Below are 461,373 nucleotides of genomic sequence, written 5' to 3'. Positions count from 1 at the left end.
GCGGGCAGGGAGAATATTATGCATGCTTACCAGGAGGCGATTGACCGACAATATCGGTTTTTCAGCTTCGGGGACGCAATGTTCATTTATTAATTAAGGATGGTAGAGAAAATATGGCACCAGCAATAAGATACGAACATATTAAAACCTGCAAGCAATCGGGAGCCCGTCTTGGGCGTGTACACACACCTCATGGAGTTATTGAGACACCAACCTTTATGCCTGTGGGAACTCAAGCTACTGTTAAAACGATGAGTCCTGAGGAACTGAAAGCGATGGATGCTCAAATTATTTTGAGTAACACGTACCATTTGTTTCTTCGTCCTGGCCACGATATTATTCGTGAAGCAGGTGGACTGCACAAGTTTATGAATTGGGATCGCCCTATTTTAACGGACAGCGGTGGATTCCAGGTGTTTTCCTTAAGTGAAATGCGCAAGATTTCAGAGGAGGGTGTTCATTTTCGCTCTCATTTAAATGGAGATAAGAAGTTTCTTTCGCCTGAAGTGGCGATGGAAATACAAAACTCGCTTGGCTCAGATATTATGATGGCCTTCGATGAATGCCCGCCATTTCCGGCTGAATATGAGTATGTGAAAAAGTCACTGGAACGTACCAGCCGTTGGGCTGAGCGTTGTTTGGAGGCACACGCGCGTCCTCATGATCAAGGGCTGTTTGCCATTGTTCAAGGAGGCATGCATGAAGATCTGCGTAAGCAAAGCGCTGCGGATTTGACTTCCATGGATTTCCCGGGGTATGCTATTGGTGGACTGAGCGTAGGTGAACCGAAGCATTTGATGTATGAAGTGCTAGATTACACGCTGCCTCTGCTTCCCACCAACAAGCCAAGATATTTGATGGGTGTAGGTTCTCCAGATGCCTTGATTGAAGGCGCTATCCGTGGTGTGGATATGTTTGATTGTGTACTTCCAACGCGAATTGCTCGCAACGGGACAACGATGACCAGCCAAGGTCGTCTTGTCGTTCGCAATGCCCAATATGCAAGTGATTTTGGCCCGCTCGATCCCGCTTGTGATTGTTATACCTGTCGCAATTATTCACGTGCTTACTTGCGGCATTTGATTAAAGCGGATGAAACCTTCGGGCTCCGACTGACAACGTATCATAACTTGCATTTCTTAATACAATTGATGCGTAATGTCAGACAAGCGATTATGGATGACAGGCTGCTTGATTTCCGAGATGAATTTTTTGAGCAGTACGGTCTTCATGATAATGATAAAGGCTTTTAAGTTTTAGGGAGAGTATACGAAAGGGGGATTTAACATGTTTCATTTTGCTACAGCCGCTACTGCACCCGGTGGAACTGGCGGACTTTTTCAAATGATCTGGCCACTGGCTCTGATGTTTGTAATCTTCTATTTCTTGCTGATTCGCCCGAATCAGAAAAAACAAAAGCAGCGTCAAACGATGCTTCAAGCTTTGAAAAAGGGAGATAAAGTAATTACGATCGGAGGTCTTCACGGTACAATTGTGGAGATTACGGATGATGTAGTAGTTTTGCGTGTGAATGATGTCACGAAGCTGACCTTTGACCGCAGTGCAATTAGTAATGCGATTGCAAAAGACACGGCATCTGAGGAAGTTGTTTCCAAATCTTAGAATACTTCTGACCGTTATGCAAAAACCGAGCCTTTGAGGAGGCTCGGTTTTTTTGTGTTGTTTTATTACATGGATACAAACATTTTGATTACTTGCTGAGATTAATGCCAAACATCCCACCACCTGCACCTATGACAAACGCGAAAGCTAAGTGTAACAGGTCCTTGCCGTTCATGCCCGCATCCAATGCCAGAAAACCGACCAGCAAAACGATTAGTCCATACAGGATGCCTGTAATACCGCCTTGATACCAGCCTTTGTTTGTGGATCTTTTACCGGCGACGAAGCCGCCAGATAGCATGGCGAATGCGTGGACGATATACGTATACAATGATAAGTCCTGTTCCTGCATCTGTGTCAGCCACAAGAGTAGTGAAAGAATCAATGCGCCAAGCAGCATCCATGCAAAAGCATAAAATAAGCCGGATAAAATGGGATGGGCCAGACGAAACGAACACCAGCGGCGAATGAGCTCCATGGATAATTCCTCCTGTACCAAGGTTTGAACTATTATCATTCTATGGCCAAGCCTCCCTGCTTAGTACCAAGTCGCAAGCAGTCTTTCTCTTTATTTCAATAATTTAGCCTTTTGTTTTTTGTATGAGCCAAGTGAGGAACGGTCAGAATACGTGTACAATGAACGACTAATGTCTTATTGCAAGTACAGGGGAGGAGGCGAACATATTGAGTCACGATATTTTTGCTCATATTTTTCGGACGCTGCTCATGTATTTTATTGTATATCTGGTGATGCGCTTGATGGGTAAAAGGGAGATCGGCAAATTGTCTGTTTTCGATCTCGTCATATCGATTATGATTGCAGAAATTGCTGTATTCAGCCTGGAGGATATAAAACGTCCACTTTATGAAGGGCTGATTCCTTTAGGAGTGCTGTTAATTTTGCAAATCGGGATTTCATTTTTTAGTCTGAAAAGTCGGCGACTGCGCTTACTATTTGATGGTAGGCCCAGTGTATTGTACTCCAATGGACAATTAAACAAGGACGAAATGGTGAAACAACGTTACAATTTAGATGACTTGCTGTTACAACTTCGTGAACAAAATATAGAAAGTCTGGACGAAGTCGAATATGTTATTTTGGAAACGACAGGTAAGCTAACGGTTATAGGTAAGGATGATAACGATGGAGTGGAACACGGAAAAATGAAGCAAGAATTAAACGGAACAGATTTGATAAACAAAGAGCAACAGGTGAATAAGGTCCATCCTTCTCCACAAATTGGTGGAAAGTTTAGATATGAGGGACTGCCTATTCCATTAATCATGGATGGCAAGGTGCTGGATCGAAATTTGGAACGGATGGATATGAACCGTTTTTGGCTTAAAAATCAGATTCAAGCAAAGGGACACAAAGATTTTAAGGATGTTTTTTTATGCTCGGTTAACCATAGAGGTGATGTGTATATTACACCACCGACCTATGGAAAATCTTCGGATTAGATTTCCTATGCTTTAAACCATCTTCTCAGGATTGGAATGCGTGTAAGGTTGTCCCAATCAATCATTTTGATCAAGGTCATTAGGAAAAGGTACAGTATAATTCCCAAACCTGCGGCAAAAATAAACTGAAGCCACATTTGGTTGAACATCGTTAGATGTCTGTAGGTATATAATACTGCTGCTGCCATGATGATCATACCTATCCCGGTCTTCCAGAAATCGAGCAAACGTACGCGGAAGCGAAGCAGTCTGCTGACACTGAAGCCATGAAGGAGTGTAACAATGGCACTGTTAATACAAATGGCGATGACAGCTCCGTAGATACCGTACTGAGGTTGGGAAGCAAGCCAGACGATTAGCGCAATTTTGATAACGGCTCCGATAAAGGTATTTAATAACGCACTTCCAGGACGGTCTAATGCCTGAAGTGCTGCCTGAAGCGGAGCCTGAATGTACATAAAAAGAGCAAAAGGTGCCATGAGCTTAAGCATGCCTGCAATATCGCCATTATTATAGAGTAGCAGACACAGAGGTTCTGCCAAAACATACATGATTACGGCAAAGGGGGCTCCTGCAACCAAAGCGAGCCGAAGCGATTGATGTAGACGTTTGTGAATGGCTGTAATATGCCCCTTGGCTGCTGCTTCGGATAACGAAGGAACGAGTGAAACTGCTAGCGAACTGGTAAGAACCCCAGGTAGTAATAATACAGGAATGACCATGCCCTGCATGGCTCCATATTGTGCGGTTGCCACGCCAGTTGCAATGCCTGCTACGGCGAGGCTACGCATGCACAAGATAGATTCGAGCAAATAGGATAAGGAACCAACAAGCCTTCCAGCAGTAACAGGAACGGATATAGACATAAGACGTGACAAAACGGATGATTGCTCGGGTTGAACCTCAGAGGAGGGGATAGGCGACTTCGGCTGAAGGATGCGATCTTTTCGATGGTTACACACGTATTGCCATAGCAGCACAATCATGCCAATGAATTCGCCCGCCAGAGCACCGAGCATGGCACCTGCAGCAGCGTAGGCTACCCCATGAGGAAGTAACAAGTAAGCAAACCAAATGACACAAAAAATGCGCATAACGGTCTCCGCAATGGAGGAGGTGGCAGAAGGAATCATATTTTGCTTTCCCTGAAAATAGCCCCTATAAGCTGAGGAAACAGCTACAATGACTATCATTGGGCTCATGCTCACGAATGTATAATACACGCGGCTGTCGGTCAGGAGATGGCTTGTGATCCAAGGCGCGAACACAAGACAGAGCACCATGGCGATCAGACTGAGTGTAATGGTGAAGCGCAGGCTGGTGTGCAAAATACGCCGCGACATTTCGGGCTGTCCCGCCGTTTCGGCTTCGGCTACTAGCTTGGCTACCGCAAGAGGGATTCCCCCTGTAATAAGCGTCACCAGAACGATAAAAAAGGGATACCCCTGTTGGTACAAGCCAACTCCTTCGGGGCCGATGATACGCGGGAGTGCGATTCGGGGAATAAAACCTAGTATCCGGTTGATAATTCCTGCTGCCAATAAAATAATTGCTCCATGGATGAATGTCTGCTTTTTCAATCGCAACTCCCTCTTCCCCAAAATGTAATTCTGCGTCTATACATTACTTTAGAAGATATGCTGGACCTGTCCATCTTCATGACAAGCTTTTCCGTTCAGAAACAAAGTGATTTAGACAACAAGAGGGAGAGTGGTGAATTCTGCTATTGACGAGCGAAATGAATGCATATATTGTTGATTTAAGGCTATTTTCAACGAAAAGAAGGGTTTTCCAGGATCAGGACAGAAATGTTCTACAAAGCAGTCAATAACCCCGCTAATTGCTGATCTGCGGAACCGGTAGTCGCTGGGAGGAGGAACGGCCATCGTGGGTATGGAAGAGCTGGATGAGCAGGATTGGGATGACGCAATTGAGATGCTCTGTCAAAGTAAGGCGGACGAGTTGATTCTCGTAGGCTATGAGCATGTCACAAGTAAGGACGTGTGGAATTGCGTCAGCCATAAATATGAAAAGGAGGGTATCCCTCCGCTGCACAAGCTCGTTAACGATATACTTTCCCTTAAAGCGACGAGCTTTATGAACTATTTGACTATGTCCGCATTACGGGGCTCCACTTTCGAATAGAAGGGGGTCTTTTTTTGCGTTCAAATTGACTGCTTTTTGAGGGGTAGCTATAATAGGAATATTGAGAATGAAAGGGGAACATGGGACGGAATGAAGAGAATTCTAAGTTTCATCGTGGTCGTGCTCATAACTACTGGTGTTATGATCGGGACAAGCCCGGGCCTACTGAACAGTTTAAAATTAGGCCTCGATTTAAAGGGAGGCTTTGAGATTTTATATGAAGCCCAGCCTTTGGAAGCCGGGCAGAGTGTAACCAGACAGTCTCTTATACAAACAGCTCAAAGTCTGGAGAGACGGATTAATGCGCTCGGTACGACTGAGCCGGAAGTAACAACAGAGGGAAGCAACCGAATTCGCGTGCGGCTTGCTGGTGTCACTAATGAGGCAGAAGTCCGCTCCATGCTGAAAAAGCCTGCAGAATTAACGTTCCGTAGTGCAACGGCAGCAGATGCTAAAAAGCCAGGCCAATACAGCAAAATTGAGCTCCGCGGTAATGATTTTGTGGAGAATGGCGCTGTTGTAGGCTATGACCAGCTGAATCAACCTGAGATTAGTATCAAAGTGAAGGACAAAGCTAAATTTGCAGAAATCACAAAGCGACTTCTGAATAAAGAATTAGCTATTTTCCTGGATCAGGAATTGCTGTCTGCACCTACAGTACGTGGGGAATTAACGGACGGTAGCGCGTCAATCACAGGTAGCTACACTCGTGATGAAGCGAATAAACTGGCGGATACGATTAATCTGGGTGCCCTTCCGCTCAAACTGACGGAAAAATATTCTCAGAGTGTAGGTGCTACGCTGGGTCAATTGTCACTGGATCAGACGATTCGTGCTGGGTTGATCGGCTCAATCATTATTCTGGTATTTATGATTGCGATGTTCCGTATACCAGGATTAGTGGCCAGTTTTTGTCTCATCGTTCATACTTGGCTGGTGCTTGCGATCTTCTACTTGGGTGGATTCGTGCTCACGCTCCCAGGTATCGCCGCCTTCGTGCTCGGGATCGGGATGGCAGTCGATGCCAATATTATTACGTATGAACGGATTAAAGAAGAAATCAAGACGGGCAAAACGATTCGTTCTTCCGTTATCGCAGGTAGTAAGGCTTCGTTCCGTACCGTTATGGATGCCAATATTACGACAATTATAGCGGCAGCGGTTATGTTTGGTCTCGGAACAGGCTCCGTTAGAGGTTTCGCTCTGGTGCTTATCGTTGATATTGTCACCAGTATCTTGACGAATATCTTCTTCTCCCGCTTCTTGCTCAATCTGCTGGTTAAAGCGGATGCTGTGAAGAAGCCCAAGTATTTTGGTGTGAAGGAGAGTGATATTAGTGCGCTTTAATTGGGACTATAAATATATCAAGATGAGCAAGTGGTTTTACACGTTCTCGATTATTATCACACTGCTTGGTATTCTGAGCTTGTCGATATTCGGCTTGAATTACGGGGTAGACTTTCGTTCTGGTTCCAATGTGGATGTCAATTTGACTAAAGTCGTTACACAGGAACAGATTCAAACTTTGCTGGACAAGCAGAAGATCGGTAAAGAGGTGGATTATACACCGGGGAAAGAGCGTTTCGGCATTCGCTTCTCACAGGTTTTGACGGATCAGCAAGTGAATGACTTTAAGACTTCCTTTAATAAAGAGCTTGATCCAAAGGCTTCCTTTGAGGTCAATACAGTAGATACGGAAATGGCACAAGAACTGGAGCGGAATGCAATATGGGCGATTTTGCTAGCATGTGTAGCCATCGCGGTCTATATTTCGATCCGGTTTGAATGGCGGTTTGCCATTGCAGCCATCGTTTCGTTGTTGCATGATGCCTTCCTCGTTATCAGTATTTTCTCGATTTTCCGGCTTGAGGTGGATTTGACCTTTATTACGGCAATTCTGACGATTGTTGGTTTCTCCATTAATGACACCGTCGTTATTTTTGACCGTATTCGGGAAAATCTACGATTTGCGAAGAAGAAGTCCAGAGACGACTTAGAACAGGTAGTTGATCACAGTATTGCGCAGACAATGACTCGTTCACTTGCAACCGTGTTTACGGTGTTTATTGCCTCCGTATGTTTGTTCATATTTGGCGGCGAATCGATCCGTATGTTCTCACTTGCAATGGTCATTGGTTTGTTGTTTGGTGCTTATTCCTCCATTTTCATTGCCAGCCCGCTGTGGGTGGCATTGAAAGGAAAACAAAAATCCCCGACAGCTGGCGGGGGCGCGGTCAAAACTGCAAAGTCTTAAGTTACGCAAATACCAGTAGTATAAATTAAAGAGAAAGCCGCGTCTGCCTGGGCGCGGTTTTCTAAGGTTTTGAGATTTACCTTGAGTAAGGCACAGTAGTGGCACTTAAATGTGAATGGTTTTTGGTTTTGAGAAATTCGGTTATTTTAGAATGAGCTTTATTGGGAAAGGGTTAGTTCAGGATTGAGGGGGAAACGTTGTGAATAGCGAACGCAGCCGATCATTGGAAACTGCGGCGTTGAGCGGGATTGTAGGTAATCTCGCGCTGGCTGTTCTAAAGGGAACCGTCGGTTATGCTGCAAACAGCAAGGCGTTATTGGGGGATGCACTGCACACGGCTGCGGATAGTGCTTCCCGTTTGCAGGAGCTTCTGTTTTCCAAGGGTGCTACAGGGCACGGAATGCTGGCACGGTTGCGGAACGGTGAAAAGGTTCGGACGGTCATATCTGTGGTGCTGGCTATTTTAGTGCTGATGAGCGGTCTTCAGCTAGCTATCTCGGCGGTTCGTTCATTAAGCAGTTCGGAACCGCAGGCTCCCGGTCTGTATGCATTAATTACCGTATTTATTGCGTTGGTGTTGAGAGAAGCGCTATTTCAGTTTCAATATCGCTACTCGATTAAACATGGTCATAAAGCGGAAGCAGATCGGTACGCTAACCATGAACGTTACTCGCTGTATGCATCGTTGATTGCATTGATCGGCATGATTGGTGCAATGACTGGCGAAGCAATGGAATGGCCTGCATTATTATATCTTGATCCAACCGCAGCTTTGCTGGTAGCCTGTCTGGTGCTGCGTAAAGGATATTTGATGGTAATGAATACCGCTTACCAGGTTCCTGCACAGCCCTTGCAGGAGGAAGACTCCCGACGCTTTATGGAGACGATTCAACGGGTGTATGGTATTGTAACGGTTGAACACTTACATGCCCAGGAAACAGGCCATTTCATAACAGTGGATGTAACGATAAGTGTGAACCCGCGGATTACGGTACAGGAAGCGCAGGAAATTGCCGATCGAGCAAAAAATTTACTGTTAGCCCGTTTTCCACAGGTGACCCATGTACAAATGCAGTTCATTTCTTATCAAGCCGGATATCCTTACAAATCCAATCATGAACTGCCAGATAATGATGTGTCGTCGTTGCTTCAATAGGGCAGACGACTATGAAAGAAAGGTGAATAGGATTGCTTCATTCGCAGTACAGATGGAAGACCCCAGAGGCTAACCTGGAAGCGGCTCAGCTGTTGACAGAAGAACTGGGGATTTCACCATTGTTGTCCCGGCTTTTAGTGAACCGGGGCGTCACTACCGCCGGGGAAGCAAACCGCTTTTTGTACGGAAGTGTGGACGATGTACACGACCCTTTTCTGCTTCTTGGTATGAAAGAAGCCGTGCCGAGAATTCGCCAGGCTCTGGAACGTGGCGAGCATATATTAATCTATGGCGATTATGATGCGGACGGCGTATCCAGTACATCATTGATGATTCAGCTCATGCGTTTTCTGAAGGCTTCTTATGATATTTATATTCCCCATCGTTCTAATGAGGGATATGGTCTGCATAATCATGCCCTTGATTGGGCTCATCAGCAGGGAGTTACGCTGGTCATTACGGTAGATACGGGAATTAGTGCAGTAGAGCAAATTATTTATGCAACTTCCTTGGGGATAGATGTTATTGTGACGGATCATCATGAGCCGCCTGCTGTACTTCCCGAGGCATATACTTTGATTAATCCGAAGCTACCCGGTTGCCCATACCCATTTAAAGGTCTTGCAGGTGTTGGTGTTGCCCTGAAGCTCGCCCAGGCGCTGTTGGGTGAGGTGCCGGAGGAATGGTTTGAAATCGCCGCTATCGGCACGGTAGCCGATCTGATGCCACTACATGGTGAAAATCGGACGATGGTACGCAGAGGGATTCAATCCATGAGAAACTCTGCATTTCTGGGTATTCGTGCGTTGCTCCATGTAGCGGGCGTGGATATATCTACAGTGACTTCAGTCAACATCGCATTTGCATTGGCTCCGCGGATTAATGCCAGCGGGCGCTTGGATCATGCGGGACGAGCAGTTTCTCTGCTGACGACAGAAAAAGAGGAAGAAGCAGATCAACTTGCGCATGCGCTGGACCTGCTCAATCGTGAGCGTCAACAGGTGGTCGAACGTATTGTGGAGCAAGCCGAGCAACAATTGGCATCCAAACTGAATGGAGGCAAGCTTCCGTCAGTTATTGTGTTAGCTGGTGAAGGCTGGAATGTCGGCGTTGTCGGAATTGTGGCATCCAAGCTATTGGATCGTTATTATCGACCGACCATTATTCTTGGTATAGATGCTGAGACAGGCATGTGCAAAGGTTCTGCCCGTTCTATTCCTGCATTGGATATTTACAGTGCTCTTACGGACAGCCATGAGCTTATGGAGCATTTTGGGGGTCATCCTTCGGCTGCGGGTATGACGCTGTCCCGTGACAATCTGGAATTGTTTGAAGAGCAGCTGAACCGCTATGCGGGTTCCATTCTGACACCAGAAGATCTCATTCCTGTAGCTGAAGCTGATATGGTCTGTCGTTTGGACGAGGTATCTTTGCAAGTGGTTGAAGAACTGGAGTTGCTTCAGCCTTTTGGTATGGGGAATCCTTCTCCACGATTCGTATTACAGGGACTGCAATTGCGTGAAGCTCGTAAAATGGGACGTGAGAAAAATCATGTGAAGCTCTTGCTGGAGCAGAACGGTTTATCGCTGGACGCGATTGCCTTCCGTCGTGGCGATTTGGCTGATTTTTTACAGCAACAAACGGAGATAGATCTGCTGGGTGAATTGTCAATTAACGAATGGAACGGTAAAAGGTCTCTCCAGCTAATGATGCAGGACATTCGAGTGCAGGAGCCGCAAATTTTTGATTATCGTGGAGTGTCGGACCCTTTTGCCGAATTAGAGCGGGGACTCAAGATCTTTCATCCACGCATAGAGGAAAGGAAGAAAGACGTTGCGGTGTTGATCCACCCGTCATCTAGGCTTCGTCCCTCGGGCTCCGTGGATGCTGAATCCTTATGGTTGTACGATAAAGATGGCAGCGTTATTCCCAGTGATGGTCAAAGAGATGCACAGCACTCTGTAAAGTCGCTGTTCGTACTAGAGCCGCCGGATACACCGGATCAGTTTCAGGCATTATGGTCTACCTTTGAGAATGTAGAGAACGTATTTCTCCTTCATTCGGTCAGTGAGCGTGGCGGTCGACTCGTAAGCCCCGACAGAGAGCTGTTCAAGCGTATTTACGTTGTGCTTTCCCGAATGGGGACACAGCCTATTGATGAAAAAGCAATGCTGCCTGCTCTTAGCCGACAGTGCTCCTGTTCAGTACGCATGTTATCCAAAGTGTTGGACATCTTCGAAGAACTTGAGTTTATGACGCGTACAGATGGTCAATTCTGTTTTGTATCCAATCCGCCTAAGCGGGATTTAACAGCTTCTCCACGATATCAGGAATTGTATAATATGGCTGAGATGGAGAAGTACTTGTTGGATGCGGACACTACCCAGATGACGAGCTGGATTATGTCGCTTATGAAGGGTGCGTCTTGAGATACTATTTCGCAATTTATGTTGTAAAATGTATATACTAATTTGAAGTTTACAGTAGGAGGAACTAAGTTGGACTACAAAGAATATATTCGGGTGATTTCCGATTTTCCACAACCAGGGATTAGTTTTAAGGACATTACGACCCTGATGAAAAATGGTGAACTGTATCGCAAGGCTATCAACGATATGAAGGAACTGGTATCGGATTTGAAAATTGATTTGATTGCAGGGCCAGAAGCACGTGGGTTCGTTGTTGGTGCTCCTTTGGCTTATGCGCTTGGTGTTGGTTTTATTCCCATCCGTAAAAGTGGCAAGCTCCCTGGGGAAACCATTGAGGAAGCATACGGTTTGGAGTACGGTAAAGATACGCTGGCGATGCATAAGGATGCTATAGAGCCAGGCCAAAATGTTTTGATTGCTGATGACCTGCTTGCTACAGGTGGAACTATTGCTACATCCGTGAACTTGGTACGCCAGCTTGGTGGTAATGTGGCAGGGGCTGCTTTTCTTATCGAGCTGTCTGACTTAAACGGTCGGGCGAAACTGCCTGATGTAGATGTATTCACCCTGATTACGTATTAAGTATTTCGAAACCCGGGTTTCCCGGGAAATAATTATGTGCGGATCGCCTAAATAGTCCGATGGAACATCTCTTTATCTAAAGAGTTGCTCCATCGGACTATTTTGTTTCTTTGTTGGAAAATAGGTATGAAAAAATTTCGTAAATGTCTATGAACAATAAAAAAAGGAGCAGAGGTGGTCATAAGGAGCATAGTGGTCATACTGATTTCAATCAGTTTTTGTTTTGTTTTTTGCTAAGCAGAAGCTAGATACGGAAATAAGTCAAAAATGCTGCTCGTTGCTTATCTAGGGTTAAAGCAGTTATTGCAACTGACTTGGATGGGGTGCTCTGAAGATGGATGAAGGAGTATCTATTTTAAAAAGGCCGTGCATAAAAAAACGCCGCTCCATGAGATATGGATCTTTACACGCTTGTCTATACATTCTGAGCGTGTTGACCCATAACTAACATGGAGCGGCGTTTCAAAGTTTAAAAACAGATATCAATCTGGTATTTTCTCGGTTAAAGGTTCCTGCGATTTATCGTTGGACCAGCCGAGCACGTCAATCAGCTTGAAGAACAAGCTGAGGATGATGCCGATGATTGTAGCCAATGCCATACCTTTCAAGGTTACAGCACCCCAAGTGAGCGTAGTACCACTGATTCCGACAACAAGCACGATGGTCGCAAGCAGCATGTTGGTTGGCTTGGCGAAATCCACCTTTTGCTCAACGAAGATTCTTAGACCGGAGGCAGCGATGACACCGAATAATAGTAAGGATACGCCGCCCATAACTGGAGCTGGAATATTAGAAACAATCGCTGAGAACGTGCCTGAGAAGGACAGCAAGATGGCAATGACAGCCGCTCCGCCAATGACCCATACAGAGTACACTTTAGTTAATGCCATGACACCAATATTTTCACCATAAGTCGTATTAGGTGTAGAACCGACAAAACCGGAAATGACGGTGGAAATACCGTTACCCAGCAGTGAGCGATGGAGACCAGGATCTTTGGACAACTCGCGCCCGACAATGTTGCTAGTCACAAGTAAGTGACCAATATGCTCTACGATGACAACCAGAGCAACAGGAAGAATCGTCAGCATAGCAGAGGTATTAAAAACTGGAGTGGTAATTGCAGGATGTCCGAAAAAAGGAGCGTCTGCAATGGCCTGTGTATTGACCATGCCCATAAAATAAGCAAGCACATAGCCCACTACGATACCGATCAGAATATGAATGATTTTGGCAAACCCGCGAAACAACACCGCACCGAGAACAGTGACCCCGAGTGTAACGAGCGAAAGAGTAATCGTTTTGGGATCTGGAGACCAGGCTTTAGTAGGATCGGCATTGATAATGCCTGCCATGCCTGCTGCAACCGGAACCAGTTCCAGACCGATTAAGGCTACGATGGAGCCCATAACAGCTGGAGGAAAAACGACGTCCAGCCAACGGGTTCCGGCATATTTAATTACCAGTGCGACGAGGCAGAAAATAATACCTGTAACGATGAAAGCACCGAGGGCCATAGCATAGCCGTTGCCGCCGGGATTGTTTTTAAGCACAAGACTGACGGGAGCGATAAAAGCGAAGCTAGAGCCGAGATAGGCGGGAATTTTGCCGCGGCAGATCCATATGTACAACAATGTGCCAATACCGTTCATTAGCAAAATCATGCCGGGATCGACGCCGAAAATATTCGGCACCAGCACAGTGCTGCCAAACATGGCAAACAAATGCTGTACGCTGAGCAGGAACCCGGGTCCTGCCGGTAGCTTTTCATTAACTTGAATTTCGCGTTGCAACGCAGTTCACTCCTTAGTTCTTTCAATTATTCTTATATACATTAATTACTTTTCGTAATTTTTTCAATATAATTCGTTTCATTTCGTCAACAATCCTCATTTTACTTATCCATGTGTGACAGAATAATGCGACAATGCCAAACCTGTAATAGTTGACGTGCGACGTGCTAACCGTCATAATTGTAGGAAATCACTTTTAAAAGGGAACCTTTGCGCGACATTGATCGGCGGGTTCCATTTTGCATAGAAAGGACACGGAATAGAGCAGAATGGGGATAGAGCAATTACTTAAAAAGGCCGGGGCCTATACCAGAGAAGCAGATCTTATCCGCATCAGGGACGCCTATGATTTTGCCGAGCAGGCCCATTCCGGCCAGACTCGTAAGTCCGGTGAACCTTATATTCTGCATCCGCTTGCGGTTGCTGATATCGTCGTTAATATGCAGATGGATACCATCTCCATTATCGCCGCTCTTTTACATGACGTTGTGGAGGATACGACGGTGTCTTTGGCGCAGATTCGCGAGCATTTTGGCGATACATGTGCGATGCTTGTCGATGGTCTGACGAAGCTGGAGCGTATCCAGTTCCGTTCCAAGGAAGAACAACAGAACGAAAATTATCGAAAAATGTTTATTGCTATGGCGCAGGACATTCGTGTCATCGTCATTAAGTTAGCAGATCGTCTGCATAACATGCGTACTTTGAAATATCAGTCAGAGGAAAGCCAGCGTCGGATTGCTTATGAAACGTTAGAGATTTTCTGTCCGGTTGCAAACCGACTGGGTATTTCAGCCATTAAATGGGAAATGGAAGATATTGCTTTACGCTATCTGAATCCTCAGCAGTATTATCGCATCGCTAATTTGATGCATAAAAAGCGGGCAGAGCGGGAGCAGTTTATTGATAATGTCATACAGCGTATCAGAGAGAAGCTGGAAGAGATGGGCATTCAGGCTGATCTGTCCGGACGCCCTAAACATATTTACAGTGTGTTTAAAAAAATGACGACGAAGAACAAACAATTCAATGAAATATATGATTTGCTGGCGATTCGAATTATTGTGGATAACATTAAAGACTGTTACGCCACACTGGGGATTATCCATACGTTGTGGAAGCCAATGCCGGGGCGGTTTAAAGATTATATCGCTATGCCTAAGGCCAATATGTATCAGTCCCTTCATACGACAGTAGTAGGTCCCAACGGGGAGCCTACCGAGGTACAAATTCGCACAGTGGATATGCACCGTACCGCTGAATTCGGGATTGCGGCCCATTGGGCCTATAAAGAAGGCAACGGAGCAAACAACACTAACTTTGAGGATAAAATCACCTTTTTTCGAGAAATCCTGGAGCTGCAAAATGAGGCGAAGGATGCGTCGGAATTTGTGGAATCGCTCAAAATGGACTTTTTCTCAGACCTTGTGTTTGTGTTTACTCCTAAGGGAGAGGTCATTGAGTTGCCGGCCGGATCCGTTCCGCTGGACTTTGCTTTCCGTATTCATACCGAAGTTGGCAATCGAACGATTGGCTCTAAGGTAAATGGAAGAATCGTACCTTTGGATTATCGACTTAAAACCGGTGATATTGTCGAAATTATGACGTCCAAGCATTCTTATGGACCTAGTCAGGACTGGCTCAAAATTGCTCAGTCCTCTCACGCGCGCAGTAAAATCAAACAATGGTTCAAGAAAGAAAAGCGTGAGGAGAATGTTGAAAAAGGCCGCGAAAATCTGGAACGTGAGCTAAGAAAACGGGATATCGAGCCATCGGTGTGGATGAGCGACGACAAGCTTCAGGAAGTGGCACAGAAGTTCTCTTTTAACGATTCCGAAGATATGCTGTCTGCGATTGGCTTTGGTGGTATAACCGCAGCGCAGGTCTGTACACGTTTGACAGAGAAGCTGCGTAAGGAACAAGAAGAGGCACGGTTGATCGAATTGACGACCGAGGTCAAGGAGTACAAGCCGCAGGGCGAACGAAAAAAAACACCGACCAACGGTGTCAGCGTCAGAGGCGTCGATAATTTACTCGTTCGTTTTGCACGATGTTGTAATCCCGTACCGGGAGATGACATCATCGGCTATGTAACACGTGGACGCGGCGTATCCGTTCACCGGACGGATTGCCCGAATATTCCTTCGGGTACGGGCGAAGATCAGGCGCGCGTGATTGAAGTGGAGTGGGAAGAAGCAGCGGAAGTCAATTACAGCGTCGATATTGAGATTACGGGGCATGATCGCAACGGTTTGCTGAATGAAGTGCTTCAGGCCATTTCTGAGAACAAAACCAGCTTCTCGGCCGTTACAGGTCGTACAGATAAAAATAAAATGGCGATGATTCACATCACGATTCTCATTCGCAACACGGATCATTTGCATTCTGTTGTCGAACGGATTAAACGGGTGAAGGATGTATACACTGTGCATCGGATTATGCAATAACCTTATTAAGCGTACAGATAGGTTTATAGCCTTTGTAACACATCTTGGGTAGAAAGACCCATAGGCTGCTAAAAGAGCCGTAATACGGCTGTGAGCACCTTTTAAAAGGGAAGGTTAAAGGAGATATCGGATAGGCGATGAAGATCATTATTCAGCGCTGTAAAGACGCTCAGGTGACGGTGAATCAAAAGGTGGTCGGCAAGATTGGAACCGGATTAATGCTGCTGGTTGGTATTGGTCAGGGAGATACAGCAGCCGATGCCGTTTATTTGGCGGATAAAACAGCGGGATTACGTATATTTGAGGATGCTGAAGGTAAAATGAATGACAGCGTTCTGGATGTCGGTGGAGCCATTTTGTCTGTCTCTCAATTTACGTTGTATGGTGACTGCCGTAAAGGAAGAAGGCCTAACTTTATGGGGGCGGCCAAACCAGAGGAAGCGGAGAAGCTGTATGATTTCTTCAACAGTCAGCTTCGAGCCAAGGGCCTGGAGGTAGAAACGGGAATTTTTGGGGCTATGATGGATGTTTCATTGACGAACTGGGGCCCAGTGACACTGATTTTGGATACCGAACGTTCGTAACTATGCATTCATGGCGTGATCTGAGTAGAATAAAATAGCTGTTCAGAGGGACCATAATGTCATCCTGATTGGTGATTAGCCAGGCGGATAGCCTAAGGGTGACAGGAGAGACGAAGCTATGCGTCAAACCCCAAAAATGGACGGGCATCGAAGCACTGTGCTGCTTTTTCCCGGTAGTATGCAGGAGGCAATCAGCCTTACTCGTAATGCTGATACGTTATTGCAGCATGTTGCAACAGCCATCGACAAGCCGGGACGCGGTGCTTTGCCGCGCAGGTAACATCGGGTTAAATGGAGCGTTAATGAGGTTCTACCCGAAAGCAGCACAAAGAGGTCAAAAACAAAATATGTAGCATTGAATTAGTGCAGGAGCCGAAAGGCTCCTTTTTCTTTTCCACCGCTGCGAATTGTTATAAAAACTGATCAAGCGGGTAATAACAAAGCGTGATAGACAAACAAACTTAATTTTAAACTTGTTTTGAGGATAACCGGAAAGGAGATCTGAACATTAATGAGTAAAATTGCATTTTTATTGGCTGACCAATTTGAAGATTCCGAAATGAAGGTACCTTATGATGAATTAAAAAAGGCTGGACATGAGGCAGATATTGTTGGGCTGAAGCAAGGTGAAAAAGTGAGCGGTAAGCAAGGTAAAGCAAGCTACACTATTGAAAAAGCCATTGCAGATGTGAAATCAAGTGACTATGATGCAGTTGTTATTCCCGGCGGATCCTCCCCGGAAAATCTACGACTAGATGCAAATGTTCTGAAATTTGTGACTGAAATTAATGAGTCCAAAAAAACGATAGGCGCTATCTGTCACGGACCACAAATTTTGGCGAGTGCTGATTTGTTACAAGGCCGGACGATTACAGCTTATCCTCCATTGAAAGATGACTTGATTAATGCGGGTGCTCATTTTGAGGATCGAGAGGCGGTTGTGGATGGTAACTTTATTACGTCTCGCCCCTAAGGATGAGCCTGCCTTTGTGCGTGAGTTATTAAAAGTATTGTAAGCTGAACGCGAATATTTCTTTAGATTAATGCCAGTACAATTCCCAAACGAGGAGGATTTGATATGGCAAAACAGATTCAGGCTTATTTTCGCACAGAAGATGAAGCTGAGGGTGCCAGAGCTTCGCTTCAAGCTTATAGAACCGAACATTTGGAAGTAGGTGCTTTGGGTGATACGCTCGGCCGGGAGACGAGAGTTTTAATTCCGCTGGTCCCCTATAACAATACAGGCTCTGTGAGCACAGGAGGCTCTGCGGGTGCGGCAATCCCTGCGGCGGGTGCTTATGGCGAGAATATTCTACCAGATGCGAAGGATGACCAGATTAACTCTGGCTCAGCCCAAAGGGATCTGGATGAAGATCGGAACGGAACAACGAATCATGATGGAGGGTTGCTCCGTGCGACAGATGTGTATATTAACGGTGATCAAGATGAATTGCGGTATGTATTATCAGCAAAGGTGAATGACGCCGATTATGATGAGGTCATTTATAAGCTACGTTCCAATCGTGGATATGTATCGCAGTTGGATTAAAGCTGAGAGCGCGCCACAAGATTGTCGATACTTGAGGGATTTAGCCGCAAAAGAGTGACTGTAATACAATTGTAATATTCAAAACATCATTCCTTAATATTCGTTGTTTATAATAACAGCATGACCCCCTTTTGATATATCTTTTTGAACCTGCGGACCGTTTCCGCAGGTTATTTTCTTTTTATAAGCCTTATTTGTCCGATTATAGGGAGAATGTCTTGACTTTGTCGAAGCGGTTCATTAAAATCATAAAATAATGAAAAATGATTTGATGACGGGACCAAGTACTCCGAACCCACAAGCGCAGAGAGGAATTTCCAGGCTGTAAAAATTCCCTTGATGAGCGGATGAATGACCTCCCCGAGAACAGGCGGCGAACAATTGAGGAAACCCTACTGAAAGTGCATTGCAACTGTGCCTACAGTGGATGGTCCTGCATAATAGCCGTACTGCGCGTTACGGGCGTTATACGTATGAGCGGAGTCAGCATAATGCTGACGGGCAATGAGTGATTCTTATGCTGGTTGTCTGGGCAAACTCCGGAATGTGGGTGGTACCACGGGTGATTGTAAACGACAATCCCTCGTCCCTGTTAATGTTAACAGGACGAGGGATTTTTTGTTTTATATTGAAAGTGGAGCAAGAAGAAAGTGCACAATACGAAATACAACGATGGGGGGATACGTTAATGGCCTTTCAAAAACCGACAGGAACACAGGATTTGCTGCCGGGCAGTGTAGAAAAGTGGCAAGTTGTCGAGGAAAAAGCCCGTGAGATTAGCCGCCGCTTTAATTACCGAGAGATTCGTACGCCAATGTTCGAACAAACGAATTTGTTCGTTCGAGGTGTGGGTGAAACGACGGATGTGGTGGAAAAAGAAATGTATACTTTTGAGGATAAAGGGAAGCGCAGCATGACTTTGCGTCCGGAAGGAACAGCAGGGGTTGTCCGCTCCTATGTGGAGAACAAACTATACGGGGAGCCGGATGTAACTAAGCTGTATTATATCGGCCCGATGTTCCGGTATGAGCGTCCACAGGCTGGGCGTCAGCGTCAGTTTCACCAATTTGGAATTGAAGCATTTGGTGCGGTCGATCCGGCGTTGGATGCAGAAGTTATTGCTTTCGGGTATCAATTCTGCCGTGAGCTGGGCTTGAAAGGAGTACAGGTGGAGATTAACTCCGTCGGTAATGCAGCCAGCCGGGCAGCTTATCGTCAGCATCTGGTGGACTTCTTGATGCCAATTAAGGATACGTTGACCAAGGAGAGCCAAGCACGCATTGAGCGTAATCCGCTGCGAGTGCTGGATAGCAAAGATGACCAGGACAAATTTGGAGGTGCACCTTCGATTTTGGATAGCTTGGACGAGGAATCTCGCACACACTTTGAGAAAGTGAAGCAAAATTTGGATGCCATGGGCGTGGAATATACAGTTAACCCGCGTTTGGTACGGGGGCTGGATTATTATACGTTGACAGCGTTCGAATTCAAAGCTGAAGGAATTGGCGCCATAGACACGATCGGTGGAGGTGGCCGCTACAACGGATTGGTTGGAGATCTGGGCGGACCAGATCAGCCGGGCATTGGTTTTGGCATTGGACTGGAGCGAATTCAGCTGATCCTGGAGCATCAAGGTGTCAAACTGAACGAAGCCAAGCCGTTAGATATCTATATGGTAGCATTGGGAGAAGCAGCAGAAACAGAAGTGACCAAACAACTATTCAAGTTGCGTCAAGCCGGATTTTCCGCGGAGCGAGATTATCTGGGACGCAAAATGAAGGCGCAGATGAAATCAGCCGATCGCTTTAAAGCAAGGTATACTGCGATTCTGGGTGAGGATGAGCTGGTTCAAGGTGAAATCGCACTGAAAAACATGGAAACTGGCGAGCAGCGTACCGTTAGACTGGATCAGCTGGTGGAAGAATTAGGCTAAAGAAAATGGTGTAACATCAATCGGTGGAGCTTCCTCTGGTTGTCATATAGCATTAACTACTAAACATAAACAGGAGTGTGTATTATGAAAAGGAGTCATGAATGCGGCGCATTGACTCATGCGCATATCGGAGAAACAGTTACATTGAACGGTTGGGTACAAACCCGTCGTGATTTGGGGGGCGTACTTTTTATTGACCTGCGTGACCGTAGCGGAATTGTACAAATTGTGTTTAATCCGGCATATTCCGGTGACGCACTGCAAATTGCGGATCGTGTTCGTAGTGAATACGTGCTTGAGGTTACCGGTACTATTGTTAAGCGTGATGCAGAAACGATTAACCCGAACCTGCCTACAGGTGAAATTGAAGTGCGTGTCACTGAAATTGAAGTATTGAATGCGTCCAAAACACCTCCGTTCTTCATTGAAAATGGTGTAGAAGTGGACGAGTCTCTGCGTTTGAAATACCGTTATTTGGACCTGCGTCGTCCGGAAATGTACCAGACGTTGAAACTGCGCTCCAAAGCAGCAAAAATATTCCGTGACTTCCTGGACGGAGAAGAGTTCGTCGAGGTGGAAACACCAATTTTGACGAAAAGCTCCCCAGAGGGCGCACGTGATTATCTGGTACCTAGCCGGGTGCATGAAGGTGAGTTTTTCGCCTTGCCGCAATCGCCACAACTGTACAAGCAATTGCTGATGGTGGGTGGCCTGGAGCGCTACTACCAAATTGCACGTTGTTTCCGTGATGAAGATTTGCGTGCTGACCGTCAGCCTGAATTTACGCAGGTCGACATCGAGACCTCCTTCATGCAACAGGATGACTTGCTGCCAATGATGGAGCGTCTTATGGTGAAATTGTTCAAAGAAACCGTTGGGGTAGAACTGGAAACACCGTTCCAACGGATTACACATGCTGATGCGATGGACAAATACGGCTCGGACAAGCCGGACCTGCGTTTTGGCCTTGAGTTGATTAAAGTCAATGATATCGTGGCAACTAGTGGTGTAAAAGTATTCGCTTCCGTAATTGAAAAGGGTGGCGAAGTAAAAGTCCTCAATGCCAAAGGATGTGGCACTTGGAGTCGTAAGGAGATTGATGACCTGGGTCCTTACGCTGCACGCTATGGAGCTAAAGGCTTGGCTTGGATTCAAGTGAAGGAAGGCGAATTCAAGGGGCCTATCGTTAAATTCTTCACACCGGAAGAAATCGAAGCATTGAAGGAGCGCACAGGAGCCGAAGAAGGCGATCTGTTACTCTTCTCTGCGGATAATAAAAAGGTAGTTGCTGATGTATTGGGCGCACTTCGTCTGAAAATTGGCCGTCATTTGGGACTGATCGACGATAACAAATTCAAATTTGCCTGGGTTGTAGACTTCCCGCTTCTCGGCTATGACGAAGAACAAAAACGTTATGTGGCGGAACACCATCCGTTCACCCGTCCGAAGGACGAAGACCTTGGCCTCTTGGATACCGATCCAGGTCAAGTTCGTGCTCAAGCCTATGACATCGTACTGAACGGCTACGAAGTGGGCGGCGGCTCGATGCGGATTTACAAACGTGATGTTCAGGAGAAAATGTTCAAAGCTCTCAACTTGGCGCCGGAAGAAGTTACTGATAAATTCGGCTATCTGTTGGATGCGTTCGAATATGGTACGCCTCCACATGGTGGTATTGCCTTCGGTTTTGACCGCCTCGTGATGTTGCTTGCAGGTCGTACAAACCTGCGCGAAACGATTGCATTCCCGAAAACAGCTAGTGCGACAGACCTGCTTATGGATGCACCAGCCGAAGTAGATCAAGCTCAATTGGAACAGCTTCATATCCGTATTGCTCCGAAGCCTGTTGCTCCTAAAGCTTAAGACGTTTGCAAGTGCCATCCATTGGCATGAGATAGCTTATAGAATGCCATGAACCCGTTACCCTCATATGGATAATGGGTTCGTGGTTTGTATGCTGGAGTTCAGGCATAGAGTTTAAATCAGTGAGGGAGGATATACCATATTGTTGCATCAATTTTCACGAACGGAATTGGCCATCGGAACTGAAGGTCTAGAGGTTATGAAAAATAGCACGGTGGCCGTGCTGGGTATCGGCGGTGTCGGTTCGATTGCAGTGGAAGCGCTGGCGCGCACGGGTGTTGGACGTATCATTTTGATTGATAAAGATGTTGTAGATATCACCAATATTAATCGCCAGATACATGCGTTGACAACGACGGTAGGCCAAAAAAAGGCTGATCTGATGGTAGAGCGTGTGAAGCTGATTAATCCTGAATGTGAAGCGATTGCACTGAACATGTTTTATACGGAAGAAACATATGAGGAGCTGTTCAAGTACGAACTGGATTATGTGCTGGATGCTTCGGATACGATTATTTACAAAATTCATTTGATTAAGGAATGCCTGAAACGGGGGATTCCGATGATCTCCAGTATGGGGGCTGCGAACAAAATGGATCCGAGTCGTTTTCAAGTTGCAGATATTTCCCAGACGAGAATGGACCCGATTGCCCGTGTCATCCGCACCAAGTTGCGCAAGGAAGGTATTACCAAAGGCGTCAAGGTTGTATTCTCCGATGAAGAACCAATGAAGCCACGTGAAGAAATTACAAAAAAAATTGTACCTGCAAACGCACCTGAAATCCGGAAGGCGAAGCAGCCGCCTGCAAGCAATGCATTTGTACCTCCGGTAGCAGGACTGATCATGGTTAGTGTAGCCGTGAAGGATTTGTTAGAACATGCTGGTGTGTAAGTTGCAAAAATAGCATGGCAGTGCATTCGTAGATTTACATCAGTATGTATTCACTTTAAGACCTGTAGTTCTGTGCATCACATCCTTTGTGTCACAGTTGCTACAGCTCTTTTTTGTTTTGAAAAAGCGCAGCTTACTGCAAACAGATTGAACAACTTGCTGGAGGGTTTTGGTATGAAGGATGGACTGTGGTCCAGAAGTCTCGGTTTCAAGCCCGAGCATCATTGGAAAAAGGAATTAGCCGCTGGGGCCATTTCTTATTTTTCCGTTGTATACATTGTTATGGTTAATGCAACTATTTTGGCAGATGCCGGGATTCCTCTCCAAGGGGCGATGCTCGGGACACTGCTGACATCAATGATTGGCTGCCTGCTTATGGCTTTTGGTGGGAAATCTCCAATGGTCGTTGTACCAGGGATGGGGATTAATGCCTTTTTCACTTATACGCTCGTACATTCTATGAAGCTGAGTTGGCAGGAAGCGTTGATGGTGGTTGCCATCACAGGGATCTTATTCGCCATTGTGGCCTTTACATCATTGTACAAGCTGATTAGCCAAGCGATTCCCCATAATTTGCAGCACGGAATTACAGTAGGCATTGGTTTGTTTTTAACCTTTATCGGATTGCAAAAAAGCGGCATCGTGATTGCTCATCAGACGACTTTTGTGGCTATTGGCCATTTTAATGATCCCAAGGTAATTACGGCTTGTGTAACGTTGCTGCTCGCTATTGTATTGTTTGTGCGTAACGTTCAGGGAGGCTTACTAATTAGCATTTTGGCGGGAACTGGGCTTGCTTATATACTGGGAGCTGTAGAGCCTACAAGCACGGTACGAACCTCTGAAACGGTGCGACAGTATGGGCAATTGTTTGGAGAGCTTTCCTTTTCAGGCATTGTCTCGGTAGCTTTTTGGATCGCTGTCTTTTTGCTCCTACTCATTGTACTATTCGAGAATATTGGTATGATTACTGCACAAACCAACATGATCGGAAGACCGGATTTATTTAAAAACAGCTTGCGTGTGTTGGCTGTAACCAATATCTTTGCCGGTATTTTGGGCAGCAGTCCGGCGGTAGCCGCTGCGGAATCGACGGCTGGTATTGCAGCGGGGGGCCGCTCGGGAATGACACCGCTGGTAACTGCTATTTTATTCGGGGCGACGTTTTTCTTTATTCCACTGTTGGCTTATATTCCTGACAGTGCCATTGCGCCCGTGTTGATCATCATTGGGGGTCTAATGGTGCAAAATGTGCGAGAGATGGATTTCAGTGATTTTACTGAAGCGTTTCCTGCATTTCTGATCATGGTGATGATGCCCTTTACTTACAGTATTGTAGACGGGATGGCATTTGGTTTTATTGCATACCCCGTAGCCAAGCTGGCAGCAGGACGGGGCAAGGAAGTGCCTGTCGCATTATATATCATTTCTGTACTGTTTGTGGCTAACTTTGTGCTTCATTCTCTGGTGTAGTAAACTCGAAGATAGATTGTACTGTTCATACCCGCGCAGAGCGCGGGTGTTGTTGTTTGAACAAGAATGGTCAGACAGGAAGCGAGGTTGATGGTATATGGAAAAAGAACATCATATACACCGAGATGAGCAGGAGGACCGGATGAAGGAAAAGCCGGGTAAAAGACCCGATAAGGCTGGCATGGGGCGGTTTATCAAATTGATTGCGAGTGCGCATCCGCCCAAGGCCATTCTGATCATCGCCCTGATTCTGACGCTGATTCAGACCACTGCTGGTTTAATCGTACCCATGATGACCAAAGGGTTGATTGATGGCTTGACCTTTTCTTCATTAAACCGTATGGTCATTGTTGGTCTGCTTGGCGCTTTTGTGCTTCAAGCGGTGGCTTCGGCGGTTTCTATCTATATGTTGAACTATGCTGGGCATAAGATTGTGGCTAATTTGCGCAAACGCTTATGGCATAAAATCTTATCTCTACCTATCCCTTACTTTGATCGAAATCGGTCAGGAGATACGATGAGTCGCGTCACCAATGATACAAGCCTGATTATGAACTTAATTACGGAGTATCTAGTCAATCTGATTTCTAATGTGATTGCAATTATTGGTGGTATTGCATTGTTATTTTATCTGGATTGGGTGATGACGCTCATTATTATGGCTATTGTTCCGCTAACAGCCCTGATTTTATTTCCTGTAGGCAGAAAAATGTACCGTATCTCCAAAAAACAGCAGGATGAGATGGCAGATCTGACCTCAGTGTTGAGTCAGGTTATCGGCGAAATCAGACTGGTGAAGGCCTACGGAACCGAAAGCAGAGAGGCTCAGGCCGGTGAGGATCGTATTTACCGGATGTTCCGCTTCGGTTTGCAAGAGTCACGCATCCTAGCTCTTGTAGGTCCCATTTCTACCTTCTTGTTGACTGCAGTGCTGGTCATTATATTGGGTGTTGGTGGTGTTCGTGTCGCATCGGGTGTGCTGACCGCTGGGGATTTGGTGGCTTTTATTTTGCTGCTGTTTCAGGTGATCACACCGATGGCACAATTCACGACCCTGTATTCACGACTACAAAAGGTGGTTGGGGCTACTGAACGGATTCAGACGATTTTAGATCATGAAGAGGAACCGCTCGAGTTGAAGCAGGAAGCGGCAAAAGAGAGCAGAGATATTATACTTCGTGATGTTGCCTTTTCCTATACTGAAGGTGAAGAGGTCCTTCATAATGCGAACTTGGTCATCCCGGCTAACCGGACGACAGCATTCGTGGGACCGAGTGGAAGTGGGAAGTCCACCTTGTTTTCATTGTTGGAACGCTTTTATGTGCCGGATACAGGGGAAATTCGTTATGGAGACGAACCGATATCGTCATATACACTTTCCTCCTGGCGCTCCAAAATTGGTTATGTATCGCAGGAAAGCTCAATGATGACCGGAACGGTCAGAGATAACATTACATATGGCTTGGGGCGCGAAGCTGACTTGGAAGAAGTGAGACGAGCAGCCACGATGGCGTATGCGGATACATTTATTATGGATCTACCTCAAGGCTACAACACTGAGGTGGGAGAACGGGGAATGAAGCTGTCTGGAGGGCAGCGTCAACGGATCGCTATTGCGCGTGCGCTTCTTCGTAGCCCTGACATTCTCATGCTGGATGAGGCTACATCTAGTCTGGACAGCTCATCTGAGCATGAGGTACAGAAGGCCCTAGCGAACTTGATGGAAGGACGCACGACGATTGTCATTGCTCATCGTTTGTCTACAGTGGTTCACTCCGATCAGATTATCGTGTTGGACAAGGGCAAGGTGACCGGTGCAGGAACTCATACTGAGTTATTAGAGTCCCATCAGGTGTACCGTGAGCTGGCTCAAAAGCAGTTTGTGGAGATGGGGGAAAGAAGTATGGAGTATTAGAGGCCGCTTCGCGTGTGATTTGATCCTCCGATCGCTCCGCTTCTTCGGATTCAAATCACACGCTCCACTGGTGCCGCAAAGCTCCATACTTTTGTAAAAGAATAGGAAAAAAGGCGTATTAGGAAATAAGGTTGGATTTTTATGGTTAAATGTGTTACGCTTACTTTCCTTTTTTTGTGTCGGAGCAAGTGAATGCGATGCAGAAATCGAGACTTGATATTCTTAGGAGGTAACTGAAATGGAGAATGAGTTTCAAAGTGCCTATCAAGAAGAACAGCATAGGCTGTCGCTTGCTATGGAGGAAATTGATCGGAGATTGGAACGGCTTCGCAATACGCCGGTGTACACCGGGCATGATTTTACGGAGCAAGTGCTGGAATCGGCACGGGAGGAAAAACGTCAGGCTTTGGCCAAAAGCTCACAGGAGCCTTATTTTGGTCGTATGGATTTTGACGAGCGTGGCAGAGGGCAGCGGAAGCCACTTTATATCGGTAAAATTGGAGTGGAGCGTGAAGAAACGTCAGCGTATCCGCTGGTGATTGATTGGCGTGCACCGATTGCCAGCTTGTTTTATTCGTTTACAGGTGGTGAAGAAACCGCGTCTTACGAAGCTCCTGAGGGAACCATTGAGGGCTTGGTCTATCTGAAGCGTAATGTTGTCATTCGGAAAAAAATCCTGGAACGGGTAGCCGATACATATAATCGTGAAAGCGACGAGCCTGCCGTTTCTGATGAGTTTCTCGTTTATCGTTTGGGAGAAAACAAGGATAACCGTTTACGGGATATCGTATCTACCATTCAGGCGGAGCAGGATCAGATCATCCGCGCGGCCAAAAATACAGCCCTCGTTATTCAGGGGGTAGCGGGTAGTGGCAAGACGACGGTAGCGCTGCATCGTCTCGCATTTTTGCTGTATCAATACAAGGATCAGGTATCAGCGGACAAAATGGTAATTTTCGCACCAAACCATATGTTCCTTGACTATATTTCAGATGTACTTCCAGAGCTGGGGGTCGGGAATATTCAGCAAAGTACATTTGCAGACTGGGCACTGGACTTATTGGGTTTGGATTTACCTTTGGCTGATCCTGCCGAAACATTATCTTATTGGTTTGAGAGTGGCAGTCTGAGAAAGGAATCCATGGATGAGGCGCCGGGAAGATTCAAGGGCTCGGTTCACTTTATGGAGTTGCTTCAAGCTTTTGTTGAACGACTGGAGCCCATCTCCGTGCCCGAGGGGGATTTTTCACCATGGGATGGAGCGGTGCTGCCACAAGCTGAGATTTTGAATTGGTTTAATGAGGAATATAAGCCTTATCCGCTCGCGAAGCGGAAGGAGCGTGTGCTGGCAAGAGTGCACCGCTGGATTGAAATGGAACTGAAAAAGTCGCCTTCGGCGGCAGCGCTCAAGGAACGCAAGAAAAAGGCAGGGACACGGGAAAAGGCATATGCTAAAAAATGGCCACAATATGACGCACTGACGCTCTATAAGCAGCTTTTTCAGGCAGCTAAAGGGTTACCCGCAGATACGGCTGCGGAGATGAAGGCTTCTCTGCCGACTGCTATTTTTAAGACCACACAGTCGGACCTGCGAAAACAGATTATCCGTGAAGAAGATCTGACTGCGTTAGTGTATCTTCACGTGCTGATTCATGAGGTAGAGTCATCTCAACGTTTTGACCATGTGGTCATTGATGAAGCGCAGGATTTTTCACCTTTTCATATCGCATTGCTGGATTTGTTCGTGAAAGGGCATTCCTTCACTATACTGGGCGATTTATCGCAGGGCATTCATGAATACCGTGGCGTACATGCGTGGGAGGAAATGAGTTCTCTTTTTGCGCCGGAACATACAGGGTATTTTGCACTTACGCGGAGCTATAGATCAACCTTGGAAATTATAGAATTTGCAAACACGATTTTGGAGCAGGGAGTTCGCGGCGGTATTACGGCAGTTCCGGTATTTCGTAGTGGCGATCCGGTGCGTACGATGTCTTACGACTCATCGGTGCGTGAGCAGAGTTTGCTCACCGCTCTAAAAGAGCTGTCCTCCAAGGAGTATCGTACTGTTTCTGTGCTGACCCGTACCTTAAAAGAGGCTGTGGAGCTACATGAGGTTTTCACAAGTGCGGGGTTGGATGTGAATTTGATTGACGGTGGTAAAAAGCAATATGAAGGCGGATTGTCGGTACTGCCTGTGTACCTATCCAAAGGTCTGGAGTTCGATGCAGTTATTGTGGCGGATGCCGACCATGAGCATTATGGAGAACGGGCATGGGATGCCAAGCTGCTGTATGTAGGATGTACCCGTGCGCTGCATGAGCTGTGGCTATTGCATGATGGCTCACTTCCTAGTTACGTACAGGCACAGACGGAGTAAACAGAAAAGCGTTGTAAAGCATCGCCTGAGTTGTTGTATTCCTTTTTGTTTACTGTTTATCTTAGTGATGGAAATTAGGAAGTCATGTCAGTCGAAGAACAGCCACGAAATTCATCTTTCGTCTAAGGCTGTTCTTTCTTTTTTTGTGGGCGACTGACTTGGAGATCTACAGCTGTGCCGTGACCATGCTATCTGCAACTTGTTAACGGATATGGTAGAATAAGAGGCGGTTTACACTGTATCAGGATTATAGATGACTTGAATTTTCATGATTTTTAACCGTATGAGCGAACATAATATAGTAGGTTTTCGAAGAAAAAGAGAAAGTGTTCGTTCATAAACCATAAGGAAGTGAATGAAATGGACTTATTTTCATATTCCCAAGAGTCAACGCCAAGCAATCGGTTGCTTGCGGATCGCTTGCGTCCGACTTCGCTGGATGAATATATTGGACAGGAGCATGTTGTGGGTCCGGGTAAGCTGCTGCGAAGAGCTATAGAGGCAGATCAGGTCTCTTCTATTTTGTTGTACGGACCACCGGGGTGCGGCAAAACAACGCTGGCACATATCATCTCGCAACACACGCAAGGCGATTTTGTACGTCTGAATGCTGTAGAAGCATCTGTGAAAGACGTAAGAGAAGTCATTGACCGTGCACAGACGAATAAATCGATGTATGGCAAAAAAACTATTTTGTTTCTCGACGAGGTACATCGGTTTAACAGTTCACGTCAGGATGCACTGCTGCCTGCGGTGGAAAAGGGCACGATCGTGTTTATTGGCGCCACGACTGAAAATCCCTTTCACTACGTCAACGGCGCTTTAATGAGCCGTTCTACGCTGTTCCAGCTTGAAGCGCTAACGCAGGAGCATTCGCTGGCTGCTATGCGCCGCGCCTTGAGTGATGCGGACAAAGGGCTCGGCTACATGCAGCTTCAGGTAGATGAAGCTGCACTGGCTCACATCGCGTCCATGGCGAACGGTGATATCCGCCGCGCTTTGAACGCGCTAGAACTGGCGGCGCTCACGACGCCTCCGCTGGCAGACGGCACGATTCACGTGACACTGGAAGTCGCAGAGGAATCCATTCGCCGCCCGATTGTCAAAGCAGATGAATCCACGCAGTATGACGTGCTGTCGGCCTTTCACAAAAGCATTCGCGGCTCTAGCGACGCCGCGCTGTTCTGGTTCCTGTATGCCGTAGAAAAGCTCGGCATGGACCCGATGACCTTTATCCGCCGCCTCATCGCGGCGAGCAGTGAGGACATTGGCCTGGCGAACCCGCAGGCAATGGTGCAAGCGGTGAGTGCGCTTGAAGCCTATCGCAATAACGGCTGGCCCGAGGCCAAACTGAACATTGCACAGGCCATTTTGTTCGCTGTGGAAAGCCCCAAATCGAATGCCGTATATACGGCGATTTCACGGGCCATGTCGGCAATGGACGATATCAAATCGGCCGAGGTGCCACTCCATTTGCGTGACGCACACTACAAAGGCTCGGAAAAGCTCGGTCATGTTGGCTATCAATATCCACATAATTATCCGAATCATTATGTGAAGCAGCAATATTTGCCCGATTCGATAGCAGACCAAACCTTCTATCAGGCTACTGAGCAGGGGAATGAGTCCAAAATCAGGCAAAACCAGCGGTGGCGGGATTCACAGTCTTAATATATGTGCGACTTCATATACAGAGTGTGTACGATATCGTCACGTTACACCATGATCGTGCAAGAGCGAAGAAGGGGATAAAAAGATGAAAGACGTGCTATTCGTTGCCGCGGGCGGAGCGCTTGGAACCTCTACCCGTTATGGCCTGCAATCGCTGCTGCCTGCGGCGGGTGCGGATTTTCCACTTGGTGTGCTGCTAATCAATTGGATCGGCTGCCTGTTTCTGGGTTGGTTCTTTACGGTAACCTTGCGATCATGGCGGATCAAGCCGCGATTGCGACTTGCCATCGGAACAGGCTTTACAGGGGGCTTTACCACCTTTTCCACTTTTGCAGTAGATGCTGTACGCCTCACGGTTCATGATCGTATGCTGACGGCTGTGTTGTACCTGCTGCTTAGCGTAGGCGGAGGGCTGTTTTTGACATGGACAGGTATCCGCCTAGGTACAAAAATGACGCAGGCTGCTCCCAAGGAGGAACGCTTATGATCTGGTGGGCGGCGGCAGGCGGGATTATGGGTACACTGGCGAGATACGGGCTTGGCATGTGGGCCGGAAAGAGGTTCGGCACCGTATTTCCGTGGGGGACGTGGATCATTAACGTCAGCGGTTCATTGCTGCTAGGCTGGCTCTATGGCGAGTTTACGCAAAACCATTTGTCTCCTGCACTCTGGATGCTGCTAGGAACAGGTTTTTGTGGCGGCTACACCACCTTTTCCACATTTGGCTATGAATCCCTTCAACTGATGGAGCGTAAAGAATACCGACGCATGGCTACGTATGTACTGTCCTCTGTCGTGGTAGGAGTTGTAGCTGCGGCTATCGGGTACAGAGTCAGTTAAGCTTTATACATTTTCGAAATAACACGTAAAAATGCAATAAAAAGCTTCCAATCCCGTACTCAAGGCATTTTCAGCCGTGATAAGGTTTCGGAAGCTTAGTGCTGTACCTATACAGCTATTTTTTATCTCGTTCTTTGTACAATTCAGGTAAAAGGGATTCAAGTTCAGGTCTTGGATCAGGATCAGACAACTTCATTTCCTCCAGCGTTTGGACGGCAATCCGTAGCACAGTATAATCCCTATACCAACGGTTGTCTGAAGGAACGACATACCAAGGAGCTTGTTTGGTTGCGCTTAGCTCTAATACATCCTCATAATACTGGGTATATTGCTTCCAAAATTTTCGTTCCTGCAAGTCACTTGGATCGAGTTTCCAGTTTTTGTGAGGCTTTTCAATTCGGTCGATCAGCTTTTCTAACTGAAATTGCTTTGAAATATGTAAAAAGATTTTAACCACCTTTACACCATTATCCAGCAACAACTGTTCAAAATGCTTGATATGCTTAATATTCCGTTTGGCCTGCTTATCGGATATCTGTCCGTGAACACGTGTGATCAGCACATCCTCGTAATAAGAACGGTTAAATGCTGCAATATATCCACGTCCTGGGGTAACGCTATGAGCACGCCACAAGAAATCATGACTTAATTCCTCAGCCGTAGGTGATTTAAAGCTGTGGACAGTCACCCCCGCAGGGTTAAGGTTGGAAAATACCTGTTTGATGACGCCATCTTTGCCGCTGCAATCCATACCCTGAAATACAAACAAAACGGATTGTTTTTTCTCTGTAAATAATTTGCTTTGTAATTCCGTGAAGCGTTCCTTCAATTGATCTGTTTCCAGTCGGATTTCTTCTTTATTTTTGATATTCTTTGTATCCTTGGGGTCCCATTCTTTCAAAGAAACTTTTTTACCCGGTGTCAGCATTCCTAATGAATCAGACATAAAGGCACGCTCCTTTTCAATTGAAGTATGATCTTGTCTACATCATATACCCAAATGAGGATGTTATCAAAAGTTCCTTATGTATTAATGGTCTTTCAAGTTAATTCGAAAAGGATTACATAGGGAAGAAGTTAGAAGTCCCTTGTAGCGATCTTATTTAAATATGACGGTTCCTATTTTAAATGGGAGCATACCAATGGATTAAAAAAGGGACGTGCATACACCATGGAAAATTTTTTGCAAGGAATGTTTGTCCAGCATGACAGACATCATAAAGAGCAGATTATCAATTCTTTACAAGCCATTACTAAAAAACATCTTTCATTAAAAAAGTCGCCTCCCAAATCTGGAGAGACGACTTTTTTAATTCCCTGCTATATCAATGCAAAATGGTCATTTTATTTAAACTGTTTCAGGCTGAAGTTTTTCAACCTTATCAATGGTTCCGCCACCCAGACAGCGTTCCCCGTCGTAAAATACAACAGCTTGTCCAGGCGTAATGGCCTTTTGATGTACATCGAATATGACATGCACGGTTCCATCCGCAAGCCATTGTAAAGTTACTTGCTGATCAGGTTGGCGATAACGGAACTTGGCTGTGCAACGGAATTCGCTGGTCGGACGAGTATCTGCGCCTTCAATCCAGTTCACGTCCGTTGCAATCAGGCTGGTAGAATACAGACTGTGGTGACGATCACCTTGTACCACATACAGAATATTCTTCTCCAGATCCTTATCCGCTACAAACCACGGTTCGCCTGAACCCGATCCGCCAATGCCCAAGCCTTGTCGTTGACCCAGTGTATAGTACATCAGACCATCGTGACGTCCTTTGACTTCACCAGTAGCGATATCCACCATGTCTCCACCTTTTGCAGGCAGATATCCACTCAGAAACTCCTTGAAATTACGCTCGCCGATAAAGCATACGCCTGTGCTGTCTTTCTTCTTGGCCGTATACAGTCCCGCAGCTTCCGCAATTTTACGTACTTCTGGTTTCGGCAGATGACCGATGGGAAACATCGCTCGGGACAACTGTGTTTGGCTTAATGCATTTAGGAAATAAGTCTGATCCTTGTTGCTATCCACACCTCGCAGCAAAGTAAAGTGGCCGTCTTCTTCCACAACCCGTGCATAATGTCCAGTAGCAACATAATCTGCTCCCAAATCCAGCGCTTTATTTAGAAACTCGCCGAATTTAATTTCACGGTTACACATGACATCCGGGTTGGGTGTGCGTCCAGCTTTATATTCATCAAGAAAATAGGAGAATACTTTATCGAAGTATTCTTTCTCAAAATTGACGGTATAGTAAGGAATGTCGATCTGTTCACAGACACGGCGCACATCCTCCGCATCCTCCTCAGCCGTACAACGGCCAAATTCATCCGTGTCATCCCAGTTTTTCATGAAGATGCCGATTACGTCATAGCCCTGCTCCTTCAGCAGCAGCGCGGTAACGGATGAGTCGACGCCACCGGACATCCCGACGACGACACGGGTTTCATGATTGGCTTTAGCCATGGTCATCACCCAATTCTTTCAATATTATTGTAGAACCCACCTATTGTAACATAAACGATAATAAGATACGATGTTTGGACGATCAAACGACACGGCGAACGATGGAAGAAAGCTATATAAAATGGGCTAAAGCTGTTCCAAATCGCTCGAAAGCAACTTTTTTTAAGATTGTTACCGTAATGTTTCCCTTTACCTGCCCTAATATGTTAACATAAGCTGAGGGTTAGGATCGGAATAGAGAGGTTTACAACACCAGTTATTCCGCGTGTTTAACGGAATTGTTACTATAAGTGAGGTGGCACAATTGAAAATATCAACGAAGGGCCGTTATGGCCTGACCATTATGATGGAACTTGCAGCCAGGTTTGGCGAAGGTCCAACTTCTTTGAAAAGTATTGCCGAAAAAAATCAGTTGTCAGAGCATTATCTGGAACAGCTCATCGCGCCTTTGCGTAATGCAGGTTTGGTAAAAAGTATCCGTGGTGCTTACGGCGGTTATATTTTGGCGAATGAACCGGCAGGAGTAACAGCGGGAGACATCATTCGTGTACTGGAAGGTCCGATATCTCCGGTAGATTTCACGGAAGAAGACGATCCGGCAAAACGTCAGCTGTGGCTGCGGATTCGTGACAGCATCGCTGAAGTGTTGGATTCTACTACACTTAAGGACTTGATCACATACCAAGAACATGATGAATTGGACAATTACATGTTCTATATTTGAGGTGGATTAACATGAACAGAATTTATCTGGATCATGCCGCATCGACTCCTATGCATCCTGAGGTTGCGCAGACTATGATGGACATCATGACCGGCCAATATGGCAACGCTTCGAGCGTTCATGCCTTTGGCCGCGATGCCAAGCGCACCGTCAGCGCTGCTCGGGATGCCGTTGCGGCCTCTTTGGGCTGCAAGCCTGAAGAAATTATATTTACGAGCGGAGGGACAGAAAGCGATAATCTGGCCCTGTTTGGGACGGCTACGGCAGACGGCCGTACTTCCGGGCATATGATTACAACCGCGGTTGAACATCACGCAGTGCTTCATGCTTGTGATGAGCTGGAAAAAGCGGGGTATGAGGTGACTTATGTCCCGGTCAACGGTTTTGGACGCGTGAACCCTGCGGATATCGAGGCTGCCATTCGTCCGGACACTTTTTTGATCAGCATGATGTATGCCAACAATGAGGTGGGCGTCATTCAGCCGATCTCAGAAGTAGGGCAGATTGCGAGAGAACATGGCATTGTATTCCATGTAGATGCGGTTCAAGCTTACGGTCATATATCCATCGACTGCCGGAATCTCCCAATTGACTTACTGAGTGTGTCGGGTCATAAGATTAACGGACCACAAGGGGTGGGTGCATTATATATCCGCCAAGGTACACGCATTCAGCCGCTAATGCATGGGGGACTTCAGGAAAAGAAACGCCGTGCCGGGACAGAAAACATCGCCGGTATTGCGGGTCTGGCTAAAGCCGCAACTCTAGCTAATGCTTCCATTGAGGAGCGTGGGGTGCACGATACGGTTCTTCGCCAGACACTGCTTAAAGGGTTGGAAGACACTCTGGGTAGCCAAAATTTTGTAATTAACGGTGATCCTGATCATTCTTTACCTAATGTCCTTAATGTTAGCTTTCCGGCCATTGGTACAGAGACCATGCTGATGAACCTTGACATGGAAGGAATCGCAGTAGCAAGCGGATCAGCCTGTACTTCCGGATCTCTAGAGCTATCGCATGTATTGCAGGCGATGGATCTTCCTGAAGATGTTTTACATTCAGCGATTCGGTTTAGCTTCGGTTTGGGTAATACTACGGAAGAAATGGAATACACGGCCAAGAAAATTGAAACCATATGGAAGCGGCTGCGTACTAGGTACTAGGGATTTCTCCGCATTTTAATAAGAAGGGAGGGGCGGTTTTCCATTTCATTGCATGAACGGAAGCAAGGTCTGACAGGCATGTAGGAAAAGGACCGCACCTTCGTTCGGATTGCAGAATGAGGAGGTACCCTATATATGAAGCTTCAAGATATGATCGGACTTGCCGTTTTCGATGTGGAGGACGGGAAGCAGATTGGTAAAATACATGACTTTATGGTGACAGCTGATTGGCGGATCACAGGGATCGAGTTGGAAGGAAAAGGGCTTTTTTCTTCTCACGTGAAAATGGTTGCTTGGGATGACATCGTTGCTTACGGTGAGGATGCGATCATGATTCGCAATCAGCAGGCTGTCCGTAAAACGGAGGCCCATGATATACAACATACGTACTTGCTTGGACCCGGTAAACTGAAGGATCTATCCGTGCTAACAGAGGAAGGGCTTATGCTCGGGCACATCTCGGATGTTTATTTTGACCAGGAAATGGGCAATAACATAATAGGCTTGGAAATCAGCGATGGTTTTGTATCGGATATTATAGAGGGGCGGAAATGGCTGCCCTGCACCGAAGATATGTCCATCGGGGAAAATGCTGTTATGGTTCCCCCGTTAAGCGAGCAGCGTCTGGAAAAAGCCATATATTCTGTTAATGGATAGGGTGAGTTTATTGAGATGTCCGAATTGTAATTCCAAAGATATCGGCAAAATCGGCTCCCATCAATTTTATTGCTGGGGATGCTTTATCGAACTTCAGGTGAATGGTGAAAAAATGTCTGTCTACCAAGTGGAAGAGGATGGAACGCTCAGTTCGCTGGACGACCTATTCTTTGGAGATGAGATGGCACAACAGGACTTGCCGCAAATTCATGCTTCTTCCTAAGCTTGACACCGAAAGTGGACAGGCTGCTTGCTAAGAGGTGTGATCTACATACGCTTAGTAGGTTGGATAATGCTTGATAAAAACAACGAAGAGGGTGCCCTGAACGGCCATATTGGCTGGGGCACCCTCTTTTGTATACCGTTTTTGTGAAGATGGTTAGTTCTACAATTTAAAGCGTTTGACCTCTTCCAATAAAAGATCTGCATGAGAATCGAGTTTGGCAGAAAGGTCGGCAATATTGTTCATGGCATGACCTTGTTCTTGCACAGAGGAAGCCACTTCCTCTGTAGATGCTGCACTTTGTTCAGAAACAGCGACAACGCTGGAAATGACATCGGAAATATGTCCAGCATTCACACGGAGATGATCTGTGGCGGAGGTAACGTCCTCAATTTGGGCAAGCATATGCTGAGAAGCCCCACGAATGGATTCAAACGCCTGTCTCGTTGCAATGGCAGCATGCTCCTGTTCTACAGTTACAGCAAGAGCCTTCTTCATTTCCTCCGCGCTTTGTACTCCTGCAATTTTAATTTCTTCCAGCTTACTCATGATACTGTCACTGGAAGTGCCCGCTTGTTCAGCCAGCTTTCTCACTTCTCCCGCGACGACGGCAAAACCTCGTCCGTGTTCTCCGGCCCGTGCCGCTTCGATGGATGCATTGAGGGCTAGCAGGTTTGTTTGTGCGGCGATATCGTGGATGGCCCCGGCCAACCGCTCAATATCCTGAGTTTTCAGCGCGAGCGAATCTACAGCTTCTCCTGCCGCAGTCGTCGTTTGTCTGGACTCGGCGGCCAGTTTCGCTTGACGTTCTGCTGTTTCATACCCTGCAAGCACGGCAGAATCTGTTTCGAATACGGCAGTTTGGGTCCGTTTAACGCTTTCGCCAATCTGGTCGATGGAGCCTGTCATGTGAGTCAGCTTCTCAGAGCCGGAATATACAGCCTCAGCTTGATCGCTCGCTCCTTGGGCAAGCTCCTGAACTGCACTGGAGATTTGTGACGCGATGGTTCCAGTATCCTTAGCGTGCTGATGCATATCATGGGAAGCTGAACTGACATCGCCCGCCGTATCTGATACCTTGCGCAACAGGTGAGAGAGATTATCAGACATGATATTAAAATCTGTCCCCAGGCTGGCAATTTCATCTTTACCTTTAACATCAACACGAGCGGTCATATCGCCTTCAGCTATACGTTTGACATTCGCTTGGAGTCTGCGAATCGGCTTAATAAAGTTGTTTGCCGCCCAGATCGCCAGCAGCATAGCGACAATCAAGATGATAGCAACCGTTATAATCAACATATTACGAGTGGAGTAATACTCCTGAAAAGCAATATCTTTGGAAATGGACAACCCTACAATCCAGCCTGTGCTAGGCATCTTTTTAAAATAAAGCTGACGGTCACTACCATTATAGCTATAGTCTGTTTCTCCCGAAGCTGCGCTCAGCAGGGCCGCGGTTGATGAACCCAACTCGGGATTGTCCTTGAGGTTTTTGCCAGCCAGCTTGTTGTCTGGGTGCGCGATCACGGCTCCATTTTGGTCAATCAAAAATGCGTAGCCCAATCCGTTCAGGTCTATGCTTTTAATTATTTTTGTCATATCGTTGAGCATTATATCCTCGCTGACCACACCAGTGACGGAGCCATTCGAATTTTTGAGAGGCTTCGCAATAGAAATGGTGAAATTCGTACTATTTGCATCAATGTACGGGGACGAGTAATACATTTCTCCCTTGGTTTTGGCATCCTTGTACCACGGTCGAGCGCGAGGATCATAACCTGCTTCAAACCAGCCAGATCCATCCCAGTAGGCTCCATCTTCAAAGCCTGCGTAAATATTGGAAATATTTTGATCTTTATAGTTTTGAAAAGCTGCCTTCAGAGATACGGCTTTGGCATCTGATGAAATATCGCTGGATTCCAGACCTGCAGCCAATGTTTCAATAATTTTGGCATTACCACCTATCCATCCGTCGAGCTGATTGACGGTTTCGGAGGTTTTGCTGTTCATAAGCTCTTGGATATCATGATTGGCCTGATTTTTAACGCTTGTCATGCTAATGATCGACAATGGCCCAGCTGCAACGATAACAATGCAAGTGAAAAGGAGAATAAGCTTGATTTTTAAGTTCATGTAACGACCCCCGATGTTTCAGAAATGTGAAAACTTAAAGTAGTGCTTTGTACTTATATCGTCAGATGGAATGACTTTGTTAATTGTTTTCATCCGTTTTCATCATTTTTTTACAATGGTAATCTATGGGGCATTCCAGACTCGCGGGAAGGATTAAAGTAGAGGTACAGGCATATACTTAAAGGAGGCTAGTCCAGTAAGGGGGCACGAAATGGAGCAATTAACGAAAAGTAGACTGTTCCGGTACGGAATATGGACGCTGCTGGGACTTGTCATTCTATATTTTATCTGGCTGCTGCGACCTTTGTTTTTGCATTTGTATGAATTTCTGAAAACAATCATTGCTCCGTTTGCGGTAGCGATGATCATCTCCTATGTACTTAATCCGGTTGTCAGTATGCTGGGCGGTCGCAAGGTGCCTCGAAGCGTAGCTGTGCTGCTCATCTATGCTGTGTTTTTAGCCAGTCTCGTTGTGATTCTGATGAACCTGATTCCGATGTTCATTGAACAACTGGATGAGCTGAATGAGCATCTGCCTGAGCTGACCATGCATGCACAAGGATTAATGACGAATATGGATAGCGGCATTTTGCCCCAAGGGGTGCGAACGGGTATGAATCAATGGTTTTTCCAACTAGAGAATCGGATGGCAACAGGGATTTCTAACTTTATGGATAACATCGGCGGGATGATCAATATGCTGTTCAATGTGTTCATTGTACCGTTCCTCATTTTTTATATTTTGAAGGATTTTGATGTGTTCGAGCGGACGATTGTGTCTTACCTCCCGCGTTCTCGTCGCAAGGCGATTGTAACGGTACTTAAGGAAATTGATCAGGCGCTTGGCAACTATGTCAGGGGACAATTACTGGTATGCGTCATTATTGGAGTGATGGCTTATCTCGGATATATGCTCATTGGCATGCCTTATGCGCTGTTGCTGGCAGGAGTGGTTGCGATTTTTAACATCGTTCCGTATTTGGGCCCCTTTTTGGGAGCCGCTCCGGCAGTAGTCATGGCTTCTACGGTCTCCTTAAAAATGGTGCTTTTGGTCGTGGTCGTTAACACCTGTATTCAAGTGTTGGAGAGCAATGTCATTTCTCCCCAGGTGGTGGGACGAACGTTGCATCTGCATCCGATAGCCATTATTTTCGCTCTGCTAGTGGGTGGGGAAATTGCGGGAATTACCGGCTTGATTTTAGCGGTTCCCGTGATGGCAGTCTTAAAGGTAGGACTTCAGCATTTTTTTGCTTATTACGTGAAGCGGAAAACAATCTGATTTTGTCCATACACCGTATGTATCTTGTCTGAAATCGCGTTGACACGGCTAAATGACACGGATATACTGAGTTGAGTATGTTTAAATGTGTTTATCCAGTAGGGAAAGCTCATTTCGAAGTGCGGGCTGAACCCGCCGGGATGCTCCCGTTACCAGTGAAAACAAGGCGATCGATCGTCCGTTAAGCAAATGTTGGTGTGCAGCTTGCGCATGGGCATTTCGTACAGAGGGGACGGCGTTAACCAGGGTGGTACCGCGATACAATCGTCCCTGATCCGTTCAGGGGCGTTTTTCTGTTTTTTTATGGCCTGTGCCAGGAACCAGTGACACCATAATTAGGAGGCTACTTATATGAAAGCTAGTGAAATCCGCTCCAAATGGCTGGAGTTTTTTGAAAGCAAGGGACATGTGATTGAACCAAGCGCGCCGCTTGTTCCACATAAAGATCCTTCCCTGCTGTGGATTAATGCGGGTATGGCACCGCTTAAGCCTTATTTTGACGGACGTGTGAAGCCAGAAAATCCACGTATTGCCAATTCGCAAAAATGTATCCGGACGAACGACATTGAGAATGTCGGCAAAACGCGCCGTCATCACACTTTTTTCGAAATGCTCGGCAACTTTTCCATTGGTGACTATTTTAAGGAAGAAGTCATTACATGGGCATGGGAGTTTCTGACGGATCCAAAATGGATTGGTTTTGATCCGGAACGTCTGGCTGTAACTGTGTATCCTGAGGATGAGGAAGCGTACAAGCTGTGGAACGAAAAAGTTGGACTTCCTGCCGAGCGTATCATCAAACTGGAAGATAACTTCTGGGATATCGGTGAAGGCCCTTGTGGACCTTGTACGGAAATCTTTTATGATCGTGGCGAAGCCTACGGCAGCGACATGACGGACCCTGAAATGTATCCGGGGGGAGAAAATGAGCGTTATCTGGAAGTGTGGAACCTCGTATTCTCACAATTCAACCATAACAAAGACGGTAGCTATACGCCGCTTCCAAACAAAAATATTGATACAGGGGCTGGATTAGAGCGTTTTGCATCCATTTTGCAAAATGTGGATTCCAACTTTGATACGGATATCTTCCAGCCACTAATCCAAAAAACAGCGGCGATGGCAGGAGTAAAATATAACGAAAATGTGGACAGTGATGTGGCTCTTAAGGTTATTGCTGACCATGTCCGCACCGTAGCTTTTGCAATTGGTGACGGTGTGCTGCCTTCTAATGAAGGACGGGGTTACGTGATTCGCCGTTTGCTGCGCCGGGCTGTGCGCTATGGAAAAATGCTGGGCATGAACCGTCCATTTATGTTTGAGCTGGTGGAAACCGTTGGGGATGTCATGGGTGTGTATTACCCTGAGGTAGTGGACAAGCGTGATTTCATCATCAAAGTGATCAAAACGGAAGAGGAACGCTTCCATGAAACACTGACAGATGGATTGGCAATTTTGTCCGATATCAGTGCTCAGGCGAAGGCCGAAGGTCGCAATGTCATTAGCGGAGCAGATGCTTTCAAACTGTATGATACGTACGGGTTCCCATTCGATCTCACAGAGGATTATGCGGACGAGCAGGGCTTGAAAGTAGACCGTGAAGGTTTTGATGAAGCGATGCAGGAGCAACGCAAACGTGCCCGTGATGCTCATCAGGACAGCGCGAGCATGAAGATTCAGGGCGGAGCTTTGTCCGATCTGGCGGTTAAAAGTGAATTTGTTGGATATAATGACCTCGTAACTGAGTCTAAAATAGTGGCGATTGTATATGAAGATGTACTGGTGGACAGTGTTAGTGAAGGGCAGTCTTGTCAGGTCGTGCTGGATGTGACTCCTTTCTATGCCGAAAGCGGAGGACAAGTCAGTGACCAAGGCTTGCTGCGTGGAGGTACGGTAACTGCGAAGGTCGAAGGGCTGTTTAAGGCGCCACAAGGTCAGCATGTGCATCAGGTTGTTGTAGAAGCCGGTGAGCTGAACGTTGGCGATACGGTGAAAGCAGAAGTAGATCAAGCTTCACGTGGAGAAATTGAGAAAAACCATACGGCTACACATTTGCTTCACAAAGCGCTTAAAGAAGTGCTGGGTGACCATGTCAATCAAGCGGGTTCTTTGGTAGAGCCTGGGCGTCTGCGTTTTGACTTCTCCCATTTTGGAAGCATTACACCAGAAGAGCTGGCGGATATTGAACTGCGTGTAAACCGTGCCATCTGGAGCCAACTGGATGTTAGTATTGAACTGAAACCGATTGATGAAGCCAAGGCTCTCGGAGCAATGGCGCTGTTCGGTGAAAAGTATGGAGATATCGTACGGGTCGTTAAGGTAGGCGATTACAGCATTGAACTATGCGGTGGCTGTCATGTCAGCAATACTTCGCAAATTGGCTTGTTCAAGCTTGTCAGCGAGAGCGGCATTGGATCAGGTGTACGTCGTATCGAAGCGGTGACTGGACGTTTTGGCTTTGAATATATGGAAGGTCAATTAGAGCTGTTAAAGGTTTCGGCTGGGCTTGTAAAATCCAAGCTGTCTGAGGTGCCAAAGCGTATCGAATCTTTGCAGCAACAAATTAAAGACCTCAGTCGTGAAAATGAATCGCTGCAAAGCAAGCTGAGCGTTATTGAGGCGGGCCAGCTGACCGATCAGGTCGTGCAAGTAGGCGGGGTGCAGCTGTTGGCTGCACGCGTGCAGGCTTCCAGCATGGATGCGTTGCGTGCGATTGCTGATGAACTGAAAGGGAAACTTCCGGCTGCTGTGCTGGTGCTCGGCGCTGCAATGGACGACAAAGTTAATTTTGTCGTAGCAGTTCCGGCAGAGCATACCAAGGCTGGACTTCATGCAGGCAAGCTCGTGAAAGAAATTGCTGCCGTATGCGGTGGCGGTGGTGGCGGACGACCTGACATGGCGCAAGCCGGTGGTAAGGATGCCAGCAAGCTGGACGAAGCACTTCAACGTGCGCATGAACTGGTGTCGGCAGCCTCACAAGGATAAAGTTCGATAATTTTTGCGGATTTTTGGGAAAAAACGGGCTTAGATATTTCCTTGTAGGGCTTTGCTTATGGTATGATGTAAAAGAATAAGCTGGCATAAACATGTACACATGTTTTGTGGAAGCGAGGTGTCAACAATGGATTCCATGGACAAAACGGTCAAATTTAATGTCAAGGCAGATGAGAAGGAAGCTTCTGCTCAGGAGATTTTGTTGACCGTATATGATGCGCTGGTGGAAAAAGAATACAATCCGATCAATCAAATCGTCGGCTATTTGCTATCCGGTGATCCGGCTTATGTGCCACGGCATAATAATGCCAGAAGCCTGGTACGTAAAAAAGAGCGCGATGAGTTGATTGAAGAGTTGGTTCGTTTCTATCTCGCCAAGCACCGTTAGGAGACAGGCATGAAAGTAATGGGATTGGATTACGGGGATCGCCGAATTGGGGTCGCCGTAAGTGATGCCTTCGGCTGGACCGCCCAAGGATTGGAAGTCATAGAACGACGCGGTGACGACAGCGAGTTCGGTAAAATTGCAAATTTAGTTCGTGACAATGAGGTGGGCGAGGTTGTTGTAGGTTTGCCAAAAAACATGAACGGAACCGTGGGTCCACGCGGTGAGATTTGCATCGAGTTTGCGAACCGACTCAAGGAGTTACTGGGTTTACCCGTTCACCTTTGGGATGAACGGCTGACGACGCGTTCGGCGGAGCGTACGCTTCTGGAGGCCGACGTCAGCCGAAAAAAACGCAAGCAGGTGGTAGATAAACTGGCCGCAAGCCTGATCTTGCAAAACTATTTGGACGCACACAGTACAGGGTGAGGGGGATTTCGTAATGGCTGAAAATCAAGTGGGTATGGAAGAAGAGCCGGAAATTATTTATATTGCCGATGACGAGGGCAACGAGGAAGAGTTCGAGGTCATTATGAAGTTTGAGGTAGATGGTTCCGAAGCGAAGTACATGATGGTTGCGCCAGTGGACCCTGAAGCTGATGAGTCCGATGTGTACGCCTTCCGTTACGAGGAAGAAGGCGATGATATTAAATTGTTTGTGATCCAAGACGATGCCGAATGGGAAATCGTCGAAGAGACCTTTAATACATTTGTAGAAGAAGATGAAGAGGAAGACGGGAAATGACGATCTATTCACGTGAAGACCTGAGTTGGACCTCTGATTTGAAGGAAACGTTCGACGGCGATGTAGAGCTGCAGGATGAACAGGGCCATGCGATGCGCATGGAATTGGAAGCAGAGTTCAAGGTAGGTGAGCAACGGTACGCCGTATTGCGTAGACCTGGGGCTGCTGTTGGCGAACATGAACTTTACCATGTAAGCTTATCCACAGACGGCGAAATCTCCATCACCACCATTGAAGATGATGATGAGTGGGAAGATATTTCCGAGCTGTACGACGAATGTACGTTGCCGGAAGAACTGTAAGTCTGGATAACGATGAGATCAAACCTGAAAGGGCGGACCAGTCCGCCCTTTTTGGCTGTGAAGGAGTTGGGTGGATGTGAAGCGAAGGACAAGGATGTTTACGTTATTTCTACTGCTTATCATTATAGCAGGAGGTGCAGCCCTCTATATTTGGAATGCCATGCAGCCTGTTCAGCCCCAAACACAACCTGTTGCTTTTACGGTGGTGCAGGGAACAGGAACATCGGCTATTGCAGATACGCTGGAGCAAAAGGGACTTATACGTAATGCGCTCGTGTTTAAGGCTTATGTAAAATTCAAACAGCAAGGAAGCGCATTTCAGGCCGGAAAATATGAGGCGAAGCCTGGCGCAACCTTTGATCAGTTGATTACTAAGTTATCGGCTGGAGATGTTGTCAAAGAGGAAATGATTCGTTTTACAATCCCGGAAGGTTTTACGATTAGACAGATGGCTGATAAGCTGCAAAAGGAAGGACTGGCAGACCGGCAGCAATTTTTGCAGCTGGCCAACGATCCGTCCGCTTTTGACGTCGCGCTAGTGCGGGACATTCCAAAGCAGGCGGGGCTTCGCTATGCGCTGGAGGGCTATCTTTTCCCGGAAACCTATGAGCTGAAAAAGGGTAGTACGGCCAAAGATATTATACAGGTGATGCTAGAACAGACACAAAAGCGGTTGGAAACTGTTTCCGATTTGGATGCGAAGCTGAAACAGCGGGGTGAAACGCTGCATCAACTGCTGACAGTTGCTTCTCTCGTAGAGCGCGAAGTGGTTGTGGAAGATGAGCGGTCTGTAGTAGCTGGCGTCATTTATAACCGACTCAAACAGGATAAGAAGCTGGAAATTGATGCTACAGTTCAATATATGCTGGATAAGCAAAAGGAACGGCTGTATTACAAGGATTTGGCTGTGGAAAGCCCTTATAATACGTATATGCATCAGGGACTTCCACCAGGGCCGATTGCAAGTCCCAGTCTGAAATCAGTGATAGCGGCTTTACAGCCGAAAGCTACAGATTATTTGTTTTACGTGACCAAAAAAGATGGGACACATGAACATTTGTTTGCCAAAACGTATAAAGAACATTTGCATAACATTCAGGTAAGTAACCGTAAGACAAATTAGGAGGTGAGCCTATGGCTTACAAACCCGAACTACTGGCAACTGCCAGCTCTCCGGAGGATGCCCGCCATATGCTGGAGGCTGGAGCTACTGCATTACTTATTGGAGATGACCGCTTTGGAATGCGGCTGCCGGGACATTTTACACCGGACCAAATCCGTGAAGTGGTGGAAGAGGCACGGAAGCATACGGCGCAGGTATACGTATCCATGACGAATTTGATGACGAACGAGCTATTGCCGCTCCTTCCCGAATATGTGCAGACCCTAGCTGGATGCGGCATAGACGCCATTGAGTTTAATGATCCCGCAGTGCTCATGGCCGTGAAGGAGTACGCCCCGCATCTTAAGCTGTTCTGGAACGGTGAGATGATCTCCACCAACTTCGCAACCGCCAACTATTGGGGTGAAAAAGGAGCCTCCCGGGTCATTTTGGCTCGTGAGCTCAGTATGGATGAAATTACCGAAATGATACCAAAGTTGAACATAGAAGCACAGGTTCAGGTACATGGCATGACCAATATTTATCACTCCAAGCGTAAGCTTGTTCAAAGTTATATGCTGCACCAGGGACGTAATGTAGAAGGCGATTTGGGTAGAGGGCGCGGCTTGTTTCTGATTGAAGCAGAGCGAAAGGAAGAGAAGTTCCCCATCTACGAGGATATTAATGGGACACATATTATGAGTTCAGATGATTTTTGTATCATGGAGGACCTGCATATTCTGATGGAGGCGGGCGTGCATAGCTTTAAGATCGAGGGCTTATTGAAACCTACGGCTTACAATGAGGCGGTTGTTCGTGCTTATCGTAAAGCCATAGATAATTATACAGCTGACCCGGATGCTTATGCTTATGATGAAAGCTGGCTGGATGAAGTTCGCCGTCTTCAAGATCCGGAACGGGAACTTTCCTTCGGATTTTTCTATAAAGAGCAGGTTTATTAATTTTAAAATGAATTCACAGAGGGGGGAACGTCATGGGGACGATAACCAAAACAAGAAAATATATAGGTAAACGGAATCGTCTGGATAAGCCGGAGCTATTGGCTCCTGCCGGAAATCTGGAAAAGCTGAAGTTTGCCGTTCACTATGGCGCGGATGCTGTATATATTGGTGGACAAAAATATGGTCTGCGTTCTAACGCCGATAATTTCAGTTTTGAAGAAATGCGCGAAGGTGTAGAATTTGCTAACAAGTACGGTGCTAAGGTGCTTGTAGCCACCAATATCTATGCCCACAATGAGGATATTGCCGGAATCGAAGAATACTTGCGCAATCTGTACGAGGCAGGAATTCATGCCGTTATCGTCGCTGATCCGGCTATTGTATCCGTGGCATTGCGTGCTGTTCCTGGATTGGAAGTGCATTTGAGTACACAGCAGTCCACACTGAACTGGCAAGCGGTAAAGTTTTGGAAAAACGAGGGACTACCGCGTGTGGTACTGGGACGTGAGACCAGTCTGGAGGAAATCGAAGAAATTAAAAAGCATGTGGACATCGAAATCGAAGCATTCGTCCATGGTGCGATGTGCTCTTCATTTTCCGGCCGCTGCGTGTTGTCCAATCACTTTACAGACCGTGATTCCAATCGTGGAGGATGTTGTCAGTCTTGCCGCTGGAAATACGATTTGTTTGAGGATGCCCGCCCAGGTGAGGTTTGGATATCTGAGGAAGAGGCACAGGAGAGCAATGCACTGAAACAGTTCCAGCTCGGTGTTAACCAGCTTCCACTGTTCGAAGAGAGCGATAATGCCTTTTCTATGGGTTCCAAGGATCTGTGTATGATTGAAAATGTCCCTGATCTGATTGATGTAGGTGTAGACAGCTTTAAAGTGGAGGGACGTATGAAGTCCATCCACTATGTGGCTACCGTTGTGAATGTCTATCGTCAAGCGATTGATTCCTATATGGCTGATCCTGAAAATTATGTACTCAAACCAGAATGGATTGAAGAAATTAACAAGGCAGCCAATCGTCCGTTGAATACAGGTTTTTTCTACGATACACCGGATCATGAAGATCATATTTATGAGCCGGAAGAAAAGGCAGTCCCTTATGATTTTGCCGGACTGGTCATGGACTACGATGCCGCGAGTGGCATTGCAACCATTCAACAACGGAACCATTTTAAACCAGGGCATGAAATCGAATTTTTCGGTCCGAACGGAACATTCTTTAAACAAACGGTCGGAACGATCTGGGATGAGGAAGGCAACGAATTGGATGCTGCTCGTCACCCGCTTCAACGAATTAGAATGAAGGTAGATCAGCCCGTATCGTATTTTGATATGATGCGTAAAAAGAAGTAAATAAGCCTTAAGTCACAGGTGAAAAGATTCAAAAGCCTCTCCTATCGGTTGGAGAGGCTTTTTTTTGAATAGTTTTCTAGGAAAAAAGTTTCACAAAATTTAGTTGATACTCAAAGGAAAGCTACATTCCTTGTCGAATAGTTCCGATAGAAGTTATATAGATAATAGATACATAATGGATGACGTGGAATTAGAAACTAATTATATGGTGGTAGGTGAGAGAAATGGGTTTACGGAAAAAAGAGGGGAATACAGCAAAAAGGCAACCCAAGAAAACGGATCAAATGCAGGGTTTGAAAGGCAGTAAAGTGACAACGGATAAAGAGGAACAAAAGGTTGCGGTGTCTTCGAAGGTTGCCCCCTGGGTAGCTAAGGCAACTCGTAAAGGTACACACAATTTAAAGCGTTTACTTAAGCCGGAAAGGTACAGTAAAGATTTCATGCATTTGGTCAAAAACTATAATCCGATACGTTCGGTTGGAATGAAGTTGTTTCTGATCTTTTTTGCGGCAATTATGTTATTTGTGGTCAGCTTGGGGATGCTCTCATACTACAAGGCTAAAAGTACGATTGAGCAAAATGCAGCTACGGCTTATCAGCAGACCGTCCAGCAAACTTCAGAAAAGCTTGATATTATTCTAGAGCGCTTTCAAGACACGTCGACACAGGTATTTTTCGATACTGAATTAAGTGATCAGTTGCAAAAGGCAGTAAAGCAAGATAAAAATCCCTTTGCATCTTTTGTTGCTATGGGCGAAGTGAATAAGAAGCTAACGAATCTTGCTTTTACGAATAAAGCGATTGATTCAATGTACTTGTACCCGGAAGAAACCAATTTAGCTGCTATGGGCACCGGAACACAAAAGGATGTACGGCAGGAAGCGTGGTTTAAGGATATTTTGAAAAACAAAGGAATTGTTTGGCTACCTACGCAGGTGAATGACAATGGTAGCAAGACCTTTCGTCTGGCACGCTCCATGAACAGCATGTCTGGGTTGGGAGGGACTTATGTTCTGGTTATGGATTTAAAGTCCAGTGCGGTGGAGGACGAGTTAAAAGGTATTAATTTGGGTTCAGGCAGTATGATTAGTCTTGTGACAGACAAGGGTGAGTTTGTAGGTTCTAACAATGAGGGCTTGGCAGGAGGAAAGACAAAGCTGGATTACGTGTCCAAGCTTGAAGGGATCGAAGGAAATCAAATTATGGAGCAGGAAGCAGACGGCAAAAAGCAAAGTGTGCTTGCGGTTCATAATACACTGGGAACTTCCAAGTGGATTCTCGTGGGTGTAGTACCTGTATCTGAGCTGGTGAAAGACGCTAAGGGGATACTAACTACAACCTGGATATTTGCCGCAGTGGCTGCACTCATTGCATTGTTCATTGGCCTGTGGATCGTGCGCCTCGTGGCTCGGCCATTGACACATCTGAAGGATTTAATGGTCGAAGGTGCCAAAGGCAACTTGCAAATCCGAACGAACTATAAGGCTCAGGATGAAATTGGGCAATTGTCAGAAAGCTTTGATACGATGATGGAGCAAATTACATTGCTGGTAGAACAGACGAATGCCTCAGCTCAGGAGGTTCTGAATACAGCGACGGAACTAGGCGATGCCTCGAAGAAGACAGCCATTTCAGCCAAAGAAATTGCAGCAGCAACGGAAGAGATTGCTCATGGCGCCGCCAGTTTGGCAACAGAGGCTGAACGTGGCAGCGGACTTACCGGGAATATATCTCAGCAAATGGATACGGTTATGGCTTCCAATCATGAAATGAGTCTGGTCGCACAAGAAGTTGAACAATCCAGTGAACAAGGGACCATTCAGCTGAAAAATCTATTGAGCAAGACTAAGGTTACGGAAGAAACTACGCATGCTCTGGTGGGCAAAGTAGATGAACTGAAGAAGACAACTTCCGATGTCTTTAAGGTGCTGGACGTATTACAGGATATTGCTAAACAAACGAACATTCTATCACTGAATGCGACGATTGAAGCAGCACGAGCGGGGACGGCTGGGCGTGGTTTTATGGTGGTAGCTAATGAGGTTCGGCAGTTGGCTGAACAATCACGTCAAGCTATTCGTACGGCTACAGGCATTACTAACAACATCGTCAATGAAATGAATGAAACGGTACAGGCATTATCTGAGGTGTACCCGCTGTTCCGGGAACAGATGGGAGCCGTGCAGGAAACAACGGACATTTTCCAATCGGTTCAGCAGCAAATGGGAGAGTTCGCGCTACGATTGGGAACGGTCACTGCCTCCATTCATCATCTGAGTGAATCGCAGACCACTTTGTCCGAGGCAATGACCAATGTAAGTGCGGTAGCCGAGCAATCCTCAGCTACTTCGCAGGAAGTCGCTTCGCTCAGCACTGAACAGGCTAATATTGGTAATCAACTGGTAGGTTTGTCGGATAAGCTGGAAGGAGTATCAGTGAACTTGAAGGAACAGCTTTCGCGGTTTACGGTGTAGATATAACAAAACCATGGAAATCAGGATTGTCACTGATCTCCGTGGTTTTGTACTTTTTATTAGTAGATGTGCTTAAAAATCCCTCAAGAAGGAAAGCAAAAGATGAATACAAACACAAAGGTAGCTTGGGTTGTACTGGCCATTACCATTTTTATTACGGTTTTTTATTCGTTAGACGAGTTTTTAAATTGGAGCCCAGAAGCAGACATCACAAGATACAAATAAATTCGGAAACCCATTCACGTTAAAAGTTGAGTGGGTTTTCTTTTTCAACTACAGGACATACTACTGGAAAAAAGATGAAAGAAGGATGGGTGTGCCGAGGCGTGGTAGCAGTTTCATACGAAAACGTCGAATTGCATATATGGGCTTGGGGGTGATGGCGCTACTGCTGATTTTATTATTCCGACTGGCTTGGATTCAGGGGACAGCGGGCATTCATATGTCCGTCTATGGGGGGCATTCGCTTAAGGAAATGTCAGCACGTCAGCGACAGGAGGGCATTTCTATCGACTCTGGACGTGGACAGTTTACGGACCGGCATGGGCAACCCTTGACTGGCGGAGTCGTATGGGCGCCAGTGCTTTTTCCCGATGTAGATGGCAAAGCGGCTTTACATGGCGAAGAACTGGCCAAGCTACTGCGTACGAATAAAAAGCAACTACTGACACGATGGAAAGGACTGCAATCCCCGCTCATATGGCGAGATGGGCGCGGAGAGCCCGTACAAATCAATCCGAATGAAGCAGGCAAGCTGCTGAAGCTAGCCCCTTCGCTTATTGAGCTTGTACCTTATGCGAAACGTTACAGGGATTTGCCCAATGGCAGGCAATGGCTTGGCTTTCTGTATGAACGTGCCGACCGAGCGAGTGAACTGCCGATGGGGGCAGCCGGGCTGGAAAGAACGCTGGAGCCGCTGCTGAGCGGCGTCGGTGAAACGTTCGTCTCCCGATTTGTAGATGCGCAGCGTCGTCCATTGACTCATATACCGTTGCGTGTCAGTGCTCCATCCAATGGTCACTATCCTTTACAAGTGCAGACTACAATTGATCTACCTATACAGGAACAGATTGAAAAGCTGACGGAATCTAGTCATTTGGCAGAAGGGGCGGTGGTAGTGCTCGATGCAGGCAACGCGGATGTACTGGCGATGGTGTCTCGCCCTTTTTATAATCCCGGTCATGTTGATCCCCAGAAAAAAACAGACTGGTCTAATCGTGCCCTCAAGGCGATAACGCCTGGATCCATTTTTAAGTTGGTTACGGCTGCTGCTGCACTTGAATCAGGTGTTGTCCAACCGCAGGAACAATTCCATTGTCATGGAACTTATGGCAAGTACGGTTTGGCTTGCTGGAAAAAAGAAGGACACGGTACCCTGAACCTGGAGGAAGGGCTTGCCGTATCCTGTAATAGTGTATTCGCTCATCTCGGCGAACGGCTTAATCCTGAGCAAATTCAGGCCACAGCCTCTGCACTGGGATTGAGCCGAACTGTGGGCTGGCAGGAGCGGAATCTTGCAGGACTACCTCAATTCAGACCGCTGGATCACGAAGAAAAGGGAGCCGTATTCGGCTCCCATACGAACGCGTATGATCCGGGCGTACGTGTACAGACAGCTATCGGTCAGCGCGATGTGCTGGTAACGCCTCTCCAAGCTGCCAATCTCATCGTCACCTTGCTGCACGAGGGTCAAGTACATGCACCACGCATTGTCAAACGCATTAGCTACGCAGACGGTAGCACCTTACTGGAACTACCTGCTCATGCTGCATCTTCACCCGAGGGCAGCCGCTCGATTCACACATCGACGGCTCGCACGCTTCGTGAAGCAATGGAAAAGGTTGTGACACAGGGAACTGGTGCCTCCTTGCGTAATAAATCATGGAATCTGGCCGGCAAATCGGGTACGGCCCAAGCTTTAAAGAACGGTCAACCTATCAATCACCAGTGGTTTATAGGCTATGGTCCGATAGAGCGGCCTCGTTATGCGGTCGCCGTCCTTGTGCAAAATGCTTCAACACATTCTGCAAATCAAGCTACAGCACTGTTTGGTCAAGTAATGGATCTGTTAGCTCAATCCTCTTGAGTACCATGAGTAGCTTCACGATCTTCCTCCTGGATTTTTACGATAAACGGGGGCTCGTCAAATTCCTCTGTCGGAAACCGAATCCATTTCTGCAGATAGCCTTGCTGCCACAATTCCTTAAGCAAAATGATCAGAATGGGAGACAGGATTAATCCGGCCAGTCCAAAGATGGACAACGATATAATGGCAAAGGAAAGCATCAGATAGGCAGATGAAACACCGATGGAATTACCAGTGATTTTAGGCTCTGCCAGCTGGCGGACGATCACCGTCACAGCCATGACAATAAGCAGGCCTACAGCCAGGCCGGTATTGCCTGTGATGAACAGATACACGGCCCACGGAATAAAAATAACAGGCACACCCAGCAAGGGCAGAATATCAAACAAAGCTGCCACGAGCGCCAATGAGAGGGCATTATCCACTTGCAAAATGAGTAAACCTATAAATACGAGAACAAAGGTAATCCCTACCAGTAGAGCTTGAGCCTTGAGAAAAGCGGAGATAGCTTTAAGTACGTGATTTTTTAGAAAAAGGTAAGCAGTTTTTAGTGTCTTGGGTGTTTTACTACGAGCAATGCCCTTCCAAAGATTAATTTCCATACTTAAAAAGAACGCTAAAATGATGGCAATGGCAAAGTTGCCCATAAAAACAGTGAAAGAACTGAGGAACTGTATGAAAAAGGATAATCCTAGCTGTGCCCACTTCGTAGCAATGGTGGTGGCAGTCGCAAAATAATCATTCACACGTTCAGTAACACTCGGAGGTAAAGCAGCGATTTTATCTTGAGAAAGATGAAGATATCGCGTGAATTCCGCTTGGATAATCTGAGTATATTGTGGGAGGTTTTGCGCGACTTTCGTAAATTGCGTAACTAGAATCAGGCCCAATCCGAAAAAAATAGCAAGTAAGAGGATGATAAATAGCAATACGGAGAGTGCGGAGGCAAAAGGCTTTCTCATTCCTTTCCGATGAAAATAACGGGCAGCAGGTTCAATGCACCAGAACACGACGAACGAAAGGAACACAGGTGCGGCAAGTTGATACAGTTTGCTGGATACGAACATAATTAAATACACGGTTAATACGATCAAACCGATATCAAAAACGGTACGCCAATATTTTTTGTACAAGGGAAGCATATGTATACAACGACTCCTTTTAGATTTTTATTTATTGTACACTAAATTGGACCTCAATGCTGACCATATGCAATAGCGAAATCTCGGCATGTTTGCTTCATTGTGATAATATATAAGTAAGTGAGTTTTCCTCAGGAAGCCTGCTTGGGGAGTTCAGAATAGAAAAGTGGGGATAAAACGTGCAGACTTTGCTGTTATGGATGTTTTACATTTCAACTTTTTATGCTTTTATTCCGGCGCTGGTTAGTCGTATATTTGGTTTCCGGGTGTTCAGGCGCGGCAAAAGTGAGCAAGAATATGCACTCACCTTTGATGATGGCCCTGATCCAGTGTATACATCACAGCTGCTTGATTTACTGAAGCGTTTTGATGCCAAGGCTACTTTTTTTGTTGTTGGGATAAATGCAGAAAAACACCCTGAGCTTCTGAAACGCATGCATGATGAAGGTCATCTAATCGGTATTCATAATTATGTGCACAAATCGAATTGGCTTATGAGGCCTGTTACCGTCAGAAGACAAATTGCTCAGACAGAGTCAGTCATTCGTCGAGTAACTGGCGAGGGAACGACCTTTTATCGCCCACCTTGGGGGATAGTGAACTTTTTTGATATTTCCAACACCCATGGTCGTCGAATCGTATTATGGTCCTCCATGTTCGGGGACTGGAAGGCCAGCATCGGAGCGAAACAATTAGCGGAGAGAATGCTCAAAAAGCTGAGGGGTGGCGAAGTGATGCTGCTCCATGACTGTGGTACGACATTGGGGGCAGACGTGGAAGCGCCCCAGAATATGCTAATCGCACTGGAGAAGCTGCTGAGGGTCGCCCAAGAACGACAATTACGCAGCGTACGGGTGGATACATTGTTTTGCCGTCAGTCTGTCAATAAACCTACTGCCTCCGAGATGTCCAGTACGGGCTGGTTAAAAAGAACGCTGGTATTTGGATGGCTCCAGTATGAGCGGCTATTCCATGTTTTGTTTCGTCTTCGTCCCGTAAGCAAGGAGGATACGATCTTTTATTATCGTCGCCGTATCTATCATGGGCCAAATGTAAATATGGAGAACAGCAGGTGGTTAGAAAAAGGGGACCCGATAATTGAGCTTCATTTTGATAATAGAAAGTTATTTCAATTGGGTTCGACGGCAAAGTCGATGGTACATCTAGCTATTCAATTAATTCGGATTGTAAAAAAACAACTTCCTGATCTGGCCCAACGCATTGTACATGATTCTGAAATGAAGGGTGTAAAGGCGATATACGCAGTAAGTATGATTCATCGGGGACCAGAGAAGTTGGGATTTCAAGTTCGGGAGCTTCCCAAAGGACTGTTTAAGCATGTGTCCACTGTATATCTAAAGCTGTTATTTCGTGTTATTCATCCTTTGGGTTCAGAGCAATTGAGTGAAAAAAAAGATGTAATGGTACCGAAACTGATTGTGATGCCAATGGATACCTTGTTTGACCGTTTTCATCAGGGAGGCTTACACCGCTCAGACGAAGCTCTTGAGCAAACAGCACAGCGAGATGATGTCCATACACTCAACAGCGAAATGACTGAATAGGCTAACCCTAATGACCTAATAAAAAAATCCTCTCGATCCTTTGTTAGGGTCGAGAGGATTTTTAGCTGTTTATAAAGTAATCCTATCTTGGCAACGCATTTAGATTTTCATAATTCCGCCGTTACTTGCGTTCGTTACCAGCTTGGAATAACGTGCCAGGTAACCCGTTTTTACCTTCGGCTCGAAGCCTTTCCAGTTGGCGCGACGACGTTCGAATTCTTCGTCCGTAATGTGGAGCTCAATCTTACGATTGTTCAAGTCCAGCTCAATGATATCGCCGTCCTCAACAAAAGCGATAGGTCCGCCTTCTGCTGCTTCGGGGGAAATATGACCGATGGAGATACCACGGGAAGCACCTGAGAAGCGTCCGTCTGTAATCAGACCCACCTTGGCACCAAGCCCCATGCCCACGATTTGTGAAGTTGGAGCGAGCATTTCAGGCATACCAGGTCCGCCCTTTGGACCTTCATAACGGATAACAACAACGTGTCCTTCATTAATTTTACCGTTGGCGATACCTGCCAGTGCATCTTCCTGTGAATCAAAGCAGATAGCAGGACCTTTGTGATAACCACCAACCGAAGGATCAACTGCACCGACTTTAATGATGGAGCCTTGCGGTGCCAGATTACCGAATAATACAGCTAGGCCGCCACGTTCAGAATAAGGGTTGTCCAGTTTATGGATGACGTTAGTATCCAAAATTTCCTGACCTTCTACGTTTTCACGAATGGTTTTTCCGGTCACAGTAATACAGTCTCCATGCAGTGCGCCCGGTTTCTTCAACAATTCATTCAGCACTGCGCTTACGCCGCCTGCATTATGGACATCCTCAATATGATAGTCGGAAGCAGGTGCCAATTTGGACAAATGAGGTACGCGGTTTGCGACTTCATTAATACGTTCGATAGGGTAGTCAACTTCTGCTTCATGGGCAAGTGCCAATGTATGCAATACTGTATTCGTGGAACCGCCCATTGCCATATCCAATGCAAATGCATTATCAATAGCCTCTTTAGTCACGATATCACGTGGTTTAAGATCAAGCTTAATCAATTCCATTAATTGGCGTGCAGATTGTTTAACGAATTCTTTACGTTCTTCTGCTACTGCGAGAATGGTGCCGTTACCCGGCATAGCCAGACCCATCGCTTCTGCTAGACAGTTCATGGAATTCGCTGTGAACATCCCTGAACAGGAGCCACATGTCGGGCAGCCGTATTGTTCTAATTCAAGCAAGCTTTGATCGTCGATTTTACCAGCCTGATATGCACCTACGCCTTCGAAGACGGAGGTCAGGGAAATAGAGCGTCCGTTCTTGTCTTTACCAGCTTTCATAGGACCGCCGCTGACGAAAATAGTTGGAATGTTAACGCGCAATGCGCCCATCATCATGCCAGGGGTAATTTTATCACAGTTAGGAATACAAACCATGCCATCAAACCAGTGAGCGGAAACGACAGTTTCCAGAGAGTCAGCTATAATTTCGCGGCTTGGCAGAGAATAACGCATACCGATGTGACCCATGGCAATGCCGTCATCTACACCGATGGTGTTAAACTCGAAAGGTACACCGCCTGCCTCACGAATGGCTTGCTTGACAATTTTTCCGAATTCCTGCAAATGGACGTGGCCCGGTACGATATCAATATACGAGTTGCATACCGCAATAAACGGTTTGTCAAAATCTTCTTCCTTGACACCCGCTGCGCGCAGCAAGCTGCGGTGAGGAGCGCGGTCAAAGCCTTTTTTAATCATATCGGAACGCATTTTCGTCTTAGCTGTCATGATGCTGGTTTCCCCCCAAAGTATAAAAATAGTATGGCGTTCAATGGACGCCGTAATAGCGCAGATGTTTTCTAAAGAGTCTATCATAGATGTGAGCTTTTTTCTACATATATGAAGATTTTGAAAAAGTACTAGTAGGGTTCTGTAATCAACAATATATAGACATGAGCAGTTTTATTTGTCTATATATTGCATTTAGAAGAGTTAGAATTTGATTCTATTAGAAATATGTATACTGACATGTTTGCGTATCAGGTAAAATATGAAAGAGCCCATTCCGCAATAAAGCGAATGGGCTCAAGCTTGTTTTATGTTAAAGGAGGGCAGAATATGATATTACACCTTAATTTCTGCCGCCTTTACGACCGATGTCTCTGTAGAAATTTTTGTCATGCGACTCAGCTGTAGCATCGCCGCCTTTTTTGCCGATTTCCTGATAAAATTCTTTATCGTGAGAGTTTGCGGTTGCTTCCCCGCCTTTTTTACCAATCTCCTGATAAAATTCCTTATTGTGCTTCTTGGAAGTAGCTTCTCCACCCATACGACCTGCTTCTTCGCGACTCATTTTCCCCTGATTTTGATTACGTGCCATTACAAATCACTCCTTAATAAAAAAGTTGTTTTTTGTTGCGCGCATCCTTTACTTACCACATCACGCCTGTATGAAACAGGCTCCAAGTGGAGTAAAGAGGGGGTAGACTCGCTTACATGTTCGTCTGTGAGTGGGTTGTCGCGTGTTCAATGTTAAATAAAAAATGGATAAAAAGATTACGCGGACCGTCTAAAAGGATAAGGAGCTGGCTTTAGCATCCACTCTACCTGTGGCTCAATCAGAGGTCGTGTTGCAGTTCGAACCCAAGGCATGGTCAACATACAGCACAGACCTGCAGCACACACTACAATCAACATGACTTCCACTGGAGTATCTATATATTCGTAGACTCCCTTTGCAACGACGGTACGGACGATCAAGCCATGGAGTAAAAAGACATATAGTGTCCGTCTTCCCATCTCGGTTATACGTCCTGTGACAGCTGGAACAAAGCTTAGGAACGCCATGGATGCTATCCATTGAACTCCATAAATGCCGATGCGGTAAATTCCTGCGTACCATTCGGTATGGCCCAATTCACCGTAAGTCATGTTGCCATACAGCCAGCCTGCCGGGATGCCGAAATACGACGTTCCCGCCAGTACCATAAGCAGAAGAGATACAACGCCAGCGATTATGCGGACTGGAGCTGTGAAGAACCGTCGAACGTCTGCATAATTCAAATGATAACCTGCTACAAAGTAAGGCAAATAAACAAAGGTTCTGCATACGCTCAGCCATATACCATCCACAGGGAGATACCCGACGAGGATACCCAGCAGCACGGATATACCCAATTGGAGGACAGGTGGTATTTTCTGAAAAGACAGCATCAGCAGTCTCCAACAGATATGGCTGGCAAGGAACCAGAGTAGCAGATAAGGAGCAAAGAACGAATGATGGATATGGGGAACGTGGAAGAGTGCAACATCCAAGATCGAATAGAGCGATTGAAAAATAAGATATTGCATACCGATCTGAAGCAGAACTTTTCGGCCTGCTGATCCGGTCAAAGAAGTTTGGGCAAAGTAGCCTGTAACGAGTACAAACAACGGCATATGAAACATGAATATCCAGCTGAACCATTGTTGGGCAATATGAAGTGAACCGACTAGAGGCTCCAGAGCATTCCCTGCAAATACGCATATGATCAACAGAAATCGCAAATTGAGAAAGAAGCTTTCCCCTTGTACATCATGGCTTGTCGTCATGTGTTTCCCTCCGAACGGCTTCTGCCGACTAAACTATTTAAAAAATAATTCTTTACAAGGAACAAGGTACGATACTCTGGACATTACTATTGTGATTTTATTCACAATAGTAAGCGTTATCATAACCTTATTGTGTGGCGAAAGCTTGAACACCGGACAAAGATGGGCTAAGACGTGGAAATGTATGCTGATTTGACCCTGTATGTGCAACGATGTTACCCTAACAAGGCTAGTTACGCTGATGAATACAGCGATACATTTTATATTCAAATTACGAATTACGAGGTACGAAAGGCGAAAGGAACTTTTACAATGAGAAGAAGAACAAGAAGATCATACAATTCATATGGGACACGTGGTCCTCGGAAAATATGGAAAGTTCTCTTAGGCATCCTGATTGTTATTGCACTGATCGCAGGGTGGGGAGCATGGAAGGTGTTTACGCCTTATCAGCCTGACGAGACGGCTGCTGCTGCATTAGCTGAAGTAGCGGATGCTGTGAAAGTAAATGAACAAGAACATTGGGTCGGTTTTGAGCCTGCAAAAAGAAGCGGAGCCGGAGTCATTTTGTATCCAGGTGCGTTGGTGAAGCCCGAAAGTTATGCGCCCTTGGCACGCCGTCTGGCGGAAAAGGGTCATCATGTGATCATTGCAAAAATGCCACTCAACCTTGCATTGATCTCCCCGGATTTAGCGAATGAAGTGCTAAAGGCATATCCGAAAGAAGCGTTTGTTATTGGAGGCCATTCGTTAGGCGGTGTGATGGCGGCCCGATATGCAGCTGCACATCCTGATCAGGTCAAAGGTGTATTTTTCCTCGCCTCCTACCCGGATAACAAGGGTAATTTAAAGGATAAAAATCTGCCCGTTATTTCTCTACTGGGAAGTGATGATGGAGTCGTCCAGATGGAAAATGTCCAAAGTGGAAGAACTTATTTACCAGCCAACACGCTGTATTTTACAGTCGAAGGGGGAAATCATGCCCAATTCGGCAGTTATGGTGTCCAAAAAGGGGATAATCCTGCAAAAATTAGCGCTGCCGAGCAATGGAATCAGACGGTAACGGCTTTACAGGACTGGATGAAAGAGAGTGTGGATGTGGCTTCTAAGAATCAGTAAAGGAGGTGTGCTGCATGTCTGAGCTGATCGTGCAGGGGGAGCGGTACCCATGCCGTGGTATTTTATTGGATAAAGATGGAACGTTGCTGGATTTTATTCAGTTGTGGGGCCCCTGGGCTCGTTCTATACTGGATATGATGGAGCAGCATCTTACCGTGGCGGGAGCCGGTTTTACGGTGGAAAAAGGTACCGTTCTAGGTACTGTTCACGATCTAGAGGGACGTGTGATCGGTTACGATCCTTCTGGCCCACTAGCCATGGGGACGGTGGACGAAAGTACGGGGGTACTGGCTTGGCAGCTTTATACTGCTGGTGTACCGTGGAATGAAGCGGTACAGCTTGTCCGCGACTTTAATAAAACGGCGATGGCTGATATTCGGCGACATCGGGCAGCGAAGGTGTTTCCAGGGTTGCGGACGTTGCTTGAGCAAAGCCGCCATGCCGGGCTGAAGCTGGCGGTTGTGACCTCTGACAGTACAGAGGCAGCACAGGAGCATTTGGAGTGGATGGGGCTGACATCCTATTTTGACGAGGTCATCGGACACGATAGGGTTACATACGGCAAGCCTGACCCGGAAATGGCTGAAAAAGCCTGCGCGTTACTAGGATTGTCGCCGGCGGACGTGGTAGTCATCGGAGACAGCAATGGGGATATGCAGATGGGCAAGCGTGCCGGAGTACGGCTCGCTATTGGATTTGCGCCAGAAGCAGAACGTTCTGGTCATTTGCTGGATGCGGATAAGGTTGTTCGTGGATATGAAGAGCTGGAGGTGCGTAGGGTATGAAAGTTAATACGTTGGCGGAATGGATACAGCAATCGCAGAATGTTGTTTTTTTCGGCGGAGCAGGGACATCGACGGAAAGCGGTATTCCGGATTTTCGTTCGGCAGCAGGCCTGTATCAAAGTGAGGAGAAATTGCCTTATTCCCCTGAGGTTATGCTGAGCCGTTCATTTTTTGTGAAGCATCCCGAAGTGTTCTTCGACTTCTATCGTAGCAAAATGCTGCATCCCGATGCGGAGCCGAACGGTTGCCATCATTTCCTCGCGTTATTGGAAAAGCAAGGCCTCCTTAAAGCGGTTGTGACACAAAATATTGACGGATTACATCAGGCGGCAGGTAGTGTGAATGTACTAGAACTTCATGGCTCGGTGCATCGCAACCACTGTATGGAATGCGGACGCTTTTACAGTCTAGATGAAGTGATGAACAGCTCTGAGGTTGTACCCAAATGTCCGATAGATGGAGGAATTATCAAACCGGATGTCGTTTTATATGAGGAGGAGCTGAATCAGGATACCATTAATCAATCCGTTCAGGCTATTTCGCAGGCTGATTTGCTGTTAATTGGAGGAACGTCGCTGACAGTACATCCTGCTGCGGGCTTGATTACTTATTTTCGTGGTAAACATACGGTGCTGCTGAATACAGATCCCACCTCATATGATCATAAGGCGGATCTTTTGATCACCGATCCAATCGGTAAAGTTATGGAAAAACTTGCTCATCAATTAGGTCTGTAATCGTTTTCTTGTCAACGCCTGGATAAAAGCGCTATGATGATGTTGTGATGGACATTACAATGTTTCGAGAGAGGCTGGGATAGCATGGTTTATTTAGCTGGCGAAGATCGTTATGAAAGTATGAAATATAACCGTACAGGGAGATCAGGTCTAAAACTGCCGGCTATTTCGCTGGGCTTGTGGCACAATTTTGGCGGGATTAACAACGCGGAGAATGGCCGTAGCATGATTACCCGCTCCTTTGATCTAGGAATTACGCATTTTGATTTAGCTAATAACTATGGCCCTCCTGCGGGATCAGCTGAGGAATTTTTTGGACAAGTCTTAGCCAGTGATATGAAACCGTACCGGGATGAGTTGGTCATCTCCACCAAAGCGGGCTACAATATGTGGGCAGGGCCTTATGGTGACTGGGGATCTCGCAAGTATATGATATCCAGTCTGGATCAGAGCCTGAAGCGGATGGGGCTGGACTATGTCGATATATTCTACTCTCACCGATTTGATCCTAATACGCCGCTGGAAGAAACGATGGGAGCACTGGATCATATCGTACGATCCGGCAAAGCGCTGTATGTGGGTGTGTCCAATTATAGTGCGGAGCAAACAGCAGAAGCAGCTCGCATTCTGAAGGAGCTGGGAACACCGCTTCTGATTCATCAGCCGAAATACTCCTTGCTCGACCGCTGGATTGAAAGCGGATTACAAGATGTACTGGACGAAAACGGGGTAGGCAGCATTGCCTTTTGCCCGCTGGCTCAGGGATTGCTGACCAATAAATATTTGAACGGAATCCCCGAGGATTCACGTGCAGCGAGTACATCGGTTTTCCTGAATGAGAACCATGTAACGCCAGAGACACTTCGCAAGGTACGCGCCCTGAATCAGATGGCTGCTGCACGCGGACAAAGTTTGGCTCAATTCTCGCTGGCCTGGGCTCTGCGCGGCGAACGTCTGACCTCTGTCTTGATTGGGGCAAGCCGTGTAAGCCAAATTGAAGAAAATGTTGCTACCTTATCCAATCTGGACTTTTCTCAGGAGGAACTGGATCGAATTGATTCGATTCTGAATGCCGGGAACTGACAGGACGGCGGCACAGCCTAATGGTGAAAGTTAATCTGTAGTCATCGGCCTAATTTCGCATCCTTTTATACAATATATAACCAACAGCCCGCATCCGTTTGAAGGATGCGGGCTGTTTAAGCCTGCTTTACGACTGTGGGTATTGCTTAACCTTGCTTCGGTACTCGGTTGGAGACTGACCACAGAAGCGCTTGAATTGACGTGAGAAATATAAGGCATCGGTTAGTCCGACCGAAGCGGCCACTTGCTCTACCGATAATTCAGGACGCTCACGCAGCAGTTGACGTGATTTGTCGATTCTTAGCTTAAGCAAATAGGTGACGGGGGAGATGCCCGTTTCCTTTTTGAATATCCGTGACAAATATGCACGATTATAACCAAGTCCTTCAGACATTTGCTCAATGGAAACGGGATGTGCGTACTGAGTGGACATATATTGCACCATCTGCTTGACTGTACGTTGAATTTGCGAATCCGCCCCGGACGGATCAGTCCAGTCACTCAGGTAATTGCCTGCTTCCCCCATAATCAGATACAAATAGCCCAAGGCTGATAGATGAGAACTAGATTTTCTGCTATAAAAGGCCAATTGCATTTGCTCCAAATAACCGGGGATGGGACTTTGATCGGAAGCATGAAAGACAGGCTGGTGAACACGTAGCCCGGCCTCCTGCACCACCTGCTCAGTATGGTGCCCGGTAAACGCAGACCAACGATAACGCCACGGTTTCTCTTCATCAGAGGTATAGCTCACCAGCTGACCGGGATGAATAAGGAAAAAATCGTTTTCTTCAAGCTGATATGTGTGCTGTTCCGTTCGGAAGATACCTCTGCCCGATTCTACAAAGTGTAGCAGATAGTAATCATAGATTTTCGGCCCCACGGCATGACCGGATTTGGTTTGGCTCTCTCCTGCAAAAAGCACATGCAGCGGGCTATTTTCATAAAACACCGGATTAGAGGCGACGGCATAACTATATGAATGCGCTTGCAAAATAGGGTCATCCTTCCTGCATTTGTGAATGGTTTAGCGGATGCGGTATACTTACATTGTACATATCCAAGTCACATTTATCCATAGCTTAAACACATGGATGCATTACATCGTGTGACGCTTTCATTTATACTGAAATCATAAGAGATGTCAACCTGATTAAGATGTTACAGGGAAATCAGGAGGGCCTTTACTAACGGTATATGAGGTGGATGCGGATATGAACTCTACTGAATTAAAGAAACATTTTATTGAAAAATATGGTGAAAGCAGCAATGAACTGCGGATATTTCATGCACCTGGACGTGTCAATCTCATTGGAGAGCATATCGACTATAACGGTGGTTATGTACTCCCGGCTGCGCTGGAATTCGGAACGACGCTAATCCTTCGTGCGCGCAATGATGATGAAATTCATTTTGCTTCGACAAACCTGTCGTATGAAGTGTCTATCCCCCGTGGAGAAATAGGTAAAAACAAAACGGATGAGTGGGTGGACTATCCGGTGGGTGTGCTGGTGGAGTTGGCTGAAAAGGGAGTTTATCCGTCTAACGGATATGACCTGCTCTATCATGGAGAAATACCGAATGGTGCTGGATTATCCTCCTCAGCCTCCATTGAGGTTGTTACAGGATACGCGTTTCTCACGATCGAAAAACAGGAAACAGATACGGTCGAAATCGCTTTGTTGTCCCAGCGGGCAGAAAACAATTACGTTGGTGTCAATTGCGGCATTATGGACCAGTTCGCTGTAGCGAACGGAGCAGCTGATCATGCAATTCTGCTGATGTGCGATACGTTGGAGTACCGTAAAGTGCCATTCCGCACGGGGGCTTATAAGCTCGTGATCGGCAATACAAACAAGCGTCGCGGTTTGGTGGACTCGGCCTATAACGAGCGTCGTAGTCAATGTGCCGAAGCACTGTCCATTTTGCAGCAGCAGGAGCCGTCACTGGAATACCTCGCTCAGCTGGATGAGGCACGTTTCGGAGAGCTCCAGCATCACATCGCGGACCAAACAGTGCGTCGGCGGGCACAGCATGTGGTGGAGGAAAACGCTCGTGTGTTGGCCTCTGTTGATGCTCTCGCGGCGAATGAACTTGCAGCTTTTGGTCAGTTAATGAATGCTTCTCATGATTCATTACGCGATTTGTATGAGGTCAGCTGCACGGAGCTGGACGTCATGGTTGAAGAAGCGCGACGCATTCCTGGCACGCTGGGTGCTCGTATGACAGGAGCTGGATTTGGAGGTTGTACGGTTTCATTGGTTCATGAAGACGATGTGGAACGTTTTGTGAAGGAAGTCGGCAAAGCTTATCAGACCCGCACTGGGCTGGAAGCCAGCTTTTATGTATGCAAGGCAGGAGACGGAGTTAAAGAACTGAAGGAGGACGAATAACATGGCCATTTTAGTCACAGGTGGAGCTGGATATATCGGTTCACATACCGTAGCAGAACTGTTGGATCTGGGAGAAGAAGTTGTGGTACTGGATAATTTGCAAACCGGGCACAAAGCAGCATTGCTTGGAGGCAAGTTGTATGAAGGGGATTTGAGGGATAAAGAACTACTGTCCAAATTGTTCTCAGAAAATAGTATCGATGCAGTTATCCATTTTGCAGCCAACTCGCTGGTTGGAGAAAGTATGCAAAATCCTGGTAAATATTACGACAACAATGTATTTGGCACGCTGAGCTTGCTGGAGGCAATGAAGGATGCTGGAGTGCGCCGAATCGTGTTTTCCTCTACTGCGGCTACCTACGGCGAACCGGAAAAGGTGCCGATTGAAGAGGGTGACCGTACAGAGCCAACCAACGTGTATGGTGAAACAAAGCTGATGATGGAGCGCATGATGTCGTGGTTTGACAAAGTTTTAGGCATCAAATATGTGTCTTTACGGTATTTTAATGCGGCTGGTGCGCATGAGAGCGGCAAGATCGGTGAAGATCACCGACCAGAAAGCCATCTGATCCCGTTAGTGCTCCAGACAGCCTTGAAACAGCGTCCACACATCGCTGTGTTTGGTGAGGATTATGCGACACCTGACGGCACGTGTGTTCGGGATTACATTCACGTGAGTGACCTGGCGGATGCTCATGTGCGTGCAGTAAATTACTTGCGCGAAGGCAATGACAGCAACGTATTCAACTTGGGCAATGGACAGGGCTTCTCTGTGAAAGAAGTTATTGAGACGGCACGCAAGGTCACTGGACTCGACATTCCAGTTGTGACAGAGCCACGCCGCGCAGGCGATCCAGCGATATTGGTTGCATCTTCTGACAAGGCTCGTTCGGTGTTGGGCTGGAGTCCAGCACGTACCCAACTAGAGGATATTATTAGCGGAGCATGGGGATGGCATCAGTCGCACCCTCACGGCTACGGCGACGAATAGACGGGAGACGATAACATATGAGCGAGCGCCAATCCGCAGATAAAGGCCAAGGCCGGGAACATTCCCGGCATCTGGCCAATGACATCGACGAAACTGTACAGCAATCGGCTCTATATGCGGTGGAGCAACTGGTTGCATTCGCACAAAACAGGGGCTTGATTGGTCCACAAGATACAGATTACAGCCGTAATTTGCTATTGGATCAGTTTGGTTTTTCCGAGCCTTATTCAGGTGGGGAAGCAGGGGGCATTATGGCCCCCGAAGCCCTCCAGCCTGTGCTAAATGTTTTGATAGATTATGGTTTTGCCACTGGACTTATCCCTGAAAACACAGATACGTATCGTGATTTGCTGGATTCCAAAATCATGGGGCTGTTGATGGCGAGACCATCTGAAGTCATCCGTGACTTTCATCAAACGGAGACTGAACGTGGCATAGAGGCGGCGACAGATGCTTTTTATCAATTATCCATCGATTCGAACTACATCCGAATGGATCGGGTTGCTAGCAATGTGTACTGGAATCAGTCGACATCTTACGGAGATATGGAAATCACGATTAATTTGTCCAAGCCAGAAAAAAGTCCCAAGGAAATTGCGATGGCGAAGCTTTTGCCGCCGCCTGTTTATCCCAAGTGTCAATTATGCCGTGAAAACGTCGGATATGCAGGAAGAGTAAATCATCCGTCCCGTCAAAATTTGCGCATCATTCCGGTGGAATTGAATGGGGAACCGTGGTTTTTTCAATATTCACCCTATGTGTATTACAACGAGCACTGCATTGTGTTCCATCATGATCATGTACCGATGAAGCTTACAAAGGATACACTGCGCCGATTGCTGGCCTTTACGAAAGCGTTTCCGCATTATTTTATTGGCTCCAATGCGGATCTGCCGATTGTCGGCGGATCGATCCTGACCCATGATCATTTTCAGGGTGGTCGTCATACATTCCCAATTGAAAAAGCGGGTGTGGACGGCATATACCATAATGAATCGTTCCCGCAGGTTTCAGCGGGGATTGTAAACTGGCCGATGTCGGTCATCCGTTTTACGTCAACAGATGCCGAGACGTTGTTGGAAGCGGGAAATGCTGCTTTTGAAGCCTGGAAAGTTTATAGTGATCCTGTAGCTGATGTCCTCTCTCATACAGAGCAGGAAGGGGAAACGATTCCGCATAATACCGTGACGCCGATTGTGCGCCGTGATGCCGAAGGCAGGTACCAGATGGATCTCGTACTGCGTAACAACCGAACGAGTGAAGAGTATCCGGAAGGTATTTTCCATCCTCACCGCGAGATGCATCACATCAAGAAGGAAAATATCGGTCTGATCGAAGTTATGGGACTTGCCATATTACCGGGGCGGCTCAAGGATGAACTGGATGGAATTGCAGATATTTTGTGTGGGGATGACAAGCTGGCTGTGGCTATGCAGCAGGAAGGACATCCACTGTTTAAGCATGCAGACTGGATTTATCAGTTAAACACCCGGTTCGGTCGTTTGCCTGACAAGGAGACGGCTGTTCGTACCGTACAAAATGAGGTTGGACTGAAATTCAGTGAAATTTTAGAGCATGCAGGAGTGTATAAACGAAATCCGTCCGGTCATCAGGCCTTTGGTCGTTTTATGAAACAATTGGGATATACTTTGGGAGAATAAAATTGCTTGCGCAGCACATAATACTCTACGAGAACCCTCCCAAGATATGACATGGAACCATGCTCCTCAAGGAGTGTGGTTTTTTTCTGAAAATAAAGCAGATTTGTTTCCTGTAACCGAAAAGGTTATAATAGAGTAGTTTCTTAACATTAAACTTTAGAACTATTGGAGGCGAGCGTTTGCGATGAAAGCATTCGAATTTTATAATCCTACACAATTGATCTTCGGTAAAGGACAATTGGAGGCTCTCAAGCGTGAAGTTCCTAAATATGGTAAACGTGTACTGCTTGTATATGGCGGCGGCAGCATTAAGCGCAGCGGTTTGTACGATAATGTAATAAGTTTGCTTGGTGAAATCGGTGCAGAGGTAACGGAACTGGCTGGTGTAGAACCGAATCCTCGCTTATCTACAGTACATAAAGGCGTTGAATTGTGTAAAACACATCAAATCGACCTCGTTCTGGCTGTAGGCGGTGGTAGTGTGCTGGATTGCTCCAAAGCCATTGCTGTTGGTGCAAAATATGATGGCGACATGTGGGATTTTGCAGAGCGTAAAGCGGCACCACAGGCAGCATTGCCACTAGGTACGGTTTTGACCATGGCAGCTACCGGTTCTGAAATGAATGCGGGTTCTGTTATTACAAATGAAAAAACACAGGAAAAATTGGGCTGGGGCAGCGTATTTGCGTTCCCTGCGTTTTCTATTCTTGATCCTGTGAACACATACTCACTGCCACAAAATCAAACCGTTTACGGAATCGTAGATATGATGTCACATACACTGGAGCATTATTTCCATTTGGAATCCAATACTCCGGTCCAACTTGGCTGGTGCGAAACGATTTTGCGTACGGTCATGGATGCGGCTCCAGGTCTGGTCAACGATCTGGAAAACTACGAGCTACGTGAAACGATTATGTATTGTGGTACGATGGCGCTGAACGGCTTCCTAAACATGGGGCTGACAGGTGACTGGGCTACTCACAATATCGAACATGCTGTGTCTGCTGTTTATGATATTCCACATGGTGGAGGACTGGCTATTCTGTTCCCGAACTGGATGAAACACAATCTGCATGTGAAGCCTGAACGCTTCAAACAACTGGCCGTCAATGTGTTCCATGTAAACCCAGAAGGCAAGAGTGATGAAGAAGTGGCGCTGGAAGGTATTCAGGCGCTGCGTGATTTCTGGAACTCGATTGGTGCACCAAGCCGTCTGGCTGATTACGATATTGATGCGTCCCAAATCGATGTTATGGCTGATAAAGCTGTGAAATTTGGATCTTTTGGTGGCTTTAATAAGCTCAATCGCGAAGATGTAGTCGAAATTTACAAAGCATCTCTGTAAACTGACATTTGTATCATTTTAAGCACGTTTGTGCGTCATTAGACGTACGAACGTGCTTTTTTGGGTTTGATTTGGGATTTTGGAGGAAAATTTTGAAACTTTTTAAGGTTGAATACGTAAACATAGTTATAGACTGGAAACCAGACTGAAAAGGTACATGGAAGGAGGAGTCGCATGGAAACCATATTTTGGTGGTTATTGGCAGGGGGCGCTATCTTTACCGTAGTCAGTGTGCTGATTGGAGATGTACTCGGTGGTTGGCTGGATGGTGCATTGGAGCTACCGGGCCTCGATTGGTTCAGACCTGTCGTTTTACTTGGAGCCATGACCGCTTTTGGCGGAGCTGGAGTACTGCTGACAAAGTATACTGGGCTGAGCATGGGGTGGGTCGTCGTGCTTGCTTTAGGGATTGCGTTTGTCATCGGAATACTCGTGTTCTTTGCGTTTATCAAACCCATGGCGAATTCGGAGGTATCCAGCGGCTTCTCTATGCGTGAGCTGACTGGCCGGATCGGTGAGGTCACCATTCCTGTACCTGAGGTTGGTTACGGGGAGGTTATGATCCGCTTGGGTGCAGGCAACACCATACATACAGCATCTAGCTTCGATCACAAACCGCTTGCTGCGGGAACCCGTATCGTCGTGGTTGAGGTCGCAGAGGGCGTCGTCCGCGTAGCGTACCTGGACACATAGACGGCGCATTCGCTTAACTTGAAGGGAGCGTGATCGGGAGTGTCAAATTTGCAAGATATTGTGTTGGTCCCTGGGATTGTTGTCATCGTTATCGTTATATTAGGGATCGCTTTTTGGGCCCGTTACAAAACGGTAGGACCGGATGAAGGGATGATCGTGACGGGCTCTTTTCTAGGAAATAAAAATATTTCCGAGGATGACTCTGGACGCAAAATTAAAATTGTACGCGGCGGGGGGGCCTTCATTTGGCCAATTTTCCAGCAGTCCGAATTCATCTCTCTGTTGTCCCATAAACTGGACGTAACCACACCGGAAGTGTATACGGAGCAAGGAGTTCCCGTGATTGCGGATGGTGTGGCGATCATCAAGGTCGGCAGTTCTATTGAGGATGTGGCTACAGCAGCCGAGCAGTTCATCGGGAAGCCACTGGAGGCTCTTAGGGGAGAGGCTCAGGAAGTGCTGGAGGGACATTTGCGCGCAATCCTCGGTTCGATGACAGTGGAAGAAGTTTATCGTAATCGGGATCGGTTTGCGCAGGAAGTACAGGGCGTGGCTGCTCGTGATCTGAAAAAGATGGGCTTGCAAATCGTTTCATTCACCATCAAAGATGTGCGTGATAAGCACGGATATCTGGATGCGCTTGGTAAGCCGAGAATTGCCGCTGTGAAACGGGATGCTGAGATTGCAGAAGCCGAGGCTGTGCGGGATGCCCGGATTCAGAAGGCGCGTGCGGAACAGGAAGGCCAGAAGGCCGAACTGCTGCGGGATACCAACATTGCGGAGGCAGCCAAGGAGAAGGAACTGAAAGTGGCTTCGTTTAAGAAAGAACAGGATACAGCGAAGGCAGAAGCCGATCAGGCTTATCACATTCAGGAGGCCCGTGCCAAGCAGACTGCTGTCGAGGAGCAGATGAAGGTCGAGCTGGTGCGCAAAGAACGGGAAATTGATCTTCAATCCAAGGAAATACAGGTACGTGAAAAGCAATATGATGCGGAAGTGAAAAAGAAGGCAGAAGCTGATCGGTATGCGGTCGAGCAAGCGGCGGAAGCAGATAAATCGCGTAAAATGCGTGAGGCTGAATCGCTGCAATACTCGATTGAGACACAGGCTAAAGCGTCAGCTGAACAAAAACGTCTAAACGGGCAAGCAGAAGCGGATGCCGAACGCGCCAAAGGTACGGCAGACGCAGATGTCATCCGTTTGCGTGGACTTGCAGAAGCGGAGGCCAAGGAAAAACTGGCGGAGGCGTTCCAGAAGTTTGGAGAGGCCGCCGTGCTCGATATTATCGTAAAAATGTTGCCTGATCTGGCTGGACGTATTGCCGAACCGATTGCGTCCATTGATAAACTCACCGTAGTTGATACGGGAAAAGGAGAGGGAGCAGCGCGTGTCAGCAATTATGTCACCGAACTGATGGCTACGGCACCTGAGATGCTGAAGAGTGTATCCGGCATTGATGTGGAGCAGTTAATCAAGGGGCTGACGACTGGGAAAAAAGGCCTTCATTCCGTGCCGTCCTCCGGTGAAGGGAATAAGCAGCATCTTCCAGCCTCGGTGGAGGCAGCACTAACAGATAAAGAATAACGGTAAGTCTTTAGGGAGCATCTACCCCTAACCAAAAGACCGCTTTTCATCACAGCATTTCCCGGCAATGTGATGAAAAGCGTTTTCTTTTTATTGACCTTTAGCCGAATATTTGGTACTTTAACGTGGATTCCTCTGAGCTTCATGCTATAATTCTTAGGATCAAGGTTCTGATAAAAGAGGTGCGGATGTGAGCAGCCTAAAAGTGGCCAAAGCGCTGAATAACAATGTGATTATAGGGATGCATCCCGAGCATGATGAGGTTGTTGTGATTGGAAAAGGAATCGGTTTCAATCGCAGACCCGGTGATCTTATGCCGTTGGATTCAGTTGAAAAATTATTTATATTAAAAAGCCATGAAGAACAGGAGCAATACAAACGGTTGCTTCCTGAGCTGGATGAAAAGCTCATTGAGGTCATCGGTGAGGTACTTCATCTTGTTCAGCTTCAAGCAAAGAAGCCTCTAAATGAGCACATACTGATTGCTTTAACTGACCATATCGCTTTTTCCATCAATCGTCATAAACAGGGAATTACGATTCATAATCCGTTTTTGTATGAGACTAGGGAAATATATCCTCAGGAATACAAGATGGCTGAGCAGGCTGTTGCTCTAATCAGGGATAAGATGGATGTAGATCTGGGAGAAGATGAAATCGGATTCGTGGCCCTGCATATTTATAGCGCCATGACAAACCAGCATATCTCCGAGGTGAGGAAGGATTCTCGTCTGATTGCTGATATGGTTCAGGTTGTCGAGACCACACTGGATTATCGTATTCCTCTCCAATCTCTTGATTATTCTCGACTGCTGACTCATCTGAGGTTTGCGATTGAACGTGTGCGCCGGGGAGAAATTGTGCAGGAGATTTATCGATTGGACAAGCTTTTGAATGAGGAGTACCCGGAAATGTATATGCTGGCCTGGAAGCTCACGAAAATTATGGAGAAAAGACTTCGTAAATCTGTGTATCCAGCTGAGGTTAGTTATTTGACAATGCATCTGCAGCGGTTGTCCCAACGCAAAGAGCAGGGGGAGCAACAAAAGTGATAAAACCGGAATAAAAAAGTATTGCCTCGCATTTAGTGGGGTGCTATAATCAATTTTGCAATGAGGAAGACAACAACTGAACATTTAACGTGTTACTGATTCGATCAGGCATGAGTTGTTTTAAGTTATGATTGTTTACAGCCTACTGGGGCAAGCTATATCCCAAGGTTGTTTTCAAACATACTTAAATCGGCTCATGCCTTTTTTGTTGTTTTGCCTCTGTTCTAAATTTCAGAGAAGGATGTGGAAGGTATGTTTAAAAAGCTTTTCGGCGTTTTACAGCGTGTCGGTAAAGCATTAATGCTTCCTGTAGCGATTTTGCCAGCTGCGGGGCTTTTATTGGGTATCGGTAACATGCTGGTCAATCCTGATTTTCTCCAGTACATTCCGGCATTAAATGCGGGCTGGGTTCAATCGGTAGCGACGATCATGATGAATGCCGGACAAATCGTTTTTGATAATCTGGCACTGTTGTTCGCAGTCGGCGTAGCCGTCGGTCTGGCGGGCGGTGAGGGTGTAGCAGGTTTGGCTGCCATCATCGGTTACCTCGTTATGAACATTACTCTGGGTACAGCCGTGGGTGTCACACCTGGTCTGATTGCTCAAAAAATACCGGGTTATGCAAACGTGTTGGGGATTCCAACGCTTCAAACCGGGGTGTTCGGCGGGATAATCATCGGTATACTGGCCGCGGCCATGTACAACCGCTTTTTCAAAATTGAGCTTCCATCGTATCTGGGCTTTTTCGCGGGTAAGCGTTTCGTTCCAATTGCAACGGCGGTATCCTCACTGATTGTCGGACTTGCACTGGTTCTGATCTGGCCTCCAGTTCAACAAGGACTTAACGCAGTATCTCACTTTATGGTGTATTCCAACCCGACTTTGTCGGCGTTCCTGTTCGGTGTTATCGAACGCGCGCTGATTCCATTTGGTTTGCATCACATCTGGTATTCACCGTTCTGGTTTGAGTTTGGTGAATATGTTAACAAGGCAGGTCAAACCGTTCACGGTGACCAGCAGATCTTCTTCAGCCAGCTTCGCGACGGAGTGGCGTTGACAGCAAGTACGTTCCAAGTGGGTAAATTCCCATTCATGATGTTCGGTTTGCCGGCAGCAGCGCTTGCAATGTACCATGAAGCAAGACCAGAACACAAAAAATATGTAGCAGGTATTATGGGTTCAGCAGCATTGACTTCGTTCTTGACAGGTATTACGGAGCCACTGGAATTTTCCTTCCTGTTCGTAGCTCCACTGCTGTTTGCAGTACACTGTATATTCGCAGGTCTGTCATTTATGACCATGCAAATTTTACATGTCAAAATCGGTATGACCTTCTCAGGCGGATTTATTGACTTCCTGATTTTCGGGATTATTCCAACCCGTACGCCTTGGTGGTATGTAATTATCGTCGGTCTGATTTTGGCAGTTATTTACTACTTCGGATTCCGGTTCATCATACGGAAGTTCAACTTGAAAACACCAGGACGTGAAGAAGCTACAGATAATGTGGATGGCGCAGCAGTCGGTAGTAGTGATGAGCTCCCGCACAACATTTTGGCAGCTTTCGGTGGTTCATCGAATATCAAGCATCTGGATGCTTGTATCACACGTCTTCGGATCGAGGTTAATGAGAAATCGAACGTTGACAAAGCTCGTCTGAAACAACTTGGCGCATCGGGTGTCCTTGAAGTCGGTAACAACGTACAGGCAATTTTCGGTACACGTTCCGACACCATTAAATCTCAAATGGCTGATATCATGGCTGGACGTACACCTGCACCAGCTCCGGCGCAACCTGCTCCACAAGAGGAGAAGGAAGCTGGAGAAGAACAACAAACCATTATTGTAGAAGATATTGTAATGCCTGTTAACGGCGAATTGGTTGATATCTCGACGGTTCCCGATCCGGTATTTGCAGAACGTATGACAGGTGACGGTTTTGCGGTCGTGCCAAATGATGGAACGATTGTGTCCCCTGTTTATGGTAAAGTATTCAATGTATTCCCAAGCAAGCATGCGATTGGTATTCAATCCGATGGCGGTAAAGAAGTGCTTGTTCATATCGGGGTGAATACTGTGAAGCTTAAAGGCCAAGGATTTGACGTTTTGGTGAACGAAGGCGATCTTGTGTCAGCTGGCCAGCCTATTATGAAAGTAGACCTGGAATACGTGAAGGCAAACGCTAAATCCATCATCTCACCTGTCATTTTTACTAACCTTCCAGAAGGTTCTTCGGTAACTTTAAACAAAACTGGAGTATTGAAGGCTGGCGAAGATGGTATAATTACGATAAAATAAACTCTATGTGTTTCGGATTAGTTGATTAGGCGGCTTAGGCCGTCTGATCAATGATCTGGTATACTGCGTGTAAACAAATATTATCTTTAGGAAAGTGGGAGGAACAAATTATGCAAACAACTTTTAGAATTACGGATGAAGACGGTATCCATGCACGTCCTGCAACTGCGCTGGTAAATACAGCTAACAAATTCAGCGGTGCTGAATCTTTTGCCGAAGCTAACGGTAAAAAAGTAACTTTGAAATCCATTCTGGGTGTATTGTCCCTGGGTCTGGAACAAGGCGATACTATTAACATTATCTGCGAAGGCGCTGAAGCTGCCGAAGCACTGAAAGCTCTTGAAAATGTAATCGTTAACGAAGGGCTGGGCGAAGTTCATGCTTAAAATTTCCGGGATTGCCGCTTCGGCAGGCATAGCCATTGCCCGGGCGTTTATCTTGGAGCATCCGAATTACGCTGTAGAGAGACGCGCGGTTGGTGATGTTGAAGCTGAAATCGCGAGATTGGATGCGGCTTTGGCACAATCTCAAACCGAATTGGAATCGATTAAGGAGAAAACGCTTCAGGAGCTGGGAGAGAAAAAAGCAGAAATTTTTGCATCTCACCTGCTCATCCTGAATGATCCTGAATTGATCGATCCGGTTAAAGCTAAAATCAGAGACGAGCAGCTTAATGCTGACTATGCTTTGAATGAAGTAGCTACACAGTTCATTTCCATGTTTGAAAACATGAAAAGTGCCTATTTGCAAGAACGCGCATCGGACATGCGTGATGTAACCAAGCGGATCCTGAATCACCTGCTTGGTGTTCATTTTGTTAGTCCTGCAGAAATTGCCGAAGAAACGATTGTGCTTGCAGAAGATTTGACACCTTCCGACACAGCTCAGCTGAATCGTGAATTTGTTAAAGGTTTTGCAACGAACATCGGCGGACGTACTTCGCATTCGGCTATTATGGCTCGCTCACTTGAAATTCCTGCAGTTGTGGGAACGAAAAATATATTGTCTCAAGCTAAAAGCGGTGATTTGATTATCGTTGATGGTTTGGATGGTCACGTATTCGTGAACCCTACCGAAGAGATTGTTGCGGAATACCGTGCTAAACAGGTGGCATACGACAAGCAACGCGAAGAGTGGCGTAAGCTGCGCGGCGAAGCTACGGTTTCTGTCGATGGTGTCCATGTCGAACTGGCAGCCAATATTGGTACGCCTAATGATGTAGCTGGTGTTCTGGACAACGGTGGTGAAGGCGTTGGCTTGTACCGTACGGAGTTCTTGTACATGGGACGCGATAAGCTTCCATCCGAAGAAGTACAGTATACGGCGTACAAAACCGTTCTGGAAAGAATGGAAGGTAAACCGGTTGTAGTTCGTACTTTGGACATCGGTGGCGACAAAGAACTTCCTTATCTGGACCTGCCGAAAGAAATGAATCCGTTCCTCGGATTCCGTGCTATTCGTCTGTGTCTGGATCGCCAGGATATTTTCCGCACTCAATTGCGTGCTTTGTTGCGTGCGAGTGTGCATGGTAACCTGCGCATCATGTTCCCAATGATTGCTACGCTGAACGAATTCCGTGAAGCTAAAGCTGTTTTGTTGGAAGAAAAGGAAAAGTTGGTAACCGAGGGTGTATCCGTATCTGAAGAAATTCAGCTGGGCATCATGGTAGAAATTCCTTCTACAGCGGTATTGGCTGACCAATTCGCAAAAGAAGTGGATTTCTTCAGTATCGGTACAAACGATCTGATTCAATACACAATGGCAGCGGATCGCATGAACGAGCGGGTTTCTTACCTGTATCAACCATACAATCCATCCATTCTGCGTCTGGTGAAAATGGTTATTGATGCCGCTCACCGTGAAGGACGTTGGGTTGGTATGTGTGGCGAAATGGCAGGAGATACAACAGCAATTCCGTTGCTGCTGGGTCTGGGACTTGATGAGTTCAGTATGAGCGCAACTTCCATTCTGCCAGCACGTAGTCAAATCTCCAAGTTGTCCCGTGCGGACATGGAAAAACTGGCTACAAAAGCTCTGGACATGCAAACAGCAGAACAGGTTGTTGAATTGGTTCAAAGCATCGAAGGTTAAGGAAGGGTATTACATTTCAAAGGTTATATCTTTTTCCAACAAAAAAATTGCTGTGTACATACAGCAGCCGGTATCTAATAGATACCGGCTTTTTTGCATGCTTTAAGTAGAATTTGTTTTTAACTGCATGAGCAATTCAGTACAGGTTTGCGAGCTGCGGTAGTTTCGTCCAATCGTGTGACTGGAGTAGTATATGGTGCATTGAGCACCAGCTCAGGGTTCTCTTCTGCTTCCCGCGCAATATGAATCATAGTGTCGACAAAAGCATCAAGTGTCTCCTTACTTTCCGTCTCTGTGGGCTCGATCATGATGCATTCCTCTACATTCAGAGGGAAGTAAATTGTAGGCGGATGGTAGCCGAAATCAAGCAGCCGTTTGGCTACATCAAGCGTACGCACTCCAAATTTTTTCAAGCCTCGCCCTGACATGACAAATTCGTGTTTGCAATGTCCAGGGTAGGGCAGGTCAAAATGTGGAGCGAGCCGATGCATCATGTAATTGGCATTGAGCACAGCGCATTCCGATACACGCTTTAAGCCGTCAGGACCGTAGCTACGGATATAGGCATAGGCACGGACGAGAATACCGAAGTTGCCGTAAAAGGCTTTAACCCGTCCAATAGAATCTCCCTGTTCCCGGTCCCAGTGGTACACCCCCTGCGGATCCCGTACGACAAGTGGCTTGGGTAAATAAGGGATGAGCCGTTGCTTTACGCCGACAGGCCCAGCGCCGGGGCCACCGCCGCCGTGCGGGGTACTCATCGTTTTGTGCAAATTGAGATGTACTACATCGAAGCCCATATCTCCGGGACGGGTAATCCCCATGATGGCGTTGGAGTTCGCCCCGTCATAGTAGAGCAGACCACCCGCGTCATGCACGATGGCAGCAATGTCAGTGATTTGCTTCTCGAACAGCCCAAGCGTGTTCGGATTGGTCAGCATGAGCGCCGCGGTGTCGTTGCCTACGGCTTGACGTAACGCATCCAGATCCACCAGCCCCTCAGGGGTGGAGGGAAGGGTGACTGTTTCGAAGCCCGCGACGGTTGCGCTGGCGGGGTTCGTTCCGTGCGAGGAATCCGGCACGAGCACCTTGGTACGTCGCTCACCACGTGCTTCGTGGTATGAGCGAATCATCATCAGCCCGGTCCATTCGCCATGGGCGCCCGCGGCGGGCTGAAGCGTGACGGCATCCATGCCAGTTAACGCAGCCAAATCATTTTGGAGCGTATACAGCAGCTCCATGGCACCCTGGATGCTCTCCTCGGGCTGATATGGATGGATTTTGGCGAAGCCTGTATATCGGGCGACATCCTCATTCACTTTCGGATTGTATTTCATCGTACAGGAGCCGAGCGGATAAAATCCGTTGTCCACGCCGAAATTGCGCCGGGACAAGGCAGTATAATGCCGAATAACGTCTACTTCGTATACCTCGGGTAATGCCGCAGGTTCGCTGCGCAGCGCATAATCTGGCAAAAGCTCTGCCACCGGGCGACGGGGAACGTCGCACTCGGGAAGGGAATAGGCGATGCGACCCGGACGGCTCAATTCAAAAATGAGCGCTTGATCGTGTTCCTTCAACAGCCCTTGTTTCTGATCCTGTCCGGTGTGTGTCATAGCAATCCCCCCAAGGTGTGTACAAATTGGTCAATCTCTTCTTTGGTCCTTTGCTCCGTCACGGCAATCAACATGTGACCAGCAAGTTCCTCATAGTCCCGGCCCAAATCGTAGCCAGCGATAAATCCAGCAGCTAGCAGCTCGGCCTGGAGTTTGCTCATATCCGTACCCTCAGGCAGTCTAAGGGCAAACTCATTAAAGGTTGGTGCGTTAAACGAGGCAGTTATGCCCTTCAAGCTCAGCAATTGCTCTAAAGCATAACGGCTTTTATGCAAATTTAGCTCGGCTACTTCCTTGATCCCCTGTCTACCCATGACAGACAAGTATACAGATGCAGATAAAGCTAGCAACGCTTGGTTGGAGCAAATGTTAGAGGTGGCCTTTTCGCGGCGGATATGCTGTTCCCGCGCTTGCAAGGTCAGCACGAAGCCGCGTTTACCGTTGCGGTCAGTGGTCTGACCCACAATACGGCCGGGGATACGGCGCATATGTGCCTGAGAAACGGCAAAGTATCCACAGGTCGGACCGCCGAGAGAAGAGGAGATGCCAAGTGGCTGTGCGTCTCCTACCACAATATCCGCGCCCTGTTTGCCGGGTGTTTCCAGCAAGCCAAGTGCTAGTGGATTGGCACTGACGACCAAAAGACCTTTGTGCGCATGGATGAGGTCAGCCATCGGCTTCAGGTTTTCCACGGCTCCGAAAAAGTTGGGGCTTTGGACCAAAACAGCCGCGGTCTGTTCCGATACGGCTGCCGCTAGCGCATCAGCATCCGTTACGCCGTCCGAACAGCCGATCTCCACGATGTCCAAATCCAATCCGCGTGCATAGGCTGCCAATACCTGACGTGCCTCCGGATGGACGGACCTTGATACGATAAGCTGTTTACGGCGGGTAGCTGCGGCGGACAGTGAGCCCGCTTCCGCCAGTGCAGTCGCTCCGTCGTACATGCTGGCATTAGCTACAGCCATGCCCGTCAATTCGCAAATATACGACTGAAACTCGAAAATGGCTTGTAGCTCGCCTTGGCTTACTTCCGGCTGATAGGGGGTGTAGGCTGTATAGAATTCCGAGCGTGAAGTGATGTGCTGGATGACGGACGGAATATGATGATCATAAATTCCTGCGCCAAGGAAGCTGGCATGTGTGTCTGTATTGGCGTTGTGTCCGGCCAGCTCGGCCAAGTGGCGGGTTAAGGCTTTCTCATCGAGTCGAGAAGAGAGAGGGAGTTCCCCTTGATATCGAATGGCCTCTGGAATGTCACTGAATAAATCATCAATAGATGATACACCCACCACACGCAGCATTTCGGTTTGATCCTGTTCAGTCATAGGGAGATAACGATGCTGCTTCATAGGTTCTGACTCCTTTCGAAAAGCAAGATTTTAGATCGTAAATTAGCTAATAAAAAAGTGTGTGAGATGAAAAACCCAGAAGTTCATATCTGACATATTTGCTTTATAGAAATAAAAAGAGTTTAAGATCAGCGCGGGCGTTTATAAAAGGGTGCTGCCACCACCTCGGCACGCAGGCGTTTGCCACGAATCTCAACCTCCAGCGGTGTGGAGAGGGCGCTAAAACGACTGTCCACCAAGGCGAGGCCCAGATTACGCTTCAAGGTGGGCGACTGAGTCCCCGTTGTGACCTCACCAATGTGTTGTCCTTCTGCGAATACCGGGTAATGGGCGCGTGGGATACCGCGATCAATCATTTCCAGCCCGATCAATTTGCGAGGAATCCCTTGTTCTTTCTGACGTTGCAGTGCTTCTCTACCGATAAAATCTCCTTTATTCAGCTTGACGAAGAACCCTAGACCGGCTTCGAGTGGTGAAATCGTGGCAGATAACTCCTGACCGTACAGCGGCAATCGTGCCTCAAAGCGTAGGGTATCCCGAGCACCAAGTCCAGCGGGAATCAGCCCATACGACTCACCGGAACGAAGCAAACCCTCCCATACAGCTGGTGCTTCTGCAGCAGGTATATAAAATTCAAAACCGTCTTCGCCCGTATATCCGGTTCGTGAGACCAGTGCTTTTGCTCCGAACAATGGCACGTTCTCATGGAAGCGGAAAGATGCCAGATTCGTAATGTCCGTATCTGCCACGGCTGCGGCAATACGTGCTGCTTCCGGTCCTTGCAACGCCAGCAATGCTATCGCATCAGACACATTCTCCATGTGAACGGATGTAGGCATATGACGAATTAGCCAATCCCAATCCTTATCGATGTTGGAGGCGTTCACAACGAGCATGTAGTGCTCCGGTCCTTTGCAGTAAACAAGTAGGTCGTCTACTACCCCTCCATCGGGGTAACACAGGAGTGAATATTGTGCCTGACCTGGTTCCAACTGGCTGACATCATTCGTGGTCACCCTTTGCAGAAAAGCTTCGGCCTCTTTGCCTTCAACCAAAAATTCGCCCATATGCGATACATCGAATAAACCCGCACGTTGCCGGACGGCCTCATGCTCCTTTTGAATGCCGCTAAACTGAACCGGGAGCTCCCAGCCGCCAAAGTCAATACAACGAACCCCAGACTGCGTCCCGTAGGACGAATATAGCGGTGTTTTTCGCAAATTAGTCATTTTTCCACTCCTATCCGGTGTGATCAGCTAAACAAAAAAGACAGGCCGAAAAAAACGTATAGACGGCAGTCTACACTCTTTTTTCAGCTCTGTCCTTGATACCAGAAAGTTACCCCGGTATGTACCGGGTTTCCCCTTGGGTGATCCGCTCCAATAGCGAATGCTCTCCAGAGATGCGTCCGGCAGAGGTCCTTTTGCCTGAGAGATTCACCTGCAATGCAGGTTTACTCCTTCGGCGCTACCTTCGGGATCAACGGTATATTACCTGGCTTTGCAGATAACAACTTGATCCGATTCGCGTGCACTTATGTCTCACAAGCGGCAACAGCTATGCGAATCTTTTTGGCAGTCTCTCCCTCCGCGTTCATCCGCGTTTGCAGTTGTCGGGGTGTTTCCCAAAGCATTTGCTATAACCCATTAATACGCAAATTCATTCAAAATGTCAATAAAAATGTCATCAAAAACAATAGAAAAAACATTTAATATATAAATAAGGATATGTAAGCGTTTGTTATAAGCTATCATATTTTTATATAGTACGCTATATGAGGTGATATGAAGTATTTTTGTTAGTATTATTGACATCAGTGTTCTTGTTGTCATAATCTTAACCTGTCTAGTACAGGTGAGCAAAAGCGATTTTATTCATATGGAAGTGAGGGGAACAGAATGAGTGAAGTAAAGCAGCAACTTTGGTATACAGACGAACATGAGTGGGTTCAGCGGACAGAGAATGGAACGGTACGAATTGGTATTACAGACTTTGCACAGCATCAACTGGGTGATATTGTTTTTGTAGAATTACCTGAGGCGGGAGCAACGATTGAGCAGGGAGCGGAGATCGGTACGATTGAATCGGTGAAGACAGTATCCGACCTTTTTGCTCCGGTGACGGGAACTATACTAAAAGTGAATGAAACGCTGGAAAGTACACCTGAGCTAGTGAATGAATCTCCCTATGAAAAAGGTTGGATGATCGAAGTAGAGATGGATAAAGATGTGGAGGAAGCCTTGGGCAAGCTACTGTCTGCGGATCAGTATGAGCAGTTGATTTCCGATGAGCAGTAATGGAGCATTGTAGTATGGAGTAAGAGGGTTATTTGTCTGCTCGATTTTTGTATAAAATAGTCGCTATGATTTGACGTAGCGGCTATTTTTTTGTCTTTTTGCAAACGTAATTACGTGTTTTATTCTGATTTAGAGGGTTGTCCCCATATAAGAATCATACATAATCCAGCACGGTTTTTCGACTAATTTCTATAGCTACAGGTCATATTAAGAAGAATTATGCAGGTATAATACCTTCCCGGATAATTTAAATTTAAATGTTGTCATCAACGTTCATGACGAAAGTACGTTTTCATTTCGTTGATGAAGATAGCGCTGTCATTTAGTATGAATTTTAAGAAAAGGTAGTGATGCTTACCTACAAGGAGGATTTGAATATGAGTACATTGGACGCAAAGCCAAGTTCAAAAGGAGGCACTCGTGTCGCCGTACAGCGTTTTGGCCGTTTTCTTAGCGGTATGGTTATGCCCAATATGGGAGCATTTATTGCGTGGGGGCTGATTACGGCACTCTTTATTCCGACCGGATGGTTCCCGAATGAAGGTTTTGCACAATTGGTTGACCCGATGAAAAATTATTTGTTGCCGTTACTGATCGGTTATACAGGGGGCACGATGATTCACGGACAGCGTGGAGGTGTGATTGGTGCCATTATGACGATGGGTGTCATAGTGGGAGCCGATATCCCGATGTTCCTGGGCGCGATGGTCGCTGGTCCGCTGGCTGCGTGGATATTGAAGAAGTTCGACAAGGCCATTGAAGGCAAAGTCAGATCAGGCTTTGAAATGCTGGTCAATAACTTTTCGGCCGGAATTATCGGTGCCATTCTAGCGCTGCTTGCCCATGTGGCGATTGGCCCGATTGTACAAATGATCAGTCAAGTGTTGTCGGCAGGGGTACAGTTCCTCGTGAACGCAGGGCTATTGCCGCTTGTCAACCTCATTATTGAGCCCGGAAAAGTATTATTTTTAAACAACGCGCTGAATCACGGAGTATTGAGTCCGATTGCGTTAGAGGAAGCTGCAAGAACAGGAAAATCCGTACTGTTTATGCTGGAATCCAACCCTGGGCCGGGGCTCGGTATTTTGCTAGCCTACTGCCTGTTCGGCAAAGGCTCTGCGAAGTCATCGGCTCCTGGAGCGGTCATCATTCATTTCTTCGGCGGGATTCATGAAATTTATTTCCCTTATATTTTGATGAAGCCGATTTTGATTCTTGCTGCTATAGCTGGGGGCGTTGTGGGAACCTTCTGTTTTATGTTGACAGGTGCCGGACTGGTTGCTGCTCCTTCACCGGGCAGCATCATCGCCTATTTTCTAATGACGCCAAAAGGCGGATATTTGCCAATGCTGAGCGGGGTGATCGCTGCTGCGGTCGTATCCTTTGCTGTTGCCGCAGTGTTACTCAAGACTAGTAAGCAAAAAGAAGAGGGGCTGGAGGAAGCTGCTTCCCGCCTGAAAGATATGAAAAATCAAAGCAAGAGTGCAAGTGCTAACGCCACTGTAATGGAAGATAACCACGAATCTGATCGTGCTGCTGAGATTGCCGCAGCTCGAACGCTCAAGGATAAATCCGAAGTGAACAAGATCGTCTTTTCCTGTGATGCAGGTATGGGTTCAAGCGCTATGGGCGCCTCGATTTTACGCAAAAAAATGAAGCAGGCGGGTGTAGGCGTAACAGTTACGAATACGGCAATCAGTGAAATTCCACAGGATGCGGATATTGTCATTACGCAAAAAACGTTGACAGACCGGGCTAAAACAGTAGCCCCGAATGCTGAGCACATTTCCATTGACAATTTTCTGAAGAGCCCTGAATACGAAGCGCTGGTTGAACGTCTGAAATCCGATTCTTAATCCCCGTCGTAGTCAGGCGGACTGTATGCAGTGTACGTCTCCTGCTGGAGGGATGAGCTTGGGAAGGAACGGTATGCGCTTATGAATATTACGAAACGACAACGTGACATCGTGGAATATCTTCTGGAGCAGTCCAAAGAGGTTACAGCCGGGGAAATTGCCACGAAGATCAATGTCAGCACAAGGACGGTTCATCGGGAACTGGGCGCAGTCGAGCATTGGCTGGCAGCTCATGAGGTGAAGCTGGAGAAAAAGTCAGGGATTGGTATCTGTATAGATGCTGACCCAGCTCAGCTTGTATGCCTGCGAAGGCAATTGCTGCATACAAAGTCAGACGAATATTCGGCTGAGGAGAGAAAGATCGTGGTTCTCTGCATGCTGCTGGATACACAGGAGCCGATCAAGCTGCTGGCGCTGGCTTCAGACTTGAAAGTCACGGTAACTACGGTCAGTCATGATCTGGACGAATTACAAGGCTGGATTGGGGAACGGGGACTCATGCTTGTGCGCAGACGAGGGTACGGGGTCGAGATTACAGGGCGGGAGACAGACAAAAGACGGGCGATTTCCGAGCTGGCTCTCGAATATTTGGATGAATCCGATCTGTTTTCAGCCCGGGAAGAACTTCGTTCTGTAACCCGTGTCGCCGACAAGTTGCTGGAGATGATTGGCAGAGATAACCTGCTGATTGTGGAAAAGGCCCTCTGGCAGCCCCATGAAAAATGGTTGGAAAACATGGTGGAAAGCAAATACATGGAGCTGCTGATTCAAATTTGCGTTTCGCTGGTACGTCTGCGACTCGGGTATGTTATAGATCCTCTTCTCTCGTATTTAAAAACAGATTCAGATGAAAATATCATGCTTCGCACAGCTATGGTGGAACGCATATGCACGGAGTTGTCAGAGGCGCTGGATATTGAATTTCCAGAGCCGGAACGATCTTATCTCAGGCTGCTATTTCGTGATGCCGAGGATCACTCTACCCGACTACTGCCGTTGGATGATCTCGTACTGTTGGAGTCGGTTCATGAGTTGATTCGTCGTGTGGAGGAAGAGACAGGCACGCCATTGGAAGAGGACCGTGTTCTGCGTGAAGGACTGATTGCCCATATGGCCCCGGTGTTCAAACGTTTGAAGGAAGGCAGGTCGATTCGTAACCCCCTCCTTCAGCAAATCCGCAAGGATTACAGCAGCTTATTCGACTCAGTGAAAAAGGCTGCGGCGGACATGACAGAAATGAAAGTACCAGATGAAGAGATCGGATTTCTCGTCATGCATTTTGGCGCTTCGCTGGAGCGGCTACGACAATTGCGGCGGGAGGTGCGGGCCATCGTAGTCTGCACGAGCGGTATTGGATCATCCAGACTTTTGGCAACAAGGCTCGCCAAAGAGCTCCCACAGATCAAAATTGTGGATAGGGCTTCATGGTACGAGGCGGCGCGGATTCCCAAGGAGGATTATGATCTGATCATTTCGACAGTAGAGCTACCGCTTGAACCGGATCGGTATCTTAAGATCAGCCCGTTGCTGACGCAGGAGGAGAGTGATCGCCTGCGTCAATTCATCCAGCATATTACACTCAATCATCCCAATGACCATCAGCAGGAACAGGCTGTTCAGCCTGGTCAGGATATAGAGTGGCTTACCGGTCTGCGGAAAAGTCTTGAGGAAATTGTACACATTGTACAGCAATTTCAAGTGTATCCGCTGGAAAATCAGGGGATGGATATGGCGGCGACCGTAGAGGCTATATGCATGTTGGAGGCGGGGCGGGGGAATATTACAGAGCCTTCTGCGGTTGCTGCACAGCTCATGGAAAGAGAGCGCCAAGGTAGTCAGGTGATCTCTGATACCTCCATTGCTTTAGTTCATACGCGCAGCCACTATATTCGCAAGCCTTCGCTTACCTTGTATAAGCTGGCAGAGCCGCTGTTGGCGGATACAGGCGAACAGGTAGAATGCGTGCTGCTCATGTTGGGACCTCGTGAGCTGCCGAGAGAAAGCTTGGAGGTATTGAGCGAGATTAGTGCATTACTCTTGCAGGAAGACATGGTTACGCTACTGGAACACGGTAGCAGGGATCATATTGTCAATTATATATCGAGTGAACTAGCTGAATTTTTCCACAGTAAATTAGGGACAGGGAGGAACCTACCGTGAGTATTATGACGATAGACAAAGTAAAAATGAACGCAACCGCCAAAGACAAATATGAGGCGATTCGTATGGCTGGACAAATCCTGCTGGATGCAAGACATATTTCAAGTGAGTACATTGACAAGATGCTGGAACGCGAGGAGATCGTGTCCACCTATATTGGGAACGGGCTGGCTATTCCACATGGCACCAAGGAATCCAAGATGCTTATTCAATCCACAGGCATCTCCATCGTTCAGTTTCCGCAAGGCATAGATTTTGGGGAAGAAAAAGCATACATGGTAATCGGCATTGCAGCACAAGGCGGCGATCATATGGAGATTTTGACGAGTATCGCTGTGGTGTGTGCGGAGGAAGAAAATATGGATAAACTTCGCAACGCGGTGACCCCACAGGAAATTATAGATCTGTTCGAAAGTGAGATGGAGCTATGAGAGCCGTCCACTTTGGAGCAGGAAATATTGGTCGCGGCTTTATCGGATTGATTCTGTCGCGTGCAGGCTATGAGGTTGTCTTTTCAGATGTCAACGACACCCTTGTATCCGAGTTACGTCGTCGTAAACAATACACCGTAGAGCTAGCCAATGATACAAAGGATACGGAGCTGGTCACGAATGTAACGGCGATTGACGGCAGAGATGCATCCGCTGTAGCGGATGCGGTAGACCATGCTGATCTGGTAACGACCGCGGTAGGGGTTAGCATCCTCAGGCATATTGCAGCAGGTATTGCCGAGGGAATAGCGCGGCGGGTGGAGCGAGGGGCAGGCCCGCTGCATGTGATTGCTTGCGAAAATGCAATCGGAGGCAGCGCCCAACTGAAAGAGCATGTTTTTGCGCTACTGGATGAGGCGACTCGTGTCAAGGCAGAGGCTTCGGTATATTTCCCCAATGCTGCTGTAGACCGGATTGTGCCGATCCAACACCACGAGGACCCGTTACATGTGCAGGTAGAGCCTTTTTACGAGTGGGTGGTGGATCGTTCACAAATGGCACCTGAGCATGAAGAAATCGAAGGCATCCTGTACGTGCAGGATCTAGAGCCTTACATTGAACGAAAGCTGTTCACGGTGAATACGGGGCATTGCGTGGCAGCCTATCTTGGTTATACCGCAGGTTATGCTACCATCCAGGAGGCCATGAAGGATAGCAAGGTGGTGGATTCGATACAAGGGTCACTGGAGGAGACAGGAGCAGTGCTTGTGAAGCGCTTCGGTTTGGATCAAGGGGAGCATAAGAAGTACATCTCTAAAATTTTGGATCGCTTCCGCAATCCTAATCTGACAGACGATGTTACTCGAGTCGGACGTTCACCGTTGCGCAAGCTGTCTCCAAATGATCGTCTTGTACGTCCCGCGCTCCAAGCGCAGGAGTATGGCATCCCGACGGATCATCTGGCGTTAGGAATGGCGGCTGCCTGTAAATTTGATATTACGGAGGACCCCGAGGCAGTCGAGCTTCAGCAGGTGATCCGCAGTGAGGGACTGGGTGTGGCGCTAACGCGTTATACTTCCATAACCGCAGATCACCCGTTACATCGGCAGATATTGGAGCAATATGATATTATAAATTCATAAAACAACGAATTATAAACATCTATTCTCGGAAATCCTCTTGAAGACAAAGCATCGACATCAACACTAACGTGTTCTGTAGAGATGTGCTTCAAGAGGATTTTTATATGCGTGATTTACATCACATAACAACCTGCTTAAATTGTTTATATTGATAATGATTATCATTATCTATAAAATGAAATCATTACTATTATAACTATTAGGGAGGATTATAGTGAAACCGATCTATATTACCTTAGGGTTTTTATTTTTGGCGCTTGGAGTTATTGGTGTAGTGCTACCGTTGCTACCGACTACACCGTTTCTGCTGCTAGCGACCTTTTTCTTTATGCGGGGGTCCGAAAGGATTCACCAGTGGTTTTCGAATACCTCTCTGTACCAAAAGCATCTAGAGAGTTTTGTTCAAACAAGGTCGTTGAAGCTGTCTACGAAAATCACCACATTGGGCTTAGCGTCAGCGATGCTGATTACAGGCTTTATTTTCACCCCTAATATGTGGGGCAAAGCGCTCATCGTCTTGGTCATCCTTTTTAAATATTATTACTTTATATTCCGAATCGGAACAGTGAGAAACGCTGCAGCAGAAATAACGCCTTCATCTTCACTTGCCCCTACTCCGAAAAAAAGGTCTAAAATGGTCGACAGCCGTCTGCTCGGTCTAGTGGAACATTCTCGGAAATATATCGTATTGGGTGTGCTTGTGCAGTGGATCGGTCTTTTGGGGAGTATAGCCGCTGTGTTGTCTATGGCCTTTGTTATGCAGCAGGCATGGGAAGGACAAGTGACTCGCAAGCTGATTCTATCTATGACGGTCATTGTTATTGCTGCTATTGCAGTTCGCTGTCTGAGCAATTATGCAGCCAGTATGTTATCCTATCGTGCTTCGGTAAATGCTAAAAAAACGCTGCGCTCGCAAATTTACGGCAAGTTGCTCAAAATGGGACCCGCATATACAGATCATACCTCCACCTCGGGGGTTATACAGGTTGCTGTAGAAGGGGTAGAGCAGCTTGAAACCTATTTCGGTAGATACATGCCTCAGCTATTTTACAGTCTGCTTGCCCCTGTAACGTTATTCATCACCCTCTCTTTTGTCAGCTTCAAAGCAGCCATTATACTGTTGATCTGCGTTCCCTTAATTCCAGTGTCGATCATTGTCATTATGAGGATGGCTAAAAAGCTTTTTCGGAAATATTGGGGCAGTTACGTCAATCTGGGCCACAGCTTTTTGGAGAATGTACAAGGTCTGACTACGCTCAAAATGTACGGAACAGACCAGGATAAACATCAGGAAATGAACACAGCAGCGGAGGATTTTCGCAAAATGACGATGAAAGTGCTGACTATGCAGCTTAACTCCGTGGCCATTATGGATCTTATCGCATTTGGTGGTGCCGCTGCGGGTGTACTGGTCGCGGTAAGCGAATATTCTTCAGGCCATATTGGCTTGGCGGGAGCAATCATCATTGTTTTGCTGTCGGCAGAATTTTTCATTCCTCTGCGTCTGCTGGGTTCTTACTTTCATATCGCCATGAACGGAATGGCAGCAAGCGACAAAATATTTCAAATGTTGAGTACTGAGGATCTTATACAAGGACAAGAAAGCATAGAAAACACAGATATTCGACTGGAACAGGTGAGTTTCGCCTACGACGAAAGAGATACCTTACGAAATATATACATGGATATTCCCCAGGGCAGCTTTGTTTCAATTGTTGGGGAATCAGGCTCTGGTAAAAGTACGGTAGCCGGATTGATCGTTGGGCATCACGAGGGGTATCGAGGAAGTCTGACGATTGGAGGAAAAGAGCTTACCGAAATTTCAGAAGGAAGCCGCATGCGTCACATGACCTGGATCGGTTTTAACAGCTATATTTTTAAAGGCACAGTGGAAGCAAATTTAAAAATGGGCAATGAGCACGCGGATGAGCAACAAATGCTGGAAGCTTTGCGACAAGTGAAGCTGTATGATTTTATCCTTTCAGAAGGAGGACTGGAAGCAGAACTGGAGGAGCAAGGGGCAAATCTGTCAGGAGGACAGCGCCAACGGCTAGCACTAGCCAGAGCATTGCTGCATGATAGTCGTGTGTACATTTTTGACGAGGCCACCTCTAACATTGACAGTGAAAGTGAGGAAGGCATTATGGAGGTTATACATGCGCTGGCAGGTCAAAAAACAGTGATTCTTATCTCTCACAGACTGGAAAATGTAGTTCAATCCGACTGTATCTATGTGCTGCAAAACGGTTTGGTGGCAGAATCGGGAACGCATCATGAGCTGTTGAGCCAGCAGGGACATTATGCGGAGATGTATCTCAGTCAACACCGGGTAGAGCAGTTTGTAAAAGGAGGGGCTGTATATGCGTAGACATGGATTACGGATCATGGGCCAATTATTGGTATTGGCGGGGCCTCTTTTACCTGTGCTACTCATCACGATTGTTACAGGAGTGCTTGGTTTTGTTTGTGCTATTGGCATTATAGTGTTTGGAGCCCTAGCTCTGCTTACAGCAACGGGCATCACGACAGGCTACACCATGTCGTTTTTGCTGACGGCGATCGTGGTTTGTGCCGTACTACGCGGCGTATTCCGTTATGGCGAGCAAATGAGTGGTCATTATCTCGCTTTCAAGCTGCTGGCTGTACTGCGTGATAAGGTACTTCAAGCCCTGCGCAGACTCGCTCCAGCCAAATTGGAAGGCAAGGACAAGGGGAATCTGATTTCACTCATTACGAGTGATATTGAGCTACTGGAAGTATTTTATGCGCATACGATAGCGCCTGTTATGATCGGCATCATCACTTCACTACTCATGGTGTTTTTTATCGGTTCTTATGAGCCTCTATTAGGCTGGCTTGCTGCGCTTGCTTACCTAACTGTCGGTTTATTTATTCCTTTACTCACGTCACGTATGGGCAAACGTCAGGGGATGGAATACCGAAGTAGCTTTGGCAAGCTGAGCAGTTATTTTTTGGACAGCTTACGGGGTATGAAGGAAATTGTGCAATATGGGCAAGGAGAACAACGTTTGAATGAGATTAACCGTCGTACGGATCAATTGGATGCCAAGCAGAAGGACTTGAAGCATCATGAAGGTATCACAAGAGCCATCACAGATGCGGCTGTAGTTGGATTCTCATTCTTGATGCTGCTGGCTGGATTGTACGGTATGTCTAATGGTCACGTTGACTTTACAGGTATGCTAATTTCTGTCATTGCCCTGTTTAGTTCATTTGGTCCTGTCGTCGCGCTGAGCAATTTGTCCAACAATTTGCTTCAAACGCTGGCGAGCGGGGAACGAGTATTGAGTCTATTGGAGGAAGCCCCGGAGGTAGAGGAAAATATCGAAGGGATAAGTGTTGCCTTTACTGGGGCACGAGTAGACAAGGTGACTTTTGCATACGATGGTCAAACGGTGCTGAATGATGTAAGTCTCACGATACCGCATAAGGGGATTTTAGGCATTCAGGGTAAAAGCGGCTCTGGCAAGTCTACGCTGCTAAAGTTGCTGATGCGATTTAGGGACCCGCAGCAAGGTGGAATTTTGCTATCCGGGCACGATTTGAAGGAAATTGGAACCCGACATTTGAGAGGCTTACAGAGCTATGTAGACCAGCATACGTTCCTGTTTGATGATTCAATTGCAGCTAATATCAAAATCGGAAAGCCTGATGCAACGCATGAGCAGGTTGTGGAAGCAGCACGTAAGGCATCAGTGCACGATTTTATTATGACCTTGCCTCAAGGGTATGACAGCCGAGTTGGAGAATTGGGGGACAGGCTGTCCGGTGGAGAACGCCAACGCTTGGGACTGGCGAGAGCCTTTATCCATAATGCGCCTCTCTTACTGCTCGACGAGCCTACCAGCAATTTGGACAGCCTGAACGAGGCAATTATTTTAAAATCGTTAAAGGAACAGCAGCAAGATAAAACGGTTGTCCTTGTTTCGCACCGAAGTTCTACCATGCGGATTGCAGACGATATTTTTGAAATGGATAACCGTAGATTGTCCTGACTTTTCTAACGTGTTTTTTAACGTACTTATTTAGCGATAAGTGATGAAATCTAGGAAATTATTGTTATGCTTGAGGGCAAAAGCTGTAGCCTGTTCATGGTTTTGTCATAAAATGGAGTGTGCGTTGAAATGGAAGCGTCATCCTTATTTAAATCATCCAGCTTTTCAAGCTTGTCTTATTTTGATAGCCTATTAGGTGAAGATTTTACAAAATCCTGAGGTATATTGACAAGTCATAAACATCATAAATGATGGATGAACAGAGGCTGTAAGCCGATGTACAGAAATGGGTGGTGAACAAGAATGTCAGATTTCAATCAGCTCAAAGAGCTTGAGCACACAACATATCCCATATATGAAGGCTATGATTTGGGTCTTACTTATACGCCTGTGGGCAGCAAGTTCAAGGTATGGGCACCGACTGCGCAGCAGGTCCATATAGCGTTGTATAACGATGCGGGGGTGTACGATCAGGAGGGGAACGTTCAGGAGCACAGCGGTGGTCAGGAATTTCTCATGAGCCGTGATGATCAAGGTGTATGGTCTATAGAGCTGGAAGGGGACTGGAACAAATATTATTACATGTACAGGCTGGAGTGGGCGGACAACACCATTCATTATGCTGCCGATCCATATGCCACAGGGGTATCAGCCAACGGGCAGCGTACAGCGATCATTGATTTGGCTCAAACCAACCCGGACGGATGGGAATTGGATGTGGGGCCTACACTTAAGCGGCCGACAGATGCCATTCTCTATGAGCTTCATGTACGTGATTTTTCGATGGATACCCATTTTAATACGGGGAAAAAAGACTTATTTGCTGCTCAGGGACGGTTTGAGGCCTTTACGTATACGGGATTGAAGGATACTGAGGGGAACAGCATCGGGCTGGATCATCTACTGGAGCTGGGCATTACACATGTTCATTTGCTTCCAGTAGCTGATTTTCATACGGTAAATGACTTTGCGGAATTAGATACTGAATATAACTGGGGCTATGATCCGCAGCATTATAATGTGCCGGAGGGGTCTTATTCTTCCAATCCGGCTGATCCGGAGACACGCATACGAGAGCTGAAACTGCTGGTACAGTCTTTGCATACTGCCGGCATCGGTGTCATTATGGACGTTGTGTACAACCATACTTATTCGGTGGAACAGGGGCCATTTGAGCCTGTTGTACCTGGATATTATTACCGTACAGATGAACAAGGGCAGCTCACCAATGGATCAGGGGTAGGTAATGAGGTGGCAACCGAACGTCCGATGGTGCGCAAGTATATCAAGGATTCACTACGCTATTGGGCAGAGGAATATCATATAGACGGCTTTCGATTTGATCTGATGGGTCTGATTGATACCCCAACCGTGGTGCGGCTTACGCAAGAACTTCGCTCTGAAGTGCGTTCGGATCTGCTTATCTATGGTGAGCCTTGGACGGGAGGAGAATCTCCGCAACCCTTGCTTACGCTAAAAGGAACGCAACGGGACAAAGGCTTTGCTGTTTTTAACGACAACTACCGTTCTGCTATTAAGGGGGATAGCGACGGTACTGGGAGCGGGTTTGCCACAGGGGCAGAACATCAGGAGGAACAGGTGCTTAAAGGTGCTTTTGGGGCTATTCATGATTTCACAGCTCAGCCATCGGAGACCGTCAATTATGTAACTGCCCACGATAATCTCAATCTGTGGGATAAAATTTTGACGGTAAGACATTTGCGGGAGCATTGTCGTTTTCCACAATGGGAGCAGGGGAAGCCACAGGATGGGAGGACACCTGAACAAGCTGTTGCCGAAGCAGACCCGTATTGGGAACTGGATGAAAATAACTTGCTAGAGAACGAAACCGTACGCAAGTCCCTGTTAGCTAACGGCATGGTACTCACATCTCAAGGTATTCCTTTTATTCATGCAGGGGATGAACTGCTGCGCTCCAAATGTGGAGACCATAATAGCTACCGAAGCTCAGATGTGGTGAATGCCATCCGTTGGGATAACAAGGCGAGGTTTCGCCCAGTGTTTGATTACTACCAAGGCTTAATTGCTTTGCGACGCAGCCACCCGGCATTCCGAATGGATCATCGTGAGCTGGTGGAGCAGCACATGGAAGTGCTGCAAAGCAGTGGGCATGTGGTGGCTTTTGCTTTGAGGCACCATGCTAACGGTGATGCCTGGAATCATATTGTGGTGATTTATAACGGCTCAGATGCAGAGCAGACGATAGCATTGCCTGCGGAATCGGATCGTTGGCATGTGGTCGTGGACGCACACGGGGCTGGTAATGAGACACGGTATGAAGTCGTAGGCCATCGTGTAACCGTATCACGCTGGTCGATGATGGTGTTATATGATCAGGAAGAACCTGCACGAGTCTCATTTGTGACTGAACAAGATCAGGCTAATCGTCAGGCGGAGAACGAATTGGAAGACTCGGATGAAGGGACAGATCAAGAAATTGCAGGTACAGCCATAGCGTTGACAGATGTCCAGCTTGGAAAAGATAGTGAAGTCGCCCCATTTCGCACGATTGAACTGATCTACGAGCGTGCGGATCGGCAATACACTGGCTGGAACGTATGGGTATGGGGAACGGGGCACCGCGACGGACATGTCGAATTCCGTGATTTGGATGATGGTCGTGCAGTAGCGCGTATTCAGGTGGCTCCTGATATACAGCGAATCGGCTACATTGTCCGGCTTAATCACTGGGATGCCAAGGATGTTGAGGCAGATCGATATATTGATATAGACCCGAACCAGTCTGTGATGCAGGTATTGATTCATAGTGGCAGAGAAGAATATTTGCTACTGGTAAATGATAATCGGGCCGGATAGACTTGTATGCTTGGTCGCTATATACACGAAAGTAGCATTTTTCGATCATTTCGAGAAATGCTACTTTTTTATGCAAACGTGTGTCAGTTTCAGAAAAAAGGGGTAAAATAGAATTATGGACTTGTTTAGTTTTGCCAGCTTGCTGGCTTATATCCTGTAGTACGACTGGTAAACAGGCAAGATTCTTGGAGGAAAATCATTTGTAAGGTAACCTGAAGGAGGTTGTATATCATGAGTTCTAATGGAGGAAGTATTCAACTGACCGCCCAGCCGAGAACAGAGAAGAAGGGTTCGGCTATTCGTGAATTGAGGTTAAAAGGACGGATTCCAGCTGTGGTTTACGGCTCTGAGCTTGAAGGAACCCCTGTACATGTCGATGCCAAGGAATTTAATAAAGTAGTCAGAACCGGACGTTCAGAGGTGTTTAACCTCACTGTAGAGGGTGGAGAAACCATTCCAGTTATTATTAAAGATTATCAACAGCGTGACAACCAATGGTTGCATGCCGATTTTTTGAAAATTGCCAAAAACAAACCGCTTCGCGTGCGTGTTTCTATTGATTACCAGGGTACACCTGTAGGTACAAAAACAGGCGGTATTCTGCAAGTTCAGGAAACGGAAGTAGAAGTCGAAGGTCTTCCGGCTGATTTACCATCTACCATTGAGGTGGATGTATCCGCACTGGATGTTGGCGACAAGCTGAGCGCTAGCGACTTGAAACTCCCTAAAGGAGTAACACTGCACGTCCCTGAAGAAGAACTGCTTGCTTCTATTATCGTTCCGCGTGCAGTTGAAGTGGAAAATGCTGTTGTAGAAGGTGATGTAGCAGCAACCGAAGGTGCTAAAGAGGCTTCCGAAAACAAGGAATCCTAATGTTGTCAGTTGGTATATGAACCTTTTCCAATTGCGAAGTCATCAAAAATGAATTCAAAATCGCTCCCTGTCTGGGGGCGATTTTTTGCATTCATTCATTTATTTACGATTACATACTCTTTCCCTTTAAAATTGTTCTGTTGTAATTTGGAAATTAAAGGGAATGTGGAGTGTTTGTACGATTTTCATTCACTACGTGTTCTGATATGACGATATATAAAGTATGGCATTTACATTTTTATTTTATAAATACCTAATATATATCTAAGGAGCGCGTACACAATCATGGACAGAACGAGTGAATTGTTGTGGCAAAGAAACAAATTGGTGATCATTATTTTTTGGATTATGGCCTTGAGCGGCATCGTCCCGGCATTATCTAATCCCTCGATGTGGGTATCTAATGGTGTAGGATTTGTAGTCGCGGCAGTTTTAACGATCCTGAATATGAAAAAGAAAGGAATCCGCCTTATTCCGTGGATTACTACGTTTTTTAGCGTATTAATGTGTATATTTTTGAACTTATCTAGCGTCGAGGTAGTGACCACCATATTAATTTGCTCTTTGTTTTTGCTGTATCCGTCTTACCGATATTTTCTGGTAGCTATGACCTTAAATCTCTGTAATATTTTTGTGCAAATAACAATCGGTACGCCCCCAGTTCCCCCAGCTACCGGTTCTTTGCGCTATGTGCATGAGTTTATTATTGTTTTACTTATTGGTTTGCTACTGTTAGTGGTATCGGTGTTAAATCAAAAGCAGTTTAAGAAAAGTGAAGAGCAAAATAAAGATATCGATGCTACAAGGCAACGAATTGAATTTCTGTTTGAGCAAGTTAAACAAGCAGTGGCTGGATTGCATAACTTTACAGAACGATTCAGGAATCAAGTGGATGCTACGGGCAGCGTGACGCATGAAGTCGCTATCGGGTTTCAGGAGGTTGCCAAAGGGGTAGAAATGCAAGCTTCGAATATCACCGAGGTTACGGATAACTTGGCCCGATCTAACCGGCACGTGCGAGAGGTAGCTGATCATTCCCGAGAACTGAAGCAGCTTTCCGAAGATACGAAAAATGCCGGGGACAGAGGGAGCAGTCAACTGCTGGCATTAACGTCTCAAATCAAGGATTTGGGTCAGGTCATGAGTCGTACCAAAGAAGAACTGGATGAGTTTAAAGTACAAAGTGATAGCATGTCTGCCATGCTTAAAGATATTACTCAAATCTCAAAACAAACTAATTTGCTGTCCTTGAATGCATCCATTGAGGCCGCCAGAGCGGGAGAACATGGAAAAGGATTTGCCATCGTGGCTGGAGAAGTGCGTAATTTGGCTGAAATGGTAGGGAACACCTCGGTGGCGATGGAAGGTATCTTGACTCAACTGAGAACTCAGATGGATTCTGTCGTAAGTCAATTTGACATGGGACAGCAAAGGCTACAGCAAAGTATGGAATCGGCACATTCGACCGAAATTGTACTGGAGGATATCCTGCAAAATGCCAATAAAGTGCTGCAGCAGGCCGTAGATGTGGAAAACAGTACAAATAGCATGCAGCAATACTCATCTCAGGTTGTTCAAGAAATGACGGAATTTTCAAGTGTAACGGAACAAGCGAGTGCAGCGTCAGAACAAATTTTGGCTGGAGTAGAGGAGCAACGAAATATAACCTCCAATATGGTGACCGGGTTTAGTGAGCTGGAGGCGTTGATTATCCAATTAAAAGAACTGGTACATGATCAGAAGGAGGACAACAGTCCTACCGAAATCAGCAAAAGCAAATAACCGAAATGCTTCATTATCGGACTAGAGATCCGGGGATTATCGCTATCTAGCGGTACTCTCCGGTTTTTTACTGCGTTTGAAGAAGGGAGATGAAGATGGGATTTCTAGAAGCTATAATTAGATGGAAGTTCATGGTATAATTTGTGGCAGTTTAAATGCTTTGTAACTAAGGGGGGATGACCATGATCATAGGAAAGCAAGCACCCAAATTAAAAGTTGGAGACGAGATACGTATTCTTTCGCCGTCCAGAAGCTTGTCGATCGTTTCTGAGGAAAATCGCTTGATTGCCCAGCAACGACTGGAGGAGCTAGGGTTTAAAGTGAGTTTTTCGCAACATGTGCTGGAAAATGATGATTTTACATCTTCCTCGATAGAGTCCAGAGTCGCAGACTTGCACGAAGCTTTTGTCGATCCAAAGGTAAAGGGCATCCTGACTTCAATTGGGGGCTATAATGCCAATCAGCTCCTTACCCATCTTGACTATGAACTGATTGGAGCTCATCCTAAACGATTATGTGGTTATTCGGATATAACAGCGTTAAGCCATGCGATTTATGCAAAAACGGGGCTTATCACGTATGCAGGACCTCATTTTTTGACGTTTGCCATGTTGCGAGGAAATGATTATACGACGGCGTATTTTCAAAGGTTGATGTTGGAAGAGGGCAGCATTCAAATCCAGTCTTCGTCGGAGTGGAGTGACGATACTTGGTATCTAGATCAGGATCAAAGAAGCTTTTACCGCAATGCGGGTCCGTATGCGATTCATGAAGGTGAAGCAACGGGTACGATTGTGGGCGGAAACTTGTGTACCCTGAATTTGTTGCAGGGGACTCCGTATATGCCGAGTCTGGAAGGAAGCATTCTATTTGTTGAGGATGATTACGAAAGCTCTCCCGCTACGTTTGATCGGGATTTGCAATCACTGTTGCACCAGCCTGGATTTGATCAGGTTAAGGGGATCATCATAGGACGATTTCAGCAGGCGTCGCATATGACAGAAGAATTGCTGCGGCAAATCATTAGCTCGAAAAGAGAATTGGCCTCCATTCCAGTGATTGCAGATGCTGATTTTGGTCATACTACGCCGCAGTTTACATATCCGATTGGTGGGAAGGCTAGCATCCATGCCCATAATGGCAGGGTGAGTACTGAAATATGTGAATAATTAACACAACTTATGTAGGCATATCCGTTTTTATTTGGGAGGAACGCAGGTGAACGCCTTGTTGGAAATGCTGATGCAGCTATTTGAGCGCGCAGCGTTGTTACTGATTTGTTTATTTTTTATTACACGTATCCCGCGGTTTAAGGAAACCTTGCAAAAGAACAGCCATTCTCCGGCAGAGCTGGCCATACTAACATTGATTTTTTGCATGTTTGCGCTGTTCGGCACCTACACCGGGATTGAAGTAGAAGGTTCGCTTGTTAACGTTCGAATCATTGCAATTATGGCGGGCGGTATTTTGTTCGGACCATGGGTTGGGATCGTTACAGGTATTGTATCAGGTATCCACCGTTATCTAATTGATATCGGGGGAGTGACCTCGATTCCGTGTCTGATTACGAGTATTTTGGCAGGTGTGGTGTCAGGATACATCGGCCGCCGGGTCAACCGTTCCAAGAGATGGCTAGTCGGTATCGCCGCAGGTATGGTCTGCGAAGCATTGACGATGCTGCTCATTCTGGTGATGGCACAACCCCATAACCTTGGAGTGGACATCGTTTCCAAGATTGGTCTACCGATGATTATCGGAGAAGTCAGTATCGGTTTAATCGTTCTGTTGATCCAGAGTGTGGAGGGGGAAAAGGAGAATATCGCGGCCAGACAGGCCAAGCTGGCGCTAGATATTGCCAATAAGACGTTGCCTTATTTTCGCTCCATTAATGCGGAATCCTTGCATACCATTTGCTCGATCATAAAAGAAGATATCAAGGCAGACGCGGTGGCGATTACGGATACCAGAGATGTGCTGGCCTATGTCGGTTTTGGCGAAGAGCGTTATCACATCGGAGATGAGATCATTAGCGATGTGACTAAAACGACGATCCGTAGCGGTAAAATCACGATCCGCAACCATATTGCAGACGATAAAACACCCCAAATCCAGTCTCTGCTCATTATCCCGTTAGAGGAGCGCGGAGAAGTAACCGGCACGTTGAAGATATATTATCGCAAAGCTTATAAAATCACGTATCCGTTGCAGACGATGGCGATTGGCTTGTCTCAAATCATTTCCACGTTAATGGAAGTGTCGCGTGTGGAGCAAATTAAGGAAGCGGCGAATAAAGCCGAGCTAAAGGCGCTCCAAACGAAAATTAATCCTCATTTTCTGTTTAACGCGCTGAATGCCATTGCCTCTACGACACGCACCAAGCCGGATAAGGCACGAGAGCTGATCATTAATTTATCGGGCTATCTGCGCTATAATTTGGAGCTGAATGATGATTTGATCGAAATTCATAAAGAGCTTCAGCAGGTGTCTGATTACGTGGAAATTGAAAAAGCACGCTTCGGCAACCGACTTCAGGTAGAGTATGTAATGGATGAGGTGTCTGTGCGTATTCCAAGTCTTATTATCCAGCCCCTGGTTGAGAATGCGATAAATCATGGAATTCTCAAGAAAAAAGGATCAGGTACAGTAACCATTTCTGTAAAGGATCGTGGAGAAAAGGTGCGTATTTCTGTGGCAGATACCGGGGTGGGTATACGGGATGATGTTGTGGATAACCTGTATCATGATCGGGTTCCGGCTAAACAGATCGGCTTGTACAATGTGCACAGACGACTCAAGCTTATGTACGGCGAAGGAGTTATTATTCTGAAGCATGAGCCGGGCACCGAAGTTTATTTTGACATACCAAAGGAGAAGTCATGAAGGCCATAATTGTAGAAGACGAACTTCCAGCGCGTGAAGAGCTGGAGTATCTTATTCAGACTCATAGCAACATTGAGGTGACCGATAGTTTCGAGGATGGGCTAGATGTGTTTCGGTTTCTGCAAGATCAGGAGACGGACGCGATCTTTCTGGACATTAACATTCCTTCATTGGACGGGATGCTACTGGCACAGAACATTAGCAAATTTGCCAAAAAGCCCTATATTATTTTTACGACCGCCTATAAAGAACATGCGGCGCAAGCCTTTGAGCTGGAGGCGTTCGATTACATCCTCAAACCATATGATGAAAAAAGGATCGCATCTATGCTGCGTAAGCTGGAAAATGCTTATGAGCAGCAGAACGTTCCAATACAGGAGCCTGTCCAGACGGCGCAACCCCGAGCTGCTGAAGCCAGCACAGTTGCTGCGCCAGGTCGTATTAATCTGCTGAAAAATGACAAAATCATCGTAACGGATGCAAACGATATTTACTATGCGTGTGCGCAGGAAAAGGTGACCCGTGTCTTTACAAGGCACGAAGAATATACGATGCCGATGAGCATTTCGGAATTTCATGCCCGGCTGCCGCAGCAGGACTTTTTCCGCTGTCACCGATCATACACGGTGAATCTATCGCAGATCCGTGAAATTGTACCTTGGTTCAACCATACGTATCTCCTGCGTTTGCGTGGACTAGAAGCAGAGATTCCTGTGAGCCGTAGTAAAGCCAAGGAATTTCGGCAAATTATGCGACTTTAAAGGCATTTCATTCCGCTATATGTGCATTTCATTCCTCAAACGATTTCTGGCTAACATGCAGGGTTATAATAATCGATGTAGAGAGAATCCTTACAGACTTGCTCCTCCACAGGCGCAAAGCGTACTGGATTCCCGGTTATCATGATAACAAACTGACGCTGTAGAGCCGGAATGAAAAGAGGAGATTTATATGAAAACAAACAGCGGAAATCGTTGGCTTGTCGTGCTTGGAACGATAATTGTCCAGATGGGATTAGGAACCATTTACACATGGAGTTTATTTAATCAACCGTTGGTGGACCGCTTTGGCTGGAATCTCAGTTCGGTTGCCATTACATTTTCAATTACCAGTTTTGCACTGGCGTTTGCTACGTTATTCGCAGGCAAACTACAGGATAAATGGGGACTACGTCGTTTGATTTTGTGTGCAGGTGTCGTCTTAGGAGCCGGTCTCATGCTCAGTTCGCAGGTAACATCGCTGTCCCTGCTTTACATTTTGGCGGGTATTGTCGTAGGTTTTGCGGATGGAACGGCATATATTACATCACTGTCGAATCTGATTAAATGGTTTCCTGAGAAAAAAGGACTTATTTCCGGTATTTCGGTTGGGGCATATGGAACAGGCAGTCTTATATTCAAGTATATTAATGGTTCGTTGATTCAGTCCGTTGGCGTATCACAAGCGTTTTTATATTGGGGAATGATCGTGCTGATCATGATTGTGGGTGGTTCTTTCCTGGTAAGAGAAGCTGTAGTCGTGAACAAGCCTTCGGTACAAAATGGGGTTGTACAGCGGGACTACACCGTTAAAGAAATGCTGCGCACCAAGCAGGCATACCTGCTGTTCGTAATGTTCTTTACCGCTTGTATGAGTGGTCTATACCTGATTGGAGTAGTCAAGGATATCGGCGTACGGATGGCTGGTCTAGATGTAGCAACAGCCGCTAATGCGGTCGCTATGGTCGCTATTTTCAACACGGCGGGTCGGATCATTTTAGGTGCGCTATCGGATAAAGTAGGTCGTCTGAAAGTAGTAGCGGGTGCGTTGCTGACAACGGCGGTCGCAGTCACAGTGCTGAGTCTGGTACCGCTGAATTATGGTTTATTCTTTGCCTGTGTAGCAGGAATTGCTTTTTGCTTCGGCGGCAACATTACAGTCTTTCCTGCCATTGTAGCTGATTTCTTCGGTCTGAAAAATCAAAGCAAAAACTATGGTATTGTGTATCAAGGCTTTGGCCTCGGTGCGCTGGCGGGGTCATTTATTGCAGCCTTGCTCGGTGGATTCATCCCGACCTTTACCACGATTGCTGTGCTGTGTGTCGTATCGTTCCTAATTGCCCTCACCATTCGCACTCCAGAACAAGGCAAAGGCAAACTGCGCAGTGAACGGAAGAAAAATACGAACAGTGTGCGCAGCATGAAGCCCGGAACGAAACTGGGTTAAACGATTTGAGAAAAAAGAACCAGATGAATGCCAAAAGACCTGTCATCATTTCTCTAAGGGAGATTATGGCAGGTTATTTGTTTTTCCAATAATCTATTTTACGGTATAATAAAAAGATGTGTAATAAGCCGATATATACAAAAGACATAAGCTAAGAACCTGACAGGAGGACGAGTCATGATCGTGGATACAAGCGGGAATCTGCTTGCCCGCAATACGAAGCTGCGAAATACATATCAAATTCGAAGCGCCTTGTCCCGCAGTGAGCTGGCCATCGTGTATACGGCAAGGCTGTTGGATAACCGAGAAAAGGTCATTGTGAAGGAATTTTTTCCGAATGCACTGGCTTTGCGGGGGATGGATCGAAAAACGGTCACTTGCGGTGCTTCTATGCAATCCAAATACGTGGAGTTTATGCATTATTTTTTGCGTGAAGGGCAAATGTTGAAGGAGTTAAGTCATCCGGGAATTGTCGGTTATATAGATCACTTTGAGGAAAATGGAACTGCCTATCTGGTCATGGAATACTGTGCAGGCAAGACACTGGATCGAATGATGAAAGAAGAGGCTGTGCCAACGTATGATCCCACTTTTTTGTACCATACGCTGCTACCTTTAATTGATGCCATGGAGTACATTCATGACAAAGGAATTATTCATCGGGATATTAAGCCGGGCAACATTATGATTGGGGAAAATGGCAACATCAAGCTGATTGATTTTGGTTCGGCTGTGCATTTTGAAGGCAAAGAGCATCCGATCTTCACCACGGCGGGCTATTCTCCACTGGAATTTTACTCTAATCGTTCGCAGCAGGGACCTGTATCGGATATCTATAGTTTGGCCGCCACGCTGTATTATTGCCGAAAAGGAACACCTCCGCCAGATGTGCCAGGCCGATTGTTTGCAGATCATTCCGAGCGGATTCAGATTGAAAATGCGGGACTTTCTCTGCTGCCGTATGTCATTCGGCGTGGTCTGGAGGTACAGGCTAACAAGCGTTGCCGCTCACTTCGATGGTTTAAAGCCGCACTACGTGCGGAATATTGGATAAAAAAAGGGAAGCGCCCTACTCTTACGGTTCGTTAATCGTAAGAGACGGTGCTTCTCTTTTTTTACGTTGTGACGGACATTATCCTGTCGGAGCTTGGATATGGTCGGTGTACACTGAAGTATTCGGTTTAATCGCTTTGTATCGCAGCTCGATTTCAGTCACACCATCCTCGAATGTAATGTACAGTTTGTCGCTGTACTCCATGACCGCTTTTTTGTTGCGGGCTAATCTGATCTTTCCATGCTGTAAGGCACAGCGTGTATCATGTTTCACGATTAGGCTCCCTTTTTTTCCTGCGGAAAATAGAATCCGTTCCGCTTCTGGCAACGGTTCGTGAACGTCAAGCGTACGGAACAACTCCTGTAAGCTGACCTTACGACCCGGAAAGGAGGTGAGCGGCCAAGATTTTACCGGAATCTCCTGTCCACTTGCTGTAGCGAGAAAATATCCTTCGATTCTTCCGGCAAACTGCGGCTTCGGCCGCAAGAACCAATACAGAAAAGCGGCTACCACGACACTGATGGCTACCGTCCATTTAATGGCTGTATACCGGGATTGTACGGAAACGGTTAGTGTAGCGCTGCTGGATGCGCCTTCCGGATCGGTAGCGGTAATCTTTAGCTGAGTGTCACCTGTGTGGAGCTCGGATAGCAGCAGATCATTACCGTTAATCTCAGCATGGACCGCATCCCCAGAGGCTTCTGAATCCAGCTTATAGTTCAGCTTGTCATGATTCGGGTCAATGATAAAATCCGATAAACTTCGACGGGAATCGCCGTCTTCTTTTACCAGGCGAATCGTCAGGTCTTTCAAGACTTGTGGCGCTGCATTGGCCGCGTGAACTTTATGTACAGTTCCCTTACGGTACCATTGCGGACTATCCAGGGATAGCTGCCATGTATAATCCCCGGTTTGAGGGAACGCATATTCGGTATGGAAGGCTCCTGACTTATAGGTCATAGGCACCTTTTTGGCTGTGCCCCCCTTTGGAGTAACTATAATATGGGCTTGGAGAGACGTATATACGGCTTCATCCGTAAGCTTTTGACTGTCGGGTAACAGGAGCTGAGCTTGAAACGGTGTGGCTTGACCTTTCAGCAACTGCACAGGCTTGTCGCCATGAGTTGCCGTTGCTTGCTTTCCTCCCATGGTAGCTTCGGCTTCCAGTCGATAGCTGCCAAGTAAATTAATTTTTACCAAATCCCCGCGTATGCCCCGTAGTTTCAACTTCACTTTACCTGCCTGTGGATGCTCGATTTTTAAAATCGCATATCGGCTCGACTTGTACCTGCGGACATTTTCTGAATTGGAATATAGCTGTGTTTCCAGAAGGGGATGCTCCGACAAAAGCACCAGATTGGCTTCCTCCATACTAGAATCAGGTAGAGTTACAGTTAATTCTTGCATCTCGCCAGTGGTCGTAATTGCAGCAATTGGAACGAGCTTGGAGCGAATTTGACTGGCGAAAATACGGTTCAGAATTTCCGGCAGATCCTCGGCACTACTCGTAATAAAAGAAGCTCCACCCGTTTGAGAAGCGATCCGTTCGAGTTCTTGTCGGTTCACTGTGCCATCATGGTTCAGACCAATCGTGTACACCGGATATCCCTTGGTCTGTGCAGATTTGATGACAGAGGACACATCGTTATTGGAGTCACCTTTAGATCGGGAACCAGAGGAGGCACCAAAATCAGTCTCTCCATCTGACAATAGAATCATAAAAGGCTGACGCCCTTGGGATGCTCCTGCCGCTAGTAGCTCCGAGCCTTTGCGCAACCCAAGTCCCAAATCCGTATAACCGGAACGGTTTAGCATTCTGATTTCCTGCTGGATCTGGGATTTTTGCGCTGCCACGGCAATCGAGGTCAGTGGTTTTGAGGCGACCACATGGTGATTGTAGGCAACAAATCCGACGCGCGTACGGTCTGCATCACTCAAATCCATAAACATATTGATGACTTCGGCAGCAATGCCCTCAGGGTCAGTATCCCTCATGGAATAACTGGTATCCAATACAAAAACGGCATCATAACCCTCGATCGGAACAGCACCTAAAGATGCTGCATTAGCCTGATTTACAGTGCAAATGACCCCATTTAAGCCCATTTGTAAAAATAGTACAAAAGTCATGAAAACAATAATCCCTAGTTTCCTTATTCTGAACATAAGCTCCTCCATCGTCGAGACCAACATGGGGGGATCAACTCTCCTAATCCTTGGGATATAAGGGATAAAGGATCAAAACAGCTGATAAACCTCACATTAGCCATGAATTTGATTCTTTTACGCTTATCAGAAATATCCAATGGACTTCTATCGGTAATTGGGTTCCATTTGTGAATATTTCCCTGAAGAAACAGGTCTAACATATCATGAAAATTACGTATTCACGCATAAAATGAGTCAAAATGCCCTGTTTCAATCTGAGACTACAGAAATTGACAAAACTGAAGGGTACTTTGTATGATAGCTCTCGTATCAACGGCAAAAATTGGGATTGAAGTTAGGAATACGAAATCATAAATTTAAAATTTCTGTGTTATCTGACTTTTTAATTTGAAAAACATCTCATTTGTATGCTTTGCCGTTAAAAGCCGAATAACGCTTCGGACCGATTTTCGAGGTTACATGCCTGTACCGTAAATGTGGTATAAGCTCAATCTTTTGACGAATTTAAATGTTAAGTAGGGGGGAGGAGGCAAAAGAACTAAAAATGAGTATTCGTCCGTTTCAAATTGGACATCCCATGTCCGTATATGGAGCAATGGACCTATAACTCATACTTTATTCATTTGCCGACAGCGATGGAAATCATTTATCAAACCAACCGGACAATGCTTTTTGAAGAGATTAACCCGGAAAAGCTGGACCTGATCACCATTGTAGGTGATGTGAAGGGTATTGACAGCTTGAGCGATGAAAAGATCAAGGAAATTAATCAGCACCTTCTGGTGCGCAGCTTTGACGAATTTTTGGATAAGTTTTCACCAACCGTGTATTCGTTTTTTAACGCGGCCAATCAAAAAGTCGTCTACACCCTTAAAAAGCCAGAAGGAATTGATGAGGATAGCATTTCTGAAATTCGTGTAAATCAAAGTAATGATTTTCTGAAAATGTTGTTTACGCTCATTGATACCAAGCGCAGTCAAGGAATCACCAATGTAGATTTCAAATTTGAAAATCTGCTGGATATGATTTCACCGAAAAAGGTCATGGATGATATTCGTCAAGTCCGCAAAGAGATTCACTATATGTACGGTGAATACGACAAGCTGGATGATGGCGATCCGAAGAAACTCGACATGGGTGACAAGCTGAATGGAATGTTCGAGGAAGCGAGTCAGAACTATAACAACGTTATGGCTATGCTCCCATTGGCAATTGAGGACATCAAAACCCGCCTTCTGCTCGGTGGCGCCCAAGAGGAAAACTCCGGTGAGCTGATCAAGGTGGGTATGCTCTCCATTGGGGAAAGCGGCGAACTGAAAATTATTGAAGCGCCGAAGAGCGACAGCACTGAGCTGATGCTGTTGGATGAGAACAGCACTGGCGATCTCTCCCAAGTATTCGAAGAGGATTATAACTCCATCACAGATACGCCTTCTGACTATGTGAAGGATTTGGTGGTTCGCACATTTGTGCCACTGCCAGCTGTTCAGACCAAGGTGGATACAGCGGTTGAAGTTCAAAACTACAACACGTATCTGGAGTTCTATAAAAATGCCAAGGACGATTTCGTAAAGGCGGTTAAGCCGCTTGTGGAGAAAATCCTCGGTGTCAAAATGTTCTTCGATCAATATGCAACAAAGAGCAAAGGCATGCTGCCGACAATGCTGGTGGCGAACAACAAGCTGGACATGCTGGTGAAAAGCAGCAATATCCCGCGCTTGGAAACGTACCTGAACACTGTGAATGCTAAGAATGAATTCAGCGACACGATCTGGTTCGGTATCGTTCCATCCGTCGAGCTGGAAGCAGCCGGTAAGGTAAAGGTTTCACGTGAACGCTTCAAGGGTAACGAGAAGGTCGTTAAGCAGGGCGGAAATTCTATGGAATCGCTCTCGATGCTGCTGCAAGTCGTGAAGGATTACAAAATTCAAATGTTCTTTAACTTTGAATCCGGTGAAGAAACGACTTTCAACAGTATGGCGACAGCAGGCATCGATAAATATGTCGATAAATGCGCCAGTCTCGTTCGCAGAGAATATAGCGAATTTGCCATTCCTTGTGTACCGAACTTTACGATTATTCCGAAGGATAAATCGGGTGTCATTATCGACAGCAAAATGCTACAGACCGAAGACGGTGTACAGCTCTCTAAGGAGAAAGAGGATATTCTCAAGCTGTGGATCGAGGGCGTTTATGTGGGTGCAGCCTATGTTGCCGCCGGCTTGGTCGCTTCCTATCAGTGTCCTGAATACCTGCGTGAGACGTTCAAAACGGTCAATAAGAACTTCCCTGGCGTACGCTTCGACATTGAAGCGGGAGACAACAGTCTGCGCACGGTGACGACGATGGCCAAGGAAATCACCGGTTTCACCAACACGATCAAGGATGCCATCAACCGTAAAAACTTCGGCTTTGTATTCTCGTCGGAGAATGCCCAGATTCAGGATAAGGATATCCGCCGGATTACCGTCTACAAGGCGAGAAGCATGGCGATGTCCGAGGACGGTTTTGACTCCATCTACAAGACGCTGGTCAGCACGTACATTGAACGTATTTTGCGCTACCAGACAGGGGACTTCAAACACGAAAATATCGTCCGCTTCTTCAGTAACAATCCGAGCAGTCAGAAGAGCAAGTGGCTGAGCAGCAGAGGATCTGTTAACTCGATCATTCAGGACGGAGACGATATGAGCTTCATTATTGATGAGAAAAGCAATATGTGCCATATCGATCTGGTCTTCAACGGTAATGTGAAAAACCTGGAAGTCATGATCACTAAGGGAACCAGCTCGGTCAAATCATGATCCGAGCACTACGAAAGATGTTAGAGGCGTTTCTATCCAGAACCGCCTTTATACATAAATCGCGGAGAAGCTCTGCATCTCCCGCCATCATATTACCTAATTTCAAGGAGGCAACACACATGGGATTCAGATTGAAAGTAGAAGGACAAGAAACAATCGAGCTGGGCTTGGATAACATCCAAACGGTTATTTATGACACCGATACACCGGACGATTCCAATGCACGCTCCACTGACGTAGGCTCCACGCTGCGCATCAGCGGCAAAATCATCACAGCAGTAGACGGTGACAGCGCGGATGACACGCTGAAACTGGCTCTGTGGTCTCTGGTTCCTGCTGAAAAAGCAGACAGCTACCGTAAAGTAACACTGGAAGTTATCGCAGCTGATCAAGTTGTGCGTAAAATCCACTTCCCGAATGCTTTCGTTGTAGACTACAACGAGCACTTCGGCGACACAGAAGGTGTAGGTGCATTTACACTCTACATCAAACAAAAGAAAGACAAAACCGAGCTGGCTACAATCGACGGCGGATATCCGGTTTAAGCTTAACGTCTTCACGTTAAGTGCAGCTTAAACACACACTCACCCGGCACACAAGTGCAGGGTGGATAAATATTAAGAGGCCTACGGGTCTCTTAATATTTATTTTTTTCGGAGAGGGGAACATCACACAATGACCAACTACTATGAGCTGCTCGGTGTCAGCCGGGATGCTTCGGAGGCAGAGATTAAGCAGGCTTACCGTAAACTGGCCAAAAAGTATCATCCTGATACCAACCAGGGAAGCGAGGAAGCAACGCGCAAGTTCAAGCTAATTCACGAGGCTTACAATACCTTGCGTGACGAAGCATTGCGGCAGGCATACGATGCCGAGCTCATCCGAAAAACTGAGGGAGCTGGCGGGGAACAGCGAGAGAGAGGCAGAGGGGCTGCATCCTCCGGCGGTGCGCGTACGGCAGCCAAAGGATTCAATCCGGCTGATATAGGAACTGATTTTGAGCAATTTTTTGGTTTTCATCCGAAAACGAAGGAGGGCTCACCAGGGAAAAAAACGAAAAAAACCGGTGATCCGACGGATACCTCAGCGATGTTTAACCAATTTTTCGGTATTCGTAAAAAGTGATGATTTTAGGATAGAAATGGGGGAAGCAAGCAGTGAAAACGGCGCAGAACAGATGGGTTTTCATCATAGATGTTGCCATGTTCGGGCTGATGCTGGCGATCGCCTTTTATGTGTTTAATCGTACAGGCTACAGCGGTTTGAAAACCGTGGTCGCGATAGGTATTGGAATCGGCGTGCTTGTATACATATTGCGCAATCTGGTGTCCGTTGTACCCGTGGCCAAGCCAAAGGCACAACGTCAGCGGATTGCCAAGCTGGTGTTGATTGATGAAGAGGGCGAGTCCATTAAAGAATGGTATATCGAAGGCGAAACGTCGCTCTTAATCGGTAAAACAACGTCACGTTCAGAGGCGGATATTGATTTGGTAGGTACAGACTATGCCTCCCTGGTAAGTGTGGAGCATGCGGTACTCAACCGGGTGAACAGCGACTGGTTTGTGGAGGATGTGGATTCCGGTAATGGTACAGGCTTGCGGTCTGCCAACGAAAGTGTAACCAAGAAGTTGGAAAGCGGTGAGCCATACCGGATTTACTCAGGTGACTTATTATATATTGCCAATACGAGACTGCTCGTTAAATAGATGAGGATGCTGCAAAATCCTTAGATCGCTGAAAAGACAATCATGACAATGGGGGAAGGAACCGACTATGAGTTTGACAAGATGCCCGAACGGACACATGTTCAGTACACGAAAGCACGGAAATACGTGTCCATATTGCAACACGGTAGTAAATGTAGCTGCACCCAAGAGCGTAGAGCCAGCAGCAGCGAAAACAAACGTCGCAGGAGATAACGACAAAACAATGCCTTATTTGGGTGAGACAGTAGGCATTCATCCAGTAACTGGATGGCTGGTATGCATCGAAGGAGCACAGGTGGGTCAAGATTATCGCATTATGGCGGAGAAAAACTTTATCGGGCGCGCAGAGGAAATGCATGTCCGCATTATCGGGGACAACACGATTTCCCGTAGAAATCATGCGGTCATTGTGTATGATCCGAAGAAACGTAACTTTTACTTGCTGCCAGGCGATTCATCAGGTTTGGCGTACCACAATAACGAAGCGGTATATTCACCAGCAGAGCTGGCTGCCTATGACGTGATTCAGCTGGGACACAGCAAATTTATCTTTATCCCGCTGTGTGGCGCCCATTTTGAGTGGGATAACGAAAACTAGGACGGAATTGGGCAATGGTGCAGGGAGGTAACGATATGCAGCCTTATTTTGTTGTAAGTGGAGCTGCGGTACTATTCGCTGTTCTGCTCATGATCCGTATACGACTGACGCGAATTTCCGGCAGCCGTACCGTGAGTGGAATTGAGATCGGAAATGGTCAAACGATCGGGAGCCGGAGCGAGCAGGATGATTATTTCTCCAGTATGACGACACCTGTCGGTACGCTGGCTGTTGTCGCAGACGGTATTAGCGGACTGGCCAATGGACGTATGTCCAGTACCTTGGCTGTGACGACTTTTACGAAGGCGTTTGCCAAGCTGGAAGATGCAACGAATTTGAACGGATATTTTGCAGAGGCGGCAACTCAAAGCAATCGCGGCATTTTGCAAAATTTGAATGGACAGGGCGGAGGAACGACGCTGGCTGCGGTCATTGTGTGCGGTTATCAGCTGTATTACGGAGCGGTGGGCGACAGCCTGATTACGATTTACCGTAATGGTCATTTCCAAACAGTCAATTCCAAGCATACAGCGGAAACACTGCTGGAGGAACGAGTGCTTGCTGGACAAATGACCTCGGAGGAAGCCAAAACGAGTCCAGTGCGCAATCAACTGGTCAACTACTTGGGCTATGAGGGCTTTGAGAGCATGGAGCTGGGTAGTGCACCGATTCGTCTGTATTCGGGCGATCATGTGCTGCTGTGCAGCGATGGCATTCAGGAGGCGCTGACGGAGATTGAACTGGAAGAGATTATGCGCAAGGGTGGAACACCACAGGAAACAGCGGATGCCATGATCGACGCCATTAATGATAAGGGCTTTAAAAGTCAGGATAATGCAACAGTACTTATTTTGGCAATAGGATGAAACAAGAAAGACGGGGGTAGCGATGCGCAAGGACAACAGCGATTTTAGTACCGCCTTTGTGTCGGAAGCGGGCTCTTACATAGACAACCGGGACTATTTTGCATTCATGGAGACGGACGACATGGCCTGTTATGTCCTCGCAGACGGTCTGGATTCGGATCAGGAGCTGCGCAGCGCAGAAATGGTTGTCAAAACGGTGCTGGAAAACTTCATGGAGAAGCCTTCCATGTCCAAACGGCGCTTGATGAGAGATCTTCGTGAAGCGCAGGAATGGCTGCAATTTGAAAGCCGTCGTGTTCGGCTCAAAGCTAGTCTGCTGATGGTAGTGACCAACTACAACAAAATGGTGTATGTTTCGTGCGGTAATGTGCGACTATATCATTTTCGCAATGGAAGGCTTAATTTTCGCAGTAAGGATCATAGCCTGGCTCAGTCATTGGCAGATGATGGACGCATTCCAGACGAAGCGACCAGCACACATGAGGAACGAGGCAATCTGCTGGAATACTTGGGAAATCCCAATGGAGTTCATGCCCATTACGCCAAAAAGACGCAGCTTGCAGATGGAGATGTAATCCTGCTCGCTACGTCAGGGATGTGGGAGGACGTCGAGCTGGCGGAAATGCTGGGGACGCTGGAGGAAGCGAAGGACCCGGTCATGCTGACGGACACATTGGAAGAGGTTCTGCTAAGCAAACAGCACCGGACGGTGAATAATTACACGGCAGCGGCCATTTATGTAAATAAAGTTTTTCAGGAAAAGCCTAAAAACCGTCGTAAGCTGATCAAACGGATTTTGATTGCGTTGCTTGTCTTTATTGTTGTGGGCGGGGGAGCATGGATTACGCTGGCTCGTATGGCTGCGAATAAGGCAGCTGCGCTGGAAACGATGATCGAATCAGCCCAAGCCGCAGACGATTATGCAAGGACAGGAGATTATGCGAAGGCGCTTAAGTCTTACAGCGAAGCGAAAAACGCGGCGGTTAAAATTAACGATAAGATTCACAAGCGACTGTATACTGCAGAGCAGAAACTGTCTCAATTAATGGTTGATGGTGACGGCTATGTGGAAAAGGCGGACTTCACCAAAGCAGAAGCCAGCTACGCTAAAGCACGGAAAAGTGCCGGGCTATATCCACCATTTAATGTGAAGGATATTGAGCATAAAATCGACCAATTGGACAGCTATGCTGAGACGGCGAGCTGGATGAAGGACGGAGATTTGAAATTTCAGGGTGGCGATTACACGAATGCGCTTAAGCTGTACAAGAAAGCAAACAAGGCTGCGATGGAATCCGGATATACGTCCGCGCAAAAAGAACTGGAGAAGAAAATTACCGAGACCAACGATAAATTGACAGCTATTCAGCAGCAACTCAAGGAGATTCAAGCTGGCAAACTTCAGGCCAAAGGGGATCGGATGATGAAGGATCTCGATTATGAAGGAGCCATTGATGCCTATAGCGGGGCACAGGAAATTTATCAGGAGATCGATAAGCTCGAAAGTGTTCTGGCATTGGAGCGGAGCATAGCCAAGGCGGAAGAAAAGCAGAGCGCGGAGCAGCAGAAAAACGGTCAGCTTCCTGCTGGATTGGGATTGTCTGACGGAGCGTTGAACGACACGGACGCAGGGGACACAGCGGGTGGAGCTTCATCTTCCGCTGCTGCAATCCCTGCTGCAGAATCGCAAACGAAGGCTGCGCCAACGGCTTCAGCGGGAACTACACCTGCGAAGAAGGAAGCCTCTTCGGCTGCAAAGAGCATGGGCACAGGCGATGGAACTGCCCCTTCGGCCAAGGTGGATACCAACAAAGAGCAAGGAACTGCTGATTCTGCTTCTAAAGCAGCAGGGGCGTCTGATTCAGAGAACCAAGATCGGGCTGCTGCGAACGGAAGTTAAGTTTTTCATGTTCAATGAAGCTGGAGCCGGAAAGGAGTGAGACGTCGTGAAAGAGCTGGTACAAGACCGTTTGAGCAAGATGGACGATTTAGAGCAGAGACGTTTACTGAAAAATATGATGGCGGGGGTATTTATGAACCTCGTCGAATATCAGGAAGAAATGACCCGCCAGCTAGAACGGCGGGTATTTGAGGAAATTGAGAATACGGAAGAAAAGATTGATGTGTACGTGTCATTGACATCGCGTGAGGACTATGACCCGATTCATGAATTTTTATATCCTGTGTTACCGTCTGATACGGAAGAAAAGCAGATGGACATCAGCCGTGTGGCAGAGGTGGTACGCGAAGGCGGTGCGATGCCGCTGTTTACGCTTTTTCTTGAGATGGAGACTGAACGAATCTCAGCGCTGGTGCGCAGCAAGCGAATTTTCTCAGGAATGTTGGTCACGGAAACCGGCAATTATCCGATTCGTTTTCGTTTGGAGCATAACCGTTCTTATATTTTGGAGATTGAGCAGTTATATCATACCTTTATGCAAAATGGCATGCCGTGGAAAACAATTAATCACCCATACGCTTATAAGTTTGTGGACTGTGTATTGATTGGTGGAGACGGCGAGCCGGCTGCCCATGAAGAAATTCATGAAATTACAATTTCATTGGAGGAATTCGACGTTTTTAAGAAGGGCGACGTTTTTCCACTTTGGAACATTGAAAGGCTATCTCTAAAGAACAGCGGTTTTCCTATACCCGCTATGGATCGTGTGAATTATGAGCATGTGCTGCCTTTGCGAAAAACAGGTCCTGAGCATGGTTATTTGATTGACGGGACTGAAGGTGATATCCGGTATATCAAGCGTACAGAAGAGGAACTGACGATTGTCACACCACGTGATAAGTCTGGCGAATGGAATGTGTTGAAGGTTACGAAGCCTGTTACAACGAGACTTAGTCGTCAGACTTATCCGTTATTGTCCAATCGGCGACAGGACAGCTTTTTGGGCCGCTATGCAGGAAAACAGGCCGTGATTGTCCGTGCCAAAGCGGAAATCATGCGCATCGTAAACTCGTTTGAAGCAGCGCAGGGGCTGGAGCTGGAACGTGTGGACATCTGGGGAGGTGCAGGGAGAAATGATGTAAGCAACCTGTTAACCAAAACCCAGACGTATCCATTAAATCCGTTTGTCAGCGATAACGTACGGACAGAGGAAGGCAAGCAGATCATGCGTTTGGGGTTCAGGCGTGGTTCTGACGATGTTTTGCCCACCGCGCCTGCTTATATTTTATCCGATTTAATGAGCTTTCTGGTATCGGAAGTGCAGATGTATTTTCCGGAGTACAAGTGTGAAGGAGAATGGGTGTGAATTACGTCTGGGATTTGCTCATGCGCGCGAGGGAACAGGGGCTGGATGTAGATAAATTCCGCTTCGTACCCGCTGTCAGCTACTCTCCGTATATGGAGCTTAGTCTGGCAGAGTTGAATACTTCCCATTTGGAGCAGGTAGTGGAAATAAATCCGTACTACCGCTTTTATTCTATTTTTCGGGATCTGTTTCCACCGGATGCTGAAGAGTATCTGGAGCTGAGAGAATCGCTATTTGATATTATGATGCATTTTCTGGCGGAAATGGACTTGTATCAAGGGATGAATCGGCGGGAGTACCATATCCGGTTTGTTCGGCGTGATATTGCAGAGGGCATTTTTGGCCCGAAGGTAAAGGAAGGCTTTGGACAATTAAACCGTGAGGATCAGGACGCGATTGCTGAAGGACTGCTGCGCCTGTATGAGACGGGAGAAGCCGTACATCTGCTAAAAGAAACGATGCGGCGCGTCTTTCATCGCTCAATCATTTACACCAATTGTGAGGAAAAAGACGAACTGCTCATCTATATCGGCCAAGAGGAGACACCGTTGTCACGGATTAAAGTGGATTTGATTCTGGATTTGTTTCTTCCGGCACGTTTTACGACGGAATTGTATTGGACAAGTCATTTCGGCATTTTAGAGGAAGATCCTACGATGAAAATAGACGCTATCGCCCTCTATTAAGGCTAAATGGCTAAGAAAGGACATGTGAACGATGAACGGACCCTATACATACAGGTTGCACCCGCTCACCGATCGAAAAAGCATACGCTTCACGGCGAAATACACGCGGGCGGAATTGGAACAAATGACGACCTTTCAGTTACGCGGAATATGCGATAAGGAACGACTGGTCGAGGGCTTTGCCAATCGCCTGGCACGTGAAGAATTGATTCGCGTGATTTTGCGTTTTCGGAGCGCGGAAGAGCATTTACTCATCACAAGGCCGAACCCTGGCGGTTTTGAACGCATGGAATCGGCTCTACAGCGAAACTGGAACGACCGTCGGCAGGAGAGCAGCGGTATCCGGGTTCCCGCTAAAATCACGCTGTATCAGGGTGTACGCACAGGTCGCATGGACAACTACCGGATCGAATCCGATTTGCCCTGGCTGAGCTCATCTAATGTGCTGCTGGTGAATGCGACAGGAGAACTGTGCGGTGTTTTGAATTTGGTGAAGGATGAGGGACGAACAGGCGTATATTATCTTTCTCGTCATCGCGACGCTGAACTGCGAGAGACGTCCAATCATAGTTATAGCCTGCTATTTCTGCGAAGACAGGAATCAGAATATTTTTATAACCTCTACTATGGAGATAAGCCAATGCTGCCGCTGAAGCTTCAAGGTCACCGGGTTCCGGTGGCAGAGCTGATCATTCGAGGCACGGAAACTACAGATGCGGTACTTGCGATTGATTTTGGCACCTCTAACACCACAGCAGGTGCTTATTTGGATAGTTCCTACGTTACGGCCCCTGATACAGGTATGAGCAGCACGGTAAGGCTGAACGCCATCAATTATGTGTCATTCCCCGGCCCAGAAGGGGCAGAAGGCGACTGGATCGAAGTATTGCCGACTGCTATTCGCGTCGCAGACTGCTCCAATCCAGAACATATCCTTTATGTATTTGGGGAGGATGCACTACGTGGATCTGACGTGGCAGGCAGCCGTGCGACAGTATTACGGGGAATCAAGCGTTGGGTCAACGATTATAAGCGAATCGAGGAATTAATGGATTCCGAAGGGAATACAGCAACTGCTTCCCGCAGCGATATTTTAGCTGCTTTTATCCGTTATGTGATTGCTACAGCCGAGCAGCAATTTAAGTGTCGGTTCCGCAATCTGCACTTTTCTGCTCCGGTCAAGCTGCAGCCCCAGTTTATAGAGATGTTTAGCGATATTTTGCCTGATTACCGGATTGAAGCGGAGGATGCGTTGGACGAAGGGCTGGCGGTGCTGTACAACACGCTGGCAGACCAGATGGAACGAGGGACTTTTGCGGACGGTGAGGAGTATCAGGCACTTGTCATTGATTGTGGTGGAGGCACGACAGATTTGTCTTCCTGCCGATTCCGAATTGAGGACGGACGTATTGCTTACAAGCTGGATATTCACACAACGTATGAAAATGGGGATACCAATTTTGGCGGAAACAATCTGACGTATCGGATTATGCAGTTTATGAAAATTGTATTTGCAGGTTATTATGCTGCGGAGACTCGTTTGCCTGACACCGATATTGATGCCCTGATCGGTATTCCTTCGGGAGATTTGTACCGTCATGTGGATGAGTTTGGTGTAGATGCTGTATATGCGGGACTGGAGGAACGCTACCGTGAGGCAGAGGCCATCTTGCCTACCGCGTTCAAACAGTATGAGCATGCTACACGGGATGAATATCAGCGGGTACTGAGTAATTTTCATCTGTTGTGGAGCGCGGCAGAAAATATGAAAAAGGAATTTTTTCTACGTACGGGGATCTTGCGCAGCCGCTTCGAATCCGAGCAGGTATTATCTGCTGAAAGCGACCTGAACATTGCAGTGATGGATCGTTGGCTGGTTTCAGTCATCGAGAACGGACGGTTTCGTGATGAATATGGTTTGCCTGATGTGGTGTTTAACATTCGGGAGATACAGCAACTTCTTAAGGCAGACATCTACAATATTGTGCGCAAGTTTCTGGATGATTTTTATCTGGAGGGGCGCTTGCAGGATTATTCGATTATCAAGCTAACCGGGCAGTCCTGCCGGATTGACGTATTTCGCGAAGCACTCAAGGAATTTGTACCAGGGCGCAGTATTGAGTTTCGTCAAAAGGCAGAGGACCTCAGCCGGGTACCTGAGTTGAAAATGGCCTGTCTGCGCGGGGCTATCCGTTACCTGAACGCTAAAAAAATGGGCACGATTGAGCCTGTCATTACCAATCATATTCCGGCTATTCCGTATACGGTCAGCGCATGGACACATACGGGACGCGAGAAGGAGCTGATTGCGAGTTTGGAGAGCAACCGGGTACGCGGTTCTATTTCCCGGCCGTCTCATGCGGCTGAGGTGGAGTTCTTCCTGACGGCCGACGGTGGCAAGCTGCGTCAGCGCCATGTGTATCGTAGTCGGCCAGAAGCTTTTGAACCCATGCCGTATGAGGAAATTGCCGTGTTGTATGGGCGGGATATCCCGCAAGATGATACGGACTCCATCCGCAATGAGGAAACGAAATATTTTGTTTTTGTCGGGGATAGCCGCTGGGGCTTTTATGTAGTCCCGATTACCCGTCGAGATGAATTGTTGCATCTGGGTCCCAAACGCTTTTTTGCCTTCGAAAATGATCTCTCCGAGCTGGATTTCTTTGACGGCACGAAATAATTGAATAAGAAAAGTAAACACATTTGGAGGGGACAGCATGCTGTATGCGGGTTTTTGGAAACGCACCTTAGCTTATATCATCGATAGTCTTATTCTATGGTTTGTATTTTTAATAATTGGATTGATCTGGATTGTGATTCGGGCCTTAGGGGATTGGATACCGTCCCCAGCAGAAAACTCTTTGGTCTCAGACGGATCGCCTTATATTTTTACAATGAAAACAATAGGACAGACCTTGCTGAATTGGGGGGCTATATGGCTATATTATGCGCTTATGGAATCATCCAAATGCAAAGCCACGGTGGGCAAGCTGGCTCTCGGCATCGTTGTGGTAGATGAGTTTAATCACAAGCTCAGCTTTGGACGTGCAAGTGCCCGCTACTGGAGTAAGGTTATATCGGTCATCATTTTGTTCGTCGGCTTTATCATGGCAGCCTTTACGGCGAGAAAACAGGCCCTCCACGATCTAATCGCCCGTACCTATGTTGTGGACAAACGCGAGCTGGACTATATCCTTCGTGAGCAGGCTCAACGGGGAGCCGGGATGTAAAGGTGGATAAATAGATTCTAAGATTATTATGAACCGTAGTTTTCAATCAGGGGGAGCACGATGGATATACGCAGATTTTTAGAAAAGAATATTCGCCTATTTACTGGATTACTTGGAGTAAGTAAAGCTCAACCCATCGATGATGCAGTTCCTGTTCCGCCTCCTGCACCCGGTGTGAATCGGCTATCTGTTCCCCTAAATAAAGAAGAATAGTGAAAGGAGGGGAGCACCATGTTAACGCATATCGTTCCGAAGTTTGAGAAGGGCCGTATTCTTAAAACCGAGATGCTAGAGAACCTGCGAGATTACCCGCGCAGTTTTCTGGATATCCGGTATCAGGATTTTTCGGATGGCATTATTACCGGAATGAACGTAACTGTAGGGGAGTACACGCTGACCATTGGTAGAGGCATCGTGAAGCACAAGGACAGACTATACCTGCTGGAGCAGGAGCAGGAAGTGCCGTATGCGGCCACGGGGCGGCTGTCGGTGTTGAAGCTGCTCTTTTTGGAACAAACAGATCGCCCGGATTTCACAGCCCATCATGCAGATATCGTGCTGGAGGATGAGGCAGAGATCGGTCTGGATGAGATGGAGCTGGGCCGATTCAAGCTCAAAGATGGAGCCGTGCTTCGCTCGGATTATCAGGATTTTGCTGACATGGCTACCGAATTCAATACATGGAGCGATATTTATGCTCCTTTTGCGGGTTTGAAGCAGAGTACATTGCGCCCGGAAACGATGCGCTACTTCGCATCCGAACTGCTTAAAAGTGGTGCCACAGATCCGATGGATTGTATGTTTGCGCTTATGTGCCTGAACCTGGAAGCCGTGGACAGAGAATCTATCCAGCATTACATTGCAAACCGAAATGGTGCGGAATACAGAGATTATTCTCATGCTCAGTTGCATAGACAGCTAGTTCTTATTCTAGAAGGCGCCGGACGTGGAAAACGAACAGCAGGCCGTTGGCAGGGCGGCGGAGCAGGACGGATGATTGTGGATTAGAAAATCAGGTAGAGGAGTGTGCATTATGAAATATGAGGATGAAAAGATTTTGGATCGGCTCCGTGAGATGGAGAAGCTGAAGAGGTCTAACAATATTTTAGCAGGACCCATAATCATTAACGGTCAATCCTATGTGTTTGAAGAGCGATCTTTTTTTGAGGATCGGCTGAAAATGCATGTCCCCTCTATCTTTACTCCAATGCCCAAGCATTTACAAAAGATCAAATATCCTCATGAGCAACGTCCAGAAATGATTTTGACGAATGATTTGGGCAGTGTGGATGTTACCCTGAATCGGGTGGACCAGACGTTACAAGATGAATGGGTGGAGCAGCTCACTTCTGGCATGAAGGCCATGATGAAAAATATGAATCCTGCCCACGTATTTTATGAAGAAAAAATAGAAGAGATACATGGTAAGCAGATTGGCTATTTTGACTTTAAAAGTCCTGCGCTGGACCAGCCCATCTACCACAATATGTTCTACTTTGAGCTGGAAGGAAAGACGGTCATGGGAACATTTTGTTGTCCGTATAAGCAGTATGCTGAATGGCGGGATGTCGCCCTACAGATGATTCGTACCATTCAAACGGTTGACGAGGCAGAAAAGGAGGGATATGAATGAGTAACCCCATTTACACCACAGCAGATGTTCAGGTGGCCCCTTATCAGTTTCAGCGTGTATTAAGTATCCATCTCATTAAACAGTTAAACGAACATGTGAGCTTCTGCATACGTGGAATTGTTTCGGAGGACAAGCTGGATCAATACGTAGAAAAAGCGGATGAAGATGAGCACATCGAAGTCTTTTTAAAGAGTGAAGGCAAGGAGATCCGGTTTTTTCAGGGAATTGTCACGAATATTGCTGTAAAAGCTGTAAACGGAGTACGCGAGCTTACGGTTGAGGCTAGCAGTGAAACCTTAATGATGGACATTCGCCCTAAACGTCGTTCATTCCAAAAAACAGGAGAGTCGTATAACAAACTGTTTTCGCATGTTACAAGTTCATATACTGATGCAGAAGTGATTGATGAGGCTTCTCATGGCGCAGCTATCGGTGAATTATTAGTGCAATACAATGAAACGGACTGGGCTTTTGTCAAAAGAATTGCTTCTCGGCTACATGCTGCTTTAATTCCAATTACGATGCAACAAGGACTGAAATATGTGATTGGTGTCCCCCATTCTAGTGCCCCTCAACCGCTGAACGAACATAACTATTCCATAAAAAAAGACTTGAAGGAGCACAAGCTCATGTCCCGCAACGGACTGCCGGAATATGGCGAGTCTAACAGCTTGAGCTATGAAGTGACCAGCAACAAAGTGCTAGAACTCGGTAGTTCCGTCATTTTTCATAAAAGAACTCTTTACATAGCCAAGGCGGAAACGACCACAGAAGGAAATCTGATCGTGAATCGTTACATTTTACGAGATGCACATGGGTTAAAATGCCCAACCGTCTATGCCTATGATCTGTCAGGAGCCTCTCTGTTTGGCAAGGTGATTGATATTTCCAAAGAAAAAGTGAAAATCAAGCTGGAAATTGATCAAGACTCGACTGCATCCGGGGCTATGTGGTTTCCCTATTCTACGGTTTATTCTTCTCCTGATGGCAGCGGCTGGTATGTTATGCCAGAAGCAGGGGATCAAATTCGTCTGTACTTTCCGGATGAACGGGAGCAGCATGCTTTTGCCGCCAGTTCTGTCGATCTTGCCTCCTCTGATCCGATTAAAAGGAGTGATCCTGCGGTCAAAAGTATCAGCACCAAGTACGGCAAACAAGTCGTTTTCAAGCCTGGTGCAGTAGAAATTATCAACAGTGGGCAAATGCTCATGCGTCTCACGGATGAAGGCGGGATTGAAATTAATAGTAACAAAAAAATAACCCTGTCTGCTCAGGAAGATATCCAAATTACAGGGGGAGCGAAAATTATTATGGAGGGGAAAGAAGGCGTAAGTTTTATTCAATCCGGAGCCAAACTCGACATCATGGACGATGTGAGATTTACCGGGGGTAAGGTGAACATTGAATGAAGCTCATGGATCGGGATGCTGCGTTGCAGGATTTGCTGGAAAAGCACGTATTTACGGAATGGCTACATGATTTGGCACTTATTGAAAACAACTTTCTGGCACGGCAGCAAGCCATTGAAGAGGAGCTTTTAGCAGCTTTAGAGTCGCTATGCCAGCTCGCTACCCTTCAGCACGAGCAAGGTCGCAAGGGGGATATTCGATATATTTATATCTCCTTGCTCAGAACCCGTGTTATGAAAAATAGAGCGGTTTATCGTATAGACGCCTATGATGAGAATTGGTTTCTGGATGAGGCTGAATGCGCTGTGGAATGGTCGGCAAACTTTGTTTTCGAGCCTCTGTTCAATCGCATGGCTAAGCTGGAAAAGCTCAAGTCCGATTATGCCCGTAAGATTACGACGATGGATATTGAGCAAATTCAACAAATTGAAGCGGTTAAATACCATCTGCTCACCGTTGAGTTTCTGAAAAGTCAGATGCCCGCCTTCGTTGCTTCCCCTTCACTAGAAAGGTTGCCGAAAGCTGACATATGCACGATATTTGCCGGAGAGTATCGAGATGATAGCGAAATATTGTGCCGTTTTACGCATAGTGAGGGAGCCGAGACACGAGAGGGGGAATCTTCATGGATTATTTCCTCTTAAAGCAGGATGTGCGGTATACCAATGTTCCTACGCTACAAAAGGTGATGGAAACGATTGATCCGTGGAAGCTGTATGATTTGCAGCCGGAGGATATTGTCAAGCCATTGATGTTTCACGTGAAGGCAGATGCAGAAAGTATTTTTATTGATTATCTAGAAGGTCCCATTCCTCTTATTTCAGATGCTTTAAAGCGTCTTGTCCAGGCCTATGTGCCGGAGATGCCTATGAAATTAACGATACTTACTCAGATCGAACAGAGGATACAGAAGAATTACTATATTCCTTTTGTGGAGCGGCTCACAGCTGTACATCCGGAAAGTGAATGGAATTTGGATCAAAGTGTGTTTCGAAAGCTGGTATTACAAGCAGATGCTATTCGGAGCCACAAGATATTTACAATCCAGGAGAGTGCTATCCCGATGATCATCGTCCGTTTAGACGTGGCGGAAAGTATATTGCGGCGTGATTACACAGGGATCGCTTTGGAGCAAGTCGAGGTGAAATAGGGAGGGAAAGGGCACATGTCAGACAATGAGTATTATGTCGTACGGGGGGCCTGTATGCGTTGCACTTGCGGGACCCATCCTCGAAAGATCAACTTGCCGAACAGCCACGGGGCTTTTGTTAATGGTAAACCCATGATGAATGAAGGAGATTATTCTCCTGAAAATGTTCCTCATTTTGGAATTTGTAACAGTCCGGAACAGCCGAGTGCCGAAACTATTTATCTGATCGCCGAAGATGGCTCTACTATTTCTGGAAAGCCATGCCTGCCGATGCTGACGGATAAGTGGAAAAACACAAAAGAACAGACAAAGGTGGAAGGCCAGCCAGCCTTGACGACCTCTTCATTTCAGACTTGTTTATATCATGGATTTATCGAATTTCATACGAATGGCCAGCAGGAGGAGTAGCTGGAAGGGAGGTTTGAAAACATGATAGGATATGATCAGATTCGAATAGATTCCCCCTACCCCATTCAGGTCTTAAAGGATGTTCAGATCGAGTGGAAGCCGAGTGAGCATGGGCGTATTACACTCACAGGCATTTGTAAGGAGTCGAGTCATGCCACGGCTGCGCTAGATGCGACCTCAGAGGATCAGCTACATGTGTATGCGCAGAATGGACAAGAAGAAATCAGCTTGTTTAAGGGTGTCGTCCATACGGTGGAAGTTGAGAACCATAATGGAGTATATACACTTACACTGGAAGGAATCAGTGGCTCATTTGAGCTGGATATTGTCAAAAGAAAGCGGTCTTTTCCTGAGGAAAAACAAACATATAGACAGTTAGTGCACAAGCTTGCTCAAGGCTATGAGCAAAGTGATGTCTTGTTCCAGACCGGAGAGCAGTCGGTAGGCGAAGCCATTTTACAATATGATGAAACCGACTGGGAGCTTATGAAACGGATGGCGAGCCGTTTACATACAGTGGTGGTCAGCGACATATGGGAGTCCGCAGCGCCGAAGCTGTATTTCGGCATGCCTGCTGGCACCCAACGAACGATTCGGAAGGATACGCCTTATACGGCAAGTAAAGATTTAAAGGGCTATCAGTGGGCAGGCGGAACGTCAGCCGGGCTACATGATACCGACTTTTTCAAATACGAGATCGAAAGCGGAGAACGGTATGCTCTTGGAGACGAGGTGCAATTTCGCCAGAAAACAATGATTGTAACTGAATTGCGAAGCCGCATGGAAAAGGGGCATTTGCTATTCAGTTATGTGTTGGCCCGCGCGGAGGGCATTCGCAGTGATTTCATCCCCAATCCCAAAACAATCGGGATTTCACTGGAAGGAGAGGTTCTCGCGGTTCGGGGAGAGGAAGTGAAGCTGCGGCTGACGATTGATAAGGATGATGGGGTATCCGAGCCGCATTGGTATCCATTCGCTCCCCCAACGGGAAGTGCGATGTACAGTATGCCGAAGGTGGGAACACAGGCAAGCCTGTATTTTCCAGATGCGTCTGGTTCCAGAGCAATGATTTTGGGTGCGGTTCGTACAAATGGAGACGGTTGCGCGAAAACGAGTAATCCCAATGATCGATATTTTGGTACGGAGCATGGAAGTGAGCTGAAAATGGCACCGGGTCGCATCCATATCATGGGTGATCCGGGTGGGACATTGCAGATGAGTCTGGACGATGCTACTGGGATTGAAATAACTAGTCCCAAAAAGCTAACACTAGAAGCAGAGCAGAAAATCATTCTGAATACGCCGAAGAAAATCATTATTGACGGAACCAGTCAGGTCATGGCGTACCAGACGGGAGGAAGCACGGGACTTTCGGTAGAGAACGAATACCACGTGTTGGGAGGAAATGTATGGGCGGACGGTAGCGACCGAACCGCGTACCCGCCGTTCGACGATGAGCCGAAGGAAGGACAGCCACCTCCACCGCCGCCACCCCCTGAACCGTTTAACTGGGGCAAGCTGGGGATGAATATTTTGGGCGGTTTGGCGGTTGTCGCAGCCGTAGCCGTGGTAGCAGCCATTACGGTAGCGACGCTTGGAGCGGGTACGGTGGTCATTGCGGCGGTAGCCGGAGGAGCACTGCTGGCGGGTGGTTTGGGCGTAGCGAGTTTGGCGGCATCGGATATCGCTCGAGGGGAAGTGAGCGACTTTAGTGACTATGCCCTGACCGGCTTAAAAGAAGCGGGGATCGGGGCAGTGTCTGGAGCGATCTTTGGTCCACTCGGTGTAGGAGGAACGTTGCTAAGAAAAGCAGCGATCGGCGGTGTAACAAATGCCGCGGAAAATTTGGCGAGTCAGGTGCTAAGTGGTGAAAAGATCAACTGGGGCTCAGTAGCAAAAGACGCAGGACTAGGTTTTGTCACCGTAGGCGTACTGGATTCCAAAGTAGGCAAGGCCATCGGCGGATTCGCGGAAAAGGTAGGCAGCAAAGTTACACCGCAATGGATTAGCAAAGGTGTAGATGCAGTCGGGGCAGGCTTTGGTAAAGCTGTAACCAAACTGGAGCAGACCGGCAGTAAACTGGGTCAGAAGTTCAATGAGCAACTAAGTAAAATGGCAGACGGCCTCAGCCCCGGGAAGTTGGCCACAGCCAACGGAGCGCCAGTTCCGCACGTTAATAAGATGGACAGCGGACCACTTCCACAGACGGATGTGCAGAAGAATTACAACAAGGTCATGAAGGAAATGGAAGAGAGCGCGGCGAAAAAGGTTGAGGGGACGGGTAAAGGTGATTCAGGTGGTAGTAAGGCTGACAATATCAAAAAAGAAATTAAAACTTTAGATGAACAAATAGCGAAATTGAAAAAAGAAGGAAATGAGGATGACCTCAAAAGATTAACACGTAAAAGAAACAAATTGGCAAACAAACTAGATACTAAAGATGAAATTAGTGATAATTTTGACTTGAAAGACGCAAAAGAACATGAAAGAAAAATCGATAACTCTAAATATTTTAGTCATGATAAAGGTGATTTTGGAGAAGAAGTAGCGAAAAAAGTAGCAAAAGATAACAATTTAGGTGAAGACATTTCAGATTTTTTCCAAATAGGTAGGAACGGTGTAGATGCGACATTTTTATCAAAGGGTCCTCCACCAAAATTAACAATGATTGAATCAAAAGCATCAGATTCCGCCAGTTTTAGTTATTCTAATAAACAAAAATTAGGAGGGGAAGCTTATTTTCAAGATATGCTAAAAAGTAGCAATTCAATATATGCGGCTTTTCAGACTAAATTGAAAAAACTAAAAAAGGAGTATCCTGGATTGCAATTTGATTTTATTAGGGTAGAAACAGATTTAAAGATAACCAAAACTGGATTTGGTGTAGACGAATTAAAGATAAAAGATTGGAACAAAGCAATAGACTAACCTTAAGGAGGACATAATGCTAAATCCAAAAAAACTAGAAATGGCGTATAGAAGATACAGTAAAAACTTTGTTGACGGGATCAAATTTGAAGAAATTAAAAATGAATATGAAGAGTGCCAAAGTGAAATAATTAATATCGTCGATTTGAATGCTGTAGAGAAGGATCATATTTTATTAATAGATTTAGACTCAGTTTTCTCATATTACCTCTCAAAATGGAAGTACGATGTTTTAATTAATGGTGGAAATAGAGTAGAAGAATTGAAAAAGATGCAAATAGTCGTTTTTTACCAGTGTATGGGGCAAGATCTTTATAAAATCCGTTACCCTGGGATGATGCCAGAATACTCGTTTCGGGAAGTCATAACAGCCTTAATTCATTTCACGATGTTTGGGTGGGAGAAAGAAGAAAACATATTATTTGACTTTATAGAGAACAACCTTGGAAGTAATATACTAGAAGCTAATGAATGGAACAAACATACGTGGTTTTTATTGGAGTTATACTTACAATATAGAAATAAAACTATTGCGGGAACGAGTCAATACTTGCATATAGCTGTGAAAGAAAAATTCAAGGAAGCTGGGCTTCGATACGATTTAATACCGGAAGACCTGGATGTTTATAAGGGAGTGTTGGAGCAATGGAAAACTCGTGATTCGGAAGTAATTAACCGCCTGATTGGTGAAATGTCACTTTACCACTCGATGTTAGCCTCAGAAATAGGCGAGTCCATGGAATTTGGCGACTTTAGATATGGATTCTATCCATATGAAATATTGTTCTTGCTTTATGTAAGGAATAAATTGAGTCTACCTGTTTTCAATCATTTTGACGATGTATTGATGAACACGCCAGAAGCGAAAATGGAAATTGGAGATCATGAATCTTATCCGGAATGGGACACGCTGTTGCGCCTCATAGATAACTTTTATCGTAAAAATTATCCCGAATATATTCCGAATAAACATGGGGAATTGTTTCAATAATTATAAGCGGAGGAAATCAACATGTCTGATGAGGAAATCGTACAGCTCATATTTGAAGATCGCCAAGACATGGAAGTCATTCTAAGTGATTTGGAGGAGTTAAGTATCTACGAAAGTGTATTAAAATATGGTCTGTCTACGAAGAAATTTCTCTATCTTGATTATCGAGGTGAGCAATCTATGGAGATTGTTAACTATATTTTGGATTATGAATTTGCTCATAACCTTGAATTGGCTTCCCAGGAGGAATTGGAGAAATTGGGGGAATTTGAATATGAGTATGTGCCTGACAAGATAAAAGAAGTCAATAATCTCATTTATCCAAAAAAGTATGGATTGTTTGCTTATCCAACTGGTGGCGACTATTATGCTTTATTTATTGCCAAACTGGAGCACAAATCTAAACTGCTGCGAGAAGATCTATTGGTTGATGAATGGACACCTCCCAAAGAAAGATGTATACAGTATTATTATTAACCCCACTTTCGTACTATAAATCTCTGATCTAACTCCTTGTAAACTTTCCAAAGCTTGTTCCAACTTGAATGATGAGGGGGAATGAGCTTTTTTGCATGCTCAAAATCAAAGGAGGGCAAGAGAAATGGCAAAGCAGGTTCAGGCAGGAGAAGAAAAATTGGGATTGATTTCACAGACACAAGCAGAGTATCAGGAGATAAGAGGCTACTGCCAGAAAGTACGAGGGTCACGGCAACAGGCGGACAGTTAAGATGCGCTGATAGTAGTCAACATTATTTACGGCATGATGAAGGACAAAACAGTATTCCGCATGCCTGAACAAGCAGAAAAAAAGAAAACTAAACAGATGGAAATCCTAGTATTTTAGCAACCATCTTACTTTTCAATAGATTAGCTTTACAACATAGGGAACGGGTAGTGCTAAAGACAAAAGCTAATTGAGAATTAGAGATCTTGCTAGGGAGCAGTTAGAGAAGCATGTTCAGTTCCTCAAAGACGAGAGTAACAATTCAATCCAAGTGTAATGGAATCCTGACTTAATTAAGAAAGTACAAGAAACAAGAGGAAAGCCAAAAACGACCCCAAAAATCCGTACAAGGATGATGAAAGTTTCAAATCATGGCATGTTGAAAATTGTGCTGAGATTCAGGCGGTCATCGACTTTTATAGTCAACATTAAAAATAGAAAATATACTAGTAAGTATCTTTAAAGGTAAAGAGAAGTACTACCAGCCATGTAAAACTGTGAAAAGACATTTTTTGATTTTATTGATGACTTTCATGAATAGTATTTTTGAAAAAATAGGAGAATGCTTATGGATAACTTATCATATGATGCGAGAGAAATACTAATACCAGCAGGATGGAAACCAATTAATGAGGTTGACTTAACCGCAACAGTAAAGTTATTAGAAGCAATGGGGTATCAAGTATTCGATTCAGTGATTGATGCACTAAGCGTATTTGGTGGAGTCGAATATAAATTTAAGCATCCCGATGGAAGTTTGGAAACCTTTATTTTTAGTCCTGAAGAAGCTGTAGGGGATTATTATGAAAAAGAAGACTTCGAGGAATTTGAGGCACGAGTAAAAGAGCCGCTTGTTGTAGTTGGAGAAGCATATCGCGGAAATTTAATAATGTTTATTTCGAAATCCGGGAAGGTATACGGAAAAAATGGATATTCATTATTCAAGTTCGGAGATAACATCTTCGAAGCACTAGATACTCTATGTTTATTTAGAAAACCAGAAGAGGTAGAATAATAAAGTTCAGCTATCGGCTGAAAGGAACCTAGGCAAGATGACGGCGGACATGAATTGCAACTTTTAATAAGGTTAGTACAACAACTATAGTAATGAAGGTAGACAAAGAAAGTTACTTTAATCGCAGTTCAACTACGCGTAGCAGGGATTATTGTGTGAGAAAACCATTTGGTGACGACCGGTCAACCGATACAGGTAAAAGGATAAGTTTTAGGTTAGCACCCTTACCCTCTAATACAATCCGAAATTAACTTTACCTTTGTTTCTAAGTCGTGAGCCTGTTTGGGACAGAGGCGGGGGCGTAACAATAGATTTGTGGGAAAGGTGGTTTGATAAGTTATGAAGTACGGAGTACACAGTAATTTAGTTGAAGAGGTTATTCAATTCTCAAATTCTATGATGGATTTTCCAAAAACACAGAGACCTCAAAATATTGTTACAATTAATCAATATGAAGAGGCGAAAAGGCTAGCCATTACTGAAGTTTTCGGTGAAGATGAATATACTTGGTCCGATATAAGACAACTTGAAATGGGAAAAGTTAAGGGGAAGTTGTATAAATTAGATTCTTCCCAAAAACCTAGTGGTTTGGATGAATTAACTGGATTAATAGCTGATGGTCTTAGAAGTCAAATAACGGACTCTTATAGTGATTTTTTTGAAAGTGTTGTAGTAGATTTGAGAAACTGCGCAATAAATCGTGCAATAAATGGTGAGATTGAAAATTTTTACGAACAAATTTTTAGAATCTATAAGGCTGGTGGTTTTCCATGTGGGTGGGATGGTGATTACCCAGAAGAAGGAAAACTTATTGCTTACTTTGCTTAAAAACAGTAATGCTTTTGTTTACTTTTTTTGACTAAGGGATTGTAGATACAATCAATAAGTAGAACGTTATACCAAACTTAAACAAATACTTGAAAAAATCAAGAAAGCTTATTCCAACCAACTTGATCCAATGAGAGAAATAAGCTTTTTTTATATCTAAAAGCATTAGTAAAAATAATCAGAGCACTCCAAAAATAGGCAGCAAGGTCGCACATAAATATTTGTTTCAAAAAATAAAACTAAAATAAGGGGAAGACAATGAACGAAGTAAAGGATTTTTATGATAATAAAATATCTAAAATTGACTTTTTCAGTAACTGTGGGGATGCTATTAATGCTACATTCAATGTTAATGTTACGCAAGTACGCAACTGGGTTGATGTTGAAAAAAAAGTCAATTCTACTTGGGATAATGTTAGACTCCAAATAAGAAATCAATTAACTTCGACTCTGCATGAGAACTGGCGAGAAGGGTACAGACAGTGGAATAATATTACTATGGAGGCTAAATTATTACTTAAGGACGGAGTCCTTAAAAATATTTCTACATTTATACAAGAAAATAAATTAAATAATTGTATATATGAGAGCGTTGAGTGGGATTTGCTTACTGCAATGATGGAATATGCATATAGCACATATGTAAAACCAGGTTTTCATACAGACTTATTGGAAATATATAATTCAGGGCATATACCTTGTGGTTGGAAGGGTAAGTGGCCTCAAGGAAGCCTATTGATATTCTAACAACCTATGGGGAGACTTAATATAAAGAGATTGCTTAGAAGAGGAAAGTGAAAATATTGGATATAAATGTTCAATTATTAGAACATTATAAGAAATACATTGGTGAGCCAGATTTAATAAACATAGAGACCGCTTCAGAAAGTTTGAATATAAACTTAATCATTTTTCGAGCAAACGAACAACGAGACTATCATACTATTATAACGTCAGGAATGAGCTTATTACCTGCACAAGTTTCAGAGGATAATAAAGATTGGGAATGTACAGAACTCATCATGTATCTTCCGGCATCATGGCCTGTGGCTAAAGAGGATATTAAAGATTTTAAAGATTATTGGCCATTTGGTTGGCTAAGAAAACTTGGCAAGTTCCCGAATGAAAGAAGCACTTGGTTTTGTTATGGAGACACTATACCTAATGGCGATCCTCCAGAACCAATTGCAAATAACAATGATTTTACTTGTATGCTATTATTACCTCCAATTCGTGAAGATGAAGGATTTAGTTCGTTAATGTTAAGTGAGGACAAATTAATACAATTTTTGGTTGCTTGTCCAATATACCAGGAAGAAATGGAATATCAATTATCACAAGGCTTTGATGCTCTTCTTGAAAAGTTTGATGATTATAACGTAAATGATATTGTTAAAGTTAATAGATTAAATACATGTAAACAAGGATGTTAATAGCTAATTAAAGAGAGCAAAAATAACAGATTGTGAAATGAAGTTACTCAATTAATTGACTCCAAAAATTATAATTGATCTTTAAAAAACTTATTTCACTCGAAATATGAGAGGAATAAGTTTTTTTACTTGTAGAGAATGACCAGTTGTGTGCTATGGTAGTCATCCCAATATAGTCCAAAGTGCTATCAAACTTGAAAAGGCATTCCGATAGAGACGACTAAACAAAAGGTAAAAGACTGATGATCTAAGTAGTATGGTGACACTATCAAATACTGGTGAATAACTCCTAGCCCTCAAATAAGCAGTAAACTTCTGTGGGGTCTTCTCAATAATTAGCTTATTTCTAATCAATCAACTCTATGAAAGCCTATACATTCTTTTAAATAAAAAAGTTGACATATGTTTAAAAACAGGCAAAAAGTCACTAAGACTAAAGTCTCTTGTTAGATGAATTATACATTCCTTAATCTGATGAAATTCGGAATTTTTTATGCTAGATAGATTGTCCGAAATTAAGCTAGAAGTCAATGGGGTTGTCGTATCAAGGAATAAGCCCTTTTTAGGAATTCATAAGTAGAAACCGGAACGGAGAAGTAGTGCCATTGCGCAATTGTGCTTGTCCTTTATGAGTTTTTCTTATCGCTCATTCACATATTATTAATTCAGTTCGATTAGATTAGAATATTTGCATACATATGTATAAAAATGAGTATTAAGTCTCAGAAACTCCCTTTGCTACTGCGAATTGACAAAATATGAAGCAGTGGCTAATATGGTTGGGAACACGGGAGATATTGGAATTTATAAAGGGGTAATGAGTTTTGAACAAGAGACTAGATAACACATGTAGTAACAAAATGAAATGGGGCCAAACGATTTTTGGAGCGCTGTTGGCGCTTAGTCTGGTGTTACTCAGTGGGGGCAACGCGTGGGCCTCATCCAATGAACAATTAAAATGGATTGAGGGTGGCCGAAAGGTAGACCTGGGAAAAATGGCTACGGTTGAACTGGACTCATCTCTTCTTTTCTTGGATGCAGCTAACACAGCAAAGGTAAGCGAGATGAATCATGAGAAGCCATCCGGCAAGGAGATTGGGAGTATATTTCCGAAAGATGAAAATCAAAATTGGGAAGTTGTTTTTGAATACTATGAACTTGGACACATCAAAGATGATGAAAAAGAAGACATCGATGCGGATGGCATTCTAGATAGTTATAAAGAGGGTACGGAAGAGAGTAACAAGGAAAAAGCGGAAAGTGATCGCCTGTATGTTACGGGTTGGGATGTGGAGCCTTTTTATAATGAAGCGACCCATAATCTAACCTGGTCTATGCTGGCGGAGGATGGGAACAAGGAAAAGCTGATCAATTATAATGTTCGTTTGCTCACTCGTCAGGGTTATATCTCTGCCATATTAGTGTCCGATCCTGCGCATTTGGACGCAGATAAGAAGTTTTTGAATGAGAACATATTACCCAAGCTGACAGTCAAATCAGGTGAGCGGTACGAGGATTTTAATGCTTCAACGGACAAAATTTCCGAATACGGCCTGACCGGATTGATTTTGGGAGGAGCAGGCTTGGCAGTAGCTAAAAAGGTAGGCTTGTTGGCATTACTCATTGCTTTTTTTAAGGGCGCAGGAATTAAGGTTATCATACTTATTGGTGCTGCTTGTGCAGGTATGTTTGGTGTAATAGGCAAGTTTTTCGCCAAATTATTTCGCAAGAAAAAATCGGAATCCGTGCACAATGAAACGAACGTTCAGGATCAGTCAGAAACACTACAGTAAAGATAAAGAAACAATCCAACATAAAATTGCTGATAAAAAGGGTATGGTGATTGAGCGCAAATCACCATCTCTTGCAGCTTGAGAAGCACACCAGGACATAAGTAGCTGAGCAGAACTAATTTACATGAACAGATGATCATGGTGACCTTAGACCCGTGAATCATCTGTTTTTCGTTTATTTTATCCCTTGTAATACTTTCGGTACACCGCGGGCGTTGTGCCTTCATACTTTTTGAATATTTTAATGAAATACCCTGGCTCATTGAAGCCGAGCTCGCTACTGATCTGAGATACAGGAATATCTGTAGCTTCAAGCAATTGCTTCGCCCATTTAATCTTCAGGCGGGAAAGATAGCTGGAAAAGTTCTCCCCCGTTTCCTTGGCAAACAGCCGACTAAAATAGCTTGGGCTAATGTGGCACAAGTCAGCCATGGCTTTGAGAGAAAAAGTTTCACCCTTGTGCTGAAAAATATATTCAAAGGCGGGTTTTAGTACGGGATTTCCGCACGGAATATTCACATCTCCTGAGGAATTCAGATAGGCATCTGCTAAGAAATTATTCATTTCTTTCTTAAGGCTTTCGATATGCTCCAGCGAGTAGCCAGGAAGGATCTCGGACAACTGCAGAGTGGACTGTGTGGCCGACGCCTTCTCGAACATTTCTGCGAGAAGATTTTTGTTCATGGCTTCTTCAACAATATAATTACACAATAAGGATAACATGTTGGAGATCGTCTGAATTTCCTGATAGGTCATGGATGGCAGATCGGCGTAGTCGTTCTTAAGTTCCTCCCATTTGGAACTGTACAGTTTTTCATTTTTTGACGTGAGGATTTGCTCCAGCTGTAAGGCGCTCGAAGGATCGGCTAAGCGGACCTGACCTGCCATGACGGCGCCGATGTACTTATCGTCAATAATGATCGGTACCGCGATGTCGACGATGTCATAATGACAGAGATAAATATAAGGTTTGTTGGAACGCACCGCTTCAAGTCCACCGCGAGAGTCACATTTTTGGCAGTAGGGAAGGAGACTCTCATCCTGGCGAACCTTCTTGCAGAACGATTGGCATTGGCTGTGGCTAGTTACGGGATTCCCTTTATAATCGACGGTGAGAATGGCTAATTTGGTAACGGATGCTAATGAATCCTGCAACTGCTCCCACTTTTTCAAATCAAAGATTTTCTGGATGCTCAAATGTTCACGTATCAAGATTCTCATCCCTTAATGGTAAATTATCCTGTAAGCGATAACAAAAAAGTACAATTTGTGATCTTCAGTGCAAAAAAATACGATTGTAGATTATAATATATTCCTTGATTCCTCCAATGTAAAGTTTACATGGTTCGGTTATAGTTTTAATCAGAACGAAGCCAACACAATCATAAGGAGGAATTATAGATGAGAAAAGCTTTTATCAGCCCAAGCAAATATGTACAAGGTGAAAACGAATTGTTGAATTTGGGTTACTATGTGAGCACCTTCGGCAAATCCGCTTTACTGATTGCGCATCCTGCCGATGTGGCGCGGGTAAAAGATAAGCTTGATTCCACTTTGGATAAATATAACGTGACCTTTATTGAAAGCGGTTTTATGGGTGAGTGTTCCAGACAGGAAGTGTCTAGACTTCAGGAAATTGCTACTGCGAATGGATGCGATTGTATCGTAGGTCTCGGCGGTGGGAAAGCGATCGACGCGGCGAAATGCGTGGCCCAAGGGGAAGCGCTTATCATCTGTCCGACGATTGCTGCGACGGATGCACCGACAAGTCACTCGGCCGTTCTTTACACCCCGGAAGGCGCTTTCGACGATTACGCCTATTTTAAGCAAAGTCCGAGTGTCGTATTAGTCGACACCACCGTAATTGCCAATGCACCAACCCGATTCCTCGTATCAGGCATGGGTGATGCACTGTCGACTTACTTTGAAGCCCGTGCGACCTCCCGTTCTTACTCCAGGGTCAATGCCGGACTGCCTAACGGAGTACGCGAAGGACAGTGTGCGCCAGCAGTAGGTACAAATGCGGCGATTGCACTTGCAACGCTATGTTATGAAATGCTGTTGAAAGACGGTACCAAAGCAAAAGCGGCATGTGATGAAAACCAAGTTACGCAAGCACTCGAAAATATCATTGAAACTAATATTTTACTCTCAGGCCTCGGATTCGAGAGCGGCGGACTTGCGGCGGCCCATGCGATTCATGATGGACTCACGATTTTGGAAGGCACGCATCATTATTATCATGGAGAGAAAGTTGCATTCGGCACGATCGCACAGCTGGTGCTCGAAAACGCACCGACGGAAGAATTACATCAGGTACTTGATTTCTGTTTAGCCGTCGGTTTACCGGTCTGCTTGGCCGATATTGGCGTCGATCATATCAGCCAGGAAGAACTCATGGAAGTAGCTGCAAAGGCCTGCATTCTGGAGGAATCGATTCATTCCATGCCGTTTCCGGTCACAGTGGAGCAGGTTGCAGCGGCAATCGCTGCGGCCGACCGTATCGGGAGCCAGTACAAAGCGGAGGTAAAGTAGCATGAAAAAGGTCATCAACCGTGCGGAAAATTTGGTCCTTGAGATGTGCAGCGGTATTGCGCTCGCGCATCCCGAGCTGGAATTTCTGCCAAAATACAAAGTGCTCAAAAAAAAGGAATTGAACGCGGAGAAAGTAACGCTCATCAGCGGCGGTGGCAGTGGTCATGAGCCCGCCCACGCCGGCTTTGTTGGAAAAGGGATGCTCGATGCCGCGGTCTGCGGTGATGTCTTCGCCTCTCCCTCACAAATTCAAGTATATCAGGCCATCCGAGCGACAACCGGGAAAAAAGGTGCGCTGCTGATTATTAAAAATTACAGCGGCGATATTATGAACTTTAGAAACGGCGCCCATCTGGCCACTGAAGACGGTCTGGAAGTGGACTATGTAAAGGTTGAAGACGACATCGCTGTAGAAGACAGCCTATATACGGTCGGACGGCGCGGGGTGGCGGGAACGGTACTCGTCCATAAGATCGCGGGTGCAGCGGCGGAAGAGGGCCGGAGTCTGGCGGAAGTTAAAGCAGTGGCCGAGAAAGCCGCTGCGAATGTACGCAGTATCGGATTCGCATTGACTTCGTGTACCGTGCCGGCGAAGGGCACGCCAACATTAGAGCTCGGGCATGATGAAATCGAGTACGGCGTCGGCATTCACGGCGAGCCTGGGACCAGCCGTGAGAAGCTGACGGATGCGGATACGTTGGCAGGCAGAATGGTAACCGATCTCCTTCGAGACATGCAGATTGAAACTGGATTCAGCGGAGAAATCGCCCTGTTGATCAATGGTTTCGGCGGTACGCCTCTGCAAGAACTGTACCTCTTCAACCATTCGGTCACTCGCGAACTAGCAGCGAAGGGGATTAAGATCGATCGCACTTTTGTCAACAATTATATGACGAGTATCGATATGGCAGGCATCTCGGTTTCCATCATGAAGCTGGACAACGAACTGAAAACGCTCCTCTCCCATGAAAGCAACGCACCTGCGTTCAAGGTGGCTGGACCTGTTGATCATGTCGTATTCACGGATATTTCAACTGTAGTAGACGAAAAGCGGCAAGTATCTTTTGCGGTGGAAACGGACCCTGCCTTCGCGGTTATTGAGAACAACAAAGTTACGTTGAACAATCTTATCTATTTAGTCGATAAGATGAGCGAGGTTATCATCAAGAATGAGGTACCTTTCTGCGATCTTGACTCTCATGCAGGCGACGGCGACTTTGGCATGAGCGTTGCTAAGGGATTTCGTCAGCTGAAACGGGAATGGAGAGACATCCTGAATCAAGATTCTTTGACGATGGGAGCCTTTCTTCATTCATGCTCGCTCGTCATCATGGAATATTGCGGTGGCGCTTCGGGTCCGATCTGGGGTTCAGCATTTCGCGCAGCAGCACGATCTGCGGGCGAACGAACCGAACTCACCGTTTCCGAATTCGCGGATATGATGCAGGCTGCGGTGCAAGGCATACAATCAACAGGCGAACGTTCTTTCGGCAGAGGAGCCGTCGTTGGCGATAAAACGCTTATAGATGCATTAGTGCCATGTGCGGATAGCTGGTTGGAGAGCGTAAAATTAGATTTTGATGTGAAGGCAGCCTTTGTAAGTGGTGCTCAAGCCGCTGTATCAGGGGCCAAAAAGACGGAAGACATCGTGGCGCGCATGGGTCGTGCCGGAACGGTCGGAGAGAGGAGCCTCGGTTATCCAGATGCGGGGGCTTATGCGCTTGGGGTGATATTTACGGAGCTCGCTGAGTGTTTGAAATGATTCTCTATATATCCAAAATTACTGTCGCGAACACTTCATTTAGATATCCATTCTGTAACACTCGCTAATTCTTAAAAATTCAAGGTTTGTTCATTGCAATTGATGTGCATTAGGTTTATAATTTCAGACGGATTCAAAGGGCTTATCCCGGAATCCATGGGAGTTCATCCCATCTGAGCTAGCTTACTGCATGCTCAAATATGAATTAAGCGAGGGATTTACAATGAAAACCTGCTGCACCATCCAAGTTGACGAAGACAGTTTAGTTATTGATTTGCCAGAAGAAGGAACCACGCTAGAGTCCCTGCTCGGTGATATTGAGAGCTGTGGAGGTAGTGAAGAACCTTGGCTGCAACTTATAGACAAGGTAATAGGTAACTCATCTGAGACTGTACTGACAGATCAAGCGACGGATGGCGGCGATATGAAGGAAGATCAGACGACCAAAGAGCCTCAAGCAACCGCTCAGGGGTAATAGGGAGATCATACGTTAAGACGATATTTGTAACATTATTCGATCACATATAAGATCATCTATAAGACTGCTATACCGAGCTAAAGCATCGGGAAGCAGTCTTTTTTTATTAAACAACTAAAATTCTCCAAATTTTGCATTTGGAAAATGAGTCTTTTGTCCCTTTAGTACTCTATAGTAGTCAACTAAGCAGAACACATCCCAAAACCGTGACTTCCTGTTCATTTTCTATCATAAAGTCGAAATGTAACATGAAACTAACTATAATAGTAGTATCATCCATATACAGGTAAGTGACATCTATGTTTGGACCTGATCCTCTTGTTGTATGAAGGAGGGGGCAAAAGAGCGGAGAACAACGTACTGATAAGTCTCATCTACTTTATAAAAAGGAAGGAATGTGTAAATGATGAATGGGCAATGGATCCTGCCAAGGATCGCAAAAAGAGTAGCGGTGATGCTAACAGCAGTATTACTGTTAACGTTAACGAACGGATTCAACTGGAATACGCAAACAGCAGAGGCTGCTGGGACGACCCCTGTGGAACGTTACGGACAACTTTCAGTAAAGAATGGCAAACTTGTGGATAAAAACGGTAAACCTGTACAACTCAAAGGTATTAGCTCTCACGGCGTCCAATGGTTTGGGGATCTGGTAAATCAGGACTCTATGAAATGGCTACGGGACGATTGGGGCATTTCCGTATTCCGGGTTGCACTGTACACTGAAGAAGATGGTTATATCGCCAATCCTTCTTTGAAAAATAAAGTGAAGGAAGCGATTGAGGCAGCACAGAAACTGGGCTTGTACGTCATTATTGACTGGCATATTCTCTCAGATGGCGATCCGAACATTCATAAAAATGAAGCCAAAGCTTTCTTTAATGAATTTTCGACTCAGTACGGCCATTTGCCTAATGTAATCTATGAGCTTGCCAATGAGCCGAATGGGAATGTGAACTGGAACAATCAAATCCGACCTTATGCGTCTGAGGTATCTCAGGTTATTCGTGCTAAGGACCCGGACAATATTATTATTGTAGGAACAGGCACATGGAGTCAGGATGTACATGATGCAGCAGACCATCCACTTCCAGACAAGAATACAATGTATACCGTACATTTCTATGCGGGTACGCATGGACAGTACTTGCGCGATCGGGTCGATTATGCGCTGAACAAAGGCGTGGGCATATTTGCTACCGAGTGGGGTACAAGCGATGCTTCGGGTAACGGTGGTCCGTTCCTGAATGAATCCAAAGTATGGACTGATTTTCTGGCAAGCCGTGGAATCAGTTGGGCTAACTGGTCGCTGGCAGATAAAAATGAGACCTCTGCTGCGCTGTTGCCTGGTGCTGACCGTAAGGGAGGATGGCCTGATTCACAATTGTCCGCTTCCGGCAAATTCGTAAAACAGGCGATTCTGGAAGGCTCCAGCAACAATGGTGGAGGCGGAAACAACGGTGGGAATAACGGCGGAGATGGCGGCAACACTGGCGGTAATAACGGTGGTGGCAACAACGGCGGCGATAACGGTAACGGAGGAAGTACACCAGGCAGTAACGATCAAGGGATTGTGCTTCAGTATCGCACCGGTGACACGAACGCCAAGGATAACGCAATCCGTCCTGAATTTAATATCAAAAATACAGGGAAAACAGCTGTGAAGTTGAGTGATCTAAAAATTCGCTACTATTACACAGATGAAAGCAAACAAGCTCAGCAGTTTTTTGTAGACTGGGCCAGGATTGGCAATGAAAAGGTAAAAGCAACATTTGTAACATTGCCGAATCCAAAGGCTAAGGCTGATAAATATATGGAGATCTCTTTCACAGATGGAGCGGGAACGATTCAGCCCGGAGGGGAAAGCGGAGAAATTCAACCCCGGATTCATGCTGCAAATTGGAGCAATTTTGATGAGACCAACGATTACTCCTATGGTGCTACCCAAACAGCATTCGCAGACTGGGACCATGGCACTGTATATCAGCAGGGTAAGCTGGTTTGGGGGATAGAGCCTTAGAATTTAATCGTTACTAACTTTATCGGAACGAGTAAAGATATGGGACTTTTGGGTGGAATATTTCCAAGGTTTGGAGTATAGAATATGCGCCTTTGGTATATGAGGACTGGAACTTTAGAAGGTAACGACTAACACTTTAGTTTCGGTATATATACTACCAAAGTACCAGATGATGTTCGACTTTTGTGGTGCTTGAATTACTTCCATAGTGCAGAGTGGGTGGTTCCAATGAACCCCTCTCATACGACAAACCCCCGCTGTTGCCATTATAGGCAGGCGGGGGTTTTTATGTTTCTGAAGCTCAGCCTCCGTTCAACTGTGTCTATACCAAATCAAAAGCTTTGGCCAGCAGACGGTAGGACTGAACACGTTTATCAAAGTCATGTATGGATGAAACGATCAGCAACTCATCGGTACGATACTGCTCAGCCAGTCTTAGCAGCTGTTCCTTACACTGTTCAGGGGTACCAACAACACGCCATGCTGCGGATTGACGCAGCCGCTCACGATCCAACTCCGTGTACGGATAGGACATTGCTGTTTTCACCGACGGAAGAGAACTCATTTCTTTACCTTGCATGAGCAAAAGGAAATACAAACTAGCACTGGACGCCAGTTGTTCAGCTTCTTCTTCGGTTTCCGCGCAGGCCACCGTAACTGCCGCCATGGAATGGGGCTTATCACCCAGGATCGAAGGCTGGAATTGCTCGTGGTAACGTGCGGTAGCTTCTACACCACCTGGAGTCCCGAAAAATTGGGCAAAGGCATAGGAGGCACCCATCATCGCAGCCAATCTAGCGCTTTCTCCGCTGGAGCCAAGCAACCATAATTCAGGGACGGTCGATATCATCGGGGAGGCATGAAGACCGGCAAATCGATGATTGTCAGGCACCGAATCATGGAAGTAGTCGATTAAATCGAGAATCTGCTGTGGATATTGTTCGACAGATTGGTACTTGCCTTCCTGCAGGGCACGAGTAGCCAGCGGTAAACCACCGGGAGCACGCCCTATTCCCAGGTCGATGCGTCCTGGATGGAGTGCCTCCAGCAAGCGGAAGTTTTCGGCGACTTTATACGCGCTGTAGTGTGGCAGCATAATACCGCCTGAACCCACACGAATGTGTGATGTGTGAGCAGCCAAATGCGCAATCAGCACCTCAGGGCTGGAGTGCGCTAGTGTTTTGGACGCATGATGTTCGGATACCCAATAACGGCTATATCCCAGTTGATCAGCTTCACGCGCTAAATCTGTTGTATTGGATAATGCATCCTGAGCAGTACCGCCTTCAGGAATATGAGACTGGTCCAGTATACCCAGTTTAAGCATTTATAATCACCTCTTACACAACTGTATCAGACACAACTCATTAGGTCAAAATTCAAAAATGGATAGGTTGGAGTTTGGGGACCTTTTCGTTATAATAAAGGATGTGTAAAGGATGAGAGAACATCCTTGCTTATAGAGAGGGGATTGAATTTGTGTTAAGAACACCTTTGGGGCGTGTCCGACTCATGCTCTGGATTCAAGCTATAGCTTATTTGGCGATACTATTCACCCACCAGCCCCTGCAAGCTGCGGGCATGACCCAGGCGGTTATGGTGATTGGTAACATATACCGGGTGAGCTTTTTGTTGCTCCTCGTTGCTTTAATCTATGGAAAAACAGCACTGCACTGGTCTATACGGCGGCCTCTTTTTATTATGTTTGCCTCCTTCATCCCGTTTGGTCTGATGATTATGGATTTTGTTTGGGTGCGAAAATGGACAGGGGATTCGGCAGCAGAACAGCGGGCTGCATCGTAATCTTAGAAGATTTTTTCGTGTGAAGTGTCGAGGAGTTTGTCTAGCGTAAGCGGGACTGGCCCCGATGCAGTAGAAAGAACATTACGCAGTTTGATGCGTGGTGTTCTTTTTTTGTGCACCGGAGGAATCATTCTATATATTGTACTTTCGAGCGTTGGGAAGCGAATTATGAAAAATGCTGAACTAAAAATTCTGCCGTTTTGCGTCTTTGAAAGCCTTCAACCCAATGTCCGATAAACGGATAAATTTCAATCGTTTTAGGTGATTCAATACGGTTATAAGCGGCGAAAATCGTCTCTGGCATACACACAGTATCCTTGAACCCTACCGATACCATGATCGGGGTACGAATGCGATGAGCAAGATTCATCACGTCAAAATAACTTAATGTATGTAGTACCTGCTCCAAATGCTCCGGAAATCGGTTGACGAATTCAGCTGCTTCCGTCAGTGAACTGGTAGAATTCATCATACCAAAATCCATATGACACATATTGGGGATATCCGCGACCGTAATGGCAGCTTTATCGCTGAGCGCAGCCACCATTAATGAAAGTCCGCCGCCCTGGCTGGCGCCACTGATTGCGATTTTAGCCGAATCAACATCCGACTGCTCCGCTACCCAATCTACGGCTCTAAGGGCATCAGTTGTAATCGTTTTGTAGTAGCAGGTATCCTTGTCCAATATTCCTTTCGTTACCCAGCCTTTAACCGTACCGTGAGGATCACCCAGACGGTCTCCCGTTTCTCCTGCCTGACCACGTACATCTACTGCCAATACAGCAAAGCCAAGCATGAGCCAAGAGGAATAATCTTCAGGATAGCCTTTTCCGCCTGTATAGCCATGAAACAGAACGATACACGGAAGCTTTTGATCTCCGGCAAATCGGGGGCGTACATACCAGGCATGCAGAGGCGTATCATCGACACCCTCAAAAGTAACCCGGTAGGCAAGGATATGAGGATATGGTGTTTCTACGGGAGCTTTGAACGCACGTACAGGTTTGGTGTGTACTTCTTCCAATGTTTTGGCCCAGAATAAATCGATATCCTTCGGGGCGGTAAGATCGGGCCGATATTGCTTTAATTCGGCAATTCTTTTTTCAATAACATTCATAATTAAAATTCTCCTTCATATAGAATGAACTTCTCCTTAAGTTTTACCCGGTAAAGTTGACTCCTCCAGCTTTCTCAGCAGTTCAAATGCTCTTTCATTAGTGCTTCCACACGTATCCTCATCAGCATGGAATCCACTGCATACAACTGGGCGCTCAGGTTTGCCAAACAATCGGCAACGGTAATCGGAAGTGAGCTGAGGGCAAGGAACACCAGCTGGTTTTCCATCTGGCATGCCGGGAATAGGGGAAGAAATCGTAATGGCAATACAGCACGCGGCACATCCTACTCGACACTCCAGTTGGGGTCACTCCTTAAAATCTGTTATTTTTGTAACTTATGCATGAAGTGACATTAATGAAGCCATAATGTGAGGATGGCACAAAAAAAGCAGGAATACAAGGATAAACGCATATGAGACACACTTTTCACACAAGGGGTATAAATAGTCATAGAGGCACGTAAGATGGTATCAAGTCCCTAAATCAGTGTTCCGTTCTGTGGTAATATTAACCAATCGTCTTTTGTGTGTTCAAAAGGAGTTCGAGTGGTTAATAATAGAACACAACGATAAAAACTTAAACGAGGTGACGCAAAATGAGTTGGTTATGGGCATTGATTGTTGGTGGTATTATTGGTTGGTTGGCAGGAATTATTGCAGGTCGTGATGTTCCGGGTGGCGTGATAGGTAACATCATCGCTGGTTTTATCGGCGCATGGTTGGGTAGCTTGATTCTGGGAAACTGGGGTCCTGAAATCGGATCGTTCTACATCGTTCCTGCATTAATTGGTGCGATTGTGCTGGTCGTGATTGTAAGCTTGATCTTCCGTTCCGTTGGACGTAGTAGAGGGTAACTTTACGAATTATTGAATAGACTAGCCCCTATGGGGCACAAGGCTAAAAATGGAAAGAAGCTGCTTCCGCAAGGTTCGAAAATGAACCTGTGGGAGCAGCTTTTTTTGAGGAAAAGTGACGAATTTTTCCTATTGAAAACGCCTGATATGAGGAACACTTAGAACGCCAAGCACGATACACATGCCGATGGTTGCAAACATGCCAATTGTGAACATACCACCAAGCTTATCCGCTACAGCACCTACGGCCAGATAGCCGACAGGGAGCAGGGCAAAGGAAAACATTAGATCCAGACTAGCTACACGTCCAAAAGACTCGGCTGGGACTAATTCCTGAAGGCTTGTCTCCCAGATAATCGCAAATATCATAATGCCAAATCCTTCGAGCATCATGCTCATAATCAGTCCTGGCATCCAAGTGACTACAGACAACAGTAGTAAAGCAAGGCCGCTGACAAAAGCTCCTAAGTATGCGAGCAGACCGCGATGCTTCCAATGTTTGCGTGATCCATACACAAAGGCCCCTAGCATGGCGCCAATGCCGCTACTTGCCATCGCAATGCCGTATACGACTGGATTGTAGCCATGATGAACCTTGAACAGCCACGGAATGAGTACAGCGATAATGCCTGAATAACAAATATTAATGAAGGAAAAGGCAAGAATCGTAATCCATAGCCAGGGGTGGCTTTTGAGAATGATAAAGCCTGCGATAAAATCCTTGAGAAAATGCTGTCCACCCTGATCTTGCTGTTCTGGATCTACCTGACCTTTGCCGATGATGGAGACCAAATGAGCGCTCAGCATCCAAAAACAGGCAAAAGATATCAGATAAGCGATGGAATCCAGTCCAAAGCCGACACCCGGTGAGGAAAAAGATACAATGAAGCCTCCTAACGGAGGGCCAAGTAGACGGACGGCTTGTATACTGATCTGACTAAGCGCGTTAGCTGCATTACGTATGTCCGGTGTGAACACCTGTGCGCGTAAGGCAGAATAAGCAGGATTAAAGATGCCGTCCATCAATCCGTACAACGCTAGGCCAACGAATAGAACCGGCAATTTCATCCCGTCTGTAAACATCAGCACCGCCGCAATGAACATCAGTCCAAACCGGGCGATATTCGTAAACAGAAGGAGACGAATTCGGTCAATTCTGTCCACAATCATTCCTGCGAAAGGCAGAATAAGTACGTTAGGCAGCATATAAACAGTCATCCCCAGTCCCATGATAGTAGTCGAGCCTGTTAGGGAATAGATAACCAGTGGCAAAATGACTGTGGTGACTGAGCTCCCCAACATTGCGATCCAATGTCCAAGCCACAACAAGGTGAACGCTTTGGATTGTTTTAAAGGTGAAGTGAAGGTAGCCCAGGCCGAGTGACTTCCTTCAGGTGATGTAGAGGATAAGGTTGAATTTTGGGTATCCATGATCACACTCCGGTATATTTCTAAACTGCATATTAAAACCTATTATACGAAATCTCTAACGTAAGGGTACAGAAAAAGTTGCTGTGAGGGGAGTTGTAATGAATAGCCTGCCAATGAAAGAGTCAACCTAGAATAACTTTAGGCTGCAAAGATATATAACTTACCTTTTGCATAGGGATTATTGGATAAAAGCATTGACGCGTGAAAATGAATGATGTACTATTCAATGACCAGCCGCGTGCTAGGTTATCAAGAAAAAGGGAAAGAGTGTGGATACCATGAAAAAATTTAGTTTTTTGCCGATTGTACTCATCGTGATGGCATTGCTGGTTTCGGCCTGCGGTAACAACGATAAAGGCGCCAGTACCAATAATGCATCTACCGGAGATAACGGATCTAATAATGGAAAAGCAGATACTACTGCTACAGCTACTCTTGAATCTGTAAAAGCGAGCGGCAAGCTAAGAATTGGCACGGAAGGTACCTATGCTCCGTTTACCTACCATGATGCTGCTGGTAAACTGACAGGCTTCGATGTCGATATTGCGACTGAAGTGAGTAAACGCCTGGGGGTACAACCGGAGTTTATCGAGACGCAATGGGACGGCATATTCGCAGGGTTGAACTCCAAGCGGTTTGACACGGTGTTCAATGAAGTATCCATTACAGATGAGCGCAAGCAAAAATATGATTTTTCCGATCCGTACATTGTCTCCAAGGCAGTTCTGATCGTAAGCGAAGACAATACAGACATCCAGAAATTTGCTGATCTAAAAGGAAAAAAGGCTGGGCAGTCCCTGACCAGTAACCTGACTCAAATCGCGAAAAGCAACGGTGCGGAAATTGTGGCAACAGAGGGATTCAACCAAGCTATCGACCTCCTCACTTCCAAACGGGTGGATGCGACCGTCAATGATGGATTATCCTATCTTGATCTGAAAAAGCAAAAGCCTGACGCACCCATCAAAAAGGTGGACGAATCTCCAGATGCTTCACACAGCGCAGCTGTATTCAATAAAGGCAGCGAAGATTTGATCAAGGAAGTAAACAAAGCGCTGGCTGATATGAAGGCTGATGGTACGTACCTGAAAATTTCCGAGAAATATTTTGGAGCTGACGTATCCAAATAATAAATGAAGACCAACGTTCGCCAAGTCGAACCGAATCTTCCCAAACCTATCTTTTCAAAGGATGTCTGTACAATGGATGATCGTCAAATACAAATCATTATCGATTCATTATTGCCTCTGCTAAAAGCAGGGGTTTCTTTTACGATTCCGCTCACGCTTATCTCCTTTGCTCTGGGACTCGTGCTGGCGCTGATTACAGCGTTGGCCCGGCTGTCCAAATGGAGAATACTCAAGCTGATTTTCGGCTTCTATGTATGGGTGATTCGAGGAACTCCTTTGCTGGTGCAATTGTATATTATTTTCTATGGTTTACCTTCCGTGGGTATTACACTGGACCCGTTTATTGCTTCAGTGATCGGCTTTACCCTCAGCGTAGGGGCTTATAGCTCTGAAATTATGCGTGCGGCTATCATATCCATTCAGGAAGGCCAATGGGAGGCGGGATACTCTCTGGGTATGACGCGCTGGCAAGTATTGCGGCGTATCGTGCTTCCGCAAGCATCCCGTGTGTCCGTACCTCCGTTGGCTAATTCATTCATCAGCTTGGTGAAGGATACCTCACTGGCTGCGACCATCACCTATGTGGAAATGTTCAGAACGGCTAACCAGATTGTAGCTACCACATACGAACCGCTATTGGTGTATACCGAGGCGGGGATTATTTACCTACTGTTTAGCACCATTTTGACTGTGCTGCAAAATTACCTGGAGAAGCGACTAGGCCGTTTTTCCGTCAGATAAAGGAGATTGTACCGGTGATCCAAATTCGGAATATACACAAATCGTTCGGCTCGCTGGAAGTGCTTAAGGGTGTTGACGTGACGTTGGGTAAGGGGAAAGTGCTTGTTATCATCGGTCCTTCAGGTTCTGGTAAAACAACGCTTTTACGCTGCTTGAATTTGCTGGAAATTCCTGACCAAGGAGAGATCCAAGTAGGGGATATTGCACTGAATTTTGCGAAAGGGACGAAGCTCCGGCAAGAAAACATTTTGGCACTGCGCAAACGGACAGGGATGGTATTTCAATCCTACAACCTCTTCCCGCATATGACAGCAGTACAAAATGTGATGGAGGGACAAGTCACGGTTCAGAAAAAGAGCAAGGATGAGGCGCGCAAACGTGCATTGGAGTTGCTTAAAAAAGTGGGGTTGGCTGATAAAGCGGAATCTTATCCGCATCAGTTATCGGGAGGACAGCAGCAACGGGTCGGTATTGCCCGGGCAATGGCGGTCGAACCTGAGGTACTATTGTTTGACGAGCCGACCTCTGCGCTTGACCCCGAGTTGGTAGGCGAGGTGCTTAAGGTCATGAAGCAACTGGCTGCCGAAGGAATGACCATGGTCATTGTCACCCATGAAATGAAATTTGCAGCTGAGGTCGCGGACCATGTGATTTTGATGGATCAGGGTGTAATCGTTGAGCAGGGTACGCCGCATGAGGTTCTGGAGCAGCCCACCAGTCCACGGGCTATTCAGTTTTTGAATCGTCTGAGCGGGGAAGCGGAATAAAGGGAATTACAGTATTTATTAAAATAAGCGTTTAGACTGAATAAAAAGGCAGCTACAGCCGGGCATTGAAAAATAAGCCTCGCACCCGTAGCTGCCTTTTTCTCATCAGTTGTCCTCTTTTATTTCAATTTTAATGTAAGTAAAAAAGTAATCAACAGAATACAACAGCCTGCTATGAATGGAGCGAACAGATTTGCATCAAATAAAAATCCCGCTAGAGTAGGGCCTAAAATATTCCCGACACTCATATAGGCATTATTCATACCCGCTACATATCCTTGCTCATTCCCGGCCATCTTCGATAATTGTGTATTAAGAGCTGGACGAAGCATAGCTGTGGCAAAGAAAATAAGGGAAGTGACAAGGAAGATACTCCAAAAATCTTTGGCTAAGAGAAATAAAATATAAGCAACTGAGGTGAAAAGAAGCGATCCTTTGATCACCCTTTGTTCACCAAACTTATTGATTATTTTAGCAACAACTAATGCTTGCATACCGACTCCGATCACAGCACCTGCGGTCAGAATGACAGCAATATTTTGAGGTGAGAATTGGAAGCGGTTCGTTACATATAAACCAAGAACAGATTCAAAATTAGCGAGTCCAAAGGTCATCACCAGGACAAGTACAAAGAGCATCGTATATTTTGACTTCAACGATCTCGCGTATTGTTTGTAAATAGATTCTTTCTGAATCATTCTTGCCCGTGCTGCTTTCATTTGCTCTTTCGATAAACTTTCAGGCAAACAAAACACTGAAAAAATAACAGCAACCATAGCAGCACCTGTCGCTGCGTAAAGCGGCACTCTCGTTCCATATCCTGCAAGAAGACCACCCAGTCCAGGTCCAATAACAAATCCGAATGACATGGCTGCGGCTAGCAGGCTATTTCCTTTGGCGCGTTCTTCGGTTGTTGTAATATCCGCTACATATGCCATCATGGGTGGAACAATCAGGGCTGCTGCCATTCCTTCCAGAAGTCTTGAGGTATACAGCATCCACAGCTCATCTCCAATAGCAAAGATAAATTTAGCCACAGCAAAAACAATGACACCTACGACGATGAATGCCTTTCTCCCATATCGATCAGACAGCTGTCCAGTCAGGGGAGAGAGCAGGAATTGTGTCATGCCATAGGCTGCTACCAATAAACCGATCGCCCGTCCACTGGCTCCAAACTCAATGATCAGTTCTGGCAGGATGGGGGTAATTAAACCAACGCCCACCATAACGATGAAGATATTAATCATTAGGATTCCAAGTATTCTTTTCATGCAAAAAACCTCCTTATCCATTGGTTTCTGGATAGGAGGTAGACGTGCGAACAAGAAGATACACTGCTCCCGTCAAAGAAGCAATGCTCTTATCGTGAATACCCAAAGCCTACACTAATCCTATCCAGAAAATTCGTAAGATTACGATTTTTTTCTTCGGTGGAATAGGATTAGTAGATCATTGGCTTAAGGTCACCCTTTCGATACTTTATTATTTATAAACGTAACATAAATTTCTTGATAAGGCAATGAAAGGATAACTCAGAAGAACCCGACTCGTCCTTCGGCCACATTTTTTAACCAGTCCTGCTTACGGCTCTTATCGAGCTCGCCTCGCATACCTTTGATAATCAGTTCAATATCGGCTTTTCCCTGCTCATGCCACTCCAGAGCAGTGCTGACATACAGTTCTCCGAGCTGTGCCAGCGAAAACCCGTCAGTCATGGCTGCCGCCTTCTGTGTACCTGTTTCCCCTGCAAAAACAAGGAAGTTGCGCAGCTTGAGATACGCCAGTCGCAGCGCTTCGTCAGGCAAACTGATTTCATAAGCCCGGTCGAAACGCCCTGCCCGGTTCATCAGACCTGGGTCGATTTTTTCGGGATAATTGGTCGTTCCGATCAGGAAGATGCCCTCCTTGGATGTAGCACCGTCGAGGGTATTCAGGAAAAAAGAACGCACCTCCTGAGGCATGGAATCAATGTCCTCAATAACCAGTACCATCGGAGCCAGGCGAGTAGCCGCCTCGAACACCTCTTTGACCGATTCACTGGTTGTATACTCCGTAATTTGCCAGTAGGCTGCCGGACCCGGTACACTGCTGGCAATTGATTTTACAAGTGTTGTTTTACCGTTGCCCGGATGGCCGTATAGCAGAATACCACGCTTGTAAGGAATGTTATAAGTCTGATAGAAGGTACGATCCGCTTCAAAAAACTGATCAAGTGATCGGAAAATATCCCGTTTGATTTCCGCTTTCAAAATCACGTCATCCCGCGTAATTGCGCGGGTTATCGGCTCTGCCTGCCGAGAAAGTCCACGGCTTGTGTCGGTAAAAACGGTGACACGCTTCATATTCTGCTTACGTTCACGACCGCGTACTCCCGCGAGGAAGCCTTGCAGCTCTTGGTCGCCTATCGCAAATACGTAATCTTCATTGTACACGCCATTCTCACGGAAAAAGGGAACTCGCGCCAGCGCGATGCCCCACTTGGGATAGGCGAATACATTATTACGCATCGACAGATGCACGCCATATTCAGGAGTCGGCCCGTCATCGTCATACTGGATGGTGCGTTCCTCCAGACGATCGAAGACCCGTGCTACATGCTCCAGATCGGGACTGCCTGCACGAATGTCCTCCTCCAGTAAATCCCAATACTCAATATTGGGATCATCGCTGGCATACAGCACGTATTTTACGCCGTAGCGGTTATAGAGTGCTTCACTGATACCGTCGATCAGACGGGCATAAGCGGCATAACCGGTAATGCGCCCATCTGTACGTTCATCAAATTCGTAAATAGCTGGGATGTCTATACTCAAATTATTTGGCTCCTTTCAGGGCGGCTAGCGGCTTGCATTTGGCTACAACTGCTGCGAGTCCTGCCCCGGTGACACTTTCGATAATATCATCTACATTTTTGTAGGCTTGCGGAGATTCGTCGATAATGCTTTCCAGTGATGCCTGATTGACCACAATTTCGTCGTCTGTCCCTACACCCAGGGCCCCTGCAAAATCGTCCACACTGACGAGTCGTTTGGTCGCAGAACGCGAACGAATACGGCCTGCTCCATGACAAATGGAGTGGAAGTTATCCTGACCGCCCGGTAAACCTACCATAATATAAGAGGCTGTCCCCATAGAGCCGGGGATCAGGGCCGGATGCCCTGTCGCCTGATAAGGCCGCGGATTGTCAGGGTGTCCTGCTGGAAGAGCACGCGTAGCACCTTTACGATGCACAAACACGCTGCCGTGATCCGGATGGGATTCCTCCCAAGCATAATTGTGCATTAGATCGTACAAAGTACGCAACTCGCACTTTGTACCAAAGACATCGCGGAAGGCTTCACGCACCGAGTATGCGATGAGATGTCGGTTCACCACGGCATAATTCAGCGCCGAATACATCATATCGACATAATGTGCAGCCTCGGGATGGTCCAGCGGTGCGAATACCAGTCTCGGGTCAGAGGTGCCGAGTCCGAGACGGCTCATCGTCTTGGCAATAGCAGATGAACTGGCCTGGCTGACTGCTCCACCCCAAGCCCGCGATCCAGAATGAATCATCACAGCCACCTGACCGTCGAACATACCCCACGCTTCAGCTGTTTCGCGGTTTTCCTCCGCGATTTCAATCGCCTGAATTTCGACGAAATGATTGCCTCCACCCAGTGTGCCGAGCTGTCGGTGAGCCCGATGCCATGTACGGTCTTCGACAAGATTCAGCACCTCCTCGTCAAAGGAGAACTTACTGTGCTCTACATGGGTGAGTGAGGTGGATTTCTTAGGAGTGTAGCTGTCCGGAATATATTTGTTGGGTAAGCCGTGTAGACCCTTGCGTACAATATGCTCCAGTCGGATATCCGAATAATACCCGCGCTGGTGGGCTTCCATGGGCAAGTATTTGTCGATGGTTTTGACCAGCTTGCGGCGCAGCTTGGTTTCCTTCAAAGCATCCTTGTGCAAATTGGTCAGGTGTACGCGCATGCCGCAACCAATATCACTGCCAACGATGGAGGGAGATACATAGCCGTCCTCCATTCCCCATACAGCAGTCGTACCGATGCAGGTTCCGACGCCTACATGTACATCTGGTGTGTATCCCATATAGCGGATACCAGGAATTTGTAAATTGTTATTAGCCATCTCGAACACCTTGTAATCCAGTGAGGAGAAAAGTTGCTGAGAAGCATATACGGTTAGATCACCTGCCGGAAGCTTCATCAGATGGCTGTATGGTCCTTCATGCAAGGACGAGTTGGTTGTATGTTGTATATTCATATAAATGGGGAGTTCCCTTCTTCATGTAAATTCATAAATACTTGCATAAAAAGATTTAAAAAACAAAAAAAACCGCAGACTTGTCGTCTACGGCTTCCTGCACCGAAAGTGTCATTACATTTTATGATCAACACATCATAAATACGTAAAATAACCTGTTCTTCCAATAGCATAAAAAAATAAAAAAGCCTGGCTAATCACGCCGTCAGACAGCGTGATATCACCCATCATGTCGCCCGAACGGGGCCGATGAGACGAAAACTCAAATATGTGGTTGTATCATGCTGCCTGTCTGTCGTTATCATGTAAAGCTCGGTCATGTCTATCGGCCCCCTTTTCTTAAAGTTAATTGCTATGTTAATGGAAACCTGTGGAAGCTGTCAACCCCTGAAAGGTAGAAGTGTGGGAGAATGTGACTTTACTCATGGTGAAGTGTGAGTAACATCATAGTTCAATTGGCCCAAAGCTGTTATTGTACTGAATATTCAAATATTCAGATATTGTTGATCGTTTATAGGACAATTCTGTGAGGGGGACGGAGCAGGCATGGAAGGAGATCTCCAGAAATTTAAGGCCGACTTTTTCAAAGCATTGGCTCACCCTCTGCGCATCCGCATTTTGGAGGTGCTGAGTGAAGGAGAACGGAATGTGAACGAGCTGCAGACTGCGCTCGGTTCCGAAGGTTCTGCCGTATCGCAGCAATTGGCCGTTTTACGGGCCAAAAATTTGGTGAACAGCTTCAAGGAAGGTACATCGGTTGTATATTCACTACGTGATCCGCTTTTGACGGAGCTGCTTGCGGTGGCGCGGCGGATTTTTGACAATCATTTGGTCGAAGCTATCTCGTTGCTGGAAGGTATACGTAACGAGAAGTAATGCTATTACAGAAAAGAAGGGTTATAGGAATGAAGTGGATAGGAAGGTTCGAAGGCTATAACGCAGGGGCTTTGCGAAAGGATCTAATTTCCGGAAGTATTGTAGCAATTGTGGCGATTCCGCTCGGTATGGCGTTTGCCATTGCATCAGGAGTAAAGCCGGAATATGGGCTGTATACGACCATTGTTGCGGGGATTTTGGTTTCGCTGCTGGGAGGGTCCAAATTCCAGATCGGAGGACCTACTGGTGCATTTATTCCGATTTTGCTGGCTATTGTCATGCAATACGGTTATGAGAACCTACTCATAGCCGGTTTTATGGCGGGCATTATGCTCATTTTAATGGGTGTGCTAAGGCTGGGGGCACTGATTAAGTTTATTCCCAAGCCAGTAACAATTGGCTTTACGGCCGGAATTGCCGTGACAATATTCAGCGGTCAGATTGCTAACTTTCTCGGCTTGCGCGGGGTAGAGCGGCATGAAACTTTTCTGCCTTCCATGGCAGAGCTCATCCATCGACTTCCTTCACTGAATGTATATAGTATCCTGACGGCTTGTATCTGTCTTGCCGCGCTTATTTTGGTGCCTAAAAAATGGCCCAAGATACCCGGCTCACTGGTTGGCCTACTCTTGTCAACGCTGGTGGCAGCTTTACTTTTTCCAGGGCAGGTGGCTACCATTGGATCTGCGTACGGCGCAATTCCAGCATCTTTACCTGAGCTACATATTCCTGTGATGACGTGGGACTTGATCGTGAAACTCTTGCCGCCAGCACTTGTTATTGCAATGCTGGGAGCTATTGAATCTCTGCTTTCAGCGGTGGTAGCTGACGGTATGACGGGAGCTCGGCATAACAGCAATCGTGAACTGGTTGGACAAGGGATTGCTAATTTGCTGACACCGCTGTTCGGCGGTATTCCTGCGACAGGTGCAATTGCCCGCACCGCCACAAATATCCGTAACGGTGCTGTTTCTCCTATGTCAGGCATCGTACATGGGTTCGTGGTGCTCCTCATTCTGGTGCTTTTTGCACCTTACGCATCTAACATTCCGTTGGCCAGTATGGCTCCGGTGTTGATGGTAGTAGCGTGGAATATGAGTGAGCGCAAGCATTTTGCGCACATTCTCAAAACGCGGACAGCGGATTCTATTGTGCTGGTTGTCACCTTTTTGCTGACGGTTTTTACGACGCTGACAACGGCTGTGGAGGTGGGTTTAATTCTGGCGGTTGTATTGTTTGTTAAACGTATGAGCAATACACTTTCAGTAGACAAGGTACTTCCTGATCCTTCTGTAAAACATGAAAAAGTAGGCGCGCATATGGTCACAGATCAGCATGATTGCCCGCAGGTGGCTATTTACAATGTGGAAGGCCCTCTATTTTTCGGTGCAGCCTCGGTATTGGAAAACTCAGGTGTGGGAGGTCAGACTGACCACCTACAAGGGATTTTGTTGTTGCGTATGGGAAAGGTCCCTTTTATGGATATGACGGGAGAAGGTAACTTTACCGCATTAATTCAGAAATACCGGAAGTCTGGCGGGACGGTGCTTGTTTCCGGACTCCAGCCTCAACCGCTGGCATTACTACAGAAGACCGGATGCTACGACATGATTGGACAAAAGCATTTTTTCGAACATACAGGAGAGGCCCTTACGGCTGCCCTTGCGCTGGTGAATCAGGATCATTGCTGTGGATGCAGGCAAATGGCTTTCCGAGAATGTACGAGTCTGTGCCGCAGATCGCAGCAAACCAAATCTTCCTTTCCAGACGGAGCCATTTCGGTTCCCTTACCAGTAAATAGCGGCAGATAACACTCTTTTAAATTTGTTGCTGAATGCCGAAAAATCTCTTCTAATCTCCGAAACCAAGTGCACAATGAAGACTTGCATTTGCTTCGAAAATGGAAGAGATTTTTCTCTTCTTAAAGAAAAAAAAGGAATAAAATTCAAAAAAATGCTTGAATATCTGATTTTATGACACTATACTAGATTCAAAAGATACCATATGTTTCATTCTTTTGTTTTAAATTGTATTTTAATACTTGCTTATCAATCTCCTCGATCACTTCTAGTTTCTTACCCTACCTTTTTCTTCATTTTTTTCACTTACTATTTTCAAACTTGTCCACCTGTTCCTACCCGATGCTCGTTCTTTGCGGTCTGCACCAAGGGTTATTCACCTCAGAATGATGACCTATGGATTTCACCCCAGCGGAATCTATATTTTTTAAAGGAGGTGAGTACCAGAGGCTATTTTGTGAGCTTTTGACGTAGCTACTCGGAGGCTGTCCTTGAGAATTAAAAAACCAAGTAAAGGGAGATGGAAAGTATTGATTAAGTCGAAAAATATCAAAAAGACGCTGTCGGTCAGTTTTACCGCTCTTCTTGCTTTTTCTCTAATTTCTCCGGTATATGGAGATTCCAGCACAACCACCTCAGCAGGAGGATCAACCATTTCCGCCAAGGTTTCAGCCAAGCTGAACCAACAATTCAGTTCCAGTGAGTATGTCACCTATCTGGTTAAATTGAAGGATCAGGTGGATACGGAGTCAGTTGCCAAGCATGCTTTCCAAAAGGCCTCTGCAGAGCAAATTTCACCGGCTGCTGCTAAGCTTTCTGTACGTACAACGGTTGTGAACTCTCTCATGGATACAGCAGAAAAAACGCAACAATCCGTGGAAGAATACTTAAAGAAGGAAGTCAATAACGGAAACGTCAAAAAATACAAGAGTTACTTTATCGTGAACGCATTTGCGGTAACCAGCACCAAAGAGGTCATGGATAATCTCGCCACACTTCCTGAGATCGACAAAATTTTACCGGATGAAAAGCGGGAACTGCAAAAGGTAGAAATAGATAAGGATGCCCAGCCCGTAGTTGAGGAATCTACAGCTGACCAAGCGGTTGCAGATCAAGCCGCTGTAGATACGGCTGTGACGGAAGAGAATGCGCAAAAATCGGTGGAAGAATCCGTGTATAAGGATGCGGTAACGCCAAGCCGTGTCGAGTGGAATATTTCTAAAATCAAAGCACCACAGGTTTGGGCCAAAGGCATTGACGGCAAAGGCATTGTTGTCGCCAATCTGGATACAGGCGTTGAATATACTCACCCGGCACTGAAAAGAAAATGGCGTGGTCTGAACGCTTCCGGCCAGGTCGTTAATCCAGAACTGAGCTGGTATGATGCGGTTAATGGAGCATCGCTGCCAACTGATTCAAATGGACATGGTACACATACGATGGGGACGAGCGTTGGCTCGGACAGCAACGGTACGAATGAAATCGGTGTTGCTCCCGGCGCCAAATGGATTGCGGTTCGAGTATTCAATCCAGATACCACCGACTCCATCTTACTGGACGGTGGACAGTGGATTCTTGCTCCTGTAGATAAAAACGGTAAAAAGCACCCTGAGCTTGCACCGGATGTGGTGAATAACTCTTGGGGCGGTGGACCTGGCCTGGATGAATGGTATCGTCCAGTCACCAAGGCGTGGAGAGCGGCTCAGATTTTCCCTGAGTTCTCCGCAGGCAACACAACACTGTCCAATCCGGGCGGACCTGGGTCTGTAGCCAATCCGGCGAATCTACCGGAAGCTTATGCGACAGGAGCCACGGACGTTAACAACAAGCTGGCCAGCTTCTCGCTGCGCGGTCCTTCTCCTTATGGCGAAGTGAAGCCTGAAATTTCGGCTCCTGGTGTGAACATCCGTTCTTCTGTACCGGGCGGAGTGTATGAGGGGGGATGGAACGGTACTTCTATGGCAGGCCCGCATACTGCTGGATTAGCAGCATTACTGCTTCAGGCCAAACCATCTTTGACTGTGGATCAACTGGAGGATGTTATTTCAAAAACAGCGACGCCGCTGACAGATAGCCAGTATCGGACTTCACCGAACAATGGTTACGGATATGGTCTGATCGACGCGCTTGCTGCGGTGAACTCCGTACTTAAGTGAGGATTTTGCAAAAATCCTATAAGCGACTTCCAATGAACAAGATATAGAGCGAAAGACAGGATTAAGAAAGACCCCCGAAAATCCCTTTGAGCGGCTCGTACAGAGATTGCATACACCTGTTAACCGTGTAATGCACTATTTACGTAGCCGTAAAAAAGGGGTTTTCGTACATAAAAGAATATAAAAGTCATAGAATTTCAAGAAAAATGCAAAAAAATGACTTGTATATCTGTTTTGATAACTTTATACTATTCCATAATATATGATTATATATCAATTTTTAATATAAAATGTAATGATATAACATGTCTTTTCTTCGAAGTTCTCCTGCTTTTTCTCCTTGGTTTCTACTGAATTTCATCGCTTGCTATTTGGATCGTAAACTCACCTATGAAGTACTACTACCTACGAACAGCCAAATATTTTTGTGCCTCTATATTCTATGAAGGAGGTGGTCGCCAACCACATCGTGTTGTGCAACCCGTGTGTTTGATGTGCTAGGTATGAGGTCTTACTCTGTACAGGTTATTCCAGAAACATTAAACCTAGTAAAAGGAGTGGAGAAGTAATTGATTAAACCTAAACGATTCAAGAAACCACTATCTATTGGACTATCTTTGCTAATGGCCTTTTCCTTTGTTCAACCCGCTTTGGCGAATAACACACCAGATGGCTCCAAGCTGGAGCTGAAATCCGCCTCGCATAAGGTCACGACCGCGAAGGTATCCCCGAAACTGACCAAACAGTTTGAGGAGAATAACTATGTTACCTATCTGGTCAAATTAAAAGAACAGGTAGACACCAACAAGGTTTCCAAAAATGCTCTTCAAAAGGCCTCACTTGAGAAAATAACACCTTCCGCTGCCAAAATGGCTGCACGCAGCCATGTGATCAGTTCTCTGCGTGAAACGGCTTCAAGAACCCAATATGGGCTTGAAAATTATTTGGATAAGCAATCAGAGAGCGGCGGAGTGAAGGAATATAAAAGCTTTTTTATTGTCAATGCATTGGCTGTAACAAGCACCAAGGAGGTGCTGGATCATATTTCGCAGCTGCCTGAGGTCGATAAAGTCTTGCCGAATGAAACGCGTTATCTGCAAAAGGTGACGGTTGACAAGCAAGCAGGAGCAAATGCCAAAACGGCTGAAACAGCTGAAACAGTGACAGCAGCCGCAGCGAAGTCTACGACGGTAGAGAAAGCTGTAGAGCTGGAGAAGGACGATGGCAAAACATCGGCTAAGCCTGGCAATGCAGGTAAGAACGCTGTAGACCCATCTACGGTGGAATGGAACATATCCCATATTAACGCACCACAAGTGTGGGAAAAGGGAATTGACGGAACCGGAATCGTGGTTGCCAATCTGGATACAGGTGTAGATTATACACATCCGGCCCTTCATCGCAAATGGCGGGGGCTGGACGCGGCAGGCAATGTCGTGAATCCCGAACTGAGCTGGTACGATCCGCATAGTCATGCGACGCTTCCGGTCGATCAGGAAGACGATTCCCATGGTACACATACGATGGGCACGATGGTCGGCTCTGAGGAAAACGGAACGAACCGAGTTGGCGTTGCACCTGGTGCGAAGTGGATTGCGGTTCGGATTTTTAATCCGGAAACGACGGATGCGATTATACTGGATGGCGGTCAATGGCTGCTTGCGCCAAAAGATGCCCAAGGGAATCTTCATCCCGAGCTTGCTCCAGACGTAGTGAACAACTCGTGGGGAGGCGGACCGGGTCTTGATGAATGGTTCCGGCCTGTGGTTCAGGCATGGCGGGATGCTCAAATCTTCCCTGAATTCTCTGCAGGTAATACCTCTCTTTCCAATCCGGGCGGACCTGCTTCGGTAGCCAATCCGGCGAACTATCCGGAATCCTTCGCTACTGGAGCCACCGATATCAATGATAATCTAGCCAGCTTCTCCTTGTTAGGACCATCACCTTATGGTGAGGTGAAGCCCGAAGTTTCCGCACCGGGTGTTAATATCCGGTCATCTGTCGCTGGTGGCGGCTATAAAGGCGGATATAACGGTACTTCTATGGCCGGACCTCATGTTGCGGCCCTTGCAGCTCTGTTGCTGCAAGCGAATCATTCTCTTACCGTAGACCAGCTTGAGGAAATTTTGATGAACACAGCTACACCGCGCACGGACAGCACATATCCTACTTCGCCAAACAATGGCTACGGACATGGTGTCATTAATGCGCTGGATGCAGTCGGTTCGGTCATGCAAGGTCTGGGCTCCGTGTCTGGTAAAGTTGTAACGGGTGGCGACGATCTGGAAGCACCTGTTCTCGAGCATACACCGCCCGCAGCGGCATTCGAGGGTATTGATATACCTCTGACTGCTCATGTAACGGATGATGTCGGCGTGACGGCCGTTGAGGCATTTGCCAAAACAGCAGGTACGTCAAACTATGTATATATTCCGTTGGAACGGACCTCCGGCGACAGCAAAGATGGTACATATCAAGCGTCCATCCCGACTTTTTTGGTGGACAGCGCTGGTCTGGAATACTATATTCGTGTAAATGATTACGGTAATAACGGATTTGAAACTGAAGTATACAAGGTTAAAATCTCCAAAGGCGTAAAACCAGGTTACACACAAGACTTTGAAAAAGACATTGCCGGTATTAATATCGGTGGACAGGGCAGTGTTTGGAAATGGGGAACTCCGACAAGCGGCCCTAAAAGCGCAAATTCGGGTACAAAGGTCATCGCGACTAATCTCGAAGGCCAATATCAGGCCAACTCCAACAGTTATTTTATGGCCCCTCCGATTGATCTGACCGAGAGCTCAAAAGGGGCACTGGTCAGCTTCAAGCATTGGTACGATCTTGAAAACAATTCTGATTTCGGCAAAGTATACGTAGCAACCACAAACAATCAGAATGCGTTTGAGCAGGTATTATCGTTTACTGGCACCAGCAACGGCTGGAAAACACAATATCTTGATTTGCGGGCATTCGCGGGTCAAAAGGTATACCTCCTCTTCAACTTTACGAGTGACAATACGGTTGTGAAAGATGGCTGGTATATTGACGATCTGTCAATTCAGGAGCCAGACACCGTTGCACCTGCTGCGCCGAGCAATTTGACTGCTGAAGCCGATACTGTGGGCAACGTCACACTGGCCTGGAATGCTTCCTCCGATGAAGATGTGAAGCAGTACAAGGTGTATCGTTCTACCCAATCAGGCAAAAATTATACTTCCATCGGTACAACCTCAGCACTGACACTCACAGATACCATCACGGTCGGTGGAGCGACCTATCATTATGCAGTGGCGGCTGAGGATTATAGTGGCAATGAAGGAATCAAGTCGAATGAGGCTTCTCTGAGAGTAGACGTGCCGGATACGCTGTATAGCGATCATTTTGACGGCAGCTCGGATAATGGCTGGACTCATTCCGGTACCAAGGATGAGTGGGAACGTGGCATTCCGAAGGAAGTAGGACCAGAAAGCGCAGTGTCCAGACCAAATGTGTGGGCAACCGATCTTGATAGCAATTATGAGAACGGAGCTGAATTTTCGCTGGTTTCTCCAAAAATTAATTTACAGGCTGTACGCAATGCAACACTGACCTTCAATCACTGGTTTGAAATTGAGGCCGGCTATGATTACGGTTATGTGGAAGTGTCCAAAAACAATGGCGACACGTGGAGCGAGCTGGGCAAGTTCTCTCACAATACGAATGGGAAAAAGTGGACTCCGGTTTATTACAATCTGGATAGCTACACCGGCAATGAGATCCAAATTCGCTTCCGTTTGAAATCGGATAACAGTGTGAACAAGAACGGCTGGTACATTGACGATTTCCGTGTGTTGGGCATTCCAGCTGCGACAGTGACCAAGGACATTGTACCTGAGTCGAATACCAAGCTGGAAAAAGCGGAAGAACAATTCCCACTGTACAAAATTACAAGCACTGAAAAGAGTGAATTCCAGGAGAAAGTGAAGCCGGCAGAAACAACGGTGGAGAGTGGACGTGTCGGGCTCGACAGTCTTCCAGCCAGCGCTACGGTTACGGTATTGGAAACCGGACGTTCGGTGAAAACGGATCCGACCACGGGCAAATACAGCTTCACCCATGTAGCAGGCGACTATACGCTGAAGGCTGAAGCCTATGGTTATGTGCCTCAAACGAAAGCAGTCACGATTGAGAATAACAAAGTCATTAGAGCAAACTTTAGCCTTCAGGCCATACCTCACGGTACGATTCACGGGGTCATTACCGACAAGCAATCCGGTGAACCGATCCAAAAAGCGAAAGTGTTGGTGCTGGAGGATGCACGTATTGCTCCGGTAGAGACGAATGAGGCTGGAGAATTTACGCTGGACGTGCTGGAAGGAACATACACATTGTCCATTTCAGCTGAGAATTATTATAGCGACAGTGTATCCGTTATTGCTCCTCCGAATGGTAGCGTGGAAGCGAATGTCACGTTGAAACCTTTCATCGGGTTCCAGGGAGGCATCGCCTACGATGACGGGACAGGAGAAAATGCCAGAGCCTTTAACGCGGCAGGCAATTCATGGGCAGTCAGAATGACGCCTGAGTCGGAAGTGGCTCAAGTGACAGGAGCATCGCTTTTGTTCTGGAACTCTGCCTTCCCGAATCCGGGAGGAACGGCATTCCAATATTCTGTCTATGACGCCTCCGGTGCGGCAGGAGCGCCTGGACGATTATTGGCTGGTCCATTCGACGGGACTGCCGTGCGGGACGAGTCACAATGGACGACGGTGCAGCTTCCAGAGCCGGTGACGGTTCAAGGTGACTTCTACATCGTATATACACAGTCTGCTGTAGGCACACAGTCGCCGGGTCTTGCTACAGATGAGAGTGGCCCGAATGCACTTCGCAGCTGGCAAGGTGTAAGCGGCGCATGGAGCCAATCACCTGAGGAGGAAGGGAATTACATGATCCGGGCTATCGTCAGATATCCGGTGAATGCTCCAACGATTACGACTCCTACGAAGGCTACGTATACGCAGGAAGAGTCGATTACCGTAACAGGAACTTCCCCGGCAGAAGGAGCCGATATTCAGCTCTTTAACGGTAAGGAGCTGGCTGGCACAACGAAAGTGAAGGATCGCCACTTCAGTTTGTCGGTTGATCTTCAACCAGGAGCTAATCCGCTAAGTGTTCAAGCAGCGGTATACGGCAAATTAACGGATCGTTCCGAAACGGTGGTTGTGACACTCGATCAGACTAAACCGGGTCTGATCCTGACTTCACCTGATGAAGGGGCCCGTACAAACGCGGGTGTAGTCAGTGTAGTCGGTACCGTGTATGACGAGTTCCTCACCGAATTGACGATTAATGGTGAGCCCGCTGAATTTGGAAGTGACGGCAGCTTTAACAAGCGGTTGCTTATCAACGAAGGTGAAAATCAAATTACGGTGACGGCCAAGGATCTTGCCGAAAACGAAACAAGTGTTACGCGCTCGGTGTATGTCGATACAGCTCTGCCGAAGCTTGAAAACATTAGCCCTGCTGAGGATGTGCGTATTACTCCAGGGCAGCCGGTACGAGTATCCTTTGACAGTGCATCCGGTTTGGAGGCGTCCTTCCATGTGGAGCTGCCTTTCAACCTGTCCACTTTGGGCCGCAACGATATTCCATTAAATGAAACTTCGTCAGGCCACTATGAAGGTACTTATTTCACTTCATCTTCTCTGAATCTGGAAGGCGGAGTCATCGTGATCCGGGTAAGGGATGCAGCGGGAAATGAAGTGGAGACGGAGGCACCGGGAAGATTGTATGTAGCCAATGGTGGAGGACAGAACCCTGATCCGAATCCATCCAATGAGAAGCCGGTAGCCATTATTCAGGCTAATGAATCAGCTAAGAAGAACAAAAATGTACAATTTAACGCCAAAGCTTCCCGTGATGTAGACGGTGAGATCGTTAGTTACAGCTGGAATTTTGGCGATGGCGATACGGCGGTCGGTTCCAAGGTGAAACATAAATTCACCACAGCTGGAACGTATACCGTAGAGCTAACGGTGACGGATAATGACGGCGCAAGTGGTAAGACTGTGCATACGATCACGATCCGTTAACAGCCAGTAGGAAAGGAAATGCTTCTTTTAGAATAACAATGAAGGCCCACAGCAAGCCACGGTTTATAGAGGCTGCTGTGGGCCATTTTTAAATTGTCGAACCGTTCAAGAAGCGGTACAATGAGTAGAACTCTATAAAGTGAATCGTTTCACAATAATATTTTTTTAGCAGGAGAGGATCCTATTGATTCATTTGCAAAAAGAAAGCGGACGTATCCGTCTAGAGCTGGATGCCTATTTTATGGGGGAAGATATCATTGTACTCATTTCAGGCGGTGATCAGCCTCATTTGGGAACGATTACAGCAGGGGCCAGACTCGAGCCGATTCAAACTGTGCAATTGCAAAATCACAAGGAGTTTTATATTACCGAAGAAATTGCAGTTCGCTTGCGAAAAGAGTTTGCAGGCAATTTTGCCATTTGCTGCGGGGCACATTTAGATCATGCAACCAAGGACGAAATCCGGGTGCTGACAGATATGGCTATACAACTGGGGAAAGAGCTCATTGGAGAACTCAAGCAAGCACGCTAGTAGCATACCTTTTTAAGTGAACTCCCGAAAGAGCAGATTGCGATATGGGTACTTACTAAAGGGATACTTAAATAGCAATGCAAAGCCATCATCCTCAATTTGTACGGATTTCAGCGCAGAGGATGGAATCAAACTACGGATCATGACATGAACTGCACGCTGGTCTTGTCTGTTGATCGCTTTGGCAAAGGCAGAAGCAAAACATGGATTGCGTGCCAATTCGCGATACAGTGGAAAAACGGCTTTTGCAATGGCGCGATGAACTCTCGGCTCAAACGTAAACTGCACAGTCCCCGGTGGAATCGTCGTTCCATTCGTATAATAGAGCATCGGTGGCTGAGCTAAAAAGGAAATAAAGTAGCCGATGCCATTCGTGCCTAAGCCTTGTTTGGCGGCAAATGGCGCTACTGAGCAGAGAAGGGATTTCATCCGATCCAAATTGCCTTGAACGACAGCTCGTGACCATTGGACGGCAAAAGCACGTCGGGTTGCAATAGCTTTGTAAAAGGGTAGCATGGCAGCGGATATTTTCCTAAGTGTGTCTGCATTTAAACGTTTGTGAGGCGAGCCCTTTCTGCGGGATGTTGCACGATATAGCATAGCTCCGACCTCCTTGGTAGGATGCTCTCATGGAGCGCAATTGATCTGTAACAGGTACAATACTGTATGCCCGGTTACCTCAAAAAGTGATAATATCGCTAGGTTTCTTCTTTTTAACGTTCTAATTTAAAAATTCGAAATAAGTACTGTCCTGATTTGTAAGATTGTGGTACCCTAGAACTTATATAATTGCTATTTTTCGTATTGGAGTTGAATTTAACAGATGAGTGATTTGTACAAGGAGCCTCGATCTTCCGATCCTTTTCAGGAGACGAACGATTATAACGCCCCATTTAACCCGCCCCCAGTAGTTCCACCTACGAATAGTAAAGCTGTTGCCTCGATGGTGCTCGGGATTTTATCTGTTGTCATTCCCTATATTGGGTTGATTATCGGAATTGTGGGTATTATTTTGTCCAGTCTTTCCCTGAAGGAAATTAACCGTCATGGCGAGCAAGGCAGAGGTATGGCCATTGCTGGACTGGTATGTAGTATTATCGGTACACTGATTTATACACTAATCATCATTTTTATAGTTATTGTTTTTATTGTAGCGGCCTCCAGTGGCGATCCGGATATTTTTTCAGACATTTAATCAATTGAAGAATGCTTGAGTCAGACAAACCATTCACGATTTGACGATTGGATGCTATGATAAAAGGAGTCCAATGAAGGAGAGTGAAGCCATATGGCACGTACTCAAACACAAAAAGCGTTGAGCAAGGCAAAACGCGCTGGAATCTATTGCGCGGCACAAAGCCGCAAAACGAATGACCATTATGGCGAGATTTCACAGCACATACGAATGAAGCCGACCAAGCAAGAACAATTACAGAAGATCAAGCATAAGAAGCGAATCGTTCAGAGCGACGCTTCTTTTTTTTGTCTTTATCGAGAACAGCAGTGTCCTTTTCGGCTTGGATTTATAAAGTAGCAGAGAAATGATTGTATACAAGCGAATAGCGTTTTTCTGTACTGAAAAAGGACTTGATAATAATTATCATTCTTGTTAGAATATCATAAGAAAGAAGGAACCCGGGCATGGGCTCCTTCATTATAAAACTAGGCTTGAAATCAAAGATTTACTTGGCTTCGAAGGTTTTGCAGTCTGTTTCTTCGGATTTGTGAGTGTCTTCAGGTCTGTTGCTTACGATGTAAATGGAGCTAGCACTACATTTATTCTCTTGGGCCCAGTGCGTACATGAATTGACTTCACACAGAACGTCTTTTGCCATGTTGTACACCTCCTTATATGGATGTGGTGGGCTGAGCAAATAGTATCACGGTCAGTCAAGGTAGGACTTGTCCAACTGTGTTTACCCTCTTGTTAGGAAGAGGGACTTTGCTATGCCTACTTGTACAATATCAAATGAATTTTAAAATTGCAATGTTTGCTTCTTTTTGCAGTTCGAAGCGGACACAAGTGTCCCTTTTAATTAAAAAACAAAAGCTGTCCTCCATGCAGAACGAAATGTTTCTCTGCTGGAGAACAGCTTTTTTTGTTTTTCTGACATAATGACGATATGAAAAGACTTAGCGCACGTTAGGAATATTTACGATGGGATCGATGTCAGCATCATAGTCTACGCCCTCAAACTCAAAGCCGAACAGTTGGAAAAATTCGTGACGATATCCTTCAAGATCTGACAATTCGTAGATATTGTTGGTCGTCAGCGCCTCCCATATCTTCTCAACCTCTGCCTGTACGTCTTCGCGCAGTTCCCAATCATCAATACGAATACGTCCTTCTTCATCTACAGGAGTTTCTGGTGCGTACAGACGCTCAGCAAACAGGCGGTAGCTCTGTTCTACGCACCCTTCATGCAGCCCTTTTTCCTTCATTATCTTATATAAAACAGAAATATACAGAGGAACGACAGGGATAGCGGAGCTAGATTGGGTAACGAGTCCTTTGGTGACTGCGACGAAGGCGCGTCCGCCTGTAACTTTCAGCTGATCGTTCAGCTGACGTGCTGTCTCCTCCAGATGATCTTTTGCACTTCCGATACTGCCCTCTCTGTAGATGGCTTGTGTAATATCTGAACCGATGTACGAAAAAGAGAAGGTCGTTGCAGTATCAGCCAATACACCGCCTTCACGCAAGGCGTTAATCCACAATTTCCAGTCCTCACCACCCATAACCTCTACAGTTGCTTGTACTTCTTCTTCTGTTGCGGGTTCAAGCGTCACGCTGCTGACTTCCCCGGTGTGGAAGTTAACGGTCTTGTTTGTGTAAGGCTTACCAATAGGTTTGAGCACGGAATTAAACGTTTCGCCTGTGCGGGGATTTGTACGACGACCTGAAGCGACACTGTAAATCACCAGATCGACTTGTCCCAGTTCTTCGCGAATGGCTTCCACCGTTTTGGATTTGACCTCATCCGAGAAGGCATCGCCTGTTACGCTTAAGGATTTAAGCCCAGCTTCCTGAGCAGCTTTTTCAAATGCAGCAGAATTGTACCACCCTGCCGATGCTGTACGTGTGGCGGTAGCATTACTAGGGCGATATACACCAATTGTATTGGCACGCGCACCGAAGGCGGCAGTAATGCGAGAAGCCAACCCATATCCGGCAGATGCCCCAATCACAAGTACATTACGGGGTCCCTGGATAGCAGGACGGGCCTGTACATAGTCAATTTGCTCCTGAACATGTTGGGCACAGCCCACCGGATGAGCAGTGGTGCAGATAAAGCCACGTGTTCTTGGTTTGATAATCATGTTATTGTAATTCCTCTCTTCTTGTAGCGATCTTCACCCTTACTATTTTAACTTTTAACTATTTTTTTTCAAACGTGGATTTTAGTAAGTATCCTTTTTACCCAAAAGTGTATCCTTGCACGGGGTGGCAAGTGCCTAAGTGCCTGCATATGATGCTGTAACGATAAATATGAGAAGGGAGAGAGTTGCTTGAAGAATAAGAGCCGCAAAACCATAAGAAACAAAAAGCCGCTCTATAGTGTAATTGACCCGGATATGAATGAATTAAGTATGATACATCGCGTGAAGCCACAGCCTGCGGAGAGGGAGACAGAAGCAAGACTTCATCAAGTTGCTTCTCCGCCTCCCCCAACCAAAGAGGAGCCGGAGTTACAGACTGTTGTCGAACCTGAAGTCGAGGCTTCGCATGAGACGGAGGTTGAATTTGCGGATGCAGAGGAGACTCAAGTGTCGATGGAGGAACCCCCAGAGCTAGAAGCAGAGCCGGAGCCAGAGCCAGAACCTGATCCAATTGATGTGGAGGAAATTCTGAGCAATAAGAAGGCTCCGCATATAAACAACGCTTTCATTTATACAGACGATTTGAGCGATCTCGCTGTAACGGGTGAGAAGATCGCTCCCGCTTCCATAGATTCCAGCAAGCTGAAGCAAGAGAGTATCCACACGGAATCTCTGGCGGATTATGCCGTTCAAACGATTAAGATAGCCGACGGTGCTGTGACTTCTTCAAAGATTGCCCCGGACTCCATTACGGTGGAACATCTGTCGGACGCATCGGTGGCAGGCAGTAAATTGCAGGATCGCTCCATCGGTGGTGAAAAACTGCGAGATGGCAGCATCACTCCAGAAAAGCTGGCTGATAAGATTATCAGCGGCGATCATATTGCGAATGGCTCCATTGAGAGCCGTCACTTCAAGCAATGGATCGTGTCTTCAGATATGCTTCAAGATCAGGCGGTTACATCTGATAAAATTCGCAGTGGTACGATTCAATCGAACAATTTGGCTAATGAAGCTGTCGATAGCTCCAAGCTGGGCGATCAATCTGTGACCACTTCCAAACTGCGGGATGGGGCTGTGGATGCGGCTAAAATCCAAGCTGGCAGCATTGAGAGTGCACACCTGACCGAGCATGCCGTTCATGCAAGGCATCTGGCCCCCGGTTCGATTAATCGCAAGCAGCTATCCAATGGAATTGTGGGCAAGGAACAATTGGAGGAAGGTGTTGTCAGCGGGCGTCATCTGGAGTCGGAGGCAGTTACCAGTTCGCATATTCAGGCTGGAGCGATTGAAAGAAAGCATCTGAGTCCTGGCTCCATTGGGGAAGAGCAGCTTGGAACGGGCCAAGTAACAGCCCGTCACCTGGCGGATCGGAGTATTCAGTCCAATAAACTGGCAGATCAGTCTGTAGGCTCATTGCAAATTGTCGATCAATCCGTCACTTCATCCAAGATATCGGATCAGAGCATATTACCACACAAAATTGCCGACGAGGCGGTACTTACCAGACATATTGCTACAGCAGCCATACAAGGTCCCCAAATTTCTCCGGAGGCAGTCTCTTCCGTACACCTCCAGTCCGAAATCATTCGAAAGGATCATATTGCATCGGAGGCGGTTACGGAGCAACATTTGCATTCCGGGGCTGTGACGAGCGAGAAATTAGGGAAGGGAGCAGTTCTGGAACACCATGTGGCGAATCAGGCTGTCAAGGAAAATCACATTGCTTCGAGCGCGATTAAGTCTGACAAAATCGCTGACGAAGCAGTGACAGAACCTAAAATTGCCACAGGGGCGGTAACCGGAAATAAGATTGCCTCTCAAGCCATTACACACGCACACATTGCAACGGGGGGAATTCGTGAAAACCACCTTGCCGACAACAGTGTGGGTGGAAAGGCATTGCAGTCTCAATCCGTCGATTCGGCCCATCTGGCCCAGAGTTCTGTGCTGAGCAAACATCTTGGGGAGGACAGTGTTGGAACCTCGGCTTTGCAAGAACAGTCCGTTACCGCGGACATACTAGGTGAAGGCGCTGTTCAAACCGCGCATTTGGCCAGCGGAGCGGTGTACTCCCATCATTTGCAGGATCATGCTGTTACTTCGCTGAAACTATCGCCGGAAAGTGTGGCCACGGATAAAATCAATGATTTGGCGATTACGGCTCCTAAGTTAGCTGAGGGTAGTGTTACTTCCTCTAAGCTGTCTGCTCGTTCCGTGCAGCCGTGGCATATTACGGATAAAGCGGTGCAGAGTAACCATCTGGCTGTTGAAGCGGTGGAGGCGAATCATCTCGCTCCGGAATCCGTCACCTCTAATCATTTGCAATCTGCATCGGTCCAAACCAAACACCTCGCCCCCGACAGTGTATCCGGTCATGCGCTTCAGTCGGAAAGTGTCACCTCTGAGAAGCTAGCGGCCCGTGCTGTGCAGGCTCCCAATCTGGCGGAAAATAGCGTGGGTCCCGGACATTTGGCTGCGCAAGCCGTACACACTCGGCATTTGGCAGCAGGAGCAGTACAGGAGACGGAATTAGCCCAGAATGCTGTGAAGTCTGCACATCTTGCGCCCGAATCCATCCAATCGGAGCACTTGCAAAGCGGGGTCATTCAGGGAGAGCATATCGCATTGCAGGCTATAGCGACTCCGGCCTTACAGGATGAATCGGTCACCTCTGCCAAACTGTCGGAGGGAAGCGTAACTCCCACCAAACTGTCTGCCCATGCCGTGCAGTCCGGACATATTATGGACGAAGCTGTACAAAGCAACCATTTGGCTGTGGCGGCCGTGGATTCGGCACATCTGGCTGCAGGAGCGGTCACCTCGGTGCATCTACAGGCTTCCTCGGTGCTCACGAGACATTTGGCCCCGGATAGTGTGTCAGGTCGTGCGCTTCAAGCGGAAAGCGTCACCTCGGAAAAGCTGGCAGCGCGCTCGGTACAAGGAATGAACCTCGCGGAAGGCAGCATCGGCCCTTCACATCTTTCTGCGCAAACGGTGCACACTCGGCATCTGGCAGCTGGAGCAGTACAGGATAGAGCACTGGCAGAGGGTGCAGTGAAGTCCGTGCACATCGCACCGGAATCCATCCAGCCACATCATCTGCAAATTGGAACCATTCAGGGAGAGCACATCGCATCACAGGCGATATCGACCGATGCTTTGCAGGATGAGTCCGTTACGTCCGACAAACTGGCGGATAAGGGCGTGACTGCCGCCAAGCTGTCTGCCCACTCGGTCCAGCCGTGGCACATTACAGACGAAGCGGTGCAAGCCAAACATTTGGCAGAAGAAGCCGTTCAGTCCAATCATCTGGCCCAGGAATCGGTCACCTCTGCCCATTTGCAGGCTTCAGCGGTGCTTGCGAGCCATCTGGCCCCGGATAGCGTATCCAGTAGTGCGCTTCAAGCAGAAAGCATCACCTCAGAAAAGCTGGCGGCACACTCGGTGCAAGCGACGCATCTCGCGGAAGGCAGCGTTGGCCCTCCACATCTGTCCACGCAAGCGATACACACCCGGCACTTGGCAACGGGTGCAGTACAGGACAGAGCGCTGGCAGAAGGGGCAGTGAAATCCGTGCATATCGCACCGGAGTCCATCCAGTCGCATCATCTGCAAACGGGAACCATTCAGGATGTGCATATCTCCTCACAGGCGATATCGACTGATGCTTTGCAGAATGAGTCCGTTACGTCCGACAAATTGGCGGATGAGGGCGTGACTGCCGCCAAGCTGTCTGCCCACTCAGTCCAGTCGTGGCACATTACAGACGAAACGGTGCAAGCCAATCATTTGGCAGAAGAGGCTGTCCAGTCCAACCATTTGGCCCGGGAATCCGTCAGCTCTGCCCATTTGCAGGCTTCGGCGGTGCTTGCGAGCCATCTGGCCTCGGATAGCGTATCCAGTAGTGCGCTTCAAACAGAAAGCGTCACCTCGGAAAAGCTGGCGACACACTCGGTGCGAGCGTTAAATCTCGCGGAAGGAAGCGTCGGCCCTTCACATCTGTCCACGCAGGCGATACACCCCCGGCATTTGGCACCCGGCGCAGTACAGGACAGAGCGCTGGCAGAAGGGGCAGTAAAGTCAGTGCATATCGCACCGGAGTCCATCCAGTCGCATCATCTGCAAACGGGAACCATTCAGGGTGTGCATATCGCCTCACAGGCGATATCGACCGATGCCTTGCAGGATGAGTCCGTTACGTCCGACAAATTGGCGGATGAGGGCGTGACTGCCGCCAAGCTGTCTGCCCACTCGGTCCAGCCGTGGCACATTACAGACGAAGCGGTGCAAGCCAATCATTTGGCAGAAGAGTCCATCCAGTCGAACCATTTGGCTCCGGAATCCGTCACCTCTGATCATTTACAGGCTTCCTCGGTGTTTGCGAGACATCTGGCCGTTGACAGTGTGTCAGGTCGTGCGCTTCAAGCAGAAAGCATCACCTCGGAAAAGCTGGCGGCACGCTCGGTGCAAGCGACGAATCTCGCGGAAGGAAGCGTCGGTCCTTCACAGTTGTCTGAGCATGCCGTACACCCCCGGCATTTGGCACCTGGCGCAGTACAGGACAGAGCGCTAGCAGAAGGGGTAGTAAAGTCCGTGCATATCGCACCGGAGTCCATCCAGTCGCATCATTTGCAAATGGGAACCATTCAGGGTGTGCATATCGCCTCACAGGCGATATCGACCGATGCTTTGCAGGATGAGTCCGTTACGTCCGACAAATTGGCGGATGAGGGCGTGACTGCCGCCAAGCTGTCTGCCCACTCGGTCCAGCCGTGGCACATTACAGACGAAGCGGTGCAAGCCAATCATTTGGCAGAAGAGGCCATCCAGTCGAACCATTTGGCCCCGGAATCCATCACCTCTGATCATTTACAGGCTTCCTCGGTGTTTGCGAGACATCTGGCCGTTGACAGTGTGTCAGGTCGTGCGCTTCAAGCAGAAAGCATCACCTCGGAAAAGCTGGCGGCACGCTCGGTGCAAGCGACGAATCTCGCGGAAGGAAGCGTCGGTCCTTCACAGTTGTCTGAGCATGCCGTATACCCCCGACATTTGGCACCTGGCGCAGTACAGGACAGAGCGCTGGCAGAGGGGGCAGTGAAGTCCGTGCATATCGCACCGGAGTCCATTCAGCCGCACCATCTACACCTTGGAACCATTCAGGGTGTGCATATCGCATCCCAAGCAATATCAACTGATGCTTTGCAGGATGAGTCGGTTACGTCCGGCAAACTGGCGGATGATGGCGTGACTGCTGCCAAAATATCTCCTCATTCGGTCCAGCCGTGGCATATTACGGACGAAGCTGTGCAAGCCAATCATTTGGCAGAAGAGGCCGTCCAGTCGAGCCATCTGGCTCCTGAATCCGTCACCTCTGCCCATTTGCAGGCTTCGGCAGTGATGACTCGGCATATTGCGCCAGGGAGTATATCGGTTCACGCGCTCCAGGCAGGCAGCGTGAACGCTGAGAAGCTTGCGCTTCGGGCAGTGCGTGCTTCGAATCTGGCAGAAGCCAGCATAAACTCCGTGCATTTAACGGAGCATGCCGTACACGCTCAGCATTTGGCCGAGGGGGCGATCCAAGGGTCCGCACTGGCAGAAGGCGTGGTGCAGTCCAGGCATATCGCGCTGGATTCAGTCCAGTCGGAGCATCTGCAGGCAGGGGCTATTCAGCCACAGCATGTAGGCTGGCAGGCAGTGGCTGAGGATGCTATACAGGAAGGAGCGGTGACGTCCAGCAAGCTGGCAGATGGAACGGTACAGTCCCGCCATGTGGCTGAGGAGGCTATTGCAAGCCACCACATTGGAGAGGAAGTTATTGATTCGCATCACCTAAAGCCGGGCTCGGTGACACTGGCTCAGCTGTCCACAGATATACATCTCTCGGGACTTTTGCCAGAGGAAGGCGTCAGTGGCGACAGACTTCAGGCAAACAGTGTATCTCGCAGCCATCTGAAAGCTCAGGCCGTCGACAGCGAGGTGCTGAGCCCAGAAGCCGTGGGACCAGAGCATCTGCAAGCGGCTGCGGTACAAAGCCATCATGTGGCAGAGCAGAGCATTGAAGGTCATCATCTGGTGGAAGGCTCGGTAGGCTCACGTGAGCTGGAGCTGAACGCAGTGAAGCCGGAGCATTTGAGCATCACTCCGGTCCGTACTTGTGCGAATCAGCCAGCATTGCAGCAGTTTGGCAGAGCGCCGTTTCTTTTGAAAGGCAGTGAAGGAGAGACGGAAGTGACCATTGTATTCGGGGAGCCTTTTGTAAACCCGGACTACACGTTGGTAGCGATGACGAACCACCCTCTCTTTCATGCGACGCTGAAATCTCAGACGCCGAATGGAGCAGTGATCGTCGTAACCAAGTGGAACGAAACCGCGCATAACTACGGTATTATTTCCTGGATCGCCATTGGTTAGTGAAGATGGTTATTGTAAAACTCATAGCGTGCAGACTCATGTATTTTCTAAATACAGGGCTGCACGCTTTTTCATATACTTTTCACACATTTGCTCCACAATTATCCCGAATTCTCCTGATAAGCTAAAGATACTTTAAAGGAGAGGTGATTCAATCATGAAAAAATGGACTAAAAATGCAGCAGCCGTATTAACCGTAGTAAGTGTATTGGGAGGAGCAAGCAGCGCATTCGCCGCTACAGCAACAACGACTCCAGCGAGCACTGCACCAGCAATCAAAGCTCCTGCGGTTACGACTCCGGCTACCAAAACACCGGCAAAATCACCTGTGACGAAAACACCTGTGGTGAAAGCACCCGTTAAAAAAGCTACAACAGCTCATAAAACAACAACCAAAGCGAAGAAAGCCCCTGCCAAAAAATCCGTTGCGAAAAAAGTGGCAAGCCACAAAACAAAAGCAGTAAAAGTGCAGCACCGTACAGTTAAACATCATGCAAAAAAACATAATGTTGTTAAACACAAAGCAACAACTCATAAAACTCGTGCACATCATGTCGTAGCTAAAAAAGTGACCCACAAAGCTCCAGTTAAAAAAGCAGCTCCAAAAACAGTCAAAACAGCTCCAAAAACAGTAACAACCAAGAAATAAGACTGATATGTAGTTAGCATTCAGCTCGCCTGGCATATACAGCAGCGATTCATGATAAGAAAGACGGGACCGGGAACGGTATACCCGTCTTTTGTCTATTCTGCTGGGCTTCTGTTAAGCTTAAAGAGAGGATGGAAGCATCCAGAACAACGGCAAGGGGTTAAGGTCATGACAAAAATAGTAGTAGTGGATGACGATGTGTTCATTCTGCAATTAATATCTGAATATTTGAAAAAAGAATCCTACGAGGTCACTTCCTTTTCCAGTGGTAAAACACTGGTAGAGCATATCCGTACGAACCGTCCGGATTGTCTCGTTCTTGATATTATGATGCCTGGCATTGATGGGCTTTCTCTACTGACTCAGCTTCGTGAGTTTACGGAAATGCCGATCATTATGATCTCTGCCCGTGGAGAAGAAAACGACCGTATTCACGGGCTGGAGCTGGGATGCAGCGATTTTTTGACCAAACCCTTTAATCCAAGGGAGTTGGTAGGAAGGGTCAAAGCGATGCTGAGACTGAGCAAGGCCGGAATGTCTGCATCAGACGATAGGCAAGCGGCAGAAAGCGCAGATATATGCCATGCGGGCAATCTGTGTATTTTTGCTGACTTTCGTAAAGTCACAGTGGACGGACAAGAGCTAAATTTGACCTCACGTGAATTCGACCTGCTGTTGTTTCTTGCGAATCATCTGGAAAGACCTTTCGGCAGGGAACATCTGATTCAGCAGGTGTGGAGCTATGATTTTATAGGTGATGTGAGAGTCGTGGATGATTTGGTCAAGCGGATTCGTAAAAAGTTAGCTGAATATCACTCTACGCTCGTCATTAACACCGTATGGGGTTTCGGATATAAAGCAACGGTTCAGGAGTTGTAACCATGCGTACGATGAGAGCTAAAATACTGCTTTCCCTGACCATCGCCATGCTTATTACCGTCTGTATTACGGTGGTCTTATTCATCAGGCTTATCGACGACATTCTGGTGAATCAGGCCAAATCCAAGCTTCATGAGCAGGCGCGCAAAGCCGTCCATATTATGAGTGACGGAGGCTTTGATCGACTGGATAATGCTGAATTTAACTATGTTATCAAGGGCGTGCTTTTATCTGCCGATTACTTTATTTTAAGCACGGATAACCGCATCATCGACTCAAGCGTCTCTGGAATGGAAGGCAAAAAGATAGAGCGTTTGCTTTTGATCCGCCAAGGATTTTTTGCATCGGTTCATCCGTCTGCCCAGGATCTGACCGCTACACATGAAGGGGTGGCTGTGCTTCAAGGTAAAAAGGTACTGTTTACGAATGAAGAATTGCCCGGACAACCTTTTCGTATTTTTGTATACTCACCCTTATCTTCTTTGCGAGCACTGTATGTACCGTTAATGAGAACCACATTACTGTCTATCATCGCGGGTTTTTTGGTGATTCTCGTCATTGGTCTGATGGTTGTCTCACGTCTGGTGCGTCCGCTCAAACGATTGAAGGAGGCGGTAGGCAACTATGAACCGAATCAGCCGCAGGATAGTGATTTTCCGCAGGCGGATAAAAGTGAGATTGGCGAGCTGATCGGTACCTTTCATTCCATGTCCGCCCGTATTCAGCACCATCACCACGGTCAAATTGAATTCCTGCAAAATGTATCTCACGAGCTAAGGACACCGTTAATGTCGATTCAAGGCTATGTATATGCCATTCAGGATCAAGTGGTATCCCAGGACGAGGGGCTGAGTATCATCAAAGTGCAGTCCCAGCGGTTAATTGATATGGTGGAAAAGCTGCTGCAGCTATCGAGGTTGGAGGCGCTGAATGAAGAATGGCCTGTCTCTCTGGTTGATCTTAGAAGCATGGCGGAGGATGCTGTTCATCTATTGATGCCGGTGGCTGCTGAACGTTCTATCTCGCTTCGAGTGGAGGGAGAGGGCCTGCATGTGGCCGTTCCAGCCGAGCAATTGTTCCGTATGATATTGAATTTGTTGCAAAATGCAGTTCGGCACACCTCTACGGAGGTTGTCATTCATTTGGAGACAGGGACAACACCGGAGGTTGTATGGGTTATGCATGTGGATGATGATGGGGAAGGGCTGACCGAACAAGAGGCAGCCGAGGTATTTGGAAGATTCTATGCGGGCTCGAATGGTGCCACAGGTCTTGGATTGGCTATTTGTCGTCAAATTGCTACCCGATTGAACGGAGAACTACTCTGCACACGTTCGCCATGGGGTGGAGCACGCTTCAGCTATATCCAGCGCATGTTATAAATGAGTACAGAAATGGTTAAAAATGATCGTTTTTTCGGACAAACATTCCATTTATATAACATGGTGTGAAAGGTTTTTGATGATATTTTAGATATTGCTTGACTGGTAGGTACTAAACTGAGTAAAATTAATCGTATATACCTTGACTCATGGACGTCGTTTTTTTAGATAGTGGTCAATAATAGTGATGAATAATAAATGAAAGAGTGATGAGATGAACCGCCTTTTGGAAGTGAAGGACTTAACGATATCTTTCAAGACCCGTCAGGGACTAGTGCAGGCCATTCGTGGCGTAAACTTTCATGTCAATAAAGGAGAGACGCTGGCGATTGTGGGCGAATCCGGCTCAGGCAAAAGCGTAACCTCACAAGCTGTTATGAAGTTGATTCCGACCCCTCCGGGCATTTATCAAAAGGGTCAAATTATGTTTGACGGACAAGAGCTGATTAATAAAACAGAGAAGCAGATGCAAAAAATTCGTGGTAAGGAAATTGGCCTGATTTCTCAGGACCCAATGACTTCGCTTAACCCGACGATGAAAGTGGGCAAGCAGATCACGGAAGTGCTTTTCAAGCATGAAAAAATATCCAAGGATGCTGCTCGCAAGCGGGGTATTGAGTTGCTGAATCTGGTAGGTATTCCACATCCTGAACAGCGTTTTAACCAATATCCGCATGAATTTAGTGGCGGTATGCGTCAACGTGTCGTCATTGCGATGGCATTGGCTGCTAATCCGAAACTTCTGATTGCCGATGAGCCGACGACTGCGTTGGACGTAACGATTCAAGCTCAAATTTTGGAGCTAATGAAGGATCTTCAGAAAAAGATCGATACTTCCATCATCTTTATTACTCATGACCTCGGTGTTGTGGCGAAGATGGCTGATCGCGTTGCCGTTATGTACGCAGGACAAATCGTGGAAACAGGTACGGTTAATGAAATTTTCTATAACCCGAAACATCCATATACATGGGGCCTTCTCGCTTCTATGCCAAGTTTGGACAGCCATGGTCAGAAGCTGGCAGCTATTCCGGGAACACCTCCGGATCTGCTTCACCCACCTGTAGGGGATGCTTTTGCAGCCCGCAGTTCTTATGCTATGAAAATTGACTTTGAGAAAGAGCCTCCACTCTTTCAATTATCCGATACGCACTTTGTGAAATCATGGTTACTGCATCCAGATGCGCCTGCGGTTGAGCCACCAGAAGCGGTAAAGGCTAAACTTCGCAAGCTGGATAACGCATTTGAAAAGCCGGTTTTGGTAGAACAATACGGCAGTTAAGGCGTTTTATAATTGTAATTAAACAAATGAAAAATAAAAAAAGGGCTGTTCTCTCCGTGTGGAATCATTCTACGGAGGAAACAGCCTTTTTGGTGTAAAATCGCAGGTTGTAGGCGCCTGTGGTTATTTGTGTTAGCGGGCAGTGCTTACAGCTTACCGGAACCGGCTTGGGAAGTGACTTCTGCCTTCACACTGGCGGATGGGGAGATTTTATCGTTCAGCGATGGTTTCCAGCCTACAGAGGAGCTAAGACCCGCGCTGGAGCCTGCGTTAACAGCTTGTCCATTCAGGATTGTGCCCGTATCTGACAGGGCAGTTCCTCCAAAGACAGTCACGATTTTAGCTGCAGTTAAACCGGCAACGTCAATGACATTGTTTTCGGCGAAGATTTTGGAGGATTTACCTGCGCCCCATATATACAGTGAAGGATATTCGGAGCGTTTTACATCACCAGTATAGTAATTGTTGTACAGATGGACTTGTCCATACCGCACGCGTGGTGTGCGTTGTACCGTGTTTTCATAATAGTTGTGATGCAGAGTTACACGTAAAGCCCCTTCATCTGCTGTTTTACTGTCGCTGTTGCCAATAATCGATGATTTATCATGATCGTAAAAATGATTGTAAGAAACAGTAACCAGATCGCCTTGGTTAATCACATCGAGAAGTCCATCATGATGCTGGTATTCTTGGCCGTAAAAGGTGCCATTTTGGCTATCGGGGTGAGACCCATCATTGAAGGTATTGTGGTCTACCCATACATGTGTGGCGCCGTTAACTGTAATGCTGTCATATTCCGAATTCCAATTGCCTGTACTGCCGTCCGTTGGGTCCCATTGAGGAAAATAATCGTAGGCATCCTGGAATTCGATATTACGGATAATAACGTTGTCTGTCCCTTTTTTTAGTTGGAAGTTTGCGCCATTAATGACCGCATCGCTTCCCAGACCGACAATCGTAGTATTGGACGGAATTTCAATGACGACACGACTGGCCTGATTTTTTTGTGAAGCCTCACGTGCCTTTTCCAATGTGCCAGACGGGGCCTTTTTACCCCATGTGGACGGGTCATACGCTTTGAGGTAGGCGTCAAACTCATATTTAGAGTCCTTGTAGTCGTTCAATCCTAACGGTTTATTATTGTCATCGACGTTGGCGTTGATCGTGCCTTTGACATAAATGATTTTAGGCGTACTATTGCTGTTTTTGCCCAAAGCATCGACAAGTTGCTTGCGATTCGTTACGGTGAAAATATTGGAGGTAGTCGCCGTAGCTCCACCTGTTGTGCCTGTAGAAAAGGATGCCCATCCGTTTTTGCTGCCGAGCGTCTCCTTGCCAATATCGCTGGCTGCATGAGCAGGTGCACCTATAGGAGCCAGAGTAGTGAACAGTAGAGCCGCTGCGATTCCGAGTGAAAATCTCTTTTTCATAAAATACCTCCGTATATTGGATTAATGGAGTAGATGAACGAAGGGAGTCCCGGGTGCTCCTGTGGTTTCTACATTTTCTATCATACTTTCTGTTCCAGTATTTGTTAATATAATAAAAGTTACATACTAAAATTTTTGTCGAATTTTTTATATAATTCAATAGACCCCTTCTTTTTCCAATCAAGACGTATATGCAATAATGAAAACGTTAACAATCACACGGAATAGGAAATGTATATATGAATATATGGAATTGTTTTTGTATTTTTCTCAGAATGTTAACGATTTCAATTCTTGATCGTATCTTGATGGCACGACCAGCTTCTGTATAATAACTGGGAGATCAAACACTGCGTGATGTGTTTGAACAGGTGATTATTTCGGAAGAAGTAGGTTACCAAAAGCCACAAGCTGCTATTTTTGATTATGTATTTACAAAGCGGGTCATTTCGGATAAAAGGAAGGCTCTCATGATCGGTGATTCACTGACTTAGGATATTCAGAGAGGGAACAATAACGGAATTGATAGCTGTTGGTTCAACCCTACCGGGAAAATAAACACATCTGCAATTCAACCAACCTTTGAAATAAAAACCCTGATGGAGCTAGCGAATATTGTACTTTCAGAAAGTATGTGTTGAATCTTACAACGCCCGAAGCGGAATGTTAAAAACATTGGATAACACATAACCGTACAATCGTACACTGAAAAAGTTAGAAGCAGGATTTTTTTCATAATATTCACAGATGAAGGCAAATGCAATGATAAATTTGCCCATTTTGACAATACTAGTATTGTTGGACACTGGCATAAATGATAAGCCTGGATTAACTGAAAATTGCAAAATAATAGCCTACAGTGAAGCTTGTCCGAGGCAGATTATAGAGAATACGGGAAGCTTGTCTACGGTTTTCAATGCCATATGGAGTTTAAACATGAATTGGTAGAGCTTCTAATCGAGAATTCGGAAGCCGGACTATCTGAACGTAGTAGCCACAGATTCATTCAGCAGCCAGAACTACTGAGAAATAGTGACTACAAAGTGATGAATGAAAATCTGTTTTTATTTTTAGACAAATTCGTAATCGAGTATTTAAAAAACAGCAATTACACTCCAAGCAGGTTTTAGTCATATAGGAAGTCGCCATATTGGCGGCTTTTTTTTAAAACGTATCAGTTTCTCAAAAAAAGATTTGACCTGTAATGCGTTACACTAATTACGGTGTAAATGTAGTACATAACAACAATCATGTCATTTGTGTTTATCGACATTGACGGTACACTTGTCGGTGATGATAGCATGGTGCCAAAATTTAAGACCTCATCTGGAGAGACGGATCTATGGAGATGTTGAGAACGACCCTGTGGCCAGAGAAAAAATGGAGTGTTCCCCTCACCCATTTATCGCGGGGTTTGCCATATGGAGAGGCTGATTTGTTCGTGAGAAACTAGATATAGCCTTGCATAAAAGATTCATCTTAAAGAGATACTAATCAGCACATTAAAAATAGTTTAAATAAAGGATAGCTAAGAGGTGGGAACGGTGATGATATCGAAATGCTTGGCCGAAAATTTAAAACAAATTCAGGACAGCTTTTCCGATTGTACCGATCTTGTTCTCATACCTTGGAGTTATGGTTCGAGTTTTGAACATAATGCTCTTTCTGTTTACTTTGAGACAATGATTCAAAATGAACATTTAAAATACATGAAATCTGCTATGGAGGATCTAATCACTTATGAAGCTGGCTCGGCGGAGGCGGTCACTCCCAAAGCTGTGATGCGTTTCTTCAAAAAACATGGAATAACTGGCCATTCTCCCAAGCTGTTGAAAGACATTGATCAAGTTAATGAACAGATATTAAGTGGAGCCATAGTTATATTCTTTGATCATTGGGAGGAAGCAATTAGCTATGCTGCTAGTGGGCTTCCCTTTAGACAAGTTAGTGAGCCGATCACAGAACCGGTCGTTCAAGGGCCTCATATAAGTACAATTGAAGAACTGAATGTGAATATAGGCATCATTCGTGGCTTGCTCAAATCAGCCAAACTTAAATTTGAGTATTTCACGGTAGGAGAAATAAGTCAGAGAAAAATTGCTTACGGATATTTGGATGGGGCCGTCAATCCTGAATCGCTATTAGAGTTTAAACAAAAAATTGCAGACATCGACACGGAAGAGATTCTTGAAACATCTTATTTGGAAGAATGGATCAGCGACTCTGTCTATTCTCCTTTTCCTCAGGTGCGCTACACGGAACGGCCAGATACCGTTGTGTCTGCCCTGTTGGATGGAAAGATTATCGTAATGGTGAATGGAACTCCAACAATATTGATATGTCCGGGAATTTTTTTTGAGTTCCTCGCCTCCAGTGAGGATTACTATCAGCAAACCATCTTCGCTTCGCTGATACGTATACTAAGATTTGGTGCATTCGTGATGGCACTCCTGCTTCCAAGCATATATATTGCCTTATCAACCTTCCATTCTGAGATGATTCCGACCGTTCTGCTTCTAGCCATTCTGGATACGAGAGAAGGGATTCCGTTTCCCGCTTTCGTGGAAGCACTGATTATGGAGGTTTTTTTCGAGCTTCTTAGGGAAGCTGGAATCAGGTTGCCCCGTCCGATAGGCTCTGCTGTAAGCATTGTCGGAGCGCTTGTCATCGGTCAAGCTGCGATTCAAGCCAAGATTGCTTCGCCGGTAATGGTCATAGTCGTCGCTCTGACCGGTATCGCATCGTTTACACTGCCTCAATACAGTATGGCCATATCGATCCGCATGCTGCGATTCCCTTTAATGATCCTTGCTAGCACTTTGGGAGGACTTGGAATTATGTTCGGACTTCTCCTCATATTTTTGCATTTAGTTTGCTTGCGCTCTTTGGGTCAACCCTATTTTGCACCACTGGGGCCGCTTAGAATCAATCAATTGCGCGATGTATTCATTGTTGCCCCGCGAAAAATACTGCTTCACCAACCGCGAAACCGCCATTTGCATAAAAGAAAAGGGGGGAAAACATGAGAACGCGAATATCCATTGGTTTCTGTATATTGGCTGTCATCCTGCTCGCGGGCTGCTGGGACAAGGCGGAGCTGGTGGAATTCGGGTATGCACAAGCGATAGCGGTTGACCTGGACCAAAGTGAAGAAATATATCTCACTACCCATTTTTACAATCCCTCGGGTTCGCAGGAGATGGGAGGAGCCCCCAAGCAGTCCTCAAAAGCATTTAATATCCTAACAAAAGGAGATAACATGGATGAAGCGATAAAAGACATTCCCATCCACCTTGGTAGAAGGGCAAAATTGGATCACATGCGCATTCTTATCATCGGGGAAGAAATGTCCCGACAACGAGGTTTAGAAGACGTTCTTGATTTTTTCATGAGAGATCCTGAAACTAGAAAAACCATACTTGTCCTGATTGCTCGGGGGAAAGCAAGCGACTATTTAGAAACCAAGCCGTATATTGAGAACACCATAGGTCAGCAATTACGGAAAATTGAAGAAACGACAGCACGGTTTTCTGCCAAAACTTCCAGAGTTCCGTTACTTGATCTGGCGATTCAACTAAAAAACGAAACCGGAGTCACAACGCTTCCTAATGTGTTCAAAGACAAGCCCCTCGATGAGATTTCCATTGCCGGAGTTGCGCTGCTTAAAGAAGGAAAGCTGGTAAAAAGTGTTATCAGCCCGACAAATACCCAACCATTATTGATGCTGCTTGGAAAATTCAAAAGCGGAGTTATCGATATTGCGGATAAGGATGCAGAGTCTGAAAAAAAGAAAACCAAAGAAAGCCTCCAGGTTATCTCCTTAAAAACGAAGATAGTACCTTTTATCGAAGGAGAGGATGTCGTTGCTCGTGTACATATCAAAATCATAGGGGCAATCGGCGAGCTGCATAGCTCTTCCGTGATGACCAGAGAGGAGCAAAATAAATTTAAAGGCAGACTCGAAGCCGAGATTAAGGAGAAATTGAGGGAAACGATTTCCCTTCTTCAGAAGGAACGATTAGATGCAATAGGAATCGGCAATCAGATTTTTCAAAAAAATTCGGCATTATGGAAACGCTGGAAGCCAACCTGGAACGAACGGTTTGCCAAGGCTGAGTTTAATGTAGCCGTTGAAGTTAATATTGTGAGTACGGGAATGGGGATAGGAGTACCATTTTAGAAAAGGAGATAGCCATGTTTGCTAAATTTTTGTTTTTTATGATTTGTAATGCTGCAATGCTGATCACTGATATTCCAAAGTGGAAACGGACAAATCGCAGAGCACGTATCCTGTATCTATCGCTTATGCTGCCTATAGCCTATCTTGGCTTACTCTATATTACGAATCTCCCGTGGCCAAATCTTGACGAGCTTATTGATTTCTTTCTTCTCGCTCCGGCCAAACGCATCGTCGCATGGTTCAGGCTCCCGACCTGAACTCACTTCATATCAGCGGAGGAATCTCATGAAAAATCAAGAGAGTATCAGTGCGCTCCAGACAGCGGTGTTGTTTCTTGCCGGAATGACGGGATCGGCCATCGTTCTGATCCCTGCTTCAGTAATCGGCGCTGCTAAAAACGGAGCATGGATTTCCTTATTAATAGCTTGGGTAATGGGGATGTGTCTATTGGCCTGCGTCCTTTATTTGCACAGCCAATATCCCGGATTGCTCTTCGTCGAATACAGCCGTAAAGCGCTGGGAAAATGGTTGACCCTCTTAATGATCATTCCTTTTACTTGTGCCCTGTTCTGGCAGAACGCCGCCATAATTATTGAAGTTGGCGGTTTTTTCAATAGTACTATAATGACAAAAACGCCTGTAACTGTTGTCCATACCTTGTTTTTTGTGACGGCTGCACTGACAGCCCGGGCTGGAATTGAAGTTATGGCCCGAATGTTTTTCATTTTATTGATTATGATGTATGGGTTTATTTTATTGGTTTTGGTCTTGGCTTCTGCCAACTACCATCCAGAATTTTTACTGCCGATCATGCCGGACGGAATGAAACCGATTCTTCATGGAGCCTATATCACCTATGGGTTTCCATTCGCAGAAGTCGTATTGTACTCTTCACTTCTTCCGTTTGCACGTAAAGGCGAAGAGCGAATGCTCGGAAAATATATGTACTTTGCTATTATAATGAACGGAGTCACATTAATTGCATCTATTATTTGCACCATTCTGGCTCTAGGACCTTTAGCAGGCGAGATGAATTATTCCATGTATCAGCTGGCCAGATTAATCTATATACAGGAGATTATCGAAAGAATTGAGCCTGTAATCGGATTTTCATTAATTGCCGGTTCGTACATGAAAACCTCGATCATGGTATTTATATTGACGAATTTATTTTCGCGATTTTTTAGAGTAAAAAATTACCGTATTTTAACGTTTCCGATAGCATATATCTGCTTGCTTCTTTCAGTTACCATGTACCATGATCAGGCGTCCTTCAACGAGGACGGATACATGGCTTGGACCTTATTCGATAATCTGGCATATGTTCTTCCCTTACTCTTGATCGTAGTCGTTACACGAATGAGAAACCGAAGCAAAAGAGCTTGATTTAAGTAGAGGTTCCCCTTTTGGGATAGTTTCAAATTAATGAACGGTAAAGGTGCAGACAGCCCGCAAAAAGCACAGGAGTTGAATAAAATAGCACATTGAAAATTAACAGTATTTGTTCGTTTTTGCGAAAATATACGTGCTAGGAATGGAAAGTATGAGGCTGTCAGTATTAGAGAGAGGTACAATTTTGTTGATGCTCAGATCGGCACGAGAGGACGTTTCCAGTATAAACTGGAAACGTTTTTTTTTTTGCTGTTGTACAAGATAGAGCTGATCAGCATTTGAATAGACGGGAAGCTGGCTCGCGCTTAACCGATCTCTAGGGAGGCTTAAAAAGTCGCTGGAGGAGTTCTTGCCTGATACAGGCCATTCATGAATATCAAATGTTAATAAATTGCTCATTTCATCGTAGACTGGGATGGCACTTCTTCGTCCATACCGTCGCACAAAATAGATTTCTGTTTATATATTAGAAGAGCAGATCGATTTATAGATTTTTGCAGAATCCTCAGGTAAAATGGCTTGTAATAAAGCTGAGGAGGAATGGGCATCATGGCAGAGCATTTAGCAGATATCTTGAAGTTGTTGAAGCAAAAAGAGTGGGTGGATTTGTCCCACGCTTTTTATCCTGAAATCCCTCATTTTCCAGTATTCGATAATGTTCAGGTGGATACCCTGTTTACCCACAATGATGGCTTTTTTGTAAAACAATACTGCTTTCCCGGTCAGTATGGGACTCATATTGATGCACCCGTTCATTTTGTGAAGGGCAAACGTTACTTGCATGAGCTTTCGTTGAAGGAGCTGGTTTTGCCGCTAGTTGTCATTGACCGTTCAGCAGCCGTTGCAGCCAATTCTGACTATGAACTTACGGTTGCGGATATTTTGGACTTTGAGAAAGAGCATGGACGCATTGCTGATCAGTCCTTTGTCGCTTTTCGCAGTGATTGGAGCAAACGTTGGCCTGATTCAGATGCCTTCTCGAACAAGGACGACGCCGGAGATGCACACTGCCCGGGCTGGTCGCTGGAGGCGCTGCGCTTTTTGGTAGAAGAACGGAATGTGGCTGCCATTGGGCATGAAACGCTAGATACCGATTCCTCTGTAGCTTATCGCAAAGCTGGCAAGCTGGTAGGGGAATATTACATATTGGAGCAGGATCGGTATCAAGTTGAAGTGCTGACGAATTTGGATAAGCTGCCCCCGGCGGGTGCGGTCATATATAATATCGTTCCGAGCATTCAAGATTCCCCCGGATTTCCGGTGCGCTCCTTTGCTATTTTGCCTTAATCATACAGTATCCAGTCATTTGAAAACGATTATATAATCTAAAAGACCGATTCAGATATCGACATCTGAATCGGTCTTTTCTAGCTTATACGGGGTAATGTACAGCGTGAATGACCGTTCAGTCCAACTTGAATCAAAAATATGAAAAGTGTTAAGTGATAATAGTGACGGTAGGCGCAGAGATGGTAGGCTGAGTCGCGATAATGGAAGTTGTGCCGCTAAAATCTGTTATTTCTATAACAACTGGGACACCTGGTGTAATATCTATGGAGGCAATGACCAGACTTGCTGTGGTGAGGGTGAATAAGGAGCTCTGCTGAATAACTCCGTTAATATAAAAATTAGAAGAATCAGTAGCCGTTAATGTCGGTAAAGCAACAACTGGAGCATCGGCGTCATCTACAAAGCTTGCAGCAGGAACGGTTGTTTCTGTTGCTCCGATCATTCCAGCTGTAATCGTTGCAAAAAAGCGAGTCGTGGCTGGGGCTACGGTCGTGGCTATGGCGCCACCCGTTGATACGGGAGCAGTAGCTACTGCTGTAAACACAGGTTTTATGATTGGCATAGTTCTCATCTCCTTTCTTTACTGGTAATGAGCCATTTGCATTCGCTGGCTCTTAATCAATAAATGATTGTTCAACCTATTCGGAAACGGCATATTAACCTTTCTATTAATAATAGGGTAAATGGAGAAGGCCCTATTTTGCTACAAATATAGATGGAAGCGAATACTTGGAATCTGAAGGTTACAAATGCCTAAAACCCTAAAGGGGGATGTGCATACACTACATAAATAAGCATGTGAGAAGGAGGTGTATACGGCTGGTATGAGGAGACGCGATTCATCACTAAGGAGGCTAGGAAAGAGGACCGTACATTACAAGATCAACAAACGTAAAAAGTGTAAAACAAGTTATTCATTCAAAGGTAGAACAAAAACGGGGTTCCATGCCAAAAAGCATCCAAAGCTAATCATGCAACGGAGGTGCAGAAATACTCCTAGCAAGCGGAGGAGGAGCATGAGCCAGACGGGAAAGCGAGCTGCACCGGGTTCGGCAGGAGCACAAGGCATTCCCGGTTTGACAGGGGTACAAGGTATTCCAGGTTTAGCAGGAGCCCAAGGTATATCGGGAACTGCGGGAACACCGGGAGTCCAAGGAATACCAGGAATACAGGGTCCAGCAGGAACGCGGGGAGCGCCAGGTCCGGCTGGAGTCCAAGGAAGTCCAGGTGCAACAGGAGTACCCGGCCCTACTGGAGCGCAGGGCATAGCTGGTCCTACTGGAGCCCGAGGTATAACAGGGCCAACCGGCCCGGCAGCTGACATTTCAAATATTGAAATTGTTCCTACGGCTGAGCGGTATTTTTATCTTGCACCTGCTACAATTGAATCTTCAATCACGATTATGGCGGATCAATTTTCTGTAGATGGTGTGCAGGAGGCCTTTAAGCGTTTTAATGTCGGAAGCAACAGCTATGCCAATCTATACATTAATGGAATGATACAAGAAAGCACATTGTACAGCCTGACACCTTTATCGCTGACGATTCGCCTTAACGAAGGAGAGGCAATTCTCTCCGGCACACCTATTATTGTGGAAATTGTCCAATTTAGTGTGCGATCCAGTGGATGATACTGTTTGCGGTGAGGCAACCCAGAGGCAGATACAGCTGTTTCTTGGGGCAACGAGCCTTTGCGCCCGACACGCCAAAGCTGAAGATCGGCTTTGGGGCCTTGGTCATGGATGGCTTGTACGACTTTTTGCAGCGGGGAAATGTACTCGTCGCTCCATATCCAAGACTGCCTGAGTCTTTTCCCTGCTGGGTGACTGCATGCACCTCAAGCATAATTAGTCCCACCTATCCTAGCGCCCGTTTTATTCGGTTACATATCTTTTTTATATGAATAAAATGGGATGATGCACGTATTATTTAGGGTATTTATGATTAATCGCTTATAAAACATGGTTTTTAGGTTTAATTCAATATATTTCAAATGAAAGTATGAAGACAGAATGAGCCTGCATAAATATAATTTGCATTTTAGTTAGTTATCACTTACTATAAGCTTATGAATAAGAAAACACATGTAGACAGCAAAAAGAAAGATATTCTGCAGGCAGCAATGTGCTTATTTGCAACCAAAGGAATTGACGGCATTTCAGTCAAAGAAATTGGAGAGGCTGCCGGTGTGACGGATGCCGCGATTTATAAGCATTTTAAGAGTAAAGATGCGATGGCCTTGGAAGTATTCGGGCAGTATTGTAATAGCTACACCACATTAATTGACTTCTATCGCAAGCAGAGTGGGAACTTCGTTAGTCGTTTCCATCAACTGGTGGATGAAGTGCTGAATATGCATGATGAGGACCAGTATGGTTTGCTTCTACTATCACAGCATCATGAGCTGTATGTTGAAGCAAGCCAGAGCCAGAATGTGCGTCAGCCGCTGGAGGCGTTGACTGAATTCATCGAACAGGGGATTCAACAAGGTGAACTGCCGAAGCAGGATGCTCTGCTATCCGGTGTGCTCATCATTGGAGCCATTACACGCTTGTCCGTCTCCAGCCTGGAAGGTGAACTTCCACAGCAGTTGGTTCCATTTGCAGCAGAGGTCAAACAACGTTTAACTGCTTTATTAAGTAAAGGTCAGTAGTGACCTTTTCTTTTTAAATATAAAGTTAGTGTCTTCTAACTAAAATCATAATATGAAGGTAGGAAGTGGTTTATATGTCTAAAAAAATATTGGTGATTCAAGGGAATCCGGTCGCTGGCAGTTATGGGGAAGCGCTGGCTCAATCCTATGTAAAAGGAGCGAAGGCTGCAGGGGCGGAGGTTCGTTTGTTGCAGCTGTCCGCGTTGGATTTTAATCCAAATCTATTAGGTGGATATCGTAATAAATTACCGCTGGAACCTGATTTGATCCAAGCACAGGAGTCGATTAAATGGGCAGAACACCTCGTTTTTGTCTTTCCGATCTGGTGGGGCAGCTTGCCTGCATTAATGAAAGGATTCATTGACCGTATCTTTATGCCGGGATTTGCGTTTAAGTATCAAAAAGGAAAACCCCTGCCTGACAAGCTTCTAAAAGGAAGAACGGCCCGCCTCATTACAACGATGGACGGTCCGCATTGGTACTACCGATTTTTCCAGGGACAGCCTGGACATCGGATGATGAAGGATTCCACGCTGCATCTATGCGGTGTCAAACCGGTGCATTCTACTGTGATTGATCTCATGAATAAATTATCGGATCAGCAGCGCAACGATTGGCTGAGCAAGGTGGAGCAGCTGGGGCGAAATATGAGCTAGGTTTTCACCTGCCTGCCCCAAATTCATTGGCCTACAGGTAAATCATGGTGGTATCTGATCATAATTGACCTGCGAAAAGGAAAAAGACCACAATGGGAGCAACTGACTCGCATTGTGGTGTTCGGGATAGCTCATGTTTTGAAATCAACGTTATATAAATATCGATGCAACGATTAAAATAAATCCGATCGCTAGACCGGCAGGGCCCCAATAATGCATAGGGATAAAAAACAGACTGTGCTGGGTTCCCATTCGATAGCGTTGCCCCGTTTCCATATCAACTAGCACTTTGTCCGAGTCGGCGTTAAGCGCTTTTCCCAAGTACCAGATAATAACCCCCGACACAATGAACACAAAAGCCATCGGTAGCCGGGAATCTATGGAGTCAAGCCCTAGAGCGGATACTAAACTCCCGACTATAACAAATAAAATCCCTGGAACAACGATGTTTAAAATACCAAAACCCTTCCAAACAATCACATGAAATCTTCCTTCCTGAGTTCAAATCCAACATATGTATTTATCGGTTAAAAGAGAGATTTAGTTTACAAAATGCCCCATTCGATGGGGAATTTACAATGTATAAAACTGGATAGAAGGCGTCAAGAAGGGGAGGAAAACATGTACACACGTGGAGTGTAATCCTGGAGGTTTGCAGGTATCACAAAAAAAAGCCGTTTCTCCACATCTTCATAGCCCAGCATAATCTGGCCTGAAGGAGGAAAATCGGCTTTTTCAATAAGTGAAGTGAAGCCCTGTGCCTATTCGGCGGTTGCTTTCGCTTGTTCCGCTACAAAAATAACAGGTTTCATAATCCGGCTCAGCATATCCTGCTTCGGACGATTCCAGGTAACCCAGTCGTCCAGCAGCAGACCGCCTGTGTCGCCGCTATTCGGATTCAGGGACCAGTACGTAAAGTACAGGTTGTTGGCACCAATATAGTCTACGAGTGCATTTTGCCATTTCCCCTCAGTAGTAGACAAATCAACATTACGACCGCCGAATTCACCGACCAGCACCGGAGCTATGTTTTGCTTGCTGATGTAGCCCCAGGTTTGATCCCAGATCGCTGGCAGGTTGGACGGGAAGGCCGGGTCGTTGAACCATGGCTGCGAAGACACACCAGGGCCGTAATCATGAGGAGAATATACGACACGATTCGGTACGTCCAGAACGACAGGATAGTTGGCTACACCTGTCAGGTTGCCACCCCACCAGTATTGGCTATTGTTGCCTTGTACATTGTGGTCTACACCTTCTACGAGAATCAGCCAATTCGGATTCACGGACAGAATCGCATTCCCTGCACGTTGTGCCGCCAGACGCCAGTCTGTGGAGGCATTGCCTGTGCCCCAGCTTGCTTGACCGTGTGGCTCATTGTGTAAATCCGCACCAATGACGGTAGGGTTGTTTTTATAACGATCAGCCAACATTTTCCAGTCGCTAATCCAGCGAGACTCAGGGTACTGGGATGTGTACCACAGCTCGGATTGCCCACCTGAGCTTGGACGGTGACGGTCAAGGATAATCTGAATACCGCGTTGTCCAGCTTTTTCGATCAGCTTGTCCATAATTTGAATCGGAGTTAATCCGACCAGGTCAGGGTTTTTGTGATAATCAATACTGTCTGGACGGGAACTGGAATCGAATAACTGATTGCTGTAAGGCAGACGAATCAGATTGTAGCCTTCTTTCTTCACCTGATCCAGCATGTCGTCCATTGAGCGGCTCCACAGTCCATGCAAGGTGTAATTAGGGGTTTCCAGACCGAACCAGTTCAGGCCGTTAAATGCCGCTTCTTTCCCGGATTCGTCTACAATCTTGTTTCCTTGGGTGTGATAATATCCTTTCACACTGGCTGCATCTACTGAAGCGGGAGTATAGCCATACAGTGTGAAGCCCATTACGAGGGAGGTAATGATGAAAAATGTTTTTTTCAGTCCTTTTTTCTTCATAATTCTGCTTCCTCCTTTATTTAAAAGAAATTGTAACCGATTACATTCTCATTTTATGTTCAAATCTTCCATCAAACAAGTTCATAAAATTCGTATATTTCTAAGATTTCGTTCGAATTCAATAGATTCGTAACAACGGATGGTTAAGCTAAGTGTCCAGCATTTGTGGGGGCGGTTGTATATGAGGTGGAGGGCACGCTCTAACTCCTCATTTATTATATTTTCCTGCTGTAAAAGAAGGTATATAATAAAGTGAAATTCACTTTACATACAGGTTGCAGAATTATATTTGAAAATTAATACGCCTGACATGCAGAAAAAGAAAGGAGGGTAATTATGGTAACAACGATGAAGGAAGTTGCAGAACGTGCCGGAGTGTCGAAGAGTACAGTTTCGCAGTTTCTGCAAAAGAGATACAACTATATGAGTGAAAACACCAAGAAGAAGATCGAGCAAGCGATTGAGGATCTCAGTTATATACCTAATGAGGTGGCACGTAGTCTCAAGCAGAAGAAGACCTTCATTGTGGGGGTTATTTCTTCAACCATTTTATCGAGATTTACAACAGAAGTCGTGCGTGCAATTGAAGATGAATGCCAACTGGAAAATGTCCAGGTCATTGTCTGCAATACCGATGATGATTCGCTCAAAGAGAAAAAGTATGTCCAGTCGATGATTGCTCGGCAAGTGGATGGACTTATCATTTTCCCGACGGAAGAGAACAAGAAATTATATGTTTCCCTTGTCAAAAATGGCTATCCTTTCGTGTTTGTGGACCGAAAAATCGATGAAATCAGCGTAGACACAGTGCTGTTGAATAATGAAAAGGCCAGCGAGCTTGCGGTTGAAGCACTCATTGAGCATGGTCATAACAACATTGGAATTATCACGTTCCCCTTAGGCAAAAAAGCGATCACCACACGAAGTGAGCGGCTGTCAGGTTATCGAAATACGTTGGGCAAACATGACATACCAGTGAATGAAAACTATATCAAAAGCGGCAGGTTGGATGAAATGCCTAATCTGATTGGACAACTATTCCATATGGAGCATCCGCCCACCGCAATCATTGCTACGAATGACATGATTTTGGAGCAGGTGCTGATTTATGCAAAAAATAATCATCTGACCATACCTAATGATTTTTCCTTGATTGGCATAGATGATGTATCCTTTGCATCTTTTTATAATCCGCCGATCACAACCGTTTCCCAGCCGAGTTTTGAAATGGGGAAAAGAAGTGCCAGGCTACTGCTGGAGAAAATTGATCAAAAAAAACAGGATCATGAGGAGCTGTCAGAAATCATCCGAATGAATCCGGTCATTAACCACAGAGAATCTGTCCAAAAACTGAACTGAATGATTGAATATGTCCTTTTCATCTTTTTGAAAACGTTTTTATAAATTCTATTGTAAAAAGAAAATAAAGAGCTATAATGATCTTATGATTCGAGTCATGAATACCCTTTCATTTATGTATGTCCTGATTTTAGTAATGATTGCGATTGAAGAGAGGGGAGGAATGAAGCTTAACGAATAATGTATGGAGTGAGTTGTGAATTAATTCACAAAAAATGATTCTGCTTCTTTTTACATTCCCGAGAGGGAAATTTTTTTCGAGTATTACTAAATCGATTTAGTAAGAATGGAAAATAAATAAAAGAAAGTCGGAGATCACTATGGAAATGTTTATGAGCATTATCAGGGAGCCATCCATCATTATCGCGATTGTGACATTACTCGGCCTTATATTCCAGAGGAAGAAAGTATCAGAGATCATTACGGGAACTACCCTTTCTTTTATGGGTTTCACCATGATCAAGGTCGGCGGCGGAATTTTAGGTGGCGTTCTCACTAACTTCAGCCAAATTTTTTCTTATGCCTTCAACCTTAAAGGTGTCGTACCAAGCAATGAAGCCATTATGGCACTGACCATTGATCAGATCGGGGCGGATGCTGCACTCATTCTGCTCTTTTCCATGATCCTTAACATCGTGCTTGCACGCCTGACCAAGTTCAAGTACATTTATTTGTCTCTTCACTTGATTTTGTTCATGAGCTTTGCCGCTACAGCCGTTATGAAAGGTCTGGGTCTCAGTTCGCTAACTACGATTATCGTCGGTTCTTTGGTAATTGGGAGCTATATGGCGGTGTTTCCTTACCTACTCCGGAATGCCAGCAAAAACATTATTAAATCGGATGAATATACGATTGCTCATGCTTCCATGACCTCTTACATTCTAGGTACCTATTTAGGGAAAGTTTTTGGCAACCGTGAAAATGACACCGAAAATGTAAAAATTAATGACCGCATCAGTTTTTTGCGCGACCCCAATGTTGCAACGACCTTGACGATGCTTGTGCTTTTACTGGTATCTGGACTGGTTGCTGGTTCTGATTATGTCAGCAAATTATCTGATGGCAAAGAATATATCGTCTTCATCCTCGAACAGTCAGCTATTTTTGCTGCCGGCTTGTATATCGCAAAAGCAGGTGTTAAGCTGTTCACAACTGAAATTGTACCCGCTTTCAAAGGTTTCTCCCAAGTGTTCGCACCTGGAGCAATCCCTGGTGTGGATGTTCTGGTACTGTTCGACAAATCACCCAATTCCGCGTTGGTAGGCTTCTTGGTCAGCTTCTTCACAGGCGTTGCCTGCGTCTTTCTTTTCCCGTTTATCGGATTGCCTGTCATTGTGCCAGGGATCATGGCCTGCTTCCTCGCTGGTGGTGCAGCCGCGATATTCGGCAATTCCAGCGGTGGTTTCAGAGGAGCTGTTATTTCCAGTTGTCTTAATGGATTCTTGCTCTGTCTGCTGCCGGCTCTCACCTTGCCGCTCTTTTCTTTTTTGGGTGCCGAAGGGGTAACGTTCGCCGATCCCGACTTTACTACTCTTTCTGGAGTACTTTGGCTTATTTTTCGCTGGTTTTAAACTAAATCGATTTATGAGTTTTTCCAAAATAACTTATCTAAATCATTTGTGCCTTAAAAAGAGGAGGAATTATCCATGTTTTTTAACGATCAAGATATTCAAATTGATATCGTTGACAGTAATACCACCCGGAAAGTGCTGGCCCACAGTGACCAGCTTATGTATGTCAAAGTGATGTTTGCTAAAGCCCAAACAGGGGAGATCCTGTTGCATAAGCATGTCCATGAACAAGTCACTTATGTAATAAAGGGAAGCTTTAAGTTCATGATCGATAATGGCGAAACAAAGGAAGTGCAGACTGTCAAAGAAGGAGACAGCATCCATTTTCCATCCGATACTCTTCATGGCTGTATCCCACTGGAGGATGGCGGTATTCTGCTAGATGCATTTACACCAGCACGTGCAGATTTTCTGTAAATTCCCCTTTCAAAATACGGTTTATCTACCCCGATATCTGGAGGAATTTACGATGCCTTTCAGCGGCAGACAACAGAGGCGAATGAATGCCTTCTGACCATGTTATGTCCGATACATTTCTTTTTATCTTTTTTTAGAAGAAGACCTGCAAGTATGTTATATTTAACAAACGGCAATCGTGATGAACAGTAATATAGTGATTTTTAGAAAAGGATGAGATGATTTTGGAAAACAACGAAACTCAGCAAGAATTTGCAGATGTATATGAGCAGCTTAAAGTAGCTGCAAACCGAACCTCCGATTGGAAAACACGCCTAGCCGCGGTAAATGATCTGGGTGCATGGAAGAACCAGCAGACGATTGACTTGCTGACACACCGTTTGAATAATGATACGGTATATGCCGTTCAGGAAGCCGCTTACCGCAGACTTCAGGAATGGGGCGAGAATGTACAGCCGCCTGTGCGCAAAGAGGGTGAGCTTGTTAAGGGCCTGACGAAGATTCTGGTGCGGATTAAAAAAAGCTTACCAGCCGACCATACCTATAACGATTTTCGCGAGAAGCTGCACAAGATGAGAGTCGATATTTATGACATCTATGAAGGTGACAAGGGTGCTGAATTTGATCAGTGGCTGGAGCAAAAATGGGCTTCGTTATCCACAAGATAATGTCTGAACCCTGTAATTGAATGTATTTTTAAGGATTGTTGCTGGTGATACAGACAGAGCCTTAACAAGGATAAGGGATTATCTTTGTTAAGGTTTTTTATCTTGTTCTCCTTAAGAATCATGTCCTTTATCTTTATGCCACTGTATATATACTTCGGCAATATGGTACGGGATCGGATTATTTTAGTGTGTACATGGGAGGGACTAACATGAGCAAGGCGAGGCTGTGTTTTATCGGGGCGGGCTTTCACGCTTCAACGAATATATATCCTGCTGTCATTGGGGCAGGTGCTGAAATTCAGGCGATTGCGACTAGAGATCTAAGCAGATCGAAGACAGCACTTCAGCAGTTTGGAAGCAGCGGCACACCTTATGACAATTACAAGGCTATGCTGGAGCAGGAAGACTGTGATGGAGTTGTCGTGATTGCACAAGCGGCAGATCATCCTTCGCTCGTACTGGACTGCATTAAGGCTGGAAAACATGTTTTTGTAGACAAGCCACTGGGCTGGAATGCCGAGGAAGCAGCCCAAATTGCAGATGCGGCAGAAGCAGCGGGTGTCGTACTGATGGTCGGTTTCATGAAGCGCTACGCGCCTGTATACATAAAATTAAAAGAATTGATTGAGGGTGGCTCGCTTGGGACCGCACGCTCATTTCAGGCAAAATTTCTCGTGGACAGTACCCTGTTTTGTAAAACCGGCGAAGATTTCATGAAGCTAGCGGCGGTTCATATGGTCGATCTGGTACGTTATTTGTTCGGAGAAGTGGCGCAGGTTACCGGATTTGCGAACGATAACGGCGAGTGTATTTCCCATACGATTGCCCTGAAATTTGAAAATGGTGTAGTGGGTAGCCTATACTTCGCAGGTATGACAGCATGGACACGCGAGAGTGAAGGGTTTACGGTAACCTTTGATCATGGTTTTGCGAACGCGGATGAGGTGAATACACTGATCATTCACAAGTCGGAGAGTCATACAGAGCTTCCTTGGAAATCCCTTGCGGAAAACGATACGGTTCTGACACCGTCAGCCTCCGCGATGTCGGGCGGATACCGTGATTTGTACTTGCGCGGTTTTGTTGGTGAAATCGCACATTTCATGAACTGCTGCCAAGAAGGACGGACGCCTGGTTCAAGTGGACGGGATAACGTGAAAACGATGGAGCTGTGCGACCGCATTTTGGCTGCGCTCCAATAGGATACCCATTTCATATACAAGTTTCGGAGCCTGGACGGTACCTTAGTTTGGGTGATTTGAAAGAAGCTTCGGTGTAACTGGTCAGTAGATGGCTCCTGCATTTGTCGGGAGTCATTTTTTTCGTTTACCCTACGACCTTTCTATTTCATAGCATTCCTGCCCATTTTGATTAATCTCTGCTGAAAATATGCCAACAAAGACGAACGATGCGATAGAATAGGAAAAGGAAAGCGTTATCATCACCCATTTTTCTGCGATGGTTCAGGGGGAGAAGGCTTATGCGTTCAAGGTCAAGGTTTCAGCCATTAAACACATTACGTAATCAGATTTTTATCGGATTTATACTGGTGATGCTCATTATGATGAGTGTGGCGGGGGCGTTCATTTATCTCAATGTGTCTCACCTGTTAAAAGACAGTGCCGAGCGGCATATTGGTCAGACTGCGGTACAAGCAAGCGGTAGGCTGGATGCATTAATCGGCCAGATGGATAGCTTGACGGAGCAGGTCGCGAATCACCCGTCTGTTCAGCATATTCTGCTGGAGGAGCGCAACGGGGTCAAGGTGAATTTCGGACAGCGTCAATCACTACTGCAAGTGATGCATAGCTATCAGGCATATATGCCGAGTGTCGGCTCACTGGAGCTGTATACCGCCGAAGGAAAGATGTTGTTTCCGATTAGAGAGGGCAGTCTGGAGGAACGTATTGGACAGGCAGACATCCGGGAAGCGAATCAGATGAAAGGAAGACTGGTCTGGATCGGCATTGATCCCGAAGACTCCCGGTCACTGCTGGCAATTCGGCAGGTGAGCCTGGTGGATCGCTGGTTCTCGCGCGGAGGGTACCTGATTACCCGTATGGAGCGAAGCTATTTTGGACTGAATGGTGCGTCAGCGGTCAATGAGGAAGCGGATGAAACTATGCTGCTTGTAGATCGACAAGGCCAGCTGCTGTCGGGTGAACCAATGAACCAGACGGATTTGTCAGGTGTACTGCATAGCAAGACACAGACGGTTCATATTGGGGAGCGGGAATATGTGAAGGCAGTTCAGCAGTCGGAGCGGACGGGCTGGTCGCTGCTGATCCTGATTCCGGTTAGCGTCGTCACAGACGGAATTACGGTTTTACGGACTACACTTATCATTTCCGCGTCTCTTGGTGCCGTGCTATTCCTGTTCATGTCCTTTATGTTGTCTACGTTGATTACAAGACCGATAGGTCACTTGATTCAGGCGATGCGTCGTTCACGGGAAGGGGCATTGGCACTGAATCCAGAACCGGCAGCAGCGGTCGAGCTGCGAGAATTAAATGCAGAGTACAACACAATGATTGTCGATATTAATGAATTGATCCGTGTTATTTGCGAGAAGGAGGTTTTACAAAGCCAAACCGAGCTTAAAGCTCTGCAGGCGCAGATCAATCCGCATTTTCTTTTTAATACGCTGGATGCTTTCAACTGGTCGCTACAGGAGAAGGGAGAGGAGGAGCTTGCCGGGCTGATGGTGTCCATGTCGCGGCTGTTTCGTTATGTTATCGAACCTGCTCACCATGACTCTTGGGTGACACTCGGGGAAGAAATGGCGCAAATCCGTCGTTATCTGGAACTGATGGAGATGCGTCTGGGTGAACGTCTGAGCTGGCAAATTCATATGCCTTCGGAGGCAGCCAGAATTCCGCTTCCTAAACTGCTGATCCAGCCTATTCTAGAGAATGCCATTTTGCATGGTGTCGAAAATCGCATCGGCAACGGCCGTGTTGAAATTAGTGTCACTCCTTCGACCAGATCGGGTTGGACCAAGATCGCGGTCATAGATAACGGACCTGGAATGACACTGGAAGAACTTGCAGCTGTGCGTACAGCGTTGATGGGGGGAGCAGCCTGCCAGAGCAAGGGAACCGGTATGGGACTAGTGAATGTGCAGCGCAGGCTTGCTCTTTATTATGACAGCGCATCTTATTCAACGGATGGTGTGCTGATACATAGTGCTGAGCAGGAAGGAACAGTGGTCGCTTTTGAAATTCCTGATGAATATGGAGGGCGGTAGGAATGAGTGTTTCATCCAAAACCATTGTCATTGTAGACGATGAACAGCGAACACGTCAGGGGATACACCAGACACTGGAGCAATGGGCCGCCGGGAAATACCGGATTGTAACATTCGATAATGGTTTGGAAGCATTAAATATACTGCGAGCGGAGACAGTTCATCTGTTGATTACGGATGTCCGGTTGCCGGAATTCAGTGGGCTGGATTTAATCCGCTCTCTGGAACGGGATTCACGACGACCAACGATCATTGTCATCTCGGGTTATGCGGAGTTTGATTATGTCCAGCAGGCTCTTCGTCTGGGAGCCGTCAATTATTTGCTCAAACCGATTGATAAGCAGGAGCTGCTGAATGCGGTCAATGAAGCGCTTCGGCTGGAAGAGGAGCGGCAGCGGTACGAGAAGCTGGACAAGCTGGCTGACCCTGTTCTGCTAGAGCTTGATCTCCAGGCAACTACTCTTAGTGATCCGGTACGACGTGCCTTCACCTATATGGCGGAGCATCTTCACGAATCCATTACGATGGCGCAGACTGCCGCGCATTCACACCTGAATGCCAGCTATTTTAGTGTTTTATTCAAGGAGCAAAGTGGTTTGTCCTTCAGCGAATATCTGCATCGGCTACGGATCCAACGGGCTAAGGAGTTGCTGCTGCATACTCAGTTAACGATTGCCCAAATCGGCGAGCGATCAGGCTACCGAACAGATAAATATTTTATTAAAGTATTCAAAGCGACCGAGGGGGTAAGTCCCAGCCGCTACAGGCAGCAGATGCGTACAGGGCCGGAGAATATCGACTGACGTATAGGCAGATCAAACCCAATAAAAGTGGAATTATACCCAATGAGCGTACCCTGTTGGAAGCAGGAATGGAGTGCTAAACTTACAAATGATAACGGTTACAAAAAATATAAATACAACAAACGGAGGTCTAACGATGTCCAACAAGTATGGTTTACGTAAGCGCTCACATCAAAAATGGTTTGCTGGGTTGACCCTGCTGCTGTCATTCATGCTGGTGCTATCCGGTTGCGGTGCTGGTAAGGATGGTCAAGGTGGTTCCAGTGGAGAAGGAGGAAAGGTTACACTCAAAATGATGCACCTGTGGCCAGAGGGAAGCTCGGCACAGCAGAGCAAGCTTGTGACTCAGATTATAGATCAATACCAAAAGGATCATCCGAATGTCGTCATTCAGCAGGAAGTGCTGGAAAATGAACAATATAAAAACAAACTCAAAGTGCTGTCAGCTTCCAATGAATTGCCGGATATCGGAATCACCTGGGCAGCGGGCTTTATGGAGCCTTACGTTAAAGGTGGATTATTTACACCGATGGATGACCTGTTGAATGGTTCCAAGCTGAAGGACAAATTTGTACCGGGAACGACCGAAGCTTATGCGCTGAATGGCAAAACGTATGCGCTTCCGATTGAATTGAACATAACACCTATTTATTACAACAAAGCCATATTCCAAAAATACAACTTGAAGGTACCTGTGACATTTGACGAGTTTAAGCAGGTTGTGAAAACACTTACGGATCATGGAGTTGCACCGATTGCATTGGGCAATAAAGACCGCTGGACCGGCTCACTCTGGTACATGTATCTGGCAGAGCGTATAGCGGGTAACGAAACGCTGAAAAAAGCGATTGACGGTTCAGGATCGTTCGATGACCCTGGTTTAATTCAGGCGGCCTCCGAAGTCCAGACGCTTGTGGATATGAATGCCTTTAACAAAGGATTTAACGGCTTGTCCAATGATGAGGGAAAATCCGAGTTTATGAACGACAAGGCAGCTATGTATTTGATGGCTACTTGGGAATTGCCGAATTTTACGACCAATCCCGCAATCCCACAAGCATTTAAAGATCAAATTGGCTTCTTTAAATTTCCGATGGTTGCAGGCGGCAAGGGGAACGAGAACAGTTGGGTAGGAGGTCCGGGAGTAGGCTTGTTCGTTTCGGAAAATTCCAAGGTAAAAGAAGAGGCCAAAGCGTTCGTTGAATACTTCGTAGTCAAATGGGGAGAGCAATCGGTCACACAGGCGGGCGTAATTCCGGCGACGAAAGTGGACACCTCCAAAGAAAAATTGCCCAAGCTGTATGTCGATTTGCTGAACGGACTGAATCAAGCCAGCAGCATTACATTGTTCGCCGATGTACAGATGAAGCCGAATGCAGCACAGGTACATTTGAATATGATTCAGGCGTTGTTTGGTAAAGCGGTGACACCGCAACAATTTGCCGAGCAGCATAAGGCTGCCATCGAGAAAGGAAATTGAAATTGACCACCTAAGGAGGTCCGACCGTGGAAAAGGTCATGTCCAATAAGCTTGTCATTGCTCTATATGTATTGCCTTCTCTGCTGCTGTTATTCGCCGTAATATATGTACCCATCGTACTGACCGGCTATTACGGCCTGAATCAGTGGAATGGAATCGGCTCTATGACTTTTGTGGGACTGGACAATTATCAACATTTGCTCACAGACAGTGCATTCTGGCAAAGTGCCTGGCATTCGCTGCTGTTGGCCTTGTTTTCAGGCATCAGTCTGATCGGTTATCTGGTCATTGCGATGATTTTGTCAGGAAAAATCAAGGGAGCGAATCTGCTGCGGAAAATTTATCTGATTCCCATGCTGTTGTCATCTGTAGCGATCGCACAGCTGTGGCTCAAAATATATCATCCAACGAACGGAGTGCTCAATTCCTTACTGGCGTCGGTCGGAGTCCACAATCCGCCTGAATGGTTAGCTAATCCGTCCTTGGTGCTGTTTGCTTTGTTCATTCCGATTATTTGGCAATATGCAGGCTTTTATATCCTGATCTATTATGCCGGGCTGAAAAACATTCCCGAAACGCTAATGGAGGCTGCCCGGATCGACGGGGCCAGTGCCTGGCAGATTGCGACTCGTATCAAATTGCCCCTGCTGCGCGAGGTGATTAACGTTACGATCATATTGTCCATTGTCGGTTCGCTCAAATATTTTGACCTCATCTACGTCATGACGGATGGTGGACCGAATGGAGCCAGTGAAGTGATGGCCTCTTACATGTACCATCAGGCATTCCGCAGCTTTGATTTTGGATACGGCAGTGCTACAGCCTTTGCCCTGCTGCTCATCTGTCTAATCGCTACGTGGCTGATCCGCAAGGTTACGGCTACTAGTGACACCATCCAGTATTCATAATGCAGTCTTGCTAATAGATGAGGGTAACAAAGGACAGGAAGAGGGAGGAACGGATATGAAAACCCAGGCAGCCGCCAACTATCCGCTTGGAGTCGCTACCCGCGGCAAAATGTTAACTCGGGTCGGTTATGCCGCTTTGTATATCATTTTAATCATCTTGGCGGTGACGCAGCTTTTACCGCTGGTGTGGCTGATGCTGTTCTCGCTTAAAAATAATCAGGAAGTGTTTAACCTTCCGCCGTTTGCACTACCGTCCCAGCCGCATTGGGAGAACTATATGAATGTGTGGACCAGCGGCAATATCGGGCGGTATTTCTTCAATAGTGTGTGGATTACGGTCATATCCGTGGCGCTGACGGTGCTGCTAGCCAGCTTTGTAACGTTTGCCATTACGCGTATGCGGTGGAAAGGAAGTCAGTTGGTTCTCGGACTCTTTATGGTCGGACTGATGATTCCAGTCCATTCCACCTTGATCCCGCTGTTCAGTATGTTTCTCAAACTGCATTTAACAGACACTTCACTCTCCATCATCCTGTCGTATGTTGCTTTTAATCTACCGACAACGATGATGATCTTGCTGGGCTTCTATTACGCTTTGCCCCGTGAAGTGGAAGAAGCGGCCGTTATGGACGGCTGCTCCGTCAACCGGATGTTCTTCCGAATCGTGCTGCCCATGACAACCCCTGTCATGGCAACGACATCTATTATTAACATGATCTATAACTGGAATGAGTTTATTTTCGTTAATACGTTCATCAGCTCGGACGAAAACAAAACACTGACTGTAGGCGTCCAAAACTTTATTGGACAATATACGACCGACTGGGGAGCTATCGGAGCTACGTTGATGATCAGCATTTTGCCCATTTTGCTCGTGTTTCTCATCATGAGTGACCGGATTGTGGAAGGGATTGCGGCCGGGTCGGTTAAGGGATAAAACAAATTCCCCAGATTAGAAGAGTGCCCCCTAGTGTAGACATTGGAACAAACCTCTTGGTTTGTCCGATGAATGCTAGGAGGTGCTTTTTTATGCGAGTCTAGTTTGAGTTGAAGATGATTGCGAGCCATTGTTCTTTTGTGTGAAATTAAATTTTGGACTATTTGCTTGGGAGAACAAGAACTTCACTAAAATAATTTTTTTAGGGTGGCTAGCTTTTACTATATCCATTCTAATGGGGGTTATCTATTTTAAATGTAACGGTGTTGTGGAGAAAAAGGTCAATTATGGATGGTTCTCACCATAACTGACCTATTCTATGTAACTACTTTCCACTATTTAAGTGATATATTTTGCTGTCGTACGCGTAAAAAGCGAAGGGATAGTTGGAATAGGTATTATACAGTAAAATTTGTAAATTATTAAATATTGATATAATCGATACTGTGAGCTTCAAATCGATAATCCATGTAGCTCTCAGCGGTGTGAATATGTCTTATTAAATCTAAGTCTGGATATCTCTTATCTAAAGAATATAATATGTCGATATACTTTTTGCTCTGTAAATTGTACGCCACTTCTTCGAAAACCCACTTAAAAATGAAATCTCTGTTTTATTGCATATCTGCAAGAAATTCAAAGTTGAGTTTTCATCTTCACTGAGTAAATTAATTAATTCATCCCATTTTTATTCTATTCTTGGATCGTTATCATCAAGTAATGCCCGTGCACCCAAGATTGCTCTTACTTTTTCTTCAAACATTAAATATCCTCCTTAAAATTATGGTTGTAGCATATTATCAGGGAAAGTTGCTATCTCTCTATACGTTTAGATAACTCCAACCCTAACTCTATTGGAATAAGTTTTATATATTATACTCAAGCAAATATGCACTTAGCAGTAAAGTCTAATACGGATGCTGTTCTGATTGTTGCGGAACTATTCTAATCCTTGCACTATAGTTTTTGGCCTATATTGCTTGGATGTTGCAGTATTATCCTTTCACTCTCCCTATCGGGGAGGTATACTCTACAGTTTGAAGGATTTTGAAAAACTGTGAAAAAAACGAATATAACATAAAACAGGTCAATCATGGTGGTATCTGACCATAGTCGACCTGTTCAATGTAATGCTATTGCGTTATTTGGGGTATAAATTGTACGTACTATCAAAATGGAGAAATCTTTATACATATGGTGTTATACAATATACATACTGATAGTTAATTCTTATAAAATTTATAAATCAATTTTCCTGCTCTACATTTAGGTTACTTCTCATTTCTTTAAGATACTTTTCGATTTCTTGCTCATCTTGCGGATTTTTTTCAATGTATCTCTTTGCTGCTAATTTAAAATAATAATATAGATTTTCATAAGCAATAATTATCGAATCATCTCCGTACTCGATTTCAATACCTTTGAACTCTTCATGATATAAACTTTTATCACTTTCATCAAGATCACTCCAAAAGGTAAAACCGCCGAAATCTGTCCCAAAACCTACTTCCCTACTTAAATACTTCATTGCATCTTTAAATGAATTTGATAAGTAGCAAAAATTCACCAGCCCTTCCAATGGCAAGTGTTCAATACTAATCAAATCTTCAGAATTTAAAATATTTTTCATTTTTCATTCCTCCTAAGGTGTGGTTGGGAATAACGATGTTATTCTTCCATCTTCATAATATCCGACCCATGATACTCCTTTTGAATCTACTCCCATCCAAACACGAGGTAAAGTTCCTGACGTCTCCTTTGTTAAAGCATTGTTCGCAGCTTCGATACCTCTCTCAATATATTTTTTATCAGATATAACATTAGGATCATAAATAGTTTTCTTTAGCACCTTCTTGTTATAAGTACCAGTCGGTTGTCTTGTTTTAGGATCTAATTCAGGCATGCTATACTCTACTTGTTTAACTCCCCTTACTTCATTACCATTCACGTCATAAACTTTATACTCGTTTACTACTTTTACATCATTTTCATAAAACTCCTCACTATTGTGTGCACCAACGATTCCTTTTTTGTTTGGGTGCTCTTTTCCGTTCTTATCCACAAACTCTCTATGTTTTATATGAGTCTCCAACTCGGGAGTTGCTGTTATTGATGATTTAACAATTTCTTTTTCCTTTTTTAAATATTCTTTTATATTTGAGGATTTTCTTGTATTTGTACTCTTAGCTACATTATATATGACCTTCTTTTGAATTTTACTATTTTCTTCTCTAGTTGCCTTGGAGGCAGTCTCTCGTAGCGTTTTCCTTGCCTGTTGATCCTGCTGTTTATATTGGTTTTTCGTTGTTAACCTTTCATTTGGTTGTGGTTTGTAGCCTTTGGTTTCAAGAGTTTGGTTATTTTTTGGGTTAGCTATGTTTTCTCTAGCTTCTATTTGTTGTCTCGCTAATAATTCCTGGACTCTTACTTTTGCACTTACTCCAGAAGAAATATTAAAGAACCCTTTTCCTCTACCCAGTTTTGAAAGTATCCCTTTTAATTCTTTAGTATGGTCAATCCCCCCTCGACCACCAAACATAAGAGGGTTTTCTGTGATAATAGCATAGAACATCCATTTCTTCTCTTCTTCAGATACTCCTTGCTTCCTAGTTAGCATGAAGAAATCGCCGGGATAATTATGTTTCCATTCACTATAGTATTGGCGATCCAGTTTACCGTCACGAGTACGAAAAAAGCATATAATAGATGGTAAGAGGGAGTATCAAAAGATATTTATAAAAGATTGAGCTTAAATGAAAGATGAGGGTTTATGTTATGCCAAAAAACGATAATATGCTGGCCATTCTATGGATGCTGAATTCGGGCGTAAAAATGACTGCAAAACAAATATCCGAAAAGTTAGAAATAAATATAAGGACAGTTTATCGTTATATTGATGCACTAAGTGCCAGTGGAGTGCCTATAATATCTGACGCGGGGCATAATGGCGGGTATAGCCTGCTGAATAATTTTATCAGAGCACCTTTACTATTTGATATTGAAGAAAAAAAAGCACTACTTCATGCTGCTATTTTTGCAAAAGAAGCTGGATACCCTTTGAGTGAGGCATTAGACAATGCGACATCAAAATTGAAAATGTATTCGAATCAAGAGCAGGAAAGTATACTTAGCCGTCATTTAGCCGGATTTGAAGTTATTAACCGCATGGGAGATCCTTCTCTTCAGCCGATATTGGCAGAATTGGAGCAGGCTGTAGCCAACCAATTCTCTGTAGAAATGGATTATCGCACAAGCCATGAAGAACAACCTAAGAATAGGGTGATAGACCCCTATGGAATGGTCTACTGGAACAATAAATGGTATACTGTTGCATTTTGTCACCTAAGAAATGAGATCCGTAGCTTTCGGGCAGATCGGATTCTACAAATCAAGCGTACTCCAATCATATTTAAGCTTTCCGAAGCTTTTTCAGCCCGTGAATTTTTTATGGAAAATCTATTACCTGATTTAGTGGGTAAGGACGGGTTAATTTCTTTAACTATCGGAGGCAGGTCAGAGGCATTGGATGACTTATGTCTGCATTGGTTTTTGGGGCATCATCTGAAAGAGCGGACATCCAATCAAGCCATCTTTTTGCTTGAGGAAAAATCTCTTCATACATATGTCCCTTATTTACTCCTACCCTACGGGAAATCCATTCAAGTCATCGAACCACAGAGTTTGAAGGAAAAACTTGTTGCTGTTGCGTCGGAGTTAATGGAATATTATCAACGTTAATAGCTTCACTGACAGCAGATGTCAGTGAAGCTTCTTTATAATGATGATAATCATTGATTACCGGAGGATGATTGGTATCACTCGATGAATTATAAAATAAGGAGAATTTGCAAATGAATAATACAGTATATCTTTATGTGTTTGACACCATGGCAGATTGGGAGATAGGTTATTTAACTGCCGAACTGAACTCGGGGAGATATTATAAAAAGGGGCTGGTCCCATCAAAAATAGTTACCGTGGGAATGGAAAAGACCCCTGTAACTACAATGGGCGGATTGAAAATCCTGCCTGACATCACACTGGATGAGTGCAGCATTGAAAGCACAGATACATTGATTTTACCCGGTGGAGATACATGGACAGAAACCATTCACCAACCCATCTTAAAAATCGCTGAGAGGTGTTTAGAGGAAGGGATATGGGTTGCAGCGATTTGTGGTGCTACCATGGGACTTGCCCAGGCAGGATTGCTGAATTCACGTTGGCATACAAGCAATGATCTGGAATACCTTAAAATGATCTGTCCCAACTACACGGGCGAAAATTATTACAAAGTGGAGTCTGCTGTAACGGATGGAAAACTGATCACTGCATCTGGAACAGCTCCGTTGGAGTTTTCTGTACATGTCTTAAAAGCTCTGGGTGTGTTTTCTTCAAAAACATTAGAAGCCTGGTATAGTCTTAACAAAACTCGTGAATCCAAATATTACTATGAGTTGATGAATTCAATCCAATAAAGATATGAGCATTAAATTGAACTGTTACGATCATTTAAAGGAGGAGTTAAAATGACTGAAAGCAGAGAATATACGGGAGTGTCAGGTAAATATACAAAGAAGGGAATGCCCAACGGCTTTACATCTATTACCCCTTTTATTACAGTGAAGAATCCTTCGGAAGCAATAGAGTTCTATACAACGGTTTTCAATGCAAGGGTTAAGGATATTACTGAATATCCTGATGAGAATGGCAATAAAATAATTGTTCATGCGGAATTAGATTTTGGAAATGGTTTTTTGCAGCTGGGAGCAGCGAATCCGGCATATCAATTGGTCTTGCCGCCAGATGAAGACAATGCGTGTTATTCTTTCGGAATTTACGTCATGAATGTGGATCAGGTCATTGAAAATGCGGTAGCAAGAGGAGGGAAAGTAAGGGAACCCGTTACAAACTTTGTATCAGGTGATCGATTCGGAAGTATATTGGATCCTTGTGGAGTAAGATGGTCTATTATGACCAGAATCGAGGATTTGTCAGAAGAAGAAAGTAGTCGTAGGGTTGCTGAATGGGCTAAAAGCTTTAGTGGAGAATAAATGCAATAACTTTTTTGGTAAAATGTATTAAAGTGACAATCTGCTAAAATGATGTAATCGAAATTCTGGTGGCAATTAGTTGGCGGAAAATACGGCATCTTTATCACCACATAAGGCATGTTGAGCGCTGTTCACTGTCAGTAAGGAAAGATTGAATACAGGATGCATAGGTGGTGTTTTAGCTCCTCAATGAGGGTCTAGTCGATAAATAGAGAGAGGTAAACCATGTTAAAACGTATAATTTTACCCTTAGCTGTTATCTTTGTGTTCGTTTCTTTAGTCTCAGTTGAGAGAGCACATGCGGGATCTAAATTTAGTTATAATGTTGAAGTTTCTGTAAATAACAGCGCTTTGACATTAGATCCATTTCTAGAGAGAGCCACAAACGAAAATAATAGCACCTTGACGACAGACGTCAGTCCGTATATAGAGAGATCCACAAACACCGTATATGTTCCTATTAAATTCATAATTGAAGGGCTAGGAGAGTCTGTCTCATGGAACATGCCTACACAAGAAGTTACAATTAAATCGAAGAATGGTACAATTATACGATTAACCGTGGGTAGCAAAGTTGCATACGTGAACGATGAAGAAAAGATGATGCCGAGTGCTCCCATTATGCCGGAATATCCAAATCGGGTTATGGTACCTCTTAGATTTGTTTCGGAAGTTCTGGGAGCTACAGTAAATTCAACTACGATCAATGGAACATTACATGTTGACATTAAGAAATAATGCTTGATAGTTTTGAAATGGGTAAAACTAATTGCTCTTTAAATCTTGGGTCGTAGAGTTTGAGGAGTAGCAATTTTAATGTATATCAAAAAGTTTGGAACAGGGGTTCAAATCCCCATGTCTCTATACTGAAACCCGCTCATTGAGCGGGTTTTTGCTTTTAGTCACCCTTATTGTAGACCAAATGTAGACATAAAACTATTTAAGGCACAGAGTTTGTTGTAACTTGTAGACATTGCTGTTTTCTTCTTTTGATGGATTTTAAAATGAAGCGCGACACCTGCTGGAATAGGATATAATCCGAAATAATTTTTAATTTTAATTACTAAAAATTTATGCTTATGATTTTTGGCAAGGGAAAATAAGATATAAAATATGGAAGGGAGTGATATATTAAGTAATTATATTGAATAATAGTATTTATGATAAAAAAGTCATAAACTAAGGAATTGAAATTATTTTGTTACTAACCATCTTAGGAGGAATTATCTATGAAGAAAAAATTAACAATACTTAGTCTAGCTTTAGCCATCACAGCCTTCTCTACTGTAAGTTTAAGCGCTTCTTACGCTTCTGATTATGACGTTTCCTCTGGAAATTCTTCTCCTTTAATTAGCGTGAATGCAAATGGTGCTGCTGTTGAGCCTCAAGCAATAGCATCCCTTGCTCGTAAAGCAGTACAAGTTGGTAAAGCAGCTTATGAAGCTAACAAGGATGCTTTGAGGGAAGCGACCCGCTTAGGAAGTCTATTAGGTACAGGTGCTTCTAGTAGTGATGTAGAGAATGCAGATGTAATTTTTGATAAATAGCTGAAACATCAGGGAGAGGATCAGATTTTTATATTTCTCTCTCCCTGATGTTATTTAAAAGAGGTGATTGCTTAAATGAAAAAAAGAAGTGAAGCGTTTATTTTAAATGCTACGTTATTCTCTTTATCGTTGTTCTTGATGGTTCATTTCTTCTTTATTTTTCTTCACGCTGGACCGCTTAACCCGGTCTCTGTTTCATTGAAATCAGTAACTGATAACTATGTTGGACGGTTTTTTCAACAAAACTGGCATCTATTTGCTCCCCAGCCTATGACTCAAAATCTAAAATTATATGTACGTGTGAAGTATAAGGGGGAGGGCAGTACCAAAACTGTTATAAGCAATTGGTATGATGTTACTGAACCTATGATCAGGACGAATGAGACGACAGTATTTTCACCTTATAATAGGATGCTCAGAATTGGAAGTGGATACATACATCAATTATATATAGGAGGAAAAGATGATCTAACATATAAATTAATGGAGAAAATATCTAAAAAAGATAATGTCGCCAAAGAAATAAATGCTTCTTTAGAAAAGGATTCGGATCAAGTTGAACAAATCATATACCGCTATGCCTCTGCGTTTGCGAAAAGAGAGTTTTTGAAACATGAAATAACCGATGTCCAGTTTATGACCTCAATATCGGATGCAATTCCATATTCAAAGCGAGATGATCTTCATTTTAAAGTGAAAGAAGATAATGTCGTATATGGTTGGAAAGGAGTTGTAAAGGATGTTGTTGAATTACCGTAATTTTTTTATGAATGAACGCTTTCTTATTGGCACAAGTATCCTTCGGATATGTATCGGGTTGATATTACTTTTCAATTATTTTATTCATTATAAACAAAGATATTTTTTTTGGCACGAATCTGGAATTAATATATATTCTGCTGGGTACAAGTCATTAACATGGTCTTTATATAATTTGAATTCATCACCTTTATTTTTTGACTTTATCTATCATTTAGGAATTGTGGTTACTATTTTTTATTTAATTGGATACAAAGGCCGCCTTTTTTCAATTCTGACCTATCTATTTTTTTATTCACTGTATGTTCGTTCTTTTCATATAAGTGACGGAGGAGACAATTTACTGATAGTAAATATGTTTTTTCTCCTATTCTCTAATAATACTGCATATTTCTCTTTTGATTCTAAATTGAATAGCTTACATGGAAAAGGCTCGAAGCAGTCTTTGATTTATAAGTTATCCATAATAATTCACAATTTTGCAGTACTTTTTTGTATTATACAACTGTGTATTGTTTATTTCTTCTCAGGAATGTATCAGCTTATGGGAGAAATGTGGCAAAACGGAACGGCACTTTATTATATCTCTCAGGTGAGAGAGTTTAGCAGACCTATTTTGGATTATATGGTTAACCATTATGTTGGACTCACCATTTTATTCACTTATTTATCTATAATTGTTAAAATAGCTTTTCCTTTTGCTGTAATTAATAAAAGCCTTAAACCGTTTGTAGTTATTGCTATGATATTGTTTCATGCAGGAATCGGTATAGGCATGGGCTTACTGACGTTTTCACTAATTATGATTGTTATGGAATTATTGTTGTTTACGGATCGAGAATATAAAAAGTTATACCATTTTATAAAGATCAGTTTCAGGAAAATATCAATTACAATTCGAAGAAAAACAAGAAAATTAGGATATGTAAGTTTTCAACACAAACAAATTCTGGTTTTCTATGATGGTTGGTGTCCTGTCTGTACAAATATAAAAGACAATTTGTACAAGCTAGATTATTTTAGAATGCTACGGCTTGTTAGTTTTCGGAATTCTTCATTGGTTCAAGCATACAAATTAGATGTTAATGAATTAGAAAGGCGAATGCATAGTTTCTCAATGAATGATTCCAGTAAAATACAACGTGGAATTGACTCTATTGCACAAATTTGTACAAGAATACCGTATCTTTGGTGGGCGGTTCCCTTTATAATTATTTTCGAAAAAATGGGTATTGGTGGTTATTTGTATGATTATATAGCTTCTAAAAGAAAAGTGATTCCCGTGGGGAACTGTGACGACTTATGTGAACTTCAGCCTAAGCGTGTCCATTAAGGAGCAAAGTATGAAAATAATTTTATTGTTAGTAGCTATAATTTTAATATTTGTTCTCATATGTATCCTGTTTTTGCTCATTGCGAAGCGCCAAAATAATAAGAAAACAGAAATGGATGTTCTAAGTTTTTTGAAGGAAAATCCGAGTAAAGCATCCTTGTTTATGATCAAAAATGGTATGGAGAAAATCAGCTATAACTCAGAAGTTAAAATGCCGCTTGCCAGCACGGTCAAAGTGATCATTGCTATCGAATTTGCTCGCCAAGTTGCGGCGGAAATATTAGACGAGCAGGAACTTGTTCCTTTAGAGGAATTAAATAAATTTTATATCCCTGGTTCCGATGGTAACGCTCATCATAACTGGATCAAATCCATTCGCTCAAACCATAAAGAGGTTCGAGGGAAAATTACGTTATTGGATATTACTCACGGCATGTTAGCATATAGTTCCAATGCCAATACAGAATTTCTGATGGCGAAAATGGGTTTGGATAAGATAAATAAGAATATTATGAAGCTCTCACTTTCTTCCCATGATAAAATCTTTCCTTTTTCATCTGCGGGATTCATGTCTCCTTATATCCAAGAGACCGAAAACATAGGCTTTAAAGAGTCGATACAAAAGATAAGTGAGATGAGCTACGAGGAATATATGAAAAAATCTATTGAAATTCATCAGATTTTAAATCGTGATCAGGGGATAGAATGTATTCAGAAATGGAACACCAGGCAGAATTATGTACGAAAGCTTCAAGTGCTGGAATCGCGCAAGCTTCCTCGTTCAACGACTAAAGAGTATGCTTACCTCATGAAGCTTATACACAAGGGGGAGTTGGTTCCTTCTACTATAAATCCATATCTAAAGATGCTAATTCAGCGACAAGTGGATAACTCCAAGTTAATAGAGTTTGGAAACAAAGGTGGATCTACCATTTCTGTTCTAACAGAGGCTTTATATTGTACGGATCGGGAAGGAAATGACATTCAACTAGCCATGTTTATTCAAGATGATTCTGGGGTGGATCATATTTGGCTCAAGCAGAAGCTGGATTTGTTTTTTTACAAATTATTAACGGATACTGCATTTCAAGAAGAGGTAAGAAGCAAATTATCATATGACAAGGGAAGAAATTGAATGTTTTTTTATTTTGTAAAAATGCTGCTGATTCCGCTTATACTTTACTGGATCATGGCTTACTTTCCATTTAAAAATCGTATTTCGTGGTATATACACACTTTGTTTACAAGTGCATATACGTTCATGATTTTATTCATAAATGATTGGACAGAAATTAGCTATTATTTACGACCGGTTTGCATCGTATTGTTTGGATGTTCCTTATTCCGTCAAATGGTTACTTTACGCTCTTTTAAATTTAATGGCTTAAATAGAAAAACACGAATATTCCTTTCTCTTTATGGTTTATTAGCAATATATCAAGTTTTTATATGTATTTTATTTAGTATTTCATACATTACATCCACTCCTAAACACGAAGATGCAGTCGATTTAGCGTTCCCTTTGAAAGGAGGGGCTTACGAGGTAGTGAATGGTGGAATGAGTTCATCTATGAACTATCACTTTTCGCATCGTACTCTGAAATATGCGGTGGATATAACTAAGCTCACCCCGTTAGGTTCAAGAAAAGGGATATTTGATAATCCTGAATCTTTAAAATCCTATCCCATTTATAATGATTCAGTATATAGTCCGGTTGAGGGTAGAATTATCGAAGTTGTGGATGGAGTAGAAGATAATGTCCCAAACTCCCTGGGCCGTAGTACTACAAATATGATTATCATCAAACACCAAGGATATAATATTCTGTTGTTACACTTGAAGAAAAATAGTCTATTAGTCAAGAAAAATGATTTTGTCAAGGTTGGACAGGAAATTGCGAAAGTAGGGAACTCAGGTTACAGTAGTGAGCCGCATCTTCATGTTCATGCTATAAAACATGACAATAAGAGAGATTACTTCAATGGAACCTCGGTTCCTATTACTTTTAATGGTAATTACTTAAAGAGAAATGATTTGCTATTTAATCAAACACTTATTTTTCGTTAAAAATGTATACCTACCTAGAAAGTCGGTTTGAGAATTTGTTTACCAGATTTTTAGTATGGTGTATTGTTCTTCAAAGCAAGTATTTTCAACTTAAGCGAGAGGTATATCCTTACCATCGTCTCGATACATGTAGAGTGCGTGGTAGTAATATATCGAGATAAGAAGCATTGATGTACGAGGGATAGAGGGGAATTTGAATATGTTCCTGCATTCCAAAAAAACGTTTTAGGATTGAGTGCTGTTCATTTTTACTGAACAAGGACATTAATTTGGAAGAGGTAGGGAGAAACGGTAAAGAGGGGCCGCGAGCCCCTTTTATTTGTGTGATGTTGAGCATTTTTATTCATTTACAGAAAGCGTAGCATTTCATTTCAAGATTTTTCATCACAAAAAGGCTTTTGTCTCATTCAATGAGCGTGCTATATTCGATAAAAGCTGAATTGTATTCCTTATCTCATGTTCCGTAGTGTCTGGGTGAATTGCACAGATTCGGAGAACAGTTTTTCCATTAAGTTGTGTCGTAAGCACAGAGGCGTATCCGTTTGTCATCATTTCTTGGGAGATCCTTTTATTGAGTGAATCTAATTCTTGCTCAGATAATCCAGTTGGCGCATATCGAAAATTAACAATCGCTAACTGTGCGGGGGATACAATTTCCCAATGATTATGTTTTTTGATTTCATCTTCAGCCCATTCTGCGAGTTGAACTCCATGCTCTATGGCTTCACCGACAGCATTAGTTCCTAAAGCCTGTAGTGTCACCCATAGTTTCAAACTTCGAGCAGGCCGCGTTAATTCAGGGCCCAGATCCCAATAATTAATATATTCTTCATTAGTCTCGGCATCTTTCAAATATTCTGGATGTGTGCTGAAGCAGTTTCTAAGCTGTTGATTTTCTTTGGCTAAAACTACGCTACAGGAATATGTCTGCATTAACCATTTATGTGCATCCCAGGTAATGCTATCTGAACGCGATATACCGCTCAAAAGGGGCTTATATTTCGAAGAAGCCAAAATCGATGCACCGTAAGCTCCATCCACGTGTAACCAAATGTTATGTTTTTCACATAGGTCAGCAATTTCGTTCAACGGGTCAATGCTTCCCGTATTGGTTGTGCCAGCCGTGGCAATGATCGCAAAAGGCTTCATGCCAGCCGCCTGATCATCCATTACTTTTTTTTCTAAGGCTGAAACATCCATACGAAAATTTTTATCACTTGGAATCTTTCTGATTTGATCACCACGGAATCCGAGGATGCGTAACCCTTTGGCGACCGATGAATGAGTTTGATCTGAAACATAAGCAGTTCCAATGGCATATTCCTGCTCGGATAACCTTGCATTGCGTGCAGCCGCTAAAGCGGTCAAATTCGACAGCGATCCGCCCGACAGAAATAAGCCTCCAGCAGTATTGGGATATCCTGCTTGGTCACACATCCACCGGATCACTTCCCCCTCTAAAAGGCTTGCGCTCGAACTCAGCATCCAGCTTCCGGCATGGGTATTATAAGCGCTGGTCATGATATCTCCTAACCACGAGTAAAGAGACATTGGACCAGGAACCAATGCGAAAAAGCGAGGGTGTTGCATGAAGGTTTGGTGAGGATAGACGTTTTTCCTCATTTCATCGACGACCTCTTGTATCGGTCTTCCTTTTTTCGGAAAACCAATTCCCCTTAAATGAGCTATTGTATCCCCATCTGCAGTGTTGATTACTTTTCGGGATCGAATATTGTTATTTTCTGCTATAAATGAATGTATGAACTGCTCAATAATCTCACCTAATTGCTGACTTGGTTCTTGATTCATTATAAGCATCTCCTTTGCTTAACTTCAATCAAGTATAATATAACATCTGTTGTCATATTGTGATATTCACCGATTTCATCATTACGTTTATTTTTAGGCTCTTCGCTATTACGCAAAGTAATTCTCAAAGGCAAAGAGAGCTATAAAATCGCCGTTCAGTGCAAATGCTGGAAACGTGATGTTGAGAATGATATAGTACTCCAACTCAAGGCTGGTAAGCAGGTACATAGTTGCTGTGTTGCTTGGATGGTAACGACGAGTAATTTTACAAGGCAGCAAGGAGCGGGGGAGCTTGTAATATAGGAGGGGGAACCTTAGTTATCTGAAAATAATTAAAAAAAGAGAATAAATGTTTAGTACTTGTAAGAAAAGTGTTCGAAAAACGCTTTGCCAGATGTTGCATGAGCTACTTAAAAATTTAAAAAATGACTCTGGATTAAACTGGGAGTAAAAAAATACTGGTGGCCCTTAAAGATGCGATAGGAGCCACCAGTAAAAACTAATTTACTTATATTGTTAATAAGAGCCAACTATACTTTTACTGTATATTGTACCAACACCTCAAAGGAATAAAAAAATGGGTGAGCCATCTTTCGATACACACCTTAATTTTGACTAAGAATTATTGTCCAATTTGTTCTAAGATTTGTGTGTAAGCATTCCTATAATGATCGGGGTTAGGATCTTCTCCTATTATCTTGGGTACGTCAAAGTCAGACAGCAGGAAATGGTGTTTGGGTTGAACATCATGCCTTGCTAAGCAACTCTTGCAACAGGACAAGGGACAGCCGTCAATTGCAATGATGTCACGTCCCGATTTTGCTGTTCTGACAAGTGGTTTGACATCACCACCAACACCAGCTATGCAGGACATTTCAGCGACTTTTTCTCGATCCATTTGTATAGCGATCATGTTAGCGGTTTGTGCTGCGGAGGAACATCCAGAACATGAATAAACAAGAGGTAAATCAGTTCTTTTCATCTTTGTACACTTCCTTGTTTTTTCTTTGTGATCGGTCACGGTATCTTTGGTTCTAGATGAAATCAAATTAAAATTGTTTGTATTTTAACTTAAATTTACAGTCTAAAACGTGATCGTGATCACGACATTATTTTTGTGAAATCTGTTATAGGGCTAACTATTTGTATACAATTCAGCCAGACCCCCCTTTTTAACTTAATTTTTCTAATAGAGAATTAGCCCTATCTAAATATAAATCTGGATCGTCATCGTTAATCACCATTAAAATTTCTTTAATTGTCTGTTTAGTTGAACTTTCTAATTTCTCTAAAGCTTTACCGTAAAAAATCAATAAATAATTTAATTTAAAAATGTCTGACGTACAATCAAAATGTCGAAATCTTTATACGGATATTACATGGGTTAGATGTGTTCATGGATGGATGATGGGTTCATGCGGCACTGGGGGGGCTTTTTGAGCAGCCGCAACTTATACTTTTGTATTGTTTAACTTATTGCAGCGGATAAAAAGAAACCACAACACGCGGCTAGCACGTATTATGGCGTTTAATTTTACATACGGTATGAAAATTTTTACAGACTCTTTTGAATAGTTTCCATGGGTCTATTTATATGGTTTTATAATCCAGTTTCATAGTCTTCTATCAAATGTGACCAATATCCTTCAACATCCTTCAATGCAGCTGGGTCAATCTGTTCATAAAGCTTTCGTAGTTCAATTGCATATTTGTATGAAGTATATATCTCTCGTTGTCTCATTTCCGATGACAATTCCTGCCTAATTAATTGAAACAAAAAAAATGTTCTTAAGTTCTTATTAAGCATGTAAACAAATGGATGATGAAAAGAAGAACTAGTAAAAAGCCCACCCTCACCTTCTTTTAAGTAAAGTCCATATCCGTATGAAGCATAATGACCGATTTTGATAAATTGTACCTCACCAATTAACAACTTTTTAAAATCATTCAGTTCATAAAATACAAAATCATCAAATTCTTCTGGTACTCCAATGTCAATCATAAAGTCAGCATTTTCACGACTTACTCCAAGACCTACCAATTCATTAAAATCATAGTCTCGTATTTCTGAGTCATAATATTCACGAATTTCTCGAATATCATAATCCATACTATCACTCCTTTAACTTTTCAAGTTCTTGGGCTAAACCAGTATTGCCTCGATCTCTTGAAGCCTTATCCCCATACTCAACACTATAAGTTACTTCAGCATCAGGTAATTCCTTAGAAAGTAGCTCTTTACAATTATGACCACCAAGGATGCATGGTTCTCTTTCAGTATAAACTCGATGAACTATATACGTCTGCCCGTTTTTTTCAGCGGCAATTTTTTCTTCAACCAAAACCTTTTCAGAATGGACCTTTTTTACTTCTACTTTTCCACTCGGCTTTACTACTGATCTTTCTGTGCTTTCAAAAACCTTCTGAAAACGAACACCGTCTATTTCAATTTCCGCTACTACTAGATTTCTTAAATCGAATATTTGATTTTCAATTCGATACTTTTTCGTCATTGCACTTAAATCTGTTTCTCCATAACCAACTTGTTTTGGAATTTTGGAGTTAGGTATTCTGTTAGGGTTACCCGTCCCCTCTAACGCCTGTCGTTTCTTAATATCATCAAAGGTAAGCTTTTCTTTAATTGAATAATCCCCAAACTTTGATGCTTCCCTTGCAGCTTTGCTCTGAGCGATGTTTTGTAATACTCGCTGTTTTATTTGTTCGGCCGGAGATACTTTAATTACTCCTGTCCCCGGTGTTTCAACATTAACTTTTGGAGCTTTAATTGATTTAGAAGGTATCTTTATATTCCTGCCAAATTTAGCACCGTATAAACTTCCAACCATCTGAAATTCAGAAAATACGCTACTGATTATAATTGCATTTGCCTGCCATTTTGGTATTTCTTCGCCTGTCCAATAGTTCTTTCCTTCTTTAGCTGCTTTAATCTGTTCTACGAAAATATCCACATTTTCTGGTTCGTGATGTAATTTGATTTCTCCATTTTTGATAGCTTCGTTATAGGCAAGAGTGGCTTGGGCTGCTTTCTGATCGGTAACTCCATTTTTACTGAGGACCCACATAGTACCCATAAATTCTTTATCATACTCATCAAAATTATAGGATACTTTGGCTTTTTCAGCTGCCATGTAGCTGTCATAATTGGCTCTCCAGCGTTGTCTCAGATCTATAGGAATCTGCTGATACGCATGAACCATTGCATTAGACTCTTTCAGCAGGTTTTGAACCAGTTCCAGTGGGCCACCGGAATGCGCTATATGACGTGCACTCGTAAACACTTTCCCAAGAATCCACTTGCTATAGTAGGCTTGTCTCGCTTGATCATGTTCATACTGGTTAATCAATCCTTGGAGTGCTAGACCAGCCAAGTGTTTCAACGGATGAATACCGTTCCCCTTTCCGCCTCCAATCGTAGCAGTTCCTTTGCTCCGAACGGGGATCATTGCGGTTGCTTTCAGAATGACACCCGCCGCAGGTCCACCTAAAGCTCCCGCAACAACGCCAGCCACTTTTCCCATCACTGGAATGGAGCCTAATAGCTTGGACACCGTACCCAACAAAGAGTTGGCCTGTTGAAGTGCAGCCGGACTTGTCACTTTGGCGGTAGGAGTGCTGCTTGATGTCTTAGTAGCTGATGGAGCTTGCGCCGCCTCGTATGCTTTGATGCTCATGAGTGGCGGCTCAGGCACAGGAGGGAGGTCAGTCACGAAAACAGGAGCCTTCACCGTACCTTCCTGATATATCACTGGAGCTTTGGTATCCGTCTCACCATCTAGTACCATGCCGCTGGCTCCGCCTTTTAGATATAGCGCCGTTCCAGCTTCCAGTGAAAGCTCCTCGCCAGCATCGAGCTTCACGTGACCACCCTGAATCTGCACATTCCCCGGACTGTCGATCGTAATTCCGCTACTTTCATGCAGTGTAATGGAAAATTCACCGGAGGTGGATAGGGTCAGTTCATGCTCAGACATTTCTACGCCGCTACCTTGCACATGTTGCCATACCTTCACATTCGGCTGACCATTGGTGTGGCGTTGTTGTCGCAGTGAATCCGTTACATAGGCATCTTGTTCGCGGTGGGTAGGCAGATACAATTCCACCTGTTCTCCTACTTCAGGCATATCGTACCAGCCGCTATGTTCTTCGGCGACATAACGGGTGACCACTGGAAACCAGCAGGCTTTGGAAGGATCTTGCTTCGGGTCAATGTCCAGTTGAAGCTGTACAAAATCCTGCTGTACCTTCAGTATCGTTCCTGTCAACGAAATCCCGGTGGCCTGATCGTTTTCATAGCGGGCATAGCGGATATCCTGTTCGGCTTGAAGATCATAGCGAGTGCGCAGTAAGCCATCCGTTAGTGTGGTCACGGCTCGAACCACGACCAGTTCTTTGCCTTGTCCAATGGGTAACGTGATAAGGTCGCCCAGCGCATAGTATTGCAGACTTTCGATCATGTAGGTGACATACGAGCTAGCACGTTCTCCCGGCTTTTCCGCATCCAGCTCATGAAACGTTTTACGTACTCGATAAAATACATCTCGCTCCACCTTATGCTGCTTGCCTTCGGGCATCCCGAAGAAAACCTTGGGCGAGGCTGCGGTTACCTCTGGCACAAGTACGGAGCCAAAGCGAGAAGCGAGACGTTTTAAAAACGCCCAATCGGTCTCCTCATATTGTAAAACAAATGTCTCCAGTTTGGCATGGTTGCTTACCGTATCAATGGCATCTCCGTACTGATATTTTCGAACCAGCGAAGTGACCAGATCATCATAAGTGCGATGAATATCTTGATAGGAGCGCCTTTTACGCTTAATATCCATCTGGTACGAATGGGAAGCGGCCTCCAGTTCAAACGTATACACGCCTCGCACACAATGTACGGACATACGCGTGACAATTCCATGGAACAATCTTCTCAGCGATTGTCCCTGATCATTCAACTGACGAATCACAATGGGCTCTTGCTCCATATCCTGTCCGATGCATGCAGCTCCTTGTTCTTCAGAGAGCAACCCACTGATATGTAAAAAGGAATGGTCGTTGATAGCACGTGTTATTTGAAGTTGTTCGATGTGTAGTGGCTGAAAGGGACCATAAAAGCGTAGGCTTTCATATCCGATCCCATCTGATAATACGCTCAAGTGAGTTCAAGACTCCTTTCTAGATGCGATGGGTATTTCCAAGTAAAGCACGTCATCTTGAATTCGCTTCTGATTAAAGAAGCTGCAGATGAGTATAACGGTGAGTCAATATAAATATGTATAACAAGGTTTGTACGCTATAAAGGGACGAGAGGTGATATTTAATAAACAACCCAGCATATGTATTTATCGGTTAAAAGAGAGATTTAGTTTACAGAATGACCCATTCATTGGGGGATTTTCAATGTGTATTTTTGGAGATAGGGAAAATGGGAGAGGGGACGTAGCAAAAACCCCCTTGAATAGTCATACATATGTGATGTATGTCAAAGGGAGCTCTTGTATAAAATTTATAGTTTGCAGCTTCTAAGACTTAGTCTGTTTGTTCCATCCAATTTAGAATAACTTGCAAAGCCAGTCCAATATTACCAATCTGACAGTGAGTAGCAGATGTTTCATGAGGAGTAAACATTCTTGCTGAAAGTGATCGAACATTTGTTAGCATCAAAATTTGATCTGTAAGCTGATTGATTGGCACGTAATGATCGTTTTGTCCTGCAAGCAGCAAGACACCCTGAGTTACTAAATGAGAGAAGTGATTGGCGTTGTAGGCCTTTGTGCCATTAATGAAGTCATAAGGGGTGTTGCTTCCTGTAACATGCATGCCTTGAGCAAGAGCCCATTTAGCATTAAACTCTGCTTCATCAATTGAGCTAAGGTATCATTTACGGTTTGCGAATCTCCTTCATCCATCATGATATTAATCTTATCCCGGAAGGAAGGGGGGATTTGATGCGTTACCACTTCATAAAAATCCGTTAATATATTATAGGCAATTGCTTTTTTTACTCTCGGTTCATAAGCAGCTGCTCTCAAAACAAGATTGCCGCCTAAAGAGAGGCCTATAAGTGTTACATTTTCAACCTTGAAATAGTCCAGCAAACTTTTAACTGGTTTTTCCCATTCATGTGTCATTGGAATATTGTAGGTGTCCAAGACACTTCCTTGTCCTGGACCTTCAAACATAATAACATCATATCCAGCATCTCTGAATACCATAGACATTCGGAAAAGCTCTTCGATATAACTGTCGAAACCTCCAAATAAAACCAAAGTCTTTTTCGGATTTTCTGCCGAAAGACGATAAGCGGAAAGATAGCCTCTTTCATAGGGAATTAAATAGTGCTGTTCATCTGTAATACCATAAGCTTCTTTGGAGAGCTGAATAAACTGATCACGTAATTTTAGCTTGAGTGAATTTGATTGTGGAATAAAAAACTCAGAGCCTCTGAAATAAAAGGCTGCACGTAATTTTGCACCTGTGTTGGATATTAGAGAAGCGAAGGAGATAACAAAAACAACCAATTTTTGATTTTTTGTTCAGGGTGATTTGCTATCCTCATTTTATATAATTAGGAAATTCCCTAAAAAGTTATATTATCTAAGCGGTATTCAATATTAGGCCCTTGGTATTACTAAAGGGTCTTTTTGTTCCATATATCTCCAACAATATGCTATAGTGTAAGAAATAAAGAAAATTTATGCAGGTTTTAGTAGGAGTGTGACTTAGTTGTTTCTTTGGTCATGGGCATATAGTCCTTTTATATTATTTGGAATATTGCGATGGGGTAAAGGTCAGTGGCAAGGACGTATTATGCTGAAGGGATATTTCTCAGTGAGATATTCGGATCAATGTAGACACGGAAACGATGACAGAATAATGGAATAGGTGGGTCAATGATCCGTTTTAATATTCGATCGTAAAAGAGCCTTCTAAGATTAGAGTATAAAAAAACAAAATGCTGGATACGAAAATCGTATTTGCTTTACAGTCTCTCGAGAGGACTGCCTATCATAGTAGGTATCAGGGGTATAATATAGAATTCTTTTTCCTTGATCTGCTTATCACTATAGGTTATTAGTCCTCTACTTTATTTGAAAAGGAAAATGACGAAACAGTAGTGCTAATGTAGTGGGTTGACTATCTACTAAAGGGGGGGCTTTTCTATGTTTCTTTTAGAAGTTAGAATTACAAACTTTCGAAAGTTTGGTCAAGGAACAAATGGTGAACCCGGATTGGTTCTCGTTTTAAATAAAGGGCTGAATGTTCTCATTGGTGAAAATGATGCAGGAAAATCGACAGTAATTGATGCAATCAAATTTGTATTATTAACACAAAGCAGAGAATATTCTAGACTAGAAAAAGATGATTTTCATGCTGATTCAAATGAACTGAAAATCGAATGCATCTTTAAGGGGTTTTCAGTAAACCAAGCAAAGGATTTTTTAGAGTGGATTACTATTGATTCAGATAAACAATATAGTCTTCGTGTTTTTCTAACTGCCAAAAAGGATGTTAAAGGAAAGATATTAATTGACGATGTGCATGCAGGAAGTGATAGCGAAGGGCAAATACTACATAGTAAAGCACGTGATTTACTTAGAACGATTTATCTTAAACCATTGAGAGATGCAGAAAATGAACTTGCTGCTAAACGAAACTCACGATTATCTCAAATATTATATTCACATCCCGAGTTTTCTACGGGTGAAGATCATAGACTGGTTGAAATCATTAAGGAGGCTAATCAAAAAATCAAGAGATACTTTGATTATGACGAGCTAACTAGTGAGGAAAAAAAGATTCTAAAATCAATCAATTTTTACTTATCAAAGTTCTCTGATAACAAAAATTTGTTGAGTTCAAATATAGAAATTGCTGCAGTTAACCTAAAAATGATCTTAGAGAAAATTGATCTTTTGCTTGTTACTACGAAATCAGGTTTAGGATCCCTTAATCAACTATACATTGCGGCTGAGTTATTACTTTTACAAATTGAAAAAACTGAAGGTATTAACCTCGCACTCATTGAGGAAATAGAAGCTCACTTGCATCCACAGGCTCAGATAAGAGTGATAGATTACCTTCAAGAATTAAGTGAAAGTAGCACATCTCCGATGCAAATACTATTAACAACTCACAGTGTCACATTAGCTTCAGTTATCAAATTGAATAATTTAATTTTGTTTGCTGAAGGCAAGTCGTTTTCTTTGTCTGAAGGTAATACTAAACTACACAATGGAGACTATAGATTTTTAGAAAGATTCCTAGACTCCACAAAAGCTAACTTTTTCTTTGCTAAAGGAGTTATGATTGTCGAAGGTGATGCAGAGAACCTATTGCTTCCTACATTAGCGGATAAATTAGGAAAATCTTTTGCTAAAAATGGAGTTTCCATTGTCAATGTAGGGAGTACTGCATTGTTGAGATACTCAAAAATATTTATTAGAGAATTAGATCCTATTATGCAGTTACCTGTTGCAATAGTTACCGATTGTGACGAGCCAGTATCAAAGATCGATAAAGAGTCTGGTGGTATTGTCATGCTTCCAGCTAGAAAACCCCAAAAAATAAAGTCTGAAAAGAAAGTCAAATATAGCGATCAAAATGTAAAAGCTTATATATCTCATGAGTGGACTTTAGAATTCGATTTGGCTTGTAGTTGCTTAAAAAAAGAACTGTTCGCCTCAATTCTCATGGCAAGGGATTATGCTAATCAAGATAAGGAATTAACAGAGGGGAGAGCGGCAAAGACATATAAGGAAATCGGTGATTATTTAAAAGAAGCTGAAACACAGATTAGTGGATGGAGCACCTATGAACCCTTCATGCTAGCTTCAAACATAGTTAGAGATGTAATACTGAAGAAAAACATTTCAAAAGCGGTTGTTGCTCAATGCTTTTCTGAAATTTTGAATGAACGTAGCTTTACATTGGAGGAATTAGAAGATATCAGAAGCGACAGTTATCTAAAGTACCTAGTTGATGCTATAGATTATGTGACAGGAGCTTAGGATAATGCAAATGTTAACCGTAACAGATGAAGATATTGAATACGCAGCTAAAGTTTTAAATATACCAAATGGTTTTGATACCCCAAGAGTTAACGTTATAAAGTGCATGGAGAGTAGAGATGTAGTTGCATGCCCAGGGAGTGGAAAAACTACAGTATTACTCGCTAAGTTATTAATTCTAGCAAGACATATACCTTTAAAAAATAATAGAGGAATTTGTATTTTAACTCATACAAATGTAGCGATTGACGAAATTAAAGAACGGCTAGGTGATAAAGCCAATGAATTACTCACTTATCCAAACTTTGTTGGAACAATACATTCATTTATCAGTAAGTTTTTAGCTAATCCTGCGTTTGTTAACTACTACTCTGGAAGAATTTCAAGAGTTTTTGAACCTGTAGATTATAAATTACGATTAATAAAAAAATATAAGTCCCTGTATCCTCCATTCTCAGGAAGTAAACTAGATGGTTTCCTCTATGGAAGACTCAATAAAAAAATAAAAGAATCAAAAGACAATTCTAAAATAGCAAAGGCAAAAGATGATTTACTACGATCCTTAGAATTGGATTACACAGATAACACGATAAAAAAAGTCACTTTTAACAAAAAAACTACTGTTTTAAAGAATCCAAACTCGGATGCTTATAAAGAATACATTACATTAATTGATCAACTTCAAAATGAAGGTATATACTCCTACAATGAACTTCAAGGACTCGCACATAGGTATGTAAATGATTTTCCAAGAGAACTACAAAGTATTTTTTCAGAGCGATTTTCGTTTGTATTTGTAGACGAAATGCAGGATACTAGCCTACTTCAGTTGCAAGTATTAGAAAAAATTTTTGACAATGAAAAAATGATTTTCCAATGTTTTGGTGATCCGCAGCAAACAATTTATGAATCCGATGATAAAGGCTGTTCATGGGAACCCAAAGATCCTTTATTCATAAAAAACAGTAATAGACTGAGTAAAAGTATCGCAAAAGTTGCAGATGTTGTAGCATTAAAACCTTATGGAATGCAAGGCAGAGAATCACAAAAAGGAAACCTACTTTCGCCAGTGATTATCAGTTATAAAGATAATGATGTATCACATGTACTTGAATCTTTTGCTAAGTTGATTATCAAATATAAGTTGAATGAACTGGATAATGCGATATTTAAAGCAGTTGGCATGGTAAAGGACAAAAATGAAGAGCTATCTATTACGAGTTATTTCCCAGTATTCGAAAAATTAGAGATTAGGAGTAATGTAAACAAAGATTTTTCTGATCTTAAGAGTTACTTAGTTATGCTTGACAGAGCGGTAATTGAGAAAGAAGGTATAAAGGCGTATTATGATAGATTCATTCTAGCAATATTAAAGTACTTGCGAATAAATGATATTAGGACTGACGAAGGCAGGCTTTTCTCTAAAGTATCATTTTTGAAGTATTTACGTGAAAACGATGTGAGATTATATAAAACGACGCATAGATACTTTGCAAGAATAGTTTTAGCAATAGCTAAAGGGAAATGTGTATTAGCTAGTTTTAAGTACATTTTAGCCATTATTGTGAATCGTCTATTCCGTTTTAAAGTTAACATATATAAGGATGAATTTATGAACGGAACTCCTTTGGTTGCAACAATAGCTGTTAATGAAGAAGAAGTGAACATGTACAGATATGATGACTTAAGAATTGAGTTAGACAGTGTTCATGGAGTTAAAGGACAAACGCATAATGCCACTTTATATTTGGAAACTTTTTATTTTTCTAGAACAAATGAAAGTATTATTAAATTTTTGATTGGGGAACAAAGTTCCACCATTGAGGAGCACGTTGAAAAACACATACGTGTTGCGTATGTCGCTATGACAAGACCTACTGATTTACTGTGTATTGTGTTGAATGAAGAAATTTATTTGGAGAACAAAGTAAAGTTAAATGACTTAGGGTGGATACATTACCAAGAAATAATATAGCCAAAAAAATATAAAGTTCTCTGAAGCAAGCGGAGAGGAAAAATGGAAAATCAAGTCGGTGAAGTTGTGATTATGCCTAAAAGCTTGAATGAAAAACCACTTTAGACTTTACTAAAATCAGAACCCATTATTGAATTGATCTCCTATCTCACATTTGATATCAGAAAAAGGGTGTAGTTAAGATGTCTATTAAGAAAATAACAATAAAAAACTGCAAATCAATTGAGTTTCTTGAACTGAACTTGAATATGAATATCAATTGTTTTATAGGTATTAATAATGTTGGTAAATCAAATATTATGAAAATTATTCATTTTTTTTATATCAATCTAACTAAGGAATTTTATGATGATTCAATGTTTAGTAAAAGTAACCCTTACAACGATGAAGTTGAAATTTCTATAGAGTATAATTTCAAAGGGTTATTAGATAAAATACAAGGTAATACCAATGTCAATAATGGATTTTTAGATGACTTTTTTTCAAACATTAAATTCAGTCAATTTCATAGTGGTTTGGATCCTTTGAATGATATAGTAGAGAAAGTAAAAAAATATGCTGATAAATATATTAAAAAAGATAAGTGTACGCTTACTCTAAAATACAACCGTCAAAATAAATCAATTAATTGGAATATAAAAGACTATGAGTTTCGAGCATTTATTTCTGTGAGGTTCCCTGTCTTTTTTTTAGAGTCTAGAAATATTGACCTTTATAATTGGGAATCCATCTGGAAGCTCATAGGAGAAATAGCTCCGTTCAGAAAAAAAGTCTCTATAACAGGAAATATTGAAGGGATTTTTGAATTAGATGATGAGGGACGAGATAATTACAGTACAGTGATTCAAGATATTATCTCAGAAATTGAAAAATCAAATATACGAGTTAAGCAGTCAAATATATATGAAAAAATCAGTCAGATTATACAGCTTCAATTAGGGGGTAATGGCTTTGAGTACGAAGCTCATAATTTAAAAATTGGTTCTTATGGAATGAATTCTTATTCATTTATGAGCTTATATGTAAAATTAATCTTACGCCTTTTTAATAATAAACATTTATCGAGCCCGTTGATAATGATAGACGAGCCAGAACTTCATCTTCACTTAAAAAAAATAGAGCAATTTACAAGAGAAATCAAAAAATACGAGAGATTCTCAACAACTAAATGGATATTTGCAACTCACTCCCCGACTTTTGTAAAGAACATAATCGTTGAACATGAGAACTACGAAATGTTTCACGTAACCAATACAGAATTTTTTAATAAATCTTATGTATCGAGAATAAATGGATTTAAGGAAAAAAAACATAAACTAATATCAGATAATGAAGCTAATTTATTCTTCTCAGAGGTTTGTTTTTTTGTAGAAGGGGATACAGAATTAGAGGTTTTTAGAAACGACAATTTGCGTATTCTGCATCCTAAATTGAATAAAATAGATATATATGCTTTTGATGGAAAGGAGGATAAACTTAAATTAGTTAATCCGAATGATAGAAAAACTAAAATAAATTATTTAGTTATGATTGATATGGACAAGATATTGAACTACTCTCCTAAAAAGAAAAAATATATGCTTTCAGGTAGTGCTTATTTAAATGTGATTAAAAACAGAAACATTATTAAACGTGAAAAATATCACTATACAAAGAAGTTTAATGATACATTTAGAGTCAGAAGCGAGATAACACAAAGATTAAACTCAAATAAATTTGAGGTAGATTCCACAGGACTTTGTATTGAACAAAGTGAGGAACGAGCTGAACTAATCGAACTTATCCAGCAATATTATGATCAGTACAACTTTATGCCATTAGAGACAACTATTGAAGGTACTATTATCAATAAGAGAAACTACCACCTCTTCTGGCAATGGATTAAAGAACATGATTGGAACCAAGAGAATTTTGATAATCTGTACTCCGATTTACAGACGGAAGATCATAAAACAACCTTTCTTAGGTTGGTCTTTTTTGGGAAAACAGATTGGTTCAGTAGTGATAAAGAAGGAAATAACAACAATCAAGAGTTCGTGAAAAAATTAAAAGTTATAAAAGAGATACGCAAGCAATTAAAAGAATCTACACTTGATTTTGGAGATAAGACAAGCGGTTGGGTTACTAACTATCTTAATTGGTTCTTCGATAGAAAATTAAAAATAGAAAAGTCCGAGGATGTATTTGTAAATAGAAGCTTATTTCAAGCGAGCTTTCCCGAATTAGGAAAAGTTATTGAGAAACTGGAGAAATTGTTATAAACTAATTCTAAAGCAATGGGGTAAGTAGTAAAATCTGAAGTAGTTATTTATTGACTATAGATGCCATGATGACAGTTTTTTTATCCCTTATACAAGAAACTAAAAATCTCTTGTGACGTGCTTAGTAACGGGTGTAGGGAAAATCCATGGTTTGAGGCCTGCTAATTGTCGCGCTAGTATACGCTTATTGGCCTATGCATTAATTTCGAGGTTCTGGGATGTACTTACCCTTGCTTTTTTAGGAGAATTTAAATGCGTATTGAGAGTTTAAGTAAATTCGAGAAAAAAGTTCTTCGTGATAGTGTATCTCATTATGTTGACCTTCTAACTGAAGAGCAACTACTTACAGCATATTATACGAAAATAATTAAAAAGAAGGATAAGTCCGATAGAGTTATTCATTGTATAGATAATGAACATTTGATATATAAGATTCAAAAACAACTGAAGAATAATTTTCTTGATTTCATTCCTCTTTCTAATTATGCATACGGATATGTTAAGGGGAAGTCATATTACGATTATCTTAAACCACATGTAAAACACGGCTACTATATGAAGTTGGATATTAAAGATTTTTTTCACTCTATCAAAGAAAAGGAATTAAGGGAGGTTTTAAAATATTACGTTGATGATGTTAGTATTAATGAAAGTTTAACTATTTTAGATTTTATTACTAAAGTTGTTACTGTTAATGAGTTCCTACCCCAAGGTGCAGTAACTTCTCCTGTCCTTTCTAATATTTATTTCAGGTTCCTAGACATCAGAATATCTAGATATTGCCGCAAGTTTGGTATAAATTATACTAGGTATGTTGATGATCTACTCTTTTCATCTGATAATTTATTTATCCATAAGAGAGTATTTATTAATGGGATTACAAAAATTCTTAAGAGTCAAGGATTTCAACTAAATCCTAAAAAGGTTCGGAAAACGAAGTCTGAGATATGCTTAAATGGCTTTGTAGTGGGTGAAAACATTCGTTTATCTCGTAAAAAAACAGCAATTATTTCTTCATTCATTTATTACTATCAATGTTCTCCCAACAAGACTCTTGAAGAATTACTAACTGAGGTCGAAAAGAACCTTGAGATAAAGATCAAGATACCCAATCTTCATAACTTTTTAGCAGGTTATCGATCTTTTTTACTTGGTTTGTTACCTTTTGATAGCGTAGGAGTTCTTCCTGAGGTTATAACAAGAACAGACAAAAAAATTTTATATAAAATAAACGAAATAGAGAAAATATTAGATCTGACTGCTGCTAATATTTGATAGGTTACCTCGTGGCCACACTTTTTTGCTCTTGAATGCTACGGCGCACTCAACAGTGAAACAAGAAATTCAAAAAAGCCTTGTCCCGGTTTTTCTTCACATTTTTTTATCTTACAAGACCCCATCTCTCCACTGTCAGCGATAGGTCAGAAAATATTGTTCTGTATGCATTGCGTGGGAGAGATCTTATTATTCCATCTTTTCAAACCAATCAAATTGATGATCAAGTTTAAAGGTCTAGCAATCGATGCTAGGCCTCTATATGGTCTCGTTCCACAAAAAACTTTCTTTCAGCAAATGATGACTATTTCTTTTCTTCCATCTCAACCAGATCAATAATTTCCCGAATATCTTCAATATTCATGGCTTCGGCTATTCTTTCAATATGATTAAAATTGATGCTTTCACGTTTACCGGATTGAAGTTCGCTTAGAGCAGCGTGTCGTACATCAGATAAACGTGAGAGTTCTCTCAAGGAAATATTGTGTTGTCTTGTAATTTCGTTAATTTTCACAACTACTTTCTTTGCCATTAGGTTTCCCACCTTATTTTACAAATTTTTCTTGACGATACGCATAAACGTAACATATAATTTTTGTAAAACTGGTACTCATATACGTACCAAAAGGTGGGGAATATTTTGACTTCTCAGAGTGACATGGTAGCGGAGTATGAAAAGTTAGTAGAACTTGAAGAGCAATACACAGAGAGGATTCAAACTTGTATTAAATTACTTGGAGATGCTTTTAACATTATCGCTGCCAAAGCAGGAGCGTTGAGCATGGATTCAGTTAAGGAAGCGGCTTATTATTTACACTCAACGGAGATTGAACTAAACCATGTTTTGTACTATATCCGTTTAGAGAAAAGCATTTTAACTAATCAGTTAGGATTTGAAACAAAATAAAGCAAACCCAAGCTTAGCAGCGGAGGGGATGGAATCGTTCTGAAGAAGCAAAGCGTTCGCCTTTGAACCCGGATTTTTACCGTTAAAATATAATCAAAAAAATCTGGGGGCAACAGCGATCGGAAGAATGATCCGTCTACGTAGCGTCCTTAGTTGCACTTACTTGCTCAATCCAACCAGCAATCAATTTGCTCAATAACCCGACATGACCCTTCACGGTCTACTCGGGTTTTCTCATTTTACAGCCCTATCCTCACGACTAAAATCTCATCTTACCCTTCCAACACTGCCACCCAGATAGTTACACCCACTCCCAACATCATGTATAGTAAAGTTATGGGAAATGAACATGAACCCGCATATGTTCTTGATCGCTTAGACGTACAATAAGAAACATGGCAAAAACGAGGAGGAACGTAATGATACATCCAACACAGATTCAGGATATGCTGCAAGCCGCGCTGGAGACGGGCGGAGATTTTGCAGAGGTGTTCGTCGAGGACCGTACCAATGGACAACTGGGCATGACCGGAGGCGTCGTGGATACGGCGCTGTCAGGCCGGGATTTTGGGATTGGTATTCGGATCATGAAGGAGCATTTTTCGGTGTATGCCTACACCAGCGACATGAGCGAACAGAGCCTTATCCGACTGGCCAAATCGGCCGCCAAGGCCATTCGCGGAGGTGGAGTGCCAGGTACACACACCCTTACACTCCATCCTCATGCTATCCCTAACCAACATCCGATTGCGATCATTCCTGACGGTTCACAGAAACGATCCAAGATCGACATGATGAGACGGGCGCATGAGGCGGCAAGCCAATATGATCCTTCCATCACGCAAACCTCCATTGGGATTAGCAACTCGATCCAGAACGTCTTGATCGCCAATAGCAACGGGCTGCTGGTGGAGGATACCCGTACGTATACACGCATGAGAATAAGCGCGATTGCGACTGATGGAGAGCATAGACAATCCGGGTTCCGTGGGCCGGGAGCGTATGCGGGGACTGAATTCCTGGAGAACCTGAATATCGAAGAAAATGCCAGACACGCCGCTCGTATTGCGACCACGATGGTCAAAGCGGGATATGCGCCTAGTGGCAGACTGCCGGTCGTAATTGAGAACGGCTTCGGCGGCGTTCTTTTTCACGAGGCGTGTGGACACGGGCTGGAATCTACGGCGGTGGCGCATGGAACTTCCGTGTTTGCCAATAAGATCGGGCAGCAGGTAGCTTCACCGCTCGTCACGGCTATAGATGATGGAACGATTCAGAACGCATGGGGCTCGCTCAATATCGATGATGAAGGAGCGCCGACACAGCGCAACGTACTGATCGAGAACGGCATTTTAAAAGGATATCTGATCGACCGCATGGGCTCGCGCCAGATGGGTGTACCTGCGACAGGGTCAGGACGAAGACAGTCCTATAAATTCGCGTCTGCATCTCGTATGAACAATACGTTTATTGCAAATGGCGAGTCCACCCGTGAAGAGATCATTGCGAATACGGAGTACGGAATCTATGCCAAATCGCTGGGCGGCGGTTCGGTGAATACTTCGACGAGCGAGTTCAATTTTGCAGTCGAAGAGGCGTATATGATTCGCAACGGCAAAATTGCCGAGCCGGTCAAAGGAGCAACGCTAATCGGCAAAGGGATTGAAACCCTACAAAATATTGATATGGTCGGCAACAATCTGGATCATGGTCAGGGGATGTGCGGCTCGGTCAGCGGAAGTCTTCCGGTCAACTGCGGACAGCCGACGATTCGTGTGTCCGAAATGACCGTCGGCGGACGGAAGGGGGAATAGGCGATGAATATTCAGCAATTTCAGGAAGCGTTGTTCACAAAAGGTCGGGAAATTGGCTATGCGGATATGGAAATCTACTATGTCAATGGACGTTCTACTTCGGTAAAGGTACTGAAGGGAGAAATTGATCAATATACCATCGTCGAAAACGATGGGCTTTCCTTCCGGGGTGTCATTAACGGGAAGATGGGTTATGCCTCTACGGAGAAGGTGGAACCGGACGTGATCGACTTTTTATTGGAAGAGGCACGCAGCAACGCGGACATATTGGAGAGTGAGGAACAGGATGAGTTATTCGCAGGCTCTGAGAGCTACCCTGAGCAGCCTGCCTATGCCGCAGCGTTGGCTGACACGGCTCCTGAGATTCTGATCGAAGCGGCGCTAGAAATGGAGCGCACAGCGCTTGCCGCAGATCCACGGATTGTGATGGCTCGGCATTGCTCGGTCAGCATTCGTGAAAATGAGGTTCTAATAGTAAATACAAAAGGACTGCACTGCCATCGTCGCAAAAGTCTGGCGAGCGCTTATGTGTATGTGATTGCAGCAGACCATGACGAGACGGTAACTGGGGGCTGGCATGATTATTCGCTGCGGAGTGTGGAGGAAATTGATATTGCGGATGTGGCGCATAAAGCCGTAAAAGAGGCTGTTTCCAAGCTGGGTGCGCACACGATCCAATCGGATAACTATCCGGTCATTTTCCGTCATGATGCAGCAGCGCAATTGCTAGCTGCGTATACGTCGGTATTTTCAGCGGAGTCGGTGGATAAAGGCTTTTCGCGATTGGCTGGGAAACTGGGGCAAAAGGTGGCAAGTGAGCATATTACGCTGATTGATGATCCGCTGATGGAGAACGTTCCCGCAGGCAGTACGTTTGATGCCGAAGGCAGCGCAACGCATCGTAATGAGATCATCAAGGACGGCGAACTACGGACGTATTTCCATAATCGCAAGACGGCTCGCAAGGCTGGGGTGGAAAGTACCTCTAATGCTTCCAAGGGCAGTTATAACGGTAAAATCGGTGTGTCGTATCATAATCTGTATGTGGAACCAGGGACGTCTACGTTGGAGGACATGATTCGCGAGACGGATCGCGGGCTGATGATCGTAGAGCTGCAGGGGCTGCATGCGGGTACGAATACGGCGTCCGGTAATTTTTCGCTGGCTTGTCTGGGATACTGGATTGAGCAGGGGCAAGTGGTCAGAGCAGTCAATCAGATCACCGTATCGGGCAACTTCTTTGATGTGTTGCAGCAGGTAGAGGAAGTTGGCAACGATTTGCGTTTTACGGGAAGCTGCACATCCCCTTCGCTTAAGCTGGCTGCACTCTCGATTTCAGGTTCCTAATGACTGGAGTAGCCTTCTTTTTTCAGACTCACGGCCTGTTTCTGACGTTCCGATTGCCTAGCGATTACAGATGCCTGATGCATCAGGGTATGGTAAAGTAGGAGAAAGTCTTTGAAATATGAAAAAAAGGCTTGGTTACAGCACCGCGACAGGGTATTATAGACAATAATATATTCGAAAAAAGGTTCGAATTGAATTTTTATTGGGGGATGTATATGAGATATATAAGCACTAGAGGTCGAGTAGAAGCCAAGGGATTTATTGATACCGTGCTCATGGGGTTAGCTGACGATGGAGGTCTGATGATACCGGAGCAGATTCCGACTGTGTCGGCAGCTACGCTGGAGCAATGGGCAACATTGAGCTACAGAGAGCTGCTGCTGGAAGTTTTTGCGCTGTATATCAATGATGAGATTCCTCGTGAAGATTTGGAGCAGCTGGTGGAGCGCAGTTACGCAAGCTTCCGTCATCCAGAAGTTACGCCAGTGAAGAAGATCAACGATTCCCTGTCTATTTTGGAACTGTTCCACGGGCCTACGTTCGCGTTCAAGGATGTGGCCCTGCAATTTATGGGTGAGTTTTATTCCTACGTGTCCAAAAAGCAGAATGAGATCATTCACATTTTGGGTGCAACCTCGGGCGATACTGGGGCGGCAGCGATTCAGGGCGTGCGTGGCAAGGAAGGCATTAAAATCTGTATTTTGCACCCACACCAAAAGGTGAGCAAGGTACAAGAGCTGCAAATGACGACGGTTGACGATGAAAATGTATTGAATCTATCCGTAAAAGGGAACTTTGACGATTGTCAAAAAGTCATTAAGGACCTGTTTGCCGATCTGGATTTCAAAGCTAAACATCATTTGCGGGCGATTAACTCGATTAACTTTGTGCGTATTTTGGCGCAAACCGTATATTACTTCTATGCTTATTTCCGGGCGCAGGAGTCTGCGGGTACGAAAAAAATCAATATCAGTGTGCCATCTGGCAACTTCGGCAATATTTTTTCCGGCTTTCTTGCGAAGAAAATGGGCCTGCCGATCCATAAGCTGATTATTGCAACCAATGAAAATAATATTTTGGAGCGCTTCGTGAAGACAGGTGAATACAAGCCAGGTGACTTCAAAAGCACATACAGTCCTTCGATGGACATTCAGGTGGCGAGCAATTTCGAAAGATACCTGTATTACTTCCTTGGAGAAGATGCAGCCAAGGTATCTGAATACATGAATAACCTCAAAACCGAGGAACGGATTGTGATCAGTGCAGAGGATTTAAAACGGGTGCAGCAGGATTTTGAAGCGCTCGGTGCTTCGAATGAGCAGTGTCTGGAGCTAATCAAGAAATACAAGGCCGAATACGATTATTTGCTCGACCCGCATACGGCTTGCGGTATTGCCGCGTATGAGGCGTATAATGGCGCGGACGAAGTATGTGTAACCTTTGCGACAGCGCATCCGGCCAAATTTGATGAAGCCATTCGTCTGGTGGACATCAAGCAGGAGTTCCCAGCGCAAATTGAACAATTGTTCTCCAAATCGCAGCATCAGCAGGTGGTAGAGCATGACGAGGCAGAAATTGTGCGTCAGCTTGAAGCCTTTTATGTGTAAAAGAATGGGAAAAGAGGCTACGCCCTGCGCGCAGCCTCTTTTTCTTATTTCCATATTCCAGACATAATGTATGTTTTAGTTTCAATTTGTTCACATTATAATGCCATGTAGGGTAAGGTGTTAGGGCCTCAGAAATCGTGAAAAAAGCCCATGAATCAAGGGATTTAGCTTTAGGAAACTAACAGACAATGAGAGGTTCATAGAGTTATTTAATGAAGGATACAAAAATTTTTTATAGGCGAATTAGATGTATTATTATAAAAAATCATGTATAGTTAACTAAATTTTATGAATACATAAAGTTCCACTCTCGAAGGTGCAGAATAACGTCGTTCCGTCATTTAACAGAGGGGCTAATTATAAAAGGGGTGTATTAAATAATGACCATGATCCGTCCAGAGCAGAGTCAACAAGCAGCAGCCGAATATGTGCAGTCCGTTTTTGAGAAGGTTATCGCGCGCAATCCTCATGAGAATGAATTCCATCAGGCCGTCAAGGAAATATTGGATTCGCTAATTCCGGTATTGGCTAAGCACCCTAAGTATATGCAGCAGGGGCTTCTGGAACGGCTAGTGGAGCCGGAGCGAGTCATTACCTTCCGTGTACCTTGGGTGGATGATGCGGGAGTTGTACAGGTCAACCGTGGCTTCCGTGTGCAGTTTAACAGTGCGATAGGGCCTTATAAAGGTGGACTTCGCTTTCATCCGTCTGTATATCTGGGAATCGTCAAGTTTTTGGGTTTTGAGCAGATTTTCAAAAATGCATTGACGGGTCTTCCCATCGGTGGTGGTAAAGGCGGCTCGGATTTTGATCCCAAAGGGAAATCAGATAACGAAGTGATGCGTTTTACACAAAGCTTCATGACTGAGTTGTATAAATATATTGGTCCAGATGCCGACGTTCCGGCTGGGGATATTGGAGTAGGTGGCCGCGAGATCGGTTACATGTTCGGACAATACAAGCGGATTCGCGGAGGACATGAAGGTGGCGTCCTGACGGGTAAAGGGATTCATTACGGAGGCAGTCTCACACGTACGGAAGCGACCGGCTACGGTTGTGTATATTTTGTAAACGAGATGTTGCAGGCGCAGGGATCGTCCTTTGAAGGAAAACGCGTCGTCGTGTCAGGCTCGGGGAACGTATCCATTTATGCGATTGAAAAAGCACAGCAGCTTGGCGCTACAGTCGTGGCATGTAGTGACTCGAATGGCTACATCTATGATCCAGACGGTATCGATCTGAAGCTGGTGAAGCAGCTGAAAGAAGTGAACCGTCTGCGGATTAGCGAGTATACTCAAGAGCGTCCAGGCGCAATCTATACAGAAGGCTGTTCGGGGATCTGGTCGATCCCATGCGACATCGCACTGCCATGCGCCACACAGAATGAAATTGACGAGCAAGCAGCCCAGCTGCTGGTAAGTAATGGCGTAAAAGCTATAGGCGAAGGTGCCAATATGCCATCCTCGCTCCAGGCCATTGAAGTGTTCTTGGGCAATGGAGTTCTGTTTGGACCAGCGAAAGCTGCCAATGCAGGCGGAGTAGCGGTCTCGGCGCTTGAAATGTCGCAGAACAGCATGCGTCTGTCATGGACCTTTGAGGAAGTGGATGCCAAGCTGCATGATATTATGAAAAATATCTATGCTAACAGCGTGAAGGCGGCTGAGGAATACGGCGTGCCGGGCAATCTGGTTGTCGGAGCCAATATCGCAGGATTTGTGCGTGTGGCCGACGCAATGCTGTCCCACGGGATTATTTAGCACAACGGAACATAATAAAGTTAAATTGAAGCTGAGTGGCTCTTGTGCGAGTCGCTCAGCTTTTATTTGCAAAGAGCACTTTATTTTTCTCAGGGACTTGATTTAATTTTAAAGAGGATGTATATTACTTGATAGATCAATAATTGATGGATCAAAGGTCGGATCACGAAGCCCAGCGATATGCTTAAGGGAGGAGAGATTGATATCACCCAGACACCATCCGAGCCTGAGTATATTTTTGACATGCTGTTGTTGCTGAACAAGCAGATTAGCTCCAAGTTTGAGCGTTGCGCAGGAGTCAGCGCATCCAGATTGCAGCTATTGTGCAAGTTGTATCAAGTGGAGGAGATTAGTCAAACTCTCCTGCAAAAAGAGGTTGGCATTGACGCTGCAGCCGTAACGCGCCATTTGAAGCAGCTTGAAACGATAGCGATGGTCACACGACGCACGAAGCCAGAGGACAACAGGGTTACCTTGGTAAGCCTGACCGATTATGGGCGTGCACGCATTGTCATCTTTAAGCAGGAGCGCTCGCAGTTTGTAGCTCAGCTGCTACAGAGCTTCGACGAGACCCAGCGGCACCAGCTAGCCGATATGCTGCAAGTTATGAATGGTCATATGTCCGATATGGACTGACCCCAATTACATTATACCCATAGGGGAAACAAGGAGGAATTTACATGCCAGTAATTACTATTGAAGCAGGCAAATTAAATAAAGAACAAAAAAGATCGTTGGTCACTGAACTTACCACATCAGCTTCAACCATAATGAATGTACCCGAGTCGGCTTTTATTGTTTTGATTAAGGAAAGCGAAAAAGAAAACATTGGTTTGGGAGGAAAATTATTATCTGATCGCTAATGTCAGAAGATGAAGTGGGTTCATTCATTTTTAAGGTAAGGAGCCATTTCTGTAATGAATTAATTTGAGATTTGAATAAAAAAAGCGCCTCCTGTATGCACGGGTACAGAACTGGCAGGATCGCTTTTTTCCAGAGTACACGCAGGTAATTAAAGACTGGGAAGGGAAAGCTTCGCGCATTACCTTGCAGGAGTTTCCAACGCCAGGTGAGATCGTAGAATTAGGTGCAGAAGCCATCGTCCAGCGCTGGAAGAAAGACGTGAAACGAGCCCGGCAACTGGTGGAAACGGCGAGAAGTTCCATCGGTCTGACCGAAGGACTTCCAGCAGCAAAAATAGAGATTAAAACACTTCTGGAACAGTACGACATGTTCGCCAGACAGCTCGAAGAGATTCTAGCCGAGGTGGAACGTCTACTCCCTCAAATCCCAGGAACGAAAGAGATGCTTACTGTGCCAGGCGTGGCTGTGGTCACCTTGGCGGGGTTCCTGGCGGAAGTGGGGGATCTAAGGGGTTACGAGCATGGACAGCAGATTATACGGCTGGCCGGACTGAATCTCAAAGAGAACAGCTCGGGGAAGAAAAAAGGAAAATCCAGTATAACCAAACGAGGACGCGCAAGGCTAAGAGCGCTACTGTTTCGGTCGTGATGCTCATGGTGGCGAAGAATGCGGAGTTTAAGGTACTGCACCAATACTTTACCAAACGAAGCCAGAATCCACTGAAGAAAAAGCAATCGATTGTAGCGTTGTGCGGGAAGCTGATTCGCGTTCTTCACACGCTCGGCACCAAGCAAGTTCGGTACGATGCAAACGACGTTTTAGGGCCAGTACGTGAGGCCCAGTTACAGAAGACAGCTTAAGAAAAACCGGATTTATGTTTCTCATCGGACAGGAATAAGCAGAGACAAAGGAAGCACGGAGCAGCCGCAGGAATCATTTCCATAAGGGCAAAGACCCCGCGTGATATGGGAGGGTAAGCCGTCAAGAGTCAGGAGTGGATATCCAAGGTGCGATCATAGAAGTCGATCCATAGATTGGGAAAAATGTCTCAACCTCTATTCCTGCCACCGGCTTATACGGAAAATAATGAGATTCTTACACGACTTCTCCAGTGCTCGATATGTCAATGGCTGAAAACCGAAGAACGAGTGAGAAAACATGAGAAAATATTAATTTATAGTGGGAGAGATTGGAATGAATAATACGAACACATCCAGTACTGTAAAAACGAATGATTTTAAAGAAATCGCCCTGGGACGCCGTTCTGTAAAAGTATACGATCCGTCCGTGAAGATCAGCCGTGAGGAAATGACTGAGATTTTGACAGAAGCTACACGCGCACCATCTTCCATTAACCTGCAACCTTGGCGTTTCCTCGTCATTGACAGCCCTGAAGGTAAAGCTACACTGGCACCATTGGCCCGTTTCAACCAACGTCAAGTAGAAACATCTTCGGCAGTGATCGCTGTATTTGGGGATTTGAATAACTTTGATAATTTCGAACAAATTTTCGGAGAAGCTGTAGAACTGGGCTATATGCCAAAAGACATTAAAGAAATGCAACAGGAAAAAGTGGCAGCTCATTTTGCAGCGCTTGATCCAGTTGTGAACAAAGAAACAGTCCTGATTGACGGTGGTTTGGTATCCATGCAGCTTATGCTGGTAGCGCGCGCTCATGGTTATGATACTAACGCTATTGGCGGTTTTGAAAAGGATCAAATTGCTGAAGCCTTTGGTCTGGAAAAAGATCGTTATGTCCCTGTTATGCTCATTTCCATGGGTAAAGGTATCAACGATGGTCATCCGTCCACACGATTGCCTATTGATCAAATTGCACAGTGGAAATAAGGGAAACGAACTAATATCTATGCGCAAAATAAAAAACAGGCGGACAAAGGAAATCCTTTGCTTCGCCTGTTTTTTTATTTGCTTAGATGCAACGTAGATCGCGGGTGCTTATCACGTTGTCAGTCTTTCAGTTATCATTTCACGGTATTCGCTCCCGACGTTTCTGCCGAGTCAGCGGTGTCATTTTGAGGATGATGATAGTGCTTGGGCCATATAATTTGGTGTGAAGTATGGCTAAGCTCCTCATAAAATAACGGGGCTTTCTTAAATAGGCGTATGACCAGATGGAAAAAGAACCATCCGTTGATCACTAACAGCAAAAGGCTAATCAGAACACTTAGCCAAGGGGACACTTGAGACCATAGGACAGGCCCACCCAGTACGTAATTAAGTCCAAAATACACCCAGTACAAGAGACTGTAACGCTTTATGAGCTCCCATAGGGAAATCCGTTGTCCTGTCCCTGTAAGATGAATACGCACCAGCCATTTCCCTGGCGTTCGTCCATTCGTTAGGTAAGGAACCACCATAAAGTATACCCCACTGGAAACCCAGAAAGCAGCAGGCACATGCAGAGACTCCATGATTCCGAGTAGCCCGGTCCATATGATAGAATCCACGAAAAAGGCTACGCCCCGTCGGGTATAGGACACTCGCTTCGTTGCCATGTCCACATGCTTGTCCAGATGTTCCAAGCGGGGCAGGAAGCGTGAAAACCATTCGCCTAATAGAAAGCCTAGCATACCACCCAATGTATTAGCCATTAGATCGTCTACATCAAACACGCGATACGCATGGTCAAAAAATCCATACAGTCCTGTCAGCTGCGTCACCTCAAAGAAGAGGGAGAGGATAAAGGACAGAATCAGACACCATCCCCATCGTGCACGGAAATAATAACGTAAGAACATACCGAAAGGCACGGTCATCACAACGTTAAAAACGACTTGCAGAAAAGCGCGCTCCTTCAGCAAATGAACATAGCTGGAGGGATGGGCGGGTGAGATGGATGTTTCTCTTATAATGTCATGAACGAACTGCAAGGGCATCAACTGCAACGCTCCCCCGGCTAATGCAGCATTATGACGCGATGCCGGAAGTGGGAGTATGACCAGAAAGAAGGCGTTCATTAAGTATAACAGCATCAAGTAAAGCAGCCATGCTCTAGCCTTGTGAATATAGCCATGCCTGCGATATTGCACGATTAGGAAAGGCAGTGTGAACAATAAGGCAGCAAAAGGAAACGCAAGAAAGGCATATGAAACAGGAAACAGGTAAGATTGAATCATGTGCTGCTTACGCCTGCTTTCTCCGGAATTTCACCAAAGACCAGATGACCAGAAATGCCATGAAAGCCACGCATACGCTAATGCTAATGCGATTTTGCGGGTCAAGCAAGAATAGAAACGCAATGACCCATAGGCATCCCACTGTAACCGCCGTTACATAAGGGAATCCCCATATCTTGAAAGTAGGCTCCACTGGATAAGATTTGCGCAATTTCAATTGGGACAGACAAATGCAGCTCCAGACGAGCAACACGACGAAGCCAGGTACAGCCATTAAAATACGGAACAGCCCGTCCTGAGCGACATAAGCAACCATGGAACCGACAATCAGGACTACAGCGCACAATTTGAGACTATTTACCGGAACCCCGTTTGAAGATAAGCGGGCGAGTGATTTGGGACCTTCTCCATTGATAGCCAGCGAATGCAGCATACGTGTAGCCCCGTAAATTCCCGAATTGGCGGCAGACAGTACAGCAGTGATCAGAATAAAGTTCATAACATGAGCCGAGCCTTGAAGCCCTACAGAAGACAATACCTGTACAAACGGGCTGGTATTCGCATCCAGTTGGTTCCATGGAATCAAGCCACAAATGATGAGAATGGGCAACGTATAGAACAAAACAACGCGAAGAATAAAGCTTTTAACCACTCTAGGTAGTACCTTTTCCGGATTTTCTGTCTCCGTCAACGTCAGTCCAATCAGCTCGGACCCTCCGTATGAAAAGGTAACGACCAGCAGCGCTGAAAAGATAGCTAACCAGCCATTAGGTAGAAATCCGCCGTGCTGCGCGTAGTTGCTTAGATAAGGTGGAGTTTCAGTGGGAATAATCCCGAATAGTATACAGCCACCCAAGGCGATGAAGATAATAATCATGGCAATCTTAATACCCGCAAGCCAAAATTCCAGCTCCCCAAAACCGCCGACACTCAGCATGTTGACGACAATAATGAAAGCCGCACTCACTAAACTGAGTACCCATAGAGGAACATCTGGCAACCAATATTGCAGGAAGCTCCCCGCAGCAATGACCTCAATGATACAGACGGCCAGCCACATAAAGCAATACAACCAGCCGATAATAAAGGACAGACGTTCTCCAAAAGCTTTGCGAATAAAATCCTTCATATTCATGTTGGGATAGACGGTAGCCATCTCGGCAATTGCGCCCATAACGACTAAGAGCAAGAGTCCTGCGAAGACATAGGATAAAATAACTCCAGGTCCCGCCAAGCTAATCGTTTCGGTACTTCCTTTAAAAATTCCCGTTCCGATAACTCCACCCATAGCCATAAAGGTAATGTGCCGTGGGAGCAGCTTTTTGTGCAAAGTTGCTTCATTTGATTTCAATATGAAATCCTCCTTCATATAGTGTATAGCTTCAGCATGGCCCAAACAGGGTTACTTCAATTAGACTTATACTACATGAAAATATCCAATTAGGAAATGAAATAAATAGGATCTGGTAGGGAGATTGAAATCGCTAGAGGACAAACTGAAGAAAACCGAGGAAAACAGAGGCAGCATGCTGGCGCTGATGATTGCTCTATCTGCGGTCATTCTGCCTTTATTGTTCTGCTCGGCGGATATTTAAGTGATCATGTAGGAGTATCGCATTGCGGTGAAGGATTAGCTCCGCAATATTCCTTTAGCCCGCACTTGCTTGAGCCAACCAGGAAACTCATTCAGCAGACGGTCGTACAATTCTGCGTCTGTCACGGACTCAATGTCATCCAAGGCAAAGAAATCTGCATTATCCACTACGCGACCACGCAGATTATCCAACTTTTGAAGGACTCCAAAATCAGCATTACCAAGACCAACAAATTGCCAGAAAATAGGAGTTTCTGAGCACTTGATCAGCAATTTTGATATTTTTTTCGTTTCATATACGCCACCGTCACTGAAAAAGATAATGTAGGTCGGGATTGTTTCATTGGGTGCCTCTTTTGTATATTTTAAAATAATATCCTCCATTACTTCAGGCTCATTGTTACCAAATCCAATATTTCCGTATCCGATTTCTGGGAAATTTCGTTTTACGTAATTCTCGAAATTCCTCTCTGTGACGCTTGGAGCACGTTTGGCTTTGTCCGCAAAAAACCATACATCCATTTCACCATCGTCATCCATGCAGGCCGATACAGCCAGAACACGTTCGAAGGCTTTTTGCACGGTTCCCTTAGAGTACAGTTTCGCCATGGAAGCAGAAGCGTCTAATACAACCGCTACTCGTGCTTTTTCACGGTCTATCTGCTTCTTTTGGAGTGAAATTTGTACCTTCTGTTTAAGCAGATTAATTCTTCCATTCACAGGAGAAGGCTCCTTCACGCCGGCTTTATCCGCTGACGGTGCTGCTGGCGATTCCGTTTCTTCTACGGTGACACCATGAGCTTCGGCGAGCGGCTTTAGTCCTCCATTGAAACCACGCCCAACTGCGCGAAGCTTGAAGCCAGACGTATGGCGGTATATTTCAGCGAATACGAGTGACGTTTCTTTGGTGGCTTCGGTGATACTGTAGGTGATATGGGATTGCTTGCCTTGAGCAGTAAGTGAGCAGCCGACCACATCGGCAAAAGTACCCGGGCCGTCCAGTGTGGCCGCAAACACACATTTTTCCACTCCGGTTCGTTCCAGTTCCTGGAGCGCTACAGTAAACTCAGTGGTTCTGTCATTTGGACGCTGTAACCGTACATGGCCGTGCGGGTCAGCGGGTTGATTGTAAAAAATGAAGTAGTCATCTGAGGAAACCTTTCCGTCTGCTCCTACCATAAAACAGCTAACATCCAGTTCGGCAGGTGCATGCTTCCATGTAATGGTGACCCGCACCGTATCTTCCTTACCGAATGGTGCATTAGCTCCTGTACTCAATGCAATGTTGGGACCGCTCATGCTGTCAAACCCCCTATGTATTTTAAATCTTGTATTTATACAAATTGTACCATGGAAATGGTATATTCACCTTGTTTCGTGCAGGAATATTTGTCTCATAGTAGACGCAGTAAAAGATGATATATAATAAGGTTGGTGTGGAAAAAAAGTATGATATTTATGAAGCGGAGGCTTTGATACGTGAAGCAGGATCGACAAAAGCAGGCAGGTTCCCATACCGGGATGAGCAAGGGACATGAAGCTGATGAGTTAAACAAACTGCTGTCCCTATGGCTTCATTCGTCGATCCGTGTCATGGATGTCCGGCATATTCGACTGGAGCCGGAAGCGTTGCTTCAACCGTATCGTCTTCCAGCGCAGGCTTTTGTATTTGTATTGCAGGGTAGCGTGCGTTTGGATGGTGATTGGAAGGATACGCCACATTCAGGGTACGTACTGCATGGCAGCAAAGGCTTTGAACTGAATATGAAACCCTCGCAATACGGGATAGAATATATCCTTGTACTATATAAAGCGACTTCTCTATCGGGACACACGATGTATAATCATCCTTCGATAGCTCATGGTTTTGTACCACCTTATCCGGTTATACTGTACCAAAAGCTGCAACTACTGGAGTACGCATGGCAGGATCATGAGGCGCTATCCAAGATTCAGGCTCAGGGTCGGTTCTATGATTTTGCATATGAATGTATGCGGCAATTGCAAGAACCGAAGGCTCGAACTTCTGCGCGGGATATCGTGACACAGGCGATTCGATTTATGCAGGATCATTACGCGGAGTCCATAACGCTCGAACGTTTGGCCGGATTGTTGGAATGCAGTCCGAGACATCTGACTCGGTTATTTAAAAAACAAACGGATTGTAGCCCGATTATGTACTTAATTCAACTGCGAATGGACAAGGCTAAGGAGCTTTTGCGGAAGACGGATGCTACTTTACAGGATATCGCTGTCAGTGTGGGGTACCCGGATGTCTATTTCTTTAGCCGGGCATTCAAAAAATATACGGGTGTATCCCCGGTTCATTACCGGGACAGCCTATATTCATCTGCTTTTGTGAGAGATACCAGTCTGGATAATCCATTAAGCATGTCCGAATGTTCCATTGATTCGGCAAGTGGCGCCCTGCATACTGTTATTGAGGATAATAATCATTATCAAAATCATGATGAAGGGATTTTACGAATGAATAGAAACGCAAAGCATTCCATGGCATTTATTTTATTGCTTAGTTTTACCCTGCTGCTCAGCGCGTGCTCAGGCACATCCAGTCCTGCGGCAACCGATGGCGCTTCCCAAGGGAACAATAATACATCAGCGGAACCAACATCACAGGAAAGGGTGCTGAAGGATGCACTTGGGCATGAGGTGAAGGTTCCGGCTCAGCCTCAGCGTGTGATCGCTTCTTATCTGGAGGATCATCTAGTGGCCCTAGGTGTTAAACCCGTAGCCCAATGGTCGGTAGGCAAAAATTCAGTTCAAGGTTACCTGCAAAAAGAACTGAAGGACGTTCCTACCATTGCTTCAGATCTTCCGTTTGAGGCGGTTCTGAACTTCAAGCCTGATTTGATCATTATGGACAGTGCGAGCATGGTGGAAGGCGACAAATATAATCAATACTCTAAAATTGCTCCAACCTACGTGGTAGGCACTAATATGAACAATGATTGGCGTCAAGAGCTGCTGACCGTGGGTGAGGTGCTGAATAAGAGCAGTGAAGCGAAGCAGGCATTGAGCAACTACGACAAAAAAGCAGCAGAGGCTAAAGCCAAGCTGAGTCAGACGGTAGGACAAAAAACTGCGGCGGCATTGTGGGTAACGGATAAAAATGTGTATGTCGTAAACCAGAATCTATCCAGCGGTGATGTATTGTATAAGGATTTGGGATTCAAGATTCCACAAGTCGTACAGGAGATTTCCAAAACGGCTAAGGCGAACTGGAGTAATTTATCGCTGGAGAAGCTGGCCGAGCTGGATGCGGATTATATCTTTATCGTGAACAGCAAAAACGTAAGTAAAGAAGATATTGTAAAAGATCCTGTATGGGCGGGAATTCCAGCCGTTAAAGAAGGCCATGTATACGATTTTGGTAAGGATTCTAGCTGGTTGTATACAGGTACAATTGCAAACAGTCAAATGATCGACGATGTTTTGAAAAATGTAACTCAGTAATCCAAATGGTAATCAAAAAACGCTACTCATCTTGACGACAGCATGTCGCAGGAAGGAGAGCGTTTTTTTATAAAAAGATGTCTGCATAGAGCAGACATCTGGTTTGTTTTCGATATTAGGCTTGCGGAGATACCAGGATTTTAACCTGATTTTTCTCTTTCAGGAGACCTTCAAAACCTTGCTCAATCACTTCTTCGAGTTTAATGCGTTTGGTAACCAGCTTGTCGGCAGGGAAATAACCTTTTTCCATCAGGCTGATAACAGCTGGGAATACATCACGGTAGCCGATAATACCAGTCAGATTGCGTTCCTTCATAACGATATTGTTAGGCTTGATCGGAGCTTCTTTTTCAAAAATGCTGACGATCATAATTTGTCCACTAATTTTAGTAGATTCAATAGCTTGAGTCAGCACAGGAGGTACTCCAGTGACTTCATAGGCTACATCTACGCCGCCGTTGGTCCGTTTGTGCAGTTCTTCCACCACATCATAAGTTTTAGGATCAATCACGATAGCACCCAGCTCTTCAGCTTTAGCTTTACGCTCCTCGGAAAGCTCTACTGCATAAATCTCAGATGCGCCCGAAGCTTTCAACGCTTCAATAACCAGCAATCCGATAGGACCAGCGCCAAATACTACAGCTTTGTCGCCGACTTTCAGTTGGCTTTGACGAACAGCATATAAAGCAACGGCCGAAGGCTCTACCAATGCGCCTTGCTCGAAAGATACGCTTTCTGGAATTTTGTGAACCATGTGCTCGTCAGCTGCGACATATTCAGAAAATCCACCACCGCCGCCTGCCAGACCGAGGAAGCCCATTTTATCGCAAAGATTATATTTGCCTTGTTTACATGCATCACATTCTCCACATGCAAACACCGGTTCTACAACTACACGGTCGCCAACTTGAATCTTGGTTACACCTTCGCCGATTTCGACAACTTGTCCAGAGAATTCATGTCCCATTACGATCGGCGCTTTTTCGCCAGTCAATGGATGCTGAGCATCTTGGGGAATGAAGATCGGTCCTGCTACATATTCGTGAAGATCACTTCCGCAAATGCCACACCATTCTACTTTGATTTTTACTTTTCCTGCCAGAGCAGCGGGCTGCTCAATGTTTTCCAATCGTAAGTCTTTTACTCCATGCCATCTCAATGCTTGCATGTCTGTCATCTCCTTGACGAATATATGATCATTGCCTCTATAAAAGTGAATGAATTAGGAAACGTTTCCGAAAGATAATATGTCACAATTTTTACACATTGTCAAACCAATTTAATACAAAAAGCACTTGATTTTTTTGTGAATATAATCACTTGTGACTACAGTGCTATATTTGGCTCATTACTTTTATACAAAGGAATTTTGTGAATTTTTTAGGTGAAGCAAAGACAAGAAGAAAACGACTTCAATTTTTAGACACTCATTCTGTGGTATAATATCAACATTAAGACTTTATTTTAGAAAGTCAGAAAACGATTCCGTTCTTGAAAGGATTTTGGGCGTGACAGATCAAAAGAAAGTAACCATAGAGGATGTAGCCAAGCGGGCAGGAGTCGGTATAGCGACTGTCTCCAGAGCTATTAATGATAGTGAGGGCATCAGCCCGAGAACGAAAGCCTTAATTTTGCAAGTGATTGAAGAGATGGGGTTTACGCCCAACACCTCGGCTCAGAGCTTGAAAGTTCGTCAGACACGACAAATCGCACTGGCCGTGCCAGACATTCGTAACGCGATTATTCCAGAGATCGCTTGGTCCGTAGAGCAGGCTGCCAAGCAGCATGGTTACCGGGTCGTGCAAATCAATACCGCCGGGAATGCCAGAATGGAGCTTGAAACAGTTCGTGAGGTCAAGAAGCTGCATGTCGACGGGCTCATCATTATGCCGCTGGCGTATCCCAAAATGTTGGTAGATCTGATTAACAAAGCCAGCGTTCCCGTGTCCATTATTAACTATGGCAAGAAGCTGGGCGAAGATGTCAAAGCGGATATCGTCAGTCTGGCCCGGCAAGAGGGAAGACTCGTGATGGAGCATTTGCTTAAAATCGGCAGAACAAGAATTGCCTATGCAGGCGCTGCGAAGGACAAAATCGAGGAAAGATACTTCGCTTATGAGCAGTCTCTGCAGCATGTGGACCCTTCACTCGTTTATTTTGGCGATGATTTCTCCTTTGAGACAGGGCTGCGTGCAGCCGATTATTTTTACAGCTTGAAACATATGCCGGACGCTATTTATGCGGTTAACGATATGGTGGCGATAGGGATCGTCAATCGATTTAAGGATTTGGGTGTAAAAGTGCCAGATGAGGTTGCTGTAGTCGGTATTGATAACAATCTGTGGGCTATGGTAACGACCCCTCAGATCAGCTCAGTTTCCATCATGGGAGAAGAGGTGGCACGGTTGGCTGCGGAGCTGCTGCTCAAGCGGATTCAGGAACAGACACCTGGGGACTATGAGCGTGTTCAATTCGAGCCTCGCCTGATCGTGAGGGAATCGAGCGTCTCTGTGATCCGTAAGCCTACGGTGGGACGTGACGCGTAGAAGTCTAGATGAAATCTTCCTATCGTTATAACGATAGATGAACGAGGTTATGAGTGGATTTTGGGCAATTATAACGACCACTGTTTGTTCAGACAGGAGAGTGGATTCATGTTAAAAGGTAATGGGTTCGTTTCTGTAGCTTGTGCTGCACTATTGCTGGCTGTAACCATAGGGTGCACTCCCCATCCAGTGGGACAGGATGCTGAAACTGCGGCGCCGTCCGGGGCAAACAATGGGGAGTCCAAGCAAACTGTAGCCAATACGCAGCACACCCAGCAAAGTAAAGAGGAGCTAGTGCTGTCCTTTTATAAGGATTCATCCCTCAGTGATGAAGCAAAAGTCCGTCATATGACGGACCATTTAGCAGGAATCCAATGGGGAAAGATAAACGAAATCAAAGAACATCAAAGCCTGGAAATTATCGAATATCTGTATAGGCAGCGCGCTTTTATTCCATCGGAAAGCTTTGCAAATCTGATTCAGGCTTCTGACGGATTGGATGGAGCTTTAAGCGAAAGCTATGCTGGTCTTATGGGAGATTTGTTTACAAGAGATAGAACTGCGATGACTCGAGCATTGGCAAATATGGACAAAACCAACCGCACACAAGGTATAGGAAGCATCGGGTATGCTCTCAGTTATAGAGAACCCAAGGAAGTCAAGAAAGAGATTCAACAATGGCAGGCAGGACAAAAGCTTACTACGGCAGAGAAGGATGTCATCCGAGCCTTGTTCGTCAAGCTGGATAATCCGTATTGATGCTCAAATAGTGATGACCACATGCATAGAGGAATATATTGAACAGCCGCGTCTCTACCGGAGGAGCGGCTGTTTTGTGCTGTTTTTTACATCCTGGCATTTATGATTGGGATAAACGTTAGTAGAACCATTGGTTTCAGATGTTCATCTAACAATGGGTTCAAGTGGTCTGGTGATCCTGATCTGAGCGCAAGCGTTTAATATCACTAATTGGAGGCAGGCCGAACAAGCGGGCGTATTCGCGGCTGAATTGTGAGGGACTCTCGTAACCTACCTGAAAACCGACATCTGCCGCATCCGCTGATTCAGATAACAACAAGCGGCGGGACTCTTGTAGACGTAATTGTTTTTGATATTGCATTGGGCTCATAGCCGTAACCTCTTTAAAATGACGATGTAGTGACGAAGGACTCATATTCGCTAGTTTGGACAATTCCTCAATACGTAACGGCTTATCATAATCCTGCTTAATCCGCTTTATGACTTCTGCGATCCGGTTGGAATGGCTGCCGGTCATGACCAGTTGTTTTAAGGATTCCCCCTGATTCCCCTGTAAAATCCTATACAGTATCTCACGAATGACTAATGGAGCCAGCGCCGGAACATCTTGCGGGTTTTCCAAAAGATGCACTAGCCTTACCACGGCATCCAGCAGTAGAGAGTTAGTTTGGCTTACATACAAGCCTCGTCTGGAATCAGGCATTGGGCTTGTGGGAAAAGCAGATTCCTTGATCAGGTCCAAAACCTGATGCGGATCAAAATTGAGCCGGAGGCACAAATAAGGAGCTTCTGCTGACGCTTGAATGACCTGCCCGGAAATCGGCAAATCCACCGACACAACAAGGTAATCGGATGTGCCGTAATGGTAACTTTCCTCTGCGAGCATCACGACTTTTCTGCCTTGTGCCACAATACATAAAGCAGGTTCATGGACTTGATGTATCGGTACGGTTGTATTTGAACTTCGGACGAAATGAAGCGAAGGTATGGCTGTAGTGAGAACTCCGTCCTGATTTGAAAATCGTTCTATAAGCCTTGCCAACTCGGCTTGTTTTTCCATGGTAGAACCTTCTATTTTGGTTGCCCCCATCATGACACATCCCTTCTTTGCAACGTAGCCCGTTTTCATTTTCAGTAGTTTATTACATATTAAGGGGCTTTGGAGGATTAGGCAATAATTTGCTCTGATTCTTCTACCGGGCTGATGGACATTCCTCTCATAATAAGATGCAGATACAACACCTAATGAGCAATTGAGAAAAAAATAGAAGTACAAAGGAGTGGGAGTCATGGAGAGTAACAAAGCGGAAAAAAGTGTACACGCTTCGCAGCATCCCTATATAGGGATGTGGGTAACTGAAGACGGAAATATCCGTCACGAACTCTTGCCTAATGGCCGTTATGATGAAGCACGGGGTCAGAGACAAAGTGCCTATACAGGCAGCTATATCTTAGAAGATGACTATATCGAATATGTGGACGACACCGGATTTACGGCAGATGGTGTATTCAAAAATGGTGTTTTGTATCATGCAGGGATGGTTTTTTACAGGGAAGTAAAAAAGTAATCTGTTTCAGTGATATTTTTAACTAGAGGAGGAATAAGAATGTTGGATATTAAAGGGAAAGTCGTAGCTATTACGGGGGCAAGCAGTGGGATCGGTGAAGCTACTGCCCGTTTACTTGCTCACCATGGGGCTCATGTAATATTAGGGGCCAGACGCACAGAGCGACTAGAGGCTCTGACATCTGAGATTCGTTCTAAAGGTGGATCGGCTGATTATCAGCAACTGGATGTGACTAAGAGGGACCAGATGGAAGCGTTCATTAAGTACGCGGAAAAAACATTTGGGCGTGTGGATGTCATTTTGAACAATGCGGGAGTGATGCCTCTTTCAAAATTAGAAGCCCTGAAGGTAGAGGAATGGGATCGCATGATTGATGTAAATATACGGGGCGTTCTGCATGGGATTGCGGCAGGGCTTCCGATTATGAAAAAGCAAGGATTTGGTCAGTTTATCAATATCGCCTCTATTGGCGCGTATAGTGTAACCCCAACTGCAGCGGTGTATTGCGCAACGAAGTATGCGGTTCGGGCGATCTCTGAAGGATTGCGTTTGGAGGTGGGGGGAGATATTCGTGTGACGCTGGTATCGCCAGGAGTAACCGAATCTGAGCTTGCTGACAGTATTTCAGATGAAGAGGCCCGGCAAGGAATGAAAGAGTACCGTCGTATTTCGATTTCGCCTGATGCCATTGCCCGTTCCATTCTGTATGCCATGGAGCAGCCAGCAGATGTAGATGTTAATGAAATTATTGTCAGACCCACGGCAAGCCCGAATTAACGCCATGGCATCCATGACTCTCTCTCTACTCAGATCATTTTTCCCTCCATCCTTTATGGATGGGGGGTTATTTATCGGATGAGAAAGAACATCATTTACACCACAGAGTGTAAAATAGCTGTACCTTTATAATAAACGTATTTACTTTTACAAATGTTTGTGATAATTTTATTTCGACAAACATCGAAATTAAGACTGGAACAGAAGGGAGCCGAACAGGGTGAAAGATACAACAGAGATGCAGCAGGCTGTAAAAATATATAAAGCACTTGGAGAACCGACTCGTCTCAAGATAGCACTTCTGCTAAAAGAGGAAAGCGACCAATGCTGCTCTGTGCTGGGCGAGAAGCTGAACAGTGTAGCTATTTCAACGCTATCGCACCATCTGAAGCAAATGGCAGAGTCGGGGTTGCTCACATACCGTAAAGAGGGGACGTTTATTTATTACAGCTTGGATGTGGAAGCAGCGCAGAAATATGCCCCGTTCTTAATAACATAAATTTTTTTAGTCTTAATTTCGATATTTGTAAAAATATAAAAATATAAAAAGAAAGAGGCGTTACTAGAAAATGCAGAGTACATGGAAAGTGTATATTTTGGCAATTGTTAGTTTTTTGGTAGGCACATCCGAATACATTATCTCAGGCGTTTTGGATCAGATTGCAACAACCATGGGGATTACGGTGTCCGCAGCGGGCCAGCTGATTACAGTCTTTTCCCTTGCTTACGCGATTGGCACGCCGATCCTGATGGCAGTAACCGCTAAATGGGACAGACGCAAGCTGCTCTTGAGTTCCCTCGGATTATTTGCAGTAGCCAATGTCCTCTCCTTTGTTCTGCCGGGTTTTGGAATGTTTATCGCCGCACGTATTCTTATGGCCCTCGGGGCGGGGATGGTCGTGGTTACAGCACTGAGCATTGCTGCGAAAATTGCCCCAGCCGGCAAGCAGGCCAGTTCTATTGCTACGGTTACTATGGGTTTTACAGCCTCGCTGATTATTGGGGTGCCGCTTGGGAGAATGATATCTTCTGCATATGGCTGGAAAACCGTATTTCTCGGCATCGCGTTGACAGGGATTATTGCCCTAATTGTTATATCTATGACAATTCCCCGCTTAAAAGGAGATCGACCTGTCCCCTTACTACAACAGTTTGCTCTTCTGAAAAAGCCTGAAGTTGCTTTGGGATTAGGCATTACCTTCTTTTGGCTAGGTGGTTATTCACTCGCGTATACTTACATCTCACCGTATTTGCTGAATGTATCAGGTGTAGGAGAGGATATGCTAAGCTCAGTATTGCTCGCCTTCGGAATTGCCAGTCTAATCGGGTCAAAAATTGGTGGGTACAGTGCGGATAAAAAGGGTATACCCTTTACATTATTAGGGGGTATGGTGTTGCACGGTATTTCCTTACTCTTGCTTCCTTTTGCCGCTCATTCCCTGATCGCAGTATTTGCTTTATTGATCCTTTGGTCGTTCGCAGCCTGGACAACTGGACCTACTCAACAATATAATCTGGTCACACTTGTGCCTGAATCTTCCGGTGTGATGCTGAGTCTCAATCAATCTACAATGCAGCTTGCTATGGCAGCCGGAGCCGGAATTGGCGGTGTAGTTGTTGGTCAGGTTTCGCTGTCTTCCATCACCTGGTTTGGAGCAGCAGGGGTTGGTATCGCTATTGTGGCTACGTATTTACTTACACGAAGATCCTCAGTTCAAACACAAGTGGGTGTTACGGAGTAAAGTGTATAGATAAGTGAAGAGGAGGCCCAGTGATGAAGGTGACATTGCGGCCTTCTTTGATTTGAATGAGCAATAACATGCTCTTTTGCAGTAGGAAGGCTTATTCAAACGCAATATCAGTGATTTTGCCGCCTTCCTCAAAGCCGATATTATTATAAACTTGATTGGAAACCGAATTTTTTAAATCTGCATATAGCATGGGTACTAAATGCTCATTTTCCAAAATGCAACATAGCTCGGATACCATTGCGCTGGCAAAACCTTTCTTTCGCAAATTAGGCGGGGTATAGGGTGGTTCCTTTTAAATAACGTAAGAGTTCTTCTATATAGGTCAATTTATAATCATCTGTGATTTGTTGTGAGATCCATAGCCAAGCCTTATGTCCGGGTGATTGAGCAAAGATCATATTTTTATCGGACGTTTTGAGGCATGTTGACTCTTCTGACTCACAAATTCGATGGATCAAATTGTATCGAACTTCATCAGCCAAAAATTGATTTTGATTTAATATATCGTCGTTTGAGACTAGTAGCTCAATCATGACTCTGCCTCCTAAAAATGAGCTATGACCTAAACAAAAAGTAGAAATCTATGAAGATTCAGTTGTTATATCTACTAGGATTTAAACTTCCGCGCTATAAGCTTCTTATTTTTTTGTCGCCAAATCCATCTTTCGATAAAGTTTTTTTCTTTTCTTTCCTGAAGTGTTTCCTTCATACCCTTAATAAGAAATTCGGATCTTCGCTTGTCGTTTCTGCTAATTTCACGTAGTTCCTCAATAAATTTATCGTCCATGTCCGCATCTCCGTTAGTTCAGGATTTTCCAAATTGCTAAGCTAGATTATACAGAACATATGTTCCTTTTTCAAGTCTGCATCTGCTCTATTCAATCACATAACTATTTTTAGATGGATGCTGCGAGGCCCGCGCCAATCGGATGGTGAAGCATAAGATAAAGTTGAAAGGAGGAATTACAACATGGACAACAAAGCATATGTATCTCAAACGTATCCACGTCTTACAGTCTACAACGAAGAAAATTTTCGGGGTTCCAGGAGAGTATTCAGAGGAAACCTAGGCATTCGTAATACCGATAACATTCTCAACGGCATCGAAAGTTTGCGTTTCTTTTCTACTAGCAGCAATGCTACACTTGTACTCTTTACTGGCACGCGGTTTAGAGGTAACTTCCGTGTGTTTAGAGGCAATCGCAACATCGCCGACCTGGATGATCTGATTCGCGGGAATGATGTGGAATCTATTATCTCTACCAATCAACGTTTGACGTTGCAGCAAATCCGTAATATCCGCAGTAGCGGTAGACTGCCATCTGGCTATCGAATCATCTAACGGCCTTATTTCGACTTCATAAACCATTTTACAAGACTGTTTCAGGAGCTTGCAACTTTCGGGCTTTTGGGACAGTCTCTCTATTTGTACACGCGACCTACATACTCGAATGATGAGAGGAACTGTATGGGAGAATGGGATGTTGTTAGCAGTCAACACCAACTCAATGTTCATAAAAAATAGATAAAGGAGGACATACGATATGCCCTCCTCATGACGTATATTATATTTACTTCAGTTCCCAATTCGTTGCTTTGATCACAGCTGCATCTGCGTTCTTAAGATCTGTTTCGCCAGAAGCTAAGAGAGAGCTCCATTGTTTCACACGATTCTTACCATTGGGAGGTTGGTTATAATCGTTGGTATCGACAACCAATGTACGCTTAGCATAGAAGCTAGTCATGAACTTCTTCTCATTCGTACTACTGCCTGAACGTGAGAGGATTCCTTCAAGACTACCTGAATCACCAGTAGCGCCTTGATTGAGTGCTGTGTCGACAAATGAACCAATCGTCAGAGCAGTATTAAATCCGCGTTTCTGTGCTTGCTGTACACTATATTCGATATAGGTGTCATAGAACGTACGCCACATGGCTTCTCTCCAAGCTTCATTGTTTTGGAGAGCGTTGATCTTCTTCTTGATAACACTATCGCTATCGCTGAGCTTTAGAATCGAACCACTCATTTTCCCCTTCAGGCCAGCACGTGTTAATCCACCTGCAATGGAAGGGTTACTAGCTCCACTAGCAGCATCAAAAGCTTTGAATAAGTCCGGACCATCGGGTCCCGTATCATTTGAACCGCCTGTTGTTGCTCCAAAGATACCAATGGTGTATCCGCGATTATCGCCGATATCTTCAGCATATCCATAGAATTCAGTCCATTTCAAAGAATCTTGCTCTGGTTTGTTCACTAGCTTCATAATATTATCCCATTGCTCACCGTCGAGTCCTGTATTAGCCTTCAGAAACTGAAGTGTTGAAGGTGAGAAATTAGCATCATGATCAATAGCTGTAACCGCTTCTTGGCTAGTAGCTGCTTCGCTGGTAAGGGATAATGGCTCTATACTAGCTTCATTTGAGTTGTCGAAGCCCTCATTTAAATCGATCGTTTTCTGTACTGGAGTTCCATTCTCTTCAGCAAAAGCCTTGGCAGGTGGGCCCGACAAGCTAGAGAAAGAAGCGATTACAGTAAAGCTTAGCAAGATCATAAGAAACTTTGTTTTATTGGAAATGAGCTTATTGCTTATTTTATACATATAACTCCTCCTATAATAATGTAATTGTGAAAGGCTAAAAGCTAAAAGCGTAGATTTGCATCTAACTCGAATTAATTTAGCAAGAGTATAGATAAGAAGAATATGATTGAATAGAGCTTAAATAACCGTTTTTTTCAAAAATTATGATTTATATGTGAATAAATGGACCTAGTTGTTCCTAGATTCCTACAGACCATAAGTGCAAGAATGAGGACGAAACAAAGATAGCCTCTTGATAAAATGAGTTACATCACATATCAGGAGGCTATATTTATGAACAAAATTCATCAGTTCCATGCACTTCACACATCAGAGGAACTTTTATTTTTAGGGAACGCCTGGGATATGCTATCTGCGGTGGCTCTGGAGAAGGCAGGCTTTAAGGCGATAGGTACGACGAGCTGGGGAATTGCCAATACGCTTGGATTCTCAGATGGAGAGCTTATTGATTTTGACCAGCATGTAAGCATTATTCGGACGATTGCTGAGCATGTTCAGATTCCAGTGTCGGCAGATATTGAAGCAGGATATGGGGAGGATACGGCAACGATTGTTGAGCATGTTTTAAGGATAGCCGATGTGGGAGTTGCAGGGATTAATATTGAGGATTCTTTGAAAACGAAAAAGGGACTTCGAGAAGTGGGCCTGCACAGTAACCTGTTGTCCAAAATAAGAACAGCATTGGATACGCGTGGGTTTAAAAATTTTTTTATAAACGCAAGAACGGATACATATTTGCAGATGGATGCCCCACTTTCAGAGACCATAGAGCGGGCCAAAGCGTATGTGGATAATGGTGCGAGCGGAATTTTTGTTCCAGGATTAAAGCGTGATGAAGAGATCAGGGAAGTTGTGTTTCATATACATGCTCCGCTTAATGTTTTATCCCTGCCGGGTCTGACGAATGTCCACCAGCTTCAGCAGTTAGGAGTTAAACGGTTTAGCTTTGGAAATGCATTTTCTGATAAGATAATAGTTGCTTTGCAAAAGAATGCAGAACAGTTGATAGAGCTTCAAGATACATCACATTTATATGAGGATTTTGCAAAATCCTTGAGCTAGATGAATATGAACTATAGAAAGGACAGAGCATTCGATCATGGCTAACCTTAGTCTTTCTTTTGAAGAAATGTGGGAGAAAATTATAGCGTGTGATCGTAAGTATGACGGGTTGTTTTTTACCGCTGTGAAAACAACCCGCATATACTGCCGACCTTCCTGTCGATCCAAAAAGCCGAAGAAAATAAATGTGGAGTTTTACTTTGATTTGGACAAAGTGGAAAAGGCGGGTTTTCGTGCTTGCAAAAGATGCCAGCCCCATACAGACCATTCGCCGTATATCAGACTTGTGCAGAATGTAGTAACCTTCTTGGTCAATCATTACAAGGAAAAACTTGTATTGCAGGATATTGCGGACCATATCGGAATAAGCTCCTTTTACTTGGATCGGATCTTTAAACAGGAAACCGCCGAAACCCCGCGTACGTATTTGGAAAAAATAAGAGTAGATAAGGCAGCCTATCTTCTTAAAAGTACAAATCTTACGAATCTTGAGATTTGCTATGAGACGGGCTTCCAAAGTCCCTCCCATTTCTATAAGGCGTTTCGCAGCTTGAACCATTGTTCTCCTAGTGAGTATAGAAAGTTGAGTAAGGAATAGAAAAGGAAGGAGGTCGTATCCTTTTATGAGTGAACTTTACGTATTGAAGTATGTATCGCCGATTGGAGAGATAGAGATACAGGGCACAAATGAGGCTGTCTATTCTATTATGTTCTCTAATCGGAATGAGCTCTTAACGAGGGCTATAGAAGAGGTTCCAATCCAAGTATTAGCGGAATGCGCTATCCAGCTTGACGAGTATTTTAAAGGTGAGCGCTTTGAGTTTACGTTTCCTTATGCCTTTGAAGGTACGGATTTTCAGCAAAAAGTATGGAATGCTCTGGTGTCCGTGGGGTACGGTAAAACGACAGCTTATAAAGATATTGCTCTTGCTATTGGAAATGAAAAAGCGATCCGAGCCGTAGGCAGTGCTAATGGAAAAAATAAGCTGAGCATTGTGATTCCATGTCACCGAATTATCGGTTCCAATCAGAAACTAACGGGCTATGCAGGAGGGCTATGGAGAAAAGAATGGTTGCTCCAGCATGAAAAGCGTTGTCTGAGGCCCTAAGGAGGGTTCGTAGATGAGAGACATATATTTGAAAGAGTTTAAGCCGGAGAACTGGGCCAACATGGTTCAGATCTATCAGGAGCGGTATGCACAGGTAGATCCGGCTATAAGAGCAAAAGTGGTCGAAAGTAAAATTCCCAAGGAGATTCAGATTGTGCTGCTGCCCGATATGGGGGAATATTTGCTGACTTGGATGGATCGAAAAGTCCCCGCACTCGGCAACGAAACACCGTCGGATTATTTGAAAAGCGAAGAAGGCACTAAAGCACTGAAGGCGGCCATATTACGTATGCCACGTTGAAGAAGCGGGCCAAGGAGATACATATGAACATTGAACAGATGAACAGAGCGCGAATGATGGAAAAAGTGAGTTCGCATATCCATAACTGTAATCAGATGGCATGAACTTCATCTAACCCTATGCTATGATTTACCGACAAGACTATAGATTCAAAAGGGGAAATAAGAATGAAGCTCAAAAGAATGATGTTCCTACTTTCGTTTTTAACGATACTCGTAGGGTTGTTCACTTTGTGTACAGAAAGTGTTCATGCTGCCAATTCGACAGTATTCAGAGATGGAGATAAGCTTAAGCTTACCCTTGATGATGGTAATGGAGTAAACAGAGTGTTTAAATTCGATCTCCCGTTTACGATTAAGCCTGATACACCAATTCGTCTGTATAGCAACTATATTGAAATTCCTCCTGGTGACTTTACGATCGATTATGCCAACTCCACAATTTCGATTGCAGATTCACGACCAGCACCTGGGCCAGGATCAGAAAATCATATAGAGTTTCCTATAGCTACAACTATGGAAGGGACTGTGCAGTCAGTCGATGAATCTACAGTAACTCCACTTGCTGAGGAGCCGAAAGTAACGCAGCCTGAGGTGGAGACCAATATAAAAGAGATTCCCACTCCCAGTGAACCCGAGGTTGCTCAACCTGTGGATGAACCGAAAGTAATTGAACCTCAAGTAACCCAGCCTGTCGTGGAGCCTAAAGTGGACCAAGAGGTGGATGAGTCACCGGAAATCCCTTTGTCTATCCCGTCTGGAGAAAATTTTCCGGGGACATTTACAATCAACACTTCAGGTACGTCATTTTCGGTTCGTTTGAAAATGAAAAATATTCAACCCACGTACACTTCATACGTTATGGTCAAAAATGCGGATGCTCAATTAATTAAACGGATTCAGTTCGATCCAGAAACAACATTTAGCTACCCATTGAGTAACCTGAATTTATCTACGGGTGGATACTACTTTTATATCAAAATGATCGATCAGTCGGGAAATTCGGCAGCGTCTGTACCCCAATTTGTTCCCATAAATAATAACAAGGCTCAGCAGGTTGAGGTGTTTATAGACGGGAAACTGCAACAATATGAGCAGCCTGCGACCTCTATTAGCGGAAGTATGCTGGTGCCATTTCGTGCCGTTTTTGAGGCGCTTGGGGCGAAAGTGAAATGGGATGGAGCTACCAAGACCGTTACTGCAACCAAGGGAAATACAACGATTAAGTTAACTGTAGGCTCCAGAGATGCCTATATCAACGGTAAATTAGTGCGTCTCAATGCGGCGCCGAGACTCATTAATGGCAAAGTAATGGTTCCTATTCGCTTTGTAAGTGAGGCGCTGGGTGCGAAGGTAAAATGGAATATTGCAGCTCAGAGCGTTGTGATTTTTCTTGCTCCACCGCAGGTTTTGACAACCAGTGAAAGTGAACAATTAATGGAGGAAAATGAAGATGCTTCCGAATCACATTCCAATCCAACGATTCTGAAAAAGATATCCACCACCTTCTCCAAATCTACGGATATTGTGTTCGTCATAGATGTTACGAGTAGTATGACAGGGACGCTGGATTATGTGAGACAGAAGGTGAAAGGCTTTGTTGATTCCGTTCCAGCAGGTTCCCAATTTGCTGTCGTTGCATTTCGGGATATCAATCTGAAGGCAGATAAAGATTTAGAATTTTTGAAGTTTACGACCGATAAAAACAAGTTAAAAGGTAATTTGAATATGCTGAGCCCTTCCGCTGGTGGGGATTTGAAGGAATCGGGATTAGAGGCTATTCAGTTAGCTATAAGTAAATTCCCCAAAAATTCTAATTCCAAAACGATCATATTCATTACAGATGCCCCAGTTCATGATAAGAATACAGATCTGGGTAAAGCACGTTTTTCAGTAGATGAAATCAACGAGCAATTACAGAAAAATGGCGTTATTTTTAATGCAATCGTGCCTGCAAATGGACCAGCCAACAAACAAATGAAAAAGCTTGTAGATACCAACAAAGGGGCTTTGTATGATATCAAGGATGCCAAGCTGAATTTAGCGAAGTAGGTTTGTCCAAACTCAAATAAAGCCGTATAAAGGGAGCCGATGTCAGGCTCCCTTTTGCTATCATAAGCACCTGTGTTGTAAGTGTCTAATGGGCTGAAAGCTCACTCTCCGTCACCCATTTATGATTTTTGACAGGCTCCCCTCCTGTAGTCGGCGTATAATCTACCATATATACGGTCGTTGGTTCTGCGGAGTCAATGGTAGCCTTAGCCCCATCCATCCCTTTCATATGATCTGCTGTAAGGATAACCTCCGTTCCCGGTGCATAGGGCTCGCTGCCTGCATCTTTAATCTCTTCATGAATAACCCACTTATGATTATTCACTTTTTCTTCTCCAGTGGTTGGAGTATATGAGACCGTATAAGCAGTAGTCGTATAAGCACCAACAATCGTGGCAGTGGCCCCATTCATGCCTGCCATATGGTCAGCTCGAATAGTCGCTTGGCTACCAACTTTGAAGGCTGGATTTTCAGCTTCTTTTAGTCCGGTAGGAAGCTCACTGGAAGTGGAATGGTTCATATCCGATGTGTCGTGCTGTTGACTGCTGTTTGTCGTGTGCTCCTGGTTCGGCGTGTTACTGTTTCCGCACCCACTCAAAATAATCATGATTGTACCAGCGAGCAAAGCCCATTGCATTCTCATATTTACAGCTCCTTTAGGGTTTTAATTACATATTTTAAATGTACCCCTATGGGGTATATTTAAAACGGAAATATATGACAAACGTGTGAAGTGTTTTGCTTTCAAGGGGATCTCCTGTTGTGCCCCCTTTTTTGCTATGCAGAAGATGCGTAATTAAATGTTGTTGACAGTGAATAAAAAATCATTGTAATATCTATAAAACGCATCAAGTTACTTGGTATTTTGGGCGACTGTAAACATTCTAACTCACCAAAAGTAGATGATATCAAGGAGCAGGGGGAGACATCAAAATGAAGAAACCATGGATTTCATTTATATTGCTGCTGGGAGCAGTCGTGCTTTTTATTTCAGGCTGCGGCAGCAAGAATACGTTGGGCAACGCTGCGGGTGAAGAAAAGAAAACACTGCATATCAGCTTTAATCCCGGTCCATATAGCGATCAGTTTAAGAATGGTGTGGCTCCATATTTGGAGAAGAAAGGCTATACGATTACATATAAAGAGTTTACAGACGGTGTTCAGCCCAATGTAGCCGTGGCTAAGGGGGATATTGATGCTAATGTGTTCCAGCACTCGCTCTACCTGGATTCTATGAATAAGCGGGAGAATATTGATCTGATTGGTGCTGTGCAGGTCCCGACTCCTCCAATGGGATTGTACTCCAGCAAGCATACCAGCCTTGACGAAATCAGTGATGGAGCCCAAATCAACCTGCCTAACGAGCCAGTCAATATGCTGCGTGCGCTGAATATTTTGAAGGAAGTAGGCTGGATTACGTTAAAGGACAATATCGATCCATTGCAAACCTCGGTGAACGACATCACCTCTAATCCGCATCATCTGCAATTTGTTGCTACCGACCCGGCACAGGGGCCACGTGCACTAGAGGATGTTGATTTTGCGGCTATACAAGGGAACTTTGCTGTATCGAATGGAATAAAGCTGACCTCGGCATTAAAGCTTGAAAATATGACAGATCCGTTCACGAACGTGGTTGCTGTGGACAGCAAGAACAAGGATAAGCCCTTCGTCAAAGACATTATTGAAGGATATCATTCAGATGAATTCCAAAAGTACATCCAATCGAATCCTGATTATGAAGGCTACAAGCTGCCAAGCTATTTCAAATAATATGGGGTATTATCTTCTGCGGGCTGACGTTGTCAGCCTGTATCTTATGGATAGAAGGTGGAGATGAACGTGATTTTTTCATCCTCTGATCTCGTCAAGGCTCTGCCTGACAACTATTTTAGCGCAATGGATGACAAGGTGAATCTGTATAAAAGTAAGGGAATAGATGTAATCAATTTGGCAGCCGGCAACCCGGATCAGCCGACACCGGCGCATATCATCAGCACTTTGAAGGAAGCGGTCGATCAACCGATCAATCAGGGCTATCCACCTTTTCATGGGAAAAAAAGCACGCTGGAGGCTGTCGCTGCGTTCTATAAACGGGAGTATCAGGTGGAGCTGGATCCTGACCGGGAGATTGCCATATTCAACGGCTCAGCCATAGGTGTAATGGGGATTCCACAGGCGCTGCTGAATCCCGGTGATTGGTTATTGACCACCGATCCGGCATATCCCCAATATTATTCCGCTGCTGCGCTGGCAAGAGCCCATATTCATACGATTCCGCTTGATGAGAAGTATGGCTTCTTGCCCGATTATACAACCGTGCCGGAAGAAATTGCAGAGCAGGTCAAATTGCTCATGATTAATTATCCGAACAATCCGACTGGAGCAGTAGCTACAGCAGATTTCCTGATAAAGACGCTGAATTATGCCGCTCGGTACCAGTTTCCGGTTATGAATGATTTTGCTTACGGTGCTCTTGGATTTGACGGGCATAAGCCGATTAGTTTATTGCAAATCCCCGGCGGCAAGGAATATGGCGTCGAGACGTATACGGCTTCCAAAACGTATAACATGGCTGGATGGCGCTTCGGCTTTGCAGTGGGAAATTCGTCCATCATTGGTGCGCTCAAGCATTATCATACGCATGCCTACAGCACTGTTTTTGGAGCGGTACAGGATGCGGGGGCTGTGGCATTGCTGGGCACGCAGGAACCGGTACGGGAACTCGCAGCGTTATATGAGCGGCGCCGTGATATTCTCATTGCAGCGTTACGAGGTATTGGCTGGGATGTAGCTGTTCCCCAAGGGTCTTTTTTTGCCTGGTTCAAGGTGCCAGAGGGTTACACATCCGCTTCATTTGCAGACTTTTTATTGGACGAGGCACATGTTGCGGTCGCCCCTGGAGAAGGCTTTGGTCGTGCGGGAGCTTCTTATGTGCGGGTCAGTCTGGTGAACAGTGAAGAAAGGCTGCTGGAGGCGGTGCAGCGCATCGCAGCAACGGGTATTTTTCAAGTATAAGCTGGAATACAAGGAATTCATGGAGGGAGCGAGAAGAACTTTGAGTATAGCGATTATCGGAGCCATGGAGGAAGAAATAGCAGATTTGAAAGCGCAGATCGAAGGGATAAAGATGACCCAGATTGCGAACGGGATTTTTTATACAGGCCAGCTTGAGGGCAAGGAGGTTATTCTGCTGCAATCAGGAATTGGCAAAGCGAACGCAGCCTCGACTACGGCGCTGCTGATTGAGCGATTTAGCCCGGAGCTTGTCATTAATACCGGGTCTGCGGGTGGGCTCGATCCAGCGCTGCATGTTGGCGATGTTGTAGTGGCGACCGAGCTGACTTACAGCGATGTGGACGGAACGGCGTTCGGCTATACCTACGGACAGGTGCCACAGATGCCGGCAAGTTATCCTGTCGATCCAGCGCTGCTTGCTTTTGCGACAGAAGCGCTGGCGGAGACCAGGATTGAGGGGCAGATCGTCAACGGATTGATTACGACGGCTGACTCTTTCATCTCCCAGGCTGAGCGCGCCCATTTTATCCGTAGCCAGTTTCCTGAAGCGAAAGTGACGGATATGGAAGGGGCCGCGGTCGTTCAGACTGCGTACCAGTTTGGTGTTCCGTTTTTGGCTGTCCGTTCTTTGTCTGATCTTGCCGGTGTAGAAGCGGCGGATTCTTTTGACTCCAATCTTGATTTGGCTGCGGCCAACTCGGCAGCAGTGGTTGTGGCTCTTGTAGCTGCATATGATAGAGACAAGCTTTGACATATTCAATGGCACTATTCAGGAACGTTTTTTCTTTGGCTTGCCATGCTGGTTAATGAGAGTTCGAAGTTGTTTCCCGGCTTGGTTCAGCTCCATATCGTTCAACACATAATCGGTGCTGACTTCCCAGGTGCTGCGGTCATTCAGATGAAAAATAAAGGCGGGAAAGCGAGGGCGCAGCCATTTGCGGATGGAGGCCCCTTCGAATTCGACTTTAGTGATTGCAGACCATGGGACAGTTCGAATACCATCGGAAATGCTATGCTCGTCAAAGATGAACAGGTAGGTATCCTTACGAAGCGTTCTGCTCAAACAAACCACGAGATAGCTACCGAAAAAATGAAGTCCAACAATGGCGGACGTAATAAAGAAGAAGATTTGTAGAGCTGAGATATCTTCGTCGATAAAAATGAGCAGCAGCAAAAGCAGACAAATCAGCACAAACATCAAGCTGCCCATGGCTTTCCAAAATGCCAAAGATCTTCGATATACAATTTTATCCACGGAATACCGCCTCGTCGCGTACAAACTCCTGAATGAAATAAGTTATTCGTTCTCTCCAGTCAGCTTCGGTTACACTTTCAATACGCAGACATGGGGTGGCCTGCATATCCAGTTCTGTATTTCTTACGATCCACACATCATTCGTTCCTTTAAGAACAAATAGTAGATTTGTAACGGAAGGTCCATCTTCATCCGTATCCGCGTATATCATCTGGCTCAAATTATCTAGGCTACACTGATTACGATCAAAATCCTCTCGCCAGTCTTGTATTATTTGCTGAGCGGACTCATGAAGCTTCCACGTTGTCATTTGCTGCATGCTGAAGCTGGAAGAGGTTAACTCATTCCACTGTTCTTCTGTCAGATCGACGTATCGGCTGTACTCATTGAAGTTCGAAGCAAGCAGGCCGAACAATTGATCAATGTCGTGATGCCAGTCTTCTGGGGAAGACCAGCGAAAGAAATGGAGTTCATTGTGGCTGGAAAAATGATACAGAAAACGTTCATTTCCATGGTGTATCGTTAATGTATTTTGCTTATCCTGTTGCTCCTTGTAGCCACGTAGCATCTGACGACTTTGTACCAGATGAGCTAGCATTTCAACAATGAACGCATCAAATTCAAGCTGTTGTTGCTCGTCATCTCGTTGTTCCATCAAACCCTTGGATATCAGGCTATGCGTTGCGGCATGAAAAAGCAGTTCCCAGCGATCTTCGGTTAGTTCCCCGTAATAAGATTGGAGCAGACCAGAAGCCATATCTTCTGCGCCCAGTGCGGTCAAGGCAAAGCCTAGTTCCTCAAGCGTTAAAATTACCGTTTGTTTGTCCATAGTTAGGCTCCTTCTCCATCTGTTAGGTGTATGTCATTTAAATAGTTTGCTGGCCCAACGTATCCCCTTTTCGGCGAATTTGGCGACCTTTCCACCTGCCCAGCTTCCCACCGTACCGCCGACGTAAGCACCGACGGCTGCACCGACCGGACCACCGATAGCGCCGCCTACGGCTCCCAAAGCAACAGCACCGCCATAAGTTGCAGCGGTTTTAATCGCTACGTTAGAAGCAGATACAGCCACATCCGTTCCGGTAAGCTTCCCGCTTTTCCATTTTCCAGCCAGACTGATACCCTCGCCCACAATATTCATGGTGGCATTAATAGGGTATAGCTTTTTGGCAATCATGCCGGGAATTTGGCGGGTGGCTATGCCGTAACGGCCTTTTTCCACCCCGGCGATGACGTTCCGCGTCCACTGAGGAAAGCTATTGGCTTTGTTGAATCCGAGGCCGAGCTTACCCATTTGAAGCTTTCCAGCTAAACGATCAAAGCCCTTTAAACCCTTCATCACAATACCGGGTTTAGCGAATTGGCGGTTTAGGCTTTTGCCCAAATTACGCATAAACGCATTGTTACCCTTGCCATTCACCCATGCCGCATTATGTATAACCGCTCGAGTGGGATTCTTCAGACTTTTCTTGAATTCTACTGTTTTGGTGAGCACAAGTGTGGAAGCCAGACCGCTATAGATAGCTGTTCCGGCAAATCCCAGTTGCCCGCGCCATTTATTGGCTTCTGAAATGCTGTTAATAGCTATATCTGCTGGATCGGGTCCTTTTTTCCCGGAAGTTGCCCCTTCACTGCTGCCGATCTGTCCGCTGTGATCTCCTTTGGGAATACCCGTGTCTGCTTGGGTGTCTGTTTCCTTGAATTTTACTGCAATGGAACGCAGCTCTGTGCTGACAGAATCGACAGTTTGAGTGAAAGCATCCATTTGTCCACGCGCTTTATGAAAATCCTGATAAAAGCGCTGCTGTGTTGTTCCTGCCCAGCTATTTTCCAACATCTGAATATGCTGTGACAGTTGTCCGCAAATTTGTGCCCCCAGCTCACGTGCCTGTGCGAACTGCCTGGAAACCGCCTCTAGTTTCTCAGGAGGAACCATAATTTTAGCCATGATGTCCACCTCGGATGATTAAAATAATTACTTATATTTTAGTGAATCTAGTGGGGGTTAGCAAAAAAAGGAGGGGATTTAAGTGAAAAATAAGTCATTTGTATGAGTTCATGAGGGGGCATAAGGGAGAATAGTAGGAGGTGTTATGATCCGAAGTTCTTATATGTCATTCATAACGAAACGAAAAAAGCCCCTCTTTTCAAATGGAGCTTTCCATTAGAAAGAGAGGCCTTCTTGCGTAGAGGCTAATGCATGTTTCGCGTCGTATTAATTATTTTAGCGGAATCTGCTTGGACAGCTTTTCAAACTGCTGCAAGTGAGGAGTGACCTTGGCGGTAATTCCTTTGAAATACTTGATAGACGCTTGTCTTTGACGTTCCTTGGTAGCAGTCTCTTCAGGGAACATAGAGTATTCCTTTTGGACAGAGCCATTTTTATAATTTACGGAGAAGAGATCTCCTTTTTGCCATCTTTGGACCAGATCTTGATTACTGTGCAAGATATTTAGTATTTCTTTGCTATTTTTATAAGTGAAGCTGTAGTCTGGATCTGCCACAGCGTGGATCACTTGGTAGCCACTCTGTAATCCATTGTTCTGAAAGGTACCTACTTGGATCTCGTTCGAACGTACGGTTCCGTCCATTTGGGTCACTTTTTCAGTCTGCGTACCCTTGCCACTCATCGTGTCATTGCTCCATGTGCCGTTGTATACGACTTTATGATTTTGTCCATCTGCATCGGTGTATTGATTTATATATTTTCCGGTACCTGAGCGCTTGCCATTCACAAAATCACCCGAATACTGCTTATATTCGCTCCATTTGATCGTACCACGTCCGTTCGGCTGCCCATTCTCGACCTCTCCATAGTAAGTAGTCTGACCGGATAGCTGAAGCAATTCCTTGGTTGCAGCCGCATTCGCCGCAGGTGTACTTACAGACAGCGCTCCAGATATTAGCGATGCGGACACCATAATAGGCAGAGACAGAGCCTTCCCTTTTTGCCAAAGTTTTTGCATCATGAGTTCTCCCCTTTCGAAGCTGTGAAGTTTCTAAAAAGTTATGTTCAACAACCCAGCACCGTTTTTATACTATTTTGTGCTTGGTGAGTTATAGTTTAATATAGATTGAGAATTATAGGAAACTGTAAAGTGAAAACAGCTAGCTAGGAGGGAGATTCATGAATTTACCTGAACATGGGAGTGAGGATGTATCTAGCATCCTTGCCGTGGAGTTGGAACATGAGCCTGTGAAGGCCATAAAAGGAATCCATCAAGTGGAGCCTGATGCAAATATCTATTGGCTGATTGATGTGGAATTCAGTGGTTTTACGTTGTCAGATGAGGATATTTTGCAATTGCTCAAAGGATATATCGTGTATGGACATGTCCATGATTTACAGATGTGGACTAGTGTGGGGCGAAGATCGGCAGGCGAATGCCATTTTGATAAAATCTGTATTTGTATAGATATATTCGATAATGTAGAGATGCATATTCGTTTAGATGAAGCCAAGGTTGCAGACTTTATGAACACACTGCCAGCGCGTTTTCAGGAGAAGGGCACTGTTCATGTGCTTCCTCGGGAGGATGCTGCCCGTGCACGTGCAAAAGTCGAAAAACTTAAAGCATTTACAGATCAGGAAGGTGAAAGGGAACATGCTGTCATGCTTAGGCTGGTAGCGGATCAAGGCCAATCTTACCGTGGAGCGGATATCTGGGATGTCATGCTGAGTCTCGGAATGGAGTGGGGAGATATGGATATTTTCCATGCACACCATCACGGGCTGGGAGGCTATGATGAACTATTTAGCGTACATACGGGAACCGAGCCTGGATTTTTTTGGTTGAGTACACTCGCAGAGGATCGCTTTGCAGATTTGATTTTCAGTATGGATGGGGTACGGACCGTGCAGCCGCAAACTGTGTTTGAGACGATGTGGAAAAGTGCCGAATATGCACGCGCCAGACTTGGCGGGACATTAGTGAATGAACAGGGTCTGCCAGCTGTGCCGGAAGATTATCTGCGCCAGATTCAAGAGATGGAAGATCGATTAAGAGAGTTTGGATTTAAAGCAGGCGAGGATGTTGTTCTGTTTCTATTCTAGATTAGAAAGGAGTGGTTTCGTTGTCCAGCAACGCTATTGAGAAGCTAAGAACGATTCTAAAACGTAAAGCTACTATTTTTCATACAGGGGGTCGCAGACCTTCGGATTCCCTTGATCAGAGCTGGATTGGTAGAGTTACAGTGGCTTTGCCAACGGAGGAGCAACCCATTGATGTACAGGGGAATGTTATGGCTCCGATCATGCAATTGTATTTGCCTGCCTTGCCTTTTGTTCCTCCGGCTATGCACAGTGTCAAGCTGTTGACGGTCTTTCTGTCTCCCGATGTACTGGATCATGAGGACATGGAAGGATATATGTGTATTCGTGAGTATACGTCGGTAGAGGATTTGGTCGAAAAAGATTTTGGTCCGGCATTTATGCAAATCAAGGCGTTCCCGCTATTCCCTGAGCTCAAAGAGAATGACTATCCGGTCTGGGACGGTGAAGACATTCCTGAGGAATATGGCGATGCCCTCAACCATTTGGACGAGGAGGAACCCGACTATTTTGAGGACATCGTAGAGGAAATATATGCGGTTCACAAAATCGGTGGCTATCCCAGCTTTGTTCAATCGGGCATCGACTTTGGCGAGGGCTATGAATTTGTGTTTCAGATTGCTTCAGATGCCAAAGCCCAATTGAATATTGTAGATGGAGGCAGCTTTTATTTTGCCAAGCATCAGAATGAAGGAGTCTGGCGGGGTTACTTTGATTTTTACTAATAGGCTCATTTAGAGAGCGGTCTGGAACCGATCGTTTTGTAGAGCATGGCAACCCTATATACTCGTAGTTTAGAAGCTATCGAAAATGGAGTGAAAAGATATGAATGTTTTAGGTCAGTTAGGTTCTGCTATCCAGAGTAGTTTATTTATTCAATCCGAATTGAAGAAAGCTCATGCATTTATTCAGAAGCACAACCTACCTGTAGAGCAGGTGGAAAATGATTTTCACAAGCAAATCATCGTGCTGGAGCAATATGCGGGAACTCGCATTTTTCAGCGAGAGCTTGCTAAATACAAAGTAATCAATGCAATGCTTATGATCATATCTGTGATCATATTGCTGGCAGCAGGCATCGTTGCGGCGGTGGAATATTTACAACCAGAACGACATTTGCTGCAAGTGCTGGCGAATGCCATGTTTGACCATTGGGTTCCCTCTATCACTTTGCTCAGTGTTGTATTCGTGGGTGTGATCGTTCTTGCCATCGTTAGAAATGTTTATGCCAAGCAATTACATACGCGCGTGCTAGATCGGGCATGGCAGGCCATTTTCAATCATGTGGACAAATGAGGACAGAGAGTAACTGTAGGAGATTGGCATAATAGCTGAAGGAGTGACAGCAATGAATGACTGGGAATCGGGAATCATTCAGATCGATGGTGAGCGTGCGATCTACTCATCTTTAACAGAAGATCAGTTGTTAGAGACCACTTGGTATTCGAAATATTTTCATTCTGTAAGAAGGATAGGGAATAACTACATCTGGTATCATTTCGATCAGGTTTCTTTGCTGCGTCGGCATTTTTTTGTGTCTGTATGCTTTAAGGATACAAGCCTAATTGTCGTGGAGATTTCGCTTCAGGGCAATGAATTTCCAACTTCTTGGGATAATTGGTCTGAGGAAGGGGAGAGAAAGCGGCAAGGGGAGCATGATCGTTTGTTACAGCAACATTTGTCCGTGAAGCCAAGCTATCGTCAAACCAAGCCTTACCCCTATATGGAATATGAACTGAGCTGGGGGAAAATCTCTTCTTATTTTGACCCCCGGTCAGGAAATACGGCCATTGCTTTTAAATATAAAGATGAATAGCAATCTTACATAAAATGCACTACAACCCTGAGCTTCGTATTGGAGGTGAAGGGGTTGAGATGAGTAAGGGAGATGTGTTGTGGATAAAAAGGCAAAAAAAATACTGATGAACACATTCTGGTCCTCCAGCGGCTGGAAGCAGGAGCGGGGATCTTTTTCGGGTGAGGATTTTGAATATGCCAAAAGTAAGGGCTTGATGTTCGATCCGATCACCATTACACATAACGAGATTATAAACAGATTACATGAGCTGCATCAGCAAAAGGCTACAAAAGAGCGAGTGGCAGCAGCATTTTTGCACAGCCTTTCCACGAAAAAGGTTCATTTACGAAGCGCCTTATCGAGCTGGGCATTAACCGCTGGGCTTCCTTTGCACACCTATGGTGAGCGGCCTGTCGTCCTGCCCAATTACAGTAGCTGTGGGGATTGTAATTTTAATAAAATGATGTCTGATAATGAATACGTCAATGAAGATTTGAATGTACTGAATTTTGAACGAATCAAATGGGGCGGTATTCGTCTGAACCACCTTCTATATTGCTGGATGGACCTTGAATTGTTCAGTCAAGAAGAGGATGTTCAGGTTTCCGATGAGGATCTAGCTATACTTCATAACATGCTCGAAGCTGTTCAGAACTGTGATGCTCAAAGCAGTGCACGTCAATTGGAAAAGCGCTGGAAGGATGTGTTTCCATCCAGCAAAAACGAGCGTGATGTAGTCATGGAGGTGTGGGGATATGCCGGACTGCTGGTCCCACAGGACACGCCTCGTAAACGACAGAACGGCAATCATGATTTTTATTCCGTAGCAGCTTGGCAAGGAGATGACAGATACTCGCAGGAGGCGTTGGACTATTTCTTCGGTACGTTTTTATAGAGAAAGTGAATCGTTATGCCACATCTTGATCATGACGGTTCCTCAAACAACAAACGTTCTTCTTCCCGACTATGAATAGCATTGACAACCAGAAGCGCGTGGAACTGCTGAAGAACTTCAGGCGTAAGCCCTTCTTCAAGGATCCAGGCTTTGAGCTCTTTTACAATGATTCGGAGCAAATCATGATCCCTTGTAAGTTTGACGACAGCCTCCTGCAGTTCCGGTTTTTTCTCAACCTTTTCCTGATAGAATCCTTCCTCTTCTGCATCAGCATGGCTGAGAATGCGGGTTTCCCAATATTCGATCAAGTGGTCGGCAGCCTGACGCGCCACCTTGAATTCTTTTGCTTCGAGTAATTCTTCTACTTCTCTCGTCTTATCTAGAGCGCCAGTTAGCCCGCCTTGATGAATGGCATGATGAGCATGCAGTTGACGTAAAGAAGGTCCTCCCATAACAGTTCATCCTTTCTTTGTTCCCTTTTTTAGTACAGTATAGCATAAGAAAATAGCGTTATTTTTCCGGTTAGGATATTCCCCGCTAAGGAAAAGGGAACTCCCTAATTGGTTCAATTTCATATAATACTTAGAATGAAGTTAGAAGATAAAACTCAATCTTGGGGGAATGGATGATGAATCGATTAACCGAAATAACAGACATAAAAAAGATTGTGAAAAAAGGATCAAGGGTTTGAAGGGGATGAGCAGATACATACCTAATCAACATGGAGCCTGGGCCATGCTCGTTCTTCCATTTTTATTCGGTTTAGCTGCTTCTCGAGGGGAACTCATTCATATCCCCCTATTTGTGTGCTGGTTTTTTATCTACTTATTCAGTTTTCCTGTCCTCCAATGGATCAAAACAGGCAGCAGTGAAAGATACCGCAAACCCGCCGTTGTATACGGAGTGATATTACTTCCTTTGTTAATTTCACTGATATGGTTTGAGCCTGCCTTGATCTGGTATGGAGTTCTTCTATTGCTCTTTTTTATGGCTAATATTTATTTTGCAAAAACGAAAAATGAACGTGCTTTACTCAATGACATTGTTGCAATTCTACTCTTTTGTTCTTTTATATACCCTGTTATTTATATGGGGGGAGGAGAGGATTGGAGAGTAGCAACAGAGCTATTCTTACTTTTGATGCTTTACTTTATCGGAACTGCTTTGTATGTCAAAACGATCATTCGTGAAAGAAAAAATATACGTTACCATTATGCTTCCATCATCTATCATTTGGTGATTTTGTTGTTTGCTACCTGGTTAAAGTTACCTCTGTTTGTTCCTTTTTTGATTTTTTTGATACGAGCCATATGGCTTCCTAAACTCGGATTAAAGGCAAAACAAGTTGGCATGGCGGAAATTGGATTTTCAATGATGCTCTATGTTTTTGTGTTGTTTTTATACTTCTAAAAGGAGAGACATCAATGATATCTTTGAAAACGCCGCGTGATTATCATACAGACCCATTTATAGTCATCTGGGAGGTTACACGAGCTTGTGCTTTAAAGTGCCTTCACTGTAGAGCGGAAGCTCAGTACAAACCTGATCCTCGCCAGCTGACATTAGAAGAGGGTAAGAAGCTGATAGATCAAATTGCTGAAATGAATCATCCGTTGGTTGTATTCACAGGCGGAGATCCTTTAATGCGTCCTGATCTGTTTGAACTGGCTCGATATGCAATTGAAGAGAAATATCTGTCGGTTTCAATGACCCCCAGTGCCACCCCTAAAGTGACACGAGCAGCGGTAGAGAAAGCAAAGCAAGTTGGGTTATCGCGATGGGCGTTTAGTCTGGACGGTTCATGTGCAGACATTCACGATCATTTTAGGGGTACAGCGGGTTCTTACGATACGACCATGCGAGGAATTGGTTATTTGAAGGAACTGAATATCCCTATTCAAGTGAACACGACGGTGTCCCGGTACAACCTTCATGATCTGGAGCAAATTGCAGAAAGGGTAAAGGAAATGCAGGCCGTGTTATGGAGTTTATTTTTCCTTGTTCCAACCGGACGTGGCATGGAGAAAGATATGATTACTCCTGATGAGCATGAAGCCGTAATGAAATGGCTGTATCAAATACAGCAACAGATGCCGTACGGTGTGAAGGCTACAGAAGCTCCTCACTACCGGAGGGTCGTACTGCAGGAAAAGCACAGAGCAGGTGAGAGCAGTGTAGCAGACGGACAAAAAAGGGCAGATGTTTTAGGACGTGCTCCTAAAGGCGTAAATGATGGAGATGGATTTGTTTTTATTAGTCATATCGGCGAAGTATACCCGAGCGGTTTCCTGCCTCTTATATGCGGGAATGTACGAAAGGATAGCCTGGCAGATATTTATCGCAACTCTCCGATCATGATGAATCTTAGAGATAAGTCCCTACTTAAAGGTAAATGTGGAGTCTGTGAATTCAAGGCTGTCTGTGGGGGCTCTAGAGCAAGGGCTTTTGCAATAACAGGAGACTATTTGGAGAGTGACCCTTATTGTGCTTATATACCCGGAGTTGGAGAGGAAAAGTGTTTTCATGAAAAAAAGTTCTAAAAAAGTCGTTATTCTCGGTGGAGGAATAAGCGGTTTAAGTGCTGCCTTTTATGTGAAAAAGCTGGCTGAGGATAGGCAGCTTGAAGTAGAGATTACACTGGTGGAGAAAAGTGAACGTCTGGGAGGAAAGCTACAAACCGTTCGCCAAAACGATTTTATGATCGAAAAAGGACCAGATGCTTTCTTGGCCAGAAAGACAGCAATATTGGATCTGACCATGGAGTTGGGGCTGGAAGCAGAGCTGGTATCGACAAACCCGAAAGCCAAATCTGCTTGCATTTTGCATAAGGGCAAACTTCATACGATGCCGATGGGCTTCATTCTGGGCATTCCAACAAAGCTCACCCCCTTCATTCGGACAGGGCTTATTTCTCCGCTGGGAAAAGCACGGGCAGCCTTGGATTTATTCATTCCAGCGAAGAAAGGTGATGAGGACGAATCTCTAGGGGATTTTATCAAACGGCGTCTCGGCAAAGAAGTTCTGGATCAGATTACAGAACCTCTGCTGTCTGGAATTTACGCTGGGGATACTCATTCTCTGAGCCTTATGTCAACTTTCCCTCAATTTAAACTAATGGAACAAAAGCATGGAAGTTTGATTAAGGGTATGTCTAAAGGGGCGGGAAGAAAGCCAGCAGTACAAGACAAACTGCCGGATATCGCTAAGAAAAGTATGTTTCTTTCTTATCGGCTAGGATTATCTACGATCGTGGAGCGGCTAAAGGAAAGGCTGGATACCGTACGTTTTGTTATGGGGCAAGGTGTAGTTGAAGTAAGGAAAGAAAACGGTTATCAGGTCATTTTAGAACATGGACAAAAAATAGATGCGGATGCGGTGATTTGTGCTGTTCCAGCTTTTGAAGCGGCTACATTATTTTCCGGCGTTGCAAGCGCTAGCTGGTTACACAAGATTCACTATGTTTCCGTAGCCAATATTGCCCTTGCTTATAAAAACACAGATCTTAATTTTGCTTTTGAGGGAACGGGATTTCTAGTCCCCCGCAAAGAAGGCAAAAAGATTACCGCATGTACTTGGTCTTCGACGAAGTGGAGCCATACGGCTCCTGAAGGATATACGCTTTTACGGACCTATATCGGACATGCAGGTGCACAGGAGTGGGTTCAAATGACAGACAATCAACTTGTGGATGCCGCGCGCAAGGATTTGAAAGATTTAATGGGCCTGGAAGCGGAACCGGAATTCACAGAAGTCAGTAGGTGTGATCGATCGATGCCGCAATATCCGATTGGACACAAAGAGCATATGGCGAAGATGAGACAGGACTTTGCACAGTATTTACCGGGTGTTTTTCTATGCGGTGCCGGCTATGGGGGCGTTGGAATTCCAGATTGCATCGCTCAAGGGAAAGAAGCGGCTGAACAGTTGCTTTCTGATTTTTTATAATCAGGCTCTTTCCACTAGTGAAAGAGGGAACCCCCTGATTGGTTCAGCTTTAAGGGAGACGTAGAATGAAAGTTAAGCACAAAATCGAAGTAAGATGGAGGAATGGAAGATGAGCCAGTTAACGGAAGAAACATGGGTGGCGGACATTGTGAAAGCAGTACCCAAAACAGGAGATCTGTTCCGCAAACTGAGGATTGATTTCTGCTGTGGAGGGAAAATATCGCTCCGTGAAGCAGCAGCCAATCGAGGCCTCCACGCTGGTGAACTGCTAACGCAGATACATGAAGTGGAAGAAAAGCAGGCACAGCATAAGCAAATGCAACCTCCTTCACTCGAACCAAAAGAACTAATCGCCTATATTCAAAATGAGTATCATACGAAGCTTCGGGAAGAACTATCGGCGTTAACGCCGTATGTAACCAAACTAACGCGGGTTCACGGCGAACGTTATCCGCATCTAAAGCGAGTTAATGAACTGTTCACCTTGCTTAAACAGGAATTATCGGAACATATTCAAAATGAGGAGGACCTTGTGTTTCCGATGATTGAAGCATTTTTACAAGAATCAACAGTGGAACGAGCAGATGAGTTGAATCCAATTTTGTCCAAGTTGCAAAACGAGCATCAAACGGTGGTGGAATTCCTGAAGGAAATGCGCTTGATCACAAACGGCTTTGAGCCGATGCAGGAAGCTTGTGGTACGCACCGACTCGTATTGAAGCGGTTAGAAGACCTGGAAGCAGATATTTTTAATCATATTCTTCTTGAAAATTGTACACTGATCGAACGTACGAGACAGGCACAGCTAATAGCGAAACCCATTAATTGATGATGAACGAACATGAGGAGCCGAACCAAATGCATAAATTAATTAAAAGTAGCACTGTTTTCGTTTTGGTTATTTCCATCATTTTATTATTATCAGGATGCGTTGGCAGCGCCGGTAAGAATGGATCTTCCAGCCAGACATCTTCGAAAACGGCTGAAACTATTGAGCTTACCATATCCGCAGCAGCAAGTTTAACGGATGCGCTCAAAGAAATTCAGCATTCATACGAATCAACCCATACAGGCATCAAATTGAATTTTAACTTCGGCGGCTCTGGTGCGTTGGAAAAACAAATTGAGCAAGGAGCGCCGTCGGATTTGTTTCTGTCCGCTTCGACCAAAAACATGAAGTCCCTTGTTGATCAGCAGTTAATAGATACAAAAAAACAAAAAACGTGGCTGGCGAACGAATTGGTCGCGGTTATCCCTGCAGACGGGACGATGAACATCGCGAGTGTAACCGATTTAACAAAAAAAGAAGTGAAGAAAGTTGCGATCGGAATTCCTGAAAGTGTCCCTGCGGGCAACTACGCACAGGAAGCGCTGATGAAAGCGAAGCTTTGGGACACGTTACAGAGCAAGCTGGTTCAAGCAAAAGACGTTAGACAAGTGCTGCAATATGTGGAAACGGGGAATGCTGATGTCGGATTTGTATATAAAACAGATGCGTTGACTTCACAGAAGGCAAAAATCGCCTTTGAGGTGGATCCCAAAACCTATTCACCTGTTGAGTATCCAATCGGGATTGTCAAAGCTTCAAAGCACATTCAAGAAGCCGAAGACTTTTATGCATACCTACAATCGCAAGAATCTCTGAATATTATGGCTAAGTATGGATTTACCATACCGAAGTGAGCATGCAAGATATAGATTGGAATGAATATTGGCCTCCTATCCGATTATCGTTGCAGGTTGCACTGTTATCCAGCGTTCTGGTAATCATATTAGGCTTGCTTGTGGCATGGTCAATGTCGCGGTTGGGATTATTTAAAGGGAAAACGGTTGTTGAAACCGTGCTTATGCTGCCTTTGGTACTCCCACCGACGGTTGTTGGTTTTTTACTGCTCATATTACTTGGACGAAAAAGCGGGTTCGGACGGTTTGTGGAGCAATGGTTTGGCGAGCCTATTATATTCTCGTGGTGGGCTGGGGTTATAGCAGCGGTGGTAGTGGCTTTTCCTCTTGTCTATCGGACGCTGAGAATGGGACTGTCTTCTGTTGACCGGGACTTGGAAAACGCGGGACGTTCGATGGGTGCAAGTGAATGGCAGGTTTTTCGATACATCACCTTCCCTTTAATTTTCCCTTCTTTTAAGGCTGCCTTTATACTCGGTTTTGCCCGCGGCCTGGGCGAATTTGGTGCTACGCTGATGATTGCCGGAAATATTCCGGGTAAAACACAAACGATTCCGACGGCCATTTATATTGCGGTGGATGCTGGTCATCTTCCTATGGCCTGGGCGTGGACATGCTCTATCATACTCATTTCTTTTATCATGCTCCTGTTAACGGGTCAAAAGAACAATTAATTACTCCATACAAGCTTCCCTTTAGCAGGGGGAGGCTTTTTTGTATCTTTCCATAGAACGAGGGATTTCCTGTAGCGCTATAGGACATTCCCTAATGGGAACAGAGATGAATGAATTACATAATGAGAGTAAGCGAATGAGTCTTCCCTTGGAACTTGCGTTGGGATGATTCTTTCTAAAAAGGAGTGTTGGTCATCGATGAAAAAAAAATACAACCTCAACTTTTTTAAACCGATCGAAAGCTATTCGGGAAATTGGTCAATCCTTGAGGAAAAAAATAGAGAATGGGAAAACGTGTACCGTCAGCGTTGGTCTCACGACAAAGTGGTTCGGACGACTCACGGAGTGAACTGCACCGGTTCCTGTAGTTGGAAGGTTTTTGTAAAAAACGGCATCATTACCTGGGAAAATCAACAGATCGATTATCCCTCCTGCGGTGTAGATATGCCAGAATTCGAACCACGCGGATGCCCGCGTGGGGCTACATTTTCCTGGTATGAATACAGTCCATTACGCGTGAAATACCCTTATATGCGCGGTAAGCTGTTGCGGCTTTGGCAGGCAGCCATTCAGGAACATGCCAATCCGGTGGAAGCATGGGCAAGTATTGTGGAAGATCCGGAGAAAGCCAAGCTCTACAAAGCAGCTCGCGGAAAAGGCGGTCATGTCCGTGTCGCTTGGGACGATGTCCTACGTCTGATCTCGGCGCAACTCATCTATACCATTCGTAAGTATGGTCCCGACCGGATCGCGGGCTTTACGCCAATTCCGGCGATGTCAATGATAAGCTACGCTTCAGGAGCCCGATTCATTTCGCTACTGGGTGGACAGATGTTGAGTTTTTATGACTGGTATGCCGACCTTCCGCCTTCATCTCCTCAAATTTGGGGTGAGCAGACGGATGTACCGGAATCTTCTGATTGGTACAATGCGGGTTACCTGATTATGTGGGGATCGAACGTACCGCTTACCCGGACGCCAGACGCTCATTTTATGACGGAAGTACGATATAAGGGAACAAAAGTCGTATCCGTGGCTCCGGACTTGGCGGAGAATGTGAAGTTCGCTGACAACTGGCTTGCACCACATCCGGGTACAGATGCTGCCATAGCCCAGGCTATGACGCATGTTATTTTGGATGAGTTTTACAGAGAGCGCCAAGAACCGATGTTCATTAACTATGCCAAACAATATACAGATATGCCGTTTATGATTCTGCTTGATCCGCACGAGGGAGCTTGGAAAGGTGGACGTTTTCTACGGGCGAGTGACCTTGGAGATGTTTCGCCGCATGCGGACTGGAAGCCGGTCATATATGACGAAGCAGTGGGGGAAATGCTAGTTCCGAACGGTACGATGGGACAGCGCTGGGAGCAGGATAAGAAATGGAACCTGATTCTGGAGCGGGAAGACGGAACAAAGGTTGAGCCCGCACTCACTGTGGAAGGTCATGGTGAGCAATGGGAAGAAATCGTATTCCCTTACTTTGATAACGCGGGTAATGGAACATTCAAACGTGTAATTCCGGCCAAAAAAGTACGCTTGGAAGATGGCTCGGAACGTTACGTAGCAACCGTGTACGATTTGATGATGAGCCAGTACGGTGTCGCACGCAATGACAGCTCTCATAACGCCAAGAATTATTACGACGAAGCTTCGCATTATACCCCTGCCTGGCAGGAGAAGATCACAGGTGTGAAGGCGTCTGTTGTGGTACAGATTGCTCGGGAATTTGCTCAAAATGCTATCGATACTAAAGGGCGCTCCATGATTATTATGGGTGCGGGTATCAACCACTGGTTCAATAGTGACACGATCTATCGGTCCATCTTGAATCTTGTCGTGTTGACTGCTTCCCAAGGTGTAAACGGTGGAGGCTGGGCGCATTATGTGGGTCAAGAAAAGCTCCGCCCAATCGAAGGCTGGTCAACGATTGCTTTTGCAAAAGACTGGCAAGGGGCAGCTCGGCAGCAAAATGCTACATCGTTTTTCTACTTTGCAACAGAGCAGTGGCGTTACGAAGAAAGTGGAACAGACACCTTGAAGTCACCGATTGGTGGGGATGTCAGTTACAGACATCCAGCAGACTACAACGTGCTCGCAGCGCGTCTGGGATGGCTGCCTTCTTATCCACAGTTTAATAAAAACAGTCTACTGTTCGCCGAAGAGGCTGCGCAATTAGGCAAGAAGTCCAACGAGGACATCATTAATCATTCTGTGGAAGAGATTAAATCACGTAAGACACGCTTCGCTGTAGAAGATCCTGGGGCAGCCGAGAACTTCCCGCGCTCACTCTTTGTTTGGCGGTCAAATCTGATTTCCAGTTCGGCGAAGGGACAAGAGTATTTTATGAAACATTTACTCGGAGCATCTGATGCCCTGCTTGCCCGGCCGAACGAAGAACAGAAACCTGAGGAAATCGTCTGGAGAGAAGATGTAGAAGGAAAGCTTGATTTGATGGTTGCACTTGATTTCCGGATGACAACAACTCCATTGTACGCGGACATCGTGCTTCCGGCGGCAACCTGGTACGAAAAAACAGACTTGTCGTCAACAGACATGCATCCTTTCGTGCATCCATTTAATCCGGCTGTTAACCCTCTGTGGGAATCCCGCGCGGACTGGGATATTTACCGCCAGCTTTCCGAAGTCTTTTCGGATATGGCAAAAGAGTACCTGCCAGGAACATATAAAGACCTTGTGACTGCGCCGCTCGCACACGATAGTATAGGCGAAATTTCACAGCCGATGGGTCTTGTAAAGGATTGGACGAAGGGCGAGATTGAAGCGACTCCGGGTAAAACCATGCCGAATTTCAGCATCATCGAACGCGATTATACTAAAATTCACGATAAATTTATCTCACTCGGTCCTAATTTGACTACTGGGAAAGCAGGTGCGCATGGCGTCAGCTTCTCCGTAGCGGACGAATATGAGGAAATGAAAAAGTTGAACGGAGTTTATTACGATGAGTCCATTAAAGATGGGCTGCCCAAAATCCAGACAGCTCGCCAAGTGGCCAATGCAATTCTTCACCTTTCATCCGCGACTAATGGACGGGTGTCGCAAAAGGCTTATGAGCAGGCAGAAGAGCTTCACGGTGTGGAACTCAAAGACATCTCGGCCGATCGGGCAGCGGAAAGGATCACTTTCCAAAGTATCACGGCACAGCCACGGGAAGTTATACCGACACCAGTATTCACTGGATCGAACAAGAAGGGACGCCGCTATTCACCATTTACAACGAATATTGAACGTCTCGTTCCGTTTCGTACTTTGACGGGAAGACAGCATTTCTATATTGATCATGAGATTTTCCAACAATTTGGGGAATCATTACCGATCTATAAACCGACGCTGCCGCCGATGGTGTTCGGCCCTCGCGACCGGGAAATAAAAGGCGGGCAAGATTCACTTGTGCTTCGTTATCTGACACCGCACGGTAAATGGAATATTCACTCCACCTATCAGGACAACCAGCACATGCTGACACTGTTTCGCGGAGGTCCTACGGTGTGGATCAACAACGAAGACGCAGAGGCACACGATCTGGCCGACAATGATTGGGTAGAGGTATACAACCGTAACGGCGTCGTAACCGCCCGGACTGTTGTCAGCCACCGGATGCCAAGAGGAACGATGTTCATGTACCATGCTCAGGATAAGCACATTCAAGTGCCAGGCTCCGAAATCACGGATACACGCGGCGGTAGTCATAACGCACCGACAAGAATTCATCTCAAACCAACCCAGATGGTCGGTGGATATGCTCAGCTTAGTTATGGATTCAACTATTATGGTCCGATCGGCAACCAGCGTGATGTGTACGTTGCGGTACGTAAAATGAAGGAGGTTAACTGGCTTGAAGATTAAAGCTCAAATTGCCATGGTCATGAACCTGGATAAATGTATTGGCTGTCATACGTGCAGCGTGACATGTAAAACAACCTGGACGAACCGCAAAGGTGCGGAATATATGTGGTTTAACAATGTGGAAACCAAACCAGGTATCGGTTATCCGAAGCGCTGGGAAGATCAGGAATTATATAAAGGGGGCTGGCAGCTCCGCAAAGGGAAACTGGAACTGAAGTCAGGCAACAAGCTGTCCAAGATAGCACTGGGTAAGATTTTTTACAATCCAGACATGCCGGAAATGAAAGACTATTATGAGCCCTGGACTTATAATTACGAGCAACTGACCAACGCTGGCGAACAGAAGCATTCACCTGTGGCACGCGCGCATTCTGCGGTAACAGGTGAAAAAATGGATTTGGAGTGGGGCCCAAACTGGGAAGATGACCTGGCGGGTGCGCATGTAACCGGTCCGCTTGATCCAAATATTCAGAAAATCGAAGAAGAGATTAAATTTAACTTTGAGAAGTCGTTCATGGTATATCTACCACGGCTTTGCGAACATTGCCTAAATCCAAGCTGTGTCGCGTCCTGTCCTTCGGGCGCCATGTACAAACGGGACGAGGACGGAATCGTGCTCGTCGATCAGGAAGCCTGCCGCGGCTGGCGGTATTGCATGACGGGCTGTCCATACAAAAAAGTGTACTTTAACTGGCAGACGAACAAAGCGGAAAAATGTACCTTCTGTTTCCCACGTGTGGAAGCTGGCCTGCCGACAGTCTGCTCCGAGACATGTACAGGACGAATTCGCTACCTCGGCGTTATGCTGTATGACGCGGATCGGGTGCTTGAGGCCGCTTCTACGCAGGATGAGAAAGAACTTTACAAAGCGCAGTGCGACCTGTTCATGGATCCAAGTGATCCGGCAGTGATTGCTCAAGCGAGAAAAGACGGTATCTCGGAGGACTGGATTGAAGCAGCCCAGAACTCGCCGGTCTACAAGCTTGCCATTGAGCACAAGCTGGCATTCCCGCTTCATCCGGAATACCGCACATTACCTATGGTCTGGTATGTGCCACCACTTAGTCCGATCATGAATTACTTTGAAGGGAAAGACTCGATTGAGAATCCCGATATGATCTTTCCGGCTATCGAAGAGATGCGTACCCCCATTCAGTACCTTGCCAATATGCTGACGGCGGGCGACACGCAAACCGTGAAGGAATCCTTGCAGCGAATGGCTATGATGCGCTCCTATATGCGTGCCCAGTCCACAGGACAATCTTTCGATGAAAGCCGTCTTGAGCGCATCGGCATGACACCGCGGCAGACCGAGCAGATGTATCGACTTCTGGCGATTGCCAAGTATGAGGATCGTTTCGTCATTCCGACATCGCATAAAGAAGGATATTCGAACCCGTACCGAGCTCAAGGATCTGCTGGTTACGGCGATACCATGGGAAACATGGGTTCAGGCTCTGGATGTGACGGCTGTAGTATGGCAAGTTCGATGGGGATGGAAGAGCCTTTGAAAACGGGCAAAGAAATGTATGAAGAAAACTTCTACGGGGGTATTTGGCGTGATTAATGTAGCGAAGTTGTATGAATGCAAGCCATCATTCGGGTTTTTCGCTCAGCAACTCATGTACCCGGAAAAGCTGGATTTTCATCCGGCTTTTCTGGAAACATCGTTTGATCCGAACCATCCGGCATATACGTATGCGAACACCTACTGGTCCCTTATGCAAGAGTTCAGTATGGAAGAGATTCAGGAAATGTATACAGAAACCTTTGATTTTCAAAAAAATTGTGCACTATATATGACTTACTTTAAATTCGAAGATGCAAAAGAACGGGGACAAATGTTGGTCAAGTTAAAGGTGCTATACGAGATGTATGGTCTTGAAATGCCAGATGGAGAGCTGCCAGATTACCTGCCGCTCATGTGTGAATTTCTGTATGCCGCCGAATGGTCGCAAGATCCGAAGACGACAGAAAACTTCCGCATGCCAATCGCGATCTTGGAAGACGGCACATATCATTTGCTTAAAGCGCTGGAAAAAATGGAAAGCCCGTATTTTCATTTGGTGAAGGGACTGCGTGAAACGCTTAAAGTTTGCGTAGAACAGGAGGCAGCCGCGCAATGATGATGCTAGAGCAGTTTTTATGGGTTATTTTCCCTTATATGTGCGTGGTGGTCTTTATTGTAGGGCATATTTTCCGCTATAGAAACGACCAGTTCAATTGGACAGCAAAATCAAGTGAGTTTATTGAAAAAAAACAATTGATGATCGGAAGTCTCTTATTCCACCTGGGTATTATCCCGGTTATTATGGGTCATGTATCCGGTCTGGGTATACCAAAAACCTGGATGCATGCACTGGGTGTAAACGATCATCTGTATCATATTGGAGCAGTTTATGTTGGTGGAATATTTGGAGCGATGACATTCCTCGGTATGTTGATTCTTACCTCTCGTCGTTTTACAATGCGCAATGTGCGCCGTTTAAGTACAGCGTCTGATTTGATTGTAAACGTATTGCTTTTGGCCATTGTATGCATGGGGATGTTCGCGACTCTCGTGACGAATGCGGTACAGCCAGAATTCGATTATCGGGAGACGATCTCGATCTGGTTCCGCGGTTTATTCATATTCCGTGTTGACCCGACTCTGATGAGAGACGTACCGATGTCTTTCAGGCTTCATATACTTATGGGCTTTGCGATTTTTGCATTCTGGCCGTTTACCCGGCTTGTACATGTGTGGAGTGTTCCGTTGAATTATGTGCGCAGAAGTTATATCCTTTACAGAAGACATAAATCGAATTAGGAAAGCGGGCTCTGCCTTCTTTCCTAATTCTATTAGGAGAGAGCGATGAATAATAGGATGGATTATCAAAGGGAGCTTGAGCGAATACGCGAACATTTCGGTTATGATTTCATGGCGCTTGCTCTGGTTGAACCGGCCGAATATCAATACGTAATTAAATGGAAAAATGCAGCCGGTAATTTAAATGATCGCTTTAAGCGGATTGTGCTGCAATCCGGTAAGGGCATAGCAGGAATCGTGTTTAAAACCGGGAAATCCGTTTTCATTCCATCTATTTATCAATATGTGGGGGCAGACAACCTGTTTAACTATCCGATCGTTCAATCCGAGAAGCTCAAGAGTCTCGGGGCTGTTCCCCTATGGAATGATGCTCGCGTCGCGGGCGTACTGCTTGGTGGATTTCGGGAAGAACAGCTCATGACCGAAGCCATGATGCGTGATTTGGAAGCCTTGGCGCATAGGGGAATTGGAGAGTTGAACGGGAAGGAAGTGATGTGAATTGACATTGTCTTTAGGGACTGGCCCTTTGAGTGCGCTAATGGTGAAGTTGTTTGAGAACAGTACGGAAGCCATTTTCTTTTTTGATAGGCAAGGGAATACCCTAGCCATGAACCCGGCAGCTGAGGAGATTGTGGGCGATGACGTCCTCATCCAACTCTATGAAGGGAAGGAAAGAGCTTTATGTGGAACATGCAGGGGTTATACAAGCGAAACGGAGCCCCGTACCTGCCTTGACTGTTATTTCAATATGCCAGAATCCAAGGATTTCGCTTCTTTTCAGGTGTATCTGGAAACGAAGAGCAACCGAATGGTTCCCTATGCCGCTTCTTTTCACACCATTGATTCTGAACATGGAACACGGGTGTTGATGTTGAGAGACTTGACTCCACAATTTCAGACGCAGGAAAAACTGTATCAAAACAAAATGATGAAGCATGTCATTGAAGCGCAGGAAAATGAGCGCAAACGGCTTTCCAGGGAACTGCACGACAGTGTGGCCCAGGAATTGATGAGCGCGGTTGTTGAACTACGGGTGTTAAAATACATGACGAATGATGAACAGCTCATCAAAAATATGAAGCAGACTGAAGCATCCATGACACGATTGCTGGATGATATCCGCAACCTGTCTGTGGAATTACGCCCCGCCACACTTGATGATTTTGGGCTTGAAGCGGCATTTCGTTCCCACTTTAAGAGGGTTGAACAAAGCTTTGGTCTGGTAGTTGAATTTGTGTCGGATCTTTCCCAAAAGCGATATGGAAGTGAAAAGGAAACGGTCATTTACCGTGTCTGCCAGGAGGCTGTTCTCAATGCCTTGAAGTATGCCCAGGTAGACATGGTTAAAGTTTCTTTGACTGAGCACGATCATACACTTCGTTTGACTGTAGAGGACGATGGAATTGGCTTTGAAAAGGGGAGCAAGCCTATTGGAACGGGATTAGGTTTATATGGCATGCAGGAGCGAGCAGAGCTGGTAGGCGGGAGTTTTGGCGTCCTTTCAAATGTTGGTCAGGGAACCAAAGTCTTTTTACAAATTCCGATTGGCCAAGAGGAGGAATAGAGACTTGATCAAAATTGTGTTAGCGGATGACCATGCTATTGTACGAAGCGGATTTTCCATGATTTTGAACTTCCAATCGGATATGGAGGTTGTCGGAACGGCTGCGGAGGGCATTGAAGCGTATACGATGGTAGCTAAATATCGTCCGGATATTCTAATCATGGATCTCAGCATGCCCCCAGGCGAAAGTGGATTGATCGCTACAGGCAAGATTAAAGAGGACCACCCTGATACTAAAATTCTGATTCTGACCATGCATGACGATGAAGAATATCTTTTTCATATTTTAAAGAATGGTGCTTCAGGATACGTTTTGAAAAATGCCCCAGATGAGGAGTTATTGCTTGCTATACGAACCATTCATGGGGGTGGGACTTATATCCATCCTAAAATGGCTACTTCTCTCGTTCGTGAGTTCATCAAAAAAGATACGACGTCACAATCAGAAGATCCTTATGAGATCCTGTCCAAGCGGGAACTGGAGATTCTACCTCTGGTCGCAAAAGGTTACGGTAACAAGGAAGTTGCGGAAAAGCTGTTCATCTCTGTCAAGACGGTGGAAGCGAACAAAGCGAAAATCATGGAGAAATTGAATTTAAGAAGTCGGCCTGAACTGGTCCAATATGCATTAAAGAAAAAAATGCTGGATTTTTAGCCGATGAATGGAGGAAATCCGCGTGCTGGAAAATGAGAAATTGCGCTTTTCCAAACCTGCCATGCGTATTCTTGAAAATGAGCATCGCTATCTAACCTATCTGATGGATGAATGGCATGCCATTGTATTGTGGTTTGAGCAGCACAGAATACTAGATTTGGAAGAAGGCCGCAAGCAACTGGATAAACTGAGAACGCAGATTATCGATTTTAGGGTACCCCTCAAGAAACATACCGAAAAGGAAGAAGAACACTTCTTTTCTCTGCTAGGAACCTACATTGGTTTTGAACAGGGACCGCTCGTCGGTATACAGGAGGAGCACCGTGAAATAGAGGGCTATATCGATCACTTTCTTTATCAGACGGAGGGCGATCTGAGTTTGCTCACGCTTGATGAGATTCAGGAGGCGACCAAGAACGCAGGGGAGGCCTTCGAAGTCCTGACTGTACATTTTATAAAAGAAGAAGCCGTACTTTTTCCTATGGCAGAGCAACAGATCAATCGGAATGATCTGACCAAGTTATGTGACAAATTAAATACGCTTATCTCTTGAATTGACCAAGCCGCTTCCTATAGAAGCGGCTTTTTATATTTTCAGGGAGTCCCCTGTTATGTAAAGGGGACTCCCCTATATTCGAATGGATGGGCTAGCGGCTACAATGGGGACAGAAAATTCAAATCAATAATTCGACAGAAAAAACGTTGAAAAGGTGAGTTAAATGATTAGAAAAATGCAGTTGCCGTTACAAACATTGAACTTGATTCTTGGATTCATGGTATGGGTTATCATTTCTTCGCTTATGCCGTTCATTACGGAGGATATTGCTATTCCACCCGGAAAATTGGCCATGGTCACAGCAATTCCGGTCGTGCTTGGTTCGATTCTGCGCATTCCGCTTGGTTATTATGCCAACATCTTCGGAGCAAGAATCGTTTTTCTCGTTAGCTTTATTTTGCTTTTGTTTCCCGTCTACTATATCAGTGAAGCTTCTACGATGATGGATTTAATTATCGGTGGCTTGTTCCTTGGGATTGGGGGAGCTGTGTTCTCGGTTGGGGTGACTTCGCTGCCGAAGTATTATCCAAAGGAAAAGCATGGGTTTGTAAATGGGATGTATGGCATAGGAAATTTGGGAACAGCCGTCACTACCTTCTCGGCCCCTATTGTGGCTACTCAAATTGGCTGGGCCCCTACAGTGAAGCTGTATCTCATTCTGCTGCTTGTTTTTATCGCTTTGAATTTCTTCTTAGGGGACCGTCATGAAGCTAAAGTAAAGACGCCCATTATGGAACAGATTAAAGGGGTTTACAAAAATGAAAAGCTTTGGTTTTTCTCGCTCTTTTATTTTATTACATTTGGCTCATTTGTAGCGTTCACGGTGTACTTGCCGAATTTCCTGGTATCGAATTTTGAGCTGACTAAAGTGGATGCAGGGATGCGTACAGCAGGCTTTATAGCGATTGCCACTTTCTTCCGCCCCATCGGTGGCTGGCTGGCGGATCGGTTTCAGCCCCTGTTCCTGCTGGTAGGCACGTTCTCTGTTTATACGGTCGCTGCGATTCTTTTGGCTTTTTCACCAGGGATTACCCTTTATACAGTAGGCTGCTTGGCGATCGCTGTATGTGCTGGAATGGGGAACGGCGTCATTTTCAAGCTAGTTCCATTTTATTTTAATAAACAGGCAGGTATAGTTAACGGAATTGTATCCATGATGGGCGGTCTCGGTGGCTTTTTCCCTCCGATCTTGTTGTCGACGATTCATGCCGCTACTGGCCAATATTCCATTGGATTCATGCTCCTCTCCCAAGTGGCGCTGGCTAGCCTGATCCTCGTTATATGGCTGTATTATCAAGGGACACAATCTAATGAATGAACGTTATTCCAGACAGATCTTATTTAGACCTATTGGTGGCGAAGGGCAGCGTAATTTATCCGCTGCTGTCGTCACCATTATCGGTTGCGGGGCACTGGGTTCCGCCATTGCCGAAACATTGGTAAGAGCGGGCGTTGGGGAGCTTCATCTTGTCGACAGGGATTATGTGGAGATGTCGAATCTGCAACGTCAGCAGCTGTTCACGGAGCAGGACGCCGCGGAAATGCAGCCTAAGGTCATGGCAGCCGAAAAAAGGCTGAAAGCCATACGAGAAGACGTGCGGTTGCACACATATCTCGATAACTTGGATGCCGAGCTTGTTCAAGAACTTGCCAGCAAAAGTATATTGCTGATGGATGCTACGGACAATTTCGAAACTCGTCTACTTATCAATGATGCTGCACTGAAGACAGGAATTCCATGGATTTACGGAGCCTGTGTTGGAAGCACAGGCGTTGTTTTTCCATTCGTGCCGGGAGAGTCTGCTTGTTTACGCTGCCTTCTGCCATCATTGCCTGCGATCAATCAGACCTGCGATACGGCTGGAATCATCTCACCCGCAGTCCAGGTGACAGCTGCCCTCCAATGTGCAGAAGCCATGAAGTGGCTGAGCGGCAGACGTGATAAGATGCGCCGCAAGGTTCATCTTTTTGATCTATGGGAGAATACGCAGATGGACATAGGGATTTCCCGCATCCGTAACCAAGATTGTCCAACCTGTGGAGAGCATCCTACGTTTCCTGCACTGACAGCATCACGTCGCTCGGCGTATGCGGCTCTGTGCGGACGGAACGTGGTACAGGTTCTTCCAGACCCACAGCGTCCGATCACGCTCGATGATGCAGAGAAAATGGGCAGGCTTATAGCAGATCGTGTAAAAAGAACCCCTTATTTCGTTGAATTTTATGCTTTTAAGCATCGAATGATTTTATTCAAAAACGGAAGGCTTCTCATACACGGTGTACGGAGTGTTGCCAACGGTCAAAAACTATATCATCAGCTGTTCGGTTAAATGAGATGTAGATACAAAAAGCAGAAACATTTAAAAGAGTCTGTCACCGGAGAGTGGCTTGTCCGGTGGCTGGAAGGTGGAAAAGATGAGTGTATTTGAAATCGTAACGGAGCCCATTATCCCGCAGGCTTATGCAGATTATGTCCTAAGGCCGGAAGCAGGAGCGGTGACTACTTTTACAGGGCACGTACGAGAATGGACTCAAGGCGTACGGACCTTATATCTTGCTTATGAGGCCTATGTCCCTATGGCTCAAAAAAAACTCGCAGAGATTGGTCGCGAAATCGAACAGAAATGGGAAGGAACGCGAGTGGCGATCGCGCACCGCATTGGCGAGCTTCAAATCGGTGATATCGCCGTTGTCATTGCCGTTTCTTCACCTCACCGTTCGGATGCGTATGAGGCGAATGAATACGCGATCGAACGAATCAAAGAAATAGTTCCTATTTGGAAACGAGAGATTTGGGAAGATGGAACGCAGTGGGTCGGAGATCAAAAGAAAAAGCCAGGGGGAGATCAGTCATGATTAAGCTGTACTACTTTGCGGGACTCCGTGAGGTGACGGGAAAAGCAGAAGAATTGGCAGATTTGGCGGGCCAAACGGTAGGCGATTTATCCAATTGGATAACAGATCAATATCCAGATATGCCGATCAAGTCTGTGCGAATTGCGATAAACGAGGAGTATGCGTTGTCTACGGATGTATTACAGAATGGAGACATTGCAGCCTTCATTCCCCCAGTGAGCGGCGGCTAATGATAACGATGCTAAACAACTAGAAAGGAGGGGGCGTATGAATTTTCCTCCACTGAAAGACAAGTTGCAGCGGCCGATTCGTGACCTGCGTATATCGGTTACAGACCGCTGCAATTTCCGCTGTTCCTATTGCATGCCTAAAGAGATTTTCGGTGACGATTACGCCTTTCTTCCCCAAAATGAATGTCTGTCGTTTGAAGAGATTCACCGGCTCACGAAGCTCTTTGTATCCCTGGGTGTAAAAAAGATCCGACTCACGGGCGGCGAACCATTAATGCGCAGGAATCTACCCGACCTGGTCTCCCAAATCCTGTCCATTGACGGAGTGGAAGATGTCGGCTTGACCACCAACGGTGTGCTGCTAGGACAGCAGGCCAAGCCTCTCTATGACGCGGGGCTACGACGGCTTAATGTCAGTCTGGACGCTCTGGACCCCGAGCTATTTGGGCGGTTGAATGGGCGGGGGATTAAGCCTGATATTATTTTGAAGCAGATCGAATATGCAAGAGAAATCGGCTTTGAAATCAAGGTCAATATGGTAGTTCAAAAAGGCGTTAATGACTCGGAGATTTTGCCGATGGCCGCTTATTTTAAGGAGCAGGGAATAACCCTTCGCTTTATCGAGTTTATGGATGTAGGTAATGACAACGGATGGAGCTTCAAAAAGGTACTAACCAAAAAAGAAATCGTTGAACGACTTAAGAATGCGTACGAGCTGGAGCCGATGGATCAGAATTACTTTGGAGAAGTAGCAAAGCGTTACCGTTATAAAGACAGCGACGCACAGATTGGTTTTATTACTTCGGTTTCTGAATCGTTTTGTTCGTCTTGTACACGTGCCCGCTTATCGTGCGATGGCAAGTTTTATACATGTTTGTTTGCTTCAGGCGGATTTGATCTACGTCAGATGCTTCGTAATGGAGCGAATGACCAGGAATTACTCGATGTGATTACTTCTGTATGGGAGCAACGCACAGACCGGTATTCCGATGAACGTACGGAGCAGACAGCCAACAACAAAAAAAAGATTAACATGTCCTACATTGGCGGCTGACATTTTATACCATGAGAATGTGCTGTATTTGATGTGGTTGCCTCGAAAAAGAAAGCGCAAACATTTTTGTTGGCAAAACTTAAATTCGATGTTATTATGATCTTGGGATTGTTACTGAAAAGGCAAAACCCGAGGCATGGAATTAGATTTCCATGTGTTGGGTTTTGCCTTTTCTTTTTAGAATACAAGCTTTACGATATCCTGCATGATATGAATATATGGCCCAGCCATAACGCAGAAAGGTGAGTGATATAAAGCCTTACAAGTGCTGAACAACAAAGATGATGACGTCGACCAACGAATCGACATCCGAAAAATGATGTCATAGGACGTGGTTAACCGACTATATTCATTTTCAAAACGGAATATCAGATCGGTTTGGAAGCACTCAAGATCATTCAGGGAAAACGTAAGGCTTTGTCTCTTATTATGAATGCGTTTTCATAACACGGAATTGTAAATCAATACATTTGAATTTGATTTATGACGAAGGTTTGATCGGCTATTACCGTCTTGTGACCTATCTGAAATTTCGCCCAGCAACTAAATCCTTTTTTAAATTTGATGGGATAAGGGGGGCAGTTAGATGATCATAACGAAGATATTTAATAACAACGCCATAATAGCCAAAGATCAAAAAAGAGATGAATTTGTTGTTATGGGTCGTGGTATTGCATTCAAAAAGAGTGCAGGTGAACAAGTAGAAGAGCATCTAATTGAAAAGGTCTTTGTGCTTAAACATAAAGATGCTTCAGAGAAATTCAAGTTATTGTTAGAGGATGTTCCCACAGAATATGTTTCGTTATGCTATGACATCATTGAATATGGAAAAAGCATATTAGAAGCACAATTGAGCGATTATATATATGTTTCGCTTACGGATCACATGAACAATGCATTTAAAATGTTTGATGAAGGGTTTAAAAATGCAAATCCATTAATTTGGGAGATTAAAAAATTTTATCCCAAAGAATTTGCGGTTGGATTAAAAGCACTGGAGTTCATTGAAGACGAAACAGGCAAACGATTGTCAGAAGATGAAGCAGGTAATATTGCTCTTCATTTAATAAATGCTCAAGTAAACAGCTCCTACAACAAGGTAGCAGATGTTGCTCAGCAAACTCAAAAAATACACGACATCTTGAATATTATTAAATACTCTTATAATACCACCATAGATGAACACTCGATCAGTTATGAGCGATTTATTACGCATTTAAGGTTCTTCTTTCAGCGATTAAATAAAAAAGAAAAAGTAGAACTGGAAGACGATTTTTTGTGGAGGCAAGTGAAAGCAAAGTACAAAAAGGCTTATGGCTGCATGCTGAAGATTGAGAAATACTTGGATATGGTATTGTCAGATGAGGAAAAGCTGTATATAACGATTCATATTCAGCGTGTGACCCAAAGAGAAAATTGAATAACACTTGGATTGTTACTGGTAATGCAGGCGAAACCAACCTAGATCGAATTTGATCTATTTTGGTTTTGCCTTTTTTTATAAATACAATTAAAGGGGAAGTTACAATGAAGTATGAGACATTAGCAAAAGACATCATCAGAAATGTCGGCGGCAAAGAAAATGTGAATAGTCTAACTCATTGTATTACACGCTTGCGCTTCAAATTAAAAGATGAAAGTAAAGCCAATACAGAGGTTTTGAAAAATATGGATGGTGTTGTCACTGTGGTAAAGAGTGGCGGGCAATACCAGGTTGTTATAGGTAACCATGTACCTGAGGTTTATGCTGATGTTACTGCTGTAGGTGGTTTTCAAACAGGAGATTCAGAAGAAGCATCAGGTGAAAAAATGAGTTTGTTCAATAGATTCATTGATACCATTTCAGGTGTATTTACACCCACGCTGGGTGTCTTAAGTGCCACAGGTATGATTAAGGGCTTCACCGCCTTATTTGTAGCTTTGGGCTGGCTGGCCACTACATCGGGTACCTATCAAATTCTCAATGCTTTAGGTGATTGTTTGTTTTACTTCTTTCCTATTTTCCTGGGGTATACGTCAGCTAAAAAATTCAATGCCAACATTTTTATAGGCATGGCTATAGGTGCATCGCTTGTGTACCCAACATTTAGCACGATAACTGCCTCGGGCAAACCACTATATACTCTATTTAGCGGTACTATATTTGAGTCACCGGTATATATCACCTTCTTAGGTATTCCGGTCATTCTGATGAGTTATGCGTCAACCGTTCTTCCGATTATCATATCCACCTATGTAGGCTCAAAAATAGAAAACTTCTTTAAAAAGGTAATCCCTAGCGTAGTGAGAACATTTTTGGTTCCGTTTTTCACATTGTTAGTTATTGTACCCTTAGCGTTGATTGTGATTGGACCTCTCTCGACTTGGGCAGGTCAACTGCTTGGCGCTGGAACCCTCTTTGTGTATAACTTAAGTCCGATTATTGAAGGTATGCTCATGGGCGCTTTCTGGCAAGTGTTTGTTATTTTTGGATTACACTGGGGACTTGTTCCTATCGCTATGAACAATTTAGCAGTGCTTAAATTCGATCCGATTCTTGCGGCTACGCTGGGAGCTTCCTTTGCTCAGACGGGCGTCGTACTGGCGATTTTGTTTAAGACCAAAAATGTAAAACTGAGATCACTTTCCATTCCAGCTGTCATCTCCGGGATTTTTGGTGTGACAGAACCAGCAATTTACGGGATTACATTACCACGTAAGAAACCATTTATTTTAAGCTGTATAGCATCCGCAGTAGGCGGCGGTATTATAGGAATGATGGGAACTAAAGGTTACATTATTGGTGGATTGGGTATTTTCGCTATCCCGAGCTATATCAGTCCGGCAGGAATAGACAACGGATTTTATGGGGCTGTTATCGGTATCCTGGTAAGCTTTGTATTAGGCTTCTTGCTTATGTTCTTTGGCGGATTTAAAGATGATGAAGTGAAAGAAGCAAAAAAGGAAGACAGTACACCAGGAGCGGCAAGAGGAGAAGTTTTAGTAAAACAAGAGACGGTGATGAGTCCATTAAAAGGTGAAGTGAAGTCTTTATCTGAAGTAACAGATGAAGCCTTTTCGACAGGTGCTCTGGGTAAAGGGATCGCCATTGAACCTTCTGAAGGTAAGGTCGTTTCACCTGTAGATGGTGTATTAACATCATTATTTTCGTCAGGTCATGCGATTGGAATTACAAGTGATCACGGTGTTGAGGTCCTCATCCATGTAGGCAAAGATACGGTCAAATTAAAAGGCAAACATTTTTATCCTAAAGTAAAACAGGGAGATGCTGTTAAAAAAGGCCAGCTGCTTATGGAGTTTGATATGGAAGCTATAAAAGAGGCTGGTTATGTTTTGACCACACCTGTTATCGTTGCCAATACTACGAATTACCTGGATGTCATTGAAACAGAGAAGAAGGCGATTGAGTATCAAGAAGATTTATTGACCGTCGTAGTCTAATCTTAATTAAATGTTGAGGAGGAATTAAACAATGAAAAATACAACTAAATTGGAATTTCCACAAGGATTTTTATGGGGAGGTGCAACGGCTGCCAACCAATTTGAAGGTGGATATAATGAAGAAGGTAAAGGCTTAAGCACTGCGGATGTGATTACGGCTGGAACGCATACGACTTCCCGAAGAATTACACCTATACTGGAAGAAGGAGTGAACTATCCGAGTCACGAGGCTATTGATTTTTTCCACCACTATCAAGAGGATATCCGCTTATTTGCAGAGATGGGATTCAAGGTCTTTAGAATGTCCATTGCGTGGTCAAGAATATTTCCTAACGGAGATGATGCAGAGCCGAATGAGCAAGGCTTGCAGTTCTATGATCGTGTATTCGCAGAATTGAAAAAGTATAATATTGAGCCTTTGGTTACAATCTCACATTATGAAGCACCGTTTCATTTGACCCAAAAATATAATGGTTGGTCAGATCGCAGAGTCGTAGATTTTTATGTGAGATATTGTGAAGTGCTTTTTAACAGATACAAAGATGTTGTGAAATACTGGTTAACCTTTAATGAAATCAATATTTTAACCTTGTCATTTGGCGCATTCATGGCTGGAGCTATGATGCCGGAGGGGAATGGAGAGCTTGCCCATGCTACAGTGAAGGATGAGCAGGTTTTGTATCAGGCGTTGCATCATCAATTTATTGCCAGTGCAAAGGCTGTAAAGCTGGGTCATGAAATCAATAAGGACTTTAAAATCGGTTGTATGATTGCTTATATGTGTTCCTACCCACTTACATGCCATCCTGATGATATTCTGCTAGCTCAACAAAAGGATAACTTAAGTAATTTCTTATGCTCAGATGTTCAAGTAAGAGGCGCTTATCCGGGATTTGCCAAACGCTATTTTAGAGATCATAACATTCAGATCAAAATGCAAGAAGAGGATGAGGACATCTTAAAGGAAGGCTGCGTAGATTTCTATACCTTCAGCTATTATTCCTCTACTTGTGTCAGCGCCGATCCCAACCAGGAGAAGGTGGGAGGAAATTTATCTATGGGCTTAAAGAATCCTCATTTGAAAGCAAGTGCCTGGGATTGGCAGATCGATCCACAGGGATTGAGATGGTCCCTCAATAACATTTACAACCGATACGAAATCCCGTTAATGGTTGTTGAAAATGGCCTTGGCGCCGTAGATACAGTGGAAGAAGACGGCTCCATTCACGATGATTATCGAATTGATTATCTAAAGCAACACATTGAGCAAATGAAAGAAGCGATTGCTGATGGAGTAGACTTAATAGGGTATACGCCTTGGGGATGTATTGATCTGGTAAGTGCGGGAACTGGTGAAATGAAAAAGCGTTATGGGTTTATATACGTAGATAAGGATAATGAAGGCAAAGGGACACTTGCCAGATCCAGAAAGAAGAGCTTCTATTGGTATAAGAATGTGATTGAAACCAATGGAGAGCAGTTGGATTAAATCTTAGCGCCTGTTTCATAAAAGTCATACCGTCAGCGCGTGCCAATTTTAATCGGTACGCGCTGCTTGTATTTATTATGAAATGAAAACAATACCTTAAATGGATATGCATCCCGGCCGTAAAAATGGATTCCCTTCAGGAAACTACGGAGATTGTTTATAGGTAGGGGCTCAACATCATCCATAGTATTTTTAAATTCACTAAACACATGGGATGAAAATGTCGAAATAGAAGATAGGACTTATATCAAAATATAAGGAAGTGGATACATATTATGAATCAAGTAGAAGCTGTTTTGACCGCCATGCCATTTATCAAAGAAGCTGCACGACAAGATGTTTCAATTTCCGTAATGGACAGGGAAAAATTTCTGTTCTTTCAGTCGGGTAAAAGCTTAGTTTATGACTTCAAAGCAGGCGATCCTCTTCCTGATGTACACAGAGACTTCAAAATGCTAGTAGGCGGTGAAAAGACCAGAGAGCGTTACGCTGCTGAAGTTTTCGGCATCGCTGCTGATTCTTACTTTCATCCGATTAAGAATGAACAGAATGAGATCGAGGCCGTAATGTGTATCACCTATAGTATGGATAATCAAGATCAACTGAAGAAGTTGATGACTCAAGCCGAGGATGTTACAAGCAAGCTAGTTGAAGGGATTCAGCATGTGGCGGCCCATTCGGAGGAGCTTAGTGCGACAGCCGAAGAAATTCTAAGCAATACTAAACAGGCGGTTGAGGACTCCGGTAACGTGACTGAGGTGGCCGGCTACATTAAGGAAATTTCAGAGCAGACGAACTTGCTTGGATTAAATGCAGCAATTGAAGCAGCCCGAGTGGGTGAGGCAGGAGCTGGTTTTGGGGTTGTGGCTACAGAAATCCGAAAAATGTCTACGGGCACCAAGGAAGCAACCGGACGGATTGAGCAGTCCTTGCAAGCCGTCAGACAATCGGTTTATAACATGGAACAAGAAATCACACAGATTGCGGTATCCTCCCAAGAGCAAGCCAAGCTTGTTACGGAATTTATGAATATTATTGATCAATTAAATGTAACCAACCACGGCTTGAGAGGGTTAGTAGAAAAAATCACGGATGATGTTGAAGCAGAATAAAGAATGAAAAAAAGTCTCGGTCTGTGAATTGTACATTCCGTATGGAAATGTAGATTACAGGCCGAGACTTTTTCTAATAGTAAATATTTACGAGTATTGTTGGTTTAACAGTGCAGTATCATAATACTCTTCGAAAGATTTGATTTTAGTGTTTTCAAATTTAAAGATCTGGACATAGATCCCGTTGTATTTTATTTTTTTATTTTCTCCCCATGGTCCATTCGCTGTGATATCAATATGGCTGCGTGTTTTTGTCACAATCGTGTTAGGATTTTCTCCGACTATAAACTCATCGATGGTCCATTCGAATGTCCCTTTCATATCATTAAAAATGGGATTAAAGAAGCCTTTTACAGCATCCCAGCCTTCTTGAACAGAATTGTGCAAAACTGCCACATCATCAGTGGTAAATGGGGTAATTACAGCCGGATTATCTTCAACCCACAAAGAATAAAATTTGTCCGTATCTCCTAAATATAAAGAAAAAAAGTCTACAATGACATCCATGTTCTTTTTAGCAACTTCATTCTCGCTGTTGAATGAAGCATTAATAGTTACATTTTTAATCTTTTTGGGATTCATGCTGTTATTCTCCTTTATAAAAAAGATTTTGAACCATTACCTTTTCATTTGGTAGATGGCTGTCCAGCTTCTATTTACATCATTAGTATAAAATATAGGCAATTAAATAATAATAGACTGATTTTTAAGAGTGTTAAAAATGTAGACAAATGCTTCATAGTGTACAAATGTAAAATAAAATTTTGTGAGGGCTAACATGATTCGAAAAACAACTCCTAAGGAACTTCTTGCTGAATCTTTGATAGACTTAGCCAAAATACATCCAATCCAGTCCATCACCGTAACGGATATTACTGACAATTGTCAGGTTAGCAGACAGATGTTTTATTATCATTTCTCCAGTAAATATGACCTGATCTCATGGATATATAGTGATAAGGCAGATAAAATTATTGAACAATATATAGAAAAAGAGCCTTGGGGACGTGTTGCCGGGAGAATTGTTGAGTTTATTAAAGAGGATTACATCTATTTTAAAAAGGCTTTTGACGACAATACGCACTTGTCTTTTTATAATAATATCTTTAACTATACGGTTGAATGCCACACCAATTATATTCTTAAGAAAACAAATAGGACTTCGTTGCCTCCCGACATCCTTTTTGCTATAAGATTTAACGCTTATGGAGGAGTGAATGTGACTAAGGACTGGCTTGAGAACGGCATGAAGGAATCTCCAGAGCAATTAGGCGAATTAATATTCTCTGCGATGCCCTTGCCTATAAAAAAATATTTTCATTTAGATGAATAAATGCCGCGGAGAGGATACAGATATGAATTTGAATGAGTTAAATGAACAGAGTTACTCCGAACTAGAAGAATATTGGGTACATGTATTTCTGAATGAGATTCATTATCCATAATCAAATCTTTTCCGATATAATAATGAAAAGCTGATAGAACAGATACTACCTCAGAGAGGTGATTTATAATGACCGTTGACATTCTCGTACGTAATAATGTAAAAGTGCTGGGCTCAGGCAGCCAAACGATCGTATTTGCTCATGGCTTTGGATGCGATCAGGATATGTGGCGTTATATCGTCCCTAGCTTTATCGACAACTACCAAATCGTCTTATTTGATTACGTAGGTTCCGGAGAATCTCAAATTAAGTACTATGATTCAGAAAAATACAGCGACTTACAAGGGTATGCCCAAGATGTGCTAGATATTATGGAAGCGCTAGAATTAAGAAATGTCATATTCGTCGGACACTCCGTTAGTAGTATGATCGGAATGCTTGCTTCTATCCGCAATCCCCAATATTTTGAGCGCATCGTCATGCTCGGTCCCTCTCCTCGTTATGTGAATGACCTCCCCTATTATTATGGAGGCTTCGATAAGAGTGACATCGATGAATTGCTTGATATGATGCAATTGAACTTCATTGGCTGGGCTAGTTACCTGGCACCCATTGTTATGCAGAATCCTGAACGACAGGAATTAACCGAAGAGTTGGAGAAAACCTTTTGCTCAAGAGACCCTCATATTGCACGACAATTTGCGGAAGTGACTTTTTTTTCGGATTGCCGTGTCGATCTCCAGCATGCTTCGATTCCTACACTGATTCTCCAGTGCTCGGACGATAGCATTGCTCCAATTGAAGTAGGGAATTATTTACATACTCATCTTAAAAACAGCAGGCTTCAACAGATGAGGGCAAAGGGGCATTATCCTCACTTAAGTCAACCTGGAGAAACAAGCGATCTGATTAAAGAGTATTTAGCCAGTGTGTAATATCAGGAGAAAGGCAGTCATGAAATGGATATTCAATTAGATAAAGCTCCCTGTGGATATTTCTCAATCTCGGATTCTGGCTTCATTCAATCGGTAAACCAAACTTTATTGGATATGCTACTTTATGACCGTAATGAATTGCTCGGACGGCCGATTGAATCCACAATGTCTGTTACCAACAAGCTATTTTTTCATACTTATTTTTATCCCTATATTCAGTTGTACGGGCATGTCGATGAGATGTACTTCTCGTTTCGGACAAGTGATCGACAGGATGTGCCTGTACTTCTAAACGGGGTACGCCAGGAACGCAACGGAGAAACTGTTATTGATTGTGTAGTGCTTATGATGCGTAAGCGAATTGAACATGAGAGAGATATTCTGCAGACCAAAACCAAGCTTCAGGAATTATATCAGGCTACGAATGAAGCGAACCAGAAGCTTGAACGGTTGCACGAAGAATATGAAATCAAACAGCAGGAGCTAGAAAGGATTAATCTCCAGCTTGAAACGATGGCATCAACGGACCCGTTAACCGGTCTTAAAAATAGAAGGTATTTCCAAGATCAATTACTAGCTAGCCTCGCGTCCTTTCGTGAGAGTGGAATATCTTTTTCGCTGCTTATCATTGATATTGATCGTTTCAAAAGTATTAACGATACTTATGGTCATCCAGTGGGCGACCTAGTGCTTACGAATCTGGCAGAATTACTGCAATCCATGTCACGGGATAGGGACATTGTCGCTCGGTATGGCGGCGAGGAGTTCGTAATTATTCTTCCGGGCAACGATCAAGAAGAAGCTATTCTTACAGCGGAAAGATACCGCTCCACGACGGCCTTGATGGATTGGGGAGAATATGCTATTACTGTGAGTATTGGTGTGGCAACGGTGACGCAAGAGGATACGGAACAAACGATTGTTCATCAAGCGGATTTGGCTCTGTATGCTTCCAAAAGTGGCGGGAGAAATCGGGTCACTCATTCAGCAAATCTCGTAAAGGGATAGATATAAAGAGGGATAAAAATGGGGAAAGCGTACAAGCTGGACTGTGATACCTGTACTTATACTGAGAACATAATTGTAGGATTTGGTCTTGCATATATGAGTTTGGAATCCGTTGCTTCGTTTGTAGAGGATGCTGCCCTTAAACGATGTATTGAGGAATTCATAGGCAACCCTTCGACGAGATATGATGCTTATGACGCTCTATATGTGTGCCCGGACTGTCAGGCTATACGCAATGAATTGTTTATAGAGATGAAATCCGACTCATCCCAGTACAGGATTTCTTATGCTTGTCCTAGATGCACGAGTGTCATGAAACAGGAACACATTGAAAACAATGTTCTTCATCATTTAAGCTGTCCAGCATGTGAGAAGGGTAAATTGAAGGCAACGTTTTATATGGATTGGGATTAATAGACCCCCGAATGTCTCCACAGCTTACTCCAATAGGTCTGGTCAAACCATACAAATTCAGCTACTATTATTGATAACGATTCTCATTCGAAGGATCAGGATGAATGAAAACATTTGAGGTGGACGCTTGTGAATTCAAATTCGTTATCATTAATATATCAGCATTATTTGGAAAAGACCCCGTTCAGACAACAGAACGAGCATACGTATATGATTTTACCGGAAGCGGGCCATGGACATATCTACCGAGTTACAACTTATAGTGGAATTGAGATCGTGTATTCGCATATTCAATATCACGAGCCGTATCCGACCAACTTTGCTTCCAGTGGACAAATGATTGAGCTCCAATTTGCGCTTTCGGGTCAACGTCATGTGAATGTGGCTGGGTTGGATTATACACTCCCGATGGGACAGGGGGCACTTATTTTTTTACAGGATTTTAAAGCTTGCTTTCATCCTCCGGTTAACGAACAATACAAATCATTTGCACTTGGCATTCCGATTTCGTTGTTTAATTATGCGGCTTCACAGTTAGCGGCTCGTCGGCAGGTAGCTATTGAATTTAATCAAATTCTTAAGGGAGCTGCATTCCATCACTTTAGTTTTGAACTGGATCACAGAAGTATAGTGATGATTGAACATTTGATCAAAGACTTGAAAAGTGTGCATAAATCGCCTTTGTTAATGGAAGCAGCAGCACTTGAGATTTTAAATCGATTTATGATTCAATTATTTGATTTAACACCTATGCCCGAAGGTTTGTCTAAAGAAGATGTTAGAAAGCTGCATATGGCTCGGGAGATACTTGAGTTCAGCATGATTGATCCACCCTCACTGATCACATTATCCAAAAAGGTTGGATTAAACGATTTTAAATTAAAAAAAGGATTCAAAGCCTGCTTTGGAACTACTGTATTTGAATATTTGCGCCAAATTCGTCTTGATTATGCGATGAAGCTGCTCCGAAGCCAAGAAAGCAATGTGACTGAAGCTGCGATGGCTGTAGGATATAGCAATGTGAGTGCATTTTCAGAGCAATTTTTCCGGGAATACGGAGTGAAGCCATCATCCTTAAAGAAGGTATTTTAAAATAAAATCCGTTTAACCGTAGAATAATCCGTATATAGGCAGTAGAGTGGTGCTGTGACTCGTATACTTCTGCATAGAGAGAATCTATAACAGAGGAGTGTGCGAGGGTGAATAGAATAAAAGGGAGCATCTTTTTCAGTGTATTTGTGGCTATGCTTGGGCTCATGCTCATTGCTCCAATTATGCCGCCCCTTATTCGTGAGTTGGGGTTAAGAGAAAGTCATTCTGGGTTAATTATATCGCTTGGCTCCATAACGATGGCCTTAATGGCCCCAATATGGGGAAATCTGAGTGATGCAAAGGGACGCAAGCCTGTGATTCTGCTTGGATTCATAGGGATGTGTGTAAGCTGCTTGCTGTTTACGCTTACTCTTTTTGCAGGATTAAAGGGTTGGCTCAGCGGGGGGCTGCTGTTAGTCCTGTTAATTGTTACACGCGGTTTGATCGGCGGGTTTATCCCGGCGGTATTGTCATCCTCCCAAGCTTATATGGGAGATGTGACCGAGGGAGAAGATCGAGGCAGTGGGATGGCGATCATTAGCGCGGCCAATGGACTTGGATTAGTATTTGGGCCTGCTATTGCAGGTGCCTTTACTTTAATAGGCTTGCTGTGGCCTCTATATTTTGGGATCGTGATTGCGGCTGTAGCATTTGTAGTGGCCTTGCTGGCAATTCCGTCTGCCAAACCCGTTATTCAGCAAAAGCCAGCTCGGATTAACCCGTTTCAACCCGGTCTACGAATGTATTTGTTTGCAGGTTTGGTTACGATGATTAGTATTGTGACCATCCAGGTTATAGGCGGATTTTATTTTCAAGATCAACTAGGCCTTTCATCCGAAGAAACAGCAAGAGTGGTTTCCTTTGGACTTATGTTTTCCGGTGCAGCCATGTTGATTGTACAGATCGTTCAGATGAAATGGCTTAAATGGCAACCCAAGCCGATGATTTTGCTCGGTTCTCTGTTCCTTATTGCCGGTATGCTGATATTCCTCATGTCAGCCAGCATGGTTGTTTACTATTTAGCGTTCTTTATGTTTGGTATAGGTACAGGCTTGCTTATGCCTGGATTTATGGCTGGGGCTTCTCTTTCTGTTAGTAAAGAACAGCAAGGGGGAGCCGCTGGTCTGGTGGCCACTGTCCAAGGGATTTCTGCAATTATTGCTCCTATTTTGACAACGACGCTATATCGGGTGGACAAATATATTCCTTTTGCTCTTATAGCAGCTCTAGTAGCTGTTATGGCCATCATTATGTTGGGGGTAAGAAAGAGAAAAGGGAATAGTGAGCTGGTATCTCAGAGGACCAAATAAATAAAAGAATTGTTTGATGAACCCATAGGCTTCCGTGCTATATTCACGAGAAGCCTATTTTGTTTGCTGGTTTGAATGATAGTCAAAAGGTCTCAATTTGTCATAAACCACATAGTTTAGATATCTATTATAATAAGTTTTAAGAAAATTCAGGGAAAGCAGAAGGAAAGTGGGAGGCTCATGGAAATCCAGCAAAAGTGGGTGGTTTTAAACAAAAAAGTACCTCTTATATGCGGACTACGACTGAACTCCTGAGGTGAATGAGAAGGTGAAATCCGATTTAGGGGGGGCTAGTTAAGGAGAAGTTCATAAAATTGGAGGGATGCAGATGGGTTGGGAGTATGGAATTAAAGTCGCAGATGTTAAGGATATTCAAGTGCTAATGGATCGTTTAGCTGAAGCATTGCCTAGGATTGACGGATATCGGATGCAAAGGGATGAGGATGGCTTTGTCCTGCTTCAAAATGATCCCGATTGGCCTGAGGCGTTCCAGGTGTCTGTGGAAGAGGCAAGGAATATTGAAGGGTTAGAAGATGATGAACCTTATATCTATTGTCTATTTCATATCGGCGGCGGAGATGCGGTGAGGTTGAGGGAAGGAATGTGCAGGGTGCTGGAAGAAGAGAAATGCGCTGCGGATTGGTTCGAGTTGTAGCCGAAGAAAGGAGTGGTGAGATTGAGTAAGAAGGACAAAAAAGAGATTCAGACACTAATCTATCGCTATAGTGGTCCACGAGCCAATATTGGATATACTTTTGAACCGCTGCGTTATGGGGATACGGATGAACCAAAGCTGGAGGAGATAATCTTTATCTACGCAGATGACTTTGATATCGTGTTGTCTGCGTTAAAGTCCAAATATCCACTTGACGATCCTGATACGGGGGAAACGTATGAGGCTTTTGATCCCTGTTGGGATAATCCGATTCCGGAGTCGATATGGCATGAGATATTAACAGAATTGGATGCTTGGCCTGCCAAGGAGCCGGAATTGCGCATATTTATCGATTCCTTTATAGCTTGGGTCAGAGCACACCTGAAGCGAGCAAATGGTATTATCGTGACTGGAAATCTATAGAGAAAGACAAAGCAATACGTATTTTCGCTACCCCTCGCTTCAAGGTGCGACCGGACAGCAAGCTGCTGAGTCGAACACCTCGTTCTTTGCAGTGCTCGCGATTATTTCTCCTTTCCTGATCGGCCTAATACTACAATCTATATATAAAAAAACAAGCGATTTCCTTTTGAAAGGGGACCGTTTTTTTGCATCATGCTGATTTTGATTTCTATATTCGAATAAAACACGACATTTAAATAACATGGTGAGTAACTTTAGTGCGCAAACGACAAAATTCGTCATTATTTTTAGTTATTCAGGACGTGGAAACCGTTCTTGTTCCTTAGTACAATGAATAAAAATAACAAGTGATGAAAAGAAAGGTGACAAAGACACGAGGAATTACGGATAAGGAGGGACAGGCTGTGGCCGTATACACACTACGTAGATTGATACAAATGATTCCGGCACTGCTTGGTATTGTCGTCATTACATTCATGATCTCAAGAGTGCTTCCGGGTGATCCTGCCGTGATGCTTGCGGGGGAACAGGCTACACCCGAGACGATTGAAAATATTCGAAGCAGCATGGGACTGGATCAACCGAAGTACATTCAATTTTTTCATTATGTAGTTGGATTGTTCCAAGGTGATCTGGGTCAGGCTTATCACACCGGACAGTCAGTGGCAAGCGACTTTGCTACCCGGTTTCCAGCAACCATCGAGTTGGCGCTGGCAAGCTTGGTTATTGCGATTCTGGTGGCAATCCCAATCGGCATCCTGGCAGCAACCCGTAAAGAATCGATTGTGGATCACATTTCACGTGTGTTTTCCTTGATCGGTGCATGTATGCCCATTTTCTGGATTGGCCTGTTGTTCATTTATATCTTCTATGCTAAATGGGGCATCGCTCCTGCGCCCATGGGTCGAATTAGCGGTGACATCAATCCGCCGACGCACGTTACGGGACTTTATGTACTCGATAGTTTGATGACCGGTGATTTTGTAGCTTTAAAAAGCAGTTTATCCCATTTGGTTCTGCCAGCAGTCTGTCTCAGTACAGGCACTATGGCGATTGTGGCACGGATGATGCGTTCCAGCATGCTGGAAGTGATCGGTCAGGATTTTGTTCGCACAGCCAGAGCCAAAGGTCTGCGCGAAGGAATTGTTATTTATAAGCACGCACTCATTAACGCCTTTATTCCAACACTTACCGTACTTGGTTTGCAGGTCGGTTACCTGATTGGTGGAGCGGTTATTACCGAAACCATTTTTACCTGGCCAGGAGTGGGCAGCTATGTGACGGACTCCATTTTGGCGGCTGACTACGCACCGATTCAAGCATTTACCCTCGTAAGTGCGCTGATTTACAGCTTTATCAATCTTGGAGTCGACTTGGTTTACGGATTGATTGATCCACGTATCCGGTACGAATAATGAACGAAGCACAAAAGTAGGGGGAGGTACTCGGATGAGCACTGCAAGTGATTTGGTGGCAAAAGCGGCTGTACCTCAGCCCAATGCAACCGCTATACCGAAACGCAAGACCTTTTGGCGATTACTGTTTGGCAATAAACTCGCTTTAATCGGATTCATCTTTATCGTTGGCTGGACGCTCATTGCCATCCTCTCATCATGGATCGTTCCACATGATCCTTATGTAACCGACCCGGCGAACAAGCTGCTGCCGCCAAGTGCAGAACATTGGTTTGGGACCGATAATTACGGACGTGACATTCTCAGCCGTGTCATTTACGGAGCCAGAATCAGCATATGGACCGGGATGATTGCCGTGTCGATCTCATTTATCATCGGCGTACCGCTTGGAGCCATCGCAGGTTTCTATGGCGGTCGAATGGGCAGCATTATTATGCGCTGTATGGATATTCTGTTGGCTTTCCCGTCGCTGGTACTCGCCATGGCCATTGCTGCAGCGATGGGACCAGGACTGATGAGTGCACTCATCGCTGTGGGCATTGTAGGCATACCCGAATTCGCCAGACTGATTCACGGACAAACCATCTCTCTCCGGGAAAAGGAGTTTGTTGAGGCCAGCCGGGCGATTGGTGTAACGAACGGAACGATCCTGTTTCGCCACATCTTGCCTAATGCACTTGCCCCACTGCTTGTGAATGCAACGCTCGGAATGGGCTTCGCCATCCTCACCTCAGCCAGTCTCAGCTTCCTGGGGCTCGGTGTGAAACCCCCGATTGCTGAATGGGGCGCAATGATTTCAGAAGGGCGAGCGTATATCATTTCCGGTGAGTGGTGGATTGTAACCTTCCCGGGTCTTGGAATTGCGACAGCTATTTTGGGCTTCAATTTGCTTGGAGACGGTTTGCGGGATGTTCTTGATCCTAGACTGCGCTCTAGCAAATAAAAATAAATAGATCATTAAAGGGGAGAACGTAAGCCATGTTGAAAAAAAGTCTTTCTTTAATTGTCGTCTTGTCTACGTTGCTATGGACGGCAGGCTGTGCGAGCAATGCTAACAGCCCGTCCGCTTCATCTGGAGAGAAAGGCGCAGATGCCCCATCCCCACCAAAGACGATTACACTTGCTTACTCGGAGGGAGGGTCAACCATGGACCCTGCTGAAGCAAGTGATCTTACATCGGATACCCTTGTGCTTGCGCTCTATGATCAGCTTGTGACCTATGGCAAAAAGTCTACGGATAGCGGTGAAGTGGCAGATACGGAAGCAATTAAGCCCATGCTGGCTGAGAAATGGGATGTGTCCGCTGATAACATGACTTATACGCTCCATCTGCGTAAAGACGTTAAATTCCAAAGCGGCAACCCGCTGACCGCCAATTCTGTGTTGTATTCCTTTGAGCGGCTTAAAAATTCCGATTCCGGTAGCTTCCTGTATGGTATGAGCTCCATTAAAACCGCTACAGCGCCTGATGAGCACACCGTTGTCGTTACATTGTCCCAACCCAATCATATGTTTCTGCAAATCCTGTCATTGTACAACTTCTCCATTGTGGATGATGTGCTTGTCAAAGAAAATGGCGATGGCGACTATTTGAAAACACATGCGGCAGGTTCAGGTCCGTTCAAGCTTGAAAAATGGGACCCTGCGACAGAAGCTGTCTTTAATGCTAATGCCAGCTACTGGCAAGGAGCGCCAAATCTGAGCAAAGTAACGATGAAGTTTACCAAGGAAGCTTCCAACCGTGTACTTCTGCTAGATAAAGGCGATGTGGACATGGCGATTGAAATTCCTGCAAAGGACGTTTCGAAGCTGGAAACCAACGCTGATCTGAAGGTTCAATCCAATGCAAGTAACCGGATTCTGTATTTCGCCATGAATAACAAAGTCAAACCTTTTAATGATCCGAAAGTGCGTCAAGCCATTGCTTATGCTATTCCTTACGACCAATTAATCGACGATGTCATGTACGGTCAAGCAAAGCAAATGAAGAGTTCTGTAGCGAGTAACACGCCTGGCTACACCGATGCGGGCTACAGCTACAAGCACGACTTGGACAAAGCAAAACAGCTGCTTACAGAAGCGGGTTATCCTAATGGGTTTAATTTTGATCTGACACTGGGTTCCGGCTTCCAGGACTGGGCAGATGATGCTGTATTGATTCAAGCTGAACTTGCCAAGATTGGCGTAAAGATGAATGTTGTCAATGTTGCCCGTGCACAGTTCCTTGAACAGCAACGAGAAGGCAACCTGACAGCATACATTTCCAAATGGACTTCCTTCGTCAACGACCCTGGTTACCATCTCGGGTTCCTGATGTACAGCGGCGGTTCTTCGAATTATATGCATTATGCTAATGCAGAAGTGGATAAGCTTTGGGAACAAGCAGGCAAAGAGCAAGATGAAAATAAACGTAAAGAGCTGTATGGCAAAGCACAAGAGCTTATAAATCAAGATTCGCCATGGGCGTACCTGTATGAATACAATCGGGTTGTTGGCATGAGCAAAGACGTCACTGGATATGTTTACTACCCAGATGAGGTTATCCGATTCTATTCATTGAATAAAGAGTAAGTTGTGATCTTACCTTATGCCTTCGGTTTTTACAGCCGAAGGCTATCATTTTACACCTGAAGTATGAAGCTGATCCCGATGGATCGTAAAAAATTTAGTTGGCTAAATGAAAAACGTGAAGGGATTGAATGGAAATGACAGATTGGAAAACGTTAGTTCTTGATGAAATAGATAAACGGCAGGACGAATTGCTTGAGCTATGCTCGCAGTTGATTCAGTTTCCTTCGGAAAATCCTCCAGGTGATTCACGCGAAATTAGTCAGTTCATTATGGACTATCTTAAAGAAGCAGGTATAGAAACAACGGTGCATGAATCCGGGCCGAATATGTGGAATCTCATTTCTGATTATGGCGCTGAAACGGCGGACGGAAAAAAAATGATTTTCTGTGGGCATACAGACGTTGTGCCGGCAGGGGACCGTACTCGTTGGGATTTTGATCCGTTTTGTGGTGAGATACGTGATGGCTATCTCCTGGGTCGCGGTGCTTCGGACATGAAAGCAGGACTGGGCGGATTAATATTTACCGTTGCGCTGTTCTCCAAACTAGGCGTACCACTCGAAGGTGCGTTGTCGTTGCTTGTAGTTCCAGACGAGGAAACTGGGGGACATCTCGGAGTACCTTGGGTGCTGGAAAGAAAGCTGATTGAAGGAACAGCTGCTGTGATCGCAGAGCCTTCAGGCCCGCAAAACCCGACCATCGGGCAAAAAGGAAGCTGCTGGTTTGAATTTACCGTTGAAGGCACACCGGGTCATGGCAGTTTGCAGCCGATTGCAGGTGAAAGTGCTATTTTGAAGGCAGCAAAAGGGATTGAAGCGCTGCAACAACTGTGGGACATCAAGCCGGACATCCCGGAAGAAGTCAAAGAGATCATTGAAATTTCCAAGCGTTATGCAAGTGAACGGGAGAACCCAAGCTATGGACAAGCGTTTGATCATGTAACAGTGAACATTGGTACGATTCAGGGAGGCACCAAAGTCAATGTGGTTGCAGACCGTTGCACAGTGCAAGTGGATTCCCGTGTTCCATTTGGCGTAGACCACCGGGATGTACTGGCCAAAGCCAAAGAATTGCTTGCAAGTGTAGGCATTGACGCGGAACCCAAACAATTCGGATTTTATGGTAATGCCAACTGGACCCCTCCAACCGAGCCGATTGTACAGGAGCTTGTGGAATCTATCGCTGAGGTCAGCGGTAAAGAGGCCTATGGCGTACTGCAATGGGCAACCAGCGACGCACGTGCATTCCGCAAATACAATATCCCGGTATTGCAATACGGTCCTGCCGAACTGTCGACCATTCACAATTTTAATGAAAAAGCTCCGGTATGGCAGATCATTCAATCTGCGAAAGTATACGCCTTGACGGCGCTTAAATATCTGAAAACAACACAAAAAGAAGCATAAGGGGATCTGCCGTATGATGAAACAAGTTTTTGAAGTCTATGACCTTTTGGATAGTCCGTTTGCCAGCGGGGCAGAAGTCAAAGCTTATTTGGAACAACTGGGTCAAGCGGAGATTACGGTCTCCACCGTGAAAGGTGAAAAGGGCTCTACGGATTTTATTAAAATTGTCATTGCCGGTAAAACGGGTCGCATTCAGGGGGGCGATTCTCCAACCTTGGGTGTAGTAGGGCGACTTGGTGGACTTGGAGCACGACCGGAAATGATCGGATTTGTATCCGATGGTGACGGTGCGGCAGCGGCAATTTCGGCGGCGGCTAAACTTCTGAGCATGCAGTCCAAAGGAGATGTGCTTGACGGAGATGTGATCATCTGTACACATATTTGTCCAGATGCACCCACTCAGCCCCATGATCCGGTTCCATTTATGGATTCACCCGTAGATATTTTGACGATGAACAAATATGAAGTGACACCCGAAATGGAAGCGATCCTATCCATTGATACGACCAAAGGGAATCGGGTCATTAACCATAAAGGTATTGCCATTTCCCCGACGGTACGTCAAGGCTATGTGCTACGAATTAGTGAAGACCTCGTCGATATTGTTCAGACCGTTACTGGCGAACCGTGTGTCACGTTTGCTGTAACTACGCAGGACATCACACCTTATGGTAACGACCTGTATCACATCAACAGCATTTTGCAACCAGCGGTGGCAACTTCCGCTCCAGTGGTTGGTGTAGCCATCACGGCCGCTGCTCCTGTCCCAGGCAGTGCAACGGGGGCCAGCCACGAAAGCGATATTGCGCTGGCGGCTAAATTGGCTGTAGAAACAGCCAAAGCTTATGGACGTGGGCAATGCTCTTTTCATTCGGAAAAGGAGTTTCAACATATTACTAAACTGTACGGTACCATGAAGCATCTGCAAACGATGGGCAAGTCTGAATAAGCTTTATTCCCTAAGTTAAAAAGAACATGAAGGTTCAATGATGGACAAGGAGGAGGAAGAGGGCATGGCACAACTGCTTGAAGTAACCAACCTCCGGACGGAGTTCAAGACTGCGGCTGGCACCATCCGGGCTGTGGACGGCGTCGATCTATCGGTTGGCAAAGGCGAAACACTCGGAATCGTTGGCGAATCCGGGTGCGGCAAGAGCATTACCTCCCTTTCCATTATGCAGCTCCTCCCCAAGGGACTTGGGAAAGTAGCCGCTGGTGAAGTACGGTTTAACGGTGAAAACATGCTGGATTTTTCGGAGCGGAAAATGCGCTCGATTCGTGGCAACGAGATGGCCATGATTTTTCAGGAGCCGATGACTTCGCTAAATCCTGTGTTCAAAATCGGCAAGCAAATTGCGGAGTCTGCCCGATACCACCACGGTGTAAGCAAACACAAAGCGAAAGACATGGCTGTGGACATGCTGACGAAAGTGGGAATTCCACGTCCAGAAAAAGTAGCCGCTTCTTATCCGCATGAACTCTCGGGCGGGATGCGCCAACGGGTGATGATTGCGATGGCGATGGTGTGCAATCCGAAGCTGCTGATCGCCGATGAACCGACAACGGCACTAGACGTAACCATTCAAGCACAGATTCTTGACTTGATGCGTGAGCTGCAGAAGTCCGAAGGAACTTCCATTCTGATGATTACTCATGACCTTGGTGTCGTTGCTGAAATGTGCGATCGGGTCGTGATTATGTACGCCGGACAAGTGGTAGAAGAAACCGATGTAAAAACGCTTTTTAAAGAGCCCAAGCATCCGTATACACAAAGTTTGCTAGCCTCACTGCCACAATTAAACAGTGATCAGGAGCGTCTGGCTTCCATTCCGGGCCAGGTTCCCAACCCACTTGATATGCCACATGGCTGCCGCTTTGCACCACGTTGTCAGTTTGCCAAGGAAATTTGCCGTGCAGAGGCCCCGGAGCTTACAGAAGTGGAACCCGGACACAAAAGCCGCTGCTTGCTACAGCAGGAGGGATATCATGAGTACACTGCTTGAAATACGTAATTTGAAAAAGCACTATCCGATCAAAAAAGGACTTTTTTCCAAACAAGTGGGAGCAGTCAAAGCGGTGGATGGTATTAACCTGACTGTACAGCAGGGTGAAACCCTAGCAATCGTGGGAGAATCCGGCTGCGGCAAATCCACAACCGGACGGGCAATTCTCAGATTGATTGAACCGACGGATGGAGAGATTCTGTTTAATGGCACGGATATACGTAAGCTAAACACAGAGCAGCTGCGCAAATTCAGAACGGATATGCAGATGGTGTTTCAAGATCCGTTTGCTTCGCTTGATCCCAGATGGACGGTACAGCAGGTGCTGGAAGAACCGCTCATCACGCATGAAAAGCTAAGCAAAACGCAGCTCAAAGAGCGGGTGGAAGAGCTGCTCGAAGTGGTCGGATTGTCTCCTTATCACGCACATCGTTATCCGCACGAGTTCTCGGGTGGTCAACGCCAGCGGATCGGGATCGCACGTGCACTGGCGCTTCATCCCAAATTTATCGTGTGTGACGAGCCAGTCTCGGCCCTCGATGTGTCGATTCAGGCGCAAGTGCTCAATCTGATGAAGGACCTGCAAAAACAATATGACCTGACGTATATGTTCATTTCTCATGATCTGTCGGTCGTCAAATTTATCAGCGACCGCGTGGGTGTGATGTACCTGGGCAAGCTGGTCGAACTCGCACCGACCCAAGAAGTGTTCAGAGAGCCGCTGCATCCGTATACAAAGGCGCTAATGTCTGCGGTACCTGTAGCTGATCCGGAAGCGGAGCGTGATCGGATTGTACTTAAAGGGGATGTGCCCAGTCCAGAAAATCCGCCAAGTGGTTGTGCGTTTCATAATCGCTGCCCGGCAGCCATGGAGATATGCAGCAAAGTACAGCCCATCTTTGCCGAAGCTGCACCAGGGCGACAGGTAGCCTGTCACTTGTATCCAGCTTCCACGCCGGAACAAGCGATAGCCGGACGAGCATAAGCCAACTGAAAAAGAATAGATAGACCTTCTAGCAAGAATCAAGCCTGAATCCTTCTCAAACGGATTCAGGCTTTTTTAAGTGTAGCTGCTCTGCAAACGCACATATTTTTCTAATAAATCCATTTTAAGATTCAATATAAGGGGTGGAATTTCAACACCTGTAAATCAAGCATATAACATGCAGGGATACAACATTGCGCACAATCAATGGAAGCGTTTTAATTTGAATATAGAAATACAAAAGAAGACCTCAGGGAGGACATAAGAATGCTAAAAGTGAAAGCGCTTAGATGCGAACATTTAAATAATCCGATTGGATTGGGTTGTCTAAAACCGCGGTTAAGTTGGCAGATCGAATCTGAAAAAATGTATGTTTCTCAAAAACGTTTCCAATTGCAAGTATCCGTTCATCCCACTTTTGAACCGCTGATTTGGAATCATTTTACCTATTCGGATCAATCCATTTTGTTTCCCTATGAAGGCCCCCCGCTGGAATCAGGACAAAGATATTATTATCGGGTAAAAGTATGGGCTCAGGGAGCGGGTGACACAGAACCGGAAGAATCGGAATGGAGTGAGTCCGGCTTTTGGGAGATGGGGCTGCTCTATGAGCAGGACTGGAAAGCACAATGGATCACAGTGAAGGAGCGGAGCATCCATGAACAGTTTCAGACAAGAGCTCCTTTTGCCGCTTCCAAATATTTTTCGGTTGAGGGAAAAGTGAAAAAAGCAGTCATTTATGCTACAAGTCTTGGGCTGTATGAACTGGAGTTCAATGGACAAAGGGTGGGCGATGCCTACTTTACCCCGGGATGGACGGATTATAACGATCGTGTCCAGGTGCAAGCATATGACGTGACTTCTACCATTCGAGAACAACATAATCGAATCACAGTCACGGTGGGAGAAGGCTGGTACAGCGGTTATCTGGGTTGGCAAAAGCGCAAGGACACCTACGGGAACACGAATGCATTGTTATTTCAAATGAAGATTAGTTATGAAGATGGCCGTTCTGAAGTCATTTGCTCTGATTCTTCCTGGGAGGAAACGAGCTGTGCCATTTTAATGTCGGATATTTATAACGGCGAAATCTATGATGCCCGACTTGAGCAGCAGGCAGCCGAACATAGCTCCTTAACCGAACGGAAAATGATGCAGGTCGTCTCGTTCCCGTTAAGTCATCTGATTGCTCAGGAGAACGAACCTGTCCGTGTGATGAACCGATTGAAGCCTGTTGAACTCATTCGAACTCCTAAAGGTGAGCTGGTGCTTAACTTGGGTCAAAATATGGTAGGTTGGCTGGAATTTAAAGTGGAAGCCCCCGAAGGTACGGTTCTGAATCTGGTTCATGGTGAAGTGCTGGATCAGCAAGGGAACTTTTACAGAGATAATATTCGGGATGCAGCGCAGCAGATTACGTACATTTGTAGCGGGAAGGGGACGGAGATATTTAGGCCGCATTTCACTTTTCAAGGCTTTCAATATGTGAAGCTTGAGGGCTTTCCTGATGGCGTTACGATTGAAGATTTTACGGGTGTTGTTCTGCATTCGGACATGGAGACGATCGGGGTGTTTGAGACATCTGATCCAAAGCTGAATCAACTTCAACACAATATTGTGTGGGGGCAAAAGGGGAACTTCCTGGATGTGCCAACCGATTGTCCGCAGCGTGATGAGCGATTAGGCTGGACCGGCGATGCACAGATTTTTGCTAGAACTGCCAGCTTCAATATGAATGCGGCTTCCTTCTTCCGAAAGTGGCTTAGGGATTTGGCTTACAACCAGCTGGAAAATGGGGCAGTGCCTTTTGTAGTGCCGGATGTCCTCAAAGGAACCTTTGCCGATAATATGGACAAAACGACGGCAGCATGGGGAGACGCGGCGGTTATATGTCCGTGGACCCTATATCAATGCTATGGGGATAAGCAAATCTTAGTGCAGCAGTATGACAGTATGAAAGCATGGGTGGATTATATTCGCGCCCAAGGGGACGAAGAATGTCTTTGGGATACCGGTTTGCAGCTGGGAGACTGGCTTGCGCTGGATAGCGAGGAAGGAAGCTATTTTGGGGCGACGGACGGAACGCTAGTGGCCACTGCTTATTTTGCGTATTCGACTCATATTTTGGCACAGACGGCCAAACTGCTGAATCGTTATACCGATTACAACACATATAAAAACTTACATGAGGGGATTAAAATGGCTTTTGCGAACCGCTACTTCGATGACGCGGGCAAATTGACCTCCAATACCCAGACTGCACAGGTTGTGGCTTTGCACTTCGGATTGGTGCCAGAAAAGTATAAAACGCAAGTGATCCAGGAGCTCGTACGGCTCATAGAAAAAAATGATATGCATCTGGATACCGGCTTTGTGGGCACCCCCTATCTATGTCTGGTTTTATCCGACCATGGCTATACGGATGTCGCTTATAACATTTTATTTCAAAATGATTATCCTTCATGGCTCTATCAGGTTGAACGGGGAGCAACGACCATGTGGGAGCATTGGGACAGCATCAAAGTGGATGGCTCGTTCTGGAGCACCGATATGAACTCGTTCAATCACTATTCGTACGGTTCAGTAGGAGACTTTATGTACCAAAATATTGCCGGAATCGATGTGCTTGAAGCGGGCTATAAAAAATCACGTTTAGCTCCTAAACCGCCTGCCAATCTTACTTCGGCCCATGGCAAGCTGGAGACGCCATATGGCACGCTTGAAGTCCAATGGGAAATCGTGAATAAAGAAATGAAGATGACGGTTCACGTACCACATAATACGACGGCTGAGATTACACTTCCGGGCGTTATGGAGCCGGATGCACTACAGCAAATCATTGTTATGCAATATCCGTCGATTCAGTATCCGCCTGGTGATGTTCCACAGGAGCTGGCTGGGAAATTAGGTTCTACAGGGAAACAGGCGATTTTCCAAAGGAGCGGAGATCATGAAATGACGTTTACGGTCGGTTCTGGACAGTATACGTTCCAGTACAGATGCAACTAGAGGCTAAATAACATAGACTAGAGGTGAGAGCTTAATGAATATAAAGAACAAAGTTTTGTTTAAAACGGCGTTGCTATCCATTTCCTTAGTCCTGACGTCAGCGAGTGCCATTTCGGCTGTCATACCAATGATGCTGAACCAATTATCAGGCGTCTCCAGTTCGCTGATTGAAAGCGTAGTCACGATTCCATCCTTCTCGATGATGCTGTTTGTGCTATTGAGTGGCCCGATTTCTTCTCGATTGGGTAAAAAAAATACAGTCCTGCTAGGGCTTTTGCTCGTAGTCATCGGCGGAATACTTCCCATGTTCACGACGAATATTACATGGATTCTTGCGCTGCGTTTGGTACTAGGTGCAGGTCTCGGGATGTTCAATTCACTGGCCGTCAGTTTAATTAGTGATTTTTTTGAAGGGGATGAACGTGCTCAATTAGTAGGCTTTCAAAGCGCCGTTCAAGGACTCGGAAGCAGCTTGGCTACCTTTGTGGCAGGGCAGCTCGCCCTAATTGACTGGCAGTTCGCTTTTTTATGCTATGGAATCACCATTCCTATTGCGCTATTATTCTTTCTGATCATTCCCGAACCAGAGCGCGGGGAGCCTACAGTAGAGAACTCGACAGAAAAGGGTCACAAGAGCGGGGGAATATCCATACCTGTACTTGGATTAGGGGCTGCACTTTTTCTGTTTATGACTTTTATCATGATTGTATATACCAAAACAGGCATTATGATTGCTGAAAAGAGCATGCCCAATGCTGGTTTTTTAGGAACTGCGTTAACGCTGTTTTCCTTGTCCACCATGATTGCGGGCTTCCTGTTTGGTAGAATCTATAAATGGTTTAGAAATTACGCTCCCTTTATCTCCAGTCTATTAACAGCAACTGGTTTTGTACTACTATGGTTTGCTCAGAATGTTACCATGGTTACCGTTGCCATGCTGATCATTGGCTTTAGTTTTGCGCTGTTTATTCCTTATATTTTTACCATACTAACTAAAATCGTACCTAAAGGCAGTGAGACTTTATCCATTTCCATTGCGATGGTAGGGTCCAATTTGGGAGCGTTTGCTTCGCCTTATGTGATCAAGTTAGTTGGCGTGTTGTCTGGAAATGAAACGGCTTCATTTTCCTTCCTTGTTTCTGCGATTGTATTTACGATTGCGGCACTCCTTTGTCTGGGAATCGCTATTAGAGGAAAGGGAAGCAAAACTCAAGCGGCAGTCCACAGTTAATGGGATGTATCCGATATAGTAATTTTTTCAACGGGCGGAGAACCGCCCGTTTTCCATCATATAGTGAAGGAGGAGTCAGTGTTTATGAACCTTCATGAGTTGGATCAGTTGCTGAGAAACAAAACGGAAATTGAACTTTTACAACAGCAAAACAATCAGGTGATTAATGATCTCTCCAAAGAATCGGAGAATGAGCGTTTTTTTGATATAAATCAGAATATATACCGTATGCCCGCTTTATTTTTCTTTGGAGAACATGATATTTATATTAGCAAGCACAATAGATTTGCTCCGATGCTGGAGCACATGCATGAATTTATCGAATTAAACTATGTTTACTCAGGTAAGTGCAATCAAATCATAGCAGGCAAAGAAATTCAGCTTTGTGAAGGCCAAGTATGTGTCCTGGATAAGGATGTGCCGCACAGCATCGCTCCTTTGGGAGAAGACGATATACTGATTAATATCTTGCTACAAAGAGAAACAATTTCATCCCTATTTCTGCAGCGGCTATCTAAGAAAAAAAGCCTGATTGGCGAATTTCTAGCCAACTCTGTCCTCCAGCATCAGCACCATAATCACTTTATTATTTTTGAGTCGCAGCATAATGAGAACCTTCAATATATATTGCGTAGAATCTTAATCGAATATTATTCCAGGCAAGAGGATTCGATGGAATTGGTGAAGGCTTATTTGCAAATTGTATTTGGAGAATTGGTCCGTGTATTGGAAAGCGAGCATAATATTCACTTAAACCAGCAGGAAAATAATATTACCTCTATTCTGAATTACATGGAAGAGCACTATCAGCATTTAAGCCTACAGCAATTATCTAACCATTTTAATTACAATAGCACGTATTTAAGTAATAAGTTAAAAAAAGTAACCGGTCTTACTTACACTCAGCTTATTGCCAACATTAAACTCAATGCAGCCTATTCTTTGGTAGTGAATACCAATCTGCCGTTCGAAATGATATTTAAACAGGTGGGATATAACAGCATGAGTTTTTTCTATAAAAAGTTTAAAACAGCATATGGTGCCACCCCGCAAAATATCCGAAACAAACAGTTGAGGAAATGAAGGATATACAAGGACGTCCAATTCTAATGGGCGTCTATATTTGTTATAATATCTGCAAATTCATAAGCTGGTGTTTATAAGGGAGGGTACATCCTTGGAGGCAATACTAAGACGTCACTGGCCAGAGTGGAACGGAACGCTGCAGAAACAAACCGGGGGTTGGAATAATACGACGTATTTTGTTAAGAGTGGTGGGCGAAACGGAGTGCTGCGCGTCTACGATACACACAAGGATCGGGACAAAATTGAATTTGAGCATGCAGTTTTGCAGGAGCTGAGTAAGCATTCACTATCGTTCAGGACACCCACGCCTATTCCGACGGTCAGGGGAGAGACGCTCGCTCAGCTGGAGAAGGAAAGCGGTAAATATGTGTGTCTGTTCGAATACATAGAAGGCATATCACCCCTGGAGCAGGATTCAAGCTTTGCCTATTCTTTGGGCGAGACTACGGGGGAATTATCGGCTGTGCTTGCGACAGTTAATCTTGATATGACTCCAGTCTATCGACCGTATTATGCTTTGCAGCAATCCTATCCGTTGTGTAACCGGGAAACGGTTCAGGGCTTTTGTTTACATCCGCCTGAGCCTCTAAAGGATTTGCATGAAGAACTGCGATTAATAGGGGAAGCTTATGAAGAGATTACAGATTCGCTTCATGCATTGGAAGAGTTGCCGCATCAGCTTGTACATGGAGACTTGAACGCTTCCAATTTATTAGTAAAGGATTCTGATCATAGTCTAGTAACCGCACTGCTTGATTTCGAATTTTGTACGCTAGACGTTCGGGTCATGGAGCCGGCGGTCATCTTATCAGGATTTTTGGGACAACCAGAGGAGACGACAGCAGTTCGGGATTTTTGCCGGGGCTTCAGCCGCCAGGTTCATTTAAGCCACACCGAGATTGATGCTGTGCCTATATTGATGCTGCTTAGGAAGGTAGACGTATTTCTTCATTTTTTGAGTCGCTTTCTGGAAGGAACGGATCAGTCACACGTATTGCAAGAGCAGGTCAAACAGATCTCTGCCGACTTGCGCCAGCTTTCCACCAGCAGTAGCTGGATTCAGGAAGAGTTGGTCCAAGCTGGAACAGTGTATGAATAAACGAGCTAAATGCCGCGTTATGTTATAATCTTTGGGAAAATTGAACCCGGGTGCATTGAGATGTACTTGGAACTGGAGGAACAGATGAATAGTTGGCTAACGAACGCGTTACGACCGTACTTCGGGCTGGAGGTGCTGGAAGAGCATTGGGATGTGGTAGAAATTAAAGAAGGATACTTTATTTGTGTGGATGGAGACGTTATTCGCAAGCGAATTTCTTCCACTGAGGATACTTATGGAGAAACCGATGTAGAGATTCTTACGCGTGACCGGGCATTTGTTTTGCCTAAAACGGCTCGTGGCAAAGAGAAAAAGCTGAATTACACAAGTGTTTCGAGCATCAAGGCAGAAGGCGTGACCTTTTCAGCAGGCATTCGAAGGGATCGCCCTCTTAGTTATGTTACTGCTGTGAATAGCAAAACGGGTGTGAAACTCCCTATTACGGGATGTGAGCATTTACATAGTAAAGAAGAGATCATCGATTGGCTTCAGCAATATCCGTCACTTGTGCCCAAGGATTACGATCGCAGGTTGCACCGGTTGAAGCATATGAAAAACCAGCGTTATAAAACGGTCCCAGGAGACATCTTCCGCGTGGAAATAGACCTTTTCACAGATGGATATGTGCTGGTCGTTGGAGATTTGCGCCAAATGCAAAAGGATCAGTTGTTTGCAGAGGAGAGCATTTGGAACAGTGTCATGACCATGCCTTTATTCGTACGTCCATATTTGTTTACGAGTCGTGACCGTTCAACAGCTTTGGAATCTATCACATCCGCCCCATTATCCGAAACGACCTGGATTGTTATGGATGATTCCTTTATGCGGGGTGCCTATGAGCGGGTAGGGCATAAGCTGTTAGTGGAAGAGGATATTGTGTTCCCCATCGGCTATGGCTGTAGTACGGATAGTAGAAAAGAAAAAACATATAGTCTGTCCTGGGGAACGGGCACGGTTTCCAAACCGGAAGGGGAGACCGTGTTCAAGTCCTCGCGAAAATTTTCAAATAACGGTGCTTATTCAGGTATCGTTGCCGACTGTTTTGGCTCCTGGGAAGAGCGGGAGTGGCACAAAACGCTGGATAATCCGTTACATCAGGATGAACGTCGAAAAGCACTGGCCGAATTCGGATTCCCGGAAGACATTTCGTATGATGAGTTCAACCGTCAAACGGGAGGACTGACGCGTTCGGAATATCTTGCATATTTGGCAAGAACCTATGGCGGGAAAAAGTGATACAAACGAATTGAATTTTTTAATAGGAGGGGCCTATGAAATATCTTAAAGATTGTCCGGAACCAGGCATGGGAACCTGGTATTTTGAAATAGATTCGGATGGAATAGCTTATCGACAAATTGTCATCCAGGATGACGGCACGTATATCGCCTCTAATCGCAAGCACGAGCAGTATCATTTCTTATTAGCTGAGAAAGCGATTGATGACACGGAGCCCTATTATACGCAAATTACAAAAAAAGAGTTTGAAGAAGTATGGTCCAATTATCTTCACACCTTGAACCAGGAATGGCATCAAATCAAAAATGCACTGCCCGTTGGAACTAAGGTAAAGGGTTATATTGAAGTATTTTTACCACACGGTACGCTTATTCATATTTTCCAGCATCATGCGGTCGGATTGTCAGACACTCGTACATATGAGGAAAAGACACCATCCGAGTGGATGTATCCGAAGCATGAGGTCACGGCAATTGTAAAAGGATACGACGAAGTGAATCAGTGGGTGATTTTAGATCAAACGCAGGTTTTCAAAAATCAGTTTGTAGGTTGAAAGTGAATTTTGGGATATGCGGGAAGGGGAATGAACATGCATACTTTAACTGTTGATGAACTGGTGGATAAGGATAACCATGCATGGGAAGAGGTCAGAAATATTCTGAAAGAAGGCCGGAATTCACATCACATTGTATCGACCGAATCGGAATCCGCTCCAGGGGACACGCTGTACCGTTTGCAGGTGAGTACGAAATCATATTTGGGAACAGTTGCCTATGAGACAGGAGGAATCGTGTTTGATTACGGTTGGATCACCTTGCTGGGTGCGGGTGGCTCTGGAATTTTCGGTAGCTTGACCTCATGGAACGGGCTTCAAGAGCCGAAAAGTGTTCCTGCGCTTGAGGGGATGCTGATTGTTGCCTATGATGCAGCAGGTGGATTTTTTGGATTGGATATAGGGAAATTCGGACGTAGCGGTCATATCTACTATTTTGCACCAGATGCATTGGAATGGGAATCCACTGAGCTGGCCTATTCCGGTTTCTTGAGCTGGTTGGCTGAGGGAGATTTGGGCTTGTTCTACCAGACATTCCGCTGGAACGGTTGGCAGAAGGATATGGAGCAACTTCAGCCGGGAGAGGTATTTGCATATTATCCGCCGCTATGGACCCAAGAAGGTGGAGGGGAGACCAGCAGCAAGTCACCTATAGACATTACAAATGCATGGCAGGTGGCATTGGATAAGGAATAGCTTTTGTGGTATAAACAACAACTCTTAGAGGCATCAAGGCATGGAGGTTGGCACATATGTGGAGTATTCAATTTGAACAACCGTTTGTAATAAGTCAGGAAGCAACTGATGAACAAATCGCGAATTTTTTGAAAACATGGAACATAAAGCTATCCGAGCAAGAGATTCACGAAATCAAGCAAAGACAAGTGAACCCTTTTCCAAAGTCGTCTCCTTTCTATGATCAATATAAACCTTTAGATCCTGTTGGCTGGCATCTGCCCCAAGGACAATTTCCTGACAGCTATATGGAGTTTTTGAAATATTCTAATGGTGGGGAGTTTCAAAATGGAGAACGTTATTTTCAGTTTTTCAATACCGAAGATTTGAGAGAAATGAACCTCGCCTACGAGTTGCCGGAATATATGCCGGGTGCTGTGTCGTTTGCGATGGATGGGTGCGGAAACCACTATATGTTTGATATGAGAGAGGAAAAAAGAAACAATGAGTATCCCGTTCTTTTTGCTCATTCTGGTAGTCTGGGATATGACGAATGTGAACAGGTTGCCCATTCATTTATAGAGCTGTGTACGGAAAAATGGGCATTGTATTGATACCTGCATGATTCTGCCCAATATATAGCCAATAGTGAGAAGTCTACAAACAGTCCCATTGAAGGAACTCTTCATTGGGACTGTTTGTAGCGGATATGCGATACACAATCAGGACCATGGGATTCTTGCACAAAGCTATCTTACATATGTTGTGGCCTGATTGCCGGCATAATCTTCAAGCACGATCTTTAGCGAGCTGGTACGAGAAGTAGGGGTAAAAGTCAGTTCACTTAATTTTGTTCTTCCCCGGACAATGTAAGGAAACTTTTTCGATACATAAGTTACGCCAAATTGCTTGGGCACATCGTTTTCGTATACATATAAACGATGCCAGTCCTTCAAGGTTGGTAGAGCAAGCGTATACGTTGACCCAGTGACCGTCACATTCTCTTCTACATAAGGCTCTATCGTCGTGTCTGCGAGATACCCAGTGTATGCTACAGGTTCATGATTGCCGATAGCGATACGTAGTGTGTAGCTATCACCGTTTGTGGGCAGATCGGTAAACGTAGCCGTTTCAGCGCTATTGTCCGCCGTAATGGTTTTATGGAATACGGTGTCCGTATAGTCGGTGATCAAGGTCAATTTAACCGTTCCGTCCGCTTCAGAGGGATTTTTCCACGTTACTGTAGCCTCACCGTTTTCTTGAGTCTCCACCTTAATATGACTGACGGCAGCATTCAGATCGTAGCTTAATCGAGCCGGTTCGCTTTCCGTTCCATCAGCCCCAACTGCAGTAAGCATTAATTCACCGGATTTATGGTTTAGGGATTTCATATAATAGGATGAGTCATAAATTCCGCCGATATAGGAGCCGTTCTCATACAGATTGTATTGTTTAACTTTGGAGTAATCCTCAAGGTCCCAGGCTACGAGCATTTCGTTCGTATCGGTCAGTGCCTTGGTGATTTTGAATCCCGTCGGCGCGGCTGGTTTCAGGACAGAATGGTCTGTTATCTTGATTTGGCCGATATTCATCTGATAGTTTTTGATTGTTTTATTCGCGTTATCAAAAGATAAACCGAAAGCTACAATTGTTTCTCCTTTATAGGCACTCAAATCCAGATTGTGGCTTACCCAGCCCGTGGTTTGTTTACCAGAGTTAGGGATGCTGACTTTTACGACTTGGCCGGGGTTATCTTTGAAAATAAGTCCGATACTCAGCACCGAGCTGTCATCGGAGGAAGGCTTATTGTACGTGATGGACAAGTTTGAATTCTTATTTACCGACAGATCCGTTTTATACAGGCGTAAAAAGTTATCTGAATTCAGCTCTCCGTTAACGACGAGGGAGCTGCCACCCTGATAAGCGCCCACAGGCTGATAGGTAAACCGAGTGCCTTTGGTATAATTCGGACCATAGTCATAGTCAACCGAGAGCGGTTTACCTTTGGTATCGAGCCACCATTGCCAAGTTACCGGGATATCCTGAATATTGATGTTGGACCATTCCTTGGGATTGGAGATGACTCCATTCACGACATACTGCAAGCCATGTCCGGTATTGAAGCTGGTATTAAAATGGGAGCCACGGATGACAGAACGTTCGGCGATATATGCCGCGATACCGTCCCAGTTTGCGCCCGAAGCTTTTACATCGGACAAATCTACACTTGGGTTTCTTTGTGCACGGACGGGATTCTGATTCGGACCTGACCACCAGACACGGTCGCGGATAAAGGTCATCCATTGATAGGCATTGTCAGCTCTGCGATTGGTGTCCTGTCCGCCAAACTCTTCATCCAGCGCATTATGTGTGAAATCTGCTCCCAACGTCGCGATACTGTTCATTGGCTGCCCGTTCTCACCGATATTCAGACGTAGATCGTATTTTTGCTTCCATCTGCCAAAGTCACCGTTCCCGCCCTCAATCCCAGCAAAAACGGTTTTAAGAGGGTCCAGACCCAATTGCTTGGCATGGTCGCCGGAGCTTTTCAGCTTCGCTTTGTCCCACCAATAATTGAGAAAAATAGAATCGGACACCTGTCCGTATTGCTTGTCTTTGACAAACGGGCTGTTCACGGCATTAAACTCATTTTGATAAGCAATTTTACCGGTTTCGTTTACGGTGGAGTCGTACCATTGCACATACATGCCCTGATCTCGCAAGTATTTCATAAACTGCTTGTAACGGGGGATGTCCTCTGTAGCTACGCCTTTAGAAGCTTCCTCCTGGTTGATGAAGTAGCCGTCATAGCCATAATATTTCGCCATTTCGATCAATTTTTTGGCTACTGGAAATCCACCCTGAGCATCCTGCACGAGCATTTGCTTATACGTTTGCGGTCCACGGTCATTATCCGAGAAAAAAATGCAGGCGATGGAGAGAACGCCGTTTTTGTGCGCCGCATTCGTATAACCCGGATTTGGAATGTTCAGAATGCCGAATTCGAACCATTTTTCCGTCCAATCCTTTTGGGGATCGTATAACTCTTCGGGTACATGGGCGGTAGGCATGCCATGCCAGTAGCCGTAATAGTCGGTATACTGCCAATAGTTAAACAAGTATTGACTGAATTTATTGGTATAGGAATAGCTATCAAAAAAAGCGTTTCCATAATCGCCGCTAAGTGTAAACATTTGCGTGTCAGGGCTTAAAGCAGGTTGGGCCTGTGTAGCGGCGAAGGAGCTGTTACGTTGTTGCAGAGGGACGCGAGCGCGAAGCATATCTCCATAGACATCTTTGGTAGGAGTCCAGTCCAAAATATGTGAGCTGGCGTATCCGTGCTGATAAGGTTGATTCGGCCCTTTGGCGCTTTCTCCTTCATATGGGAGGGTATCGCCTGCATAAACGGATGGAGAGAGGGTTTGACTTAACAGGACAGAAGTCAAAACCAGCGCAGTCCATTTTAAAGCGAACTTGTGAACCTTGTTACGTTTCATAGCTCATCCCCCTAACGAGTATTTATCCCCCTAAAGATAATCAATAAAACGGTTTTTACATAGAGGCTAAATTAAAGATATGGCGTTTAAATTAAAGAAAATCCTCATTTTCATGAATGCGCTTACTTATATCCAGCGAAGGACATGGTATACTTTATTTACGCATGAACGATCCTGGAGGGCTTATACGATGAAAAGGGGCAATAGATACACAGCTTATTTTAAAAACAACATGTTCCTGAGGATACTATTGTTGTTCTCCTGTATTGCCATTTTGTCAATTATTACGATTGCATATGTCACGTATATATCCATATCGCAATCCATGATTCGACGGGAACTGGATACCCAGAAAGCAGCGATGGAGAGTGTTGACCGCTATATCCATCTCCGGCATGAATCCGTTCAGAACATGGTGCGGGATATGTACCGGAATGAGGCGCTCTCGATGAACGTTTCTTTTTTTATGGACCACGCGTATTCCGAATATGTACAGCACCGCATGGACGAAGCGTACATGGAGAGTCATGATTATTCAACAGATGTGCTCACTTATTTTAAAAATTGGCTGGATGAAAATAGCGATATTAGCAATTTGATATTGTACAGTGCCGACCAGCAATATTTGTCCACCTTCAATGAGAGCAAGCAATTCAAGCAATTCCCGGTGCATGCGGCGCGTTCCTTTGTACCGGATGTGATGGCTGCCGAAAGCAAAAGCGTCTCTGCTCCGAATTACTGGATTCGGAAGGCGGTCGATCAGTGGAGCCCCTCGCTATATTCGTTACAAGTCCCCATTAACAATAAGCAAACACTCAAAAATACCGGTCAGCTTCTGGTGTTTCTAAATTCCAAAAGTATCTCCAATGCACTTTCCAGCTACGGGAACAACCTAAAGGGCGAAATTATCGTTCTGTCCACCCATGGAACGGTTCTGTTCGATTCAAGGAGTAACTATTACGGGAAAACGTATCCTTATGTCGAAGTGACCCGATCATTATATGACGATGTGGATTCCGATGCCGGGATCATTCAGGCGAAGCAAAATATGTACATCAACAAGCTGATTTCTCCGGACGAAGGATATGTCGTGATTGGGGCAGTCCCCAATGAGGAAATGGCTCAATCGTACCGGGGTATCCGTAATACGATTTTGACAATCAGTGTCGTTTGTATTCTGTTTGCTGTGCTGTTCCCTGCCTTTTTCGTCATTAACTTTGCTAAACGAACGAATCGGATTATTAAATTCACTCGTCAGGTGAAAAATGGCGATCTTACAGCTCGTATCCAAGACCCCCAAGAGGATGAGCTGGGACAAATCTCTCGAAGCTTCAACGATATGCTGGACGATCTTAATCTATATATTGAACGGGTGTATAAAGCAGAGATCAAGCAAAAGCAAACGGAGCTTGTTGCCTTGCAGGCACGTATTCATCCACATTTTTTGTATAACACGCTTGAAGTGATACGTATGAGGGCGATTTCCCAGGGAGCCAAGGATGTAGGAGAAATGATTTATAGCCTATCGGTATTGTTCAAAAGCCTGGTTCAGCAGAAAAAAATATACACGCTTAAAGATGAATTGGAGGCTTGCAGATTATATCTTGAGTTGTTCAGAATACGCTACAAGGAAAGGTTCAATTACACGATTACGGTCGACCCCGAGTTGTATACTCGTTCTGTCATGAAGCTGATGCTTCAACCCATTATTGAGAATTATATTGTTCACGGTATACAAAGCGACCGGAATGATAATGTGCTGACCATTGAAGTGAGTGAAACGGGGGAGGTTCTGCTGGTTGAGATCCGTGACAATGGGAAGGGCATTGAAGGGGAGCGTTTGAAACAGATTCTGGAGGAACTGGAACGCCAGGAGGAAGACGGACAAATGTTTGGACTACGCAGTGTGCACACCCGACTTCGGTTTTTACACGGAGCCGATTCCGGGATTGAACTGGAGAGCCGCAGCGGCGAGGGAACGACGATTCGGGTACGATGCCCTAACAGGGAAGGGATGGATGCCATATATGTATAAAGTATTTATTGTAGACGATGAGCCTTTTATCATTGAGGGATTATACGATATTGTGGATTGGACCTCTTTTGGGCTAGAAATTGTCGGACATGCGGAAAATGGATCTTTGGCGCTGGAAGCGCTGGCCTCCAGACCCGTGGACGTACTGATTACGGACATTTCTATGCCGACGATGGATGGTCTCAGGCTGATTCATGAGGCGAGAAAGCTGCATGCTGACTTGAAGGCGATTGTGTTGAGTGGATTTAATGAATTTGATTACTTGAAGGAAGGCATGAAGCTGGGCATCGAAAATTACCTTTTGAAGCCGATTAATGTGGAGGAACTGGAATCCACTTTATGCAATACAACGGAGAAGTTGGACAGGTCCCGGTTGGATCAACAATATGAGACGTTTGGGGTGCAAGTTCTCAAGGAAAATACGTTGTACCGTTGGCTGACAGGACAGATTGCGCCTACAGAATTCCAGGAACGTGCTGAATTGATAGGTTTTTCGTTAAATATCCCCTTCATGGAGGTAGCTGTGTTACGGACGGAAGGGGATTCGGCAGGAATGCATCAACAGTTAAGGCAGTACATTCAACACCAGCCCGATTTAACATTGTTTCGCGATGTTGATGCGGTTAGTGTAATCATTGCCGCACTACCGAATTATGATGAGGGCAGACAGGACTTGTTAACGCTCTTGGAGGATTTTTCTGTTCAGTGGTCGACGGACGGGGAAGAAACGGTGTATATCGGGATAGGCAGCGCCGGTTCGCTTGCTGCAGCTCCACGCAGCTATAATGAAGCTAAAAAATCTTTGGAATATTTTATGATATATAATGACCGCCGGATCATTGACTATACAATGCTGGAGGAGAGCGAGGGCAACGCTGGCGAGACTTGTTCCATCGACTGGAAGGATTATGTGAAGCTGATTATAGCAAGAGACCTAGATGCGCTTACCGCACGAATTCAGAGTGATTTTGAGCAGCTTCAGCATCTCGAAAGTGTTACCCCGGATGAACTGCGGAATATGGCGCTGGAGTTGGTGATCCGGTTCAAGATGGAGCTGGAGAACATCAAGCATTCCAATGAGTCGGAACGGTTTCAGCAGGGGCTTCACCAGATAAAATGCTGTACGACATTGGCAGAGCTGGTGAGTGCGCTTCAGCATGTGGCGACAGAGACGGTGAATTCACTGCTGCAAGAAATGAAAAACCCTATCGTAAGTCAGGTGCTGTCCTATATCCATGTTCATTATGCCAAGGAGCTATCATTAAAAATATTAGGATACCAGTACCACCTTCATCCCGTTTATCTCGGTCAGTTGTTTCATAAGGAAACGGGCGAAACCTTTGCTGAATATATCAATCAGTACCGGATTAAAAAAGCCAAGGAACAGCTTAAAAACACCAATCTCAAGGTACACGAAATTGCGCGGAACGTGGGGTATTGGGAGACGGGATATTTTTATAAGCAGTTCAGAAAATATGTGGGCATTTCCCCGACAGACTATAAAGGATTGGGATAAATACCAGGTGTACATGGATTTCTTTAATTTGTACCTTGGTTTATTAAGTTTATCTTCTTTATGAAAGTGCTTACATTAGTTAAGGTTAACGTAGTTGCTTCATAAATGAGGATTTTGCAAAAATCCCATAAGCGACTTCCAATGAACAAGATAGGGTCAAATTCCAATTCATAACGGAGGATCATACATGGGTAAAAGCAAAAGAAGCTACTCGCTTGTTCTCGTGATGTGTATGGTGCTGACGCTCATTCTCAGTGCTTGTGGAGGAAGCAGCGGTGGCGGGGAAACGACGAATGGAGGAGCGGAAAAACCGGTAGAACTGATCTGGTACACCATTGGTACGCCTCAAAAAGATGTAGATCGGGTGATGGAAGAGGTTAGCAAGTATACCCAAAAGAAAATAAACGCCACGATTAGAATGAAAATGGTCGATTGGGGCGACTACCCGCAAAAAATGCAGGTGAACGTGGCTTCGGGAGAGCCCATGGATATTGTATTCACGGCTTCCGGTGGCTTTGATTATGTGCAAAATGCCAGAAAGGGCGCTTTCATGGAACTGGACGACTTGCTTGACAAGTACGGCCAGGATCTTAAAAAGACGATTGATCCTGCGTTTCTGGAAGGCTCTAAGGTGGATGGACATCATTATGGCATTCCTGCCAATAAGGAGCTTCCGCAGCAAGAGGTATGGCGGTTCAATAACAAATTGCTGACGCAATACAAGCTGGACCTTTCAAATGTCCGCTCATTGGATAGCCTGGAGCCTCTGCTCAAAACGATTAAAGAAAACGAGCCTGGCGTAACTGCATTCGGCATGGACAAAAACTATGTTCCTTATGTTCCATATGACTATATCATTCAAAACCTGCCGATGGCTGTCAAACTGGATACCACGGATTATAAGATCGTAAACATCTTGGAAACGCCTGAAATGAAGCAGGCGCTGAAGACGATGCATAAGTATTACAAGGCCGGATACGTATCACCGGAAGCTGCAACCACAGGCTCGACCAATGATTTAACTACGTCCGGGAACTGGTTTCTGGATCGTGCGCAAACTCAACCGCTGGCCGATAACCTGTGGTCTGCAAGCTACGGTTATCCAGTGATATCGACACCTGCCAGCGATCCAATTGTGACCAATACGTCTGTACAGGGCTCCATTATGGCGATCTCGGCAAACTCGGCAAACCCTGAAAAGGCGATGCAGTTCCTGAACCTGCTGAATACAGATCCGGTATTACGCAATATGGTTGACTCCGGTATTGAAGGAGTGCATTACAAAAAAACAGATGGCCAGTATATCGAAAATCTGGCTAATTCCAAAAACTATGATATGCCTTCGTATTCACTCGGCAACAATATGCTGTTGTATCTGAATCCGAATGATCCGGCTGATAAATGGGAGCAATTCAAGAAGTTCAATTCGGAAGGAAAAAACTCTCCAATCCTAAGCTTCAACTTTGACAGCAGTAAAGTATCTGCGGAGATGGCAGCCGTTCAGAACGTCAAAGAGCAATTTTGGGCTTCGCTGATGACAGGTACGCTGGACCCGGAAACGAATCTCCCGAAAGTGATTGAAAAATTCAAGCAGGCTGGTCTGGATAAGGTGATGGTGGAAGCGCAATCCCAGCTTGATGCCTGGAAGGAAAAAAACAGCAAATAATATTTTAATTCGTGAAATATAGGAGAGATCGGGCGGGTGTAAGTTACGCCCGGTCTTTTTCCAATAGCTATTTTAGCTGCTTTTCTCATAACAGATTGGGAGGGGATACCTATGGCCGCATTTTTCAAAAATGTGATTAGAAACAAAGTTATGCTGTTCATGGTGCTACCCGGCGCTATCTGGTTCTTCTTCTTTTCATATCTGCCGCTGGTCGGGACAGTGGCTGCTTTCAAGCAATATCGTTTTAACAGGGAAGGATTCTGGGCCAGTATTTATACGAGCAAGTGGGTGGGTTGGGATAACTTCAAGTTTCTGTTCAATAACAACGATGCCTATGTCATCACGCGAAATACCCTTTTGTATAACCTGGTCTTTATTATTCTCGGACTTGTGTTTTCGGTAGCTATGGCTATTCTGCTCTCCGAACTGATTAATAAACGATTGGCGAAGCTGTACCAGACAGGCATGTTTCTCCCGTATTTCCTGTCATGGGTCATTGTGGGCTACTTTGCCTTCAGCTTTCTGAGCATGGATCGGGGGATGCTGAATCAAATTCTCGCAGGGTTTGGCATCGAGCCGGTTCAGTGGTATTCGGAGGCTGCTTATTGGCCGTATATCTTGATTCTAGTCAGTCTATGGAAGGCGATTGGATATAACAGTGTCGTTTATCTGGCTTCGATTTTGGGGATCGACAAATCCTTGTATGAAGCAGCCATGATAGATGGAGCCAGCAAATGGCAGCAAATTCGTAATGTGACGCTCCCTTTGCTCTCGCCAATCATTATCATAATGACGCTGCTTGCGGTTGGTCGGATTTTTTATGCGGATTTTGGTTTGTTCTATCAGGTTCCAAGAGATTCGGGCACCTTGTATTCGGTAACGAACGTCATCGACACCTATGTATATCGCGGGTTGAAAACGACAGGGGAAATTGGGATGAGCACAGCCGCAGGCTTGTATCAGTCGGTGGTTGGCTTCGTTCTCGTCATCCTATCCAATCATGTTGTGCGAAAAATAGATAAAGACAGCGCTTTGTTCTAAAAAAGAGGAGAGGGGTGTGGACTGTGGCTTCTGGAAAAGAAAGAAAAAAACGAGATTTCCATCATATTTCACGGGGCTGGAATGTTGTTCTGAATGTGGTAGCAGGGGTGTTCGCGTTCTTGTGTGTATTTCCCTTTTTATTCGTCGTCATTATTTCCCTAACCGATGAGAAAACGCTGGCGCGGGACGGATATCGGTTACTCCCGTCCCAATGGAGTCTGGAGGCTTATCGTTTCATATTTCGTACCAGTGATACGCTACTGCGCTCCTATGGGGTGACGATTGCTGTAACGGTCATCGGTACGGTGATCAGTCTCATTCTTATTTCATTATATGCGTATGCTATTTCACGAAAGAGCTTCCGTTATAGAAGATTTTTTTCGGTTTTTGCAATTTTAACCATGCTCTTTAATGGCGGAATGATCCCGACCTATATGGTCGTTTCCCAATTGCTCGGGCTTAAGGATACGATTTGGGCTTTGATTTTACCGCTGGCTATGAATGCCTTTTATATTATGATCCTGCGCACATTCTATAGCACCAGCGTGCCAGATGCCATCGTCGAATCAGCCAAAATAGATGGGGCAGGCGAGTTTTACACCTTTTTAAAAATGGTGCTTCCGCTCTCTCTGCCTGGACTTGCGACCATTGGTTTATTCAGCACGCTTGGTTACTGGAACGACTGGTTTAATGCCCTGTTGTATATTGACAATCCCAATCTGGTGCCACTTCAGTCCATGCTGATGCGGATTGAATCCAGCATTCAGTTCATCCAGCAAAATTCGCAGAATAGCTCTATGAGCCTGGCTGCGCTTCAATCCATTCCGCAGGATACTTCACGAATGGCGATGGTAGTACTGGCGACGCTACCTATTATATTCGCTTATCCATTTTTCCAGCGTTATTTTGTGCAGGGGCTTACGGTTGGGGCTGTGAAGGAATAACAGGGGAGGAGAGGGCATGACCATGTTGATTTATAAAGATAAAAGCAAACCGATCGAAGAACGGGTGGAGCACTTAATCGGTTTGATGACAATAGAGGAAAAGGTGGGACAGCTTGTGCAGCCCTTTGGCTGGCAAGTGTATGAGCACACAGATGGGGGATTGTCCCTACATCATGATTTCAAGCAGCAGGTGCAAAATGGGGGAGTCGGTTCCTTATACGGGGTACTTCGCGCTGATCCGTGGACCGGGGTGACCTTGGAGAATGGCTTATCTGCCAAGCAAGGGGCGAAGGCTGTGAACTTGATCCAACGCTATGCAGTAGAGCATTCCCGGCTTGGCATCCCGATACTGATCGGTGAGGAATGCTCTCATGGGCATATGGCGATTGACGGCACTGTGTTTCCGGTTCCGCTGTCCATCGGCAGCACATGGAATGTCGATCTGTACCGCGATATGTGCCGTGCGGTTGCGAGTGAAACCCGCGCTCAGGGTGGGGCGGTCACGTACTCGCCCGTGCTTGATGTTGTGCGTGATCCGCGCTGGGGACGCACAGAGGAATGCTTCGGCGAAGATCCTTATCTCATCGGTGAATTTGCTGTTGCCGCAGTGGAGGGGCTTCAGGGGAAAAGCTTACTCAGCGAACATAGCGTAGCTGCCACATTAAAGCATTTTGCAGGCTATGGCAGCTCGGAAGGCGGACGTAACGCCGGACCTGTGCATATGGGCTGGCGCGAGCTTTTGGAGGTGGATCTGTATCCATTTCAAAAAGCGGTGGAAGCAGGGGCGCAATCTGTTATGCCAGCCTATAACGAAATCGATGGGGTCCCGTGTACAGTGAATGCTGAGCTATTGGACGATATTCTTCGTCAGGCGTGGGGATTTGACGGTGTGATCATTACGGACTGTGGCGCGATTGAAATGTTGGCGAGCGGGCACGATGTGGCCGAGGATGGATTGGATGCCGCTGTGCAGGCGATTCGCACAGGGATTGATATGGAAATGTCCGGCGAAATGTTCGGAAGTCATCTGGCCGAGGCGGTTCGCGTTGGCAAGCTGGAGACGAGTGTGCTGGATCGGGCGGTTCGCAGGGTGCTCACGCTAAAATTCAGGCTGGGTCTGTTTGACAAACCGTATGTGGATGCGGAACGAGCAGAGCAGGTGATTGGTCAGGCGGAGCATATTCGGTTGGCTCGTCAGATTGCGACAGAAGGGATTGTGCTGCTCAAAAACGTCGATGGAACGCTCCCCCTGCCGAAAACCTCCAAGCGTATTGCGGTCATCGGCCCGAATGCGGATCAGGTCTACAATCAGTTGGGAGATTATACATCACCGCAGCCTAGATCCCGCGTGATAACTGTACTTGATGGTATCCGTGGCAAGCTGGGCAAGGATCAGGTTAGCGTTCTGTACGCACCTGGCTGCCGGATCAAGGGAGAATCCCGGGAAGGCTTTGAAAATGCACTGGCATGTGCGGCTGAGGCCGATACAGTGGTGATGGTGGTTGGAGGATCCAGCGCCCGCGATTTCGGGGAAGGGACGATTGATCTTAAAACCGGCGCATCGAAGGTATCGGATCACGATTGGAACGACATGGAATGCGGCGAAGGCATCGACCGGATGACGTTGGGGCTTGCGGGGGTACAACTCCAACTCATGCAGGAAGTCTACAGGCTGGGAAAGGAACTTGTCGTCGTTTATATGAACGGGCGACCGATTGCTGAGCCGTGGGTGGAGCAGCATGCGCACGCCATTGTGGAAGCATGGTATCCCGGTCAGGAGGGGGGACATGCAATCGCGGATATTTTATTTGGGGATGTAAATCCTTCGGGACGTTTGACCCTCTCCATCCCTAAGCATGTCGGCCAGTTGCCGGTATATTACAATGGCAAGCGTTCCCGGGGCAAGCGGTATCTGGAGGACGATTCCGAGCCTTGCTATCCGTTTGGCTACGGTCTCAGCTACACGACATTTAGCTATGAAAGGCTTACATTAAGCACCAACTCGATCCGAGCGGACGAATCCGTTACGGTTACAGTCGATGTAACCAACACGGGTGAACGGGAAGGAGCTGAGGTAGTACAGCTTTATATCTCGGACACGGTGAGTTTGGTGACCCGCCCAATCAGGGAGCTCAAGGGCTTTTGCAAAGTTGTATTAAAGCCGGGAGAAACACGGACGGTTGAGTTTGTTGTAGGCTCCGACAAGCTGCAATATATAGGGCGTGATCTACAGCCGGTCGTTGAGGCAGGGCGATTTTCTATTCAAGTAGGCAGGCACTCCAAAGATACCCTGTGTGCCGAGTTGATCGTACGGGAGGATGAATAATGGAGCGTATCAAACGCCTGATTCGGGAATTGTCGGAATGCCAATGGCTGGAGAAGCTGGATTTGCGAAGCTGGAACATTACACGCTCCACTTACCAAACACCAGGTCAATACGAAGACGACGCACCTTTATCGGAAGGACTGGACCTCAAGCGATTCCCCAGCAGTCAGGGGACGACTTATTTTTTTCAAACGCAGTTGGATGTACCGACAGCGTGGTTGAGAAAACCTTTTGGATTGGTGTTTGAGTCCGGGGGAGAAGGATTGCTGCGGGTCAATGGTGCTGCCTATCACGGGCTTGATCGCAATCATACCTATGTCACGCTTAATCCGCAGGTCATCGGGCCTTCACCGGTATTGGATATAGAACTGTTTGATCCTGTACCCGAACCCGTTGATCCACTTAATCGGCAGGCTGTCATTCAACCTCCGATTTCTTCTATTACAAGCTATCTTGTACGGCTAAACAAGCCCGTGCAGAGTCTGATGTATACCGTTACCGTTATTAGCGAAGCCGCTCTACTGCTGCCTGAGGGCGATATCCGCAGAATACGCCTGCTGAAAGCTCTGTATGGGGTGATGGATTGCTTTGCGAATTTGGAGGAAGACGCCATTCGAGAAGGGGGAGCGATCTCAGCGACAGAAAAGGAGCTCATTCAGCAAGTTCAGGAGATCGGTGGGAATGCGCAAGGTTTGGAGCACATGGTAGGACAGTCGCACATTGACATTGCCTGGCTGTGGCCGATGCGCGAGACCGTACGGAAAACAAGCCGAACCTTCTCAACGGTGGATGCGCTGATGGATGAATACCCGGCATATCAATATGCACAGAGCCAGCCGCTGCTGTTCTCTTTTGTAAAAGAAAATGATCCAGAGCTGTATGAACGGGTCAAAGCGAGAGTCGCCGAAGGACGGTGGGAGCTGGTTGGGGGGATGTGGGTAGAGCCTGATTTGAACCTGCCCAGTGGCGAATCACTCATCCGCCAAATGCTGTATGGTCAGCGTTTTTACCAACAGGAATTCGGCAAAACCTCTCATATCGAATGGCTACCGGATACGTTCGGCTACTGTGCGTCCCTGCCGCAGATTTTAAAGCATGGGAAGATAGACTATTTTATGACGACCAAGCTCGGCTGGAATGATACGAATGTGTTTCCTTACGATTTGTTCCACTGGGTGGGCATCGATGGTACTTCGATGTTGTCCTACCTCAATCATGGCGTGAATGAAAATACACGGCCACAGGACATTCATGACCATTGGCAGTCCTATCGTGAAAAATCGGCTCATCCTGAGCACATGTTGCTCTATGGACATGGAGACGGCGGCGGTGGAGTTACGCGTGAAATGCTGGAATATATAGAGCGTTCTCCGCTAATGGTGGGACTGCCTGCGAGTCGGTTCAGCACGGCGGGGCAGTTTTTCGCAGGCATAGATCAGGCGCATCCGAAGCTTCCCCAATGGCATGGTGACTTGTACCTTGAGTTGCACCGGGGAACCTACACGACCCATGCTCGCAACAAACGTAATAACCGGAAAGCGGAGGGAGTCTACCGCGAGGCAGAGCTATGGAGCACGCTGGCATTACCAAAGCTGGAGCCGAAGCAGGTGCAGGACATCTGTTCGGCATTGCATGAGGGCTGGAAGCTGATTTTGTTGAATCAGTTCCACGATATTATCCCCGGCTCTGCGATTACCGAGGTTTACGGCACTTCGGATAAGGAGTATCAGCAAATTTTCGAATGGGGACATGTCGGGCTTCAACAGGGGATTACGACGCTGGCGGCTCAAGTGAACACGGAAGGCTCGAGAACAGGAATGCCGTATCTTGTGTTTAACAGCCTGGGCTGGAGCCGTAGTGCCGTGATCCATATTGCTACGGAATCGGCAAAGGGATTGTATGCCTACCACTACGCTAATGATGAAGCCGAGCGGCTGGACATCGATATGGAGGAAGGCGGCATTTCGGTCCGTATTCCGGATGTTCCTGCACTGGGCTACAAAACGATTTGGTTGGAGCGAGAACAGGCTCAAACAGGTGAGAAGCCCGAGCTAGATGTGATATCTGGATCGCTGGGGGATATCTGGGAGACGGGATTTTATAAGGTGCAATTTAATGAGCGGGGCGAAATGATTCGTCTGCTGGATAAAGCGGCAAACCGTGAAATCTTGAAGCACGGGGCACGGGCAAACCGTTTTCATTTTTTCCATGACCGTCCGACCTTGTGGGATGCATGGGACTTGGATGACCGCTATGAGGAACAGGTAGCAGGAGAAGCCGAGTTGCTGGAAAAACAAGTAGTGCTCCAGGGGAAAACGAAGGATGTGCTGCGCTTCCGATGGCGAATCCATCAATCTGAAATGACACAGGATGTGATTTTTTATCATCATGAGCGGCGAATTGATTTCAGGACGCATGTGAGCTGGAATGAAGCGCACAAGTTGCTAAAGGTAGGCTTTCCTATAGATGTGGTTACGGACAAGGCGACATATGAAATTCCTTTTGGTGCTTTGGAGCGGCCGACCCATCGGAATACGAGCTGGGAGCAGGCGCAGTATGAAGTGTGTGGACACCGATTTGCGGATGTTTCCGAGCACGGGTATGGCGTGAGTCTGCTCAATGATTGCAAATATGGCTACGACATTCAAGACAGCACCATCCGTCTGTCTCTGCTGCGTGCACCCAAATGGCCGGATAAAGATGCCGATCTGGGCGAGCACGATTTTACGTATTCGCTATATCCGCATGTGGGAGACTGGCGCAGCGCCCATACCTTGCGTCATGCGGCTGAGCTGAACCAAGATATGCCTGTTGTGCAACAGCAAAAGCGCAGCACTGGAGTGCTGCCGAGCAGCGGATCGTTCATTAACTTTGATAGCCGTCACGTTGTGCTGGATACGATCAAGCCGGCCGAAGATGGACTGGGGACGATTCTTCGTTTGTACGAATCTTCTGGGGGACGGGAAACGATCAAGTTGATCTGGCCTTACACGTTCAACGCAGCCTACGTGTCGAATGCGCTGGAGGAACCCCTTCAGCCGCTTGAGCTGGAAGGTAGCTGTCTCACATTGTCTTTTACACCTTATGAAATTAAAACGATACGCTTGCAATAGATATTGATAAAGGAGCGAAAAAGCTATTGGAACAATTCAGACTTCCCAAAATACCGATGCCCGACCTTGACTTGCCGCAGGCTGTTCAGGACGTACTTAAGGAAGCGGAGCAAGCACTGGCTCACAGGCCGAAGCTGCTGAAGCTGTTTAAAAACTGTTTTCCGAATTCGCTGGAGACGACGACCAAACTAATGGATGATGGGACAACGTTTCTCATTACAGGTGATATTCCGGCTCTTTGGTTGCGGGATTCCGTAGAGCAGGTCATTCATTATGTGCCGTTAGCCAGGGAGGATGCTGATTTACAGCGTATCATTGGTGGTCTGATCAAGCGCCATATTCATTATGTCCTCATAGACCCGTATGCGAATGCGTTCAATGAGACGGCGAATGACTGGCACTGGAACGCGGCTGATGAGACGGAAATGTCGCCATGGGTGTGGGAACGAAAATTTGAAATCGACTCGCTTTGCTTTGTCATTCGGCTGGCTTATATGTACTGGAAGGAAACGGAGCTTACCGATATTTTTGATTCAAAATTCAAGATGGCTCTGCGTAAAATGGTGGATGTGTTCAAAACGGAGCAGCATCACCAAGAGCAATCTGCGTATCGGTTTACGCGTAATAACGGCATTTTCACCGATTCCTTGCGCAATCTGGGACTCGGTATGCCTGTAAATTATACAGGGATGATTTGGTCGGGCTTCCGTTCCAGTGATGATGCTTGCGATTTCCACTACAATATACCCGGTAATATGTTTGCCGTAGTTGCTCTACGGCAGATGCAGGAGTTTGCGGAGTGGGTATTTCGTGATATGGACTTTCTGAACGAGCTGAAGGAGCTGGAGGCTGAGGTGGAGCACGGTATCCGCTTGTACGGTATTTACCGCCACCCGGTATTCGGGCCTATATATGCTTATGAAACGGACGGATTTGGCAACTACTGCCTGATGGATGACGCAGGTACGCCAGGATTGATGTCCATTCCGTATTTGGGCTATACGACGGCGGACGATCCTATCTATCAAAATACGAGACTCTTCGCTTTAAGTCAGGAGAATCCGTTTTACTATGAAGGCAAGGCGGCTAAAGGCATCGGAAGTCCGCACACTCTGCCGGGTTACATCTGGCATATGTCCCTGTCTATGCAAGGGTTAACGGCCCAGACCACAGAAGAAAAGCTGGAGATGATCCGGATGCTGGAAGCGACCGATGGCGACACCGGATATATGCATGAAGGCTTTCATGCAGATGATCCCACGGTTTATACGAGAAAATGGTTCGCCTGGTCCAACAGTCTGTTTGCCCAGCTTGTGTATAAGGCCATGAAGGATGGCTTGTTATGAATGAATCCATAGTAAACCCATCCATCGTTGTTTTCAGTGAGCAAGGCTTTCCCGCTATAGGGAGCCTGTTGCCAGACGAGGCATTTCAGGGAGTTGCAGACGTGGTGGTCGTACGAGCCGATGAACTGGCTGAAACGCTAAAGCATATGGACAACGGCTGCTTTGTCAATCTGCATGCACCGTACTTCCCCAAGTCCGCCTGGACCGAAATCGTGGCATTTCTCCACAGGGGAGGGGGGCTGCTTAACGTCGGGGGAGCACCCTTTAAGAATCCGGTCCGCGATCCTGCTGATGAGCATGGAGACTGGGTAATTGAGACTGAGCAGACTGCATATCATCAGGAATTGCATATTCATGAGGTGCTGAGAGTAGACGCGTCGAAGGTGACTTCCCTGGTCGCACCAGAGGATATTCCTGTGCTGTGTGGTCAGGAGTCTCTGTTCCAGGTGGCGGATACGTGGAATCTCGTTCCACATACGACCAAAAGCAGCGATCTGCCGCACCAAATGGGCTCTGCCGGGCCGATGAATACGCGAATTTATCCTTTGCTCAAGGGAGTAAGTAAGGACGGACGGGACATTGCCGCCCCAGTGGTGCTATGGGAGCATGCCCGAGGTCTGTTTGCCGGCGCACGCTGGATGTTTGTCCAATTGCCGTTGATAGCTTCCTTTTGGGAACAGGATGGGGAGCAGTTGCTTGCCCAATGGGCACGTTTTTGCGCCAAGGGGATGACGGAGCTATCTATCAAGCCAAACTATGCTGCTTATGAGCCTGGGGAACGAGCCGTACTGACACTTCAAACCCAAAGATTGCAGCGAGGAGGAGCCACGCCCAGATATCACGAGATATGGAGCTTTGACCTGACGGTGGAGCAAATATTGGATGATCACAGTCAGCAGGTATGGAGCAAGCGCTTGCAAATTGAAGTTAGCAGAGAACAGGACTTTGTACGTATTCCCCTTTCCTTTTCCATCCTAAGCGGTTTATATCGGGTCATTTGCCGAGCCGAGTCATCGGATGGTGAAGTGCGTATATTGCGACAGGGCTTTTGGGGGCAGGATGCCGAACTGCTGGCTGAAGGACAGATCATCATGCGCAGTCGGGACTATTTTATAAAGGATGGGCGCCCGTTGCCTGTTGTCGGCATGACCTATATGACCTCAGATGTAGCACGGAAGTTTCTGTTTTTGCCCAATGCAGCAATTTGGGACCGGGATATGGCCCAGATGGCCAAAGCGGGCATCAACTGGATTCGTACAGGGGTATGGACGGCTTATCGCAACATGATGCAGATAGACGGGCACGCCTCGGAAGAGGCGCTTCGCGCAATTGATGCTTTTTTGCTGACAGCCAAAAGGCATGGATTGCAGGTGACGTTCACGTTCTTTTCTTTTACACCGGAAACATGGGAAGGGGTTAACCCTTATCTCGATCCGCAAAGCGTGGAAGCACAAAAGCGGTTCATTCGCAGTATTGTCAGCCGTCACACGACTACAACCCATGTAGACTGGGATCTGATTAACGAGCCTTCCATGTTTGATCCGTCGCGCATTTTCGCGGATGGTCCGCGTTCTGCGAGGAACTCATGGGAACAGGAGGCATTCAGCACATGGCTGGGGCAACGGCACGGCAGCATTGAGGGTTTGCAGGAAGCATGGAATATGACGCCACAGCAGCTTCCCTGTTTTGCTTCTGCCACAATTCCCGAGCCGGAGGAGATAAACTTCGACGTTCAGGATATGCATCAGGCCAAAAAGGGAGCCAAGTGGCTGGATTACTGTCTGTTTTCAATGGATATGCACAATCTGTGGGCCGAGCAATTGGCGACTACGATTCGAGAGCTTTGTCCCGGGCATTTGGTAACTGTAGGACAGGACGAGGCAATGGGCGCGCAGCGGCCGTCTCCGTTTTTTTATGAGGCTGTGGTGGATTATACGACGGTGCATTCATGGTGGCTGAATGACCATTTGGTGTGGGACGGTATTTTTGCCAAAACACCAGACAAACCGAATCTCGTGCAGGAAACCGGAATGATGTATGTTGAGACGCCGGATGGTCGAGCCAAGCGTTCAGAGGCGGAGCTGCGCGACATGCTGGAGCGCAAGTATGCGTATGCCTTTTCGACTGGCGGAGCGGGTGCGATTCATTGGATATGGAATACGAACTTTTATATGGATAATGCCAATGAATCTCACATCGGTGCGTTACGTGCGGATGGGACCGAGAAGCCGGAAGCAGAGGTATCTTACGATTTTGGGCGTTTTATGAATGATATTCGCGATCTGTTTACAGACCGAAAACTGGAGGAAACGGCTGTTGTATTCCCGTACTCGAATGATTTCTCCAACCGATCGCTTGCCTTTGATGCCACGACACGGCTTACCCGGGTGATGTCCTATGATCTCAAGCAGCCATTCCGTGCCGTCTCCGAGTATCATCTGGACTCGCTCAAGCGGCAGTTACCGAAACTGATTATGATCCCTAGCGCGCACAATTTCGACAGTACATCGCTGGAACATCTTCTGGAAATGGTACGTTCCTTCGGTGTGACTTTACTAGTCACCGGACCGTTGGGCCTTGATCCTTACTGGAAAGTGAGCGACCGAGTCGATGATATTATTGGGCAGCGTACGCTGGGGAACGTCCAACGGGAGGAAGTGATGAGTCTGGAGGGTCAAACCTTCCCTGTCTCATTCGGTCAGCGGCGAATTGCTGAGGTGGCTAAGGAGGAACAACTGTCACCGGAAGCGGATGGAGCGATGGGGGATGAAGTCGTGAACCTGCCGCTTGGCAAGGGGCGCTTGATCTGGAGTCCGCTTCCACTGGAGTTGAATGGCAGGGATGAGCCGATTGGTGAGCTATATCGCTATGCCCTCACTGCCGCCGGGGTGGAGCGAGAACTGGAGTGGATAGACGGTGGCGATCAGCCGGGACTATATGGACGTAAGCTGAATTTCGAGAATGGGGGCTTGTATATTTTCGTATCGGAGTTTTCCCGGGATACGCAAGTGCGTGTTCGAGATAAGGCGACTGGATTATCCTACGCTTTTCTGTTGCCAAGGAGCCGCTCTGTCTTGTTTGCTGTGGATCGAGAAGGTCAGTTGCTAGCAGTATATCGTCCCGAGGACGTGACGATTGAAGTGATGCAGTGAACAATGGCAGGTCAAGATATACGGTGAGGAGATATACAATGAGCGAGCAAAGGGATGAATCAATCAGCAATCAAGCGATAAGCAGGGAAGTAGACACATATACGGGTAGCAAGACGACAGCACATATTATTTCGCATACCCACTGGGATCGGGAGTGGTATTTGCCTTATGAGAAGCACCATATGCGCCTGATTAGCCTGATGGATTCTCTACTGGATAAGCTGGAGCAGGACCCGGATTATAAAAGCTTTTATCTGGACGGGCAGACGATCATTCTGGAGGATTATCTACAGGTTCGCCCCGAGCATAAGGAACGGCTGGAGCAGCATATTCGCAATGGTCGTATTTTTATCGGACCCTGGTACATTTTGCAGGATGCTTTTCTGACCAGCGGCGAAGCCAATGTACGTAATATGCAGATCGGGCACCGCGATGCTGAACGTTACGGCAATCCGTCCAAGATCGGATACTTCCCCGATACGTTTGGTCTGGTTGGGCAGACTCCGCAGTTAATGCTACAGTCGGGGATTACGAATGTTTTCTTCGGAAGGGGCGTAAAGCCCACAGGGTTTAACAATACAGTGTCGGATAGAGGCTACGAGTCCTCCTTTTCGGAACTGTTATGGACGGGGCCAGACGGATCGGAGGTACTCGGTATTTTATTCGCTAACTGGTATTCCAACGGCAATGAGGTTCCGGTAGATGAGGCGGAAGCCAAGGTTTATTGGAAGCGTAAACTGGATGATGCGCAAAAATATGCTTCAACTGGCGAGCTGCTGTTCATGAACGGATGCGATCACCAGCCTTTACAGCTTGATTTACCGGAAGCAATCCGTACGGCACAGAAGCTTTATCCGGATATCGAGTTTATTCATTCTAATTTCAACGATTATCTGACCTCTCTGAAACGGGCTTCCCAAAGGCAACTCTCGTCAGTGAAGGGAGAGTTTCGCAGTCAGCGCACGGACGGCTGGGGAACGCTGGTGAATACGGCTTCTGCCCGGGTGTATTTGAAACAGATGAACCAGTTGGGACAAGTGATGCTGGAAAAAGTGGCTGAGCCGCTTGCAACCTTCGCGCATCTGTTGGGGCAGGCTTACCCTCACCATTTGTTCACCTATGCCTGGAAAACACTGATGCAGAACCATCCGCATGACAGTATTTGCGGCTGTAGTGTGGACGAGGTGCACCGTGAGATGGTGACCCGGTTTGATAAGAGCCGTCATGTAGCCGAGAGCATTGTGGATGAAAGCATTGAGGTCATTGCGCAAGCAGTGGATACGACGGGCTTCAGTCGCTTTGGAGAAGATGCGTTGCCACTCGTGATTTTTAATACGTCAGGATGGGAACGCAGTGGTATAGTGTCGGCAGAACTGGAAGTGGTGCGTCTGTACTTCCGTGAAGGATACACGCTTGAGGAGGCCTCTCATCGAGCGAAGAAAGTGGATCTTTCCGGGCGCGTACTGGTGGACAGTGAAGGGTGTCCGGTGGCATGCAAGGTGGAGGACCTCGGGCTACAGTTCGGTTATGATTTGCCGGATGATCGATTCCGCCAGCCTTACATGTCTCGTCGGGTTCGCCTTACCTTTGAGGTAGAACGTGTGCCCCTGCTAGGCTTAAAAACCTATGCTTGGCTGAGAAGCAATGTCGAGACTGACTCCTCTTCACTTTTTCAAGGCAGTCGAAGTATGGAAAATGATTTGCTTCACGTCGAAATTGCGGATAACGGCTCTTTTACCCTGAGGGATAAGCGTACAGGCTGCAGCTACAAAGACCTTGGCGTATATGAAAATGTTGGTGATATCGGCAACGAGTATATGTTCAGACAGCCCGAGGGAGAGCAGGCGCTGACCACCGAAGATTTGATCGCTGACATCCGTGTGCTTGAAGATACACCTTTTCTCGCATCCTTGGAGATTATCCATCATTGGGAAATACCGGCCTCTGCGGATGAAACGCTGGGGCAGGAGCAGCGAGAGCTAGTTTATTATCCGTATCGTCAGGCTCAGCGCTCCCGACAGACTGTTCCGCTGACGATACGGACTGTCATTTCTTTATCTCGGAACAGCAGGGGTGTTTCCATGGAAACCACCTTCAACAACCAAGCCAAGGATCACCGACTACGCGCGCTGTTTCCGACAGAAATACACTCTGGTCAGCATCGGGTGGACTCCATGTTTGAAATTGCAATCCGGGACAATGAACCCTCACCTGAGTGGGAAAACCCAAGCAACACACAGCATCAGCAGGCGTTTGTGGATGTAAGCGGGGAACAAACCGGTCTGATCGTGGCCAATCTCGGGTTGAATGAATATGAAGTGCTGCGTGATGGACGTAACACGATTGCAGTAACGCTGCTTCGCTCAGTTGGCGAGCTGGGTGATTGGGGATGGTTCCCGACGCCGGAAGCGCAATGTCCAGGTGAGCATACCGCCCGTCTGGAAATCATTCCACATGATGGCGACGGTATTCAGTCCGGCGCGTATAGAGAAGCCTATCAATACCAAATTCCTTGGATTGTAAAACAAACGGGGATTCATGAGGGTACAGTTGCTCCAGATTATGCGCCGTTTGATTGGAAAAGCACGGAGCTTGCCTTTTCCTCTATGAAAATGAATGAGCTGTCGGGGGATGTGCTGTTACGCTGGTACAATATGAGTCATAGTATAGCCGAATTAATTATCAAGCCCAGGACGCAGCAATACGATTTTTATAAAAGTAATATCCTCGAAGAACAAGGAGAAGACATCGTAATGGATTCTTCTGATGAGTTACTTCAGTCTGTAAAGCCGCATGAAATTATCACACTAGGTTTTAAATTGAAGACTTAATAATAAAGAGAAGAAGGCCATAGCAATAGGATAATATACCCCGATGGAATAACTTATCATCGGGGCTTGTTATCCTATGGCTAAAAGTAAATAGTAGATAGGTTTAGCAAATTCTTTAAGCCCATGAGCATCAAAATTTTTGAGTTACATAGCAAGTCCAACTATGAAGTTGCCTATTATAATATTCTTTATTTTTGCATCACTGTTATCTTACTTATAAATTTAAGCGCTTTCTACCGATATATATAAATATAGATATCATCACGTTCTGTGATCTGCTTCATTGTGTTGTTTGGAGGGCAATGTCAAGGAGACCGAGCGGAAACTCGTGAAAGTTGAGAGCAGCGTGAACTATTATCCATAGACGATCTGGAGGGGTTTGGATGAGTAACAAGCTATCAGACAGGACTAAAAAAGGGAAGGGTTTTAGAGATTTAAAGGTTACGACAACGATGATCTCCATGATTGTAATCAGCTTAGTGGGTTTACTCATTGTATCGTTGGTAGGGGTTATCGGTATGTATCAAGCTAAAGAGGGTCAAGGTATTTTGTATGTGGATCGCTTTCAACACCAAACGAATATTCTTGAAGTCAAAAGTGATTTCTATAATATGCGGGCTAATTATACAAAAACACTCGACAATAAGGAGTACACAGATAAACAGTATAAGCAGGTGCAGAAAGGAAAAGATAGCGTTACAACCGGACTAAATGAATTCTCACAAAGGAATTTGGATGCTAAGGAACAGAAAATGTACGAGGAACTACGGGGGAGTATAGACACATATTATCAGGATATTGAGCAAATCATGGCAGTCAAAAAAAATAGCGGAACGTATGACACGGAAGAGAGAGGCCGGATTAATAAATCCAGTACGGCAATTGTTACGATGCTGACTACGATTTCAGATTATAACAATGAGCAATCCGCCAACTTATATCAAAATACGCAAAATGAGATTAAAATGCGTACAATTGTTTTGATCACAGTTCTGGCCCTCGTGCTGGCTATTCTTATCACCATCTCCTTTGCGGCCATTCGAAATATCCGTTTCCGGATGAGTACAATTACGAAATACTGTGAGGAGATTACCCAAGGAAATTTAACGGCAGCACTTGATCCTGCCTTGCTTAAAGGAAATAATGAGATCGCTGTGATTGCGCGTGCCATTCAACAAATGACAGATTCAACCTCAATGGTCATTACGGGGGTTATCAAAGAGTCACGCCAAATTAACCAACTGAGTGATCAGACGAATCATAATATGACAGATCTCAATGAGCGGATTAGAGATGTATCTGCCACGGTCGAACAGCTGTCAGCAGCTATGGAAGAGACTTCGGCATACACCGAAAATATGAACCATTCGGCGGAAGAAATGCAGCGGGCAGCAGAGTACATTTCGGTCAAAACTCAAGAAAGAGCTCAGTCTGCCCATGATACAAGTGTAAAAGCCGAAACATTGAAGCATGCGGCAAGTGAATCCAATAAAGCGGCCAAGGAAATTTACCGGAAGGCCAATGAAAAGATGAAGGAAGCGCTAGAACGAGCCAAGGCCGTAGACCAAATTCGTTTACTTTCTCAGTCCATCTTAGAAATTACGGCACAAACCAATTTGCTGGCTCTAAATGCATCCATTGAAGCGGCTCGTGCGGGTGAGTCAGGTCGAGGGTTTGCGGTTGTGGCTAACGAGATTCGCAAGTTGGCAGACGGCTCCAAACACGCGGTAGACCAAATTCAGAGTGTTACTCAAGAAGTTGTGCAATCGGTAGAGAATTTAACTACTAATGCCGAAGAATTACTGCACTTCCTGCAAGCCCAGGTAGGCAAGGATTATCAGCTGCTTGAGGATACAGCAGGACAATATTACAATGATGCCGTGGAGCATACGAACACGGTCAATGATTTGAACGCCACCTCTAAGCAGGTGAATGCAACCATCCAAACGATGGTGAGAGCGATTCATGAGATTGCAACAGCCAGCGAACAGTCCGCTATATCCACTCAGCACATTGCAGAGAATATGGTTTCATCGACGGAGAAATCTCTTGAAGTGGCACACCAGTCTGATCAGGTGAAGGGAAGCGCTGCCCGACTGAATGAACTGGTCGAAGGCTTTAAAATTTAACGAGACAATATATAAAGACTTTTACATCGAAGAAAAACAGTTGGGGAGCCCTAAAAAGGCTCCTTTTTAAGTTTACCCTCCCAACGTTGCTTTTGGATTACAGTCAAGAACTCGTATCCTGCAACTCTTCCTGTTCAGCCATTTGCATCAGCTTATAAATCTGACGAGTTGTGTTCACATTCCGCACCGTCATTTGCTGATACAGCTTGGTTCCGACTAATTTCGTTAACCCGCTTTTTGTGACTTGTTCTTTGCTGACAGAGTACAGAACGGCCCCGGTCGTATATATTACATGGCCTATTCCTGTTTTTAAAGGAAGCTTGTCCAGAACGGAAATATCGTTAATTTCATCCCACAGAAACATTACATCACTTTTCATCTGTGTATCATTAGACCATTCATTCGGCAGTGCCTCCATAATGCTCTGAATCTCTTTCATATTACGAACGATGACGCGGATGGGTAAGCTAAAATCCTCCAGAATCGCCTGTTCCAATATGAGTGAAAGCTCCTGGTTAGACTGGGTCTGACTAGAAAAAATAATGTTTCCAGAATTAATGTAAGTTGTCACATGCCCCATACCTGCATTTTCAAACGTTTGCTTGAGCCTCTTCATCTCGATCTTGTTGTTGCCGCCAACATTGATGCCCCGCAGTAATGCGATATAGATCATAAAAAGTCCCACCTCTCTTCAAAAAAAAGGATTTCTAACAAAGGGATAGGTATTCCATTAAATACGTGGTTTGATTTTCGCTCAACAGCGGATGCAGCAGCGGTTTTACGTGCTCGATATATTCTGCTTTGGTTTCGTAGGTCTCCTCATATTTCAATTCTCCCTTAAAGGTACAGGCACCTTCAATCAGGATGGAGAGAGCCGTAAAGAAGTTAGCTAAAGAGTCAGCAATCTGCTGCGGGACACCGCCTTCGAAAGCAGCATATACAGGGGAACCGAGTGCGCTAGTATCGACAATGACTGGATCGTCATTAAAAGTGGCAATCACGACATGATGGGGCGGCCACGAAGAAGATTCTTGGACAAGCTCACCAGATGTAATCCAGCGATAGCCCAGCTGTTGGCGATACAGATGTTCTGGTGCGGCAAAAAAGAGAACCGCGGCATCCCCGATTTCAACTGCTGCATTTTTTAATTTGTGTGTTCCCACTGCCTTAGCATCGATCATTTCATAATGGCTATACAGATACTCAAGTTCAGGGGATACAGGAATCTGGTTGTCCCAGCAATCTGATATTTTCTCCATCCGGGGCTGGATGTCGTGGTTTTGGAACAGCCCATAGGCTTCATTATATAAGTTTTGTTGTTGTACAAAACAGGCCAGAGCTTCGCTTAACTGTTTCATAGGTGTTCATTCCTTTCTAATTGTAGGCTATGACCTCCGACAATAACGTTTCATTTCTAGCCTAAAGATATCATAATATAGATTTGGAGAACATATGTTTCTGTAATTGTGCCGCCTTGCCAGTCTATCCAGATTAATTTTACAATATAGGAGTTCGAAAATGTTTTGTGCTTAGTTTAATATGCTCAGGCTTACTTGTAAGGAGGATAAGCATGTCATTTTCTAAAATATACGATTACAAATTAAGAGCTTATTTTAATGAGCGTATTTCTGATTTAAGTCATGAATATCTATTTTATTCTTATCCCGATCAAGAGCAAAATTTAAGAATATTAACCCTGAATATAAACGAGCAGAATTATGTTTCTCTAGTGCGATGGCATGATCTGTTTGACAGGTCGCTATTTACAAAAATGGATCATCCCATTCTAAGCGTAGCGGATGCTGAACGCCTGATTCGATTGCTTTCGTTCATTTTTAATGTTTTTGATATACATAAAGATGTTGCTTATAGGAGAAAAAACGTATTTTGTTTTTATTATCAATATCAAGTTTCACATCTAAGAGAGAGAGGCAATGAATTCACGTTTGCTCAGGACAGACTACTTTTCCTCCAACATCTTTTATTTGAACTGGGTTTAGGTGACGACATTTATGATCGCCTGACGATTGAAAATAATAGGATCATGTACAGAATGGAAGACGCACAACATTATGATCTGCACATTCTTATTAACATTTTGCATGAGCATATTAACAAAAGTAAGATGGATATGGATACACAAGCAGCGCTGGAAAAAATAAAATTTTTACAAGGCCAATGGGTTAACTTTATGCTGGGTAGTCATGATGTATATGATTTTCCATTCGATGATTTCAACAAGCCATTTGTAGAAGCAACGATGTTTATGCAAGCCTACAAATCTAATAAAAATAGGGTATTAGAGGTGCTGATAGACTGTATCAATGAGCATCAATCTCCAACAGAGCAGTTCATCTCCCATTTGATCTTGATGAATTACTCCTATTTTGTTCTCAAAAGAGATCCTAGCGAAATTACATATCTTAAGTTGTTTTGCAAGAAAAAACCGGGAGTTTTTATGAAAGTATTAACTGCATTGCTTGAAATCAGATTTTTTGTCGATAAAGCAAGCTTCACAAATGCGGGTATAGATTATTATTTATCAAGAATAAAAGGGGTTTAATGATGCCATTCCATCACGTTTCTTTACCTGATTTACCACCGTCTATCGGACGCCTTACAGCCATTCATCCACTAAAGGGTGACTCTCAGGAAAGCATAACCCTGCTGGCACTAAACACACAAGCAGAACTGTGGAGACTAGAACTTCGCTCTGGCAGCGCAGAATTTAGCACACGTATTTGTATTCCTGATTTTAATCCCATGCAACCTGTCCAAATGGTTACCAGTTCCGACGGCAGCTACGTAGCTATCTCCAATCGTTTTGGACGGCATGCGGCAGTGTATGATTTAGTCCATGCTCAAGAAAAAATGCAATTATCACGGGACGAATATCACTACGATAAAAGTATGTTTCCCCTGGCATTTGTACACCAAGATGGTGCATGCATTCTTGTTCATGGGAAGGAATGGAACCGGCTTGACCTGACGGATATAGAAACAGGCATGCTTTTGACAGCAAGGCCTACCCCTGTTTATAACAGCGACAGCAAAAATGAACATTATCTAGATTATTTTCATGGGAGGCTGCTGATTTCACCAGGGGGAAAGTGGATTGCGGATACGGGATGGGTGTGGGCTCCGATTGGAGTGGTCCGAACTTGGTCGTTATCGGATTGGCTGCTGAATCCATGGGAATCGGAGAAGGGGCCGTCGGTTCGCGATCTTTGGCAAACCATAGATTGGGATGGGCCAGTGTGCTGGACAGGACCCGATACATTGGCGGTTTGGGGACAGATGGATGCTGATTTACTGGAGGAGGAAGATTGGGGAGAGGAAGGAGTTGAACCGGCTGTTGTCCTATTCGATATGACCCAGCCAGGGTACCGACGTGTGCTTCCAGCGATTCCATCTCTAAATTGTGAGCCTGTTGAAGACGGGACTTTTCCTTTTCCCCAAGCGGATATGGCCATTTGTGGTGACCGATTATTCTTATGGGGAAAAGGAGTCTCGCTTCAGGTATGGCGGCTTTCAAGCGGTGTGCGGGAATATGTAGATACGGAGCGGTTTCCACTCGTTTACCATCAAGAAGCAGGAATTTTCATTGAATTGAAACCGGATAGCCGCTGTAAAGCCTTAAGCTACGAATAAATGGCAGTGTCGGGCTTCCTTCCTGGCGAGATGGGAAAATATGCGTTAGTTATTACATTTGAAAAGGGGCGTAAAACCAAAATGGCACTTATCAAGGATCGTTTTTTGGGATGCCTGGTTGGGCTGGCAGTGGGTGATGCTTTGGGAACCACTGTGGAATTCAGCAGTCCAGGTACATTTGAACCTGTAACGGATATCGTGGGCGGCGGTGTCTTTGGGTTAAAGCCGGGGCAGTGGACGGACGATACGTCGATGGCGCTCTGCTTGGCCGAGAGTATGGTGCGAAAAGATGGCTTTGATCCGGCAGACCAAATGCGCCGATACACCAATTGGTACCACTTGGGGTATATGAGCAGCACGGGAACGTGCTTTGATATCGGTGGTGCAACGAGAACAGCACTGCATCGCTTCGAAGCTACCGGAGATCCGTACAGTGGGTCCGTTGACCCCATGACTGCCGGCAATGGCTCTATTATGAGGCTTGCACCTGTGGCTATGGCCTATGCGAACCGTCCGAAAGAGGCGGTGATGTACGCTGAGATGAGCTCGCGAACCACCCATGGAGCAGTCGAAAGTGTGGAGGCCTGTGCTGTGCTTGCTTCAATCCTTGTGGCAGGTTTGCGAGGAGCGGACAAAGAATCCATGTTATCGGTGGACGTCTGTTATAAGTGGCGGCAGGACGAGCCCGCTTATTCGGCAGCCATTGAAGAAATAATTCGGGGATCTTACCGGTATAAAGAGCCGCCCGAAATACAAGGAACCGGGTATGTCATTCGTTCCCTTGAGGCTGCGTTGTGGGCATTCCACCATTCGACTTCATTTGAAGAGGGAGCACTGCTGGCAGTGAATCTGGGGGATGATGCTGATACGACTGGGGCGGTGTACGGGCAAATTGCAGGAGCTTATTACGGAATAAGCGGTATCCCGAGTCGTTGGCGCGAGAAGCTGGCGATGAAGGAGACAATAGATGAGCTGACTGAGGCTTTATGGCAGAAGGTCGAGAAGGACCAAACCCTCCAAGGGGAACATCTATAAAGATCAAGCTGGGCTGCTTTTCTTATAAAGCAGAGCCCAGCTTGTTTTTTTTTGTTTGCTATATCGCCATACTTCCGCCCTACTCAGCAACATGCCGTTATGACAAAATGAGTTCAATACAAATAACACTTCACTTTTTTGACCTTTCAGAGGAGGAATTACCTTGTCACATCCACATAAACAGCTTCATTCATTTGTTGATATTTCCAACGATATAAAAGGATTTGAGATCGTTTCGACCCAATTTGGCCCTGATGGGCGCGTGTATATTTTGCTGATTGATAAAGTCCCAGAACGAGTGCGGGGGATGTTCACGCCTGCCTCATTGAAAGACAGACATACTTACAAGGTACTCATCCTAGACGATCACATTCAAGAAGTGTGTGTGGAGGGGCAGCAGTTCAACTATCATTATGTACAGCCTCTAAAAAATCATTTGTTACTCGTCGGAGCACGGTGCCATTATTACGGACCTGGTCAATACGATCTAAATGGTAAAATCCTTGATTATGAAGGTCATACCGTCAATGAGATGTTGCTTGGAGACGGCATCCAGAGTGTTCAGGTAACAGAAGAAGGTACGATCTGGACCAGTTATTTTGACGAAGGTATATTTGGCAATTATGGTTGGGTTGAGCCTGTTGGGTCCTCCGGCCTTGTTGCCTGGAATGAAAAGGGAGATAAAATATATGAGAACCAAGCAGCAGCTATTGATGATTGCTATGCATTAAACGTAGTCAGCGAACAGGAAATCTGGTTTTATTACTATTCAGACTTTTCATTAGGACGTATTTCCGGTAGTGACCACACGAATATTACGTTTATGAATCCGAGGATTTCCGGCTGCTCTGGGGTGGCTACAGATGGATATCACTTTTTATTCGACGGCGGGTATGGAAAGAGTGGACAATATGTCCTGAAAAAGAATGTGAAGCCAGGTAGTTTGAGCAAAGGGCAAAACATCCGTTTTTTAAATGACGATCAAGAGTTTCTTCAGCCGCACGAACAGGATTTTAGAAAAAACCGCCTGCTGCTCCGTGAAGGTTCTCTGCTGTACCAGGTGGCTATAGAAGAGTTAGCGTAAAAACCCACGTCAGACGTGGGCTTTTTTGTTGATTGAAAGTAATTTGAGCCTATATTCTTGTTTTAAATTCATGGATATTGCCAAAGAGGGGGTATCGATAAGCAGCATGATAATTTCGTAACCTTACAGTTTTTTTTCCGTATAAAGATAAAAACATGATCCAAGTTCGTTCCCTCAGGGAGAAATGCAACCATGTTTAACAAAATGAGAAGTTGAGGTAATGCATTATATGAATGAAAAATTACAAGCCAATACAGGATATCAGCTGGCTGAGCGGAAGGCGATTCAGTATTTTGCATTACTGTATGATCAGGTCTTAGACAAATCTTATGTGACTACCCTGACAGAAGACATTCAAAAGTGGAAAAAAAATCATATTCATCATTCCTCATGGTTATCCTTTTTTTCACGGAGAAAGAGAAAACCTGATACTCGGGACTATAATAGATACATTCAATGGCTGAATTATACAGGCAAATTGGATGATTATCTGGACCGAAGTGTCTCCTATATTTATATGAGGGACCTAGGCAAAGCTCTGGATTCTCCTGACACACATACCCGGATTCAGCGTGTCATTGCAGACGTAAAAAAACACTTGATCCAATCCACCCGTGCAAACGGGGGAGACCAACCGGAATTTATGAATTTGGCCGGGGTGTATCGGTGGGCCCAGAGGGAAGGTATAGAAACCGCGATAATTTGGGTGATCAACAAACTTAGGTCCGTATCCTCCCATATTCCCAAGGAGATGGATGCCGAGCAAGCCCAGCGCAAACTGATTAAGATCATTATCGGGGTTATTCTGCATGTGATGGAAGAAATGGACGATACAGTGTTGCCTGTGGAACGTGCTCGCAGACTTGATGAAGCCATCAGGCTTGGGTACTCCTATGGTCTAACCTATCCTTTCATTGATGATCTTCTCGATTCTCAGGTTTTGACGGTTGAAGAAAAAGAACAATATTCCCGTATGATACGTGCCGCGCTTCTCAGTGGATCTGTGCCTGAGTTGGGCGATTGGACCGGAAATCATATGGAGTTGATTCAATACATACATTCGGAGCTCTCGGGTGCATTTGAGTATATTAAGAAACGTCAGCGGCCAGACACACAGCAAACATTTTTCGAGCAGTCCTATGTCTTTTTTCATTCTCAAGATATTGACCGTATTAAGGACCTAACGAGAGCTACTTATACCAATGAAGAGCTTTATATACCCGTTATTTTGAAGTCTTCCTCATCCCGATTGATTGTCCGTTCCGTGATTAGTGCTCCTGCGGATGAGGGGTTTGAGCAACGAACATTCTTTTATGGTATCTATAACCAGCTTGCTGATGATTTTGCGGATATGGTTGACGATATGAGAGACGGTGCGGTAACACCCTATACCTACTATTTAAAATATCATCATCAGAGATCGGATCTTATCAATCCCTTTGAATTATACTGGGCGGTTATTTCCTATTTGATCCATAACGTATATGACTCCGATGCCATGGCTCGTGAGGTGATACTGGATCGTGCAATGAATGGACTCAAACGTTATAAAGAACGTGTAGGTATTGAAAAGTATGATGAAACGATGGAGATCTTTGCATCCGGAAATCCGGAATTTAATAATCTCATTCAGAAGATGGTACAAAAAGCGGATGATGTAGATTTCTTAGATAAGCTGCTTCGGGATCAGATGATTACCCATCTGAAAAACGATGCGAGGGAAAAGGAAGACTTTTTCAATACGGTCAAAATGGTCCGTGAGCAGATTAACAACCAATTGAAAATTACCAAGCCTCAAGGGATTCCGGCCATGAAAGAACAGCTTATTGAGGCTGCAAATTACAGTCTCGAAGGGGACGGGAAGCGGATACGGCCTATATTGACTTGGGTCATGGGCGTGAACGAATATGGATTAGATGCATCGGCAATCGTGCCTCTTCTGAGATCACTGGAGTATATGCATACCGCATCCCTGATCTTTGATGATCTTCCTTCCCAGGATAATGCGTCTACCCGTAGAGGGCGTCAGACCTTGCATCAGGTGCACAATAGCGCCACCGCGGAACTAACCGGTCTGTATCTGATCCAGAAGGCGATTGGGGAACAATCGTCACTTGACCAGTTCAATGCTGAAACGGTGCTTGCTTTGATACAATACTCGGCCCAGAAAGCAGAAGATATGTGTATGGGGCAAGCGATGGATCTGGATTCCAAAGGAAAGGCACTGACCTTGGAGCAGCTGAATATGGTGTGCTTTTACAAAACAGGAGTGGCGTTTGAGGCTTGTCTGGTTATGCCAGCCATGCTTGCACAGGTCAAGGAGTCGGAAATTGCTGCTTTGAAGAAATTTGCCTATCATATGGGGATTGCTTTTCAGATTAAAGATGATTTACTTGATGTGGAAGGAGATATGCTCTTACTCGGAAAACCTGTTGGCCAAGATTCTGATAATAACAATTCGAATTTCGTGTCCATCCTCGGTCTTGAAGGTGCCAGTAAAGAGATGTGGGAACACTATTGCCTCGCTATGGAAGCATTGGAAGAGATCCCACGTAATATTGCTTTTCTGAAGCACTTAATACATTATGTCGTGAACAGGGACCGTTAAAAACGAGTGTACCCCAATGCTCCACAAGAGTAATGGGGTATTTTTACGTTGAATGTGAATATCTGGTGACTTCAGCACCCCATTTTGCCCATTATGGTGCATTCTCCCTTATAATAATACAAAATAGACGAGGAGATGAACTCCAGATGAAAAAAGGAATCTTGGTCGCTTCAGGGTTGGTTGTTGCCGCATTGGGGACGTACCTAATTGCAGGAAATATTCAGAGAGAAGGAGCGGAAAAGCTCGGGACAACAGATATCAAGCAATTGGTGCATGATATCAGTGCAGGCAAGGCAACAGCCCAGTCCGCTTCCATTAATTCCAGTCAGTTGATTGTGACAGGGGACGATACTCAGACCATGAATTATGATTTGCCTGACAACGAGTTTTTTGTTTCGATTGCACCATATGTGGAGCAGACCCACCCTTGTGCAACTCATAGTCTAACTGGCTGCCAAGGCGAAATAAAAAACGAAACGTTCAATGTGACCGTTCACGACTCCGAAGGGAAAGTCATCATGGAGAATGCCGCCATGAAATCACAATCCAATGGTTTTATTGATCTATGGCTACCGAGGGATAAAACATACCGCATTAGCGTGAATCATGAAGGTAAAACGGCTGAAACTGAATTCTCTACATATGAGAAAAACGATACGTGTATCACAACGATGCAGTTGGGTTAACGACGGAGGATGAGGGTTGAGCTTACGGATCGCTGAAACGCTCTAAATCCGCAAAACTCTGCGTTCTCATATACAGCTTTTAGTAAAGAGCCTACGTCTGACGGAGGCTCTTTGTGCTGTCCTAATCTTTTGCTGGAGTTACCGAACAGGTTGGGAGGGAATCTATGAGGAATCAGATAGCGAAACTTTAAATTGTGTATACTAAAAACCTATTAAAACAACTGCAAACTTCCGACATATTATCTAAGAGCTTTTCGCTCAATATTCCTCGGGGAGATGGCAGCATGTCACAAAATATTAAGAAGCGCGTAGTTAGATCATCCAGCATCGCCAACACATTGGCCATGGTCTTGTTAGTCATTATCGTTGTCGTCTTTGCAACCTTGGGGACGTTCATGTTTGCAAGCACGCAAAGCATACTTGTCAAGCAGCAAGAGGCCATGCTCCAGACCAAGACGCAGGCCGTTGTCACTCAATTCGATGCGTTGTTTAAGGAAAAGGGATCGCTTGTCAAACAAATGTCAACGAACAATCTTTTTAAGCAATATTTAGAAACCACCCCATCGGCAGAAATGGTGAAAACTTCTCCTTATGCTGCGGAAACAGTAGCGACTCTGGCAGCCATTGTAAAGGCAGAGCCATCTTTTGCCGACGCCTGGATTGCAGGAATATCTGGTAAAGGCTTCTTTCTTCAGAATGATGGTGTTGCTTCTAAACCGGATTTTGATATTCATACACGCCCATACTTCAAGCCAGCTGTTGAAGCAGACGGTTTATACTACTCAGAACCCTATAAGGACGTCAATTCGGGTAATGTGCTCATGGGCATTTTCTATCCGATTAAAGATAGCAGTAACCAATTAATCGGATTTGCTGCTGTCGATATTGCTTTCAAAGACATCCCTGCCGTTATGCAAAGCTATTCGCTTGGAAGCACAGGTTATTCGATTCTTGCGTCCAAAACAGGTGATATTTTGTATCACCCCGATCAAAATAAAGTGCTGAAAGAAAAGATTAACGAAAGCACAGGTGATCTTGGGGAGATTGGAAAGAAAATGATTGCTGGTGAGTCCGGAGTACAGCTAATTAATGATAATGGGGAACCTCGTTATATTGGGTATGCAACCAGTAAAGATACGGGGTGGTCTGTAGGCTTAACCATTTCTGAAGAAGAGGTGCTCACAGAATTAAAAACCTTTACCTGGCTTACCATTGGCGGTTTTGCGGCAGCCACCATCCTGCTTGTTGTGATTTGTTATATAACGCTCCGTTATCTGTTGAGATCAATCCCGAAATTGCTTGCAAAAATCAAGCTGATTGAAAATGGAGATTTGACCGTTCAGTTTGATACGCAATCCAATAATGAAATCGGGCAAATTTCTCAAGGGATTTACAATATGGTTCAAAAAATTCAAGGCATGCTCCAAATGGTGGGCGGCTCAGCTCAAGTCTTGAATCAGTCTTCTCATGATTTGCAATCCATTTCTTCCAGAACCGCGATCACGATGAACGATACTGCGACAGCAATTAATGAAATTGCCAATGCAACGAACTACCAATCCATCGAAACGGATAACATTTTACAAAAAACTGGTGCATTATCCGGCCAAATTGACGAAATTGCCAATGATGCCAAAGCCATTGAAACGATGGTACAAATCTCTGCTGAGCAAAGCGGACAGGGGCTTGCGGTAGTAGATCAGTTATCCAGATGGGCGGAAGAAAATCACAATTCCACACAAGCGATGTCGTCTATTATTCAGGAGATTGATCTGAGCCGTCATGAGATTTCCAGCATCGTCGATACGGTCAACCAAATTGCAACGCAGACCAACCTGCTGGCGCTCAATGCTTCCATTGAAGCTGCACGTGCAGGAGAACAGGGCAAAGGGTTTGCTGTTGTTGCCGGGGAGGTTCGCAAGCTGGCTGAGCAGACTGCACTGGCGACACAGGAAATCTACAAGAAGGTCCGTGTCATCGAAGAAAAAACCAGTGTATCAGTTGAGCATACGGTTCACGGTCTGAAAATTGCAGAAGAAAACGCGAGATCGGTGGAGGACACGAAGCAAGTATTCTTTAGCATTAACAAGGATTTGGAAGATTTGAAATTGCGAATGATCCAGATCAGCACGAACACTTCCAAAGTCCACAAGCACAAAGATGAGATTTTACAGGCGTTGGAGATCATCTCTTCTACCACAGAAGAGAATTCCGCTTCAACCGAAGAGGTTAGCGCCAGCACGCAGGAACAATTGGAAAGCTTCGGACAGGTTGCTGAACTATCCAAACAATTAAACCAATTGTCCAATAAGCTTCAAGACGAATTAAAACAGTTCAAGGTTGAGTAACATGGTAGGTGGAGGCGATGCTATGGTATGATGTGACGGAGGAACTGGACAAGTAAAGGTAAGACATTTTATGATAATGTAAATTGGACTTAATGGATCAATAATTTACTCCGAAAGAATCAGGGACTTAAGATGAATATCCATCTTAAGTCCCTTTTTTTTGTGTAAAATTAGATTTCCAATTTTTTGAACGGCTGATATACTAAGGAGGCAAGTGAGATGAAGATAAACCTACTTTATCGGGATAAAAAAACGATCGGCGGGACGCGTAGGCTGATGCGGTTCCCTTTTCTTCTGAACGAGGTGAATGGAACCCGGATCAGCGGCAAGAAATGCGCGATGCATTGGTGGCAAGGGGCTACAGCAGCAAGACGATTAAAGCATACATATCGCAAACGGAACGCTTTTTTGCAAGATTGCAAGGGACCGAAGCAAGCATAAATGATGCGACGGTGCAAAAATATGCGTTGGCGCTGCTCGAAAAAGGCCTTTCGTACGCTTATGTTAACCAAGCGATCAGCGCGCTGAAATTTTACTTTCGCCATGTGCTAAAGCAGCCCAAATCCGCCGCCTATGTTCGTCCGAAAAAGGAGAGTAAACTGCCAGATGTGCTGTCCCTGAATGAGGTTATGCGTCTGTTGAAAGCAGTGAAAAATCTAAAGCATAAGGCTATTCTGTACCTGACGTATACATCCGGGCTGCGGGTAAGCGAAGTGGTGAGGTTGCGTCTTGAAGACTGCGACCGTGAACGGAAAGTACTGAAAGTTCGTCAGGGAAAGGGCAAGAAGGATCGGCAAACGCTGCTATCCGAAGCGGCTTTTGCGGTGGTCGAGCAGTATATAGGGGGGGAGCAGCCAGCAGACTGGCTGTTTCCAGGGCAGAGGGAAGGCCGCCACCTGACGGAACGTTCAGCGCAGAAAGTGTTTGAAAAAGCGCTGGCTGAAGCGGGCATTCGCAAACAGGTGAGTATCCATTCGCTAAGGCATTCCTTTGCGACCCACTTGCTGGAGAATGGGATTGATCTTCGCTATATTCAGGAACTGCTAGGGCATCAGAGTGTGCGAACGACGGAGCGGTATACACATGTGAGCAGACGGGACATTGGGCGGATTCAAAGTCCGTTGGATCGGATGAGCGGGCTGGAGGATTGAAACGCAGAAAGTGCCGGAATAAGGAGAAAAGTGCAGGATTCACGAAGTTCGTGAATATGACAAAGAGAGTATTCTTTCGGAAGTTCGTAAATAAGACGTTATACGAAAGATCATTAGAGTGAAATTTATGATGGAGGTTATTTAAATGAAGATGGTTATAATCTTTGGCCCCCAAGCAGTGGGGAAGATGACAGTAGGGCAATGTTTAGAAGCAACAACAGATTTAAAACTATTTCATAATCACATGTCTATTGATTTTGTGTCTCTATTTTTTGATTACGGCACACCTGCCGGAAAGCGTCTGGTTAGTCTAATCAGGCAAGAGATTTTTGAAGAAGTGTCCAAAAGTGAACTGGAAGGACTCATATTTACGTTTGTATGGGCATTTGATCTTCAAAGTGATTGGAACTACATTGAGCAGGTTTCAAACCTATTTGAATCGAGAGGAGGAACCGTGTACTTGGTTGAACTAGAGGCCGACTTGGAAGAACGAAAAAAACGAAATACGACTGAGAATAGATTGATACATAAACCAACTAAACGAAATGTGGAGTGGTCGGAGGCTGAGTTGATTGAAACTCATGAAAAACATAGGTTGAATTCATTACCCGGAGAGATTACTAAACAAAATTATATAAGGATTAACAACAGTGGGTTGGAAGCAAATCAGGTAGCTGAAATGATAAAAGAAAGATTTAAGTTTTAAGGTAGAGAGTCTATCAAAGAAAAATGATCCTTCGTATAACATAATATTCATGCTACGGCTCCCAAGGGAGCCTTGGTCTGCGGATGGATTTCAGGGAGGAATTCCAGCAGACACACCCAGCATATGCTGGGCGTCACGAATACAGGAACGTTATACGACAGAATTGAAACGAAAATTCATACTAAAATAAAAGAGGATTACAAGTGAACATTCAGAATATGTAAATAAATTGTGAGATCAACTTTGAAAGTGGAGGTTATTCAATTGAATCAAATCGTTAAAAGTTTTCTTGATACGCACATCAAAGAATACGGAATTGAACATTTAAAGCAAGAGGTAGCTTTTGAACACTTTTGTAATAGATTAATTGTTAATAAATATGTTATAGAAAGGTTTTCTCCTGAAGATACGATGACTGACGCTGGAGAAATTGGACTAGATGGTATAGCAATAATAGTAAATGACATACTAGTCAATGATAAAGACACACTAAATGAAGCATTAAAGCTTTCTGCTAAAATTGATGTGAAGTTTATTTTTTTACAAGCTAAAACAAGTGATAAGTTTGATGGTGATGAAATAGGAACTTTCTGTTTTGGAGTTAAGAGTTTCTTTTTACCTAAAGAACAAAGACCAAAAACAAATGATAAAATTGAAGCGTTAATAGAGATTAAGGATCAAATTTATACAAAAAGTATTGATTTCTCTTCCAAGCCAGAATTAAATCTGTTTTTTATTACTTGTGGTAAATGGAATAGTGAGAATAATCTTAATGATAGAGTGAAAATAGAGTGCGATTATTTTGAGAAGACGCAAGATTTTGGGGATGTTAATTTTTATCCATATGATAATGAAAAAATAATAATTACCTACAAGGAATTGAAAAAGAAAATAAGTAAAATGATAGTCATGGAAAAAAAATTCACATTTCCTAGTATGCTTAATATAAAACAAGCATATGGTGGTTTAGTTAAATGTAATGATTTTGTGAATATATTAGAAGATAACGAAGGGAATATGTTAAGAAATATTTTTGAAGACAATGTAAGAGACTTTCAGGGGTATAATCCGGTGAATAAAGAAATTCGCGGTACTATTAATGATACTAATGAACAAAAATGGTTTTCTGTACTTAATAATGGGCTTACAATAATTGCAAAGAAAATTGAATCAACAGGAGACGAAATAGAAATATTCGACTACCAAATTGTAAATGGATGTCAAACTAGCTACGTATTGTTTGAGAATAAGGATAAATTTACTGATGCAATGCATCTCTTTGTTAAAATAATTGAAGTAGAGAATCAAGAAGTCTTAGATAGAATCATTTATACAACTAATCGACAAACAGAAGTTAAGTCAGAAGCATTTGCTGCCACTAGACCATTTCATAAGGGGTTAGAGGATTACTATAATTCTATAGAGCCGCAGTATCGTTTGTATTACGAAAGAAGATCCAAACAATATGATTTAGTAGACAATATCAATAAAAATAATGTAGTTACACTCTCTACTCAAATAAACTCCTATATATCTATGTTTTTAAATTCTCCTCATAGTACACATCGTTATTATGGAGAGTTATTACAAAACTACAATAGGCAGTTATTTGTTAATGATAGTTTATATGAACCATACTATATTTCTGCTTATTTTCACTATTTCGTAAATAACTATATAAAGTCAGGTGATGTTTCAAAGCCCAAATATCAACGCTTTAAGTATCACATAGTTTGTGCAATGAAGGCTTTATCAGTTGGAAAGGAAATGCTTCATCCGAACAGTCGTAATCTAAAAAGGCAATGTGAAGCTTTATTCAAGAAAATCAAGTCGGATAACGATTTGAAGGAACTGTTTATTATTGCTACTTCTTGTTTAGACGAGGCAATATTGAGGAATCCTAACATAAATCCGGATAACTTGCACCGCAGTAGAGAGGTTACACAGACTTTACTAGAGGTTGTTTCAGAGTATTCACAGGCTTTAAATAACAGAGATTATTTAAAAAATGGCGATGTAGTATCTTGTGTAGTAAAAAAAATAGAGAATCATTACTTTCTAGTAGATATAAAAACTGATGATATAAGAACTAATGGCTCAATACACATTTCGAGGATTGCTGATCGATATGTTAAAGATATAAGAGATGAAGTAAAAATAGCAGATATAATTCAAGCTAAAATAGTTAATGATGACTACTACGAAAAATGGTTTGGATGGGAATTATCAATGGTTTTGAATTGAGTTTATTTTAGGAAAAGGTTTATTTAAAGAGTTTTTTTGAGATCTTTTTTTATGAGTTGGTTTGTGGCATTTAAAACAACTCCATAAAGGAGGATCTTTTTTGAGCTTAAACATTACTTAATTTGTAAGATCATTTTTAGGGAGTAATGCCGTCGTATAACATAATCTCACGCGTGGGCATTCGCTAGACAATCAGCATATGCGCTGGGACGTTAATATAGGAACTTTATACGACAGAATCAAATAAAAGAGAAGCGTTTGGTTCTCAAGTAGAAGTTATATTTAATTCATTATGTAATTGAAGAGCATCCTTAAAACCTTGCAAGTAGATTTCACGTTCTAGGATTGTTTGAACAGAGAGGTCTGCATCATCGTAAAGAAATAGAGTTTTATGCATATCCTGAGGTAGAAGTTCATGTAACTGTTTGAAGTAAAGATTTCGGTCAGATGAGAATTGATTATAGATGGGGTTATTCTTGAGAAGATCGCTATATAAGGCTTCAATTCGATTACGAATCACCGAATCAAGTAAGACTTCTAAAGAATTGTGCATAAATGATCACCGTCCATTATATTTTATTTTGCGAACAAAAATTCAACTTATTGAATATTATTTTATCATAATGAAAAATATAGTCAATACATATCAAAGATATTTTTGATTAAGGAAATATATTTTCATATAATTAAAGAAAAATTCAATTCGAATACGAAGGAGTACCAAATGATAAGTTATAAACCATTTCAAAAATTATTGATTGACAGGGAGATTAAGAAACAAGATTTATTGAAAATGACGGGGATTTCATCAGCAACGATGGCAAAACTCAACACGAATGAGTATGTTTCTTTAGAAGTCATTGATAAATTATGTACGGCATTGGAGTGCCAACCTGGAGATCTTTTGGAACATCTAACAGACCTATGAAAAAATAGAATATAAGAGGATGTTGGTTAACTCGAAGATGTAATTCCGTCGTATAACAACATATTCAAGCAGCGGCTCCTTCGGAGCCTTGGTCTGCGGATGGATTTCGAGGAGGGATTTCAGCAGACAACCCCGTTGGGGTTCGTGAATACAGAAACGTTAGGCGAAACTGAGCTTAAGGAAGAAGGAATATAATGCAGTTAATACATAGAAGAGGCTGGGGAATATTCGAGGATGAAGAAGAGGTTTATTTTCATCTAATGGGTGAAAAAGGTGAAGAGCTTGGTTATGCTAAGTGGTCCAATTCACAGGTGAATACTATTTCTAAACAAGAATACTTTTATCATAAGTACGGTCCATACTATGTTGAAATCATGAATTACTTTCAGGACAATCTAACTGATTCATGCAGGTCATTAGATGGCTCCGTCTATGTATCAAACTACCAACAATCAGACATTCATAAGTTTGATAGTAACGGAAATCTACAATTTATCCATCAAGATATGTTTGATACAGTCTATAGTTTTGCTGTTTCTGAGGATCTGATTTGGGTTGTTTACCCAACAAGGAATACAATAAAGTGTTATAACCTTAAAACATACAAAGAATTGTATTCTATAGGAGACATTGAAGGAACCTTATTTAACTTACCTGAAAGTATATACTTTTACGATGAACTTCTTTACGTCTGTGATATGGGAAATCAACGAATATGTACTATAGATCCGAAGAGTAAAGTAATAAGTTCTTATAAAGAATTTAGAGAACCGGTATGGGAATATATAAGATCTAATAACTATGAGATCGTAAGACTGAAGTCAGGAATTTTTCGGGTATAACTGTCTGCATCGCCTAACATCACATTCCTACTGCGGGGCATTCGCCCCTTGGTCGCCGGAGGCATTTCAGGGGAGAGGATTCAGACGACACATTGATTTCCCAAAGATAAGAGCTATCTAAGGGAAACCAACGTCAGGAATGTACATACGTTATCGGAAAGATATGCAATTTTAAAAACCATTGAGGAGATGTTTCAATGAAGATAATTAGCGGAGTTGTTGATGCAACTGCAACTGCATATTTTTTGTCGTACAAATGTTTAATGAATAAACACTTAGAAGAGTGTGAATATAATAGCGATTATTTTTCAGCTTATTTTGTCCCTGCAATTACTACAGCAGCATTTTCATGTGAGCTTGCTCTAAAGAGTATTTGTCAATCTCTCAATGGAAAAGCACCAAAAGGTCATGATCTATATAAACTTTTTAAGACGCTTGATGAATCTACTCGAAAAGATATTATGAATCGAACGATTAATGCGTACAATCTTAAATCTGAAATTCTTAAAGTAGACGATCGAATTGATGAGAATGATTTTAACAATTTATTAACTTACCACAAAGATTCTTTCACTATATGGAGATATTTTTATGAAGGTAGTCCGAGTATAGATTTAGATTTTATTGAGGCATTAATGTTCTGTTTGAATAAGATAGAGGACGATTATTCAAGTTACATCATTAACCAGTTATCGATAAGGGCAAAAAAGATTATTAAGACAATCTAGAGTTTATTCAGGAAGGCATATCCATCCGATAACAAAGTGTTCACGCATCGGCGGACAAGCCGCCTTGGTCCCGGAAGAGAAGTCGGAGAAGTGGTTGCCGGGACACATCCATTCACCCAACCGCATCACGGCTGGACGAGATCGTGCTAGCCGCACGACTCAGGCTGCTTAGGGTGAATGGACGTCGTGAACACAGAAACGTTATGTGAAACTCCTTGTAAAACTAAAACAAAAAGGACTGATCCTTATGAATAACACTAAATCGTGGCTGGAAGAGATAATAGAGGCATTAAATGAGCTTGGTGGTGAAGGGACATTACAAGATATTTATACTCAGATTGAGGATCGGAAGCAAATGGAGCTAACAAAGGCTTGGAAAAATACTGTAAGAAGGACTATTTATGATAATACGAAAGATAGTGTAGGGAGACGAGATGTTTTTTATTCTGTTGAAGGTAAAGGTAATGGCATATGGGGGTTAAAGGATTTTGAAGCTAACAAAGAAAATATTGAAATAACTGAAGATGATACCGGATTTCCTGAGGGCAAGAAAAAATTAAGGTTGCATTTAAGTAGAGAGAGACGACCAGCGGTCGTAAGAGAGGCAAAAAAAATATTTAAAGAGAAAAACGATGGTAATTTGTTTTGTGAGATATGCGGTTTTAATTTTTCTTCTGTATACGGTGAGCTAGGAGAGGACTTTATCGAAGGTCACCATGTAATTCCAGTATCCGAGTTGAATGAAGACCATAAAACCAAGGTAGAAGATATCGCAATGGTTTGTTCAAACTGCCATAGAATGCTGCACAGAAGAAGACCTTGGTTAACTAAAGATAAATTGAGAGATCTAATAAAACATTGATGTAGCATTTCAGGAAGTCAAGGAGCATCACATAACATAATATTCACGCTGCGGACATTCGTCCTGGGTCCGGCATTCACCGGACACCCAGCATGCGCTGGGTCGTGAATACGGAAACGTTATCAGAAATTCATGAAAAGTAATATCATAAAAAGGCATTTATATTTACATAGTCAAGAGATGAAAGGGGAAGTACTGTGAAGCTTAAAGAAGAATCCATAAAATGGGCTATTAACCATCTGCAATTAGAAAAAGATACAGATCTATTTCCAAGTCCCAAAGAAATTAATGTCTTTAACGATCTTAAGGAGAAGGTAATAACAAGGTTAAAAGATTATGACATAACACAACATCAATTTAGTCCCTCGCGAAGATTCGTTATACCTAAAACAGAACTGTCATATAGAATTGCAACTCAACTAGATCCAATTGATAGTCTTTTAATAGCAGCGGTTATCTTTGAATACGGTCATTTGATCGAAAATCGTAGGAGACCCAAGGAAGAAGAAACTGTATTTAGTTATAGATTCGCTCCAAAGGGAGATGGAACCTTTTATAGTAATGAAAATTCATGGAAAGAATTTTGGACATCGTGCTTACAAAAAAGTAAGAGAAAAAGATATGTAGTCCAAATGGATATATCAGATTTCTATAATCAGATATACCATCATACTGTGGAAAATCAATTAGGAGAATCAGGATTACCAAACTCAATAAATAAATTTATCATGCGTTTGCTGGAGGATATCACAAAAACTGTATCTAGAGGTATACCTATAGGACCACACTCTTCACATTTGCTTGCTGAAATGACCTTAATTCCAATTGACGATAGTTTATCCATAAAAGGAATTGACTTTTGTCGCTATGCAGATGATATTTATGTATTTTGCGACGATGAAAAAGAAGCACAAATTACTGTTTATCAGATGGCTGAAATATTGGATAAACAACAAAAACTTGTATTACAAAAGCAAAAGACCGACATCATCAAAGCGGAAACATTTACTCGAATTTGCGAAAATATGCTAAATGATAATCCGTTAAATGAAAATGAGGATCAAATGATTAAGGTTTTAAAAAAATATACCACTGGTTCCTATAAAGGAATAGATTTTAGACAACTGGACCCAGAGGATCAGGAATTGTTTGCTGATTATAACATCAATGAAGTTTTAGAAAAATATCTAAATGCAATAGAGCCAGATTATAAAAAAATAAGATGGTTATATAGAAGACTCGGTCAATTAGGTGCACCAGGTGGTATCGAATATACAATAGAAAATATCAATAGATTAATTCCAGCTATTAGTGATGTTTGTCATTATTTAATTACAGCAAGTAGAAACTTTGAAGATGACTTTCTAACATTAGGGGATCAGGTAGTAACAATGCTTGAGGATGAGCTTATTCAGGCTAACGAGTATTTCTATATAGCGATCTTGAACTTATTTGCATGCAATTCTGATCTAAATCATCTAAAAAAATTGCTTTCTTTATATAAGTCTTCTTCACCAGAAGCTAAAAGAAAGATTATTTTTGCCGCCCATGAAGCTGGAGCTTCTACATGGATAAGGGAACTCAAAGAACTATACTCGGCTTTAGATCCGTGGAGTCGTAGAGCCATGTTAATTGCATGTCAGATACTACCCGAAGATGAAAGAACTCACTATCTAAAGCACATTAAGAAAACACATCCTTTAAGTTTGTCAGAGGAGTTAATTTTAGAGTGGTCCATTAATAATAAAAAGTACAATATGGCTACAGTTGATGAATTGGATATGTAAAATGCTTTAACTAAAATTTCTTTTAAATTCGTACGGTATAAGTAATTCAGGGAGAACATGAACTTCTGATAACATAATATTCACGCTTCGATCCATTCGGCCCTCGGTCCGCCCGATGTATATCGAGGAAGTGGATTCAGCGGACACACCCGCGCCGGCTAACTGCGCAAGCGCAGCCGGACCCTCCGGGTCCTTAAGCTGGTGGGGAGTCGTGAATACAAGAACGTTAGACGACAGAATCAAAAACAATAGAAAAAGAGGGTCATATGGCCCTCTAAATACTAGAATTTTGCAATTCACTGAATAGTTGTAGAGCATCTTTGAAACCTTGTATGTAGATACTTCTTTCTAGGATGGATTGGAGAGAAATTTGGGCGTCTTCGTAAAGAAAAACCGTATGTTGAAGTTGATCGGGCAAAGCATCACGAAGCGTTTTGAAATATTGATCTGTCTCCGAAGAAAGCTGAGTGTACTCCTTATGACACTCCAGAAGCTCAGTATAGAGTAATTCTAAACGTATTCTTATAAGCGGCTCTGTTAATGATTCTAATGTATTAATCATATGTTATTCCTCCTTTGATTAACTCTATAGAGTTATTATATAACCTTATAAAGTTAATTACAAGGTGAATATTTGACTTTATAGAGTTAAAACTTCGCTTTTCGTTGATGATTGCTAATTTGGAAGATAAGATAGAACTATGGAGGGGAAAAGATGAACGTAATCAAGTGCAATATACGAGAACTCATGGCACAACATCGAATAGATGATATAACAGAATTGATGGCGAAATCGGGCTTAAGTCGGAATTCAATCAACAAGTTGTATAGGGGAACGAATATAGAAACAACAAAGCTGGAAACCTTATTCAAACTATGCGATACATTTAACTGCAAATTATCAGATTTAATTGAGTATGTACCGAAAGAAAACCAATAGTGAAGGCAGATTCGAGAAGCAATTTCATCGTATAACACAATATTCAGCGGCTCCTTTGGAGCCTTGGTCAGCGAATTAGGATTTGGAGAGGTATTTCAGTAGACCACTCCATTGGGTACATGAATGCAGAAACGTTATCCGAAAGAACCGAGTAATTTTATTGTACATCAAAGTTCTGAGTACTCTGGTTTAGAGAAGCAGAGCAAAACAGATGTACGGTTTGCTGACTGCATGTATTACGTTAATTTTTTCCCCTAAAGCTAGCGAGGGCGCATGAATTACAACCTGAGAATATTTCATAAAGGAGCTAGGGTTATGATTTGGATAGAGATGTCAAAGGACGAAGTACATGGGGGAGGAGAATGGGGATTTACAAAATGCCTTTGGTCACCAGCATATAAAATAGTAGGTGATACCAGACGTATATGGGCATATTGGGATAGTTTAATGCGAGTAAAAGAAGGGGATATTATCTTACATTTAAGAGGAGACTCAAATTCTAAATTCATCGGACATTCAATTGCTGAAACAGATGGCTTTACCACAACACTAAGACCACCTGATCCTGGACCAAATTGGAGTTACGCTGATACTTTTTATAGAGTGAATTTGAAAAAATTTGAACCATTTGATCAGACAATCGAATTAAGTACACTTTTTACTCAAAAAGAAAATCAATTGATGTATTATTTCAATGTAAATAAAGCTAAGAGTTCAGACGAAAAGAAACTCTTATTTTATGTAATTCAAAACGGAAATTTACGTAGACAAAATGGGGCATATCTATCTGAAGTGGATTCAGAATTATACAACATTTTATTTAGTAACAGTAATATTAATACTACTGTTAGAGAAAGATTGGTAATTGATCAGTCCAATACATATGAAAGTCAAAAAACTCTACCTATTAGAATAGGGCAAAGTAATTTTTCTAAAAATGTTCGCGATAATTTTAATCATATTTGTTGTTTTCCAAATTGTGAAGTTGCTGATAGCAGTTTTCTGATTGGAGCTCATATTGCTAGATGGTCTGATAATTCAGAATCAAGAGGAGATACATCCAATGGATTGTGCCTTTGCTTATTTCATGATAAAGCATTTGAAATTGGCTTATTTACTTTAGATGATAACTTATCTGTTTCTATAGATATTGAAAGACTATCTTATTATCATAGTCCAATAAATCAGATAATAGAATCTAATGGTCAAGCTATTAAAGATTCTAAAATACCAATAAATATTAAATATCTAAGGCATCATTGGGCTAGAATTGGATATAGACCATGAAAATAGCTTATAAGTAAAGTTATGGGGTACATTTAACTGCAAATTATATGATCTGATTGAATATGTACCTAGAGAAAATCAATAGTGAGGGCAGAGTCTAGAAGCGATTCCGTCGTATAACATAATATTCAAGCTGCGGCTCCGTTGGAGCCTTGGTCTGCGGGATGGATTTCGAAGAGGCATTTCAGCAGACAACCCTATTGGGGCTCATGAATACAGAAACGTTATATGAAATCCTAAAAAATGAGAGGAACAGAAATGACAACACAATTTAATTTTAATAAATTGAATAACATTTATGCAGAGGCTATCGCATCGGATGATAAAACATTAATCTTTGAAACCCAAGTTGGAAAAGGAAGATTCTTATTTATGATGTTTTTATCAGATGAAGACAAAGATTCAAAAGACAAATTATTTATATATCTGAGAAACACCAACCTTATAAAGCCTGTAAAGGTATATGGTAACCATAGTAAAGGTCAGTTTGAAGTATATATAAAAGATGAATTGAAAGAAGTTCTGATAAAGGAATTACAGCTAAATTCAAGTTCAGGTTCTTTTGATTTTAAGAACTTTCTTGAACAGCTTAATAGTAGCATTCCTCAAAGCATAAATCGTGACAACAAAATTACTGAATTAAGAAAAAGTAGAAGCATAATAAGCGAGTTAAAAGTAGTAGATGAAGCTGATAAAACAGTGTTAAAGCACGAAGTGAAACTTCCTGAAAACAAAAAGCCTCAAGATAAAACTTTAAGAAAATTATATGTTTATACTGATGGAGCTGTTGAAGATATAGCCGAGTTAATTCAACTGCTCAAGAAATTTAATATGACTGTGGCATGGACAACAAAAGACAAAGAAAATAACACTTTAAGTGTAAAAGCATTGTTGGGTAAGCTAAACAACTAAACGGACTTCATATAACATAATATTCACGCTGCGAGCCTACGCCCTGGGTCCGGCATTCGCCACCCAGCCTACGCTGGGTCGTGAATACAGGAACGTTAAGTGAAATTCCGAGGCAAAATTGAAAGGAAGCTAAAGGATGATTGATGGAGATCAAATAAGTGAATTTGAGACTGCAACAAAGTATCAAGAAGCCTTTTTGTCAACGAAAAGTGAGTGGGACAAAGGAAAGCGTGACTTGAGTATATGCTTGAATTTAGGTTTTATATCCTGGTATCTGAGCGTCGAATCTGGAAATACGTTTATTACTCAGGGGCTTAATGATAACGATTATGAAATCATTGAATTGACATTAAGCGAAGTTACAGAAGAAGGGATACGTAATTTCTCGACAGAGACGCAGTTTTTATTGATTTTCGGTTACATGATCACTTTGTTTCCTCATCATTTTGGAGACTATGAGTATTGGGAAAGCATAGGGAAAAACATGCTTTCAAAAGCATACGAGCTGGAACCAAGTGATCCAATAATTGAAATGGTTTTTCTTGCGGACAATATGAGAAGTGAAGGTTATAGAAATGCTTGTTTAAGATCTAAAGAACATATTAAAGAACATATTAAAGACAGATTTAAGAATAAAGGATTAATGGATAAATATTTTCAAGACGTATTTGATAGGTAATTCAGAGGAAGATCACTTAACATAATATTCACGCTGCGGACATTCGTCCTTGGTCCGGCAGGAGCCGGACACCTCAGCATATGCTGAGGTCGTGAATACAGGAACGTTATCTGAAAGACTAGCATTTAAGAAAACAGGTGAATAGAATGCCATTAATTCATGAGTTTCTTATAGCTCCTAAAATTGGCTTTGAATTAAATCAAATTGTTAGGAATAACAATGGGAGAATTAATAAAAGAAAATCAGGTATCGATTATTTAGTTGAATTAGATGATGATCTCTTTCAGTATTTTTCAGATACATTAAAGTGGATACCAAATGAAACTGAAAATAGATTCGGTTTGAATTACTGTGGGTTAACAGTTATGTATTCAAATGGAGCGAGTGTACTAAAGAAAATTATTACAGGTTGGTATGAGATATTTAAAAATGCTCCAAATGAAATAAAGTTAACAGGGAATTATTTTTGGAGAGACCAAATCGATAAAGGTGAATATGAAAAAATTGAAGTAAGAAAAGCTAATTTATTAAAAATTCTCTCTGAACTAATTACCTTATGTAATCTAGTTGAAGATAATGACGACTTAATAATATTACATCTAGGGATTTGACACTTTGAAAGAAGTTCTAGTAAGTTATTAGGTGTCAAGCACAGAAGCATATTCAGATAACACACGACCTGACCTAAGATAAGCTATCTAGGGTCAGGTCACGTCATAGAGGCGGAAATGTTAGATGAAAGCACCCAAATAAATAAAACCATCTAAAAAGGATGCAAAGAAAAGATGATTAAATCTATTAGTATTGATGAATGGAATGGGAGCACATTCAATGAAGAAATAGTTATGAATCCTACATGGGCAGACACTTTAAGATTTTTAAGAAAACTCGATGGAGATAAATTTACATTAGTCTTTTTTGAGGTATCAGACACAGATTCAGCATTAGTTGGAGGCGGACCGGAATATTTCATAGTGTCTATTACAATTGATGGTAATATATATACTCTTATGAACGATAAACAGGGAAACAATGAAATTCTTCTGGTTGCTGGTGGTCAGTTAGGCAATTATTGCGATAACATTTGTATAGGATTAATTCCTATGCTTGAAGTAATAAAGTATTATTATGAAACTGGAAAACTACTCGAAACACATAAATGGAAACAAGAATAATAATTACTTTGAATGCAACTCGAAGAAGTGGGTTAACGTCATCTAACATCGCATTCAACGCCTCTGACCGGGACAAGCCCGGCCCTTGGCCTGGAAGAGGCATTTCGGAGGAGCGGATTCACCGGACACATTAGACCTGCTAATTCGGACGAGCATTCCCGATGGTCATCTTAAGCTGCTTGAACTTCAGGAATACCCGAACGTTATGTGAAATCAACGGAATTATTTAAGGGGCAAACATATTGGTGTGACCGCTTGGAACTTTTTCTTACTTCACGTGCAAGTTGCAATAAAATGAAATGAAGTAGACGGAGCTGAGTGTCTACTTCATGTTCTTCTAAATTTTTGAAAATTAAATTACAGATGGATCAATGAATCTTTGGAGGTGCAGAATTCATCGTATCGTTAAGCTGGGTCACAAAAACATTTTCGTTCGGGCCTGGGTTATTTCGAAACATTTTCGCTTCTTCCACCAAAACTTCGTCTGTATCCGTGCCAAGTATCTTTATTGTTGCATCAATGAATGAAGCAAGCGGCATCGCCCGTGGTTCATCGTTGTTGCTTTGAACCCATGGGGGCACAATTTCTATTACTTTTACCGATGTGTCTTTAAGCATGTACCTTTGGGACAGCGTATAGGTATGAAGTGCTGCCTTCGTCGCGGAGTATACAGCAGTTGTCGCTAACGGTACAAATCCAAGTATTGAAGTCGTGTTGATGACAACTGCTTCTTCTTTGGACTTCAAATGCTCGATGAATGCAGAAGTCAACCGAATGGGACCTAGCAAGTTTGTAGTGACAGTCGAAATCAAAACATCCTCATCGATCTCGCCCGCCGCGTCATCGGACTGTATGATGCCGGCGTTGTTAACCAAGACATTAACATCCGGGTATTCTTCGATTAACTGCTTGGCGGCCGCCTCTATGCTGGCAGGATCTTGTACATTCAATTCCACTGCGGACATGCCGGGATTCGCTTTGATCGTCTCCTCCAGCCGCTCTTTACGTCGACCGGAGATAATAACTCTATTTCCAAGATTGTGGAGAGCTTCTGCTAACGCACGTCCAATTCCCAAACCGCCGCCTGTAATAAAGATCGTGTTTCCTGTAAGTTTCAATTTTTAAACGCTCCTAATTCATGTGAATTAAATCATTCCAAAGATTGTAAAGCAATAGCTTTCAGGATTACAGCTCCTCTAAAATTGAACATATGTTGAATCATCAACATAAATTTTATAAAGTGAATGTATCAGAGCGGTACATGGGGTTCAATGGTTAAAACAAGCGTGGTTGTTGATTTTTCAACAGAGAACTTCGAAGTGTTCATTTTTTCGGATAGTACAAAGGGGAGAAGAATATGGACAGGCGTATTCAAAAATCGAGGCAAGCCATTATTGATGCTTTTATGAGGCTGATGTCAGAAAAGGAATTCGAGAGAATTACGATCAATCAAATTGCGGAGGAAGCGAATGTCAATCGCGGAACGGTTTATTTGCATTTCGCTGACAAGTACGATCTGCGCGATCAATGCATGGAAGCTCAAATTAACGAGTTACTACGCAATTGTATGTCTGAAGATAACTTCTTTCATCTCCCTTCCAAAACCGCACTACTGCGCACGTTTGAATATTTGGAGCAGCATGCTTCATTCTACTCTATAATGCTGACGAACAAGGGAAGTACGGTTTTTCGGAACCAAATGGAGACAATGTTCCGGCAAAGTCTGTGCGAGCATCTGGATTCGATCAACCTCGATCAGGAAATGAATAGGGACATTACGGTGCAATTTTTAATTTCAGCGGCGGTAGGGGTATTGGAATGGTGGATTACCCGTTCGATATCGGTCATGGTTGAACAATTTTGGAAATTGCTGAATTGTGGTGTCGAGGGAAATGAACCAACATCGTCCATTTGAGTCTCTAATTTAGAGGCTTTATACACAAACGTTATCAGAAATTCTTTAATTACTAAAACATAATAATAAGATTTCAAAAGTACTAAAAACTATAGTATAAAGAACACGAAAGATCTGGAGGTCATTTTATGGATATACTCTTTGCCAATTATGGGATTAATATAGTTCGAAGAGATGGGAGAATATTCATTATTTTTGATGCTGGTGGAATAGTGGTTCAAATGATAGAAATAGAAATAACAGAAGAAGAGTCACTAAAAGCTCAGAAAAGTGAAAGAGATGCATATGAACTAATAATCAAACTACAAAATGAAAAAAGACCATATAAGAAAATTCACTGATTAAAAAATTTGCGGATTGATTTTGAATGCATAGTGAAGAAGTTCGGTAACTTCTGATAACATAAAATTCAAGCATCGAATCCTGTGTAAGGAAAAAAGTAAAAAGACAATGGAGGTATGTTTGGTGCTGACATTAGAAAAAGCTAGAAAAAATGATGCACAAAAACTTGCTGAAATACAAAAGGCCAGTTTTGAGGATGAATCAAAGCATTTTAATAACAACGAAATCGTTGGGCCAATAGGATATGACTCCATAAGTTGGCAAGAAGAGATGATGCAAAATTGCGAATATTTCAAGGTGCTCTTTAATGGAGAAATAATCGGGGGAGCTTTGATATTCGTAGAATGTAATCAAGTGCATAATCTAGGAAGACTCTTTATTGATCCAAATTATAAAAATCAAGGAATCGGAACGAAGGTGATGGAGAAAATTGAAAGTGAATTTCCAGACAGCACTGAATGGTGGCTGGATACTCCTAGCTGGAGTGTGAAGAATCATCACTTCTACTCAAAGTGTGGGTTTACTAAAGTTAGAGAAGAAGGTGACTTATACATTTTTAAAAAGACTTTATAAACTTATGTAATGTACAAACGTTATGAGACATCAGTGCTAAGTGTTACCAAGAAGATATTTAATGAGAAGAGTGAAAGGGAGGATTTACAATGAAGATTGATTTTGCGATTGAATCAGATTATGAGTATATCTCGTTAAGAGACAAGCACATACATAAGACACTGATAAGACCAAAAATAAAAGAAAATGAAATTCTAATAATCAGAGAATCCAATCAAGAAATAGGTTGGATGAGATACGGATTTTTTTGGGACAATACACCATTTATGAATATGATATGGATAGATGAGGAGTATAGAGGAACAGGTATTGGTAAAAAAGTTGTCCACTATTGGGAAGAATTAATGAAACAAAAAGGATTTGAAATGGTCATGACCTCAACACAGTCGAATGAAGGAGCTCAACATTTTTATAGGAAGCTTGGATATAGAGATGCTGGATGTTTAATGTTTGAGAATGAACCTCTGGAAATAATATTGACAAAGGATTTAAACAAAAATTAACGTTGAGGAAATCGTGGAAGGCACTGACATCTGACAACATAATATTCGGGCTGCGGCTCCGTTGGAGCCTTGGTTACAGGATGGGTTTCGGAGAGGGATTTCATCATACAACCCCTGACGGGGCCCATGAATAAAGAAGTGTTATCTGAAATACGACAATTCATTTATTTATAGGAGGCAAGAGCAATGAATCGACTAAATCTAAGTACAATAATTAGTTCTTTCATATTAGGTCTCTCTATTGTTATTACTGGCTTGTTTATTAGTCATTCCGGAGACAGAGAACTGAACAAAAACGGAACAAATCATAAAGAATATAAACCACTAATGACAATCAAAGAAACAGCTGGTTACTTAAATATAACTGAACCCCAAGTAAGAACAATCATTTCTAGTGAGGAAAATATGTTAGAGACCACTGGTTCATATTCTGGTAAGATGTTTCCCCTTATTAGAATTGGAACTGATATTTATATAAGTACAGATGGATTAAATGAATGGTTAAAGGAGTCCACAACACAGAGAACACAATATTAGAGAAAACACTCGAAGAAGGCCGTACATCAGATAACATATATCATGTTATATGAAATATATGCAAAAGTTAACTTTGTGAAATAATGAAAGGAAGCAAGAATGAAGAGATATATTGAATCTTCTTTCTATTTACCGTTTTTTGATTTGATAGATGATACAGATGGGGTGTTTAGTTTAGAGGAATTAATGAGACAACTAAATATAAGATTTAATATTATGGAATTATATAACCAGTATTTATCATATGGAGAGGGTGTTTCCAGAGCAGGGAAGGGAGATGTTTTTGTGTTTTTCACGAAATACGATAAGAATAGTTTTATATTAATAGATTTGTTCAATGACTTTACTGATCAACATAACATGGTGAAATTAGGAGTTCGTTGTGAAATTAATCATGATAAGCGAATAAGGGATATCCTCAATAATATTCACTTAAGGGCAGAGATCAAAAGTAAAATGAATGAGAGTAATGATGATTTACTGAAGTTGGATACCAACAGTGAAGATTATCCAAAAGAGATTCGTTATGGGGATCACATATACATAAAGAACATCTATTATAACACCATATAGGCATTATGCCAGCAGTTAAAGAAGGCAGATACATTATATAACATAATATTCAAGCCGCGGCTCCGAATGGAGCCTTGGTCTGCGTGATGGATTTCGCAGAGCATTTTAGCAGACAGCCCCTTTGGGGTTCATGAATACAGAGGTGTTAGATGAAAATCACCATGTAAACCAAGTTAAAAAGGAGTGGAGGATAGTATGGCGAACACCATTTCATTACCAAAACAATTAAATGATGTAGTTGACCCCATAGGTATGTCAAATGGATTAACTTCAGTTTTTATTGAAGTTCTAGCTATTAGTGGATCAATACTAGCTAAAACGAATCGAGAAAAAGAAATAATTATTTGGCTAGCACAAAGGGATCAGTCTGTAGTTGGAATAGGAACAGTTGGTTTTGATATTGATGAAATGCCTTGGACTATAGACTCCTTTGAAAGCGAGAAAAATTTTATACTAGATACGATTTCAAATGCAGCAGATGGCTTAGGGTGGGACAAATTAAGCTATAAACCACGTCAAGATTGGGTTGTTAATTGTTTGAATCAATTTGGCTTAATGGTTAAAGTATTTAATAAAGAAGATGTTGACATGGACAATTATATAGAATGGTCAGAAATTGAAGAGGGGGATGATAACCCTACAATTCCAAGAGGGTATCCCAAATGCGAAAAGCATAACATCTATTTAAATTGCCATGGATGTATACTTTGCAATAATGGAAGCTGAATTAAGGACTGTAGGTATTCCATAGAAGATGTAATGATCATATAACATAATATTCATGCTTCGGGTCATGCAGTGGCCTTGGTCTGCCAGAGGGATTTCGAAGAGGCAGGAGCAGACAGAAATTCCCTGATGGAGTCATGAATACAGAAACGTTGGGCGAAATATTGTGATCATACAATGAAGTTCGGGGAGAGCCATGAAGATTTTCTTAAAAAAAGTAGATGAAAATAAACTTGATGTACTGTCAGTAGATATGGAAATTAACATAAGAAAAGAATACAAAAATATAACAAGACACAATGGGCGAATGGTCCATGTTATTGATTGGAGGATAGCTTTATATATAAACGGAAATAAGTTGCACGAAGATGAAGTGTTTGTTGAAGACGAATTTTTAAAATCATTAATTTGTCCAGGAAAGTATCCTATGTTCACTTGTACTTGCGGTATATTTGGTTGTGGGGGATACTATGTTGAAGTCAGTCATGAGGATGATAGATTGTTTTGGTTAACTGAGCAATCGCCTTTTAAGGAACAATTCGTTAAGACTTCTAATAAATTTGCTTTCTCTTGGGATCAAATAATAGATTTTTTAGAAGAATTAATACATAAATTTGATGATCTAAAGAGCATAATGATTACGTATGGCTTGAATTTTCAATATGATGTAGAAAGATATAGAGGAGTAATTAAAACGATAAAAGAGCGAGCAAATCAGAAAAATAATAATTAAAGCAGATTCAAAGAAGTTACAATGCTTCACCTAACATTACATTCAACGCTAAGGGCCGAGGCAAGTCGACCCTTGGTCCAAGAAGCATTAGGCGAGGAAGTGACTGATAGGACAAGCCTGCACCGACTAAGCGCATCACGCTAGGCCTTCGGCCTTTAAGTCGGTGAGGATTTGTGAATACATCAACGTTAAGTGAAATCTATATATGATAATCAACAAGGAGAAACCAATGACAACGATAAATACTCTACAAACTAAACTTTATAGCCGATATGATGAATTTGACCCAGAGCAAGATGGGAATAAGAACACAAAATTTGCAGATTTAATTATTGATGGAAGATCACTTTACCAAATGCTCAAGAAGCACGATATGGTTCCATCCTTAGGATGGGGAAGCGAAGATCACCAAAAAGAAATGATTCAATACTTTTTGCTAAAGAAACCACATGAGCATATGTATTATAGATATCCAATACTTGTATGTCCTTGGTGTGGAGATGAAGAGTGTGGTTATATCTCAGTGAAAATTGACAGGGAAGAAGAAATTGTAATATGGAAGGATTTCAAGTTGGAGCATGAGAACAAATCAATAAATCTAGGTCCCTTTTATTTTGAATGGGAAAACTATGAAAGAGTTATTAATAATACTTTTAGAATAATAGAAAAATAATAATGTACACTGATTTGTAGAAGGCAAAGACATCACTTAACATCATATTCAAGCAGCGACTTTTACGGTGCCTTAGTCTGCGAGATAGATTTCGAGAAGGCATTTCAGCAGACAACCCCTGACGGAGCTCATGAATACAAGCGTTATAGAAAAGGGACGCAAACCATAAAAAGAAGGTGTTTAAGTTGTTTGGTTTATTTAAGAAAAAGAAAACAATATTTGAAAATCAACTAAACAAACTTTCTGAATTGGGCATCTTCATGAGTGCAGATTTAAAGAAAGAATTACTTTTGGAAGAATTTTCGAGAAATGAATATGAAGAAGATCCCTACAACTTGCTACTACTTACTTTAGGTGGAGAAGTTGAAGTGAATGGTGAATTTATAAATGTATCTGAGGAAATTTGGTATTTAGATACTGAATGTATTGAGGACCATGGAGACTATGCAAGAATAATAATACGATTAGAGAATATGACAAAACTTAATTTAAATAATATAACGGATTACGTAGATATTCAGAATGGTACTGCATGGGTTTCTTTTGAATATATGAATGAACTTATCAGATGGGAAATGAAAGTAGATGATGATTGGTTGGATATGGAGATATTCAAGAAATTTAACGAACTAATAAAGACTGAACAATCCATGAAATTGTATATTTCAATTTTAGATCAAGGTTGCCTAATGGGCTATTTTAATAAAGAACAAGTAATTGAAATAAATAAATTAACAAAATACAAATTTGAAGAATATTAGTAAGTATATCAGTAGGCGTCCCTATCCTATAACAACATATTCAACGCTGTGTGGCTATGACTTCTTGGTCCGGAGCGAAGTTTAAAGTAGCGGTTTCGAAGAAGTAGATTTATTAGCAGGAGAGTATATTCGCCGATAACCCTTTACTGCCTAACCGAGGAGGATTTTGGGGAGGTGTTTTCAGCAGACAACCCCTTTGGGGTTCATGAATGCGGAAACGTTATGAGAAATTGCGAAGGACATTAAAAATCAAAACAAATAGGAGTTACACTACATTTTATGAGGTGACAAACATTGAATACAACGGATGAAGAGTACGTTACATTAGAGCATTTTTTCGCAATGTTTTATAGCAATTATGATTCAGATATAAAAATGTTGAAAGAATATACAGAGCTCTATAAACAAATGGAATCAGGTGAAGTCATTAATGAATTAATTGACCAACTGAATGATTTTGAGTTATGTGTCGAAAGTGGGATATTTAAAGACATATTAGACCATTATGGAAACAAAATGAAGGTTGAAGATTTTAGAAAGAATATCAGAGGGCTTTTAGAAGATTTGAGTAGATAATGTGTAGGTAACTCAATGTAAATTCTCATAACAAACTATTATTGCTGCAAGCCTGACGGCCTTGGTCTGCAAGAGGCATTCCGGGGAGGTTTGATCAGGCAGACAAAGACAACCTCTTGAGGGGTTCATGATTTCAGGAACGTTAAGCGAAGTCATTGCTGGGTATAGAGAGGGAAAAGCATGCATATCAAAGGAGTAATTCTTGAGGGATTTTCTAATGCGGGTAAGACATCGGTATTGAGGGCTATTAAGCAGTACCAATCACAGGATGAATCGGCAGAGAGAAGTGTAGTTATTCTTGGTGAACATTACACACAAATATTGAATAACAAGCATGGGAAGTTTTTAAGATTATCTCAAGAAGAGCATTTAACCTTACTGAAGGAAAGAACAGAAATGTTAACAAAGCTCAATGAATGGGCTGTACAGTTAGGGCCTGCATCAAGAAGGGCCAGAGGACTATTTTACGTTTTAGAAAGATTCCACCTTAATCACAGGGTAGCTTTCTCCAACTCAGACCACATTGAAGTCATGACAATTGAAGAAAAACTCGTATCTCTAGGTGCAGAGTGCATATTGCTAACTATTTCTCCTGAAATGGCTGAAGAAAGAATTATAAGCAGAAATCCAAGTGAATGGATAAACAAGCCTGAAGCAGTAAAAATGTCAGTAAACGAATTATTGGAAACACAAAATATGTTAAGAGAACAAGCCAAACAATCGAAAGTGCCTACAAGAGAAATCAATACAGATGATAAAGACTGGAACAGATGTGTCAGAATAATCATGGAAGGCAATGACATTGCTTAACATCATATTCAAGCAGCAGCTACTGACGGAGCCTTGGCCTGATAGGTCGATTTCGAAGAGGAATTTCAGCAGACACCCCCTTTGGGGTTCATGAATACAGGAACGTTATGCGAAACCTCAGTAAATTAAATACGGTATGGAAGTGAATTGATGGAGGGACCAATCATAACTTGTATGAGTATAGGCGTTTATGCTCATGCACTTACAAGAGGTAATAAATACATCGTAAAAAATGAGGACAGGGATAAGTATAGAATCATTGGAAACCACGGGAAAGCAGTTTGGATATCAAAAGCATTTTTTATTGAAGGAAATATAGAAGTGCCTTATTTAGAAACATGGAAGTTTGATGATGATCCAAAGGAGTTTGATTTGGTGGAGGTGACCCTTACCTTTTCGGATGGAAGTGAACGGTGGAGTTTGGTGACAACCCCTCAAAAATTAGTAAATCACTTTAAAAAAGAAATGGAATCACCAGGATTTAATATTAAACATCTAATTATAACGAATACAATGGACCACGACGATATTGAAAAAACATTGAAATATTTAGAGGTAAATGATGAATTAACAGAAGCAAGCAAATCTTTGGAACGTTGATTCGGAGAGGATAGAGGAATCGCATAACATTATATTCAAGCTGCGTCCACAATTGAGCCTAGGTCTGGGAGTTGAATTTCGAAGAGGGATTTCAGCAGACAACCCCTTTGGGGTTCATGAATACAGAAACGTTAGGTGAAACCTTTGAGAATCTAGAAATGAGGTAACTTTAATGATGCAATACAGAATCCGACCAATAATAGAAGATGATGTGTTTTTTTTATGGGAGATGTTATATGAATCATTATTTGTCCCAGAAGGTCAAGAGCCATTCGATAAAGCGATAATAAAAGACCCTTATATATCAAAGTATATTGAAGGTTGGGGAAGAGAGGGGGATTTTGGATTTATAGCAATGAACCATGAGGGTGAACCCGTCGGATCAATAACAGTTCGATATTTTAACGAGGATAATAAGGGATTTGGATTTATTGATAATGATGTACCCGAACTAGGAATGGCTTTGTTAAAAGAATACAGGGGAAGAAAAATCGGAATGGCCTTAATGGATGAATTATTTAAAGAAGCTAGGAAGAGGAATATAAAAAAATTATCCCTCAGTGTTGATCCGAGCAATGCAGCGGCAATGAAACTCTACGAGAGATTCGGATTTAAAGAAGTTGGGAAAGTTGATTCATCAATCACGATGGTTGTCGATTTGAGAAGTTAAAATACAGTAGTAATAGGGATTATTTTAAGGAACTCAAAAGAGATCAAGGGTATCGCCTAACATCATATTCAAGCAGCGGCTCCTTACGGAGTATGGGTCTGCGAGGTGGATTTCGGAGAGGAATTTCAGCAGACAACCCCTTAGGGGTTCATGAATACAAGAACGTTAGCTGAAATATGACTAAAAAAACAAAAAGGAGCCAAAACAATGAGTGAATTGACTTCAGGAAGCTTATCACTATTGAAATATAAAGAAGCAATTCTTGAGCATGATCCTATATACGCGGAGGATTTAAATGACAAATGGTTTGTTTTCGTAACCAAAGATACAGAAGAAAGTGAAGAAATTCCAGAAAGTCTATTTCAAATTTCAGAAAAAATCCCAGTGTTATATTTTTATAATTTTGAAGATCACTGTTGGGGATACCGTGTAGTTTACAATTCACAAGAGATAGCAAGTCTTCATATATCATATGTGTTATTAGATACTTCAATTATTAAGCTTGCAGAAGAAAGATATCCAGAGGAAGATCACATTGAATTTTTATATGTAGACCCTAGAGGGGACAAAATCAGAACTGAATTAATTGAAGAAGTTCTGAGATCTAATGAATACAATGAGAAAATAGCAAAACAGTTTACAAATTGCAATCTAAAAACATTTAGATTTTTTGAACTAGATAATGAGCGAATAAAACAATTAGACGATATTTTGAATAATAATTACTATACACAACTGGAATCTGAGCATCAGTTAGTAGAAGAGTTTAAAGAATTATTAAACATTGAGGAAATGAGCTGGATACGAGCAGATAGAATTAATAAAGAATAGAAGGGGATAGTAGTTTTACGAAGAACATACATCACCTAACACAGTATCTGACGCTGCGTTGAGGGCGCTTCTTGTTCTGCCCGAGGAAGCGGAATCAAGCAGACAACCTGCACCATCTAACCATGATGCGCCAGACGCTAACGTTCCTTTAAGGTGGTGAGGGTTCGTAGATACAAGAACGTTTAGGTGAAATGCGAAGTGTTAGGAGGCTTGAATGAATTACGATGAAGTATTAAATGAAGTATTCTTTAAAGATGGAAGTCTAAGGGATATTTATATATTGGATACAGACATCCAAGTATGGGCTTTAATTTTTAATTACCTAGAAAGTAGTGAGATTAATTATCAGGTAACTATAGATGGGCTACTAACTAGAATTAGGGATATTGCTGAATTGTTAAGAATTAAAAAAGAAGCAAGTATTGGGATAACTATTGAATATAGTGAAATTGATATTTGTGGGCATTTTTATGAAGGAAGCGTTATTGAATTTGATATTTCACCAATACAGATAGACTCAGAGAAAAAAATAGATGTACTCATGAACTTTCTAAAAGATTTAAGTCGGAACCTAAACAAAACGATAATTATAACTCCAGAAATGACTATAGAAGAGGTATTAGTTCGAGTAGAGCCTAAAGGGAAAATTGAATTAATTATGTGAGTATTTCAGTGCATTCCACCTAACATCGTATTCACACTGTAGTCGCTTTCGCTTCCTTGGTCCACTAGATGCGGCTCAAGAAGCGAATTCAGTGGACCGTCTGAGAACTTAACCATGTAGCGGGCAGCTCCTTCAGAGCCTTAAGGTTCTCATGTTCGTGAATACACAAACGTTAGCCGAAATAACCGTAATATTGAAAAGGAGAGTATACATGAAATTTACTTATACACTAAGTAATATTGGTTGGGCAGATGTACATCTTCGAATTGAAAATTCGGAAATTTATACTTCTCCAAGCTATCTCTCTGGGGCTCAGGCGATCAACCTTGCAAGGCTAAGTATTTGACTCGGTGCTGAAGCACCTTAATCCTTTCGGGGGATAAATACATAAACGTTAGCTGAAAATCGCCAAATTAAATAACAAGGGGGATTTTTATGTCTGATATTACTGGGACAATAAAATTGATTATCTAAGAAATACCCGCTGGTTGTACTATAACGATGATTACTTGGAATTTCTTATACAAAGGGTTTGGAAGATAAATAAACCTGTAAAGATCATAGATTATGGATGCGATTTTGGATATTTAGGACTAAAGCTTCTTCCATTGCTACCAAATGGATCAACATATACTGGCATTGACAAAGGCATGGAATTAATTAAGCAAGCCAATAAAATACCAAAAACAATATGAAGCAGAAGCAACTTTTTCTAAAGAGTTCAGTGATAAATCTTGGTTAGTATAACACCTAATATGAAGATTTCCTTTGGTACGGTACAGAGACTTTTAAAGTAGGGTGTATGCAAAAAACATTGTGGGAGGCTATATGTGGGTACAGACATTTGGTTTTTTGTAGAGAAAAGGTACTTCAGAGACGAATGTGAACAGATTGATGGTACTTGGAGAAAAATCAAAAAGAGTAAGCAAGAATTAAATGATACTGCTACTTGGTTAAGTGTAGATAAGTGGACTGTTAACCCTTATTACTATCTGTATCCAGAACACAAGACTTCTAAATTGAAACCAAGTGATCCTTATGAATTTTACAGTGGGGATAGAAACTATGATTTATTTAGTATTCTATCGAATACTAGGAATGATCATAATCTAAAGTTTAATCTTTGCCAAGAGGTCTTCCAGTGGATATTTCCCCTCAATTGAGTGAAGTTGCATTCGAGGATAAAGATGATTTTTATGACCACAGTTGGCTATTATTGAAGGATTTAATTAATTTTAAATGGGATGAAAATTATTATTGTGATCAATTTATGGAATACAGAAATATTATGAATACATGTTCGAACTTCATCAATGAAACAATTCCAAAATTATTGAAATTAGGGAATGCTGAAGATGTAAGAGTGATTTTCTGGTTTGGTTAGGACAGAATATTCGTCTTATTTATCAGGTGAGTTATGTGGGATTAGAAGATGTTAGTAGCTCAAAAAAATGTGGTGGATATCCTATACTTAATATTCAACTGCATCTCCTTACGGAGCCTAGGTCTGCGAGAAGGAGTCTCGAAAAAGGATTTTCAGCAGACAACCCCTTTGGGGGAGCGTGAATACAAAAACGTTATCTAAATAATTGCAATTTGAAAAAAGGAGCGTGATACCATGAATGAGAAGTCACGGTTACTAGAGGAGTTCAAAGAATGGATCAGTTTTGTTTCTGAGATTCGTGAAATGGATTGGCAAATAACGATCGCTGAAGGTAAATGGTCAGTTCAGGATGTCGTAAGTCATATACTGCTGTGGGATAAATACTTTTTTGAAGCAGCAATAAATCCGATATTAAACAATAAACCTTTGACATTAACACATATGGATTTTGAACAATTTAATCAGGATGCTATTGAATATGGAAAAACAAAAACGAAAGAAGAATTAATTAAAATGACTATTCAGTACCGTAACATGATATTGGAGAGTATAGAGAGTTTTGAAGACGACAAGTTTACTAAAGAATATGCTAACGGGAAGTTTACTGTAATATCATATTTAAGAGATTTTATCTGGCATGATCAACATCATATCAGACAGATTGATGAACTTAAAAGAAAAGCTATGTGAGTATATAGGCGGGTGAATCATGTGGGGGATTATTGGAACAAAAGATTTACTGAAGAAGGGATGATTTGGGGTTGTGAACCAAGTCAAACTGTAACCCAAGCTATAGATTTGTTCAAAAAGAATAATGTACATGATATTTTGGTTCCTGGTGCTGGATATGGAAGAAATACGAAGGCGTTCTCTTCTTATTTTCAGGTTGATGGAATTGAGATATCTAGTTCAGCTATAGATCTAGCAAAAGAATGGGACTTAAAAACGAATTTTATTCAAGAATCGGTATTAGAGTTTAGTACATGCCAAAGGTATGATGGAATATATTGTTATGATTTATTGCATTTATTTTTGTTAGAGGACCGAAAAAAACTGATACAGAATTGCGTGAAGCATTTGAAGGAATTGGGAGTAATGTATTTCACATGTTTTTCTGATTGTGATTTTAATAATGGTGTGGGTAGGGAAATTGAGGAAGGAACATATGAATACAAGAAAGGGAAATATGCTCACTTCTTTACTGAAGAAGATTTAAAAGAACATTTTAATGATTTGAATATATTAGAAACGGGTTCCATAAGAGAGACTCTGATATATGCAGAAAAACAACAGAAAAAATATGAATTAAGATATATATTTGTTCAAAAGATTGGATAGCTATTCTAAGAAGCAAGTAACTTCAACTACATCGTTGTATTGCTTCGCTTATCTCAAGTGGATTTTTTTGTACTTTTAAACAAAGCAAATACACTGCCGTAAGCCTAATCGCTTAGGACAGTGTATTTGTCTTTAGAACCTGTATATCCGTTGAAAACTTTTTATTCCTCTCCGGTCGCCACCGGATTCTCCTCATAGCTGATCCAGTCGCTCCAGCTTCCCGGATATAAACGGACCTTACTAAATCCAGCTTCATTCAGGGCCAGTACATTGGGACAGGCGGATACGCCAGAACCGCAATACACGATAATTTCTGCGTTTGGATCAAGGTCGGCAAAGTGCTGCTGCAATTGTTCCGCATTTTTAAAGCTGCCTTTTTCGTCCAATACTTCTTTCCAAAAGTAATTCACCGCACCGGGGATATGCCCCGCAGCTTGATCTATGGGCTCTTCCAGTCCCAGGTAGCGCGGCCGCTCTCTGGAGTCGATCAGTATAGGTGAAAAACCGATATAGGAGCCAACAGGAGCAGAATCTTCGGATATATGTTGTACTTCTTTCATACTTGTGAGCATTTGTGGCTGAACATTTGCCACAAAGGTCGAGGGAATGCGAATCGGCTGATCTGCCGTAACGGGGAATTTTGCTTCCTTCCAGGCACTGTAGCCTTCTTCCAGTACGTACACCTGCTCATGCCCGAGGTAGCGCAGGAGCCACCAGAAGCGGGAGGCCATCATACCCCCTTGGTCATCATAAGCGACGACGCGTGAAGATGCGTTGATTCCGGCACGACTCAGACGTGCGGCAAGTGTATCCGCATCAGGTAATGGATGGCGACCACCATGCTCACCAAGAGGAGCAGTAAGGTCTTCTTCCAAATCGAAGTGAACCGCCCCTGGAATATGGTCTTCATTAAATTGAGTCCGTCCAGCCCCGGCTTGTCCGAGCAGGGAACGGCAGTCAGCAATGATCATGTCCGGCTCATACAATCGGGCCAGCAGCCAGCGTTTGGATACGATGGATTTCATAGAGGATTCCGCCTTCCTTTATTTAACAGTAAATTTAATCCGTTGAGTATGGTTTATGAAAATGGGGTAAATAAGTTAAGAGCTGACCTTCAGGGGATGCTCAGTGTCGGGCAACTCACTTTGGTGGATGACTTTCTTTTTAAAATCCGCTCCGTATCGGATAAAAATCCATACCCCGAACAGGATGAAAAAGCCTGCACCAAATTGTAAAGTAGACAACCTTTCCCCGAGCAGCACCCAAGCTAGCAGGGAAGAAATAACGGGTTCGCCGAGTACCGCCATCGACACCGCGGTGGCGTTAATGTATTTGAGCAGCCAGTTAAACAGGTAATGTCCGAACAGCGTAGGCACAATGGCAAGCAGCAGGAACAGTCCCCATTCCCGTGGAGCGTATCCGGTAAAAGGAATGGCATTGACCACATTATACAGCGCAAGTGAGGTGGCTGCGATGGCGAAAACCCAAAAATTATACACAAACGCGCTCAAATGCTCGCGCAGATGCTTGCCCATCAGCATATGGATGGACACGGCTACCATACCCAAGAAGGACAGTGCGTCCCCGAGCAGGGCTTGTCCCGAGACATGGAAGTCTCCAGCTCCGATGGCCAGTGAGCCGATAAAAGCCATACCCATTCCGATGAGCATAGCACGATTCGTGCCCGTCCGGAAAAACAAAAAAGAACCGAGCATGACAAGGATCGGCTCCAATGTCATAATAACGGTAGAGCTTGCAACGGTGGTCAGTCGCAGTGAGCCCATCCAGAGTAAGAAATGCAGCCCTAGCGCAATGCCGGACCAGAGGATCAGCATCCACTGCTTGCGGGTCAGGCTAAATAGCTCAGTGCGGTACTTCCAGACCAAAGGCAGCATGATCAGATTGGTTAGGTACAAACGGTACATAGCGATGACGGACACCTCGGCTTCAGACCATCTTACGAAGATCGAGGAGAACGAAATAGCGATAATACCTATGATGTACAATAATTCAAAGGAAAACGACGGTTTGTGTGCTTGATTCATGTGGCAGCTCCATCCGTATGGAAGAAAGTAAATACGTCTATGTTCCTTCCAAGCGGTATCTCGAAAAATAGGTTTAATACAGCCCATTATACCGTACCTGACATTCCCGTGGTATTAGGATTTTGCAAAATCCTGAGAATATTATAAACGGGAGCAGGAGGTAGGATTTTAAGTGAGATGCTGCGTAGAACTTTTGCTGCACAAGCTCGTCTATCATAGTGGAGGTGGATTTTATGAAAAAACAAAACACATTTTCAATCATACTACTGACTGTAGTAGCAGTGCTGGCTCTGTCAGCCTGTGGAACGAAACCGCAAACCAATAACACCGCACCTCAAGGGTCAGACCAACCGCAAACGCAACAGCAGCCGCAAGTTAAACCGGAGCCAATCGCTGAGCCGGAGGTTAAAAAAGGCACAGGTGTATACAATGGAGCTGCTGACCCCCATACGGTTGAAATTGAAACCAATGGCGAAGCCCAATCCTTCCAATTGGGGGAGGGACTGGACACGGTAATAGCTGGTCTTAAAGAAGGCGATACAGTAGCGTTTGAATATAACGAGAAAGCAGTAGAGGGCGACGCGACGGCGAAGCAACTGACTTTAACGAAAATACAAAAAACAGAGGCTGCAACAGATAGCAGTCAAAACGGAAGTTCTGGTCAACAAGCAGGCGGGGAACGCTCGAAAACTCAAGCTTTTGAGCTTACCCTTGAAGGAAAAAAGGAAAAGCAGACAGCAACATTGGCAAAAGGAGAGGGATATTCACTGTATGTGTTTGATCCGATGTCCCTGTTTCCCGATCAAAACCGTGTTGCCTTGGCTGTAGATGATAACTATTATGCTGAAATTACAAAGCTGCCCTCCGATTTTAATCTGGATGAGCTTCAAAAAGAAGGCGAAAAGGATCTAGCTTCCATCGGCAAGGTGCAAAAGCTGGACAAAACAGCCGTACCTCAAGCGCTGTCCAGTAGCCGTCTGTTCTTACAAGCGAGCAGTTCGAAGATGACACAACAATATATTGTTGTAGAAAATAAAACAGGCGGTTTCATCGTGAAAGTGAACATTCCACAAGGTGAACCTGCTGAAGGATTCGAATCCTTCATTTATACATCGCTGGAGAGCCTGCAAGCTAATAAATAACCCTACTTTGGTGTGGGGTGGTCGGCGGCTTACAATTATGAATTTAAGGCAGTCATGCCGCTGAAAATAGTTATTTTAAGGGCTAGGTTAGAGCTATAAGGGTCTAATCTATAATTGCGAGACCTGCACTTTTGTGCTATAAAGGATGAGAGAATAAGATCATTCCGGCTTGCGAAGTCGTATGAAGCGATGAAGGAGTTGTTAGATTTACTATGTCCATCGAAATGAATACACAAGAAGTCATCAACGTGATTAAAAACAGCAAGAAAAAGACGCCTGTTAAAGTATATGTAAAAGGAGCTTTGGCTTCCGCATCTTTTGGCGAGAATGTTCAAGCTTTTATTTCTGGAGACAGTGGTGTTGTATTTGGGGATTGGGCTGATATCAAGCCTGTACTGGATAGCGCAAACGCGAAAGAAGAAGACTATGTGGTGGAAAATGACCGCCGTAACTCTGCTGTTCCTATGCTCGATCTGAAAGGCATCAATGCCCGCATTGAGCCAGGCGCATATATTCGTGACATGGTTGGCATCGGTAACAATGCAGTCATCATGATGGGTGCAGTGATTAACATCGGTGTCACCATTGGTGAAGGCACGATGATTGATATGAATGCTGTGCTGGGCGGTCGTGTTAAAGTAGGTAACATGTGTCACATCGGTGCAGGCGTTGTCCTGGCGGGTGTCATTGAACCACCATCTGCACAGCCAGTTGTAGTAGAAGACGATGTATTGATCGGTGCGAATTCGGTCGTATTGGAAGGCGTGCGAATTGGTAAAGGTGCAGTTGTTGCAGCTGGAGCTGTCGTAACTGAAGATGTGCCTGAATACTCCGTAGTGGCGGGTACACCTGCACGTGTGATCAAACAGGTCGACGATAAGACCAAATCTAAAACTGAAATTTTGAAAGAACTGCGCGTTCTGTAAGAAGGCAAAAGTTTTTTATGTACCAAAGGTGAACGATTCCTTGTCAGAAGCATGATGCACTGACAGCATAACTTAGGGACGAAGCACAACGGACAAGGCTCGGCGGCTGCGCCGGGCTTTTGTCCTTTTGTTCTTTTGCCAGATAAGAGCTGATGAGCTATAAAGAGGAGGCGTAGCGGTAATGAGTACGGTCGACTATCGTTCTTTTGTCCAAATACGAAGAGATTTACACCAAATTCCCGAGCCGGGTTTTGAGGAGTACAAAACACAACAATATTTGCTGGATTATTTGGAAACGCTCCCTCAGGAGCGGTTGGAAATTCGTACATGGCGTACGGGCGTGTTAGTGTTCATTCATGGAACAGCTCCTGAACGCCGCTATGGATATCGTTGTGATATGGATGGTTTGCCGATTGAAGAAGAGACAGGGTACGATTTCCGTTCGACTCATCCCGGCTATATGCATGCTTGTGGACACGATTTACATATGACGATTGGATTGGGAATTGTTACTCACTTTGCAAGCCATCCGATTAAGGATGACCTGGTTGTGTTGTTTCAACCAGCTGAGGAAGGGCCGGGCGGAGCCTTGCCTATGCGGGACAGCATGGAGCTGGCAGACTGGTTACCCGATGAAATTGTCGCGCTGCATGTTGCACCTGAATATCCTGTCGGTACCATTGCGACTCGCCCGGGCATCCTATTTGCCAATACGTCGGAGCTTTTCATCGACCTGAAGGGTATGGGCGGGCATGCTGCGTATCCACACAAGGCGAATGATATGGTAGTGGCTGCTTGCCAACTGGTGGGACAATTACAGACGGTTGTAGCCCGTAATGTGAATCCACTCGATGCAGCGGTCATTACCGTGGGTAAGGTTAGCGGAGGCACGAAGCAAAATATTATCGCGGAAACCGCCCGTTTGGAGGGTACGATTCGAACGTTGTCAGCCGATACAATGATGCTGGTTAAATCACGGATTGAAGCGCTGGTACGCGGTGTTGAAGCTGGATTTGAATGCCATGCAGAGATTCACTATGGCTCAAACTATTTGCAAGTGTACAATGAAGCTCAGGTGACCGAGGAATTTATGAACTGGGTCCGTAATCGGCAGGATGTGCAGCTTATTGAATGCGGAGAAGCGATGACCGGAGAAGACTTTGGGTATTTTCTGGAGCGAATTCCCGGTCTGATGTTCTGGCTTGGTGTTGATACGCCTTATGGTTTGCATCATGCGAAGCTGGAACCTGCGGAGGAAGCGATTGGTGTAGCCATTCGTGTGCTGACAGACTATTTTACATGGAAGTCTCAAGGGTAAATGATACGCCCTGAATAATTATGTTTAATGAAAAGAATGAAATGGAATGAAGTCGAATTTTTGAAGGAGGGTGTTATGGGAGAGCAAACCATCATCCGATTTGAACGGGTGACCAAGCAATATGACAACGATCCCCCAGTGCTGGCGGACGTCAGCTTTGAGATTGAGCGTGGTAAATTTTATACACTGCTGGGTCCTTCCGGCTGTGGTAAAACAACGATTCTGCGTATGATTGCAGGTTTTGCGGAGCCGACAGAAGGCTCTATTTATTTAAATGGAAAACTCATTAATCGTGTTCCAGCCAATGAGCGGCAGGTCAATACGGTTTTTCAAGATTATGCGCTATTTCCGCATCTGAATGTGTTTGAAAATGTAGCCTTTGGTCTGCGCATCAAAAAGATGAACAAAAAGGACATTCAGGAGAAGGTGACACAGGCGTTGTCCTTTGTCAATCTGGAAGGCTACGGTGAGCGAGAAATTTCTGAGATGTCCGGGGGACAGCGTCAGCGTGTAGCCATCGCACGGGCTATCGTCAATGAGCCTGATGTTCTGTTGTTGGATGAACCGTTGTCTGCACTGGATTTAAAGCTGCGTACAGAAATGCAGTACATTTTGCGCGAAATGCAGCAGCGTCTTGGAATTACCTTTATTTTCGTTACGCATGACCAGGAGGAAGCGCTGGCCATGTCGGACGAAATTTTTGTTATGAACAAAGGTAAGATTGAGCAGAGTGGTACGCCTAATGATATTTATGATGAGCCGATTAATCGGTTTGTTGCTGATTTCATCGGCGAATCCAATATTGTCCCAGGACGGATGATTGCGGATTACCAAGTGGAATTTAACGGTCGACAGTTTGAATGTGTTGACGGAGGATTACGTCCGAACGAGCCCATTGAAATTGTGATCCGGCCAGAGGACTTGGAGATTACGAGTGTGGCTGAAGGCAAGCTACGTGTAAAAGTGGATACCCAATTGTTCCGAGGTGTTCACTATGAAATAAGCTGCTATGATGATTCGGGTCAGGAGTGGCTCGTACATTCTACCAAAAAGGCGGAGCTGGGCAGTGAAATCGGTCTGCGATTTGACCCGGAAGCGATCCATGTGATGCGGTTCGGGGAAACAGAGGAAGAATTTGATCGGCGTCTGGAAGCCTATGAAGAGGTGGATCAGCATGTCCGGTAATACAAGAGCAGCGTATCTGCTGCCTTACTATTTATGGATTGTGCTGTTCGTGGCAGCTCCGGTTGTACTTGTGTTTTACTATTCATTATTTGATGTGGATGGTCATCTCACCTTCAACAACTACGCTCAGTTTCTGACACCTGTTTATTTGAGCATGACGCTTAGCTCGTTCTGGTATGCATTTCTGATCACTGTATTTTCACTGTTAGTTGCTTACCCGGCAGCATATTTGCTCACACGCACCAAGCATAAGCAACTGTGGCTGTTGCTCATTATTTTGCCGACCTGGATTAACTTGCTACTCAAAACGTATGCTTTTATCGGGATCTTTGGTACCTATGGCCCGGTGAATGCGGTGTTAGGTATGGTTGGGTTGGGTGGTCAGCAATTATTGTTTACCAGCTCCAGCTTTGTGTTTGTGTCGGTTTATATTTTTGTGCCTTTTATGATTTTGCCTATCTATAACGCGTTGGAAGGTTTAAACCCTTCATTGCTGGACGCAGCCCGTGATTTGGGAGCCTCCAAGTGGACCGCGTTTCGCAGGGTTATTTTCCCGTTAACGCTTGCGGGTGTGCGATCCGGTTGCATGGCTGTGTTTATTCCAGCGTTGTCGCTGTTTATGATTACCCGCCTGATTGCAGGTAACCGTGTGATTACACTGGGGACGGCGATAGAGCAGCATTTTCTGGTTACTCAGGATTGGGGTATGGGCTCTACGGTTGCCGTGTTCCTGATTTTGGCGATGGGGATCATTATGCTGCTCACCTCGGGAACGAAACGGAGGGTGCGGCATGGTAAATAAAAACCGATTCGGGAATATTTATTTGGTGATTGTTTTTCTCGTGTTGTACGCACCTATTTTGTATTTGATGTACTATTCCTTCAACAGTGGCGGGACGATGCATGAATTTGAAGGTTTTACACTCCAATATTACAAAGAGGTGTTTGCAGACACCCGTTTGATCATTATTGTCATTAACACCTTGGTGATTGCTTTGCTGTCGTCTGCGTTGGCTACGATTATTGGCATTATGGGGGCGCTGGCTATTCATCAGATGCAGAACCGTCGAGTCAAAAACACGATGCTGTCGCTCAATAATGTATTGATCGTGAACCCGGACGTCATTATTGGCGCTTCCTTCCTCATTTTGTTCACGATGGTCGGGATTAAGCTGGGTTTCTACTCCGTTTTATTATCCCATATTGCATTTAGTGTGCCGATTGCGGTCATTATGATTCTGCCGAGGTTGCAGGAAATGAGTCCATCTCTGGTCGATGCCGCGCGTGATTTGGGTGCCAGCCGAATGGATGTGCTGACCAAGGTGATTCTACCCTTTATCAAGCCAGGGATTTATGCGGGCTTCTTTATGGCGTTAACATACTCGCTGGATGATTTTGCGGTGACCTTTTTTGTGACAGGTAGTGGCTATTCGACCTTATCGGTGGAAATATACTCACGTGCCCGTCAAGGGGTTTCCTTGTCCATCAATGCGCTATCCACGCTCATTTTCCTGTTTACTGTGCTGCTGGTGGTGGGTTACTACTTTATTATGCGCAAGGCGAATCGTAATGGTAAAAAAGAGCCTGCGGCAGAAATGGGGGTGCCTAGATGAAGTCACTTGTGCGCGTGTTTCTGTCCATTTTCATCATCTCGTTTGGTCTGATGGGGGTGGCCGCATGGCTTAATTCCAGTCAAGGCTACTCCGGTGGCAACACACTGACGGTGTATAACTGGGGAGACTACATTGACCCCGAGCTGTTGGAACGGTTTCAGAAGGAGACGGGGATTACTGTCATTTATCAGACCTTTGACTCCAATGAGGCGATGCTGACGAAAATCGAGCAGGGAGGAACTTCCTTTGATGTAGCGGTTCCCTCGGAATATGCTTTGGCTAAAATGAAGCAGGAGCACTTGTTGCTCCCGTTGGACCACAGCAAGCTGCCGAATTTGAAGCATGTGGATTCTCATTTTCTAAACCTTTCGTTTGACCCGAATAATGAATACTCGGTACCATATTTTTGGGGTACAGTCGGGATTGTGTTTAACCCGGAGCTGACGAAAGGCATTGATTTTCATAGCTGGAACGGTCTGTGGAATCCAAAGCTACGTAATAACCTACTGTTGGTTGATGGTGCGAGGGAAGTCGTAGGGATGTCACTGAACAGCCTTCACTATTCCTTGAACGATACGAATGAGGCACATTTACAGCAGGCTTTGACGAAGTTGGAGAAATTAGCGCCTAATGTCAAAGCGGTTGTCGGTGACGAGATTAAAATGCTGCTGGCAAACGAGGAAGCTGCTGCCGGCGTTGTATGGTCCGGTGATGCGTCTGAAATCATGGATGAGAACGAGAAGCTCGATTACATCGTGCCAGATGAAGGCTCCAACTTGTGGTTTGATAATATGGTTATTCCAAAAACTGCTACGCATGTGGATGCGGCCCATAAGTTCATCAATTTCATGATGCAGCCCGATGTAGCTGCTCAAAATGCCGAGTTTGTAGGATACTCCACACCCAACGAGGATGGAAAGAAGTTGTTGCCTGAAGATATCTCTGGCGACGAGCGTTTTTACCCTCCGTCCGAAATTACAGATAAGCTGGAAGTATACAACAATCTAGGCAAGCGCAAGCTCGCTCATTATAATGAATTGTTCCTGCAATTCAAAATGCATTTAAAGTAGGGGAGTAACGTTGGGATTAGGGGTTGGTGCTTTAAAGGTCGCTGCGGTGGCGGATGGTGCTTACCATCGCTGTTAAATTCCGATTTTTATGATTGAATATTTAAAGGTGAAAATCGGAATTTAAAGGCGACCGCTCCGCTTGTCCAGCACCATTCCGCCCCCTCCGCTGCACCGTGCTTAAAGGTACGCACCCATGAATCCCTACGCCGATAGCCGGTGGGAGTAGTGGAAGAGCGAAAAGGCCTCTGAGCCACCTGTACGGGTGGCTCAGAGGCCTTTTTTATGTTTACTCACCGTGTAAAGCGGGTGAGTATTTTTTTACCCCTGCGTCTCCCACACACGTTAGAGAATTGTGGGATTTTAAGGCGGGCAGTGAGCGAAGCGGGCCATTTGAATCTGGAGAAGCGGTAGTGTTCGCTTTTGCTGTGGGATTCTTACCTATAAATGTTTTATCCAATTCAAGAATCCCACCGCAACGGCGATCGGAAGATCAAATGGACTGCGTAGCGCCTCCTCCCGCCTTAACTCCCTATAACCCTTTAACAAACCTCTCTATTTTATCCAACCCTTGCTCCAGCACATCCTGCCCGTAAGCATAAGACAAGCGAATGTATCCTTCGCCATAGGAAGAAAAGGCATCTCCAGGTACGACAGCCACTCCATGCTCTTCCAGCAGCTTCAAGGTAAAATCCATAGAGCTTAATCCAAAATGCGCGATGGAAGGGAAAAGGTAAAAGGCTCCCTCGGGTTTCTCCAGCGGGATACCCATGTCTGTCAGCCTTCCATGTACATAATCACGACGCTTGCGGTATTCCTCACGCATCGGAAGTGCATCATCGACACCAGTGGTCAAGGCTTCCAGGGCAGCATATTGGCTAATCGAGCTGGCACAGGTTACGTTGTACTGATGGACTTTGACCATGTGCTGTGTAATTTCAGCGGGTGCAAGTGTAAAACCAATGCGCCATCCCGTCATGGAATGTGATTTGGACAGACCGTTAATGACGATGGTGCGCTCACGCATACCTGGCAGAGTTGCAATGGACACGTGGGGGGTATCGTAAATCAGTTCACTGTATATTTCATCCGAAATGATAAACAGATCGCGTTCCTTGAGTAAATCCGCGACTGCTTCCAGTTCTTGGTGACTCATCACCCGTCCGGTCGGATTCGAAGGATAGCCGAGAATGACTGCTTTTGTCCGCTCAGTCAGATAAGGCTCCAGTACCTCTGCCGTTAGCTTGAATCCGCTGTTGCGGGTGTCAGCCAACACTGGAATGCCACCTGACAAACGGATCAATGGCTCATATCCTGGGTAAATCGGCACTGGCAGAATGACTTCATCGCCGGGTGACAAAATCGTGCGTAAGGTAATATCCAGCGCTTCACTGGCTCCGTTCGTTACGATAACCTCATCCTGTCCACGGTAATTTAGGCCGTATTTACGAGCTACAAACGCCGCTGCGGCTTCTCGTAATTCCGGCAGTCCCGGATTAGGTGTATAGGAGGTGCGTCCTTCGTTAATCGCCCGATGGGCAGCTTCCATAATATGCGCAGGGGTAGGGAAGTCCGGCTGTCCGATCGTTAATGACAGGGTTCCGGGTAATGCGGCAACTTTGTTGGCGATTTTGCGGATGCCGCTGATTTGAATGTTTTTAACCTGATCGTTAAGCAAATGCTCCATAGCTTATGTGCCACCTTTTTCTGTATTAGAACAAGTTTACAATAATTTGATCTGAATATGCTACGGCAAGAAGAATTCATTTTTATATGATGGTTTTGCAAAAATCCAATAAGCGACTTCCAATGAACAATATATAGACCGAAGTGGTCTAGTGCGTCTATATATTGCACTTTGGAGCGACTGGAATCGAATTTTGCAAAATCCTTACATAATTAAGGTACTAAATTGACTAATTTATGGTATCTTAAAAGAAGAATATATTTGTAAGCGTAATCATAGTAAAAATGGGGAGGGGAGTATCTTTTGATGAAACAAGAATACATAGTAAAAATATTACCCACGAAATTAAAAAGGTTCGGAATCACATGGCTCAGTGTCATACTGGTGCTTTCGGCTGGAGGGCCGGTAGGGTTGTCCAGTGGAAAAGCTTCGGCAGAGCCTGCATCTTTTGCAGGAAAAGAGGTGCAACCTTCACCCGTAACTGTAGGGGCAAGTGTATATGCAGATGTCTATTTTCCTAAAAAGCTTCGCATCCACGATATACAGGGGGTAGCACACCGTTCTCCATATGAAGGACAAAAAGTAGCGGATATTGAAGGCGTTGTCACAATGGTGAAGGGGAGCAGCTTCTATATCCAAGAGATGGATGATCAAGTGGATCAGGATGAAAAAACATCCGAGGCCATTCTAGTGTACAAGCCTAGTCACGGTGCACAGGTAGGGGATGAGGTAAGGGTTAGCGGTTCGGTGAAGGAATACACGGAAAGAACATATGGAAGTAAGCCAATCGACTTGACGACCACAGAAATTGTGGCTTCTTCGGTTAAGGTAATTGCCAATGACCGTCCATTGCCATCTCCAATTTTGCTAGGTGAACAGGGACGTGTGATGCCGACATCTGTTGTGGATCATGACGGAATGACGGTGTTTGATCCACAGGAGGATGGCTTGGACTTTTTCGAAAGCCTGGAAGGCATGCGTGTAGAGTTGAAGGATGCCACTGTGATTGGTCCTTATGGTTATGAAATTCCAGTCCGAATTGATAACGGTCCAAACACAGGTGAGGTTGTAACGGAGGCAGGCGGACTCATGCTGACAGAAAGAAGTCTGAACCCGCAACGGATTCTGATTGATGCGAAGCCTTCGACATCGTTGAAGACAGGCGATCGTTTTGCGGGTCCTATCACAGGTGTGGTGAGCTATAGCTTTAGCAATTATAAGCTGCTGCCAGAGCGTATGCCGGATGTTGTACCTGGCGGCCTCCAGCCAGCCAACACGCGTTTGTTACGCGATGATCGTAAGCTGACAGTAGCTTCTTTTAATGTGGAAAACTTCGATCCCGGTGATGGAAAACGAATAGATCAGCTGGGGCAGGCTATTGCCGTAAATTTGAATCATCCGGATATCATAGGATTGCTGGAAGTGCAGGATAATAACGGTGAGAAAGACGATGGCACCACAGACGCTTCCGAAAGCTTCCGAGTGCTCATAGAGGCGATTCGTGCTCATGGAGGCCCGGAGTACGCTTTTACAGATATTGCCCCTGAAAATAATAAGGATGGCGGTGCCCCCGGTGGCAACATCCGTGTTGGCTTCTTGTACAATCCGCAACGTGTTACGCTGACCGACAAGCCCAAGGGGGATTCAGTTACGTCTGTCACTTATGGAGTGCAGGGACTCTCTCTCAACCCGGGTCGGATTGATCCCCTGAATGCGTCATTTGAAGACTCGCGCAAGCCGTTGGCCGCTGAATTTGAGTTTCAAGGCCAGCAGGTGATTGTGGTCGCTAACCATTTTAATTCCAAAGGGGGCGATCAAGCGCCATTTGGAGGAATTCAGCCACCTGTGCGAAGCAGCGAAATACAGCGTGCGAAGATTGCAACGATTGTGAATGGCTTTGTAAAGTCGGTACTGCAAGTGAACCCTAAGGCCAATATAGTGGTGCTCGGTGACCTGAATGATTTTCAATTTTCGGAAACGCTGGCTTTGCTACGGGGGCAGGGATTGACCAATCTGATTGACAACTTGGATGAAAAGGAACGGTACTCCTATATTTATGAAGGTAACTCGCAAACATTGGATCATATGCTGGTCAGCCCGTCACTGAGCAAAACATCCGTGCTGGATATCGTTCATATGAATGCAGACTTTAGTGCGGCGGACGGGCGGGTAAGCGATCATGATCCGTTGGTTGCGCAAATAGATTTGCCGCGCAAAACGGAAGAACCACCAACAGATGGTGGGAGTGGCCGAAATGACGATGACGATGACGATGAGGATCAGCAGGATAACGTTGGAAACGCCAACGCTGGGAATAGCAGTAGCAGTAACATGAATGGAACGGTAAATGGGCAGGGTCAGACTGCCAGCAGTGAACCCAATGGAAGCAGCCTGTCTGGTACAAATGTGGTGCAAGTCAAGTCTGTAATGATCGGAGTGGAGCAAAACGGACTGAAAAAGGCAGTTGCTCAAGTAACAGCTGCTGAAATACAAAAGGCCATTCAAAATGGCGCGAAGGGTACGCTTGTGATCCGTGCAGGGGAGCAAGTAGAAGCGAGGACGTACGAGGTTCATTTAAACGGTGAAGCTTTGGGAGCCGTCTTGAACGACCGTATTCGTACTCTTCGAGTGGAAACGCCACAGGGTGGATATGAAGTAGCAACAAGTCGTTTGTCTCTTCAGAAACTGGCTGATACCTGGCAGGTGCCTGTAAAACAAATTTCCTTGAATGTTTCCGTCGCTTTGAACGAAGAATTGGCTAAACGCTTGGATGTTCCGACAGGGCGCAAACTGTTACAGGCTTTGGATATCACAGCTGAACTGAGAAGTGAGGATGGACGGAAACAGCTTTTGGCAGGTAACGGAGACTCTGGTAGTGGGTATGAACGTTATCTGTTACGTGTTCCTGCAACGGTCGATGCAGACCAGCTTGCTGTAGTGAAGGTATCGACCAACCAAGCCGGACAGCTGTCCTATCAACCTGTTCCTTTTCACGCTGCGAGTGAGGAAATAACCGTGTATGGACGTTCGGGAGGGACTTACGCTGTGCTTGATGGCGGGGCTTCTGGTGAAGTCAGAACGTTCATGGATATATCCGGCCATTGGGCGCAGCAAGACATTACACGGTTGGCAACTCGCCTGCTTGTGACGGGGACCCATTCAACAGCCTCTACAGCTAGTGCGACTCGTGAAAGGGACTTAGCGAACGTGCATTTTGAGCCTGAAGGCCAGATGCGACGCTCTGAACTGGCAGCGATGCTGGTTCGTGTGCTTGGACTGGAGCGTACAGATCGCACGCTGACGAGCTTTGACGACGTTCAAACCGAATCGTGGTATACGGATTCCGTACGTACCACAGCAGCAGCCGGGCTGATCAACGGCTATGCTGACGGAAGCTTCCGTCCTAATACACCGGTATCGAGGGAGGAACTGGCTGTGATCATAGTGAGAGCCTTGCGCTTCGCTGGGAACACAGAAGAAAATACAGGAGAAGTGAGTGAAAGTATATCCGTATCATTATCGGATGCGCAGGAGATTTCTACATGGGCAGCTCCGGCTGTGAAGACTTTGTCTGGACTAGGTATTATGAAGGGAGACGAGAAAGGCCGTTTTGGCCCGGCTACATCCGTGACGAGGGCAGAAGCAGCGGCTGTATTATCACGCACACTGGATAAGCTACATTGGGAATAGGAGACTTCACTATACAAATGTCAGATTGATTGACTTTATACGATAGTTAAGTTATCTTTTGTGGAGAGGTAGTATGATACAGTAGAATGAATTACGAATGAAGAGGTGAAATGTCGTGGGAGTAACAGCTAAACAAATTTTTGTGAATTTACCAGTTAAAAACCTGCAACAGTCCATTGATTTTTTCACTACCATCGGATTTGAATTCAGCGCTCAGTTCACTGATGAACATGCAACCTGTATGGTTGTTAGTAAGCATATTTTTGTCATGTTATTGGTTGAAGAACGTTTTAAAGCGTTCACGACAAAAGAAATTTCAGATGCCACAAAAAGTACAGAAGCGATTGTTGCCTTATCGGTAGAGAGCCGAGAAAAGGTGGACGAGATCGTCCACAAGGCTTTGGAAGCAGGCGGCAAGCCCTCGAACGAACCTCAAGATCATGGTTTTATGTATGGATGGAGCTTTCAGGATTTGGATGGTCATCTGTGGGAGTTCTTTTATATGGCAGAGCAGTAATGGAAATAAGAATGATGAAGTAAACGAAGTATTATGGAAAGTAAGCTATCCTCAAAAGATAGTTTGCTTTCTTTATTGTATGTTATCGAACTCACCGGGAGGAATCACAATGTCTAACGAAATGAGAGTCTACCCTGTTCAAGCTCTGAGCGAAGCCCTGGCAGATTCACTGAGTCGACTGTTAATCGACGTGGTTGCAGACGGTGCATCTATAGGTTTCTTACCCCCATTAGGTTATGAGGAAGCAGCAACTTATTGGAACAATGTACTTGAGGACGGTGTAGTTCTGTGGATTGCTGAGAAGGACGGAGTGCCTGTAGGGACGGTACAGCTTCATTTGGCTCAAAAAGCTAACGCTATTCATCGTGCGGAAATTGCAAAGCTTATGGTGCATCCGTCCGGACGCAGACTGGGGATCGCACGACAGTTAATGAAGGTAGCGGAAGAAGAGGCACTAAGTCAGGATAGAACGTTACTGGTGCTCGATACGCGGGTGGGTGATCCTTCCAATGGACTATACGAGTCGATCGGGTTCGTAGAAGCTGGTGTTATTCCGGGTTATGCTCAATCAGCCGATGGTCAGCTGCACGCCACTCGATATTATTATAAGCCATTAAATCCGTATTCTAGTCATAGCTGAACATTTACCGAATAAGTGTGGTATATACGGGTAATCATAACTTGTCATAGGATTACATAACTTTTTCCGCGTTTATTCGACTGGAAAAGCACGGGAATAGAAACGTATAATAAAGAGGGGATCAGAAAAGGTCTTTTTATGTCAATTTGGCTGTACTGAATTGAAGAACGTAGCAAACACAGCGGAGGAATCAGAGAATATGAGGTTGGAGCATGATTTTTTAGGTACCAAGGAAGTGCCATCAGATGCCTATTACGGTGTACAAACGCTGAGAGCAAAAGAAAATTTTCCAATTACAGGCCAAAGACTGCACCCTGAGTTGATTAAAGCCATGGCGATCGTGAAAAAGGGAGCAGCGACGGTAAATATGGAACTAACCCGTTTACATCGCCCCAAAGCAGAGGCCATTATTCAGGCTGCTGATGAGATTATACAAGGACAGTTGCATGATCATTTCATCGTCGATCCGATTCAGGGCGGCGCAGGCACGTCCATTAATATGAATACAAATGAAGTGATTGCGAACCGCGCGTTGGAGCTGATTGGCAAGCAACGCGGAGATTATCAGGAGATCAGTCCTAATAATCATGTTAATATGGCGCAATCGACGAACGATGCTTTTCCTACTGCCGTACACTTGGCTGTATTAAGTATGATTGATAAGCTGTTAGCCACCATGAGTGAGCTTCAGGAAGCATTTTCCCGGAAGGCAAATGAGTTTGATAGTGTGATTAAAATGGGCCGGACTCACTTGCAGGATGCAGTGCCCATACGATTAGGGCAGGAGTTTCAGGCTTATGCGCGTGTGCTGGGTCGTGATATCGGACGCGTCCGTGCGACCAAGCAGCACCTGCTAACGATTAATATGGGTGCAACTGCGGTGGGTACTGGCCTGAATGCAGACCGTCGTTATATTCAGCGTGTCGCAGAGGTACTGGCAGAAGTCAGTGGCTTCCCTGTGGAAGCTGACGAAAATCTTGTAGATGCTACACAAAATACGGATGCTTATACTGAAGTGTCTGCTGCCTTGAAAATTTGTATGATGAATATGTCTAAGGTGGCAAATGACATCCGGTTAATGGCTTCCGGACCTCGTGCAGGTCTGGGAGAACTGAGTCTGCCTGCTCGTCAGCCAGGGTCATCCATTATGCCGGGCAAGGTAAATCCGGTGATGTGTGAGGTTATTAACCAAATTGCTTTCCAAGTCATTGGTAATGATCATACAATCTGCTTGGCTTCTGAGGCTGGTCAGCTCGAGCTGAATGTGATGGAGCCTGTACTGGTCTACAATCTGCTGCAATCGCTGGAAATTATGAAGCAGGGCTTCCACGTCTTCCGCATTCATTGTGTGGAAGGAATTGAAGCGAATGTGGAGCGTTGTCGTGAATATGTAGAGAACAGTGTAGGCATTATTACAGCGCTTAATCCGCATCTTGGATATGAGGTGGTATCACGTATTGCTCGCGAAGCAATTACGACTGGGAAATCGGTGCGTGAGTTGTGCTTGCTGTACAATGTACTGACCGAGGAGGAGCTGGACATTATATTGGACCCGTACCAAATGACTCAGCCTGGTATTGCCGGAGAATCTTTGCTGAATCGCGAATAATGATGCGGAGTATGGAGTTTAGACAGCTTTGAGGCAAGACGAAGATAGCCCCGTCGAATCTGGCGGGGCTATTGTTATGTGATAACACAGATGTAATACGGGAGCCAGCGTGCATAGGGGAGTGTCCTGTCAAGGATGATATGGCTACGCTTATGGTAGAAAAGGGAGAGTTGGATGTTGCTAGAGAAATTATTGGCATACAAGGAATTAGGAATAGGACTCATTGTACTTTTAGTGTTGTTTGCGCTCATCATCAGAGGACTGATACGTAGTCGCAGAAATCGGATTTTACGTGATCTGGACCCACGCAAAATTGGAATTCAGGATATAGATCGTATGGAGGATGGCTCGGAATTTGAGCTTTATTTGCAACGGTTATTATCCACGCTTGGCTATAAGGACATCTATAAAACAACCAGTAGCCGGGATTTTGGAGCGGATCTGGTTTTTACAGACCGTGAAGGCGTCAGAGTTGTCATACAGGCCAAACGTTATGGGGTACAACATCCGGTAGGCCTGGGAGCAGTGCAGGAGATCTATACCTCTATGCGTTATTATGCAGCTGACAAGTCCCTCGTCATCACCTCCGGCCGGTATACGGAATCCTGTAAAACACTTGCTGCTGTCAACGGGGTTAAATTATTAGACCGCAACGACTTGATCGACATGATTGATTTATTTAAGACGAAACGCCGCGAGGAAGTCATGGATCTCATAGAAAGTAAAACCGAAGTGATTGCTTCCAAATGGAGTGAAAGATAATCATAAAAGGGACTGAATTACTGGTGACGAGATCGAAGCCCAGTAATCAGTCCCTTTTATTTTTTAACATAATGCTTGCTCTTATATTGTTAACATTAGATGCCTGTCCAGACATCCTTAGCATAGCGTTTCTCCTGTTGGAGACGATCCAACCATTGCTGTGCTTCTTCTTTATTGGTATGGTGTGCTTCCGCGTAAGCAGCACAAAGGGTGTTTTCTACATCGGGAGCCATCCGGCCACCATCACCGCATACATACAGATGCGCTCCTTCATCAAGCAAGTGAATCAGAGTGTCCGCATCTTCCTTCATGACATGCTGCACGTATCTTTTGGGTTGATCGGGCAGACGTGAAAAGGCTGTATGAAGCGTAACGATTCCCTCCTGCTCCCAAGCTTGCAGCTCTTGCTTGTACAGATAGTCAAGCTTCGGATTACGGCAGCCATAGTATAGATGAGCCTCGCCGAGCTGTTCTCCTCTCTCCTTAAGTACATGGCGTGTCTGGAGGAATCCGCGGAATGGTGCCACTCCAGTGCCCGGACCGACCATGATGACAGGCACGGTCGGGTCTTCTGGCAATCGGAAGCCCGACTGAGGCTTACGCACAAAAATGACAATAGGATCATCTGGTTGGAGCTGTGCCAAATAATTAGAGGCAATTCCTAGGTATTCGCCCTGTCCGCTACGGGCTGGTCCACGCACGACGCCCACTGTTATACTCACCGAATTCGCCAATTCAAGAGGTGAACTGGAGATGCTATAGTAGCGGGGCTTGAGTGGCGGTAAGAGCGCAATAAAGTTTTCAAATGGCAGCTCGCAGGCTGGATACTTCTCCAGAATATCCAGCATCGTGATGCGCTTCTGCCGTATCTCTTGCTCGAAGGATGTGTCCTCCAGCAAAGCTTCAATTTCTTTCTTGTGCGGTGGACACACTGTAAAGGATGCCAGTTGCCGTAGCTGGGCTCTCGTTGCCGGTTCTTGCAGTTCCACACTGAGAGTGAGCAAATCTCCTATGCTGACAGGCCGATCTAAGGGGAGATGCGCCGCATCCCGGTCACTGCCTCTCAATACGATGTAATCCTGTTCCTGTAATTTAAAGCGTTGCATCACCCTTTTGACCAGCGAAGCAGAATTACGCGGCAACACACCAAGGTGGTCACCTTCACGATAGGACAATCCGGTCGGTAATTTGAGCTCCAGATGTCGTGTACTGCGTTCACTTTCAGCAGCAAGTAGCTCACGATTCGCTGTAACGACGGCAGTAACTGCTCCGTAGTTGTCTGCAAGAGGTGTACTGAGTATGGCGCTGACGGACTCTATGCTCAGACTGCTGCTGTCCTGTGGTTCTGTATCATTGTGCTCTACCCCGAAAGCATTCAACAAATCCGGCCATAAGCCGTGGTTCCAGACTTCCCAATCCTTCTCGAAGTCACCGCTGGCATCGCCCTCACCCCGGTCATACAGTCGCTTTGCCCCTTTGGCAGACATCAGCTCGTCGATCAGCCTTGGAATACGCTGATACGTGCTGGCCCAATTGCGGTCGCCGCAGCCGAATACAGCGTACCTTACGCCTGCCAGCTGCCCCTCGTCTGCCTGCTCCAACCATTCTACGAAGGCATCAGCATTATCCGGTGGACGCCCGTTATAAGATGCGGTTGTAATAAGTACCACGCCTTCTTTAGGCAAATTGTCCACACGATCATTCAGAGTTGCTATGCTACTGTTGAAACCCCAATTTCGACCTAAATCGGCTAGTTCACCTGCAAGTCCCTCAGCTGTACCCAGATTCGAGCCGTACAAAGACAGCAAAGAAGTATCATGCTTTTCGGCATGGGGGGGTGCAACCTTGTGTTCCTCTTGTTCATGAAGTTCTTGAACGGCACCTGGCAGCATGACAGCAGTCTGTGTGCTGCGCGGGCGTACTTGAATGGTGAAGCCCTCCGGCTTGAGTGTGAGCGTCTCTTTGACTTTCAACTCATAATGAGTATGATCAATCAGCTCAAAATGTTTCAGTACCATACCCAGCACAAGAGTGGCCTCCTGTAAGGCAAACTGCTGTCCAATGCAGGCGCGTTGACCGTTGCCAAACGGTTTGTAGGCATCTTGCGGAATGGCGGATGGGTCCTCGAAGCGCTCCGGTCGAAATTCCTCAACATCTTCGCCCCAAGCCTCGGTATCACGGTGCAGTTTTGGAATGAGTACATTGACGCTGTCACCTTTTTTAAGTGGGTAGGTTCCGTCGAGCAACGTATCTTCTTTGGCAAAGAGAGAGAAGGCGGGCGCTGTCGGCCATAGTCGCAGAGCTTCATTCAGTATCATCCTTATGTACTTGAGTTCACGAACCTGAGTATAAGAAGGCAGCGAATCGGTGAGCACGCGATCCACTTCTTCATAGGCCTTGGTTAGCGTTCGCGGATTCTTAAGCAAATAGTAAATAGCAAAGGATAAAAGCCCACTGGTCGTTTCATGACCGGCGATGAGAAAAGTGATGATCTGATAGCGGATATTTTCATCATCCAGCGTCTCACCAGTTTCCGGGTCCTTGCCTTCCAGCATACGTGCCAGTAAATCCTCTTCTCCTTGGTTGCCAAGGGTTTTGCGTTCTTGAATAATGCTGTCTACCAGCGAAAACATCGTTTCGATATCGTGTTTAAACTGCTTTTTCTTCGATAACATCAGCTTGTTTTGCAGATTGAGGCGTTGCAGCTGACCCATCGCTTCATCTAATGCGCGTGTCATGCTGGTCACGAACGGATGGGGCTGATCGCGGTAGAAGCTGTTAAAACGATAATTAAAGCCGCATAATCCGATCGTATCCAAAGTCAGCCGGGTCATATCTTCCGGAACCTCTACACTTTCATCGGGATTGAGCCGAGACCATTTTTGTATCAGTTGAACAGCAAGATCAAGCATCATATTGTAGTAACCTTTCATGGCCCGCTGACTGAAGCTTGGCAGCAAAATTTGGTGGGCCTTGCGCCAGTTCGGTTCCTCAGTCCAGCTTGTGAATAGTCCGTCTCCTGCAAAAGCTCGTACTTTTTGTAATGGAGCCCACACTTGTTTGTCGAAACGGGATTCATCACAAGCATCTGCGACCAACTTATGACCGGAAATATAAATGTTCGTTCCTTCAGGCAGATCCATGCGAAAAATTGGACCGTACTCATAAGAAAGCTTAACCAGAGACTGGACAGGGGCATGTGTATCGATCAAGGGCAGATTACCTAAGGGACCATAAGTTTTGGGCTGTGGAATTAAATCTGTCGAAGTCATTTTTAATGTTGCTCCTTTCGAATTGAAATAGAGTGATGGTTTCAGAGTACCTATGTTTTCCAAATTACACTTTATTCTTACGATATAAACGAAAATAAGTGAATTTGGACAGTTCGTATAATAAAAGAAGTATAAAAATATACATTTTTTACATATAGAGAAAAATAATCTTATTTATCATGTTCTATTTACAATGAATTTACAGAAACTCTTATGAAAAAATATGCTTTTATAACCGATATAAAGATGTTGGGGATTTCCAAATTATGCTGAGGTGATATGTCATGAAGAAGCGAGCAAAATTGTTGAATTTTAGGTGGATTCCCATTGTCACAGTCTTTGCATTATTGCTAAGTGCATGTGGGCAGTCGGCAGCACAAACCAAGGCTCAGCCCATTAAGGTGGGAATCGTACTGTCAGATATTGGTCTGGGTGACCAATCTTACAGCGACGCGGCTTTTCGAGGTTTGGTCAAGGCAAGGGATGAGGGGAAGATTGTTTTTGAATACCGGGAAATAACTGAGACCAAGACGTATGATGCGGCTTTTGAGCAGCTTGCTCAAGAAAAAGCAGACTTAATCATTGGGCTGGGTTACATGGTGAAGGACAGTTTAGAATCTATTGCCAAAAAATATCCAGACCGTAAATTTTTAATCGTGGATGAGAAATCAGATTTACCGAATGTGGCCTCTATTAGCTTCAAAGCAGAAGAGGGCAGTTTTATGGCTGGGGTCGTTGCGGGTTTGACGAGTCGAACCGAACAGGTAGGTTTTCTCGGAGGTGCGGAATCTCCTTTGTTGAAAAAATTTGAAATTGGGTATCGCGCAGGGGTGCAATCAGTCAAGCCTAATGCCAAAGTTACTGCAACGTATGCAGGAGATTTTGGAAAGCCGGAACTGGGTACGGAAATTGCAGATGACATGATTAATCAGGATCAGATTGATGTTATATTTGCAGCCGCAGGTCTTACGGGTGTAGGTGCGCTACAGGAAGCGCAAAAGCAGCAAAAATTAGCCATCGGGGTCGATAGTGACCAGTTTTTTATTGCGGAAAAAGCGGTAGTGACCTCGATGTTTAAAAATGTAGACATTGCAATTTATACAGCAATCAAAGGCTTTGCAGATCATCAAAGAAAATTTACGGAGAAGGATATGGTGTTTGGTCTTGCAGAAGATGGTGTAGGTTTGGCGCCTATTCGTGTCGTGACACTGAGTCCGGATCAGCAAAAGTTGTTGGATGATTTAAAGGAAAAAATCAAATCCGGCACACTGACTGTTCCCACCCAATAAATTTTCGCAAACGGAGGATGAAGGCTGATGAAACTGCAAGGTAAACTGGTACTGAACGCGATGATTTCCTTGATCGCTTGCCTGGCTTTAGTGGCATATATCATTTTTGAATTAATTCGTATTAACTCGCAAAGTAGTAATCTGGTTCCGGCTATGTTGAATGTACAGCAGCTCAATGCCTATTTAATTCAGTCAGGGCAGGCACTGCAAAATTATTCAGCTTCCATGACGGAGAGCAACAAAGCCGATGTGCAAAATCAACTGACTCAGTCTGAAAAGACGATTGCTTTGCTTTCACAGGGTATGTTGCAAACCGAAGCGCAGCAAAAGCGACTGAATACGATTAAAACAAAATTCAGCCAATTCAAAGTAGCAACGGAGAAAGCCATGAGTACCCAAAACAGCCCGGAGTCCAAGCGGGAGGCCATGCGTGCCCAAGGGATTCAGAACGATGTATTTATGCTGGATCTGCTGACCAAGGCACGTTATGACCAATACACAGAAGATTTGACCAAGAGCATTCGTTTTACATGGCAATTGGCCTTGGCAGGTGCAGTTATACTTCTGGTGGCGGTTGGGCTATATAATACATATACATCCAGGCAGCTTGCCCTTAGAACACGCAAATTAACGGATGCCGCAAAGCAAATTGCTGAGGGAAATCTGACAGTGCAGCTTGCCCAAACCAAGGGACGAGATGAGCTGGACGAGCTCAATGAATCTTTCCGGGTGATGATCGGGAACTTGCGCAGCATTGTACTCTCCATTGATCAGGCGGGTAATCGTGTCGATCTGATGGCTCGGGATATTGATCAGCATAATGAGGCCATGAAGGAAATTGTGACACAAGTCAGCACGTCAACAGAGGAACTGGCAATAGGCAGTCAGAAAATTGCTGAGGATCTGTCGTCGACAGTTGGCGTTGTGGACGAGATGCAGCAGAAGTTTGAATCGAATCTACTGGAAACCACACAATCGACCGCGTATAGTGAGGATGCTTTGCGTGTCATTGAGCAGGGTACGCGGGTCATGAGCGATCAACTGCGTATTGTTGCAGAAAATCGTTCAGCCATGTCCGAAGTGGAGCAGACGGTCAAGGAGCTGGAGGCTAATGCAGTCGAGATTACAACCATGACTGGATATGTCTCCGAAATTGCCAGCCAAACATCGCTGTTGTCCTTGAATGCTTCTATTGAGGCTGCACGTGCAGGTGAAGCAGGAAAAGGTTTTGCTGTTGTTGCCAATGAAGTGAAAAAGCTGGCGAATCAATCAGAGTCTGCTGTAAAGAAAATTTATACCGCAGTTGACGGTATCACGCAGGCTATGGATAAGGTGAAGATTTCTGTGGCGCAAAGTCAGGAGCTGTTCCGTGAGCAGGAGAAGGCAACCTCCTCAACCGGCGAATCGTTTACAGAGATTAGTGGCAAAGTGCAGCAAATTGCCGGCCAAGTCAGCAAGTTATCAACGGACATGAATGTATCGCGAGAACTGAGCGTACAGGTACAGCAAGCTATCGAAAATATCAGCGCAATCACTCAGCAATCCGCCGCAGGCAGTGAAGAGATTACGGCTTCCACGGTAGAGCAGAAGCGTTCATTTGAGGAATCGGCTGAGAAGGTAAAAGAGCTTCGTCAGATTCGCGAGGAAATGCAGCGGGAGCTAGATCGTTTTCAGGTGGAAAAGACAAGCTAAAACCTGTGAAGCAAGTATCTGTTTTTGCTGAATAATGAATACAAGCAGTGCCAAAGAAGAAGTTCTACCTTGTACAGGGAGACTTCTTCTTTTTTATATGAATGTTGTTCCTTATATTAAGTTTGAATTACATAGGCAGGGAATTCCGACTCTTGCGTCAAATAGTAATAGGGAGAATATGTAACCAGTATATGGGTCAGAGGAAGATGGACAACGAAGTCCGGAAGGATGAAGTTACGGGAATGCTGCGACTTAAGCTTCGATTGATACTGAAAAATAAACAGACAAGATTGATTCTACTGCTTACTCTGTGCGTGTCGCTTGTGATTAGCGTGATCGGCTTGCTATCGTATTCAGGATACCGTGAAGGTTTGGATACCGAGCTGAACACACCCAATATAGAATTGTTGCAAATCAATCTGGATGTGACCAATCGGGCTTTTCGTGAGTCTGATAACAAGGCGCTGGACGCGGCATATCATCCGGATGTAGAGGCGTTTGTACGTGTCCAAACGGATGGGAAATCGCTGGAAGACAAGGCCTCCGTCATAGATCGGCTTCACAAATACTTGAAAACCCTTTCTTCGCACGAAGAAATTTATTCGGTTGAAGTTATTTCTTTGGACAATCATGCTCTCGTATCCAGCAATTATGGTTACATGCCTGATTGGAAACAGGCACCGGATACCACATGGGTTCCCTGGATTCAAGACATTCAAAAAAAGCCGTTGTTGATTAAGCGGAGATGGTATGGCACTGATCGTGAGCAGGGGACAGTAGAGCTGCTTTCGCTGGCCAGGCCCATAGTAGAGGATGGTCAGGTCATGGGTGCGGTGCTAATCAATCTGGATTATGACCGTTTTTTCTCCAAACTCTATATTCATTTATCCAACTCACAATACGTGTATGATCTGGAGGGCGAGTTAATCTATCCCAAGCTGAGATCGTCCTTACCCTTAAATGATATGGGCAGGATTTTGAAAGAGCTGGATGTGAGCCCCTATGCTTATGTGGAGATAGGGGACATGGAATATATGGCCAACCAAACCTTTTCAGATGTAACGGGCTGGCGTCTAGTATCGCTCGTTCCGATGGACAAGCTGCTGAAAAATGTAAAGCTGGCGCGCAATATGATGCTGTGGCTTGCCTTTATCTCCATACTGGCTGGGTGCTCAGCAGTTTACTATTACAATTATGCAGCTTTTCGCCCCATGAAAAAAATTAATAGCCTATTAAATTCGGGCAATAAGGGAACGCGCCAAGGAGGATTGTATGACCTGGAACCTGTGATTAGCAAACTGGTTGGAGAGTTTCACCGCAAATCATTGGTGGTAGAGCGAAGCCTGCCGGAGCTGCGTTCCAAATATATGGAAGATGTCATCCAGCGTAGAATGGGCATACAGGAAATGCGTATGAAATGGGAACAGTATTTTTCCGATTGGGACGGCCATTCTTTGTTTGTCATGATCGTGTCCATTGACCGGTATTCTGCGTGGGCTGCAAGCTTTCCAGAAGAAGATAAAATGCTGCTCAAGTATGCGCTGAACAATATTTTGCTAGAGATGCTCGAACCTTACTGGAAAGCAGTATGCTCGCCGGAGGAGGAAAGTGGTTTTATTGTGCTGTTACAGTTCAGTGAGAGTTCGAATGAAGTTGGTACAGAGACTGATCTCCAAGAGAGCATTTTGCTTCAGAAAAGTGTGGATAGGCTGATTCAGGTTGTCGGTGAGTATCTTCCTTTGACTATTTCTATAGGGATTGGTCATATGGTCACGGATATTCAAGAGGCACGGGCGTCTTTTATAAAAGGAAAAGAGGCCCTTAATTTGCGTTTGTATGAGGGGTATGGACGTTCATATACGAATATAGACAGCAGCATAAGTGTGAAAAAGGATAACACAGTGGATGAACAGTCAAAGGAGCAGATTCAGGATTCAACATTGCTGGACAATCGGCGTGTGGAAATGATTCGTGCCCTGGAGTCACAGGAACCTGGTGCAAGTGTAAAGTTAATCAGCCACTGGGTAGAAGAACTTCGACTCCACAGAACATCCCCAGCCCAGGTTTACTTGTTTGTTCATGAATTGCTGGAAGATTTGCTAAAATGGTGTACCACTCAGAGTGTGACGCCGCCGGATCAGCTTGCTGATTACCACTGGAATCAGATTCTGACACTAGACCTTCAAGACATTGAGGTATTGCTGGTCATTATGTTGACTGATATCGAAGAAAAATGGCACGGTCGCATTCAGTCCAAAGATTTTGTGCGTGTACAAGAGATGATCGAATATATGGAACATCATTTGCATTTGAACATCGGGCTTCAGGAAATTGCGGATCATGTTCACATGAGCGTGTCCTCGGTGAGCAGCATGTTCAAGGAAGAAACGGGGACCACCGTTTACGATTATTTGACTGGATTACGCGTAAAAAAGGCATGCACATTACTATGTGAAACCCATTTGAAAATCGGTGAAATTGCAGAACAGGTCGGATACCGAAATGAGAACAGCTTTATTCGGGTATTCCGCAAGCACAAACAAGTGACCCCAGGGAAATTCAGACAAATCAGCAAATCTTCCAATGAATATGCAGATCGGTCAAAAGGCCGATACTTTGGCGAAATAGAAGATAAATACGAAGATTAAGCGATAGCTGTAGCCCTCCACGTTGCGGTACATTGACTTCATGTAAACGCAAACAACAAGACCGAAAACGTTGGAGGTGAAAACGGGCGCATGACGGGCCCAGTTCATTTTTGGAGAAGAGGAAACATAATGAAGAAAAAGCCATGGCAAAAATATGTGCTGGTTGCGGCGGGAGTAGCTATGCTTTCTGCCTTGAGTATCAGTGAATATGTGGATCACCGCACCCTGCAGGATCACAGCCGTATATTTCCTACGAAGCCAATAACACTCGTCGTTCCTTATGCGGCTGGAGGCGGTACAGATATTACCGCGAGAGCGTTGGCGAAAGCCGCCGAAAAGCATCTCGGTCAGCCGATAATCGTCGTTAATCGAACGGGAGGAGGCGGTTCTGTCGGGCTGATGGAAGGGGCTGAGGCGCAGGCGGACGGTTATACCGTAACGTATCTGGTCGCTGAGCTGACTACGTTGCCTCATTTGGGACTGCTACCGCTCACCTATGAGCGATTTAAGCCGCTGCTTCAAACCAATATGGACCCTTCCGCCATTACGGTCCGGGCGGATGCACCATGGAAGACAGCGGAGGCATTTCTGGAGGATGCTGGGGCCCATCCCGGCAAGCTCAAAATGGGGAATGCAGGCACGGGGAGCATATGGCACCTTGCTGCCGCAATGCTGGAGCAGAAAAGCGGAGTCCGCTTTACCCATATCCCTTATGAGGGAGCAGGCCCAGCCGTCTCCGCTTTGATGAGCGGATTCGTGGATGCTGTACCCGTCAGTCCCGCAGAAGTGAAGAAATACGTGGACGAAGGGAAACTTCGCATACTGGCGATCCAGGCAGACACTATTTCGGAAGCGTTTCCAAAAGTGCCGACACTAAAGCAAGCCACTGGGCTGCGTGTACATTTTATCGGCACTTGGAGAGGGTTGGCTGTACCCAAGGATACACCGGATGAAGTTGCTCAAACGCTGACGGATGCACTGATCAAGGGGACGAAAGACGAGGAATTCAGGGAGGAAATGCGTAAGCATGGGTTGGGATTGCGTGTCCAGGATGCAGAGGCATTCGCGCAGCAACTGAAGGAGAGTCATGATACCTTCGCAAGACTGATTCCCGAGCTCGGCTTGAGCCGCAAGTAATACGGCCTTGTTTTTGCATTGGCAAAAACGAAAGGATTGAACGAAGTAATGAAAATCAAACAAAACATTGATAAAATTCCAGGGGGCATTATGCTGGTGCCGCTGTTTATTGGCGCACTTTTTCATACATTTACTCCATGGGCAGGCGACTATTTTGGATCTTTTACCAAGGGGCTGATGACAGGTACGGTACCCATTTTAGCAGTGTGGTTTTTTTGTATGGGTGCTTCTATAGATGTGCGAGCGACGGGTACTGTATTGCGTAAATCAGGAACGCTCGTATTGACTAAAATCGCGGTTGCGTGGGTAGTGGCGATCATTGCATCCAGATTGCTGCCTATTGGTGGTGTAGAAAGTGGACTATTTGCAGGTTTGTCGGTGCTGGCGCTGATCTCGGCTATGGATATGACGAACGGCGGGTTATACGCCTCCATTATGCAGCAGTATGGCTCCAAGGAAGAGGCAGGAGCATTTGTACTGATGTCACTGGAATCGGGTCCGTTGGTGACCATGATTATTTTGGGTAGCACTGGGCTGGCCGTTTTTGAACCGCAGACATTTGTGGGGGCGGTATTACCATTTTTGGTCGGCTTTATGTTGGGCAATCTGGATCATGATTTCCGAAAATATTTTGGGAACGCAACGCAAGCTTTGATTCCATTTTTCGGTTTTGCACTTGGTTGTTCCATTGACCTGAGTGTCATTGTCCAGACAGGTATGCTTGGTATTTTATTGGGTATTTTTGTCATTATCATTACAGGTATTCCACTGATTTTGGCGGACAAATATATCGGTGGTGGCAACGGTACAGCAGGAATTGCAGCCTCTAGTACAGCAGGAGCAGCAGTAGCCAATCCAGTCATTGTCGCCAATATCAAGCCTGAGTTCCTGCCTGTTGCGCAATCTGCAACGGCCTTAGTTGCTGCTTCGGTCATTGTGACCTCGATTTTGGTACCTATTCTGACGGCATACTGGGCCAATTATATGAAGCGTAAGGGGAAATCCCAAGAAGCGGGGCCTGTAAATCCAGGGGCGAATATACCTAAATAAAGTTTGGATGATAATGATCTCAACTTATGGATCTTTCCATTACCCGGGAAATGCTTTTGCAGTTATACCTTCAATCCTAACATTACAAAACTTGTCCTAAAACGCTTCTGCAAACATACATATGTAAGCAGAGGAGCGTGATGGGATTGGAAAACAAGGTACGTCGCTATTACCAGTTAAAGCAAAAGCAAAAAGAAATTGAAGGTGAACTGACTGATTTGCGTAATGACATTACCGCTCATTGTGCACAGCAGGAAGTATCAGATTGGGAAATTGGCAACTACCGAGTCAAGATTATACAGCAGCACCGCAAGGAATACGATCATACAAAGCTGTATGATTCACTGCCTGATCCGCAGCTATGGCGCTTGTTTTCCAAGCCGGATACGTCGAAGATTGCCAGTTTGCTTAAGCTCAAGGTCATCGCAGAGGAGCAAATAAAAGATGCTGTTTCTCTTAAAACGGTGACGCTATTGCAGGTGGATAAAAAATAAATAAAAAGAGCTGCCCCCGTTTTCGGAGCCAGCTCTTTTTATTGTCTGTTGTTTACTAGTCTTCCATCTTCACGCTCTATGAATTATTTATCAGACAAACTTTTTCCCACTCCTTTGAGAAAATGAATACCAAATCCCATTGCCCGGTTTACATCTGGATCATTCATCGCCTTCATAAGATCGCGCAGACGAGTCTTTTTATTCTGCTTTAGATGTTCTTCGGCTTCGTTCAGGCCATTGGTAACGCTATTTGTCAGCTTTTTCATCAGCTCGGGGTCTACCTCAGACAGCATCCCTGCTGCTCCCATGAGATTATTGATGATGTTCGTCACAGGCTTACGCGTCGCTTGTCCTACAGCGATTTTGACGATGCTTTCTTTGGCTTTTAGCATAGACTGAGCTGCTTCGAGAAGACCACTGTCGTGCAGCTCGCGTACGATTTCAAGCGTCTTCTGCAATGCCGCCCCATTGTCCGCCAGATCAGCAGTAAGCTTATCCAGCGATTGTTTTTGCCGTTCTTCTTCTGTCAGAACGCGTTTTCTCACAATTGAAATAGGCTTAGCCACGGCTTGACCTCCTTATTTTTGATCCACTAAATCGACATAACCGGGACGGTTCCACTTACGGTCCACTTCAACCCCATTTTGCGGATGACGTTTTTTGTAACGCGGATTGATACGTGGTAGTGGATTTTGACCGTCTACCTCCAAAATTTGCATCCGTACTTTGGCTTGTTTATAGGCCGGTGTACGGGTGACCACATCGAACGCTCCACCAGTTAACAGATTGACCGCACCATCATGGCTGGTAGAGTGCATTGGCACATAAATTTCAGTTCCCTGCACGCGGTCTGTAACCAGAACGCGTAGCTTGACCGCACCATAAGGGGATTCCAATCGAACCAGCGATCCATTAGTGATTCCGCGCTCCTCAGCCAATTCAGGGGACACTTCCACAAATACTTTTGGAAGTTTGAGCTGAATACCCGCTGATTTGGTCGTCATATTTCCTTCATGAAACTGTTCGAGCAGTCGACCATTATTTAAGGTCAAATCGAATTCAACGGGGTACTCTTTCGGTGGTACATATTCGAAAAGTCCCAAACGCGCTTTTTTATCCGGAAAGTTAAAGCCGTTGGTGTGCAGCAACGGTGTATTGCTACCATCCGGCGATCCCCAGTGGAAGCTATTCCAGCCTTCCAAAACGTCATAATTACATTGGGAGAAAAATGGAGTGAGCGACGCCATTTCCTCAAAAATTTCACTTGGATGGCTGTAATCCCAATCAAATCCCATATGCTTGGCAAATTGGCTGAAAATCCACCAATCTGGTTTGCTGTCTCCTAGAGGGCGGAGTGCTTCATATAGACGCTGAACACGACGTTCGGTGTTCGTAAAGGTTCCGTCTTTTTCGAGTGAAGGTACGGCTGGCAAAATAACGTCAGCGAATTCAGCTGTCTTGCTCAGAAATACATCCTGAACGACAAGGAAATCCAAGTTCGCCAGCATTTCTTGGGTATGGTTGGAGTCGGCATCCACCCATGCCATCTCTTCTCCAGCGATATACATCGCTTTGAGCTTACCTGTTTCAATGGCTTCCAGCATCTGAATGTTGTCCAGTCCGCGTTGACCTGGAATTTGTACGCCGTAGGCCGCTTCAAACTTGGCACGAATGACATCGTTCGTCACGGGCTGATAGCCCGGGAAAATATCCGGCATCGTACCCATATCGGCAGCACCCTGCACATTGTTATGTCCGCGAAGCGGATATGCGCCTGCACCCGGACGCATAAAGTTTCCAGTCACCAGCAGCAGGTTGGCAATTGCAATCGAAGTGTAAGAGCCTGCGATGTTTTGCGTCACACCCATGCCCCAACAAATGGCAGTGCCGTCGGCTTCGTGAATCAAAGTCGCTACCTCAATCAGTGTCTCTTTGGAAATACCAGTTTCCTGTTCGGCAAATTCCAGGGTGAAACGCTCTAGCAACTTCAAATATTCAGGATAGAAGTTTACATGCTCTTCAATGAATTTTGCATCATGCCAGTTTTGCTCAATGATGTATTTGGCTACAGCGGATAACCATACATAATCAGTACCTTGCTTCGGACGAATGAACAGATCTGCGCGTTCTGCCATTTCATGCTTGCGCAGGTCGACCGAGATCAACTTTTGACCGTGCAGCTTATGCGCACGTTTGATACGAGTAGCCAGCACTGGATGTCCTTCTCCCGGCGCGCAACCGACCAGCATGACCAAACCTGCTTTGGCAATGTCTTTAATCGTACCGCTGTCCCCACCGATGCCTCCGGTGTATTGCAGCCCCCATGACGCAGGAGATTGGCAATACCGTGAGCAATTATCGACGTTATTCGTTTGGAAGACCTGACGAGCCAACTTCTGCATCAAATAGTTTTCTTCATTGGTAAATTTGGACGAAGAAATAAAGCCGAGTGCTTCGCCACCGTAAGTTTCTTGAATAGCTCCCATTTTGCTGGCCATCAGGCTCAAGGCTTCTTCCCAGGTAGCTTCCACAAATTCGTCCCCTTGACGAATTAAAGGGGAGGTCAAACGCTGATCGCTGTTCACAAAATCCCAGCCAAATTTCCCTTTTACGCATGTCGAGATACCGTTAACAGGTCCCTCAGAGGTAGGTTGTACCTTCAAAATTTTGCGGCCTTTGGTCCAAACCTCAAAGCTGCAACCTACACCGCAAAACGTACAGACGGTTTTCGTTTTTTTCGTACGGGTTTCACGCATCGCTGCTTCGGCTTCGGAAATAGCAAAAATCCCACTATAGCCCGGCTCCACTTCCTTTATTAAATCCACCATCGGATTTAATAAATCCTTGTTCATGCCACTCATGAAGCCTGCTTCTCCCAGCATGGATTTCTCCATCAAGGCATTGCATGGGCAGACGGTTACACACTGACCGCAGCTGACGCAGGAGGAATCGTTAATCGCAACCCTGTCATCCCATATGACGCGAGGGCGTTCAGCTTCCCAGTCGAGGGACAGCGTTTCATTGACCTGAAGGTTTTGGCATACCTCTACGCATTGGCCGCATGCAATACATTGATTGGGGTCATATCGATAGAAGGGATGAGACATATCTACTTCTGTCGGGTCAACTTTCGGTTGGTACGGATATTTTTGATGTTCAATTTCCATTAGCTCTGCTGTATTATGCAAAGTGCAATTACCGTTGTTGTTATCGCACACTGTGCAGTAGAGGAGATGATTTTCCAGCAATCGGTCCATAGCCTCGGTTTGAGCTGCTTTCGCGCGATCCGAATGTAAATGAATATTCATTCCATCGGAAGCCAGTGTCGAGCAGGAACGCATAAGTTTTCCGTCCACTTCCACGATACATGTGTCACAGGTACGGATCGGATCGACTTCGGGAACGTAACACAGCTGGGGATGGGCGATGTTATTTTCGTTAATCACTTCAAGAATCGTTGCGCTGTTCTTCGTTTTCAGTTCCTGTCCGTTTAATGTAATTTTGATCGCACTATCAGTCACGGTTCAGGCTCCTTTCAGATTTTAAATTTAAAAATTAGGAATAAAAAAACTCCACCATAAACACAAGTGCTCGTGTTCCAGCACTTGTGTTTATGGTGGAGTAGTGACCAAGCTCTAGGTCCTGGAGGCCAATCCGCCATTTGAATATGTATTAATAACAAACAGTACGCACCGTCTGTATATCAATAACTTCTGAATAACTTAGATATGTCATTTTCTGCATTTCATCTCGTGTAACTATAACGTAAAATTTAAGATAGTTCAACGGTACATTATTAATTTTTTAATTGATAATGATTATCGCCTGAGAAATCGAAAAATCATTGACAAACGTTCCAGGATTGCTAACAATAGGAATGTAATCTATTTCAGAGCAATCGTAAATGGAGTGTACGTGGGAATCGCGTATATTTTATTTGTCGCAGCGCTTGTTAGTTTGATTTTTCTATATCACATGATGTGGGATTCGTAAAATCCTGATGTAGATAAATTAACCGGCATTTAGCAGATTCTTCGATATTCATAAGCGAAGAAGTTGTTGTGATGCCGGTTTTTTGGTTCAGTATAAAATGAATGGAAATACCGTCCCAATTTAGAGTGTAAAGAGTTTTATTAATGAAGACGGATTGAGGTGAACAGGATGGCGAACCGGAGCGACGATCAATGGAATCGTCCGTTACGGGACTTAAGAATATCCGTCATAGACCGATGTAATTTTCGGTGCCGATATTGTATGCCGGAAGAAATATTTGGCCATGACTATCCGTTTTTGCCAAAAGAAAAAATATTGACCTTTGAGGAAATTACGCGCCTTTCCCGTATTTTTGTCTCGCTGGGTGTTACGAAGCTGCGCATTACTGGTGGTGAGCCGTTGCTGAGGAAAAATTTATCCTCGCTTATTCATTCGTTAACTCAACTCGATGGGGTTGAGGATATTGCAATGACGACAAACGGCGTATTTTTGCCTAAATATGCTGTAGCACTGCGAGAGGCGGGACTAAAGAGAGTGACGGTTAGTCTGGATTCGCTCGATGATGATCGGTTCCGCCAAATGAACGGGGGCAGAAGCAGTGTAAAGGCGGTGCTGGATGGTATTGAGGCTGCGGCTCAAGCAGGGATGCAGGTGAAAATAAACATGGTCGTGCAAAAGGGCTTTAACGATCAGGATATTGTTCCCATGGCCGACTATTTCCAAAAGAAAAAGCATATTTTACGTTTTGTTGAGTTTATGGATGTAGGCAACACCAATGGCTGGAAATTGGATCAGGTCGTTTCCAAGCAGCAGATCATCGAAGCCATTCACGAGCATATGCCGTTAGAACCTGTCCCACCCCAGTACAAAGGTGAGGTGGCGACGCGCTACAGGTATCAGGACAGCGACGGGGAAATCGGCATTATTTCGTCTGTTACGGACGCCTTCTGTTCCACATGTACACGAGCGAGAATTTCTGCTGAAGGCTCCTTGTACACGTGCCTGTTTGCCTCTCAAGGGTACAAGCTTCGCGCGATGCTGCGTTCCGAACAGTCCGATGACGAGATTAGAGCTTACATTGAGCGTGTTTGGAGAGAACGTACCGACCGCTATTCAGAGGAACGGCTGAATCATACACAGCAAGCAACATCTAAAATTGAAATGTCACACATTGGCGGGTGAGCCGAAGAGCCAGCCTGTCAGAAACAAGGGAGTGGAGCACATGGAAAAGCCAGCTGAGGTAAAACGTGAGATTCTACGTTATCGTGACGGTCAGATCAAGCGTTTTGAAGACACTGTGGTGACGGAGTATCCGGTGACCATCAAAATTAATCAGCAGGAATTTGCTACCATGGTTTGTACACCGGAGTATGTGGAGGATATGGCGGTAGGTTTTTTGGCCTCTGAAGGCGTCATTCAACGGTACGATGATATTGAAGATATTTGGGTTCAGGAAAAAGAAGGTTTTGTTCATATTAAAACCCGTCGAATGAATGAGTTTTATCAAAACTTTCATTCCAAACGGTACATTACCTCCTGCTGCGGAAAAAGTAGACAGGGCTTTTATTTTATGAATGATGCCAAAGTGGCAAAAAGAATGAATGACACCCATGTTACACTGTCCTTTGACGATTGCTTCCGCTTGATGAATTTAATGCAAAGCTCGGCACTTACGTTCCAACAGACCGGTGGTGTTCATAATGCAGCGTTGTGCGATAAAGACGGGATGATCCTGTCCAGAATAGATATCGGCCGACACAATGCGCTGGATAAAATCTATGGACATTGCTTAAAACATGATATTGTATTACAAGACAAAATCATAGTATTCAGCGGACGCATTTCGTCTGAAATTTTGTTGAAGGTTGCGAAGATTGGCTGTGAAGTTGTTTTGTCCAAGTCAGCTCCTACAGAGCTTGCACTTGAGTTGGCTGAGGATCTGGGGATTACGACCGTCGGCTTTATACGCAGTCGTTCTCTGAATGTGTATACGCATACTGAACGGATTGATGAACTGGTCGAATCTAAAATATAATATAAAAATCTTCAATGTACACCGTCATAGTTAACCAGCATGGAATAAAACCTTTCGGGGTATTCATTCATGTTGGTTTTTCTTGGTACATATGTGGTGGACATTCACTGTACTGAAAAGGAGGGCATGTTAAATGAACTATCATATTCAAGTATTTGCCGGACTTGCGGAACAGATGGGAGGGCCTATAATTATGGTGCCTACTGAGCAAGAAACGATGACCGTTGCCGCATTAAAAGACTTGCTATCCGAGTGTTTCCCTGAATCGGCAGCTCAGTTGCAGGGTTCTTTTGTTGCCAGAAATCAAGTCTACGCCGCTCCTGAGGACCTCGTGAGTATACATGATGAGATTGCGATTATTCCTCCGGTTTCAGGAGGGTAAATTCTATTATATAGATAGATGAATTCGATAGAATAGGTGCAAGGGGGCAGATCATATGCAATACCGTATTCAGCTATTCGCAGGTATGGCGGAGCAACTTGGTGATGTGATCACGGTAGAACTTTCACATGAAACGGTGACCATGGCAGACATTCGAAAAAGGCTGAATGAGCTGTACCCGGAAGTGACTTCACAACTGCCAGGTTCTTTTTTTACCCATCATAAAAAGCTGGCTTCTCCAGATGAACTTGTGCTTCCATCAGATGCAATTGCTCTTCATCAGTCAGCACCCGGGATGGAGACGGTCGTTTCAAAATGTGGTTTATTTGCCATTACGTACGACCCGATTGATGCCGATGAAGTAACCTCAAAGGTGCTCGACCCTTCTCATGGCGCCTCGCTGACCTTTAATGGTACGACTCGGGAATTCACGCAAGGTCAGCGAACGGTGCTGCTTGAATATGAGGCGTATGTCCCGATGGCCATGAACACGATGAAGCAGATTGGTGACGAAATTGCAGAGCGTTGGCCTTCTACACGTACTGCGATTACACATCGGCTTGGCACGGTCAGAATTGGAGAGACGAGTGTGGTGATTGCTGTCTCTGCTGCACACCGCGATACTTGCTACGAAGCCAGCCGCCATGCCATTGAACAGTTAAAGCAAATCGTACCGATTTGGAAAAAGGAAGTGTGGGAGGACGGCTCAGAATGGAAGGGGCATCAGCTGGGTGGCTGGAATCCTCAAAGTACCCCAAAGCTTTCGAATAAGGACGAGGACATCTGAGCTTTTAGCTTGTCTGATCAACTTGTAGCTATCAATGGATAAGTATGGAGGGTAAACCAACGATGTCAGAAATGGACAAAATCCAGAAAATAGAAGTTGCTGCACAAGCACATGCGCATGCGTCTCATGCCCGTTATTCTAGACAGGAATTATTCTCGAAAATTGGACCGACAGGCCAGCAAAATATCCGTAGTAAGCACGTGCTGATGGTGGGGGCCGGCGCACTGGGCACTGCCAATGCTGACATGCTGGTGCGAGCGGGCATCGGACGGCTGACGTTGGTAGACCGCGATTATGTAGATTGGAGCAATTTGCAGCGCCAACAGCTCTATGACGAAGCGGATGCCCGTGATCAGATCCCCAAGGCAGTGGCCGCGCAGAAGCGATTGCAGCAAATCAATTCGGACGTGGACATTCGTGCGCTAGTCCGGGACGTCTCGCTAGATGAAATCGACGATATCGCAGCAGGGGTGGATCTCATCGTAGATGCCACCGACAATTTCGATACACGTCTGCTTATGAACGATTATGCGGTCAAGCATCGAATCCCTTGGATTTACGGGGCGTGTGTGGGCAGCTATGGGACAACCTTTACCATTGTGCCAGGGCAGACACCGTGCCTGCATTGCCTGCTCGGAACCGTACCGCTCGGCGGTGCGACCTGTGATACGGTCGGTGTGATTAGCCCGGCTGTACAGATGGTGGCGGCTTATCAAAGCGCCGAGGCATTGAAGCTGCTCACCGGGAACGAATCAGCCTTACAGGGTAAGCTGATTTCCTTCGATCTGTGGAACAATCAGCATCAGGCGATCCAAATCAGCGCCATGAAGAAAGCCGATTGTCCAACATGTGGTGAGTACCCTGTGTATCCTTTTTTACAATCGGAGCATCAGGCTAAAACGGCTGTCTTGTGCGGACGAGATACGGTTCAAATCCGCCCGGCCCCGGGTACTGTACGTGATCTGAATGAAGCGGCACGTTTGTTATCCCGTCAGGGGGGCAAAGTGGAGCATAATCCATACCTGGTATCCGTTGTTATCGGAACGCATCGAATTGTTCTTTTTCAGGATGGACGCGTCTTAATTCATGGCACGAAGGACATCGCTGAGGCGAGATCGATTTATCACAAATATTTGGGTTGACCCAATAGATTCGACCCGTTATGAGATGTACAATGTTTTCTTATTTTCGCCATCACATTTTCGTCATCTCATTTTGGAATTTATAGGATAGGGGAAGAACAAATTGAAAAAGAAATTTGGGTACATATTCACGTTCGTTGGATTGTTGGCATGGGTTCTGGCGGGGTGCTCGTCTCCGGCTGCTGTACAGTCGGCACAGTCTGCACCCAAGACAGAACTAGTCGTATCTGCCGCTGCAAGTCTTCAAGATAGTCTGAATACGCTCAAGGACCAGTATGAGAAACAGCACCCAGATATCAAACTTACCTTTAACTACGCTTCATCTGGTACATTACAAAAACAAATTGAACAAGGCGCACCCGCTGACGTATTTATTTCGGCGGGCATGAAGCAAATGAAGGCATTAACGGATGCTTCATTGGTGGAAAAGGATAACGTGTTGCTTCAAAATAAACTGGTTGTGGTTGTTCCACAAGATAAGGCGAAAAGCACAGATAACAAAAGCATTACGCTCAATGACTTGATGGGTCCTTCTTACCTGAAAGTGGCTGTTGGGGAGCCTACTACCGTTCCCGCCGGACAGTATTCCAAAGAATCGTTAACGAAGGCTGGACTATGGGACAAGCTGGAACCTAAGATGGTATTCGCCAAGGACGTAAGACAGGTATTAAATTATGTTGAAACAGGCAACGCCGATGCAGGACTCGTCTATCTGACGGATGCCAAATCATCTGATAAAACGGTCATAGCACTGGAAGTGCCTGAGGAATTGCATGCACCCATCCTGTATCCTGAAGGCATTGTAAAAGCAACCAAACACAGCCAGGAAGCAGGCGAGTTTCTTAATTTTCTACGGACAGATGAAGCTATGAGTGTGTTCAGTAAAGATGGATTTTCAGCCCCTACAGAAATGGCGGGAAAATAGAATTCACAGATAAAGGAGGGGGTTCCGTTGGATTGGTCAGCTTTTCTTCCTCCGGTTATCGTATCTGTTAAAGTTGCTGTCGTCGCCAGCATCATCGTCTTTTTATTAGCTACTGTGGTAGCGCGGATGATGGCGAACTGCACGCCGCGGAGGGGAACCAGCGTGATCGAGACCGTCCTACTTCTTCCGCTCGTTTTGCCTCCCACTGTTGTCGGCTTTATTTTGCTCATCTTGCTGGGAAGGAAAAGCTGGATCGGCACAGCCTTCGAAAGCCTGTTCCAGCAGACGATTGTATTTACATGGGGAGCTGCAGTGGTGGCGGCCGTAGTTGTTGCTTTTCCACTGGCTTACCGTACCATTAAAGCAGGTTTTGAAGCTGTAGACCCTGAGGTAGAGCAGGCTGCACGTGCGCAAGGTGCCAACGAATGGCAAGTGTTTCGCCACATTACGATGCCCCTTGCCTACCGACCGCTCATTTCAGGATACATTCTCGGATTTGCCCGAGGGTTAGGGGAATTTGGCGCTACGCTGATGCTTGCAGGTAATATTCCTGAACAGACCCAAACCCTGCCTACAGCGATTTACACCGCGTCCGAGGTCGGAAATATGACACTCTCTTGGAGCTGGGTAGCTGTCATCATTTTATTCTCTTTTATTATGTTGATGCTTTCAAATCGACTGGTAAAGGATTAGCTCTTTTGGAGTAAGAACATGCGCAGTCTGCCGATAGGGTAGGCTGTGTTTTATTTGTCTTGAGAAAATAAAACTCTTAGACTTCTTCATTCACTCTCCAACTCTTGGCATTCGAGGTACTGGAGACTCGCGGAAGGTCGAGGCGGTACTCCGTTTGCAGGCGTAACAGATTCGGTGAATTTTTGTGGTATAATTTACAAAAAAATAAGCAAAGGGAGATGGGGAACCATGAAGAAATTCGGGCAAATGTTTCTGGTAGGTTTAGCCATGGTTTTGGGGCTTGGTCTGGCGGTAGGAAATGTGGAGCTTCCCGCCGCCTCCGCGGCCGATACAGAATATTATGTGTCCACGAGCGGCAGCGACTTTAATGCCGGAACGAACGATGCGCCGTGGAAGACGTTGCAGCACGCGGCTGACGTGGCTCCTGCGGGCAGCACGGTTTACGTCCGAGGCGGCGTGTACAAGCAGAAATTAAAGATTACCCGCTCTGGCTCCGCTTCGCAGGGTCCAATTGTGTTCACCAACTATGGGACAGAGACCGCCATTATTGATGGCAGCGGACTTTCGGTCAGCGGGAACGAAGGGCTGATCGAACTGGCCGATGTCAATTACGTTACTGTTCAGGGGGTTGAAATCCGCAATTTTACCACTGCTTCCAAGAACGTGGTGCCTGTAGGTATTTATGTCCACGGTTCGGGCGGCTTCATTAATCTGTCCAACAACAAAATCCATGACATCAAAAACACGGTCACCCCGACCGGCAAAGATCGGCTGGGCCGGGACGCTCACGGTATCGCTGTTTATGGCACGAAAGCTCCGGCTTCGATTCACGACCTTACGATCAGCGGTAATGAGCTGTACAATCTCGTGCTGGGCTCCAGCGAATCGCTCGTTTTAAACGGCAACGTGGACGGCTTTGCGGTGACCGACAACCTCATTCACGATAATGACAACATCGGGATTGATCTGATCGGCTTTGAGGGAACTGCGCCGAATACTGCTTACGATCAGGCGCGAAACGGGCTAGTGAAGGGCAACCGGGTGTACAATAATTCTGTTCAAAATAACCCATCTTACAAGAGCGATGACAACTCGGCCGGTGGTATTTATGTAGATGGGGGCAAGGACAGTATTATCGAGCAGAACTACAGCTACAACAACGACATCGGCGTCGAAATGGCCTCCGAGCATGCCGGCAAAGCCACCAACAATATTACAGTCCGCAGCAACGTGATATATAACAACCGGCTGACTGGTATTGCCATGGGCGGTTACAATGAGGAGCGCGGCTCAACGGTAAACTGCAAGATCGTGAACAATACGCTATACAAGAACGATACATTTGACGACGGAAGCGGCCAGCTTTTGGTTCAGTACGATACGCGAAACAATGTGATCAAAAACAATATTTTCGTGGCTAGCTCCACAGATATGCTGATCTCCAATGGATACACCAAAAATTCCGGCAATGTTGTGGATTATAATTTATATTTCGCTCCGAGCGGCAGTTCGGAGGCTAACTGGATCTGGAAAAATAAAGAGTATACGGGATTCTCCGCGTACAAATCGGGGACCGGCAACGATACGCATTCTCTGTTTGCCGATCCTAAATTCGTGAATGCCGCGAACAGCGACTTCCATTTGCAGTCTTCGTCACCGGCGATCGATGCCGGGAACACGGACCGTGCCATCATTGGAACACTAGATATTGACGGGAAGCCCAGAGTACAGGGAGCCGCGGTGAACATCGGTGCCTACGAGTAAGCCTTATATTTTATGACTAGTGCATAGCGAAACTATGTGGGGCCGCTGCTTGTACGTTTTTACAATGTTCCTTGCAATTAAAACACCTTCAAAGAGAATCCCCATGTCGTAAGATATGAGGATAAACTTTGGAGGTGTTTTTGCGTTGGCAACAAGATTAAGCTATCCTCGGAAAGTAAAAATGGAAGTCGTACAAATGAGATTAGATGGTTGTTTCTGTTCGAGAGGCTCTGATTAACATAGTTGTTGTACACCTTTGAACCATACGGACTTGATCGACAAGGTATCCGAGATGTTGGTTGTCGGATCACCGTTTACTAGTATAAGGTCAGCGAGCGCACCTTCGGTAATACAGCCGCGATCGTAAAGCCCAAAGCAACGGGCCGGTTTCGCAGTAGCCGACTGAAGCGCTTCTATGGGAGTAAATCCGGCCTCAACCAGCAATTGCATTTCATGATGAACGCTGGCTCCATGAGCAAGACCGCCAAGATTGGGAACAGGAACGGGGGCGACATCCGTCCCGACCAGAATATCCACACCGGCACGGTGAAGATCCATCACATTTTTAAAGCTATTCTCCAAATTGCCTTGCGGGAAAGTATGGAAGCTTGAGTTCAAAATATCGATCCATTCTGGACTTAATTTGGAATAAACACGTGAATCATTCGCCAATTCTGATGCCGGATTTCCCAGAATGGATGAGTTCAATACTAAGCACGGTATAACAAATGCGCCTAAATCCGCTATGGATTTCACCAACTCGGATGTGCATTCGGGCCTGTCGAGAAATAAGTGACCCAATCCGTCGACTCCCATATCGATGGCGGTTTGCGAAGAATCAGCCGTCAAGACGTGGGCTATGACAATTTTATCGAATTTATGGGCTTCTGCCACGGCTGCTTTTAAAATCTCGTCGCTTAAAATAGGTAGTCCAGGGGCACCCAAGACCGTCCCTTCTTCAATCATGATTTTAATATAGTCGGCGCCACTCTCCACCTGGGTATGCACATGTTTGATCGCTTCTTCCACTGTCGTCACTTGGGGCACCTCTTCGTGATCGTGAGCGTAGGCGGCTAGCATAGCTTCCCGGTCTTCCTTAGGTAACTTCTCCAATTCCTTTAATACGAACTCCGGAATTTCATCCTCATCCTGCAATAATTCATCCGGATGACCACCTGGAGCAGTGATCGCTGTGCCGGCAGAACGGACTTCGGCGACGTCATTCACGTTTTTCAACTGGATCTTGCGCCCTCTTTCTGTAAAACTGCCGTTCATTTCGAGTTCTGTCGTGACGCCGAATTTTAAAGCATCTCGTAACCCACCGATTGAAGTGTGGACATGCGCATCAATCAGGCCGGGCAATAATGTCGCATTTTCCCCATCGATGATCGTTGCATGTGTCGGAAGGTCTCCGCCTACCGAAATAATGGTTTCCCCATGGATGACAACATTTCTGGGCTCAATAACTTTTTCACCATCGAAAATACGTACATTCGTAATCGCTGTAACTTTTTCTACCGTAGAGCTTTGAGTTACATTCTTCATGTCGTTCCTCCTTAGTGTTCAATCTTAAACACTTAGAATTCTAACTATTAGTTTTATAACTGTCAATAAACTAATTTTCATTTGACAAACAGTTTAGAGATTTATATAGTTTATTTACTGACAATTAGACTTCTAATAATTTGAGGAGATATGATTATGAAAACCCAAAAGGATACGGTTTATCTGGATTTGTTTCAGATTATTGGTCTTAAGTTAAAGAAAAGAGCGGACGAGAGCATAAAAGAGTTGGGATTAAATGCTCAACAAGGAAAAATGATTAAATATATCTACGAGAATCAAGAAAATGATTTAATTCAGAAGGATCTTGCCGATCGGTTTCATCTGCGCGGAGCCAGCATTACAAGCATACTTCAAGGTCTTGAGCAAAAAGGATTCATCGAGCGCAAAATCCCGGCCAATAATGAACGGCAAAAAAATATTTATGTTTTACCAAAAGCCATTGAATTGATTGAAGCTTTTAGTGACTCTTTCCAAAAGGTGGAGGACGAAATTGTTCAAGCCCTGACCGAAGAGGAGAAGCGAATTTTAGAGGAAATGTTAATCAAAATTAATGAACGCTTATAATTGCAGATAAAATCATGTTCCAAAAATCACTTTCGCTAGTCTCTGTTTTATATGATAGGAATCGGTTATGATGGAAATAGTAATAGGGATTTTAGTAGATTTTAGGAGAGCGGTGCGATATGAGAAGGGAAACGGGTTTTAACGAAATTATTCGAAAAGTACGTAAAGAGCTGTTTGGGAAAGGCCCGGAACGCATACATACGACCTTTGTAGATAATATGGCTATCACGATGCTGTATGGAAATTTAACCCCATCTGAAAAGTTTCTAGCACAAGAAGAATCCGGGAAAGAGATGGTGCATGCAGCCCGAACCAAAATGGTTCAAAAAATATATCCCACACACTTCAATAAAGAACTGGAGGATTACATGGATTCCCGGCTGCTGCACCTCTTTTCAGATATTAAAGTGGAGGAAGATATAGCCATCTCCGTTTTTGTATTTGAAGATAATATTACTGCAAAATAAAAAGAAGGCGGAACCGACATAGCATCCATATTGTCGGAGAGTTCGGCTGCAACTTCGATTTAATTAACGATGTCCTAATGGAATGAAAAGAGAGCTGTTTCTGTTTACACGTTTTTTCTTCTTCGATATTGATATTGGGACCATTGGTAGAGAACAAAACATCCTATGCAAAAACCAAGGATAGCCACCAAGGCCGCCACCAGGACCATGGCCGAGAATACATAAGCGACAATACTCCACTGGAGCATAAATCCTACCCAAGCGACCAACAGAAAAAAGACGGCAAGAAGCTGATTAAACCTTTGCTGCTCTCGGTCCTCCTGCACATACGAGGAGGGGCTTTTCTTCAAGAAAAGCTTGGCTATCCGCATTACTGGATTGAAGTTAAAAAGGACGCCGAGCAACCCCGCGATAAGAGGAATAACTAGCACCCCATATCCCCCTGTAATCCAAGTAAAAACTACAGATAAAACAATTACCCATTGATTAGCCCTGACTAACGGACGCGGAATGGAAGATGGATTTTGGCTCATATATATCATCCTTTTCATATCGGAATAAAGTAAAAACTGAAATTATTATAGCCTAACATTTGGGGAATAGATACCAAGAAAAAACGAAAGACTCTGCAAGTCCATCTGTTAATTTTTGTTGTCTTGCTTAATTCCTAGCGATGTATCAGCCAATTTGTTACAATTCTTATATATGTCAATTGGGGGATATATACATTTTTTTACTCTATGCGCAAATCATGGATCATGAAAGGAACCTACATAGTTTATGAAAAGAAATGATTTTGGAAATAGGATGAAGGAATATGAAAATGCCTATAGATTAAGCCTAACACGCCGTTTACCTGTAATCATCAGAATTGATGGTGCGCATTTTCATACCTTTACACGTGGGATGACGAAACCTTTTGATGAGAAACTAATTTTTGCATTATGGGAGACGTGTAAATATTTGGCCTATAACATTATGGGATGTAAACTGGTGTATCATCAGAGCGATGAAATTTCACTGCTTCTTACGAATTATGACAAATTAACGACGCAATCCTGGTTTGAAAATAATCTTCAAAAGATGGTGTCCATATCTGCTTCTCTGGCTACAGCCAAATTTAATGAGGAAATCCAAAAGGTTTACCCAGGTCAGCCTTTAGCTACTTTTGATGCGAGAGCATGGGTCTTGCCCCAGGATGAGGTTACAAACTACTTTCTATGGAGACAGCAAGATGCTACTAAAAACAGCATTTCTATGGTGGCTCAAGCCCATTTCAGGCATTCAGAATTAGAAGGATTGAACGGAAATCAGCTACAAGACAAGCTTTTTGTGGAAAAAGGGCTAAACTGGAACGATATTCCAGTCTGGCAAAAGCGGGGAATTTGCATTACCAAACAACAGTACAACAAAGGCGAAGCCGTCAGAAGCAAGTGGGATGTTGATCATGAGACACCGATTTTTTCACAGAATAGAGATTATATTAACCAATATGTATACTTGGACAAGGATGTGTAGATTTGGAGTGTGTCATTTTTATAGGAATTCAGGCTTCGGGCAAGTCGACATTTTATAAAGAACATTTCTTCAAAACACATATGCGAATAAACCTTGATATGCTTAAAACACGGAATAGGGAAAATATTTATCTACATGCCTCCATCGAAACAATGCAGCGCTTTGTTGTAGACAATACAAATGCCACTGTTATAGAACGGAAGAAATATATAGATGCTTGTATAAATAAGGGATTTAAAATTATTGGCTACTATTTTGAGCCCGATTTTGCAGAATCTATTAAGCGTAATGAGCAGCGCACAGGCAAAGAGTATATTCCTGAAATCGGTATTAAAAGTGTAATGAGTAAACTAGAGATCCCAAGCTACGAAGAAGGATTTGATGAACTCTATAGTGTGATTTCCATTGAAGGAACGTTTCAGATCAGAAGGCTGCCGGAAAACCATACAATATAGGGGGAGCATCCATGAACATACCAGAGAGATTTATCAAACGGTTTCCAGCATATGAGGACGTATTTATTGGTAATCTTGAACATCACCGCAAGCACTTTCTACCGATTTGCTCGATTAATCTTCAGTTTTTATTCCCGGAGCAGGACGAGTGGCTTCATTTTGTTTCCGTAAAAGAAATCCACGAAGGCTGTGTGGGTGAAAATACTCAGCAATTTCATACCTTATTTACCAAGGAAGATATGCTGGGATTCGATGTAATTGACGGCAAATACAAATTCGAAGCAGACTGGAATTATTTTAGTCTTCATCAGAAAGAGCAATTGGAAGCCACCTATGAAGCGCTGAAGTCTACCGGGGATAAAGCGTACCTACGTATGAAGAGAGAAGTTATGGCGTTGGACGGACTGGAACAGGTGTATATGGCTAATGAACAAGACTACCAAGCTCGCAAAGCATTTTTCCTGGAAAACAATAAAATTTATCCATATTCCTCCTTTGGGGAGGCCCAAAAGTCTGTGGAAGAGCTCACCCGTGATTTTGAGGAAAAGCAATCCAGCGGTTGGGGGCTGAGTTTCCCTGAAGTTAATGGAATTTTGGATGATGTCGCTTTTCAGTCTGACAAGGCTCAAAGTTACATCAAGGAATATGACGAATCTCTGGAAGAGATGCTCCAATTCGAGCAAACCAATCTGCTTCATGTGCCTAAACGTCCCAATGGTGAGACTTTTGCCTATATCGGTTCCATTACCGGGTATTATTTTCAAGCGTGTGGGGCGGATACCGTCTATTTATTTTACGACCAAGAATTAAGTAAAGCGGTAATTTGCTTCGAATATTCATAAGTGAGGATTTTGCAAAATCCTGAAGTATAAAAAAACTCCCATAAAGGGAGTTTTTTATTTATTTCTTATTCATCTCCACATCATGCTCTTTAGCAAGTGTGTTGACTTGTTCACCAAAATCTCTGAATAGCTTTCTACCTTCGCTGAGCTTGGTGTTACTTTCATTGACTAAGTTCAGATCCTGTTTATCCAACGCATCGAGCATCTTAATGAAGGCTTCCTTTTGAGTACTGGCGGCCTTGATGTAGGTTTCGTGGACGGCTCTTACCTCAGGAGTTTCCGTCTTTACAGCTTCTAACTTATCAACAAATTTGGTGTATTCCGGGATGATATCGTCTTTTAAAGCATTATATAGTGTAACATCATCTGTAAAGTTATCTCCAGTCACAGCTTCATACTTATCAGTAACTGCTTTTTCATCTTGTGCCAAAGGAAGCATTCCATCATTTACATACGTGATTAAATCTTTTTTTATCGGATCGGTAGAGCAGGCTGCCAAAATGGAGAAGCAACATAATACTAACATAAACACGCTAAGTTTTTTCATCTGTATTCCCCTTTTTTATGTATGTTATGGGTAATTCGATTTATTTAATAGTCTTAAAGAACTATCCATATTATTTGATTATATCGTATAAATAAGAGAATGGTAGGATTTTTATGGTAAAATAGTGTCAAAATTAAGTTGATTAACCTAAACCTATTCACATGGAATTACAAATAAGAATGTTTTAAGAAGTATATTCCATTTGAACCAGAATTACTTTATGATAGAAAAGGACATCCTAGAATTTCCCTGTATATATTTGGAGAATGGTTGATTTTTTTTAATACATTTGAGAGGAGATTTCAGTATGCAAAGATTTAAAAAGGTGGTTTCAGTTACACTAAGCTCAATGCTCCTGCTTTCATTCGGTATGACGGCGAACGCGAGTGCAAGCCCAGAGGTGAAGACGGATCAAGCGATTCAAGCAGTTTCCAATGTGCAGCTAACAACTGATAAGGAAAGTGTTATTGAACAATTAACACGCGCGGACAAGCCTGCCAGTATCACAGATTCGGTGTACACCATTACAGAAAATATTAACTTGGCGACACCACAGAAATCTGTATTGAAAAAGAGAGTTACCCCTTCGCTCAAAGCCAGTGCAAACTCAGTATCATCTAAAGCCGCAGCGACCGTAGCGACAGCGTCCACTGCTACATATTCCGGTACGATTACAGAAGAGGGAGGCACACAGTTTTTATATCCGATCTATTTGCAGCCGGGTGAATTGTTACAGGCTCAGTTGGATGGTCCATTTTCAGCCCAGCTTGACTATGACTTATACCTGTATGAGTTTGATATGGCGACAGGCGATATTAATTCCAATCCAATAGATGTTTCCAACTACGGGAATTATGTTAACAATTATGAGCAAGGAGCTGCTTCTCTTCCTGAAAACGTAGGAGCTCGCAACTCGATCGGAGCTGAAAAGGCTTACGCGCTTGCGGTTCATGCCAAGAAGGGGGCTAGCATCAATGACCTTTTCTATTTAACTGTAGCTGTAAGCTCCAACTATGATGCCTATGAGCCCGATGACAGTGCCTTTCATGCTTATAATTTTACGGTTAACGACAAAGGCTCCTCGATTAACTTCCGCACCATCCATTCCGCTAAAGACAACGATTGGTATCAAGTTACAGTGCCGGCCAGTCGTAATTATGATGCATTAAATGTGAAGCTGGACAGCACTTCGGAAAGCTATGGGTACAAAGCGGAAGTATATGCAGCTCTTACTGGCAATCAAATGGTGCTTCTACCGCAAACCAATCATAATGTTACCCTAAACACAGGGATCTACTATGTACGAGTGCACAGCACAAGTCAGTATTCAGCCGACCATTTGTATACACTATCGATTAAACCAGTGCTTCGAGCTGGCAAAATTGAAATTACCGGCTATAACTCCAATGGCTATTATGATTATCCGACATATTCTTACGGTCGTCATTATCGTATTAACGGAGGCAGCAGTCTGATCGTGAACGGTGTTGTGAAAACAACAGATGGTCAACTGGTTCCCAATGCTCCTGTCACGGTCGTATGGCTGGATAAGAACTGGAGCGAGAGCAGCGGTAACCGTACGAGAACGGCTTCTACGTACACCGATGATAGCGGTAAATTCAGTGTGACCCTTTCTCTTCCACAATCGACAGGAAAAAATGTAGATTATATAAGTGAAATTGGTTCCACACACTACTATGATCTTACAGGAGTTGCCGCTCAGGTCGATGGAACTTCGATTAGTGCGACGGACATTGTTTATCTGTTTGCTTATAGCTTGAGAAATTAAGATATGCTTTAATGTAGTTTTGATTCATGAGAGTCGCTTTTTTTGAATGGTTAGCTGAGGCTTTCCATTTCTGAAAGAGCGACTTTTCATGTTTATTCACCAAGAATAAGAAAATGGTCTTGTTTTCATAGATTACAAATAGAAATTGTTTTGCATAATATATTCCAATAGAACCAAAGATGATTTATGATAGAGCCATACAGCCTAGAAATCACCCTGGTTTATCCGGGGATAGCGGGAATTCCTTAAACTATTTGAGAGGGGATTTCAGTATGAAGAGGTTCAAAAAGGCTATTGCAGTGATGTTAAGCATGATGCTCCTGTTTGCTTTCGGAATGACTGCGAATGCGAGTGAAAGCACGGAGGCTGCATCGGATCAAGCGATTAAGGCGGAATCCGAGATTCAGCTAACAACTGGAAATGAAGACGTGATTAAGCGTTTAACGCGAGCAGACAAGCCAGACAACGTTACGTCTTCGGTTTATGTCATGCAAGAAAATCTCAACTTCAAGACACCAGAGACAACATCATTGAAAAGGGAACCCATTTCTTCGCTGAAGGCAAACCCAATGGCTGCATCAGCCACAGTTTCCTCTGCTACGTATTCCGGTACGATTACGCAAGAGGGAGGCACACAATTTTTATATCCGATCTATTTGCAGCCTGGTGAATTGTTGCAGTCCCAGTTGGATGGTCCATTTTCAGCCCAGCTTGACTATGACTTATACTTATATGAGTTTGATATGACGACAGGTGACATTAATCCTAATGCCATTGACGCATCCACCTATGGTACTTATTTTAACAATTATGAACAGGGGGCTGCCTCACTTCCTGAGAACGTAGGAATCCGTAACGCTACCGGATATGAAAAGGCATATGCGATTGCTGTTCATGCCAAAAAGGGTTCCAGCATCAATGATCCTTTCTATCTAACGGTCGATACAAGCTCCAGCTACGATGCATATGAACCAGATGAGAGTGCTTTCCATGCCTATAACTTTACCTTTAGTACGGGCGGTTCATCGCTTAATTCACGCTCCATTCATTCAGGCATTGATAATGACTGGTACCAAGTTACGATCCCTGCCAGCCGCAATTATGATGCTTTGAACGTAAAGCTTGACAGTGTTTCGGACGGTTATGGCTACAAAGCGGAAGTCTACGGAGCTCTTACCGGAAACCAAATGGCGCTTTTGCCGCAAACGAACCATAATGTCAGCTTAAATACAGGAACCTACTATGTGCGAGTGTACACAACCAATCAGTATTCACCCAATCATTTGTACACACTTACACTGAAGCCAGTGCTTCGGGCTGGCAAAATTGAAATTACCGGCTATGATTCTGCTAATGGTCCTAATGATTATCCGAACTACTCATATGGTCGTCATTATCGGGTTAATCAACGCAGCAACCTTACCGTGAAGGGTGTAGTTAAGACAACTGATGGTTATCCAGTGGCAAATGCGCCTGTTGATGTGACATGGTTGAATCAGAACTGGACTGAAAGCAGCGGGAATCGTACTCGTACAGGCACAGCTTATACGGACCAGAATGGAGCCTTTAGTGTGACTCTTTCCCTGCCATCTTCCACTGGAAGTATAGCGGAATACCTGTCTGGAGCCATCAGTTTTACACACTACTATGATCTATCAGGGGTAGCCGTTCAGGTGTCAGGTACTTCGATTATAGACACAGATATTGTATATCACTTTGCCTATAGTATTTATGGCGGCTGATGGACGGGTTAAGCTAACACTTAAGGTAACTTGTTGCTTGAATATTTTATATCTGAAACAAAAGTAGTTCGTTTCAATATTTGTTCAATTTTAGGACAAAGCATATGTTCATTCCATATATGCTTTGTCCGATATATATAGAAACAGGGTCACATTACACTATACATACGCCTTAGATTGCCTGTTACAAACATGACAGGAGGAAATAGAATGAATTTTGGACCTCTTAGAGCACAGCAAGCGATTCTTAATGCAAGTAGCTTACGGATCAATCCGACAAGCAAGCAAGCTCCACCACCCCAGCTTCATGAAGAACAGGTCTCCAGAGTGGTAGTTCAAGACTCCGTGGAGATTAGTGAAGCCGGTAGACAGTTGGCGGAAGGAGCTATTGTATCACAGGCTGCCAAGTATTTCGGTACAACACAGATCAATGATTCATTAAACCGGGTTTTGGAAGGTCAGCCAGAAGAAGTGTCTAATGCAGTGTACAGTATGATTGAATCTAATTTTATCGTCGACGGAACAGTAACGGATGAGAGTCAACGAGCTGTGCTGCTGGAGATGGGAGTTACTCAATCCAAGTATATTGCCGATCATTACATGGAAGGCGACAAGGCCAAAGAGTTTCTGGAAACCATGAACCAGATTGCTAGTATTGCTTTGACACGATCCACTGATCCAGAGACCGGAGATATTAGCTACACGACTCCAATAGATCGTCCGTCAGGTGCTCCTGAGGATTATGTCAAGCTGTCGGAAGTGATGAAGCAGGTTGATCCTCAAAAATATACTGCGTACATGAATGATATTAAAGGTGGAGGAAATGGGCTGAGCCAACTGTTAAATTTTGCGCAAAAGGTTCCTCAACATCCCGATTGGATTGAGAAATACAAGGAACGTACGGGACAGAACGCAGAGTTGCTCAATAACACACCGCTAAACAATCGGTTTGACAAAGCGGATACGACATCAGCTTCTGCTTTTATGAACAGTATGCAAAATCTTCTTAAGGAATCTTCCGCTACTCAGGATTCTTACATGCAGAATATGCGAGGATTTTTTCGGAACTTAGGCGTTCAGGTCCATTAACACCTTCAAATAATTTGTCAGTTCTGTTTACAACCTGATTGGAACGAAGTATAATAGCTTCAAAACATACTCGTGATATAGAGGAAGCACCTCAAACTTAGGCATTAACGCCTTCGTTTGAGGTGCTTTTTCTATTTTATCCGAAGCGAGTTTGTAAAACTCTTTGAAAATAAAATAAAGTAAGGAGAAGTGTATGTATCGAAAAAATAAGCGAAAGGTAAGGAAGTATAGGAAGTGGGTGTACGGATTTTTGGCTGTAGTCCTACTATTAACGATAATTCCCATATTTCCGGAAAGGGTATCAGCTGCTACTCAGGAGATCATGGGAGGACCTTTTTGCCAAAACAATTTGCCGGGTGGAGGCGACAGTTGGGGCTCTTGGTCAGGAAGTGGGATAGGAGCAACGGAAGTATACACTGGCATGGGTTCGGCCAGGTATAAATGTGATGGTACTACGCAGCCGACAAATCGTTTTATTGATATTGGAAGATCTATTAAGACTTCTGATTATAGAATTTTTGTTTACATTGAAGGGTCGTATCATACTGATATATATACATCTAATAACGCAGCAGGCGACAGTTGGAGGCCTAACGGAACGAACTTATACACATGGACTAATGTAACGAAATTCTATGCCGATAGATTTTACCAGGGAAAATGGATAGATATCACCGACTCTATTACATTAAGGGATGTTCGATATTTCAGAGCGATGGGAACTAACCAACAGACAAGCAATGAAATATCCAAGTTTGGAATCCGTGTTATTCCCAAATCGGACCTAATGCCTAAACCACCTCAGATCCATGCAGGTACAGAGGGACAAGCGATTACAGGATGGACCAAAGAACCCGTAACCGTGTGGATAAATGGGGACGTGGCTCCTGAAGGGCTAAAATACTATGAATATAGCCTGAATGGAGGAGCATTCCAGCCATACACAGGTCCCTTTACTGTATATGATCACGGTGTAAATACGATCTATGCCCGGACAGTAGACGTGAATAACCAGTATAGTGGTCTTTCTTCCGGGAATGTCCGAATAGACAAGATGTCACCAACTCCACCCATCCTAAACGCAACGGGAAACAGTAATGACTATACGATTTCATTACAACCGGGAACAGACGATTATTCTGGACTAGCCCATACTCAATTTCGTTTGACGGGCGTTGTGAATCAAGATTGGCAGGACTATGATGGAGTGTTTCATGTGAATAAAGATGGCAAAAGCACGGTACATGCACGCTCCATTGACGGCGTCGGTAATGTGAGCCGAGAAGTAAGTAAAGAAGTCACCATTGATAAAAAGGGACCGACTGCTCCTGTCATCCGGGCTAGTGAAACAGGCCCAACGAACCATGATGTGAATATTACCATTGATTCAGGAAGTGACCTTACAAATGGAATTAAGATGACACAGTATCGCTTGATTCCATCAGGGGAGTGGTTGACCTACAAGGGTACTTTTACATTAAATGCAGAAGGGATTTACGAATTATCAGCGCGGACGATCAATAATCTCGACGTGTCTAGTCCAATCGTGACTCAATCGGTCATGATTGATCGAACCAAGCCAACGCCTCCGAAAGTTACGTTTTCCGAGGTGACGATACCTACCGGATATACCAATAAGCCAGTGCAGTTTACTCTATCGGGTGCGACGGATACTACAGCAGTACATTATGAATATCAATTGGGTTCTGGCACCTATGTGTCTGGTTCGTCTGGAATATTAAATGGTTCGGGTATCGTAAAATTGACTGCTCAAGCTGTAGATGCAGCTGGGAATCGAAGTGATCCAGTATCCGCAATATCTTATATTGATTTGGAACCACCGACGATTCAACTGACGCCGGATTCGCGTGAATGGAAAGATACCCATATTCATGTGAGGATACGATATGCCGATCAGCATTCGGGGATTGAGTCATCCACAATGCAGTATAAAATCACGAACAGCCCTGATTCACCAGAAAACTGGGATGCTTCAGCCGATACAACAATCCAGATGGATCTTTCAGATGAAGGTGAATGGTATGTTCATGCCAAGGTCAAAGACAGGGTGGGTAACATTTATGAAACGGTCAGCAGTGCACTTCGTATTCAAAAGCAGCCCCAGTCGGTTGTGCTCTCTGCGACATCCATACGAAATACAGAAGCTGATTTGCAGTGGACTCTCCCGTCTGGTCTTGATAATGGTTACGTTTATACAGTCCGAAATCTAACAACTAATGAGGTTTGGGATGTTACGCATCCGACAAATTCTTTTACAGATAGAGGGCTACAAGGAGGACGGCAATACGAATATGAAGTCCGTTCTAGTAATCATGTAGGAGGCAATGCCTATTCCAATCGAGTCCATATATTAACGTTACCTGATGCCCCTGAGCATGTCCAGTTACGACCTGTCTCTCGTCATTCTGCAGAAATCATGGCTGACTTTACGCCAGTCTCATCAGCTAACAAATATAATATTACAGCAGCAGACGTAAGTACGGGAGAAATCATATTTAAGGATACGGTTACACAGGATGTGTATAATCCAATTACGGGAATGAAGCCTGGTAAATATTACGATGTTTCTGTATCAGCTATTAATGACACTGGAGAGGGTACAGCAAAGCATGTATCTTTTTTAAGTCTACCAGACAGCCCGAACGGATTTCGGAATGTAACTGTAAGAGAAGATGGAATCGACTTGAAGTGGAATTCTGTAATCACTGCCACCTACTACGCCCTAGAACGTGACGAAGTATCGGTTTATAACGATGTGTATACAGAATTCACCGATACTGATCTTCAGGCGGGAACAGAGTATGGTTATAACGTTTCCGCTGAAAATGCAACAGGATTCGGAGACTATGCCCATCTGGGAGTTATCACTTTACCTGATCGAGTAACGACATTATCGAGTGTGACGAAGGATGTGTATGCTATCGGTGTTTCGTGGCAGGATGTGCAGGGGGCTGAAGGATACATCTTGAATGTTAACGATGAACCGAAGGTGCGGGTTGCGCGTGGTATCCATTCTTATACGTTTGAGGGCTTGCCTGCTGGTAGATCTGCCAATATTAAAATACGAGCCTACAATCGAAGTGGCACGGGTAAAGATACATCTATCAAGGCATTAACACTACCTGATTCGGCTGTGCAACTTGCAGCTGAAGATGTTCGCGAGCACGATGCCACATTGATATGGGCCCCGGTTGATGGGGCAACTCAATATAAGGTAACGATCAACGGTCAAAATTATTATAGTACGGAACCACGTGTGGTTGTATCTGGTTTAACAGGTGGGAGAAACTATGATTTTCAAGTGAGCAGTGGGAACAGTAGTGGTTTCAGCCAGCCAGCGTTGGGTGAGCTGCTGACACTTCCTCCTGAAGTACAAAATGTTAATGTTACAGAACTTGAGGGTGGCCAGATTTCACTGAGCTGGGATGAAATCAAGAGCTCTTCTCAATATACTGTAACCCGTAAAGATACGGGGGAAGTTTTTAACACCAGAGATGCCCATATTAAGCTTTCAGATATCCAGCCTGGTATGATTTACTCGTTTGGTATACAGGCCGTGAATACAACGGGGGTAGGTAATATAGCTCCCTTTACGCTTCGCGCTTTGCCAGGTCAAATACCAGACAATAGATTGACAGTGAAAGAAGTAACAGATACCGATTTGGTTGTTACGTGGAAAGAAGCTTCGGGTGCAGATGCTTACAATGTCTACCAAAACGAGGTGCTTATCGGTCATACGACCACCCATGAATTTAAAGTAGATGGATTGGACAGTTCTACAGTGTATCGTATTACCATTAAGCCAGTGAACACAAGTGGTGAAGGTAAGCAGACAGAAGGTCAGGTCGAGACGCTGCCGTCTCCAGCGTTTGCGTTTTTGAAGACGGAAACAACGAATAGTGAATTTATCATCCATTGGGAATCAGACCATGAGAATGATATTTTCGTCCTTGCCAGTGAAGGAGGAACAGAGCTATATCGTGGTAAGGATCGAAGCTATATCTGGAGACAACTTAAAGAGAAGCAGTTGTATACAGTTCAACTTTGGGCAGAAAATAGTCAAGGAAAACGCACAGAGGCAAAACAAGCGCATGGAAAAACAACGGGTAATACTGTGGACGTAGGTGGCGGAGCAGGAGGGGCGGAGAGTGTAAAACCGATTCAGCCTGTTATAAAGGAACCGATAGAAACAGAGCACATTCAGGATTCAACCGTTGAGAAGAAGCCAAATCATTTTAGTGACATTGATCGGATATTTAATAAAGAAAAAATAAATGTGCTTGCCGATTTGGGTATAGTAAAGGGAATAACCCACACGCTGTTTGAGCCGAACAGACCTGTAACGCGTATGGAGTTCACTTCTATGCTGGTCCGTTCCTTGAAATTACCGCTCGAAACAGATGTGACTTTAGGTTTCGAGGATATCAATCCATCGGCGTGGTACGTTGATCTTCTCAAAACGGCGATTAAAGATCAGGTCGCTCGCGGGTTTAGTACTAGAGAATTTGGCCCAGATCGGGTCATTAACCGTGAGCAGGCGGCTAAAATGGTGAATAACATTATCAAGGCTACACCACAGCAAGAAAGCAGTGCATACTCGGATTCCTCTCAAATTGTCGAGTGGGCCAGAAAGGATGTGCTTGGTCTAACGGAGATAAATTTAGTACAAGGATATCCAGATGGTAGCTTTCGGGCCAAGCAGGAGGTCACACGTGCGGAAGCGGCTGAGATGATTTATAACATGCTTCAAATGAAATAGAACGAATCAAGGGGCGGCGTTGGCCAGCCCTTTTTTTTGTGTGTACTAACTTAACTTATTCCGCAATAGCGGGGTTTATATTGGATGCTCTGTAGGCAGGAACACCATTAATGAGTGCGGTTTTTAGCTGAATATATCGTATACCATAATAGGAGGTTGTACTACTCATCCCAGATGAAAGTACAGTTATTTTATAATATGAAAAAGGAATCTCATTACTAAATTGATAGGTTGTTTTTGCAGTGGTTGGCAAAGCTTCGACTTCACCTAACCTAAACCAATTTTCTCCGTCATTAGAGCCGTAAAAAGAAAATGAAAGTATAAAAGCTCGAGAAGATGGTTGAGCTAAAAGAATATCATTGATCGTCTTACCTGTATCTAATTTGAAGATGATTTCTCCACCTTTACCGCTTAAACTACTTTCCCAATATAGATTATTATCGATTAGAACATTTTTCGGAAAAGTATTTTTAGAATCTCCGTTCGTTGAAACATTTTCCTCTGCTATAACAACAGGATCCACGGAAAAAGTATAGTCGTCTGGATTTTGACTGAATTTTGCCATGTTGAAATTCCTCCTTAAGTTTAATTTTTGAATGTGTCGAAAAGGTTGATTCATATCATTTATATGAAACTCTCTATGAATATATTCCTTGATGATGGAATGCATACTAGTTATACACTTATTATTTGGGAGATGGCATTTTCCCTTTGGATTGGGAAGTTTGTTTTAGTACTGTTGAGGAATATAAAAGAAAATTATTTGAGAAGTACACCGCTTCCCAAGAATATAATGATTTTGTAATAGGTGGATTTAATGTGCTTACCGACAAAATAGATGCGATTCTGAATTATGCTTTAGAGAACTTTCGAAAAGAATTTCCTCATAATTATGAGTTGCGTTGTCCGGCTATGATATTTCCGTTGCCAAGAGGCGATGAAAGTAATGGTGCTGAGTTTGCTATTATTTTAAAACGAGATGAAGATGGAGATACAATGGTCTATTCGCCACTTCCATTGTCATATCTAGAAAGAAGTTAATACTCTACTGAAAGAAAATGGGGAAACCAAGTGATGAATAATGTAAAGCGTATCCCGGGTTTTCCTCTGGCTATATGGAGTGCGTTGATTTGTGTCGAAGAGATCTCTATGCTTCGAATTAAGTATTGGAGGTTGCTCCAGAAAGATATCCGGCAAATTGTTACGGAGCAGTTTTCGGAGTACAGGCACGGATGGGCACCTGCCTACATACAATAAACAGACCGCAAGCCCGGTAAGTAACAAAGGCCGGTAAGTTCGCAACTACCTCAGGAGGTGTCATCCGTGCCCGGACTATTTAGCGCTATCGCTCTGTTCATCAAGGAATTGACGCTACTCGTTTCCTACGTGAAAAACAACGCCTTTCCGCAGCCATTGACTGAGAAAGAGGAAGCTCGACACCTAAAGCTGTTTGCCGAAGGCAATGCACACTCCCGTAACACACTCATTGAGCATAACCTACGGCTGGTGGCCCATATTGTGAAAAAATTCGATAACACCGGCGAAGATTTGGAGGATCTTATATCCATCGGCACCATCGGACTGATCAAGGCCATTGAAAGCTTTCAGACCGGGAAAGGCACCAAGCTGGCAACATTTGCAGCCCGTTGTATAGAAAATGAAATCCTGATGCATTTGCGATCTCTGAAAAAAACACGCAAAGACGTATCTCTCCACGATCCTATAGGGACTGATAAGGAAGGAAACGAAATTACTTTGATTGATATCCTCGGCACCGAGGCGGACGATATTGTAGATAAAGTACAACTTAAAATCGAGAAGAGTAAAATCTATCGCAACCTGGATATTTTAGATGAGCGTGAAAAAGAAGTGGTGATTGGCCGTTTCGGCCTGGAAGCCGGAGGAGAGGAACGAACACAGCGGGAAATTGCCAGAGAGCTGGGGATTTCGCGTTCGTATGTGTCCCGCATTGAAAAGCGTGCATTAATGAAGCTGTACCATGAATTTTACAAGCAGAAGGGGTAATGGATAAGGAGATATATGAAGCCGCTTGAGGCCCTTAACAGGGCCTTTTTAGGTCTTTTTCATAGTTCAATTACTTGCTTCTTTTCAGAGGCGTGTTTAAATTGCATCCCCCTCTGCCCATCCAATATTCTTATATAAGGCTATCCTATAAAAACAACTGCTCCTTTACGCTGAAAAGCGCTAGGCAATTTTTCTATAAGTGTGGTTACTCGTTCAATAAGCTTTAATTCCCGAATATCTTTAATACTGTCAAGATGGGAAATATCAGATGAACTATTCTTTGTTGCTCATGTAGAGAACGCGTTGTTTTCTAGTTCATTAATTCGATTCCGGGTCTTTGTTCAAATGATCTCTAAAAAGGATCTTCTCCTGACCAGTGAACAGCATACGCTTGTCTTTTTGTTTTTATCAACATGCTCAGTACTCGTACACTGTTTTTTTTCGCTTAAATAATAACTATTTTGCTATGTATTTTCATTTAAAACGCAAATAAAAGCCTGTAGTGTTTTTCTACACTACAGGATAAAAATGCTTGATATTATTGGGTATTTTCACTTCATCAGGACAAGCTCCTTCGCTAGTTGGCTCTCTTGGATTGAATTTATTTTCCTACATACTCATCCAAAAAGCGATCTACTCTTTTGAAATATTCAATGGGGTAATGGTTGATGGCATCGATGTGCTCCGTATTTTGCGGGTACCATACTTCTGCTTTTGGGTTATCTTTTAAGGACTCGTAAATAATTTCTGTATTTTTATAACTAATTTGCTGATCTCCAGTACCATGAATAAGCATAACTGGCTTGTCTTGCATCTTTTTTACCGCATCCATAGGAGATATGGAATCAAGATCAACCTTAAAGGCCCAATTTGCCATCCATGTCGATGTATAACTGAATGGAAACGCAGGTAAACCTGAAAAGAAGGGCAAACCCTCTCTCAGAAATAGACCAGCATTACGAAAAGGACTATCTGCAATTACGGCTTTGATGTCATCATTTTCATTTGCGGCCAGCAAAGTAGTAGCAGCACCCATTGAAAAGCCAATAACTCCAATGTTATCACCCGTATGGTCTCTCGATTTTAAATAGCTTACAGCTCCTAGCAAATCGTATTTTTCATTGAGGCCCAGTGTAATCAAATCACCATCGGATTTACCTTGTGAGCTGAGGTCAAATGCCAATACATTGTAGCCTTTCGGAACGAAATGCTCTACTAACTTTTGGGTCCGCCCTTTGACTAAACGATTGCTCGTATATCCATGGACGACAATAATCGTCTTATTACTTTCTTTACCAGAAAGACCGCTTGCAGGAAAGAAGGAGCCTCTAATCGTATTATCATTTTTCAAACTCTTGAACTCGACCTCTTCGTAGGGAGTTTTATCGATATGCAATCCGTAGCTGACATTAGTGTCTCTAGGATGGTGCAACAAGGTGTCTACTACTTTATAAGATATAAAAAATATAAGAGCCATCACAAGCAAAAGCACGATCCCTAGGCTCCATAAAATTTTCTTTCGTTTTTTTACACGAACGTTAAATGTCAGATCGGGTTGTAATGATGCCTGACTCATTCAGACTCCTCCAGTTTTTCTTTAGGTTGTATGGGTGCGAACAAATAAAAGGCATGCCCCTTCAGATTTTCCCACTCGGGATGATGAATAATACTTTCTGCAAGAGTTAAGCCCACTCCATTTAAGAAAGAGATATAGGCACGAGAGATCATTGCTGGAGAAAAGCTTTTGTTGAATTCTCCCATTAACTGTCCCTTGGCATAGACGCATTCGATCGCATCTGTCATTACCTTTATACTTTCAAGGACCTTCTGTGTAAGTTCAGGGAATCTTATTCGTTGTCCTAAGACAGATTGAACAAGCCGCAATTCATTTATATAGAAGTAGATATGGTTGAATTGTTCTGCCACCATGTTCTTAATCAATACGCCCGGCGTCTCCTCTTGTTGTAGACAAGCAAGCGATTTCGCCTGAATATCAGCAAGCGGCTCAAGAACAGCGGCGTAGTATAAAGCTTCTTTGCTAGGGAAATATTGAAAAATGGTTCCAGGAGTCACTCCTACACTCTGCGCAATGATTGCCGTTGTGGTATTAGAATATCCACTTTCTGCGAACAGGACAACAGCTTCTTCTAGGATACGTTTACGCCGCTCCAGTCTTTTTTCTTCATTGATGGGTCTTGCCAAATGTATTCCCCTCTCTCTAAACTAAACTTTTATTAATTAAATGATTGATTATTTAATTAATAATATATCTTAAATTACGACTTATAGCAAGAGTGAATTTATCTTACTTACGAGCAGGGTGAACCTCAACAATAAAAATAAGCCGTAGTGCTGCCCAACATGCGCCTCCGGCTTGTTTTTATCAGGTTATTTTGGATGAGTACACGTTCCGCCTTCCTTAAATTTGATAAACCAGTGAAGATTTGGAGGACCTCATATCCTTCGGTACCATCGGACTGATCAAGGCCATTGAAAGTCAAACAGAAGGGATAAATGACAAAGGAGATCCGTTGAACTCCCGCAGTATTTGAAGGCCCTAATCAGGGCCTTTTTTCATTACTTGTATTTCGAACAGAATTCAAAAGGGTATGGGTAGAGCGCAGGATCATGATTATGACATCAGCTGGACGAATAACCTTACGGAACGCGGACGTAGTGGCGAGTCTAAATTTTCGCACGATGACTCTACGAGAAAATTTGTTTATACTTTAACTACTTAATAGTGAATGCAATGGATATGAGGTGGAACTAATGATTCTGGTAAGTTCGTGTTTGGCGGGCATGAAGGTACGATATAACGGGACGGATAGCCTGGATGTACATATTCAGAAGTTGGTAGAGGAAAAGAAGGCTATGACAATCTGTCCTGAGCTTTTGGGGGGCTTTGTGACTCCGAGAGAGCCTGCTGAGATTGTTGGAGGGACAGGGGAGGATGTGCTGAACGGCACAGCCAAGGTGGTCGAGTTTTCAGGCAACGATGTCAGCAATATGTACATTAGAGGTGCGTACGAAGCCCTGAATATAGCCAGAGAGGTTAACGCAACATTTGTTGTTTTAAAAGAAAATAGCCCGTCCTGCGGATCAGCAGCAATATATAATGGGTCATTCGAAAACCGTAAAATAGCAGGTAACGGGGTAACCTCGGCTTTGTTAAAAAAGGAAGGCTTTAAGGTCATATCGGAAGAACAAATATCGGATATTTTCTTGGATTAAATATGAAATGGTAGATCAAGCGCCTTGCTAGCTTACAGGCTTATACCTGCGAGCGCAAGACGCTTGTTTGTGCTGTGTGCCGCATACAATTAGACATCACATTATTTAAGCTTTAATGCAAGAATTCCTAGGTATTCCTTGAGGGCTGTTCCGGTTGTAGACATGGCCCCAGCAGACGGCGAGAGCTTGCCAGCATACAGTGCCAGCTTTTCACTTGCCAGATAGTCGGTAGGATAAGCTATGACCTGCATGCCTGCACGCTGAAATTCCAGTGCAGCACGTGGCATATGGAAAGCGGAGGTCACCAGAACAGGTCTAGTGAGTTGATGTTTTCCCAAAATTTGCGATGTATATACGGCATTTTGCTGTGTGTTCAAAGAACGGTTTTCGATCAGAATGTCCTTTGCCGGAATACCGAGTCCTAGTAGCTGCCTCTGCGCAATATTTGCTTCATTACCACTGTCTCCAAACACTTGCCCGCCGGAGAAAAGAATAGGTAAGCCTGTTGCTTCGTGCAGTCGGGCCGCAGTGAGCAGTCGATTAGCCGCAGATCCTAGCAGATTGCCTTGTCCATTGATGTCGGGGGTTCCCTGTGTGGCTCCGCCCCCAAGTACGACAATGACATCGCCTTGAACGGTACGGGGTTGTGAGTACTGTTTTTCCAGGCTACTGATTAACAAATCTCCAGCCAAATTGGTCGAGGAAACATACAGCAGCAATGTGACAAGAAGCAATACGACGGCAGGTATACGTGCCCTTTTCCATAGCCAGATCACGAGCCCTGCCATCACCAGGATGAACAAACCGGGAGGGAGCACAAAGCTGTACAAAAATTTGATGATATAAATCAAGTGCAGACAACCTCCTATCCTTATAAGCTTTATCTATCTTTTTGGTATATTGTAACATAGGAAAATGACTGGATTCCTCTGTCCGAAGACATACCTCGATGAACAAGCGGGCATGAAAGGTGGAGCTTTCCAATACATATTTTTTGTTTGATAAAGTCGTTCTGTAGGCGTAGTATATAAAGTCTAGTGATTTTTTTCATAGAGGAGCGAGAGCGTCATGGGAGAGTTAACGACAGCCAAGCGGATAATGATGATCGCGCTGCTGGTTGTATTATGGGGCATTTCTTGGCCCATTTATAAAGTCGCTTTGGAATTCACACCTCCACTGTTGTTTGCAGGGCTACGTACACTGCTGGGCGGTCTGCTGTTGGGAGTGATTTTAGTACCGAGATGGAATCGCATTCGTTGGAAAGAAAATTGGCGGGTGTATGCTATTTCAGGTATTTTTAACGTGGTACTGTTTTATGGCCTGCAAACAGTGGGACTGATGTACGTCCCCTCCGGCTTGTTTTCTGTGCTGGTATATCTCCAGCCTGTGTTGGTCGGTATTTTTGCATGGATGTGGCTAGGGGAAGCGATGTCCAGACTCAAGGTGATTGGATTGATCATCGGATTTTTGGGCGTTGCAGCTGTCAGTGTGGGCGGATTTTCAGGGCATGTGGCTGTGGCAGGTGTAATCATCGCCATTATTACAGCCGTGAGCTGGGCATTGGGAACGGTATATGTGAAAAAGGTAAACCAGCGTGTGGATTCGCTGTGGCTGGTTGCATTCCAATGTACACTGGGAGGCATCGTGCTGACGGGAGCTGGAACGGTGACGGAAAACTGGTCGGATATCGTATGGAATGTCCCGTATGTGTCAGGGCTGATATTCGGCACGGTGTTGGGAATTTCACTTTCCTGGTTGCTGTATTTCACACTTGTTAATTCAGGGGATGCGAGTAAGGTTGCGTCTTATACGTTTTTGGTGCCTGTGATCTCGGTGTTTGTCAGCTCGTTGGTGCTGGGCGAAGCGATTACGGCTTTCCTGCTTATCGGGTTAATCTTAATCGGGCTTAGCATTTATTTGGTTAATCGCAGAGCGAGAGTAGTACGACAAGCTTGAGCGTAGTAGTTGAAACCAAGAGATTGAAAGATAGAACTTGAAACTATAGTAACAACAAGGGACTCTTGCACAGTAGCAGGGTCCCTTTTTATATGCCGACAGGAGACACAGCTACGTGGGCTTTGACCTGCCTAATTCGAGAGTTTAAGGGGTTTCCTCCCTGGGGAGTTGGTTAAGATTATGATATGGATGACAGCATACAACCAAGCAAAGAAGGGAGATGCGGACGATGGCACGAAAATTGTTGATTACAGGTGCAGCAGGTACAATTGGGAAAGTATTGTATGAAGGGCTAAAAGCGGAAGGTAAATATGAAATAATCGCTGCTGATGTGAAGAGGGATGAAGAGGCAGGGATTGTGGAAATGGATATACATGATGCTGCACGACTGGCTGAGCTTACACGCGGAGTGGATACGGTACTGCATTTTGCATGGATCAAGGATGAAGGGGATTTCCTCGGCAAAGTGCTGTCTGGCAATGTTAGTGGAGCCTACAAGCTGTATGAAGCTGCGGTGAAAAATGGGGTAAAACGCATTGTTTTTGCCAGTTCCAATCATGCCACAGGGTTTTATAAAGTAGGCGAAAGTATAGATGTAGAAGATCCCTACCGACCCGACAGTTTTTATGGATTGAGTAAGTGCTACATTGAACTGTTAGGACGGCTGTATGCCGATCAGGGCAAAATATCTTCAATGAATATCCGTATCGGAAATTTTCCTGGAGATGATCGGCCCCATTCGGAGCGCGCCGCTCATATTTGGATCTCCGAGCGCGATATGATCCGTCTGACTGTCTGCTGTATCGAAGCTCGTCCGGAGATGAGCTATCTTAATTTGTACGGTACGTCAGCCAATACGGATAATTATTATGACATTGGCTACTTGGAAGAACTAATCGGATATAAGCCGCAGGATAATGCCGCTGAGCTGCTGGAGCAGGCAAAGAAAATCGGATTTTGGGTAAAACAGGATGAAACCACATTCCAGGGTGGGCAAAAGGAGTAGATTAGATCGTTCAAATATGCTTTATGAATAGGCTTAAGGCGTCGATTAGACGCCTCATATTACACAAAACTTCACAAATATCCGAATTGTTCACTCCTCAGGACACTCCTTTGTTCATGAAGCATGAGAGGCTTCACTTTTCATTTTGAATGCGCTTACATAAAATATAGTTATACGGCGGCGGTGCTACAAACTTTGCTGTCGGTAACGTATACAGAGGGGGAGTGACTCACATTGAATCAGCCTATGCCCAAAAATTCTGCAATGCTTACAACGGATTCCCGCCTGAACGGTAAGAGGCTGGGAACGGGTAGAAAACACGGGTTCTTCTATGAACTGTTCCGCAATCGGGTATTATTTTTGATGTTGTTGCCCACTTTAATTTTTTTCTTCATTAATTCCTACATTCCTATGGTGGGTATTTATTATGCATTTACCCAGTTCGACTTTAATACCAGCCTGTTTGATGCCAAGTTCGTCGGACTCCAAAATTTTCGCTTTCTATGGCAATCCGGCACGCTGACAAAACTGACATTGAATACGGTCGGATACAATGCAGCGTTTATTTTACTCGGTAACGTGCTAGCGATTGTTCTCGCTATTTTGCTGAATGAGCTGAGAGGCCGCTACTTTAAAAAGATCGCTCAATCCGTGATGTTCCTGCCTTATTTTGTTTCTTTCGTTATTCTAAGTGTTATCGTGTATAACATATTTAATTATGATAATGGTTTCCTGAATACGCTGCTGCTGCAATTTGGTGGTGAACGCGTGGATGTATACAACAAACCATGGGTATGGATTTTCCTGATTATCCTGTTCTATTTATGGAAAAATCTCGGCTACAGTATGGTGATCTATCTGGCAGCGATTACAGGTATCAGTGACGAATATTATGAGGCAGCTAAAATGGATGGGGCCAACATTTTTCAACGAATCTGGTACATTACCGTTCCTATGCTTAAATCGACATTCGTTGTGCTGCTGTTGTTTGCGCTTGGTAGTATTATGAAAGGACAATTTGATCTTTTTTATCAGTTAATCGGCAACAATGGGGTGCTGTACAATACGACGGATATTTTGGACACTTATGTGTACCGTTCGCTGAAAGTGACTTTTGATGTGGGGATGGCTTCGGCGGCAGGCGTATACCAATCATTATTCGGCTTTGTACTGATCATGACCGTGAACTATATCATCCGCAAGTTGAACGACGAGTATGCCTTATTCTAGAAAGGAGGACCCAAACGGATGGCGATCAAAGAGGATGTATACACTCGAATTTTTAAAATTATCTCTTATGTGATTATCATTATTGCTTCCATTGCTTGTTTACTCCCGTTTCTACTTATTATTTCGGCTTCACTGACCAGTAATGAATCGATTATCAGGGATGGATATCACTTTATACCACAGCAATTCTCACTGGAAGGTTACCGGACGGTGTTCACCTTTCCTGAAGAGGTGTTAAGGGCATACGGGGTGACGATTTTTACCACGGTTGTAGGTACGACGTTGGGCCTGTTCCTGATGACGATGGCAGGATATGTGCTGGCACGCAAAGATTTTAAATACCGTAATGCGTTTTCATTCTATATTTACTTTACGACGCTGTTCGGAGGCGGTTTGGTACCTTGGTACATTATGCTGACGAAGTATTTAGGATTGCTTGATACGTATACAGTGCTTATTTTCCCGGGATTGATGACTCCGTTTCTGATCATTTTAATGAAAAACTTCATTCGTTCCTCCATGCCGGAAGAGCTGTTCGAGTCCGCTAAAATTGACGGTGCGGGTGATTTTAAAATTTACTATCGAATTGTGTTGCCTTTATCTACACCGGGTATTGCCACTGTGGGACTGTTTCTGGCCTTGGCTTACTGGAATGACTGGTTCTCATCCTCACTCTTTATTAACGATCCGCATAAATACCAGTTGCAATATTATCTGTATAATGTAATTAACTCCATGCAATTTATCGCTCAAATGGGTGCAGGTACTGGCGTAACCCTTTCCAACGATATGCCGACAGAGTCGACCAAAATGGCAATGGCTATCGTGGTTACCGGACCTATTTTGCTGCTGTACCCGTTCGTACAGCGCTATTTTGTTAAGGGATTGACCATTGGTGCGGTAAAAGGCTAAAGTGGCACTCAAGGACTGTGATGGCATGACGTGCTGACGTTGTGCCATCTAAATAGCACTCTTTGTAAGCGTTTTATTTAATCAGACTACCATTTCAAAGGGAGGATTCACATGACATTCACAAAGAAAAGAAAACAACGCATGTCCATCCTGATTGCAGTAATGGTCATCACGGCGCTATTAGCCGGATGTGGAGGAGGTAGTGGAAACAGCGCTCAAAAAGCAAATGGAGAGGATGATAAATCCCAGAAAGTACAGCTGCAATTTTATATGCTGGGGGATGCTCCTAAGGACTTGCCTACCATTGAGACAGAGATCAATAAGTTGGCGGAAAAAGATCTGAATGCCACCGTCAAATTTAACTATACGACGTGGACAGACTGGGATCAAAAATATAAGCTGTTATTGTCTTCGGGTCAGCCTATCGACCTGATCTTCACTGCAGATTGGACGCAGTATCAGGCCTATGCCAAAAAGGGCGCATTCCTGCCGCTAGACGATCTGCTGCCTAAGGCTGCACCTGCCTTGCAAAAATTTGTGCCTCAGGACATGTGGGATGGAGTTAAAATCGGAGGCAAAATTTATACCGTGCCTGGCACGTATAAAGAATATGTCACAAACGGTTTTGTATGGCGTGAGGATTTACGTGAGAAGTACAATTTGCCTAAACCGACAGATATGAAAAGTTATGAGGCTTATATGGATGGGATACGTCAGCATGAGCCAAATATGAAAACCGTATCTCTGAACAGCGATATTAAGGGAAATCTGCATGATCGATATACCGAATTAGTAACGAAGAGTGTGGGCACACTGCCTTACGGTATCGGTATTAAATACGAAAAACCAACAGAGGTATATAAATTTTGGGGCTCGGATGAACAAAAGGAAGAGCTGAACACTTACAAACGCTGGGCCGATAAAGGATTCATTCCCAAAAACGTATTAAACGTAAAAGATACGCTTCAGGATCAAGTGACTTCTGGTAAAGCAGCGAGTATTTTCGGTGACAATCCAACCCGGTTTAATGATATGGTCATTAAGCTCAAAGCATCTCACCCGGACTGGAAGCTCGAGTACTACCCATTCCCTTTGACGACAGGTTATGCAACTCCAGTGCATCCGATTCATAACGGCTTTGCGATTCCAAAAAGCAGCCCGAATCCAGCGCGCGCATTGGCCTTTTATGAAAAGCTGGTGACGGACAAACGCTATAACCTGCTCACGCAATATGGTATTGAAGGCAAAAACTACGAAGTCAAAGATGGTTACTACCAAATGATAGGTAGCGGCAGTACTAATGGATTTTCACGCGAAGGTATGAATAGTTGGGCTTGGCGTAACCCGGAATACATGCTGTTTGATTCTGGCTTTGACCGTGTGAAGAAAATTTTTGCCGAGCTGGATAAAATCCAGAAGCCTGACCTGTTTACAGGCTTTGCAGAGGACTACACGACATATCAAGCAGAAAAAGCAGCTCTAGAACAGGTTGAGAAGCAATATCTGTATCCGCTCCAAGCTGGACTGATCGACAATGTAGATCAAGGCTTGCAGACCTTCTTGCAAAAGGCAAACCAAGCTGGTTTGGAGAAAATTCAAACCGAATATACAAAACAATGGGAAGCCTATGTAAAGGAGAAGGGGATTAAATAAAACATAAAGAATTGTGATAAAGAAAAAAGCAAGTCTCCAGAAAGTTGGAGGCTTGCTTTTTTAATGTCAGTCTATTTTTTGGGAGCAATGTTCCGTTCTCGGAGCAGGCGTGTAGAGCAGTTTACTTATTGCGCATTTGCTTTAGAACGGCGAAAATCTGTCGGTGTTACACCCAAGCTACGTTTGAACATACGATGGAAATAAGAGCTACTCGCAAATCCGGTTTGTTCTGCTACGTCAGCTACGGACCAGTCGGTCTGTTCCAGCAACTCACAGGCCTTGCGAATACGAAGTTGTTGGATGACGTCCACGATAGTTGACATGGTCTGTTGCTTATATAGCCTACTGACATAGATCGGCGACATATCCAGTTCTTCCGCAATCTGATTGAGACAAAAATTGGGATCCGTATAGGCTTGCTCCATTCGTTCATTAATTTGCCGTACCAGTCGTTCCTGCTTCGTGTTTCGTTTTTCCGATAGACTGGAGCGAATATGATCAAAGACCAATTGATAATGATCAATAAGATTCTCAGCGGTCTCTAACCGATCAGCGGATGGTAATTCAGATTTAGATTCTATAGCAAATCCATTGAGCTCACTGATATGCCGAACAGCATTATTTACACTCATGATGAGCCGGGATATCGCCACTTGAACAGAGGAAAAAGGATATTTTTCCATATGCATCAATAATTCTTTGAACATACTGTGTGCATCCTTTGTATGACCAGACAGTAGCATATCTAACATTTTTTTCTCTTTATCGGCTGGATATACGTAAGTATTTTGGATATCCTCCTCTGTAGTGTTTTGCGCATTAATAATGCATCTGTGCCCCTGAAAAAATCGGTGCATAGATGCGTCTTGTACTTGGCGATACAGCAGATGCAGCCGTTCTGGTTGACTTGTGATGGCACTGTAAGTCAGTGAAACGCTCAGCTTCAAATATTCAAAGCAAGCTTCACGTATTTGGCGTAATAAAGTTTCTAGCAGTACAGTGTCTGTATGTTCTGCGGGATCGAGAATGTTAAGCATCAGCAGTACACTGTCCTCATCCATATCAACGGTCTCCACCTGGTACGTCTGTCCGCATATTTCAGAAGCAATGTTCATGATTGCAAACTTATAGGGTAGCAGATCAGGTCCACGTTCGCTTTGCCATCGGGTATATTCATCTATGCGCAGCAGCACAAGGCGGTAGTCTTTGTCGAACTGGAACGTAATCCCAAGCTCGCGCAATCGTTCCGGTTCTTCCCCAGCAGGAAGATTTCGGATTCCCCGGATCACATTTCTTAAAATGTTTTGCCGGATCGTGTACATACTGTTTCGTTTCTCTGATTCCAGTGAATTCATATGCACAACAATTTGGCCAATAGGCGTATACAGCATTTTGGACAGCAGCCACGAAGCCACGAATCCTGCCAATGCAATGATGGCGGCTATCAGTAACATCGCATTACGAATAACACTTGCCATTTTGATAACGCTTTCATATGGTGTGACACTAATATACTGCCAACCTAGTCCATCTGGAGAGGTGTAGGAAATGAGGGATCTTTTACCATGAAAGTCTTCTACAAAATAGCCTGTTTCTTGTTTTTTGACTCTCGTGTGCAGCCATAGCTGTTCTTTTTCGTTCAAAGTTTCGTCTGTCAGTGTTGTACCAGACAACAGTCTACCTTGATCGTCTAAAATATAAGCGGTCCCGCCTGAGATTGGATTCGCCGCCATTTCCTTGTTCATCCATGCCGCCGACACATTCACAATCACAGCCGAATTTATTGCTTCGTTCGAGTTAATTGCGTCATAACATAAATACGTATAGGCTGCGATATCTGGGCTTGCTTGCTCTACTTCAGCTCTGGAGTCTGAGGCAGACAGCAGTGGATACGTGCGTGGAATAGGCGTAAAGGGTTTATAGTCCTGATAATGATCCAGCACGCGAATGATATCTGTATCAGCCAGTTCATGTTTGCTGAATAGCCCGTTTTGACCTTGTGAGGAAGCAATGTAGAAGGTGCCGCTTTTAGGGTTAAACACGTAGATGGATTCGATATACGGCATAGAGTTAAGATAATTGTTCAATTCGGTCATGGCAGCGGTTACATCATATACATTAGGTTTTGGATAATACAACAACTTGGACAGGGTACTGCTGCGATACATTTGGAATGCCAACGATTGAGCAATAGATGTCATGTTAATAACCTCTCTGCTTCTCAACGTCAAGCTGTTGTGATTGGCCTCGAATGCCTGCTCCTTTTCCACGCGAATATAGTAAAAATAATACACAGTGGTGGATACCAGCAACGTTAGCGTAATACATAACGTAATGCTGACCAGCAATTTGCTGTGAAGCTTGTGATGCTTTTTGAAATTGCTCATATGAACAGGCCTCCTGTCTGTGTGCACGTAGCTGTAAAGTACACCCTATTTATGTATTCATTATACGTGTGATCTTGTGAACAGGACAGTGAACAAACCGACTCTTTGTGAAAAATAATGATTTTTTCGTAAAAAGGCCAGAAACACTTATACGCATTGGATTGCGTCGGTTCCCGGCCGGGTTTGTCTATTTAAATAAAAGAAGGAAAGATAACGGTACTACAATTAGTCAGGAAATTGAACGTTACCTTTAACGATATAGGCTCCGCCTGTACCATTTTCCGCTAGAGCTGGGATTGTATCGTTCAGCACGACACCACGAATGTCCGTAATCCGTATTTTCAGAGGTTGTTTTCCTAAGTTAGTACCTAGAAAGTGGTTGTAATCCTGTTTTTCGAGATTGAGCCATTGTCCGTTTTGTTGGACTTCCATCTTCAAGACCGGATATTTATGATTGCGTACTTGAATGGCTGCCCACCATTGGCTGCTGCCTTCTTTAATGCGGTAGGAGACATTGCCGTTAACCGGAGCTTTGACAACTTTCCATGAAATATTGATTTTTCCGTCTATTTGATTTCCAATCAGGTTGAACGCGTTTGGGGACAGATCGAGCGCGCCACTTGGACCTTCAGGGTAAAGATCAGTTACATATACGGTTGTTTTCCCTTTGGGACCTTGAACTTCCAAATAGGCTCCAGCTAATGCAGCTTTGATTCCGTTATAATTCAGTTGTGTGCGGTTAAGCGCTGTAATTTTGGCATCCGAAGGGATGGGATCAAGCAGTAATGCCCCTCCAGAGTAACCTGATCCCGTATATGTGGCGTACCCCGTGTATGTATCATTCCAAGCAGCTGAAGCGGGAAGGGCGAATAATACAAGACTTAGCAACGATGTCAGACCGATGGTTTTGAACTTTCGGAACGTCGATTTTTTTTGCATAATCATTTCCTCCTTATTCATTTAATAGATTCATATAGTAAATATAAACACTATATTACCTAATATTTCAAATTGTACAATAGGACTTTGAGGCAAAAAGAAAATATTGAAGATGTTTGTCAACATACTCATAGGCCATATGTCTTGTTTTTTGGGAAATGGTTGAACTGTGCTCTTTTTCGCAGAAAGTTTGCAGGGCAGCCGCGATAAGGTCAGGAAGATGTAGCCTTATAACAGAGGGCAGGGCTGACTGGAGAGTAAGCACAGAGGAGGGGTTTAATAATGGGGACGAAACTAGGACTTTTGAATGAAGTCTTTTAAATAGAATAAGCGAACTATTGTTCTCCTTTTGTTTGTCGTATACAATCGAATCATGCTGATTCAAATGGAGTGATGTTGAACTCTGTTGTATGCTGCAACGAAAGGATGTTTTGCACCATGATGGGAAGAGCCCATTTGATTATTGGAACCGGGGTCTCCCTGTCGGTATTAGCTCTAAGTGGATACGAAGTGACCCCGGCTGCCGTGGCAGCTGCTGTGGTCGGTTCACTGTTGCCGGATATTGACGAGCCTAACTCCATGCTCGTGAGCCGAGCGCTACCAACCAAAATGCTTAGGCTCGTACAGCTTCTAATGATTGGGGCTGCTGGTTGGGTATTTTTTACCCGTTTGGCTCCACCTCCATGGAATCTTGTGTTGGCTTTGCTGATGATCAGTGCTTCTTTTATGCCTTCACGATCCATGCGCAAGGTTATTATCTTTTTAATTGGTATCGGCCTAGCCTGGTATGGAGAATCATATGCACCTTGGAATTATATCGCCGGGTGTCTGCTGATCATTTGTACGCTAGTCCCACATCGGGGGTTGACACATACGGTATACGGAACCGTCGCATGGACTGCGCTGCTTTATGGTACGACACGTTTGCACGGTGACAGCATATGGCTGGCTGGAGGTATGGCGTACTTGCTGCATTTACTGGCAGATTCCTTGACGAATAATGGAATTAAACCTTTGCCGCCGTTTAAATGGAAGCTGCGATTTAAATTGATGAGTACTGGAACCCGGAAGGGAGCTAAGGTAGAAAACGTCTGCGTTGCTTTAACTACTGTACTTGTAGTGATTGCTTTGCTTCGTTATAAGCATTTGATTTGATATGTTCTATCTTTTGTTTCTATTAAATTAAAAAAACAGTCAATGCACGTTGTACGTGTCTTGACTGTTTTTTTATAGATTGCGATTCTCTGTTACACCTTAGGCTCGTTCAATAATGGTATTCAGCGTTGTACGATCCAGATTTTGAACCAGCTTGATGATCAGCTCTTTGGCTGCATCATAATCATCAGTGTGAATAATGGACGAGGAAGTATGGATGTATCGTCCACAGATGCCTATGACGGTGGATGGCACGCCAATTCCGCTCAAGTGTACTTGGCCTGCATCGGTTCCCCCTGTGGAGATGAAATATTGATACTTGATTTTGTGAGTTTCCGCCATGTCTTGCACGTATTCCACAATTCCGCGATGTGTAATCATACCCGGATCAAATACCCGCAGCAGTGCGCCTTTACCGAGGTGCCCGTAAGCATTCGGGTCGCCGCCCATATCGTTAGCCGCACTGCAATCCAGTGCAAAGAATATATCCGGCTGAATCAGATTGGCCGCTGTGCGTGCACCACGCAGTCCCACTTCCTCTTGAACAGTGGCCCCCGCATACAATGTATTGGGAAGCTTTTCTTTTTCTTTATGTAACGCTTCAAGTAGTTCAATAGCCAAGCCTACACCGTAGCGGTTATCCCACGCTTTAGCCATGATTTTTTTAGGATTTGCCAGTGGAGTGAAATCACAGATCGGCGCAATGGCCGTTCCTGGTACGATCCCCAGATCTTGCGCTTCTTGTCTGCTGTCTACGCCGATATCCAGATACATATGCTTGATGTCCATAGGTTTGCTGCGTTGCGATTCATCCAGCAAATGAGGCGAGACAGAGCCAACTACACCGATAACTGGGCCTTTTGGAGTTAATACTTGAAGACGTTGTGACATAATGGCTTGGCTCCACCAGCCTCCAACCGGATGAAAACGAATCATTCCATTTTCCGTAATACCATTCACGATAAAACCGACTTCATCCAGATGGCCTGCCACCATTACTCGTGGTCCACTCTCTTGACCGCGTAGCACCCCAAAAAGACTCCCCAATCGATCTTGCACGATTTCATCGGTATAACCGGATATCCGTTCCTTAACCCATGCCCGCAACTCACGCTCATGTCCAGGAATGGAAGGAAACTCCGTTAAGGTTTTAAACAATTCCAATGTTTTTGATTCCATGATGTATACCTCACTCCTTATTAATTAACCAGTGGTCGTCATGTATTCAGTATGAATGGATTTGTATCGAATGTCCACGATATCATTTTCCTGACATAACATTTCTCCAAAAAGCTCATAATGAAAAAGACCCAAGCAATTCGAACCGCCAAGCGCGAAAACTTACAGACAAGGGGTGGTGAATGATGCCAGCTAAATCAGGGCAGCGCGGTTTTCGTACCAATACGTCGCCGCTGTCCATAAATGAGAAGGA

General features: G+C 44.6%; 398 protein-coding genes, 7 pseudogenes and 1 riboswitch (2 of these 406 running past the window's edge). Of the genes and pseudogenes, 330 read left to right on the top strand and 75 right to left on the bottom strand.

From position 1 onward, the window contains the following. The 3 genes in view from queA to yajC are tightly spaced (at most 34 nt apart) and all read left to right on the top strand, a layout consistent with a single transcriptional unit that may run on beyond the window. A protein-coding gene (queA, locus tag NLX82_RS06600) for a tRNA preQ1(34) S-adenosylmethionine ribosyltransferase-isomerase QueA (protein ID WP_028542424.1) crosses the window boundary here: on the top strand, positions 1–93 show its end. 936 nt of this gene lie to the left of the window's left edge; the window shows 93 of its 1,029 coding nt (coding positions 937–1,029); the start codon falls outside the window, past its left edge; the stop codon is at positions 91–93. Between the two features lie 20 nt (positions 94–113). Continuing rightward, positions 114–1,253, top strand: a complete 1,140-nt coding sequence (tgt, locus tag NLX82_RS06595; RefSeq protein WP_013311575.1) for a tRNA guanosine(34) transglycosylase Tgt — start codon at positions 114–116, stop codon at positions 1,251–1,253. A gap of 34 nt (positions 1,254–1,287) precedes the next feature. After that, complete coding sequence (yajC, locus tag NLX82_RS06590) at positions 1,288–1,623, top strand: preprotein translocase subunit YajC (RefSeq protein WP_023989934.1); 336 nt, start codon at positions 1,288–1,290, stop codon at positions 1,621–1,623. An 88-nt stretch (positions 1,624–1,711) separates the two neighbouring features. Here yajC and NLX82_RS06585 read toward each other — a convergent pair whose 3' ends face one another. Continuing rightward, positions 1,712–2,101 carry a TIGR04086 family membrane protein gene (locus tag NLX82_RS06585; protein WP_023989933.1) on the bottom strand — a complete coding sequence of 130 codons (390 nt, stop codon included), beginning with the start codon at positions 2,099–2,101 and terminating at the stop codon, positions 1,712–1,714. A 206-nt stretch (positions 2,102–2,307) separates the two neighbouring features. Between NLX82_RS06585 and NLX82_RS06580 the strand changes: the two genes are divergently transcribed. Continuing rightward, on the top strand, positions 2,308–3,084 hold the full coding sequence (locus tag NLX82_RS06580; RefSeq protein WP_023989932.1) for a YetF domain-containing protein: 777 nt from the start codon (positions 2,308–2,310) through the stop codon (positions 3,082–3,084). A 5-nt stretch (positions 3,085–3,089) separates the two neighbouring features. Here the strand turns inward: NLX82_RS06580 and spoVB are convergent, their stop codons facing one another. Continuing rightward, positions 3,090–4,664 carry a stage V sporulation protein B gene (gene spoVB / locus NLX82_RS06575; RefSeq protein ID WP_023989931.1) on the bottom strand — a complete coding sequence of 525 codons (1,575 nt, stop codon included), beginning with the start codon at positions 4,662–4,664 and terminating at the stop codon, positions 3,090–3,092. A gap of 307 nt (positions 4,665–4,971) precedes the next feature. On the opposite strand from spoVB, the gene NLX82_RS06570 reads away from it, so the two are divergent. The 6 genes from NLX82_RS06570 to NLX82_RS06545 all read left to right on the top strand — a co-directional run bounded on the left by NLX82_RS06570 (position 4,972) and on the right by NLX82_RS06545 (position 11,650). Continuing rightward, positions 4,972–5,229: a post-transcriptional regulator gene (locus tag NLX82_RS06570; protein ID WP_013311570.1), complete on the top strand. Its 258-nt coding sequence runs from the start codon at positions 4,972–4,974 to the stop codon at positions 5,227–5,229. 90 nt (positions 5,230–5,319) lie between these two features. Continuing rightward, positions 5,320–6,576: a protein translocase subunit SecD gene (gene secD, locus NLX82_RS06565; RefSeq protein WP_023989930.1), complete on the top strand. Its 1,257-nt coding sequence runs from the start codon at positions 5,320–5,322 to the stop codon at positions 6,574–6,576. Next, the gene (gene secF, locus NLX82_RS06560) at positions 6,566–7,483 is read left to right on the top strand and encodes a protein translocase subunit SecF (protein WP_023989929.1); all 918 of its coding nucleotides are present in this window, start codon (positions 6,566–6,568) and stop codon (positions 7,481–7,483) included. The genes secD and secF overlap by 11 nt, the downstream gene beginning before the upstream one ends. Positions 7,484–7,682: 199 nt before the next feature. Continuing rightward, positions 7,683–8,639, top strand: a complete 957-nt coding sequence (locus tag NLX82_RS06555) for a cation diffusion facilitator family transporter (protein ID WP_023989928.1) — start codon at positions 7,683–7,685, stop codon at positions 8,637–8,639. 32 nt (positions 8,640–8,671) lie between these two features. Then, positions 8,672–11,068 carry a single-stranded-DNA-specific exonuclease RecJ gene (recJ, locus tag NLX82_RS06550; RefSeq protein WP_254347630.1) on the top strand — a complete coding sequence of 799 codons (2,397 nt, stop codon included), beginning with the start codon at positions 8,672–8,674 and terminating at the stop codon, positions 11,066–11,068. A gap of 69 nt (positions 11,069–11,137) precedes the next feature. Beyond that, positions 11,138–11,650, top strand: a complete 513-nt coding sequence (locus NLX82_RS06545) for an adenine phosphoribosyltransferase (protein ID WP_023989926.1) — start codon at positions 11,138–11,140, stop codon at positions 11,648–11,650. Positions 11,651–12,132: 482 nt separating this feature from the next. Here the strand turns inward: NLX82_RS06545 and uraA are convergent, their stop codons facing one another. Then, positions 12,133–13,443, bottom strand: a complete 1,311-nt coding sequence (uraA, locus tag NLX82_RS06540; protein ID WP_071558358.1) for a uracil permease — start codon at positions 13,441–13,443, stop codon at positions 12,133–12,135. A 269-nt stretch (positions 13,444–13,712) separates the two neighbouring features. Here uraA and NLX82_RS06535 point away from each other — a divergent pair, with 269 nt between their 5' ends. The 14 genes and pseudogenes from NLX82_RS06535 (at position 13,713) to crcB (NLX82_RS06470) (ending at position 30,990) form a co-directional block, all read left to right on the top strand. After that, the gene (locus NLX82_RS06535) at positions 13,713–15,890 is read left to right on the top strand and encodes a RelA/SpoT family protein (RefSeq protein WP_025720225.1); all 2,178 of its coding nucleotides are present in this window, start codon (positions 13,713–13,715) and stop codon (positions 15,888–15,890) included. 137 nt (positions 15,891–16,027) lie between these two features. Continuing rightward, positions 16,028–16,474, top strand: coding sequence for a D-aminoacyl-tRNA deacylase (gene dtd / locus NLX82_RS06530; protein WP_023989923.1), 447 nt, complete (start codon positions 16,028–16,030; stop codon positions 16,472–16,474). Positions 16,475–16,592: 118 nt separating this feature from the next. Next, positions 16,593–16,754, top strand: coding sequence for a hypothetical protein (locus tag NLX82_RS06525; RefSeq protein ID WP_023989922.1), 162 nt, complete (start codon positions 16,593–16,595; stop codon positions 16,752–16,754). Positions 16,755–16,985: 231 nt separating this feature from the next. Beyond that, a pseudogene (locus NLX82_RS06520) lies at positions 16,986–17,490 on the top strand (type 1 glutamine amidotransferase domain-containing protein). A 62-nt stretch (positions 17,491–17,552) separates the two neighbouring features. Beyond that, the gene (locus NLX82_RS06515) at positions 17,553–18,023 is read left to right on the top strand and encodes a hypothetical protein (protein WP_028542430.1); all 471 of its coding nucleotides are present in this window, start codon (positions 17,553–17,555) and stop codon (positions 18,021–18,023) included. Positions 18,024–18,711: 688 nt separating this feature from the next. Next, positions 18,712–19,956 (top strand): histidine--tRNA ligase, encoded by a 1,245-nt coding sequence (gene hisS / locus NLX82_RS06510; RefSeq protein WP_254347629.1) that lies wholly within the window; start codon positions 18,712–18,714, stop codon positions 19,954–19,956. A gap of 84 nt (positions 19,957–20,040) precedes the next feature. Further along, positions 20,041–21,819 (top strand): aspartate--tRNA ligase, encoded by a 1,779-nt coding sequence (gene aspS, locus NLX82_RS06505; protein ID WP_023989919.1) that lies wholly within the window; start codon positions 20,041–20,043, stop codon positions 21,817–21,819. A gap of 142 nt (positions 21,820–21,961) precedes the next feature. Further along, on the top strand, positions 21,962–22,711 hold the full coding sequence (locus NLX82_RS06500; protein ID WP_013311554.1) for a tRNA threonylcarbamoyladenosine dehydratase: 750 nt from the start codon (positions 21,962–21,964) through the stop codon (positions 22,709–22,711). A 174-nt stretch (positions 22,712–22,885) separates the two neighbouring features. Continuing rightward, positions 22,886–24,184, top strand: a complete 1,299-nt coding sequence (locus NLX82_RS06495; protein ID WP_023989918.1) for an NCS2 family permease — start codon at positions 22,886–22,888, stop codon at positions 24,182–24,184. Positions 24,185–24,281: 97 nt separating this feature from the next. Continuing rightward, positions 24,282–26,099, top strand: a complete 1,818-nt coding sequence (locus NLX82_RS06490; protein ID WP_023989917.1) for an ABC transporter ATP-binding protein — start codon at positions 24,282–24,284, stop codon at positions 26,097–26,099. A 238-nt stretch (positions 26,100–26,337) separates the two neighbouring features. After that, complete coding sequence (locus NLX82_RS06485; RefSeq protein ID WP_023989916.1) at positions 26,338–28,479, top strand: HelD family protein; 2,142 nt, start codon at positions 26,338–26,340, stop codon at positions 28,477–28,479. Between the two features lie 360 nt (positions 28,480–28,839). Next, complete coding sequence (locus NLX82_RS06480; RefSeq protein ID WP_023989915.1) at positions 28,840–30,150, top strand: replication-associated recombination protein A; 1,311 nt, start codon at positions 28,840–28,842, stop codon at positions 30,148–30,150. A gap of 85 nt (positions 30,151–30,235) precedes the next feature. After that, entirely contained in the window at positions 30,236–30,637 is a 402-nt protein-coding gene (crcB, locus tag NLX82_RS06475) for a fluoride efflux transporter CrcB (protein ID WP_023989914.1), read from the top strand. Beyond that, a complete protein-coding gene (gene crcB, locus NLX82_RS06470; protein ID WP_023989913.1) occupies positions 30,634–30,990 on the top strand; it encodes a fluoride efflux transporter CrcB in 357 nt (118 codons plus the stop codon). The genes crcB (NLX82_RS06475) and crcB (NLX82_RS06470) overlap by 4 nt, the downstream gene beginning before the upstream one ends. A gap of 115 nt (positions 30,991–31,105) precedes the next feature. On the opposite strand, the gene NLX82_RS06465 is transcribed toward crcB (NLX82_RS06470), so the two are convergent. Together NLX82_RS06465 and mnmA are read right to left on the bottom strand one after the other, a co-directional pair. Beyond that, the gene (locus NLX82_RS06465) at positions 31,106–31,936 is read right to left on the bottom strand and encodes a PPK2 family polyphosphate kinase (RefSeq protein WP_023989912.1); all 831 of its coding nucleotides are present in this window, start codon (positions 31,934–31,936) and stop codon (positions 31,106–31,108) included. Between the two features lie 402 nt (positions 31,937–32,338). Next, a complete protein-coding gene (mnmA, locus tag NLX82_RS06460; protein ID WP_023989910.1) occupies positions 32,339–33,460 on the bottom strand; it encodes a tRNA 2-thiouridine(34) synthase MnmA in 1,122 nt (373 codons plus the stop codon). A 304-nt stretch (positions 33,461–33,764) separates the two neighbouring features. Between mnmA and cymR the strand changes: the two genes are divergently transcribed. The 4 genes from cymR to NLX82_RS06440 all read left to right on the top strand — a co-directional run bounded on the left by cymR (position 33,765) and on the right by NLX82_RS06440 (position 36,227). Beyond that, positions 33,765–34,184: a cysteine metabolism transcriptional regulator CymR gene (cymR, locus tag NLX82_RS06455; protein WP_013311532.1), complete on the top strand. Its 420-nt coding sequence runs from the start codon at positions 33,765–33,767 to the stop codon at positions 34,182–34,184. A gap of 11 nt (positions 34,185–34,195) precedes the next feature. Next, positions 34,196–35,347 (top strand): cysteine desulfurase family protein, encoded by a 1,152-nt coding sequence (locus NLX82_RS06450; protein WP_053325958.1) that lies wholly within the window; start codon positions 34,196–34,198, stop codon positions 35,345–35,347. Between the two features lie 135 nt (positions 35,348–35,482). Continuing rightward, positions 35,483–36,004 (top strand): PRC-barrel domain-containing protein, encoded by a 522-nt coding sequence (locus NLX82_RS06445; protein WP_013311530.1) that lies wholly within the window; start codon positions 35,483–35,485, stop codon positions 36,002–36,004. 10 nt (positions 36,005–36,014) lie between these two features. Then, positions 36,015–36,227, top strand: coding sequence for a hypothetical protein (locus NLX82_RS06440; RefSeq protein WP_013311529.1), 213 nt, complete (start codon positions 36,015–36,017; stop codon positions 36,225–36,227). A gap of 162 nt (positions 36,228–36,389) precedes the next feature. On the opposite strand, the gene NLX82_RS06435 is transcribed toward NLX82_RS06440, so the two are convergent. Next, on the bottom strand, positions 36,390–38,363 hold the full coding sequence (locus tag NLX82_RS06435; protein WP_053325957.1) for a methyl-accepting chemotaxis protein: 1,974 nt from the start codon (positions 38,361–38,363) through the stop codon (positions 36,390–36,392). Positions 38,364–38,574: 211 nt separating this feature from the next. Between NLX82_RS06435 and NLX82_RS06430 the strand changes: the two genes are divergently transcribed. From NLX82_RS06430 to NLX82_RS06380, 12 genes are all read left to right on the top strand, one after another. Beyond that, positions 38,575–39,642, top strand: a complete 1,068-nt coding sequence (locus tag NLX82_RS06430) for an AI-2E family transporter (protein ID WP_023989907.1) — start codon at positions 38,575–38,577, stop codon at positions 39,640–39,642. Positions 39,643–39,993: 351 nt separating this feature from the next. Next, complete coding sequence (gene alaS, locus NLX82_RS06425; RefSeq protein WP_053325956.1) at positions 39,994–42,627, top strand: alanine--tRNA ligase; 2,634 nt, start codon at positions 39,994–39,996, stop codon at positions 42,625–42,627. 136 nt (positions 42,628–42,763) lie between these two features. Then, positions 42,764–43,024 (top strand): IreB family regulatory phosphoprotein, encoded by a 261-nt coding sequence (locus NLX82_RS06420; RefSeq protein WP_007431624.1) that lies wholly within the window; start codon positions 42,764–42,766, stop codon positions 43,022–43,024. A 9-nt stretch (positions 43,025–43,033) separates the two neighbouring features. After that, a complete protein-coding gene (gene ruvX / locus NLX82_RS06415; RefSeq protein WP_023989905.1) occupies positions 43,034–43,450 on the top strand; it encodes a Holliday junction resolvase RuvX in 417 nt (138 codons plus the stop codon). Positions 43,451–43,463: 13 nt separating this feature from the next. Beyond that, positions 43,464–43,766: a DUF1292 domain-containing protein gene (locus tag NLX82_RS06410; RefSeq protein ID WP_023989904.1), complete on the top strand. Its 303-nt coding sequence runs from the start codon at positions 43,464–43,466 to the stop codon at positions 43,764–43,766. After that, positions 43,763–44,068, top strand: coding sequence for a DUF1292 domain-containing protein (locus tag NLX82_RS06405; protein ID WP_053325955.1), 306 nt, complete (start codon positions 43,763–43,765; stop codon positions 44,066–44,068). Before NLX82_RS06410 ends, NLX82_RS06405 begins: the two co-directional genes overlap by 4 nt. 94 nt (positions 44,069–44,162) lie before the next feature. Next, positions 44,163–45,191 (top strand): endolytic transglycosylase MltG, encoded by a 1,029-nt coding sequence (gene mltG, locus NLX82_RS06400; RefSeq protein WP_034095082.1) that lies wholly within the window; start codon positions 44,163–44,165, stop codon positions 45,189–45,191. A gap of 11 nt (positions 45,192–45,202) precedes the next feature. Next, positions 45,203–46,132, top strand: coding sequence for a peptidase U32 family protein (locus tag NLX82_RS06395; RefSeq protein WP_023989901.1), 930 nt, complete (start codon positions 45,203–45,205; stop codon positions 46,130–46,132). Positions 46,133–46,164: 32 nt separating this feature from the next. Next, entirely contained in the window at positions 46,165–47,496 is a 1,332-nt protein-coding gene (locus NLX82_RS06390; RefSeq protein ID WP_013311519.1) for a peptidase U32 family protein, read from the top strand. A 224-nt stretch (positions 47,497–47,720) separates the two neighbouring features. Then, positions 47,721–49,970: a methyl-accepting chemotaxis protein gene (locus NLX82_RS06385; protein ID WP_023989900.1), complete on the top strand. Its 2,250-nt coding sequence runs from the start codon at positions 47,721–47,723 to the stop codon at positions 49,968–49,970. 102 nt (positions 49,971–50,072) lie between these two features. Then, positions 50,073–50,195, top strand: a complete 123-nt coding sequence (locus NLX82_RS27540) for a hypothetical protein (protein WP_023989899.1) — start codon at positions 50,073–50,075, stop codon at positions 50,193–50,195. A gap of 85 nt (positions 50,196–50,280) precedes the next feature. Continuing rightward, positions 50,281–52,056 (top strand): peptidoglycan D,D-transpeptidase FtsI family protein, encoded by a 1,776-nt coding sequence (locus NLX82_RS06380; RefSeq protein WP_053325954.1) that lies wholly within the window; start codon positions 50,281–50,283, stop codon positions 52,054–52,056. On the opposite strand, the gene NLX82_RS06375 is transcribed toward NLX82_RS06380, so the two are convergent. Continuing rightward, positions 52,044–53,198, bottom strand: coding sequence for an AI-2E family transporter (locus NLX82_RS06375; RefSeq protein WP_053325953.1), 1,155 nt, complete (start codon positions 53,196–53,198; stop codon positions 52,044–52,046). The genes NLX82_RS06380 and NLX82_RS06375 overlap by 13 nt on opposite strands. Before the next feature lie 179 nt (positions 53,199–53,377). Here NLX82_RS06375 and NLX82_RS06370 point away from each other — a divergent pair, with 179 nt between their 5' ends. Beyond that, entirely contained in the window at positions 53,378–54,763 is a 1,386-nt protein-coding gene (locus NLX82_RS06370) for a polysaccharide deacetylase family protein (RefSeq protein ID WP_068941984.1), read from the top strand. 99 nt (positions 54,764–54,862) lie between these two features. Here the strand turns inward: NLX82_RS06370 and ilvD are convergent, their stop codons facing one another. From ilvD to NLX82_RS06355, 3 genes and pseudogenes are all read right to left on the bottom strand, one after another. After that, positions 54,863–56,551 (bottom strand): dihydroxy-acid dehydratase, encoded by a 1,689-nt coding sequence (gene ilvD, locus NLX82_RS06365; RefSeq protein ID WP_023989895.1) that lies wholly within the window; start codon positions 56,549–56,551, stop codon positions 54,863–54,865. Between the two features lie 352 nt (positions 56,552–56,903). Then, a pseudogene (locus tag NLX82_RS06360) lies at positions 56,904–57,143 on the bottom strand (KGG domain-containing protein); the annotation flags it as partial. Positions 57,144–57,319: 176 nt separating this feature from the next. Further along, complete coding sequence (locus NLX82_RS06355) at positions 57,320–58,354, bottom strand: acyltransferase family protein (RefSeq protein WP_023989893.1); 1,035 nt, start codon at positions 58,352–58,354, stop codon at positions 57,320–57,322. A 312-nt stretch (positions 58,355–58,666) separates the two neighbouring features. Here NLX82_RS06355 and NLX82_RS06350 point away from each other — a divergent pair, with 312 nt between their 5' ends. From NLX82_RS06350 to mgrA, 4 genes are all read left to right on the top strand, one after another. Next, positions 58,667–59,473 (top strand): alpha/beta fold hydrolase, encoded by an 807-nt coding sequence (locus NLX82_RS06350; RefSeq protein ID WP_068942229.1) that lies wholly within the window; start codon positions 58,667–58,669, stop codon positions 59,471–59,473. Between the two features lie 14 nt (positions 59,474–59,487). Next, a complete protein-coding gene (locus tag NLX82_RS06345; RefSeq protein WP_068941990.1) occupies positions 59,488–60,258 on the top strand; it encodes an HAD family hydrolase in 771 nt (256 codons plus the stop codon). Next, entirely contained in the window at positions 60,255–60,995 is a 741-nt protein-coding gene (locus tag NLX82_RS06340) for an NAD-dependent protein deacylase (protein WP_071558368.1), read from the top strand. The genes NLX82_RS06345 and NLX82_RS06340 overlap by 4 nt, the downstream gene beginning before the upstream one ends. 84 nt (positions 60,996–61,079) lie before the next feature. Then, complete coding sequence (gene mgrA, locus NLX82_RS06335) at positions 61,080–62,078, top strand: L-glyceraldehyde 3-phosphate reductase (protein ID WP_068941994.1); 999 nt, start codon at positions 61,080–61,082, stop codon at positions 62,076–62,078. Between the two features lie 127 nt (positions 62,079–62,205). Here mgrA and NLX82_RS06330 read toward each other — a convergent pair whose 3' ends face one another. Continuing rightward, positions 62,206–63,072 (bottom strand): AraC family transcriptional regulator, encoded by an 867-nt coding sequence (locus NLX82_RS06330; protein ID WP_023989889.1) that lies wholly within the window; start codon positions 63,070–63,072, stop codon positions 62,206–62,208. 220 nt (positions 63,073–63,292) lie between these two features. Here NLX82_RS06330 and NLX82_RS06325 point away from each other — a divergent pair, with 220 nt between their 5' ends. The 10 genes from NLX82_RS06325 to ptsP all read left to right on the top strand — a co-directional run bounded on the left by NLX82_RS06325 (position 63,293) and on the right by ptsP (position 76,188). Next, positions 63,293–64,471, top strand: coding sequence for a galactokinase (locus tag NLX82_RS06325; RefSeq protein WP_023989888.1), 1,179 nt, complete (start codon positions 63,293–63,295; stop codon positions 64,469–64,471). A gap of 1 nt (position 64,472) precedes the next feature. Then, on the top strand, positions 64,473–65,462 hold the full coding sequence (gene galE, locus NLX82_RS06320) for a UDP-glucose 4-epimerase GalE (RefSeq protein ID WP_023989887.1): 990 nt from the start codon (positions 64,473–64,475) through the stop codon (positions 65,460–65,462). Positions 65,463–65,479: 17 nt separating this feature from the next. Next, complete coding sequence (locus NLX82_RS06315) at positions 65,480–67,123, top strand: UDP-glucose--hexose-1-phosphate uridylyltransferase (RefSeq protein ID WP_254347628.1); 1,644 nt, start codon at positions 65,480–65,482, stop codon at positions 67,121–67,123. A 184-nt stretch (positions 67,124–67,307) separates the two neighbouring features. Further along, complete coding sequence (locus tag NLX82_RS06310; RefSeq protein WP_028542451.1) at positions 67,308–68,471, top strand: iron-containing alcohol dehydrogenase; 1,164 nt, start codon at positions 67,308–67,310, stop codon at positions 68,469–68,471. 174 nt (positions 68,472–68,645) lie between these two features. Further along, positions 68,646–69,164: an NfeD family membrane protein gene (locus NLX82_RS06305; RefSeq protein WP_023989884.1), complete on the top strand. Its 519-nt coding sequence runs from the start codon at positions 68,646–68,648 to the stop codon at positions 69,162–69,164. A 48-nt stretch (positions 69,165–69,212) separates the two neighbouring features. Then, positions 69,213–70,748 carry a flotillin lipid rafts scaffold protein FloT gene (locus NLX82_RS06300; RefSeq protein ID WP_028542452.1) on the top strand — a complete coding sequence of 512 codons (1,536 nt, stop codon included), beginning with the start codon at positions 69,213–69,215 and terminating at the stop codon, positions 70,746–70,748. Between the two features lie 190 nt (positions 70,749–70,938). Then, a complete protein-coding gene (glcT, locus tag NLX82_RS06295) occupies positions 70,939–71,799 on the top strand; it encodes a glucose PTS transporter transcription antiterminator GlcT (protein WP_023989882.1) in 861 nt (286 codons plus the stop codon). Between the two features lie 252 nt (positions 71,800–72,051). Beyond that, entirely contained in the window at positions 72,052–74,097 is a 2,046-nt protein-coding gene (ptsG, locus tag NLX82_RS06290) for a glucose-specific PTS transporter subunit IIBC (RefSeq protein ID WP_023989881.1), read from the top strand. 110 nt (positions 74,098–74,207) lie between these two features. Then, positions 74,208–74,483: an HPr family phosphocarrier protein gene (locus NLX82_RS06285; protein WP_013372579.1), complete on the top strand. Its 276-nt coding sequence runs from the start codon at positions 74,208–74,210 to the stop codon at positions 74,481–74,483. Then, positions 74,476–76,188 (top strand): phosphoenolpyruvate--protein phosphotransferase, encoded by a 1,713-nt coding sequence (gene ptsP, locus NLX82_RS06280; protein WP_023989880.1) that lies wholly within the window; start codon positions 74,476–74,478, stop codon positions 76,186–76,188. The genes NLX82_RS06285 and ptsP overlap by 8 nt, the downstream gene beginning before the upstream one ends. A 119-nt stretch (positions 76,189–76,307) precedes the next feature. Here ptsP and gcvPB read toward each other — a convergent pair whose 3' ends face one another. The 3 genes from gcvPB to gcvT form a co-directional block, all read right to left on the bottom strand. Then, positions 76,308–77,804 carry an aminomethyl-transferring glycine dehydrogenase subunit GcvPB gene (gcvPB, locus tag NLX82_RS06275; protein WP_302055730.1) on the bottom strand — a complete coding sequence of 499 codons (1,497 nt, stop codon included), beginning with the start codon at positions 77,802–77,804 and terminating at the stop codon, positions 76,308–76,310. Then, complete coding sequence (gene gcvPA, locus NLX82_RS06270; protein ID WP_023989878.1) at positions 77,801–79,156, bottom strand: aminomethyl-transferring glycine dehydrogenase subunit GcvPA; 1,356 nt, start codon at positions 79,154–79,156, stop codon at positions 77,801–77,803. Before gcvPA ends, gcvPB begins: the two co-directional genes overlap by 4 nt. A 128-nt stretch (positions 79,157–79,284) precedes the next feature. Next, positions 79,285–80,385, bottom strand: a complete 1,101-nt coding sequence (gene gcvT, locus NLX82_RS06265) for a glycine cleavage system aminomethyltransferase GcvT (RefSeq protein ID WP_254347627.1) — start codon at positions 80,383–80,385, stop codon at positions 79,285–79,287. A 176-nt stretch (positions 80,386–80,561) separates the two neighbouring features. Beyond that, a riboswitch (glycine riboswitch) is annotated at positions 80,562–80,660 on the bottom strand. Between the two features lie 394 nt (positions 80,661–81,054). On the opposite strand from gcvT, the gene gcvH reads away from it, so the two are divergent. The 15 genes from gcvH (at position 81,055) to NLX82_RS06190 (ending at position 102,725) form a co-directional block, all read left to right on the top strand. Continuing rightward, complete coding sequence (gene gcvH / locus NLX82_RS06260; protein WP_160788916.1) at positions 81,055–81,453, top strand: glycine cleavage system protein GcvH; 399 nt, start codon at positions 81,055–81,057, stop codon at positions 81,451–81,453. Between the two features lie 377 nt (positions 81,454–81,830). Beyond that, entirely contained in the window at positions 81,831–83,309 is a 1,479-nt protein-coding gene (locus NLX82_RS06255) for a PTS mannitol transporter subunit IIBC (protein ID WP_071558376.1), read from the top strand. A gap of 81 nt (positions 83,310–83,390) precedes the next feature. Continuing rightward, positions 83,391–85,469, top strand: a complete 2,079-nt coding sequence (locus tag NLX82_RS06250; protein ID WP_254347626.1) for a BglG family transcription antiterminator — start codon at positions 83,391–83,393, stop codon at positions 85,467–85,469. Next, on the top strand, positions 85,466–85,900 hold the full coding sequence (locus tag NLX82_RS06245) for a PTS mannitol transporter subunit IIA (RefSeq protein ID WP_023989873.1): 435 nt from the start codon (positions 85,466–85,468) through the stop codon (positions 85,898–85,900). The genes NLX82_RS06250 and NLX82_RS06245 overlap by 4 nt, the downstream gene beginning before the upstream one ends. Then, positions 85,897–87,042 carry a mannitol-1-phosphate 5-dehydrogenase gene (locus tag NLX82_RS06240; protein WP_076157631.1) on the top strand — a complete coding sequence of 382 codons (1,146 nt, stop codon included), beginning with the start codon at positions 85,897–85,899 and terminating at the stop codon, positions 87,040–87,042. The genes NLX82_RS06245 and NLX82_RS06240 overlap by 4 nt, the downstream gene beginning before the upstream one ends. A gap of 214 nt (positions 87,043–87,256) precedes the next feature. Continuing rightward, positions 87,257–89,410, top strand: a complete 2,154-nt coding sequence (locus tag NLX82_RS06235) for a DUF454 family protein (RefSeq protein ID WP_076157628.1) — start codon at positions 87,257–87,259, stop codon at positions 89,408–89,410. Then, the gene (locus tag NLX82_RS06230) at positions 89,403–91,058 is read left to right on the top strand and encodes an amino acid ABC transporter ATP-binding/permease protein (protein WP_254347625.1); all 1,656 of its coding nucleotides are present in this window, start codon (positions 89,403–89,405) and stop codon (positions 91,056–91,058) included. The genes NLX82_RS06235 and NLX82_RS06230 overlap by 8 nt, the downstream gene beginning before the upstream one ends. Before the next feature lie 303 nt (positions 91,059–91,361). After that, complete coding sequence (gene pulA, locus NLX82_RS06225) at positions 91,362–93,896, top strand: type I pullulanase (RefSeq protein ID WP_068942009.1); 2,535 nt, start codon at positions 91,362–91,364, stop codon at positions 93,894–93,896. 231 nt (positions 93,897–94,127) lie between these two features. Then, on the top strand, positions 94,128–94,769 hold the full coding sequence (locus NLX82_RS06220) for a 50S ribosomal protein L25 (RefSeq protein ID WP_068942011.1): 642 nt from the start codon (positions 94,128–94,130) through the stop codon (positions 94,767–94,769). A 285-nt stretch (positions 94,770–95,054) separates the two neighbouring features. Then, positions 95,055–96,551: a methyl-accepting chemotaxis protein gene (locus NLX82_RS06215; protein ID WP_254347624.1), complete on the top strand. Its 1,497-nt coding sequence runs from the start codon at positions 95,055–95,057 to the stop codon at positions 96,549–96,551. Positions 96,552–96,733: 182 nt separating this feature from the next. After that, positions 96,734–97,720 carry a S66 family peptidase gene (locus NLX82_RS06210; RefSeq protein ID WP_023989866.1) on the top strand — a complete coding sequence of 329 codons (987 nt, stop codon included), beginning with the start codon at positions 96,734–96,736 and terminating at the stop codon, positions 97,718–97,720. Positions 97,721–97,769: 49 nt separating this feature from the next. After that, a complete protein-coding gene (locus tag NLX82_RS06205; RefSeq protein WP_175405291.1) occupies positions 97,770–99,431 on the top strand; it encodes a sensor histidine kinase in 1,662 nt (553 codons plus the stop codon). After that, positions 99,428–100,192: a LytR/AlgR family response regulator transcription factor gene (locus NLX82_RS06200; RefSeq protein ID WP_013311480.1), complete on the top strand. Its 765-nt coding sequence runs from the start codon at positions 99,428–99,430 to the stop codon at positions 100,190–100,192. Before NLX82_RS06205 ends, NLX82_RS06200 begins: the two co-directional genes overlap by 4 nt. Positions 100,193–100,382: 190 nt before the next feature. Continuing rightward, positions 100,383–101,636 (top strand): L-lactate MFS transporter, encoded by a 1,254-nt coding sequence (locus NLX82_RS06195; protein ID WP_023989863.1) that lies wholly within the window; start codon positions 100,383–100,385, stop codon positions 101,634–101,636. Positions 101,637–101,813: 177 nt separating this feature from the next. Then, complete coding sequence (locus NLX82_RS06190; protein WP_013311478.1) at positions 101,814–102,725, top strand: serine/threonine protein kinase; 912 nt, start codon at positions 101,814–101,816, stop codon at positions 102,723–102,725. 43 nt (positions 102,726–102,768) lie between these two features. Here the strand turns inward: NLX82_RS06190 and NLX82_RS06185 are convergent, their stop codons facing one another. Continuing rightward, entirely contained in the window at positions 102,769–104,856 is a 2,088-nt protein-coding gene (locus tag NLX82_RS06185) for a VWA domain-containing protein (protein ID WP_226887749.1), read from the bottom strand. Positions 104,857–105,494: 638 nt separating this feature from the next. Between NLX82_RS06185 and NLX82_RS06180 the strand changes: the two genes are divergently transcribed. The 27 genes from NLX82_RS06180 to NLX82_RS06055 all read left to right on the top strand — a co-directional run bounded on the left by NLX82_RS06180 (position 105,495) and on the right by NLX82_RS06055 (position 132,327). Next, positions 105,495–107,663, top strand: coding sequence for a transcriptional regulator (locus tag NLX82_RS06180; protein WP_254347645.1), 2,169 nt, complete (start codon positions 105,495–105,497; stop codon positions 107,661–107,663). Positions 107,664–107,782: 119 nt separating this feature from the next. After that, positions 107,783–108,208, top strand: coding sequence for a hypothetical protein (locus tag NLX82_RS06175; protein ID WP_013311475.1), 426 nt, complete (start codon positions 107,783–107,785; stop codon positions 108,206–108,208). 130 nt (positions 108,209–108,338) lie between these two features. Continuing rightward, entirely contained in the window at positions 108,339–108,788 is a 450-nt protein-coding gene (locus NLX82_RS06170; RefSeq protein ID WP_023989859.1) for a J domain-containing protein, read from the top strand. Between the two features lie 32 nt (positions 108,789–108,820). After that, complete coding sequence (locus NLX82_RS06165) at positions 108,821–109,369, top strand: FHA domain-containing protein (RefSeq protein WP_023989858.1); 549 nt, start codon at positions 108,821–108,823, stop codon at positions 109,367–109,369. Positions 109,370–109,436: 67 nt separating this feature from the next. Further along, positions 109,437–109,967 (top strand): FHA domain-containing protein, encoded by a 531-nt coding sequence (locus NLX82_RS06160; RefSeq protein ID WP_023989857.1) that lies wholly within the window; start codon positions 109,437–109,439, stop codon positions 109,965–109,967. A 35-nt stretch (positions 109,968–110,002) separates the two neighbouring features. Beyond that, positions 110,003–110,833 (top strand): PP2C family protein-serine/threonine phosphatase, encoded by an 831-nt coding sequence (locus tag NLX82_RS06155; RefSeq protein ID WP_023989856.1) that lies wholly within the window; start codon positions 110,003–110,005, stop codon positions 110,831–110,833. A gap of 22 nt (positions 110,834–110,855) precedes the next feature. Next, the gene (locus tag NLX82_RS06150; protein WP_254347623.1) at positions 110,856–112,733 is read left to right on the top strand and encodes a serine/threonine protein phosphatase; all 1,878 of its coding nucleotides are present in this window, start codon (positions 110,856–110,858) and stop codon (positions 112,731–112,733) included. 46 nt (positions 112,734–112,779) lie between these two features. Next, entirely contained in the window at positions 112,780–114,099 is a 1,320-nt protein-coding gene (locus NLX82_RS06145) for a hypothetical protein (protein WP_023989854.1), read from the top strand. Next, the gene (locus NLX82_RS06140; protein WP_028542472.1) at positions 114,096–114,785 is read left to right on the top strand and encodes a hypothetical protein; all 690 of its coding nucleotides are present in this window, start codon (positions 114,096–114,098) and stop codon (positions 114,783–114,785) included. Before NLX82_RS06145 ends, NLX82_RS06140 begins: the two co-directional genes overlap by 4 nt. A gap of 31 nt (positions 114,786–114,816) precedes the next feature. Beyond that, positions 114,817–117,465, top strand: a complete 2,649-nt coding sequence (locus tag NLX82_RS06135; RefSeq protein ID WP_254347622.1) for an Hsp70 family protein — start codon at positions 114,817–114,819, stop codon at positions 117,463–117,465. Positions 117,466–117,502: 37 nt separating this feature from the next. After that, positions 117,503–118,015 (top strand): RDD family protein, encoded by a 513-nt coding sequence (locus NLX82_RS06130; protein ID WP_254347621.1) that lies wholly within the window; start codon positions 117,503–117,505, stop codon positions 118,013–118,015. Positions 118,016–118,075: 60 nt separating this feature from the next. Continuing rightward, complete coding sequence (locus NLX82_RS06125) at positions 118,076–118,228, top strand: hypothetical protein (protein ID WP_023989850.1); 153 nt, start codon at positions 118,076–118,078, stop codon at positions 118,226–118,228. Between the two features lie 18 nt (positions 118,229–118,246). Next, positions 118,247–119,023, top strand: coding sequence for a hypothetical protein (locus NLX82_RS06120; RefSeq protein WP_023989849.1), 777 nt, complete (start codon positions 118,247–118,249; stop codon positions 119,021–119,023). Between the two features lie 25 nt (positions 119,024–119,048). Further along, positions 119,049–119,648, top strand: a complete 600-nt coding sequence (locus NLX82_RS06115) for a hypothetical protein (protein ID WP_023989848.1) — start codon at positions 119,049–119,051, stop codon at positions 119,646–119,648. Beyond that, positions 119,645–121,057: a contractile injection system protein, VgrG/Pvc8 family gene (locus NLX82_RS06110; protein ID WP_254347620.1), complete on the top strand. Its 1,413-nt coding sequence runs from the start codon at positions 119,645–119,647 to the stop codon at positions 121,055–121,057. Before NLX82_RS06115 ends, NLX82_RS06110 begins: the two co-directional genes overlap by 4 nt. Then, positions 121,054–121,701: a hypothetical protein gene (locus tag NLX82_RS06105; RefSeq protein ID WP_023989846.1), complete on the top strand. Its 648-nt coding sequence runs from the start codon at positions 121,054–121,056 to the stop codon at positions 121,699–121,701. The genes NLX82_RS06110 and NLX82_RS06105 overlap by 4 nt, the downstream gene beginning before the upstream one ends. Then, positions 121,683–122,207, top strand: a complete 525-nt coding sequence (locus tag NLX82_RS06100; RefSeq protein WP_028542476.1) for a hypothetical protein — start codon at positions 121,683–121,685, stop codon at positions 122,205–122,207. Before NLX82_RS06105 ends, NLX82_RS06100 begins: the two co-directional genes overlap by 19 nt. Positions 122,208–122,222: 15 nt before the next feature. Then, positions 122,223–122,615 (top strand): DUF4280 domain-containing protein, encoded by a 393-nt coding sequence (locus NLX82_RS06095; RefSeq protein ID WP_023989844.1) that lies wholly within the window; start codon positions 122,223–122,225, stop codon positions 122,613–122,615. Positions 122,616–122,636: 21 nt separating this feature from the next. After that, entirely contained in the window at positions 122,637–125,543 is a 2,907-nt protein-coding gene (locus NLX82_RS06090) for a hypothetical protein (RefSeq protein WP_254347619.1), read from the top strand. A gap of 16 nt (positions 125,544–125,559) precedes the next feature. Then, positions 125,560–126,534 carry a hypothetical protein gene (locus NLX82_RS06085; RefSeq protein ID WP_254347618.1) on the top strand — a complete coding sequence of 325 codons (975 nt, stop codon included), beginning with the start codon at positions 125,560–125,562 and terminating at the stop codon, positions 126,532–126,534. 21 nt (positions 126,535–126,555) lie between these two features. Beyond that, on the top strand, positions 126,556–127,011 hold the full coding sequence (locus NLX82_RS06080) for a DUF6630 family protein (protein ID WP_023989842.1): 456 nt from the start codon (positions 126,556–126,558) through the stop codon (positions 127,009–127,011). A gap of 124 nt (positions 127,012–127,135) precedes the next feature. Further along, a complete protein-coding gene (locus tag NLX82_RS27530; protein ID WP_302055728.1) occupies positions 127,136–127,261 on the top strand; it encodes a hypothetical protein in 126 nt (41 codons plus the stop codon). A gap of 565 nt (positions 127,262–127,826) precedes the next feature. Further along, on the top strand, positions 127,827–128,273 hold the full coding sequence (locus NLX82_RS06075; RefSeq protein WP_254347617.1) for an SUKH-3 domain-containing protein: 447 nt from the start codon (positions 127,827–127,829) through the stop codon (positions 128,271–128,273). A gap of 339 nt (positions 128,274–128,612) precedes the next feature. Further along, the gene (locus NLX82_RS06070; protein WP_254347616.1) at positions 128,613–129,101 is read left to right on the top strand and encodes a hypothetical protein; all 489 of its coding nucleotides are present in this window, start codon (positions 128,613–128,615) and stop codon (positions 129,099–129,101) included. Between the two features lie 258 nt (positions 129,102–129,359). After that, on the top strand, positions 129,360–129,848 hold the full coding sequence (locus NLX82_RS06065; RefSeq protein WP_254347615.1) for a hypothetical protein: 489 nt from the start codon (positions 129,360–129,362) through the stop codon (positions 129,846–129,848). A 47-nt stretch (positions 129,849–129,895) separates the two neighbouring features. Then, complete coding sequence (locus NLX82_RS06060; protein WP_254347614.1) at positions 129,896–130,534, top strand: suppressor of fused domain protein; 639 nt, start codon at positions 129,896–129,898, stop codon at positions 130,532–130,534. Between the two features lie 860 nt (positions 130,535–131,394). Continuing rightward, the gene (locus NLX82_RS06055; protein ID WP_367995875.1) at positions 131,395–132,327 is read left to right on the top strand and encodes a DUF2167 domain-containing protein; all 933 of its coding nucleotides are present in this window, start codon (positions 131,395–131,397) and stop codon (positions 132,325–132,327) included. A gap of 180 nt (positions 132,328–132,507) precedes the next feature. Here NLX82_RS06055 and NLX82_RS06050 read toward each other — a convergent pair whose 3' ends face one another. After that, on the bottom strand, positions 132,508–133,539 hold the full coding sequence (locus NLX82_RS06050) for a PocR ligand-binding domain-containing protein (protein ID WP_209943305.1): 1,032 nt from the start codon (positions 133,537–133,539) through the stop codon (positions 132,508–132,510). Between the two features lie 189 nt (positions 133,540–133,728). Between NLX82_RS06050 and NLX82_RS06045 the strand changes: the two genes are divergently transcribed. From NLX82_RS06045 to NLX82_RS06030, 4 genes are all read left to right on the top strand, one after another. After that, positions 133,729–134,862: a glycerol dehydrogenase gene (locus NLX82_RS06045; protein ID WP_053325929.1), complete on the top strand. Its 1,134-nt coding sequence runs from the start codon at positions 133,729–133,731 to the stop codon at positions 134,860–134,862. Between the two features lies 1 nt (position 134,863). Further along, complete coding sequence (dhaK, locus tag NLX82_RS06040) at positions 134,864–136,624, top strand: dihydroxyacetone kinase subunit DhaK (protein WP_254347612.1); 1,761 nt, start codon at positions 134,864–134,866, stop codon at positions 136,622–136,624. 223 nt (positions 136,625–136,847) lie between these two features. Further along, complete coding sequence (locus tag NLX82_RS06035) at positions 136,848–137,099, top strand: hypothetical protein (RefSeq protein WP_025723818.1); 252 nt, start codon at positions 136,848–136,850, stop codon at positions 137,097–137,099. A 406-nt stretch (positions 137,100–137,505) separates the two neighbouring features. Beyond that, on the top strand, positions 137,506–139,122 hold the full coding sequence (locus NLX82_RS06030; protein ID WP_023989832.1) for a cellulase family glycosylhydrolase: 1,617 nt from the start codon (positions 137,506–137,508) through the stop codon (positions 139,120–139,122). Between the two features lie 322 nt (positions 139,123–139,444). Here NLX82_RS06030 and NLX82_RS06025 read toward each other — a convergent pair whose 3' ends face one another. Further along, positions 139,445–140,449 carry an LLM class flavin-dependent oxidoreductase gene (locus NLX82_RS06025; protein WP_071558387.1) on the bottom strand — a complete coding sequence of 335 codons (1,005 nt, stop codon included), beginning with the start codon at positions 140,447–140,449 and terminating at the stop codon, positions 139,445–139,447. Between the two features lie 152 nt (positions 140,450–140,601). On the opposite strand from NLX82_RS06025, the gene NLX82_RS06020 reads away from it, so the two are divergent. After that, the gene (locus NLX82_RS06020) at positions 140,602–140,925 is read left to right on the top strand and encodes a DUF3817 domain-containing protein (RefSeq protein ID WP_025723814.1); all 324 of its coding nucleotides are present in this window, start codon (positions 140,602–140,604) and stop codon (positions 140,923–140,925) included. 166 nt (positions 140,926–141,091) lie between these two features. Here the strand turns inward: NLX82_RS06020 and NLX82_RS06015 are convergent, their stop codons facing one another. Both NLX82_RS06015 and NLX82_RS06010 read right to left on the bottom strand, forming a co-directional pair. Next, positions 141,092–142,042, bottom strand: coding sequence for an acetylxylan esterase (locus tag NLX82_RS06015; RefSeq protein ID WP_254347611.1), 951 nt, complete (start codon positions 142,040–142,042; stop codon positions 141,092–141,094). 36 nt (positions 142,043–142,078) lie between these two features. After that, positions 142,079–142,342 carry a YkgJ family cysteine cluster protein gene (locus tag NLX82_RS06010; protein WP_176716855.1) on the bottom strand — a complete coding sequence of 88 codons (264 nt, stop codon included), beginning with the start codon at positions 142,340–142,342 and terminating at the stop codon, positions 142,079–142,081. Between the two features lie 296 nt (positions 142,343–142,638). On the opposite strand from NLX82_RS06010, the gene NLX82_RS06005 reads away from it, so the two are divergent. Next, positions 142,639–142,896 (top strand): GlsB/YeaQ/YmgE family stress response membrane protein, encoded by a 258-nt coding sequence (locus NLX82_RS06005; RefSeq protein ID WP_023989828.1) that lies wholly within the window; start codon positions 142,639–142,641, stop codon positions 142,894–142,896. 129 nt (positions 142,897–143,025) lie between these two features. Here NLX82_RS06005 and NLX82_RS06000 read toward each other — a convergent pair whose 3' ends face one another. After that, positions 143,026–144,327, bottom strand: coding sequence for an MFS transporter (locus NLX82_RS06000; RefSeq protein WP_254347610.1), 1,302 nt, complete (start codon positions 144,325–144,327; stop codon positions 143,026–143,028). Between the two features lie 278 nt (positions 144,328–144,605). Here NLX82_RS06000 and NLX82_RS05995 point away from each other — a divergent pair, with 278 nt between their 5' ends. From NLX82_RS05995 to NLX82_RS05985, 3 genes are all read left to right on the top strand, one after another. Next, on the top strand, positions 144,606–145,457 hold the full coding sequence (locus tag NLX82_RS05995; RefSeq protein WP_023989826.1) for an amino acid ABC transporter substrate-binding protein: 852 nt from the start codon (positions 144,606–144,608) through the stop codon (positions 145,455–145,457). 72 nt (positions 145,458–145,529) lie between these two features. Then, the gene (locus NLX82_RS05990) at positions 145,530–146,198 is read left to right on the top strand and encodes an amino acid ABC transporter permease (protein WP_028542488.1); all 669 of its coding nucleotides are present in this window, start codon (positions 145,530–145,532) and stop codon (positions 146,196–146,198) included. A 14-nt stretch (positions 146,199–146,212) separates the two neighbouring features. Further along, on the top strand, positions 146,213–146,965 hold the full coding sequence (locus NLX82_RS05985) for an amino acid ABC transporter ATP-binding protein (RefSeq protein ID WP_068942063.1): 753 nt from the start codon (positions 146,213–146,215) through the stop codon (positions 146,963–146,965). Between the two features lie 119 nt (positions 146,966–147,084). On the opposite strand, the gene NLX82_RS05980 is transcribed toward NLX82_RS05985, so the two are convergent. The 3 genes from NLX82_RS05980 to NLX82_RS05970 all read right to left on the bottom strand — a co-directional run bounded on the left by NLX82_RS05980 (position 147,085) and on the right by NLX82_RS05970 (position 151,240). Then, positions 147,085–148,239, bottom strand: coding sequence for an MFS transporter (locus NLX82_RS05980; protein ID WP_034095079.1), 1,155 nt, complete (start codon positions 148,237–148,239; stop codon positions 147,085–147,087). Positions 148,240–148,500: 261 nt separating this feature from the next. Beyond that, positions 148,501–149,781: an AAA family ATPase gene (locus NLX82_RS05975; RefSeq protein WP_023989822.1), complete on the bottom strand. Its 1,281-nt coding sequence runs from the start codon at positions 149,779–149,781 to the stop codon at positions 148,501–148,503. A gap of 1 nt (position 149,782) precedes the next feature. Next, positions 149,783–151,240 carry an RtcB family protein gene (locus NLX82_RS05970; protein WP_023989821.1) on the bottom strand — a complete coding sequence of 486 codons (1,458 nt, stop codon included), beginning with the start codon at positions 151,238–151,240 and terminating at the stop codon, positions 149,783–149,785. 546 nt (positions 151,241–151,786) lie between these two features. On the opposite strand from NLX82_RS05970, the gene NLX82_RS05965 reads away from it, so the two are divergent. The 5 genes from NLX82_RS05965 (at position 151,787) to lpdD (ending at position 162,677) form a co-directional block, all read left to right on the top strand. Further along, positions 151,787–152,116 (top strand): ArsR/SmtB family transcription factor, encoded by a 330-nt coding sequence (locus NLX82_RS05965; protein WP_013311437.1) that lies wholly within the window; start codon positions 151,787–151,789, stop codon positions 152,114–152,116. 29 nt (positions 152,117–152,145) lie between these two features. Beyond that, a complete protein-coding gene (locus NLX82_RS05960; RefSeq protein WP_023989820.1) occupies positions 152,146–153,927 on the top strand; it encodes a SulP family inorganic anion transporter in 1,782 nt (593 codons plus the stop codon). A 518-nt stretch (positions 153,928–154,445) separates the two neighbouring features. Beyond that, positions 154,446–156,071, top strand: a complete 1,626-nt coding sequence (locus tag NLX82_RS05955) for a S8 family serine peptidase (protein ID WP_028542492.1) — start codon at positions 154,446–154,448, stop codon at positions 156,069–156,071. 569 nt (positions 156,072–156,640) lie between these two features. Next, on the top strand, positions 156,641–162,145 hold the full coding sequence (locus tag NLX82_RS05950; RefSeq protein WP_069080314.1) for a S8 family serine peptidase: 5,505 nt from the start codon (positions 156,641–156,643) through the stop codon (positions 162,143–162,145). Positions 162,146–162,329: 184 nt separating this feature from the next. Further along, the gene (gene lpdD, locus NLX82_RS05945; RefSeq protein ID WP_068942071.1) at positions 162,330–162,677 is read left to right on the top strand and encodes a prenylated flavin chaperone LpdD; all 348 of its coding nucleotides are present in this window, start codon (positions 162,330–162,332) and stop codon (positions 162,675–162,677) included. A gap of 12 nt (positions 162,678–162,689) precedes the next feature. On the opposite strand, the gene NLX82_RS05940 is transcribed toward lpdD, so the two are convergent. Then, a complete protein-coding gene (locus NLX82_RS05940) occupies positions 162,690–163,277 on the bottom strand; it encodes a hypothetical protein (RefSeq protein ID WP_076157561.1) in 588 nt (195 codons plus the stop codon). Between the two features lie 223 nt (positions 163,278–163,500). On the opposite strand from NLX82_RS05940, the gene NLX82_RS05935 reads away from it, so the two are divergent. Both NLX82_RS05935 and NLX82_RS05930 read left to right on the top strand, forming a co-directional pair. Then, positions 163,501–163,872 (top strand): DUF4190 domain-containing protein, encoded by a 372-nt coding sequence (locus tag NLX82_RS05935; RefSeq protein WP_025720792.1) that lies wholly within the window; start codon positions 163,501–163,503, stop codon positions 163,870–163,872. 93 nt (positions 163,873–163,965) lie between these two features. Continuing rightward, positions 163,966–164,211: a hypothetical protein gene (locus NLX82_RS05930; RefSeq protein ID WP_023989814.1), complete on the top strand. Its 246-nt coding sequence runs from the start codon at positions 163,966–163,968 to the stop codon at positions 164,209–164,211. A gap of 148 nt (positions 164,212–164,359) precedes the next feature. Here the strand turns inward: NLX82_RS05930 and NLX82_RS05925 are convergent, their stop codons facing one another. Together NLX82_RS05925 and fabV are read right to left on the bottom strand one after the other, a co-directional pair. Further along, positions 164,360–164,512: a DUF1540 domain-containing protein gene (locus tag NLX82_RS05925; protein ID WP_023989813.1), complete on the bottom strand. Its 153-nt coding sequence runs from the start codon at positions 164,510–164,512 to the stop codon at positions 164,360–164,362. Between the two features lie 298 nt (positions 164,513–164,810). Continuing rightward, positions 164,811–165,998, bottom strand: coding sequence for an enoyl-ACP reductase FabV (gene fabV / locus NLX82_RS05920; RefSeq protein ID WP_076157558.1), 1,188 nt, complete (start codon positions 165,996–165,998; stop codon positions 164,811–164,813). 189 nt (positions 165,999–166,187) lie between these two features. On the opposite strand from fabV, the gene NLX82_RS05915 reads away from it, so the two are divergent. The 5 genes from NLX82_RS05915 to NLX82_RS05895 all read left to right on the top strand — a co-directional run bounded on the left by NLX82_RS05915 (position 166,188) and on the right by NLX82_RS05895 (position 176,604). After that, positions 166,188–172,412 (top strand): WIAG-tail domain, encoded by a 6,225-nt coding sequence (locus tag NLX82_RS05915; RefSeq protein WP_254347609.1) that lies wholly within the window; start codon positions 166,188–166,190, stop codon positions 172,410–172,412. 157 nt (positions 172,413–172,569) lie between these two features. Next, positions 172,570–173,061, top strand: a complete 492-nt coding sequence (locus NLX82_RS05910; RefSeq protein ID WP_076157552.1) for a hypothetical protein — start codon at positions 172,570–172,572, stop codon at positions 173,059–173,061. Positions 173,062–173,229: 168 nt separating this feature from the next. Continuing rightward, positions 173,230–173,940: a response regulator transcription factor gene (locus tag NLX82_RS05905; protein ID WP_023989808.1), complete on the top strand. Its 711-nt coding sequence runs from the start codon at positions 173,230–173,232 to the stop codon at positions 173,938–173,940. 2 nt (positions 173,941–173,942) lie between these two features. After that, positions 173,943–175,322 (top strand): HAMP domain-containing sensor histidine kinase, encoded by a 1,380-nt coding sequence (locus NLX82_RS05900; protein WP_053325918.1) that lies wholly within the window; start codon positions 173,943–173,945, stop codon positions 175,320–175,322. A 214-nt stretch (positions 175,323–175,536) separates the two neighbouring features. After that, positions 175,537–176,604 (top strand): ABC transporter ATP-binding protein, encoded by a 1,068-nt coding sequence (locus NLX82_RS05895; RefSeq protein ID WP_013311421.1) that lies wholly within the window; start codon positions 175,537–175,539, stop codon positions 176,602–176,604. Positions 176,605–176,750: 146 nt separating this feature from the next. Here NLX82_RS05895 and NLX82_RS05890 read toward each other — a convergent pair whose 3' ends face one another. Further along, positions 176,751–178,034, bottom strand: a complete 1,284-nt coding sequence (locus NLX82_RS05890; RefSeq protein WP_023989806.1) for a pectate lyase family protein — start codon at positions 178,032–178,034, stop codon at positions 176,751–176,753. A gap of 350 nt (positions 178,035–178,384) precedes the next feature. On the opposite strand from NLX82_RS05890, the pseudogene NLX82_RS05885 reads away from it, so the two are divergent. The 7 genes and pseudogenes from NLX82_RS05885 to NLX82_RS05855 form a co-directional block, all read left to right on the top strand. Continuing rightward, positions 178,385–178,704: pseudogene (locus tag NLX82_RS05885) on the top strand (HAD-IA family hydrolase); the annotation flags it as partial. A 641-nt stretch (positions 178,705–179,345) separates the two neighbouring features. After that, a pseudogene (locus NLX82_RS05880) lies at positions 179,346–179,475 on the top strand (Cof-type HAD-IIB family hydrolase); the annotation flags it as partial. Positions 179,476–179,569: 94 nt separating this feature from the next. Continuing rightward, a complete protein-coding gene (locus tag NLX82_RS05875) occupies positions 179,570–181,060 on the top strand; it encodes a spore germination protein (RefSeq protein ID WP_226887746.1) in 1,491 nt (496 codons plus the stop codon). Continuing rightward, positions 181,057–182,214 (top strand): Ger(x)C family spore germination protein, encoded by a 1,158-nt coding sequence (locus NLX82_RS05870; protein WP_254347608.1) that lies wholly within the window; start codon positions 181,057–181,059, stop codon positions 182,212–182,214. The genes NLX82_RS05875 and NLX82_RS05870 overlap by 4 nt, the downstream gene beginning before the upstream one ends. A gap of 14 nt (positions 182,215–182,228) precedes the next feature. Continuing rightward, complete coding sequence (locus NLX82_RS05865) at positions 182,229–182,471, top strand: hypothetical protein (RefSeq protein WP_023989800.1); 243 nt, start codon at positions 182,229–182,231, stop codon at positions 182,469–182,471. 28 nt (positions 182,472–182,499) lie between these two features. Continuing rightward, positions 182,500–183,600 carry a GerAB/ArcD/ProY family transporter gene (locus NLX82_RS05860; RefSeq protein ID WP_028542198.1) on the top strand — a complete coding sequence of 367 codons (1,101 nt, stop codon included), beginning with the start codon at positions 182,500–182,502 and terminating at the stop codon, positions 183,598–183,600. A 555-nt stretch (positions 183,601–184,155) separates the two neighbouring features. Next, positions 184,156–184,893: a cyclase family protein gene (locus NLX82_RS05855; protein ID WP_254347607.1), complete on the top strand. Its 738-nt coding sequence runs from the start codon at positions 184,156–184,158 to the stop codon at positions 184,891–184,893. A 151-nt stretch (positions 184,894–185,044) separates the two neighbouring features. On the opposite strand, the gene NLX82_RS05850 is transcribed toward NLX82_RS05855, so the two are convergent. After that, a complete protein-coding gene (locus NLX82_RS05850; RefSeq protein ID WP_254347606.1) occupies positions 185,045–185,458 on the bottom strand; it encodes a DUF4183 domain-containing protein in 414 nt (137 codons plus the stop codon). Between the two features lie 454 nt (positions 185,459–185,912). Here NLX82_RS05850 and NLX82_RS27525 point away from each other — a divergent pair, with 454 nt between their 5' ends. The 3 genes from NLX82_RS27525 to NLX82_RS05835 all read left to right on the top strand — a co-directional run bounded on the left by NLX82_RS27525 (position 185,913) and on the right by NLX82_RS05835 (position 188,205). Beyond that, positions 185,913–186,527 carry a DUF4183 domain-containing protein gene (locus NLX82_RS27525; protein ID WP_302055727.1) on the top strand — a complete coding sequence of 205 codons (615 nt, stop codon included), beginning with the start codon at positions 185,913–185,915 and terminating at the stop codon, positions 186,525–186,527. Positions 186,528–186,964: 437 nt separating this feature from the next. Beyond that, positions 186,965–187,549 carry a TetR/AcrR family transcriptional regulator gene (locus NLX82_RS05840; RefSeq protein WP_025723259.1) on the top strand — a complete coding sequence of 195 codons (585 nt, stop codon included), beginning with the start codon at positions 186,965–186,967 and terminating at the stop codon, positions 187,547–187,549. A gap of 74 nt (positions 187,550–187,623) precedes the next feature. Further along, entirely contained in the window at positions 187,624–188,205 is a 582-nt protein-coding gene (locus tag NLX82_RS05835) for an NAD(P)H-dependent oxidoreductase (RefSeq protein ID WP_254347605.1), read from the top strand. A 150-nt stretch (positions 188,206–188,355) separates the two neighbouring features. On the opposite strand, the gene NLX82_RS05830 is transcribed toward NLX82_RS05835, so the two are convergent. Next, positions 188,356–188,685 carry a hypothetical protein gene (locus NLX82_RS05830; protein WP_023989791.1) on the bottom strand — a complete coding sequence of 110 codons (330 nt, stop codon included), beginning with the start codon at positions 188,683–188,685 and terminating at the stop codon, positions 188,356–188,358. A gap of 281 nt (positions 188,686–188,966) precedes the next feature. After that, positions 188,967–190,160, bottom strand: a complete 1,194-nt coding sequence (locus NLX82_RS05825; RefSeq protein ID WP_028542203.1) for a glycoside hydrolase family 5 protein — start codon at positions 190,158–190,160, stop codon at positions 188,967–188,969. Positions 190,161–190,496: 336 nt separating this feature from the next. Between NLX82_RS05825 and NLX82_RS05820 the strand changes: the two genes are divergently transcribed. From NLX82_RS05820 to NLX82_RS05775, 10 genes are all read left to right on the top strand, one after another. Next, entirely contained in the window at positions 190,497–191,519 is a 1,023-nt protein-coding gene (locus tag NLX82_RS05820; protein ID WP_254347604.1) for a substrate-binding domain-containing protein, read from the top strand. A gap of 320 nt (positions 191,520–191,839) precedes the next feature. Then, positions 191,840–193,090, top strand: coding sequence for a PTS ascorbate transporter subunit IIC (locus NLX82_RS05815; protein WP_023989788.1), 1,251 nt, complete (start codon positions 191,840–191,842; stop codon positions 193,088–193,090). 75 nt (positions 193,091–193,165) lie between these two features. Then, on the top strand, positions 193,166–193,507 hold the full coding sequence (locus tag NLX82_RS05810) for a cupin domain-containing protein (RefSeq protein WP_023989787.1): 342 nt from the start codon (positions 193,166–193,168) through the stop codon (positions 193,505–193,507). Between the two features lie 224 nt (positions 193,508–193,731). Then, positions 193,732–194,175 carry a HEAT repeat domain-containing protein gene (locus NLX82_RS05805; protein WP_028542207.1) on the top strand — a complete coding sequence of 148 codons (444 nt, stop codon included), beginning with the start codon at positions 193,732–193,734 and terminating at the stop codon, positions 194,173–194,175. Between the two features lie 209 nt (positions 194,176–194,384). Further along, positions 194,385–195,377: a Gfo/Idh/MocA family protein gene (locus NLX82_RS05800; RefSeq protein WP_254347603.1), complete on the top strand. Its 993-nt coding sequence runs from the start codon at positions 194,385–194,387 to the stop codon at positions 195,375–195,377. Positions 195,378–195,655: 278 nt separating this feature from the next. Continuing rightward, positions 195,656–197,422: a cache domain-containing sensor histidine kinase gene (locus NLX82_RS05795; RefSeq protein ID WP_254347602.1), complete on the top strand. Its 1,767-nt coding sequence runs from the start codon at positions 195,656–195,658 to the stop codon at positions 197,420–197,422. 2 nt (positions 197,423–197,424) lie between these two features. Then, complete coding sequence (locus NLX82_RS05790) at positions 197,425–198,225, top strand: response regulator (protein WP_254347601.1); 801 nt, start codon at positions 197,425–197,427, stop codon at positions 198,223–198,225. A gap of 136 nt (positions 198,226–198,361) precedes the next feature. Then, a complete protein-coding gene (locus tag NLX82_RS05785; RefSeq protein ID WP_069080745.1) occupies positions 198,362–199,705 on the top strand; it encodes an extracellular solute-binding protein in 1,344 nt (447 codons plus the stop codon). A 26-nt stretch (positions 199,706–199,731) separates the two neighbouring features. Further along, entirely contained in the window at positions 199,732–200,613 is an 882-nt protein-coding gene (locus NLX82_RS05780; RefSeq protein ID WP_069080744.1) for a carbohydrate ABC transporter permease, read from the top strand. 55 nt (positions 200,614–200,668) lie between these two features. Then, on the top strand, positions 200,669–201,550 hold the full coding sequence (locus tag NLX82_RS05775) for a carbohydrate ABC transporter permease (protein WP_013311404.1): 882 nt from the start codon (positions 200,669–200,671) through the stop codon (positions 201,548–201,550). Between the two features lie 1,246 nt (positions 201,551–202,796). Here the strand turns inward: NLX82_RS05775 and cdiI are convergent. Together cdiI and NLX82_RS05765 are read right to left on the bottom strand one after the other, a co-directional pair. Then, entirely contained in the window at positions 202,797–203,180 is a 384-nt protein-coding gene (gene cdiI / locus NLX82_RS05770) for a ribonuclease toxin immunity protein CdiI (protein ID WP_049828469.1), read from the bottom strand. A gap of 12 nt (positions 203,181–203,192) precedes the next feature. Beyond that, complete coding sequence (locus NLX82_RS05765) at positions 203,193–204,167, bottom strand: CdiA family toxin C-terminal domain-containing protein (protein WP_193217066.1); 975 nt, start codon at positions 204,165–204,167, stop codon at positions 203,193–203,195. Positions 204,168–204,325: 158 nt separating this feature from the next. On the opposite strand from NLX82_RS05765, the gene NLX82_RS05760 reads away from it, so the two are divergent. The 9 genes from NLX82_RS05760 to NLX82_RS05720 all read left to right on the top strand — a co-directional run bounded on the left by NLX82_RS05760 (position 204,326) and on the right by NLX82_RS05720 (position 212,311). After that, a complete protein-coding gene (locus tag NLX82_RS05760) occupies positions 204,326–205,288 on the top strand; it encodes a helix-turn-helix transcriptional regulator (protein ID WP_069080743.1) in 963 nt (320 codons plus the stop codon). 113 nt (positions 205,289–205,401) lie between these two features. Beyond that, complete coding sequence (locus NLX82_RS05755) at positions 205,402–206,028, top strand: type 1 glutamine amidotransferase family protein (protein ID WP_053325912.1); 627 nt, start codon at positions 205,402–205,404, stop codon at positions 206,026–206,028. Between the two features lie 51 nt (positions 206,029–206,079). Further along, a complete protein-coding gene (locus NLX82_RS05750; RefSeq protein ID WP_254347600.1) occupies positions 206,080–206,604 on the top strand; it encodes a VOC family protein in 525 nt (174 codons plus the stop codon). Positions 206,605–206,829: 225 nt separating this feature from the next. Further along, a complete protein-coding gene (locus NLX82_RS05745; RefSeq protein ID WP_028542216.1) occupies positions 206,830–207,342 on the top strand; it encodes a copper amine oxidase N-terminal domain-containing protein in 513 nt (170 codons plus the stop codon). Between the two features lie 491 nt (positions 207,343–207,833). Beyond that, complete coding sequence (locus NLX82_RS05740) at positions 207,834–208,151, top strand: hypothetical protein (RefSeq protein ID WP_028542217.1); 318 nt, start codon at positions 207,834–207,836, stop codon at positions 208,149–208,151. Positions 208,152–208,226: 75 nt separating this feature from the next. Next, positions 208,227–208,910 carry a DUF5819 family protein gene (locus tag NLX82_RS05735; RefSeq protein WP_028542218.1) on the top strand — a complete coding sequence of 228 codons (684 nt, stop codon included), beginning with the start codon at positions 208,227–208,229 and terminating at the stop codon, positions 208,908–208,910. A gap of 544 nt (positions 208,911–209,454) precedes the next feature. Continuing rightward, positions 209,455–210,243 (top strand): DCC1-like thiol-disulfide oxidoreductase family protein, encoded by a 789-nt coding sequence (locus NLX82_RS27895; RefSeq protein ID WP_254347599.1) that lies wholly within the window; start codon positions 209,455–209,457, stop codon positions 210,241–210,243. A 10-nt stretch (positions 210,244–210,253) separates the two neighbouring features. After that, a complete protein-coding gene (locus NLX82_RS05725) occupies positions 210,254–211,378 on the top strand; it encodes a serine hydrolase (RefSeq protein ID WP_034095077.1) in 1,125 nt (374 codons plus the stop codon). Next, positions 211,379–212,311 (top strand): M23 family metallopeptidase, encoded by a 933-nt coding sequence (locus tag NLX82_RS05720; RefSeq protein WP_254347598.1) that lies wholly within the window; start codon positions 211,379–211,381, stop codon positions 212,309–212,311. Positions 212,312–212,695: 384 nt separating this feature from the next. Here NLX82_RS05720 and NLX82_RS05715 read toward each other — a convergent pair whose 3' ends face one another. Further along, a complete protein-coding gene (locus NLX82_RS05715) occupies positions 212,696–214,120 on the bottom strand; it encodes a pyridoxal phosphate-dependent decarboxylase family protein (RefSeq protein WP_245240363.1) in 1,425 nt (474 codons plus the stop codon). A 72-nt stretch (positions 214,121–214,192) separates the two neighbouring features. Here NLX82_RS05715 and NLX82_RS05710 point away from each other — a divergent pair, with 72 nt between their 5' ends. After that, entirely contained in the window at positions 214,193–214,423 is a 231-nt protein-coding gene (locus tag NLX82_RS05710) for a restriction endonuclease (RefSeq protein WP_081047526.1), read from the top strand. Positions 214,424–214,742: 319 nt separating this feature from the next. Here the strand turns inward: NLX82_RS05710 and NLX82_RS05705 are convergent, their stop codons facing one another. From NLX82_RS05705 to NLX82_RS05690, 4 genes are all read right to left on the bottom strand, one after another. Then, positions 214,743–215,102, bottom strand: coding sequence for a putative zinc-binding protein (locus tag NLX82_RS05705; RefSeq protein ID WP_053325909.1), 360 nt, complete (start codon positions 215,100–215,102; stop codon positions 214,743–214,745). Positions 215,103–215,720: 618 nt separating this feature from the next. Further along, entirely contained in the window at positions 215,721–216,230 is a 510-nt protein-coding gene (locus NLX82_RS05700; RefSeq protein WP_053325908.1) for a hypothetical protein, read from the bottom strand. Positions 216,231–216,234: 4 nt separating this feature from the next. After that, entirely contained in the window at positions 216,235–219,282 is a 3,048-nt protein-coding gene (locus NLX82_RS05695; RefSeq protein ID WP_081047496.1) for a nucleic acid/nucleotide deaminase domain-containing protein, read from the bottom strand. A 582-nt stretch (positions 219,283–219,864) separates the two neighbouring features. Continuing rightward, complete coding sequence (locus tag NLX82_RS05690) at positions 219,865–220,647, bottom strand: alpha/beta fold hydrolase (protein ID WP_053325907.1); 783 nt, start codon at positions 220,645–220,647, stop codon at positions 219,865–219,867. 642 nt (positions 220,648–221,289) lie between these two features. On the opposite strand from NLX82_RS05690, the gene NLX82_RS05685 reads away from it, so the two are divergent. The 4 genes from NLX82_RS05685 (at position 221,290) to NLX82_RS05670 (ending at position 228,648) form a co-directional block, all read left to right on the top strand. After that, a complete protein-coding gene (locus NLX82_RS05685; RefSeq protein ID WP_053325906.1) occupies positions 221,290–223,137 on the top strand; it encodes an ATP-dependent nuclease in 1,848 nt (615 codons plus the stop codon). A gap of 4 nt (positions 223,138–223,141) precedes the next feature. Then, positions 223,142–225,112, top strand: a complete 1,971-nt coding sequence (locus tag NLX82_RS05680) for a UvrD-helicase domain-containing protein (protein WP_053325905.1) — start codon at positions 223,142–223,144, stop codon at positions 225,110–225,112. Between the two features lie 182 nt (positions 225,113–225,294). Next, on the top strand, positions 225,295–227,373 hold the full coding sequence (locus tag NLX82_RS05675) for a retron Eco8 family effector endonuclease (RefSeq protein WP_053325904.1): 2,079 nt from the start codon (positions 225,295–225,297) through the stop codon (positions 227,371–227,373). Positions 227,374–227,625: 252 nt separating this feature from the next. Further along, positions 227,626–228,648, top strand: a complete 1,023-nt coding sequence (locus NLX82_RS05670; RefSeq protein ID WP_053325903.1) for a reverse transcriptase family protein — start codon at positions 227,626–227,628, stop codon at positions 228,646–228,648. Between the two features lie 304 nt (positions 228,649–228,952). On the opposite strand, the gene NLX82_RS05665 is transcribed toward NLX82_RS05670, so the two are convergent. After that, entirely contained in the window at positions 228,953–229,180 is a 228-nt protein-coding gene (locus NLX82_RS05665; RefSeq protein ID WP_053325902.1) for a helix-turn-helix domain-containing protein, read from the bottom strand. A gap of 108 nt (positions 229,181–229,288) precedes the next feature. Between NLX82_RS05665 and NLX82_RS05660 the strand changes: the two genes are divergently transcribed. The 9 genes and pseudogenes from NLX82_RS05660 (at position 229,289) to NLX82_RS05620 (ending at position 238,792) form a co-directional block, all read left to right on the top strand. Next, complete coding sequence (locus tag NLX82_RS05660; RefSeq protein WP_081391261.1) at positions 229,289–229,555, top strand: hypothetical protein; 267 nt, start codon at positions 229,289–229,291, stop codon at positions 229,553–229,555. 419 nt (positions 229,556–229,974) lie between these two features. Continuing rightward, positions 229,975–231,369 carry a TldD/PmbA family protein gene (locus tag NLX82_RS05655; RefSeq protein WP_254347597.1) on the top strand — a complete coding sequence of 465 codons (1,395 nt, stop codon included), beginning with the start codon at positions 229,975–229,977 and terminating at the stop codon, positions 231,367–231,369. A gap of 3 nt (positions 231,370–231,372) precedes the next feature. Beyond that, the gene (locus NLX82_RS05650) at positions 231,373–232,716 is read left to right on the top strand and encodes a TldD/PmbA family protein (protein ID WP_254347596.1); all 1,344 of its coding nucleotides are present in this window, start codon (positions 231,373–231,375) and stop codon (positions 232,714–232,716) included. A 215-nt stretch (positions 232,717–232,931) separates the two neighbouring features. Further along, on the top strand, positions 232,932–234,323 hold the full coding sequence (thrC, locus tag NLX82_RS05645; RefSeq protein WP_254347595.1) for a threonine synthase: 1,392 nt from the start codon (positions 232,932–232,934) through the stop codon (positions 234,321–234,323). A gap of 380 nt (positions 234,324–234,703) precedes the next feature. Next, positions 234,704–236,080 (top strand): NADP-specific glutamate dehydrogenase, encoded by a 1,377-nt coding sequence (gene gdhA, locus NLX82_RS05640; RefSeq protein ID WP_028542240.1) that lies wholly within the window; start codon positions 234,704–234,706, stop codon positions 236,078–236,080. A gap of 243 nt (positions 236,081–236,323) precedes the next feature. Beyond that, the gene (locus tag NLX82_RS05635; RefSeq protein ID WP_076295540.1) at positions 236,324–236,716 is read left to right on the top strand and encodes a MarR family winged helix-turn-helix transcriptional regulator; all 393 of its coding nucleotides are present in this window, start codon (positions 236,324–236,326) and stop codon (positions 236,714–236,716) included. 44 nt (positions 236,717–236,760) lie between these two features. Continuing rightward, a complete protein-coding gene (gene dmpI / locus NLX82_RS05630) occupies positions 236,761–236,943 on the top strand; it encodes a 4-oxalocrotonate tautomerase DmpI (protein WP_023989746.1) in 183 nt (60 codons plus the stop codon). 100 nt (positions 236,944–237,043) lie between these two features. Further along, positions 237,044–237,804: pseudogene (locus tag NLX82_RS05625) on the top strand (transposase); the annotation flags it as partial. Positions 237,805–238,138: 334 nt separating this feature from the next. After that, a complete protein-coding gene (locus NLX82_RS05620) occupies positions 238,139–238,792 on the top strand; it encodes a nitroreductase family protein (RefSeq protein WP_023989745.1) in 654 nt (217 codons plus the stop codon). A 134-nt stretch (positions 238,793–238,926) separates the two neighbouring features. Here the strand turns inward: NLX82_RS05620 and NLX82_RS05615 are convergent, their stop codons facing one another. The 3 genes from NLX82_RS05615 to NLX82_RS05605 form a co-directional block, all read right to left on the bottom strand. Next, entirely contained in the window at positions 238,927–240,081 is a 1,155-nt protein-coding gene (locus tag NLX82_RS05615) for a VanZ family protein (RefSeq protein WP_053325899.1), read from the bottom strand. Positions 240,082–240,088: 7 nt separating this feature from the next. After that, complete coding sequence (locus tag NLX82_RS05610; protein ID WP_028542243.1) at positions 240,089–241,432, bottom strand: amino acid permease; 1,344 nt, start codon at positions 241,430–241,432, stop codon at positions 240,089–240,091. A 279-nt stretch (positions 241,433–241,711) separates the two neighbouring features. Next, complete coding sequence (locus tag NLX82_RS05605; RefSeq protein WP_053325898.1) at positions 241,712–242,974, bottom strand: VWA domain-containing protein; 1,263 nt, start codon at positions 242,972–242,974, stop codon at positions 241,712–241,714. A gap of 180 nt (positions 242,975–243,154) precedes the next feature. Here NLX82_RS05605 and NLX82_RS05600 point away from each other — a divergent pair, with 180 nt between their 5' ends. Then, positions 243,155–245,149, top strand: a complete 1,995-nt coding sequence (locus tag NLX82_RS05600) for an ABC transporter substrate-binding protein (RefSeq protein WP_254347594.1) — start codon at positions 243,155–243,157, stop codon at positions 245,147–245,149. 115 nt (positions 245,150–245,264) lie between these two features. Here NLX82_RS05600 and NLX82_RS05595 read toward each other — a convergent pair whose 3' ends face one another. Continuing rightward, positions 245,265–246,317 (bottom strand): 2,3-butanediol dehydrogenase, encoded by a 1,053-nt coding sequence (locus tag NLX82_RS05595; RefSeq protein ID WP_028542246.1) that lies wholly within the window; start codon positions 246,315–246,317, stop codon positions 245,265–245,267. Positions 246,318–246,657: 340 nt separating this feature from the next. On the opposite strand from NLX82_RS05595, the gene NLX82_RS05590 reads away from it, so the two are divergent. Both NLX82_RS05590 and NLX82_RS05585 read left to right on the top strand, forming a co-directional pair. Further along, positions 246,658–247,695: a LacI family DNA-binding transcriptional regulator gene (locus NLX82_RS05590; RefSeq protein ID WP_013311372.1), complete on the top strand. Its 1,038-nt coding sequence runs from the start codon at positions 246,658–246,660 to the stop codon at positions 247,693–247,695. 108 nt (positions 247,696–247,803) lie between these two features. Continuing rightward, a complete protein-coding gene (locus NLX82_RS05585; RefSeq protein WP_254347593.1) occupies positions 247,804–248,454 on the top strand; it encodes a hypothetical protein in 651 nt (216 codons plus the stop codon). Between the two features lie 160 nt (positions 248,455–248,614). Here the strand turns inward: NLX82_RS05585 and NLX82_RS05580 are convergent, their stop codons facing one another. Continuing rightward, on the bottom strand, positions 248,615–249,544 hold the full coding sequence (locus tag NLX82_RS05580; RefSeq protein WP_254347643.1) for an AraC family transcriptional regulator: 930 nt from the start codon (positions 249,542–249,544) through the stop codon (positions 248,615–248,617). Between the two features lie 199 nt (positions 249,545–249,743). Between NLX82_RS05580 and NLX82_RS05575 the strand changes: the two genes are divergently transcribed. The 4 genes from NLX82_RS05575 to NLX82_RS05560 all read left to right on the top strand — a co-directional run bounded on the left by NLX82_RS05575 (position 249,744) and on the right by NLX82_RS05560 (position 252,541). Next, on the top strand, positions 249,744–250,022 hold the full coding sequence (locus NLX82_RS05575; RefSeq protein ID WP_013311369.1) for an Atu4866 domain-containing protein: 279 nt from the start codon (positions 249,744–249,746) through the stop codon (positions 250,020–250,022). A 39-nt stretch (positions 250,023–250,061) separates the two neighbouring features. Further along, positions 250,062–250,799, top strand: a complete 738-nt coding sequence (locus NLX82_RS05570) for an SDR family oxidoreductase (protein WP_028542250.1) — start codon at positions 250,062–250,064, stop codon at positions 250,797–250,799. A 220-nt stretch (positions 250,800–251,019) separates the two neighbouring features. Then, entirely contained in the window at positions 251,020–251,298 is a 279-nt protein-coding gene (locus NLX82_RS05565) for an ArsR/SmtB family transcription factor (protein WP_013311367.1), read from the top strand. Between the two features lie 70 nt (positions 251,299–251,368). Next, complete coding sequence (locus tag NLX82_RS05560) at positions 251,369–252,541, top strand: MFS transporter (RefSeq protein WP_069081162.1); 1,173 nt, start codon at positions 251,369–251,371, stop codon at positions 252,539–252,541. A 100-nt stretch (positions 252,542–252,641) separates the two neighbouring features. Here the strand turns inward: NLX82_RS05560 and NLX82_RS05555 are convergent, their stop codons facing one another. After that, the gene (locus NLX82_RS05555; RefSeq protein ID WP_254347592.1) at positions 252,642–252,788 is read right to left on the bottom strand and encodes a hypothetical protein; all 147 of its coding nucleotides are present in this window, start codon (positions 252,786–252,788) and stop codon (positions 252,642–252,644) included. Between the two features lie 28 nt (positions 252,789–252,816). Continuing rightward, on the bottom strand, positions 252,817–253,083 hold the full coding sequence (locus tag NLX82_RS05550; RefSeq protein ID WP_023989732.1) for a hypothetical protein: 267 nt from the start codon (positions 253,081–253,083) through the stop codon (positions 252,817–252,819). 437 nt (positions 253,084–253,520) lie between these two features. Between NLX82_RS05550 and NLX82_RS05545 the strand changes: the two genes are divergently transcribed. Then, positions 253,521–253,892 carry a hypothetical protein gene (locus NLX82_RS05545; RefSeq protein WP_023989731.1) on the top strand — a complete coding sequence of 124 codons (372 nt, stop codon included), beginning with the start codon at positions 253,521–253,523 and terminating at the stop codon, positions 253,890–253,892. 229 nt (positions 253,893–254,121) lie between these two features. On the opposite strand, the gene NLX82_RS05540 is transcribed toward NLX82_RS05545, so the two are convergent. Beyond that, positions 254,122–255,150 carry a chitosanase gene (locus NLX82_RS05540; protein ID WP_068942127.1) on the bottom strand — a complete coding sequence of 343 codons (1,029 nt, stop codon included), beginning with the start codon at positions 255,148–255,150 and terminating at the stop codon, positions 254,122–254,124. A gap of 273 nt (positions 255,151–255,423) precedes the next feature. Between NLX82_RS05540 and NLX82_RS05535 the strand changes: the two genes are divergently transcribed. The 5 genes from NLX82_RS05535 (at position 255,424) to NLX82_RS05515 (ending at position 259,673) form a co-directional block, all read left to right on the top strand. Beyond that, complete coding sequence (locus NLX82_RS05535) at positions 255,424–256,212, top strand: isocitrate lyase/PEP mutase family protein (RefSeq protein WP_068942129.1); 789 nt, start codon at positions 255,424–255,426, stop codon at positions 256,210–256,212. Positions 256,213–256,249: 37 nt separating this feature from the next. After that, on the top strand, positions 256,250–256,810 hold the full coding sequence (locus NLX82_RS05530) for a bifunctional transcriptional activator/DNA repair enzyme AdaA (protein ID WP_023989728.1): 561 nt from the start codon (positions 256,250–256,252) through the stop codon (positions 256,808–256,810). A gap of 25 nt (positions 256,811–256,835) precedes the next feature. Then, entirely contained in the window at positions 256,836–257,321 is a 486-nt protein-coding gene (locus NLX82_RS05525) for a methylated-DNA--[protein]-cysteine S-methyltransferase (RefSeq protein ID WP_023989727.1), read from the top strand. Between the two features lie 13 nt (positions 257,322–257,334). Continuing rightward, on the top strand, positions 257,335–257,622 hold the full coding sequence (locus NLX82_RS05520) for an antitoxin Xre/MbcA/ParS toxin-binding domain-containing protein (RefSeq protein ID WP_023989726.1): 288 nt from the start codon (positions 257,335–257,337) through the stop codon (positions 257,620–257,622). Between the two features lie 167 nt (positions 257,623–257,789). Continuing rightward, the gene (locus tag NLX82_RS05515; protein ID WP_254347591.1) at positions 257,790–259,673 is read left to right on the top strand and encodes a stalk domain-containing protein; all 1,884 of its coding nucleotides are present in this window, start codon (positions 257,790–257,792) and stop codon (positions 259,671–259,673) included. An 85-nt stretch (positions 259,674–259,758) separates the two neighbouring features. On the opposite strand, the gene NLX82_RS05510 is transcribed toward NLX82_RS05515, so the two are convergent. Beyond that, positions 259,759–260,316, bottom strand: a complete 558-nt coding sequence (locus NLX82_RS05510) for a YdhK family protein (protein WP_165178607.1) — start codon at positions 260,314–260,316, stop codon at positions 259,759–259,761. Positions 260,317–260,606: 290 nt separating this feature from the next. Between NLX82_RS05510 and NLX82_RS05505 the strand changes: the two genes are divergently transcribed. The 3 genes from NLX82_RS05505 (at position 260,607) to NLX82_RS05495 (ending at position 263,442) form a co-directional block, all read left to right on the top strand. Then, the gene (locus NLX82_RS05505) at positions 260,607–261,446 is read left to right on the top strand and encodes a MetQ/NlpA family ABC transporter substrate-binding protein (protein WP_049828471.1); all 840 of its coding nucleotides are present in this window, start codon (positions 260,607–260,609) and stop codon (positions 261,444–261,446) included. A 69-nt stretch (positions 261,447–261,515) separates the two neighbouring features. Next, positions 261,516–262,691, top strand: coding sequence for an aminotransferase class I/II-fold pyridoxal phosphate-dependent enzyme (locus NLX82_RS05500; RefSeq protein WP_254347590.1), 1,176 nt, complete (start codon positions 261,516–261,518; stop codon positions 262,689–262,691). 40 nt (positions 262,692–262,731) lie between these two features. After that, the gene (locus tag NLX82_RS05495) at positions 262,732–263,442 is read left to right on the top strand and encodes a 5'-methylthioadenosine/adenosylhomocysteine nucleosidase (protein ID WP_013311357.1); all 711 of its coding nucleotides are present in this window, start codon (positions 262,732–262,734) and stop codon (positions 263,440–263,442) included. A gap of 18 nt (positions 263,443–263,460) precedes the next feature. Here the strand turns inward: NLX82_RS05495 and NLX82_RS05490 are convergent, their stop codons facing one another. The 4 genes from NLX82_RS05490 to NLX82_RS05475 form a co-directional block, all read right to left on the bottom strand. Next, entirely contained in the window at positions 263,461–263,946 is a 486-nt protein-coding gene (locus NLX82_RS05490; RefSeq protein WP_254347589.1) for a DUF5381 family protein, read from the bottom strand. Beyond that, positions 263,939–264,775: a hypothetical protein gene (locus tag NLX82_RS05485; RefSeq protein WP_254347588.1), complete on the bottom strand. Its 837-nt coding sequence runs from the start codon at positions 264,773–264,775 to the stop codon at positions 263,939–263,941. The genes NLX82_RS05490 and NLX82_RS05485 overlap by 8 nt, the downstream gene beginning before the upstream one ends. 33 nt (positions 264,776–264,808) lie before the next feature. Next, a complete protein-coding gene (locus tag NLX82_RS05480) occupies positions 264,809–265,894 on the bottom strand; it encodes a WXG100 family type VII secretion target (RefSeq protein WP_028542261.1) in 1,086 nt (361 codons plus the stop codon). 271 nt (positions 265,895–266,165) lie between these two features. Continuing rightward, on the bottom strand, positions 266,166–266,912 hold the full coding sequence (locus NLX82_RS05475; RefSeq protein ID WP_028542262.1) for an MORN repeat-containing protein: 747 nt from the start codon (positions 266,910–266,912) through the stop codon (positions 266,166–266,168). Between the two features lie 161 nt (positions 266,913–267,073). On the opposite strand from NLX82_RS05475, the gene NLX82_RS05470 reads away from it, so the two are divergent. From NLX82_RS05470 to NLX82_RS05450, 5 genes are all read left to right on the top strand, one after another. Next, positions 267,074–268,000, top strand: a complete 927-nt coding sequence (locus tag NLX82_RS05470; protein WP_254347587.1) for a cell division protein ZipA C-terminal FtsZ-binding domain-containing protein — start codon at positions 267,074–267,076, stop codon at positions 267,998–268,000. Positions 268,001–268,020: 20 nt separating this feature from the next. After that, positions 268,021–268,722, top strand: coding sequence for a DUF1963 domain-containing protein (locus tag NLX82_RS05465; RefSeq protein ID WP_160789672.1), 702 nt, complete (start codon positions 268,021–268,023; stop codon positions 268,720–268,722). A gap of 100 nt (positions 268,723–268,822) precedes the next feature. Further along, the gene (locus NLX82_RS05460; RefSeq protein ID WP_254347586.1) at positions 268,823–269,293 is read left to right on the top strand and encodes a DUF6097 family protein; all 471 of its coding nucleotides are present in this window, start codon (positions 268,823–268,825) and stop codon (positions 269,291–269,293) included. Between the two features lie 52 nt (positions 269,294–269,345). Continuing rightward, positions 269,346–269,813, top strand: coding sequence for a hypothetical protein (locus tag NLX82_RS05455; protein WP_254347585.1), 468 nt, complete (start codon positions 269,346–269,348; stop codon positions 269,811–269,813). A 79-nt stretch (positions 269,814–269,892) separates the two neighbouring features. Next, the gene (locus NLX82_RS05450) at positions 269,893–270,690 is read left to right on the top strand and encodes a hypothetical protein (RefSeq protein ID WP_254347584.1); all 798 of its coding nucleotides are present in this window, start codon (positions 269,893–269,895) and stop codon (positions 270,688–270,690) included. A gap of 29 nt (positions 270,691–270,719) precedes the next feature. Here NLX82_RS05450 and NLX82_RS05445 read toward each other — a convergent pair whose 3' ends face one another. Further along, a complete protein-coding gene (locus NLX82_RS05445; protein ID WP_254347583.1) occupies positions 270,720–271,142 on the bottom strand; it encodes a hypothetical protein in 423 nt (140 codons plus the stop codon). A gap of 169 nt (positions 271,143–271,311) precedes the next feature. On the opposite strand from NLX82_RS05445, the gene NLX82_RS05440 reads away from it, so the two are divergent. From NLX82_RS05440 to NLX82_RS05330, 23 genes are all read left to right on the top strand, one after another. Beyond that, the gene (locus NLX82_RS05440) at positions 271,312–272,100 is read left to right on the top strand and encodes a YwiC-like family protein (protein ID WP_254347582.1); all 789 of its coding nucleotides are present in this window, start codon (positions 271,312–271,314) and stop codon (positions 272,098–272,100) included. 14 nt (positions 272,101–272,114) lie between these two features. Further along, positions 272,115–273,230 (top strand): TIGR04053 family radical SAM/SPASM domain-containing protein, encoded by a 1,116-nt coding sequence (locus tag NLX82_RS05435; protein ID WP_254347581.1) that lies wholly within the window; start codon positions 272,115–272,117, stop codon positions 273,228–273,230. Next, a complete protein-coding gene (gene hemG, locus NLX82_RS05430) occupies positions 273,214–274,635 on the top strand; it encodes a protoporphyrinogen oxidase (protein ID WP_053325881.1) in 1,422 nt (473 codons plus the stop codon). The genes NLX82_RS05435 and hemG overlap by 17 nt, the downstream gene beginning before the upstream one ends. Positions 274,636–274,744: 109 nt before the next feature. Continuing rightward, on the top strand, positions 274,745–275,464 hold the full coding sequence (gene ric / locus NLX82_RS05425) for an iron-sulfur cluster repair di-iron protein (protein WP_068942146.1): 720 nt from the start codon (positions 274,745–274,747) through the stop codon (positions 275,462–275,464). A gap of 29 nt (positions 275,465–275,493) precedes the next feature. Then, positions 275,494–276,318, top strand: coding sequence for a molybdate ABC transporter substrate-binding protein (gene modA, locus NLX82_RS05420; protein ID WP_254347580.1), 825 nt, complete (start codon positions 275,494–275,496; stop codon positions 276,316–276,318). Continuing rightward, positions 276,315–276,992, top strand: coding sequence for a molybdate ABC transporter permease subunit (gene modB / locus NLX82_RS05415; protein WP_028542273.1), 678 nt, complete (start codon positions 276,315–276,317; stop codon positions 276,990–276,992). The genes modA (NLX82_RS05420) and modB (NLX82_RS05415) overlap by 4 nt, the downstream gene beginning before the upstream one ends. A 198-nt stretch (positions 276,993–277,190) precedes the next feature. Further along, positions 277,191–280,865 carry a nitrate reductase subunit alpha gene (locus tag NLX82_RS05410; RefSeq protein ID WP_068942148.1) on the top strand — a complete coding sequence of 1,225 codons (3,675 nt, stop codon included), beginning with the start codon at positions 277,191–277,193 and terminating at the stop codon, positions 280,863–280,865. Then, complete coding sequence (gene narH / locus NLX82_RS05405; RefSeq protein ID WP_028542275.1) at positions 280,855–282,432, top strand: nitrate reductase subunit beta; 1,578 nt, start codon at positions 280,855–280,857, stop codon at positions 282,430–282,432. The genes NLX82_RS05410 and narH overlap by 11 nt, the downstream gene beginning before the upstream one ends. After that, positions 282,425–282,991, top strand: a complete 567-nt coding sequence (narJ, locus tag NLX82_RS05400) for a nitrate reductase molybdenum cofactor assembly chaperone (protein WP_028542276.1) — start codon at positions 282,425–282,427, stop codon at positions 282,989–282,991. The genes narH and narJ overlap by 8 nt, the downstream gene beginning before the upstream one ends. Then, positions 282,991–283,674: a respiratory nitrate reductase subunit gamma gene (gene narI, locus NLX82_RS05395; RefSeq protein WP_028542277.1), complete on the top strand. Its 684-nt coding sequence runs from the start codon at positions 282,991–282,993 to the stop codon at positions 283,672–283,674. The genes narJ and narI overlap by 1 nt, the downstream gene beginning before the upstream one ends. A gap of 45 nt (positions 283,675–283,719) precedes the next feature. After that, entirely contained in the window at positions 283,720–284,172 is a 453-nt protein-coding gene (locus NLX82_RS05390) for a GAF domain-containing protein (RefSeq protein WP_023989701.1), read from the top strand. A 1-nt stretch (position 284,173) separates the two neighbouring features. Then, on the top strand, positions 284,174–285,238 hold the full coding sequence (locus NLX82_RS05385) for a PAS domain-containing sensor histidine kinase (protein WP_254347579.1): 1,065 nt from the start codon (positions 284,174–284,176) through the stop codon (positions 285,236–285,238). Between the two features lie 7 nt (positions 285,239–285,245). Then, positions 285,246–285,893 (top strand): response regulator transcription factor, encoded by a 648-nt coding sequence (locus tag NLX82_RS05380; protein WP_254347642.1) that lies wholly within the window; start codon positions 285,246–285,248, stop codon positions 285,891–285,893. 22 nt (positions 285,894–285,915) lie between these two features. Continuing rightward, the gene (locus tag NLX82_RS05375; protein ID WP_254347578.1) at positions 285,916–286,446 is read left to right on the top strand and encodes a hemerythrin domain-containing protein; all 531 of its coding nucleotides are present in this window, start codon (positions 285,916–285,918) and stop codon (positions 286,444–286,446) included. A gap of 166 nt (positions 286,447–286,612) precedes the next feature. Continuing rightward, entirely contained in the window at positions 286,613–287,767 is a 1,155-nt protein-coding gene (locus tag NLX82_RS05370; protein WP_023989697.1) for a nitrate/nitrite transporter, read from the top strand. Then, positions 287,760–288,779 carry a ThiF family adenylyltransferase gene (locus tag NLX82_RS05365; RefSeq protein ID WP_254347577.1) on the top strand — a complete coding sequence of 340 codons (1,020 nt, stop codon included), beginning with the start codon at positions 287,760–287,762 and terminating at the stop codon, positions 288,777–288,779. Before NLX82_RS05370 ends, NLX82_RS05365 begins: the two co-directional genes overlap by 8 nt. 85 nt (positions 288,780–288,864) lie before the next feature. Next, positions 288,865–289,305, top strand: a complete 441-nt coding sequence (locus NLX82_RS05360; RefSeq protein ID WP_254347576.1) for a molybdenum cofactor biosynthesis protein MoaE — start codon at positions 288,865–288,867, stop codon at positions 289,303–289,305. After that, complete coding sequence (locus tag NLX82_RS05355; protein ID WP_053325878.1) at positions 289,302–289,535, top strand: MoaD/ThiS family protein; 234 nt, start codon at positions 289,302–289,304, stop codon at positions 289,533–289,535. Before NLX82_RS05360 ends, NLX82_RS05355 begins: the two co-directional genes overlap by 4 nt. Positions 289,536–289,572: 37 nt before the next feature. After that, complete coding sequence (gene moaA, locus NLX82_RS05350) at positions 289,573–290,589, top strand: GTP 3',8-cyclase MoaA (protein ID WP_254347575.1); 1,017 nt, start codon at positions 289,573–289,575, stop codon at positions 290,587–290,589. 586 nt (positions 290,590–291,175) lie between these two features. Further along, the gene (gene licT, locus NLX82_RS05345; protein WP_068942159.1) at positions 291,176–292,009 is read left to right on the top strand and encodes a BglG family transcription antiterminator LicT; all 834 of its coding nucleotides are present in this window, start codon (positions 291,176–291,178) and stop codon (positions 292,007–292,009) included. Positions 292,010–292,116: 107 nt separating this feature from the next. Next, positions 292,117–294,030, top strand: a complete 1,914-nt coding sequence (locus NLX82_RS05340) for a beta-glucoside-specific PTS transporter subunit IIABC (protein ID WP_028542282.1) — start codon at positions 292,117–292,119, stop codon at positions 294,028–294,030. 31 nt (positions 294,031–294,061) lie between these two features. Then, on the top strand, positions 294,062–295,519 hold the full coding sequence (locus tag NLX82_RS05335; protein WP_254347574.1) for a glycoside hydrolase family 1 protein: 1,458 nt from the start codon (positions 294,062–294,064) through the stop codon (positions 295,517–295,519). 275 nt (positions 295,520–295,794) lie between these two features. After that, positions 295,795–296,631 carry a methyl-accepting chemotaxis protein gene (locus NLX82_RS05330; protein ID WP_023989690.1) on the top strand — a complete coding sequence of 279 codons (837 nt, stop codon included), beginning with the start codon at positions 295,795–295,797 and terminating at the stop codon, positions 296,629–296,631. 87 nt (positions 296,632–296,718) lie between these two features. Here the strand turns inward: NLX82_RS05330 and NLX82_RS05325 are convergent, their stop codons facing one another. Beyond that, the gene (locus NLX82_RS05325; RefSeq protein WP_068942163.1) at positions 296,719–297,213 is read right to left on the bottom strand and encodes a nuclear transport factor 2 family protein; all 495 of its coding nucleotides are present in this window, start codon (positions 297,211–297,213) and stop codon (positions 296,719–296,721) included. A 196-nt stretch (positions 297,214–297,409) separates the two neighbouring features. Between NLX82_RS05325 and NLX82_RS05320 the strand changes: the two genes are divergently transcribed. The 23 genes from NLX82_RS05320 (at position 297,410) to NLX82_RS05210 (ending at position 321,737) form a co-directional block, all read left to right on the top strand. After that, positions 297,410–297,964: a TetR/AcrR family transcriptional regulator C-terminal domain-containing protein gene (locus NLX82_RS05320; RefSeq protein WP_023989688.1), complete on the top strand. Its 555-nt coding sequence runs from the start codon at positions 297,410–297,412 to the stop codon at positions 297,962–297,964. A gap of 180 nt (positions 297,965–298,144) precedes the next feature. Then, on the top strand, positions 298,145–298,951 hold the full coding sequence (locus tag NLX82_RS05315; RefSeq protein WP_053325874.1) for an alpha/beta fold hydrolase: 807 nt from the start codon (positions 298,145–298,147) through the stop codon (positions 298,949–298,951). A gap of 24 nt (positions 298,952–298,975) precedes the next feature. Then, entirely contained in the window at positions 298,976–299,959 is a 984-nt protein-coding gene (locus NLX82_RS05310) for a sensor domain-containing diguanylate cyclase (RefSeq protein ID WP_254347573.1), read from the top strand. Between the two features lie 18 nt (positions 299,960–299,977). After that, positions 299,978–300,373: a hypothetical protein gene (locus NLX82_RS05305; protein ID WP_254347572.1), complete on the top strand. Its 396-nt coding sequence runs from the start codon at positions 299,978–299,980 to the stop codon at positions 300,371–300,373. 129 nt (positions 300,374–300,502) lie between these two features. After that, positions 300,503–301,465, top strand: coding sequence for a helix-turn-helix domain-containing protein (locus tag NLX82_RS05300; protein WP_028542287.1), 963 nt, complete (start codon positions 300,503–300,505; stop codon positions 301,463–301,465). Between the two features lie 107 nt (positions 301,466–301,572). Further along, positions 301,573–302,775 (top strand): MFS transporter, encoded by a 1,203-nt coding sequence (locus tag NLX82_RS05295; protein WP_023989683.1) that lies wholly within the window; start codon positions 301,573–301,575, stop codon positions 302,773–302,775. 328 nt (positions 302,776–303,103) lie between these two features. After that, positions 303,104–303,430, top strand: coding sequence for a hypothetical protein (locus tag NLX82_RS05290; protein ID WP_023989682.1), 327 nt, complete (start codon positions 303,104–303,106; stop codon positions 303,428–303,430). A gap of 21 nt (positions 303,431–303,451) precedes the next feature. Next, on the top strand, positions 303,452–303,853 hold the full coding sequence (locus NLX82_RS05285; RefSeq protein ID WP_023989681.1) for a hypothetical protein: 402 nt from the start codon (positions 303,452–303,454) through the stop codon (positions 303,851–303,853). 404 nt (positions 303,854–304,257) lie between these two features. Next, complete coding sequence (locus NLX82_RS05280; RefSeq protein WP_023989680.1) at positions 304,258–305,268, top strand: ABC transporter permease; 1,011 nt, start codon at positions 304,258–304,260, stop codon at positions 305,266–305,268. A 34-nt stretch (positions 305,269–305,302) separates the two neighbouring features. Then, complete coding sequence (locus tag NLX82_RS05275) at positions 305,303–306,211, top strand: ABC transporter permease (protein ID WP_023989679.1); 909 nt, start codon at positions 305,303–305,305, stop codon at positions 306,209–306,211. 35 nt (positions 306,212–306,246) lie between these two features. Beyond that, complete coding sequence (locus NLX82_RS05270; RefSeq protein WP_023989678.1) at positions 306,247–307,839, top strand: ABC transporter substrate-binding protein; 1,593 nt, start codon at positions 306,247–306,249, stop codon at positions 307,837–307,839. Between the two features lie 134 nt (positions 307,840–307,973). After that, positions 307,974–309,245: a M20 family metallopeptidase gene (locus tag NLX82_RS05265; protein ID WP_254347571.1), complete on the top strand. Its 1,272-nt coding sequence runs from the start codon at positions 307,974–307,976 to the stop codon at positions 309,243–309,245. Between the two features lie 13 nt (positions 309,246–309,258). Then, a complete protein-coding gene (locus NLX82_RS05260; RefSeq protein ID WP_254347570.1) occupies positions 309,259–310,194 on the top strand; it encodes a DUF1177 domain-containing protein in 936 nt (311 codons plus the stop codon). Between the two features lie 64 nt (positions 310,195–310,258). Next, a complete protein-coding gene (locus tag NLX82_RS05255; RefSeq protein WP_023989675.1) occupies positions 310,259–311,248 on the top strand; it encodes an ABC transporter ATP-binding protein in 990 nt (329 codons plus the stop codon). Then, positions 311,232–312,233, top strand: a complete 1,002-nt coding sequence (locus NLX82_RS05250; protein WP_023989674.1) for an ABC transporter ATP-binding protein — start codon at positions 311,232–311,234, stop codon at positions 312,231–312,233. The genes NLX82_RS05255 and NLX82_RS05250 overlap by 17 nt, the downstream gene beginning before the upstream one ends. A 267-nt stretch (positions 312,234–312,500) precedes the next feature. Further along, the gene (locus tag NLX82_RS05245) at positions 312,501–315,242 is read left to right on the top strand and encodes an alpha-L-rhamnosidase (protein WP_075154560.1); all 2,742 of its coding nucleotides are present in this window, start codon (positions 312,501–312,503) and stop codon (positions 315,240–315,242) included. A gap of 34 nt (positions 315,243–315,276) precedes the next feature. After that, on the top strand, positions 315,277–316,473 hold the full coding sequence (locus NLX82_RS05240; protein WP_023989672.1) for an MFS transporter: 1,197 nt from the start codon (positions 315,277–315,279) through the stop codon (positions 316,471–316,473). Positions 316,474–316,557: 84 nt separating this feature from the next. Next, positions 316,558–317,556 carry an AraC family transcriptional regulator gene (locus tag NLX82_RS05235; protein WP_034095071.1) on the top strand — a complete coding sequence of 333 codons (999 nt, stop codon included), beginning with the start codon at positions 316,558–316,560 and terminating at the stop codon, positions 317,554–317,556. Between the two features lie 94 nt (positions 317,557–317,650). After that, positions 317,651–318,658 (top strand): phosphotransferase enzyme family protein, encoded by a 1,008-nt coding sequence (locus tag NLX82_RS05230; protein WP_023989670.1) that lies wholly within the window; start codon positions 317,651–317,653, stop codon positions 318,656–318,658. Positions 318,659–318,742: 84 nt separating this feature from the next. Then, a complete protein-coding gene (locus NLX82_RS05225) occupies positions 318,743–319,894 on the top strand; it encodes an immunity 26/phosphotriesterase HocA family protein (protein WP_254347569.1) in 1,152 nt (383 codons plus the stop codon). A 35-nt stretch (positions 319,895–319,929) separates the two neighbouring features. After that, on the top strand, positions 319,930–320,448 hold the full coding sequence (locus NLX82_RS05220) for a hypothetical protein (protein WP_069081143.1): 519 nt from the start codon (positions 319,930–319,932) through the stop codon (positions 320,446–320,448). 36 nt (positions 320,449–320,484) lie between these two features. Then, entirely contained in the window at positions 320,485–321,144 is a 660-nt protein-coding gene (locus tag NLX82_RS05215) for a DUF2625 domain-containing protein (RefSeq protein ID WP_034095070.1), read from the top strand. A gap of 56 nt (positions 321,145–321,200) precedes the next feature. Further along, positions 321,201–321,737 carry an SMI1/KNR4 family protein gene (locus NLX82_RS05210; RefSeq protein WP_023989666.1) on the top strand — a complete coding sequence of 179 codons (537 nt, stop codon included), beginning with the start codon at positions 321,201–321,203 and terminating at the stop codon, positions 321,735–321,737. Positions 321,738–321,872: 135 nt separating this feature from the next. Here NLX82_RS05210 and NLX82_RS05205 read toward each other — a convergent pair whose 3' ends face one another. After that, positions 321,873–324,620, bottom strand: a complete 2,748-nt coding sequence (locus NLX82_RS05205) for an endo-beta-N-acetylglucosaminidase (protein ID WP_254347568.1) — start codon at positions 324,618–324,620, stop codon at positions 321,873–321,875. 190 nt (positions 324,621–324,810) lie between these two features. Here NLX82_RS05205 and NLX82_RS05200 point away from each other — a divergent pair, with 190 nt between their 5' ends. From NLX82_RS05200 to NLX82_RS05150, 11 genes are all read left to right on the top strand, one after another. Continuing rightward, positions 324,811–326,655: a sensor histidine kinase gene (locus NLX82_RS05200; RefSeq protein WP_254347567.1), complete on the top strand. Its 1,845-nt coding sequence runs from the start codon at positions 324,811–324,813 to the stop codon at positions 326,653–326,655. Beyond that, positions 326,648–328,171, top strand: coding sequence for a response regulator transcription factor (locus tag NLX82_RS05195; RefSeq protein ID WP_254347566.1), 1,524 nt, complete (start codon positions 326,648–326,650; stop codon positions 328,169–328,171). The genes NLX82_RS05200 and NLX82_RS05195 overlap by 8 nt, the downstream gene beginning before the upstream one ends. Before the next feature lie 187 nt (positions 328,172–328,358). After that, positions 328,359–329,837, top strand: coding sequence for an ABC transporter substrate-binding protein (locus NLX82_RS05190; RefSeq protein WP_254347565.1), 1,479 nt, complete (start codon positions 328,359–328,361; stop codon positions 329,835–329,837). A 111-nt stretch (positions 329,838–329,948) separates the two neighbouring features. Beyond that, entirely contained in the window at positions 329,949–330,878 is a 930-nt protein-coding gene (locus NLX82_RS05185; protein ID WP_069081138.1) for an ABC transporter permease, read from the top strand. A gap of 23 nt (positions 330,879–330,901) precedes the next feature. Next, a complete protein-coding gene (locus tag NLX82_RS05180; protein WP_028542304.1) occupies positions 330,902–331,822 on the top strand; it encodes a carbohydrate ABC transporter permease in 921 nt (306 codons plus the stop codon). 22 nt (positions 331,823–331,844) lie between these two features. Then, entirely contained in the window at positions 331,845–334,148 is a 2,304-nt protein-coding gene (locus NLX82_RS05175; protein WP_069081181.1) for a glycoside hydrolase family 3 N-terminal domain-containing protein, read from the top strand. Continuing rightward, positions 334,148–337,261, top strand: coding sequence for an alpha-mannosidase (locus NLX82_RS05170; RefSeq protein WP_069081137.1), 3,114 nt, complete (start codon positions 334,148–334,150; stop codon positions 337,259–337,261). Before NLX82_RS05175 ends, NLX82_RS05170 begins: the two co-directional genes overlap by 1 nt. 26 nt (positions 337,262–337,287) lie before the next feature. Further along, entirely contained in the window at positions 337,288–338,607 is a 1,320-nt protein-coding gene (locus NLX82_RS05165) for a glycoside hydrolase family 125 protein (protein WP_069081136.1), read from the top strand. Further along, on the top strand, positions 338,604–341,759 hold the full coding sequence (locus NLX82_RS05160; RefSeq protein ID WP_069081135.1) for a beta-galactosidase: 3,156 nt from the start codon (positions 338,604–338,606) through the stop codon (positions 341,757–341,759). Before NLX82_RS05165 ends, NLX82_RS05160 begins: the two co-directional genes overlap by 4 nt. A 38-nt stretch (positions 341,760–341,797) precedes the next feature. Further along, the gene (locus NLX82_RS05155) at positions 341,798–344,590 is read left to right on the top strand and encodes an alpha-mannosidase (RefSeq protein ID WP_254347564.1); all 2,793 of its coding nucleotides are present in this window, start codon (positions 341,798–341,800) and stop codon (positions 344,588–344,590) included. Between the two features lie 383 nt (positions 344,591–344,973). Continuing rightward, the gene (locus tag NLX82_RS05150; protein ID WP_076264737.1) at positions 344,974–346,719 is read left to right on the top strand and encodes a methyl-accepting chemotaxis protein; all 1,746 of its coding nucleotides are present in this window, start codon (positions 344,974–344,976) and stop codon (positions 346,717–346,719) included. 103 nt (positions 346,720–346,822) lie between these two features. Here the strand turns inward: NLX82_RS05150 and NLX82_RS05145 are convergent, their stop codons facing one another. Both NLX82_RS05145 and NLX82_RS05140 read right to left on the bottom strand, forming a co-directional pair. Continuing rightward, the gene (locus NLX82_RS05145) at positions 346,823–347,392 is read right to left on the bottom strand and encodes a DUF1697 domain-containing protein (protein WP_076264736.1); all 570 of its coding nucleotides are present in this window, start codon (positions 347,390–347,392) and stop codon (positions 346,823–346,825) included. 34 nt (positions 347,393–347,426) lie between these two features. Next, complete coding sequence (locus NLX82_RS05140) at positions 347,427–348,077, bottom strand: hypothetical protein (RefSeq protein WP_076264735.1); 651 nt, start codon at positions 348,075–348,077, stop codon at positions 347,427–347,429. A gap of 212 nt (positions 348,078–348,289) precedes the next feature. Between NLX82_RS05140 and NLX82_RS05135 the strand changes: the two genes are divergently transcribed. The 11 genes from NLX82_RS05135 (at position 348,290) to NLX82_RS05085 (ending at position 362,232) form a co-directional block, all read left to right on the top strand. Beyond that, positions 348,290–349,282, top strand: coding sequence for a hypothetical protein (locus NLX82_RS05135; RefSeq protein WP_076264734.1), 993 nt, complete (start codon positions 348,290–348,292; stop codon positions 349,280–349,282). Between the two features lie 2 nt (positions 349,283–349,284). After that, complete coding sequence (locus NLX82_RS05130; RefSeq protein WP_254347563.1) at positions 349,285–350,370, top strand: hypothetical protein; 1,086 nt, start codon at positions 349,285–349,287, stop codon at positions 350,368–350,370. Positions 350,371–350,451: 81 nt separating this feature from the next. Further along, positions 350,452–351,405 (top strand): ADP-ribosylglycohydrolase family protein, encoded by a 954-nt coding sequence (locus NLX82_RS05125; protein ID WP_069081179.1) that lies wholly within the window; start codon positions 350,452–350,454, stop codon positions 351,403–351,405. Positions 351,406–351,568: 163 nt separating this feature from the next. Next, entirely contained in the window at positions 351,569–352,489 is a 921-nt protein-coding gene (locus NLX82_RS05120) for a hypothetical protein (RefSeq protein WP_069081131.1), read from the top strand. Positions 352,490–352,709: 220 nt separating this feature from the next. Then, on the top strand, positions 352,710–355,097 hold the full coding sequence (locus NLX82_RS05115) for a polyprenyl synthetase family protein (protein ID WP_254347562.1): 2,388 nt from the start codon (positions 352,710–352,712) through the stop codon (positions 355,095–355,097). A gap of 146 nt (positions 355,098–355,243) precedes the next feature. Then, positions 355,244–355,783, top strand: coding sequence for a CueP family metal-binding protein (locus tag NLX82_RS05110; RefSeq protein WP_254347561.1), 540 nt, complete (start codon positions 355,244–355,246; stop codon positions 355,781–355,783). A gap of 284 nt (positions 355,784–356,067) precedes the next feature. Continuing rightward, complete coding sequence (locus NLX82_RS05105) at positions 356,068–358,131, top strand: methyl-accepting chemotaxis protein (RefSeq protein WP_254347560.1); 2,064 nt, start codon at positions 356,068–356,070, stop codon at positions 358,129–358,131. A gap of 219 nt (positions 358,132–358,350) precedes the next feature. Further along, positions 358,351–358,572 carry a hypothetical protein gene (locus NLX82_RS05100; RefSeq protein ID WP_254347647.1) on the top strand — a complete coding sequence of 74 codons (222 nt, stop codon included), beginning with the start codon at positions 358,351–358,353 and terminating at the stop codon, positions 358,570–358,572. Next, positions 358,479–359,282, top strand: coding sequence for a site-specific tyrosine recombinase/integron integrase (gene xerA / locus NLX82_RS05095; protein WP_483312055.1), 804 nt, complete (start codon positions 358,479–358,481; stop codon positions 359,280–359,282). Before NLX82_RS05100 ends, xerA begins: the two co-directional genes overlap by 94 nt. Positions 359,283–359,427: 145 nt before the next feature. Beyond that, a complete protein-coding gene (locus NLX82_RS05090; RefSeq protein WP_220025694.1) occupies positions 359,428–359,988 on the top strand; it encodes a DEAD/DEAH box helicase family protein in 561 nt (186 codons plus the stop codon). 264 nt (positions 359,989–360,252) lie between these two features. Then, a complete protein-coding gene (locus tag NLX82_RS05085) occupies positions 360,253–362,232 on the top strand; it encodes an AIPR family protein (RefSeq protein ID WP_254347558.1) in 1,980 nt (659 codons plus the stop codon). Between the two features lie 265 nt (positions 362,233–362,497). Here the strand turns inward: NLX82_RS05085 and NLX82_RS05080 are convergent, their stop codons facing one another. Then, the gene (locus tag NLX82_RS05080; RefSeq protein ID WP_254347557.1) at positions 362,498–362,785 is read right to left on the bottom strand and encodes a hypothetical protein; all 288 of its coding nucleotides are present in this window, start codon (positions 362,783–362,785) and stop codon (positions 362,498–362,500) included. Positions 362,786–362,956: 171 nt separating this feature from the next. On the opposite strand from NLX82_RS05080, the gene NLX82_RS05075 reads away from it, so the two are divergent. The 5 genes from NLX82_RS05075 to NLX82_RS05055 all read left to right on the top strand — a co-directional run bounded on the left by NLX82_RS05075 (position 362,957) and on the right by NLX82_RS05055 (position 367,379). Further along, the gene (locus tag NLX82_RS05075) at positions 362,957–363,160 is read left to right on the top strand and encodes a helix-turn-helix domain-containing protein (protein WP_254347556.1); all 204 of its coding nucleotides are present in this window, start codon (positions 362,957–362,959) and stop codon (positions 363,158–363,160) included. A gap of 194 nt (positions 363,161–363,354) precedes the next feature. After that, a complete protein-coding gene (locus tag NLX82_RS05070; protein ID WP_254347555.1) occupies positions 363,355–364,002 on the top strand; it encodes an NHL repeat-containing protein in 648 nt (215 codons plus the stop codon). A gap of 197 nt (positions 364,003–364,199) precedes the next feature. After that, positions 364,200–364,730 (top strand): HEPN domain-containing protein, encoded by a 531-nt coding sequence (locus NLX82_RS05065; RefSeq protein WP_254347554.1) that lies wholly within the window; start codon positions 364,200–364,202, stop codon positions 364,728–364,730. Between the two features lie 247 nt (positions 364,731–364,977). Further along, on the top strand, positions 364,978–365,592 hold the full coding sequence (locus NLX82_RS05060; RefSeq protein ID WP_254347553.1) for an HNH endonuclease: 615 nt from the start codon (positions 364,978–364,980) through the stop codon (positions 365,590–365,592). Between the two features lie 197 nt (positions 365,593–365,789). Beyond that, entirely contained in the window at positions 365,790–367,379 is a 1,590-nt protein-coding gene (locus NLX82_RS05055; RefSeq protein ID WP_254347552.1) for an RNA-directed DNA polymerase, read from the top strand. 274 nt (positions 367,380–367,653) lie between these two features. Here the strand turns inward: NLX82_RS05055 and NLX82_RS05050 are convergent, their stop codons facing one another. After that, on the bottom strand, positions 367,654–367,941 hold the full coding sequence (locus tag NLX82_RS05050; protein WP_029515468.1) for a DUF6809 family protein: 288 nt from the start codon (positions 367,939–367,941) through the stop codon (positions 367,654–367,656). Between the two features lie 153 nt (positions 367,942–368,094). On the opposite strand from NLX82_RS05050, the gene NLX82_RS05045 reads away from it, so the two are divergent. The 6 genes from NLX82_RS05045 to NLX82_RS05020 all read left to right on the top strand — a co-directional run bounded on the left by NLX82_RS05045 (position 368,095) and on the right by NLX82_RS05020 (position 372,372). Further along, entirely contained in the window at positions 368,095–368,319 is a 225-nt protein-coding gene (locus NLX82_RS05045) for a helix-turn-helix domain-containing protein (RefSeq protein ID WP_029515467.1), read from the top strand. Positions 368,320–368,634: 315 nt separating this feature from the next. Beyond that, positions 368,635–369,606, top strand: a complete 972-nt coding sequence (locus NLX82_RS05040; RefSeq protein ID WP_254347551.1) for an HNH endonuclease — start codon at positions 368,635–368,637, stop codon at positions 369,604–369,606. Between the two features lie 258 nt (positions 369,607–369,864). Beyond that, the gene (locus NLX82_RS05035) at positions 369,865–370,518 is read left to right on the top strand and encodes a hypothetical protein (protein ID WP_254347550.1); all 654 of its coding nucleotides are present in this window, start codon (positions 369,865–369,867) and stop codon (positions 370,516–370,518) included. Positions 370,519–370,654: 136 nt separating this feature from the next. Continuing rightward, the gene (locus NLX82_RS05030; RefSeq protein ID WP_254347549.1) at positions 370,655–371,197 is read left to right on the top strand and encodes a hypothetical protein; all 543 of its coding nucleotides are present in this window, start codon (positions 370,655–370,657) and stop codon (positions 371,195–371,197) included. 146 nt (positions 371,198–371,343) lie between these two features. Further along, entirely contained in the window at positions 371,344–371,808 is a 465-nt protein-coding gene (locus NLX82_RS05025) for a hypothetical protein (RefSeq protein ID WP_254347548.1), read from the top strand. A 174-nt stretch (positions 371,809–371,982) separates the two neighbouring features. Beyond that, positions 371,983–372,372, top strand: coding sequence for a hypothetical protein (locus NLX82_RS05020; RefSeq protein ID WP_254347547.1), 390 nt, complete (start codon positions 371,983–371,985; stop codon positions 372,370–372,372). A 368-nt stretch (positions 372,373–372,740) separates the two neighbouring features. Here NLX82_RS05020 and NLX82_RS05015 read toward each other — a convergent pair whose 3' ends face one another. Beyond that, positions 372,741–373,490, bottom strand: a complete 750-nt coding sequence (locus NLX82_RS05015) for an SDR family oxidoreductase (protein WP_254347546.1) — start codon at positions 373,488–373,490, stop codon at positions 372,741–372,743. Between the two features lie 239 nt (positions 373,491–373,729). On the opposite strand from NLX82_RS05015, the gene NLX82_RS05010 reads away from it, so the two are divergent. The 22 genes and pseudogenes from NLX82_RS05010 (at position 373,730) to NLX82_RS04910 (ending at position 386,581) form a co-directional block, all read left to right on the top strand. Continuing rightward, positions 373,730–374,287 (top strand): TetR/AcrR family transcriptional regulator, encoded by a 558-nt coding sequence (locus NLX82_RS05010; RefSeq protein ID WP_160789281.1) that lies wholly within the window; start codon positions 373,730–373,732, stop codon positions 374,285–374,287. Between the two features lie 128 nt (positions 374,288–374,415). Then, positions 374,416–374,628, top strand: coding sequence for a hypothetical protein (locus tag NLX82_RS05005; RefSeq protein ID WP_254347545.1), 213 nt, complete (start codon positions 374,416–374,418; stop codon positions 374,626–374,628). A gap of 124 nt (positions 374,629–374,752) precedes the next feature. Then, positions 374,753–375,202, top strand: a complete 450-nt coding sequence (locus tag NLX82_RS05000; protein ID WP_254347544.1) for a GNAT family N-acetyltransferase — start codon at positions 374,753–374,755, stop codon at positions 375,200–375,202. An 89-nt stretch (positions 375,203–375,291) separates the two neighbouring features. Next, a complete protein-coding gene (locus NLX82_RS04995) occupies positions 375,292–375,705 on the top strand; it encodes a GNAT family N-acetyltransferase (RefSeq protein ID WP_254347543.1) in 414 nt (137 codons plus the stop codon). Positions 375,706–375,891: 186 nt separating this feature from the next. Continuing rightward, complete coding sequence (locus tag NLX82_RS04990) at positions 375,892–376,242, top strand: MerR family transcriptional regulator (protein WP_023989601.1); 351 nt, start codon at positions 375,892–375,894, stop codon at positions 376,240–376,242. Between the two features lie 99 nt (positions 376,243–376,341). After that, entirely contained in the window at positions 376,342–376,815 is a 474-nt protein-coding gene (locus tag NLX82_RS04985; protein WP_254347542.1) for a hypothetical protein, read from the top strand. Positions 376,816–377,010: 195 nt separating this feature from the next. Further along, a complete protein-coding gene (locus NLX82_RS04980; protein WP_254347541.1) occupies positions 377,011–377,541 on the top strand; it encodes a hypothetical protein in 531 nt (176 codons plus the stop codon). Between the two features lie 196 nt (positions 377,542–377,737). Beyond that, positions 377,738–378,274 (top strand): hypothetical protein, encoded by a 537-nt coding sequence (locus NLX82_RS04975; RefSeq protein ID WP_254347540.1) that lies wholly within the window; start codon positions 377,738–377,740, stop codon positions 378,272–378,274. Positions 378,275–378,503: 229 nt separating this feature from the next. After that, positions 378,504–378,947: an oxidoreductase gene (locus NLX82_RS04970; protein ID WP_068942477.1), complete on the top strand. Its 444-nt coding sequence runs from the start codon at positions 378,504–378,506 to the stop codon at positions 378,945–378,947. Between the two features lie 176 nt (positions 378,948–379,123). Continuing rightward, positions 379,124–379,708, top strand: a complete 585-nt coding sequence (locus NLX82_RS04965) for a hypothetical protein (RefSeq protein WP_226887736.1) — start codon at positions 379,124–379,126, stop codon at positions 379,706–379,708. A gap of 294 nt (positions 379,709–380,002) precedes the next feature. Beyond that, positions 380,003–380,284, top strand: coding sequence for a hypothetical protein (locus NLX82_RS04960; protein ID WP_068942473.1), 282 nt, complete (start codon positions 380,003–380,005; stop codon positions 380,282–380,284). Positions 380,285–380,464: 180 nt separating this feature from the next. Further along, a complete protein-coding gene (locus tag NLX82_RS04955) occupies positions 380,465–381,094 on the top strand; it encodes a hypothetical protein (protein ID WP_068942471.1) in 630 nt (209 codons plus the stop codon). Between the two features lie 150 nt (positions 381,095–381,244). Then, on the top strand, positions 381,245–381,694 hold the full coding sequence (locus NLX82_RS04950; protein ID WP_254347539.1) for an immunity 8 family protein: 450 nt from the start codon (positions 381,245–381,247) through the stop codon (positions 381,692–381,694). Between the two features lie 172 nt (positions 381,695–381,866). Beyond that, a complete protein-coding gene (locus tag NLX82_RS04945) occupies positions 381,867–382,364 on the top strand; it encodes a GNAT family N-acetyltransferase (RefSeq protein ID WP_028542549.1) in 498 nt (165 codons plus the stop codon). 207 nt (positions 382,365–382,571) lie between these two features. Continuing rightward, the gene (locus NLX82_RS04940; protein WP_254347538.1) at positions 382,572–383,195 is read left to right on the top strand and encodes a hypothetical protein; all 624 of its coding nucleotides are present in this window, start codon (positions 382,572–382,574) and stop codon (positions 383,193–383,195) included. 214 nt (positions 383,196–383,409) lie between these two features. Next, a complete protein-coding gene (locus NLX82_RS04935) occupies positions 383,410–383,859 on the top strand; it encodes a protein export chaperone secb (RefSeq protein WP_068942469.1) in 450 nt (149 codons plus the stop codon). A gap of 211 nt (positions 383,860–384,070) precedes the next feature. After that, the gene (locus NLX82_RS27515) at positions 384,071–384,205 is read left to right on the top strand and encodes a hypothetical protein (protein ID WP_256703474.1); all 135 of its coding nucleotides are present in this window, start codon (positions 384,071–384,073) and stop codon (positions 384,203–384,205) included. A gap of 115 nt (positions 384,206–384,320) precedes the next feature. Continuing rightward, positions 384,321–384,539: pseudogene (locus NLX82_RS04930) on the top strand (methyltransferase); the annotation flags it as partial. Between the two features lie 150 nt (positions 384,540–384,689). Next, the gene (locus tag NLX82_RS04925; protein WP_254347537.1) at positions 384,690–385,022 is read left to right on the top strand and encodes a hypothetical protein; all 333 of its coding nucleotides are present in this window, start codon (positions 384,690–384,692) and stop codon (positions 385,020–385,022) included. Next, positions 385,001–385,243, top strand: coding sequence for a hypothetical protein (locus tag NLX82_RS04920; protein WP_254347536.1), 243 nt, complete (start codon positions 385,001–385,003; stop codon positions 385,241–385,243). The genes NLX82_RS04925 and NLX82_RS04920 overlap by 22 nt, the downstream gene beginning before the upstream one ends. Positions 385,244–385,477: 234 nt before the next feature. Continuing rightward, positions 385,478–385,933 (top strand): DinB family protein, encoded by a 456-nt coding sequence (locus tag NLX82_RS04915; RefSeq protein WP_061829686.1) that lies wholly within the window; start codon positions 385,478–385,480, stop codon positions 385,931–385,933. A 21-nt stretch (positions 385,934–385,954) separates the two neighbouring features. Then, positions 385,955–386,581 carry a class I SAM-dependent methyltransferase gene (locus tag NLX82_RS04910; protein ID WP_254347535.1) on the top strand — a complete coding sequence of 209 codons (627 nt, stop codon included), beginning with the start codon at positions 385,955–385,957 and terminating at the stop codon, positions 386,579–386,581. Positions 386,582–386,742: 161 nt separating this feature from the next. On the opposite strand, the gene NLX82_RS04905 is transcribed toward NLX82_RS04910, so the two are convergent. Together NLX82_RS04905 and NLX82_RS04900 are read right to left on the bottom strand one after the other, a co-directional pair. Then, positions 386,743–387,606, bottom strand: a complete 864-nt coding sequence (locus NLX82_RS04905; protein ID WP_068942461.1) for a sulfurtransferase — start codon at positions 387,604–387,606, stop codon at positions 386,743–386,745. Positions 387,607–387,681: 75 nt separating this feature from the next. Further along, positions 387,682–388,626 (bottom strand): DMT family transporter, encoded by a 945-nt coding sequence (locus NLX82_RS04900; RefSeq protein ID WP_254347534.1) that lies wholly within the window; start codon positions 388,624–388,626, stop codon positions 387,682–387,684. A gap of 233 nt (positions 388,627–388,859) precedes the next feature. Here NLX82_RS04900 and NLX82_RS04895 point away from each other — a divergent pair, with 233 nt between their 5' ends. The 7 genes from NLX82_RS04895 (at position 388,860) to NLX82_RS04865 (ending at position 395,880) form a co-directional block, all read left to right on the top strand. Further along, positions 388,860–389,768, top strand: a complete 909-nt coding sequence (locus tag NLX82_RS04895; protein ID WP_254347533.1) for a hypothetical protein — start codon at positions 388,860–388,862, stop codon at positions 389,766–389,768. 212 nt (positions 389,769–389,980) lie between these two features. Continuing rightward, positions 389,981–390,694, top strand: a complete 714-nt coding sequence (gene dapD, locus NLX82_RS04890; protein ID WP_013311259.1) for a 2,3,4,5-tetrahydropyridine-2,6-dicarboxylate N-acetyltransferase — start codon at positions 389,981–389,983, stop codon at positions 390,692–390,694. A 181-nt stretch (positions 390,695–390,875) separates the two neighbouring features. Further along, positions 390,876–392,012 carry an N-acetyldiaminopimelate deacetylase gene (locus NLX82_RS04885; RefSeq protein ID WP_254347532.1) on the top strand — a complete coding sequence of 379 codons (1,137 nt, stop codon included), beginning with the start codon at positions 390,876–390,878 and terminating at the stop codon, positions 392,010–392,012. A gap of 75 nt (positions 392,013–392,087) precedes the next feature. Further along, positions 392,088–393,197 carry an ABC transporter ATP-binding protein gene (locus NLX82_RS04880; RefSeq protein ID WP_028542542.1) on the top strand — a complete coding sequence of 370 codons (1,110 nt, stop codon included), beginning with the start codon at positions 392,088–392,090 and terminating at the stop codon, positions 393,195–393,197. Further along, positions 393,187–393,999: an ABC transporter permease gene (locus NLX82_RS04875; protein ID WP_023989586.1), complete on the top strand. Its 813-nt coding sequence runs from the start codon at positions 393,187–393,189 to the stop codon at positions 393,997–393,999. The genes NLX82_RS04880 and NLX82_RS04875 overlap by 11 nt, the downstream gene beginning before the upstream one ends. Beyond that, the gene (locus NLX82_RS04870; protein ID WP_023989585.1) at positions 393,989–394,810 is read left to right on the top strand and encodes an ABC transporter permease; all 822 of its coding nucleotides are present in this window, start codon (positions 393,989–393,991) and stop codon (positions 394,808–394,810) included. Before NLX82_RS04875 ends, NLX82_RS04870 begins: the two co-directional genes overlap by 11 nt. Continuing rightward, positions 394,807–395,880: an ABC transporter substrate-binding protein gene (locus NLX82_RS04865; RefSeq protein WP_254347531.1), complete on the top strand. Its 1,074-nt coding sequence runs from the start codon at positions 394,807–394,809 to the stop codon at positions 395,878–395,880. Before NLX82_RS04870 ends, NLX82_RS04865 begins: the two co-directional genes overlap by 4 nt. 529 nt (positions 395,881–396,409) lie before the next feature. Here the strand turns inward: NLX82_RS04865 and NLX82_RS04860 are convergent. Continuing rightward, complete coding sequence (locus NLX82_RS04860; RefSeq protein WP_028542539.1) at positions 396,410–397,564, bottom strand: aminotransferase A; 1,155 nt, start codon at positions 397,562–397,564, stop codon at positions 396,410–396,412. A 306-nt stretch (positions 397,565–397,870) separates the two neighbouring features. On the opposite strand from NLX82_RS04860, the gene NLX82_RS04855 reads away from it, so the two are divergent. The 5 genes from NLX82_RS04855 (at position 397,871) to NLX82_RS04835 (ending at position 404,782) form a co-directional block, all read left to right on the top strand. Next, entirely contained in the window at positions 397,871–401,254 is a 3,384-nt protein-coding gene (locus NLX82_RS04855) for an S-layer homology domain-containing protein (RefSeq protein WP_254347641.1), read from the top strand. A gap of 115 nt (positions 401,255–401,369) precedes the next feature. Continuing rightward, the gene (locus NLX82_RS04850; protein WP_254347530.1) at positions 401,370–401,771 is read left to right on the top strand and encodes a VOC family protein; all 402 of its coding nucleotides are present in this window, start codon (positions 401,370–401,372) and stop codon (positions 401,769–401,771) included. Positions 401,772–401,880: 109 nt separating this feature from the next. Beyond that, positions 401,881–402,411 (top strand): GNAT family N-acetyltransferase, encoded by a 531-nt coding sequence (locus NLX82_RS04845; protein ID WP_053325827.1) that lies wholly within the window; start codon positions 401,881–401,883, stop codon positions 402,409–402,411. 199 nt (positions 402,412–402,610) lie between these two features. After that, entirely contained in the window at positions 402,611–404,020 is a 1,410-nt protein-coding gene (gene aspA, locus NLX82_RS04840; protein ID WP_013311251.1) for an aspartate ammonia-lyase, read from the top strand. A 174-nt stretch (positions 404,021–404,194) separates the two neighbouring features. Beyond that, on the top strand, positions 404,195–404,782 hold the full coding sequence (locus tag NLX82_RS04835) for a restriction endonuclease (RefSeq protein ID WP_254347529.1): 588 nt from the start codon (positions 404,195–404,197) through the stop codon (positions 404,780–404,782). Positions 404,783–404,877: 95 nt separating this feature from the next. Here NLX82_RS04835 and NLX82_RS04830 read toward each other — a convergent pair whose 3' ends face one another. Next, entirely contained in the window at positions 404,878–408,054 is a 3,177-nt protein-coding gene (locus tag NLX82_RS04830; RefSeq protein WP_254347528.1) for a bifunctional cytochrome P450/NADPH--P450 reductase, read from the bottom strand. A gap of 284 nt (positions 408,055–408,338) precedes the next feature. Here NLX82_RS04830 and NLX82_RS04825 point away from each other — a divergent pair, with 284 nt between their 5' ends. From NLX82_RS04825 to NLX82_RS04800, 6 genes are all read left to right on the top strand, one after another. Next, on the top strand, positions 408,339–409,343 hold the full coding sequence (locus tag NLX82_RS04825) for a BMP family lipoprotein (protein ID WP_028542535.1): 1,005 nt from the start codon (positions 408,339–408,341) through the stop codon (positions 409,341–409,343). 27 nt (positions 409,344–409,370) lie between these two features. Continuing rightward, positions 409,371–411,035 carry a methyl-accepting chemotaxis protein gene (locus NLX82_RS04820; protein WP_254347527.1) on the top strand — a complete coding sequence of 555 codons (1,665 nt, stop codon included), beginning with the start codon at positions 409,371–409,373 and terminating at the stop codon, positions 411,033–411,035. 206 nt (positions 411,036–411,241) lie between these two features. After that, a complete protein-coding gene (locus NLX82_RS04815) occupies positions 411,242–413,683 on the top strand; it encodes an AraC family transcriptional regulator (RefSeq protein WP_254347526.1) in 2,442 nt (813 codons plus the stop codon). 129 nt (positions 413,684–413,812) lie between these two features. Beyond that, entirely contained in the window at positions 413,813–414,820 is a 1,008-nt protein-coding gene (locus NLX82_RS04810) for a tripartite tricarboxylate transporter substrate binding protein (protein ID WP_254347525.1), read from the top strand. Between the two features lie 48 nt (positions 414,821–414,868). After that, positions 414,869–415,870, top strand: a complete 1,002-nt coding sequence (gene kdgT, locus NLX82_RS04805; protein ID WP_023989573.1) for a 2-keto-3-deoxygluconate transporter — start codon at positions 414,869–414,871, stop codon at positions 415,868–415,870. A 140-nt stretch (positions 415,871–416,010) separates the two neighbouring features. Further along, positions 416,011–416,364 (top strand): hypothetical protein, encoded by a 354-nt coding sequence (locus NLX82_RS04800; RefSeq protein ID WP_013311244.1) that lies wholly within the window; start codon positions 416,011–416,013, stop codon positions 416,362–416,364. 83 nt (positions 416,365–416,447) lie between these two features. Here NLX82_RS04800 and NLX82_RS04795 read toward each other — a convergent pair whose 3' ends face one another. Then, positions 416,448–416,930 carry a helical membrane plugin domain-containing protein gene (locus NLX82_RS04795; protein WP_254347524.1) on the bottom strand — a complete coding sequence of 161 codons (483 nt, stop codon included), beginning with the start codon at positions 416,928–416,930 and terminating at the stop codon, positions 416,448–416,450. A 12-nt stretch (positions 416,931–416,942) separates the two neighbouring features. Beyond that, the gene (gene fdhF, locus NLX82_RS04790; protein WP_023989571.1) at positions 416,943–419,885 is read right to left on the bottom strand and encodes a formate dehydrogenase subunit alpha; all 2,943 of its coding nucleotides are present in this window, start codon (positions 419,883–419,885) and stop codon (positions 416,943–416,945) included. Between the two features lie 640 nt (positions 419,886–420,525). Here fdhF and moaA (NLX82_RS04785) point away from each other — a divergent pair. From moaA (NLX82_RS04785) to NLX82_RS04750, 8 genes are all read left to right on the top strand, one after another. After that, positions 420,526–421,539: a GTP 3',8-cyclase MoaA gene (gene moaA, locus NLX82_RS04785; RefSeq protein ID WP_254347523.1), complete on the top strand. Its 1,014-nt coding sequence runs from the start codon at positions 420,526–420,528 to the stop codon at positions 421,537–421,539. Between the two features lie 40 nt (positions 421,540–421,579). After that, a complete protein-coding gene (gene fdhD / locus NLX82_RS04780; protein ID WP_254347522.1) occupies positions 421,580–422,392 on the top strand; it encodes a formate dehydrogenase accessory sulfurtransferase FdhD in 813 nt (270 codons plus the stop codon). Positions 422,393–422,525: 133 nt separating this feature from the next. Beyond that, positions 422,526–422,774: a MoaD/ThiS family protein gene (locus tag NLX82_RS04775; protein ID WP_023989568.1), complete on the top strand. Its 249-nt coding sequence runs from the start codon at positions 422,526–422,528 to the stop codon at positions 422,772–422,774. A 55-nt stretch (positions 422,775–422,829) separates the two neighbouring features. Continuing rightward, complete coding sequence (locus NLX82_RS04770; RefSeq protein ID WP_302055719.1) at positions 422,830–423,561, top strand: molybdenum cofactor biosynthesis protein MoaE; 732 nt, start codon at positions 422,830–422,832, stop codon at positions 423,559–423,561. Positions 423,562–423,623: 62 nt separating this feature from the next. Next, a complete protein-coding gene (locus tag NLX82_RS04765; protein ID WP_023989566.1) occupies positions 423,624–424,703 on the top strand; it encodes a thiazole biosynthesis adenylyltransferase ThiF in 1,080 nt (359 codons plus the stop codon). Positions 424,704–424,806: 103 nt separating this feature from the next. Beyond that, positions 424,807–425,628: a molybdate ABC transporter substrate-binding protein gene (modA, locus tag NLX82_RS04760; protein ID WP_023989565.1), complete on the top strand. Its 822-nt coding sequence runs from the start codon at positions 424,807–424,809 to the stop codon at positions 425,626–425,628. A 27-nt stretch (positions 425,629–425,655) separates the two neighbouring features. Further along, positions 425,656–426,321, top strand: coding sequence for a molybdate ABC transporter permease subunit (modB, locus tag NLX82_RS04755; protein ID WP_028542525.1), 666 nt, complete (start codon positions 425,656–425,658; stop codon positions 426,319–426,321). Between the two features lie 228 nt (positions 426,322–426,549). After that, positions 426,550–428,085, top strand: coding sequence for a choice-of-anchor Q domain-containing protein (locus NLX82_RS04750; RefSeq protein ID WP_254347521.1), 1,536 nt, complete (start codon positions 426,550–426,552; stop codon positions 428,083–428,085). A gap of 234 nt (positions 428,086–428,319) precedes the next feature. Here NLX82_RS04750 and NLX82_RS04745 read toward each other — a convergent pair whose 3' ends face one another. Then, a complete protein-coding gene (locus NLX82_RS04745; protein ID WP_254347520.1) occupies positions 428,320–429,630 on the bottom strand; it encodes an amidohydrolase family protein in 1,311 nt (436 codons plus the stop codon). A gap of 156 nt (positions 429,631–429,786) precedes the next feature. On the opposite strand from NLX82_RS04745, the gene NLX82_RS04740 reads away from it, so the two are divergent. Together NLX82_RS04740 and NLX82_RS04735 are read left to right on the top strand one after the other, a co-directional pair. Beyond that, positions 429,787–430,215 carry a MarR family winged helix-turn-helix transcriptional regulator gene (locus NLX82_RS04740; RefSeq protein WP_023989562.1) on the top strand — a complete coding sequence of 143 codons (429 nt, stop codon included), beginning with the start codon at positions 429,787–429,789 and terminating at the stop codon, positions 430,213–430,215. A 119-nt stretch (positions 430,216–430,334) separates the two neighbouring features. Continuing rightward, a complete protein-coding gene (locus NLX82_RS04735; protein ID WP_013311231.1) occupies positions 430,335–430,682 on the top strand; it encodes a Na-translocating system protein MpsC family protein in 348 nt (115 codons plus the stop codon). Positions 430,683–430,786: 104 nt separating this feature from the next. Here NLX82_RS04735 and NLX82_RS04730 read toward each other — a convergent pair whose 3' ends face one another. Continuing rightward, a complete protein-coding gene (locus NLX82_RS04730; protein ID WP_023989561.1) occupies positions 430,787–431,215 on the bottom strand; it encodes a DUF4395 domain-containing protein in 429 nt (142 codons plus the stop codon). Positions 431,216–431,462: 247 nt separating this feature from the next. Here NLX82_RS04730 and NLX82_RS04725 point away from each other — a divergent pair, with 247 nt between their 5' ends. From NLX82_RS04725 to NLX82_RS04715, 3 genes are read left to right on the top strand one after another with little or no spacing between them, the layout of a single operon-like run. Further along, complete coding sequence (locus tag NLX82_RS04725) at positions 431,463–432,200, top strand: tRNA(His) guanylyltransferase Thg1 family protein (RefSeq protein WP_076295482.1); 738 nt, start codon at positions 431,463–431,465, stop codon at positions 432,198–432,200. A 2-nt stretch (positions 432,201–432,202) separates the two neighbouring features. Beyond that, positions 432,203–432,655 (top strand): AAA family ATPase, encoded by a 453-nt coding sequence (locus NLX82_RS04720; RefSeq protein ID WP_076295481.1) that lies wholly within the window; start codon positions 432,203–432,205, stop codon positions 432,653–432,655. A gap of 11 nt (positions 432,656–432,666) precedes the next feature. Beyond that, positions 432,667–433,497: a siderophore biosynthesis protein gene (locus NLX82_RS04715; protein WP_076295480.1), complete on the top strand. Its 831-nt coding sequence runs from the start codon at positions 432,667–432,669 to the stop codon at positions 433,495–433,497. A 58-nt stretch (positions 433,498–433,555) separates the two neighbouring features. Here NLX82_RS04715 and NLX82_RS04710 read toward each other — a convergent pair whose 3' ends face one another. Continuing rightward, the gene (locus NLX82_RS04710) at positions 433,556–434,044 is read right to left on the bottom strand and encodes a hypothetical protein (protein WP_023989558.1); all 489 of its coding nucleotides are present in this window, start codon (positions 434,042–434,044) and stop codon (positions 433,556–433,558) included. A 307-nt stretch (positions 434,045–434,351) separates the two neighbouring features. Here NLX82_RS04710 and NLX82_RS04705 point away from each other — a divergent pair, with 307 nt between their 5' ends. The 4 genes from NLX82_RS04705 (at position 434,352) to NLX82_RS04690 (ending at position 443,444) form a co-directional block, all read left to right on the top strand. Then, on the top strand, positions 434,352–435,833 hold the full coding sequence (locus NLX82_RS04705; protein ID WP_254347519.1) for an Ig-like domain-containing protein: 1,482 nt from the start codon (positions 434,352–434,354) through the stop codon (positions 435,831–435,833). 272 nt (positions 435,834–436,105) lie between these two features. After that, positions 436,106–437,575: a transthyretin-like family protein gene (locus tag NLX82_RS04700; RefSeq protein WP_254347518.1), complete on the top strand. Its 1,470-nt coding sequence runs from the start codon at positions 436,106–436,108 to the stop codon at positions 437,573–437,575. A gap of 210 nt (positions 437,576–437,785) precedes the next feature. Further along, positions 437,786–438,664, top strand: a complete 879-nt coding sequence (locus NLX82_RS04695) for a hypothetical protein (RefSeq protein ID WP_023989555.1) — start codon at positions 437,786–437,788, stop codon at positions 438,662–438,664. Between the two features lie 193 nt (positions 438,665–438,857). Next, positions 438,858–443,444, top strand: coding sequence for a fibronectin type III domain-containing protein (locus tag NLX82_RS04690; protein ID WP_254347517.1), 4,587 nt, complete (start codon positions 438,858–438,860; stop codon positions 443,442–443,444). Positions 443,445–443,499: 55 nt separating this feature from the next. Here NLX82_RS04690 and NLX82_RS04685 read toward each other — a convergent pair whose 3' ends face one another. After that, positions 443,500–444,009: a discoidin domain-containing protein gene (locus tag NLX82_RS04685; RefSeq protein WP_023989553.1), complete on the bottom strand. Its 510-nt coding sequence runs from the start codon at positions 444,007–444,009 to the stop codon at positions 443,500–443,502. A 146-nt stretch (positions 444,010–444,155) separates the two neighbouring features. Here NLX82_RS04685 and NLX82_RS04680 point away from each other — a divergent pair, with 146 nt between their 5' ends. From NLX82_RS04680 to sigK, 3 genes are all read left to right on the top strand, one after another. Beyond that, positions 444,156–444,485: a hypothetical protein gene (locus NLX82_RS04680; protein ID WP_226887735.1), complete on the top strand. Its 330-nt coding sequence runs from the start codon at positions 444,156–444,158 to the stop codon at positions 444,483–444,485. Positions 444,486–444,518: 33 nt separating this feature from the next. Next, the gene (locus NLX82_RS04675; protein WP_023989551.1) at positions 444,519–444,701 is read left to right on the top strand and encodes a hypothetical protein; all 183 of its coding nucleotides are present in this window, start codon (positions 444,519–444,521) and stop codon (positions 444,699–444,701) included. Between the two features lie 66 nt (positions 444,702–444,767). Next, complete coding sequence (gene sigK / locus NLX82_RS04670; protein ID WP_013311218.1) at positions 444,768–445,469, top strand: RNA polymerase sporulation sigma factor SigK; 702 nt, start codon at positions 444,768–444,770, stop codon at positions 445,467–445,469. Positions 445,470–446,070: 601 nt separating this feature from the next. Here sigK and NLX82_RS04665 read toward each other — a convergent pair. Further along, entirely contained in the window at positions 446,071–447,045 is a 975-nt protein-coding gene (locus NLX82_RS04665; RefSeq protein ID WP_254347516.1) for an alpha/beta hydrolase, read from the bottom strand. Next, the gene (locus NLX82_RS04660; protein WP_023989549.1) at positions 447,042–447,671 is read right to left on the bottom strand and encodes a TetR/AcrR family transcriptional regulator; all 630 of its coding nucleotides are present in this window, start codon (positions 447,669–447,671) and stop codon (positions 447,042–447,044) included. Before NLX82_RS04660 ends, NLX82_RS04665 begins: the two co-directional genes overlap by 4 nt. 230 nt (positions 447,672–447,901) lie before the next feature. Here NLX82_RS04660 and NLX82_RS04655 point away from each other — a divergent pair. Beyond that, positions 447,902–447,991: pseudogene (locus tag NLX82_RS04655) on the top strand (RNA polymerase subunit sigma-70); the annotation flags it as partial. A 250-nt stretch (positions 447,992–448,241) separates the two neighbouring features. After that, positions 448,242–448,703: a 2-thiouracil desulfurase family protein gene (locus NLX82_RS04650; RefSeq protein ID WP_068942415.1), complete on the top strand. Its 462-nt coding sequence runs from the start codon at positions 448,242–448,244 to the stop codon at positions 448,701–448,703. Positions 448,704–448,804: 101 nt separating this feature from the next. Here NLX82_RS04650 and NLX82_RS04645 read toward each other — a convergent pair whose 3' ends face one another. Next, entirely contained in the window at positions 448,805–449,554 is a 750-nt protein-coding gene (locus NLX82_RS04645; protein ID WP_068942413.1) for a YdcF family protein, read from the bottom strand. Between the two features lie 217 nt (positions 449,555–449,771). Here NLX82_RS04645 and NLX82_RS04640 point away from each other — a divergent pair, with 217 nt between their 5' ends. From NLX82_RS04640 to NLX82_RS04620, 5 genes are all read left to right on the top strand, one after another. Beyond that, on the top strand, positions 449,772–450,659 hold the full coding sequence (locus NLX82_RS04640) for a DMT family transporter (protein ID WP_053325808.1): 888 nt from the start codon (positions 449,772–449,774) through the stop codon (positions 450,657–450,659). A gap of 229 nt (positions 450,660–450,888) precedes the next feature. Beyond that, positions 450,889–451,665: an NAD-dependent epimerase/dehydratase family protein gene (locus NLX82_RS04635; protein WP_053325807.1), complete on the top strand. Its 777-nt coding sequence runs from the start codon at positions 450,889–450,891 to the stop codon at positions 451,663–451,665. 234 nt (positions 451,666–451,899) lie between these two features. Continuing rightward, entirely contained in the window at positions 451,900–452,895 is a 996-nt protein-coding gene (locus NLX82_RS04630) for an ABC transporter permease (RefSeq protein WP_023989544.1), read from the top strand. Between the two features lie 18 nt (positions 452,896–452,913). After that, the gene (locus NLX82_RS04625; RefSeq protein ID WP_013311212.1) at positions 452,914–453,807 is read left to right on the top strand and encodes a carbohydrate ABC transporter permease; all 894 of its coding nucleotides are present in this window, start codon (positions 452,914–452,916) and stop codon (positions 453,805–453,807) included. Positions 453,808–453,918: 111 nt separating this feature from the next. Further along, a complete protein-coding gene (locus NLX82_RS04620; RefSeq protein WP_023989543.1) occupies positions 453,919–455,460 on the top strand; it encodes an extracellular solute-binding protein in 1,542 nt (513 codons plus the stop codon). 125 nt (positions 455,461–455,585) lie between these two features. On the opposite strand, the gene NLX82_RS04615 is transcribed toward NLX82_RS04620, so the two are convergent. Beyond that, positions 455,586–457,847, bottom strand: coding sequence for a helix-turn-helix domain-containing protein (locus tag NLX82_RS04615; RefSeq protein WP_076158631.1), 2,262 nt, complete (start codon positions 457,845–457,847; stop codon positions 455,586–455,588). Between the two features lie 225 nt (positions 457,848–458,072). Beyond that, the gene (exlX, locus tag NLX82_RS04610) at positions 458,073–458,786 is read right to left on the bottom strand and encodes an expansin ExlX (protein ID WP_023989541.1); all 714 of its coding nucleotides are present in this window, start codon (positions 458,784–458,786) and stop codon (positions 458,073–458,075) included. A gap of 438 nt (positions 458,787–459,224) precedes the next feature. On the opposite strand from exlX, the gene NLX82_RS04605 reads away from it, so the two are divergent. Further along, positions 459,225–459,941, top strand: coding sequence for a metal-dependent hydrolase (locus NLX82_RS04605; RefSeq protein WP_028540431.1), 717 nt, complete (start codon positions 459,225–459,227; stop codon positions 459,939–459,941). 99 nt (positions 459,942–460,040) lie between these two features. On the opposite strand, the gene NLX82_RS04600 is transcribed toward NLX82_RS04605, so the two are convergent. Continuing rightward, complete coding sequence (locus tag NLX82_RS04600; RefSeq protein ID WP_254347515.1) at positions 460,041–461,120, bottom strand: M42 family metallopeptidase; 1,080 nt, start codon at positions 461,118–461,120, stop codon at positions 460,041–460,043. A 185-nt stretch (positions 461,121–461,305) separates the two neighbouring features. On the opposite strand from NLX82_RS04600, the gene spoVAC reads away from it, so the two are divergent. After that, a protein-coding gene (gene spoVAC / locus NLX82_RS04595; RefSeq protein ID WP_023989538.1) for a stage V sporulation protein AC crosses the window boundary here: on the top strand, positions 461,306–461,373 show its start. It continues 439 nt past the right edge of the window; the window shows 68 of its 507 coding nt (coding positions 1–68); it begins with the start codon at positions 461,306–461,308; the stop codon falls past the right edge of the window.

This window comes from Paenibacillus sp. A3M_27_13, from assembly GCF_024213315.1.
GTDB classification, from domain to species: domain Bacteria; phylum Bacillota; class Bacilli; order Paenibacillales; family Paenibacillaceae; genus Paenibacillus; species Paenibacillus polymyxa_B.
This window is presented reverse-complemented; position numbering and strand designations above follow the sequence as displayed.

Bases quoted from the DNA above. Each gene is read 5' to 3' on its own strand.
- NLX82_RS05205 (WP_254347568.1), bottom strand. From the start codon at position 324,620: ATGAAACGTAACAAGGTTCACAAGTTCGCTTTAAAATGGACTGCGCTG.
- NLX82_RS05715 (WP_245240363.1), bottom strand. From the start codon at position 214,120: ATGAATCAAGAACCAAGTCAGCAATTAGGTGAGATTATTGAGCAGTTC.
- NLX82_RS05550 (WP_023989732.1), bottom strand. From the start codon at position 253,083: ATGATTGAGCTACTAGTCTCAAACGACGATATATTAAATCAAAATCAA.
- NLX82_RS04750 (WP_254347521.1), top strand. From the start codon at position 426,550: ATGAAGAAATTCGGGCAAATGTTTCTGGTAGGTTTAGCCATGGTTTTG.
- gcvPB (WP_302055730.1), bottom strand. From the start codon at position 77,804: ATGACACACACCGGACAGGATCAGAAACAAGGGCTGTTGAAGGAACAC.
- NLX82_RS04815 (WP_254347526.1), top strand. From the start codon at position 411,242: ATGGACAACGAAGTCCGGAAGGATGAAGTTACGGGAATGCTGCGACTT.
- NLX82_RS04650 (WP_068942415.1), top strand. From the start codon at position 448,242: ATGATTCTGGTAAGTTCGTGTTTGGCGGGCATGAAGGTACGATATAAC.
- NLX82_RS06120 (WP_023989849.1), top strand. From the start codon at position 118,247: ATGTTAACGCATATCGTTCCGAAGTTTGAGAAGGGCCGTATTCTTAAA.
- NLX82_RS05635 (WP_076295540.1), top strand. From the start codon at position 236,324: ATGCTGTTGTTGCTGAACAAGCAGATTAGCTCCAAGTTTGAGCGTTGC.
- NLX82_RS06135 (WP_254347622.1), top strand. From the start codon at position 114,817: ATGAACGGACCCTATACATACAGGTTGCACCCGCTCACCGATCGAAAA.
- NLX82_RS05330 (WP_023989690.1), top strand. From the start codon at position 295,795: ATGAATCAAGTAGAAGCTGTTTTGACCGCCATGCCATTTATCAAAGAA.
- NLX82_RS05940 (WP_076157561.1), bottom strand. From the start codon at position 163,277: ATGCTATATCGTGCAACATCCCGCAGAAAGGGCTCGCCTCACAAACGT.
- NLX82_RS04895 (WP_254347533.1), top strand. From the start codon at position 388,860: ATGAAAAAACAAAACACATTTTCAATCATACTACTGACTGTAGTAGCA.
- NLX82_RS05135 (WP_076264734.1), top strand. From the start codon at position 348,290: ATGTCATTTTCTAAAATATACGATTACAAATTAAGAGCTTATTTTAAT.
- NLX82_RS06160 (WP_023989857.1), top strand. From the start codon at position 109,437: ATGAGTTTGACAAGATGCCCGAACGGACACATGTTCAGTACACGAAAG.
- NLX82_RS04715 (WP_076295480.1), top strand. From the start codon at position 432,667: ATGAACATACCAGAGAGATTTATCAAACGGTTTCCAGCATATGAGGAC.
- NLX82_RS05680 (WP_053325905.1), top strand. From the start codon at position 223,142: ATGCAAATGTTAACCGTAACAGATGAAGATATTGAATACGCAGCTAAA.
- mnmA (WP_023989910.1), bottom strand. From the start codon at position 33,460: ATGGCTAAAGCCAATCATGAAACCCGTGTCGTCGTCGGGATGTCCGGT.
- NLX82_RS04995 (WP_254347543.1), top strand. From the start codon at position 375,292: ATGAAGATTGATTTTGCGATTGAATCAGATTATGAGTATATCTCGTTA.
- hisS (WP_254347629.1), top strand. From the start codon at position 18,712: ATGGCCTTTCAAAAACCGACAGGAACACAGGATTTGCTGCCGGGCAGT.
- NLX82_RS04820 (WP_254347527.1), top strand. From the start codon at position 409,371: ATGAAACTGCAAGGTAAACTGGTACTGAACGCGATGATTTCCTTGATC.
- NLX82_RS05070 (WP_254347555.1), top strand. From the start codon at position 363,355: ATGCAGTTAATACATAGAAGAGGCTGGGGAATATTCGAGGATGAAGAA.
- NLX82_RS05080 (WP_254347557.1), bottom strand. From the start codon at position 362,785: ATGCACAATTCTTTAGAAGTCTTACTTGATTCGGTGATTCGTAATCGA.
- NLX82_RS04885 (WP_254347532.1), top strand. From the start codon at position 390,876: ATGAGTACGGTCGACTATCGTTCTTTTGTCCAAATACGAAGAGATTTA.
- NLX82_RS05455 (WP_254347585.1), top strand. From the start codon at position 269,346: ATGAATGACTGGGAATCGGGAATCATTCAGATCGATGGTGAGCGTGCG.
- NLX82_RS06130 (WP_254347621.1), top strand. From the start codon at position 117,503: ATGCTGTATGCGGGTTTTTGGAAACGCACCTTAGCTTATATCATCGAT.
- NLX82_RS04950 (WP_254347539.1), top strand. From the start codon at position 381,245: ATGGAGGGACCAATCATAACTTGTATGAGTATAGGCGTTTATGCTCAT.
- NLX82_RS04665 (WP_254347516.1), bottom strand. From the start codon at position 447,045: ATGAGTCAGGCATCATTACAACCCGATCTGACATTTAACGTTCGTGTA.
- NLX82_RS05800 (WP_254347603.1), top strand. From the start codon at position 194,385: ATGAGCAAGGCGAGGCTGTGTTTTATCGGGGCGGGCTTTCACGCTTCA.
- fdhD (WP_254347522.1), top strand. From the start codon at position 421,580: ATGGAAAAGCCAGCTGAGGTAAAACGTGAGATTCTACGTTATCGTGAC.
- NLX82_RS05970 (WP_023989821.1), bottom strand. From the start codon at position 151,240: ATGAATATACAACATACAACCAACTCGTCCTTGCATGAAGGACCATAC.
- NLX82_RS06015 (WP_254347611.1), bottom strand. From the start codon at position 142,042: ATGAATGTTATTGAAAAAAGAATTGCCGAATTAAAGCAATATCGGCCC.
- NLX82_RS05440 (WP_254347582.1), top strand. From the start codon at position 271,312: ATGGATGATGAATCGATTAACCGAAATAACAGACATAAAAAAGATTGT.
- NLX82_RS05110 (WP_254347561.1), top strand. From the start codon at position 355,244: ATGAAAAAAGGAATCTTGGTCGCTTCAGGGTTGGTTGTTGCCGCATTG.
- ric (WP_068942146.1), top strand. From the start codon at position 274,745: ATGAGCCAGTTAACGGAAGAAACATGGGTGGCGGACATTGTGAAAGCA.
- NLX82_RS05090 (WP_220025694.1), top strand. From the start codon at position 359,428: ATGAAGATGGTTATAATCTTTGGCCCCCAAGCAGTGGGGAAGATGACA.
- NLX82_RS05965 (WP_013311437.1), top strand. From the start codon at position 151,787: ATGGAAGGAGATCTCCAGAAATTTAAGGCCGACTTTTTCAAAGCATTG.
- NLX82_RS05370 (WP_023989697.1), top strand. From the start codon at position 286,613: ATGATTAGAAAAATGCAGTTGCCGTTACAAACATTGAACTTGATTCTT.
- modA (WP_254347580.1), top strand. From the start codon at position 275,494: ATGCATAAATTAATTAAAAGTAGCACTGTTTTCGTTTTGGTTATTTCC.
- NLX82_RS04985 (WP_254347542.1), top strand. From the start codon at position 376,342: ATGAAGAGATATATTGAATCTTCTTTCTATTTACCGTTTTTTGATTTG.
- NLX82_RS05605 (WP_053325898.1), bottom strand. From the start codon at position 242,974: ATGAGCGGTCCCAACATTGCATTGAGTACAGGAGCTAATGCACCATTC.
- NLX82_RS06085 (WP_254347618.1), top strand. From the start codon at position 125,560: ATGCTAAATCCAAAAAAACTAGAAATGGCGTATAGAAGATACAGTAAA.
- NLX82_RS05620 (WP_023989745.1), top strand. From the start codon at position 238,139: ATGAATAATACGAACACATCCAGTACTGTAAAAACGAATGATTTTAAA.
- NLX82_RS04735 (WP_013311231.1), top strand. From the start codon at position 430,335: ATGAGAAGGGAAACGGGTTTTAACGAAATTATTCGAAAAGTACGTAAA.
- NLX82_RS05050 (WP_029515468.1), bottom strand. From the start codon at position 367,941: ATGATTAATACATTAGAATCATTAACAGAGCCGCTTATAAGAATACGT.
- NLX82_RS05675 (WP_053325904.1), top strand. From the start codon at position 225,295: ATGTCTATTAAGAAAATAACAATAAAAAACTGCAAATCAATTGAGTTT.
- NLX82_RS06340 (WP_071558368.1), top strand. From the start codon at position 60,255: ATGAAAGTTAATACGTTGGCGGAATGGATACAGCAATCGCAGAATGTT.
- pulA (WP_068942009.1), top strand. From the start codon at position 91,362: ATGTCAGATTTCAATCAGCTCAAAGAGCTTGAGCACACAACATATCCC.
- NLX82_RS06230 (WP_254347625.1), top strand. From the start codon at position 89,403: ATGCGTAGACATGGATTACGGATCATGGGCCAATTATTGGTATTGGCG.
- gcvH (WP_160788916.1), top strand. From the start codon at position 81,055: ATGAGTGAAGTAAAGCAGCAACTTTGGTATACAGACGAACATGAGTGG.
- NLX82_RS05125 (WP_069081179.1), top strand. From the start codon at position 350,452: ATGGCACTTATCAAGGATCGTTTTTTGGGATGCCTGGTTGGGCTGGCA.
- NLX82_RS06445 (WP_013311530.1), top strand. From the start codon at position 35,483: ATGAAGCTTCAAGATATGATCGGACTTGCCGTTTTCGATGTGGAGGAC.
- NLX82_RS04605 (WP_028540431.1), top strand. From the start codon at position 459,225: ATGATGGGAAGAGCCCATTTGATTATTGGAACCGGGGTCTCCCTGTCG.
- NLX82_RS04775 (WP_023989568.1), top strand. From the start codon at position 422,526: ATGAACTATCATATTCAAGTATTTGCCGGACTTGCGGAACAGATGGGA.
- NLX82_RS06390 (WP_013311519.1), top strand. From the start codon at position 46,165: ATGGGGACGATAACCAAAACAAGAAAATATATAGGTAAACGGAATCGT.
- NLX82_RS05585 (WP_254347593.1), top strand. From the start codon at position 247,804: ATGTTAAAAGGTAATGGGTTCGTTTCTGTAGCTTGTGCTGCACTATTG.
- NLX82_RS05260 (WP_254347570.1), top strand. From the start codon at position 309,259: ATGATGAAACAAGTTTTTGAAGTCTATGACCTTTTGGATAGTCCGTTT.
- NLX82_RS05855 (WP_254347607.1), top strand. From the start codon at position 184,156: ATGGCAGAGCATTTAGCAGATATCTTGAAGTTGTTGAAGCAAAAAGAG.
- NLX82_RS05305 (WP_254347572.1), top strand. From the start codon at position 299,978: ATGGGGAAAGCGTACAAGCTGGACTGTGATACCTGTACTTATACTGAG.
- NLX82_RS04725 (WP_076295482.1), top strand. From the start codon at position 431,463: ATGAAAAGAAATGATTTTGGAAATAGGATGAAGGAATATGAAAATGCC.
- NLX82_RS05995 (WP_023989826.1), top strand. From the start codon at position 144,606: ATGAAAAAATTTAGTTTTTTGCCGATTGTACTCATCGTGATGGCATTG.
- NLX82_RS04825 (WP_028542535.1), top strand. From the start codon at position 408,339: ATGAAGAAGCGAGCAAAATTGTTGAATTTTAGGTGGATTCCCATTGTC.
- NLX82_RS04875 (WP_023989586.1), top strand. From the start codon at position 393,187: ATGTCCGGTAATACAAGAGCAGCGTATCTGCTGCCTTACTATTTATGG.
- NLX82_RS05275 (WP_023989679.1), top strand. From the start codon at position 305,303: ATGAGCACTGCAAGTGATTTGGTGGCAAAAGCGGCTGTACCTCAGCCC.
- NLX82_RS05755 (WP_053325912.1), top strand. From the start codon at position 205,402: ATGAATAATACAGTATATCTTTATGTGTTTGACACCATGGCAGATTGG.
- NLX82_RS05130 (WP_254347563.1), top strand. From the start codon at position 349,285: ATGCCATTCCATCACGTTTCTTTACCTGATTTACCACCGTCTATCGGA.
- NLX82_RS04620 (WP_023989543.1), top strand. From the start codon at position 453,919: ATGACATTCACAAAGAAAAGAAAACAACGCATGTCCATCCTGATTGCA.
- NLX82_RS05910 (WP_076157552.1), top strand. From the start codon at position 172,570: ATGAAAAAATGGACTAAAAATGCAGCAGCCGTATTAACCGTAGTAAGT.
- NLX82_RS05775 (WP_013311404.1), top strand. From the start codon at position 200,669: ATGAAAACCCAGGCAGCCGCCAACTATCCGCTTGGAGTCGCTACCCGC.
- NLX82_RS06150 (WP_254347623.1), top strand. From the start codon at position 110,856: ATGCGCAAGGACAACAGCGATTTTAGTACCGCCTTTGTGTCGGAAGCG.
- NLX82_RS06395 (WP_023989901.1), top strand. From the start codon at position 45,203: ATGGCTTACAAACCCGAACTACTGGCAACTGCCAGCTCTCCGGAGGAT.
- NLX82_RS05355 (WP_053325878.1), top strand. From the start codon at position 289,302: ATGATTAAGCTGTACTACTTTGCGGGACTCCGTGAGGTGACGGGAAAA.
- NLX82_RS05185 (WP_069081138.1), top strand. From the start codon at position 329,949: ATGGCCGCATTTTTCAAAAATGTGATTAGAAACAAAGTTATGCTGTTC.
- NLX82_RS05930 (WP_023989814.1), top strand. From the start codon at position 163,966: ATGGCACGTACTCAAACACAAAAAGCGTTGAGCAAGGCAAAACGCGCT.
- NLX82_RS06450 (WP_053325958.1), top strand. From the start codon at position 34,196: ATGAACAGAATTTATCTGGATCATGCCGCATCGACTCCTATGCATCCT.
- NLX82_RS04830 (WP_254347528.1), bottom strand. From the start codon at position 408,054: ATGACTTCGACAGATTTAATTCCACAGCCCAAAACTTATGGTCCCTTA.
- gdhA (WP_028542240.1), top strand. From the start codon at position 234,704: ATGACCATGATCCGTCCAGAGCAGAGTCAACAAGCAGCAGCCGAATAT.
- NLX82_RS04675 (WP_023989551.1), top strand. From the start codon at position 444,519: ATGAATAATGTAAAGCGTATCCCGGGTTTTCCTCTGGCTATATGGAGT.
- crcB (WP_023989913.1), top strand. From the start codon at position 30,634: ATGATCTGGTGGGCGGCGGCAGGCGGGATTATGGGTACACTGGCGAGA.
- NLX82_RS05290 (WP_023989682.1), top strand. From the start codon at position 303,104: ATGGGTTGGGAGTATGGAATTAAAGTCGCAGATGTTAAGGATATTCAA.
- NLX82_RS06065 (WP_254347615.1), top strand. From the start codon at position 129,360: ATGAACGAAGTAAAGGATTTTTATGATAATAAAATATCTAAAATTGAC.
- NLX82_RS05150 (WP_076264737.1), top strand. From the start codon at position 344,974: ATGAGTAACAAGCTATCAGACAGGACTAAAAAAGGGAAGGGTTTTAGA.
- NLX82_RS05580 (WP_254347643.1), bottom strand. From the start codon at position 249,544: ATGGGGGCAACCAAAATAGAAGGTTCTACCATGGAAAAACAAGCCGAG.
- NLX82_RS06105 (WP_023989846.1), top strand. From the start codon at position 121,054: ATGAAGCTCATGGATCGGGATGCTGCGTTGCAGGATTTGCTGGAAAAG.
- aspS (WP_023989919.1), top strand. From the start codon at position 20,041: ATGAAAAGGAGTCATGAATGCGGCGCATTGACTCATGCGCATATCGGA.
- dtd (WP_023989923.1), top strand. From the start codon at position 16,028: ATGAAGATCATTATTCAGCGCTGTAAAGACGCTCAGGTGACGGTGAAT.
- alaS (WP_053325956.1), top strand. From the start codon at position 39,994: ATGAAAGCTAGTGAAATCCGCTCCAAATGGCTGGAGTTTTTTGAAAGC.
- NLX82_RS04745 (WP_254347520.1), bottom strand. From the start codon at position 429,630: ATGAAGAATGTAACTCAAAGCTCTACGGTAGAAAAAGTTACAGCGATT.
- NLX82_RS06410 (WP_023989904.1), top strand. From the start codon at position 43,464: ATGGCTGAAAATCAAGTGGGTATGGAAGAAGAGCCGGAAATTATTTAT.
- NLX82_RS05720 (WP_254347598.1), top strand. From the start codon at position 211,379: ATGTTTTTTTATTTTGTAAAAATGCTGCTGATTCCGCTTATACTTTAC.
- NLX82_RS05650 (WP_254347596.1), top strand. From the start codon at position 231,373: ATGAATATTCAGCAATTTCAGGAAGCGTTGTTCACAAAAGGTCGGGAA.
- NLX82_RS06175 (WP_013311475.1), top strand. From the start codon at position 107,783: ATGGGATTCAGATTGAAAGTAGAAGGACAAGAAACAATCGAGCTGGGC.
- NLX82_RS06110 (WP_254347620.1), top strand. From the start codon at position 119,645: ATGAGTAACCCCATTTACACCACAGCAGATGTTCAGGTGGCCCCTTAT.
- NLX82_RS04685 (WP_023989553.1), bottom strand. From the start codon at position 444,009: ATGGCAAAATTCAGTCAAAATCCAGACGACTATACTTTTTCCGTGGAT.
- NLX82_RS06310 (WP_028542451.1), top strand. From the start codon at position 67,308: ATGAAAGCATTCGAATTTTATAATCCTACACAATTGATCTTCGGTAAA.
- NLX82_RS05760 (WP_069080743.1), top strand. From the start codon at position 204,326: ATGCCAAAAAACGATAATATGCTGGCCATTCTATGGATGCTGAATTCG.
- NLX82_RS04980 (WP_254347541.1), top strand. From the start codon at position 377,011: ATGGCGAACACCATTTCATTACCAAAACAATTAAATGATGTAGTTGAC.
- mgrA (WP_068941994.1), top strand. From the start codon at position 61,080: ATGGTTTATTTAGCTGGCGAAGATCGTTATGAAAGTATGAAATATAAC.
- NLX82_RS06405 (WP_053325955.1), top strand. From the start codon at position 43,763: ATGACGATCTATTCACGTGAAGACCTGAGTTGGACCTCTGATTTGAAG.
- secD (WP_023989930.1), top strand. From the start codon at position 5,320: ATGAAGAGAATTCTAAGTTTCATCGTGGTCGTGCTCATAACTACTGGT.
- gcvPA (WP_023989878.1), bottom strand. From the start codon at position 79,156: ATGAAGCAGCATCGTTATCTCCCTATGACTGAACAGGATCAAACCGAA.
- NLX82_RS05705 (WP_053325909.1), bottom strand. From the start codon at position 215,102: ATGAAAAGAACTGATTTACCTCTTGTTTATTCATGTTCTGGATGTTCC.
- NLX82_RS06200 (WP_013311480.1), top strand. From the start codon at position 99,428: ATGAAGGCCATAATTGTAGAAGACGAACTTCCAGCGCGTGAAGAGCTG.
- NLX82_RS04860 (WP_028542539.1), bottom strand. From the start codon at position 397,564: ATGGAGCATTTGCTTAACGATCAGGTTAAAAACATTCAAATCAGCGGC.
- NLX82_RS04870 (WP_023989585.1), top strand. From the start codon at position 393,989: ATGGTAAATAAAAACCGATTCGGGAATATTTATTTGGTGATTGTTTTT.
- NLX82_RS04975 (WP_254347540.1), top strand. From the start codon at position 377,738: ATGAAGATTTTCTTAAAAAAAGTAGATGAAAATAAACTTGATGTACTG.
- NLX82_RS05665 (WP_053325902.1), bottom strand. From the start codon at position 229,180: ATGGCAAAGAAAGTAGTTGTGAAAATTAACGAAATTACAAGACAACAC.
- NLX82_RS06490 (WP_023989917.1), top strand. From the start codon at position 24,282: ATGGAAAAAGAACATCATATACACCGAGATGAGCAGGAGGACCGGATG.
- NLX82_RS05360 (WP_254347576.1), top strand. From the start codon at position 288,865: ATGAGTGTATTTGAAATCGTAACGGAGCCCATTATCCCGCAGGCTTAT.
- NLX82_RS05960 (WP_023989820.1), top strand. From the start codon at position 152,146: ATGAAGTGGATAGGAAGGTTCGAAGGCTATAACGCAGGGGCTTTGCGA.
- NLX82_RS06315 (WP_254347628.1), top strand. From the start codon at position 65,480: ATGAGCGAGCGCCAATCCGCAGATAAAGGCCAAGGCCGGGAACATTCC.
- NLX82_RS05905 (WP_023989808.1), top strand. From the start codon at position 173,230: ATGACAAAAATAGTAGTAGTGGATGACGATGTGTTCATTCTGCAATTA.
- NLX82_RS05895 (WP_013311421.1), top strand. From the start codon at position 175,537: ATGAACCGCCTTTTGGAAGTGAAGGACTTAACGATATCTTTCAAGACC.
- NLX82_RS05685 (WP_053325906.1), top strand. From the start codon at position 221,290: ATGTTTCTTTTAGAAGTTAGAATTACAAACTTTCGAAAGTTTGGTCAA.
- NLX82_RS06190 (WP_013311478.1), top strand. From the start codon at position 101,814: ATGATCGTGGATACAAGCGGGAATCTGCTTGCCCGCAATACGAAGCTG.
- NLX82_RS05570 (WP_028542250.1), top strand. From the start codon at position 250,062: ATGTTGGATATTAAAGGGAAAGTCGTAGCTATTACGGGGGCAAGCAGT.
- NLX82_RS05480 (WP_028542261.1), bottom strand. From the start codon at position 265,894: ATGGCTAAAATTATGGTTCCTCCTGAGAAACTAGAGGCGGTTTCCAGG.
- NLX82_RS06585 (WP_023989933.1), bottom strand. From the start codon at position 2,101: ATGGAGCTCATTCGCCGCTGGTGTTCGTTTCGTCTGGCCCATCCCATT.
- NLX82_RS05475 (WP_028542262.1), bottom strand. From the start codon at position 266,912: ATGCAAAAACTTTGGCAAAAAGGGAAGGCTCTGTCTCTGCCTATTATG.
- NLX82_RS04905 (WP_068942461.1), bottom strand. From the start codon at position 387,606: ATGAAATCCATCGTATCCAAACGCTGGCTGCTGGCCCGATTGTATGAG.
- NLX82_RS06240 (WP_076157631.1), top strand. From the start codon at position 85,897: ATGAGAGCCGTCCACTTTGGAGCAGGAAATATTGGTCGCGGCTTTATC.
- NLX82_RS06525 (WP_023989922.1), top strand. From the start codon at position 16,593: ATGCGTCAAACCCCAAAAATGGACGGGCATCGAAGCACTGTGCTGCTT.
- thrC (WP_254347595.1), top strand. From the start codon at position 232,932: ATGAGATATATAAGCACTAGAGGTCGAGTAGAAGCCAAGGGATTTATT.
- NLX82_RS05005 (WP_254347545.1), top strand. From the start codon at position 374,416: ATGGATATACTCTTTGCCAATTATGGGATTAATATAGTTCGAAGAGAT.
- NLX82_RS06480 (WP_023989915.1), top strand. From the start codon at position 28,840: ATGGACTTATTTTCATATTCCCAAGAGTCAACGCCAAGCAATCGGTTG.
- NLX82_RS05765 (WP_193217066.1), bottom strand. From the start codon at position 204,167: ATGCTAACTAGGAAGCAAGGAGTATCTGAAGAAGAGAAGAAATGGATG.
- NLX82_RS05210 (WP_023989666.1), top strand. From the start codon at position 321,201: ATGTGGAGTATTCAATTTGAACAACCGTTTGTAATAAGTCAGGAAGCA.
- NLX82_RS05870 (WP_254347608.1), top strand. From the start codon at position 181,057: ATGAGAACGCGAATATCCATTGGTTTCTGTATATTGGCTGTCATCCTG.
- NLX82_RS05835 (WP_254347605.1), top strand. From the start codon at position 187,624: ATGTCTAAAAAAATATTGGTGATTCAAGGGAATCCGGTCGCTGGCAGT.
- NLX82_RS05850 (WP_254347606.1), bottom strand. From the start codon at position 185,458: ATGCCAATCATAAAACCTGTGTTTACAGCAGTAGCTACTGCTCCCGTA.
- NLX82_RS05530 (WP_023989728.1), top strand. From the start codon at position 256,250: ATGGCTAACCTTAGTCTTTCTTTTGAAGAAATGTGGGAGAAAATTATA.
- NLX82_RS27895 (WP_254347599.1), top strand. From the start codon at position 209,455: ATGGGAGAAATGTGGCAAAACGGAACGGCACTTTATTATATCTCTCAG.
- NLX82_RS05435 (WP_254347581.1), top strand. From the start codon at position 272,115: ATGATATCTTTGAAAACGCCGCGTGATTATCATACAGACCCATTTATA.
- NLX82_RS05265 (WP_254347571.1), top strand. From the start codon at position 307,974: ATGACAGATTGGAAAACGTTAGTTCTTGATGAAATAGATAAACGGCAG.
- ptsP (WP_023989880.1), top strand. From the start codon at position 74,476: ATGCTTAAAATTTCCGGGATTGCCGCTTCGGCAGGCATAGCCATTGCC.
- NLX82_RS04955 (WP_068942471.1), top strand. From the start codon at position 380,465: ATGCATATCAAAGGAGTAATTCTTGAGGGATTTTCTAATGCGGGTAAG.
- NLX82_RS06035 (WP_025723818.1), top strand. From the start codon at position 136,848: ATGAAAACCTGCTGCACCATCCAAGTTGACGAAGACAGTTTAGTTATT.
- NLX82_RS05245 (WP_075154560.1), top strand. From the start codon at position 312,501: ATGCTAAAAGTGAAAGCGCTTAGATGCGAACATTTAAATAATCCGATT.
- NLX82_RS05890 (WP_023989806.1), bottom strand. From the start codon at position 178,034: ATGAAAAAGAGATTTTCACTCGGAATCGCAGCGGCTCTACTGTTCACT.
- NLX82_RS05745 (WP_028542216.1), top strand. From the start codon at position 206,830: ATGTTAAAACGTATAATTTTACCCTTAGCTGTTATCTTTGTGTTCGTT.
- NLX82_RS04765 (WP_023989566.1), top strand. From the start codon at position 423,624: ATGTCAGAAATGGACAAAATCCAGAAAATAGAAGTTGCTGCACAAGCA.
- NLX82_RS05460 (WP_254347586.1), top strand. From the start codon at position 268,823: ATGAATGTTTTAGGTCAGTTAGGTTCTGCTATCCAGAGTAGTTTATTT.
- NLX82_RS05865 (WP_023989800.1), top strand. From the start codon at position 182,229: ATGTTTGCTAAATTTTTGTTTTTTATGATTTGTAATGCTGCAATGCTG.
- NLX82_RS05190 (WP_254347565.1), top strand. From the start codon at position 328,359: ATGGGTAAAAGCAAAAGAAGCTACTCGCTTGTTCTCGTGATGTGTATG.
- NLX82_RS05560 (WP_069081162.1), top strand. From the start codon at position 251,369: ATGCAGAGTACATGGAAAGTGTATATTTTGGCAATTGTTAGTTTTTTG.
- NLX82_RS06465 (WP_023989912.1), bottom strand. From the start codon at position 31,936: ATGTCTGATTCATTAGGAATGCTGACACCGGGTAAAAAAGTTTCTTTG.
- kdgT (WP_023989573.1), top strand. From the start codon at position 414,869: ATGAAAATCAAACAAAACATTGATAAAATTCCAGGGGGCATTATGCTG.
- NLX82_RS06030 (WP_023989832.1), top strand. From the start codon at position 137,506: ATGATGAATGGGCAATGGATCCTGCCAAGGATCGCAAAAAGAGTAGCG.
- NLX82_RS04990 (WP_023989601.1), top strand. From the start codon at position 375,892: ATGAATCGACTAAATCTAAGTACAATAATTAGTTCTTTCATATTAGGT.
- NLX82_RS06220 (WP_068942011.1), top strand. From the start codon at position 94,128: ATGAGTTCTAATGGAGGAAGTATTCAACTGACCGCCCAGCCGAGAACA.
- NLX82_RS06210 (WP_023989866.1), top strand. From the start codon at position 96,734: ATGATCATAGGAAAGCAAGCACCCAAATTAAAAGTTGGAGACGAGATA.
- NLX82_RS05390 (WP_023989701.1), top strand. From the start codon at position 283,720: ATGAATAATAGGATGGATTATCAAAGGGAGCTTGAGCGAATACGCGAA.
- NLX82_RS05700 (WP_053325908.1), bottom strand. From the start codon at position 216,230: ATGGATTATGATATTCGAGAAATTCGTGAATATTATGACTCAGAAATA.
- NLX82_RS05810 (WP_023989787.1), top strand. From the start codon at position 193,166: ATGTTTTTTAACGATCAAGATATTCAAATTGATATCGTTGACAGTAAT.
- NLX82_RS04700 (WP_254347518.1), top strand. From the start codon at position 436,106: ATGAAGAGGTTCAAAAAGGCTATTGCAGTGATGTTAAGCATGATGCTC.
- NLX82_RS06185 (WP_226887749.1), bottom strand. From the start codon at position 104,856: ATGTTCAGAATAAGGAAACTAGGGATTATTGTTTTCATGACTTTTGTA.
- NLX82_RS06090 (WP_254347619.1), top strand. From the start codon at position 122,637: ATGATAGGATATGATCAGATTCGAATAGATTCCCCCTACCCCATTCAG.
- fabV (WP_076157558.1), bottom strand. From the start codon at position 165,998: ATGATTATCAAACCAAGAACACGTGGCTTTATCTGCACCACTGCTCAT.
- NLX82_RS05215 (WP_034095070.1), top strand. From the start codon at position 320,485: ATGCATACTTTAACTGTTGATGAACTGGTGGATAAGGATAACCATGCA.
- NLX82_RS05790 (WP_254347601.1), top strand. From the start codon at position 197,425: ATGAGTGTTTCATCCAAAACCATTGTCATTGTAGACGATGAACAGCGA.
- NLX82_RS04600 (WP_254347515.1), bottom strand. From the start codon at position 461,120: ATGGAATCAAAAACATTGGAATTGTTTAAAACCTTAACGGAGTTTCCT.
- NLX82_RS05445 (WP_254347583.1), bottom strand. From the start codon at position 271,142: ATGGGAGGACCTTCTTTACGTCAACTGCATGCTCATCATGCCATTCAT.
- licT (WP_068942159.1), top strand. From the start codon at position 291,176: ATGATCATAACGAAGATATTTAATAACAACGCCATAATAGCCAAAGAT.
- NLX82_RS06195 (WP_023989863.1), top strand. From the start codon at position 100,383: ATGAAAACAAACAGCGGAAATCGTTGGCTTGTCGTGCTTGGAACGATA.
- NLX82_RS05105 (WP_254347560.1), top strand. From the start codon at position 356,068: ATGTCACAAAATATTAAGAAGCGCGTAGTTAGATCATCCAGCATCGCC.
- NLX82_RS06000 (WP_254347610.1), bottom strand. From the start codon at position 144,327: ATGGATACCCAAAATTCAACCTTATCCTCTACATCACCTGAAGGAAGT.
- NLX82_RS05860 (WP_028542198.1), top strand. From the start codon at position 182,500: ATGAAAAATCAAGAGAGTATCAGTGCGCTCCAGACAGCGGTGTTGTTT.
- tgt (WP_013311575.1), top strand. From the start codon at position 114: ATGGCACCAGCAATAAGATACGAACATATTAAAACCTGCAAGCAATCG.
- NLX82_RS05040 (WP_254347551.1), top strand. From the start codon at position 368,635: ATGATTTGGATAGAGATGTCAAAGGACGAAGTACATGGGGGAGGAGAA.
- NLX82_RS05575 (WP_013311369.1), top strand. From the start codon at position 249,744: ATGGAGAGTAACAAAGCGGAAAAAAGTGTACACGCTTCGCAGCATCCC.
- NLX82_RS05840 (WP_025723259.1), top strand. From the start codon at position 186,965: ATGAATAAGAAAACACATGTAGACAGCAAAAAGAAAGATATTCTGCAG.
- NLX82_RS05815 (WP_023989788.1), top strand. From the start codon at position 191,840: ATGGAAATGTTTATGAGCATTATCAGGGAGCCATCCATCATTATCGCG.
- NLX82_RS04695 (WP_023989555.1), top strand. From the start codon at position 437,786: ATGAATTTTGGACCTCTTAGAGCACAGCAAGCGATTCTTAATGCAAGT.
- NLX82_RS06070 (WP_254347616.1), top strand. From the start codon at position 128,613: ATGAAGTACGGAGTACACAGTAATTTAGTTGAAGAGGTTATTCAATTC.
- NLX82_RS06095 (WP_023989844.1), top strand. From the start codon at position 122,223: ATGTCAGACAATGAGTATTATGTCGTACGGGGGGCCTGTATGCGTTGC.
- NLX82_RS06255 (WP_071558376.1), top strand. From the start codon at position 81,831: ATGAGTACATTGGACGCAAAGCCAAGTTCAAAAGGAGGCACTCGTGTC.
- NLX82_RS05075 (WP_254347556.1), top strand. From the start codon at position 362,957: ATGATAAGTTATAAACCATTTCAAAAATTATTGATTGACAGGGAGATT.
- NLX82_RS05240 (WP_023989672.1), top strand. From the start codon at position 315,277: ATGAATATAAAGAACAAAGTTTTGTTTAAAACGGCGTTGCTATCCATT.
- NLX82_RS27525 (WP_302055727.1), top strand. From the start codon at position 185,913: ATGAGCCAGACGGGAAAGCGAGCTGCACCGGGTTCGGCAGGAGCACAA.
- NLX82_RS05785 (WP_069080745.1), top strand. From the start codon at position 198,362: ATGTCCAACAAGTATGGTTTACGTAAGCGCTCACATCAAAAATGGTTT.
- NLX82_RS05980 (WP_034095079.1), bottom strand. From the start codon at position 148,239: ATGAAAAGAATACTTGGAATCCTAATGATTAATATCTTCATCGTTATG.
- NLX82_RS05615 (WP_053325899.1), bottom strand. From the start codon at position 240,081: ATGATTCAATCTTACCTGTTTCCTGTTTCATATGCCTTTCTTGCGTTT.
- NLX82_RS05020 (WP_254347547.1), top strand. From the start codon at position 371,983: ATGATTAAATCTATTAGTATTGATGAATGGAATGGGAGCACATTCAAT.
- NLX82_RS06325 (WP_023989888.1), top strand. From the start codon at position 63,293: ATGAACTCTACTGAATTAAAGAAACATTTTATTGAAAAATATGGTGAA.
- NLX82_RS06515 (WP_028542430.1), top strand. From the start codon at position 17,553: ATGGCAAAACAGATTCAGGCTTATTTTCGCACAGAAGATGAAGCTGAG.
- NLX82_RS05545 (WP_023989731.1), top strand. From the start codon at position 253,521: ATGGACAACAAAGCATATGTATCTCAAACGTATCCACGTCTTACAGTC.
- NLX82_RS06115 (WP_023989848.1), top strand. From the start codon at position 119,049: ATGAAATATGAGGATGAAAAGATTTTGGATCGGCTCCGTGAGATGGAG.
- NLX82_RS27540 (WP_023989899.1), top strand. From the start codon at position 50,073: ATGAATACAAACACAAAGGTAGCTTGGGTTGTACTGGCCATTACCATT.
- NLX82_RS05140 (WP_076264735.1), bottom strand. From the start codon at position 348,077: ATGAAACAGTTAAGCGAAGCTCTGGCCTGTTTTGTACAACAACAAAAC.
- NLX82_RS05555 (WP_254347592.1), bottom strand. From the start codon at position 252,788: ATGGTATCCGAGCTATGTTGCATTTTGGAAAATGAGCATTTAGTACCC.
- NLX82_RS06375 (WP_053325953.1), bottom strand. From the start codon at position 53,198: ATGCTTCCCTTGTACAAAAAATATTGGCGTACCGTTTTTGATATCGGT.
- NLX82_RS04615 (WP_076158631.1), bottom strand. From the start codon at position 457,847: ATGAGCAATTTCAAAAAGCATCACAAGCTTCACAGCAAATTGCTGGTC.
- cdiI (WP_049828469.1), bottom strand. From the start codon at position 203,180: ATGAAAAATATTTTAAATTCTGAAGATTTGATTAGTATTGAACACTTG.
- NLX82_RS06170 (WP_023989859.1), top strand. From the start codon at position 108,339: ATGACCAACTACTATGAGCTGCTCGGTGTCAGCCGGGATGCTTCGGAG.
- NLX82_RS04940 (WP_254347538.1), top strand. From the start codon at position 382,572: ATGAGTGAATTGACTTCAGGAAGCTTATCACTATTGAAATATAAAGAA.
- NLX82_RS05825 (WP_028542203.1), bottom strand. From the start codon at position 190,160: ATGAAGAAAAAAGGACTGAAAAAAACATTTTTCATCATTACCTCCCTC.
- NLX82_RS05035 (WP_254347550.1), top strand. From the start codon at position 369,865: ATGACAACACAATTTAATTTTAATAAATTGAATAACATTTATGCAGAG.
- NLX82_RS27530 (WP_302055728.1), top strand. From the start codon at position 127,136: ATGGCAAAGCAGGTTCAGGCAGGAGAAGAAAAATTGGGATTGATTTCA.
- NLX82_RS04625 (WP_013311212.1), top strand. From the start codon at position 452,914: ATGGCGATCAAAGAGGATGTATACACTCGAATTTTTAAAATTATCTCT.
- NLX82_RS06350 (WP_068942229.1), top strand. From the start codon at position 58,667: ATGAGAAGAAGAACAAGAAGATCATACAATTCATATGGGACACGTGGT.
- NLX82_RS06025 (WP_071558387.1), bottom strand. From the start codon at position 140,449: ATGCTTAAACTGGGTATACTGGACCAGTCTCATATTCCTGAAGGCGGT.
- NLX82_RS05410 (WP_068942148.1), top strand. From the start codon at position 277,191: ATGAAAAAAAAATACAACCTCAACTTTTTTAAACCGATCGAAAGCTAT.
- NLX82_RS06215 (WP_254347624.1), top strand. From the start codon at position 95,055: ATGGACAGAACGAGTGAATTGTTGTGGCAAAGAAACAAATTGGTGATC.
- NLX82_RS04800 (WP_013311244.1), top strand. From the start codon at position 416,011: ATGGGATTGGAAAACAAGGTACGTCGCTATTACCAGTTAAAGCAAAAG.
- NLX82_RS04880 (WP_028542542.1), top strand. From the start codon at position 392,088: ATGGGAGAGCAAACCATCATCCGATTTGAACGGGTGACCAAGCAATAT.
- exlX (WP_023989541.1), bottom strand. From the start codon at position 458,786: ATGCAAAAAAAATCGACGTTCCGAAAGTTCAAAACCATCGGTCTGACA.
- NLX82_RS06075 (WP_254347617.1), top strand. From the start codon at position 127,827: ATGGATAACTTATCATATGATGCGAGAGAAATACTAATACCAGCAGGA.
- aspA (WP_013311251.1), top strand. From the start codon at position 402,611: ATGAGGTTGGAGCATGATTTTTTAGGTACCAAGGAAGTGCCATCAGAT.
- NLX82_RS04730 (WP_023989561.1), bottom strand. From the start codon at position 431,215: ATGAGCCAAAATCCATCTTCCATTCCGCGTCCGTTAGTCAGGGCTAAT.
- crcB (WP_023989914.1), top strand. From the start codon at position 30,236: ATGAAAGACGTGCTATTCGTTGCCGCGGGCGGAGCGCTTGGAACCTCT.
- NLX82_RS05795 (WP_254347602.1), top strand. From the start codon at position 195,656: ATGCGTTCAAGGTCAAGGTTTCAGCCATTAAACACATTACGTAATCAG.
- NLX82_RS06180 (WP_254347645.1), top strand. From the start codon at position 105,495: ATGGAAATCATTTATCAAACCAACCGGACAATGCTTTTTGAAGAGATT.
- NLX82_RS05725 (WP_034095077.1), top strand. From the start codon at position 210,254: ATGAAAATAATTTTATTGTTAGTAGCTATAATTTTAATATTTGTTCTC.
- NLX82_RS04690 (WP_254347517.1), top strand. From the start codon at position 438,858: ATGTATCGAAAAAATAAGCGAAAGGTAAGGAAGTATAGGAAGTGGGTG.
- NLX82_RS05220 (WP_069081143.1), top strand. From the start codon at position 319,930: ATGAAATATCTTAAAGATTGTCCGGAACCAGGCATGGGAACCTGGTAT.
- NLX82_RS06430 (WP_023989907.1), top strand. From the start codon at position 38,575: ATGGAGCAATTAACGAAAAGTAGACTGTTCCGGTACGGAATATGGACG.
- NLX82_RS05935 (WP_025720792.1), top strand. From the start codon at position 163,501: ATGAGTGATTTGTACAAGGAGCCTCGATCTTCCGATCCTTTTCAGGAG.
- NLX82_RS04900 (WP_254347534.1), bottom strand. From the start codon at position 388,626: ATGAATCAAGCACACAAACCGTCGTTTTCCTTTGAATTATTGTACATC.
- NLX82_RS06435 (WP_053325957.1), bottom strand. From the start codon at position 38,363: ATGAACTTAAAAATCAAGCTTATTCTCCTTTTCACTTGCATTGTTATC.
- NLX82_RS04935 (WP_068942469.1), top strand. From the start codon at position 383,410: ATGAATTACGATGAAGTATTAAATGAAGTATTCTTTAAAGATGGAAGT.
- NLX82_RS04855 (WP_254347641.1), top strand. From the start codon at position 397,871: ATGAAACAAGAATACATAGTAAAAATATTACCCACGAAATTAAAAAGG.
- NLX82_RS05820 (WP_254347604.1), top strand. From the start codon at position 190,497: ATGGTAACAACGATGAAGGAAGTTGCAGAACGTGCCGGAGTGTCGAAG.
- dhaK (WP_254347612.1), top strand. From the start codon at position 134,864: ATGAAAAAGGTCATCAACCGTGCGGAAAATTTGGTCCTTGAGATGTGC.
- NLX82_RS05235 (WP_034095071.1), top strand. From the start codon at position 316,558: ATGAACCTTCATGAGTTGGATCAGTTGCTGAGAAACAAAACGGAAATT.
- NLX82_RS05740 (WP_028542217.1), top strand. From the start codon at position 207,834: ATGAAGAAAAAATTAACAATACTTAGTCTAGCTTTAGCCATCACAGCC.
- NLX82_RS04845 (WP_053325827.1), top strand. From the start codon at position 401,881: ATGTCTAACGAAATGAGAGTCTACCCTGTTCAAGCTCTGAGCGAAGCC.
- dapD (WP_013311259.1), top strand. From the start codon at position 389,981: ATGTCCATCGAAATGAATACACAAGAAGTCATCAACGTGATTAAAAAC.
- NLX82_RS05025 (WP_254347548.1), top strand. From the start codon at position 371,344: ATGCCATTAATTCATGAGTTTCTTATAGCTCCTAAAATTGGCTTTGAA.
- NLX82_RS05030 (WP_254347549.1), top strand. From the start codon at position 370,655: ATGATTGATGGAGATCAAATAAGTGAATTTGAGACTGCAACAAAGTAT.
- NLX82_RS05145 (WP_076264736.1), bottom strand. From the start codon at position 347,392: ATGATCTATATCGCATTACTGCGGGGCATCAATGTTGGCGGCAACAAC.
- NLX82_RS05225 (WP_254347569.1), top strand. From the start codon at position 318,743: ATGAATAGTTGGCTAACGAACGCGTTACGACCGTACTTCGGGCTGGAG.
- NLX82_RS05595 (WP_028542246.1), bottom strand. From the start codon at position 246,317: ATGCAAGCATTGAGATGGCATGGAGTAAAAGACTTACGATTGGAAAAC.
- NLX82_RS04945 (WP_028542549.1), top strand. From the start codon at position 381,867: ATGATGCAATACAGAATCCGACCAATAATAGAAGATGATGTGTTTTTT.
- ruvX (WP_023989905.1), top strand. From the start codon at position 43,034: ATGAAAGTAATGGGATTGGATTACGGGGATCGCCGAATTGGGGTCGCC.
- NLX82_RS05045 (WP_029515467.1), top strand. From the start codon at position 368,095: ATGAACGTAATCAAGTGCAATATACGAGAACTCATGGCACAACATCGA.
- NLX82_RS06355 (WP_023989893.1), bottom strand. From the start codon at position 58,354: ATGACGACAAGCCATGATGTACAAGGGGAAAGCTTCTTTCTCAATTTG.
- NLX82_RS06045 (WP_053325929.1), top strand. From the start codon at position 133,729: ATGAGAAAAGCTTTTATCAGCCCAAGCAAATATGTACAAGGTGAAAAC.
- NLX82_RS06345 (WP_068941990.1), top strand. From the start codon at position 59,488: ATGTCTGAGCTGATCGTGCAGGGGGAGCGGTACCCATGCCGTGGTATT.
- NLX82_RS06305 (WP_023989884.1), top strand. From the start codon at position 68,646: ATGGAAACCATATTTTGGTGGTTATTGGCAGGGGGCGCTATCTTTACC.
- NLX82_RS05535 (WP_068942129.1), top strand. From the start codon at position 255,424: ATGAACAAAATTCATCAGTTCCATGCACTTCACACATCAGAGGAACTT.
- NLX82_RS06250 (WP_254347626.1), top strand. From the start codon at position 83,391: ATGAATATTACGAAACGACAACGTGACATCGTGGAATATCTTCTGGAG.
- NLX82_RS05325 (WP_068942163.1), bottom strand. From the start codon at position 297,213: ATGAATCCCAAAAAGATTAAAAATGTAACTATTAATGCTTCATTCAAC.
- ptsG (WP_023989881.1), top strand. From the start codon at position 72,052: ATGTTTAAAAAGCTTTTCGGCGTTTTACAGCGTGTCGGTAAAGCATTA.
- NLX82_RS05065 (WP_254347554.1), top strand. From the start codon at position 364,200: ATGAAGATAATTAGCGGAGTTGTTGATGCAACTGCAACTGCATATTTT.
- NLX82_RS05310 (WP_254347573.1), top strand. From the start codon at position 298,976: ATGGATATTCAATTAGATAAAGCTCCCTGTGGATATTTCTCAATCTCG.
- NLX82_RS05100 (WP_254347647.1), top strand. From the start codon at position 358,351: ATGAAGATAAACCTACTTTATCGGGATAAAAAAACGATCGGCGGGACG.
- NLX82_RS04835 (WP_254347529.1), top strand. From the start codon at position 404,195: ATGTTGCTAGAGAAATTATTGGCATACAAGGAATTAGGAATAGGACTC.
- NLX82_RS05925 (WP_023989813.1), bottom strand. From the start codon at position 164,512: ATGGCAAAAGACGTTCTGTGTGAAGTCAATTCATGTACGCACTGGGCC.
- gcvT (WP_254347627.1), bottom strand. From the start codon at position 80,385: ATGACTAATTTGCGAAAAACACCGCTATATTCGTCCTACGGGACGCAG.
- NLX82_RS05010 (WP_160789281.1), top strand. From the start codon at position 373,730: ATGGACAGGCGTATTCAAAAATCGAGGCAAGCCATTATTGATGCTTTT.
- NLX82_RS06080 (WP_023989842.1), top strand. From the start codon at position 126,556: ATGTCTGATGAGGAAATCGTACAGCTCATATTTGAAGATCGCCAAGAC.
- NLX82_RS06495 (WP_023989918.1), top strand. From the start codon at position 22,886: ATGAAGGATGGACTGTGGTCCAGAAGTCTCGGTTTCAAGCCCGAGCAT.
- NLX82_RS05335 (WP_254347574.1), top strand. From the start codon at position 294,062: ATGAAAAATACAACTAAATTGGAATTTCCACAAGGATTTTTATGGGGA.
- NLX82_RS05170 (WP_069081137.1), top strand. From the start codon at position 334,148: ATGGAGCGTATCAAACGCCTGATTCGGGAATTGTCGGAATGCCAATGG.
- NLX82_RS05320 (WP_023989688.1), top strand. From the start codon at position 297,410: ATGATTCGAAAAACAACTCCTAAGGAACTTCTTGCTGAATCTTTGATA.
- NLX82_RS05900 (WP_053325918.1), top strand. From the start codon at position 173,943: ATGCGTACGATGAGAGCTAAAATACTGCTTTCCCTGACCATCGCCATG.
- NLX82_RS05540 (WP_068942127.1), bottom strand. From the start codon at position 255,150: ATGTATAAAATAAGCAATAAGCTCATTTCCAATAAAACAAAGTTTCTT.
- NLX82_RS05655 (WP_254347597.1), top strand. From the start codon at position 229,975: ATGATACATCCAACACAGATTCAGGATATGCTGCAAGCCGCGCTGGAG.
- NLX82_RS05255 (WP_023989675.1), top strand. From the start codon at position 310,259: ATGGCACAACTGCTTGAAGTAACCAACCTCCGGACGGAGTTCAAGACT.
- NLX82_RS05365 (WP_254347577.1), top strand. From the start codon at position 287,760: ATGAATGAACGTTATTCCAGACAGATCTTATTTAGACCTATTGGTGGC.
- NLX82_RS05470 (WP_254347587.1), top strand. From the start codon at position 267,074: ATGAATTTACCTGAACATGGGAGTGAGGATGTATCTAGCATCCTTGCC.
- NLX82_RS05485 (WP_254347588.1), bottom strand. From the start codon at position 264,775: ATGGACAAACAAACGGTAATTTTAACGCTTGAGGAACTAGGCTTTGCC.
- NLX82_RS06285 (WP_013372579.1), top strand. From the start codon at position 74,208: ATGCAAACAACTTTTAGAATTACGGATGAAGACGGTATCCATGCACGT.
- NLX82_RS05670 (WP_053325903.1), top strand. From the start codon at position 227,626: ATGCGTATTGAGAGTTTAAGTAAATTCGAGAAAAAAGTTCTTCGTGAT.
- NLX82_RS05250 (WP_023989674.1), top strand. From the start codon at position 311,232: ATGAGTACACTGCTTGAAATACGTAATTTGAAAAAGCACTATCCGATC.
- NLX82_RS04705 (WP_254347519.1), top strand. From the start codon at position 434,352: ATGCAAAGATTTAAAAAGGTGGTTTCAGTTACACTAAGCTCAATGCTC.
- NLX82_RS04865 (WP_254347531.1), top strand. From the start codon at position 394,807: ATGAAGTCACTTGTGCGCGTGTTTCTGTCCATTTTCATCATCTCGTTT.
- NLX82_RS05315 (WP_053325874.1), top strand. From the start codon at position 298,145: ATGACCGTTGACATTCTCGTACGTAATAATGTAAAAGTGCTGGGCTCA.
- NLX82_RS05270 (WP_023989678.1), top strand. From the start codon at position 306,247: ATGTTGAAAAAAAGTCTTTCTTTAATTGTCGTCTTGTCTACGTTGCTA.
- NLX82_RS05510 (WP_165178607.1), bottom strand. From the start codon at position 260,316: ATGAGAATGCAATGGGCTTTGCTCGCTGGTACAATCATGATTATTTTG.
- NLX82_RS06055 (WP_367995875.1), top strand. From the start codon at position 131,395: ATGAAATGGGGCCAAACGATTTTTGGAGCGCTGTTGGCGCTTAGTCTG.
- mltG (WP_034095082.1), top strand. From the start codon at position 44,163: ATGTTTACGTTATTTCTACTGCTTATCATTATAGCAGGAGGTGCAGCC.
- NLX82_RS05175 (WP_069081181.1), top strand. From the start codon at position 331,845: ATGTTGATTTATAAAGATAAAAGCAAACCGATCGAAGAACGGGTGGAG.
- ilvD (WP_023989895.1), bottom strand. From the start codon at position 56,551: ATGACAGCTAAGACGAAAATGCGTTCCGATATGATTAAAAAAGGCTTT.
- hemG (WP_053325881.1), top strand. From the start codon at position 273,214: ATGAAAAAAAGTTCTAAAAAAGTCGTTATTCTCGGTGGAGGAATAAGC.
- NLX82_RS06485 (WP_023989916.1), top strand. From the start codon at position 26,338: ATGGAGAATGAGTTTCAAAGTGCCTATCAAGAAGAACAGCATAGGCTG.
- NLX82_RS05525 (WP_023989727.1), top strand. From the start codon at position 256,836: ATGAGTGAACTTTACGTATTGAAGTATGTATCGCCGATTGGAGAGATA.
- NLX82_RS05520 (WP_023989726.1), top strand. From the start codon at position 257,335: ATGAGAGACATATATTTGAAAGAGTTTAAGCCGGAGAACTGGGCCAAC.
- yajC (WP_023989934.1), top strand. From the start codon at position 1,288: ATGTTTCATTTTGCTACAGCCGCTACTGCACCCGGTGGAACTGGCGGA.
- narI (WP_028542277.1), top strand. From the start codon at position 282,991: ATGATGCTAGAGCAGTTTTTATGGGTTATTTTCCCTTATATGTGCGTG.
- moaA (WP_254347523.1), top strand. From the start codon at position 420,526: ATGGCGAACCGGAGCGACGATCAATGGAATCGTCCGTTACGGGACTTA.
- galE (WP_023989887.1), top strand. From the start codon at position 64,473: ATGGCCATTTTAGTCACAGGTGGAGCTGGATATATCGGTTCACATACC.
- NLX82_RS05990 (WP_028542488.1), top strand. From the start codon at position 145,530: ATGGATGATCGTCAAATACAAATCATTATCGATTCATTATTGCCTCTG.
- NLX82_RS05200 (WP_254347567.1), top strand. From the start codon at position 324,811: ATGAAAAGGGGCAATAGATACACAGCTTATTTTAAAAACAACATGTTC.
- NLX82_RS05515 (WP_254347591.1), top strand. From the start codon at position 257,790: ATGAAGCTCAAAAGAATGATGTTCCTACTTTCGTTTTTAACGATACTC.
- NLX82_RS05340 (WP_028542282.1), top strand. From the start codon at position 292,117: ATGAAGTATGAGACATTAGCAAAAGACATCATCAGAAATGTCGGCGGC.
- NLX82_RS04810 (WP_254347525.1), top strand. From the start codon at position 413,813: ATGAAGAAAAAGCCATGGCAAAAATATGTGCTGGTTGCGGCGGGAGTA.
- NLX82_RS06125 (WP_023989850.1), top strand. From the start codon at position 118,076: ATGGATATACGCAGATTTTTAGAAAAGAATATTCGCCTATTTACTGGA.
- NLX82_RS05155 (WP_254347564.1), top strand. From the start codon at position 341,798: ATGAGCGAGCAAAGGGATGAATCAATCAGCAATCAAGCGATAAGCAGG.
- NLX82_RS06380 (WP_053325954.1), top strand. From the start codon at position 50,281: ATGGGTGTGCCGAGGCGTGGTAGCAGTTTCATACGAAAACGTCGAATT.
- NLX82_RS04915 (WP_061829686.1), top strand. From the start codon at position 385,478: ATGAATGAGAAGTCACGGTTACTAGAGGAGTTCAAAGAATGGATCAGT.
- NLX82_RS06420 (WP_007431624.1), top strand. From the start codon at position 42,764: ATGGATTCCATGGACAAAACGGTCAAATTTAATGTCAAGGCAGATGAG.
- NLX82_RS05195 (WP_254347566.1), top strand. From the start codon at position 326,648: ATGTATAAAGTATTTATTGTAGACGATGAGCCTTTTATCATTGAGGGA.
- dmpI (WP_023989746.1), top strand. From the start codon at position 236,761: ATGCCAGTAATTACTATTGAAGCAGGCAAATTAAATAAAGAACAAAAA.
- NLX82_RS04770 (WP_302055719.1), top strand. From the start codon at position 422,830: ATGCAATACCGTATTCAGCTATTCGCAGGTATGGCGGAGCAACTTGGT.
- NLX82_RS05115 (WP_254347562.1), top strand. From the start codon at position 352,710: ATGCATTATATGAATGAAAAATTACAAGCCAATACAGGATATCAGCTG.
- NLX82_RS06155 (WP_023989856.1), top strand. From the start codon at position 110,003: ATGCAGCCTTATTTTGTTGTAAGTGGAGCTGCGGTACTATTCGCTGTT.
- NLX82_RS05160 (WP_069081135.1), top strand. From the start codon at position 338,604: ATGAATGAATCCATAGTAAACCCATCCATCGTTGTTTTCAGTGAGCAA.
- NLX82_RS04970 (WP_068942477.1), top strand. From the start codon at position 378,504: ATGACAACGATAAATACTCTACAAACTAAACTTTATAGCCGATATGAT.
- NLX82_RS06535 (WP_025720225.1), top strand. From the start codon at position 13,713: ATGGGGATAGAGCAATTACTTAAAAAGGCCGGGGCCTATACCAGAGAA.
- NLX82_RS06385 (WP_023989900.1), top strand. From the start codon at position 47,721: ATGGGTTTACGGAAAAAAGAGGGGAATACAGCAAAAAGGCAACCCAAG.
- NLX82_RS06005 (WP_023989828.1), top strand. From the start codon at position 142,639: ATGAGTTGGTTATGGGCATTGATTGTTGGTGGTATTATTGGTTGGTTG.
- NLX82_RS05750 (WP_254347600.1), top strand. From the start codon at position 206,080: ATGACTGAAAGCAGAGAATATACGGGAGTGTCAGGTAAATATACAAAG.
- NLX82_RS05060 (WP_254347553.1), top strand. From the start codon at position 364,978: ATGAATAACACTAAATCGTGGCTGGAAGAGATAATAGAGGCATTAAAT.
- NLX82_RS04710 (WP_023989558.1), bottom strand. From the start codon at position 434,044: ATGAAAAAACTTAGCGTGTTTATGTTAGTATTATGTTGCTTCTCCATT.
- NLX82_RS04740 (WP_023989562.1), top strand. From the start codon at position 429,787: ATGAAAACCCAAAAGGATACGGTTTATCTGGATTTGTTTCAGATTATT.
- NLX82_RS27515 (WP_256703474.1), top strand. From the start codon at position 384,071: ATGAAATTTACTTATACACTAAGTAATATTGGTTGGGCAGATGTACAT.
- NLX82_RS04640 (WP_053325808.1), top strand. From the start codon at position 449,772: ATGGGAGAGTTAACGACAGCCAAGCGGATAATGATGATCGCGCTGCTG.
- NLX82_RS04635 (WP_053325807.1), top strand. From the start codon at position 450,889: ATGGCACGAAAATTGTTGATTACAGGTGCAGCAGGTACAATTGGGAAA.
- moaA (WP_254347575.1), top strand. From the start codon at position 289,573: ATGAATTTTCCTCCACTGAAAGACAAGTTGCAGCGGCCGATTCGTGAC.
- NLX82_RS05735 (WP_028542218.1), top strand. From the start codon at position 208,227: ATGAAAAAAAGAAGTGAAGCGTTTATTTTAAATGCTACGTTATTCTCT.
- NLX82_RS05505 (WP_049828471.1), top strand. From the start codon at position 260,607: ATGAAGAAACCATGGATTTCATTTATATTGCTGCTGGGAGCAGTCGTG.
- NLX82_RS06100 (WP_028542476.1), top strand. From the start codon at position 121,683: ATGGATTATTTCCTCTTAAAGCAGGATGTGCGGTATACCAATGTTCCT.